Consider the following 326,210-nt stretch of genomic DNA (forward strand, 5'->3'; position numbering starts at 1 on the left):
GGGGGGTCTGACAGTTTTGCAGCAAAATCCGGGGTTCGAGCGAAGAAAGTTTTAGAGAAGTTGAAGCCCCGGAGGTTGCGTCGCCGACGTACCCGACGACGGTCCCCGACCCGTGAGCCAAAAGGCCCGGCCAGAGAGCCTGCTAGCTGACTGTTGTTGCTGTTTAAAGATTGTTACTGCAAACAAATTTTTTCGCGAGCAGCCGCAGGTACTGGTCCACGTCGTTTCCCGCACACTCCACCCTTCCCCCGCGATCCTGGCCTGCTTCTTGGTGTGGCCTGTCGTTGTCAATCCTTTACTTCGACCCTGCTGCATGTGCACCAGGAGACCGCGTCGAAGCGCGAAGCGGGATTGACAACGACCGGCCACACCAAGAACGATCGATGGCCAGCGGGGAACAAAACCCTCAAGAACTGAGCTTGCTCCGATTGGCATTGAAACGGGCCTTCTTCTCGCGGTTCCCGCACGTGTTCATGTCACACCATCTGCGGGTCCGGCTCTGGCTGGTGTCGAAGAAGGCGGCCTGGCAGGTCGGTGACCCGCACAGGGCCAGCCTTCCGTCGCGTTCGCCCGCGATGATGCTGATCGCGTCGGCGGCGATCACGCCGAGGGCGTCTTCCACGGGGGACGCAGCGCCTAGCCGCCAGTGCCGTTCGCCATCGGGCGTCAGGATCGCTGAGGCTTGCCCCTGAGCGCTGCGGTCGTTGATGACCTGGACAGCGGCCGGGGGGAGGGCGTCCTGGATCGCGGCCGCTGTCGCCGCGGCGTGGATCGACTCCCTCAGCTCCCGGGCTAGGTCTAGCTGGGCGGGGGTGCAGGTGTCCACGGTGAGGCCGTACAGGGCCAGCCAGTCGACGAGCCGTCGTGGCGTGGGAATGCGCTCCACGGCGTTGCCGTGACGCTCCGACAGGGTCCCCGTGAAGCTCGTCGCTAGGACGGTATCCAGTCGGAAGTCGGGGAATTCAGCACGCATGGAACCACCTTAGCCGGTTGCGGCTCGCCGTAATGTCATGTTAGAACCGTCTTAGCCGGTTCCACGATGACCAGGAGGTCCCATGCCCCGCCCGAGCAGCGACGTGCACGTATTCGAAGCGCACGCGACCGATGCCGAACTGGACGATCTGCGTGCGCGACTGGCCGCCGCGCGGCTACCGGAGGCCGAGACCGTCGATCACGCCGCGCCGGACTCTCACCGGTGGGATCAGGGCGTCCCGCTCGCCGACCTCGTCGATCTCGTGGACTACTGGCGTACCGGGTACGACTGGCGGTCGTTCGAGAAGCGCCTCGACCGCATCGGCCAGTTCCGCACGGTCATCGACGGCCTGGGGATCCACTTCCTGCACCGCCGGTCCACACGCGCGGACGCCACTCCGCTGATCGTGACGCACGGCTGGCCTGGCAGCGTCGCCGAGTTCGTCGACGTGGTGGATGAGCTGGCGGAGCCGACGGACGCGGACGCGCCGGCGTTCCACGTCGTGGTCCCGTCGCTGCCCGGCTTCGGGTACAGCGACCGGCCGGCCGCCAGCGGGTGGGGGATCGAGAAGATCGCGGCCGCGTGGGTGGAGCTGATGGGCAGGCTCGGTTACCGCAGGTTCGTTGCCCACGGCGGCGACTGGGGAGGTGTGATCACCACGGTCCTCGGCGGCAGGTTCCCGGAGCACCTTCTCGGCATCCACACAACGGTCGCGGAGGCGCCGCCGGGGCTGTCGACCGACGGGCTGACGTCGGTCGAGCGCAGGTGGGCCGAGGAGACCCAGGACTTCTGGCTTCGGCGCGCGGCGTACGCGAAGCAGCAGGCGACCCGGCCGCAGACCATCGGCTACTCGCTCGTCGACTCACCGGTCGGGCTGCTCGCCTGGATCCTGGACAAGTTCGCCGAGTGGTCGGACACCGACGACAGCCCGTTCGAGAGGATCTCCAGGGACCGCGTTCTCGACGACGTCACGCTGTACTGGCTGACCCGGACCGGCGCATCGGCGGCCCGCATCTACCGCGAGAGCCACCGGGCGCTCGATCCCGAGCTCCGGGTCGACGTGCCGTCGGCGATCAGCATGTATCCGCGCGACATCGACAGGTGCCCGCGCCCCTGGGCGCAGCAACGGTTCCGGCAGATCGTCCGCTGGTCCTCGCCCGAGACCGGGGGACATTTCCCCTCGCTGGAGGTTCCCGGGTACTTCGTCAATGACGTCCAGGCGGGCCTCGCGGCGGTGCTGGCCGCACACCGGTGAGCTCAGACGGTGAGCAACAGTTTGCCGATCACGCCGCCGGCCTCCAGCAGACGATGAGCCTCGGCCGCGGACGACATGGGCAGGGCCGTATGGGTGATGGGCTTGACCTTGCCCTCGGAGATCAGTTGCCACAGTCCGGTGCGGACGGCGGCCACGATCGCCGCCTTCCCGTCGGAACCCTCGGTGGGACGTCCCCGCAGGTTCGTCGCGGCGACGCTGGCCCGCTTACGCAACAGGGTGTTCAGGTTCAGCTCGGCCTTCACCCCGCCCTGCAGCCCGATGACGACTAGCCGTCCACCGGGAGCGAGCCGGTCGATGTTGTCGGCGAGCGCGGCGGCGCCCATGTTGTCCAGGATGACGTCGGCGCCCCGGCCATCGCTCGCGGCGCGCAGCTGGTCGGCGATGTCGGTGTCGTGGTAGTCGATGGCCAGCTCGGCGCCGAGCTCGCGGCAGCGGCGCAGACGCTCGGGATTGCCCGCCGTCGCGGCGACCCGGGCGCCGAGCGCGGCGGCGACCTGGATCGCGTGCGTCCCGATGCCGCCGGTACCGCCCTGGATCAGGACCAGCTCACCGGCTCGCAGCCCGGCCTGACCGACCAGGTTCGACCACACCGTGCACGCGACCTCGGGTAGCCCGCCCGCCTCGACCAGGGACACCCCGTCGGGCAGGGGAAGCAGGTGGGAGGCCGGCACCGCGACCTTCTCCGCGTAGCCGCCGCCGGACAGCAGCGCGCACACCTGGTCGCCGACCTGCCAGTCGGTCACGCCGTCACCGAGCGCGGCGATCCGCCCGGAACATTCCATGCCGATGATCTCGGATGCGCCGGGCGGCGGTGGGTAGAAGCCCTGGCGCTGCAACAGGTCGGCGCGGTTCACCGCACCCGCCACCACGTCGATCACGACCTCGCCGGGACCGGCTTCCGGGTCGGGGACCTCGGTCCACTCCAGTGCCTCGGGGCCGCCTGGTTCGCGCACGGTGATCGCCTGCATGGTTCGGACCGTATCTCGGTCGCGGGTACCCCGCCGGTTCGGGACACTGTAGGAATGTTCGATCTTGATCAGTGGCCGCTGCACCAGCTCGTGCTGCGTACACCCCGGCTGGAGCTGCGCCCCGACGACGATGCCGGTCTCGCCGAGCTCGCCTCGGTCGCGCGCAAGGGCGTCCACCCGCCGGAGCAGATGCCGTTCGCGTTCCCGTGGACCGACGCCGATCCGGACGAGCTGGGCCGCAACCTGGTGCAATATCACTGGTCGATGCGTGCCGCGCTGAACCCACGAGACTGGACGGTTCAGTTCCTGATCCGGGTGGACGGGCAGGTGATCGGCTGCCAGGGCCTGACCGCGACGAACTTCGCGCTCAGCCGTGAGGTGTCCAGCGGGTCCTGGCTCGGCATGGACTGGCAGGGGCAGGGCTACGGGACCGAGATGCGCGCCGCCGTCCTGATGTTCGCGTTCGACCATCTGGGTGCCAGGACCGCACGCTCGGGAGCGTTCCTCGACAACGCGTCGTCGCGTCGGGTCTCGGAGAAGGTCGGGTACCGCGCGGACGGCACCGAGACGTGGATCCGGCGTGGCGCGGTCGCCACCCAGACCCGGCTGCTGCTCGACGCCGGGGACCTGCGGCGTCCTGACTGGTCGCTGTCGGTGTCCGGACTGGACGCCTGCCGCTCGCTGCTCGGCGCATGAGCGCGGTGATCCGGCCCGCTGAGGTCGCGGACCTACCGAGGCTCGCCCGGTTGCGAGCGCAGTGGACCGACGAGGTGGCCGACGAGGCCTTCGAGGAACGGCTCACCGAGTGGTTCCTCGCCGAGGAGGACAGCCGGACCGTGTTCGTCGCGGAGCAGCCGGACGGTGAGCTGGTCGGGATGATGAGCCTGGTGCTGTTCGAACGGATGCCCACCCCGAGCCGTGCCCACTCGTGCTGGGGGTACCTGAGCAACGCACTCGTCGTCGCCGAATGCCGCGACCAGGGGCTCGGCGCCGCACTGCTCGACACGGTCATGGCGCACGCGCGCGCCGCCGGGTGTGTGCGGGTGGTGCTGTCACCGACCGAACGGGCCGTGCCGTTCTACGAACGCGGCGGTTTCGGGCCGGCCACGATGCTCATGGCGCAGGTCCTGTCCGACCGCGGCACCGGCGGCGGATCGGGTCACCCGTAGGCTCGGGGGTCATGCTGTACGTCCTGGGAATCGTGCTGTTCGCACTGGGCATCGCGTTCGCCATCGCCTGGCATGAGCTCGGCCATTATTCGACGGCGAAGTACTTCGGCATCCGGGTGCCCGAGTTCATGGTCGGCTGGGGCCGGACGCTGTTCTCCCGGCAGATCGGTGAGACCGAGTTCGGGTTCAAGGTCATCCCGGTCGGCGGCTACATCCGCATGGTCGGCATGCTCCCGCCGCGCGCCGGTGAGACGCACGGGCGCAGCCGCAAGAGCGGCCCGTTCCAAGGGCTCGTGGAGAGTGTCCGCGCCGAGTCCGACCTGCTGTGGCGCCCCGGCGACGAAACCCGCGAGTTCTGGACCCGGTCGCCGTGGAAGCGGATCGTCGTGATGGCCGCCGGTCCGGTGATGAACCTGATCCTGGCCGTGGTCCTGATCGCGATCGCGCTGATGGCGATCGGCACCCCCGGCACGATGACCGTCGGCTACGTCGCCAAGTGCACACTGCGCGCCGACCAGGCCGCGATGACCGAGTGCCCGGCCGACGCGCCGCCGACGCCCGCGGCGGCAGCCGGGCTGAAACCCGGCGACACGATCGTGAGCCTGGCCGGCGTCCGCTACGACGACTGGGAGACGTTCCGCCGCGCCGTCCGGACGGTCACCGGCACGGTGCCGCTGGTCGTGATGCGTGACGGCCACGAGCAGACCCTCACGATCACACCGGTGCAGAACACCGTCGGCAAGCTGGACGGCACCGTCGGGTACGAGCAGGCCGCGTTCCTCGGCTACAGCCCGGTCATGGACTACCAGACCCGAGGGCCCGGCTTCGTGGCGCAGCAGCTCGGCCAGTACGTCACGGTCACCGGAAGTGCGCTCGCCGCGCTGCCCAGCCGGGTGCCGGAGCTGTTCCGGCAGGCTTTCCTCGGCGAGAAACGCGAGATCGACACCCCGATGAGTGTCGTCGGGGTGTCCCGGATCGGCGGTGAGGTGCTCGGACAGGACAGCCCGATCAAGTCGAAGCTGGCGTTCCTGCTGAACCTGCTGGCCGGGGTCAACCTGTCCATGTTCCTGATCAACCTGCTGCCGCTGCCGCCGTTCGACGGCGGGCAGATCATGGCCGCCGCGTGGGAGTCGGTCCGTCGGCGCATCGCGACGCTGCGCGGTCGGGCTGACCCGGGACCGGTGGACATCGCCAAGATGATGCCGGTCGCCTATGCCGTCGGCCTGCTGTTCATCTGCTACAGCCTGCTCGTCGTCGCCGCCGACGTCTTCAACCCGCTCAGACTCTCGTGAGTGTTGAGTATGGCCATGGCCATACTCAACACTCACGAGGTCGTCAGGCGCTCTCGCCCTTGACCCAGTTCATGTCGGGGTACCGGTCGCCGGCCGGGGTCAGCTTCGACAGGGTGCGCAGCTGGTCGGGGCTCAGGGTCAGTGCGGCCGAGCGGAGGTTCTCGCTCAGGTAGCCGCGCCGCTTCGTGCCGGGGATCGGCACCACGTCGAGGCCCTGGCCGAGCAGCCAGGCCAGCGCGACCTGGCCCGGCGTCGCCTCCAGCTGGTCGGCGATCACCCGCACCCGGCGGACCAGCTCGAGGTTGGCCTCCAGGTTCTCCGCCTGCCAGCGCGGAAGGGTCCGGCGGAAGTCGTTGTCGGCCAGGTCGTGGGTGGCGGCGACGGAACCGGTGAGCAGGCCCCGGCCGAGCGGGCTGTAGGGCACGATGCCGATCCCCAGCTCGCGGGCGGTCGGCAGGACGTCGGCCTCGATGTCCCTGCTGAAGATCGACCATTCGCTCTGCACCGCCGTGATCGGATGCACCGCCTGGGCCCGACGCAGCGTGTCGGCAGACGCCTCGGACAGACCGAGGTGGCGGACCTTGCCCTGCTCGACCATGCGCGCCATCGCGCCGACGGTCTCCTCGATCGGCACCGAGGGGTCGACGCGGTGCAGGTAGTACAGGTCGATCGTGTCCACGCCGAGCCTGCGCAGCGACGCGTCGACGGCCCGCGCCGCGTACTCGGGTGATCCGTCGAGCCCGGTGACCTCGTTGCCCGGACCGGCCACGATGCCGAACTTGGTGGCGACCACGACCTCGTCGCGCCGGGTGCGCAGGACCTGGGCCAGCAGCTCCTCGTTGCGCCCGACGCCGTACATGTCGGCGGTGTCCAACAGCGTGACACCGTCGTCGATCGCCTGGTTCAGGGTGGCGAGCGACTCGTCCTGGTCGCCGGGGCCGTAGCCGAAGCTCATCCCCATGCAGCCGAGGCCGAGCGCGGACACCTCCAGATGGCGCAGTTTCCGGGTGGCGAGGGTGTTTTTGAGCATGACAAATCCGTCCTTCGTGCTCGGGGGGTGGAAGAAGAAGGTGGAACGGGCCGGGTCAGCCGGCCATGGTGCCGCCGTACGTGGCGATCTTGTAGTCGATGACGGCGAGCGCATAGCGCAGCTCTTCGAGCTGGGCCTTGACCTTCGCGCGGTGCCGGTACATCAGGTCCAGCCGCTTGGCGACGGTGGAGTCGCCCTGTTCGACCAGCCCGATGTACTCGCTGATGTCGCTGATCGACATGCCGGAGGACCGCAGGCGGGTGATGAAGATGATGCGGCCGAGCGACTTGCGGTCGTAGCGCCGCTGCCCGGACCCGGAGCGGTCGACGTCGACCAGTCCGATCCGCTCGTAGTAGCGCAGCGTGTGCCCGGTCAGGCCGAGCAGGTCCGCGGTCTGGCTGACCGTGAGCGGCTCGTCCGGTGCGTCCTCGGCCCTGACCGAGCAGGCCAGCAGCTCACTGAGCTCCGGCAGCCCGTCGGTGGGCGCGCGGTCGACCAGGTTGTTCAACACCTCGACTGTGGTCACGCGCCCCACGTTAAAGGTTGGAGTGCACTCACAGTCAAACCCTGGAGCGTGCTCTAGCCTGAGGTTCGATGCGCCGGAACTGGGTCGTGCTGCTGATCGCCCTGGGAGTGGACAATCTCGGCTCGGGGCTGTTCCTGCCGTTGACCATGGTCTACGTGACGCGGGTCGTCGGGCTGCCGCTCGGCGTGGCCGGTGCGGCGGTGACGGCCGGTACGGTCGCGGGCCTGCTGGTTCCGGCACTGGTCGGTCCGCTGGTGGACCGGGTCGGGCCCCGGCCGGTCGTGGTCGTGTCGCAGGTGCTGCAGGCGGTGGCCGCGCTGGTCTATCTGACGGCGTCCGGCGTGGCGTCGGTGGTGGTCGGCGCGCTGCTGCTGGCGATGGGGCAGCAGATGTTCTACAGCGCCCTGTTCGCGCTCATCGCCGATGTGGCGGGGACCGGACCGAAGGATCGGGCTTTCGCCGTCGTGGGCATGGTGCGCTCGGCGGCCTTCGGGTTCGGTGCGCTCGCCGCCGGGGTGCTGCTCGCCGGTGGGGACACGGTGCTGCGCTGGGCGATCGGTGTGGACGGGCTGACGTTCGTGGTGGCGGCGGGGCTCGCGGTGCTGCTGCGGGTGTCTCACCAACGTCCCGCCAGGGACGAACCGAACGGTGTCGGGGTGCTGCGCAACCGCCCCTACCTGTTGCTGATCGGCACCACGATGCTGTTCTCGCTGGCCGTGGACTTCTTCCTGATCGGCGTGCCGGTGTTCGTGCTGGACGTCCTGCACGGCCCGAACTGGCTGCCCGGGGTGCTGTTGGCGCTGTTGACCGCGATGAGCGCCCTGTTCGGCACGGCGATGCTGCGCCTGACCCGACGGTGGTCGCGCCTCGGTGCGATGTCTCTCGGCGCGGTTCTGTTCGCCACGTGGTGTCTGATCTCGGTGGCGGCCCGGTGGCTGCCGTCCGCTGTCCAGCCCGGTTATCTGGTGGGGGCCGTGGTGGTCTTCGGGACAGGGAACCTGATCTTCGGTCCTCGGGCGAACGCGCTGGCCGAGGCCGCCGCTCCGGTCGCGTCCCGAGGACGGCACCTCGCGGCGTTCCAGTACGCGTTCACACTGGCCGGGGTGCTGGCGCCGGCGGTGGTCGGCTTGTTCTCGGTGTCCTACTGGCTGCCCTGGCTGGTGGTGGCACTCGCCTGCCTGACAGCCAGCGTCCTGCTGCGCCCCCTGGCAACGAAACTGCCCGCAAGCGCCGTCGCGGTTGACCAGCCACCTTTCCGAGTGCGGTAGAAGTCGGCTCCGCAAGTCTCCGAAGGAGTTCCGGCGAAGGCCGGCGTACTGAATGTCCGCAACCAGGCTCCCAAGCCGGACGGCGGCTCTCACGGTGACAACAAGCGCGCGCTCAACCGAGGAACGAGGTTTGTTTTTCTGGGAGTACCCCAGCGAGCGCTTGCGCGAGCCGGGGTGGTCACAGAAAAACTCCGCGCGGAACAGGCCCAAGAAGACTGTCGGTGCCCGCGGGTAGGAACGGGGCATGACAACCGATCTGTTCAGCACGCTGGAGATCACCGACCAGGACGTCGCGCGGCAGCCGGAAGATCTGCCGGGGCTGTTCGTGCGGCTGGCCAACGCGGGGGACGTCGACGGCCTCGTCGGGCTGTACGAGGGCGACGCGGTGCTCACCACCCCGGAGGGTGTCGAGATTCGGGGCGCCGCCTCGATCGGCCGGTACTTCAGCGAGTTGCTGGCGTCGGCCCCGGTGTTCACTCTCGGTGAGCAGCGTCCTGTGCTGCGGCTGCGCGATGTCGCGCTCACCTCGACCCGGCTCGGCCCGGACCAGGCGACCGCCGAGGTCGCTCGCCGGCAGCTCGACGGCACCTGGCGGTGGGTGTCGGACCGGCCGGACACCCGGCGGTGAGACACGCCGGGCCGGCCGAGAGCCGGGTTTGAGGCGCTGTACTCCCTATCGTCTTGTGCTGTGGAGCTGACCGACAGTGCATCCCGGCGGCGGGTATCCGGGTTCGCCGCTCGCCTGAACGAGGGTTTTCGCATGGGTGGCGGTGAGTCCCTTGCCACAGGTGTATCGGGTAAATCAGAGCGCCGAATTCGGCTCGCTGGGCGAACAGGAGCCACAGGATGAATGCTGTTCCGGTCACTGACGTGGCTACGGGTCCGATCGTGTCCGACACCTCGGTCCCACTCGGCCCGCGCCCATTGCGGGTCGATGACCAGCCTATTGCGGTCGCGCCGATTCCTCGGCCCGCCGAGGGGTATTCGACCATTTACGCCGATCCGCCGTGGCGTTTCACCAATCGCACCGGGAAGGTCGCGCCGGAACACCGCAGGCTCGACCGGTACGACACGATGACGCTGGCCGACATCCGCGCACTGCCCATTGCCGGTGCCGCCGCCGAGAACGCGCATCTGTACCTGTGGGTGCCGAACGCGCTGCTCCCCGAAGGTCTGCAGGTACTCGAGGCGTGGGGCTTCCGGTACGTGTCGAACCTGGTGTGGGCCAAGCGTCGCAAGGACGGTGGGCCGGACGGGCGTGGCGTCGGGTTCTACTTCCGCAACGTCACTGAGCTGGTTCTGTTCGGGGTACGTGGGTCGATGCGCACGTTGGCGCCGGGCCGCAGCCAGGTCAACATGATCGAGACACGTAAGCGCGAGCATTCCCGTAAACCGGATGAAATGTACGACCTGATCGAGTCGTGTTCACCTGGTCCATATCTCGAATTGTTTGCACGGTACCCCCGTGACGGCTGGAGCGCCTGGGGAGCCGAGGCGGCGGAAGACGTCGTGCCCCGCGGAAAACAGTATCCTGCTTACACTTAGATTCGACTGAGCCAATTCAGGTCACTGTAATTCTCGTGCTGGATCTTCCGCGCTATCACCCGGCAAGATCTGCTTCATGGCGAAGACCCCTACGCTGCGCCGAGGGCAGCGGCTCCCCGGAAATCAGCGAGACAAGATCGGGACCGAGTTGCTCCGGCGATATGAGCAAGGCCGCAGTGTGCGTGAAATCTGTTCCGAAACCGGATACAGCATCGGTCGTGTCCGTCGCTTGCTGCAGGAGGCCGGGGTGACGTTCCGTGCTCGGGGCGGCGCCCGTTCGCTCTCCTGACAGCACGCTCGCACAGACCGTCCACACGCCGCGCAGAGCCTCCAGCCTCTGTGCGGCGTGTACTCGTTCTGTGCGAGACGTCAGGAACTGAACGGGGCTGCTCGGACCAGTAGGGGCAGGCCCGCTGACCTGGTGAGCCAGTTGGCCCTGCCGGCCGGGACCGCGGCGCTCTCCGCTGCCCAGTAGGTGCGCAGGCGTTGTTTGAAGTCGGGGCGCGGGTGGCGGGACAGTAGGTCGGCGACCCAGTGCGGACGCATCTCGTCCAGGCGCGCGCCGGAGACGTCCACGAACGCACCCGCTGAAACGAAGCCGCCGGGGTCGGACAGGTCATCCGCGGCGCCGGGGGTGATGTGCGCGGCGATCGCCGCACCGATGGCGGCCGCCCGCTCCGGTGGGGTGCCGTGGTCCAACGCGAACCGTTCGGTCTGCTCACCGCCGACCACCGCGAAACAGCGGCCGGGAGTGGGCGTGGCGATCTTCAGGTCGTGCAGCAGGCACGCGACGTAGCACAGCTCCTCGTCGACCGGAGCGTGGTCGAGGTCGGCGAGGACGAGCCCGAACAGGTATGTCCGGTACGAGTGCGCGAGCAGGTCGGGAGAGAGCGACTCGCGGGCCTCCTCCTCGGCCGCCTTGGCGAGCGCCGAGTCCGGCCAGTTCAGCGTGTCGATGTCCAACGCGCCGCTGCCTCGCAGTCCGAGCGCCAGCTTGAGCCGGGTCCGTGAGTAGCCGACGACGGTTCGCAGCAGCGGCGTCAGCAGCTGGCGACGTTGTTCCTTGGTCAGGTTGCCGCCGGTGGTCGTCGCCCAGTGCCAGTCGATGCCGTGGGGTGCGCTCATGCGCATGATTGTGGACCACTCGAGCAGCACCGCGGTGGGAGAGCTCGGCCGGGGGAGTGCCTCCCCCTCCCACCACGGTTCCTTGGCCGGCGCCTCGAGAGGAGACGACCGACCGTGGAGTAGCGCCCCCCTGTGATACATGCGCACCCGCGTTCCCTGCTATAACGGCGCGCTCGAAATCCGCCGGCCGGGTGTTATCACGCGGTGAATGGCATCTCGGCGGCATTGATCGCCGGTGAGCTCTTTCCTTCGAGAGTGGCGGGTGTCACCATGTTCGAGGTTCTCATATATGGCTAGCCGTCACATATGTGAATGCGACCGACACAGCGCTGTGCTCGCCCGGAGGTAGTCGATGTACACCCAGAACCTCAACCCGACCGGTTCACTGGCCCTGTCCGCGTTGTTCGCGGCCCTGCCGCTGGTGGCGCTGCTCGTGGCGCTCGGGGTGTTCCGATGGCGGGCGCACTGGGCGGGTGCACTCTCGCTGGTGATCGCCGTGGCGATCGCGCTCGGGATCTATCGGATGCCGCTGGGGCAGACACTCAACGCCGGCGTGTTCGGCGCGGCGCTGAGCGTGCTCGCCGTTCTGTGGATCACCTTCAACGCCATCTGGATCTACAACCTGACCGTCCGGTCCGGGCATTTCGCCGTGCTGCGCAGGGCGTTCACCGCGATCAGTGACGACCGGCGGATTCAGTCGATCGTCATCGCCTTCTCCTTCGGCGCGCTGCTGGAGTCGCTGGCCGGTGGCGGCTCGCCGATCGCGATCTGCGCGGTCATGCTGATCGCGATCGGCTTCAGTCCGCTGAAGGCCGCGACCGTCGCGCTGGTGGCCAACACCGCGCCGGTCGCGTTCGGCGGACTGGGCAACCCGATCACCATCATGGGCCAGGTCACCGAGCTGCCCGCTGCCGAGTTCGGTGCCATGGCCGGGCGGCAGGTGTCGCTGCTCGCCGTGTTCGTGCCGTTCGTGCTGGTCGGGATCGTGGACGGCAGGCGTGGCATTCGCGAGGTCTGGCCGGCCGCGCTGACCTGTGGGCTGTCGTTCGGGATCGCCCAGTTCGCGTTCTCGAACTTCGTCAACTACAAGCTGTGCGACATCTTCGCCGCGCTCGTCTCCGCGGTCGCCGTGGTCGCGCTGAACAAGGTGTGGAAGCCCAGCGCGGTGCAGGTCGGCGCGCCGTCGGTGTCGGTCGGCGGCGGTTCAGCACCGAGCCCGGACCAGGAGCCCCCGGTGAACGACTCGCGGCGGGACAAGCTGATCGCGTTCGCCCCGTACGCGGTCGTGGTCGTCGCGTTCACCCTCGCCCAGCTGCCCGGAATCAGCACCGCGCTGGACGCGCCCACCGTGACGTTCCAGTGGCCGGGGCTGCACATCCTGTCGGAGGCGGGCAAGCCGGTGTCGGTGGCGTTCAAGCTCAACTGGCTCGCGGCCACCGGGACGCTGCTGTTCCTGTCCGGGGTGATCAGCTCGGTGATCCTGCGCGTGTCACCGATGGCCGCGCTGCGGACCTACGGTGAGACGCTGCGCCAGTTCGGCTGGGCGATCGTGACGATCCTGTTGGTCTTCGCGCTGTCCTACGTCATGAACCTGTCCGGCGAGATCTCCACGCTCGGGCTGTGGCTGGCTCAGGCGGGGCTGTTCTTCGCGTTCCTGTCGCCGGTCGTCGGCTGGTTCGGTGTGGCGGTGACCGGCACCGACGCGGGCGCGAACGCGCTGTTCGGCAAGCTCCAGGTGACCGCGGCGGCCCAGCTGCACGCTGACCCGATCCTGTTCGGCGCCGCGAACACTTCCGGCGGGGTCATGGCGAAGATGATCTCACCGCAGAACCTGGCGATCGGCACGGCGGCCGTGGGTGAGGTCGGGGCGGAGGGGATCCTGTTCCGTCGGGTCATCGGCTGGAGTGCGCTGTTCCTGTTGGCGATGTGTCTGCTGGTCTTCCTGCAGTCCACTCCGGTCCTCGGCTGGATGCGGGTCGGAGGCTGAAGTTCCACTTCAGGGTTACATTCAGTAGCCAATCTTGTAATCGGCCACCTTAATGATCTATCGTCCCGTGTGACTGATGTGGTGAACGTGACAAATGGTGTCACAGTGACGTGATGCTGACGGCTGGATGAACAGCAGCGTTTCACCATTGGGCTAACGGCACGGAGGTGGGCAGACCATGAACAAACGAACCGGTAGCCCTCCGAGCCCGGCGCTACATGCCGTAGCGGCCGCGGCGGTGGCGGCTGTGCTGCTGCTGTCGATGATCGGTCTGTGGTCCGCGGCCGGGCAGTCCGCGGCACCTCGGGACGCGACGCCGGTGCTCAGGGCGATGGCGAAGCAGGCTCCGGAGGTGCCCACACCGTCCGGTCTGCCGACTCCCTCGGGCTTGCCGACTCCGTCCGGCCTGCCCTCGCCGTCCGGTCTACCGGTTCCCTCCGGCCTGCCGAGTCCGTCGGGTCTGCCGGTCCCGTCCGGGGTTCCCTCCGGTCTGCCCTCGGGCCTGCCGTCCGCGCCGAGCCTCCCGTCGGGGTTGCCCTCCGGTCTGCCTTCCGGGCTTCCGTCGGCGCCGAGCCCTCCGTCCGGTCTGCCCGCGGGTGTGCCCCCGGTTCCGGGTGGACTGCCCGCCGGTCTTCCGGCCGCGCCGAGTCTTCCGGCCGGTGTGCCCGCGGGTCTGCCGGCCGGCGTCCCGCCGCTTCCGGGCGGTCTGCCCGCCGCACCTCAGCTCCCGGCTGGTCTCCCGCCCGTTCCGGCTGCCGTTCCGCCGGTCCCGGCGGGGCTTCCCGCCGGCCTCCCGGCCGCACCCGCCGCTCTACCCGCCGCGCCGGCCGGACTGCCGGCTGCGCCCGCCGGCCTGCCGCCGGTTCCGGCCGACCTCCCGGCGGCGCCCGCCGCGTCGGTGTCCGATGGCTATCCGGCGGCCGCCGCGCCCGACGGGACCACCCTCGACTCGTCGAACACGGTCCCGAGCGCCACGTCGAACACGATGCCGAACGACTGAGGTCTTTGTCGCGCCGGGCGGGGGCTCCCGGCGGGCACTTCGGAAGCCCCGGAGTCCCCGCGCCCTGGATAACGGCGGCGCGACATCGGAGGGGGGCGGCGGCCAGTGCCCGAGCTGGCCGCCGCGCTAACCCTCAGGACCGACGTTCGAGCCGGAGCACGATCGCCAGCGCGGTGAGTGCGAGCGCGGCGGTGGCGATCGTGAAGGCGATGCCCGCGGTGCGCAGGCCGAACAGCTGGGCCGCGCACCCGACCAGGATCACCGGCACGGAGATGCCCAGGTAGGCGACGACGAAGAAGCTCGAGACGGTCTCCGCGCGCCGGTCGGCGGGGCTGTGCTCGGTGATCGCCAGCATGCCCGCGCGGAAGCTGATGCCCTGGCCGATGCCGACCACCACGGTTCCGATGACCAGCGCGACGAGCGATGCGGTGCCCAGCGCGGCGGCGATCGCGGCCAGGCCGGTCACGAGCACCAGGCAGCCGGCCGGTAGCGCGGCGCGGGTGGACAGCCGGACGTGGGCCGCCTGACCGAGCAGCGAACCGGCGAACATGCTGAACACAACCGCGCCGGCCAACGCCCGGCTCGGCAGGTGCAGCAACGTGCTCAGGAAGCCGGGCTCGATCGCGGTCAGCAGACCGAACACCGCGAACGCGGCGAACACCGCGACGGCGGCGGGCAGGAACACGGCGCGAGCCTGCTCCGGCACGCCGAGCCGCTGCGCCCTCGGCCATCCCGTCCTGGTCGCGGTGACGGTCTCCGGTGCGAACCACACCCCGATGGCGGCCGGGACGAGCAGCATGAGGTTCACCAGGAACGGCAGGCGCAGCGGCGCGGGGGCGTACTCGGCGAGCAGCCCGGCCAGCAACGGACCGCAGCCGAGACCGAGCATGTTGACCGCCGTGGCGATCATGGTCGCGCGGTGATGGTGGCGAGGCCCGAACAGCTCGACCAGCGCGACCGTCGCGGTCCCGGTGCACAGGCCCGCCGACAGGCCGGAGAGGACTCGGCCGACGAACAGTGCGGTGAGTCCGCTGTCGGTCAGGAAGACCAGCGCGGACAGCGCCGAGACGGCCAGCGCGGCCAGCAGCACCCGGCGTCTGCCGAGCAGGTCCGACGCGCGCCCGAACAGCAGCAGCGCGGCGAGGACCCCGGCCGCGTACACCGCGTAGATGACCGTGGTCAGCAGGTTGGAGAAGTCGAACTGTCGCTGGTAGAGCGGGTACAGCGGGGTCGGCAGTGTCGTACCGAGCATCGTCGCGGCGAACGCGTAGGCCACCAGCGCGCCCGCCACCGGCCCGGACGGGCGACGTCGAGTGGCCGGCCTCGGATCGAGTGTCAGATCGTCGTGCAGGGTCATGACTCCAGGGTGACTCGCGGTTCGCCATTGATCTAACAGATTGTTCCGATGTCTGTGATCGGTACAGTCGATGCATGGAGTTGCGGCAGCTCGAACACTTCGTGGCGGTCGTCGAGGAGAGGCACTTCACTCGTGCCGCGGCGCGCGTGCACATCGTCCAGTCGAGCCTGTCCAGCTCCATCCGGGCGCTGGAGCGTGAGCTGGGCGGTGCACTGCTGACCAGGGGGAGCCGGAGCGTCGAGCTGACCGAGGCCGGGCGGGCGCTGCTGCCCGCCGCGTACCGGGCGCTCGCCGCGGCCAGGGAAGGCCGCGAGGCGGTCGACGCGGTGCGCGGCCTGCTGCGCGGCGAGCTGCGGATCGGGATGATCCAGTCGTTCGGCATCGTCGAGGTCCCCGCGCTGCTCGCCGACTTCCACCGGCGCCATCCCGCCGTGGTGTTGCGGCTGCGCAACAACAACGTCGGCTCGCTGGTCCACGCCACGGCGGAGGGTGAGCTGGACATCGCGTTCGTCGACCACCCGTTCGACCTCGGCAGGGTGCGGGCGTTCCCGCTGGGCGCCGAGCCGCTCGTGCTCGTGGCGGCCCCGGACCACCCGCTGGTCGGTGCCCCTCTGGTACGGCTCGACGCACTCGCGGACGAGGACTTCGTCGAGTTCCGCGCCGACTCGGCGTTGCGGGCGCGCATCGACGCCGGGTGCGCCGAGGCCGGGCTGTCCCGCCGGAGCTGCTGCGAGGTGGACACGTTCGCCGACCTGGTCGAGCTGGTCCGGCACGGGCTCGGGGTGTCGCTGCTTCCCCGGTCGACGGCACGTCACGCCGACCGGGTCGCGGCGATACCGATCGAACCGGCGATCGTGCGCGAGCTCGCCGTGGTCGTAGCCGCCGACCGGTCTCCGGTACCCGCCGCGGCCGCGTTGCTCACCGAACTGGGCTTGACCTCAACTTAAGTTGATGGTTCACGCTCGGGTCATGAGGATGATGCAGGTCGACGAGTTCGGCGGGCCCGAGGTGTTCCGAATGGTGACGGCGCCGGACTTGGTCGCCGGGCCGGGCCACGTGGTGATCGACGTCGTGGTGGCCGGTGTGCTGTCGGTCGACGCGATGATCCGGCGCGGTGAGGGCGGCGACTACTTCACGGTCCGTCCGCCGTACGTACCCGGCGCGGGCGTGGCCGGGCAGGTGCGTTCGGTCGGCGACGGTGTCGCCGGGGAGTGGGTCGGGCGGCGGGTGCTGGCCGCCCTCGGCGGGGGCGGCTACGCGAGCCAGGTGACCGCCACCGAATCGGCGCTGATCCCGGTGCCGGACGGCCTGGGCCTGGACACCGCGGTGGCGCTGCTGCACGATGGTGCGACCGCGCTCGGAGTGCTCGAACGGACCCCCGTGCGCCGAGGTGACACCGTATTGATCCAACCAGCGGCGGGTGGGCTCGGCACGCTGCTCGTCCAGCTGGCGCACCGTGCTGGGGCGTACGTGATCGGTGCTGCTCGGGGTGCTCACAAGCTGGAGCTGATCACCGAGCTGGGCGCCGATCTCGCCGTCGACTACAGCGAGCCCGGCTGGCTCGACCGGCTGCCCGAGCTGGACGTCGTGTTCGACGGCGTCGGGGCGCAGCTGGGCCGGGCGGCGTTCTCCCGGGTGGTGGTGGGCGGCCGATACTCGAACTACGGGCGCGCCGGTGGTTCGCCGATCGCGATTCCCCCTGCGGAGGCCCGTGCGCGGGGCGTGTCGACGATCGGAATGGAGCAGCTGGCCGACCTGGCCGCCGAGCTCCACCCCCGCGCCGCGGGGCTGCTGCACGAGGCGGCGGCCGGACGCCTGCGGCCGATCATCAGCCGCACCTACCCGCTGGAGCAGGCGGCGCGGGCGCACGCGGCGATCGAGGCGCGGGAGGTGCTCGGCAAGTCGCTGCTGGTGCCGTGAGGATAATTCGCCAGGTGAGTACGGCAGCGAAGGAACAGACGACGCCGGAGGCGTTCTTCTCGGTCGACATGCGTGTCGGCCGGGTGACCGACGTGCGGGAGTTCCCCGAGGCGCGCCGGCCGGCGTGGAAGGTGACGGTCGACTTCGGCGACATCGGTGAGCTGCAGACCAGTGCACAGATCACCAACTACACCCGCGAACAGCTCATCGGGCGTCTGGTGGTCGGCGCGGTCAACCTGGGCGCGAAGCGTATAGCCGGCTTCCGCAGCGAGTTCCTGCTCCTGGGCGGCTGCACCGCCGACGGCACGGTCCACCTGCTCGCTCCCGACGCCGGAACCCCCGGCGACCCGGTGGCCTGACACCAGCCGCGAAGGCCCGGGCCCGCGCGGGCGCGGCCGGCGCACCGTGCACACCTTCGTGCTGCGTCGCACACGTCCGGACATGTGCGACGCAACAAGAGGATGTGCAAAGAACACCCCGAGGCCCTTAAACCGGAACAGCGATGTACTTGATCTCGAGGAACTCGTCGATCCCGACGCGGCCACCCTCGCGGCCGAGGCCGGACTGCTTGATCCCGCCGAAGGGCGCGGCAGGGTCCGACACGATGCCGGTGTTCAGCCCGACCATGCCGACCTCGAGTGCTTCGCTGACCCGCATGGAGCGCTGGAAGTCGCGGGTGAACAGGTAGCCGACCAGGCCGAACTCGGTGTCGTTCGCCAGCGCGACGACCTCGTCCTCGTCGTCGAACGGGATCAGTGGCGCGACCGGGCCGAACACCTCGGTGGTCAGCATCTGGCTGTCGGTGGACACGCCGGACAGCACTGTCGGCGGGTAGAAGTAGCCGTCGCCGGAGGGCGCCTTGCCGCCGGCGAGGACTTCGGCGCCCCTGCCGACCGCGTCGTCGACGAGCGTCTGGACCTTGGAGCGTCCCGCCTCGTCGATCAGCGGCCCGACGTCGACACCCTGCGCGGTGCCCGGGCCGACCTTGAGTGCCGTCATGCGTTCGGTGAACCGCCGCGCGAACTCGTCGTACACCGAGCGGTGCACGAACATCCGGTTCGCCGCGGTGCACGCCTCGCCCATGTTGCGCATCTTCGCGGCCATCGCGCCGTCGACCGCGACGTCCAGGTCGGCGTCGTCGAAGACGATGAGCGGTGCGTTGCCGCCCAGCTCCATCGAGGTGCGCAGCACCGTGTCGGCGCTCTGGTTGAGCAGCAGGCGCCCGACCTGGGTGGACCCGGTGAACGACATCTTCCGGATGACCCCGCCGCGCAGCAGCGGCTCGGTCAGCCCGCCCGCGTCGGTCGTCGTCACGATGTTGACCACACCCGGCGGCAGCCCGGCTTCGGTCAGCACGGTCGCCAGCGCGAGGCTCGACAACGGGGTCTGCGGCGCGGGCTTGAGGACCATCGTGCAGCCGGCCGCGATCGCCGGGGCGATCTTGCGGGCGCCCATGGCGAGCGGAAAGTTCCACGGCGTGATCAGCAGGCACGGCCCGACCGGCTGGCGGATCACCATCTGGCGGGTCTTGCCGTTCGGCAGCACCGACAGGTCACCCTCGATGCGCACCGCCTCCTCGGAGAACCACCGGAAGAACTCGGCGGCGTAGGCGACCTCGCCGCGCGCGTCCGGCAGCGGCTTGCCCATCTCCAGGGTCATCAGCAGCGCCAGCTCGTCGACCCGTTCCAGCAGCAGCTCGTGGGTGCGGCGCAGGATCAGGCTGCGCTCGCGGGGCGCGACGCGCGCCCAGTCGCGCTGCGCGGCCGCCGCGGCGTCGGCGGCCGCTTGGCCGTCGGCGGGTGTCGCGTCGGCGATGCTGCACAGCGTCTCGCCGGTCGCCGGGTTGCTCACCGTCATCTGGCCGCCGCCCGTCGCGTCGCGCCACTCGCCGCCGATGAACAGCTGCTTCGGCACGGCGCCGACCGGGTCGATGCTCGCGGAGTTCCTGTCAGTCGTCGTTGCCGCACTCATGCCAGCCACCGTAACGCCGCACCCCCACATCCCGCCGTCCCTGACGCTCACTCCCGGCCCCGTCCGACACGAATGTGGCTTTAGGGACGTTCAACGTCCCTAAAGCCACATTCGTGCCAGTGGGAGAGTGCGGTAGGGGCGGGTCGGGGGTGGGGTGGGGTCAGGACCAGGTGCGGTGGGAGCGGGTTGACCAGTAGGCCTCGGGGGGTTCCGCGAGGTCGGCTACGGCTGCCAGGGTGTCGGTCGACAGGGCGAGCGGCTCGGCTCCGATGTTGCTGTCGAGCTGTGCCGAGGTGACCGCGCCGGACAGGACGCGCCAGGCCCAGGGCTGGGCCAGCGCGGCAGCGATGGCCAGCTGGTCGACGCCGATACCCAGGTCCTCCGCCAGCTCGGCCGCGCGACGGGAGCCGGGCGAGTCGTCGACGCCACCGGGCGCGAGCCGCCCGTTGGCCACCGGCTCCTTGACGATCACCAGCGCGCCCGCGTCGGCGGCCTCGGCCAGCGCGGCGCCGACCGAGGTCTCCAGGACGTTCCAGGTGGACTGGACCGAGGTGAACAGCGGCTGCCCGCCGACCTCGACGTCGAGTGCCCTGCGCACGGTGTCGGACTGGCGTGGGCCGGACGTGGACAGCCCGATCCGCACTCCGCTGTCGCGCAGCTGCGCCAGAGCGCGGTGCAGCGCGGCGTCGTCGAGCACGCCGGTCTCCAGCGTCGCCGAATGCACGTGGTAGATGTCCAGCCGCTCGCCGAGCAGCTTCCTGGTCAGTGGGTACTGCTCGGTGAACGCGGCGAGCGAATGGTCCTTCACCTCGTGCACGGACGCGTCCATGCGCCATTCGCCGACGTAGCGGTAGCCCCACTTCGAGCCGATCGTGACGTCGTCGATCTCCGGGCGCCTGGCCAGCCAGTCGGCGAGGAACTCCTCGGCCCTGCCGTAGGAACGGGCCACGTCCAGATAGCGGACGCCGGCCGCGTACGCCTCGTCCAGCACGGTGATGCTGCGCATCCGCAGCTGCTCGACGTCGCGCTGCTCGCCGAGGTCGTGCTCGCGGCCGGAGTTGATGTATGCGGGACGGGCCAGCGCGGCGAGCCCGAGGCCCACCCTCGACTCGGCCGCCATCAGGCGCTCGCCGCCGAGTCGGCCGAGTAGATCGGGGGCCAGCTCGGTGCGCCGAGCTCGTGGGAGATGGACCGGGCGGCGTCGCGCAGCGCCTCGATGTCCGAGTCGGCGAGCGGCCAGCGGCTGGTCGGGACGACGAGGCTCAGCGCGCCGGGCACCATGCCGCTCGCGTCTACGAGCGGGGCGGCGACACCGCACTCGCCGATCACCGCCTCCTCGACCTCGGTGGCCAGCCCGGTGCGCTTGACCTCGTCGATCTCGGCGAGCAGCGCGGCGGGCTGGGTGATCGTGTCGCCGGTCATGCTGCGTAACCCGGCGGCCAGGGTCTCCTCCACGTGCGCGTACGCGACGAGTGCCTTGCCCAGCGCGCAGGCGTGCGCCGGGATGACGATGCCGACCTCGGGCATCTGCCGCGTGCCGTCCGGCCGGGGCTCGTGGTGCACGACGACGACCTCGCCCAGCAGCAGCACGCCGGCGCGGACCGCGCAGCCGGTGCGTTTGGCCAGGTCCTCGCTCCAGCTGATCACCCGGGACCGCAGCTCCAGGGTGTGCAGGTACACGTTGCCCAGCCGCAGCGTCGCCGGGCCGAGCCGGTACCGCCCGGAATCGCGCTCCTGGGCGACCATGCCGTGCTGCAGCAGCGTGCGGATGATGCCGTGCACGGTCGACGGGGCCAGGTCCAGCTCGGTGGCGATCTCACCGAGACTCATCCGCCGTGCGCCCTGCAGGGCCGTCAGGATACGCACCGCGCGGTCCACTGCCTGGATCACTGCTTGCCCTTCGTCGGTTCGCTTGTGCCTCGGATCATAGCGCTGTATCGTCCTGACTCGTTCGACAATGTCGAATGACTTTCCGAAAAATTCGGCGTAGCTTCTGGATACCTAGCAGCCAGCCCAACCCTCAGTCAGTCTGAACACCGGGAGCAACTGTGGACCAACTGTGGAGCAGTGACGCTCCTGACCGGAGACCAGCATGAAGAAGCTCATCAACGACCCGGCCGATGTCGTCGCCGACGCGCTGCGCGGAATGGCGGCGGCACACCCCGAGCTGGCGGTCGACCACCAGAACAAGATCGTTCATCGGGCCGATGCACCGGTGCGCGGGAAGGTCGGGCTGCTCTCCGGCGGCGGGTCCGGTCACGAGCCACTGCACGGCGGGTTCGTCGGCGCCGGCATGCTGGACGCGGCCTGCGCGGGTGAGGTGTTCACCTCCCCGGTCCCGGACCAGATCGTCGAGGCGACCAAGAAGGTCGACGGCGGCGCGGGCGTGCTGCACATCGTCAAGAACTACACCGGCGACGTGATGAACTTCGAGCTGGCAGCCGAGCTGGCCGCCGCCGAGACCGACGTCGAGGTCGCCGTGGTGATCACCAACGACGACGTCGCGGTGCAGGACAGCACCTACACGGCGGGCAGGCGAGGTGTCGGCGGCACCGTGCTGGTCGAGAAGATCGCCGGTGCCGCTGCCGCCGAGGGCCGCTCACTGGTCGAGGTCGTCGCGGTCGCGAACCGGGTCAACGCGCACAGCAGGAGCATGGGTGTCGCGCTGACCTCGTGTGTCGTGCCCGCCGCCGGCCGGCCGACGTTCGAGCTGTCGGACGACGAGATGGAGATGGGCGTCGGTATCCACGGTGAGCCCGGCAGGCGCCGGGTGCCGTTGGCGCCCGCGAAGGAGGTCGCCGAGCAGCTGCTCGAGCCGATCCTCGCCGACCTCGACTTCACCGGCGACGGCGGCGTGCTGGCCTTCGTCAACGGGCTCGGTGGCACGTCGATGCTCGAGCTGTACCTGATGTACGCGGAGGTCCAGGCCATCCTGGACAAGGCCGGTGTACGGATCGCCAGGTCGCTGGTGGGCCCGTACATCACGAGCCTGGAGATGGCCGGATGCTCGGTCACCCTGCTGAAGATGGACGACGAGATGGTCCGGTTGTGGGATGCGCCGGTGCACACACCGGCGCTGCGCTGGGGGGTGTGATGACGGAGATGGACGCAGTGGACGTTGCGGCACTGGGCCGCTGGCTGGACGAGTTCGCCAGGCTGGTCGGTGAGCACAAGCAGCACCTGATCCAGCTCGACTCGGCGATCGGCGACGCCGACCACGGGACGAACATGGATCGCGGCATGTCGGCGGTGATCGCCGCGCTGGACGGCGCGGAGCTGCCGGATGTCGGCGCCCTGTTCAAGAAGGTCGCGACGACGATGATCAGTGCGGTCGGCGGCGCCAGCGGCCCGCTGTACGGCACGTTCTTCCTGCGGATGGCCACCGCGGCGGGGCCGGTCGACTCACTCGACGGGCCCGCCTTCGCCAAGGCGCTGCGTGCCGGGCTGGACGGTGTGGTCGCCAGGGGCAAGGCCGAGGCTGGTGACAAGACGATGTACGACGCGTTGGCGCCCGCCGTCGATGCGCTGGACGACGCGCTCGGCGCCGGCAAGCCCCTGACGGAGGCATTGAGCGACGCGGCGGACGCCGCCGCGCGCGGGCGGGACGCAACGAAGGACCTGGTCGCACGCAAGGGCCGGGCCAGCTACCTCGGCGAACGCAGCGTCGGGCACCAGGATCCGGGTGCGACATCGGCAGCGCTGCTGATCTCGGCGACCTCGGCTCTGACTTCGACGTCGACGAAAGGTTGAGCGAGACAGTGGTCGGGATCGTCGTCGTCTCCCACAGCAGAGCACTGGCCGATGCCGCGGTGGCGTTGGCCGGTGAGATGCTGCACGGCCAGTCGGTGCCCCTCGAGGTCGCCGCTGGTCTGGACGACACCACGTTCGGCACCGACGCCGCCGCGATCGCCGAGGCGGTCACGGCAGCGGACACCGCATCGGCCGGTGCCGGCGTCGTCGTGTTGATGGACATGGGCAGCGCGGTGCTGTCCGCCGAGCTCGCGCTGGAGCTGGTCGAGCCGGACGTCCGGGAACGAGCGGTGCTGTGCCCGGCGCCGCTGGTGGAGGGGCTGGTCGTCGCCTCGGTCAGCGCCGCGGGCGGTGCCACGCGGGCCGAGGTCGCCGCCGAAGCGGTCAGCGGGCTCGCCGGCAAGATCGCGCAGCTCGGCGCGGAGCAGGCCCAGGCGCCCTCCGAGGACGAGACGCCGGAGTTCCCCGCGACCGGGTCGTTCACCGTGGCGAACCCGCACGGCCTGCACGCCCGGCCGGCCTCGCGGTTGGCGAGCCAGCTGCGCGGTGTCGACGCGGAGGTCCAGCTGCGCAACGGGACGACCGGATCGCGCTGGGTGTCGGCGGTGAGCCTGTCGAAGCTGGCAACGCTCGGTGTCCTGTGCGGCCACGAGCTGCAGGTCAGGGCCAGGGGCCGGCAGGCAGACGCGGCGATCGAGCAGCTGGTCGAGCTGGCCGGACGCAACTTCGACGAGACCCCCGGCCAGGACGCGATCGGCGGACGCGGGGTGGCCGACTATCCGACCAACGAGCAGTCGGTGTGCGCGGTCGGCGCGCGGCGGCCGATCGGTGCCTCGCCCGGTCTCGGGATCGGCCCGGCGTGGCTGCCCTCGGCGCACCGGGCGCCGATCGCCGTGCCCGACCAGCCGGCCGAAACGCCGGAGGTCGAATGGCAGCGCGTCGAGCAGGCCCTCGAAGCGACGCGCGGGGAGATCGAACAGGTGCGGGAACGCACCGCGCGGGAGATCGGCAAGAGCGACGCGGCGATCTTCGACGCGCACCTCGCGCTGCTGGAGGACCCCGAGCTGGTGCAGGGCGCCCGTCGGCGCATCGACAGCGGCCAGGCCGCGCCGGGCGCCTGGTCGGCCGCCGTCGTCGAGGTGCACGACGAGCTGGCCGCGCTCGCCGATCCCTACCTGCGGGCGAGGGCGGCGGACGTCGACGCGGTCGGTGAACAGGTGCTTCGTGCGCTGCTCGGCGAAGAGGCCACACCGGTGCCGACGATCGATCGGGACGGCGTGCTGGTCGCGGCCGACCTGACCCCGGCCGAGGCGGCCGGGCTGGACCGCAACCGGGTGGCCGCCGTGGTGCTCGCCTACGGCAGCCCCACCGCGCACAGTGCGATCCTGCTGCGCGCGCTCGGCATCCCCGCGGTCGTCGCCGCCGGGGCCAAGGTCCTCGACATCGAGGAGGGCACGCCGCTCGCGGTGGACGGCGCGCGCGGCGAGCTGATCGTCAACCCGGATCCGAAGACCCGCGACGGGTTCCTGGACCGTGCCGCCGCACTGGCGAAGCGGGAACGGCAGGCGCGGGTGCGGGCCACCTCGGCAGCCCTGACCAGCGACGGCGTCGAGATTCCGGTCGGCGCCAACATCGGGTCGGTTCGGGACGCGCGGCTGGCCAGCACGGACGGCGCCGACTTCGCCGGGCTGGTCCGTACCGAGTTCCTGTTCCTCGACCGGGAGCAGGCGCCCGACTCGGAAGAGCAGGAGGCCACGTACCGGGAGATCGCGGCGGCGCTGAACGGCAGGCGGATCACCCTGCGCACGCTCGACGTCGGTGGCGACAAGCCACTCGGGTACCTGCCGATGCCCGCCGAGGCCAACCCGTTCCTCGGGCTGCGCGGCCTGCGGTTGTCGCTGGCCCGGCCGGAGCTGCTCACCGAGCAGCTGCTCGCCATCGTCCGGGTGGCGCACGACGCACCGATCGACCTGATGTTCCCGATGGTCAGCACCCTCGACGAGCTGTTCGGCGCGCGCCGGCTGCTCGACGACGCGATCAAGCAGGTCGGCCGGGGCGAACCCGCTGAGCTGCGGGTCGGCATCATGGTCGAGGTCCCGGCCACCGCGCTGAAGGCCGCCGCGTTCGTGCCGCACGTCGACTTCTTCAGCATCGGCACGAACGACCTCACCCAGTACACGCTGGCGTCCGAACGGGGCAACGACGCCGTCGCCGCCCTCGGCGACCCGCTCGACCCCGGTGTGCTGAAGCTCATCGACCAGGTGTGCCGGGCGTCCGGCCCGGGCACCCCGGTCTCGGTGTGCGGCGAGCTCGCCGCCGACGAGCAGGCCACCGCGCTGCTGCTGGGTCTCGGGGTGGACAAGCTCTCGGTGACCCCGAGGGCCGTCCCCTCGGTCAAGCAGGCGGTGCGCGGCGTGAACCGCTCCGAGGCCCGCACCCTGGCGACGTCGGCCCTGGCTGCCACCAGCGCCGACGAGGTCCGCGCCCTCCTCCCCCCGTGAGTGGCAAGTGGTCCTACCCCGAAGGGGCGCCGAAGGCGTAGCAACCCTGGGCACTCACGACGAAAAGCGTGTCGTGAGTGCCCAGGGTTGCTATAGGACCACTTGCCACTCACGAAAGCCGGGTACGAGCGGATCAGCACGTCAGGGCTGCACGCAGCTCGGAGTGCACAGTCCCGGGGTCCTCGTGAGTGCTGAGGCCGCCTATAGCCGGTCTACGCACTCACGACGGAAGAGCTGTCGTGAGTGCGTAGACCGGCTACGCTTCGCGCCCCTTCGGGGTAGACGGCCTCATCACTCACGAGGGAGGGAGCCAGGGCAGGGCGGTTCGGGCTCGGGCGCCGGTTACCTGCTGGTCCAGGTGGAATGCCTCCGCTATCGGGCCCATGAGGGCTACCGCCTCCGGCAGCGACAGGTGGGTGAGGGTCTCGGGCAGGCCGGCCTCGCGGGCCGCCGCGGTCAGCACCTCGGCCTGGGTCGGGTAGCCCTCGGCCACCCCGGCGTAGACGGAGCCGGCGGGTGCGTGCAGCGCGAGCACGTACAGCTCGGCGATGTCGTCGACGTGCACCGTGGACCAGTGGTTGCCGCCGTCACCCACACACGGCACCGCGCCCCCGCCGCGTGCCGCCGACAGGTAGAACGTCTCGAGCAGGCCTCCCGACTTGCCGTAGACCAGGCCGGGCATGACCAGGACCGGGCGGCCGGGGCGCTCCAGCACCAGCTTCTCGTTCGCCGCCCGCCAGGCCACCAGCGCGGGCGGCGCCTGCGGAGCGTCCTCGTCGACCACGCCGTCGGTGTCGCCGTACACCCAGGTGCCGCCGGTGTGCACGTACGCGCCCCGGTCGCCGAGCCCGGCCTGCATCGCCTCGGACGCGGTCCGGTCGATGTCCGCGCCGTCGGCCTCGGCGGCCTGACCGAGGTGGATCACCCCGTCCGAGGCGCGCGCGGCCCCGGTGAGGACCTCGGCGTCGGTGAGCGTGCCGAGGACCGGCGTCGCGCCCAGCCCGGCGACGATCTCGGCGGACCGGTCCGTGCGGACCAGTGCGCTCGCCGCGATGCCGTGGCGGCGCAGCGCCGCGAGTGTGGCGCGTCCGATGTAGCCGGAGCCGCCGGTCACGAATACCTGCATCACGAGGACCTTTCGTCGAGGGATCAACACTCTCGACGATCCGCCGGGACCGGGTGCGCCGTCCAAGACCCTTTACGGCGTTCCTGATACCTCAGCGGTATCAGCGACGGCGAGCTCCACGAACTCGTCGATCAGCGCGTCGCGCCGGGACTGCTCCCAGACGATCGCGACCTGGCTCGGCCCGATGTCGGTGATCAGCACGCTGCTCACATCGGGCCTGCGGTAGAACGCGGCGGTCGACTCGGGCAGCACCACGACACCCTGCCCGGCCGCGACCAGTTCCAGCTTCTCCTCGACGCTGCGCACCGGAACCGGCGGGCTCGCCGCCGGTGACCGCAGTTCGGTGGCGATGTCCCGCCACTCCGGCACCACGTCCGGCGGCTGGATCAGGTGTTCGTCGGCGAGATCGTTGATGCTGACCGACTCCTTCCCTGCCAGGCGGTGCTCGGCGGGCACGACGACCGTCCGGGGTTCGCGCAGCAGCGGCCGGATGCCCAATCCTCGCGGCTCGACGGGCAACCGGACGTAGCTGACGTCGACCCGGCCGTCGCGCAGCACCTCGACCTGTGTGTCCCAGCCGGTGCGCAGCACCTCGACGGTCAGCTCGGGATGCCGGGCACGCAGCGCGCGCACCGGTCCGGTCACGATCAGCCCCGGCATGAACCCCACGGCGAACGTGCGTGCACCCCGCGCGGCGCGCCGCGCTCTGCGAGCTACCGCGTCGGCTTCGGCCAGCAGATGCACCGCGTCGGCCAGCAGCTGCTCGCCGGCCGGGGTGAGCGCGGTGCCCCGCTTGTCCCGCTCGAACAGCCGCACCTTCAGCTCGTCCTCGAACGCCCGGATCTGGCGCGACAGCACCGGCTGGGCGATGTGCAACGCGTCGGCGGCCCGCCCGAAGTTCAGGTGCTCGGCGACGGCGACGAAGTACCTCAGCTTCCGTAGGTCCACCGGGTCACCGTCCCTCCCGCGAGTGGGGGTTCTCAGTTGAGGCGGCCGACCCACCTACTTTCACACTAGCCTTCGAGGTATGGCTTACACGGTTGCCGATCAGATGATCGAGGTGCTCGTCCAGGCCGGCGTTCGACGGGTGTACGGGCTGGTGGGAGACAGTCTCAACCCGCTGGCCGATGCGATCCGACGCAACCCGGACATCACCTGGGTGCACGTCCACAACGAGGAGGCGGCCGCGCTCGCCGCCGCGTCCGAGGCACAGCTCACCGGGCAGCTGGCGGTGTGCGCGGGCAGCTGCGGGCCGGGCAACACCCACCTGGTGCAGGGGCTCTTCGACGCGCACCGCAGCGGTGCCCCGGTACTGGCGATCGCCTCGCACATCCCGTCCACCCAGATCGGCACCAACTACTTCCAGGAGACCCACCCGCAGCAGCTGTTTCTGGAATGCAGCGCCTACTGCGAGCTGGTCTCACGGCCCGAGCAGCTTCCTCGTATGCAGCGCATCGCGATGCAGACCGCGCTCGCCCGAGGGGGTGTCGGCGTCCTGGTGCTTCCCGGCGACCTCGGCGGTGAGCCGGCTGCGCACCCGACCGGGCACACCGACCTGGTCGTGGCCCGGTCGGTCGGGCAGCCGCACCCGGACAAGGTGACCGCGCTCGCCGAGAAGATCAACGCGGCCGGCACGGTCACGCTGTTCGTCGGCGCCGGGATCCGCGATGCCCGCGACGAGGTCCTGGAGCTGGCCGGGAAGGTCCACTCGCCGATCGGGCATTCGCTCGGCGGCAAGGAGTGGATCCAGTACGACAACCCGTACGACGTCGGCATGAGCGGCCTGCTCGGCTACGGCGCCTGTTACGAGGCGACGCACGAGTCCGACCTGCTGATCCTGCTCGGCACCGACTTCCCGTACGACACGTTCCTGCCGCAGGCCCGCACCGTGCAGGTCGATCGCGATGCCTCTCACCTGGGCAGACGCACGCTGCTCGACCTCGGCGTCGAGGGCGACGTCGGGGCCACGCTGCGTGCCGTGCTGCCGTTGGTGCAGCAGAAGTCGGACCGCGGCTTCCTCGACCGCATGCTGCGTAAGCACGCCTCGGTGCTAGAGAAGGTCGTGTCGGCCTACACCGAGCGGGTCGAGAAGCTGCGGCCGGTGCACCCGGAGTACGTGGCGGCGCTGCTCGACGAGGCGCTCGACGACGACGCGATCATCACGGTCGACACCGGCATGTGCAACGTGTGGGCGGCGCGCTACCTGACCCCGACCGGGCGGCGCCGGATCATCGGTTCGTTCCGGCACGGCACCATGGCCAACGCACTGCCGCACGCGATCGGGGCGGCGTTCGCCGAGCCGGGTCGCCAGGTCGTGTCGATGTCCGGCGACGGCGGGCTGACCATGCTGCTCGGCGAGCTGCTCACCGTCGCCGAGCACGACCTGCCGGTCAAGATCGTGGCGTTCAACAACGGTTCGCTCGGCATGATCCGGCTGGAGATGATGGTCGCCGGATACCCGTCGTTCGAGACCGACCACGGCGTCGCCGACCTGGCCGGCATCGGCAGGGCCGCCGGCATCCCGTCGGTCGCGGTCGACGACCCGGCCGACCTACCGAAGGCGCTGCGCACCGCCCTGCAGAGCCCCGGCCCGTACCTGGTCGACGTGCGCACCGACCCGAACGCCCTGTCCATCCCACCGCACATCACCGCGAGCCAGGTCCGGGGCTTCGCGCTCGCGGCGACCAGGACGGTCCTGGACGGCGGGGTGGGCAAGATGATCGAACTCGCCCGCAGCAACCTCCGCAGCATCCCCCGCTAGCCACTCAGGGATGATCACCTCATGCCTACTGCTGACGAGTTGCTCGGCGCCTCGGTGGTGCGGGAGCTGATCGACTGTCTGGCCGTCGCCGCGCCGGGGCAGGAGCCGGTCGAGCTTCGGCGGGTGGCGGACTCGTTGGACGGACAGACGCTGTCCGAGCGGGCCCGCGCGGTCCGGGACGCACTGCTGACCGATCTGCCGGGTGGGTACCTGCCGTTCGTGGCGATCGTGGATCGGGCGTTGAACCAGGCCGGGTTCACCGGCTGGATGATCTGGCCGGTCACCGAGGCGCTCGCGGTGCTGTCCGTCGAAGCCGACGAGCTGGAGGGCGGCCTTGAGCTGCTCGCCCGGCTCACCCCGAGGCTGACCGGTGAGTTCGCCATCCGCACGTTCCTGGACAGCGACCTCGACCGCACGCTCACCGTCGTCCACACCTGGACGAAGCACCACGACGAACACGTACGCAGGCTGGCGAGCGAAGGCACACGGCCCCGGCTGCCCTGGGCGCGGCGGGTACCGGCGATCATGGAACGGCCCGCTCTCGAGGTGCTGGACGCGCTGTACCGGGACCCGTCGCCGTACGTGCGGCGCTCGGTGGCGAACCACCTCAACGACATCAGCCGCGCGGACCCCGAGCTGGTCGCCGCGACCGCGCGGCGGTGGCTGGCCGACCCGGACGACAACACCGCCTCGCTCGTGCGACACGCGCTGCGCACCCTGGTCAAAGCAGGTGACCCGGAGGCGTTGCTGCTGCTGGGTTTCGGACCGCCGGCCGATGTCGAGGTCGGCGAGCTGCGGCTGGGCGGGACGGCCGTGCCCGAGGGCGGTGAGCTGCGGTTCGACGCCACGGTGCGCAACCACGGGACGCAGGCCGTCACGCTCGTCATCGACTACGTCGTCCACCACCGCAAGGCCAACGCGACGCTCGCGCCGAAGGTCTTCAAACTCGCCACCCGCACGCTCGACCCGGGCGCCGAGGTGACGGTCGGCAAGACCCATTCGTTCCGGCCGATCAGCACCCGGCGCTACTACCCCGGCGAGCACGCCATCGAGCTGCAGGTCAACGGCGTCCGCTACGGCCGATGCACGTTCGAGCTGGACGGAACCCGGTAGCTGCCGACTCGTAAACTGAATCTTGTGTTCTCTGGAGTGCCAGCAGACGTCCACGTCCCATCGAGCGTGCGACGGCTGGCCGGCACGGACGAGACCAGGCCAGTGTGGCTCAACGAGGCGGGCGGTCTGACGTTCGAGCTGGTCACGAGCACCGGCGGACGGTTCGTCAAATGGATGCCGGCCGGTGACAGCCCGATCGACCTGGCGGGCGAAGCGGACCGGCTGCGGTGGGCGAGCGCCTTCACGCCGGTACCTCGGGTGCTGGAGCTCGGCTCGGACGACGACGGTACGTGGATGCTCACCGAGGCGCTGACCGGGGAGAACGCGGTCAGCGAACCGTGGAAGAGTCGGCCGGCGGTGGCCGTCGCGGCGATCGGTGCTGGCCTGCGGGCCTTCCACGACGCGCTCCCGGTCACGGACTGCCCGTTCCGGTGGCAACCGGAGGAGGGCTGGACACCCGGCACCCCGGCGCCGCCGACGATCGACGAGCCGGTGGTGTGCCACGGTGACAGCTGCGCGCCGAACACGCTGATCGGTGCCGACGGGCGCTGCAGCGGTCACGTCGACCTCGGCGCACTGGGTGTCGGCGACCGCTGGGCGGACCTGGCGATCGCCACCTGGAGCACCGTGTGGAACTACGGCCCCGGCTGGGAGAACCTGCTGCTCGACGCGTACGGCATCGAACCGGACGCCGAACGCACCGCGTACTACCGGACGCTCTGGGGCAGCGAACCCACGTCGGTCTGATTACTGTGTGTCACGAATCTGGCGATCTTCACGGTCGGTTGATAGTCGACCCCCCAAGGTAACGACAGTGACGCGGTGGGCGACACTGCTCCCGGGGGTTGCTCTTGCCGTTGAGCGACCGGCGTCAGAGGGTCACCCACATTGACTTATCCGGACTCAGTCTTCAACCTACCGCCGAGCGAGGCTCCGGTTCAGCGACCGAAGCCGATCGTCGGCATCGTGCTGCTGGCACTGGCGGTCGTCGGTGCCGGTGGGTTGTTCGTCGCGCCGGTGCGGCTCATCGCGATGGGGTTCCTGATCGTGCTGACCGCGGTGGTCGCGCTGGTCTGGTTCCGGGTCCGCGAGCGCACGACGATGGTCCTGACCGTCGTCACCCTCGGTGTGCTGGGTGTCGGCCTGGGTATCGGCATCGCGGTCCTGCTCGCCGGGCGTTTCGGGGCGGACGAGGCGACTGCGCCGCCGCCCGGTGTGGAGTCGACATCCACGCAGGGTGACGGCGGGTTCGTCGGACCGGCCGCCCCGTCGGGTGTCGAGCCGCCGCCTGCCCCGTTGCCGCCGGCCACCAGCAACGCCAAGCCGAAGCCGAGCGTCAAGCCCACTGCCACCCCGAAGCCCACCACGACCGCGAAGCCCGACGCCGCGAAGCCGGACGCGGCCAAGGACAAGGACGAGAAGGACAGGGCGTCCAGCGAGGCCGAGCCGAAGAAGGAACGCCCGAAGTGTTCGTTCGGCGACGTCAAACCCAACCCGGACGGTTCCGCCGAGCTGTGCGGCTCGAACGGCAACTGGGAACACGCCGAGCAGGACAGCAAGGGCGACTGGCACCGCGCCGACCCCGACTCACCCAGCTCCCGGAACAACTACGGCGAGTACGGCTACTTCGGCGACGACAACTGACCTCGTGAGTGTTGAGTGTGGCTATAGCCGCACTCAACACTCACGAAGGGCTGAGGGCCTCCGGGTTGGCGCAGTGCAGGGGTGGTTCGCCGCGTAGGAAGCGGGCCACGTCGGCCGCCAGGATCGTGGCCGCCTTCGCCGCGGTCTGTTTGCTCGCACCGGCCAGGTGCGGGGTCATCACGATGTTCGGCGTGGTCAGCAGACGGGAGCCGGCCGGGATGGGCTCTTCGGGGAACACGTCGAAGCCGGCGCCGAACAGGTGCCCGGAGTCCAGTGCGTCGCACACCGCGTCGTAGTCGACCAGTGCTCCGCGCGCGCAGTTGACCAGCACCGCGCCCGGCGGCATCGCGGCGATCTGTTCCCGGCCGATCATGCCCTTGGTCTCCTCGCTGACCCGCGCGTGCAGTGACACGACGGCGGACCGGCGCAGCAGGTCGTCCAGCTCGACCTGCTCGGCGATCCCGTCCAACGCCCCCGGTTTCAGATACGGGTCGTGGACCAGCACCTTCGCGCCGAACCCGGCGACCATCCGCGCGACGCGGCTGCCGATCGCGCCGTAGCCGATCAGGCCGACGTAGGAGTTCTCCAGCTCCGGGCCGACCTCCTGGTACTGGTACAGGTCGCCGCGCCACACCCCGCCGCGCAGCTCGGCGTGGGTCGCCGGGATGCGGCGCATCGCGGAGAGCATCACCGCCATGGTGTGCTCCGCGGTGGCGACGGCATTGCGCCCGGGTGCGAACGTCACCGCGACACCGTGCCGGGTCGCGGCCTCGATGTTGGCGTTGACCGGGCCGCCCCGGCTGATGCCGAACAGCTTCAGCGACGGTGACGCCTGCAGGACCTTCTCGGTGAGCCCGGCCAGCTGCGTCACACAGATCTGGGCACCGTCGAGCGCGGCGATCAGCTCGTCCTCGGTGCCGGACGCCTCGTCGACCTCGCCGACCCGGCCGAACGGCTCGATCGGCCACGGCAACGTCAGCTCGGCGAACTCGACCTCCTGATCGACCTCGGCCCGAATCGCTTCGACGAACAGGCGGCTCAGCACGAAATGGTCACCGGCGGCGAGGATGCGGATGGTCATGTGGGTTCTCCGGAGATGATCGGCGTGTTGAACTGCAGGAGAGCGGTCGGGTCGCCCGGTTCGACGCGGATCTCGGTGATCCCGCAGTTGCGGACGAAGGGGAACAGACGGCGGTACTCCGACAGGGCCACGCCGATGAGCGAGCACAGCGCCAGCCGGATGGCCGTGGTGTGCGCGACGACCAACACCCGTCCGTCCGGGTGGTGCGCCGCGATGTCGTCCAGGCAGTCGATGAAGCGTTCGGCCGCCGAGGCAGGGTGCTCGCCGTCGGGCAGGTGGTGGGCGACCGGGTCGTTCTGGAAGGCGGCCAGCTCCACCGGGAACCGGCCGCGCATGTCGGCCGTGGTCAGGCCCTCGGCCCGACCGAAGTTCAGCTCGCGTAACCGCTCGTCGACCTGGCAGTCCATGCCGGTCGCCTCCGCGCAGGCCTCGGCGGTGCGCCGCGCCCGGCTCAGCGGTGAGCACCAGATGGCGGCAAGCCCCGCGCTCTTGGCCCAGTCGGCGAGCTGCCGGGCCTGTTCGAGGCCGTGCTCGGTGAGCTCGACATCGGTGGTTCCGGCATACCGGTTGTCGGCGTGCCACACCGTCTCGCCGTGCCTCACCAGTACCAGCCTGGTCATCGATCATCTCCTCGTAGTGGCATGGACCTGCTCCGCGACCTGGCCGGGCAGCCAGCCCCGGCCCGCGAGCTCGTCGACCAGCCGCAGGTAGGGCTCGGTGAAGCGGCCCGCGACGTCGGTTCGCGGGTCGATGACGTCGCCGATGCGGACCATCTCGGCGGCGACCTCGGCGGGCACCCGGCCCGGGGTCGCGGCCAGCAGCGCCATGCCGAGCGCGGGCTCCGCACTGGTCGGCAGCTTCACCGGACGCCCGAGCACGTCCGCGCGCAGCTGGCACCAGTACCGGCTGCGGGTGCCACCGCCGGTGAGCAGCAGGTCCCCGTCGACCGGCGCACCCAGCGAGGCCAGGTAGTCGAAGCACAGCCGCTCGACGTAGCTGATGCCCTGCAGCATCGCGGCGTACAGCTCGTGGTCGTCGCGCGGGGTGCCCAGGACGAACGCCTCGGCGTCCGGCGCGACGAACGGGAACCGCTCCCCGCGCGCCGAGGCCAGCGGGTAGGCGAGCACACCGGCCGGCTCGAAGTCCGACGCGCGCGAGCCCAGCTCATCGAGGTCGCGGTCCGGGAACCGGCGGCTGATCGCACCCGCGCCGGTACCGGACGCGCCGCCGGGCAGCCAGCGGCCGTCCGGGGACTTGTGCGAGTACACGACGCCGAGCGGGTCGGTCAGCAGCTCGGACGTGACGCCCTTGAGTACGAGTGTCGTGCCCAGCACCGAGTTCCAGCTGCCCACGGCGAGCGCACCGGCGCCGAGCTGGGCCGCGCAACCGTCGGTGCAGCCGGAGATCACCGGGGTGCCCTCCGGGAGGCCGGTCACCGAGGCGGCGTCGGCGCACACGGTGCCGATCTGTGTCCCTGGCCGGACGAGCTCGGGCAGCAGCCGCGCCGGGACGCCGAGCGTGTCCAGGACGTCGGTCGGCCAGCTCTCGTTGATCAGATCGGCGCCGGTCTTCAGTGCGTTGGACAGATCCGTGGCGACCGGCCGTCCGACCAGCGCGTTGTTGATGAAGTCCGCCTGGTGTGCGAGCCGCGCACGGCCCGGCGCGGCCAGCTCGGGATGTTCACCGAGCAGCCACAGCAGCTTCGGCAGCGCCCAGGCGGGCTGCATCCTGCGGTAGCCGAGGCTCGCCCAGACCGTCGCGCCGACCTCGTTGACCCGGTCGACGTGACCGGCCGCGCGCGTGTCGTCGTACATCAGGCCCGGGGTCAGCGGGCGCCCGTCCGCCGGGTCGACCAGTAGCACCGTGCCGGACGTGCCGTCGACCGACACCCCGGCGACGTCGGCACCCGCGAGCGAGCCCAGCGCGGAGCCGCAGGACGACCGGACTGCCTGCCACCAGGTCGCCGGGTCCTGCGAGTGCCGGGCGCCGTCGCGGTTGCTCGCCAGCTTCGCGGTCCCCGATCCGAGGATTTCGCCGGTCGCGGACACCGCCAGCGTGCGCACACTCTGGGTGCCCAGGTCGATCCCGACCCAGACCCGCTGCGTCATGGTGCTCTCCGATCCGGTTGCGTCGGGTGGGTGACGGTCTGCTGGTTCGGGCGGACCCGGTAGCCCTCCTCGCGGGCCAGCTCGGCGGGGCGCAGCGCCGGGATGGGGCCGGCCGAGGTGAGGCTCGGCGCGCGCGTGCGCATCCGGGCCAGCCGGGGCCAGCCTTCGCCCGCGATCTCGCGCAGCGCCAGGAAGTCCCGATAGAGCTCGGTGTACTCGGCGTGGGCCTCGGCGTCGGGCGCGAACGTGTCGCGCACGGTCACGTACCGGCCGACCGCGCTGGACACATCCGGGCTGGCCCGGGTGTACGTCGCGCCGAGGACCATCGCGCCGCGCGCCCCGATTTCGCTGTCCGACGACCGCGACGTCGGGACGCCGGTGATGTCCGCGATCAGCTGGCACCACGTCGCGCTCGCCGCGCCGCCGCCGCAGACCCGCAGCTCGGTGGGCGCCACGGTGGACGTGGCCAGGCAGTCGGCGATCACCAGGGTCAACCCTTCCAACACCGCCCGCGCCACGTGCGACCGGGTGTGCTCGAAGGACAGGCCCATGAGCGAGCCGCGCGCGGCATCGTTCAGGAACGGGGCGCGTTCACCGGCGGGCGACAGGTACGGCAGGAAGGACAGACCGCCGGCACCCGGAGGTACCTCGCGCGCCAGCTCGCCCAGATCGCCGGGGCTGTCCAGCCCCAGCATCCGGCAGGCCCACTGGATCACCTCGCCGCCCGCGAGAGTCGGCAGCGCCCGCAGCATCCGATCCGGGACGCCGAGCGGAATGGTCAGCCCGGCCGGCGGACCGGCCAGCGCGGCGTCCAGGGCCGCGGAGTCGATCACCATCTCGGTGCACAGCGTGGTGCCGAGGATGCTGCACGCCTGACCGGGCTCGACGGCACCGCAGCCGACCGACGTCGACGCGATGTCGTACGAGGACAGCACCACCGCCGTGCCCTCCGGCACGCCCAGCTGCGCGGCGGCCACCGCGCTCAGCTCGGCGACCCGGCGCCGCCCGTCGAGGATCTCGGGCAGCAGCGACCGGGCCCACGCCATGTCGAACCGCTGCAGCAGCATGGTGGAGTACTCACCGGTCCTCGGATCGACGAACGGCGCCGCCGCATCCGAGGAGTCGACCCCGACCCGCCCGGTCAGCTTCGAGAACAGCCAGCCGCCGCAGGTCAGCGCCGCCGAACTGCGGCGCAACCGATCGGGGTTGTAGCGCCGCAGCCAGGTGAGGATCGCGTGCGGCAACCCGGCGAACCCCATCGAGCCGTTGACCCGGAACGCGTCCTCCAACAGCCCGTCCGACCGCCACTGCTCGACGATCGCCGCGGCTCTGCCGTCGTTCCACAGGATCGCCGGCCCGGTGGGCCTGCCCAGGTTGTCGACCAGCCAGCAGCCGTCACCCTGCGCGGTCAGCGCAAGGTAGTCCGGCGGTTCGTCCAGCTCGGCGACCACGGTGCGCACGGCGTGCACGACCGCATTCCACACCTCCGCCATGTCCTGCTCGACCCAGCCTGCCTGGCGTCTGGCCAGGGTCGTCTCCTGCCGGACCACACACGACTCGACCCCGTCGCCGTCGTACCCGACGGCCTTGATCATGGTTGTTCCGGCGTCGACGCTGATGACGGACACGGCGTGCTCCTAACGAGCTGCCAGCTCGGCCGGAGCGGGCCGGACGCCGGCCAGGCGGTTCAGCACGAGTGGCAGGCCGATGAGCGAGGTGATGACCGCGTCGGGCTCGTCGAGCTGGGTGGCGGTCGGCGCCGGAGGTGCTTCGCCGCGCAACATCCACACGGTGCGCATGCCCAACGATCGGGCAGGCCGGATGTCGGTGTCGAGCCGATTACCGACGAACACCGCGCGGGACGGCAGGATCCCCGCCTCGGTCAAGGCGTGCTGGAAGATGCGCGGATCGGGCTTCTCGAAGCCGACCCTCGGCGCCAGCGCGATCACCGAGATGTACTGGGCGATGCCGTCCCTGGCCATGGCGTCCAGCACGTTCTCCCTGCTGTTGGCGACCAGCCCGAGCTTGTAGTGGGTGGACAGCGCGGCGAGCGTCGGCGCGACGTCCGGGTAGAGCGCGTCGGTCGGGTAGTCCCAGTGCCGTGCCGCCGTCTCGCTCAGCAGCGCCCGGTCACCGCCGGCGAACGCGTCGGCGACGGCGGTGCGCAGCGACCCCGAGTTCCGGTCGCGCTGCGCGTCGTAGGTCGCCCAGAAGTCGTGCTCCTCGGCGGACGGGTTGATCTCGTGCACCGCCGCCCACAGCGCCTTCGCGTAACAGTCGTCGTCGTAGATCGTGCCGCCGAGGTCGAACAGCACCAGGTCGACGTCGTCGTCCTCCCGAGGAACCCGCATCGCGGGCGGGTGGCCGAGCAGGCTGCCACCGGCAAGGCCGGCGAGCCGCCCGATCGGGCTGCCCTGCTCGGCGCGTTCGGCCACCATCCCGGCCTCGACGTCCTTGGGCAGCTTCAGATTCCACGCCAGTACCGCGGCGATCAGATACAACACGGCGTAGACCCACATGACTGCTGCTAGCCCGAACGGTTTGAGGCAAACAGCGACCACTAGTGGGCCGAGGAACGCCGAGATTCCGGCGCCGAAGTTGAGCGCCGACATTGCGGCGCCTTTTGCATCCGGTGCAAGTGACGGCATCAGCGCGGACAACGGCACGAACCCGGCTAGCACAGCGCCGTAGAAGACGCTGACCAGCATGCAGACCAACATGTTCGGCCCGACTGCAAGGGGCACGTAGTACATGGAGAGCGTCGCTATCGCGCAGCCGATTCCCCCGAACCAGGTGACCGTCTGGCGCCAGCCGACTCTGTCGCCGATGATGCCGAAGGCAAGGTTGAAGATGATGTTGCTGAGGAACATCACAAACACGATATGGAGCCAGTCCGGGCGTGAAAATCCGATTGTGTCGGTGAAGAACACCGGTAGGGCGACGAGAAAGCCGTACTGAGATGAGGTGTTGACCGCGCGGACGAATGCTCCAGCGCCGATCTTGGGACGCTGGTAGAGAATGGTCAGGCTGGCCGCCAGTGTGGCCATCGGCTTTTGCTCCGGTGGCGCCAGTCGAGAGAAGCCGGTGCGTTCGTGCACCGCGAGCAATACGAACAACCCGCCGGCCGTGACGATGCCCAGCGCAAGCCACAGCGTCGCCAAGGATCCGACGAGAGGTATCGACACGCTTGCCAACAGTGCGCCGAGGGTGGGCAGACCACCTGTGAACGCGAACCAGTACCAGCCGACGGCGCTGCCGAGGCGGTTCTGCGGTGTGGATGCCGCGATCCAGACCAGGAAACCGTAGGCGAACAGTGGGTAGCCGAGCCCCCGGAAACCGTAGGTGACCAGCATCAGCGGGTAGTTGTTGATCGGTAGCGCAATCCCGAGCAGTAGGACTTGGAAGACGACCCAGATCGATAGACCGCCCCACATCACTTTGCGCGGGCCGAACAGGTCCGACAGTGCGCCGGAAGCCCACGCCGCCACACCGGCCGCAACCCCATAGACAGTGATCATGACCGCGACGTTGGTCGCGTCGATGCCACGGTCCTTCTCCAGGAAGAGCGCCAGGTAACCGGACTCGACGCCGTCGCCGATCATGAAGATCAGCAGGCCGACGAAGCCCCAGCGCAAGGGCCCCGGCATCCCGAGCCGATCGGCCCAGGTGTGCGTCTCGACGTAGTTGACGGGCTTGTAGCCGTCGGCGACGACCGGCACGAGATCCTCCTTGATCCGACGGGTGATGTTAAGAACCTAAGCATTCTTCACACTGGATCAGCAATACTCCATTGGGATATATCACCTGTGTGGTGTTAGGTTCGCATGGTTCATCACAGCTGACAATGGTGAGGTGGCTGTGGACGAGATCGTGGACGACACCGATGAGAGACCGTCCGGCATGGCGTTGCGCGTGCGGCGGGAGAAGATTCGGGAGCGGGTGACCGACGAGGGTTTCGTCCGCGCGGAAGACCTGGCCGACGACTTCTCGGTCAGCCTGATGACGGTGCACCGGGACCTCGATGCACTGCAGGACCAAGGCTGGCTGCGCAAGGTGCGGGGCGGCGCGACGTCCCAGCCGTCCGCGCTCTACCACGGCGACATCCGGTTCCGGCTGCAGCAGGTACCGGAGTCGAAGAAGGAGCTCGCGGACGCCGCGCTACGACTGGTCAAGCCCGGTCAGGCGGTGATGCTGGACGACAGCACCACGATCCTGTCGCTCGCCGAACGGTTGCCCGAGCGCGGTCCGCTGACGGTCATCACGCACTTCCTCGCGGTGGTCAAGCTGCTCGCGGGCGAGCCCGGCATCGACCTGTTCACCCTCGGCGGTGCGTACTACCCCGCCTACGACGCGTTCCTGGGGATGCACACCAGGGAAGCCGTCGGAGCGCTGCGGGCGGACCTGCTGATCATGTCGGCGACGGCGGTGAGTGGCGCGCACATCTACAACCAGGGCCAGGAGACGGTCGCGGTGGAGCGCGCGCTGTTCGCGGCGTCCGACAAGCGGGTTCTGCTGCTCGACCACACGAAGTTCCAGAAGCGCGGCATGTACCAGCTGCTCCCGGTGGCCGACTTCGACGTGGTCCTGGTGGACAGCACCACCGCCGAGGACGACGTAGCCGCATTGCGCGACGCCGGCGCCACGGTCCACCGGGCACGAGATTTCGCCCAGGACACGGACAACGCCAATCTGGGCTTCCTCGCGGAGTAGTTCCTGGTTGCGGGTGGTCCCCAAGGTGAACGGACCGCTAAGTTGGCTCCGCAACAGCTAGCCCAGCAACAGCTAGCCAGCAACAGCCAATCCGGCTCCGCGAGTCTCCGAAGGAGTTCCGGCGAAGGCCGGGCAGTGCATGTCCGCAACAACCGCGCCAACGCAAGGAGGCGGCTCCCAGAGTGACGACAAGCGCGCGCCCAGCGACGAAGGAGCTTGTTTTTCTGGGAGCACCCCAGCGAGCGCCAGCGAGCCGGGGTGGTCACAGAAGAACTCCGCGCGGAACAGGCCGGAAGAGACAGCGCGGGAAAAGCACATGAATACAGCAGACCTGGTCGCCGCCGTCGCGCATGATCTGGAGCGTCAGCTGGAGCAGCTGACCGCGGACACCTGCATGCTCCTGATCGACAAGATCCCGCAGCTGGACGTGCCCGAGGAGGACGTCAGGGAGCTGCTGGTGGCCAGCGTCGGCGCGAACATGGCCACGGCGGTGCACATCCTGGCGCACCACATCCCGGTCAACCAGATCGAGGTGCCGGCCGCGGCGGCCTACTACGCGCGACGGTTGGCGCAGCGCAACATCCCGATGGAGAGCCTGCTGCGCGCCTACCGTCTCGGCGAGGCCCGGTTCCACCAGTGGTGGATGCGGCTGTTGGACGAGCAGCGGCCCGACTCGCAGCTGATGATCACCGCGTTGCGTCACACGATGGGTGTGACCAGCGCGTACATCGACCGGGTCTCGGAGAACCTGAGCGAGATCTACAGCGAGGAACGCGAGGCGTGGGCGCACCGGGCGGGTGCGTCGCGTGCGGTGCAGGTGCGCACGGTGTTGGAGGACGAGAGTCTGGACACCTCGGCGGCCGAGGCGTTGACCGGCTACCGCATGGCCGGTCAGCACCTGGCGCTCGTGGTGTGGACACCGGCCCGGGACACCGTCCGCCGCGTCGAGCCGGTGGTGCAGGCGATCGTGGAGCTGACCGGCTACCAGCCGCTCGCGGTTCTCCCCGACGATCACACGCTGTGGGCGTGGGTGTCGGGCGCCGGTATCGGCGGTGTCGACCCGGTGGAGCTGGAGAAGAGGTCGGAGGGTGCGCGCATCGCGTTGGGCAGCCCGGCGGACGGGCTTGCCGGGTTCCGCGCGTCCCATCGGCAGGCGTTGAACGCTCGACGGGTGGCCGAGATCCACGGTGACGAGGCCGGTTCGGTGACGTCCTTCGCCGACGTCGCGGTGTCGGCGTTCCTCGCCGCCGATCTGACCGATGCCCGGCGGTGGGTCAGCGACGTGCTGGGTGGGCTGGCCGCTGATGACGAGGGCGCCGCTGAGCTGCGGCGGACCGTACTGGCCTATCTGCGGGCCGGGTCGAGCCTGATCGACGCGGCGGCCGAGCTGCATCTGCACAAGAACACCGTGCGGTATCGGCTGCGCAAGGCCGAGGACATTCGCGGGGGGCGTGCGGTCACCGAGCGGCGGTTGGACTTGGAGGTCGCGCTGTTGGCCTGTGAGCACCTGGGGCGGGCCGTGCTGGCCAATCCTCGGCCTCGGCTTTGAGACTCAGCCCTGTGCCCGGCTTTGCCCGTGCCCGGCTCCAAGGCATCTCGGCTTCGCCGTCGACTCGTGAGTGGCAAGGGCGCCTATAGGCGCCCGGAGCACTCACGACGGTAAAGCTGTCGTGAGTGCTCCGAGCGCCTACGCTTCGCGCCGCTCCGCGGTAGACGCCCTTGCCACTCACGAGGGGTAGACGTCCTTGCCACTCACAGGGAGGACAGGGCTGCTTGTGCTGCGTTGTAGCCGCACATTCCGTGGACTCCGGCTCCGGGGGGCGCGGACTGGGAGCAGAGGTAGACGCCCTTGATGCCGGTCGAGTACGGGTTCAGGGACAGGCGCGGGCGGGCCACCAGCTGCAGGGGGTTGTTCAGGCCGCCGACTATGTCGCCCCCGATGTAGTTGGCGTTGTAGGACTCGAACGACGAGGGTGACGTCGACACCGACGCGACGATCGTGTCCCGGAACCCGGGCGCGAAACGCTCGATCTGCCGGGTCACCAGCTCGGTCGCCTCCGACTCGGAGCCCGACCACCCGTGCGGGACGTGCGCGTAGGCGTACAACGGGTGCACATCGCCTGCCGAGCGCGCGGGGTCGGCCAGGTACTGCTGCCCGACCAGCACGAACGGCGACGACGGCAGCACACCGCGCGCGCACTCGGCCTCCGCCGAGGCGATCTGCGCCAACGTACCGCCCAGGTGCACGGTCCCTGCGTGCCTGCTCGGCTCGTAGGACCACGGCACCCCGCCGCGCACCGCGTAGTCGACCTTGAACGCGGCCGGGCCCTGCTTGTACCGCAGGTAGCCGCGGCGCACCCGCGCCGGAAGCCGGTCGCCGCACACGGACGCGGCGACGCGCGGCGCGAGATCCAGCATCACGATGTCGGCGGGCGGGAGCGAGGCCAGCGACGTCACCTCGACGCCGGTCGTGATGGTCCCGCCGAGACTGCGCAGCAACGACGCGAGCGCGGAGGTGATCGCCTGGCTGCCGCCCTCCGCGACCGGCCAGCCGAAGCTGTGGCCCATCGCGATGATGCCCATGCCGAGTGACGCGGTCAGCGGCCGGTTGAACGGGTAGAAGGCGTGCGCGACGTTGCCGGCGAACAACCCGCGTGCCTCGGGGCTGCGGAACAGGCGGCCGCTCAGCGTCGCCGGCGGTAGGCCGGGCGCGCCGAACCGGGCCAGCCGCAGCGGATGCTTCGGCACCTGCAGCACCGGCGCCATGATCGAGGGCAGCAGCTCGTCGAAGCCCGCCACGGTCGGACCGAACAGCCGTTTCCATCGCGCACCGTCCGGCGCGGGCAGCTCCTCGGCGGTCCGGGAGATCGAGCGGTGCAGCGACGCGCCGGTGCCGCCGTCCTGCGGATGGGTGCAGTCGATCTCCGGCCAGCGCCAGCGCAGGCCGTGGCTCTCCAGGTCGAGGCTGTTGAAGAACGGTGACGCGGCACCGGCGGGGTGGATGCCGGAACATTCGTCGTGCAGCACCCCGGGCACGGTCAGCTCGCCGCTGCGGGTACCACCGCCGATGCGGTCCCTCGCCTCCAGGACGGTCACCGAGACACCCTCGCGGGCCAGTGCGACAGCGGCGGACAGCCCGTTCGGGCCGGAGCCGACCACGATGGCGTTGGTCATGGCCCCCATCCTGGACCAGTACTGATCAGACAGCTACGTCCGGGACGTGATCATGACCGGGACGTTGTCGATCTCCCACGGTTGACGGCGTGCCATGTCCTCCAGCAGTACCCGGCCGCACTCGAAGACCCCGGTCGCGGCGTCGACGAGCTGGTAGGACTGGGCCTGCGAACCGAGCGGCACCGATTCGAGCACGACGATGCGCACCTCGCCGGGTTCGAAGTGGCAGCGTTCCTGTAACGCGGCGAGAAGCTGCGCGCCGTGCAGGTGGCCCTCGCCGAAGTCCCAGCCGAGCACGGCGCCCGCGACCAGCTCACCCTCCATCACGAACGCGCTCTCGTGCTGTGCGCCGGCGGCCCGGGGCAGCAGTCCGAACAGCGCGCGTCCGTGCAGCTGCAGCGCCCGGAAGGTCTGCACCTTGTGCGTGAACAGCTCCGCGATCTGCTCGCCGTACAGCTTCGTCAGCTGATGTTTGGCGAACGCGGAGGACTTGACGACGTGTTGCTCGATCTTGGGCAGGGCGGTCGGGTTCAGCGCCCACATCGACGTCGCCCAGTTGCCCGCGTAGTAGCGCATCGAGACCAGGAACGAGACCTGGTCCGGACGCAGGTTGCCCCACGTGACGACGCAGACGACCGGCACGGCGAACAGCGCGGGCAGCAACGGATGGGCGGCCGTCGCCAGGGTGAGGGAGGGACGGCCGTGGAACAGGAACAGCAGCGCGACGATGATCCAGGCGTTCCATTCCAGTGGGGCCGCGATCGGGACGCTGAGGATGACGGCTGCGTGGAATAGCACCAAAGTCGTCATCGCGAGCAGGATGAGTGTGCCGTTATCGGCGACCAATAATGTCAAGGGCGCCAGGTACTCGACGATTACCACCAAAACGGAAAGTACAGTGACCAAAATCGAGGGACGCATGTCGTCCGGCAACGCACGGAACAACCACTTGCGAATCCACTTGAACGTCAGTGGTGTGTGGCTGAGCGATACCGCCAACGAATACGGGAAGAGCCGGCTGAGCTTCGAGGTCGCGGCGGCCCACCACATGAGCACCAGCAGGATTTTCGCGGTGACGACCAGATCGGTGAACGGCAGGAAGAAAGTCAGCACGAGCACCCAGTAGTGCTCGGCGCGCGCGGCCAGGAAGATCGTCTTGTCGCGTAGCCCGATCAGCGGGACGAGTACCGCGAGCGGGACGGCCAGCACCGGGTCGAGCATCCTCACCGGGCCGGCGAGATCGGTGCCCTGATACTCGGCCGGAGCCAGCAGCAGCCAGCCCGCTGACAGAACAAGTGCCAGGTAGAGCAGTACATCCAGGACGGTGCGCCGGGTGCCCCCGGTGCCGGGAACCCGGTCCGGCCACGGGGGCAGACGGATGGTCCCGGGGCGCGCCCAGTTCAGGCAGCCACCGAACGGCGGGAGGAAGTGCATGGTCAACGGGCCGAATCCGCAGCCGAGGCCGAGCACCTCGAACAGCAGTCCCCAGGCCACCATCTTCTGGAACACGACCGGCTCCGTCCACCAGTCCCGAATGTCGGCCAGAGTGCCGATCCCCGGTGTCGAGCGGAGAATGAGCAGCCCGATCCCGATGAAAGCCAACAGCTTGATCAAGTAGATGACGTACGCGACCCCGGGCATCGCGGAGCCGTAGTTGCCCCAGTCCTGACAGGTGGGACGTAATCGTTCCGCCCGTCGGCCCCAGTGCCAGAAGTGCATGTTGAACGGAGGGCGTCGAGGGGTGAGGAAGCCCACGTGTCTTCACCCTTATCGCGATAGACGTAATACGTATGCGGCAAAGGTTATTGTGCCTCACGTATAACGCGACGCAAAACGCGGGAGCTACCAGATTCGGGTTCGGGGTGGATGCCGCTCGGTGCCGGGGGCCGATGGCTGCGGGAAGACCGAAAGCGCCTCCTCGACCGTGGCCTCGGGTGCGACGGGGAGTGCGAGTGGCTCGTCCGGTGCCGGCCGCCTCGGGAGGACGGCCGCCACCGAGGCCGGCGCCTGCGGGCTGGCCTGGCTCAGTACGACGGCGGGCATGTCGTCGATGTCCCACGGCTGGCGGTCCATCATGTCGGCGACCGAGATGCACCCGGTCTCGTCGACACCGCCGGCGGCGTCGACGAGGCGGTAGTGCTGACGGTCCGAGCCCAGCGAGTGCGACTTGAGCAGCCCGGCGAAGAGCAGTACGTCGAACCAGTTCCAGAAGCTGCCCCGGGTGAACGGGACCTTGCCGAGCCACGGCGGCGGCCGGACCGTACCGGGACGCAGCCAGTGCAGGATGCGCCGATCGGCGGGATGAACCGCATGGTCAGCGGGCCGAAGCCGAGGCTGACGGCCTCGAACAACAGGCTCCAGATCAGGATCTTCTGCAGCACGACCGGCTCGGCCCATCAGCTCTCGATCTCGGAGAGCGTTCCGATCCTGGTGAAGCGGGAACGAGGGGTCCCCTAGGCGCCGAGCCCGTGAGCCGAGTTATTGTGTCGCACATATAACGATTGACTCAATCGCCTCACTTGCCCGCGAGTACTACCGAATACCCTGCGTCAGCCCAGCTCGGAGGGCGATGGGTCCGTGCGCAAACCTTCCGTGCTGATCTTCGGCTCGGGTACCCGGACGTCGGTCTGGAGGGCCGGGAACTCGTCCTCCGGCAGCGGCATCGGGGTCGAGTGCAGCACGCAGGCCGGCAGGTTGTCGATCTCCCACGGCTGCCGGTTGACCATGTCGCTCATCAGGACGTACCCGGTCTCGAACACCCCGTTGGCGCCGTCCACGAGCCGGTAGTGCTGGCGGTCCGAGCCGAGCACGGCGGACTCGAGGAAGACCACCCGCAGCTCACCGGGCTCGAAGTCGCAGCGTTCCTGGAGCGCCGCGACCAGCTGCTCGCCGTGCAGGTGACCCTCGCCGAAGTTCCAGCCGAGCAGCGTGCCGCACACCAGCTCGCCCTCGATGACCACGGCGCTCTCGTGCTCCTGGCCGGCGGCTCTCGGTAGGAGACCGAACAGCGCGCGACCGTGGTGGTGCAGTGAGCGGAAGGTCAGCACGGTGTGCGCGAACAGTTCGGCGATCTGCTCGCCGTACATCTTCTTGAGCTGGTCCTTGGGGAACCCGGAGTACTTGACGACGTTCTTGTCGATCTTGGCGAGCGCCGACGGCTTGAGTGCCCACATCGAGGTGGGCCAGTTGCCCGCGTAGTAGCGCATCGAGACCAGGTAGGAGATCTGGTCCGGACGTAGGTTTCCCCAGGTGATGAGCACGACGACCGGCAGCGCGAGCAGCGCGGGGAACAGCGGGTGGGTCGTGCTGCCGAGGTCGACCGTGGGATACCCGCCGAACAGGTACATCACCGAGAAGATCATGGTCAGGTTCCACTCGTGCGGAACGGCGACCGGCATGGCCATGAGCGTGCCGATGTGGAACAGCGCCATGCAGAACACGGCGAGCAGGATCGCCGTCCGGTTGGTGGCGACCAGGAGGGCCAGCGGCACGACGTACTCGATGAGTGTCACGAACCAGGCCAGCGCGGTGACGGACCTGGACGGCAGCATGTTGTCCGGCGGCGCCCGGAACAGTCTGCGGCGGAACCACGGGTGGGTCAGCGGGTTGTGGGTGAGGATGACCGACAGGGTGAACGGCCAGATCCTGCCCAGCTTGGACGTCGCCGCGCCCCACCACATGAGCACCAGCAGGATCTTCGCCGCGACGACCATGTCCAGGAACGGCAGGAAGAACGCCAGCACCAGCACCCAGTAGTGCTCGGGGCGGGAGGCGAGGAACACGGTCTTGTCGCGCAGACCGATCAGCGGCAGCAGGACCGCGAGCGGGAGCAGCCGCAGCGGATCGAGCGTGGTGACCGGGCCGAGCACGCCGGCGTCGGCGTGGGTGGCAGGCGAGGCCAGTAGCCAGATCGCCGAGGCGAGCAGTCCGAGGTAGAGCAGTACGTCGACCAGGCCGCGGCGGGTTCCGCCGGTGAGAGGCACGCGACCGGGCCACGGCGGCATGCGGATCGTCCCGGGTCGGAGCCAGTACAGCAGGCCACCGAGCGGCGGAAGGAACCGCATGGTCAGCGGGCCGAACCCACCGCCGAAGCCGGTGACCTCGACCAGCATCGCCCAGATGATCGCCTTCTGGAACACGACCGGCTCGGTCCACCAGGCGCCGATCTGTTCGAGCGTGCCGAGGCCGGGGGTCGCCGCGATGATGAAGGCGCCCGCGACCAGGAACGCGGCGAACTTGACCACGTAGATGATGTAGATGATGCCGGGGAGCGCGGGACCGTAGTTGCTCCAGTGCTGCGCCATCGGTCGCAGCCGTTCCGATCGCCGCCCCCAGTACCAGAAGTGCAGGTTGAAGGGGGGCATCTTGGGGGCGAGAAAGCCCAACGCGACCTCTTCCTCCACTCACAGGCGGCTGGGCCCCTGGACCGAAACTCAGTGTCCTTATTGTGCCCCAAATACAACTTGACTGCGCAACAAAATCGCTGTGTGGCGGTAGACATACCCGTGAGTGGCGCGGCCGCCCATGGGCGGCCGCGCCACTCACGGGTGCTTGCTCTTACGCGGTGCCGGCGTGCGGCGCGGACCAGCCGGGTTCGTACTGCTCGCCGCTGGCCTTGGGCGCCGGTAGGTCGGGGCCGTCCTCCTCGTCGGAGTACTCGTCCTGCGACCAGGTGTCGTCCCACTCGTCCGGGCCGGTCAGCACCTGGTAGACGACGTGCGCCGGCAGGTCCTCGATGTCCCACGGCTGGCGGTTCACCATGTCGTCGACCAGGACGTAGCCACGCTCGAACACACCGGTGGCCGCGTCGACCAGCCGGTACTCCTGCCGGTCCGAACCGATCGGCGCCGACTCCAGCACCACGACCCGGACCTCGCCGGGCTCGAAGTTGCAGCGTTCCTGCATGGCGCTGATCAGCTGCTCGTTGTGCAGGTGCCCGTCGCCGAAGTCCCAGCCGAGCACCGCACCGGCGACCAGCTCGCCCTCCATGACGAACGCGTCCTCGTGGTCGGGGCCCACCGCGCGCGGCAGCAACCCGAACATGCCGCGACCGTGGTGGTGCAACGCGCGGAACGTGTAGACCTTGTGCGCGAACAGCTCGGCGACCTGCTCGCCGTACAGCCTGGCCAGTTGGTCCTTGGCGAAGCCCGAGTACTTGACGATGTTGTCGTCGACCTTGGCGATCGCGGACCGTTCGAGCGCCCACATCGTCGTCGGCCAGTTGCCCGCGTAGTAGCGCATCGAGGGCAGGAACGAGACCTGGTCCGGCCGCAGGTTGCCCCAGGTGATCGTGATGACCACCGGGATGGCGATGAGCGCGGGCAGCAGCGGGTGGGCCGAGTTGCCCAGGTCCAGCGAGGAGTGGCCCCAGAACAGGTAGACCAGCGAGAAGATGATGAACACGTTCCACTCGAGCGGAACGCCGAACGGCACCGACACAGTGATGTTCAGGTGGAACAACACCATCACGACGATCGCGACGAGCGTCACCGTGCGGTTCGTCGATACCAGCATCACCAGCGGCGCACCGAACTCGATCATCGTGCCGAGCCACGCACCCGCGCCGGCGAGGCGCGACGGGCGCATGTCGTTGGGGAACGAGCGGAACAGGCGCCTGCGGATGGCCTTGGGGACCAGCGGGGCGTTGCTGATCATCGTGGCGACGGTGAACGGGAAGAACCGGTTCAGCTTGGACGTCGCCGCGCCCCACCAGATCAGGATCATCAGGATCTTGGCGCCGACGACCATGTCCACGAAGGGCAGCAGGAACAACAGCAGGGTGATCCAGTAGTGCTCGGCGCGCGCCGCCAGGAAGATCGTCTTGTCGCGCAGGCCGAGCAGCGGGATCAGCACCGCGAGCGGCACGATGCGCTGCGGATCGAGCATCATGACCGGGCCGGTCAGGTCGGTGTCGAGCCGCGTCGCCGGCGATAAGAGCAGCCACACTGCCGCGGCGAGGATTCCCAGGTAGAGCAGCGCGTCGAACGCGGTGCGGTTGGTGCCCCTGGTGAGCGGCACCTTGCCCGGCCAGGGCGGCAGCCGCACGGTGCCGGGGCGCAGGAAGTAGAGGAAACCGCCGAACGGCGGCAGGAACCGCATGGTCAGCGGGCCGAAACCGCAGCCGAGACCGAGGATCTCGAACAGCAGGCTCCAGATCACGGCCTTCTGGAACACCACCGGTGCGGTCCACCAGGTGCCGATCTCGGCGAGCGTGCCGATTCCCGGGGTGGCCTTGATGAACGCGAGCCCGCCGGCCACGTAGCCGACGATCTTGAGCAGGTGGACCAGGTAGACGGCGGACGGAACTCCGGCGCCGTGCTCGCCCCAGTGCTGGCACAGTGGCTTCAGTCGCTCGGAGCGGCGGCCCCAGTGCCAGAAGTGCAGATCGAAGGGGGGCAACTTGGGCCAGATGAACCCCACATCGCCTCCCCATACCTACTACTCGCCGCCGTTGGCGGGCATCGCACAGAACCCGGGACCCGGAAAGTGACGTGGTCCAAGGGCAGGATGGCTACTCTATTGGGCCGGTCGGCTCAGCGACGAGGGCAATAAGCCCCAAGTTGACTCCGCTGTTTGTACGTCGCGTACAACAGCTCGGTTCGCCGCTGTGCCACCGCACCCCAAGAGCCGCCTAATGCAACTATTCGACGATGTCTTCGATCTTGGCGCCCTCGGCGGCACGTTGCACCGACTCGCATCCCTTGATGGCCGCCGCCTTGGTCTCGTAGGCTTCGCCCACGGCCACGACCTGGCTGTTTCCCGCTTTGAGCCGGAAACGGAACTTGCCAGCGCGGTCCTTGTACACCTCGAACTTGCCGGACATCTTGCCCTCCAAATTGCTTGGTGGATCAAGTACGAGGCGGACACTAACGCCTCCGCTCCGTAGCGGCTAGCGCTGGCAATGCACCGATCAGTGGAATCGAGCCCCCTGGTTGCGCTGAGACGATCGCGTATGTGGCCGAGGCGCAGAGCTATGGGCCTCCGGCCATCACCGCGGTGTGCTTGTGCACATGACGGAATCGCTGGCCGGGAGGCGCAAGATGGGCACGGGGCTGCAGGTACTGACGGTGGTGGCGCTACTCGGGAGCGCACTGAACGCCGGGATCTTCTACACGTTCTCCTCGTTCGTGATGCCTGGCTTCGCCAGGTTGACGCCCGAGCGTGGCATCGCGGCGATGCAGGCGGTCAACATCACCGCCGTCCGCGCACCCTTCATGTCGGTGCTGTTCGGAACGGCTCTGCTGTGTGTGGTCCTGGCGATCTGGTCGCTGACCTCGATCGGCTCGCCCTACTGGCTGTTCCTGCTGCTGGGCGCAGTGCTGTACCTGGTCGGCACGATCGGCATGACGATCTTCCTGCACGTCCCGCTGAACGATGCGCTGGCCGTGATCGATCCCGCCGCACCGGACAGCGCGGCCCAGTGGGCCGACTACCAGTCCCGCTGGAACGCCTGGAACCACGTCCGCTGGCTGACCCCCCTGGCGGCCTCGGCCCTGTTCACCGCGGCCGCATTCGCCGGCCGAGTAGCCCCCACCACGACCTGAGCGCCCACGCCCGCGCACATGCCGCTGGAACACCCTGCACACCTACATGCTGCGTCGCACACGTCCGGACATGTGCGACGCAGCACGTAGATGTGCAAAGTCGCCCTGGGGCGCACGCGCCAAGGCACTGGATGGCCAGCGGGGACACGCCCCGCAACCGCACCCCCCGAGACGCGTCAGCGGGGATAGGCCCGCAACCCCAGCGCGCTACGAGCCGACGGGACCACAGTCACCCCACGAGCCTCCGCCGGAAGACGAACGGCCCCACCCCGGAACGCCACCACGGCAACCACGAACGGGGCCGACGGAGAATGAGCGCCGCCACGAGACCGGGATCGAAGAACGAGTCGCGCCTGGTCACCATCCCGTCGGCGTCCAGCCACAGCTTGTCCACCAGCGGAAGCCGAAGCCGAGAACCCCGCAGCGTCCCGCTCAGCGTCAGCTCGATGAACAGCAGATCGTCCCGACCGGCCCAGCTGTCCACGGAGCCACGCAGGTCCGGGACCAGTACGAGTAGCCTGCGCACTTCGTCGGCCCACGCCGCGCGACCGACGCTCGCCGGCACGAGCGGCTGGTTCAGTACGACGTCCGAGGTGACCAGATCGTCCCAGGCGTGCGGGCCGGGCTTGTCCCATCCGGCGGCGAACCGATCCACCGCACTCCGATGCAGGTCCGTCGCGGTCATCGGTCGAGCAGGCCCAGCTGCTGCTGGGCGGACGCGATGTCCAGGTAGCTCCGCTTGCTCGCGACCTTCCCGTCGCGCAGCGTGAAGAAGTCACAGCCGGTGATGGTGAGCGGCTTCCCGGTGGGCTGGGCGACCAGGTCGCCGAAGGACAGCGGCACGGCGAGCGTCGCGGTGAGCGTGTACTCGGTGACGTAGCCGTCGGTGGTGGCGGTCAGCCGCTGGGTGTCGAACCGGATGTCCGGCCACACGGTGAGCAGTCCGACGATCGCCTCGCGTACCGCGTCCTTGCCGTGCACGGCGGGCGCGCCGAGAAGGTGCAGGTGGAACGAGGTGTCCTCGGTGTGCAGCGCGAGGATCGCGTCGACGTCGTGGCTGCCCCACGCCTCGTCGTAGCGGGCGGAGAACTCCTCGACGGTGAGCTCGGTGGTCGTCATTGACGGACTCCTTGGTGGTCGGTTCGGATGCTGAGCTGGGTGAGCCGGGCGAACAACGCGGTGATGACGATCAACAGGACGGCTTCGACCGGGCCGACGAACGCCGGGTGCGACTTCCCGATGTCGACCACATGGCCGATCGCGTGCAGCCCGTTCCACAGCGCGGTGAGCGCGAGTGCCGGGCTGCGCCATGCGGAGAACCGGTCGGCGAGCAGGAGACCGGCGCCGAACGTCGCGGCACATGCGGCGAAGTCCCTGACCAGGTGATCGGTGCCCGGCTCGACCTCACCGGAGCCGAAGTTCGCCAGCACCACGGTGAACGAGTACGGATGGATCGCGGCCCACGCGGCGAGCAGGATGAACGTCGCGCCGAGGCCGCGTAGGGTCAGCCGCCAGTGCCGGTCGGTCATCGTGTGCGACCTCTCTTGTAATCGTTACAAGAGAGAGTAGGGCCGCATCGGGACTTCGTGCAACCATTGGACGAAATATGGGGGTCGGGCGGATGGATCCGCGCAAGCGGCGCACCATGGACGCCTTGCTCAGGGCCGCTGAGCTGATCTTCAGCGAGCAGCCGGAGGACGAGGTCACGGTGGAGCAGATCGCCGAGCGGGCCGGTGTGGCGGTCGGCTCGATCTACAACCACTTCGGTTCGAAGGCGGGACTGCGCGCGGCCGTCGTCGAGCAGGCGCTGGCCGCCGACCGGCGGCACATGGACCGCGCGTACGTCCCCGACCGCACGCCGATGCAGCAGATTCGCGCGGCCGGCGATGAGTACCTGGCGTTCTACCTGCGCAATCCGGAGTACTTCCGGATGCTCGCGTTCCCCGGCGAACCCGGCAGCTACGCGGCGGGCCACGAGCTGGCCGCGCGGCTGGCGGACGCGGTGGAGGAACAGAACGAGCGCCTGGTCGCCGCGGTGCGGGCGGGTGTCGAGATGGGCGAGCTGCGCACGGTCGATCCGGAGCAGACCGCGATCGTGCTGTGGGCGGCCTGGAACGGCGTGCTGAGTCTCGGCTGGCGCCCCGACCGTCTCCGCAGGGACGAGGCACAGCTACGGGAGCTGATCGAGACCGCGACCGACGCGGTGGCCTACGGCCTGCTGGCCCGTCCCATGTCCGAGCGGTAGGGCCGTTTTCGCTGTTCAGCGGTCAATATCAGGGATAATCTCACTGGATGATGAAGCACGGCGTTGTGCTCGGTGCCAGCATCGGTGGCCTGCTCGCGGCGCGTGTGCTGACCGAGTTCTGCGACCGGGTGACCGTCGTGGAGCGCGACGTGCTGCCCGGGATCGGGGCGAACCGCAGGGGAGTGCCCCAGGGCCGGCACGGGCACGCGCTGCTGCCGCGCGGCGCGCAGATCCTGGAGGAGCTGTTCCCCGGCGTCCTGGCCGACCTGGTCGCCGGTGGTGTCCCGGTGGTGACCGATCTGGCGCAGGTCCGGTTCGTGGTGGGCGGCCGTCTGTTCAGCCAGCGCGGGGAGGTGGCGGGGGATTACGCCTACGTGCCCAGCCGGCCGTATCTCGAAGGTCAGGTGAGGGCGCGCCTGCGAGCGCTGCCGGAGATCGAGATCCGCGAGCGCTGCGAGGCCGTCGGACTTGCCGTGTCCGAAGGGCGGGACGCGGTGACCGGCGTGCGGGTCGTGCCCCACGGCGAGGCCGAGACGACGCTGCCGGCGGACCTGGTCGTCGATGCGACCGGGCGCAGCGGCCGAGGTGCGGAGGCCTGGCTGCCGTCACTCGGCTACGAGCCGGCGCCCGTGGAACGGCTGACGGTGGACCTCAAGTACGTCAGCCAGTGGCTCCGTTTCCCGCCAGGGGTGTCGTGGCCGGAGCTGCTCGTGCTGGTCGGTGCCGTGCCGGACCGGCCGACCGGCTTCGCCACCTTCGAGCAGGAGGGCGGTCGTAGGCTGCTGAGTGGGTTCGGTTTCGGCGAGCACGCTCCGCCCTCGGACCTGCCGGGTCTGCTGGAGTTCATCCGGACGCTGGCTCCGCCGGAGTTGTGTGCTGTGATCCGCGCCGCGACGCCGCTCGGTGAGCCCGCGACGCAGCGGTATTCGGGCAGTCTGCGCCGGCGGTACGAATGGCTGCGCCGGTTTCCCCGGGGTCTGCTCGTGTTCGGCGACGCGATCTGCAGCTTCAATCCGACCTACGGCCAGGGCATGACGGTTGCCGCTCTGGAGGCGGTCGCGCTGCGCGACTGTCTCGCCCAGGGCGTCGACGGGCTGGCCCGCCGGTTCTTCCGGGCCGCCGCGAGACCGGTCGGTCTCGCCTGGACCATTGCTTATGGGCAGGATCTCAAGCTGACCGGGCGAGCGGGCGAGGTACCACTCAGCGCGAGGGCGGTGAACGTGTTCGCCGACCGGATGCTCGCCGCCGCCCAGTGGGATCCGGTGGTGGCGGCGCAGTTCATGCGGGTCAACGGCTTTCTCGAGCCGCCTGCGCGGCTATTGCGGCCCGCGATCCTGGCACGCGCCCTGGCGGCGAATCTGCGCCGGCGTTAGACGCGCGGGAACAAGTTCGGAGCCCCCGCCGTTGTCCAGTCAGCAAGGTTGAGTGCAGGTGGCTCAAGGGCCGAGAAATCGGTACGCTTAGACTTGAGCGCAGCTCGCTCAAGGCAACTCATAGTATGGAGGACAACCACCATGGCTCGTGCGGTCGGAATCGACCTCGGGACCACCAACTCCGTCGTCTCCGTCCTCGAAGGTGGCGAGCCGACGGTCATCGCGAACTCCGAGGGTTCGCGCACCACCCCCTCCGTCGTCGCGTTCGCGCGCAACGGTGAGGTGCTCGTCGGGCAGTCGGCGAAGAACCAGGCAGTGACCAACGTCGACCGGACCATCCGGTCCGTGAAGCGACACGTCGGCACCGACTGGTCCACCGATGACATCGACGGCAAGAAGTACTCGGCGCAGGAGATCAGCGCCCGCGTGCTGCAGAAGCTCAAGCGCGACGCCGAGGCGTACCTGGGCGAAGAGGTCACGGACGCGGTCGTCACCGTGCCGGCCTACTTCGAGGACGCCCAGCGTCAGGCCACGAAGGAAGCCGGCCAGATCGCCGGGCTGAACGTGCTGCGCATCGTCAACGAGCCGACCGCCGCCGCGCTGGCCTACGGGCTGGACAAGGGCGACAAGGAGCAGACGATCCTGGTGTTCGACCTCGGTGGTGGCACGTTCGACGTGTCGCTGCTGGAGATCGGCGAGGGCGTCGTCGAGGTCAAGGCCACCAACGGTGACAACCACCTCGGCGGTGACGACTGGGACGAGCGGATCATCAGCTGGCTGGTCGACAAGTTCAAGAACGCCCAGGGCATCGACCTGACCAAGGACAAGATGGCCCTGCAGCGGCTGCGTGAGGCCGCCGAGAAGGCGAAGATCGAGCTGTCCAGCAGCTCCAGCGCCACGATCAACCTGCCGTACATCACGGTCGACGCGGACAAGAACCCGCTGTTCCTCGACGAGACGCTGTCCCGTGCCGAGTTCCAGCGCATCACGTCCGACCTGCTCGACCGCACCCGCGCCCCGTTCAACCAGGTCGTGAAGGACGCCGGCATCTCCGTCGGCTCGATCGACCACGTGGTCCTGGTCGGCGGTTCCACCCGCATGCCCGCCGTCACCGAGCTGGTCAAGGAGCTCACCGGCGGCAAGGAGCCCAACAAGGGCGTCAACCCGGACGAGGTCGTGGCCGTCGGTGCCGCACTGCAGGCCGGTGTGCTTCGCGGTGAGGTCAAGGACGTCCTGCTGCTCGACGTCACCCCGCTGTCCCTCGGCATCGAGACCAAGGGCGGCGTGATGACCAAGCTCATCGAGCGCAACACCACGATCCCGACGAAGCGCTCCGAGATCTTCACGACGGCTGACGACAACCAGCCCTCGGTGCAGATTCAGGTGTTCCAGGGTGAGCGGGAGATCGCGGCCTACAACAAGAAGCTCGGCATGTTCGAGCTGACCGGTCTGCCGCCCGCACCGCGTGGCGTCCCGCAGATCGAGGTGTCCTTCGACATCGACGCGAACGGCATCGTGCACGTGTCCGCCAAGGACCTGGGCACGGGCAAGGAGCAGTCGATGCAGATCACCGGTGGTTCCGCCCTGGGCAAGGACGAGATCGACCGGATGATGCGTGAGGCCGAGCAGCACGCCGAGGAGGACAAGAAGCGGCGCGAGGAGGCCGAGGTTCGCAACCAGGCCGAGACGCTCGTCTACCAGACGGAGAAGTTCGTCAAGGACAACGACGAGAAGCTGCCCGCCGACGTCAAGGAGGGCGTCAACTCCGCTCTCGGCGAGGCGCAGGAGGCGCTCAAGGGCACCGACACCGCGGCGATCAAGTCCGCGATGGAGAAGCTCGCCACCGAGTCGCAGAAGCTGGGTTCGGCGCTGTACCAGCAGCCGGGTGCCGAGGGTGACGCCGCCGCTGCCGGTGGTGCCGCGGGCGCCGACGCCGGTAAGGACGCCGGAGCGGACGACGTGGTCGACGCCGAGATCGTGGACGAGGACGACAAGGACAAGGACAAGAAGTGAGCGAGCGCTACGAAGGACCGGGCGACCGGTCCGCAACCAGCCCGGGTGAGCCCGAGCCGGTCGTGGTGCGAGACCGGCGTCGGATCGATCCGTTGACCGGCGAGGTCCGGGAACCGGCGGGTGCTCAGGCGCCAGCCGGGGACCAGCCGTCGACCGAGCCCTCGGACGAGCCGGTTGTCGAGGCCGAGGTGGTCGCCGATCCGTCGGAGGCCAAGCTCGCGGAGCTGACCGCTCAGCTCGACGAGCGCACCGCGGACCTGCAGCGGGTCAGCGCCGAGTACGCCAACTACCGGCGTCGCTCGGACCGCGACCGCGACGCGCTCGTCGTGTCGGCCAAGGCCAAGCTGGCGGGTGAGCTGCTCACCGTCCTGGACGACGTGGCTCGCGCGGAGCAGCACGGTGATCTCACCGGGCCGTTCAAGGCGGTGGCCGACAAGCTGGTCAGCACGCTGACCAGCGCCGGTCTCACCCCGTTCGGGGCGCAGGGCGACGAGTTCGACCCGTCCGTGCACGAGGCGGTGCAGCACAGCGCGGCCGACGACCTGGGCTCCGGTCCGACGGTCACGGTGGTCGACGCGGTGCTGCGCCAGGGGTATCGGCTCGGGGATCGTGTCCTGCGGCCGGCGATGGTGGTCGTCATCGACCGCAACGCGCCGGTCCTGGACGCCCCACCTGACACCGGAGCACCTGACGAAGACAACTGATCAACGTGAGCGGAGAGGAGGCGCCCGGTGACTGAACGGGAATGGATCGAGAAGGATTTCTACAAGGAGCTGGGTGTCTCCTCCGAGGCGACGGCCGACGAGATCAAGAAGGCGTACCGCAAGCTGGCTCGCACGCTGCACCCGGACAAGAACCCGGGTGACGCCAAGGCCGAGGCCAGGTTCAAGGCGGTCGGCGAGGCGTACAGCGTCCTGTCCGACACCGAGAAGCGGCGCCAGTACGACGAGACACGCAAGCTGTTCGCGTCCGGCGGGGCAGGTGGTTTCCCCGGGGGTTTCGGCAGTGGGTACTCCGGCGGTGGATCCGGTGGCTTCAACAGCAGTGACTTCGATCTGAACGACCTGCTGAACCGGACCCGCGCCGGCCAGGGAGCTGGTGGCGCCGGTGCCGGCGGGCTCGGCGGTCTGTTCGGTGACCTGTTCGGCAGTGGAGCCCGGGCCGGCGGTACCCGACCGTCCAGCCAGTCCCGGCGCGGCGCGGACGTGGAGAGCGAGATCAGTCTCGGCTTCGGTGACGCGGTGCGCGGCGCGACCGTGGCGCTGCGGCTGACCAGCCCGGCCCGCTGCGAGAGCTGCGGTGGCACCGGTGCGAAGGTCGGCAGCACGCCCCGGACCTGCCCGACGTGTTCCGGCGTCGGTCTGGTCACCCGCAACCAGGGTGCGTTCGCGTTCTCCGAGCCGTGCCGCGACTGCCGTGGCACCGGCCGCATCATCGACGACCCGTGCCCGGAGTGCGGTGGCGACGGCATCAGCCCGCGCACCCGCACGCTGAACGTGCGCATCCCGGCCGGGGTGACGGACGGCAAGCGCATCCGGATCAAAGGTCAGGGCGAACCGGGTCGTGGCGGTGCACCCGCCGGTGACCTGTACGTCGTGGTGCACGTGACGGCCGACAAGCTGTTCGGCCGGTCCGAGCGCAACAGCGACGACCTGACGCTCAAGGTGCCGGTCACCTACCCGGAGCTGGCGCTCGGCGCGAGCCTCACAGTGCCGACGCTGGACGGGAAGGTCACGCTCAAGGTGCCAGCCGGCACGTCGAGCGGCCGGACGTTCCGGGTTCGTGGGCGCGGTGTGCAGAAGTCCACCGGCGCGAACGGTGACCTGCTGGTCACGGTCGAGGTCGCGGTCCCTTCCGAGCTCGACGAGGAGGCAACGGCCGCGCTGAAGAATTACGCTGAGTCGACGAAGTCCTTCGATCCGAGGGCAGGGTTGTTGTGATGGATCACGACCGCTCGGTGCCGGGCCTCCCGCCCGGAACCGACCTGGACAGTCCGATCTTCGTGATCTCGGTGGCGGCCGAGCTGGCTGGATTGCACGCTCAGACGCTGCGCGGCTACGACCGGCTGGGGCTCGTCAGCCCCGGCCGGTCCGCCGGCGGCGGCCGTCGATACTCCGCGCGCGACATCGCTCTGCTGCGCGAGGTCCAGCGCCTGTCCCAGGACGAGGGCGTCAACCTGGCCGGGGTGAAGCGCATCATCGACCTGGAACGCACGGTCGACGGGCTGCGCGAGCAGATCAGCACCCTGATGGACCAGCTGGCCGAGGCCCAGGCGGCAGCCGCGCAGACCGCGGCGACGGTCCACGCCTCCTACCGCCGCGACCTGGTCCCGGTACACCGCCAAACCGCGATAGCGATCTGGCGCCCCAAACCCAAGTAACCCCGCGAGTCGGTCGTCTCAGCACACCGAGTCGGGGCTTTCAGCACCCGCGAGCCGGGTGGCCTCGGCCGCATCCACCTGTTGGTGCCAGTGGCCGCCGGGATTCTCGACGACCAGCGGCCCGAGGTTGCACGGCCCGACGCAGCCCATCGGTGTCACGAGGGTGCCCGTCCCCCTAGCAGCCTTCGCCAATGCGCGGTGGGTGTCGCCGGCGCCGTACACGGTGCAGCGGGGGCCCCGGCAGACCAGCAGGTGGCGGTCGTGCTCGGGCAGCACCGACCAGGCCGGGCTGCGGAACGCCGAGGGACTGGCGGTCACCGGTGCCGTGTCCGCCTTCGCCAGGTTCACCACCAGATCAGCAAGCGCGGGGGTGTCCAGCGCTGCCTGATCGATCTCCGTGGCAACCGGGCCTCGAGTCTCGCGCCAGTTCGCCACCGCACGGGCGGTCCACTGGGTCAGATAACCGTCGGGAGGCACCGCGAGCGGGAGAACGGTGACCCGCACAGCGCCCCGGGTCACGGCATCGTCGAGAACCTCATGGATCGACGGCTGCTGCTGGTCGAGATAACCGACTCGCACGACGTCTGGTACGCGCGCCGCCACCAGGTCGGCCAGCTCGGTGAGCGCCCGCGTGTCCAGCCCCGCGGGGGTCGGGCGTGCCACGAGCAGGAGCCACCGATCCGACATCCACAGTCCTCCAGTGCACGGGCGGACCGAAATCCGCGACTCGCCCTGCCAAATCTCCCGACTCGCCCTGCTGAAAACCCCGACTCGCGGTGCTGAAAACCCCGACTCGCGGTGCTGGGGTGCCCGACTCGCGGGGGAGGGGTGACCCTCGACCGCGAGTCGGGCACGTTGGCACACCGAGTCGAGGTTTCAGCACACGGAGGTGGGGATCAGGCCAGTTCTAGCAGTAGGTCTCCGCCCTCCACCTGCTGGACGTTGCCGATGGCGAGGCGGGAGACGGTGCCCTCCTTCGGGACCGTGATGCCGGCCTCCATCTTCATCGCCTCGATCGTCGCGACCGTCTGACCGGCCGTGACCTTGTCCCCCTCGGCGACCGACAGCGTCACGACACCGGCGAACGGCGCGGCGACGTGCCGATGGTTGTTCTTGTCCGCCTTCTCCGCTGCCTTGACGTTCGTGGTGACCGAGTGGTCCCGCACCTGTACCGGACGTAGCTGCCCGTTGAGCGTCGCCATGACCGTGCGGTACCCGCGCTCGTCCGGCTCGGAGATCGCCTCCAGCCCGATGAGCAGGGTGACGCCGGGCTCCAGCGACACCTCGTGCTCCACATCGGGTTCGAGGCCGTAGAAGTAGTCCTTCGTCGCCAACACCGACGTGTCACCGAACGATGCGCGGTGCTGCTGGAACTCCGAGGTCGGCGCGGGGAACAACAGCCGGTTGAGCGTCGCCCGGGGCTGGTCGCGCAGTCCCCGCCGGTCCTCGATGGTCAGCTCGGCAGTGTTCTTGGCCGGCGAACGACCTTCGAGGGCCTTCGACCGGAACGGCTCCGGCCAGCCGCCGGGCGGGTCACCCAGCTCGCCGCGCAGGAAGCCGATGACCGAGTCGGGCACGTCGAACCGGCCGGGGTCGGCCTCGAAATCCTTCGGGTCGACGTCGGCGCCGACCAGGTGCAGCGCCAGGTCGCCGACGACCTTCGACGACGGGGTCACCTTCACCAGGTGGCCGAGCATGCGGTCGGCGGCGGCGTAGCAGTCCTCGATCTTCTCGAACCGGTCGCCGAGGCCCAGCGCGATGGCCTGCTGGCGCAGGTTGGACAGCTGCCCGCCGGGGATCTCGTGGTGGTACACCCGCCCGGTCGGCGAGGACAGCCCGGACTCGAACGGCGCGTACACCTTGCGCACCGCCTCCCAGTACGGCTCCAGGTCGCACACCGCCTGCAGGCTCAGACCGGTGTCGCGCTCGGTGTGGTCGGTACCCGCGACCAGCGCGGACAGCGAGGGCTGCGACGTGGTGCCCGCCATCGATGCCACGGCGGCGTCCACCGCGTCGACACCCGCGTCGATCGCCGCGAGCAGCGTGGCGAGCTGGCCACCGGCGGTGTCGTGGGTGTGCAGATGCACCGGCAGGTCGAACCGCTCCCGCAGCGCCGTCACCAACGTGCGCGCGGCGGGCGGGCGCAGCAGCCCGGCCATGTCCTTGATCGCCAGCACGTGCGCACCCGCGTCGACGATCTGCTCGGCGAGGCGCAGGTAGTAGTCCAGCGTGTAGAGCTTCTCCGACGGGTCGGACAGGTCGGCGGTGTAGCACAGCGCGACCTCGGCGACCGCCGTCCCGGTGCCCCGCACCGCGTCGATCGCGGGGCGCATCTGGGACACGTCGTTGAGCGCGTCGAAGATCCGGAAGATGTCCATTCCGGTGGACGCGGCCTCGGCGACGAACGCGTTCGTGACCTCGACCGGGTACGGCGTGTAACCGACGGTGTTGCGGCCGCGCAGCAGCATCTGCAGACACAGGTTCGGCGCGGCCTCCCGCAGCGCGGCGAGCCGCTGCCACGGGTCCTCGGCAAGGAACCGCAGTGCGACGTCGTACGTCGCGCCGCCCCAGCATTCCAGCGACAGCAGCTCGGGCGCCATCCGTGCGACGTGCGGCGCGACCGCCAGCAGGTCCCGGGTGCGGACCCGGGTGGCGAGCAGCGACTGGTGTGCGTCGCGGAACGTGGTGTCGGTGACCGCGACCCGGGTCTGCTCGCGCAGCCGGGCCGCGAATCCCTCCGGTCCCAGCTCGGCCAGCAGCTGCCGGGATCCGTCCGGCGCGGGTGTGCGCAGGTCGAGGGTCGGCAGCTTCTCCGACGGGTCCACCGCGGTCGGGCGCGGCCCGTGCGGCTGGTTGACCGTCGTCTCCGCGAGGTAGGTCAGGACGCGGGTGCCCCGGTCGGCGGATTGGCGCGCGGTGAGCAGCTGCGGGCGCTCCTCGATGAACGCCGTGGTGACCCGGCCGGCCTGGAAGTCGGCATCCGCGAGCACCGCCTGCAGGAACGGGATGTTCGTGGAGACGCCCCGGATACGGAACTCGGCGACCGCGCGGCGCGCCCGGCGCACCGCGGTCGGGAAGTCCCGGCCCCGGCAGGTGAGCTTCGCCAGCATCGAGTCGAAGTGTGCGCTGACCTCGGCACCGGTGTGCACGGTCCCGCCGTCGAGCCGGACGCCGGAGCCGCCGGGGGACCGGTAGGTGGAGATCACCCCGGTGTCCGGGCGGAACCCGTTGGCCGGGTCCTCTGTGGTGATCCGGCACTGCAGCGCGGCGCCGTGCAACACGATCGACTCCTGCGACAGCCCCAGGTCGGCGAGGGTCTCACCGGACGCGATGCGCAGCTGGGAGCCGACCAGATCGACGTCGGTGACCTCCTCGGTGACCGTGTGCTCGACCTGGATGCGCGGGTTCATCTCGATGAACACGTGCTTGCCGGACGTGTCGAGGAGGAACTCGACGGTGCCCGCGTTGCGGTAGCCGATCGACCGGGCGAACGCCACGGCGTCGGCGCAGATGCGTTCCCGCAGCTCGGGGTCGAGGTTCGGGGCGGGAGCGATCTCGATGACCTTCTGGTGGCGGCGCTGCAGCGAACAGTCCCGCTCGAACAGGTGCACCGTCTCGCCGGTGCCGTCGGCCAGGATCTGCACCTCGATGTGGCGTGGGTCCACGACCGCCTGCTCGAGGAACATCCGCCCGTCGCCGAACGCCGACTCGGCCTCGCGCATCGCGGCCTCGATGGCCTCGCGCAGTGCCGACGCGGACTCGACCCGGCGCATGCCCCGGCCGCCACCACCGGCGACGGCTTTGACGAAGATCGGGAACCCGATCTCCTGTGCGCTCGTGACCAGCTCGTCCACGTCGTCGGTCGCCTCGGTCGAGGCCAGCACCGGAATGCCCGCCTCGCGTGCCGCCGCGATCGCCCGCGCCTTGTTCCCGGTCAGGTGCAGTACCTCGGCGGGCGGCCCGACGAACGTGATGCCGGCCTCGGCACAAGCCTCGGCCAGGTCCGGGTTCTCGGACAGGAAGCCGTAGCCCGGGTACACCGCGTCGGCGCCCGCGCGTTGTGCGGCGGAGACGATCTCGGAGACCGACAGATATGCCCGGACCGGGTGGCCGGGCTCGCCGATCTGGTACGACTCGTCGGCCTTCAGGCGGTGCAGCGAGTTGCGGTCCTCGTGCGGAAACACCGCAACCGTGCCGATCCCCAGCTCGTACGCGGCACGGAACGCGCGGATCGCGATCTCGCCCCGGTTCGCGACCAACAGTTTCCGGAACATGCTTCTCCTCAGGGTGTACACGGGTTCGGGAAGCGGCGGCGATTCCCTGGCGATCAGGTCAAGCGGTGGTGGGATAGGGCACGAACGTCCCTCGGTCTTCGCGAATCGCGAGCTCGCGCCCGATGCGGGGGAAAGCGCGCTGTGCGCAGGAATCGCGTTCGCATACCCGACAGCCTGCACCGATGGGCGTCGCCGCGCTGGGGTCATCCAGGTTCAGGCCCGCCGAATAGACCAGCCGGCCCGCGTGTCGCAGCTCGCAGCCCAGCGCGATGGCGAACGTCTTGCCCGGCGTGCCCCACTGGCCACGGCCCCGGGTGACCGAGCGGGCGACCCACAGGTAGCGGGCGCCATCGGGCATCACCGCGACCTGCACGTGCACCGTTCCGGGGGAGGAGAACGCCTGGTAGACGTTCCACAGCGGGCACGTGCCGCCGCCCCGGGAGAAGTGGAAGCCGGTCGCGGACTGGCGCTTGGACATGTTGCCGGCGCGGTCCACCCGCACGAAGGAGAACGGAACGCCGGGCGCCGAGGGACGCTGCAGCGTGGACAGCCGGTGCGCGATCGTCTCGAACCCCATCGCGAAGTGGTCGGCCAGCCGTTCGATGTCGTAGCGGAAGTTCTCGGCGGTGCGCTGGAACTCCCCGTACGGCAGCACCAGCGCCGCGGCGAAGTAGTTCGCCAGCCCGATCCGCACGAGCCGATGCGTTGTCGCGTCGAGCTGACCGGCCGAGTCGGCGACCTCCTCGATCAGCTCGTCGTGCTCGAGGTAGCCGAGCTGGGTGGCCATCCGGAACGCCTGCTGACCCGGGCGCAGATGCGCCGACATGCGCAGGATCCGCTGGTCGGCGTCGTAGCGGTGCATCTCGTCGCGTCCGTCGAGGCCGGTGATCCGCACGCCGTGCGCGGCGCGCAGCCGCTCGGCGAGCGCACGGCGGACCTCGCCGGGACGGATCCCGATGTCCTTCGCCAGCTGCTCGGCGGCGTCGTCCAGCTCGGCGATGTGGTTGCGCCGCCGGTAGAAGAAGTCCCGGACCTCCTCGTGCGGCAGCAGCGGCCGCCCGGTGTTGGTGCCGTCACTCGGCGCCCTGGTCTCGGCGGCGAGCTGCTCGGTGGTCTGCCGGTAGCGCCGGTACAACGCGAGCAGTGCGTCGGCGGCGGCGGGCAGCTCGGTGGCCAGACGGTCGATCTCCTCGGCCGGCACGTGGCTGTCCGCCGTTCCGGACAGGTCGGTGAACGCCTCGTGCAGCTCGGCCACCAGCCGGGCCGGTTCGCGAGTCGCGAAGAACGTGGCGTCGACACCGAACACCTCGGTGATCCGCATCAGCACCGGCACGGTGAGCGGTCGCGACCCGTGCTCGATCTGGTTGAGGTAGCTGGGTGACAGGCCCAGGGTCCGAGCGAGCTCGGCCTGGTTCATCGACCTGGCCTCGCGCAGCTGACGCAAGCGCGGACCGGCCACGACCTTCACCATGTGCTCACTATAGCGAACAAGAAGCTTCGCAAAGTTTGCAAAGTTGGTTCTTAAGATTCGCTCCGATTCGCAATCTTGCCAATCTGGTCCCGACGTCTCGCGCCGATCAACGTATGTCCCATGCAGACAACGGACCTCGAGAACGACTGGGCGACCAACCCGAGGTGGGCGGGCATCGAACGCTCCTACACCGCGGCCGACGTGGTGAAGCTGCGCGGCAGCGTCACCGAGGAGCACACCCTGGCGCGCCTGGGCGCGGAGCGGCTGTGGACGCTGCTGCACGAGCGGGACTACGTCCACGCGCTGGGCGCGCTCACCGGTAACCAGGCGGTGCAGAGCATCCGCGCCGGACTGGAGGCGATCTACCTGTCCGGCTGGCAGGTCGCCGCCGACGCCAACCTCGCCGGTCAGACCTACCCGGACCAGAGCCTGTACCCGGCCAACTCGGTGCCCGCCGTCGTCCGGCGGATCAACAACGCGCTGCTGCGCGCCGACCAGATCTCGGTCCTGGAGGAGCGGACACAGGACCCGCACTGGCTCGTCCCGATCGTCGCCGACGCGGAGGCGGGCTTCGGCGGTCCGCTCAACGCGTTCGAGCTGATGCGGGCGATGATCGCGGCCGGCGCCGCCGGTGTGCACTGGGAGGACCAGCTCGCCTCCGAGAAGAAGTGCGGCCACCTCGGCGGGAAGGTACTGATCCCGACCGGGCAGCACGTCCGCACGCTCAACGCGGCGCGCCTGGCCGCCGACATCTCCGGCGTGCCCAGCGTCATCGTCGCCCGCACCGACGCGCAGGCCGCGACCTTGCTGACCACCGACGTCGACGAGCGGGACCAGCCGTTCCTCACCGGCGAACGCACCGCGGAGGGTTTCTTCCGGGTGCGAGGCGGCATCGAGCCGTGCATCAGCCGGGGTCTGGCGTACGCACCGCACGCCGAGCTGTTGTGGATGGAGACCTCCACCCCGGACCTGGAGCTGGCCCGCAAGTACGCCGAGGCGATCAAGGCCGAGTACCCGGACCAGATGCTCGCCTACAACTGCTCGCCGTCGTTCAACTGGCGCCGCCACCTCGACGACGACACGATCGCCCGTTTCCAGCGCGAGCTCGGCGCGATGGGGTACGCGTTCCAGTTCATCACCCTCGCCGGGTTCCACGCGCTCAACCACTCGATGTTCGAGCTGTCACGCGGGTACGCCGAGAACGGCATGACCGCGTACGTGGCACTGCAGGAACGCGAGTTCGCCGCCGAGGCCGACGGCTACACGGCGGTCAAGCACCAGCGTGAGGTCGGAACCGGCTGGTTCGACGCGGTGGCGACGGCGGTCAACCCCACCGGTGAGACCACCGCCCTGCACGGCTCCACCGAGTCCGCGCAGTTCTGAAACACCCGTGAGTGGCGAGTGGTCCTATCGGACCACTCGCCACTCACGGGTCCTGACCAGGGAGAACGAGTGAGTCAGATCGAGAAGGTGGGCGTGGTCGGCGCCGGGCAGATGGGCGCGGGCATCGCCGAGGTATGCGCCCGTGCCGGGTGTGACGTGCTGGTCGTCGAGGAGAACCAGATCGCGCTCGAGTCCGGACGCGACCGGGTGCTGTCCTCGCTAAACCGCGCGATGCGCAGCGGCAAGCTCAGCGCGGCGGAACGCGAGAAGGCCGCGTGGCGGCTTCGGTTCGGCACCGACCTGGACGAGCTGGCCGACCGTCAGCTGGTGATCGAAGCGGTCGTCGAGGACGAGCAGGTCAAGACCGAGGTCGTGCGGCGCGCGGACAAGGCGCTCACCGACCCCTCGGCGATCATCGCGTCCAACACCAGCTCGATCCCGATCATGAAGCTGGGCACCGTGACCGACCGGCCGGGCAACGTCATCGGCCTGCACTTCTTCAACCCGGTCCCGGTGCTGCCGCTCGTCGAGGTCGTCAGCTCGCTCACCACCAGCCCCCGGACCAGGGACCGCGTCGAGGCGTTCGTCACGAAGGTCCTCGGCAAGCAGACGATCAGCGCCGGTGACCGCGCCGGGTTCGTGGTCAACTCGCTGCTGGTGCCCTACCTGCTCGCCGCGATCCGCATGGTCGAGTCCGGCTTCGCCTCCGCCGCCGACGTCGACTCCGGCATGACGCTCGGCTGCGCCCACCCGATGGGACCGCTGCGCCTGGCCGACCTGATCGGGCTGGACACGGTGTCCGCGATCGCCGAGTCGATGTACGCCGAGCACCGTGAGCCGCTGTACGCACCGCCGCCGCTGCTGCGCCGCATGGTCGAGGCCGGCCTGTACGGCCGCAAGACCGGCCGAGGTTTCCACGCCTACCCCACCCCGTGAGTGCTGAGGGTTGCTATAGGACCACTCGGCACTCACGACACCCACAGACGAAGGAGGAGGAGCGCACCATGATCGACCACAAGGTGCGGGTCCATCGCAGCGAGGAGAACCCGGCCCGGGAGGACCAGCTGGCCTGGAAGATCGCCGAGGTCGCTACCCGCCCGGTCGGCCCACCGGCCGACGTCACCGACATGGTGATCAACCGGGTGATCGACAACGCGGGCGTCGCGCTCGCCTCGATCGGCAGGGCGCCGGTACTCGCGGCTCGTGCCCAGGCGCTGCGGCACCCGGCCCCCGGCGGCAGGGCCGGTGCGACCCTGTTCGGCTGCGCGGGCTCGGTGCGGGTCTCGCCGGAATGGGCGGCCTGGGCCAACGGCGTCGCGGTCCGCGAGCTGGACTTCCACGACACCTACCTGGCGGCCGACTACTCACACCCCGGCGACAACATCCCGCCGCTGCTCGCCGCCGCCCAGCACACCGGCGCTGACGGCGCGACGCTGACCAGGGCGATCGCCGTGGCGTACGAGATCCAGGTCGCGCTGGTGACCGGCATCTGCCTGCACGCGCACCGCATCGACCACATCGCGCACCTCGGCCCGTCGGCGGCCGCCGGCATCGGCGCGCTGCTCGGGCTGCCCACCGAGGTGACTTTCCAGGCGATCGGCCAGGCGCTGCACACCACGACCGCGACCCGCCAGTCCCGCAAGGGCGAGATCTCCAGCTGGAAGGCCTACGCCCCGGCGTTCGCCGGCAAGATCGCCATCGAGGCGGTCGACCGCGCGATGCTCGGCCAGGGTGCGCCCGCGCCGATCTACGAGGGCGAGGACGGTGTCATCGCCTGGCTGCTCGACGGCCCCGACGCCGGATACACGGTGTCGCTGCCGGAAGCGGGCGAGCCGTGCCGGGGCATTCTGGCGACCTACACGAAGGAACATTCCGCCGAGTACCAGAGCCAGGCGCTGATCGACCTGGCACGGCGCCTCGGTCCCCGGATCGCCGGCCGGGCTGTGACATCGATAGTCATCCACACGAGCCACCACACCCACCAGGTGATCGGCTCGGGTTCGGGCGACCCGCAGAAGTACAACCCGTCGGCCAGCCGGGAGACCCTCGACCACTCGATCCCGTACATCTTCGCCGTCGCGCTGCTGGACGGGCAGTTCCACCACGACCGGTCCTACCCGCCGGTGCGTGCGGTCGACGAGACGACGACCGCGCTGTGGCACGCCATCTCGACGGTCGAGGACCCGGAGTGGACGCGCCGCTACCACTCGACCGATCCGGGGGAGAAGGCGTTCGGCGGCCGGGTCGTCGTCGAGTTCGCCGACGGCTCCACGATCACCGACGAGATCGCCATGGCCGACGCGCACCCGCTGGGGGCCCGCCCGTTCGGCCGTGAGCAGTACGTCGCCAAGTTCCGAGGTCTCGCCGACGGCGTCGTCGAGGCAGCCGAGCAGGACCGCTTCCTCGCCGCCGCGCAGCGACTGCCCGAGCTGTCCGCCGAGGAGCTCGGCGAACTCACCCTCGCCGTCCCGAACGGTCAGCGCCCGCTCGCCACCCGCGGCTTGTTCTGAAAGGACACCTTCGATGACCACAACCACTGCTCCGGAGATCAAGCGCGGCCTCGCCGGTGTCGTCGTGGACACCACCGAGATCTCCCGGGTCAACCCGGAGACCAACTCGTTGACCTACCGCGGCTACCCGGTGGGTGAGCTCGCCGCGCAGTGCTCGTTCCTGGAGGTCGCGCACCTGCTGTGGACCGGGGAGCTGCCGACCGCCCGCGAGCTGCACGCGCTGTCCGAACGCGAACGGGCACTGCGCCCGATCGACCGGGGCCTGTCGTCGCTGCTGCTGCGGCTGCCCGACACCTGCCACCCGATGGACGTGCTGCGCACCGCCGTCAGCTGGCTCGGCGCGCAGGACCCGGCCGAGGACGACACGGCCGCCAACCACGACAAGTCGCTGCGCCTGCTGGCCACGCTGCCCACGGTCGTCGCGCTCGACCAGCGCCGCCGCCACGGCCTCGACCCGATCCAGCCCAGGCCCGATCTCGGCTACTCGGAGAACTTCTTCCACATGTGCTTCGGCACGGTGCCGGACCCGGAGATCGTGCGCGCCTTCGAAGTGTCGCTCGTGCTGTACGCCGAGCACAGCTTCAACGCCTCGACGTTCACCGCGCGCGTCGTCACCTCGACGCTGTCCGACCTGTACAGCGCGGTGGTCGCCGGCATCGGCGCGCTGAAGGGCTCGCTGCACGGCGGCGCGAACGAAGCCGTCATGCACATGCTGTCCGAGATCACCGACGCCGACCATGCGGAGCTGTGGCTGGCCGACGCGCTCGCGTCGAAGAAGAAGATCATGGGGTTCGGGCACCGCGTCTACAAATGGGGTGACTCCCGCGTGCCGACGCTGCGCGCCGAGCTGCAACGCGTCGCCACCCTGTCCGGTCGCACCGATCTGCTGGCGACCTACCAGGTGCTGGCCTCGGCGATGCTGCGGGAGAAGGGCCTGCACCCGAACCTGGACTACCCGGCCGGCCCGCTGTACCACCTGATGGGCTTCGACATCCCGACCTTCACCCCGATCTTCGTGATGGCCAGGATCACCGGCTGGACCGCGCACATCGTGGAACAGGCCGCCGCCAACGCCCTGATCCGCCCCCTGGCCGGCTACACGGGAGAGGCCCAGCGCCCGGTCCCCCCACCCGCGAGTCGCTAGATTCCGCCGCGCGAGTCGCTGGATTCCGCCGCGCGAGTCGGGGTTGTCAGCACACCGAGTCGGTCGTCCCAGCACGCTTATCGAGCGAGCGCGATCGTGGCGAGCAGCCCCCGATGGTCCGGGCCGGACACCATGATCACGTCGAACGCGGTGACCGGCCCGGCCCCGCCGGCGAGCAGGACATGGTCGATCGGCGCGCTCAGGAACGCCGGCAGCACGCTGGGCCAGGTGCCGTGCAGACCGGCCCCGACCGTCGCGGCGGCATCGGCACAGCCGGCGTCGAGCAGTGAACGCAGCGGAGGGTGGTCGAGCGTCGAGTTGAAGTCGCCGGCCAGGATCATCGGGCCGGACCGGCCACACAGTCGCGCCAGCGGCTGATGGTCGTCCCGCCAGGAATCCTCGTGACCGGGCAGCGGCGGAAAGTTGTGCACCGCTGCGACCCGCACCGGGCCCGCCGGGGTCTGCGCGACGGCGGTCACCGAGCCCAGGTGCGACGGAATCCGCGCCACGGTGAACTCCGGCCGCAGCTCCCGCCGGACCAACAGCGACGTGGCGAACGGGCTGCTGGTCGCGCTCGGGTTGTCGGTGGCTCGCTGGTACTCGACCCCCAGGACGGCGGCCCGCTCACCGACCGAGGCGGCGAACGCCATGGACGCCTCCGGCAACGAGACGACATCGGCCCGGCGTTCGACGGCGAGCCGCGCGATCTCGGCCGGGTCGGCGCCACTGGCGAGAACGTTGATGCTCAACACGGTCAGCGTGCTCGCGCCGGCCGGCGCCTCGGCCGGATGCCCGAACGCCCGGGGCAGAATCTGCGGCAGCGGCGAGAGCCCCACCATCACGAACACCAGACCCCACACCCGGACGTGAGCCAGCGGCAGCAACACCAACCCGGACGCGGCCACGGCGACGGCCAACGGCAGCCGGAACGCGGTCAGCTGGGCGAACCCCGGGTACGCGGCCAGAGCCGGCGAACCGATCGGCACCACCGGACTCCACAGCACGACTGCGGTGGCCACGACCGCGACACCGAACAACGCGCCGGTCACCCGCCCGGACCGTGGCCGCTCGTCGGCCGGCCGGCCGACGGCCATCTGCTCACTCACCGCTTGTCCTTATTATCGGTGGCCAGCGTTCAGGGCGTCAGCAGCTCGGAGATGTCCGAGGACAACACCGAGCACTCACGGAACCGGCCGTGTTCGACGCGAAGGATGTCATGACAGCGGAACTCGACCGGCCCGCCACCCAACTGCCCCCGCCCGACCCGCTCCAGGCCCCAACGAGGTCATGGGTGCCTGATCCTTCATGCAGAAAGTAGTCCGTTCCTTTGACGCGACCCGTGATCATCGGCTAGGTTCTTGGCGCGCGTTCTGAACGCCTCGGTGTGAACACGTCCACTGACGCCGGATGAGCCCGCAATGTGAGGTCTCGGTGTGAATCTGACCGCGGAGACCAGGTGTTTTCCTTCCCTGGCTTATCGCTGTGCTCGATTCACACCGTTTCCGCAGGTCAGCCTCCCTCGTTGTTACCGACGCCGAGGTCGAGGACACCGCGGATCGGTTCGTGTGTCGAGTGCACCCCGCATTCGAAACGGCTGAAACCCATGAACATCTGCGTCCGCTTCATCTCCGACGGAATCCGCGACACGCTCGCCCACTACCGCCGCGACGACCTGCCGTTGCACCGTCTGTCCTGGGAGCTGCACACCAGGATCGACACCCTGGTGCCGCACGCGCCCTCGGTCTGGATCGACCAGCTGCGCGACCTGCAGCGCCGCGTCGCCGAGGTCGCCATCACGCCGGAGCTCACCGAAGGCGAGCACCGCACCCTCGACGAATCCCTCACCCTGCTCGCCGACGTACTGGAACTCGCCCACAGCTGACACCCGATCGCCGCGGTCGCCGGACCAGCGAGGGCTCGAACCCCACCCGCCCACGCGCCGGCCATGCGGCCACGGCACCACCCGCGGCCACGGGCGCGAACTCCACCCGCCCGGCCACCGCTTCACTCCGCAACAACGGCCACAGCAGGCCGACATGAGCGGCCACGGCCACTCGTTCACCCGGCACCAACGGTCATCGACCGCAGCCAGGGCGGCGAACTCCCCGCCCCGCCACGGCCGGACCACTACCGCCCGGCCAGCACCGCGACGACCGCCTCGGCCACGCCTCGCGCCGACGCGGGGTTCTGACCGGTCACCAGACGGTCGTCGACGACAACGTGCGGCTGGAAGTTCGGGGCGCCGGTGTGCGTGGCGCCGCGTGCCTGGAGCGTGGACTGCAGCAGGAACGGCACGACCTCGGTCATGCCGACCGCGCCCTCCTCGGCGTCGGTGAACGCCGACACGGTCCTGCCGTCGACGAGGTACGAACCGTCGGACAGGGTGACGTTCACCAGACCGGCCGGACCATGGCACACCGCCGCCACCGCGCCGCCCGCCTCGTAGATGTCCCGGGCGAGCGCGGCCAGGGCCTTGTCGTCCGGGAAGTCCCACATCGTGCCGTGCCCGCCCGCGTAGAAGAGCGCGTCGTACTCGGCCGGGTCCACATCGGCCGGGCGCGGTGTCGCAGCGAGCTGCGCGCTCATCCGGGGGTCGGCGAGGAACTCGCCCTGGATCGGGTCGGCGCTGTCGAGGCCGTCCCGGGGCGGGGCGCCACCCTGTACCGACACAAGATCGACGGTGTAGCCGGCCTCGCTGAACACCTTCCACGGGTGGGCGGCTTCCGGAACGTAGAAGCCGGTGGATCTGCCGGTGTCGCCGAGTCGGTCGTGGCTGGTCAACGCGATGAGGATTCTTGTGGTCACGGATTCGACGTTAGGCTCGTCGACGTCCGGTCACCAATACGTTCTCTATGGCTCATCCATAGGGGAAACTATGGCAGTGGATCTCTCGCTGCTACGCACCTTCCTCGCGGTGTACCGCGCGGGCACCCTCACCGGCGCCGCCGAGCAGCTGCGGCTGTCCCAGCCGACCGTCACGACACAGCTGCGCGCGCTGGAGAAACAGCTGGATCAGCAGCTGTTCCAACGTTTGCCGAGGGGCGTCGCACCCACGCCGGTCGCCGACGAGCTGGCCGCGAAGGTCGGCCCGCACATCGACGCGCTGGCGAAGGTCGCCGAACGCGGTGCGACGGCGGGCGAGTTCGCCAGACCCGTTCACCTGGCCGGACCGGCCGAACTGATCACGGCCCGGGTGATGCCGGCGTTGGCGTCCTTGGTGGCGAGCGGCCTGCAGCTGCGGGTCACCACCGGTCTCGCCGACGAACTGCTGAGCGGACTGGTCGCGGGCCGGTTCGATCTCGTGCTGTCGACGGTCCGCCCGCGAGGACGCACGGTGCACGCCACACCACTGACCGACGAGGAGTTCGTCCTGGTCGCGGCTCCGAGCTGGGCGCGGCGGCTGGATGTGGCCGAGCGCGGTCCCAGCCAGCTCGCCGACGTCCCGTTGCTGGCTTACGCGGAGGACCTGCCGTTGCTGCGCCGCTACTGGCGCACGGTGTTCGAATCCCGCCTGACCCGCATGGCCGCGCTGGTCCTTCCCGACCTGCGCGGTGTGCTCGCGGCGGCCGTCGCCGGCGCGGGTGTCACGGTCCTGCCGCGCTACCTGTGCGCCGATGAGCTGCGATCAGGCGCACTCGTCCCACTCCTGGAACCGGCCGTCCCGCCGATCAACACCCTGTTCCTGGCAACCCGGACCGCACCGGCCTCGGACCCGCACCTGGCGACCATCCACAACCACCTGGTCCACGAGGCCCGCACCTGGTAAGACGACCGACAGTTGGATTACCGCGTCTGACGGCGGCACTATACTGCCGCACATGTCGGATGACGTTGCGGTGCCCGCGCAGCGCGGAGCTGAGCACGAGGTGGCAATCCGTGAGCTGCGGAACGCCGGCAAAGTGATCGCCGAGCTCGCGGCGGCGGGCGCGGTCGGCAAGGTCACCAGCGGCGGTCGGCTGGTCGGTTGGCTGGTGCCGGCGACTCCGGCCGAACAGCGGATCGAGGAGCTCACGGCCCAGGGACTCGTGCACCCGGCAGAGCGGCCGGGCGGCCTCGCAGGCCGAGGACCGCGTCCGCGCCGAGCTCACCTTCCCCCGCTGAGCGAGACGCTCGAGCAGATGCGTAATGACGAGCGCGCGTGATCTACGTCGACTCGTGCGCACTGGTGAAGCTGGTTCGAGAAGAAGCTGAGTCGCCCGCGTTGCGGAGTTGGTTCGACGAGCGTGCGGAAGTGCCTGTCTTCACTTCTGAAATTGCGCGGGCAGAGCTGACCAGGGTGGTCAGGCGGGTGCATCACACTGATCAAGGTCGGTTGATCGACGAGGTCGAGCTCGCCGACGATCTTGCGGAGGCAGAGGACCTGCTCAGTGGCGTCCGGAAGATCGATATCAATAAGGCTCTGCTGGTGAAGGCCGGTGCGCTCACGCAGCCGATGGTGCGGACCCTCGACGCGATCCACCTGGTCAGCGCGTTCGAGCTGGCTCATCCCGACCTCGAGTTCGTCACCTACGATCGCCGCCTCGCCGAGGCGGCACGCACAGCGGGACTTCGCGTGGCCACCCCGCGCTGAACCGACACCTCAGGGTCGACACTCGTGAGTGGTACGGGCGCCCCGAGGCGCCCGTACCACTCACGAGGTCCTAGTCCATCGTGAACGGGTCGTAGCGGATCTGGTCCAGGGGCGTGCCGGCCACCAGCATCCGGGACACCGTTGCGCGGATCATCCCGGGCGAGCCGCAGACCAGGACATCGTGGTCCTTCCACGCGCCGTAACGGGTGACGACATCGGCCAGCGTGCCGTGCTCGGCGCCGGAGATGCCCTCGTCGTCCTCGACCACCGGGACCACGTTGAGCCACGGGTTGGTGTAGGACAGCTGACGAAGGCTGTCGAAGTCGTACAGGTCCTCCCAGCGGCGGCCGCCGATGAAGACCTCGGCGCGCGGGTTCTCCCCGTACTGCGCCATGTCCTCCAGGATCGACTTGATCGGCGCCATCCCGGTGCCGCCCGCGACCATGAGCAGGTCCCGCCCGGACTTGCGGTCCACCCCGAGCCGACCCATCGGCGGCCCGATCCGCCAGGTGTCGCCGCGTTCACTGTGCGCGACGATCGCGCGGCTGACCCAGCCGTTCTGGACGGCGCGTACGTGGAACTCGATGATGCCGTCCTCGCGCGGCGCGTTCGCCGGTGACAGGTAGCGCCACAGGCGAGGCCGACGGGGGGTCTCGACGCTCAGGTACTGCCCGGGCCGGTACGGGATCGGCGCGCCGGTCTGGACCTGGACCATCGCCACGTCCCAGCTCAGCCTGCGGTGCCCGATGACCCGGCCGAGCCAGGACGCCGGCCCCTTGTCGGCTTCGGCCGCCGTGCGCATGGCGTGCGAGATGATGCCGTACGCCTCGGTCCATGCGGCCTGGACCCGAGGAGTCCAGCCGGGGCCGAGGTAGTGCGCGATGGCGCTCAGCAGCGCGGTGCCCACCGCGTTGTAATGCCTGGTCATCACGCCGAACTTGCGGTGGTCGCGACCCAGCTGGGACAGGAACGGCACGAGGTCGTCGGGCTGGTCGACCATCTGCACCACGTGCACGAGCGCGCGCAGCAGGCGGCTGCGCTGTACCTCCATGTTGGCCGGGAACAGCTCCCTGGTCTCGGGGGCGATCCCGAACAGGACGCCGTAGAAGTGCTTGGCCATCTCGATGGCCTGGTCCTCCACCTCGGCAAAGCTGGACCGGATGAGGGTGACCATTTCGTTGGCCCGTGCGGGGGTGGGCCGGATCGGGGGCAGGTCCGTCAGAATCGGTTCGGCGCTCATGGTCGGGGGCGGGCTCTCTCCTCGGGAAGCGGCGACGGTCGGTCAACACGTCGGCACAGCACGTACTGCCCGCCCGTCTTAGCGACCATAGAACGACTCACTGGGCGATCACTGTGCCCTTCACTCGTGTGGGTAACGTCCGGGGGGAATCGTAGTAGCTGACCGTGTCCGTCGACCGCTGAGGGTAGCCCTTCGGCGCCTGAAGCGTCACGACTTGATTGCGTCTGGCACCGTATGGGGTGTGCCGTTCGACTCGACTCCCCAATCGGTCACTATCCGTGACGACGCTGTTACCCAGGCGGGATCTGCCGGCGAGCGTGCGTTACAGCGCAAGCTGGGCACCGAGGGTCGGGCGGCGAGGTTCTACGAGGATCAGATGTGCGACCGGCTGCTGCCGTCGATGATCGAGTTCATCGGGCGCATGGAGATGATGTTCCTGTCGACCTCGGATGCGTCCGGGGAGTGTGACTCGTCACTGCGCGCCGGTCCCCCCGGGTTTCTCCAGGTGCTGGACGACCGGCATGTCGCCTATCCGGAGTACCGGGGCAACGGCGTGCACGCGAGCCTGGCGAACATCACCGAGAACCCGCACGTCGGGCTGCTTTTGGTCGACTTCGAGCGGGACCTGATCGGGCTGCACGTCAACGGCCGGGCGCGCATCCTGAGCGACGACGCGCTGCGGTTCCTGCATCCCGACCTGCCTCAGGACCCGACCCGGGGCAGGCAGGCCGAGCGGTGGGTGGTCATCGAGGTCGTCGAGGCGTACATCCACTGCCGCAAGCACATCCCCCGGATGGCGCGGGTGCACGAGAAGCGCGACTGGGGCACCGACGACCCGGCGCGCAAGGGCGGCGACTACTTCGGTGCCAGAGTCGAACCGGTCCGCCGGCCGTACCCGGATCCGTCCCCGCCCACGCTGCCGATCCCGGCGCAGCGCCAGTACGTGCAGCGCGAGGCCTCGGTCCGTCAGCAGGCCGAGCGGAACCGTTTCCCGTCGACCACGCACCTGCTGACCGGCACCGGCACGGCCCGCCCGTTGCGTCCCAGTCCATCCTCCGAGCAGCGTCCCCGTCGAATCCGCTGGTTGTCGTCGTGAGGCCACCAATTCAAGGTTGAGCGGAACAGACTCAAGTTTCCTGACGTTATCCCTATCGACGGGCACACTGGGACGGTCGGTGGCGCCCGAAACGAACATCGGATCAACGGGAGGAAGCAGCGAGGATGGACTCGTTCAACCCCACCACCAAGACCCAGCAGGCCGTGTCCGCCGCGGTGCAGGCCGCGACCCTCGCGGGCAACCCGGACGTCGGCCCCAGCCACCTGCTCGGTGGGCTGCTCGCGCAGGCCGACGGCATCACCGTGCCGCTGCTCGAAGCTGTCGGCGCCGACCCGGCCGCTGTGCGCGCCGAGCTGACCCAGCTCGGCAACCGGCTGCCGTCGGCCGCCGGAGCGACGGTCAGCGCACCTCAGCTGAACCGGGACGCGGTCGCCGCGCTGAGCACCGCGCAGCGCCTCGCCACGGAGATGGGCGACGAGTACGTCTCGACCGAGCACCTGCTCGTCGGTCTCGCCTCCGGCCGCGACGCGGTCGGCCAGCTGCTGCAGCGGGGCGGCGCCACCGAGGACGCGCTCAAGGAGGCGTTCACCAAGGTGCGCGGCTCCACCAGGGTCAGCACCCCCGACCCGGAGAGCACCTACCAGGCGCTCGAAAAGTACGGCGTCGACCTCACCGAGCGCGCCCGCAAGGGCGAGCTGGACCCGGTGATCGGCCGGGACACCGAGATTCGCCGGGTCGTGCAGGTGCTGTCCCGGCGCACCAAGAACAACCCGGTACTGATCGGTGAGCCCGGCGTCGGCAAGACCGCGATCGTCGAGGGCCTCGCGCAGCGCATCGTCGCCGGTGACGTGCCGGAGTCGCTGAAGGGCAAGCGGGTCGTCTCGCTCGACCTCGGCTCGATGGTGGCCGGCGCGAAGTACCGGGGCGAGTTCGAGGAGCGGCTCAAGGCCGTCCTCAAGGAGATCACCGACTCGGCCGGTGAGGTCGTCACGTTCATCGACGAGCTGCACACGATCGTCGGCGCGGGCGCGTCCGGCGAGGGCGCGATGGACGCCGGCAACATGATCAAGCCGATGCTGGCGCGCGGTGAGCTGCGCATGGTCGGCGCGACGACCCTCGACGAGTTCCGCGAGCGCATCGAGAAGGACCCGGCACTGGAACGCCGGTTCCAGCAGGTCTTCGTCGGCGAGCCGTCCGTCGAGGACAGTGTCGGCATCCTGCGCGGGCTCAAGGAGCGCTACGAGGTGCACCACGGTGTGCGCATCACCGACACCGCGCTGGTCGCCGCCGCGACGCTGTCCGACCGCTACATCACCGCCCGCTTCCTGCCGGACAAGGCGATCGACCTGATCGACGAGGCCGCGTCCCGGCTGCGCATGGAGATCGACTCGCGTCCCGTCGAGATCGACGAGGTGGAGCGTTCGGTGCGTCGCCTGGAGATCGAGGACATGGCGCTGGCCAAGGAGGACGACCCGGCGTCGGCACAGCGGCTCACCGCGCTGCGTGCCGAGCTGGCCGAGAAGCGGGAGGCGCTGTCCGCGCTGACCGCCCGCTGGCAGAACGAGAAGACCGCGATCGAGTCCTCCCGTGAGCTGAAGGAACAGCTGGAGGGCCTGCGCGGCGAGGCGGAGCGCGCGGAACGCGACGGTGACCTCGGTCGCGTCGCGGAGCTGCGCTACGGCCGGATCCCGCAGCTGGAGAAGGAGCTCGCCGCCGCCGACGCACTGTCGGCGAAGAAGGAAGAGCTCATGCTCAAGGAGGAGGTCGGCCCCGATGATGTGGCAGACGTCGTGTCGGCGTGGACCGGCATCCCCGCCGGGCGGCTGCTCGAAGGGGAGACGGCCAAGCTGCTGCGCATGGAGGAGGAGCTGGGTCGCCGGGTGATCGGTCAGACCGAGGCGGTGCGCGCGGTGTCCGACGCGGTGCGCAGGGCACGGGCCGGTGTCGCCGACCCGAACCGTCCGACCGGCTCGTTCCTGTTCCTCGGCCCGACCGGTGTCGGTAAGACGGAGCTGGCCAAGGCGCTCGCCGAGTTCCTGTTCGACGACGAACGGGCCATGGTCCGCATCGACATGTCGGAGTACAGCGAGAAGCACAGCGTCGCCCGGCTGGTCGGCGCGCCCCCCGGGTACGTCGGCTACGACCAGGGTGGTCAGCTGACCGAGGCGGTCCGTCGGCGTCCGTACACCGTGGTGCTGCTGGACGAGGTCGAGAAGGCGCACCCCGACGTGTTCGACGTGCTGCTCGCGGTGCTCGACGACGGACGGCTGACCGACGGCCAGGGCCGCACGGTCGACTTCCGCAACACGATCCTGGTGCTGACCTCGAACCTCGGCACGCAGGTGCTGTTCGACAGCGCGGAGCAGGACCTGGCCGCGCGCAAGGAGGCGGTGCTGCGGGTCGTGCGGGGCCACTTCAAGCCGGAGTTCCTGAACCGGCTCGACGACATCGTCGTCTTCGAGGCGCTGTCGACCGAGGAGCTCGTGCACATCGTCGACATCCAGCTCGCCCAGCTGGCCAAGCGTCTCTCGGCGCGCCGGCTCACCCTCGACGTGTCGGACTCCGCGCGCGAGTGGCTGGCGATGAACGGTTTCGACCCGCTGTACGGCGCACGTCCGCTGCGCAGGCTGGTCCAGACCGCGATCGGCGACGCGCTGGCGAAGGCGCTGCTGGCCGGCGAGATCACCGACGGTGACACGGTCCGCGTCGACGGCGGCAGCTCGCTGCTCGACAACGCCGGTGGCGGCCTGACGGTCGGCAAGTCCCTGAAGGCAGCCGTCTAGAACCCTCGTGAGTGGTACGGGCGCCTATAGGCGCCCGTACCACTCACGACCGGCGGTGCGCGGCCCGCGCCGGGGAGCTTCTCAGGCACTTCGCAGCCCCTGATGTCGTGTCGCAGACACTGCAGTATCTGCGACACGACATGAAGCTCTGCGAGGCGAGGCGGCTCTGCTGCTTCCGGCCTCAACGGGCGTTGGCATACAGCGGCCGAGCTCGAGGCAAGCTGGCTGATTGCTCCTCTTCACCATTTCCGTTTTCGCCACGAGGATGCCGGTCGCTCGACTACGCTATCTCTGATATCGGAGCTGGTGCTTGCGTGGGGGGAGCTGTCGATGAAGTCGACCAGGAACGGGCATGGCCGGTCATTGTCCAGGTTCACTGTTCGGTGGGGTGCGGCGTCGGTGTCCTGCGCGGTGGCGGCTGCGCTGGTGGGCTCGGCCGTTCCCCAGCAGGCGTCGAGCGTCGGTGGCGTGCATCTGTCCGCGGCGGTGGCTTCGCTGCACGTGTCCGCTGATCCCGGTGGTGGTCCAGGAGGCGGCGACAACGATCCCGGAGGGCAGGTCCCGGCCGGACCGCGTGCCAAGCCAGACAACGGCGGAACCGGAAACTCCGGCAAGGACAGCTCACCCACCACCCCGGATGCAGGCCCTGAAAAGCCGAAGCCGTCCACCGACACCGGCTCGTCAGCGGACAAGAAAGAAACCGGTGTCGGGCAGCGACCGACCAACGACCCGGCGAAGGGCAGTGTGCCGCAGCACCCGGTCGAGTCGGCGAGGGCCGCCCCGCCACCGCCGCTAGGGGACCCGACCAGGGCGGCTGTTCCGCAGAAACCCGGCACCGTGCCGCAGAACGGCACCCAGCCGTCGGCGGCACCTGCCGCACCCCCGGTTCCTGATGCCGCTCCGCAGGGGCAAGGTACGGAGGGGTGTGTGCCGGGTGCTCCCGGTTGTGCTCCGAAACCGGCACCACCGGCACGGGACGGCGGAGGTTGTGTCGACCCGACCAAGGGTTGCAATTCTGGAGCCGCAGTCGATGACGGCTTCGGCTGGGACGACGCCGGACATTTAGTTCTCGACGGCATCAGCTTCATCCCAGGCGCCAACGTTCCCGCAGCTAGTGTCAATGCTGCCTGGTATACGGCCGAAGGAAATTACCTCGATGCGGGCATTGCTGCTGCGGCGATTGTGCCCGGAGGCAAGTGGGTAACCACCGGTGGAAAGCTGATCGGTAAAGGTGTCACTGCTGCCAAGGATCTCCGCAAGGGTGAAGAGGTCGTTGAAGATGGCGTAAAGGCAGCTGATCAGCTCCCTGGAGTAAGAGCGGCCGGAAGGCCGGGCGAGACTCCTGAAAGCGGTGGCGCTCGCCCTGGGGAACCGCCAACGTCCCCTACTGGGGCTCTGCCTACGCCTGCGCAGGCGCAGCAACTGATCAAGGAGGCCAATCCTGTAGGATCTGCGCGCAAGAGTGATGCGGACCATCGATCTGCAGCCTTCGCCGTAGACGATATTTCCTCTCACGGGTCGGTATTTCGAACGACGGGAGGAGATGGGCGGGAGTACACATTGGTGCAGAAGCCAGGTGAGCTGAATGGCACTCCCGGTCGTTTCGAATGGATGGTCAATGATAGAGGGGAACTCACGCATTCAACGTTTGTTAGGGGTGGCGGTATCAACGGGAAGCCGAACGTTCGATGAGCAGACTGGTTCACTTGCAGATTGAGTCTTCTTTTGCTATTACGCACGGCTATCCTACCGGCGCTGAAATCGGATACGGGCTATCAGAGGGCTGGCTGAGTAGGCGAGATGCCATAGAGATCGCGCTCGCCAAGTATAAGAATGAGGCTCCTCTGTCGCCCGCAGAGGAAGAATTGGCCTTGCTGCTGTCAGATGAAATCCAGCGGGTGGATGATCTGGTGGACGAGCTGCAAGATTCGGACGAGTCGGTCGAGTGTAGGGCGAGATACTGGTTGTACCTGGCTCTGTTCTGGATTTGGGAGAATCGGTCAGAGTACGCTGACCCGCTCAGAGTCATCGAGATGTTGTGGGCAGACTTCGAGTATCCGGATGAGATTCGTGGCCTTATAGGGTTCATGCCGCCAGGCGACTCTGAAATACCAGGGGTGGAGGGTATTGAGCTTCGTTGGCGACGGTATCTTGAGCGAGTTCACGCTGAGTATGAAGAACGTAGTTCGAGCTGGCGGAAAAATTGAATGCCCCTAATGGGTCGAGAAGGTGTCGAGATGTTAACTGATCCGCTTGTATCACTGGATTTCGGCGGGTGGTTTCAGCGCGTTGTAGCGTTATCTCGCCGCAACTTCGCCCGTCTGGTTCCGGCTGCCGCACTCGTAGCTGTCTTGGTGGCGGCCTACATCGTCGCGCTCGTCGCAAGCATGCCGAACTCTGAGGAGATCGACCGCACCTTCACGGAAGCCGGAACCCTGTCCAGTGCTGGCGAGCTGGTGACCGTCTTCTGGGCGCTCGGAGGGCAGCTGGCGGTTACGTTGTTGATCTCTGCGTTGTTGTTCGCCGCGGTCGGCGCCGCTTTCGTGGGTGCGGCGCTGTTCGTGCTCGTTCGCTATGCCAACGGCCAGCCGAGCACGATCGCCCAAGGGCTGTTGTACTCCCGTGATCGGGTCGGAGCGTTCATCGGCTGGGGGCTGCTCGCCGGACTGGTCATGGTCGTGGCGCTCGGCCTTCCCATACTTCCCGGGCTGCTGCTCAACAGCGCGCCGCTCGCCGGAATCGGCGCGATTCTGGGCGCGCTTCTCATGCTTTCCGTGGCAGTGGCCGCCGCGGCCACGTTGCCTGCTGTCGTGATGATCGAGGGCGGCGGTGTCCGACGCTGCCTCGTCTTGATCAAGGGACGGTTCTGGGCCAGCTGCGGGCGACTGTTGGTCGCTGGACTCATCTACGTCGCATACAGCCAGCTCGTCGATCGTCTGGTGATGGGGCTGCTGTCCCTCACGGGCTTCACCGGGCAACTCAGTATCGGTGTGGTGATCGCGGCAATCCTTCAGGCAGTCTTGTTGATTCCGGCCATGGTGGTCGTGCCCGCTGTCTTCCTGGTCACCTACGCGGAACTGCGCTATTGGGAAGACCGCGCCACGACAACCCGTTCGTTGGCTGCGCAGCTGACAGGGTGAGATCAGGCGGAACGACGGGCGATCAGGACGATCTCGGAGTCGTCCTTCCGAGGGCGTCGACGCTCTCGCCGCCGATCTCCGTAGGCACGATGGGGTGTTTGTGGGTCGCGCCAGTGGGGCGGCGTGCACATCCCGTGACCGAGGCAGGCTAGTGCCGTTACGCCCCTCGTCAGCCGATGGGCTCCGGCAGCTGAGCGACCGTGTAGGCGAGGTCGAGAGTGTCGCCGGTGGTCGGGTCGGACAGCTCCACCCGCCAGCGGTCGCTGAACTGGTCGACGCCCGCCAGCATCGCCACGGTGCCGGACAGAAGTACCGTGCCGGGCTTCAGCAGGTCGCGCGAGCGCAGTACGTCGAGCCAGTACGACGGCGGCAGCAGTGCCTCCAGGGTGGCGTCCTGGATGAGCTCGCCGGAGTCGACCCAGGCGCGCAGCCGGATGGCGTCGAGGTGTCCGGAGATGTCGGCGAGCCGCCAGGCGCGGGTGCCGAGTACGTCGAGGCTCGCGTTCTTGCTCCACGCCACGCCGTGCACCTCCAGCGCGCGGTCGGTGTGGTCGCACGCGACGGTGAGCAGCGGGTCGGCGGGATCGTCGCCGATGACCAGCGCCCACTCGGCCTCGCCGGACGTGCGGCCGTGCTGGGCCGGGACGCCCTCGGTCTGCGCGGCCAGGTACGGGGCGACCGGGTACAGCGCGGGCGTCACGGACGGGGCCGGCACGCCGAGCTCGGCCAGCTCGGCGACGTGCGCCGCGACCTCCTCCTGGGCGCGGCCCGTGTATCCGGCGTTGAGCAGGGTGGTCACGGTGACCTCGCGGGTCGAACCGTCGGGCAGGGCGAAGGACAGCATCGAGCTCCAGACGTTGCGCATGCTTGATGTATACAGTAAGTATAAACAGATGGACACCGACCGACGAAGCCTGCGCAAGGCGTTCTTCGCCAGCCTCTCGGGGACTTCCCTGGAGTGGTACGACTTCGCCGTCTACTCGGCGGCCGCCGCTCTGGTCTTCCCGAAGCTGTTCTTCCCGGCCGAGGACCCGCTGACCGGAACGCTGCTCGCGTTCTCCACCTACGCGGTCGGCTACGTGTCCCGGCCGCTGGGTGGAGTGGTGTTCGGCAGGCTCGGCGACGTCATCGGGCGCAAGCAGGTCCTGGTGCTGACGTTGATGCTGATCGGCGCCGCGACCTTCGCGATCGGCCTGCTGCCGGGGTACGCGAGCATCGGCGTCGCCGCACCGATCGCGCTCGTGCTGCTGCGGTTCGCCCAGGGCGTCGGGGTCGGCGGCGAATGGGGCGGCGCGGTACTGCTGTCCAGCGAGTTCGGTGAACCGGGACGCCGCGGCTTCTGGTCGTCGGCAGCGCAGATCGGTCCGCCGGCCGGCAACCTGCTGTCCAACGGTGTGCTCGCGGTGCTCACCGCGACGCTGACCGAGGCCTCGTTCAACTCCTGGGGCTGGCGGCTGGCGTTCCTGCTGTCCGGTGTGCTGGTCGCGTTCGGGCTCTGGATCCGGCTGAAGCTGGAGGACACCCCGGTCTTCGAGGCGCTGCGCGCCGCGGGTGAGCGGCCGACCGCGCCGGTCAGGGAGGTGTTCGCCACCGAGTGGCGTGGGCTGCTGGCCGCCATCCTGAGCCGGATCGGGCCGGACGTCACCTACGCGCTGTTCACCGTGTTCGTCCTGACCTACGGCACCACACACGGCTTCAGTCGGGGTGAGGTGCTCGCCGCGACGCTGCTCGGCGCCACGTTCCAGCTCGGCCTGATCCCGCTGTCCGGCGCGCTGTCGGACCGGGTCAACCGGAGACTTCTGTACGCGGTGGCGACGATCGGCGCGGCGATCTGGCCGTTCGTGTTCTTCCCGCTGATCGACGGCGGCTCGCTGCCGATGCTGATCATCGGGGTGATCGTCGGCCTGGCGCTGCACTCGTTCATGTACGGGCCGCAGGCCGCGTTCGTCACCGAACAGTTCACCCCTCGGCTGCGCTACACCGGCAGCTCGCTCGGCTACACGATCGCCGGTGTGTTCGGCGGCGCGGTCGCTCCGCTGGCATTCGCCGCGCTGCTCGGCAGCTACGCCAGCTGGGTGCCCGTCGCGCTGTACGTACTGGTGGCGTCGCTGCTGACCCTGGCGGGTCTCGCACTCGGCCGCGACCCGGACCCGGGCGCGGAGGAGGAGTTGCTCACGCCTCGAGCAACACCCGCAGGCTGAGCGTCAGATGATCGTCGATCGCGGTGAGTGTCGCGGTCTCGTCGGATGCGGCGAGCGCATCGACGATCCGTTCGTGCTCGGTGCACACCGCGAGCCTGCGGGGCGCCGAGTGGAACACCGCGGTCACCCCGAGCCGGCGCTGACGCACCCGCAGACCGGCGTAGGTCCTGGCCAGCATCGTGTTGCCGGAGGCGTCGATCAGCGCCTGGTGGAACTCCATGTCCCGGTCGATGAACGCCGTGGCGATGTTCAGCCCGTCGGCGCCGCCGGTGTCCTCGGCCAGCCGGCGCTGCTCGATGAGCAGCGTGCGCAGCTGGGACAGCGGCACGGTGTTCTCGGCGAGCGCGCGGATCGCGGAATGGCGTTCCAGGATGCCGCGCAGCTCCAGCAGCTCACGGATCTGCCGGCCGGTCAGCGGTGGCACGTACGCGCCGCGGCCGGGCAGCATCTCGACGAGACCGTCGGCGACGAGCAGCAGCAGCGCCTCCCGGACCGGGGTGCGGGAGACGCCGATCCGGTCGGCGAGCTCGACCTCGTTGAGGAAGGTGCCCTGTACGTTCGGGTCGGCAAGCACGGTCTCGCGCAGGTAGTGCAGGGCGCGATCTCGCCCGGACGTACGAACAGTAGGCATACGATACGTATACACCGATGAATGGAGGACGCCCGGTGCGCATCGGCCTGGCTCAGATCGTGTCCACCCCGGATCCCTCGGAGAACCTCGACCAGATCGCCGAACAGGTGCGCGCCGCGTCGGCGCGGGGCGCCCGGCTCGTGGTGTTCCCCGAGGCGGCGATGTGCTGCTTCGGGGTGCCGCTCGGCCCGGTCGCGGAGCAGCTCGACGGGCCGTGGGCGTCGAAGGTCCGGCAGATCGCCGCCGATGCCGGGGTGACGGTGGTCGCCGGGATGTTCCGCCCGTCCGACGACGGCCGGGTGTTCAACACGCTGCTCGCCACCGGCGGCGGCGTCGAGGCGAGCTACGACAAGATCCACCTGTACGACGCGTTCGGCTTCGCCGAGTCCGACACCGTCGCCGCGGGCGGCGAGCCGGTGACGATCACCGTCGACGGGCTGACGGTCGGCCTCACCACGTGCTACGACCTGCGTTTCCCCGGCCTGTTCCAGAAGCTGGGCGACGCGGGTGCCGTGCTGATCGTCGCGCCCGCCTCGTGGGGCGCGGGTCCCGGCAAGCGCGACCAGTGGGACCTGCTCGTCCGCGCCAGGGCGCTGGACACGACGGCCTACGTCGCGGCCTGCGGGCAGGGCGACCCGACCACGGTGGGGCGCAGCGCGGGCAAGGCACCGACCGGGATCGGCGCGAGCGCGCTCGCCGGTCCGCGTGGCGACATCCTGCACCAGCTCGGCGAGGCCCCCGGCCTGCTGATCGCCGACATCGATCCGGCGGAGGTCGAGTCGGCGCGGAAGGTGATCCCCGTGTTGGCGAACCGCCGCTTCTGAGCGGCACGGTCCGACTCGCACGCCCCCACCCGCGAGTCGGGGCTTCTCGGGCGACTGTGCACACCTTGGTGCTGCGTCGCACATGTCCGGACGTGTGCGACGCAGCACGTGGGTGTGCAAAGTGCAACCCACTCGGGGGTGGGGGTGTGGGATTTCGTGGTGGCGGGCGCGTTGTTGATTGCGGGTGCACTGACATTCGACTGACCAATATTTCCGTTTTCCCTCGAGCGCGGGAGTGGCCCTCCTAACCTTTTCGCCATGGGTGGGACTGAATGGCTGAGGGACTACGAACAGAAGGTCTCCGACATCGGCGCGCGGGCACGGCAGGCTCGGGATGCCCTCGACGGGCTGACCGCGACGGCCAGCGGCGCGATGGGCGCGGTGACCGTGACCGTCACGCCGTCGGGCGTGCTGCGGAGCCTGTCGTTCGGGTCGCGCGCGGATGACCTGAGTCGGCCCCGGCTGGCCGAGGCCGTACTGGAAGCGGTGCGCACGGCGCACGTGGCCGCCGCGAAGAAGTCGGCGGACGCACTCGGGCCGTTGCTCGGCGACTCCGAGGCCGGCAGGTACCTTGCCGCCCAGATCCCTGATGTCGATGGCTGAGGCGCTGAGCACCCAGCTCGTCGAGAGCGAAGGCCCGGGGGTCGCCGAGGGGGCGGGTGTCGTCTCGGACGTGGTGGACGTCTGGGGCTCCCAGAGCGGCGGCGAGTTCGCGGCCAACTCCGCCGTGTACGCGCTCAGCGCCCTCGGTGCGATCAAGGACCCGTTCCAGACCGCCGTGTCCGCCGGCGTCGGCTACCTGATCGAGCACATCGACTTCCTGCGCGAACCACTGGACGCGCTCGCCGGTGATCCGGGCCAGATCGAAGCGCACGCCAAGAGCTGGCAGAACGTTGCCACGACCTTGGAGAAGACGGCCCAGCAACGGTCGGCGGACCTGGGCGCGGTCAGCGGCTGGCAGGGTGAGGCGGCCGACGCCTACCGCAAGGCCGCCGCCGAGCAGGCGAAGACCATCACCGATGCGGCCGGCGCTGCGGATCAGCTCTCCCAGCAGGTGCTCGCCGCGGGTGCGGCTGTCGGCACGGTGCGTGCGTTGATCCGGGACACGATCGCCGACTTCGTGGCGAAGGTCGTCGAAAGGTTGCTCATGGCCGTCGCCACGGCCGTGCCGACCCTGGGCGGTTCTGTCGGCGTCGTCATCGCGGACATCGTCCTGGAAGCCAGTGCGTTGGCCGCCAAGCTCGCGTCGAAGCTCAGCGAGCTGCTCAGCTGGCTGGCGAAGTCGGCGAAGGCGCTGGAAGGCCTGGCCGGGAAGATCGACGATCTCACCAAGGGGCTGGGCAGCGTCGGTGACCGGGCGAGGGCAGCCGCGCCCGGGCACGTCCGGGGAGCGGCGGGCGATCAACTGGCCGACATGAAGAAGGCGGGCGGGCTGCCACTCGACGCCGCCCAGGAATCGTGGAAACAGTACGAGAAGGCGGACACCACGCGTGACGAGTGGAACGAACGATGAGTGACATGCTCGCCGGCCCGGGAGAGGTCGGTCGTTGGCACGCGGCGGCGCCCCGGCTGCTTGTGGTGTGTGGAGTGCTGGTCGCCGTGGGGTACCTCGGAGTTCGGCTTCAGCTGGGCCCGGGATCCTGGCCCAGAGCAGTGATCCTGTCCGTGACGTTCGGGCTCGTCCTGCCGGCGTTCTGGCTGCTCGTCATGCGGTATCAACCGGTCAAGTGGGGAAACGCCGGCCTGGTGGCCGGATTCTCGATCCCGCTCGGCATCGTCGTCGTGCCCTACGGGCGCCATGCTCCGGGATGGGTCTTCCCGACGGGGGTGGCGCTGGGTGCGGCGGGTGCGTGGGTGGTCCGGCGGCAGTTCCTCCACATCCGCCAGGCCTGGTTGAGGCCTCTGGCACCGGACCTGGCGGGTATGCCGGTGACCTTCGACGTTCCGCTCGCGCACAGGGCTGGCACGCTCCAGTTCCGGCCCGAGGGGATCAAGTGTGGCGTCATCCCGGGGAGCAATGCGGTGGTTGTTCAAGGGGATGACGGACAGGCTCCGTTCGGGTGGGGCGAGATCTCCCGGGCCGAGCTCGGCGAGCTCACCGTGGCGGAGCAGACCGGGCCCGCCGTGCGCATCGTGCTGGCGCGAGGTCGCCAGCTGGTGCTGCCGGTCGACGAGGCGCACGGGATCGCCGCGATCATCGCCGCGAGGATCGGTCCGCGAGCCGTCCCGTCGCTTCCTCCGCCCGCCGGCTGGCGACCGGCCGCGATCGTGGAGAGCCCGCGATGAGTGGTCACGCCATGTGGAACGTCGAGGAACTGCAGTCGCACGCCGAGAGTGTCGGGACGATCGCGCAGAACGTCAGCGGCGCCGCGAAGGTCGGGCAACCGATGTCCGGAAGTGCCTACGGGATCATCGGGCAGATGTTCGCCGGGCAGGTGATCGCCACGGACAGCAGCGTGTCCGCCTCGGTGGGAAAGCTGGCCCAGGACGTGCGGGACCACCAGACCTCCCTGCGGGCGAGCATGCGCGCCTATCAAGAGGTGGAACGCGAACACACCGAGGCGTTCCAGAAGATGCATCAGACCGCGAAGCCATCACCCCGGGTGAGCGGCCAGCCGGCGTCCGGCGGCCCGTCGTCGAAGGGCACGGCCGCCGGTGGCGGTTCGGCGGGGGAGGCTCTGGGCGGGTCACCGTCCGGCGCGGAGAAGCAGGACGGCACTCTCAAGCCCACCGCGGCGTCGAAGGACGGCAAGGAAACCAAGGCCGATCTGAACGAGATGGGTGGCCGGCTCGACACGCTCGACAGCCGGTTGGACAAGCTGGAGGACGAGCAGGACAAGCTCGACGAGGAACATCGGCGGCTCGAACGTGAGCTACGCCGCGAGGGCCTCGCTCCGGCCGAGCGAGAGGGGCTGGAGCGTCAGCTCCAGGGTGTGGAACGCGAGCAGGAGAAGCTGCAACGGCTGCACGACAAGCTGGCCGGCGATTACGACACGCTGCAGGGCAGGTACGACCGCCTCGACCAGCAGCTCGGCAGGCCGGGCGGGGCGGAGCCCACCGAGGACGAGCTGGCCGAGGGCATGGATCGGCGCCCGCTCAACGCGATCGAACAGGCGCTGCTCGGGACCGGCGAGCGCGCCACATGACCTCGGTACAGAGCACAGCGCTCCCCGACGGCCCGGGGATGCTGGTCCGGTGGGTGCTGACGTTGCCGTGGCTGATGGTCGCTTTCGGGCTGCCAACGGTGATGATCGTCTTTGCTGTGCTTGGGCAGCGTGATGCCCCTGGCCGGGCGACCATGCCGATCTCACTCCTCGGCTGGACTCTGCTGGTCTTCCTCGGACTGGTGCTCATGCGGAGGGTGCCGGAATGGTGGGGTGCGCTCGGCGGCGTATTGGGCTTCTTCGGCGGCATGGGCGGCCGGCCGTGCCGGTTGGTGGTTGACGAATCCGCTGGGCCTGGACCTCGCTGTGTCCAGGAAACAGGTCGCCATCGAGGTCGCCGGAGGCGCCGCGCTGCTGCTGGATCCGGACGGTGCCGAGTATCGAGTCGCCGGCAACGTATGGGGGACTCTCCCGGAGCGGGCGTTTCACTGGAACGAGGTTCGGAAGATCGATCGATGTATCGGTCCTCGGGACAAGGACACCGGCAGCCTGCTGCGCGCGGTCCGGTTCAGTTTCCTGGATCGGAGCCGGTCAGTGGTTGTACCTGTGGCAGCGACCGTGGACGTGGACGAGGTGGTCGCGTACTGCACAGCCCTGGCTAGCAGACCCGGCCCACCGCTGTGGCAGGTGCGGATCAAGGCGGCAGCGGAGTCGACCAACTCAGGACCGGAACGGCTGTGCAAGATTCATCCGTACGCCTCACTGGTCGCGATTCTTGTGCTGGTCTACTTCACGGTCCAGATGGTGAACTTCGGAGACTGGGGCGATTGGCAGATGGCTGTGAGGATCGGCTGGGTGGCCACCGGGCTGTGGGTGATCGCACAGAGTGTGCAATTGCGCTCCGCGCTGCGGAAGCTGGGTGATCGTCGCCCGTTCGGTGCGCCGGAGTAGGACACACTCCGTTCGGGTCCGGCGGTTTCGGACTCACCACCGTTAGGGTGACGCGGTGGGTATTCCGACTTCGGTGTGGTTCATCATCGCCGCGGTCGCGCTCGTGCTCGGACTGTTGATGTTGCGGGCGGCACAGCGCACCGGCGGTGCCCAGCCGCGTGACCGGCGGCGTTGGGCGCAACAGAAGGAATGGGAGTACCTGGACAGCGATCCGGTGCTCCCGAGCAGGTGGCGTTACGGGACGATCCACCAGGGTGGGCCCGGTGTGGCGCGCAACCTGGTGACCGGTTCCGTGCCGACCGCCGAGGGTCGCCGGCTGGTGTACGTGTTCGACCACGAGCAGGCCGGGAGGCTCAGCTCGGTGGTCGCGGCAGTGCAGCGCCGGTCCGCGATGAAGGGTGCGTTCGAGCTGCGGCTCCCGTCGGCTCCGCTCCCCGACGACGCGGGGCTGGACCTGCTGGAACCGGTCGGCCAGCGCTATGCGTTCGTGTCCGACGCCGCCGCGATCCGACCGTTGATCACGCCTCGGCTGATCCGCGCCGCCGACGCGATCGGTGACGACGTCGAGCTGCTGTGGGGCGAGGACTCCTGGGTGCTGTGCACCGCGCCGCTCGACTACGCGCCCGACCAGCTGCAGGACCTGCTGGACCAGCTCGTCGAGGTCGCGGGCGCGCTGGAGGAAGCGGCCAAGGGCGGCGGTGCCGCGCCGAGGGCCCGCGCGGAGACCCGTACCGAGCTGCCCGCCGCCGAGGCGACCCAGGCGGCGGCACCCCCGGAGCCGAAGCCGGAGCCGACCGCCGAGAGTTCGCCCGGCGCCTCCGGCGGCTCGTCAGCCGCGGCCGGTTGGGCTCGCTCGCTGTCGTCGCGGTCCTCGACGGTCCGGCCGTTGCGTCCGACGGTGACCAGGCTGCCGAACAAGGCGGCCACCGAGAAGGGCGACGACACTCCGGACGGCGACTCGGACGACGAGAAGTCACGCACATCGGACGCCGGGCGGTCCACGGACAGTCGATCCTGACGCGTGTCTCCCGACCGACGCACGGCGTTGATCACCGGGGCGAGTTCCGGTATCGGCGCCGCATTCGTCCGTCGGCTCGCTGTGGACCACGATGTGCTGGTGCTCGTCGCGCGTGACGAAACCCGGCTGCGGCAGTGGGAGCAGCGGGTCCCCGCGACCGTCGAGGTGCTCGCCGCCGACCTGGCGACCCCCGAGGGTCGCGCCGCTGTCGAGGCACGGGTGGCCCAGGGCGTCGACACGCTGGTGAACAACGCCGGGCTGGGGCTGTCCGGTCCGTTCGTCGGGCACGACATCGAGACGCTGCAGCACCAGCTGGACGTCAACGTGACCAGCGTGCTGCGACTGACCCACGCCGCGTTGCCCCCGATGATCGCTCGCGGATCGGGTGCGGTGATCAACGTGTCCAGCGTCGCGGGATTCTTCGGCAGCCGCAGCGCCGGGTACGGCGCGAGCAAGGCCTGGGTCACGACGTTCAGCGAAGGGCTGGCGATCGCGTTGAACGGGACCGGTGTGCGGGTACAGGCACTGTGTCCGGGGTTCGTGCGCACCGAGTTCCACGAGCGGGCCGGGATGGACGTCGGTAGCCGCACCGGACCACTCTGGTTGGATGCCGATCGGGTGGTGAGCGACAGCCTCGCCGACCTGGCTCGCGGGCGCGTCGTCTCGGTGCCGAGCCTCACGTACAAGATTCTGGTGGGAGTGATCGACCTGATGCCCAGGCGTGTGACGGGTGCGGTGCTGCGGCGATTCGACAGGAGGGACCGTTGAGCGTGGGTGGCGGTGCGGCGGACCGGGACCGCGAGGAACTCGCCCAGCTGGTGCGTGAGCTGGCGGTGGTGCACGGCAAGGTCACGCTGTCCTCCGGCGCCGAGGCCGACTACTACGTCGACCTGCGCCGCGCGACTCTGCACCATCGGGCGTCGCCGCTGATCGGGCGGTTGATGCGGGTTCTGACGGCGGACTGGGAGTTCGACGCGGTAGGCGGACTGACGCTGGGCGCCGACCCGGTGGCGACGTCGATGCTGCACGCGGCGGCGGCCGAGGGTGTCGCGCTGGACGCGTTCGTGGTGCGCAAGGAAGCCAAGCAGCACGGGATGCAGCGGCTCATCGAGGGCCCGGACATCGTGGGGCGGCGGGTCCTGGTCGTCGAGGACACCTCGACCACCGGTAGCTCACCGCTGACCGCCGCGCGGGCGGCCAGGGAGGCGGGCGCGACGGTGGTCGGCGTCGCCACCGTGGTCGACCGGGACACCGGCGCGCGGCAGATTCTCGAGGCGGAAGGCCTGGCGTACCGGACCGTGCTCGGTCTCGCCGACCTGGACCTTCCCTCCTGACCGTGACACCGGAGCACGAAGACGTCGCCGGGCCGACCGAGTGGACGGCGGGCGAACCGGTCGGCGTCGGACCGTGGCCCGGCGACTGGCCGGACGATCCGCGCTACGACCCCGAGCTGCTGCGCGACGGGGACCGTCGCAACGTCGTGGACGCCTACCGGTACTGGCGGCGGCCCGCGATCGTCGCCGACATCGACGCTCGGCGGCACCCGTTCCACGTGGCGATCGAGAACTTCGGACACGACCACAACATCGGCACCGTCGTGCGTACCGCCAACGCGTTCGCCGCCGCCGAGGTGCACATCGTCGGGCGGGCCCGCTGGAACCGGCGCGGCGCCATGGTCACCGACCGGTACCAGCACTTGCGCCACCACCCGACGGTCACCGACCTGCTGACGTTCGCGCGCGAGCGGGACCTGGTCGTCGTGGCCGTCGACAACGTGCCGGGGGCGGTGCGGCTGGAACGCGCTGAGCTGCCCCGCAACTGTCTGCTGCTGTTCGGGCAGGAAGGGCCGGGGGTCTCGGCGGACGGCCGCGACGTCGCCGCGATGACGGTGTCGATCGCGCAGTTCGGTTCCACACGGTCGATCAACGCGGGCGTCGCGGCGGGTGTGGCGATGCACACCTGGGTCCGCCAGCACGCCGACCTCGACGCCGCCTGGTAACCCCTCCCCGCGAGTCGGGGCTCTCAGCACACCGAGTCGGGCGTGTCAGTACACCTCCCTGTGCTGAAATCCGCGATTCGGTGTGCTCACCTGCTCGACTCGCCGGTACGATGACGCTAGAACGATCTATCTAGCGCGGAGGTAGGCGATGGGGACACGATTTCGGCCTCGGGGGTTCATTCGGCGGACCGCGACCGGGCTCTCACCCGCCGCTGCCGCCGCGGGACGGGCCGCGGTGGAACGTGACCTCGGTGCCCGGGCTTCCCGGCTGGTCGAGGCCGCGTCCGATCGGCTGCGGGAACGTCGCCATCCGAGCAGGCCCACCATGCGTGCGTTGGTCATGGCCGGCGGCGGACGGCTGGCCTGGCGCACCGTTCCCGCGCCGCCGCCACCCGGGCCGGACGGCGCGCTGGTCCGGCCCATCGCGGTCGCCACCTGTGACCTCGACCGGGCGCTCGCCCTCGGCGCCACGCCGTTCCCGCTGCCGGTGAACATGGGGCACGAATGCGTCGCGGAGGTACTGGCGGTCGGCGACAACGTGACGAGTGTTCGTCCTGGTCAGCAGGTCTGCGTGCCGTTCCAGATCAACTGCGGGGCGTGCGTGAAGTGCCTCGCCGGACACACCAGCAACTGCCTCGCGGTGCCGCCGCTGTCGATGTACGGCTTCGGCGCCGGCGGCGGGCACTGGGGCGGGGCGCTCGCCGAGCAGCTCGCCGTGCCCTACGCCGACGCGATGCTGCTGCCGCTGCCGGACGGTGTCGAGCCGGTCGCCGCCGCGAGCGTGTCGGACACCATCTGCGACGCCTACCGGCACATCGGCCCGCACCTGCCGGCGATGCTGCGCCGCGACCCGGACACCGAGGTACTCATCATCGCCGCGTTCACCCCGCGTGCGCTGTTCGCCGCGAGCGTTCCGCTGTACGCGGGACAGGTCGCGCTCGCGCTGGGTGCGCGGCGGGTCCGGCTGGTCGACGTGCGGCCGCACGTGCGCGCGGCGGCGCAGCGGCTCGGCATCACCGCGCTGCGGCCGTCCGAGCTGCGCCGGGTGCCGCCGGCCCCACTCGTGGTGGCCGCCAGCGCCACCTCACGGGGGATGTGGGAGGCGATGAAGAAGACCGCGCCGGACGGTGTGTGCAGCAGCGTCGGCGGGCTCTATCGGGCCGGTCGGATGCCGATGGCGCTGCTGTACGGCCGCAACGCGTCGCTCAGCGTGTCCAGGACGCACGCCCGCGCGCTCATGCCGGAGGTCTTGGAGCTCATGGCGACCGGCCGGTTCCGGCCGGAGGAGGTCGTCACGACGCGGGGCACGTTCGACCAGGCGCCCCGGCTGCTCGGTGAGCACTATCGCGGCGATGACATCAAGACGATCGTGACCGCCTGACGAAAACCGGAACCCGCCGAAGGCGCGACTCGCGCCGCGGAATCTCCCGACTCGCGCCGCGGAATCTAGCGACTCGCGGGGGCCTCGGCGGGGTCGGCGTCGTCGACCGGCTTGCGCATCTCCTGGCGGAACCGGTAGAGGCCGTAGCCGGTGCCGACCACGAAGAAGACGACCGAGCCGATCATGACCGCCTGGTTCAGCCAGGGCACCATCGCCAGCAGGCCCGCGCCGTAGTAGCCGATCATCACCAGCGTCGGCACCCACAGCGCCGCGCCGAGGGCGTTGGCCAGCAGGTAGCGGCGGGGATCCATGTGCGCGGCGCCGGCGATCATCGGCGCCAGCGTGCGCACCCACGGGATCCAGCGCGCGACCGCGACCGCCCAGAACCCCCAGCGGTCGAAGAACAGCCTGGCCCGTTCGAGGTTGGCCCGGTTGAGCAGCTTGCCGTCCTTGCGGGCGAGGATCGCCGTCCCGGTCTTGCGGCCGATCAGGAACCCGACCTGGTTACCGGCGATCGCGGCGATCGTCGCGGCGAACACCAGCGCCCACGCGCTGCTGTCCGCACCGTGCGCGGCCAGCACCACGCCGGCCGCGAACAGCAGCGAGTCACCGGGCAGGAACAGCCCGATGATGAACGCACACTCGAGGAAGACGAACGACAGCACGATGACCCAGACCGTGGTCGGAGCCGCGCGCTCGAGGAAACCGGGAATCTCCGGCGCATGCGGATGGTGCGCGGCCAGAGAGGAGAGAGGATCGACCATGCCGGCGGAACCGCTGATGGCCGCCAGCACAGTGCTCACGATGCCCCAGACTACCTGTCCGCGGCGCTCGCGCGCTGTGACGCGCGTTCGCGGCGGGCCTTGACGAACTCGAAGATGATCGGGATGAGCGACACGAGGACCACGAGGATCAGCATCAGCTCGATGTGGTCGCGCACCACGGCGAACCCGCCGAGCCAGTAGCCGAGCAGGGTGACCCCGGCGGCCCAGGCGATGCCGCCGATCAGCGAGTAGGTCAGATAGCGCCTCGCGTCCATCTTGGCGACACCGGCCATGACGGTCAGGAAGGTGCGCACGATCGGCACGAATCGGCCCAGCACGACGGCCCGGTTGCCGTACTTCTCGAAGAACTCGTGTGTCTTGTCCACGTACTCGGCCTTGAACAACCGCGAGTTGGGCCGCTGGAAGATGGGCGGACCGGCCGCCCTGCCGATCCAGTAGCCGCAGATGTTGCCGAGCATCGCGGCGACCACCAGCACCGTGCAGACCAGCCACAGCGGCTCGGCGATGGCGCCGGTGGCGACGAACAGCCCGGCGGTGAACAGCAGCGAGTCGCCCGGCAGGAAGAACCCGACCAACAGGCCGCACTCGGCGAACACGATCAGGCAGACGCCTACGATCGCCCACGGCCCCATGGCCGTGACCAGCGAGTTCAGCAGGTAGCTCGGGTCCAGCCACTTCGGGCCCAGCGCAAGGACCTGCGTCTGGACCAGTGCTGACGCGACCGGGCTCGCTGCGATGAGACTCACGGCGCACACGGTACCGGTAGGTGGATCTCTACCCGCTGAAGGCCGGGAGGGTGCCCGGCATGAAGATCGAGACGAGCGCGAGCACGACACCGATCAGGACGCCGACCAGCAGTGCGATGAGCAGCACCCAGCCGGTCGGGAACGGCTTCGGCGGTGGGGGAGGCATCCGGCCACCCATCGGCCTGCCCGCCTGCGCGCGCAGCGCCTGTGACACAGCTCGCTCCGGGTCCATCTCAGGCGCCTCGCCCGAAGTCGAACGAGTCGGAGTCGACCGGATCGGCCGCCCGCAGGACCTTCTCCACCGACGCCAGCGCCCGGCTCGCGGTCGACTTCACCGCACCCTTGCTGATGCCGGTCGTCTCCGCGATCTCGGCTTCGCTCATGCCGGCGTAGTAGCGAAGGACCAGCACCTCACGCTGCCGCGCCGGGAGCTGACGCAGCGCCACCACCACGGCCTGGTGCTCGACGGACAGGATCGCGAGCGACTCGGCGGACCGGGCGTTGACCATGTGCGGCGGCACGTAGTCGCGCGCGGTGCGCCGCCTGCGCAGCACCGAACGAGAGCCGTTGACCACCGCGGTACGCAGGTAGCCGAGAGCGGCCTGCTCGTCGCGCAGCCCGCCCCAGTGCCGGTGCAGACCGGTGAAGGCCTCCTGTACGACGTCCTCCGCGGTGGCCTGCTGGTCGACCAGCAGAACCGCCAGCCGGACCAGCCGCGCACGGTGCTCCGCGTACAGATCGGCGAGGGTCTTGGGCGCGTCGCTGTCACCGGCGGTAGTGTCAGGGTTACTGTCCGGCACCGGGATCGGCTCGGCACGGGCCTGCTCCGGCACGATCGGATGGCCCGGCTGCGCGGGGGTTCCCGAGGCCGGGGCTGCGTCGATACGCCGCTGCCTGGTGAGGGTGCGCTCGACGAGCCCTTCTATGCGGTCCGTCTTCACCCGTCCGACTGTAGTAGTCGCCCCCGACGGCTCTTCGGGCACCGGCTCCATGCGCAAATTCCCCTCGGGTCACGCCAAGCCCGTTGCCGATATACGCGACTACGCGATACTGGGCCCTGATCAGTTGACAGAGTCAGTTACCCGAGCAGGACGGTAGCCCAATGCCGATCGCGACCCCTGAGGTCTACAACCAGATGCTGGACGCCGCGAAGGCCGGCGACTACGCCTTCCCGGCGATCAACGTGACGTCCTCGGAGACACTGAACGCCGCGCTGCGTGGATTCGCCGAGGCGGAGAGCGATGGAATCGTCCAGGTGTCCACCGGCGGCGCGGAGTTCCTGTCCGGAACCCGCGTCAAGGAAATGGCGGCCGGCGCCGCCGCGCTCGCCGAGTTCGCGCACTCGATCGCGGCGAAGTACCCGGTGAACGTGGCACTGCACACCGACCACTGCCCCAAGGACAAGCTGGACGGTTTCGTCCGGCCGCTCATCGCGATGAGCGCGGAGCGCGTGGCGCGCGGAGAGAACCCGCTGTTCCAGTCGCACATGTGGGACGGCTCCGCCGTCGAGCTGCACGAGAACCTGGCGATCGCCGAGGAGCTGCTCGGCGCCGCGAGCAAGGCGAAGATCATCCTCGAGGTGGAGATCGGCGTCGTCGGCGGCGAGGAGGACGGCGTCGCCAACGAGATCAACGAGAAGCTCTACACCGCACCCGGCGACTACGCCGCGACGATCGACGCCCTCGGCATCGGCGAGAAGGGCCGGTACCTGCTGGCCGCGACGTTCGGCAACGTGCACGGCGTGTACAAGCCCGGCAACGTCAAGCTCCGCCCCGAGATCCTCAAGCAGGGCCAGGACGTGGCGATCGAGAAGCTCGGCCTGCCCGCCGGCTCGAAGCCCTTCGACCTGGTCTTCCACGGCGGCTCCGGTTCGCTGCCCGAAGAGATCAAGGAGGCGGTGAGCTACGGCGTGGTCAAGATGAACGTCGACACCGACACCCAGTACGCGTTCACCCGGCCCATCGCGACGCACATGTTCACCAACTACGACGGCGTGCTCAAGATCGACGGTGAGGTAGGCAACAAGAAGGTCTACGACCCGCGCTCCTACCTCAAGGAAGCCGAGCTGTCGATGGCCGACCGCATCGTCCTCGCCTGCCAGAACCTGAACTCGGCGGGTAAGAAGCTGGGTTAGCTCATCGGCGGGCCCGCTGTGCTCACTGGCTGGCCTCCGCGCGTCGTAAGTTTCCGGTTGGGACCCCGCTCCGCTTCGCTCCGGGGGCCCGCAACCGGAAACTTGGGCGGCTTCGCCGGTCGCTTCGCTCCGGCTTCGCTGCCCTCGCTTGACGCGCGCTTGTCTGGTCGCGTTCTGCGTCGCCTGTTGCGTTTTTGCAGTGCTTCGCACTGAACCCCCTTCGGGGAGACTCGCGGAGCGGACCTCGCGCACTTCGCGCACTTCGCAGAGGTTCTGGCGCACCTCGCAGACCCACGTGTTGTGTCGCAGATGTTGGAACATCTGCGACACGACACGAAGCTCTGCGAAGTCACCCCGCCCCCACCCCTCCCGGGGCGCGCTGCAGCCGGCGGGGCGCGGCGCAGCCGTGACCCTGTGGGCGCGCAGACTGCCCCCGTCCCCGCGATCCTGGCCCGCACTTGGCGTGGGTGGGTGGTGTCAACCCTGAAACCTCGCCCCCGAACCCGTGCAACCAGGAACCAGCGCGAGGCCGGCGTCGGCGGGGGGTTGACCCCCCCCACCCACGCCAAGACACTTGATGGCCAGCGGGGACACCCCGTAGACACTGGATGGCCAGCGGGGACACCCCGTAGACACTGGATGGCCAGCGGGGACACCCCGTAGACACTGGATGGCCAGCGGGGACACCCCGGACGGCCCGAGCCACCGGGGAAGGCCAAGATGGCATCCATGAGCCTGCACGGAAATCTGCTCGGCCCCGAACCCACGTTGTTGCCCGCCGACCCGACCGTCGACGACGCGTTGGCCGAGGGAACCGACCCCACCGCGGTGGCCGCCGCTCACCCGGCGTCGAGCGCGGCATGGGCGACCCTGGCCGAGCGCGCGTTGGACGCGGGCGAGCCGGTCACCGCGTACGCGTTCGCTCGCACCGGGTACCACCGGGGCCTGGACGCGCTGCGCCGCAACGGCTGGAAGGGGTTCGGTTCGGTGCCGTGGGCGCACCAGCCGAACCAGGGGTTCCTGCGGGCCGTCGCCGCACTGTCGCGGGCCGCCTCGGCGATCGGTGAGGCGGACGAGGCCACCCGCTGTCTCGATCTCCTGACCGACTCCGACCCTCAGGCACCCGCCGCGCTCGGGCTCGGAACCGGGTCGGATTGAGGCGCAAGAGGCTTGTGTGTGGGCACAAGTGGATCATCCGGGATCGTGCGTCGAGATCTTGCTGAGGCGGGCGCACGTCCCTGACCTGCGGTGACGTTTCTCTGACGGCCGTATCCGGGTTGAGACCTCAGGCCTGCCAAAAGCCTGGCGACGCTCAGGTAACCTCGAAGTGTGCGGTTCTCGGTCAGGAGAACGGCGGGCTCTCGTTCACTAAGGATGCATCGGACAATGCAGGTCCCCCCGGCCTCGAAGGCCGCCTCGGTCGGTTCGCAGCCGACCAAGGGTGGCTCGGCCAAGGCCGGGCGCGCCGGCGTCACCACCGCGGATCGGACCAGGGCGAAGCAGTTGCTCGACGACCTGAAGATCACCATCAGCTCGGCTCCCGAGCAGGAACTGCTGACCGCGTGGGACGAGTTGGTTGCCACCACACATAACACCGACGTCTCCCAGCTGAGCGGCTGGGCGACGGTGCGCAAGCAGGCCGAGTACGAGCCGCTGTACGTGCTCGCCTCGTCCGGCCCGTGGCTGCTCGGCGGCGCGATGGTGCTGCGCCGCAAGATTCGCGGTCTCGGCTGGGTCGGTTACCTGCCGTACGGCCCGGTGCTCTCCGACGATCTCGTGGTCACCCGGGGTGCGGTGCGACACCGGCTGGCCGGTGCACTGACCAAGGTCGCGCGTGCGCACCTCGCGCTGTTCGTCCAGCCGCCGGACGGTGGTGACGACACGACGCTCGACCTGCTGCAGAACGGCTTTCGATTCTCCAAGGCCGGTATCGCGCCCGCCGCGACCATGCGCGTCGACCTCACCCAGACCGACGAGGAGCTGCTGTCCGGGCTGACCAGGCGGTTGCGCACCTGGACGCGGCAGTGGCCGCAGCGCGGCGTCAAGGTGCGGGTCGGCGATGAGCGGGACATCCCGCTGCTCGCCCGGCTCGCCGCGAGCACGGCCGAGTACCAGGGCTTCACCCCGTTCCCGACCGAGTACCTGGAAGCGACCTATCACGAGCTGCTGCCCGGCGGGCACGTCGTCCTGCTGATCGGTGAGCTGGACGGGACGCCGGTGGCCGCCGAGCTGCTCAGCGGGTCCGGTGGCGTGCTGAAGAGCCGCATCACCGGTCTGGACCGGACGTCGAAGGAAGCCGCGAAGCTCAACGTGGCGAGCGCGATGATCTGGGAAGCGATCTGCTGGGGCAAGGCCAACGGATACCGCGCGTACGACTTCGGCGGCCTTCGCCCGGAGTCGGTCGAGCTGCTGCGCGGTGGCGCCCCGGTCGACCAGGAGGCCCTGCCCGGCCCCGACCTGTTCAAGACCAAGTTCGGTGGCGAGGTGTGGATCTACCCGCCCGCTGTGGAGCTGATCGCGTCCCGCACCATCCGCGCGGGCTACGACGTGCTGCGCCGGGGCGACGGCGGTCAGAAGCTGATCACCTTCGTCCGGGAGACGCTGCGCGGCGGTCGCTAGTGCCCTCGGTCCCGCCGAGGGAACGCCTGCTGGCCGCGGCGATGGACTACCTGGGCACGCGGGGCATCAGCGACCTGAGCCTGCGTGAGCTGGCCGAGGCACTCGGTACGAGCCATCGCATGCTGATCTACCACTTCGGGTCGAAGGAAGGCCTGCTCACCGAGGTCGTGCGCGCGGTCGAGGCCGCGCAGCGTGACACCTGGAACGAACTGGTGGCCGACGAGACCCTGGAGCCGGCCGACCGGCCGAGGCGGCTGTGGCAGCGCGTGTCCGACCCGGCCCTCGAACCGTATGTCCGGCTGTTCTTCGAAATCTACGGCCAGGCGCTGCAGGGCCGCGAACCCGCGACCGCGCTGCTGGATGGCGACATCCAGTCCTGGCAGCGAGCCACCGCCCAGGGCTTCGCGGCACCGGGAGCGGACGCGGACACTGTCGCCAGGCTCGGCGTCGCGGTCACCAGGGGCCTGCTGATGGATCTCCTGGCGACAGGCGACCGCGCAGAGGTGAACAAGGCCTACAACCTCTTCCTGACCTGGTACGAACAAGCAACGACACCCGCCGGCACCAAACCCAGCGACGGCTGAGCCGGCCGCGCGAGTGTCCGAGGGAGTTCGGGCGTAGGCGGCTCAACCGGGCAACGGCTGAGCCGGCTCCGCGAGTCTCCGAAGGAGTTCCGGCGAAGGCCGGGCAGTGAATGTCCGCACCCACTGTCGCCAACGCAAGGAGGCGGCTCCCAGGGTGACAACAAGCGCGCGCCGGGCCGACGAAGTCGGCTTGTGTTTCTGGGAGCACCCCAGCGAGCGCTTGCGCGAGCCGGGGTGGTCACAGAAACACTCCGCGCGGGACAGGCACAATAATCCCGTGAGCTTTCCTCAGCGGCACGCACGTACTCGGCGGTTCAGCCTCGGGGCACCCCGAGGGTTCAGTATCTCCCCGGACGGTTCTCGGGTGTTGTTCCTGCGCAGCAAGGGCGGGAGCGATCCGGTCACGTGTCTGTGGTCGTTGGACGTGGCCACCGGTGAGGAACGGCTGGTCGCGGACCCGGCGGCGCTCGCGGACCCCGACGCGGAGCTGCCGCCCGAGGAGCGTGCGCGCCGCGAGCGCAGCCGGGAGCAGGCGGGCGGGATCGTCGGGTATGCGACCGACGCGGGGCACACGGTGGCCGCGTTCACGCTCGCCGGAGTCCTCTACCTGGCCGATCTGACCGGTGTGGACGCCGTCCGTGGGGTGAGCACACCACCGGGAGTGATCGATCCTCGACCGGATCCGGCGGGCAACCGGGTCGGGTACGTCAGCGGCGGTGCGCTGCGGGTGTACGACCGGGCGACCGGCACGTCCACGGCGCTGGCTGAGCCGGAGTCGGACACGGTCCGCTACGGGCTCGCCGACTTCATCGCCGCCGAGGAGATGGGCCGTATGCGCGGCTACTGGTGGTCGCCCTCCGGCGACGCCGTGCTGGTGGCGCGCACCGACGATGCACCGGTCGTGCGCTGGCACGTCGCCGACCCGGCCAACCCGGACCGGCCCGCGACGGTGCTGCCCTATCCGGCGGCGGGCACCGCGAACGCGACCACGGAGCTGTTCCTGCTCGACGGGACGGGCCGCCGCACGCGGGTCGACTGGTCGGGTGAGTACCTGGCGGACGCGACCTGGGACGGCACCGATCTGCTGATCAGTGTCGAGCCGAGGGACCAGCGCACGATCACGGTGCTGCGGGTGGACACCGCCACCGGGGCGACCAGCGAGGTCGTCCGGAACAGCGACCAGGCCTGGGTGGACATCGTCCCGGGCGTCCCGGCGCACCTGGCGGACGGGACGCTGGTGTGGACGGCGGAGTCGTATCGATCGGACGAGGGCATCGAGGCCCGGGTGCTGGTCGTCGGCGGTGAGGCCGTCACCCCGCCGAGCCTGCAGGTGCGTTCGGTGCTCGACGTCGACGGTGACACCGTGTTGTTCACCGCGAGCGACGACCCGATCGACATCCGGCTGTGGACCTACCGGCCCGGCGACGGGCTGAGCTGCCTGACCCCGGAGCCCGGCGTGTTCGGTGGGCGGCGCGGCGGCGGGACGACCGTGATCACCGCGCAGACGCTCGACTCCGACGGGGTGAGCGTCACGGTGCATCCCGCCGACGGGCAGAAGGTGACCATCGCCTCGCTGGCCGAGTCCCCGGATCTCCCGGTGCGGCTGTCGCTCGTCCCGCCGGCCACGACCTGGCCGCGCGGGCCGCGTACCGCGGTGCTGCTGCCGTCGGGGCATCGCGCGGGTGAGCGGCTCCCGGTGTTGATGGACCCGTACGGCGGGCCGCACGCGCAGCGGGTGCTCTCGGCGCGCAACGCCTACCTGACCAGCCAGTGGTTCGCCGACCAGGGCTTCGCAGTGGTCATCGCGGACGGTCGGGGGACGCCGGGGCGCGGGCCCGCCTATGAGCGGGAGGTGTTCGGGGACCTGGCCTCGCCGGCGCTGGAGGACCAGGTCGCCGCGGTGGAGATCGCCTCGGCGGCACATCCCGAGCTGGACACGTCGCGGGTCGGGATTCGTGGCTGGTCGTTCGGCGGGTACCTGGCCGCGTTGGCGGTGCTGCGCAGACCCGACGTGTTCCATGCGGCGGTCGCGGGTGCTCCGGTGACCGACTGGCGGCTGTACGACACCCACTACACCGAGCGCTACCTGGGGGACCCGGCCGTCGAACCGGGCGCCTACGAGCGGTCCTCGCTGCTGGCCGACGCGCAGAAGCTGAGCCGTCCGCTGATGCTCATCCACGGTCTGGCCGACGACAATGTGGTCGCCGCGCACACGCTTCGGCTGTCCTCCGCGCTCCTGGCGGCCGGTAGGCCGCACACGGTGCTGCCGCTGTCCGGTGTCACACACATGACCCCGCAGGAGGAGGTCGCGGAGAACCTCCTGCTGCTGCAGGTCGACTTCTTCAGGGCAGGCCTTCGCGCGTAGCGTTTCCGGCAGGGACCCCCCAAACCCTTCGGGCTCGGGGGCCCGCAACCGGAAACGCTCCCAGGCGCCGGCCCTGACGGGCCTCTGCCTGGGGATTTTCCCCTCGCGGACCCCCTTCGGGGGCCCACTCGGTAAAAGGCCGTCGCCTGGCGGCGCCGGCCGCGCGCTTGTCTGATTACGTTCTGCTTCGCCTGGTGCGTTTTGTGCAGTGCTCCGCACTGAACTCCCTGCGGGAGACCCCTGGAGCCACCTTGAGTGCAATGAGTGGCTCGGCCGTTTCGGTGGTGCTGGTGACGTGGCGGTTGGTGGAGGCGATCAGGCCCGTTGCCGCCTGGGGGACCAGGAGCAGGGCCAGGAGGATCAGGGGAAGGGTCCAGCCTCCGGAGAGGTCGTGGACCGCGCCCAGGGTGACCGGGCCGATGCCGGCCAGCAGGTAGCCGAAGCACTGGGCCATGCTGGACAGCTGCGCGGTGTGCCGGATGTCCGGTGCACGCTGCACGATGAACAGCAACGCCAGGCTGATCGCGAACCCGGTGCCGATGCCGATCAATGCCATCCACAGGTACGCCAGCGCGACGGGCGCGACCAGCAGGCCGACGAAGCCCATCGCGGACAGCGCCGCACCGGCGAGCACCAGCCAACCGGACCGCACACCGCGTCCGACCAGCGTCGGCGCCGCGAACGCACCCGCGATGGCGACGATGTTGGCCAGCGACAGCATGCCGCCCGCCGCGCCGCTGGTCATGCCGGCGCCGGTGAGCAGCGTCGGCAGCCAGGCGCTGGCGGTGTAGAAGATCATCGACTGCAGACCCATGTAGCAGGTGACCGCCCAGGCCAGCGGGTTGCGCCAGAGTCCGCGTACCGGGTGTTCCGCCGCGCGAACCTCGGAGGCGCGCACCCGGCTGTGCCGACGAACCTGCGGCAGCCACACCAGGATCGCGATGACCGCGAGCAGCCCCCACAGCGCCAGCGTCACCCGCCAGCTCAGGCCGGTGGCCTGCGCGAACGGCACCGTGAGGCCAGCCGCGAGCGCGGGTCCGCCGGACAGCGTCATGGTGTACACGCCGGTCATCGCCGCGACCTGGGTGGGGAAGTCACGCTTGATCACACCGGGGATCAGGACGTTCGCCAGCGCGATGCCCGCGCCGATCAGGACCGTGCCGACCAGCAGCGCCGCCATCGGATGCAGCAGCCGCACGGCCGCGCCGACCCCGATGATCACCATTGTGATCATCAGCGCGGGTTCGATGCCGACCCGTCTGCCCAGGCGCGGAGCCAGCGGCGCGAGCAGTCCGAAACACAGCACCGGAAGCGTGGTCAGCAGTCCGGCCGTTCCGGCCGACATGCCGGTGTCCTCGCGGATCGCACCCAGCAGCGGCGCGACCGCGACCACCAGTGGGCGCAGGTTCAGCGCCAGCAGCACGACGCCGATGGCCAGCCAGATCGTCTGGAACCTGCTCATGACTCGGCCTCGTCCATGAGGCGCAGCGAGTAGGCGGACTCGCCGATGTACTGCTCAACACACCGTTGGGCGGCGTCCGCGTCACCGGCTTCGATCGCGTCCACGAGCGCGCAGTGCGCGGCACCCTGGAACCGCACCTCCTCGTCGCCGGGGCCCTGCAGCACGGTCTCGACGACCGCGCGCAGCCCGTCGGTGAGATGGCCGTAGAGGTCAGCGAGCATGCCGTTGTGCGCGGCACCGACCGCGACCCGGTGGAACCTCAGGTCCGCGACGATCAGCTGCTGCTCGTCGCCCGCGAACCAGGCCGCCTCGCGCTCGGCCAGCGCGGCGCGCAGCTCCGCGACGTCGGCAGCGGTGCGGCGGGTGGCGGCGAGACGCGCGGCGTCGCGTTCCAGGCTGGACCGCACCTCGAGGGCTTCGAGCATGCCGGCGCGGTGCAGCCGACGCAGCACCGCGATGCCCAGGTCGTCGTCGGCGCGTACGTAGGTACCGTCGCCCTGGCGCGGTTCCAGCATGCCGCTGTGCACCAGCGCCCGGACCGCTTCGCGCACCGTGTTGCGGCCGACCCCGAGCGTGCTCACGAGCAGCGGTTCGGCGGGGATCTTCGTTCCGACGGGCCATTCACCGCTCTCGATGAGCAGCCGGAGCTGACTGATCACCTGGTCCACGAGGCTCGATCGCTCGGTCGATTTCAGTGGCATGATTCACCCTTTCGAGGTACAAGGTGAACCTAACATCCCATGTTTGCTCCGGAGAATTGATTGAGAGCGAGCGCACTGTGAGCTCGGACGCGACAGGCGCTAGCTAGGTGCTTGCTACAGTCAGCAGTCCGGAACGCCACACGATTCATCGGGAGGCAGGACCGTGAACGAGCAGGACGAGCCGCCGAGTAGCGAGCTGCTGGCGTCGGGCGGCGGTTCCACCGGCACCTGGACTGTGTTGCTGGGTGCGCGTTTCGACGTCGGCCTGACCGCCCGGCTGCTCCCCGTCGCGGTGCAGACGTTGATGCTGCTGGTCGCGATCGGCGGTTGCGGGCTGATCGTGGCCGCCATGACGACCACATGGTGGCTCGGGCTGTGTGCGCTGCTCGTCGTACCGGTGGTCGTCGTGCTGATCTTCGCGCTGGTCCGGGTCGGCGCCGAGATGGTGCTGGCCGTGCTCGACATGTCCGCGCGGGTCACCGAGATGGCCGACCGGCTGCCCGGGCTGGAGAGCACCGTGGGCGGCATGGCGAGCGACATGCCCAAGCTGGGGTTCCTGCGGCTTCGCTCCGGCGGTCGTTGATCCGTCTTATCACGAGACTTATAACAAATGCGCAAGGTAGCCTGCTGACCTTCACCGATCATGAACCACCGCTGGGCAGGGGCTTGCATGGCCGGGGCGTTGCGTACTGGGGACCCGGCGACGGTCGGCCCGTTCCAGATCCATCGGCGGCTCGGCGCGGGCGGCATGGGGCAGGTCTACCTCGGCAGGGACCCCGCCGGGCGGTGGGCCGCGGTCAAGGTCGTCCACGACGCGTTTATCGGTGACCGCGAGTTCCACCGGCGGTTCGCCAGGGAGATCGACATCGCGGCTCGGGTCCGGGCGCCGTGGACCGTCGCGCTGCTGGACGCGGACGCCTCGGCGGACCGTCCGTGGCTGGCCACCGAGTACATCCACGGACCGTCGCTGGAGCATGCCGTCGGTGCGACCGGGCCGTTGCCGGAGGCGTCGCTCGGCGTGCTCGCCAGCCGGTTGGCCGACGCCCTCGCCGCATTGCACTCGACCGGGCTGGTGCACCGCGACCTCAAACCGTCGAACGTCATGCTGGCCGCTGACGGGCCCCGCCTCGTCGACTTCGGCATCGCCCGCGCGATGGACAGCAGCCGGATCACCCGCACCGGGCTGACCATCGGCACACCCGCGTTCATGTCGCCCGAGCAGGCGGGCGGTGAGGACGGCGGACCACCGACCGACCTGTTCGCGCTGGCCGCCGTCCTCACGTTCGCCGCGACCGGCAGCGGCCCGTTCGGCACCTCCAGCAACCCGGTGGCGATGCTGCTGCGGGTCGCCGAGAGCGAACCCGACCTCAGCGGCCTGCCGGCGACGCTGCGCGACGAGCTCCACGACTGTCTGGCCAAGGACCCTGCCCAGCGTCCCACCGCACGCCAGCTCGCGACCCGGCTCGCGCACTGGACCAGCCCGCCCGCCGAGGGCAGCTGGCCACCGCCCGCCGCCGCGCAGCTCGCCGAACCGCCGCCCACCGGCGATCGTCCGGTTCGGGAACCGGGCCAGGAAGCCTGGACCCCTCCCGATCTCCCGGCCGGCTTCACCCCGACGAACACCGCGCTGCGCAGGCTGACCGGTCTCATCCGCACCGGCCGCCGACCGGGACGTACCACCCTGGCGCTGCTGACCGTCTCGGTCGTCGCCGCGCTCGTCCTCGGTCTGGTGCTGTGGGCGCCCTGGTCGAGCGGAGGCAGCCCGGTGCCCGGCGGCGGCACCTCGGAGTCGGTCCGACCGCCGACCCGGCCGGTCGCGTTCGGCACCTCCACCCCGATCGAGGTCGACCGCGGAATCGGCTACATGGCCGTCGCGCCGGACAGCAGCAGGGCCTACATCGCCGCGCTGACCACCATCATGGTCGTCGACACCCGGACCCAGCAGGTTGTGCGGACCCTGCCGCTCCCGCTCGGGATCTCGGCGAACGGGCTGTTCGTCGCGTCGGACGGGGCGCTGTTCGTCGTGGGCAGGGACGGGATGGAGATCCGCGACCCGGACTCGGGCAGCGTGCTCGCCAAGCTGCCGATCCCGGACCTCGCCCTGGTGACCAGAGGGGCGACGAGCAGGGATGGCCGGCACATCGCCCTGATCACCGGGGGGCTCCAGGCCACGAAGAAGCTGACCGTGCTGGACACCGTGAGCCGCACCGTCACGGCGGTCGTGCCGCTCCCCGACGTCAGCATCATGGCGAGCGGTGTCGCGTTGTCGAGCGACGGCGCGGTCGCGTACGTCTCGCAGCTCGGCGCGCCCCTCGTGCGGGTGGACATCACCGCCGGGCGGGAGACCCCGATCGCCCCGGTGCTCCTGGCGAACGCGCTCGACATCTCGGCGGACGGCCGCGAAGTGTATGCGCAGAGCATGACTGGCGGTCTGATCAACGTCCTGGACACCGGTAGCGGCCGGGTGCTGCGCCGGGTCAACATCCCGAGCTTCGTCGGTGCGTTCCAGTCCCTGCCCGGCGGCGGGCTGCTCGCGGTCGACAATCCCCGCAGGACCGTGCACGCGATCGATCCGGGGACCGGCGCCGTACTGGCCACGACGCAGTTCACCCGCCCGATCGTCTACTCGTGGAAGAGCCCGGACGGCCGGGTGCTGTACCTGGCCGGAACCAATGGTGTGGACGCGGTCAGCGTCATCGAGAAGTGACCGACCCGCTGCGGGGCACCGATCCCGCCCGGGTGGGCCCGTTCCGGCTCCTCGGTGTGCTCGGCTCCGGCGGGATGGGGCGGGTGTATCTCGGCCGCGACCGGGCCGGTCGGCTCGCGGCGGTCAAGGTGATCCACGACGGGTTCGCCGAGGACCCGGGGTTCCGGGCCCGGTTCGCCCGTGAGGTCGACATCGCGCGATCGGTCGCCGCGCCGTGGACCGCGGGGGTGCTGGACGCGGACCCTCGGGCCGATCGGCCCTGGCTGGCCAGCGAGTACGTCCCCGGTGCCGTCCTCGAGGACGCGGTGCGGTCGGACGGGCCGCTCTCCGGCGAACGCGTCACGGTGCTGGCCGCCCGGCTGGCCGAGGCGCTCGCCGGCCTGCACGCGGCCGGCGTGGTGCACCGTGACGTCAAGCCGTCCAACGTCATCCTCGCCGAGGACGGGCCCCGGCTCATCGACTTCGGCATCGCGCGCGCGGTGGACGCCACCCGGATCACCCACACCGGCAAGTTCGCCGGGACCCCCGGCTACATGTCTCCCGAGCAGTGCGGTGACGGCGAGATCGGTACCGCGTCGGACGTCTTCTCGCTGGCGTCGGTCCTGACCTTCGCGGCCACCGGGCGCGGGCCGTTCGGCGATACCGGCAACGCGGTGGCGATGCTGCTGCGGGTCATCCGCGACGAACCCGACGTGTCCGCCGTCCCGGATGCGCTGCGGGCGATCGTGCACCGCTGCCTGGCGAAGGAGCCCTCGGACCGCCCCACCGCGGCCGAGCTGGCCGACGAACTGCGCACGGACGCCACCACCCTCGTGAGTGTTGAGTATGGCTATAGCCACACTCAACACTCACGAGGAGAGGCGACCGAGGTCATCGACCATGCCGCCGCGCCGACCCAGGCCGTGCGCACGGTGGTGGTCGCTGCGCCCAGGTCCACCGGAAACCGGACACTGTGGATCACGCTGGCCTGCGCGTCGGTGGTGGCGGTGCTGGTCGCCGCGGTCGCGTGGGTGGGCCTGCCTGGTGGTGACGGTCGGCTGGACACCGCGGCGAAGATCAGTGAGGCCATCGACGCCCAGCTCCAGCGGGACGGCACGGTCAAAGCCACCATGGTCAGTAACTCCTTCGCCCCGGAGAACGGGACGTCGACCAAGGTCACCGCCGAGTTCCAGGCCCGCGTGGAGGACGAGGACACCTGGTTCTCGCAGACCGTGCACACCCACACGGAGTGGCCGGCCCGCGACGGTCGCCCGCCGGGCAGCGCGAACGACGGCTCCGAGTCCGTCCTGTTGCCCGGGCATTCCTGGGTCAGGCTGCTGCCGTCCTCGATCACCGGGAAGGGGACCGACTGGAAGGACACCCCGCTCGACTCGACGCTGCCCCAGGACGCGGCGGTGATCAAAGGCGCGCGCGGCTCGGCGGGCGTGGTGAACCCGCTGCGCCACTACCTTCCGGCGATCACCCTGGTCAGGACCGAGCCCGACCGGCTCGACGGGGTTGCCGCGACCAAGTTCACCGTGAGCATCGATCCGGCCGCCATCGAGCAGCTCGACGCCGACCCGGACTGGCGCCCCAGCGGCCGGCCGACACCGCCGAACCCGGACGCCCGCACCCAGACCCTGTGGCTCGACGGCGATCACCGGCTACTGCGGACCCACTCACAGCAGTCGCCGAACTCGAACACGGACATGCGCTACCGCGACTGGGGCGCGCCGGTGCAGATCACCTCGCCGCGCTGACCTGACCGTGAGTCATTTGCCCTGCCAGACGGGTGCGCGCTTCTCCGCGAAGGCCTTCGCGCCCTCGATCGCGTCCGCCGAGCTGAACACCGGCTCGATGAGCGCGGCCTGGCGTTCCCACATCTCGGCACGCGACCAGTCGGCCGACTCGACGATGATCCGCTTGGACGCGGCGACCGCGAGCGGGCCGTTCGCGGCGATCTTGTCGGCGAGCCCGAGCGCCGCGTCGAGCGCGCCGCCGGCCGGGGTGAGCCGGTTGACCAGGCCGTAGCGATGCGCGTCGCTCGCGTCCAGGAAGTCGCCGGTCAACGCCAGCTCCATCGCAACGTGCGGCGGGATGCGGTGCTGCAGCCGCATCAGGCCGCCCGCCGCGGCGACGAGGCCGCGCTTGACCTCGGGGATGCCGAACTTCGCGTTGTCGGCCGCGGTCACCAGGTCGCAGGCGAGCACCAGCTCACAACCGCCGGCCAACGCGTAGCCCTCGACGGCGGCGATCAGCGGCTTGGTCGGCGGCGCCTCGGTGATCCCGCCGAAACCACGGCCGGGCAGCGACGAACGCTGGCCCGCGACGAACGCCTTCAGGTCCATCCCGGCGCAGAACGTGCCGCCGGCGCCGGTGAGGATGCCCAGCGACAGCTCCGGGGTGCCGTCGAGCTCGTCGATCGCGGCCGCGATGGCCTCCGCGACCGCCGTGTTGATCGCGTTGCGTGCCTCGGGACGGTTGATCGTGATGATCAGAATCCGGTCACGCCGCTCGACCAGTACCTCGTCGCTCACCAGGGTCCTCCTCGACTCGCGGTGCTCCAGTGTCGGCCTAGTGTCGCGGAAGCGCGGACATCGCGCCGATCAACAACTCCAGACCGAACTCGAAATCACCCTCGTGATCGTGCACCGCGAGGATCGGGAGCAGCTGCTCGACGTTCGTCAGCTTCGCCTCGGCCAGCTCCGCCTTGAACGCCGAGATGCCGTCCTCCGTGACCATGTCGGTCACCCCCACCTCGCGCATCATCGCGCCGAGGATGAACGAGACGAACGTGCGCACCAGCCGGACCGAGGTCGGGTCGTCGAAGCCGGCGTCCCGGACCGAGGCCAGCACCAGCTCCATCGCGTGCATCCCGACACTGGACTTGGGCTGGCGGGTGATCACCAGCAGGACGCTGCGCGGATACCGGCGGGTGATCGCCCGGAACGTCCGTGCCAGGTTGCGGGTCTGCTGCTGCCAGTCCGCGTCCGGGTCGGACGCGAACCGCATGTCGGTCATGATGAACTCGGCGACGCCGTCGAGCAGCGCCGCCTTGTTCGGCACGTGGTTGTACAGCGACATCGGCGCCACACCGAGCTCGGTCGCCACCCTGCGCATGGACAGCGCGGCCTCACCGTCCCGCTCGATGATCGTGACGGCGGCGTGCACCACGCGTTCCTTGGTCAGCGCCTGGCGTGTACGGGGTTGCGGTTCCGGCAAGCTCCAGCCTCTCTGCTGAGGAGAGCTACACCGTAACCAAGAAACCCGTGAGTGTTGTGGGCTGCTATGGCAGCCCACAACACTCACGGCTTGGGTGAGTAGTGGTGGGGCGAGTCGCGGTAGGCCAGCGGCGGCAGGTTGCGCGCGGGCGTTTCGGGCAGCGGGGCGTCTGCGGGGAGCTTGCCGCTCGCGCGCTGCCACGCGGCACGGGCCCTCGGGTGGAAGCGCCGTTCGAACGGCACGAGCCGCCATGCGTTACGCACGACCAGCCGTATCGCGCGCATCGCCAGTTCGTCGCGCTCGGTCCAGCTGTAGCCGAGCAGCCGGCGCACCGGATCGTCGTACATGCCGACGGTGAGCCAGACGAAGCCCTTGGCGACCGGGATGCGCAGCAGCCGCCACGCCCACTCGGGCAGCCACGGCGCGTACGGCGGCTTCGCCAGCTCGGACAGGTCGAGCACGTCCCTGGTGGCCTTGTTGTCCTCGAGGACCTCGGTGCACATGCGGTCCCAGTAGGCCTGGAAGGCCGCCCAGTCCTGGGGCAGGTCGTGCATCGGCATCCCGTACATGGAGTACCACTGGATGCCCTCTGCCCAGAGCTGTTCCTTCTGGTCGTCGGTCAGCGGGTAGCCGAAGTAGTCCTGGACGCGCAGGGTGCCCATGACGAAGGTGGCGTGCGCCCAGAAGAAGACCTCCGGGTTGAGCGCGTTGTACTTGCGGCCCTGCGCATCGACACCGGAGATGCCGCGGTGGTAGTCGCGCACCTCCCGGCCGGTGCGCGGTGCGCGGTCGCCGTCGAAGACGACCCCGCCGATCGGGTAGAGCGACCGGTAGAGCCGCTGCCAGCGTTCGGTGAAGAAGATCGAGTGCTGTTCGACGGCGGCGCCCAGCTGCGGGTGCATGTTCTGCATCGAGCCGGCCCACGGACCCTGCAGCAGGCCACGCCAGTCGCCGAACAGCCGCCAGGTCAGTGAGTCCGGCCCGAGCGGGGTCACCTGCGTGCCGACGTCCTGTGTCATTGGTCGTTCCCCTCACCGAGTGCAACTGAGGACACCTGTCATCAGGTTACGATCGCGGACACCTTGTCGTCAATCGCCGTCGCTGCGAGCAAGTGGGGTGGTCATGAGTTCCCGCGTCTGGGGCGGCACCACGCTCGACGTCCGGCGGGAGTCCCGGCGGGAGAAGCTCCTGGAGGTCGGGTTCGAGCTGCTCGGCGGGCCGGACGGCGCTTCGGCGGTCACGGTGCGGTCGGTGTGCCGGCACGCGAAGCTCACCGACCGCTACTTCTACGAGAGCTTCGCCGACCGCGATGAGCTGCTCGTCGCGGTGTACGACCAGGTCGGCGCCGAAGCGCGGGACGTGCTGGCCGAGGCGGTCGCGGAGGCGGTCGGTGCCACGCCGGATCCCGAGCGGGTCGCCAGGGCGGCGGTCGAGGCGTTCTTCGGGCTGTTGACCGCCGATCCGCGCAAGGGACGGGTGCTGCTGCTCGCGCCGATGACCGACACCGTGCTCAATGTCAGGGCGCTGGGGCTGATGCCGATGTTCGGCGAGCTGATCCGGGTGCAGCTCGCGGCGGCCAACGGGTCACCGGAGCCGGCCGAGCTGGAGCAGCGGCTGACCGCGTCCGCGTTGATCGGCGCGCTGTCCAACCTGTTCGTCCGCTGGCTGGACGGCACCCTGGAGGTCAGCGAGCACGACCTCACCGAGTACTGCGTGCGCCTGCTGGTCCACGCCGTCCCCCTGGCAGGTCATACCCCGTGAGTGCGGCACTCACGGGGTCAGGAGGCGCTGGACGGCGTCGGCGCCCGCCGGTGCTCCGCCGCCGGTGGTGAGCGTCGTGGACATCGTCTTGGCCGCGGTCCGCATAGCCGGGTCGGTGAGCGCGTGTTCCACAGCGGTGCGCAGCTCGGCGGGCGGCACCGCTCGACGCGACACGTTGTGCCGGAGGACGAGCGCCGCGCCGCGATCCTCGACGACCTTCCCGATGATCAGCTGTTCGACCTGCTGCGGGACGACCACGAGCGGTACGCCGAAGGACAGCCCCTCCATGGCGCTGTTCATGCCGCCGTGGGTGACGAACGCCGCCGTGTGCCGCAGTACCTCGAGCTGCGGCACGGTCTGTCGGACCAGGGTGTTCGCCGGTGGTGTGCCGAGAGCGGCCGGGTCGAGATGGGAACCGACGGCGAGCAGGACGCGCGCGGGCAGGTCGGCGAGCACGTCGAAACAGGCGTGGAAGAAGTCGAGGCTGCCGGCGTGCAGCGTGCCGAGTGACACCAGGACAACCGGTTCGGGTCCGGTCACGTGCGCCGCGAGCTCGGCATCGAGCTGACCCTGCTGGATGTCGGGATCGATCGTCGGGCCGATGAAGTGGCAGCTGCCGTCGATTCGGGGGTCGGGGGACTGCAGCTCGCGCGGCACCGGGAAGATCGACAGGTCGCCGCGCATGGGCAGCATCGGGGCGGGCGGGAAGAGCTGCTTGCCGAACCGGCGCGCGAGCCGCCGTCGCTGGGCGAACGTGGCGGGAATGTCGCGCAGCATGGGCGTGATCGAGGTCCGCCACTCCCGGCCGTTCATCACTCGGACGTTGGCCGTGCCGACCAGGAACGTCGTCATGAACGAGATCGTCGGCAGCCTCAGGCTCGCGGCGGCCATCCGGCCCCACAGCGCGTTCGAGTCGTGCAGGACGGCATCGGTGGGGCCCTCCCGCACCTGGTCCAGCACGAACGGCAGGAGCGACTCGGTCGCGGTGAGGATGCGGTTGACCACCGCGACGCTGCTGCCGGTGCGGGTCGCCGCCGCGATGTCGGCGGCGGACAGGCTTCCGTCCGGGTAGCCGACGAACTCCGCGCCGGTGCGCTCGACCGCGTCGCGGAACTCGGTCCCGGTGCAGTACGTGACCTCGATGCCTCGCCGTACCAGCTCGCGGACCAGGGGCAGGCTCGGGTTGAGGTGTCCCGAGGCGGGCATCCCCGCCATGACGATTCGACTCATAAGGCCGCCGACTCTAGGACAAAGTTACATTGAGTGCAAACTTACTCGTTGGGCATAGTTCGCAGTGATATAGGTTTATCGCGATGGAAGAGTCCCGGCGCGAGCGCAAGAAGCGGCAGACCAGGCAGCTGCTGACCGAGACCGCGCTGCGGTTGTTCGCCGAGCGGGGCTACGAGCAGACGACCGTCGCGCAGATCGCCGAGGCGGCCGACGTGGCGACCAAGACGTTCTTCAACTACTTCCCCAGCAAGGAGGACGTGCTGTTCGCCGACACCACACACGACAACGCCGTCTCGCTGGAGGTCATCGCCGGCCGCCGTCCGGGCGAGAGCATCGCGGCGCTGATGACCAGGGTGTACGACGAGACCCTTGCGCGGTACCGGGCGGAGAACATCGGGGCCGACCCCGAGCTGGTACGGGCCTACGTCCGCCTGGTCATGACGGTGCCCGCGCTCCTGGCCAAGGCGCTGCACCTCAGCTACGAGCTGCAACGCGAGATGGCGCACGCGCTGGTGAAGGCCTACCCGGACGAGCTGGACCCGGTCAGTGCGGCGGCGGTGATCGGCTCGTTCGCCGGCGCCGCTCAGGGCGCGGCGATGATGAGCCTGCGCCTGAACGAGTCGGACGAGCAGCTCTGGGCGGCCGCGCGCCGAGGCATCGAGATAGCCCTGCACGGTCCACCCGACCCCACACCTCGTGAGTGTTGAGTGTGGCCATGGCCACACTCAACACTCACGAGGGGAGGCGGGCTGTTCTCAGGGCTGAGCGGCGGACCTTGCCGGTGTCGTCGCGCAGTGGGTCGGGGCTGCGCTCGAACGTGCGCGGGACCTTGTAGGAGACGAGGTGTTCCCGGACGTGCGCCGTGAGCTCGTCGTCGGACACCTCCGCCGTGGTCTGGACGATCGCGTGCACGACATTGCCCAGGTCGTCATCCGGCAGACCGATCACCGCGGCGGACGCCACCGAGGGGTGCGACTCCAACGCCGCCTCGACCTCCGCCGGGTACACGTTCGCGCCGCCGACCAGGATCATGTCGGCGCGCCGGTCGGCCAGGTACAGGTAGCCCTCCTCGTCGAGGGAGCCCATGTCCCCGATCGACTCCCAGCCGTCCCGTTCACGCGCCACGGCGCCCAGGTAGTGGTAGGTCACGGTGTCCGGCGGCGGCCGCATCCACACCTCGCCGACCTCACCGGGCGGCAGCGGCTGGAACTCGTCGTCGGTGATCAGCAGCTCGCCGGACACCGGCTTGCCGACCGAACCGGGATGCCGCAGCCAGTCCTCGCCGTCGATGATGCACACCGCCGTGGACTCGGTCCCGGCGTACAGCTCCAGCAGCCTGCCCGGCTCGATCCACTCCAGCCAGCCGCGTTTGACGTGCTCCGGACACGGCGCGCCGACGTGCAGCATCGTGCGCACCGAGGACAGGTCGGTGCTGCGCCGGACGTTCTCGGGCAGCCGCAGGATCCGCCCCATCTGGGTCGGCACCGCGTACAGCCAGGTGACCCGGTGACGCTGGACCTGCTCCAGGATGTCGGCCGGGTCGAAGCGTTCCATCACGACCACATGGCCGGCGTTGACCAGCGCGATCAGCGAGAACATGAACGGTGCGTTGTGGTAGAGCGGCGCGGTCACCAGGAACACCGAACCGGGGTCGATGCGCAGACCCGGCGCGCGGGCGAGGATGTCCTCCCGGGTGCCGGCCGTGCCGCTGATGATGATCTTCGGGCGGCCGGTGCTGCCCCCGGAGGTCGGCGCCTTCCAGTACGGCGGGGTCGCCGGTGGCAGCGAACGGTCGGACAGCTGCGGGTCCGGTTCGAAACCGGGTGGCAGCCACGGCCGGTCGTCCGGCGGCTCGAGACCGATGACGACCTTCGGGTCGGCGATCTCGATCAGCGCGGCGATCTCGGCGGCGGGCAGCCGAGCGGACACCGGCTGCGGGATCGCGCCGAGCTTCCAGGCCGCCACGGTCGCGACGTAGAACTCCACGCTGTTGGGCAGGCCGATCGTGACCAGATCCCCGACCCCGACCCCGAGGCCCTCGAGATGTCGGGCGAGCTGGTTCGACCTCGCGGCCAGACCCCGTCTGGTCAGGGTGAGATTCCCGCAGGTCACCGCTGGTGCGTGCGGGTTGACCGAGGCGAGTGCGTCGAGCCCGGTCCCCACCGGAGTACCTGTCCCCGCGCCGTTCGCGCTGAGTCGGTACGCGGGGGAACCACCCTGGGCTTCGGACGCGGTCGGGTTGCTCGAATCTGCGGGCACCCGTCCAGCATGCCGCGCCGACCGGTGATCGCCAGTCGAAATGGCGCACACGACCGGACATTTGGGCTATAACGATCTCACCGCGCCGCCGTGGGCGCCCACGACCGAGGAGCACAGACGGGTGACCGCGACACCGCTGCCGGAGATACTCACCCGCGGCGCCGTATCGGCTCAGGTGCTGGCCCGGTGGGGTGCGGACATCGCCGACGCGCTCGCCGCCGCGCACCAGCGGGGTGCCGCGCACGGTGACGTACGGGCCGACGTCGTGCGCATCGCGGCGACCGGCTCGGCGACGCTCGACGGGTTCGGCGCAAACTCCGGCGGCTCGCCCCGGCATCCGGCACCGGAGCAGTCCACGAGCCCAGCGCCCTCACCTGCCGCCGACGTGTACGCACTGGGCGCGATGCTCTTCCAGGCGGGCGGGGCGGTTCTGCCGGAGATGGCCGCGGCGTGGCCGTGGCTCGGCCACGCCGACCCCGCCCAGCGGCCGAGCGCCGCCCACGCGGCGGAGTACCTGCGGATGTTCACGGCACCACCCGCGACCCCGTCCGCCGCCCCGCCACCCGCTGCTTCGCCGCCATCTGCCGTCCCGCCATTCTCTGCGGGGCCGCCAACGGCTGGATCGCCACCTGCGGCGCCCTCGGCCGCGGCGCCGTCGGCGGGTTCGGGATCGGCTGCCGGATCCCCGACCGCGGGGTCACCGACGGCGGTCCCCTCGACCGGGATGCCGCCGGCGGGTCCGGCATCGGCCGCCGAGCCACCGGCCGCGGTCCCGTGGGCGGGACTGGCGCAGGCTGCCGGATCGCAGGCTGGTTGGCCGCACGCTGCCGGACCGCCGACCGCCGCACCGCGGGCCGGTGGGCCGCCGGCGGGCCTGCCGAGCCCGGCCACGTCCGCCCCCACGGCGTCGGCGACGAAGCCCCGGTCCACGCGCGGAGGGCTGTGGATCGCGCTCGCACTGGTCCTGGTGATCGTGCTGGTGGGCGGCGGGGTGTGGGCCGCGCGACCGCTCCTGGGCGTCGGGTCCTCCTCCTCCGACACGGCCACCGGCCCGATCGGCGACGTGCGCACGGCGGATCCCTGCTCGCTGCTGAACGTGCCGATCCTGTCCCGGTTCGGGACGGCCACGATGTACCCGGAGAACGGTTCGCCGAGCACGTGCCGGATCTGGGTCGCGGGCACCGGGGAAGCCAGAACCTGGGTGGGTGCCACGCTCAGCAACCCCGCCCTGGACGAGCAGGACCTGGCAAAGGTGCGGGCGCAGCGCATCGGTGCGCTGACGCTGTACTCGGTACCGGCGTCGGGCACCTACTGCCAGCGGACGATCGTGCTGCCGGATCGCTTCCGGGTCACCCTCGACGCGAGCAGGTACGGCGCGGGCACCCAGGATCTGTGTGCGATGGCCGACGCCGAGCTGCCCTCGGCGCTCAGTGCGCTCGACGGGGAGAGCCTGCCCCGCAAGACCGGAGACATCCCGCCGAACTCCCTGGCCCGCGTGGTGGACGCCTGCGCGCTCGGTTCCGAGCCTGTGTTGCGCACGATCGACGGGCTGAACGTCGGCCGCCGGCAGCAGGCGCTGGGCGGCTGGTCCTGTGAATGGGGTGCGGACCCCGCCGTGGTCGACTCGGCGGACGTGCAGATCGTCGTGCGACGCAGCCTGCCGCTGACCGGCCAGCCCACGACGATCGGTGACCGGACGGCGGTCGTGGTCCCCAACGGATGGACGTTCTACCAGTCGTCCTGCGTGGTGAACCTGATCCAGCGTTCCTACCCGGGTCCCGAAGGCTCCACCGTGGCCGAGTACCTCGTCGTGCAGGTCCACATCAACAACGCGACGACGCCGGAAGCGCACTGCACGGCCGCGACCGCGCTCGCCAAGGCCGCGGCCGACAAGCTCCCGCCCCCGAACTGACCCAGCGATCGAACAAGGTGGAACACGTGACGACACCGCTGCCGGATGTGCTGGCGCGCGGACTGGTGCCGAGCGAGACACTCGCCCGCTGGGGCGCGGACATCGCGGAGAGCCTCGCCACCGCACATGCGTCGGGCACGGTGCACGGGGACGTCCGGGCGGACGCCGTCGGCATCGACACGAACGGGTCCGCGCGGCTGGAGGGGTTCGGCGCGAGCGGCACACCGAGACACCCGGCGCCCGAACAGGCCGACGGTGCGGCCCCGTCGGCCTCGGCGGACGTCTACGCGCTGGGCGCGATGCTCTACCAGTCGGGCGGCGCGGTGGCGCCGGGGATGGCCGGGGTGTGGCCATGGCTGGGGCACTCGGACCCTGACCAGCGGCCGAGCGCCACGCAGGCCGCCGAGCGGTTGCGCACGTTCGCCGAGGCCACCCCGCAAGCGGCGCCGACCGGGGTGAGCACGCCGAAGCCCCGGCGGCGAACGCCCTGGGTGATCGCGGCGGTCATCGGCGTCGTGCTCCTGGGCGCCGCCGCGCTGGTGTTCTTCGCGCCGGTGCGGTCGCTGTTCGGCGGCACGTCCCAGCCCTCCGGGTACCTCACCGCCGCCCCGCTCGGTGACGTGCGCACGGCCGATCCGTGCCTGATGCTCGATGACGCCGCGCTGCAGCGGTTCGGCACGACGACACGCTTTCCCGACGGGACCTCGCCGTCCGGGTGTGCCGTCTGGATCCAGCCCGCCAGCGGTGACGGAACGTGGGTCTACCTGTGGCTGAGCAATCCCACGTTGTCCGACGCCGACCTCAAGGACGTGCCGTTCCAGCGCTTCGGCGGCATGACGCTCTACCAGTCCAAGGGCTCGTGCCAGAGGACCGTTCTGCTCCCGGACCGGTCCAGAGCCGTCCTGTGGGTCAACAGGTACCGCAACAGCACGCTCGACTCGTGTGCGCTGACCGACGCGGCGGTCCCCGGTGTGCTCGGTGCGTTGAGCACCCCGAACCTGCCGAGACGCAAGCCTGCCGGTCCGCCGAACTCGATCGTCGGGCTCACCGCCTGTGCGCTCGGTGACGACGCGGCTCTTCGCGCGGTTCCAGGTCTCGACGTCGGCCGTCGCGAGCCGCAGTACGGGGACTGGGAGTGCGAGTGGGGTGACTCGGTGACCGACGATGCCTCGACAGCGCAGATCAGGTTGACCCGTGACATTCAGCAGCAGCCTTGGCCCGGGACACTGTCCGGCCGCTCTTCGCAGACGTTTCCGAGTGATCCGGGCGAATCACCCAGCTCCTGCTCGGTGGACCTGGTCCAGCGCACGTTCCCCGGCCCCAACAGCAGGACCGTGGCGGAACTGCTGGTGGTGACGGTGCACATCACGAAGGCACCCTCACCGGACGCACAGTGCGCGGCGGCCACCGCGATCGCGCAGGCGGCCGCCGCGAAGCTCCCGCCGCCGGGCTGACCGTGAGTGCCGCGGCCGCCTCGGGGCGGCCGCGGCACTCACGGGGTCAGATGTCCGCGGTCTCCAGCTCCTCGGTCTCGCCGCGCACCGGCAGCGTCGTGAAGATCGCCGGGGGCTCGCGCCACGGGTCCGGCGCGCCGCCGTTGCGAGTCGCCTCGATCGCCCGCCAGACCCGCTCCGGAGTGCACGGCATGTCGACGTGGCGCACCCCGAGGTGGGACAGCGCGTCCACCACGGCGTTCTGCACGGCCGGGGTCGCGCCGATCGTCGCGGCCTCACCGATGCCCTTGGCCCCGAGCACGTTGAGCGGCGTCGGCGTCTCGGTGCTGCGGACCTCGTACGGCGGCAGGTCGGCGGCGGTGGGCACCGTGTAGTCGGCGAGCGTCCCGGTCGTCGGGTTGCCCTCCTCGTCGAACCGGACGTGCTCCCACAGCGCCTGCGCGACACCCTGCGCGATGCCGCCGTGCTGCTGACCACGCACGATCAGCGGGTTCAGCACACGACCGCAGTCGTCGACCGCGAAGTGCCTGACCGGCGTGACGTGCCCGGTGTCCAGATCGACCTCGACGACCGCGACGTGGCTGCCGAACGGGAACGTCGCGCCACCCTGGTCCACGTCGAGCGCGGCCGACAGCGTCTCGCCCCTCGACTCGGCGACACTCGCCAGCTGAGCCCAGCTGACGCCCCGGCCGGGCACACCGGCGACGCCGAGCCCACCGGCCTCGGTCACCTCGATGTCCTCGGCGGACGCCTCCAGCAGCTCCGCAGCCAGCTCCCGGGCCTGGTCGAGGACCTTGCCCGCCGCGGTGTAGATCGCGGTGCCGCCCAGCTGCAGTGACCGGGAACCGCCGGTGCCACCACCACGCGGCACGACGGCGGTGTCCGACTGCACGAACTTGATCGACTCCATCGGGATGCCCAGCTGGTCCGAGACCAGCATGGCGAACGACGTGGGGTGGCCCTGGCCGTGGCCCGACGTGCCGACCGACGCGGTCGCGGTGCCGTCGGCGTGCACCGTCACCGAGCCCCACTCCTCGGCGCCGCCACCCGCGGTGATCTCGACGTAGCTGGCCAGCCCGATGCCCAGCACGGTGCGCGAACCGGACTCCCGCCGCGTGGCCTGCTCGGCACGCAGCTTCTCGTAGTCGGAGACCCGCAGCGCCTCGTCCAGCGTCGTCGAGTAGTCACCGCAGTCGTAGGTCGTGCCGACGACCGTCTCGTAGGGGAACTCGGCCGGACCGATGAAGTTGCGTCGCCGCAGGTCGGCGGGGTCCACGTCCAGCTCGACGGCGGCGAGGTCGATCATGCGTTCCAGCAGCGCGGTCGCCTCGGGCCGCCCCGCGCCCCGGAACGCGCCGACCGGAGTGGTGTTGGTCAACGCGACCGCGACGTCGTAACCGATCTTCGGGATGCGGTAGACGCCCTGGGCCATCGAGTAGCTGGGCCCCATCGCGAGCGCCCCACCGAAACCCGCGTAGGCCCCGGCGTCGCCGATCACCCGGATCCGCAGCCCGGTGATCTCGCCGGATCGCCGCAGCCCCAGCTCGGCGTACTGCACCATCGCGCGGCCGTGCGGCATGCCGACGAGGTTCTCCGACCGGGTCTCCGCCCACTTGACCGCACGGTTCAGCTTCCGCGCGGCGGCAACGCTGATGCTGTGCTCGGACACGATGCCGGCCTTGCCGCCGAACCCACCGCCGACGTCCGGCGTGACCACCCGGATGCGCTCCGGCTCGATACCGAACAACGCCCCGGTCAGCCCGCGCCACGCGTGCGGCATCTGGGTCGAGACGTACACGGTCAGCTCGTGCTCGTCACCCGGCCCGCCCGGGATCACGGCGATCGCGTTGCCCTCCATCGGGACCACCGCGAGCCGCTGGTTCTCCATCCGGGCCCGCACGACGACCTCGGCATCGGCGAGCGGATCCTCGTCGGGAGCGGAGCGGACACCCGCCGCCAGGTTGCTGCCCAGCTCCTCGAACTGGGCCGGCGCGCCATCGGCGAGAGCGTCCTCGGGGTCGATCGCGACGGGCAACGGGTCGTAGTCGACCTCGACCAGCTCGACGGCGTCGATCGCCGCGGCCCTCGACTCGGCGATGACGGCCGCCACGATGTCCCCGACGAAGCGGACCTTGCCGGTCGCCAGCGGCGGCCGCGCGCAGGCCTCGTTGACGGCCATGAACGAATGGTGGGCCGGGATGGCGAGATCCTCGGCGGTGTAGACGGCGACGACCCCCGGCGCCGCGAGCGCGGCGGAGGTGTCGATGTGGGTGATCGTGGCGTGCGGCAACGGGGACCGCACGAACACCAGATGCAGCAGGTCGGCGCCCAGAGCGAGATTGTCGACGTAGCTGCCCTCGCCCCGGATCAGCTTCGGGTCCTCGACCCGGCGGACCTCGGTACCCATCAATGAACCAGGCATGCTCGTCCTGTCTTTTGGGCCTGTTCCGCGCGATTCTTTTCTGTGACCACCCCCTCGCTTCGCTTCGGGGGTACTCCCAGAAAAGAAGCCGACTTCGTCGGCCGAACGCGCGCTTGTTCTCACCCTAGGAGCCGCCCTGGCAGTCGGCGACTTGGTTGCGGACATTCACCGCGCCGGCCTTCGCCGGAACTCCTTCGGAGACTCGCGGAGCCAGCTCTACCGCGCCGCGGCTCCCGGCGCGCACCCCGCAGCCACACCGCGCACCTTGTGGTGACGCCGCGCGCTCTGTGGTCACGTCGCGCGGTGTGCACCTAGCGCGGTGTGGGCGTGAGGTGCGCGGTGTGACCACTGTTGATCATCTTGCGGGGGCACTCCTGGGTGCTGATTTACCGGAAACCGCATATGTTGATCATGCTGAACTTCTACGGTGACGGGCGTGAATCCCACCGAGGTGACGCCGGAGAACGTGCTCCGGGTGCGCGCGGTACTGCTCGCCGAGGCGGACCGGCTCGGTCGCTCGATCGGACCGGCCGAACCGGACGGCTGGGTCGGGGCGTGCGGCGGCGACCCACTGTCCTCGGACGCGAGGTCCGCGTTCAACGAACGCATCGAGGCCACGCGCGAGCGTTGCCGCGGCCAGGTCGATCGGCTGCGCGTCGCGGGGCACTCGCTCGAGGACGTCGCACGCAGCTACGGCCACACCGACGCGGCCATCGCGGCCTCCTGCCGGCGGCTCTCGTGACCGGGCTCGGGGAGTACCGCTGGGAGGGCTACAGCCTCGCGGAGAAGCAGCGCTGGATGCGGGAGGGGCAGGGCGCGGCCGCTGTCGAACGGGGTGTGCAGGTGCTGGATGCGCTGGTGGCGAGCTCGCGCCGCTCGGCGGAGAGCCTGCGCGGCGCGCTCGCCGAGCTCGGCGTCGACTGGTCAGGCGCGGCGGCGGACTCGGCCGGGGTCGCACTCGCCGCGACCACTGCGGGCGCGGAGCGCATCCTCGACGAGGCGTCCGCTGGCCGCGCCGGGCTCGACCGGTACGCGGAGTCGTTCGCCCGGGTCAGCCGCACGATTCCGGCGCCGGGCGAGGCCTCTGCCCCGCTGGTCGCCGCCGGTGACCTCGCGGTCGTCAACGGACTGCAGTCCGACCTGCGCGCGGGCCCGGTCGCCCAGCGGCGCGCCGAGCTCGCCGCGAACGCCGCACTGCGCGCACACGAACAGGCCACCCTCGACGCACTCGCCGCGTTCCCCGAGCCGCCGGTGCGGGAGACAGTCGCGGCGCGTTCCCAGGTCGCGTCGATGCAGAGCGCACCGGGCCGGCTGCCGGAAATCGTCACGCCCCGGCAAGCCGACCCGCACGGTGACCTGGTGGTCACATCGCGCCACCCCCGGCCAACGATGGAGCCACCGCCGGAAGCGCGGACCGTCAGCTCGGTGGTGCCGACGACCACCCACGCCGCCGAGTCGTCCGAGTCGAGCGGCAAGCGCAGCGACAACGGCACCACCGCCGCGCCGCCCCTCGCTCCCATGCCGCCGATCCCGCCGCCGGTCGCGGCGGGGGACGGCTACCGGACCACGCCCGGCAGGCCCGGCAGGCTGGTCCATCCGGACGACGGCCCGTTCGGCCGGTCCGCGGTGCCGGCCGGTGGCGCCCACCCGGGCGGACTGCTCGACGAGCGCGCCGAACCGAGGAGAGCGGGCCGCCCCGAGATCGAGCTGCCCCGCAAGGCGCCGTTGATCCCGGGGCTGGTTCCGCCCGGCTCGTTGGACGGCCCCGATCCTCGGGTGCACTCACCGGTTCGCGGAGCACCGCTGCCGCCGCCGGTCGACCGCCCCCTTCCGCTGCTGAGCGAGACGGCGGAGCCGGCAGGGGGCGACTTCCGGCGATGGCGGGGCGAGCGGGTCGGCTCGGTCGAGGAGCAGAACTTCGACGACAACTTCCGAGCGCTGCGCAGCGACGAGTTCCCGGCGGTGCACGGCCTCGGTGAGGGAAGGAGGCGCTCGTGAGCACCGCGGTCGCGGCCGACCTGACCTTGTCGGCGGTCGAGCTGGACGCCTGCTGGGAGCTGCTCGAACTGGGTGACACCCCGGAGACGCTGCTGCTGCCCAGTCCCGGGCGTGACCGGGCGGAACGCCGGGAGATCCTGGGTGACGTGCTGGCCGAGCTGGCCAGCAGAGGCCTCGCCGACCGGTCCTCGCCGGTCGAATCGCTGGCCCGGCCATTGCGCGTGCTCGCCGCGCCCGACCATCAGGTCGACCTGCGTCTCGGCGGCGAGCCACATGGCACGGTTGTCGCGATCGGCGCCGTCGCCGGGTCCCTCGGCGCCGCGCTCGTGCAGTACGGGGACCGGATCCAGGTCCAGAGCATGCGACCGACCCAGATCATGGCGGCCCTGCTCGGGCTGTGTGGGCCGATCCGCCCCGGCGTCGGCCGCCCGGTCAACGTGCCCGCCGACCTGTACGACGCCGCGCAGCAGGCTACGACCGACGGCAACCTGTGGACCATGGCCGACAACCTGGTGTCCGGGGGACTCCCGCGAGCCGACGCGAGCTCCTGGGTCCGGATGTGCACCGGAGTGCGCTCCTTCGGCCAGCTGGGCGTGACTTTCTGGCCAGAGGGCGCCCGACGGCCGGGCCGCTACGTGGTCGGTTTCCACCACACCGAGACCGGCCACTACCTGCAGCTGCGTCGCCCACCCGACCACGGGAACGGCCGCGCGACCGTCACCGTCTGCCCGGTCGACGCCCACCGCCTGGCCCGCCTGACCGAGGAACTGCTCGCGGCCGGCTACTGACCCCGAGGCGTCACTCGGCGGGCCCCTGGGTCTTGGCCAGTGACTCTTCGATACGGGCCGGCTGATCGCCCAGACTCACGAGCAGGCTTCGGCTCAGGGGGATCAGGACCTGTTCGAGGCTGTCGTCGAGCGCCGACAGATGACCGGCCAGCTCCAGGGCGACGTAGCCGTGCAGCAGGGTGGTCATCTGCGCGGTCACGGCGACCGGGTCGGTCGGCCGGATGCGGCCGAGGTCGATCGCGCGCTGGACCTTCGCGTGCATGAGCGCGTAGTTCTGGTCGGCCCCGGCGGGTGTCGGATCCGTCGCCTGCGAGCGGCCGAACATCAGCTCGTACAGGTTCGGCCTGGCCAGCGCGGCCTCTCGGTACGCCATGGCGAGCTGGTAGAGATCGATGATCGGGTCGTCGGTGGTCGGCACCGTGAGCAGCCGCTCGTACAGCTGCCGGAACCCCTCCTCGCGGACGGCCGCGAGCAGCTGCGGCATCCCGCCGAAGTGGTGGTACACCGCCATCGTGGTGCCGCCGACCTCGCGCGCGATCCGGCGTGCCTGCACCGAGGGCAGGCCTTCGTCGACGAGCAGCTGCGTCGCGGCCTGAATCAGCCGGTCCCGCATGCTCGCGCCGTCCGAGGGCGAGCGAGTGCTTGCGGCCTCTGACATAACTCGGTTATCCTCTTTCTCGGACGACATAACCTCGTTATGTCGTCCGGGTTCGACGCCGCGCCCCAACTCGGAGGACAGCATGTCCAACCTGTTCCTGACCGGCAACTTCGCCCCCGCGACGCGCGAGGAGACGATCACCACGCTGTCCGTCACCGGCCGGATTCCGGACCATCTGGACGGTCGCTACCTGCGGATCGGGCCCAACCCGGTCATGGAGGTCGATCCGGACACCTACAACTGGTTCAGCCTCTACGGCGACGGCATGGTCCATGGTGTGCGGCTGCGTGACGGCAAGGCCGAGTGGTACCGGAATCGGTGGGTGCGGACGCCCGACGTGGCGAGGGCGCTCGGTGAGCGTCCGAGCAGGCCGAACCATCGGGCCGGCAATCACATGATCGCGGCCAACACGAACGTCATCGGCCACGCGGGCCGGACGCTGGCGCTGATCGAGGGTGGAACGGCCGGCTACGAGCTGGGCGAGGAGCTGGAGACGCTCGGCGAGTGCGACTTCGACGGCACGCTGACCGGCGGATACACCGGTCACCCCAAACGGGACCCGGTCACCGGCGAGCTGCACGCGGTGTCCTACCGCAACCTCGGCCGCGACGTCGCGCAGTACTCGGTGATCGGCGTCGACGGCCGGGTGCGCGGAACGGTCGACTTCGACGTGCCCGGCAAGCCGGTGCTGCACGACATCGCGCTGACCGAGAACTATGTGCTGTTCTTCGACGTGCCCCTGGTGTTCGACCGGCCTGCCGCGGTGAGCATGGTCGTGCCGGACTGGATGCCCAGGTCGGCCCAGCTGGTGCTGTCCTCGCTGCTGGGCAAGGTGTCGATGCCGGAGAGCGTCGCCGGCCGGCTGATGTCGCGGGACCGGGTGGGTGCCACGAACGACTATCCGTTCACCTGGGACGCGAGCCACCCGTCGAGGATCGGCGTGCTTCCGCGCGACGGGGTGGACGCGGGAGTCCGCTGGTTCGACATCGAACCCTGCTATGTCTTCCACACCCTGAACGCCTACGAGGAGAACGGCTCGATCGTGTGCGACGCGGTCCGCCTCCAGGGCTACGACGGCGACGCGAAGTACGACATCCGGGATGCGTTCGACTCGGCGAGCCCCACGCTGCATCGCTGGGTCGTCGACCTCGCCTCGGGCAAGGTGCGGGAGTCCGGCATCGACGACCAGGTCCAGGAGTTCCCCGGGGTCGACCCTCGGCTGCTCGGGCGTCGGCATCGCTACGGCTACACGACCGCCGGCACGGTGAACCTGGACCCGACCCGGGAGCAGGACGCCATCCTGCGCCACGACATGGAACAGAACAGGACCACGACGCACTCGCTGCCGAGACACCACCGGGCCGGCGAGTTCTCCTTCGTTCCCACCAGCGTCGACGGCGCCGAGAACGATGGCGTGCTGATGGGTTTCGTCTACGACGAGACCACCGGCCTGAGCAACCTGACCCTCCTGGATGCGGCGACGATGGAGCCGATGGCAACGGTCCGTCTGCCGGCAAGGGTCCCCTTCGGCTTCCACGGCAACTGGGTGAGCTGAGGAGCGCGCACAGAGCGAGTACGCGCCGCACAGAGGCCCCAGCCTCTGTGCGGCGTAGACAACCTCTGTGTGAGCCGCAAGGGCATCGGTCAACTTGAATACAAAGTGAGTTGAATTCAACATTGGGGCGCGTCGCACGGAGTCTCGTGGTTGGCTAGCAGCATGGGACTGCTGGACGGCAAGGTCGCCGTGATCACGGGTGCGGCGCAGGGGATCGGGCTGGAGATCGCGCGGGCGTACGTGGCACAGGGTGCCACCGTCGTGCTCGGTGACGTGAACGTCGAGGCCGCCGAGAAGTCGGCAGCCGACCTCGGCGGGCGCGCACTGGGCGTCCGGTGCGACGTCACCTCGGAGGACGAGGTGAACGCGCTGGTCACGCGCGCGGTCGACGAGTACGGCACGGTCGACGTGATGGTCAACAACGCCGGCATCACGCGCGACTCGACGATGCGCAAGATGACCCTGGAGGACTTCCGGCTGGTGCTCGACGTCCATGTCACCGGCTCCTGGCTCGGCACGAAGGCCGCGGGTGCGGTCATGCGCGAGCGCAAGAGCGGGTCGATCGTGAACATCTCGTCGATCTCCGGCAAGGTCGGCAACATCGGCCAGACCAACTACAGCTCCGCGAAGGCCGCCATGGTCGGTCTGACCAAGGCCTCCGCGAAGGAGCTCGCCTACCTGGGCGTCCGGGTCAACGCGATCCAGCCCGGACTGATCCGCACCGCGATGACCGAGGCCATGCGCCAGGACGTATGGGACTCGAAGCTCGCGGAAATCCCGATGGCCCGTGCCGGTGAGCCCGCCGAGGTGGCCAACGTGGCATTGTTCCTGGCCAGCGACCTGTCCAGCTACATGACCGGCACCGTGCTCGAGGTGACCGGCGGCCGCTACATGTGAAGTACGACCAATCGGGAGGCGCAAGGATGCGGGTTTTCTCAGGGATCGACGACCTCAAGTCGGCTGTCGGGCAGCACACCGGCACGAGTGACTGGGTCACCATCGAACAGAAGCAGATCGACACCTTCGCCGACGCCACCGGTGATCACCAGTGGATCCACGTCAACGCGGAGAAGGCCGAGTCCGGCCCGTTCGGCAAGACCATCGCGCACGGCTTCCTCACCTTGTCGCTGTTGCCGGTGTTCGGCGCGGCGACCTACCAGGTCGAGGGCATCAAGATGGGCATCAACTACGGCCTGAACAAGGTGCGGTTCACCTCGCCGGTGCCGGTGGGCAGCCGGGTGCGCGGCAGTTTCGAGCTGCTCGACGTGGCCGAGGTGACCGGTGGAGTCCAGGTGACCAACAAGGTCACCGTCGAGATCGAGGGCAGCGACCGGCCCGCGTGTGTGGCCGAGTCGCTGCTGCGCTACTACCTCTAGAAGGAGCGGAAGCCCGATGCGGGATGCGGTCATTTGTGAGCCGTTGCGGACGCCGGTCGGCGGGTTCGGCGGCACATTGCGGGACGTGCCGGCTCACCAGTTGGCCGTCACGGTGGTCTGTGAGCTGATGTCCCGCACCGGGCTGTCCGGTGACGCGGTCGACGACGTGATCATGGGTAACTGCTACCCGACCATGGACGCGCCCGCGTTCGGTCGGGTCGTGGCTCTGGACGCGGGGCTGCCGATCACCGCGACCGGGCTGCAGCTGGACCGTCGTTGCGGTTCCGGGCTGCAGTCCGTGCTGTTCGCGGCGATGCAGGTGCAGACCGGTGCGTCGGACCTGGTGCTGGCGGGCGGCGCGGAGTCGATGAGCAACGCGCCGTTCTACTCGACGTCGATGCGCTGGGGCGTGAAGGGCGTGCCGAGCGTCGAGCTGCACGACGCGCTGGCTCGCGGCCGGGTGACCGCCGGCGGGGTGAACTTCCCGGTGCCCGGCGGCATGCTGGAGACGGCCGAGAACCTGCGCCGCGAGTACAGCATCCCGCGCGAGGAGCAGGACGAGTTCTCGTTGAGCAGCCACCAGAAGGCGGCGGCCGCCGCCTCGTCCGGCCGGTTCGCCGAGGAGATCGTGCCGGTCACGGTCTCCGGTCGGCGCGGCGACACGGTTGTTGAGTCCGACGAGCACATCCGGCCGGACTCGTCGATGGAGTCGCTGGCGAAGCTGCGGCCCATCCTGGGTAAGGGCGACCCGGAGGCGACCGTCACCGCGGGTAACGCGTCCGGGCAGAACGACGGTGCCGCGCTGTGCATCGTGACGCACCCGGACCGGGCCGAGGAGCTGGGTCTTCGCCCGCTGGCGCGGCTGGTGTCCTGGTCGGTGGCTGGTGTCGAGCCCAAGACGATGGGCATCGGACCGGTGCCCGCCGTGGCGAAGGCCCTCGGGCGGGCCTCGCTGACGCTTGCCGACATGGACCTGATCGAGCTGAACGAGGCGTTCGCCGCGCAGGTCCTGGCCTGCACCCGGGAGTGGGGCATCGAGCCGCTGAAGGACGAGCGGTTCAACGTCAACGGCTCGGGCATCTCACTCGGCCATCCGGTCGGCGCGACCGGCTGCAGGATCCTGACCACGATGGTGCGCGAGATGGCCCGCCGCGAGGCGCGCTACGGCCTGGAGACCATGTGCATCGGAGGCGGTCAGGGCCTGGCAGCGGTCATCGAACGGGTTTCCTGATACTAAACGTGATCTGTAACACTGGCTCCCCTTAAGGCGACACTAAATGTGAACGCCGTCGGGGAGAGGACTGTCTGTCATGGCTCGGGAAACCAACGAACTGCTCAGTCGCCGGGATATGGCGCTGCTCAATGCGGTGGCCGACCGTCGATGCGAGATCGTCTATGGCGCCAAGCCGCTGTTGTTCATGGATGGCAGGGCGTTCCCGGATCGGGAGGCCGCGCGCCGGTTGATCCGGGCCGGGCTGGTCGCCCAGCCGGGCATCGGCACGGGCCGTTGGCCGGCCCGCCTGACTGACACCGGCAGGATCCAGCTGTCCCGCGCAACCGACTGACCCCGTGAGTGGCGAGTGGTCTCCTGGGACCACTCGCCACTCACGGCTTGTGATCAGGCAAAACGGGGGGCGCGCTTCTCGCGGTGGGCGGCTACGCCCTCGCGGACGTCGGGGAGCCCGAAGCCGTAGAACTCCATGGCGAGCGAGGCGTCGAACGTCGGGCCCATCTGCCGGTACCAGTTGTTGAGCGTGTTCTTCGTCCAACGGGTCGCGGTGACCGAACCCGCCGCGAGGCGCTGCGCCACGGCCAGCGAACGGTCGGCCAGCTCGTCGTCGTCGACACACAACGAGACCAGACCGATCCGTTCCGCCTCCTCGCCGCTGAGTGCCTCGCAGGTGAGCAGGTAGTACTTGGCCTTCGCCATGCCGCACAGCAGCGGCCAGCAGATCGCCGCGTGATCACCCGCCGCGACACCCAGCCGGGTGTGCCCGTCGACGATCTTCGCGCGGCGCCCGGCGATCGACACGTCCGCGAGCAGTGCGACGACCAGCCCGGCGCCGACCGCGGGCCCGTTGATCGCCGAGACGATCGGGGTGTCACAGTTGACCAGGTTGTGCACCAGGTCCTTGGCCTCCTGGAACACTCGCGTACGGACCGCCGGGTCCTCGGTCATCTCGGTGATCATGTCGAACGAGCCGCCTGCCGAGAACGCCTTGCCCTCGCCGCGCACCAGCACCGCGCGCACGCTCTCGTCGCGGTGGATGACCGGCCAGACATCGGCGAGGTCGGCGTGCATCGCGGCGGACACGGCGTTCAGGTTCGGCCCGTCCAGCAGCAGCTCGAGGATGCCTTCGGCCGGACGGCTGAACTTCAGGCTGGGAAACGCTGCGTAGCGGTCGGTCATCTGGTGAACCTCGCAAATTTCGATCGATTGTGGTTTGGGTCACGCGCTACCGTCGAAGCATGGCGGTACAGCTGAACCACACAATCGTCGCCAGTCGGGACAAGGCGCGCTCGGCGAACGACCTGGCCGACCTGCTCGGGCTACCCGCGCCGAGCGAGTTCGGCCCGTTCCACGTGCTCGAGGTCGAGAACGGGGTGAGCCTGGACTTCATGGCCGCCGACGAGATCAACCCGCAGCACTATGCGTTCCTGGTGTCCGAGGACGAGTTCGACGCGATCTTCGGCCGCATCCGGGAGCGCGGGCTCGACTTCTGGGCCGAGCCGACCGGCACCGGCAAGGGCGAGATCAACACCAGGGACGGCGGCCGGGGCCTGTACTGGGAGAGCCCCGACGGGCACTACCTGGAGATCCTCACCCGGCCGTACGGCAGCGGAGGCTGAGCACTCGAAGTACGGTGCGAACGTGACCTACTCCGTGATCGAGACCGAGCGGCACGACTCGGTGCTGCTGGTGCGGCTGAACAGGCCGGACCGGCTCAACGCGTACAACCAGACGATGTGCGACGAGCTGATCCGGCTCTACGACGAGGCGGACGCGGACAACGATGTCCGGGTCGTCGTGGTGACCGGCAACGGGCGCGCGTTCTGCGCGGGCGCCGACCTGGAGAAGGCCGGCGCCACCTTCCAGCGCGACGACAGCGACGAGCCGCACCGCGACTCCGGAGGTGTGCTCAACCTGCGCACCTACGAGTTCAGCAAGCCGGTCATCGCCGCGATCAACGGCCCCGCGGTCGGGGTCGGCGCGACCATGACGCTGCCGATGGACGTCCGGATCGCCGCCGACACCGCGAAGATGGGCTTTGTGTTCGCCCGCCGCGGCATCGTCGCGGACGGCTGCGCCAGCTGGTTCCTGCCGCGCGTCGTCGGCATCTCCAAGGCCCTGGAATGGACACTGTCCGGCCGGGTGTTCGGCGCGGCCGAGGCACTGGAGGCCGGCCTGGTGCGCAGCCTGCACCCGGTGGAGGAGGTGCTGCCCGCCGCGATGGAGCTGGCGAAGGAGATCGCGGAGAACACCTCGGCGATCTCGGTGACGTTCAACCGCCAGCTCATGTGGCGCATGCTCGGCGCCGACCACCCGATGGCGGCGCACGAGGTCGAGTCGCGTGCGCTCGGTTTCGTCGGCGGCACGGCGGATGCGCGCGAGGGCGTCGAGTCGTTCCTGGAGAAGCGTCCGGCGAAATACCCCGGCCGGGCGCCCGCCGATCTGCCGGACTTCTACCCGTGGTGGCCGGACCGCCCGTTCACGCCGCTGCCCTGAGCACGCGTGCCCTGACATGCATCGAGGCCCCGCCCGGAGAGGTAGCCGGACGGGGCCTCGATACGTTCCCGAACTGACGCGCCGCTCCCACCACGAAGCGACATGAATTAAGTTAGCCTATCCTTACTTTGAGCGCAACCCCTCGGTCCGCCCGGGGCTCATGGTCAGCTCGATGAGGTGATCAGCGTTGCGTAGTCGGGCAGCTCGACGCCGTTGACCGCGCGCTCGATCAGCTCGGTGAGCGCCTCCATGTCGGGCTCCGGGCGCGGCTCGGCGTCCGGACCGGCGGCGTCGCGCAGATGCACGTGCATTCGGCCGATCTCCTGGTTCGCCTCGACGAACGAACGCATCCGCCGCTCGTAGCCCGCGAACCCGGCCTCCGGGTCCCAGTCAGCCGCGGCCAGCTCGCCGGCCAGCAGATAGGCGCCGACCAGGGCCAGCCCGGTGCCCTGCCCGGACATCGGCGACGAGCTGAACGCCGAGTCCCCGAGTAGTACCACCCGCCCGCTGGACCAGCGGTCCATCACCACCTGGGCGACCTGGTCGAGGTAGAAGTCGGGGGTGTCGTCCAGGTGGGCGAGGATGCGCGGGGTCAGCCAGCCCAGTCCGGCCATCCGCTCGCGCAGCAGACTTTTCTGAGCGGAGACGTCGCGGTGATCGACGTCGAAGTCGGGCGCGGGAAAGGAGAACATCGCCATCGCCCGGGTGGCGTCACGCAGCGGCCGCAGCCCCGAGGAGCGCCCGGACCCCTGGTCCTGGTAGTCGATCATCCACCGGTCCACCTCGAACTCGTTGGGCACGGTGTAGAAGGCCAGCGCGAGCCCGAGATGGCGGACGAACCGCTCGCGCGGCCCGAAGACCATCGACCTCAGCCCCGAATGCAACCCGTCAGCACCAACCACCAGGTCGAAGCGACGCCGGCCGCCGCTGGCGAAGGTCACGTCGACCTCGTCCGCGTCCTGGCTGAGCTCCGCGATCCGGTCGTCGAAGACGTACTCGACGCCGTCCCGGGTGTTGTCGTAGAGCACCTGGGACAGGTCCCCGCGCAGGATCTCGATGTCCGCGATGTAGCCGTCGCCGCCGTCGTCGTCCGCGCGGAAGGTCTCCAGCACGTTCCCCGCGACGTCCACGGTGTACGCGCCGGCGGTGTCCGTGCGGGCGGCACGCACCGCCGGGTCCAGCCCCATCCGCCGGATGGCCTCCTTGGCCACACCGCGCGCATCCACCGCCTGCCCACCGGGGCGTAGGCCGGGAGCCCGCTCCACCACCGTCACCTCGGCGCCCCACCTGCGCAGCCAATGGGCCGCCGAGGGCCCCGCGATGCTCGCTCCCGCCACCAACACCCTGGGTCCGCTCACCGGTTGCTCCCTGTTCGTCCGATCCGTGTCGACGATAAGGACTCGGGCGCGGTCAGGAACTCATCGGTCACAGCCGGCCGAGGACCCCTCGGGCGATGATGACCTGCTGGATCTGGCTGGTGCCCTCGTAGATGCGGAACAGGCGGGCGTCGCGGTAGAAGCGCTCGACCGGCACGCCGCGCATGTATCCGGCGCCACCGTGCACCTGGACCGCGCGGTCCGCGACCCGTCCGACCATCTCGCTGGCGAAGTACTTCGCCGAGGACGGGCCGACCGAGGTGTCGGTGCCCGCGTCGAACGCGGCAGCCGCCGCGAGTACCAGTGCGTGACCGGCGCGGTAATCGGTGACCGAGTCCGCGATCAGACCCTGGATCAGCTGGAACGTGCCGATCGGGTGGCCGCCCTGCTCACGGGTCCGCGCGAACGACACCGACTCGTCGACCAGTCGCTCCGCCATGCCGACACACAGCGCGGCGATGTGCACGCGGCCGTGCGCGAGGCAGCGCATCGCGGTGATGAACCCCTTGTCCACGCCGTCCTCGCCGCCGATCAGGGCGGGCCCGTCGACGCGCACGTCGTCCAGGTGTACGTCGGCCGTCCACGCGCCGAACTGGCCCATCTTGTGGTCTTTCGGCCCGACCGAGACGCCGGCGGCGGAGCGCGGCACGAGGAACGCGGAGATGCCCCGGTTGGCGGGTACGTCCGGGTTCGTCCGCGCGAACACCATGAACACGTCGGCGAGCGGGGCGTTCGTGATGTAGCGCTTCGAGCCGTTGAGGACCCATTCGTCGCCGTCGCGGCGCGCGGTCGTGGCGAGGCCGGACGGGTCGGAGCCCGCGTCGGCCTCGGTCAGCGCGAACGACGCGGTGACCTCACCACTGGCCAGCTTCGGCAGCCACTCGTTCTTCTGCTCCTCGGTGCCGCCCTCGATCAGCACGTGCCCGGCGATGCCGTTGTTCGTGCCGAACATGGAACGCAGCGCGGGTGTGGTGTAGCCGAGCTCGAAGACCAGCCGGACCTCCTGCGACAGCGGAAGCCCCAGGCCGCCGTATTCCTCGGGGATGGCGAAGCCGTACAGGCCCATCGCCTTGCACGCGTCGCGCAGTGAGTCCGGGATCGCGTCCTTCTCGTCGATCTCGGTCTCCAGTGGGACCACTCGCTCGCGGATGAACTCACGCACCGAGGCCAACACGTCCGAGAAATCCGACTCCTCCATGCCGGTCACCCTACGGGCGGGTAGCGGGCCGCACCGCGCGGCCGGAATAAATCAGCCGGGTAGATGCTTGTAACGAGCAAGTGGTTGCATGCGACAAATAGCATGAATTCGGCGACGGGAGGTGCGACCATGCACGCAGGAGAGGTGACCGACCATGATCGACAGCTGGACCTGCTGAGTTTCGAGCTGTTCCGACTGACCAGGCTGTTCGAGCGGGCGCACGCCAGGAAGACGGCGCAGCAGACCGATGGTCTGGAGCGCGCGGCGTATCTGCTGCTCGTGAAGCTGGTGAAGGACGGCCCGCAGCGGCTCAGCGCGCTGGCCGACGCCGTGTTCTCGGACGTCTCCACCGCGAGCCGCCAGGTTGCTCAGCTGGTCAACCTCGGGCTGGTGGAACGCCGCGCCGACCCGACGGACGGGAGGGCAAGTCTGCTCGCCGCGACCGACGTCGGCATCGACAAGATCGAGACGCGGCGGCGCGCCCGTAACAAGGAGTACGCCGAGATGCTCGGCGACTGGTCGGAGGAGGACCGGAGCCAGCTGCGCGAGCTGCTGGGCCGGTTCAACAACGAGTTCGAAACGCATTATCTAGGAGGTTCCGCATAGTGACCGCGCCCCTGGCTGCCGAGCCGGGCCAGCAACCGCTGTTCACCCACCGGCAGATTCTCACGATCTTCGCCGGACTGATGGCGGGGATGTTCCTCGCCGCGTTGGACCAGACCATCGTGGCCACCTCGATCCGGACGATCGCGGACGACCTCAACGGGTTGAGCCTGCAGGCCTGGGTCACCACCGCGTACCTGATCACCGCGACGCTGACCACACCGCTGTACGGGAAGTTGTCCGACATCTACGGGCGCAAACCGCTGTTCCTGTTCGCCATCACGGTGTTCGTGCTGGGCTCGATCGCCTGCACGTTCTCCGGGTCGATGTACCAGCTGGCCGGGTTCCGGGCGCTGCAGGGCATCGGCGCCGGTGGGCTGTTCTCACTCGCGTTGACGATCGTCAGCGACATCGTTCCGCCGCGTGAGCGGGCCGCCTACCAGGGCTACTTCGTCGCGGTGTTCGGCACGGCGAGCGTGCTCGGCCCGCTGGCGGGCGGTTTCCTCGCCGGGCAGAGCTCGTTGCTGGGGATCACCGGCTGGCGTTGGGTGTTCCTGGTCAACGTGCCGATCGGCATCGTCGCGCTGTTCGTCGTGGCGAAGGTGCTGAACCTGCCGCACCAGCCCCGCGAGGCGCGGGTCGACTGGCCGGGTGCGGCCGCGCTGAGCGTCGGCCTGGTTCCGTTGCTGCTGGTCGCCGAGCAGGGCCGCGCCTGGGGCTGGAGCTCCGTCGCGTCGCTGACCTGCTACGGGATCACGGTGGTGGGCCTTGCGCTGTTCCTGTACGTCGAGCACCGCTACGGCGACGACGCGCTGCTGCCGCTGCGGTTCTTCCGGCACCGGGTGTTCGGGCTGGCCACGGCCGCGTCGCTGATCGTCGGCATGGGCATGTTCGGCGGGATGGCGTCGCTGCCGCTCTACCTGCAGATCGTGAAGGGTGCATCGCCGACCGAGGCCGGGCTGCTGACCCTGCCGCTGATGGCCGGCGTCATGTCGATGTCGATCTACTCCGGGCGGGCGATCCGGCGCACCGGCAACGTCAGGGTGTGGCCGATCCGGGGAATCTCGCTGATGATCGCCGGTCTGGCGCTCATGACGCTGGTCGGGGTGGACACGCCGTTCTGGCAGACCGCCTGCGCCATGCTGGTGTTCGGCTGGGGTCTCGGCTCGATCATGCAGCCGCTGATCATGGTCGTGCAGAACTCGATGCCGGCGCGCGACATGGGTGTCGCGACGGCGTCGGCGACGTTCTTCCGGCAGATGGGCGGAACGCTCGGCACTGCGGTGTTCCTGTCGATCCTGTTCAGCACGGTGCAGGGCAAGGTCGCCTCGGCGTTCCAGACGGCGCTGCCGACACCGGCGCTCCAGGGTGCGCTCACCGATCCGTCGGTGCTGGCGAACCCGGCCGACCAGGCCGTGGTGCGGGCGGTGTCCGGCGGGGGCGTGGTCTCGCTGGACGACACGTCGTTCCTGTCGCACATCGACGCGCGGCTGGCCCGGCCGTTCCTGGAGGGCTTCTCCGCGTCGATGACGCTGGTGTTCGTGGTCGCCGCCGTGGTCATGGTCATCGCGCTGGTGCTGGTCAGCTTCATCCCGCCGATCGTGCTGCGGGACAAGTCCGGCCTGGAGACCCAGCGCGCGGAGGCCGAGGCAGCGGCGGTTCCGGTGGCCATCCCGGAGCAGGCTGTCGCGGTGTCGACCCGCGAGGCGTGGACACCGAACCAGCCCCGCGACACCGAACACGCAGGTTAGGCCTTGTGAGTGTTGAGTGTGGCTATAGCCATACTCAACACTCACGAGCTGTCAGGGGTGGCGGAGGTCGGCGACTGCTCGTACGGCGGCGTCGAGCTGGTCGTCGGAGACGAAGTAGTGCGGTGACATCCGGACGACCGCGTCCAGGCCCCGGCCGGTCATGTCGAGCAGGGTGGAGGTGGCCCGGCTCGCCGAGGTGCGGACGCCACGTGCGGCAAGACCTTCCACGGCGTCACCGGCTGGCACGTCCCGCACGGTGAACGACACGATGCCGCCGCGCTGGCGGCCCAGGTCGGTGAGCGTCACACCGTCCAGCTCGGCCAGTCCGGTGCGCAGCCGCGCGGCCTTGGCCGACACGGTCGCGGCGACCGCGTCCATGCCCAGATCGAGCAGGTAGTCGACGGCGGTCTTGAGCCCGAGCCGACCGGCGATGTCGGCCTCCCACAGCTCGAACCGCCGCGCGTCCGGTGCCAGCCGGTAGCTGTCGCGGCCGGTCCACTCGGCGGAGTGCAGGTCGATCATGGCGGGCTCCAGCTCGCCGATCAGGCCGGGCCGGACGTACAGGAAACCCGTGCCGCGCGGCCCACGCAGCCACTTGCGCCCGGTCGCGGTCACCGCGTCGACGTCCAGCGCGGTGACGTCAAGGGACAGCTGACCGACCGACTGGCAGGCGTCCAGCAGCACCAGTCCGCCGACGCCGTGCACCAGCTCGACGACCTCGCGCACCGGGTTGATCAGCCCGCCGTTGGTGGGCACGTGCACCAGCGAGACGAGCCGCACCCGCTCGTCGAGCATGTCCGCGAGTGCCTCGACGTCCAGCTGACCGGACGAGTCGGACGGCACGACCTCGACGCTCGCGCCGACCCGGCGCGCCTGGGCCAGGATCGCCACCGCGTTGCTCGCGTACTCGACCTGCGCGACCAGGATGCGGTCCCGAGCCCGCAGCGGCACCGAGTAGAAGAACTGCGCCCAGGCCCGGGTGGCACTGTCCTGCAGCGCGATCGTCTCCGGTCCGGACGCGTTCAGCAGCCGCGCGATGGAACGACGCAGACCCGCGAGATCCTCGGCACACTCGGCGGCGGCCCGATAGCCGCCGACCTCGGCCTCCCGGCGCAGGTGCCCGATCACGGTGTCGAGCACCTGCCTCGGCGGCAGCGAAGAGCCCGCGCTGTCCAGGAAGGCCTGGTCAAGGCAGCCAGGAGTGTCCGCCCTGACCCGAGCTTCGTTGATCACGCGGCCGCCGATCGCTCAGTGTCCTTCTGCGGCCGGAGCGTGGCCCGAGGTGATCGGACCGGTCTCGTCGACGCCGGCCTCCTTGGCGCGCTCCCAGGAGGCGTGGATCTCACGCTCGGCGTCGGCCCTGCCGACCCAACGCGCACCCTCGACGCTCTTACCGGGCTCCAGCGCCTTGTAGACGTGGAAGAAGTGCTCGATTTCCTGCTTGTCGAACTCAGCCAGGTGGTGAATGTCACGCAGGTGCTCCTGGCGTGGGTCGCCACTGGGGACGCACAGGACCTTGTCGTCGCCGCCCTTCTCGTCGCGCATGCGGAACATGCCGATCGCGCGGGCCCGGATCAGGCACCCGGGGAAGGTCGGTTCCTGGACCAGCACGAGGCAGTCCAGCGGGTCGCCGTCCTCGCCGAGGCTGTGGTCGATGAACCCGTAGTCGGCCGGGTACTGCGTGGCGGTGAACAGCGTCCTATCCAGCTTGAGCCGCCCGGTCTTGTGGTCCACCTCGTACTTGTTACGGCACCCCTTGGGGATCTCGATGGTGACGTCGAAGTCCACGTGACTCGCTGGTCCTTTCACCGGGTTCTCGTTCTACGGATTACTCCGGAGCGGGCCCCGGAGCTACCCCACTAGTGTGAGGCACTGTGCCCCCGACCAAACCACCGACCGCCGAGCAGGGCCATGCGGACTCGTCCGCTACGGACTTCAGCGCGGTAGACGGCGAGCCAGCGGAGTCCCCGGCCCGGCCAGGGTTGGGTGCTCGGCTGCGGCGCTTGGTGCGGTTGCGGGACCGGACCTGGAAGTCCTGGACGGCGTTCGCCGTCGTCGTGCTGCTGGTGCTGGGCGCGGCGGGAGTGCTGGCCGGCACGACCCTGTTCGCGCGTTCGGAGCCGGCGTTCGACGCGGTACCGCCGAAGATCGCGCTCGGCCCGCTGTCCTTCGACGCGCCGATCCCGACCGAGTCGGGGGTGAGCGCCGAGCTGGAGAAGCCGGCCGGTGTGCCGCAGCTGGGCAAGCTGACCGGCGAGGTGTTCGACGCGAACACCGGGCAGCGGCTGTGGTCGCGGGACCCGGACAAGCCGATGGCACCCGGTTCGACCAACAAGATCCTGACCATGGCCGCGGTGCTGCTGACCATGGACCCGGGCAGCCACCTGACGACGAAGGTCGTGGCCGGACCGTCCCCGGACTCGGTCGTGCTGGTCGGCGGTGGCGATCCCTCGCTGTCCAGCCTGCCCAACGGTTCGGAGTCGGTCTACACGGGTGCCGCGAAGCTGGCCAACCTCGCCGAGATGGTCAAGGTCGCGCACCCGGGGCCGATCCGCTCGGTGCTCGTCGACACCAGCCTGTTCGCCGGTGAGGGCATGGCCCCCGGGTGGGACAAGGTCGACATCCAGGACGGCAACTTCACCCCGATCGGCTCGCTGATCCTCGACGGTGGCCGCAGCAAGCCCGCCGAGCGCGACCCTCCCCGGACGGCCACCCCGGCCACCGACGCCGGTAAGAAGCTGGCCGAGCTGCTCGGTGCGGACACCACGACGATCGCCCAGACGACCGCCGCCCCGAACGCCGCCGAGCTGGGCAGGGTCACCTCACCGTCGATCTCCGACCTGGTCGAGAACACCCTGCGGATCTCCGACAACGTGCTGGCCGAGGCGCTGGCCAGGCACGTGGCGATCGCCAAGGGCGACGAGCCGTCGTTCGCCGGCGCCGCGAAGGCCGTGCAGGACGTGCTGTCCGCCGAAGGCTTCACCGTCACCGGCGCCGAGCTCGTCGACGGTAGCGGTCTGTCCACGGAGGACAAGATCCCGGCGAGCCTGCTCGGCCAGGTCATGCGCGCGGCGGCGGGCCCCGACTCGGACCCGAGGGCGGCACGGTTGCGTCCGCTGCTGGCCGGGCTGCCGGTCGCGGGTGGCGACGGGACGCTGCAGACCCGGTTCGACGACGACGCCTCGTCCGAGGGCAAGGGCTGGGTCCGGGCGAAGACCGGCACGCTGACCGGCGTCAGCGCGCTGGCCGGCACGGTGGTCGACGACGACGGCCGACTGCTGACCTTCGCGTTCATGTCGGGCGGCACCTCACCGGCGGACTCCCGACCCAGGCTGGATGCGCTCGCCTCGGTCCTGCGCGGGTGCGGGTGCCGGTAGCCGAGGTGACGGGTTCGGGGCTGTTGACGCCGCTGAGGTGTGGATTTCGGTAACGAATCGTCGGTCCCCGGTGCTAGACAGTCATCACTAGTCGAAGGGGGCGGCTCTATGGGGTCCGGAGCCAGAACAGGTGCGACTTTCGTCGCGGTCATTGCCGTGGTCAGCTTGCTGATCGTGGCGTACGGCTGGATGACCGGCTACACCAAGACCGATGGCGGCGAGATCGCCGTAGTGCGTAACGGTGGATTCTTCGACGACAACAGCATTCGTGACGTGATCGACCCCAGCTCGGGGCTGGTCTACATCGGATTGTGGTCGAACGTCCACAAATACCCGGCGCAGCAGCGGTTCTTCACACTGACCTCGAACCAGGGGGCGGGCGGCAGGCTCGGCGTCGACGTGATCTCGGTGCCGTCCAAGGACGGCGTGCAGATGGGTATCGAGGGCACCTTCTACTTCCGCCTCACCCGCAACCACACCACGCTGCGTGCCTTCGACGACGGCTACGGCACCAGACAGTTCCTCGGGCAGGACAACGAGATGCTCTACGCCTACGACGGTGAGCAGGGCTGGGCGAACTTCCTCGATCAGATAGTCCGGCCGGTCATCGAGAACGCGCTGCGCCAACAGATGGGCAACGTCCGCTGCGCTGACCTGGTGTCCTCCTGCGCGTTGGTACAGAACCAGGGCGGTGTCCCGGTGGACCCGAACGCGCCGTCGAACTCGGCGAACATCGCCAAGGTGCAGGACGAGGTCAACCGACAGTTCCTCGACGATCTGAAGTCCACCCTGGGTGGGGCGTTCTTCGAGGACGTGCGGTTCAACCTGTCCCGGGTGACGCTGCCGCCGTCGGTGCAGGAGGCGGTGGACAAGGCGCAGTCGGCATTCGCGGCGGTGTCGGAGTCCCAGGCGCGCATCCAGCAGGCGCTGGCCGATGCGCAGGCCAACCGGAACCGGCAGGAGGGCTACAACGCCTGCCCTGCCTGTGCGCAGATCGACATCATCAGGTCGTTGCCGCAGGGTGTGACGGTGTACGCGCCCGGGGCGAACACCGCGGTTCCGCTGGGGAGGTGAGCTGTGCGGCTCGTCGCGATCGTTGTTGTGCTCGCGGTACTGGTGCTGCTCGGGATGCTGCTGGTCGGCCGGTTGCGCCGACAGGGAGAGCAGCACCGGCGCCAGGTCGAGCTGGCCGCCTCCTGGCAGGACCGGGTAGTCACGAGCAAGGGCGTCACCTCGGTCAAGATCCTGCGCGTCAGCGTCGTGAGCGGGCAGGAGAGCGTGCTCGACGAGGTGGTGATGGCCCAGGTTCCGGCGAACGACCCGGACTGGGCGGAGAAGGTGCGTACCGCTCGGGCCACAGCCGTCGAGCGGGCCTTCGAGCTGAACGTCGAGTCCGGGACGAGCTGACAGATACTGCCGGTGGGGCGGAGGTTGCGTACCGTGGCGAAGGTGTCCTCTGAACCGTTGATCGTGCCGTCCGAGCCCGCCGACCAGGACATCCAGCGTGGCCTGCCGGTCGACTGGGCGCTCGCCGCCCGGACGGCGAGCAAGCTCATGGCGCCGGGGCCGACGGTGAGCCGTGCCGAAGCGCAACGCACCGTGGAGCTGCTGCGCAACGACGCGGCGACGGCTGAGGGGCACGTCCGGGATCTGACCGGTCTCGGCGCGGGCCTGCCGTTGTTGCCCGCCGATGTCGTGGACCGGCCGAGCTGGGCGGTGGCCGCGACCTCCGGGATGGCCGTGCTGACCAGCGGCGCCCGGCTGCCCGCCGTGCCGAACCTGGCGCGGCGGTTCACCTCGGGCACCGCCGGCCTGCAGGCCGGCGCGGTGCTGGCCTACCTGGGCAGCCGGGTACTGGGCCAGTACGACCCGTTCGGCGGCGCCGACGGTCAGGGAAAGCTCCTGCTGGTCGCGCCGAACGTCGTGGCGGCGCAGCAGGTGCTGGACGTCTCGCTCGACGACTTCGCGATGTGGGTGTGCCTGCACGAGGCGACGCACCGGCTGCAGTTCACCGCCGTGCCGTGGCTGCGTGACTACTTCGCCGAGCAGGTCACCGACTTCCTGTCGGTCAACGAGCAGACCGCGGCCGGGATCCTGGAGCGGCTGCCCGACGCGATCTCCTCGATGCGCGGCAGCAAGGACGGGCTCGGTCTGATCGAGCTGCTGCAGGGACCGGAGCAGCGCCTCATGCTCGATCGGCTGCTGGCGCTGACCACGCTGCTGGAAGGCCACGCCGATCACGTGATGGACGCGGTCGGCCCGACCGTGGTGCCGTCGGTGTCCACCATCCGGGCTCGTTTCTCCGCGCGCCGCCGAGGGGGTGGCCTGCTGGACCGCATCCTGCGCGCGGTGCTGGGCGTCGAGGCGAAGGTCCGCCAGTACGCGGTCGGTTCGGCGTTCACCAACGCGGTGGTCTCCGAGGTCGGCATGGAGCGGTTCAACCAGGTCTGGACGTCGCCGGAGACCCTGCCGACGCGCGCCGAGCTCCCCGACGCGCCCGCCTGGATCCGTCGGGTCACCTGACAGACCCGTGAGTGGCGAGTGGTCCTATAGGACCACTCGCCACTCACGGGTTCTGGGTGGGCGAAGACGGGAGGACACGGTGGCTGGGCCGTCCGAGGAGGTCGCGCTGCTGCGCCTGGCGGTGCGCCGGGGGCTGGCCGGTGCCGGCGTGCCGCCCGGGACACCGCTGCTCGTGGCCTGTTCCGGTGGTGCGGATTCGATGGCACTGGCGGCAGCCGTCGCGGTGCTGCGGGACCGCTGGCCGGTGCACGCCGCCGTGGTCGACCACGGCCTGCAGGACGGCTCGGCCCGGCAGGCTGCCGAGACCGCCGAGCTGCTCACCGGCATGGGGCTGGTCGCCGAGGTCCACCAGGTCACGGTTGCCGGCGGCGGCGGGACCGAAGCGGCCGCCCGGCGCGCCCGGTATGCCGCGCTGCGTGCCGCCCGCCCGAGCGAGAACTCTCCGGTACTTCTCGGCCACACCCTCGACGACCAGGCCGAAACCGTGTTGCTCGGCCTCGGCCGGGGATCCGGTGCGCGGTCCATCGCCGGGATGCGCGGCTGGGACCCGCCCTGGCTGCGTCCGCTGCTCGCTGTCCGCCGCGCCACCACACGGGCTGTCTGCGTCCAGCTCGGCCTGCCGATCTGGGACGACCCGCACAACCTCGAACCGAGGTTCACCAGGGTCCGGCTGCGCACCGAGGTGCTGCCGCTGCTCGAAGACGTGCTGGCCGGAGGCGTCGCGGAGGCGCTGGCCAGGACGGCGGTGCAGCTGCGTGAGGACGGTGACGCGCTCGACGGCCTCGCGGCGGCCGCGTACCGCGACGCGCTCGTCGAAGGTGAGCTGGAAGTAAAGACGCTCGCCGATTATCCGGCCTCGGTGCGCCGTCGTGCCCTGCGTATCTGGTTGCTTGCGCAAGGGGTGTCCGACCTCACGGACGCTGCGCTACGCAGGGCCGACGATCTCATTGGAAACTGGCGGGGGCAGGGAGAGATAACCCTTCCGAGAGGTTGGGTCCTGTACCGCCGGCATGGCAGGCTCGTGCTCGGCAATCGGTTGGGTGGAGCAACGGTTCCGCCAAGAGTGAACGAAGCCTGAGGAGGCAGCCAGCCTTGTACGACGGAGACATCGCATCCGTCCTGGTCACCGAAGAACAAATCCGTGACAAGACCGTAGAGCTGGCAGATCAGGTGTCACGTGACTACGCGCAGCTCTGCCCCGGCAGCGGGCGAGCCAGCGACCTCGTGCTCGTCGGGGTGCTCAAGGGCGCGGTGATGTTCATGACCGACTTCGCCCGCGCGCTGTCGCTGCCCGCTCAGCTGGAGTTCATGGCGGTCAGCTCCTACGGGTCGGCGACCTCGTCCTCGGGTGTCGTGCGAATACTGAAGGACCTCGACCGCGACATCGCCGGGCGCCACGTGCTGATCGTCGAGGACATCATCGACTCGGGACGCACCCTGTCCTGGCTGCTGAAGAACCTGGAGGCACGCAATCCGGCGTCGCTGGAGGTGTGTGCGCTCCTGCGCAAGCCGGAAGCGGTGAAGGTCGACGTGAACGTGCGCTACACCGGGTTCGACATCCCGAACGAGTTCGTCGTCGGCTACGGCCTGGACTTCGCCGAGCGCTACCGGGACCTGCCGTTCATCGGCACCCTGGACCCCAGCGTCTACGCCTGACCGCACGCGAAAGGGCCCGGCTCCTGAACAGGAGCCGGGCCCTTTCGACTGTGCTCGTGCTACAGGGCGGGGAGCGCTCCGCCGTGGAAGGGCTCGGTGCCCTTCTGCAGCTCGATGTCGCCCAGGTCGCCGTTCTGGTTCGCGTAGTGCAGCGCCGACGCCAGGTCCGCCACACCGTTGGTACCCGGAGCCGGCTCCAGGTTCAGGGTGCTGAGCAGGCCGAACGCCTTGCCGGATGCATCCAGGAAGCCGCTGCCCGAGTCACCGGGGACACCCGGGGAGATGGTGGCGACGTCGTGCGAGCGGCCGTTGCCGCTGTTGCCGAGGACGATGCCTTCCTTCGGCGAGAGCGGCGCGATGCCGTGGCGCAGGCCGGAGTTCTGGAAGCTGTAGACCTTGGAGCCCGCCGCCAGCGTGCCCTCGTGCAGCCCGGTCGGACCGCCGAACGTGGGAACCGTCGGGTTGACCTTGCCCTCGTCCGCCGAGTCGATCTCGACCAGCGCGAAGTCGTTGAAGTCGCACAGGTCCTTGTTCTTCTCGCCCTTCTCCTGCATGGTCAGCCAGGAGTTGTAGACGAGGCGGCCGGGCTGGCTCGCGCCCTCAATTTTAATCTTGGTGCCCAGCGGGGCCGACTTCGACGTGCAGCCGTTGGTCTCGCTCGAGTTGCCGGTGCCGGTGCAGTGCGCCGCCTGGCCGATCAGAAGCTTGTCGCCCGCCGTGAAGATGAAGTTCGCGGTGCACTGACCCTGCGGGCTCTCCACCATCACACCCGGGTGGACCGGCGCGGACGCGGCCGGTGCGAACTCCGACCGGTCGTCGGCGTGTGCCGCGCCCGGCATGGTGACGGCGGCGGTTGTAGTAGCTCCGAGTACCAGGCCGGCGGCGGCCAGACAGCGGAGAACGCGACCGGAACGGATCGCGTGGCGGAAGGTCATGAGCACTCCTGGCGGCGAGCACGAACGGAAGCCCCGGGGGCTGAGCACGAACGTACCCGGGGTTGTCACATCTGTAACGAGGGACACTGTCTTTGGTTGCTGGCTTTCGCGCGCCATCGTTCCCGGAGGGCCCTCCGGGCCAACCGGGAACGATCCAGGCGGCTCGCCTGACGGCTCGCTGCCTGGGTTTTTTCCTCGCGGCCCCCCATACCCTTCGGGCATGGGGGCCCACTCGGAAAAATGTCGCCTTCGGCGACGCGCGCGCTTGGTGCCCCGGCCTGGGAGCCGCCACTCATGCACTACCCGCCTGCGGCGGAACCCCTCCGGGCGCCTTTGCGGGGCCAGCTATGCACCGTGCCTCGCCACATTCCCGGTGCGGGGTGAGAGGGCTGTAGTGGCGATGCGCATCCCACGACGAACACCTGCACTCACCAGGAGGGCCGTGCAGCCGCACCAGGACTGCCTGCGCATGTACAGGGTGTCTGTAAAGCCGGCTCCGCGAGTCTCCGAAGGAGTTCCGGCGAAGGCCGGGCAGTGAATGTCCGCAACCAACGTCGCCAACTCCGTTGGCGGCTCCCCAACCGGCCCCAAGCGCGCGCCCGGGCGAGTCCTCGAGCCTTTTTTTCTGGGAGTACCCCAGCGAGCGTTTACGCGAGCCGGGGTGGTCACAGAAAAATATCGCGCGCGAAACAGGCCCAAGCAATACAGCCTGCACCTCCACCCACCGCTAAAACCCCACAGCCCGCGCTACCCAACCCAACCACCCCCGCAGGCCCCTCGTACCCGATCTACCCATCCCAACCACCCCCGCGGGCCCAAAACTCGAGCTGACCCAACCCACCCACAGTCCCGGGAACTCAGGCGACCGGACCCACGTTATGGCTGATGACACGTATCCAGTGGACGGACCGGCATACGCTTGACAAGCTGGCCCGGTACGCTGGGTGCTCTCGGGTGTTCGCCGCCCGTTGCGACTGGTGCCGAACCCCTCGCGCGGACGGGCTTGGGCTCGGGCACGTACCAGGGAGGGTCGAGGCCCCGGAGGCCGCAACTGCATGGACCGCAAGCGTCTACTCCGTAACCCGCTGACTTGGATCTTGGCGGCGTTGCTGCTCTATGTCATCTTCAGCCAGTTCTTCGACCCGACCAGGGGTTACACCCAGGTGTCGACGTCGCAGGCGCTGGGTCAGGTGACGGGCGGCAACGCGGCTTCTGTGACGGTCGAGGACAAGGAGCAACAGCTCCGCATCGACCTGAAGAATCCGATCACGGCGAGCAACGGCAACAAAGACAACATCCAGACCAAGCAGATCCTCGCCCAGTACCCCGTCGGCAGCATGCCGCAGATCTTCACCACGCTGAAGGACACCAAGGGTCTGGACTTCAACACCGAGGTTCGCCAGGAGTCCTTCCTCACCCAGATGCTCTTCTACCTGATCCCGCTGGGTCTGGTGCTGGTGCTGCTGTTCTGGATGATGAACAGCGCCCAGGGTGGCGGCAACCGTGTGCTGTCCTTCGGCAAGTCGAAGGCCAAGCAGCTGTCCAAGGACATGCCGAAGACGACGTTCGCGGACGTCGCCGGCGCTGACGAGGCCGTCGAGGAACTGCACGAGATCAAGGACTTCCTGCAGAATCCCGGTCGCTACCAGGCGCTCGGCGCGAAGATCCCGAAGGGCGTTCTGCTCTACGGTCCGCCGGGTACCGGTAAGACGCTGCTGGCCCGTGCGGTCGCCGGTGAGGCGGGGGTCCCGTTCTACTCGATCTCCGGTTCGGACTTCGTCGAGATGTTCGTCGGTGTCGGTGCCTCTCGCGTGCGTGACCTGTTCGAGCAGGCCAAGCCGAACGCGCCCTGCATCATCTTCGTCGACGAGATCGACGCGGTCGGTCGCCAGCGTGGCGCCGGCCTCGGCGGTGGGCACGACGAGCGTGAGCAGACGCTGAACCAGCTGCTCGTCGAGATGGACGGGTTCGACGCGCGCGGCGGCATCATCCTGATCGCGGCGACCAACCGGCCGGACATCCTCGACCCGGCGCTGCTGCGCCCGGGCCGGTTCGACCGGCAGATTCCGGTGGGTGCACCCGACCTCGCTGGTCGGCGCGCGATCCTGAAGGTGCACGCGCAGGGCAAGCCGCTCGCGCCGGACGCCGACCTCGACTCGCTGGCCAAGCGCACCGTCGGGATGTCCGGCGCTGACCTGGCCAACGTGATCAACGAGGCCGCGCTGCTCACCGCCCGTGAGCACGGCACGCTGATCAACGCCGCGTCGCTGGAAGAGGCGGTCGACCGGGTGGTCGGCGGCCCGAGGCGCAAGAGCAAGATCATCTCGGAGCAGGAGCGCAAGCTCACCGCCTACCACGAGGGCGGTCACGCGCTCGCCGCGTGGGCGATGCCCGACCTGGAGCCGGTGTACAAGCTGACGATCCTGCCGCGCGGTCGTACCGGCGGGCACGCTCTGGTCGTGCCCGAGGACGACAAGGGCTTGATGACGCGTTCGGAGATGATCGGCCGCCTGGTGTTCGCGATGGGTGGCCGCTCGGCCGAGGAGCTGGTGTTCCACGAGCCGACCACCGGTGCGTCCAGCGACATCGACCAGGCGACGAAGATCGCCCGCGCGATGGTCACCGAGTACGGCATGAGCGCTCGTCTCGGTGCGGTGCGCTACGGCCAGGACCAGGGCGACCCGTTCCTGGGCCGCTCGATGGGTCATGCGCCGGACTACTCGCTCGAGGTCGCGCACGAGATCGACGAAGAGGTGCGCGCGCTGATCGAGGCCGCGCACACCGAGGCCTGGGAAATCCTGAACACCTACCGCGACGTCCTCGACGCGCTGGTGTTCGAGTTGCTGGAGGTGGAGACGCTCACCCGCAAGGACCTGGAGCGGATCTTCTCCACGGTCACCAAGCGGCCCCGGATCACCGCGTTCAACGACTTCGGCGGGCGTACCCCGTCGGACAAGCCGCCGATCCAGAGCCCGGCCGAGCGTGCCGCCGAGCGTGGTGAGCCGTGGCCGCCCGCGCGGGAGCAGGAGCGTGAGCCCGCTCCGGTCGGCAGCGTCGGTGGCGGCCACAAGGGTCTGCCCAGCCCGAACGGTGGGCACCCCGCGCCGAACCCGAACGGTGGTCCTCCGGGTCCGCCCAACGGTGCTCTGCCCCCGTACGGCCAGCCCGGCTACCCGCCGGCCGGTGGTGGCTACCCGCCGCCGAGCCACGGGCATCAGGGCAACTCGGGCGGTCGGGACAACAACCCCGATCGACCGGCCGCTGTGCCGCCGAACTACGGTGCACCGCCCGACTGGCGTCCGGCGATCCTGCCGCAGGGCCAGGAGTGGCCGCCGCCCAATGCCCACCCGAACGGTCCGCCCAACCAGCGCGGCGAGGGTCAGGACAGCTACAACGGGCGGCCCGCTCAGGGGTCCGGAGACGGCTCGTGGGGCGAGGACGGCAGTTGGCAGGGTCCGAGGGATCCTCAGGACGACGGTCCGAGGACCGATCCGGGAACACAGTCCGGCCGCGACGGAGGCTGGCCACAGCCCGGTCAGGACGGCGGGCGCTGAGCGCCCAAGCTGGACGGAGCCACATCGATCATGAGCACAACTGAGTCGATCATGCACGCGGTCCCTCCGGAGGAGCCTGCTCGTCGGGGCTTCGACCGGGACCGCGCCGAGGCCGCGGTGCGTGAGCTCCTGCTCGCGGTCGGTGAGGACCCGGACCGGGAAGGTCTCCAGGACACCCCACGCCGGGTGGCGAAGGCGTACGAGGAGATCTTCGGCGGGCTGTACGAGGACCCGGACGCGGTGCTCGCCAAGACGTTCGCCGAGGACCACGACGAGCTGGTCCTGGTGCGTGACATCCCGATCTACAGCACGTGTGAGCACCACCTGGCGCCGTTCCACGGCATGGCGCACGTCGGGTACATCCCGGCGGTGGATGGCAGGGTCACCGGGCTGAGCAAGATCGCCCGGCTGGTCGACCTGTATGCGCGGCGGCCTCAGGTGCAGGAACGGCTGACCGCGCAGGTCGCCGACGCGCTGGTGCGCAAGCTGTCGCCGCGCGGGGTGATCGTGGTGGTCGAGGCCGAGCATCTGTGCATGGCGATGCGCGGTGTGCGTAAACCCGGTTCGCGGACCGTGACGTCCGCGGTGCGGGGCCAGTTCAGGGGCAACGCGGCGTCCCGCGCGGAGGCGCTCGCGCTGATCCACGGCCGGTGACCTCCGCCGGTTCGACACCGCTGGGCCCGCCGCCGGCCGGCCTGCCGAGGCCCGGCAGGTGCGCCCTGGTCGGGATCCTGAACGTCACGCCGGACTCGTTCTCCGACGGCGGCCGCTACCTGGCCGCCGACGGCTCGGTGGACCGGGCGATCGAACACGGCCTGCGGATGGCACGCGACGGCGCCGACCTGGTGGACGTCGGCGGTGAGTCGACCCGCCCCGGTTCGCACCGGGTGCCCGCCGAGGAGGAGTGCCGCCGGGTCCTGCCGGTCATCCGGGGGCTCGCCGAACAGGGCGTGGCCTGCAGCGTCGACACCACCAGGGCCGGTGTGGCGGAGGCGGCGCTCGAAGCGGGAGCGACCGTGGTCAACGACGTGTCCGGCGGCCTGGCCGACCCGGACATGGCGAAGGTCGTTGCGACCGCCGAGGTGCCGTGGATCCTGATGCACTGGCGTGGACACAGCGACCGGATGGCGGATCTCGCGGTCTACACCGACGTCGTGGCGGAGGTCCGGGACGAGCTGCTCGCGCGCGTCGACGCGGCGGTGGCCGCCGGTGTGGATCCGGGCAACCTGGTGATCGACCCCGGGCTGGGGTTCGCCAAGCGGCCGGCGCATGACTGGCCGCTGCTGCAGCGCCTCGACGTGTTGCTCGGCCTCGGCTTTCCCGTACTGGTCGGGGCGTCGCGCAAGAGCTTCCTCGGCCGCCTGCTCGCCGAGCCGGACGGCACGGTGCGGCCCGCACCGGGACGTGAGGTGGCGACCGCGTCCACCTCCGCGCTGGCCGCGGCCGCCGGGGCGTGGGGTGTGCGGGTGCACGACGTGGCGGCGTCGAGCGATGCGATAGCGGTCGGCGAGGCATGGCGGACCGGACTGGCGAAAGGCGGCAGATGACCGACCGGATCGTGCTCACCGGGTTGCGGGTACGCGGCAACCACGGTGTGTTCGGCTACGAGAAGCGCGACGGCCAGGAGTTCGTCGTCGACCTGACGGTCTGGGCGGACCTCTCGGCGGCGGGGCGGTCCGACGAGCTGACCGACACACTCGACTACGGGGCTCTCGCCCAGACCGCGGCGGATGTGATCAGCGGGCCGTCGTTGAACCTGATCGAGGCGGTGGCCGCGCGGATCGCCGAGCGCATCCTGGAGAGCAGGGGGATCGAGCAGGTCGAGGTGACCGTGCACAAACCGTCGGCGCCGATCCCGCTCGACTTCGCCGACGTCGCCGTCTGCATCCGGAGAACCCGGTCATGAGCCGCGCGGTGCTGTCGCTCGGCTCGAACCTGGGGGACCGGGCGGCCTACCTGCGGCTCGCGGTGGCCGGGCTGGCCGCGCAGGCGTCGGTGGTCGCCGTGTCGCCCGTGTACGAGACGGCCCCGTGGGGTGGCGTCGAGCAGGACGACTTCCTCAACGCCATCGTGATCGCCTCCTCGCCCTCGCTCGACGAGTGGGGCTGGCTGCGGCTCGGCCAGCACCTGGAAACCGAGGCGGACCGCGTCCGGGAGGTGCGCTGGGGGCCGCGGACGCTGGACGTCGACGTGGTCACCGTGGACGGCCCGGACGGGCCCGTGTTCAGTTCCGATCCGGAGCTGGTGCTGCCGCACCCGGGGACGGCCGAGCGCAACACGGTTCTGCGGCCCTGGCTGGACATCGAGCCCGACGCGGTACTTCCGGGCACCGGGCCGGTGTCGGCGCTGCTCGCGGCGTTGGGCGAGGACGGGATGCACAGACTGGACGAGCTGAGCCTGGTGGTCGACCGGTGAAAGCGACGTCGTTGCGCGAGCTGCTGCCGGTGTTCGTGGTCGTCGGGCTGACCGTGTACCTGCTGATCAGGCTCACCTACGCGAATCTGCCGCCGCTGCCGACGTTGGCCGGGGTGACCCTGCTGGTGCTCGCGGTGGCCGAGGCGATCCTGGGCTACTACCTGAAGGCGCGGATCGAGCGTAAGCCCGGGACGGAGCCGGTCCAGCCGCTGCAGGCGGCTCGCGCGGTGGCGCTGGCCAAGGCTTCGGCTGTGGCCGGGACCGTGATGGCCGGGGTGTGGGCCGGGGTGCTCGGCTATCTGCTGCCTCGGCTCAGCGACTTGGTGGCCGCCGCCGAGGACGCGCCCGGGGCGTTGGTCGGCCTGATCAGCGCTGTGGCGTTGGTGGCCGCCGCCTTGTACCTGCAGCACTGCTGCCGTACGCCTCTGGACTCGGACGACGAGAACGCGCCACACCGGCGCTGATCCCTCGGGACGACTGTGCACACCCACGTGCTGTGTCGCACATGTCCGGACATGTGCGACACAACACGTGGGTGTGCACAGTGCGCCGGTGGGGTCCGCGGGGTTGGCTGAGAGGTGCGCCCGGCTTGCTGAAGAGGCCGGAGGGGACAAGCGCCCGGTTGTACTAATAGGCTATTCCGCAATGTCGTTCATGCAGCCACCGGCGGGGCCGTTCGGACCGCCCCCGGGACCGCTCGGGGGCGGAGCTCTGACCGCGACCGGTCAGTACCGGCTGCGCGCTCGCCGGCAGCGGCGCGGAGTGCTCGGCACCGTGTTCGGGCTCGTGCTGCTGGGTGTGTGCGGGCTGATGGTGCTCGGCATCATCGCGTTCCAGGTCAGCACGGCGGGTGTCATCGTGGGCACCCTGGGCGCGTTGTTGCCGGTCGGGCCGGTGGTTGCGGCGTTCCTGTGGCTGGACCGGTGGGAGCCGGAGCCGCCCCGGTTGCTGCTCATCGCGTTCCTGTGGGGCGCCTGCTTCGCCACCCTCGCCGCGCTGGTGCTCAACAGCAGCGCCGAGGCCGCGACGGCGGCCGCGATCGGGGACGACAACGCGGGTGCGTTCGGCGCCGTGTTCGTCGCGCCCTGGGTCGAGGAGGCCATGAAGGGCGCGTTCCTGCTGGGGCTCGTGCTGTTCCGCCGACGTGAGTTCGACGGTGTGCTGGACGGCGTCGTCTACGCGGGGCTCGTCGCGGCGGGGTTCGCCTTCACCGAGAACATCCTCTACCTGGGTCAGGCGTTCTCCTCCGGCGCCGCTGACGGTGGCCAGGGCGGCGGGGTGTTCGCGGTGCTGATCATGCGCGGGGTGTTCTCGCCGTTCGCGCATCCACTGTTCACCGCCATGACCGGCATCGGGCTCGGGTTGGCGACCAACGCGCGCAACGCGTTCATTCGCATCGGGGCACCGGTCGGCGGGTATCTGTTCGCGGTGTTCCTGCACGCGCTGTGGAACGCGTCGGCGTCGCTGGGGGACGGCACCGCGCTCGCCGCCGTGTACCTGATGGTCATGTTGCCGATCTTCGTGTTCGTCGTCTTCCTCGTGCTCTACCAGCGTCGACGTGAGCAGCGGATCACCGCGGCCGAGCTGCCGGGCATGGCGGAGGCCGGGTGGATCGCACCCAGTGAGGTTCGGCTGCTGGAGAGCCTGGCCGGACGCAGCGGCTGGCTGCGCGCGGTGCGCCGCCGTTCCGGTGCGAACGTCGCCAAGATGGTCGCCGAGTACCAGGCCGCGGTGACCGAGCTGGCGATCCTGCGGCACCGGATGGCGCGCGGCTCGCTCGGGCCGCACGCGCGCGAGTGGCACGACGAGCTGCTGGAAGACGTGCTGGTCAGTCGGGCTCGTGCGGTCGGGTCGCCGGACGCGCTGCACGCGGCATGGGGACGGCGCACGCCGCCACCTGGCTGGTCACCGCCGCCTCCGGGCCCGGTGGGACCTCGGCACGCCGCGCCGCCGCACGCCGGGCAGCACCGGCCGGCCGACCACCACCTGCGCGGTGCTCCGCCCGCGCCGGGTCAGCGCATGCCACCGGGCCAGGAGCAGCAGTTCCCTCCCCGGCAGGCCCAGACGCCGTACCCGCCCCGCCAGCAGGGCCCACCACCTCAGGGCCGCCCGCCCTACCCCGGCCAGCCACCGGTCCCCCCACCCCGCCAGGGCCCCCAGTAACCACACCCGAGACACGCTGAGATCGCCGCCAGGCAAGACGCTGTGCACCCGACCACGGCGCGGTCGGCCATAGCAAGCCACTCAACCCGGCCCCACCAGCCTGCGAATGGGTTGGCGGAGACATCCGAGCCGGCTGCGGCGATGTCGGCTCCGCGAGTGTTGGAAGGGGCCGGTGTAGGCACTCAAGCCGGCCACGGCGATGTCGGTTCTGCGGGTGTTCGGAGGGGGTCGGCGTAGGTACCCGAGCTGGCGACGGCGAAGTCGGTTCCGCGAGTCTCCGAGGGGGTCGGCGTAGGTACTCAAGTCGGCCATGGCGAGGTCGGTTCCGCGAGTCTCTGAAGGGGTCGGCGAAGGCACCCAAGCCGGCCACGGCAAAGTCGGCTCCGCGAGTCTCCGAAGGAGTTCCGGCGAAGGCCGGCGCACTGAATGTCCGCAACCAAACCGCCCAGCTACCAGGGCGGCTCCCAAGGTGGGCACAAGCGCGCCCCAGCCGAGGAACGAGGCTTGTTTTTCCGGGAGTACCCCCGACGGCGAAGCCGAGGGGGTGGTCACGGAAAAACTCCGCGCGGAACAGGCCCAAGAGACAAGCATCACCCTGGGTGGCGGGTTGTGGGCGGCTGCCTCTAGCGTTCTGCGCACATCGTCTGGTACCCGCCGCGCGGGACTGGAACGACCTCAGGAGCAGATCCATGCACGACGGCACTGACGCCGCTAGAGCCGGTCGACCAGCACGCCTTGCCGTGGGAGTCGTGTCGGCGGGCCGGGTCGGATCCGTACTCGGCGCCGCACTGGCCGCCGCCGAACACCACGTCGTCGCCACCTCCGGGGTCTCCAAGGCGTCGCTCGACCGCGCCGAGTCGCTGTTGCCCGGTGTCCCGCTGCTGCCCCCGGACGACGTGACCCGCCGCGCCGACCTCGTGCTGCTGGCGGTCCCGGACGACGTATTGCCCGGCCTCGTCTCCGGCCTCGCCAACGCCGACTGCTTCCGGCCGGGCCAGATCGTCGTGCACACCTGCGGCGCGCACGGCGTCGGCGTCCTCGAACCTGCGCAGCGGTTCGGCGTACTGCCGCTCGCGCTGCACCCGGTCATGACCTTCACCGGTCGCATCGAGGACGTGCAGCGCCTGGCCAGCTGCTCGGTCGGGGTCACCGCGACCGAGTACGACGACGCCGCCTGGAGCGTCGGCGAAGCCCTGGTGCTGGAGATGGGCGCCGAGCCGGTGCGGGTGCCCGAGCGGGTCCGGCCGCTGTACCACGCGGCGCTCGCGCACGGCGCGAACCACCTGATCACCCTGGTCCGGGACTGTGTCGACGTTCTGGAGCGCGCCGGCGTCCAGCCGGCCGAACGTCTCGTCGCGCCGCTGTTGTCCGCCGCGCTCGACAATGCGCTGCGCCACGGTGACCGCGCGCTGACCGGGCCGGTCGCCAGGGGCGACGTCGGCACGCTGCGAACCCATCTGCGCGAGCTCGCCGAGCACGCGCCCGACGTCGCCGACACCTACCGGGTCCTGGCCGAGCGCACCGCGACCCGGGCCAGTGCCGCCGGCCTGCTGCCCGAACACACCGCGCGCGACGTTTTCACCGCGCTGGAGGAGACCCGATGAGCACCCCCACCTCGACCCGCCCGTACACGGCGGGTCAGCTGACCGTGCACCGCGACCCGGCGAAGCTCACCGAGCTGACCACGACGCTCCGCTCGGCCGGCCGGAAGATCAACTTTGTGCCCACGATGGGTGCGTTGCACGCAGGTCACATCGAGCTCATGCGGCACGCCCGCAGAGCCCCCGGGTCCGGGGTCACCGTCGTGTCGATCTTCGTGAACCCGCTGCAGTTCGGCGCCGGTGAGGACCTGGACAAGTACCCGCGCACGTGGGAGCACGACCTCGACGTGTGCCGCGCCGAAGGCGTCGAGCTGGTGTTCGCCCCGACCGTCGAGCACATGTACCAGCCGGGCGCCGACATCACCGTCGGCGCCGGTGCGCTGGGCGACGAGCTGGAGGGCGCCACCCGGCCGGGGCACTTCCGAGGTGCGCTGACCGTGTGTACGAAGCTGTTCGGCATCGTCCGCCCGCAGCTGGCCTACTTCGGTGAGAAGGACTACCAGCAGCTCGTGCTGATGCGCCGCATGGTCGAGCAGCTGAACCTCGGCGTCCAGATCGTCGGCGTCCCCACGGTGCGTGAACCGGACGGTCTCGCGTTGTCCTCGCGCAACGTCTACCTGGAACCCGACCAGCGCCGCAGCGCCGTCGCGCTGTCCGCGGCGCTGACCGCCGCCAAGCACGCCGGGTCCGGTGGCGCCGAGGCGGCGATGGACGCGGCGAAGCAGGTCCTTGCGACCGAACCGGGCATCCAGGTCGACTACCTCGAGCTGCGCGACCCGGCACTGGGTCCCGCGCCGGAGTACGGCCTGGCCCGGCTGCTGGTCGCGGCCAAGGTCGGCAGGACCCGTCTGATCGACAACATCGGATTGACCCTGGGCACCCCGGCGAGGGAGTACTGATGATCCGCACGATGCTGAAGTCCAAGATCCACCGGGCCACCGTCACCCAGGCCGACCTGCACTACGTCGGTTCGGTGACCGTCGACCAGGACCTGATGGACGCCTCCGACCTGCTGTCCGGCGAACAGGTCACGGTCGTGGACATCACCAACGGCGCGCGCTTGGAGACCTACGTCATCCCCGGTGAGCGGGGCAGTGGGGTCATCGGCATCAACGGCGCGGCCGCGCACCTCGTGCACCCCGGTGACCTGGTCATCCTGATCGCGTACGGCGCCATGGACGACGCCGAGGCCCGGACCTACCAGCCGCGCGTCGTCTTCGTCGACGCGGACAACCGGGTGACCGACCTCGGCGGCGACCCCGGCCACGCCCCCGAGGGCTCCGGCTTGCTCACCAGCTCAGTGCGCTGATGCTGCTCTGCGTCGACGTCGGCAACACCCAGATTTCCCTCGGGCTCTACGCCACCGACGCCGAGCAGTCCGGTAGCGACTCCGAAGACCTGGTTCGCGCGCCGTTGCTGCGTCAGTGGCGTATGCGGACCGACCCCCGGATGACCGCGGACGAGCTCGACGTCGCGTTCAACGGTCTGCTCGGTGACTATGCCGACCATGTCACCGGGATCGCCGCACTGTCCACCGTGCCGCTGCTGCTGCGCGAACTGAGGCTGCTCGCGGAACGAAAGCGGGCGAGCATCCCGGCTGTGATCGTGGAGCCGCGCGTGCGTACCGGTGTCCCGGTGCTGGTCGACAACCCCAAGGAGGTCGGCGCGGACCGGGTGGTCAACACTCTCGCCGCGCACCGCCTGTTCGGGACCGCGTGCGTCGTCGTCGACTTCGGCACCTCGACCAACATCGACGTCGTCTCACCGCGCGGTGAGCTGCTCGGTGCCGCCATCGCACCCGGCATCGAGATCTCGATGGAAGCGCTCACGACCAGGGCCGCGCAGCTGACCACGGTGGAGCTGGCGCGCCCACGATCGGCCATCGGCAAGAACACCGTGGAATGTGTCCAGGCAGGCGTCCTGTTCGGCTTCACCGGCCAGGTGGACGGCCTGGTCCGGCGGATCATCGTGGAACTCGCCTCCGGCGACACCACCGGCTACAAGATCGACCCCGACGAGGTCACCGTGCTGGCGACCGGCGGCCTGGCCCCCCTGATCGTCGACGAATCAGAAACGATCACCCAACACGTAGAGGACCTGACCCTCCTAGGCCTACGCCTGGTCTACCTACGCAACGCACGGCATCCCTCCCGCGTAAAACCCTGAGGCAGCTCGCACAGAGGCTCTCCACGCCGCACAGAGGCCGGAGCCTCTGTGCGGCGTGCGCTCGCTCTGTGCGCGCTAGCCGGGCCATGGGTTAACCGGGTTTTGTGGGCCAGTACCGTTTTGCGGGTGACGAATGATGGACCGCCCAGTGTTGTTGACCCTGAATCCTCGCTGCCTGAGCAGATGCAGGTGCGCCGGGCCAAGCGGACGGCGATGCTCGACGCGGGAGCACAGCCGTACCCGGTAGTTCTGCCGCGCACCCATTCACTCAGTGAGGTGCGTGAGGCCCATCAGGGGCTCGAACCGGACACCAAGACGGGTGACGTGGTCGGGGTGGCGGGGCGCGTGGTTTTCCTGCGCAATACCGGCAAGCTCTGTTTCGCGACGCTCCGCGCCGGTGAAGGTACCGAGCTCCAGGCAATGTTGAGTCTTGCCGGCGTCGGTGAGGACGAGTTGGCCAGATGGAAGTCACAGGTCGATCTGGGTGACCACGTATTCGTGCACGGTGAGGTGATCACCTCACGGCGGGGTGAACTGTCGGTCTTCGCCGATGAATGGGCGATGGCCGCGAAGTCCCTTCGTCCACTACCGGTTGCGCACAAGGAACTGTCCGAAGAGACCAGGGCACGGCAGCGATACGTCGACCTCATCATGCGTCCGCAGGCGCGCGACACCGTACGGATGCGCGCCGAGGTCATGCGTGCGCTTCGTCAGACGCTCTTCACCGACGGATATGTCGAAGTGGAGACGCCCATGTTGCAGCTGTTGCATGGTGGGGCGACGGCGCGGCCTTTTGTTACCCACTCCAACGCACTCGATACTGAACTGTACTTGCGGATCGCGCCCGAGCTCTACCTCAAGCGCGCGGTCGTCGGCGGTATCGAGCGCGTCTTCGAGATCAACCGGAACTTCCGTAACGAGGGCATTGACTCGAGTCACTCGCCCGAGTTCGCGATGCTCGAGGCGTATGAGGCGTACGGCAGCTATGACACGATCGCCGAGCTCACCCAATCGCTTGTCACGTCCTGTGCGCGGGCGGCGTTCGGTTCGACGGTCGTGCGGCACGTCGACGGCACCGAGCACGACCTGGGCGGCAAGTGGCGCGAACTGACCCTCTACCAGGCTGTTTCCGAGGTTCTCGGTACCGAGGTAACCCTGGACACCCCGGCGCCGACGCTGCGTGGCTTTGCCGAAGAGCGTGATGTTCCGCTGAAGGACAACGCTTCCGCCGGTGAGATTGCTCTTGAGCTCTTCGAAAAACTGGTTGAACACACATTGATCGAGCCGACGTTCGTTCGCGATTATCCGGTTGAAGTAAGGCCGCTGACCAGGCAACATCGCGATGAACCCCGGCTCGCCGAAGCATGGGACCTGTTCGTCTTCGGTATGGAGTTGGCAACCGGATACTCCGAACTCGTCGACCCCGTTGTGCAGCGGGAACGGCTGGAAGCGCAGTCCAGACTGGCCGCGGCGGGCGACGAGGAGGCCATGCAGGTCGACGAGGACTTCCTGCGCGCCTTGGAATACGGAATGCCCCCGAGCGGCGGGATGGGAATGGGTATCGACCGGCTGCTGATGACGCTGACCGGTCTCGGTATCCGGGAGACGATCCTTTTTCCGCTGGTCCGCCCGGAATGAGTGAGGTTTAGCTGTCGCGCCTCGACACATCCACGGAATCAGGGCTATTCTGAGTGTCGAGGCTCGCCGGCAGTCCAGGAGAGGTAGTTCCGGACGGGTTGTTCGATTGAGCCTGACTATCACTCAATTATCAGCTGGAGGGCTGCCAAGGTGGCACAGAAGGTCACGGTTTCACTCATTGACGACCTCGATGGCGACAAGGCCGAGGAGACCGTTGAGTTCGGGCTCGACGGCAAGAACTACGAGATCGACCTGTCCTCCAGCAATGCCAGCAAGCTGCGCGATGCACTCGCCGATTTTGTTGCCGCTGCCCGCCGCCCCGGTGGCAGGCGCCGTTCCGGCGGAGCCGCGGTAGCGGCGGCCGCCCGCCGCCCCGCGGTGGACCGCGAGCAGAACCAGGCAATTCGGGACTGGGCGCGCAAGCGCGGCATGAAGGTCTCCGACCGCGGTCGCATTCCGGCGGACGTTCTGGAGAGCTACCACCAGGAAAACTGACCGGCCTTTTCCGCGGAATCGGGTGCGAGGTGTTGTCCCCGCTGACCGTCAAGTGTCTTGGCGTGGGTGGGCGGTATCAACCCCCGGCTGACGCCGGCCTCGCACTGCTAGGGGCTGTCCGGCGTTCGGGGGCGAGGTTTCAGGGTTGACACCACCCACCCACGCCAAGTGCGGGCCAGGATCGCGGGGACGGGGAAGTCCTGCGCGCCCAACCGGCCCCGGCTGCGCCGCGTCCCTCGGGAGCACGGTCGCTCGGGGACGTGCCTGGGTGACTTCGCAGAGCGTGGTGTTGTGTCGCAGACACTGCAGCGTGTGCGACGCGACGCGAACCTCTGCGAGGTGGGCTGGAAGGTCTGCGAGGTGGGCTTGGCGGGGCTCCCGGAGGGAGTTGCGCGTGGGGCCTGCGATGTTCACCACCAGCGTAAGTCGTAGGGTGGTGAGCGGTATACCGGGCGGAATGTGGTCCGGTTGGTTGGTGTTGTAGCAGTTTGAGTGGGTTGAGCACGCGCACATGGCAGCGCCGACCTAGCTTCGGCCGATACAGTGGACATACGGTGCCGGTACGCGGGAGCGGACCGACACAGCTCAGTAGTCAGGGGAGTGCGCATGTTCGAGAGGTTCACCGACCGCGCGAGGCGGGTGGTTGTCCTGGCCCAAGAAGAGGCCAGGATGCTCAACCACAACTACATCGGCACCGAGCACATCCTCTTGGGCTTGATCCACGAGGGTGAGGGCGTCGCCGCGAAGGCGCTGGAGTCTCTGGGCATTGCGCTCGAAGGCGTCCGGCAGCAGGTCGAGGAGATCATCGGCCAGGGCCAGCAGGCGCCGAGCGGCCACATCCCCTTCACGCCACGGGCCAAGAAGGTGCTGGAGCTGTCACTGCGCGAAGCGCTGCAGCTCGGCCACAACTACATCGGCACCGAGCACATCCTGCTCGGCCTGATCCGCGAGGGTGAAGGTGTCGCGGCCCAGGTGCTGGTCAAGCTCGGCGCCGACCTGAACAGGGTCCGCCAGCAGGTCCTCCAGCTGCTGTCCGGTTACCAGGGCAAGGAGCCGGCGGAGGCCAGCGGCGGTCGCGGCGAGGGCACGCCGTCCAGCTCGCTGGTGCTCGACCAGTTCGGTCGCAACCTGACCCAGTCGGCACGTGAGGGCAAGCTCGACCCGGTCATCGGCCGGGAGAAGGAAATCGAGCGGGTCATGCAGGTGCTGTCCCGGCGCACCAAGAACAACCCGGTGCTGATCGGCGAGCCCGGTGTCGGTAAGACCGCGGTCGTCGAGGGCCTTGCCTCCATGGTCGTCAAGGGCGAGGTGCCCGAGACGCTGAAGGACAAGCAGCTCTACACGCTCGACCTCGGTTCGCTGGTCGCCGGTTCCCGCTATCGCGGTGACTTCGAGGAGCGCCTCAAGAAGGTGCTCAAGGAGATTCGCACCCGCGGCGACATCATCCTGTTCATCGACGAGATCCACACCCTGGTGGGTGCGGGTGCCGCCGAGGGCGCGATCGACGCGGCGTCCATCCTGAAGCCGATGCTGGCTCGCGGTGAGCTGCAGACGATCGGTGCCACCACGCTCGACGAGTACCGCAAGTACGTCGAGAAGGACCCGGCTCTGGAGCGTCGTTTCCAGCCGATCCAGGTGGGCGAGCCGAGCGTCACGCACACCATCGAGATCCTCAAGGGTCTGCGCGACCGCTACGAGGCGCACCACCGGGTCACGATCACCGACCCGGCGCTGGTCGCGGCGGCGACGCTGGCCGACCGCTACATCAACGACCGCTACTTGCCGGACAAGGCGATCGACCTGATCGACGAGGCCGGCGCGCGTATGCGCATCCGCCGCATGACCGCACCGCCGGACCTGCGGGAGTTCGACGAGAAGATCGCCAACGTCCGTCGGGACAAAGAGTCGGCGATCGACGCGCAGGACTTCGAGCGGGCCGCGCACCTGCGTGACTCGGAGAAGCAGCTGCTCGCGCAGAAGTCGGAGCGGGAGAAGCAGTGGAAGTCCGGTGACCTGGATGTGGTCGCCGAGGTCGACGACGAGCAGATCGCCGAGGTTCTGGCGAACTGGACCGGTATCCCGGTCTTCAAGTTGACCGAGGAGGAGACCACCCGGCTGCTGCGCATGGAGGACGAGCTCCACAAGCGCATCATCGGCCAGGAAGAGGCGGTCAAGGCCGTCTCGCAGGCGATCCGCCGTACCCGCGCCGGTCTGAAGGACCCGAAGCGCCCGTCCGGCTCGTTCATCTTCGCCGGCCCGTCCGGTGTCGGTAAGACCGAGCTGTCCAAGGCGCTGGCGAACTTCCTGTTCGGCGAGGACGACGCGCTCATCCAGATCGACATGGGTGAGTTCCACGACCGTTACACCGCGTCGCGGCTGTTCGGTGCTCCTCCCGGCTACGTCGGCTACGAAGAGGGCGGGCAGCTCACCGAGAAGGTGCGCCGCAAGCCGTTCTCCGTGGTGCTGTTCGACGAGATCGAGAAGGCCCACCAGGAGATCTACAACACGCTCCTGCAGGTGCTGGAGGACGGTCGCCTGACCGACGGTCAGGGCCGCACGGTGGACTTCAAGAACACCGTGATCATCTTCACGTCGAACCTCGGTACCCAGGACATCTCCAAGGCCGTCGGCCTCGGGTTCGTCCAGGGCAACGACACCGGCTCGAACTACGAGCGGATGAAGACCAAGGTCAACGACGAGCTGAAGAAGCATTTCCGGCCGGAGTTCCTGAACCGCATCGACGACATCGTGGTGTTCCACCAGCTCACCCAGGACCAGATCGTGTCCATGGTGGACCTGATGGTCACCAGGGTCGAGGGTCAGCTGCGGAACAAGGACATGGCGATCGAGCTCACCCCGAACGCGCGCTTGCTGCTGGCACGCCGCGGGTTCGACCCGGTGCTGGGTGCGCGGCCGCTGCGTCGCACCATCCAGCGCGAGATCGAGGACCAGCTGTCGGAGAAGATCCTGTTCGGCGAGATCGAGCCGGGTCAGATCGTTCTCATCGACGTCGAGGGCTTCGACCCGGAGGACACGACGACGAACGGGGCCGACAAGGCCAAGTTCACCTTCAAGGGTCAGCCGAAGCCCGCGGTGAACGTGCCCGACGCGGTGCCCGCCGGTCTGTCCGAAGAGAAGTAACCAGCCAGGCGAACACGAGCCGGCCCGGACCAGCGATGGTCCGGGCCGGCTTCGCTGTGTACGGACACTCGTGAGTGTTGAGTATGGCTATGGCCATACTCAACACTCACGAGGTCAGGCGGTCGGCGCGCGCGGTGATCGTGGCGTGGCGGGGGTCGGACAATGGGAGCGACGCGGCCAGGCGCTCGGCCAGCTCCAGGTCGTCGGCTCCGGTGTCGGTCTCGGCGACCAGCCACATCGCCTCGGCGTCGCCGGAGTCCAGCACAGCCCGCCGTATCGTGGCGGCGAGCAGCTCGCGTTCCTCCGTCACAGCGGGTGCTTCCGAGCCGGGACGCAGCTCACCCCGGTAGCGGCTCGCGGCCGAGCGGACCTCACCGGCCAGCAGCTCGCTCCTGACCTGCAGCCAGTCGGCGGTCAGGTCGGCCTGCAGCCGGTACGGGCTGGAACGGACCACCGCCGCGCCGAGCTGAGCGCGCAGCCGGTGGACCTCGGCGCGCGCGGTCACCGGGTTGCCCCGTTCGCCGTAGACGCCGGTCGCCAGCTGCTCGGCACTCACCCCGTCCGGGTGCAGCGCGAGCAGGGTGAGCATGTCGGCGTGGCGCTGCGTGAGACGTATCCGTCGTCCGTTCAGCTCGGCGATCGGAGCGTGGCCGAGGAACCGCAGCTCCAGGTGCGCCGCCGCTGTCGTCACCAGCGGGGTTCTGCGTCGTCCCGAACGCAGCAGGTAGCCCTCGCCCAGCTCCTCCAGTACCGCGACCTGCCCGTTCGGCAGTGTCACCGTGCCGTTCTCACCGGGGAGCTCGAGTCGCGGCGTCGGCAGCCAGTTGTGCGGTTCGCTCGCCAGCACGCGCCCCGACCTGGTGACCAGCGCGCCGTACTCGCCACCCAGGGCGGCGAGCTGAGGTGCGCAGCGGGTGCGCAGCAACTCGTCCCTCGCCGCCATCCGCGCCCGCAGCTGCCCTTCGGCAAGCCTTGCCGCCGCCTTGACCAGCGCCATCGTCGAGGGGTGGAAGCTGTGCACCGGACCGGTCACGTCGACCACGCCGATGATCCGCCCGGTGTCCGGATCGTGCACCGGGCAGGCCGCGCACGTCCATACCGAGTAGGCGCGCACGAGGTGCTCCGCCGAATGGATCTGCACCGCGAGGTTCTCGGCGAGCGCGGTGCCCATCGCGTTGGTGCCCATCGCATCTTCGGACCAGCGGGTGCCCTCGATCAGCCCGACCTTGTCCGCCGTGGTCAGCACGCCGCTCTGGCCTTCGCGCCACAGGATGTGGCCGTGCTCGTCGGTCACCACCATCATGTGCAGCGCCTCGTCGGCGGTGGCCACGAGGGTCTCGCGCAACAGCGGCAGCGTCTCCGCGAGCGGATGCTCCGCACGCAGGTCGGCCACGTCCCGGCTGTCGAACACCGCGGGCGGCCCGGCGCCGCGCTCCGGATCCACCCGAGCGGCGAGACTGCGCCGCCACGACTCGGACACGACGGGCCGCGGCTGCTGCGGCACCGGCGCACCACTGAGCACCGCGTCCCGAATCCGGGCGAGCAGCTGCGCCCGAGCAACCGGATCCGCGGCCGACGTCGTTGACAGGCCCATGCACGTCCCTCCCGGCGGCCCCAAAGACCGAGCCGAGTACCCCCACCATTCTGCGTGCGACATGTGACCGCGGCAACTGTCTCGTTCTTTTGGGCCTGTTTCGCGCGGAGTTTTTCTGTGACCACCCCCTCGCTTCGCTTCGCTTCGGGGGTACTCCCAGAAAAACAAGCCGACTTCGTCGGCCGAGCGCGCGCTTGTTGTCACCCTGGGAGCCGCCGTCCGGCTGGGGAGCCTGGTTGCGGACACTCACTACGCCGGCCTTCGCCGGAACTCCTTCGGAGACTCGCGGAGCCGGCTCAGCCGTGGTCCCGTCTGCCCACACCCGCGAGTCGGGCGTCTCAGCACCGCGAGTCGGGAATTTGGGACCCGCGAGTCGGGCGTCTTGGCTTCAAGTGCAACGCAGTTGCAACCCCGCTGTGCCTAGCGTCACAGAGGACGTCAGAGGTTCGCGAATGTGAGAGGACGGCCATGGCCAAGTACGCGGCTCCTGGGCAGCCGGACAGTGTTGTTTCGTTCAAGCCCCGCTACGACCACTTCATCGGTGGGGACTACGTGGCCCCGGTGAAGGGCCAGTACTTCGAGAACCCGACGCCGGTCACCGGCCAGACGTTCACCGAGGTGGCGCGCGGGACGTCCGAGGACATCGAGGCGGCGCTGGACGCCGCCGAGGGCGCGGCGCCGGCGTGGGGCAAGACGTCGGTCGGCGAGCGCGGCAACATCCTCAACAAGATGGCCGACCGTATCGAGGCGAACCTCGAGAAGATCGCCATCGCGGAGAGCTGGGAGAACGGCAAGGCCTGCCGGGAGACCCTCGCCGCCGACATTCCCCTGGCGATCGACCACCTGCGGTACTTCGCTGGTGCGATCCGCGCGCAGGAGGGTGGTATCTCGCAGATCGACGAGGACACCATCGCCTACCACTTCCACGAGCCGCTCGGTGTGGTCGGTCAGATCATCCCGTGGAACTTCCCGATCCTGATGGCGATCTGGAAGCTCGCGCCCGCCCTGGCAGCGGGCAACGCGGTCGTGCTCAAGCCCGCCGAGCAGACCCCGGCATCGATTCACGTGCTGCTCGAGACCGTCGCGGACCTGCTCCCGCCGGGCGTGCTGAACATCGTCAACGGGTTCGGTGTCGAGGCGGGCAAACCGCTGGCCTCGAACAAGCGCATCCGCAAGATCGCGTTCACCGGTGAGACCACGACCGGCCGGCTGATCATGCAGTACGCGTCGGAGAACCTCATCCCGGTCACCCTGGAGCTCGGCGGCAAGAGCCCGAACATCTTCTTCGACGACGTCGCCAGCAAGCAGGACGCCTTCTACGACAAGGCACTCGAAGGCTTTGCGATGTTCGCGCTGAACCAGGGCGAGGTGTGCACCTGTCCGTCGCGTGCGCTCATCCAGGGCGGCATGTACGACGACTTCCTCGGCCAGTCGGTCAAGCGCACCGAGCAGATCAAGCAGGGCGACCCGCTGGACACCGAGACGATGATCGGCGCTCAGGCGTCCAACGACCAGTACGAGAAGATCCTGTCCTACATCGACATCGGTCGTCAGGAGGGCGCGAAGATCCTGACCGGTGGTGAGAAGGCCGACCTCGGTGGCGACCTGTCCGGCGGCTACTACATCCAGCCGACGATCTTCGAGGGCAACAACTCGATGCGCATCTTCCAGGAGGAGATCTTCGGGCCGGTCGTGTCGGTGGCCAAGTTCTCCGACTACGACGACGCGATCAAGACCGCGAACGACACGCTGTACGGCCTCGGCGCCGGCGTGTGGTCCCGGGACGGCAACACCGCGTACCGGGCCGGCCGCGACATCCAGGCAGGCCGGGTGTGGGTGAACAACTACCACGCCTACCCCGCGCACGCCGCGTTCGGCGGGTACAAGCAGTCCGGCGTCGGCCGGGAGAACCACAAGATGATGCTCGACCACTACCAGCAGACGAAGAACATGCTGGTCAGCTACTCGCAGAACGCTCAGGGATTCTTCTGATGGAACGGGTCGCGTTGACCCCGGCCGCCGCAGAGCTGCTGGTGAAGCTGACCGAGATCCACGGTCCGCTGATGTTCCACCAGTCCGGCGGGTGCTGCGACGGCAGTGCGCCGATGTGTTACCCGGACGGCGATTTCAAGATCGGCGGCTCGGATGTGCACCTCGGTGACCTGACCGTCGAGGGGTTGGCGCCGATCGGGTTCTACATGTCGGGTTCGCAGTACGAGTACTGGAAACACACCCACCTGACGGTGGATGTGGTGAAGGGCAGAGGCAGTGGATTCTCGGTGGAGGCACCGGAAGGGGTGCGTTTCCTGATCCGGTCCCGGTTGTTCACCGACGAAGAGTCAGCCGTCCTGAACGGCTGAACGACCCGTGAGTGTTTTCGGTTGCTCTGGCAGCCGAAAACACTCACGGGTCCTGACCTGGAGGTATCTCTGTGGCTGAATCCACGACGCTGCGCGCGCTGAGCGGTCTGCCCGCCGAGCCCGCCCGGCTTGCCGATTCCACCCTGATCATGATCGACGCCCAGAACACCTACACGCGCGGCGTGATGGAACTGGACGGTGTGCAGGCCGCACTCGACGAGGCGGAGGTCCTGCTGGACCGGGCCCGTTCGGCGGGCATCCCGGTCATCCACATCCAGCACGACTCCGGCGAGGGTTCGCCCTACGACGTCCGGGACGAGATCGGCGCGATCGTCGACCGGGTCGCGCCCCGCGACGGCGAGCTGGTGATCGTCAAGAACTTCCCGAACTCGTTCGTGCAGACCGAGCTCGACGAGCGGCTCAAGACGAGTGCCGCGCAGAACCTCGTGCTGGCCGGCTTCATGACGCACATGTGCGTGAACTCCACCGCGCGCGGGGCGTTCAACCTCGGCTACGCCCCGACCGTGGTGGCGTCGGCGACGGCGACCCGTTCCCTGCCCGGCCCCGCCGACCAGCAGGTCCCAGCGGCAGCACTCCAGTCGGCAAGCCTCGCGGCGGTGGCAGACCTGTTCGCGGTAGTGGTCCCGGACAGCAAATCCATCCCCGACTAACCCTCCAACGGCACGAATGTGGCTTTAGGGACGTTGAACGTCCCTGAAGCCACATTCGTGTCATCGGGGAGGGGGCACGAGGGTGGCCAGCGTGGTGAGAGTTGGCTGTGCGGCCGCGGGGAGGCTGATGCCTCTGCCGTGGCGGATGGTCGGTTCCCTCGTGTTGATCCGGATCAGGGCGCCGGAGCCGGCGGTGGCCAGCTCCGCGTGCCTTCGGACCGTGGGGACCGCCGTACCGGCACCGATCTCGATCACGACCAGGCGGGCGCCGTCCGACCGCAGCTCGCGCAGCCAGCGGACCTGCTCCCTGGCGCGCGACTCGGTGCGCCGAGGCAGCCAGTCACGATCACCGAACATCAGGATGTTGGGCCGCGCCAGACCACCGCACTCCGGACAGCTCGGCAGCGGGCGCAGCGCGCGCATGGTCTGCTCGTCGATCCGCACCTCGACGTCGTCAGCCGGCCAGATCCCGTCGTGGCAGCCGGCGAGGCACTGCAGATGGTGGATCGAACCGTGGCACTCCACCACGTACTCGTCGGCGAACCCGGCGCACTGGAACTGGCCGTCGACGTTCGACGTGAACACTCGCGCGGGCCGCTGCGCCGTCGCCCACTCCAGCAACACCCCGAAACCGGCGTGCGGCACCGTCTCCCGGTACAGCGACAGCCGATGCCCGTAGAAACCCCAGGCCAGCTCCGGGTCGTCGACGAAGTGCACCGGGTCGGCGAGCTCCTCGAACGCCAGCCCGAGCCGCTCGTACGGCGGATAGGCACGCCAGAAGCCCTCGGTGCCACGGAAATCCGGCAGCCCCGAGTCGACCCCGATGCCGGCGCCCGCGCAGTAGAGCAGCGCGTCCGCGCCGTCGATCAGCTCAGCCGCGCGGGCCAGCTGCGCGTCTACTCGCCGGCCTTGGAGAACTGGACGACCTCGAACTCCAGCAGCGAGGCACCGGTCGACACCGGGCCCTGCCCGTGTCCGTGACCCTCACCGATCGGACGGCCACGCTCACCGGAGTGGGCCTCCAGCGCCGGGCCGTCGCGCCACGCCTGGAACGACTCCTCGTCCTCCCAGTGGGTCAGCACGAAGTAACGGTCGTCGCCGGACACCGGGCGCAGCAGCTCGAACGAGATGAACCCCGGCTGACCATCGACGGCGTGCAGCCGGTTGGCGAACCGCCGCTCGAGTTCCGGACCCGCGCCCTCGGGCACCTGAATTGCGTTGATCTTGACTACGGCCATGCCGCTAGGCTACGCAAACCTGATGCGCGATGTGGTCACGGTGTCGGACGGATCTCGGATCGCCCTGCGCGGCTACGGCGCGACCGACGGCGCCCCCGATCGCACGATCCTGCTCCTGCACGGGCTGATGGGCCGCGCCTCCACCTGGTACCGCACCGCGCGGTGGCTCGCCGACCACGGCACGGTCTACGCGATCGACGCCAGGGGACACGGCGACTCGGCCGCCTCGACGCCCGGGCCGTGGCCGACGGAACGTTTCGTCGCCGACGTCGTCGAGGTACTGGAATACCTCGGCCCCGCCGTCCTGATCGGACACTCCATGGGCGGCCTGCACGCCTGGGAGACCGCGGCCGCACGCCCCGACCTGGTCGACGCCCTCGTGGTCGAGGACATGGCCCCCGACCACCGAGGCCGAACCGCCGCGCCATGGGTCGCCTGGTTCGACGCGATGCCCGAGACGTTCGACTCGCTGGCGGCCGTGCGCGACGCATTCGGCTGGCCGAGACCCACCGTCGGCGACTACCTCGCCGAATGCGTCCGGGAAGGCCCCGACGGATACCGCCTACTCACCCCGCACGCGCTGGCCGCCGCGATCGCCGGTGAATGGGGCGAACGCGACTTCTGGACAGGTGTCGCCGCCGTCCGCTGCCCCACCCTGCTGCTGCAGGCCGAGGACACCGCGATCGCGTCCGAACAGATGACCGACATGGCCCGCCTGATCCCGCAAGCGCGGCACGTGAAGGTCCCTGGCACCGGGCACCTCCTCCACGACGACGCCCCCGACCGCTACCGAGAACTGGTGACCGAGTTCCTCACCGGATCAACGCGGTGACCGCCCCGGTTCGCGTATCGGTGATCCCGATCGACGCGATCTTCGCCCGGATCGGCGACACCTCACCCAGCGCCGCGAGCGCGTCCGGCAACGCGGCCACCTCGAGCTCGCGGCTGAGCGCGCAGTACGGCAGCCACGACCCCGGCAGATACCGAGCGGTCGGCTCCCGCACCCGCTTCGCCAACGCGTCGTGCACATCGACGTGCGCGGCGAGCAACTCCGTGTCGGTCACCGCCGCAAGCACGAGCCTCGGCTCATCCGTCAAGATCGTCCCCAGCACGGCGAGCCACAGCTCCGGCAACACCAGCCGCCCGAGATCCTCGCCCAGCTGCCCACGCACCTTCGCCGGGATCGCCGCACCCCTGGCGAACCGCACCGACGGCGCCGCCGACGGCACCGGAACCCCCTGCAACGCCAACCGCGCACGCAGCTCCATCACCTGCCCCGCCGAGCCGGAATCCAGGAAGAAGTCCAGGGCCTCGGCCACAGCGCACCCTCCCGATCGCGGCTGCGCACACCGTATCGCCACTCAGACGGACGCAGCGCCCCGCCAGTACTAGCCGTATTGCTTCCAATGTGGTCGGATGTGCGGTGGGGCCGGTGGCGCCAATCCCCCAGGCCGCCACCGGTCCCGTCTTTCTGCCTTTTCTCGCGCGGTCCAGGCGGCTCGGCTAACGGCTCGCTGCCTGGGGTTTTTTCCTCGCGGACCCCCTTCGGGGGCCCACTCGGAAAAATGTCGCCTTCGGCGACGCGCGCGCTTCGTGCCCCGGCCTGGGAGCCGCCTTTTCTGCACTACCCGCCTTCGGCCCGCCTTGCGGGGCCCACCGGTGACACGTGCGTCGCCTCATTCGCGGTGCGGGGTGAGGTGGCTGGCTTCGGCGGGTGGGTGAACAAGCCGCGTCCCCGGCAGGTCAGGGGGTGACTGGGCACCTCGCAGACCTTCGTGTCGCGTCGCAGACACTGCAGCATCTGCGACGCAACGTGAGCCTCTGCGAGGTGTAACCGATGAGGCTGGTGCGGCTGGAGGGACCGTGGTCGAGGCGCAGCCGTGGCCGCACCGGGGCGCCGCAGACCACCCCGTTCCCCGCGATCCTGGCCTGCACTTGGCGTGGGCGGGCGGTGTCAACCCGGAACCCTCGCCCCTGAACGCGTGCAACCAGGAGCGGGGGCGAGGCCGGCGTCAGCCGGGGGTTGATACCGCCCGCCCACGCCAAGACACTGACCGGCCAGCGGGGACGAACACTGCACCCTCCGGAAACTCAGCCAGAGCCCCGAGACGCGATAGCGAGCAATGCACCCGCCGCCCCACCAGCAGGCGGTGAACCCAGCCAGACGGCCCGCAACGACCGCCGCAGACCCACCCCACGAATCGGCACCCGCACAAGGGACCCGTCGGCGACCTCAGCGCGGACCGCCAACGAGCTCACCACCGAAGCGCCCAGCCCCGAGGCGACGGCGTTCTTGATCGCCGTGGTCGAGGACAGCTCGAGCGACGGCTCAGGAATCCCGTGCTCACGCAGCGCGTGAGCGAGGAACGTACGAGTGCCCGAGCCGGACTCACGACTGATCAACCCGGTCCGGGCGAGCAGCTCCGGACGCACCGCGCGCCGCCGAGCCCACGGGTGGGTCGGCGAGACCACCAGCGCAAGCTCGTCACGCGCCACCGTCCGCCCGGACAGGCCGGCGGGAAGCTCCGGCCCCTCGACGAACCCCAGCTCGGCGCCACCCGCCCGGATGGTCTCGGCCGTGTCGGCGCTGTTGTCCGAGATCAACGACACGGAAATCCCCGGATCCGAATCGCGCAGCGTCACCAGCCAGCCGGGCAGCAGGTACTCCGCGATCGTGGTGCTCGCCGCCACCCGCAGCCTGCTCCGGCGCTGCGCGGCCAGCGTGGCGAGCCCCTGCTCCAGCCGGCTCGCCGCCTCGAGCGCCGGACGAGCCCAGTCGAGCGCGAGCACGCCACTGGGGGTGAGCCGGGCGCCCTGGGCGTCCCGGACGAGCAGCGACGTACCCAACGCCGTCTCCAACCGGCGGACACGGGCGCTCACCGCGGGCTGGGAGATGCCGTGTTCCCGACCGGCCGCACTCAGGCTGCCGCTCGTCGCTATCGTTCTGAGCAGGTCGAACGTCTCCAGATCGGACGCCAGCCGCCGCAAGGCCATAACCAAAGGTTAGAGCGAGCCCACCAACTCGGGCTACCGGAATCCGGTGTGGGAACCGCAGACTCGTCGAGTGCGGACCGGGACGGGGCTGGCGGCGGGACTCGGTGTCACCGAGCTCGTGTCCTGGGGCGTTCTGGTCTACGCGTTCGGGGTGCTGGTCGTGCCGATGCACGACGAGCTCGGCTGGTCCTTCGCCACCCTGAACACGGCATACGCCGGGGGAATGCTCGTGTCCGGCCTGGTCGCGGTGCCGGCCGGCTGGTGGCTGCGCCGCCATGGCGCGCGCGGGCTGATGGTCGGCGGAAGTGTGCTGGCCTCGGCGGTGCTGGTGGCCTGGTCCGCGGTGCGGACGCCGGCCCAGTTCGTGCTGGTCTCGCTGTTCTGCGGGCTGGCGATGGCCGCGACGCTGTACGAACCGGCGTTCGCCGTGATCGTGGAACGCCGCGGCGACCCGAAGGACCGCGCACGGGCCATCGTGATCGTCACCGGCATCGCCGGCTTCGCCAGCGTCGTCTTCGTGCCGCTGACCGGCCAGCTCAGCACCGCGCACGGCTGGCGGTCCGCGCTGCTGGTGCTCGCCGTGGTCACCCTGCTGGTCGGCGCGCCACTACACGCGCTCCTGATCCGACCGGTCGCACACTGCGCGGCGACACCGAGGGCCACGGTCCGGGAGTTCCGCTCGTCGGCGTCCTTCCGGTGGCTCAGCGTCTGCCTGTCCGGCAGCACCGCGATGAAGACCGGGTTCGGGGTCAGCGTCGTGGCCTACCTGGTGTCGCGTGGTTACCCGCTGCGGCACGCGGCGCTGGTCGGCGGCGCCGCCGGTATCTGTCAGGTCGGCGGCAGGCTACTGGTCTCCTGGCTTCGGCTACCGACCCACCTCGTGTGCGCGGCGGTGTTCGCCGGGCAGAGCGTCGCCGCAGTCCTGCTGATCTTCGTCGCGGACCGTCGGCTCGGGTCGGTGCTCCTGCTGGTGCTCGCGACCGTGTTGCTGGGACTCGGGTACGGCATCGTCGAGCTGCTGCGCGGAACGCTGGTCGTCGACTACTACGGGCGGACGGCGTACCCGACGGTGAACGCACGCCTGGCGACCAGGGTCGTCGCGGCCCGGACGGCGGGCCCGCTGCTCGCCGGCTGGGTGGTCACCGCCACCGGTTCCTACCTGCCGATGCTGCTCGGTGGATCGGCGCTCGCCGCGCTGAGCGCGGTCGCCATGCTGCTCACCCACCGCGCACGCCCACGAAACCTAGTGAGTGGCTAGTGCCCTGGGACGCGCTCGCCGGGTAGCGCGAACGAACCGTCGGGGAGGTGCTCCACCAGGCCGTCGGTCAGCAGCGAGAACAGGCAGCGGTCGCGTTGCGCCGGTTCGGACCACGCGTCGTCCAGCGCGGTCCGGGGGACCGGTCCGGGAGCGTCGCGCAGGACGTCCAGGAGCCTGCCGCGCACCTGGCGGTCGGTGCCCGCGAATCGTTGGACGGGACGGCTCGGCCCGGTGTACTCGGGACGGCCGTGCGCCTGCCAGGCACATTCGCCGAATACCGGACAGCCCTCGCAGCCGGGGTTGCGCACCGTGCAGCGCACCGCGCCCAGCTCCATGAGCGCGGCCGAGAACCGCGCCGCCACCAGGTCGTCCGAGGGCAGCAGCGCTTCGGCGTCGGCCAGGTCCGCCGTGGTGCGTGGCGGCCCGGCGTCGCCGGCGCCGTGGACCGCGCGGGCGATCACCCGGCGGACGTTGGTGTCGACGACCGGCGCGCGACGCTGGTAGCCGAATGCCGCGACCGCCCTCGCGGTGTACGCGCCGACGCCGGGCAGCGCGAGCAGCTCGTCGACGTCCGACGGCACGATGTCGCCGTGCCCGGTGGCGATCGCCGACGCCGCGGCGTGCAGACGCAACGCCCGGCGCGGGTAGCCGAGCTTGCCCCAGGCCCGCAGCACGTCGGACTGTGGCGCCGCCGCGAGCTCGGACGGCGTCGGCCAACGCCGCATCCAGTCGAGCCAGATCGGCTCGACCCGCTTCACCGGGGTCTGCTGCAGCATGAACTCGCTGACCAACACGCCCCACGGGGTCGTCTCCGGTCGACGCCACGGCAGGTCGCGGGCGTGTTCGTCGAACCACGGAACCAACAGCTCGGCAAGCACGGATGACACTCGGGCAGTATCCAGCGTGCTGACCGGGGGCCTGCGACCCGGGCTCCACTACAGGTCGCGCACGAATTGCCCAATAGATATAACTCGATAGAGTGAGTTGAACGGATTTCCGTGACACGCCGTGCCTGCCTAGCCGGAAATCCCTCGACCTCCACTTAACGTTCAACGCATGATCGAGCCAGAGAGCGCGGTGTACTGGCGCCGGCGTGCCGTAGCGGTTGCCGGCGTCGTGGGTGTCGTCATGCTCGTGGTGTGGGCCGTGTCCGGCCCCAGCGGTTCCGCGCAGCCCCAGCAGAAGCTCGCCGAGGCCAACACCGCGGGTTCGAAGCCATTGTCCTTCGAACCCCCGATGGCCAAGGACCACGACGACGACTCGAAGGGCCGCGACGACTCGAAGGGTGACGACGACTCGCCGGACCCGTCGCTCCTGCCGATGCCTGATCCGGGCACCTCGCCCGCCGCCGCGTCGCTGCCGTCGAGCTCGGCCCTGCCCTCTGGTTCGGCCCTGCCCTCCGGTTCGGCTCTGCCGTCGAGCTCCGCGCTGCCGTCGGCCGCGGCGCTGCCCTCGCGGCCCGCTCTTCCGTCCGGTTCGGCCCTGCCGTCCGCGTTGCCGTCCGGCTCGGCGTTGCCCTCGGGCTCCACACTCCCGTCCGGTTCGGCGCTGCCGTCCGGCAGCGCACTGCCGGCTCCGGCCGCGCTCCCGCAGCAGCCAGGGGCACTGCCCCAGCAGTCGGCGGCGCTGCCGCAACAGCCTCAGCAGCAGAGCGCGCTGCCTCAGCAGCCGGGGACGCTGCCCCAGCAGCCCGCGGCGCTCCCGCAGCAGCAGCCGGCGACGCCGGCGCAGCCGGGGATCGTGCCGTCGACGCCCGGTGCGTCGAGCCTGCCGAGCACCCCGTCGGAGAACGGGGACCGGCCCGCGAAGCCCGCCAAGCCACCGAAGCCGCCCAAGCCGCACGGCCCGAGGGGTGAGTTCAACTCGGACGGCGCTCAGCCCGCCGCCGCCGTGGCACCCGTGCCTGCCGCACCGGGTGGCGCCGGGACCTGCGCCGACGCCAACATCGGCCTGGTCGCCCAGGTCGGCGCGACGTCGTACCGACTCGGGCAGCGACCGGAGTTCCGCCTGGTCGTGGCGAACATCGGCAAGACCTCGTGCACCAGGGACCTCGACCCCGGCCTGCAGGAGCTGGTGGTCACCGGCCCCAACGGTTCCCGGATCTGGAGCAGCAACGACTGCTTCCCGGAGCGGCGCAGCGACGTCCGCACGTTGGCGCCCGGCAAGGCCGTCGTGTTCCCGGTGAGCTGGGCGGCGCGTAGCTCGGCGCCCGGTTGCGGTGCGAACCGCCAGGAGGTCACGCCCGGCAACTACCAGCTGACCGCCAAGCTCGGACCGCTCACCAGTGGTTCGGCGCCGTTCACGATCGCGCCGGACAACAGCTCCGCCGCCCAGCGCTCCAGCGGTGCCCCCGGTCAGCAGCCGAGCATCGTTGCGCAGCGCCCGACCAGCGCGGTGCAGCGCCCGACGAGCCAGCCGCACCAGCAGCCCTCGATCGGCGGCGGCCAGCAGGGGATGTCTCAGCAGGGGACGACCCGGCAGAGCGGCTCGTCGGCGAACCAGCCGAACACGGCGACGCAGCCGACGACGGCTCCGCTGGGGCAGCAGCTGCCCGGCGGCGGCGCACAGTAGACCAAGTGGCTGGGCTGTAACCGCTGCCCGGGTTCTGGGGAGGAGCCGGGCAGCGGTTACAGCTGTATTTCTCTCAGCCGTTCACCAGCGGCTCAGCCCTTCAACAGCGGCAGGGCCTCGCCGAGGTGGGAGACCTCCATCACCCGCATGCCCTTGATCTTCGGCAGGGGGTGCGGGCCGGAGGGCACCAGCGCGGCCTGGAAACCGAGCCGAGCCGCCTCCGCGACGCGCCGTTCGACGCCCGCGATCCGCCGGATCTCACCGGTCAGCCCGATCTCGCCGATCACGACCAGCCCGCCGGGCAACGGTGCGTCCTTCTGCGCGGACGCCACGGCGAGCGCGATCGCCAGGTCGGCGGCAGGTTCGCTCATCCGCATGCCGCCCACGGTGGCGGTGTAGACCTCGGCGTCGTGCAGTCGAATCCCGGCGCGGCGCTGCAGCACGGCGAGCACCATCGACACCCTGGCCGAGTCGAGCCCGCTGACCGCGCGCCGAGGCGACGGGATGTCCTTGCCCGCCACCAGCGCCTGTACCTCGGCGAGCAGCGGCCGTTTGCCCTCCACCGCCACGGTGATCGCCGTGCCGGCGACCGGTGCCCTGCGCAGCGAGGAGTCGGCGAGGAACAGCCCTGAGGGGTCCGTGACGCCATGGATGCCGTCGTCGCGCAGCTCGAAGCAGCCGACCTCGTCGGCGGGGCCGTAGCGGTTCTTGATGCCGCGCACCATGCGCAGCGTGGAATGCCGGTCGCCCTCGAAGTGCAGCACGACGTCGACGAGGTGCTCCAGCACGCGGGGCCCGGCGACCGAGCCGTCCTTCGTGACATGTCCCACCAGGATCACCGGCAGGCCGCGTTCCTTGGCCAGCGCGGTGAGCGCCACCGTCACGGCGCGTACCTGCGTGACACCGCCCGGCGAGCCGTCGACCTCGGCCGAGGAGACGGTCTGCACCGAGTCGACGACCAGCAGCTTCGGTTTGAGCGCGTCGATGTGGCCGATGATCGAACCGAGGTCCGACTCGGCGGCGAGGTACAGACCGTCGCACACCGCTCCGGTCCTGGTCGCGCGCAGCTTCACCTGGCCCGCGCTCTCCTCACCGGTGGCGTAGAGAACGGCGCCGTCGCTCTGCGCGACGCGCGCGGCGACCTCCAGCAGCAGCGTCGACTTGCCGGCGCCGGGCTCACCCGCGAGCAGCACGACGACGCCGGGGACCAGCCCACCGCCGAGGACCCGGTCCAGCTCGGGCACCCCGGTCGGACGGGACACGGCCGAGTCCAGCTCGACGTCGCCGATCCGCCGGGCCGGCGTGGCCGGAGCGCCCGCCGCGACCGTGCGGGCCGGAGCCCGCACCGTGGCGGTCTCCTCGATCGTGCCCCAGCTCTTGCACCGGGGACACTGCCCGAGCCACTTCATGGCCTCGTGACCGCACTCGCCGCAGCGGTGGGTCGCGCCGGCGGGGCGGCGCGACCCCTTGCGCGGCGAGGTGCCTTCCAGCGGGCTCAGGGCGTCGCGCTACTTACGCTCGGCGAGGTCGCCGGTCGGGTAGCCGACGGGCAGCGACGCGCTCAGCGGGCCGGCGTTCTTGAAGGTCAGCACGACCGGGTAGGTGAGCCCCGGCTTGATGTCCTGGTTGAGGCCGGTGAGCGTGACGCTGATGGTCCGGTCGGACTGGGCGGCCGAGTCGGACTCGGTGTCGCCGTTGCCGACCTTCACCGCGCGGTAACCGCCGATCGTGCCGTCGCCCTGGACCGCTCCACCCGCCGAGACCGGGCTGCTCACCGACACCAGCTGGTCGGCGGCGGCCGCGACGTTGACCAGCGTCATGTTCAGCTGCGCGGTCTGGCCGGTGCGGTACACCGCATCGGTCGTGCCCTGACCGGCGAACGCGAAGCTGGCGTTGCGGACCTCGATCGTCCCTGCGCGGCCGGTGTAGCCGTTCACGGCGGACGCCTGGTTCGCGGTCTGGGTGACCTGGCCGGCGCTGCAGCCGGTCAGCGCGATACACAGCCCGAGCGCGGCGGCTCCGAGGGCGCCGTACCTTGCGAGACTCACGACTAGCGGGTCCTTTCCTGCGTACGCTGGAGTGGCCGGTCGTGTGCCACACCGTGATGACCTGCCCGGAAGCCTAGCCTCGACCTCCGACAACCGGTCAGTGTGGTTGGCCACGGCGCGTCGGGCCCGGTGCGGGCCGCTTTACACCATGTCCCCTGGTAGGCCGTTCCCAGCACGATCTTGCTCCATTGTCAACCCCCTGACCTGCGACGACAACGCATCCCGGTGAGCCGGGCCGGGTTAGGTCGTGATAATCTAGGGGTAGCGAAAGGGGCAGAGGACATATGGTTTTCAAGGTCGGAGAGACCGTCGTCTACCCGCACCACGGTGCCGCGTTGATCGAGGCCATCGAAACTCGGATGATCAAGGGCGAGGAAAAACAATACCTCGTCCTCAAGGTCGCTCAGGGCGACCTGACCGTACGCGTTCCCGCGGACAACGCCGAGTTCGTCGGTGTGCGGGATGTTGTCGGTCAGGAAGGCCTGGACCGCGTGTTCGATGTGCTTCGTGCGCCGCACACGGAGGAGCCGACCAACTGGTCTCGACGGTACAAGGCAAACCTCGAAAAGCTCGCTTCCGGTGATGTGAACAAGGTCGCTGAAGTTGTTCGTGACCTGTGGCGCCGGGAGAAGGACCGCGGTTTGTCCGCTGGTGAGAAGCGGATGTTGGCGAAGGCACGGCAGATTCTGGTCAGTGAGCTCGCGCTTGCCGAGGGCACCGACGAGGAGAAGGCCGAGCTGCTGCTCGATGAGGTGCTCGCCACCGCGTCCTGACGCGCGGTGAGTGTCCTCGGGCTCGTCCTCGTGACGAGCGACGGTGCGGAGTCGAACTCCGGGTTGCCCGGAGCGTTCGTCCATGTTGCCGGTGTGCCGCTGGTGGTCCGGGCTGTGCGCATGCTGCTCAGCTCGGGAGCGGTGGACCGGGTAATTCTCGCGGTTCCGAAATCGGAGCTGGAGAAATCGCGCGAGATAGTCGAATTCGAACGTGTCGACGTTCGTTGTTGTGATGATGGGTCGGATTTCTGGTCCTGGCCCGATGATGTGCGGACGGTTGTCGTGCACGAGGCGCGGCGTCCGCTCGCGCCACCCGGACTGGTGGCCGCTGTCGTCGAGGCGGCAGCGGCCGATGACCAGCGGGTGATCGTGCCGGTCCTGCCGGTCTCGGACACGATCAAAGAGGTCGACGGCGCCGGTGTCGTGCTGGGCACGGTCGACCGATCGCGGTTGTGGGTGCGGCAGACGCCGGCGGCGATACCCGTCGAGGTGTTGCGGCGCGCTCTGGCCGAGGGTGCGTGCGATCTCGCTGCACTCCTCGATGCGGCGACGCTGACCGTTCCCGGTGATCCGCTGGCTTTCGAGGTCCGCACCCCGTGGGACCTCGAGCTGGCGGAACTGCTACTTGTTGACCTGTGACCATCCCTAGAACCGGTATCGGTACCGACGTGCATCCGGTCGAGCCGGGCAGGGACTGCTGGATCGCCGGGCTGCTCTGGGACGGCGTCGACGGGTGTGCGGGCCACTCCGACGGGGACGTGGCGTCCCACGCGCTGTGCGACGCGCTGCTGTCCGCGGCCGGGCTCGGTGATCTGGGTGCGGTGTTCGGCACCGGCGACCCCCGCTGGGCGGGCGCGCACGGTGTCGAGCTGCTCGCCGAGGTGCGGGCCCGGCTGGACGACGCGGGATGGACCGTGGGCAACGCGGTCGTGCAGGTCATCGGGAACGCGCCGCGCATCGGTCGGCGGCGCGAGGAAGCCCAGCGGGTGCTGTCCGAAGCGGTGGGCGGGCCGGTGTCGATATCCGGCACCACGACCGACGGCCTCGGCCTCACCGGCCGGGGCGAGGGCATCGCGGCGATCGCCACCGCATTGATCTACCCTGCTTAGCCTCGCGCAACCCGTCTTAGCTCTGGCGCATCGCATCCGTATCATGTAAATGGTGAGTCTGCGCCTGTACGACACCGCCACCAGAAGCGAGCGGGAATTCACCCCGCTCAGGTCCGGGGCTGCGTCGATCTACGTGTGTGGCGCCACGGTGCAGGGACTGCCGCACATCGGACATGTGCGTAGCGGGCTCAACTATGACGTACTTCGTCGCTGGCTAACCCGGGGTGGGCTGGACGTCACGTTGGTGCGCAATGTCACCGACATCGACGACAAGATCCTGACCAAGGCCGCCGAGCACGGCAGGCCGTGGTGGGAATGGGCGGCCACGCACGAGCGCGCGTTCGATGCTGCCTACCAGGCGCTGGGCTGCCTTCCGCCGTCGATCGGCCCGAGGGCGACCGGGCACGTGCCGCAGATGATCGAGCTGATGCAACGGCTCATCGATGCCGGGCACGCCTACTCGGTGCCGCGCGGCGACGTGTACTTCTCCGTGCGGTCGTTCTCCGACTACGGCGGGCTGTCCGGCCAGCGTCCCGGCGAGATGCAGCAGGGTGAGTCGGAGTGCGTCGGCAAGCGCGACCCGCTCGACTTCACGCTGTGGAAGGCAGCGAAGCCGGGCGAGCCTGCATGGGGCACACCGTGGGGGCCGGGGCGGCCGGGCTGGCACCTGGAGTGCTCGGCGATGGCCACGATGTACCTGGGCGCGGAGTTCGACATCCACGGTGGTGGTCTCGACCTGGTCTTCCCGCATCACGAGAACGAGCGCGCGCAGTCCTGCGCGGCGGGCGACGGATTCGCGCGCTACTGGACGCACAACGCGTGGGTGACCCTCGGCGGGGACAAGATGTCCAAGTCGCTTGGCAACACCCTGTCGATCGACGTGCTGCTGCAGCGGGTGCGTGGCGCGGAGCTGCGCTACTACCTGGTCTCGCCGCACTACCGTTCGATGATCGAGTACTCCGACGCGGCGCTGTCCGAGGCGGTGGCCGCGTACCGGCGCATCGAGTCGTTCCTGCACCGCGTGCGCGAGCGGATCGGCATTCCCTCGCTGGCCGACGGGGTGCTGCCCGCCGAGTTCGTCGAGGCACTGGACGACGACCTGAGCACTCCGGGTGCGGTCGCCGCGATCCACGGCGTGGTCCGGGAGGGCAACGCCGCTCTCGACTCCGGTGATCGGGAAGCCGCCGCTGCCGCTGCGTCCTCGGTGCGCGCGATGACCGACGTGCTCGGTCTGGACCCGCTCGGTGAGCTGTGGCATGCAGCTCCCGGAGGCGGGCTGGACGCGGCCGGTGCGGCTCTGTCCGCACTGGTCGATGACCTGCTGGCGCAGCGTGCCGAGGCACGCGCCCGGCGCGATTTCGCCACATCCGACGCCATCAGGGACAGACTGCTGGCCGCCGGAGTGATCGTCGAGGACACCCGAGACGGCGCGACCTGGACATTAAAGGACGGTTGAAGACCACATGGCCGGCAATTCACGCCGACGCGGCGCGATTCGTAAGCCAGGCACCAAGAAGGGCGCGGTGGTCGGTTCCGGCGGTCAGCGTCGTCGTGGACTAGAGGGCAAGGGTCCGACCCCACCGGCGGAAGCACGGCCCCACCATCCCGCGCAGAAGCGCGCGGCCGCGGCGGAGAAGAAGGCGAAGTCGGGTAAGCCCACGGTCGCCGGCCGGGGGCGGCGCGACGAGGGCGACACGCCGGAGACGGTGTTCGGCCGCAACCCGGTCGTCGAATGTCTGCGTGCCGGGGTTCCGGCGACCGCGCTGCACGTCGCGCAGGCCACCAACGCCGACGAACGGGTCGCCGAGGCGGTCCGCCTCGCCGCCGACGCCGGAATCGCCATCCTCGAGGTACCGAAGGTCGAACTGGACCGGATGGCGGCCGGTGCGCTGCACCAGGGCCTCGGGCTGACCGTTCCGCCCTACGAGTACGCCCACCCCGACGAGCTGCTGGAGGCGGCTCGGCACGCCGGGCAGCCACCGCTGATCGTCGCGCTGGACGGGGTCACCGACCCGCGCAACCTCGGCGCCGTGGTGCGTTCGGCGGCGGCGTTCGGCGCGCACGGTGTGCTGTTGCCGCAGCGGCGTTCGGCCGGCATCACCGCGGTCGCGTGGCGCACCTCGGCGGGCACGGCGGCGCGGCTGCCGATCGCCAGGGCGACCAACCTGACCAGGACGTTGCGCGAGTATGCGACGGCGGGCCTCATGCTCGCCGGGCTCGACGCGGACGCGCGCGTCTCGATCGACGAGTTCACCCTCGCCGCCGATCCGCTGGTGATCGTCGTCGGCGGAGAGGGCCGGGGCCTGTCGAGGCTGGTCAGGGAGACCTGCGACGTCACGGTCTCGATCCCGATGGCCGGCAAGGTCGAGTCGCTGAACGCCTCGGTCGCCGCGGGCGTCCTGCTCGCCGAGGTGGCCCGCCGCCGCCGCGGTTAACTACCCGTGAGTGTTTTGGGCTGCCCTGGCAGCCCAAAACACTCACGGGCTTTTGACGTGCTCCACCGTTGAGGTGTGGCGGCCCTGCCAGGTGGTCAGGCGTTCGGGCGTGAGCTGGATGTGCGCCTGGGCGCCGGCCAGCGTGGCTGTGCCGTCGCCGCGCAGCAGGACGCCGCGCTTGTCGTCCATGCGGTAGCCGGCGGTGCTCCTGCTGACGCACACCGGCCCGTCCGGCAGCATCCCGACCAGCGTCGCCAGCTCGGCGCCGGTGTCCGCGCTGTGGCCGTCCGAGGCCCAGGAACCGGGCAGCGCGGCGGGGCCGTCCACGGTCTGGACGCCGATCTGCGCCGAGCCACCCTGGGTGAGAAGGTCCGGCAGCTCGTCCAGCGACCACCGGGCAGCGTCCGGTACCGGCTCGTCGGTCAGCAGGTTCGCTCTCGGCCACTCGCCCCAGGCCTCGATCACCCGATCGCCGCCGACCAACGCCAACCGGTGCACCGTGATGCTCAGGACGACCCGGTCGACCAGCAGCAGCGGGCTCGGCTGGTCGGCGACCACACCGAGGAAGTGGCGGGTGTTGCCGGCCAGGTAGCTGAGCGCGCCCGCCGGCATGCGGGACAGCTCACCGAACGGGCCCCACGCGCCGAAGCTCAGCGGATCGACCACCCTGGCCGTGCCGCTGCCGAGCAGGCTCTGCTCGCCCTCGCTGATCAGCAGCCCGATGCGCGGGTCCCTGCGCAGGGTCTTGGCCTTCACCGAGGCTCTCGGCGCGATGACCCACAGCCGACCGGCGGACCAGCTGAACGCGGTGGGCGTCAGATGCGGACCCCGGCGCGCGGCGACGGCCGAGTAGAGGACGTCCGCGCCGAGCAGCCGTCGGACATCGGCGTTGCAGGTCCACTCGATCGCCATGAAAACAATGTTATGCGAGGCGGCGCGCCGGCGGGCGATAACGGCCGACCACCCGGCAGCCCAGGTAGCACAGGAAGATCAACGTCGTCACGTACCCGGAGATCGGCAGACCCGGGGCGAGCGAGGCCACCGTGCCGCCGACGAGTGACACCTCGGCGAACAGGATCGCCAGCAGGGTCACCACCAGCGGGTTCGCCGACACCCGAGCCGCTGCCGCGCCCGGCGTGACCAGAACGGCGAGCACCAGGATCGCGCCGACCGCCGGGACCGCCACCGCCGTGCTCAGCCCGATCAGCGCCGCGAACACCATCGACAACGCACGCACCGGCACCCCGCGAGCCGATGCGACGTCCGGGTCGGTGCTGGCGAACAGCAGCGGCCGGTACCAGACCAGCAGCGTCGCCACGACGATCGCGGCGCACCCGGCGAGCAGCCACAGGTTCGTCGAGTCGACCGACACGATCGAGCCGGTGAGCAGCCCGAACTTGTTCGCCGACCGGCCCGGGTAGACGGCGAGCATCAGCACGCCGAGGCCCAGCCCGAAGGCGAGCACCACGCCGATGACCGAGTCGCGTTCGCGGCGCCGCAGCCCGAGTAGGCCGAAGACCAGCGCCGCCACCAGTGCGCCACCGACCGCGCCGAGACCGACGGCGGCGGTACCACCGAGGAACAGCGCCGCGACACCGCCGGTGAAGGACAGCTCGGACGTGCCGTGCACGGCGAACGCCATGCCCCTGCTGACGATCAGCGGTGCGAGCAGCCCGGCGATCAGGCCGAGCACCGCGGCGGCGAGCAGGGCGCGCTGGACGAACGGCTGGTGCAGCAGCGCGCCGGTGCCGGTGAAGGTGAACAGGCGGGCGATCAGGTCAGCCATGGCCGGGTCCGTCGAGCTGATGTCCGCAGTGCGCCGGAGGCTCGTCGGCGCCGACGACCACGATCCGGTCGCGGATGCGCAGCACGTCGACCTGGGTGCCGTACAGCTGCGACAGCACCTCGGTGGTCATCACCTCGGACGGCGGCCCGATCCGGAACTTGCCGTTGACCAGGTACAACACCCGGTCGACCAGCGGCAGGACCGGGTTGATCTCGTGGGTCACGAACAGCACGGCGGTGCCCGCGTCCAGCCGCCTGCGGTCGATCAGCCTGCTGACCACCCGCTGGTTCGCCAGGTCCAGTGACAGGAGCGGCTCGTCGCACAGCAGTACCGTCGGATCCCCGGCGAGCGCCTGGGCGACCCGCAGCCGCTGCTGCTCGCCGCCGGACAGCCGCCCGACCGGCATGTTCGCGTAGGCGGTCGCGCCGACCGCCTCCAGCGCGGCGTCGATGCGGTCCCGCCGCGCGCGCCAGCCGAACGGGCGCAGGCCGAGCCGGTGTCCGTCCAGGCCGAGACCGACCAGGTCCCTGGCGCGTAGCGGCGTCTCGACGTCCATCGTCTGCTGCTGCGGGATGTAGCCGATCCGGGTGTTGCGTGCGCCCGCCGGGGCGCCGTCGACGGACACGGTGCCACCGCTGAGTGCACGCTGACCGAGCAGGACCTTCAGCAGGGTGGTCTTGCCGGAGCCGTTCGGACCGAGCACCGCGATGAACTCACCGGGCTCGACGCGCAGATCGAGGCCGTCCCACAGCACCCGCTCGCCGAGCGCCAGCCGTGCCGAGCTCAGCTCGATGGCGGGCGCGACGGTTCCGGCGGCCAGATCCGGGGTGTGGGTGGTCGCGTCGAGCGCTGTCACTGCCGGCGACCCAGCGCGGCACTCAGCTGGTCGATCTGCCCACCCATCCACGTCACGTAGTCCATGGTGCCTGCCGGCAGCGTCTCCGTCACCTTGATCACCGGGACGCCGCCGGTGTTCGCGGCCTGTTCCACCTGATTGGTGATGGCGCTCTCGGTCTGGCCGTTGAGCACGAGCACGCTGACCTTGTCCGGGCCCTGGAACAGGGCGAGGGTCTGCTGCAGCACGGCGGCGGGCGGGTCGTTGCCGTCCTCGACCGCGTGCGCGAACTCCTCGGGAGTCGCGTTGACCAGGCCGGCGGCCTCGGTCAGGTACAGCGCGACCGGCTCGGTGATCGCGATCCGGGCGCCGTTGTGACCGGCCTTGATCGCGGCCAGCTTGGTGTTCAGCCCGTCGAGCTGGGCCTTGAACGCCGTCGCGTTCGCGGTGAAGCTCGCGGCGTCGGCCGGATCGGCCTTGCCAAGGTCCGCTGCCAGGGTGTCGGCGAGCTTGGAAATGGTGGGCAGGCTGTAGAAGACGTGCTCGTTGAAGTTCTCGCCGGTGTCCAGCCCGGACAGCTTCGAGACGTCGATCGCCTCGGCGTGCCCGCCGGACGCGGTCAGCAGCTTGCCCGCGAACTCGTCGTAGCCGCCGCCGTTGGCGATGAGGACCTTCGCCTGACCGACCGCCACCGCGTCGTTCGGCGTGCTCTCGTACTCGTGCGGGTCGGCGTCCGGCGAGTGGATGATCGAGGTGACGTGCACGTGGTCACGGCCGATCGCGGTGGCGATGGAGCCGTAGACGTCGGTGCTGGCGACGACGTTCACCGTGCCGGGCGTCGAGGGTGCCTGGGCGGGCGTGGCCGGCTGGCCGCAGCCCGCCAGTCCGGTGAGAGCCAGCGCTGTGGTGGCTGCGAGCAGAGCGGCACGGCGGGAGGTCATGACCCGAACGATACCGAAGATGGAAATCGTTGTCATTACATGAACGGAGTGTCACAGCCCACTACCCCGGACGATCATGGCCAGGCTCACTATCGGTCCCACTTCTGAATCGTTATTGTCGGGGGATGACGCGTAGTCCGCGAATCCGGCGGCCGGCCACCCTGGCCTCACTGGCCGCCGAGCTCGGGGTCTCCCGGACCACCGTGTCGAACGCCTACAACCGGCCCGACCAGTTGTCCGTCCAGCTGCGCACCAGGGTGCTGGAGACCGCCAAGCTGATGGGATACCCGGGGCCGGATCCGGTGGCGCGCTCGCTGCGCACCCGGCAGGCGCGCGCGGTCGGTCTGCTGCTGACCGAGGAACTGTCCTTCGCCTTCCGCGACCCGGCCGCGCTCGGTTTCCTCGAAGGACTGGCCAGCGCGTGTGAAACCGCTGGTCAGGGCCTGCTCCTGATGCCGGCGAGCCGCGACGACCCCGATGTCAGCACCGTGCACCAGGCCAGTGTGGACGGCTTCGTCGTGTACTCGGTGCCGGAGAACGACCCGCACCTGGAAGCGGTGCTGCAACGCCCGTTACCCACCGTGGTCGCCGACCAGCCGATGAACGTCGACGGCGTCGACCGGGTCGGTGTGGACGACCGGGGCGGCATGCTCACGCTGGCACGGCACCTCGTCGAGCTGGGGCACCGGCGGATCGGTGTGCTGTGCATGCGGCTGAGCAACAGCCGGTCCGACGGGTACGCCGACCTCGAACGCCAGCGCACCGCCGCGCTGCAGGTGCAGCGGGAACGCCTCGGTGGTCTGCGTGACGGGTTCGCGGAGGCCGGTGTCGACTGGGCGAAGGTCCCGGTGGTGGAGCGCTACGACCACACGGTCGAGGCGGGCGCCCTGGGTGCGGCCCAGCTGCTGGACGACCATCCCGACATCACCGCCCTGGTGTGCACGTCCGACGTACTGGCGCTGGGCGCGCTGCGCATGGCGCGTGGCCGCGACCTGTCGGTCCCCGGGCAGCTCAGCGTGACCGGCTTCGACGGCGTCCCCGAGGCACTGCGAGCGGGCCTGACCACGGTCCGCCAGCCGGTGCGCGACAAGGGCCGCACGGCAGGTGAACTGCTCCTGACCAGAGGCGACAGAACAGAACCGAAGTCGGTCATCCTCCCCACCGAGATGCTGATCGGCCAAACAGCCGCCCCACCCAGAGCCGAACGCTGGTTCTCCGGCCTCTGACCCGGGCTCGCACAGACCGAGCACACCCCGCACAGAGGCTCCAGCCTCTGTGCGGGGTGTGAAGGGTCTGTGCGAGCTTCTGGGAAGCGGTTACCTTGTGCGGATGAGCGGGGTCAGCGTTCGGCGGACTGACGCGTGGCGGCATGCGATGTCCGAGGCGTTCGTGCCGCTCGAGGTCGGGGCGCTGGATCGGGAGCGGTTCACCGGGCGGCTGCGCACCGACCAGCTCGGTGAGCTGATGGTCGCCGAGCTGAGCTCGTCGGCCCAGCGGGTCAGCCGCACGCCTCGGCTGATCACCGAATCGGACCGGCAGCTCTGGCAGATCGCGGTGTCCCGGCGGGGCACGGCGCGCGTCGAGCAGGACAGCCGCCAGGCCGAGCTGGGCCCCGGTGACCTGGTGATCTATGAGACTGCGCGCCCGTTCCACTGGACCTTTCCCGAGCCTTGGGCGGCGACCGTGTTCACCCTGCCCCGTGAAGCGGTGCCACTGACGGCGGCGCAGTCGCGGCACGTCACCGCGCGGCGGCTCGCCGGCGGCAGCGGCACGACCGGCGTGCTGTCCCGATTCCTGCTGGATCTCGCCGAGCACGGCGCGTCGATGCCGCCGAGCCGGTCCCGGAGGCTCGTGGCGGACCTGGCCGGTCTCGTCGTGTCCCTCGCCGGTTTCGACGGCGGGCCCGAGCGGGCCGGGCCGAAGCAGACGCTGCTCGCCGAGGTCAAGGACCACATCGCGGCCAACCTGGGCGACCCGATGCTGTGCCCGGGCAGCATCGCCGCCGCGCGGCACATCTCGTTGCGTTCCCTGCACGTCCTGTTCGCCGACGAGCCGCTGTCGGTGTCCCGGTACATCCGGGCTCAGCGGCTCCGGCGCAGCGCCGCCGACCTGCTCGACCCCCGGTTCGCCGACCTGTCGATCGCCAGCATCGCGGCGCGCGCCGGGTTCGGTGACCTGAGCGGTTTCAGCCGTGCCTTCAGGGCCACCTACGGCCGCACGCCCAGCAGCTACCGCCGAACCGGCTGATCTGCGCGCGGATCCGCTGATCGTGCGTGCTCGTCCACGACGGCCGGATGGACGAACGCGACGCTGAGCGGCATGACCACTGTGGAACGTGCACCCGACGCGACCGCGTCGATCACCGTCGACGCCGCCCCCGAGCAGGTGTGGCGGGCGATCGTCGACCTGGCGACCGGGCGCCCGGACGGCGAGACGTTCAGTGGACGCTGGGTCGGCGGCGCGGGTCCGTCCGTCGGAGCCCGGTTCCGAGGCTGGAACCGCAACGGCGTGCTGCGGTGGCGCACGACCGGCCGGGTCACCGAATGCGACCCGGGGCGGGCGTTCGGGTTCCGGGTGACGTCGCTGGGCATGGCGGTCGCCGACTGGCGGTTCGAGCTTACCCAGGACGGCGGCGGTGCCACGGTGCTGCGCGAGAGCACCTGGGACCGGCGCGGGCCGATCCTGCGGGTGGTCGCGCCGCTGGCGACCGGCGTGCTGGACCGCGCGACCCGCAACCAGCGCAACATCGAGCAAACACTCGCCCACCTGCGCTCCACGATCCACAACACCCCCTTGTGAGTGATGAGGGCGTCTACCCCGAAGGGGCGCGAAGCGTAGCCGCTCTGGGCACTCACGACACGCTTTTCGTCGTGAGTGCCCAGAGCGGCTATAGGCGCCCTCAGCACTCACAAGGCCTCCGTGCTCACAAGGCCCCCGGCCGTTCCTACGCGGGAGTCTGGTCGGCGGTGTACCAGCGTTCCGGACGCATGTGCAGCTGCGCGACCGTCTCACCCTCGAGGGACGCGACGAACTCCTCGGCGGACGCCTCGTCGAAGTAGCGGTGCGCCATCGCGGACAGGTCGGCCTTGGAAGTGTCCGCCTCGATGCGGACGATCGGACCGGACACGCTCACGTACTTGTACGGCGGGGTCTCGGTCTGCGCGAGCAGGCTGAACTCGCGGGCCCGGTCCAGCAGCCGGTACTTGACCGACTCCGGACCGGTCTGCACCACCACGTCACCGCCCGGCTCGTAGCGGTACCAGACCGGCACGGTCAGCGGCGGACCCTCGGCCCGCGCGATGCTGATCACTCCGACGTGCAGCTCGGCGAGGAACTCCTCACGAGCGGACTTGGTCATCGCTGGCATGTGCGGCCTCCGTGGGATCGACTCAGTGCCTCACCCCGGCCAACGCGCGAGCCGCCGGACAAATTTCGCTCAGGACGCCGCGAAGTGCCGTCCGGTGTCGGAGAAGAACCTGTCGAACAGCAGCTTGTTGACCGGACCGCCGGGTTTGCCCAGTGCGCTCGGTCGGGCCGCCACGGTCCAGGTGAAGGAGCAGCTGTCCGGGCCGGTGGGTTCCACGACGTAGTCCTCGGCGAGGCTGGTGAACAGCGGGAGGTTGATCCCGGTGCCGTAGAAGGCGTAGCGATGCCCCTCTTCCCAGATGAAGAAGTGCTCCTGGACCTTCAGCGCGCCGAACACCGAGGCCTGGCGGGTCGTCCCGACGCCGAAGGGGCGCGGCGAGAGCCACTGGACGGACAGACCGGTGCACCAGTGCAGCGCCCGGTCGTCGACCAGCTCCTGCCACACCGCCGGCGCGGGGCGGGCGATCGACCAGGACCGCGAGAAGCGCGTGGGCGCCGAGGTGAAGAAGCTTTCGTCAACGGGCTGGAGCGTCGGCACGAGCGGGTCCCTCCGGACAGGGCGGGATCGTTCCCGCTGGGGTCGTGATCATCGTATATAGCGGGCTCACCAGCAACTCCCACCTCACCGGGACTGTAACGCGCGCTCGGCCGCGAGCCGCTGGCCGATCACGCCGCGCACGTGCGGCAGGTCGCGGATGGCGATGTCGGTGGCCTGCGCGGTGTGTTGCGCGGGCCACCGCCGGTAGGTGGCGACGACCCGGTCGACCCAGGTGCCCGGCCAGCGGGTGGAGAACGCGGCGAGCAGCACGGCGTCGGTGGACCGGGCCACTGCGGGCCAGCCGCCGTGCGCGACGAGGTGGGTGCGCCGGTAGGTGGCGATGGCGGCGGGGAACGGGAAGTCGTCGGTGCGGGTGAACGTCTCGGCGATCAGCCCGGGCGCGACGCGGCCCGGCGGGAAGACGTCGGGCTTCACCCAGTCCGCGCCGTCCGGGTTCTCCCAGCGGATTCGAGCGCAGGACCAGGCGGCGTCCGGGTCGTCGGCGAGCGGCTCGACGAGCGCGGCGAGCCCGCCCGGCTCGTACCAGTCGTCGTGGTCCATCCCGGCGATGAGATCGCCCTTCGCCCTGGCCAGGCCCGCGTTGCGAGCGGCGGCGCCGCCGACCTGGACGCCGAGTGCGTCGTAGTGGATTCGGGGGTCGTCCGGCAGGAGGTCCCGCACGGCCGGGTTCGTGCCGTCCTCCTGGACCAGCCATTCCCACTCCCAGCCGGGCGGCAGGACCTGCCCGTCCAGCGACTGCCACAGCGCGCCGATGTGGTCGGCGTTGTGTGCCTGGGTAGGCGTGAGCACCGAGACCAGAGGCATGGCGCACTATGACACGAGCGCACCAAGCCCCCGCGAGTCGGGATTCTCAGCACCGCGAGTCGGGGTTTTGAGCACGGCGAGTCGGGGTTTTCAGCACCGCGAGTCGGGGTTTTGAGCACGGCGAGTCGGGGTTTTCAGCACCGTGAGTCGGGATTCTGAGCACCGTGAGTCGGGATTCTGAGCACCGTGAGTCGGGATTCTGAGCACCGCGAGTCGCGGTTCTGAGCACGGCGGGTCGGGGTTTTCAGCGCACCCGGTGTGGCGTGGAGCCCGACTCAGTGTGCTCTGGCGCCCGACTCGCGGTGCTGAGGTGCCCGACTCGCGGGGGAGGGGTCAGCGGCGCAGGAGGGTCTCCTGCTCCATGTGCTGCAGCTTCTCCGGGTTGCGGACCGCGTACAGGCCGGTGATCAAACCGTCGTCGATGCGCACCGCGATCACCGTGTCCACCTCGCCGTCGCGCCAGAGCACCAGCGCCGGGTAGCCGTTGACCTGCGCCGGCCGCAGCGAGGACGCGTCGATCCTGGCCAGCCGGGAGGACATCATCCGGCTCACCCTGTCGACGCCCACGATGGGCGACCGCACGGCCTGCGCGATCCCGCCGCCGTCGCCGAGCAGGACGACGTCCGGCGCGAGGATGTCGACCAGGCCCTGCAGGTCGCCGGTCGCGGTTGCCCGGCGGAACGCCTCCAGCGCATCCCGGGTCTCGGCGGCCGACACGGTGCCGCGCGGCCGGCGGGCCGCGACGTGCGCCCGCGCCCGGTGCGCGATCTGCCGGACCGCGGCGGCGCTCTTGTCGACAGCGGGCGCGATCTCCTCGTAGCCCAGTCCGAACACCTCGCGCAGCACGAACACGGCGCGTTCGGTCGGCGCGAGCGTCTCCAGCACGAGCAGCATCGCCATCGAGACGCTGTCGGCGAGCTCGACATCCTCCGCGACGTCCGGCGACGTGAGCAGCGGCTCCGGCAGCCAGTTGCCGATGTAGGACTCCTTGCGGCGGCCGAGCGTGCGCAGCCTGCCGAGCGCCTGGCGGGTGGTGATCTGGACCAGGTAGGCGCGCTGGTCCCGCACCGTGTCGAGGTCGACGCCGGACCAGCGCAGCCACGTCTCCTGCAGCACGTCCTCCGCATCGGTGGCGGAGCCGAGAATCTCGTAGGCGACGGTGAACAGCAGGCCGCGGTGGGCGAGGAACGTCTCGGTGGCGGGGTCTGCTGCCATGGGGTGGTCCCTCCTCGGACTCGACTGTGCCACCCATCAGATGCTCGGCGCCGCCGGCTCGTGACAGTGTCCTACGTCACTCCGCTCACGCTGTCACACGGATCGGGCGACCGGCATCTCTTGTGCGTTCACGTGACCCCACGAGTGAGGACCTCAGTCATGGACGCCCGAATCAACCTGTTCGACAACGAACTCGCCCTCAAGTTCGGCAAGCGTTTCTCCGCCGCCAGCATGGTGATCAAGCATTCGTCGCTGCCCGAGTCGACCCAGGAGCTGGTCAGCCTGCGGGCCAGCCAGATCAACGGCTGCGGCTTCTGTACCGACATGCACACCAAGGACGCCACGGCTGCCGGGGAGACCCCGGAACGGCTGCACCTGGTCGCGGCCTGGCGTGAGGCGACGGTGTTCACCGAGGCCGAGCGGGCCGCGCTCGCGCTCGTCGAGGAGGGCACCCGGATCGCCGACCACCACCGAGGCGTGTCCGACGAGACCTGGGACCAGGTGCGCAAGCACTTCGACTCCGAGCAGGTCGCTGCGCTGGTCTGCCAGGTCGCGCTGATCAACGCGGCCAACCGGCTCAACGTCATCGTGCGTAACCCGGCGGGTTCCTACGTGCCCGGGATGTTCGACAGCATGATGAGCTGACCGGCGACGGGGCAGGCCCGACGTGCGGCCTGGTCGAGTTCGGGCCAGGCTCGGGTCTGCCCGCACCCGCTCACGATCGGACCGCGATGACGAAGCGAGTACATGCCTTCCGTGATGACGCACTCGGCGAGCACGACGCCGTCGAGCTCGCCGGGCTGGTCCGCGACGGCGCCGTCAGCGCGGAGGAGCTGGCGGAGGCCTCGGCGGCCCGTGCGCGGGACGTCTCGCTGCTCGACGCGATCACCTGTACCTCGGCGCGACCTCGGATCAGCCGCGACACCACCGGCGCGCTGTACGGGGTGCCCACGTTCGTCAAGGACAACACCGACCTGCACGGGCTGCCGACCAACCACGGCAGCGAAGCGTTCACCGCACGGACCGCGACGAAGGACGGCGCCTACGCTACGCAGTACCTGAGCACCGGCATGACCGTGATGGGTAAGTCGCGGCTGCCGGAGTTCGGGTTCAACGCCACGACCGAGTTCATGACCGGGCCGCCGACGCGCAACCCGTGGGACACCGACTACTCCGTCGGCGCGTCCTCGGGGGGTTCGGCGGCCCTGGTCGCCGCCGGTGTGGTTCCGCTCGCGCACGCCAACGACGGTGGCGGCTCGATCCGCATCCCGGCGGCCTGCGCGGGCCTGGTCGGCCTCAAACCGACCCGGCACCGGCACATCGACGGCGAACAGGCCAGGCACCTGCCGATCAACATGATCTCCGAGGGGGTCGTCACCCGCACCGTCCGCGACACCGCCGCCTTCCTCGCCGCGATCGAGGACCACTGGCGCAACCCCGCTCTGCCGCCCATCGGTCAGGTGTACGGGCCCGCTCAGCGGCGGCTGCGGATCGGCCTGGTCCTCGACTCGGTGAGCGGCACCCTCGACGAGGAGACCCGTGCCGCCGTCGAACACACCGCGCGGCTGCTGGAGAAGGCGGGCCACCACGTCGAACCGGTCGCCCTGCCGGTCACCGAGCAGTTCGCCGCCGATTTCCTGCAGTACTGGGCGCTGCTGGCGGAGCTGGCCGCCGACACCGGCAAGCTGAGCTTCGACCGGTCCTTCACCGCTGATCGCCTCGACGGGCTCACACTCGGCCTGCGCCGCCATCACCGCCGCAACCTGCGCCGTACGCCCGGAGCGCTGCGCCGCCTGCGCCGGGTGCCGGTCGCCTACGCGCGCCTGTTCGCGCGCCACGAGCTGGTGCTCACGCCGGTCCTCGCGCACACCACCCCGCTGATCGGCCACCTCAGTCCGACCGTCGAGTTCGCCGACCTCGTCGACCGGCTCACCGGCTACGTCGCCTACACGCCGCTGAACAACATCGCCGGCACCCCGGCCATCTCACTCCCGCTCGGGACGACCGCGGGCGGCCTGCCGATCGGCGTGCAGCTCTCCGCCGCGCACGGCGACGAACGCACCCTGCTCGAAACGGCCTACGCGCTGGAGGCCGAACACCCCTTCGCCAGGATCAACGCCGACGGCTGGACCGTCAGTCCTCGCCGACCTGCAGGAGCACCACGATGATGCCCGACGCGGTGCCGACGATCGCGCTGTCGAAGGTGTAACTCGTGACCGGCGTCCACCCGGTTCCGTACGGCGGATTCCCGGTGTTGGTGAACCACTCGGCTTCGGGGCCGAGTTCGCAGACGACCTTCTGAGCGGCCTGCCGAGACTGAGCGTGACCGTGGCGCATGGTCGGGAACACGAGGTCCTCGGTCGCTAGCCGGGTCATGAGGTCGACCGCGAATCGGCCGTCGAACGGGTCCAGAGCTGCCGCGATGCCTTCAGCGGTGGACGGGCCCGGATCGCTTGGCATGATCGTTTCCGTCCACCCGGACTCGATGTCGGAGACGAGTTCGAGCACTCGCCGAGGCAGGTCCGAGCTTGGGCCCCGCCACCACCGGGTGTGGACGTATGTGCCGTCCGCGAGAGATTCCAGCTCGGCCGAGAGGCGCGACTCGTCCACCGTGCTCACCGGGTTGCGAAGGACTCGATGTGGGCCAGGGCCATGTCCAGGGCCGTGGCCAGTGGCTCGGAGCTGTGGGCGTTCTGCGCGAGCAGGTAGCCGCCCTGCAGCGCCGCCAGCAGGCCGGTACCGAGCTGTCGCGGATCGGCGGTCCCGTCGAGGACGCCGATGTCGCGCAGCCGGGCCAGTGCGTCGGTGAGCAGCTGTTTCCAGGCGTCGAAGCTCGACGCGAGTGCGGTGCGGGACTCCTCGTCGGTGTCGGACATCTCGACCGAAAGGCAGCCGAGGGCACAGCCGTACGAGCCGTCCTGCAGGTCGTTGGCCTGCACGATCGCGTCGCGCCACCGACGCAGCCCGGCGAGCGTGCGCACCCCCCGCAGGCGTTGTTCCTCGCGGGCGAGCACGAACTCCGACTGCATGTCGATCGCGGCATGGACCAGCGCGAGCTTGTCCGGGAAATGGTTGTACAGCTGGGACTTGCTGGTGCTGCTCGCCACCCGCACGTCGTCGAGCGTGGTGGCGTTGACGCCCTTGACGTAGAACAGCGTCGTCGCCGAGTCCAGGATGCGGGAGCGGGTCTGCAAGCCGCGCGCCGTACGCCGGGCTGGGGCGGTGTGCGTGCCGTCGTGCACTTCAGCCATCGTCGCTCACTCGTCGGGGGCCCGGGCCGGCACCAGCATATAAGGCGTCTCCCGAACCAGTCGGTCACTCATCCTTGACCGCCTGTTCGCCTGCCTTGAAGTTGACGCTGATCCGCGGTCCGGCCGGACGGGCCTGCTTGGGCACCATGTGCAGCCAGTCCTTCTGGGCGCGACCACCCATGACGATCAGGTCGCCGGACGCCGGGGTGAACCGGACACTGGCGCCGCCCGTGCGCGGACGGATGAGGAAGCGGCGTGGTGAGCCGAGGCTGAGCACCGGCACGATGCACTGCTCGCGCTTGCAGGACGGCCAGTCAGCGTGCCAGCTGGTGCTGTCGTGAGGGTCCCGGTAGAGGTTGATCCACAGGCCGTCGTAGGTGCGGTCATAGCGTCGGGAGAGCGCGGCGGCGATGCCTCGCAGCGCTTCGGGTGCGTCGGCGATATCGGGGTATTCCGCCGTGAGGCGCGGTTCGGTGACCTGTCGGTTGATCATCCAGCGTTCTCGCTGTTCCCAGTCGCCCTCCCGGCGCAGCAGCTCGAAGAGCTGTTCGCTGCCGCGCAGCCACCCCGGGACGTGCTCGACCCAGCTGTGCTCGTCGAGCGCCACCCGACGAGCGGTGCGGAACTGGTCGTCCCAGCCGAGTTCGTCCGCATCGAAGAGCCCCAGCTGAGTCGCACCGAGCTCAGATCTCGCACTCATCGCGCGCCTCCACTCCATATGGACTGATTCGTCCAGTAGAGCACAGGAAGCGCTCCATTTGCATGCAGACTATGGCGATATTTTGGTCTATATAGTCCTTTTCAGGCGGCGGCGAAGACGGTCAGTGCGATGTCCGCCGACTGGAGCAGCTGCTCGCGGGGGACTCCGGCGGCGGCGTGGACGGCCTGTCCCTCGCTGAAGGTCATCACGAAACGGGCGAGGGCGACGGGGTCGGCGGTCTCCGGTAGATCACCGTCGCTCACGGCGCGGGCGAGCCGCTCGGCCAGCGCGCGCTCGCCGGCGAGCCTGCTGGTAGCGAGGAACTCCGCGACGCCGGCGTTGGCCGGGCCGCAGGACACCCCGCCCTGGATGGACAGGCAGCCGGGCGGGTGGTCGGCCCCGGTGAGCGCGTCGACGTTGTCGTGCAGGAAGGCGCGGACGACGTCCCGCCCGGTCGGCTCCTCGAGTGCGCGCGATGCGTAGGCCATGTCGGTCTCCGCGTAGCGCGCGACAGCCCGCTGGAACAACTCCTGCTTCGAGCCGAAAGTCGCGTACAGGCTGGCCTTGTTGATGCCCATCGCGGCGGTGAGCTCATGCAGGGACGCACCCTCGTAGCCATACCGCCAGAACACCTCGATGGCCGCGTCGAGTACCGCGGTGGTGTCGAAACCCCGAGGTCGCCCGCCTGGCATGCGACCACCTCCTGTTCCTGAACTCAGTTTACAACCAATCGGTCCGAAATTTTGCGCGCGGCGGGATCCGACTGCTAGCGTCAGTTTCAGACCGATTGGTTAGAAACTAGGGAGAGCACGATGGAGCTGGGAGAGATCGGCATCTGGAGCATGCAGCTGCGAGGTGCGGCGGCCCCGGCGGTGCGTGCCGCGGCGGCCGAACTGGACTCGCTGGGATTCGGCACGCTGTGGATTCCGGGCCTGGACGGCAACGGTGTGTTCGACGATGTCGACGAGCTGCTCGCCGCTGCACCGCGCAGCGTGGTGTCGCTCGGCGTCCTGGGAATCTGGGGGCAGCGGCCCGGCGACGTCGGACGGCGGCTCGCCGAACTGGACGACAAGCACGGGCCCCGCGCGCTGTTCGGGCTCGGTGTCAGCAGCCCCGAGTCCGCCGAGCAGGCCGGGCAGCGATGGGGACGGCCCATCGACACCATGTCCGGCTACCTCGATCGGCTCGCCGCGTCGGAGCATCCGATCGACCGCGAGCGTCTGCTGCTCGGGGCGCTCGGTCCGAGGATGGCCGGCCTCGCGGCGACGCGGACCGCCGGGCTGCACCCGTTCCTCGTCCCGGCGGAGTACTCGGCGATCCAACGCGAGGCACTGGGCGATGCGCCGCTCATCGCACCGCACCTGACCGTGGTCCTCGACACCGATGCGTCCCGGGCGCGAGACGTCGCGCGCGCCGGGGTCGGCTTCTTCCTCGGTCTCCCCGCCTACCGGGCCAATCTCAAACCGTCTCGGGTTCGGCGACGACGACCTCGCGTCCGGCGGCAGTGACCGGCTGCTCGATGCGCTGGTCGCGCACGGAGACCTGGCCGACGTCGACCGCAGGGTGCGCGAACACCTCGATGCGGGCGCGGACCACGTCGCGCTGCACGTGCTGACCGGCGACGACCGACTTCCCCTCGCGCAGTGGCGCGAGCTCGCCACCACCGCTCGGTGATCCGAACCGCTACTGAGAAGGAAAAGATCATCGGGCAGTTCGACGGCAGGACGGCGCTCGTGACGGGCGCGACCGTGTTCATCACCGGCAGACGCAGGCCCGAGCTGGACGCCGCGGTGGCCGAGCTCGGCCCGACCTCGGTCGGGGTGCCCGGAGACGCCAGCGACCTGGCGGACCTGGACACGGTGATGGCGGCGATCGCGGACCGGGGCAAGGGGCTCGACATCCACCGTGCAGAAGGCACTTCCGCTGCTGAACCCCGGCGCGTCGATCGTGCTGGCCGGGTCGAGCGCGGCGACCAGCGGGACGCCGTCCTTCGGCACCTACGGCGCGACCAAGGCCGCGGTCCGCGCCTACGCCCGGACCTGGGCCGCGGAGCTCGCCGACCGGGGCGAGCGGGTCAACGTCATCGCGCCCGTTCCGGTCGACACACCTGGGCTGAGCGGGCTGGCCCCTGACCCGAGCCAGGTCCAGGGTCCGCTCGACACCCTTGCGGGTTCGGTCCCGATCGGCCGCAGCGGCAGGGGCGAGGAGATCGCGGCGGCCGTCGCGTTCCTGGCGTCCCCGCAAAGCAGCTTCATCACCGGCGCCGAGCTGGCCGTCGACGGTGGGGTCAAGCAAATCTGACCGGACGGCGAACCCGGGACGGCGCTGTGCTCGGATGGTGAAGGAATAGCCGCCGTCGACCGGGTCGAGGCACAGACACGTGAATTCGGCCTCCCGATCGGGGGATGCGCCTACGGTGGGTGGCCAATAGGTGCTGAACAAGCGTTAACCTCAAGTGATGACTGCTGCCGTTAGGGCTGACAACACTGCCGAGGAGTCATCTGCGCGGCGTGTGCAACTGCCGGTCGAGCTGTCACCGGCCATGCATCGCCGCCTCACCGGCTGGTGTCGAGACACTGCGCGAATTCTCGACGTGCGAGGCCTGGCCAGGGCGGACGTGTTCGAGGCGATGTTGGAGCACCTCATCGACAACCCCGCGGCCTCGGCAGCGGTGCGAGCACGACTGAAATCCCAGCTATAACCCAAGAGCCCCTTCGTTCATCTGCGCCACTCGTGTCGTTCATGCTGCGTTCATTTATAAGTTGTCCACTCAACAACGGCCGCTACCGCCCTGAGGAGGACTCAATGAGCACCAGCCTCGACGCCCCGAACCTGGAAACCCTTGAAACCCGCCAGGTTGATCAGCAGCTGAGCGAGGTGGAAGAGCGACTCGTCGCCCGGTACTCCCACCGCGCGGACCTGGGCGAGGACACAGTGCGAGCCGCGGTCGCCGAACTTCGCGAGCGCTACTCGGTGGCCCGAGTCCGAAGCTTCTTGCCGATCATCATCGAACGAGCCGCCCGCGCACGATTCGACCGCCACATCTCGGCCCGCGCGTAAGCACACCAGCCGGACGGACAAGGGGAATCCCACACGGCCGGCGCAGGCATTGATAGTGCACGGTCAGGTCCGGGACATGGCGGAGACCGTGGAACGTTCGCCGCCGGGCCGCACCCGAAAGGTTCCATCAGACAGCTGGATGGAACCGTGGTGATCCGCGTCGGGTTCGGCCTAGCCTGGGCTCTGGCCGAGAACAACCAGGCTCGCTGAGATCAAGACACTCTGGCCCGCCGCTCTCGCTGATCAGGTGCGCAGAGTGGTGGTGTCGGATGGCGAGAAACAGACGGGCGGATGCCGGGGGCAACGGGCCGCGGCGTTACCGATGAGCTGAGACCCACAGGCCCGCACCGCTGGGCAGATTCGCGTCACGTGTGATGTCACACCGCGGAAAATCCCGATCAAGGATCGAGAGTCCCGGGTGACATATGGAGCCGGTGGTCGGGGTCGAACCGACGACCTTCCGCTTACAAGGCGGGTGCTCTACCACTGAGCTACACCGGCGTACGGCAAATCATGCCATCCTCGCCCCTACCCTAGTCAGCATGGCACTGTTGATCGCTCAGGAGCTGCTGCTGGTCGCCTATCGGGAGGACGGCACGGCCTGGGGTAAGAGCACCGAGCTGGAGTGCGCCTTGGGTGGCGCGCTGCTGGTCGAGCTGGCTCTGGCCGGGAACGTCGAGCTGGTGGGTAGCCAGGTGATGGCGGCGGGTACGGCGGCGCCGCCGGTGCACCCGGAGCTGGCGGACGCGTTGACCCGGGTGGCGGCGAAGCCTCGGCGGCCGAAGGCGTGGGTGCAGCGGCTGGCCAAGGGGGCGCGGCGCCGGTTGCTCGCCGACCTGGTCGAGCAGGGTGTGTTGACCGAGGAGCGCTACCGGCTGCTGGGTCTGTTGCCGGCTCGGCGTTACCCGCCGGTGGACGCCGGTCCGAAGCGGGAGATCGAGTCGCGGTTGCGTGCGGTGCTGGTCGCGGGGCAGCGGCCTGACCAGCGGACGGCGGCGTTGGCCAGCATGTTGTCGGCCGCGCGGTTGGAGCGGCGGGTGCTGCCTGACGAGGATCACAGGCTGGTGAAGCAGCGGCTGCGGGAAATTGCGGAGAGTGACTGGCTCGGCCCGTATTCTGAGGCGGTGCGCAAGGCGGTCCAGGCCGCGCACGCGGCGACGGCGGCGGCGGCCAGCGCGGCGAGTACGTCTGCCGCGTCTTCTGGAGGCTGAAGTAGTGGCGTCACGGTTCGGGCAGCACGCGCGGCGGTTGTTGCGTCGCTCGGCGGCGTTCCCGGAGCGGCTGCACCTGGTGCACCACCACAATGGTGACGGGTCGGAGCACAACAACGGCAAGCTTCCGATCCCTGGACTGCCGACCGGCCCGAGCGTGCCGGACGACACCAGGGTGCAGCAGGTGCTCGATCTGGCGATCCGGGTCGGCGAGGTTCTCCTGTCCAGCGGTGAGGGTGTCGCGGAGACGACCGCGATCATGTTGCGGCTGGCCGACGCGGGTGGTCTACCCGCGTGTGATGTGGACATCACGTTCACCTCGATCACGATGTGCTGTCACCGGGGGATGGCGGCGCCGCCGGTGACGACGATGCGTCTCGTCCGGTACCGGTCGCTGGACCTGACGCGGCTGGCGGATGTCGAGCGGCTGATGCAGCGGCTGCACCGCTACGAGCTGGACCTGACCGAGGCGGCGGCGGAGCTGGAGGAGATCACCCGCGCGAAGCACCCCTATCCGCGGTGGGTCGCCACGATGGCGTGGGCGTTCATGGCGGGTTCGGTGGCGTTGCTGCTCGGCGGTGGCTGGGTGGCGGCGGGGGTCGCGTTGGGTGCGACCGCGCTGATGGACCGGATCGGCCGGCTGCTGAACCGCCTGGGGTTGCCGATCTTCTTCCAGCAGCTGACCGGTGCGCTGGTGGCGACCGGCCTGACAGCGATGCTGCTGTACTTCCATGTGCTTCCGGAGGGCACGCGGCCGTCGCTCGTGGTCGCGGCCGCGCTGACGGTTCTGCTGTCCGGGTTGTCGGTCGTCGGTGCGGCGCGGGACGGCATCGACGGGTTCTTCCTGACCGCGGCGGGCCGTGCGGCCGAGATCGCGATGTTGTCGTCGGCGCTGTTGGCCGGTGTGGTGCTCGCGCTGAAGGCGGCGATCCATTTCAACGTGGAGTTCGCGGTGGCCGGGCAGCTGCCGGGGTCCACCGGGTCGACGGTGCTGCAGGTGATCTCGGCGGGGCTGGCCGCCGCGTTCTTCGCGCTCGCCGGTTACTCGCCGGTGCGTCACCTCGCGGCGGCCGGTGGGACGGGTGCCGCCGGGTACGGCATCTACCTGATCCTGGTGCACCTCGATTTCGGGCCGGTCGTGGCGACCGGTGTCGCGGCTGTGGTGCTCGGTGGCCTCGCCGGGTTGTTGCGCCGGTTCACGAACGTCCCGGCGCTGGTGATCACGCTGGCCGGGATCACCCCGCTGCTGCCCGGTCTGACCGCGTACCGGGGCTTCTACCAGCTGGCAGTGACGGGAGTCACGGACGGTCTGGTGACGGTCATGCTCGCGCTGGCCATCGGTGGCGCTTTGGCAGGTGGGGTGAGTCTGGGTGAGTGGACGACCAGCAAGCTCGGCTCGGATCCGGATGAGACGCGGGCCGTGGTGACCTCGTCGCCGGGCGCTCCGGGCCAGTAGTCGCCGGCGAACCCAGTAATGTCGGAGTTTGTGGACGACACCGGCGCTTCCGATTTCATCGTGGTGGCCAACAGGCTGCCCGTCGACCTGGTCGAGGACTCCGAGGGCAACCGGAGCTGGAAGCGCAGCCCAGGTGGGCTCGTCACCGCGCTGGAGCCGATGTTGCGCGGCCGTGACGGCGCGTGGGTGGGTTGGCCCGGCGTCCCGGACGCCGAGGTCGAGCCGTTCGAGCAGGACGGGCTGCTGCTGCACCCGGTGCGGCTGACCGCGAGCGAGGTCGTCGACTACTACGAGGGTTTCTCGAACGCGACGCTGTGGCCGCTGTACCACGACGTGGTGGCGCCGCCGGTGTTCCACCGGCACTGGTGGCACGCGTACGTGCGGGTCAACCAGCGTTTCGCCGAGGAGGTCGCGCAGGTGGCGGCGCCCGGTGCGACGGTGTGGGTGCAGGACTACCAGCTGCAGCTGGTGCCGTCGCAGCTGCGCAAGCTGCGCCCTGACCTGCGGATCGGCTTCTTCCTGCACATCCCGTTCCCACCCACGGAGCTGTTCATCCAGCTGCCGTGGCGCACGCAGATCGTCGAGGGTCTGCTGGGCGCGGACCTGGTGGGATTCCACACGCCGGGCGGGGTCCGGAACTTCCGCTGGCTCGCGGCGCGGCTGGCCGGCAGCAGGCTGACCGGCGGTGCCGGTGGTACCGGGCGGCCCGGCGAGATCGCGTTCGAGGGCCGTTCGGTCAAGGTGGGCGCGTTCCCGATCTCGATCGACTCGAAGGAGCTCGACGCGCTGGCCCGCTCGCCGGAGGTCCAGGCGAGGGCGGCGAAGATCCGCGAGGATCTCGGCAACCCGAAACGCATCGTGCTCGGGGTGGACCGCCTCGACTACACGAAGGGCATCAGCGCCCGGCTGCGGGCGTTCCACGAGCTGCTCGCGGACGGCCGGATCGACGCGGCGGACACGGTCATGATCCAGCTCGCGACGCCGAGCCGGGAGCGGGTCGAGCACTACCAGGAGATGCGCGACGAGATCGAGCTGTCCGTGGGGCGCATCAACGGCGAGTACGCGACGGTCGGTCACCCGCCGGTGCATTATCTGCACCAGTCGTTGCCGCGTGACGAGCTGGCGGCATTCTTCGTCGCGGCGGACGTCATGCTGGTGACGCCGCTGCGGGACGGCATGAACCTGGTCGCCAAGGAGTACGTGGCGTGCAAGACCGACAACTCGGGCGCTCTCGTGCTGTCGGAGTTCGCCGGTGCCGCGGGTGAGCTGGGTGCGGCGTTCCTGGTCAATCCGCATGACCTGGACGGCATGAAGAACGCGCTGGCCGCCGCACTGACGATCGCCGCGCCGGACTCGGAGGACGGCAAGCGCCGGATGCGCGCGCTGCGCCGCCAGGTCATGACCCACGATGTGGACCGCTGGGCCCGCTCGTTCCTGGAGGCACTGGGCCTACCCGCGGCGGACAAGTCCCCCGAGGACCAGAAGGCCGACGAGGACGAGAAGGCGGACGCGGAGTCCAGCTGATCAGCGACATCCCGCGCCCAGCCCTGCCACAAACCCCGACTCGCGCGGCCAGAAACCCCGACTCGCGCGGCATTATCTAGCGACTCGCGCGGCCAAATCCAGCGACTCGCGGGCCGGAGCCAGCCATGCGGGCTGACGGATCCCGCGACTCACCCTGACAAGATCCGCGACTCGCGCAGTGGGTACGCCTCCCCGCCGGCGAGTCGGGACTACGCCCGCGCGAGTCGGGGCTTCCGGCCCCGCGAGTCGCTGGATCATGCTGCGCGAGTCGCTAGATTTTGTGGCCGTGTGGGGGCTTCGGGCGGGTGGGGACGGGCAGGACGGCCAGGCGGGAGCGTAGGAGCAGGGCCATCGCGGTGTAGTCGATCGCGCGGTCCTCCTCGCTGTCGGTGCTCTCGAGAAGCTCGTTGAACTCCTCGTCGGACAGCTGCTCGAACGCCTCGTCGGACATCTCCGCGAACGGGTCGGGGCCGTCGATGGCCTCATCGAGCATCGCGTCCTCGGCGGCGTCGTGCTCCGCGCGCGCGTCGAGTGCGGCCTCCAGGTGCCAGCGCAGCTCGCCCGGATCCATCGGGTCCGCGATGACCTGGAACGTCGTGTTGTCTGGGTCCGGGCGCAGCGCCTCGGGCAGCTGGTCGTCCTCGAACAGCTGCAGGTCGGCGGCCTCACCGCATTCGACGTGGTCGACGGTCACGAGGAACGCGTGCGCTCGGCCGGCCCGCTGGAACGAGCACGCCAGTATGGACAGCGTCTCGCCCTCGTCACGCAGGTGCCGCGACTCGGTCAGGATGATCGGTTCGGACAGCTCGTCGGCCCAGCGCGGCTGGGGAATGCCGGCCGCGCTCAGCCGGTCGGCCGCGGCCGATGCGGCGTCGGCGACCCGGGGCTCCGCGACCGCGCCGATGGCCAGCAGCATGGCGAGCGCCTCGCCGGAAGCGCGTGCTTCGAAAGCCGGCAGAAGTGTGGTGAGGAGTGCCTCGGTGAAACTGTCGCCACCGAGTGCACCGGTGGCGAGGAAGAGCGCGGCGGAGACCTCGGCGTCCACCGGGTCCTCCGGATCGAGCATGTCCTTCGCACCGGACATGAGCTCGTCGACGAGGGCCATCGGATCGATGACGTCGCCCAGGTCCAGCTCGTCGTCCATCGCGGGTTCGTCGTACAGGTGCAGCGGTGCCGGCTTGCTCTGCGCGGCAGGGGTCTTCTTGTTCTGCTTCTTCGTGCGGCCACGACTGACGGGGCTCATCCGGTCAGTGTGCCAACCGCTGGTGGGCCGGGTACGTCAGGTGCCCGGTTGACAGGACCCCGGGTGGTTCGCGGAACCGTCGGCGACGGTCTTGAGCATCTGCACCGCCTCGCTGAGCGCGAGGTAGCTCTGTTCCATCCGGTCCAGGACGATCCGCAGCATCGGGTTGTTGCTCGGCGCGGTGTTGCCGCCGATCAGCGCCGGGTCGATGCCGTTCTCGGTGAGCGCGGTGCGTGCGGTGACCCAGGTCTGCGCAACCTCGTGCAGCTGCGCCGCGTTGGCCTGCAGGGCTTCCGGCACCGCGTGGAACTCGGTCACCTTCGGCTCCCGCGTGCTGATCGATGCGGTGTTCCCGGTGACTGCACGCAGCGGGGACGGCGTGGGGACTTCTCGCGCGAGCCGTCGAAACGCTGCGTTGTGGCTGTTCAGTGGCACGGGATCTCCAGGTGATGTGCGGCTGGCGACGACGCTAGACCCGTGGCGGCGCGGTGGTGAGCGTTTTGCCGAAACTGGCGACGATCGGTCCCGACGTTGTACGCCGGTGCCAAAAGTGCCCCTATGGCTTGTACTACGGGGCGTCCCGCGGCCGAACGTGACCACCGCCACGTGATCGACAATGTGACTGGGTGGAAAACTGGCTATCAGAGTGCCCTCGTTGCCAGTGCAATGAGCCCCGGTACCCAATTCGGACAGGCGCTAAACGCGTTCATTGCCCTGTTCACAGTATTGGAGCATTTCCCCTGGTCGTAAGCCTACAGGAGGTGCGCACCGGAAAATTTGCTGTTAACTTATGAGGATCATGAATGCCGATGACGAGTCTGTCCGCATCGAGCAACCCATCATTGAAGATGGCGTGGCACTGCATCGCCTTGCCGCCGCGACGAAGGTGCTGGACGTCAATTCCCGCTACTACTATCTGATGTGGTGCCGTGATTTCGCCGCATCCTCCGTGGTCGCCCGGCGTGCGGGTGGGCCACCTGAGGGCTCCGACGATGACGTCGTAGGCTTCGTCACCGGCTACCGCAGGCCCGACGAGCCGACCACCCTGGTGGTCTGGCAGGTCGCGGTGGCCGAGTCGGCCCGAGGCCAGGGCCTGGCCGGTCGGATGTTGGACGCGCTGTTCGACCAGGTCGCAGCGCAGGCTCCCGCCGACCACCTGGAAACCACGATCACCCCGGACAACGAGGCGTCCATTGCCCTGTTTGCCGGCTTCGCCAAGCGACGCGACGCCGATGTCGCCACCAGCGAGCTGTTCAGCGGAGCACAGCTGAGTGGCGCCGACGACGGCGACCACGAGCCGGAGATCAAACATCGCATTGGCCCCATCGCCACACAGAGGAGCGCTCGGTGACTACCAGTACGGATCCCGTCACTATTTTCGAATCTCTCGAATCGGAGGTTCGTAGCTACAGTCGGAGTTGGCCGGTCACATTCGACACGGCGGTCGGTTCGCACATGACCGACATCGACGGTCGCACCTATCTGGACTTCTTCGCCGGTGCGGGCGCGCTCAACTACGGGCACAACAACCCGAAGCTCAAGGGCGCATTGATCGAATACCTGCAGCGCGACGGCGTCGTGCACGGACTGGACATGCAGACGGCCGCGAAGGCCGAATTCCTGCGCACGTTCAGCGAGATCATCCTCAAGCCCCGGAACCTGAACTACAAGGTCCAGTTCCCCGGCCCCACCGGCACGAACTCGGTGGAGTCGGCGCTGAAGCTGGCCCGCAAGGTGACCGGCAAGGAAGCGATGATCAACTTCACCAACGCGTTCCACGGCATGACGCTGGGCTCGCTGTCGGTGACCGGTAACTCGATGAAGCGCGGCGGTGCCGGCATCCCGCTCGTGCACGCCACGCCGATGCCCTACGACAACTACTTCGACGGCAAGGTACCGGACTTCCTGTGGTTCGAGCGCGTCCTGGAGGACGCGGGCAGCAGCCTCAACGAGCCCGCCGCCGTGATCGTCGAGACGGTGCAGGGCGAGGGCGGCATCAACCCGGCCCGCATCGAGTGGCTGCAGGGGCTGGCCGAGTTGTGCAAGCGGCACGAGATTCTGCTGATCGTCGACGACGTGCAGATGGGCTGCGGCCGTACCGGGCCGTTCTTCAGCTTCGAAGCGGCCGGGATCCAGCCGGACATCGTGTGCATCTCCAAGTCGATCAGCGGTTACGGGCTGCCGATGGCGCTCACCCTGATCAAGCCGGAGCTGGACGTCTGGGGTCCCGGCGAGCACAACGGAACGTTCCGCGGCAACAACCCGGCGTTCGTGACGGCCACCGAGACGCTGCGCAGCTACTGGACCGACGACACCCTCGAACGCTCGACCGTGGCCAAGGGCCTGCGGATCGAGGAGAAGCTCAACGAGCTCGCCGGTTCGCTGCCCGGTGGCCTGGAGGTCAAGGGCCGCGGCCTGGCGCGGGGCCTCGGCTTCGCGGAGCCGGAGCTCGCCGGCAAGACCGCGGGCGCCGCGTTCGACCGGGGGCTCCTGCTGGAGACCGCCGGCCCGGACAGTGAGGTCGCCAAGCTCATGCCGGCGCTGACCATCACCGATGACGAACTCGAAGAAGGCCTGGGGATTTTCGCTGACGCTGTGAGGAGCGTGGTTCGATGATCGTTCGTACCCTGGAAGAGATCACTGACACCGAGCGGGACATAGTCACGCCGAACTGGCGGAGCAAGCGCATCGTGCTCGCCGGCGACGGTGTGGGATTCTCGGTTCACGAGACGGTGCTGGAAGCGGGCTCGGTCAACGACTTCTGGTACGCGAACCACATCGAGGCGGTCTTCATCACCGAGGGTGAGGGCGAGCTGTACGACAAGGACAACGACAAGACCTACAAGGTCGGTCCGGGTTCGATCTACGTGCTGAACGGAAACGAGAAGCACCAGCTGCGTCCGACGACGCAGATCCGGACGGTGTGCGTGTTCAACCCGCCGGTGACGGGCCGCGAGGTGCACGACGAGAACGGCGTGTACCCGCTCATCACCGAGTAAGACCCCCGCCAGTGGCGAGTGGCCCGACAGGGCCACTCGCCATTTGGCTTTGCCCACGCCCTAATTGTTGAGGAGGAAAGCAGTTTCATGACCGCCGTCGACCAGAGCCGCGCAACGGATCGTTACCCGACCCGCATCGCGTCCCGGGGCCACAGGTTCGTGGACCGCACCGAGCCGACCGTGTGGGGTGAGGACACCTCGGCCGGGATGTTCGGCGCGCAGGAGTTCGGCAAGCACATCCGGGACGGCTTCGTCCAGGTGCCGGATCTGCTGACCCCCGCGGAGGTCGCCGGCTACCACGCCGAGCTCGACCGGCTGGCCACCGACCCGGTGGTCCGCGCCGACGAGCGAACCGTGATCGAGAAGTCGTCGAGCGAGGTGCGGTCGGTCTTCGAGGTGCACCGGGTCAGCGAGGCGATCGCGCGGCTGGCCGCTGACGACCGGCTGGCCGGCCGGGCACGGCAGATCCTGGGCTCCGAGGTGTACATCCACCAGAGCCGGATCAACTACAAGCCGGGGTTCAGCGGCGGCGGGTTCTACTGGCACTCGGACTTCGAGACCTGGCACGCCGAGGACGGCATGCCCGCGATGCGTTCGGTGAGCGTGTCCATTGCGCTGACCGAGAACTACACCCACAACGGCTGTCTGATGATCATGCCGGGCTCGCACAAGACGTTTGTGCCCTGTGGCGGGATCACGCCCGCCGACCACTACCGCGAGTCGCTGCGCGAGCAGGAGATCGGCGTCCCGGACCAGGACAGCCTGACCGCGCTGGCCAGCAGGCACGGCATCGCCTCGCTCACCGGCCCCGCGGGTTCGGCGACGTTCTTCGACTCCAACTGCATGCACGGATCGTCGAACAACATCACGCCGTACTCCCGGTCCAACATCTTCATCGTGTTCAACAGCGTGGAGAACACGCTGGTCGAGCCGTTCGCCGCACCGGCGCCACGTCCGACCTACATCGCCGCCAGGGACTTCACCCCGCTCAGCTGATCAGCCCAGGGTCTCCCCGCGCAAGGACAGGCAGGAAAAGATGGACCTGACACTGACCGAGGACCAGCGGATGATCCAGTCCACGGCTCGGGAGCTGCTGGGCTCCCGCGCCGGGGCGGCGGGAGTCCGGGCGGTGCGGGACAGCGCGACCGGTTACTCGGCGCGGCTGTGGGCGGAGATGATCGAGCTGGGCTGGAACGGGCTCGCCATCGCGGAGGACCACGGCGGCATCGGCGTGGGGTGGCTCGAGGTGTGCCTGCTCATCGAAGAGATGGGGGCGGCCCAGGTACCGAGCCCGTTCCTGAGCACGGTCGGCTGCGCCGCACCCGCCATCGCCCGGTTCGGCACCGACGCCCAGCGCGGCCGGTGGCTGGCGTCCATCTCGTCGGGACGGGTGGTCAGCTACGTCAGGGCGGCACCGGACGGGGCGCGGTCCGGCGATAGGTCCGACGTCACGGCCCGGCCCTCGGGAGACGGCTTCGTGCTGGACGGGACCGCCTCGCTCGCGCCCTACGCCGACGGCGCCGACGACCTGCTGGTCGTGGCGTCGACCGGCGCCGGGGCGCTGACGACGTTCCTGGTCGACGCGGCCGAGCCGGGCATCTCGGTCTCGCGGCTGGACGAGGTCGGCCCGGAGCGTCGGTATCGGCTGTCGTTCTCCGGGGTGACCGTGTCGGCGGACAGCGTTCTCGGGCCGGTCGACGGCGGTCGCCGGGTCCTCGGCACGATCGAGGCGTTCGGGGCGGCCGCGACCTGTGCGGAGATGGTCGGCGGCGCGCAGCGGGTGCTCGACCTGACCGTCGAGTACGCCGGCCGGCGCGAACAGTTCGGCCGTCCGATCGGCAGCTTCCAGACGGTGCGGCGGCACTGCGCCGACATGGCGAGTGACGTGCTCGACTCCCGGCTCATCGCCTACCAGGCGATCTGGCGGCTCGCCTCGGACCTGGACGCCACGGCCGAGGTGTCGCTGGCCAGGTCCTGGGTGGCCGACGCCTACCAGCGGGTCTGCGCACGCGGCAAGCAGGTGCACGGCGCCGCCGAGCACGACCTGCACCTGTACTCCGCCCACGCCACCAGCGCGCCGCTGACCTTCGGCGACCTCGACCAGGCCGCCGACGGAGCAGGCCCCGCGATCGGCCTGTCCGCCTGAGCACCTCGTGAGTGTTGAGTATGGCTATAGCCACACTCAACACTCACGAGCGAACTTCCAGGTAGGGCATCAGGTCGGGGCGTTTGGGCAGGTAGCCGTCGCCGGTGGAACGACCGCGCAACCGGCGGTAGAGGAACGGCAGCGCGTACTCGCGGGCCCACTGCACGTCGTCCTGTCGCCTGCGCGTCCATGGGGACGGCTCGGCCTCGGGGAACGGCTCACGCCAGTCCTCGGTGACCGGGATACCGAGCACCTCGAGGGTGCGCAGCGCGACCCGGCGGTGGCCGTCCGAGGTCAGGTGCAGCCGGTCGGCGCCCCAGACTCTCGGGTCGGACAGCGGCGTCATCGCCCACAGGTCGACCAGACGGCAGCCACGCGCTTCGGCGATGCCGCGCAGCAGCTCGTTGAACGTGGCGATGCGGCCGCGCAGCCTGCGCAGCACCGGGACCTTGCGGGTGTCGAAGCCCGCGAAGATCACCACGTCCGCGCCGGTGGCGACGAGCCGGGCCAGCGCCGCGTCGAACCGCTCGGCGACCGAGTCCGGGTCGCACTGCGGACGCAGGATGTCGTTGCCGCCCGCACTGAACGTGATGAGGTCGGGACGCAGCTGCTCGGCGACCGGGACCTGGTCGGTGACCACCTGGTCGAGCAGCTTGCCCCGGACCGCGAGGTTCGCGTATCGGAAGTCCGGCACGTCGAGTGCCAACCGCTCGGCGACCCGATCGGCCCACCCCCGGGGGGTGCCGTCGTCACGCAGGTCGTCGAGACCTTCACTGAAACTGTCGCCGAGCGCTACATAACTAGTCCAGGCGGGCCGCATCACTCGCCTCCTTCGCCGTTCGTTCACCGCATAGTTGTTCGCTAGCTATCCAGGATTACTCGGATCGTGGCTCGAGCGCCAGACCGATTGATCGCGTGTCGGTCTCGGTACGGCACAGTGGAGGTATGGCAGGTCAACCGGACGCTTCCGGGCCGTCACTCACCGACGTACTGGGAGGTAGGACCGGCGCTCTCGACGCCGGCCTCCCGGCTGTGGCATTCGTCACAGGGTGGGCGATCGCGAACGCGATCGTCGGCGAGTCGACGGCGGGCGTCCTGTGGGGCTCCGGTGCGGCGGTGCTCGTCGGTGCGATCCTCGCGGTTCTGCGACTGGCTCGGGGCAGGCGGCCGGCGGCGGTCGTGCTCGGCTTGCTCGGGGTGGTGGTCGCGGCACTGGTAGTGCTGCACACGGGACACGCCGCTGACTTCTTCCTGCTGCAGATCGGCTCGAACGCGGCGAGTGCGCTGGTCTGGATGGCGTCCATCGTGGTCCGCTGGCCGCTACTGGGAGTGATCGTCGGGCTCGCGCTGCGTCAACGGACCAGGTGGCGCGCCGACTCGGACCTGGTGCGCGGCTACGGCAGGGCGAGCTGGGTCTGGGTCGCCCAGTACCTCGTCCGGCTCGCCGTCTTCATCCCGCTGTACCGCGCTGACCAGGTGTTTGCCCTCGGTATAGCACGGGGACTGACCTGGGTGCCAACGCTGATCTGCGTGGCACTGTCCTGGCCGGTGATGCGGACCGCCCTGCCGAAAGATCATCCCGGCATTCGGTACCCTCGGTCGAGGCCGGGTGAGAACGTTCACGATCGGTGATCATCAGATCGACCGGTGATCACGCGTAGACCCGCGGCGGCTCGCTCGGCCGCCGTCCCCGAACGCACGCCGCAATGCAGCCCCGGAGCTATGACCGTCGAACCCGACCCAGATGTCCTGTCCGCCCGTGAGACCGGAGAGAAGTCCGGCCACCGCGCTCCCCGCGCAACCGAAGTGCCCTCGCCCGCCGACGACGCGTCGGAGGTGAAGAAGGACGAAGTTGCGGAGTCAACGACTTCGCCCGAGCCTACCGAGCCCGACGCGGCACAGCCTGTCGAGGCCGCGAGCGACAGCGGCGACGGAGTGGCCGCGGACGCCGAGGATTCCGCGAAGGACAGCGGCTCGGAGACGAGTTCGCACACCGAAGAGCAAGTGGGCGACGACGTGGTCGCCGAGGTCAGCGAGAAGGCGCACGACCCCGCGCCTGCTCCGGTCGAGCCCCCCGAGGTTGCCGACAGCGAAACCCCCGACACGGATACCGAGGCCACGTCACTGATGTCGAAGCGTGAGCTGGAGCCGCCGACCGTCCGGATGGCGCCGCCGCGCCCCCGCGAGGCTCCCGCGCAGAAGCAGAACCCGAGGACGCCGCAGCAGCGGACGTCGACGCAGGGCGCTCCGCGCCAGCGGTCGAACCAGACCCGGAAGCCGCCGGTCCCGCCGTTCGCCCCCGGTGTCCAGCCGCCGCCGACCGCCCCTCGGCAGGGTGGGCCGGCTGGTCGGCGCCCGGTTCCGCCGCCGCGTCCGTGGCCGGCGGCCGCCCCGATGCAGGCCCGCCAGCAGATGCCCGGCCAGCGCTACCCGTTCGCCACGCCGATCGGCCCGCAGCCCGCGACTCCCGCTGAGAAGGCGGCCGAGGGCGATGCCGCGGCCAAGAAGCCCGCCGACGGACTCTCGCTCAGCAAGGTCATGGCCGGTGGCATGGCGGCCGCGACGTCGGCCGTGTTCGGCTCGTACTTCGGCGCGCCCGGCACGGTGGGTGGCGCGGCGGCGGGTTCGATCGCGACGACCGTGGTGACCTGGCTCTACCAGCGTTCCATCGAGCGCACCCAGAAGACCGTGGTGACGACCGTCCGCAACGTGGTGTCCACGTCGGGCAGCGACTCGGGCAAGGACAGCCCCGAGGAGAAGGTCGAGGTCAAGGGTGCCCTTGGCATCAAGCGCAAGAAGTCGGTGAACGACGTCGCCACGGTGCTGATGGCCCCCGAGGAGGAACCGAAGGCCGCCCGGCCCCGGAGCCGCCGACCGGTCTTCATGCTGGTCACCGGCACGTTGGCGATCTTCCTGCTGGCGTTGGCGTTGGTCACCGGCATCGAGTGGGCCAAGGGCTCACCGCTGAGCTCGAGCGACACCAAGGGCACGAGCGTGGGGCGCGTTCTCGACCCTCGCCCGGCGCCGAAGCCGACGCCCGTCGAGTCACCGCAATCGGACTCCTCGGAGAGCGAGCAGCCGAGTGAGTCGACCGATCCGTCGGACTCGGAGGACTCGGACGACCGGGACCGCGACGACCGCCGGGACGAGCGGGGCCTGTTGCCGACGGACTCGGACGACTCCGACCGCAACGACAGGTCGAGGGACGCCGACCCGACCCAGACGACCCGCAGTACCCCCGGAGGCCTCTTGGGCGGCCTCGGCTCAGGCGGAGGCTTCGACCCCGACAGCCACGACAGGTCCGACCGGTGAACACCCGTGAGTGTTTTGGGCTGCCATAGCAGCCCAAAACACTCACGGGCCTTTAGCCGGCGCGCAGGCGGGTGGACAGCGCCCGGGCGGCCGCTGTGGGGTCCTCGGCCTCGGTGATGGCCCGGACCACGACGATCCGGGTGGCTCCGGCCGCCAGGACCTCTTCCAGGCGGGACTCGCGGTCGATCCCGCCGATCGCGAACCACGGGCGGGGTGTCCCGGACGCCGCGACCGTGGAGATCAGGTCGATGCCGGGCGCCGGGCGTCCCGGCTTGGTCGGGGTCGGCCAGGTCGGGCCGGTGCAGAAGTAGTCCACGCCGGGCTCGACGGCGGCGGCGATCGCCTCGTCCACCGCGTGACAGGACCGCCCGATGATCACGTCGTCGCCGACGACCCGCCGGGCCCAGTGCACCGGCAGGTCGTCCTGGCCCAGGTGCAGCACGTCGGCATCCACCGCGAGCGCCACATCGGCACGGTCGTTCACCGCGAGCAGCGCTCCGTGCCGCGCGCACGCCTCGGCGAGGACCTCCAGTGCCGCGATCTCCTCCTTCGCCTCCAGCGAGGCGCTGGTGTCCGACTTGTCCCGCAGCTGCAGGATGTCGACGCCGCCGGCGAGCGCCGCGTCGGCGAACTCGGCGAGGTCCTTGCGGTCCCGCCGGGCACCGGTGCACAGGTACAGGCGGGCGTCGTCGAGGCGGGCACGCAACTTCTGACCATCGAGTTCAGGCACGGCCAGACGGTACCGCGCAAATTTGCCGCCGGCGCACTCCGATCGACGGCGTATCGTGGTGGCTGGTGAGCACGGGAGCCCGAACGCAGCGGGCTGAGAGGGGACTGGAGCGGTCCCGACCGTCGAACCTGATCCGGGTCATGCCGGCGCAGGGAGCGGAGTGATGAGCACACAGGGAACACAGCGGGGCCGGCTCGCGATCGTCGGTGCCGGCGTCATCGGGATGAGCTGCGCGTGGCGCGCGGCCGAGACGGGCTGGTCGGTCGAGCTGATCGATCCGGCGCCGGGCAGCGGCTCGTCGTGGGTGGCGGGCGGAATGCTGGCGCCGGTCACCGAGGCGTGGCCGGGTGAGGAGGAGCTGCTGGACCTGGGCGCCGACTCGTTGCAAGGGTGGCCGGCCTTCGCCGGGGCGCTCGCCGAGGCCTCCGGCCGCGAGCCCGGCCTGCGCACCGAGGGCACGGTCGTGGTGGCCGCGGCGGCGGGTGACCGGGCCGAGCTGGACGACCTCGCCGACTATCTCGCCAAGCTGGACCGCGCCGTGGACCGGCTGACCGGGCGTGAGCTGCGGAAGCTGGAGCCGGCGATCGGTCCGGACGTCCGAGGTGGGATCTCCGTGCCGGGCGATCTGGCGGTGGACAACCGGCTGCTGCTGGCCGCGCTGCGCGCTGCCTGCGAGCGTGCCGGGGTCGGCTTCGTCGAGGCGACCGTCGACCGGGTCGAGGACGGTGTTCGGCTCACCGACGGGCGCCGGGTCGAGGCCGACGTCGTCCTGATCGCCGCCGGTGCACACAGCGCCGCGCTGCACCCATTGCTGGCCGGTCGGGTCCGTCCGGTGAAGGGCGAAATCCTGCGGCTGCGGCAACGACCGGGTGCGCTGCCACCGCCGAGCCGTACGGTGCGTGCTGTGGTGGACGGGCGCCCGGTGTACGCCGTGCCGCGCGACGACGGCGGTCTGGTGATCGGGGCGACCCAGTACGAGACCGGGTTCGACACCGAACCGACCGTCGGCGGTGTGCGTGACCTTCTGCGAGACGCGGAACGGGTGCTGCCCGGCATCGCCGAGTACACGCTTGCCGAGGTGGCAGCCGGTCTGCGCCCCGGGACGCCGGACAACCTTCCGCTGATCGGCGAGCTGGCCGACGGCGTGCTGGTGGCGACCGGGCACGGCCGCAACGGGATGCTGCTGGCGCCCGTCACGGTGGCGACGGTGCTGGCGCTGCTGAACTCCGAGCCGGTTCCGACGACCGCGAAGGTCGCCGATCCCGGTCGTCCGAGAGGAAAGGGTTAGACGATGCGAGTCTGGATCAACGGGGAACAGCACGAGCTGACCGAACCCGCCCACGTGAGCGATGCACTGGTCACCCTCGGCGTGCCGACGACCGGGGTGGCGGTGGCGGTCGACGGCGAGGTGGTGCCCCGAGCGGGCTGGTCCGGCCACGAACTGTCCGCGGATGCCAGGGTCGAGGTTCTGACCGCGGTCCAGGGAGGATGACTCATGAGTGACGAGTTGGTGATCGGTGGCCGCAAGATCGGCTCCAGGCTGATCATGGGCACCGGTGGCGCGGGCAACCTCGCGGTCCTGGAACGGGCCCTGGTGGCGTCCGGAACGGCGCTGACCACGGTCGCGATGCGCCGGGTTGACGCGGCCGCCGGCACCGGTGTGCTGGAGCTGCTACGGAGGCTGGGTATCGAGACCCTCCCCAACACCGCGGGCTGCCGCACCGCCGCGGAGGCCGTGCTGACCGCGCGGCTGGCCAGGGAGGCCCTCGAAACGGACCTGGTGAAGCTGGAGGTGATCGCCGACGAGCGCACCCTGCTGCCGGACCCGATCGAGCTGCTGGACGCGGCGGAACAGCTGGTCGCGGACGGTTTCACCGTGCTGCCCTACACGAACGACGACCCGGTGCTCGCCCGCAAGCTGGAGCAGGCCGGCTGCGCCGCGGTCATGCCGCTCGGCTCGCCGATCGGCACCGGTCTGGGCATCCGCAACCCGCACAACATCGAGATGATCGTCGACCAGGCGGGTGTCCCGGTGGTGCTGGACGCGGGTATCGGCACGGCGTCGGAGGCTGCCCAGGCGATGGAGCTGGGCTGCGACGCGGTCCTGCTGGCCACGGCGGTGACCAGGGCGGGAGACCCCGAGCTGATGGCCACGGCGATGCGCCTGGCCGTGGAGGCGGGCCGGGCGGCGAAACGGGCAGGCAGAATCCCCCGTCGCTACTGGGCCCAGGCCTCCAGCCCCGCGGTCGACTGACCCCGTGAGTGGCGAGTGGTCCTGGAGGACCACTCGCCACTCACGGGTCAGACGCGGGCTTTCAGGTCTGCCAGCTCGGCGCGCAACGCCTGGACCTCGGCCAGGATCTGCCGGTTGGCCACCTGTTCCTCGGCGGCGTGCGCGGCCTCTTCGGCCCGGGTCTCGGCCATGACCTGTCCTTCCATCGCGCTGACCACGACGGCGATGAACAGGTTCAGCACCATGAACGAGGACACCAGGATGTAGACCACGAAGAAGATCCAGGCGAGCGGTGCCTCGGCCATGACGGCACGCGCCACGTCCGGCCAGCCCTCTCCGGTCATCGTCTGGAACAGCGTGAACAGGGTCCGGGCCAGGGTGCCGAAGTGCTCAGGTGCGATCTGCCAGAACAGCTTCGTCCCGATCACCGCCGCCACGTACAGGATCAGCGACAGCAGGGCCGCGATGGACGCCATGCCGGGCATCGCGGCGAGCAGCCCACCGACCACCCGGCGCATGCTCGGCACGACCGAGATCAGCCGCAGCGCCCGCAGGATGCGCAGCGCACGCAGCACCGCGAACTCCCCGGTGACCGGCAGCAGCGCGATGCCGACGATGGCGAAGTCGAACAGGTTCCACGGGTCCCGGAAGAACCGCCAGCCGTAGCCGTACAGCCGCAGCGCGAGCTCAGCGACGAAGATGACGACGACGGTGCGGTCGATCACGTGGAGCAGTCCGCCGATGCCGGCGACCATCGACTGGGAGGTCTCGAGGCCGAGTGTGACGGCGTTCAGCATGATCACCGCGATGATGGCCTGCTGAAAACCGGGACGTTCGACGAACTCGCGGACCGAGGCACGATGGTCTGTGATCACAGACCGCGATGTTAGTTGCCTCTGCCCGTCTCCGGAGACGACTTATGGGGCTTCAGGCGGCAACCGGGGTTGCGGGACGCACTGCTAGTCCAGGTCGCCGTTCAGACGGTGGAGCGCGTTGACGACGTCGGCCAGGTCGGCGGTGGTCCAGCCGTCGAGGCGGGCGCGCCACTCGCTGCGTCGGGCGGAGGTGGCGGCGGCGAGGCGGTCGGTGCCGTCCGTGGTGGGGCTCAGCAGGAACGCGCGGCCGTCGAGCGGGTCGGGGTCGCGCTGCACGAGGCCGAGCTGGATGAGCGTCGTGACGTGCCGGCTCATGGTGGATTTGTCGAGACCGAACTCGTCGGCGAGCTCGATCAGTCGCAGCGGCCCGGCCTGCGCGATCACCTGCAGTACGGCGTAGAGGCTGCCGTCGATGTCCGGGTGGACGCGGGACGCGACACTGCGTGCGACCCGGCGGGACCTGCGATGCAGCAGCCGCAGCTGCTCTTCGAGACGATCGACCTGGCTCTCGCGGGCGGAATCCCAGATCACCCGGCGAACCATAGCGCGATCACCGGTAAGGGTATGTGACATCGCTCAAGTGGGTGGCATACGTTGCATTCCACAACTAACCTGTTCCTGTCGCAGCCCGTACCCGAGGCACGAATGTGGCTTTGGAGACCTTGAACGTCCCTAAAGCCACATTCGTGCCGCGTGACGGTGGTGCGCGGTGACGGGAGGGGAACGGATGGCTGACGTCCTGGCCGAGACGAGGAGCCCGCGCCGGTGGTCTCGGGATCACCCTGGCTACAAGTGGGTCGCACTGTCCAACACGACGGTCGGCATGTTGTTGGCGATGATCAACTCGTCGATCGTGCTGATCTCGCTGCCGGCGATCTTCCGGGGGATCGGGCTGGATCCGCTGGCGCCGGGCAACATCAGCTACCTGCTGTGGATGATCATGGGGTTCCTGCTGGTCTCCGCCGCGCTGGTGGTGACCCTGGGACGTCTCGGCGACATGTACGGCCGGGTCAAGATCTACAGCATGGGCTTCGTGGTCTTCGCGGTGTCCTCGATCGCGCTGGCTCTCGTCCCGTTCTCCGGCGGGGCCGGCGCGCTGTGGCTCATCGGCTGGCGCGTCGTGCAGGGCATCGGCGGCGCGATGCTGTTCGCCAACTCGACCGCGATCCTCACCGACGCCTTCCCGGCGCACCAGCGCGGTATGGCTCTGGGCACCAACCAGGTCGCCGCGATCGCCGGTTCGTTCCTCGGGCTGGTCATCGGCGGTGTGCTCGCCGAATGGCACTGGCGCTCGGTGTTCTGGGTCAGCGTGCCGATCGCGATCATCGGCGCCATCTGGTCCTACCGCTCGCTGCACGAGCAGGGAGAGCGCAAGGTCGGCAAGATCGACTGGTGGGGCAACGTCACGTTCGCCATCGGCCTGACCGTGCTGCTCGCCGGCATCGTCTACGGCATCAACCCCTACGGCGGCCACTCCACCGGCTGGACGAACCCCTGGGTGCTCGCCGGCGTCATCGGCGGCGTGGTGATCCTCGCCGGGTTCTGTGTGCTGGAGACCCGGGTCGCCGAGCCGATGTTCCACATCCAGCTGTTCCGGGGGCGCCTGTTCGCGCTCGGCAGCCTCGCCGGGCTGATGGCCTCGATCGGCCGGGGTGGCCTGCAGTTCATGCTGATCATCTGGTTGCAGGGCATCTGGCTGCCGCTGCACGGCTTCGACTACGAGTCGACGCCGCTGTGGGCCGGCATCTACCTGTTGCCGCTGACCGTCGGGTTCCTGGTCGCCGGGCCGGTGTCCGGCGTGCTGTCCGACCGGTACGGCACCCGCGCGTTCGCCACCGTCGGGCTGCTGATCGTCGCCGGGACGCTGGTCGGGCTGATGGTGATCCCGGCGGACTTCCCGTACTGGCTGTTCGCCACCCTGCTGGTGATCAACGGCATCGGCTCCGGCCTGTTCACCGCGCCCAACACCTCAGCCGTGATGAGCGCGGTGCCCGCCGGTCAGCGCGGCGCCGCGTCCGGCATGCGCGCGACGTTCCTGAACTCCGGCTCCGCGCTGTCCATCGGCATCTTCTTCACCATGATGATCGTCGGGCTCGCCGGTACGTTGCCCGGCGCGCTGAGCAGCGGTCTGCGTGCGCAGGGTGTGCCGGGCGCGGTGGCCGACCAGGTGGCCGGGCTGCCGCCGGTCGGCAGCCTGTTCGCGGCGTTCCTCGGGTTCAACCCGATCCAGGAGCTCCTCGCCCCGAGCGGTGTGCTGAACCAGCTGCCCGCCGCCAACGTCGCGACCCTGACCGGCAAGGAGTTCTTCCCCCAGCTGATCTCCGGGCCGTTCCAGCACGGGCTGTACGCCGCGTTCATGGCCGCGCTCATCATGACGCTCGTCGGTGCTGTGGCGTCCGCGCTGCAGGGCCGGAGCAAGGTCGAGGAGATCGTGGAACCGGTCGCCGCCGTCGGCCCCGGCCCAGGTGCCGCGCCGGTGCCGGTCGCGGCCGGTCCGGAAGGGGAGAACCTCGGCGAGTTCGTGCGCGACTTCGAACGGGACTTCCGCGCCGAGTTCGGGCACGAGCGGGAACCCGAGGCGCGGCACGCACCGATGACCGAACCGCTCCCGGTCCGGCGCGACACCCACTACGACGACCCGGACGGGCTCAAGGACCGCCTGTTGAGCGTGCTGCTCGACGATCCGCGGGGTGTCCTGCGAGCGTTGGGACGGCTGGAGTCGAGCACCGACGAGATCCACCAGCTGCGCGAAGCCCTCGACGGACATCGGCAGCTGCTCGCCGCGGCCGCACGACAGCTCAGGGCAGCGGGCCTGACCCAGGCGCAGGTGGCCCGCCTGTCCGGCGGTAGCCACCGCGAGCTGCTGGCCCTGCTCGGCGAAACCCCGACCCCAGCCCCAAGACCCGCCACAGTCTGGACAGACCCCCGACCCACGTGAGTGGCCCATCGTGAGTGGCAAGGGTGTCTACCGCGAAGCGGCGCGAAGCGTAGGCGCTCGGAGCACTCACGACACGCTTTTCGTCGTGAGTGATCCGGGCGCCTATAGGCGCCCTTGCCACTCACGAGTCGACGGCGAAGCCGAGATGCCTTGGAGCCGGGTACGGGGTTGCGCGTAGGGAGAGTGCACAGCCTCGGGGTCCCTCGTGAGTGCTGAGGCCGCCTATAGCCGGTCTACGCACTCACGACGAAAAGCGTGTCGTGAGTGCGTAGACCGGCTACGCTTCGCGCCGCTTCGCGGTAGACGGCCTCATCACTCACGAGGGGAGGTTAGGCCTTTCAGGAGAGTGGTGAGGAGCCAGCGGGCTCGTTCGTCGCCGTCGCCCGTGACCAGGGCGTCGCGCAGGCGGTGGGTGTGCGGGTAGCGCTGGGCGGGCAGCTCGGCGAAGGTCGCGCGCAGACCGGCGATCACCGACTCCTCCTGGTCACCGCGCCGCAGGTGGGCGGAGTGTTCCAAGGCGGCCGCGTTGACGTACAGGGACAGCTGGTCGACCGCCCAGGCCGCCGCCTGGTCGTCGACGCCGCCTCTGGCCAGCAGCCCGAGCAGCACCTCGGTGAAGGCCAGGGAGTTCGGCCCGGTCGGGATCGCGCCGAGTGCGGCGTCCGCGATGCCGCCGTGCTCGCCGATCACGGTGATCGCGTGCAGTAGCAGGTCGATCAGCTCGGTGTCCCACTCGGCGGTCGGGGCGTCCAGGTCCGGTAGGCGCAGCTCGCCGAGGACGTGGTCGTACACGTCGGCGAGCAGTTCGTCACGGTTGGCGAAGTAGACGTACAGCGAGCCCGCCGCCGTATCCAGCGCGGTGGCGAGCTTGCGCATGGTCAGGCGGTCGAGGCCGTCGGTGTCGAGTATCCCGATCGCGGCCTCGACGATTCCGGTCCTGGTCAGCGGCGGTTTCGCCGGCCGGGACCGGCGACTCACCGGCTCGCTGTCTCGCGGGGTCGACATGTCGCCGACCCTATCGGTTCGACGCAGACGCCGTTCGTAACGTACACTGTTCGTTATGAACACTGTTCGTGACAAACGTCGTTCAGAACCGAAAGGAGAGACCAGACACTGGTGGGTGCTCGCCGTCGTGCTCGCGGCATCGGTGATGGACCTGCTGGACAGCACGGTCGTCAACGTCGCCGCACCTTCGATCAGCGCTGAGCTGGGCGGTGGGGTCGCGGTGGTCGCCTGGTCGTCGGCCGGTTACACGCTGGCCTTCGGGGTGCTGCTGGTGATCGGCGGCCGGCTCGGCGACCGCTGGGGTCGGCGCCGGCTGTTCCTGCTCGGCGCGACCGGGTTCACGGTGGCATCGCTGGGCTGCGGCCTCGCGCCGACCGCGACGGTGCTGATCCTGACCAGGGCGCTGCAGGGCGCGTTCGGCGCGTTGCTCATCCCGCAGGGGCTCGGTCTGCTCAAGGCGGCGTTCCCGCCGGACCGCACCGGGCGGGCGTTCGCGGCGTTCGCACCGGTCATGGCGATCGCCTCGGTGTGCGGACCGCTGCTCGCCGGCCTGCTGATCGACCTCGACCTGTTCGGTTCCGGCTGGCGGATGATCTTCCTGATCAACCTGCCGATCGGCGTGGCCACGGTTGCCGCGGGTCTGCGCTGGCTCCCCGGGGACCGCCCGGACCCGACGGTGCACGTCGATCCGATCGGCGCCGCACTGCTCGCTCTCGCGTCGTTGCTCACGATCTTTCCGCTGATCCAGGGCCCGCGCGCCGGCTGGCCGGCCTGGAGTGTGCTCACCCTCGGCGCTGCCGCCGCGACGTTCGTCGGGTTCTGGCACCGGCAACGCCGGGCGGCGCACCCGATCATCGTGCCCACCCTGTTCGCCAACCGTGCCTACACCGCCGGGCTGGGTTTCGGGGTCGCGTTCTTCGCGGTGGTCGGTGGTCTGCTGCTGGTCCTGCCGCTGTTCCTGCAGACCGTGCTGCACTACTCGCCGTTGCGGGCGGGGCTGATCGGTCTGCCGATCTCGGTCGGTGTCGCGGTGGCCTCCATCCTCGGCAGGAGGTTCGCCGGGCGACGGCTGATCCTCGGCGGCGCGGTGGCCGTCTCGGCCGGTGCCGTGCTGCTGGCCGCCGTGGTCGACCACCGCACCGGCGCGCTCGCGCTGCTGGGCCCGTGCCTGCTCATCGGGCTCGGCATGGGTTCGGTGTTCGGACCGCTGTACACGGTGATCCTCGGCTCGGTCGGCGACCGCGAGCTGGGCAGCGCCTCCGGCTCGCTGTCGGCGGTCGTGCAGCTCGCGTCCGCGTTCGGCGTCGCGCTGCTCATCACGGTGTACGCCCAGGGCGCGATGGTGCTCAGCTGCCTCGTCGCCGCCGCGCTGGCGCTGCTCGGCGCCGGCCTCGCTCTTCTCTTCCCCACCACCCTTCCCGGAGGTAGACCATGACCATCCTGATCACCGGTGCCCGAGGCGCCGTCGGTGCGGGCCTGCTGCGCCGGCTGCACGGCCACGAGGTGCGTGCCGCCAGCCGCGTCCCGGAACAGCTCGGCGTCCCGGCCGTCGAGCTGGACCTGTCGCGGCCCGAGACGTTCGCGCCCGCGCTGGCCGGCGTCCGCGGTGTGTTCCTGTACGCGGAACCCGCCGGTATCACCGAGCTGCTGCACGCCGCCGAGTCCGAGGGTGTCGAACAGATCGTCCTGCTGTCCTCGGCCGCCGTGGCTGAGTCCGGCACCGACGCGCTGGCCCACCACCACCTGCTCGTCGAGCAGGCGGTGCTCGCGGCGAACGTCCGCACCACCCTGCTGCGACCCGGTGCCTTCGACAGCAACGCGCTGGGCTGGTGCGAGCCGATCCGGACGGGGCGCCCGGTCGAGCAGGCCTACCCGGACGCCCGGATCGCACCGATCCACGCCGAGGACATCGTCGACGTCGCCGAGCTGGCGATCACCACCGACAAGCTGGACGGTCAGGCGATCACCCTGGTCGGCCCGGAGTCGCTGAGCTTCCGCGAGCAGCTGGCCATCCTCGGCGACCTGCTCGGCAGACGGATCGAGATCACCGAGCTGACCCACGAGCAGGGCCTGGCGCAGCTGTCCCGCTACATGCCGGCTCCGGCGGCCGAGTCGCTGCTGGGCTACTGGGCCGCGTCCCTCGACGGCCCGGCGAGCACCACCGACGCCGCCGAGCGCATCACCGGCATCCCCGGCCGCACGTTCCGCACCTGGGCGACCGAGAACCTCGCGGCCTTCCGGCGAAACCTCGTGAGTGCTGAGGGCGCCTAGCCGCAGGTTAAGACCCGTGAGTGGCGAGTGGTCCCAGGGGACCACTCGCCACTCACGGGTTCTTACCTGCGGCTCAGCACTCAGGAGGTGCGGGCGGCCTTCCAGGGGGGACTCATCAGGAAGTACGTGTCGTAGCGCTCCTGGTCGTCGAGCAGGCTCTCCGCCGTCGACTCGCCCCGGGCGATCCGGCCCAGGTGACGGAAGTACTCGAACCGCTCCACCCCGGGCGTGATCACGATCAGGATCTCCGCGGTCTGCCCTGGCGTGGCGCCGAACGCGTGCGCCATGCCGGGCGGCACCACGACCAGGTCACCCTGGGTCGCGGTGCGCACCTGGTCGCCCACCAGCACGTCCACCGAACCGGACAGCACGTAGAACATCTCGGCGGACAGCTCGTGCGTGTGCGGAACCGCGCCGTCCGCCCCGACGCCGAGCGTCACCCGCTGGGTGCTCAGCGCGCCGCCGGTGTCCGGGCTGTCGGCGAGCAGCTGGATGCTGGCCGTCGGGTTGGTGAGCATCTCGGCGTCCACCGAACGCACCACGACAGCGGTAAATGACGAAGGCCCGGACACCGGCAGCTCCTCTGCAGCTACACCCCCGGCGGAGCGGGGAACCCGTTGACGGCCCGCTCGAACGCGTGCGCCACCCGAAGAACCGTGGCGTCGTCGAATTGCTTGCCGACAATCATCATGCCAACCGGACGGCCGTCCGACAGCCCTGCCGGCACAGAACACGCCGGATGGCCGGTCACATCGAACGGACAGGTGTTGCCCACCATCTCCAACGCACGCTCGATGATCTCCTCGCGCGCCGCGTCGGGCCCTGGGATGACGCTCGCGGAGATCGGCGTCGTCGGCATGACCAGCACGTCGAACATCGCCAGCGCATCGTCGTAGGCCTTCGCCAGGGTGACCGCCAGGTTCTGCGCCATCGCGTAGTGCCGGTTGTGCGCCTTGCCCCGCGAGTAACCGGCCGCCAGCATGAGCAGCTGCACGGTCTCGGAGAACCGGTTCGGCGCGGACCGCCACTGCTCGCCGTAGTGCCCGATCAGCTCGGGGTCGTAGCGCCCCTTCCAGTTCAGCCCGTAGCCGTTGCTCTCGATCATCTGCGCGAACGTGCCCTCGACGCCGATGACGTCCCAGATCCGCGCGCCGTGCAGGTGCCACGGAATGGACACCTCGTCGGCGCTCAGCCCGGCCTCGCGCAGCGTCTCGACGGCCGTGCGCACCGTCGAGTCGACGCCCGGGTCGGAGTTGGGCCGCCCGAAACCTTCGGTGACCACGCCGACCCGCAGCCCGTGCGCCGAGCCGGTCACGGTGGCGAGCAGCTCGTCGACGTCGAGCCCGGCCAGCCCGGTGGGCTGCCGGGGGTCGAGGCCGTCCGCGCCGGACAGCACGGCGAGCAGGGTGGCGACGTCGGTGACCGTGCGCCCCATCGGCCCGAGGTGGTCGATCGTCTGCTCGATCGGGAACGCCCCGGTGTACGGCACGAGCCCGTGCGTCGGCTTGTGCCCGACGATGCCGGTGAACGACGCCGGCATGCGCACCGATCCGCCCTGGTCACCGCCGATCGCCAGGTCGACGAGTCCGCTCGCGACGAGCGCCGCGCACCCGCTCGACGAGCCGCCGGTGGACCGCGTCTCGTCCCACGGGTTGCGCACCGGACCGGTGCGCGAGGTGTGCGAACCGCCGGAGAAGCACAGGTCCTCACACACGGCCTTGCCGGCGACGGTCGCACCGGCCGCCAGCACCCGCCCGACGACCGTCGCGTCCTCGGCCGGGATGAACCCCTCGACGGTCGCCGACCCGTTCATCATCGGGACGCCCGCGACGGCGGTGTTGTCCTTGACCGCGATGGTGCGCCCGGCCAGTGGCCCGTCCGCCGTGCCGGTGACCTGGGTGGTCACGTACCAGGCGTTGAACGGGTTGGCCTCGCCCTCGGGCCGGGTCCACTTGCGTTCGGGAGCGCGGGGAGCGGTCTGCGCGTAGAGCTCCTCGACGACGTCCCACGACTCGAGGAGGCCCTGCACGTACGGCTGGAAGGACTTGATGTCCGCGTCGGTCAGTCCGAGGTCGAGTTCTTCGGCGACGCCGGCGAGCGCGTCGGAGTCAGGTGGCGGCAACGCCATGGCGATCTCCTCTTTGAGTCAGCACAGGGACTGCTTGAAGACGACAGAGGCAGCTGACGTTAGCCGGGGATCACTCGTTCGTGGAAGAGAAAAGGATCCTGAATCGGGTCAGGCGTGCCGGAAACGGATCGGCAGGCTCTTGAGTCCGCCGACGAAGTTCGTCTGCGTGTACCGGGGCGTCCCGTTCAGCTCGACCGAACCGAGCCGGGGCAGTAGCTCCTCGAACAGGATCTTCAGTTCGAGCCGCGCGATCATCATGCCCTGGCACTGGTGCGGCCCGAATCCGAAACCGGCGTGCTTGCCCCGGTCGACGGTCACATCGAAATCGTGCGAGTCGGGCCCGAATTTCTCCTCGTCGCGGTTTGCCGAGGGGAAGCACAGCATGAACCGGTCACCCTCGTGGACCGTCTGGCCGCGCACCTCGGCGTCCTGTACCGCGGTGCGCATGAAGTGCTTGACCGGCGAGACGTACCGGATCGACTCCTCGACCAGCCGGTCCACCAGCGACATGTCGTTCTGGACGAGCCGCAGCTGGTCCGGGTTCTCGATCAACGCGAGCATCGCGCCGACCAGCGTCGCCGACGTGGTGTCGTGGCCCGCCGTGGCGATCGCGATGTACTCACCGTTGGCGTAGCGCTCGTCGATGAACTCGCCGTCGATCTTGCTGTTGGCGATGATGGACAGCAGGTCGTCGGTCGGGTTGGCCCGACGGTCCATGGTGTGCTGGTGGAAGTAGGCGTTGAAGTCGGCGACCGCCGCTGTCCACATCCGGGCCGCCGCGTCCGGGGTCATCGCGACCTCGGCGCGCTGCTCCTCGGGGTCGTTCGTGCCGAAGAACTCCTGGGTCAGCTTCATGACCTTGGGCTCGTCCTCCGGCGGCAGCCCGAACAGTGTCATGATCACCCGCAGCGGGTAGAGCAGCCCGAAGTCCTTGGCGAAGTCGCACTCGCCGTCGTAGTCGAAGAGCCGGTCCACCTCACGTTTCGCCAGACCTCTGACCTGCTCGGCGAACTGCTTGACGTTGCCCGGCCGGAACCACGGGTTGATCAGCCGGCGGATCGTCGTGTGCTCGGGCGGGTCCATGTAGGTGACGACGTCGATGCTGCGGATCGACCCGCCGGTCAGTGACCGGATGAACGCGTCGTCGGCCTGGCTGTTCAGGATCGGGTTCTTCGGCGCGTTGGCGAAGATCTCCGGGCGACGTTCGATCGAGATGAGGTCGTCGAACTTGGTCACCAGATGGATCGGGTCGAACCCGTCGAGCTGCGCGACGCCGAGCGGGTTGTTCTTGCGCAACCAGGCGAACGCCGGGTAGGTGACGTTCTTCTCATCCGTGTAGGACTCCGGCAGGACCGCCGCCCTGGCGACGTCGTCGGGGATCAGGGCGGCAGACTGCTGTGTGGTGGTCATCACACGGAGACTAGGGCCGAAGAGCTCTCCCTTTGGGGGTGTACGCCCACCCCAGAAGGGGCGTCTTCAGGCCGCGACCGGGGTGCGCCTGCTGTTCAGTGCGTGGTCGACGCTGAACTTCCCGGCGCCGGCAGCGGCGAGCAGCAGTCCGCCGACCGCGATGACCCCGACCAGCTCCCAGCCGCCGGACCCGACGAACACGCCGTTGCCGCCGTGCACCAGCGCGATCGCGCCCAGCATGTCGAGCACCACGAGCACGCCGACGAGCGTGGTCAGTGCGCCGAGGACGATCAGGATGCCGCCGCCCAGCTCGACGACGGAGGCGTACGCGGCGGACACCGGCGGCGCCGGGATGCCCATCTTGGTGAAGCCCGCGGTGGTCGCGGCGAAACCGTTGGTGACCAGCTTCTGCCAGCCGTGCGCGATCAGGACGACGCCCAGGACGACGCGGGCGACGAGCAGCGCGATGTCGTTGATCGGGCCGGGTAGCGGACGGGTGAGCACGGTGCCTCCAGGTTCGATGAACTCTCAACTACATGAAGGCTACGCGCGCTCCCGGATACCGGCCACCGGCGTGGCGGTGATCACTGAAGGTTCTCGACCAGCTCCCGCCACTGCAGCAGCAGCCGGTTGGCGTCGGTGGGACCCATCGTGACCGTGGTACCCCGGCGCAACATCATGAAGTAGCCCTCGCCCGCGCTGTGGAAGGCGATCACCCACGGCCCGCGCCGCTCCGGCGCACCGAACCGCGCGGTGGCGCCGAGCTGGCCGCCGAACGTGGTCGCGCTGCTCATCCGGGCGAGCGCGTTGGCGTCCTGGGCGGGCACCCCGAGCTCGCGCAGCCGGTCGGCGAGCGTCCAGAAACTGTTGTCGGTCGTCGCCGCGATGGCCTTGTCGAGAAGGTCCACCGGGATGTTCACCTGCGGCCCCACCCCCGGCGTCATCGGGCCGGGCAGGCTCAGCAGGCTCGCCGCGACCCGGGAGGAGTCCATCTCGAGCAGGGTGATCGGCCCGAGGCCGTCGTTGCTGACCGCGATGACCCCGTCGCCGCCGGCGATCCCACCGAGCCCGAGCACCGGCCGCCCGTACGGGCCGGTGAACCGGATGTCGATCTGATAGTCCGACCGCGACAGCACACCGAGCAGCTGCGCGAGACGCTGACCAGGGTGTACCCCGTCGGACAGCCCGCGCTCGGCGAGCCCGGCGATCGCCTCGGTGAACTGGCGGCGGGTCTCCTCGATCTGGTCCACGGTCCCGTCCGGGTGCCGCATCCGCAGCAGGAACGGCGGCTCGCCCAGGGTGAGGGCTTCCCAGCAGGCAAGGAACTCGACGGGTTCGAGCTGGACCGCGGCCGGCCAGTTGATGTCCATCAGCAACCTCGCTGGAATCGGAGCAGGTACTCGGCGTCGATGACGGCGGGCACGTAGTCGAGCTCCTCGTCGGGAATCTTGAACGGTGAGTCGTCCGGGATGAACGTGTTGTTGCGGTGCTCCCTGCCCTCACCGCGCACCCCGGCGCCGCCCGGCCCACCCATCGGCATCGCCCCCGGACCGGCCGGACGACCTGACGCGCCGGAACCGGCCGGTTCCGCGACACCGGCGCCATAGCCGGGACGCTGACCCAGCATCTCCTCGCCACGTGCGGCGAGCGGGCGCACGGCCGGCGCCCCGGACCGGTAGCCGGGCCGCACTGGAGCGGGCCGGTGAGCAGGGGTGTAGCCGCCGGCCGGGGCGGTGATACCGCCGGGACCGCCGCCCGGCGCGGTACCGCTGTGCGGGACCGCACCGCCGGAACCCACCGGCGGGATCAGCGGAGACGGAGGCGGCGGCGTGGAGGAGCTGATCCCCGTGTGACCGGGCGGAACGGGCATGCCGCCGCCCTTCGACCCGCCGCCGCTGTCACCGGCGCCACCGCCACCGGCGCCGGCCGGGCCCCCGCCGGCAGACGGCTCCGCACCACCACCGCCACCGGGCGGCATCGAAGCGCCGCCACCCGACGGCGGCTGCCCGGCACCACCCGGCGAACCGGTGAGCGAGGCAGTCGCACTATTGGTGACCTGCGGGACGTCCCCCGGATCGGCGAACGCGTTGATCGCACCCGTGGTCGTCGACTCGTGATGACGGAGCGCGGCGATCGCGGCCGCCGCCGCATCCTGGTTCCGCTTGATCGCGACCGAGTGATCGGTGGACATCCCGAAGAACTCACGCACCTGGTCCAGATCGGTCAACGGAGGCACCGGCACCGGCGCGGCCACCGCGTTCTTCAGGTTCACGAACGAGTCCGCATACGCCTGGACCTGGCCCCCACCCACCGAACCGGCCTGCGACCCCTTGTTCGCCCACGCACCGAGCTGCGTCATCGCCGCCGCCGCCGACTCAGCCGCCTGCCCCTGCCAGGTCTGCCCCGTCGAGCTGATCTCCCGCTGGATGCGTTCCCCCGCACCACTCAGCAACGGAGCGAACTTCTTCAACCCGTCCGAAGCCGGAGTGACCACCGTGACCCCCGGCCCGGTGTGCAGCTGCGTGTAGAGCTCCCGCAGACCGAACGTCTCGTTGCCGGTGCACTTGTCCGCGCCGAATGAAGCCACCGTGTCCCCCCGAATCGATCAGTGAGCGAGCTTGCGAAGGTTGGCGACAGCCATCTCGCCGACTTTGGCCGCCTGCTGACAGGCCACCTGCTGGTTGATCCCCGGAAGGTCGCCAGGCAGGTTGTCGTAGGTGACGGCGAGACTCTGGCCGGCCGCAACATCGATATGGATGATGCAGGCCCTGTCAGGCCTCGGAGCGTTGTCCGGAGCGGACTGCAGCGCGGTGAAGCCACCGACTTTGATCATCTCGTAGCCGGTGCTGGCGCCGAGGTAGTACTCGGTTCCCTGCCCGGGGATTGTCCGGATGCTCCACGTGTTGCTCGGCCCAACACCGTTAACCCATGCGCAGCTTGTAGCGCCGAATTCCTCGGGATCAGGATTGCGCATGGCGGGGCCTAGGAGGAGTTGATCCTCCTGAGCAGGGTTGAGGAGGCTGCACGGATCAACGTTGTCCAGTCGCAACTCCGCCGGGCGTGGTGGCAGTGGTGGCCGGGTGGATGCCGGAGGTGATGTGGGCGGAGGCGCAGGCGTGCTGGTCTCGGCTGGGCCCGAACCACAGCCAGCCAGGCCGACTGTCAGTGCGACCAAAGCACCGGGCAGCCACCGCACACGTTTCCGGATCACCGCTGCACCGAGCCAGCGAGCCCGTTGCGCTGCTGATAGCCGGGACTGAACTTTCGGAACGATGCCACTATCTCTTCTTCACTGTGGCCGTAGCGCTTCGCTGCGTCAGCCAGCGCTCGGGCGGTGGCATCCAGCTCGTCCACATAGTCCTGGACCCGCCGCTTGTAGGAATCGATCTTGGTGTTGAAACCATCGGCGGCACGTGGTGATACGGGATCCTCGGCAGCTTTCCCTACCTTGAAGTTCAGCGTGAAAACCGTCTTGCTTCTGAGCGCAGCGACTTCGGACTGAAAGACGTTGTGGAGTTGCAAGACGTTCTCGGGGGTCACCGTCATGCCCGCGATCACCGTGGAGGCCATAGCCCGAAACGGTAGCGGGATGCTCCTGCGCGGGTGAGCGGATCCGGGATATTCGTTATATATCGCGCTTGAGCGACCGCAAGAAGTCGGTCCAGGCCGGGGTGGCGAAGGTCAGGATCGGGCCCGCGCCGCGCTGCTTGGTGTCGCGCACCAGGCAGGTTTCAGGTGTCTCGGCAACCTCGACGCAGTCCTCGGAGCCGCCGTTGCTGTAGCTGCTCTTGTGCCAGCGGATCATCGGACACCTCCAGTGATCTAGCCGATGTCGCGCAGCCGCGCCTCCAAGATGCGGAGGGACTCTCGCTCCGAGGCTGCGGCCACCTGCGCCTTGGTAAAGGCGACTCTATACCGCTCGATGTCCTCGGCGGCATCTCGATAGAGCGCGTCGGTGAACGCTTCCACGTAGACCACGGTGAGTTGGGGATCGACCAGGTCGAGGATTGTGAAGTCTCTGCCGAGTGCTCCGTACGCACCGGAGCTGAACGGCAATATCTGCAGCGTGACCTGCGGAAACTCAGCTACCTGAAGCAGGTGTCCGATCTGCTCGAGGTGGGCCTCCCGGCCGCCAACTGGTCGGTGCAATGCGGCTTCGCCGAGCACCACCCACATGTTGGCCCGATCGCCGGTGAATCGATCGATCCGACGCGCTCTGTCAACGGCCATCTGATCGATCTCAGCTGGAGAGAAGTCTGAGGGCCCGGAGGCGAGCAAAGCCCGAGCGTATGCCTCGGTCTGGAGTGCCCCATGGATCAGCTCGCCTCGGTGGATGCTGATCGTGGCGGCGGTTCGCTCCAGCTCAAGGTAGGTGCGGGCATATTCTCGGACCGGCTGCAGGGCCCCCTTGCGGCGAGCCTCGCGGCCGAGTTCTCGCAGCTGAGCGGCGTCGTCGTCGGGGACGTCGTAGAGGTCGATCAGGCGGTCCAGTTCGGCGGCGGCGATCGTGACGCCGCCGGATTCGAGTTTGGACAGCTTCGAGGAGTATCAGTCCAGCGCGTCGAGGACCTCTTTGGTCTTGCGGCCGCTCGCGGCGCGGTGGCGGCGCAGCAGCATGCCGAGCTGCAGTCTCTGGACGCGACGCGGCGCCGGCTCTGGAGTCCCCATGTGCATATTTGATCACAAGAGGACACTATTCTCAACCAGTAATTACTGGTTACAGTCTCCGCCATGACTGAGACCATCGTCTATCACGAACCGTGCCGCGAGCAGCCGGCGACGCGGTGGAGCTATTCGCACGAGCTGCAGCTGGCCGTCGACCCGCACGGCTGTCCGATGCTGGATCTGCTGGGCGTCGAGTGGGTGGATGAGTGACCGTCCTGGTCCTGGCCAGGGAACGCGATGCGTCGGCGGATCGTCTCGTCCGGGCGCTGCAGCGGCGCGATTCGGAGGTGTTCCGGGCTGATCTGCGCTGGTTTCCGTCCGAGCTCAGCGTCGCGGCCCGGCTCGTCCGGGGGCGTTGGGACGGGGTGCTGACCACCCGGCACCGTGCTGTGCGGCTGGATGCGGTGCGGGCGGTGTGGTGCCGGGATCCGGGCAGTTTCGGGTTCGCCTCGGAGCTGTCCGTCGGGCGGCGCGCGCAGGCGTTCGACCAGGCCCGCCTCGGTCTCGGTGGTCTGCTCGCCTGCCTCGCCGACACCGGGGTGCTGTGGGCGAACGACCCGGACCGGGCCCGGGACGCCGACTATCCGCCGCGTCAGCTCGCCGTCGCGGCGTACTGCGGTCTGGTCGTGCCGCGCACGCTGGTGACCAACGATCCGTTGTCGGTGCACGATTTCGCGCGCAGCGGCGAGCGCGGTGTGCGGGGGCGTTCCTTCGGTCGGTCGCTGGACTACACCGGGAACCTCGACGAGCTGGCCGATGTGGCGCTGACCGCGCACCTGTTCTCCGAACGCGTCGAGACCGACCACATCATTCGGGTGATCATGGTGGCGGGACGGCTTTTTCCGGTGGCGCTGCGGCCCGGTCGGCGGTTCGATCCGATGGTTCTCCCGGTCGACGTCGGCGCGGCGCTGCGTCGTTACCAGGCTCGGCTGGCCCTGCCGTACCTGGTCGTCGACCTCGCCGCGACGACCGCCGGCCAGCACGTGTTCCTGCGTTCGACCACCGGCGCCCGCTACGGCCGTCTCGAGTCGGCGACCGACATACCGGTCACCGAGTCGATCGCCGAGCTGCTGACAGATACGGTTCGGTGACTACCTGGTGTAACAAGTAATGAACTCTCCGCTCCGGGCGACATGTTCTTATCCACGACCCAAGGGGACAGACGTGCCGATTGGACGCAAGTTACGGATCAGCAGCGCCGTGTGCGTCGTCGCGGGTGTGGTGCTGGTCGTCGGGGCGGTCGTCCTGCGCGGCTCCGGACCGGCGATCGCCGCCGGCTGTCTCGGTGCGGTGTTCCTCGTCGCGGCGGCGGCGCTCTACGTGGTCGACCGGACCATGACCCGGCGGACGGCGTGGCTGCGGGAGAACGGCCGGGAGATCTGGGCCGAGGTCACGAAGGTCGAACCGGACACCCACGTCACCCACAACAACCGGCCCACCTACTTCGTGCACGCGACCTGGCGCGACATCGACGGCAGCACCCACACCGCGCGCAGCCGCCGCCTCCTGCGCAACCCCGCGCTGGTCCTGTACACCCGCCGCAGGGTCAAGGTCTACGTCCACCCGAAGAACCCCGACCACACCTACGTAGACATCCCCGGCCTGACCGCCTGACCCCATGATCACCACCGCCTCAGGGCTGATTTTCGCGCCGGAAACAGCCCTCAGACGGTGATGATCATGGGGTCAGTCGAGAATGAGGTGCAGGACGGCCGCGAACTGGTCGGCGGTGGGAGGGTGCTCGGTGATCAGGCCCTGCAGGAGCAGGCCGTCGCAGGCGGCCAGCGCGGCGGCGATCGCGGTGTCGTCGCTGGTCCAGGTTCGCAGCACCTCCTCCAGGGTGGTCAGCCAGAGTTTCACCGCTGGGCGCAGCTCGGGGCGTCGCGCGGCCAGCAGGTAGGCCTCGTAGGACGTCGTCGTCCTACCCAGCTCGTCGGCGCTCAGGTAGTGGGCCAGGCATACGGCCAGCTCGTCGATGCTGCACAGCCCGGTGCGCGCGGACGCGGCGAACTCCTCGGTGCACGCGGTGAGCACGGCGGCCAGCAGGTCGTTCATCGTCGGGAAGTAGTAGGTACCCGCCGTGGCCGCGACGCCGGCCTCCTTGCCGACGGCGCGGTGGGTCAGCGCGGCGACGCCGTCGCGTTCGGCGACCCGCACGGCGGCCTCCAGTAACTGTGCGCGGCGGGCCTGGCCGCGCAGTAAGCGTCCGTCGGTCATGCCGAGGGCGCCCCTCCCATCTCCAGCGCGACGACACCGACGATCAGTGCCCCGATGCCGGCCACCTGCACCCAGGTCAGCGAGTCACCGAGGAACAGCGCACCGATCATCGCAACCAGCGCCAGCCCGCACGCCGCCCACACCCCGTACGCGACGCCGAGCGCCATCCCGCGCGCCAGCACCAGGCTGAACAGCCAGAACGACACCAGGTAGCCGACCACCACGAAGATCGACGGGACCAGTTTCGAGAAGCCGTCGGACAGCCGCAGGTTCACCGTGGCGAACACCTCGCAGACGATCGCGCCGATCAGCAACAGCCAGGGCACAGGTACCTCCAGGTCGTGAACTCCAAACTACTTGAACAAGTGTCGCACATTTTTTAGTTTCTACACATACTTGACGGATGACCAAAGTTCTGTAGAGTTTCGAGCAGACTCCCACCACCCAGGAGGCGAACGAGGCAATGCCGCCAACAGAGCCGCCCACCGAGCCCACGACCGAACCCGTGGTCGACTTCCGTACCCGGCCCGACCGGTATCGACACTGGAAGCTCGACGTCGACGGAGAGGTCGCCTACCTGCGGCTCGACGTCGCGGAGGACGGCGGCCTCGTCCCCGGCTACGAGCTGAAGATGAACTCCTACGACCTCGGTGTCGACATCGAGCTGTACGACGCGACGCAGCGGCTGCGCTTCGAACACCCCGAGGTTCGTGCCGTGGTGGTGACCAGTGCGAAGGACCGTAACTTCTGCGCCGGCGCGAACATCCGGATGCTGGCGCAGTCCAGCCATCCGTGGAAGGTGAACTTCTGCAAGTTCACCAACGAGACGCGCAACGGCATCGAGGACGCGACGGCCAACTCGGGGCAGACCTACCTCGCCGCGGTCAACGGAACGGCCGCCGGCGGTGGCTACGAGCTGGCGCTGGCCTGCGACAAGATCCTGCTGATCGACGACAACTCGTCCTCGGTGTCACTGCCCGAGGTTCCGCTGCTCGGCGTGCTGCCCGGCACCGGCGGCCTGACCAGGGTCACCGACAAGCGGCGGGTGCGTAAGGACCGGGCGGACGTGTTCGCCACGAAGTCCGAGGGGGTGCGCGGCAAGCAGGCCGTCGAGTGGAAGTTCGTCGACGAGGTCATCCCGAAGCGCAGCTGGGACGAGACCATCGCGCAGCGCGCCGCCGAGGCCGCCGCCGGTTCGAAACGCCCGACCGACGCGCGGGGTGTCGAGCTACCGGACCTGGAGCCGCAGCGGTCCGACACCGAGATCCGCTACCGGCACGTGCGCGCCACGCTGGACCGTGAGCAGCGCCAGGTGGAGATCACCGTGCTCGGGCCGGACGGTGACGTCCCGGACACCGTCGAACGCGTGCACGAGCTGGGCGCCGACTTCTGGCCGCTGGCCATGACCCGCGAGCTGGACGACCTGATCCTGTGGCTGCGGGCCAACGAGCTGGAGCTGGGCACCTGGATCATTCGCACGAAGGGTGACGTCGAGGACGCGCTGGCGTTCGAGCGGGTCATCGAGCAGTACTCCGGCGAGGACTGGCTGGTCAACGAGATCCGGCACTACTTCAAGCGGGTGCTCAAGCGGCTCGACGTGACGTCCCGGTCGCTCATCGCGCTCATCGAGCCAGGCTCCTGCTTCGCCGGTGCGCTGCTGGAGCTGGCGCTGGCCTGCGACCGTCAGTACATGCTCGACGGCACCCTGGACGACGAGAACAGCGAACAGGGTGACGAGGCGCAGCTGGTGCTGTCCGCGTCGAACTTCGGCACCTTCCCGATGTCCAACGGGCTGTCCCGGCTCGGCTCCCGTTTCTACGGCGACGACGACTACACCGCGAAGCTGCGCCAGGAGACCTCCCGGCGGATCCTCGCCGTCGAGGCACTGGACATGGGTCTGGTCACCGATGCTCCCGACGACATCGACTGGGAGGACGAGGTCCGGATCATGCTGGAGGAGCGCGCCTCGCTGTCGCCGGACGCGCTGACCGGCATGGAGGCCAACCACCGGTTCGTCGGCCCGGAGACCATGGAGTCGCGGATCTTCTCCCGGCTCACCGCCTGGCAGAACTGGATTTTCGTCCGACCCAACGCCTCCGGCCCGAACGGCGCACTGCGCCGCTACGGAACCGGGAAACGAGCCGACTTCGACCGCAAACGTGTCTGAACCTCCCGTGAGTGATTTCGGCTGCCATAGCAGCCCAAATCACTCACGGCCTGAACGCCCTGCGAGGCAACGATGAGCATTGACTACAGCGAGAAGATCCCCAACAACGTCGATCTCGCGGGCGATCGCAAGCTGCAGCGCGCCCTGGAGTCCTGGCAGCCCAACTTCCTGAGCTGGTGGAAGACGATGGGGCCGGCCGTCCCCACCGAGGACGTCTACCTGCGGACCGCGGTGGACGTCGGGCGTGACGGCTGGGCGCACTTCGGTCACGTGGCGATGGAGGAGTACCGCTGGGGCGTGTTCCTCTCCGAACGCAACCACGACCGCAAGATCGCGTTCGGCGAGCAGAAGGGTGAGCCGGTCTGGCAGCAGGTGCCCGGTGAGTACCGCGCCGACCTGCAGCGGCTGATCGTCATCCAGGGTGACACCGAGCCTGCATCGGTCGAGCAGCAGCGCCGGTTGGGGGAGTCCGCGCCGTCGCTGTACGACCTGCGCAACCTGTTCCAGGTCAACGTCGAGGAGGGCAGGCACCTGTGGGCGATGGTGTACCTGCTGCACGCCTACTTCGGCCGCAACGGCCGCGAGGAGGCGGAGGCGCTGCTGCAGCGCAACTCCGGTGACCTCGACTCGCCGCGCATCCTCGGCGCGTTCAACGAGGAGACGCCGGACTGGCTGTCGTTCTTCATGTTCACCTACTTCACCGACCGGGACGGCAAGTACCAGCTCGGCACGCTGAAGGAGTCCGCGTTCGACCCGCTGTCCCGGACCTGCGACTTCATGCTCCGCGAAGAGGCGCACCACATGTTCGTCGGCACCACTGGCGTCGACCGGGTGGTCGCCCGCACCGCCGAGCTGATGCGCGAGCACGACACCGAGGAGATCGCCGCGCACGGCGGCATCCCGCTGGACGTGATCCAGAAGTACATCAACTTCCACTACTCGGTGTCGCTGGACCTGTTCGGTTCCGAGCAGTCCACCAACGCGGCGAACTACTTCACCGCCGGGCTCAAGGGCCGCTGGCAGGAGGAACGCCGCAAGGACGATCACGTGCTGACCGAGGACGGCGCCCAGATGGACGTCGTGCGCGACGGTCAGCTCGGCACCGAGGAGGTCTCGGCGCTGCTCGCGCTGAACCACGACCTGCGCCTCGAATACGTCAAGGACTGCCAGAGCGGCATGAAGCGGTGGAACCGGGTGCTGGAGAAGTCCGGGCTGGACCACCGGTTGTCGCTGCCGCACGTCGGGTTCAACCGGCAGGTCGGGCTGTTCGGCGAACACCACATCACGCCGGCGGGCAACGTGGTCAGCGCCGATGCGTGGGAGGCCAAGCAGGACGCCTGGCTGCCCACCGAGGCCGACAAGACGCACATCAAGTCGCTCATGCGTCCGGTGTACGAGCCGGGCAAGATCGCCGGTTGGATCGCGCCGCCGTCCAACGGCATCAACAACAAGCCCGTCGACTACGAGTACGTCCACCTCGCCTGATCAGCAGCCGTGAGTGGCGAGTGGTCCTATAGGACCACTCGCCACTCACGGCTGCTTGGCCCTGTGGCGGCGGGCTTTGGCGCGGTTTCCGCAGGTCGCCATCGAGCACCAGCGCCTGCGTCTGGTCGGCGACAGGTCCAGGTACAGCCACGAGCAGGCCTGGCATACCCGCACGGCCTTCGCGTCGGCGCTGGTCAGCAGCGTTGCGGTGGTCAGCGCGATGCGGTGGGCGAGCACGTCCACGCCCGCCTCGGCCATCGGCACCGTCCACACGTCCGGTTCGCCGGGCCTCCCGGACAGCCGCGCGCAGGCGTACGCGCCGCGCACGTCGGCCTCCACCCGGGACCGCGCGGCCGCATCCGGCTCCTCGCCGAGAGCGGCCGCCGACAGGTACGCGTGCAGCGCTTCCCGCTGTTCACGCAGCCGATCCAGCGTCGCGTCCGTGTCCCGCGCCCCGCGGAGCGTGAGCGCCTCCTCCGGGGCGAGCAGCTCCACGGCCAGCGCCCAGTCGATCGCGTCGCCGAGCTCCACCAGGCGGTCCTTGTCGCGCACCTTCGTGCTGCCGCCCGCGGTGTTGACGAAGTCGAGCGCGGGATGCCCTCCCACGAACATCTCCGTTGCGATCTCCACTCGACTGAATCTACAGTAACCGAAAATACTGTCAATTCAGGTTACTTTTGGAGGAGTCATGACACTCGACGACTGGCCACTGCCCGAGGTGTTCGACTTCGAGGGCCAGCAGGTCCGCTGGGGTCGCATCGGTGAAGGGGACCCTCTGGTCCTGCTGCACGGCACGCCGTTCTCCTCGGTCGTGTGGCGGCGCATCGCCCCGTACCTCGCCGCGCACCGCACGGTCTACTACTTCGACCTGCTCGGCTACGGCCGGTCCGAGATGCGCGACGGGCAGGACGTGTCGCTGGGCGTGCAGAACCGGCTGTTCGCCGCGCTGCTCGACCACTGGGGCCTGGACCGTCCGGACGTCGTCGCGCACGACTTCGGCGGCGCGACCGCCCTGCGCACGATGCTGCTGAACGACCGCCGCTACCGGACGCTGACGCTGGTCGACCCGGTGGCGATCGGCCCGTCCGGGTCACCGTTCGTGCAGGCCGCGCTGCGCCACGAACAGGCCTACGGCGAGCTGCCCGGCTACATCCACGAGGCCGCCGTGCGTGCCTATGTGCAGGGCGCCGCGCACCGGCCCCTCGCCGAGGACGATCTGATGCTCTACGTCCGGCCGTGGCTCGGTGAACAGGGGCAGGCCGCGTTCTACCGGCAGATCGCGCAGATGAGCGACCGCTACACCGACGAGATCGAGGACCGGTTCGGCGAGGTCGACTGCCCGGTCACGGTCGTGTGGGGCGAGCAGGACACCTGGATCCCCCACCAGCGCGGCCGAACGCTGGCCGACCGTATCCCGAACGCCGACTTCCATCTGATCCCCCACGCACGCCACCTGGTCCAGGACGACGCCCCCGAGGCCATCCTGGCCTCCGTGCTAGCCCGCCTCTGACCGACATTTCTTGATCACCACGGCGTGGTGGCTGATCTTTCGCCCGGAAACAGCTACCAGACCGTGGTGATCATGGTTGGGTGGAGCGGGGTCAGGAGGCCTCGGGGATCGCTTGGGCTCGGGAGGCGAACTCGTGGATCGTGGCGTCGTCGGCCTCGGCATGGGACGGCTGCTCGGGGACCGATGTCTGCACCCAGTGCTCGTCGGAGTCCGGCAGCGGAGCCTCCGGCAGCGGGACCTCGTAGCCCGGTTGCAGGCCGACGAACTCCGGTTCGTCGGCGGGCGGCGGCGCCTGCTCGGCGGCCGACTCGGTCCAGGGCAGATCGCTCGGGGACAGCCCGCTCAGGGAGAACCTGGTGGGCAGCAACTGGCCGGCGAGTATCTGGGCGGCCAGCATCTCGGCGGGCTGGAAGCCGTTGGCCGCCGGCGGGTCGTCCCCGGCCGGCTCCTCCTCGGTCTCGCTGACCGGTCCCGGCTCGGTGTGAACGGCGATCGGTTCCTGCTCGGCGACCGGAGCGGTGTAGTCGAGCGGGTCCGGCTCGGTCTGGCCGGCGAGTATCTGGGCGGCCAGCATCTCGGCGGGCTGGAAGCCGTTGGCCGCCGGCGGGTCGTCCCCGGCCGGCTCCTCCTCGGTCTCGCTGACCGGTCCCGGCTCGGTGTGAACGGCGATCGGTTCCTGCTCGGCGACCGGAGCGGTGAAGCCGAACGGGTCCGGCTCGGCCTGACCGACAAGCTCCAGGTCGTCCTGCTCCACGTGCTGGGCGACCGCGGCGACCGGCTCGGGCTCGGCGGCGGGCACCTCGGGCTCGGCGTGCCGGGGATCCTGGGGGAGGTGGTTGAAGTTCTGTGCCGAGGGCCAGGCCAGCCACTTCGTCGTGGTGAAGTCGCTCATGCCGAGCGGACCGCGCGGCCGCAGCCGTTGCGTGGAGAACGCCAGCTCGGGGTCCATGAGGTTCGTCGCGGACTGGCTGAACGTCGTCGGGGTGTTGACCGCGACGGTCGCGGCGTCGACCTGAGCGGCGAACGCGCGCGCCAGATCCATGTCGGCGCTGATCACGCACTCGGTGTGGCCGGTGCCGTGCCGGGCGATGTGCGCGATCGCGTCCCGCGACGAGTCGACCACGGCCGCGGCCAGGTGCATCGTGCGGTAGTCGCTGTCCCAGTCGTGCTCGGTCGCCTCGGTGACGCCCGGCGCCAGCGCGGCGAACCGTTCGTCGGCGTGCACGGTGACGCCGTGCTCCTGCAGCGCCGCATGGAGCTTCGGGATGAACTCCTCGGCGACGTCGGCGTGGACCAGTACCGTCTCGACGGCGTGTGACAGCGCCGCGTGCCCGACTTTGGAGTCCAGCACAACGCGGGTGGCGAGCTCGAGGTCGGCCGCGGCGTCGACGTAGATGTGGCAGTTGCCGGAGCCGATGTGCACGATCGGCACGGCGGCCTCGGGCAGCAGCTGCGCCGGGATGCCGTTCTGCAGCAGCGGGATCACCAGGTCGACGGCGCCCTTGGTGATGATCAGGCTCCGGATGACGGCCCGCTGGTGGCCGGAGACCAGCTGGATCGCGTCGGGCAGCACCTCGGTGTTCTTCAACGCGTCCCGCAGCACGCGGACCAGCGCCTTGTCGGTGTGGGTCGACGACTCGTGCGCGTCGAACAGCAGCACCGCGTTGCCGGTCTTCAGCAGCTGGCCGAGTGCCTGCACGATGATCGACGGCTGGCCCTCGTGTAGCACCGCGACCACGCCGATCGGCACCCGGATCTGGCACACCTCGACGCCGGTGCGCTGCCGGCTGCCCCGGATCACCTCACCGACCGGGTCGGGCAGCGCGGCGACGGTCTGCAGCCCGTAGGCGAGCGTTTCGAGGACGTCCTGGGTCAGCGTCAGCCGGTCGACCCTGGGCTTGATCACGCCCTGGTCCCGGGCCGCCGCGACGTCGAGTGCGTTGGCTTCGAGGATGTCGTGGCTGTGGGCGAGCAGCGCGGCGGCGAGCGCGTGCAGTGCCGCGTCCTTCTCCGGCCGCTGGAGCGATCGGAGCGAATCGGTCGCCGCCCGCGCCCGACGGGTGCCCTCGGCCACGTGCTCATGTGATTGCGATTGCAACCGAGGAGTCCAGGACGACGACACGCACCGGAGTATAAGGAATCTAGACGATCTAGGGGTTAAGGTAGGGAAGTTTGGTCCATTCAACAAAGCTTGTGTGATAAAGCATCTACTGATTTGCCTTGATAACGCGGTGGGCCGGGCTCGGTGAGCCCGGCCCACCGGCGTTCACAGGGTGGTGGCGTAGAGCTTGGCCAGCTCGTAGAGGAAGTCCCTGGCCTCGTACAGCGAACGCACCTGGATCTGCTCACCGACGCCGTGGATGTGGCTGTCGTTCGGCTTCTCGAACATGCCGCTCAGCCCGTACACCGGGACGCCGGTGCCGGCGAACGCGGTCGCGTCGGTCGCGCCGACCTGCATGACCGGGATCAGCGGAACCCCCGGCCACAGCTTCCCGGCGACCTGCTCGATCGGCCCGGTCACCCCGGGCGACAGCGGCGGGATACCCGCCGTGGGCCCGTACGGAGACCTGGGTTCGAGCGAGATCTTCGAGTCGTTCACGGCGGCGACCAGCATGTCCCGGACCTTCGGACCGGACGAGCTGGGCAGGATCCGGCAGTTCACGTTGGCCTCGACGCTCTGTGGCAACGCGTTCTTCGCCTCACCGCCGTTGATCATCGTGACCACACAGGTGGTTCGCAACATCGCGTTGTACTGCGGATCCTTGGACAGTGTCGCCGCCGCGGCGGCATCGGCGGGATTCGCCGCGATGGCCTTCATCGCATCGCCGACCTCACCGGGATGCAGCGCGGCCTGCCGCTCGAAGTACGTGCGCGTGACGTCGTTGATCTCCACCGGGAAGGTGAACGCGCCGATCCGGGCGAGCCCGGCCGCCAGGTTCTGGATCGCGTTGTTCGGGCCCGGGATCGAGCTGTGCCCGCCCGCGTCCGTGGCCTTCAGGATGAAGTCCTGGTAGACCTTCTCGCCCGCCTCGATGTCGAGCGACACCCGGTTGTTGTTCGCGTCCAGCGCCCCGTCGGCACCCTCGTTGAGCACGAGCGCCGCGTCGACCTTGTCGCGCTGGTTGGCGACCAGCCACTCGGCGCCGTTGACCTGGTCACCGCCCTCTTCGCCGCAGGTCAGCGCCAGCCGGATCGGGTGCTTGGGCTGCAGCCCCTCGGCGCGGTAGCGGATCAGGCTGTCGACGAAGATCGACGCCATGGCCTTGTCGTCGCTGGCACCGCGCGCGGAGAAGTAGCCGTCCTTCTCGACCAGCTTGAACGGGTCACGACCCCAGTCCTTCGCGTCCGCCTCGACGACATCGATGTGAGCGAGCAGCAGGATCGGCTTGGCGGCCGGGTCGGTGCCGGGCAGCGTGGCGAGCAGACCGCCGTCCTTCGGATGGTCCGGCGGTACGAACACGGTCACGTCGGCGGCCGGATAGCCGGCCTTGGTGAGCCGATCGGCCATCTTCTGCGCCGCGACCGTGCAGCTACCGGCCGACGCGGTCGTGTTGGTCTCGACCAGCTCCTGGTAGAGCTCGCGGAACGCGGCCTGGCTCTGCTGAGGAGACCCGGCGGCCTGACCAGGCTGGGCGGGCGGCGCGCCGGACGGTGGCGGAGCCTCGGAAGAACACGCGGCCAGCGTCAGCGCGCCGAGGCCGACAACGAGGACACGTCCTAAGAACCCTCTCAGCACCATGATCTGGTTGTAGCATCGATCACACCCGCTGGATAGATCACGACGAGCAGAAGATCACTGTGGGGGACCCAGCGCATCAGCCCACTCCTCCGCCCAGACGCGCAGCGGCTCCAGGGCGGGCCGCAGGCCGCGCCCGAGCTCGGTGAGCTGGTAGACACCCTGGTCGTCGGTCGTCACGATGCCCACCTCGGTCAGCTGGCGCAGCCGGTCGGCGAGCACGCTGGAGGACATCTCGTCGGCTCGCCGCCGCAGCTCGCGGAACCCGGCCGGCGCCTGCTGCAGCTCCCACACGACCCGCAACGTCCACCGTTTGCCCAACAGGTCGAGCGCAGCCATCATCGGCCGCCCGGTGCTCGATCCTCGGACAGGTCTGCCGGGTGCTGTGCTCACTGGCTGGCCTCCGCGCGTCGTAAGTTTCCGGTTGGGACCCCGCTCCGCTCACTGGCGGGCGCCCGCGCGTCGTAAGTTTCCGGTTGGGACCCCGCTCCGCTTCGCTCCGGGGGCCCGCAACCGGAAACTTGGGCGGCTTCGCCGTTCGCTTCGCTCCGGCTTCGCTGCCCTCGCTTGACGCGCGCTTGTCTGATCGCCTTCTGCTTCGCCTGTTGCGTTCTGTGCAGTGCTTCGCACTGAACCCCCTGCGGGGAGACTCGCGGAGCCGGGCTTGCGGTATTGGCGCTCCGACCCCTGATCAATCCTCCCCTTGTGCATGGCTTGGTTTGTGTGCGGGTGTGGCCCTTCGTCGTGGGAGGCGCATCGCAGCGGGGGCACCTCACCTTGCGCCGCGCGTGGGGTGACACACGCTTCAGGAGTGGGCCCCGCAAGGCGCCCGAAGGGGTTCCGCCGAAGGCGGGTAGTGCCTGAGGGGCGGCTCCCAAGTCGGGGTATCAAGCGCGCGTCCAGCGACGGCAGCGAAGCCCGAAGCGTAGCGAGGGCGGAGCCGCCGAAGTTCTCGGTTGCGGGCCCCCGGAGCGAAGCGGAGTGGGGTCCCTGCCGAGAACTTGAGACGCGCGGGACAGGCTCATGAGACAGCCCCCCAAGCCGCCGTCATCGCAGTGTGGACCGCCGGGAGGACCTCGGCGGGGCGGATGTAGATCTCGACCTGTTCGATCGCGTAGCCGCGCAGGGTGAGTACGTCGCAGGCGCGGACCTCGACGCCGTCCAGGTCGCGGTGCCAGACGACCACTGCCCGGTCGTTGCCGGCGAGCACGGTCTCGATCGTCGGCTTGGTGAACGCCCTGGCTCTGGCCCGGTAGGCGAGCTCGATGGCCCGGCCCTTCCAGTGGTTGAACGGGCTGATCATCGAGGCGTCGTCGGTGAACAGGGCGAGGATCGTGGCCGGGTCGCCGGCCGCGAGAGCTGTGGCGTAGCGCGTCGCGGGGTCCATGGGGATCACTCCGAACGGTAGGTGCTTCGATATTCGAACCATTGTGGCGCTTCGAAATCAGAAGCGCAAGCGGATGGCCACTAGACTGGTTCGCGGCCGATCAGGAGAACCAGAGGCGGGATAGATGACGCGTCCGTACGAGCCGCCGCCACCGGGGCCGGGCTTCGCTCGATTCCCTCCACCCCTGCCGAAGCCGCTCACCGCGGGGCAGGGCTGGAAGCTGACCGGCATCGTGGTGGCCTTCGCGCTGGTCGGTGCTCTGGTCGGGCTCCTGGTCACGGCGGGCATGTCGACCCAGTACATCGGCCGCGCGGAGATCCGGTACTTCCTGCACGTCGAGAACGCCAGCTACTTCATGCGTACCGACCGCAACCTGAGCAGCCAGGAAGTGACGCTCACCGACGACAGCGTGCTCGCCCCGGTCGCCAAGGCCAACGGGCTCAGCACGGGTGTCCTGGCCAAGAAGGTCACCGCGACCATCGTGGACAACACCGAGGTCATCCACCTCGATGTGCTCGACCCCAGCCGGGAGACCGGTGTGACGCTGGCGAACGCGATCGCGACGCAGTATCTCTCGGTGGAGCGCGCGCACAGTCCGGCCGCCGCCATCCAGGCCCAGCTCGACGACGCGAAACGCGCTGCCGCGACGGCGCCCGCCGCCGGTCAGGTGGCCGCCCAGGCCAAGGTGGCGAACCTGCAGGGTCAGCTCGACATTGCGAACACGTCACTGAACAGCGCGATCGTCCTCGCGCCCGCCTACTCGGTCACCGCGCCCGCGTCACCGAACCGGATGCTCGCGGCGGGAATCGGGGCGTTCATCGGGCTGCTGGTGGCGTTGTTGGTCACCCGCTCGCTCAAGCGACGCTGGACCGCGCCGCCGAGCCAGCCGATGGGCGCCGCACCGGCCCCGGTCACTGCCTGACCGGAGCCGATGCGGCGAACCCGTCAGGGAATGTCGTGGAACCGGATGCGGAACAGGTTGCGCCGCTGGTCGGTGAACCCGGTCCGGGCGTGCATCGCGACGTGGTTGTCGAAGATCATCACGCCGTCGGTGGGGATCGGCAGCCGGAACTCGCCCGGTCCGCGCTTGACCAGCTCGTAGACGGTGTCGATCGCCTGCTGCACCTCGGGTGAGGAGAACTCGCGGGTCCGCCGCTTCGACCAGCGCCAGATCAGCGGGTCGAGGCCGAGGACCGGGGCATACTGCAGCCCGTCCTCCTCGATCTTGGCGAGGTGGTGCAGGTCGCTGGAGACGCGCCTCGGAACCGGCTGGCTCAGCGCCTTGATGGCCTCCCGGCCCTCCTCGGTCTGCCGTAGCTGGTCCAGCACGATCCGGCCGTCGCGCAGCAGCGACAGGCCGCCGCCGCACTCGGCGGCGTGCGAGGCGTACAGCAGGAAGAACCTCGGCGGAGTCGGCAGGTAGCCGGCGTCGGTGTGGTACCCGGCCGAACGGTCGCTGTCCGAGGCCTTGACCCGGGTCTCCGACTCCAGGCCGCGGTTGCGCACGTCCCACACGACGGTGTCCATCGGGTGGTTCGCCATCACGTCACCCAGCAGTGAGGCGAACGAGTACAGCGCCTTGCGCTGCTCGTCGACCTCGACGCCGGCCACACCGAGCGACGGGACGAGCACGGCGCACGCGCCGCCGTCGTCGAAGGCGGACCGGATGCGGTCGGTGATCGTTGTCAAGCCCGGGGCGCTCTCGCGCAGCCGTTCTCTCAGCTGGGCAGGGTCACGAGGCTCGGTCAGGTCGGCACCCGAAAGGTCGGTGTCGAACTGCTCGCGCAGTGTCGCCCGGACGGCGTCCGCCTCGCGTGACCACCATCCTGCCTGGTCAGCGACATCCACTTCGGCGATGCTGGTCCTGCTCGTAGTTGAAGCCGTCACGACGACCTATCCCTCCACGGTGAGTAGTCGCTTGGTGACGCAAGACCCTAGTTCACAGGTTAATCATGCCGTGGAGCAGGCCATGGAACGCTTCCTGAAGGCCCTCGGACAGCGTCGGGTGCGCGTGCACGTTGCGCGCCAGCTCGTGCGCGGTGAGGTCCCACTTCTGGGCCAGGGTCAGCTCGGGCAGCAGCTCGGTGACCTCGGCCCCGATCAGGTGACCGCCGAGCAGCTCACCGTAGGTCTCGTCGCTGATCAGCTTGACGAACCCGCCCGGCTCGGCGAGACCGTGGGCCTTGCCGTTCGCGGTGAACGGGAACGTCGCGACCTTGACCTTCCAGCCCTTCTCGTCGGCCAGCTCGCGGGCCTGCGCCTCGGTGTAGCCGAAGCTGGCCACCTGCGGGTTGCAGAACGTGGCGCGCGGCATCATCACGTACTCGAGCTCGATGGTCTCCGCGTCGGCGATCGTCTCGGCCGCGACCACACCTTGGGCCTCGCCGACGTGCGCCAGCATGAGCTTCGCGGTGACGTCGCCGATCGCGTAGATGTGCGGGACGCTGGTGCGCATGCGCTCGTCGATGTCGATCGCGCCGCGCTCGGTCAGCCGAACCCCGGTGTTCTCCAGGCCGTAGCCCTTGACCCGGGGCGCGAAGCCGATCGCCTGGATGACCTTGTCGGCGCGCAGCTCCTTGGTGTTGCCGTCCTTACCGGTGACCGTGACGGTCACGCCGCTGCCGTCGTCCTCGATCGACTCGACCCGGGTCGAGGTCAGCGCCTCGATGCCGTACTTGCGGTACCGCTTGCCCAGCTCCTTCGACACGTCCGCGTCCTCGAGCGGCAGCAGCCGGTCCAGGAACTCGACGATCGTGACCTTGACGCCGTAGTTGCTCAGCACGTACGCGAACTCGATGCCGATCGCGCCGGCACCCGCGATGATCACGCTCTCCGGCAGCTCCCTGGTGAGGATCTGCTCCTCGTAGGTCACCACCCGCTCGGAGAGCTCGGTGCCCGGCAGCAGCTTGGTCTCCGCGCCGGTCGCGATGATCACGTCGTTGAAGGTCAGCGTCTCGGTGCCGCCGTCGGTCAGCGCGACCTCGATGGTGCGCGCGTCGACGAACGAGCCACGCCCGTCGAACTCGGTGATCTTGTTCTTCTTCATCAGGTAGTGCACGCCCTTGACCCGGCCCTCGGCCACCGTGCGGCTGCGGTCGTAGGCGGCGCCGAAGTCGAAGGACACCTCGCCGGAGATGCCGAACGTCTTCGCCTCCTTGGTGACCAGGTGGGCCAGCTCGGCGTTGCGGAGCAGCGCCTTGGACGGGATGCACCCGACGTTCAGGCAGACACCGCCCCAGTACTTCTCCTCAACGACGGCCACCTGACGGCCAAGCTGAGCGGCTCGAATGGCGGCGACGTAGCCACCCGGCCCGGCACCAAGAACGACGACGTCGAAATGCGGCATGCCTCTAAATCTAGGGCATGGACAGTGGATCATCGACCGCACTTGACGCTCTCCTGAGCTGGTAGCGGAATAGTCGTGGTCCGCGCGGGTGTTGCGCAGGGCATGATCCGGCCGCCCCGCTTCACGACGTCGTCGGACGCGAGGGCCCACCGCTGGTGGGGTCGGCGGGATCCCGCTGACCCGGACGCCGAGGCGGCACTGTCGCTCGACGAGGTGCTCACGGCGCTGGGCACCAGGTCAGGGCCGTGTGACCGGCCCGGAGTGCAGCGCATCCGGCAGGTGATCGTCTCGACGCGCGACGTGGTCGGCACGGTGGCCCGTCCCGGTGACTTCGACCGCGCGTTCCGTCCGATGCGTCCGGTGTTGCGCGAGCGCTGGGAAGGTGTCGCGCGTCATCTCACCTCGGGCGCCGCGATGCCGCCGGTGTCGTTGACCAGGGTCGGGCGGCTGTACTTCGTGCTCGACGGGCACCACCGCATCTCGGTGGCGCGGGCGCTCGGGATAGACGAGGTGCCCGCCGTGGTCCGAGCGTTCTGCACCACCGCCCTGGCCGACGCCGGTCTCACCCGCGCCGACCTGGACCGCAAGACCCGCGAACGGGAGTTCCTGCGAACGGTCCCGCTGCCCGACGCCGCCACCGGCCAGCTTCGCCTGGACAACCTGGACGACTACCACCTGCTCACGTCGGCCGCCCGAGCCTGGTGCGTCACGAACGGCCTGGCCGCCCCCGACGCGCTCCACCTCACCCAGGCCGCCGCGGCGGCCTGGTGGCACTTCGACGTCCGCCCCGCCTCGAACCCCCGCCCAGCAGCCACCTACCTCACCAGAAAACGCACACACATCTAGCGCACCCCGCCCCTGAACCGCCAGGGCGAAGTAATCCAAGACTGCCTGCGACTGCCAACCCAGCCACAGCGAAGCCGGCTCCGCAAGTCTCCGAAGGAGTTCCGGCGAAGGCCGGCGCACTGAATGTCCGCACCCACGCTCCCGAGCCGAGCGGCGGCTCTCAAGGGAACGACAAACGCGCGCTCAACCGAGGAACGAGGTTTGTTTTTCTGGGAGTACCCCCGAAGCGAAGCGAGGGGGTGGTCACAGAAAAACTCCGCGCGGAACAGGCCCTAGGAGACAGTTACCCTGCTGGTCGCGGACCTGCGGACCTGGGCGCTCAGGTGGGGCATCGAGCGCAGGTAGTTGGCGCCGCAGTCGGTGCACAGCAGTTCGTAGACCGGTTCGCCGCCCTGGCGGGCCAGGTAGTCGAGCTGGCGTTCGGAGTGTTCGATGAAGCACGGCAGGTCGGGGTCGCGGACGAACAGCGGGTCGGCCTGGACCTCGCGCGCCGATGCCAGGCGGGTCTGGGTGACGCGCCGCGCCATGCCCTCGCCCATCGGCAGCACTGTGGCGCCGTTGACGTGGGTGACCCGGGGGTGGCGGAACGGGCGCAGGTCGATCAACGCCATCACCGATGCGCAGTAGCCGCACACCAGTTCACGTTGATGGCTCCTGAACACCGACAGGAACCCGCCCACAGAGCCCATACACCCAGTGTGCCCCTCCCAAAGCTCCCAAAGCCCAAAGCCCGCTCCGCGAGTCTCCCGAAGGGGTTCAGTGCGAAGCACTGCAAAAAACGCACCAGGCGAAGCAGAACGCAACCAGACAGACGCGCGGCCGGCGACGAAGTCGACGGCGTTTTCCCGAGTGGGCCCCCGAAGGGGGTCCGCGAGGGAAAATCCCGAGGCAGCGAGCCGCCAGGCGAGCCGCCTCGAACGGTCCCGGTGGCGCCCGGAGAGAGCGCTAGCGAACGGAGTGGTCCGCCGGGACCGTTGCGCGCGGGGGCCGGCCGGAAGCCCGAGCGTAGTGGCGCGCGGCCTTGGCGCGGTTGCCGCAGGCCGCCATCGAGCACCAGCGGCGGCCGCGTTTGGGGCTGGTGTCGTAGAAGTGCAGGACGCAGTCGGGGTGTGCGCAGCGCCGCACCCGGCTGGCGTCCTTGGCGAGTAGCTGCAGGTAGCTCACGGCGGCCAGCCAGCCGGGGCGTTGCGCGGGGTCGTGGATCTCGTCGGTGGTGCCGGGCCCGTCGGGGGTGAGCGTCGGCTGGTGATGGCCCCAGGCGAGCACCTCGTTGAGCGTGCGGCGAGCGGACTCGGACGCGGGGTCGTCGACGTGTGCCCGGATCGCTTCGCGGGCGGTGACGAGCGCGCGTCGGGTCTGCTCGGTCGCCGGCTGGGCGATCGCGAGCTCGTCGAGCCAGGCCTGGACGCCGTCGAGTGACTCCAGCTGGTCCTTCGGCGCGCCTTTGCTCATCCAGACCGTGTTGAGCAGGTCCAGGCCCATCGGCTCGCCGCGTAGGGGACGTTCGAACTCCATGGCCACAGTCTAACCCCTCACTCGGCGTTGACAGGTAGGAAACTAACTTGTATGAATATTTTTATCGGTTAGATCGATCGCAGGAGGATTCTATGACAACGGTTGCACCCACCGCGCTCAAGACGGGGCACGTCGGGCTGAACGTCACCGATCTCGCCCGGTCGGTCGCCTTCTACCGGGAGGTCCTCGGTCTGGACGTGTTCAGCGAGGGCCGCGACGGTGACCGCGAGTGGGCCTTCCTCGGCCGTGACGGCGCACTGCTGATCACCCTGTGGAAGCAGTCCACCGGGCGGTTCGAGACAGCCTCACCGGGGCTGCACCACCTGTCGTTCGAGGTCGACTCGATCGACCAGGTACGTGCCGTCGAACAGACGCTGCGCGGTCTCGGCGCCGACTTCCACTACGACGGCGTCGTCCCGCACAGCGAGGGCGGCGACTCCGGCGGCGTGTTCTTCACCGACCCGGACGGCATCCGGCTGGAGGTCTTCGCCACCTCTGGCGTCGCCGACGCCGGCGACGCGCCGTCCGGCGAAGCACCTACCTGCGGTTTCTTCTAGAGAGGATCGACCGATGAGCAGCGTGTACCACCCAGGGGAACTTGCCGCGCAGCGCAAGGCGGGTTTGCGGGGCGACGCCGAGCGGGTCGCCGGGATCATCGGCACCGAGGTGCCCAGGGCAGCCGCCGAGTTCCTGCTGACGCGTCCGATGCTGGTGCTGGCCGGCACCGACGCCGACGGCCTGGTCTGGAGCTCACTGCTCACCGGGGCGCCGGGGTTCCTGCGCGCGGGTGTCGTCGGGGGTGTCGACGTACTGGACATCGCGGCGCGGCCGCTGGACAGCGATCCGCTGGCAGCCGTCGTCTGTCACGGTGGACCGCTCGGGTCCATCGCGGTCGACCCGGCCACCCGCAGGCGCATGCGGGTGAACGGGACCGGCGAGCCGACGCCCGAGGGCCTGCGGATCCGCATCGAGCAGGTCTACTCGAACTGCCCGAAGTACATCCAGCGGCGTGATCTGGTGTCGTCCGACGCCGAGAGCACCGCGCCGGACGTGACGGTGGCCGGTTCGCTCAGCGCGGCGGACCGCGCGATGATCGAACGGGCGGACACCTTCTTCGTCGCCACGAAGTCCGCGACGGGCGACACCGACGCCTCACATCGGGGCGGCAACCCAGGGTTCGTCCGGGTGGCCGACGACGGGTCGGTGAGCTGGCCGGACTATCGGGGCAACGCGATGATGATGACGCTGGGCAACCTGGAACAGGAGCCTGCCGCGGGGCTGCTGTTCATCGACTGGGCCGGCGGCACGACCCTGCAGCTCAGTGGCACAGCGGTCGTCGAGTGGGGCGACGAGGAGCGGCGGGTGCGGTTCACCCCGATCCGGGTGAGGCGGACCGAGCGGGCCAGCGGGCTGCACTGGAGCGAGCCGGAGTACTCGCGGTTCAACCCGCTGGTCGCCTGAACCGTTCGCGATCGCACTCGTTATCCGTGGTCCGGCCACGGAGCGGGCGCCACCCGGTGTCCGATGACGGCCATGAGGACGGCTGGATACCGGGGTGGTGCCCCGCTGGCGCCCGCGCCGAGGGATCTGACCCGTACCGCGGTGCTGATCGGTGTGGCGCTCACCGCGGTCGTCGTTCTCGTCGTCACACTGAGCGGCCTGTTCGGTCCCCGGCGGGAAGCGGTGTCGGCGTCGCCGGAACCGCCCGTCACCTCGGCCGGACACCGCGCCGGCACGCCGAAGACCTCCGACGAGGACTCGGTGACCACCGACGAGAGCGCCGCGGTGCCGGATCTGTCGTCGATGGTCGACGCCGAGCCGGTCACCGGCACCGAGACGACCGGTGACGCCGTCTCGCGGCCCTTGCCGGCCTGCACCCGGCAGGTGAGCGACGCGACGCGGTTCCAGACGGCGGTCGACGACGCCGACGCGGACGAGGTCATCTGCATCATGAGCGCGTCCGTTCGAGCGCCGCTCGTGCGTCCGGGCGCGGCGACCGCGCTCGCGTTCGCCCGGGCGCAGCTGGGCAAGGACTACGTGTGGGGCGGCAACGGCGCCGAGGACGGCGGTTTCGACTGCTCCGGGCTGACCACCGCGGCCTTCGCGGCGGCGGGCGTCCACCTGCCCCGCACGGCGCAGACCCAGTACAACGCCGGTCCCAGGCTGTCGCGGAACCAGCAGATCCAGGCAGGCGACCTGGTGTTCTTCGGCAGCGGCCCGCGCTCGATCACGCACGTCGGGCTCGCGGTGTCCAGCACGCAGATGATCAACGCCCCGCAGACCGGCGAGGTCATCAAGGTCGGCCCGATCCACCGCAAGGACTTCATCGGAGCCACCCGCCCGGCCCGCCCAACCGAAGACCCCATCGACTGACCAGCACACCCCCCGCCCCGGACAAGCCCCGCCGAAATCCCCAACCCGCGCCACACAATCCCCCAACCCGCGCCACACAATCCCCCAACCCGCGCGGCGGAATCTCCCGACTCGCGCCGCACAATCCAGCGACTCGCGCTGCACAATCTCCCGACTCGCGGCGCGCAATCCAGCGACTCGCGGGGGCCGGCTCCGCGACTCGCAGGGCGGCGCGCCTTCACGCCCACGAGTCGGGGACTATGTCAGGGCGGGTCGCGAGACTCGTCAGCGCGAGTCGGGAGATTCCGCGGTGCGAGTCGCTGGATTCTGCAGCGCGAGTTGCTGGATTCTGTCGCGCGAGTTGCTGGGTTGTGCAGTGCGAGTCGGGAGAATCCGCCAGGGCGAGTCGCTGGATCCTGCGGCGTGAGTCGGGGGGTTTGTCAGGGGGAGGCAGGGGATTCTTCGGGGGTGGCGGCGGTCAGGCGGGCCGCCAGCGTTCGGGTGTGGTCCATCAGCTCCGGCGGGCCCTCGACGGTGTACGGGACGCCGACCATGGCGAGTGTGATGCTCAGCCACTCCCACGAGTCGACGCCGGTGGTGTAACGGCACGTGTCCTCGTCGACGGCCTCCAGGGTGCCGCCCTCGGCGGTCAACCGTTCGGACACCACCGACAGCGGCGCCTCAAAACGCACCACACCGCGGTGCCGGCTGACCGGAACCAGCGCGCTCGCCTGGACGAAGCTCGCCGCGCCGTCCGCGGGCAGCGGCCGTGGCGCGAACCTGCTGCCCGGCACGTCCAGCTCGGTGATCCGGTCCAGCCGGAACGTGCGCCAGTCACGCCGGTCCAGGTCCCAGCCGAGCAGGTACCAGCGCCTGCCGAGAAGCACCTGCCGGTAGGGCTCGACGTGCCGTTCGGTCGCCGTGCCGGCGCGGCTGGTGTAGCGGAACCGGACGTCCTCGCAGGCGTGCGCGGCGGAGCCGAGCCGGTCGAGCAGCCCCAGCGCGACCGGGGTCCCGCGCGCCGTGGCGTCCAGGGTGGCCAGCATCGCCTGGGTCCGCCGCCGCAGCCGAGGCGGCAGCACCTGCTCCAGCTTGCGCAACGCGCCGTCGGTGGCTCCGCCGCCCTCGTCGAGGATCGTCAGCGCGGCGAACCGCAGCCCGATCACCGTGGCCACCGCCTCGTCGTCGGTGAACAGCAGCGGCGGCATCGCCCGCCCGGCGACCAGTCGGTAGCTCCCGCCGGGCCCGGGCGCTGATCGCACCGGATAGCCGAGCTCGCGCAGCCGGTCGACGTCGCGGCGCAGGGTGCGCGGCGAGGTGCCCACCCGCTCGGCGAGCTCGGTCCCCGGCCACGAGCGTCCGGTCTGCAGCAGCGACAGCAGCCGCAGCATCCGCTCGCTCGGGCCGTTGCGAGTCATGGGCCCAGTATGCGCGTGATCGCGGCCAAAATCTGGCCACATCTACTCGTAGCGTCGCCGCCATGGAGTTCATACGGATCACCGGAGCCAGGGAACACAATCTCAAGGGCATCGACGTCGACATCCCGAAACGTCAGCTCACCGTGGTCACCGGGGTGTCCGGTTCCGGCAAGTCGTCGCTGGTGTTCGACACCGTCGCGGCCGAGTCGCAGCGTCAGCTCAACGAGACGTACACGGCGTTCGTCCGTAACCGGATGCCGCACTACGGGCAGCCCGACGTCGACGGCATCGAGAACCTGTCGGCGGCCATCGTCGTGGACCAGAAGCGGCTCGGCGGTGGTGTCCGTTCGACCGTCGGCACGGTCACCGACATCTACTCGCTCCTGCGGTTGCTGTGGTCGCGTGCGGCACAGCCTCATGTCGGTGAGTCGACGGCGTTCTCGTTCAACGATCCGGCAGGCATGTGTCCGCGCTGCTCCGGGCTCGGCACGGTGAGCACCATCGACGTCGAGCAGCTGGTGGACAGGGACCGGTCGTTGAATGAGGGCGCGATCCGGTTTCCGACGTTCCAGGTGGGCGGCTGGACCTGGCGGATCTACGCCGACAGCGGCCAGTTCGACCTGGACAAGCCGCTGCGCGACTACGGCCGGCGGGAATGGGCGGCGCTACTGCACGGCACCGACGTGCCGCCGGATGCCAACCGGACCCAGACCTACGAGGGGCTGCTGCCCCGGTTCGAGCGGATCTGGCTGCCCAAGGACGTCGAGGCGCTGACCGGTCGGACCAGGCGGGAGTTCGAACGGGTCGTGACCCGGGGGCGCTGCCCGGACTGTGCCGGCACGCGGCTCAACGCGGCGGCGCGGTCGGCACGTATCGAGGGCCGCTCGATCGCCGAGTGCGCCGCGCTGGAGGCCGACGAACTGGCGAAGTTCGTCCGCGGGATCGACGCGCCGGGCTGCGAACCGGTGCTCGCCGGTCTGCGTGCGCAGCTACAGCGGCTCGTCGACATCGGGCTTGGTTACCTGAGCATGGACCGGGCGACGTCATCGCTGTCCGGTGGCGAGTCGCAGCGGGTGAAGATGGTGCGTCATCTGGGAAGCAGTCTCGTCGACATGATCTACGTGTTCGACGAGCCGAGCGTCGGGCTGCATCCGAGCGACGTGGCGCAGCTGACCGCGCTGCTGGCCGAGCTGCGGGACAAGGGCAACACGGTACTGGTCGTCGAGCACGATCCGGACGTCATCGAGGTGGCCGACCACGTGATCGACATCGGTCCGATGGCCGGCGTCGACGGCGGAGAGCTGGGCTACTCGGGGGACGTCGAGGGCTTGCGCCGGACCGACACCGCGACAGGTGTGTACCTCCGCACACGCACCGAGTTGAAGCGCGAGCCACGGCGGTCCGAGCAGGCCGCGATCGAGATTCGGGGCGCGACCAGACACAACCTGCACGACGTGGACATCGACATCCCGCGCGGAGTGCTCACCGTCGTCACGGGCGTCGCCGGGTCCGGCAAGAGCACGCTCATCCACGGTTTCGTGCCTCAGGTCTGCCCGGACGCGGTGCTGCTGGACCAGGGTTCGATCCGCGGCTCGCGGCGGTCGATGCCGGCGACCTGGACCGGCATCCTCGATCCGATCCGCGCGCTGTTCGCCGCCGCGTCGGGTGCCGACGCGACGCTGTTCAGCCCGAACTCCGGGGGCGGCTGCCCGGACTGCCACGGGCTCGGCGTGACCTACACGGACCTGGCGTTCCTCGACCCGATGGTCAGCGTGTGCGAGCGGTGCGACGGCCGTCGGTTCACCGAGGAGGCGCTGAGTCATCGGTACCGGGGCCACGACATCGGTCAGGTGCTGTCGCTGAGCGCGGGCGAGGCGACCGAACTGTTCGCCGGCCGGCGACGCATCGAGCCGGTGCTGCGCGGGCTCGTCGACGTCGGACTCGGGTACCTGACGCTCGGGCAGCCACTCACCACGCTGTCCGGCGGTGAACGGCAGCGGCTGAAGCTGGCCGTCGAGCTGCTGCGGCCCGGCGGGGTCTACGTGTTCGACGAGCCGACGACCGGTCTGCACCCCGGCGACGTGCACCGGCTGCTCGACCTGCTCGACCGGCTGGTCGACGGCGGCGCGACGGTCGTGGTCATCGAGCACAACCTGGACGTCATCGCGCGCGCCGACCACGTGATCGACCTCGGTCCCGGCCCGGGACGCCACGGCGGCCGGGTGATCTTCCAGGGCACTCCGGCGGACCTGGTGCACGCCACCGACTCGCGCACAGCCACCCACCTGCGCCGCGTGACCTCGTGAGTGTTGAGTATGGCTATAGCCACACTCAACACTCACGAGCGGAAGCGGGCGGCTGAGGCTCGTTCCTGGGCCAGGCGGCGCAGTGCGGCGAACAGAGTGTCGCCCAGCACGGTGCCGACGACGGCGGCCTCGACGATGGTCTGCGGGTCGTCGAGCGCGTACACGGTGTCGAGGTCCAGCTCGGCCATCTGGTCGGCGAGCTTCGCGTACTCGCTGAGCCGGTCGACCAGCTCGGTGCGACCCAGCTCGATGAACGCGCCCAGGGTGTTGACCGTGGCCTCGACGACCGGGTTGTCCGCCTTGAGCGTCCAGCCGCGCTCGGCGGCGACCTGTTCGAGGCGCGCCATCGCGGACTCGGTGTTGCTCTCGTCGACCTGGATCTGCCGCAGTGCCAGTCCGTGCTGGGTGACACCGAGGACCTGATGCAGGTCGTCGTGCTGGTCGATGCCGTCCAGCACGTCGCGGACCTTCGCGACGGACAGCCCGCCGACGTCGAGCAGTGCGCGCACCAGCTTCAGCCGCTGGATGTGCTCCTTGCCGTATCGCGCCTGGTTGGGGCTGGTGCGCTCGCCGGGCGGCAGCAGACCTTCGCGCAGGTAGTACTTGATCGTCGCGACCGGAACGCCGGACTCGGCGCTCAACTCGGCCATCCGCATGAACGTGGCCCCTTCCGGCGGGGAGGTCGGTGACAGGACTGGACTCCAGTGAATGGATAGTCTAGCTTTCCAAAACAGATAGTGTGACTATCCAATAGGAGTGATCATGGACAGGACTGCTGGATGGCACCGGCCGATGCTGCGGTTCGCCGGGTTCATGGCGGTGTGCTCGGTGGGATGTGTCATCGGGCTCGTCGTGGACGACCGGGTGCTGCTGGGGGCGCCGATCTGGATGAAGCCGCTGAAGTTCGCGATCTCGATGGCCCTGTACTGCGTGACGTGGTCCTGGATGCACGGGCTGCTGACCAGGGGTCGGCGGACCGCGTACTGGGTCGGCAACGGGATCCTCGCCTGCATGGTCGTCGAGTCCGTGGTGATCGTCGGCCAGGTGGCGCGCGGCAGGCCGAGCCACTTCAACAACTCGACCCCGCTGGACGCGACGCTGTGGTCGGTCATGGCCGTCACGATCGTCACGCTGTGGGTCGGGACGCTCGTGCTGACCGCGCTGGTGATGCGTGCGCCGATCGCCGACCCGGCCAGCCGGTGGGCGGTCCGGCTGGGTGCGGCGATCTCACTGGTCGGGCTCGGCCTCGGCGCGCTGATGACGACGCCGCCGCGGGCTCAGCCGCACCGGGTCGGCGAGTTCGACCGGATGATCGGCGCGCACAGCGTCGGTGTCTCCGACGGCGGACCCGGAATGCCGCTGACCGGTTGGAGCACCACCGGTGGTGACCTGCGCATTCCGCACTTCGTCGGCATGCACGCGTTGCAGGCGCTGCCACTGCTGGTGATGCTGCTCGGCGTGCTGGCAACCAGGGTGGCGAGGCTGAGGCCACTCGAGGTTCGCGCAAAGCTGGTCATCATCGCAGCCAGTGGCTACGCGGGCCTCGTTGCCCTGGTTACCTGGCAAGCCCTGCGTGGCCAGCCGTTGATCCATCCCGACACCTACACCGCGACCGCGGCGATCGCGTTGGCGCTGGCCGTATTGGGAGCGACCGGGCTGGTCTTCGGTCGCCCCGCCACGGAAGACCAGGCGAGGGACGACGCTCGGGCCGAGGTATCAGCCTGACCACCGCCCCTGCCGAAAACCCCGACTCGCGGTGCTGAAACCCCCGACTCGCGGTGCTGAAACCCCCGACTCGCGGTGCTGAGGTGCCCGACTCGCGGTGCTGAGGTGCCCGACTCGCGGGCGAGTAGACAGGACCACGGCTAAGCTGGCTCCGCGAGTCTCCGAAGGAGTTCCGGCGAAGGCCGGCGTAGTGAATGTCCGTAACAACTTCCCCGACCACCAGGGCGGCTCTCAGGGTTCCGACATGCGCGCGCTCGGCCGACGAAGGAGGCTTGTTTTTCTGGGAGTACCCCCGAAGCGAAGCGAGTGGGGTGGTCACGGAAAAACTCCGCGCGGAACAGGCCCGAAAGGACAGCCATCAGCACTCGATCCAGCACACTAGCGTTATGACGACGCCATCACGCGCGCTGCGCCTGCCGGTCTTCGTGGCCGCCGCGTTGCGCCGACCGGGCACCGTGGGTGCGGTCGCACCGAGCTCCCCGAGCCTGTGTCGCGTGTTGGCCGAGATCGTGCCCAGCACCGGAGCGCCCACCGTGGTCGAGCTCGGTGCCGGCACCGGCGCGGTCAGCACCGCGATCCAGAAGCGGATGCCCGCCGACGGCAGGCACCTGGCGGTGGAGATCGACGCCGAGCTGGCGAGCCACCTGCGGGAGAGTCACCCCGGCATGCAGGTGCTGCACGGCGACGCCGCAGACCTGCACACCTTGATCACCGAGGCCGGCGCGGAGACGGTGAACGCCGTGGTCAGTGGCCTGCCGTGGTCGCTGTTCGGTGAGCCGCTGCAGAGGCGGATCCTGCGGGAGGTGTGCCGCACGATGTCGAAGGACGCGGTGTTCAGCACCTTCGCCTACCGGCACGCGACCGGACTGGCCGGTGCCCGCCGCTTCCGTACGCTGCTCGACGATCACTTCGACGAGGTGGTCCCCAGTCACACGGTGTGGCGCAACCTGCCTCCCGCACTCGTCTACGTCTGTCGAAACCACTGATCAACCCGTGAGTGCGTAGGGCTGCCCTGGCAGCTCTACGCACTCACGAGCTGTGACACGGCCGCGTGCAGGGCCGTCAGTCCCTGAGCGATCGGGCGTTGCGCGCGGCTGCCCCTACGCGTCGCGGTCAGCAGTCGACGGCGCGGGACCGGCTCGCACAGTGGGATCTGCGCCACGTCCAGGTGCTCGCCGACCGGGATCTGACGGGGTTTCATGCAGACGCCGAGACCGTGCGCGACCATCGCGAACGTAGCGGCCCAGTCCTTCGCGTTGTGCGCGACCTTCGGAGTGAAACCCGCCGTGGCGCACGCCACCGCGGTCAGGTCGTACTGGTCACAGCTGTGCGGCTCGGGCAGCACCCAGTCGTCGTGCGCGACCTCCTCCAGCGCGATCTCGGCGCGGGCGGCCAGCGGATGGTCCAGCGGGAGCAGCAGGTCCTGGGGTTCGTCGTGCAGCGGCTCCTGCTCGAACCGGGGGTCGTCGGCGGTCGGGCCGCCCAGGTTCGGCAGCGTGATGGCGATGTCCACGTCGCCGGCCAGTAGCCGCTCGTAGGCTTCCGCCGTCTCCACTTCCAGGAGCTTGACCTGCAACAACGGGTCCTCGCGGTCAAGCCACCGATACGCCGGGATGATCAACGACCGGATCACCGACGAGAAGCCACCGATGCGCAGCGTGCCGCCGGTCTGGGCGGCGTAGCTGCCCAGCTCGCCGCGCGCGGTCTCCCAGCGCGCGGCGAGGTCGTCGGCGTGGCCGAGCAGGGCGTGCGCGGCCGGGGTCAGCCGGACCCGTCTGCCGTCCGGTTCGAGCAGTGGCACGGCGAGCTCACCGGACAGTGAACGGAGCTGCTGGGATACGGCCGAAGGAGTGAGATGCAGGGAACCCGCCGCGGCCGTAATGGTGCCCAGCTGGTCAACGACACGCAGTACGTGCAGACGGCGTAAGTCGATCATGTAGCAGAATTATACGTTGCTGTTCAGAAACGTGAAATGGACGTGCTGGTGTTTGCGAGTCAGGCTGGAGCCATGGACAACGAGAGCTCCCGCAACTGCCCCTCCTGCGGCTGGCCGGAGGCCGAGGTCTACGAGCTGATCTCCCGCGACGGCTCGGCGATGCATACCCGTTGTCCCTGCGGCCGGGAGCAGGAGCTGGAAGCCCCTCGAACACACCGGGCGCGCGACACCGCCACCGTGCTGGCCGGGATCGTCCTGGTGCCGGCGACGGCCGCGATGCTGCCGCTCGCCGCCGTGCTCGCGTGCCTCGGGCTCGCCGCGGTCATCGGCGGTATGGCGTGGGCATGGGCCTGGCTCAACGGCACCACCGGCTGGGACGGGCTGCTCGGCTACGCGTTGCGCGCCGGCATGTTCGGCGGCGCGGCGGGTCTCGCGCTGGCCGGTCTGGCGCTGGTGTTCGGCCCGGCCACCGTCGTGCTGATCCCGACCCTGTACGTGCTCGCGGCGACCCTGTACTGGCTGGGCCACGCGCCCAGCCCGGCCCCCTGCTGATCAGAACTCGTGAGTGCCGCGGCCGCCTCTGGGCGGCAGCGGCACTCACGGCTTGATCGGGTGGCCGTCCTCCAGGTAGACGGCGCAACCGGTGGCGCGCGCCGCGAGCGCGGCTCGCGCTCGCCGTGCGTGACGGGCCGGCAGGTACTCCTCGAGCCGGTGCAGCTCGACGAACGTGGCCGCGCCCAGCTCGTCGGGCGGCAGGCTCAGCGGTTGCGCGGGATCGAGCATCCCGCCGTCGAACACGATGATCACGCCGTCCGGGAGCACGTCGGCCGCGGTCACGTAGTCGACCGCGAGCAGCGCACCCGGCGGGCGGTCGATGCCGAGCTCCTCGGCGACCTCGCGGCGCCCCGCGAGCCACGGCGACTCGCCGTCCTCGATCATCCCGCCGGGCAGTTCCCAGTCCGGCTTGTACGTCGGGTCGACGAGCAGCAGTCGCCCCTCGCCGTCGGTGAACAGCACCGTCGTCGCCATCCGCTTGCGGGGTAACGCCAGCGCCCATCCGGGCGTGTCTCGGGTCGCACAGGCGCGTGTTCCAGAGTCCGGCACCCGGTGAACGCTATCGGTTGGCTGCTCAGCGATGTAGCGGGTTCGGGTCGTCGGCCTGCCAGTCGGGCAGATCGGCGTGGTCGACCGGCTGGGCCTGCGCGGTCCAGCGGCGCAGCGACCGCTTGATCAGGACTGGGTGCTCGAAGCACGCGCTGACGTTCTCGCTGGTCAGGACGTCGTCGACGGGTCCGGCGTGGATCGCCTCCCCGTGGCGCAGCAGCATCGCGTGCGTCGTGCTCGCCGGCAGCTCCTCCAGGTGGTGGGTGACCAGGACGCTGGCCAGCCGCGGATGTTCGGCGCGCAGTGTGTCCAGCGAGGTCAGCAGCCGTTCGCGCGCGGCGAGGTCGAGACCGGTGCTCGGCTCGTCGAGCAGCAGCAGGTGCGGCTCCGGCATGAGCGCGCGGGCGACCAGCATGCGGCCCCGCTCACCCTGCGACAGCGTGGCCAGCGTGGAGTTGCGCAGCGCGGCGACGCCGAGCAGCTCCATCAGGTCATCGGCCCTGCGCAGCGCCGTCTCGGTCGGCTTCCACCGGGGCACCCAGCCGTTGGAGCCGGTGACGCCGGTCAGCACGGCCTGTTCCACGTTGAGTCGCGCATCCAGCGGCTGGCGGGGGTCGACGTGTCCGATCCAGCCGCGCAGCTGGCGCATGTCGACCCGGCCCAGCCGGTAGCCGAGCACCTCGACGGTGCCCCGCGTCGGGTGGGCGATCGCCCCGCACATGCTGAGCAGGGTGCTCTTGCCGGCGCCGTTGCTGCCGAGCAGTGCCCAGTGCTGGCCGGCGGCGACGGTGAGCCCGATGCCGGCGAGGATCGCCCGTCCGTCCCGGACGAAATCGACGTCGACGATGTTCAGCACGGGTGGCGCGGTCATGGCACCGATCATCCCCGCAGGGTGGCCCCGCTGCCTGCCGGTGTCGGCAGCGGGAACAGCCGGAGGAACCGTTCGGCGACCGCGCGGTCGCCGGTCAGTACCAGGTCACCGGCGTGAATCGCCTCGTCGAGCACTCGCTGTGCGCGCAGCAGCGCGGACAGTGTCTGGACATCGGTGTCCAGTCTCACAGCGCTGCCTGAGAGTTCCGCCCTGCTCAGCGCGATCGTTCCGTGCTCGATGCGCACCCGGAACTCGTGCTCACCGAGTCGCAACCCGATCGTCGCCTCGAACCCGCCCGCCGAGCGGGGGTCGAACAGCGCCCGCAGCGACAGTACGAGTGAATCGACACCGAGGGGAGCGTCGCCGCGCATGCCCGGTGATCGGCTGCCCCATCGTCCGAGCAGGGTGACCAGCGGCTCCAGCTCCGCGCCCCACTCGGTCAGCTCGTACACCCACGCCCCGCTCGGTGGCGCCAGCTTGCGGTGCTCGACGACGCCGCTCTCGACCAGCTCGCGCAGCCGCTGGGTGAGCATGTCGGCACTCGCGCCGGGCAGTCCGCCGCGCAGGTCGGTGAACCGCTTGGGGCCGAGCAACAGCTCCCTGACGATCAGCAGGGCCCACCGCTCGCCGACCAGATCGAGCCCGTGGGACACCGCGCACCCGTCGTCGTACTTGCGCTTGCCTGCCATGCACCCAGTCTACCAGCAGATGTAGGTTTCTCAGAGTTTGCAGTTGTTTTTTCCGACTAGCTAGTTGTATAGTACGACTACCAATCGAAACGTGGAGGCAGACATGCCGCTGTTGATGCTCGAGGTCCCGACCGGGGTCCACCGTGAGGCCAAGCAGAAGATGATGAGGACGATCACCGAGGCGATCGACGGGGCCTACCACTTCCCGGACACGCGCATCTTCCTGCGCGAGACGCCCGCCGAGAACATCGCCCAGGACGGTGAGCTCTGCGACGAGCTGGGCGCGAAGTCAGTGCGTCCGGTCGGATTCCTGGAGGCGCCCGAGCTGTCCAGCGACGACGCGAAGCGCACGATGCTGGTACGAATCCACGACGCGATCGCCGAGGCCTACGCGGACGTGGCGAACACCGAGCAAACCCTGCTGCTGATCAACCAGTACCCCCTGAACGACGTGGCCTGGCTGCGCCAACTCCAGTCCGACAACGCGGAAATAGTCGCAGCAGTAGCAGCCCTAAACCCCTCGTGAGTGATGAGGCCGTCTACCCCGAAGGGGCGCAGAGCGGCTATAGGCGGCCTCAGCACTCACGAGGACCCCGAGGCCGTGCACTCGGTGCACGCGGTCGGGACCACGGCCGTCGTACCCGGCTTAGCCCGTGCCCGGCTCCAAGGCATCTCGGCTTCGCCGTCGACTCGTGAGTGGCAAGGGCGCCTATAGGCGCCCGGATCACTCACGACGAAAAACCTGTCGTGAGTGCTCCGAGCGCCTACGCCTGCGGCGCCCCTCCGGGGTAGACACCCTTGCCACTCACGAGGGGCGGGCTCCTCTGAGGAGGTGGCGTTCGGCGCTCGAGGCGCGTACTCGCAGGGGGGCGGGTTGTTGCAGGGTGACCGTGTGGATTCCGCCGCCGAAGGCGAACAGGTCACGCGCGTCCAGGGCGACGATCTCCCGCCCCCGGTAGACGCGGCGCAGGATCTCGATGGCGAGGCTGTCGTGCTCGTCGTCGAACACCCCGACCAGTACGACGCCGTTGGCCACGTAGTGGTTGACGTAGGAGTACCCGCTGGGCAGGTGGGCCGACTCGCGGGTGCGCCGGGGCGCCGGCATCTGTACGACCGACAGGCGTCGTCCTCGTGCGTCGGTCGAGTCGCTGAGCACCTCGGCGACCTCGCGGCAGACCGCGTAGTCGGGATGGCCGGGGTCCGACTGGTTGTGGACGAGGACGACACCGGGCCGGACGAACGCCGCGACCATGTCGATCTGTCCGCCGGTCGTCGTGACCGGGTTCTGGCTGGCCAGCCCCCGGGGCAGCCAGATGGCCTTGGTCGTTCCGAGCTTGGCGTGCACCTCGGCTTCGACCTGGGCACGGGTCCAGCCGGGGTTGCGGTGCGGGTCGAGCTGCACGGTGTCGGTGAGCAGGACGGTGCCTTCGCCGTCGACCTGGATCGAGCCGCCCTCGAGCACCAGCGGTGACTCGTACGTCGGGACTCCGGCGGTGCGGGCGACGTCGGCCGCGACCTGCTTCTCGGTGTCCCAGTTCAGCCAGCGTTCCGAGCCCCAGCCGTTGAACCGCCAGTTCACGGCGCGCATCGAGAAGTGCTCGGTGTGCACGAAGGTCGGCCCGGACTCACGCAGCCAGGCGCTCTGCGGACGGGCGGGACACAGCTTGACCCCGGGGACCAGCATCTGGCGGGCGAGGCCGAAGTGCTCGACAGGTGTCAGCATCGCGACGGCCTCGTACCCGGCGAGGGTGTTGGCGACCGCGGACCATGCCCGGCGTGCCTGGTTGAGCGCGGGGGAGTCGTCGTCGCCGTAGATGGCGCTGGCGACCGGGAACTCCATCCAGGTGCGGGTGTGTGGTCGCCATTCGGCGGGCATCAGGGTCCGGACCGAGGGCGGGGCGGTGACCAGCTCGATGGGTGCGCTCACCTCGCCTCCATACGGTATACGGCCTCAATGTTCATGGGTTCGGCGTCCTTCCGGGACGAGCAAGGGGAACAGCGTGGTGGTGATCGGCCGGCATCGGCGGGGTGCCGAGCAGCGGATGCCGGCCGATCAGCTACCTGCCGCTGGGGGTTCGTGGGCCATTCAGGCGGCTCCGGGTGCGATCCGCCGTCGGTGCACGGCGAGGCGGTGCACGGGCTGGCGGAGCTCGTCGACGTCGTGGCCGACCGTGGCGTAGACGTCAGGTCGCAGCGCACGCAGCCGCCAGGCCAGCAGCACGCCGAGGATGAGACTCGCCGGCGTGATGGCGACCAGGATGGCGTTGATCGTCGGGCCGGCGTGGGTGATCAGGTTGATGTTGCGGACCAGCAGCAGGGTCGCGCCGGTCAGCAGGATCGTGGCCGTCACGGCGGCCGGCACGGTCAGCCATGAGGTGTTGGCCAGCTTGTTGCGGACGAAGAAGATGACCACGGCCGCCGCGGTGAGGGCCTGCAGCGCCATCAGACCGACGACGGCGGGGCTGTTCACCCACAGCACCAGGTTGTTGTACGGGTCCAGCTTGAACACCGCGAACACCACGACCACCAGCAGCGCGAGCAGGCTCTGGCACTGACCGGCGCGGTAGGGCGAGTGCAACCGGGGGTGCACCGCGCCCATCCAGCCGGGCAGGACCCGGTCCTCGGACAGCGCGTAGATGTAGCGGTTGATCGCGTTGTGGAAGGCCAGCTGCGCGGCATAGATGCTGGTGATGATCAGCAGGTGCATGGCGTCCGAGGCCCAGGAACCCACGTACTTCTGGACCACGATGTAGAACATCTCGGTGGTGTTCGACGAGGCGGTCTGCACCGCGTTGGCGCTGCCGAAGGCCTGGATCGCGGTCCACATGATGAACCCGTAGACCAGCGCCATGCCGCCGACCGCGATGTAGGTGGCCCTGGGGATGGTGCGCGCCGGGTCGCGGGCCTCCTTGCGGTACAGCGCGGTGGACTCGAAACCGATGAACGCGGCGAATCCGAAGCACAGTGCGGCGCCGACGCCGGGGGTGAAGATGGCGTGCGGGGTGAACGACGCGGTGTCGAGGCCGTGCGCTCCGCCGTGTGCCACCACGCCGAACGCCATCAGCAGCAGGATCGAGGTCTCGGCGGTCAGCAGCACGGCGAGGACCTTCGCGCCGACGTTGACGCCCCGGTAGCCCAGTGCCCAGACCAGGACGATCGCGGCGATCGCGATGAACGGCCACGGCACTTCCAGGCCGAAACCGAGCAGTGTGTCATGAACTTGCACGGACAGTAATCCATAGAGGCTGATCTGTAACGCGTTGTAACTGACCAGCGCCAGCACCGCTGCGGCGAGTCCCATCGGGGACCCCATGCCCCGCGCGATGTAGGCGTAGAACGCGCCCGCGCCCTTGACGTGTCTGGTCATCTTCGTGAAGCCCACCGCGAAGATCGACAGAACGACGCCGGCCACGAGATAGCTGACCGGCGCGCCGACGCCACCCACGGAGATCGCGAGTGGTCCGAAGCCGGACAGGATGGACAGCGGAGCGGCGGCGGAGACCACCAGGAAAACGATCCCCCCGGTGGACAGGGAGTTGCTCCTCAGCCTGTGCTTGCCGCTCGGCTGGAGCTCATCCGTGGTCGGTAGTCCGACTCGCATGTCCGCGGTCCTTCCTGGAGGGGCAGGGCTGCCATCGAACGCTGCGGGGGCGCTCCATGTGGTTCGGCCGGGCAAGTTTTGCGTGCAGTCTGTTCAAACGGTTCAATTCATGTCAAGGTGCACTCAATCACTGCTCCGAACACTGAACGTCACCGCTGAACTGGGCGAACGCACTCCCGGTCACGGACGCGACGATGGGGCCGACGCACTTGCTCTGCGTGATGGGTCGGGCGTTTCGGTGGCTGTTCCTAGGGAATCTTCCAGTTCGGATGCTTCGCCGTTATATCACCATGCCAAGACGAGGGACGCAATCGTCGATCTGAACTAAAGCCGGGCTCTCGCGGTCTCGATCGGCACCCTCCGACCTGATCGACAGGGCCCTGACCGTTGTGCGCGCCGGGTCGGCCGACAGTCACGGCGGATACCTCGCACCGCACGTGGCGGCCGGTGCGCGATCGGCGTCTACTGCCATGCATGTGCAGTCGCAGATGCGCCGACGATTGGGAGAATGGCCGAGTGCCGGGTGTGGGGCGACCGCGCTGAACTGCGGGTTCGGTGAATCGGCGCGACCACGGGGCATTACGTCGACTGTTCGTGACGCGGAGTTACGGCAAGTGCGACACGACGACCGTCAGAGTGGCCGATGTGGGTGAACCGGTGTGGCGGATGGGACGGTTGGCCACGGTTCCGAGCGCAGTGCGGCAGCGTCTGAGGTAGACCTGAGCTCGACCCGGTGATTCACACCATAGTGGTACTTATATCGGCGACTTGTCCGGATAAACCGGACGATCCCGGCGCCGCGGAGCGCTCGACGGCTCCGCGTGACGCGGTCACCCCGAGTGTTCGGCGTCTCTCGCCGGCTCCGACGCGGGGGTTGATTCGAACGGTGAACTAAAGTGAGGCTAAGAAGCCCGCCTAGAGGTTCCTGATAGAACAGGCGGCGAAGACGCTTGGGAGAACAGCCTCCACCTCGCCCATCAATGAGTCACGGGGTCGACCCACTCGGTCCGCGCGACACCTTGATCCTTCGCGTGGTGGAGCATCGGCGGAATGAGTCGCGCTCGGGTGTGGCGCGGCTGAGTGTCCTGATCTGTGGGTGAACGACCGTCTTCGACGCGTGGTTGGCCCGCCTCCGTGCTCGCCGTCCGCACCAGCTCGTTGGTGCTGGAGATACCCGTGTTGCCAGGTGAGCACTGTGAGCCTTAAGACACATTGAACAGGAGGTTTTGTCTCTTGTGACAAAGTCGTTACTGATCAAGACTGAGGTGTAGGGAATACCCTTTTCGAGGGATTACATACGTTATAGCACTTCAGGCGATGTTGGTCGTCGGCCGCAGGGGAAGGCAGCCGGTATCGACGTCGGGGGAGAGGAGAGCGATCCCGCATGGGTTCGTCGCGGCACTCTGCTGGCCTGACCGCCTCCGGCGCACGTTTCGCCAGGAGCTGGACGCAGCGGGTCGTCTCGCTCGGTGAGTTCATGGACGGCTACGACCTGCTGGTCATCGGTGCCGCCATGCTGTTCCTCAAGCCGTATTTCGGGCTCAGTGCCGCTCAGGTCGGCTGGGTCAGTGCGATTGCGTTCATCGGCGCCGCATTCGGCCTGGTGGTGTTCGGCGATCTGTCCGACAGATTCGGACGACGCGTCATATTCATCATCAACCTGGTGTGCTTCGTGTTCACCTCGATCGCCGCCGCGTTCGCGACGAACTTCTGGCAGCTCATGGTGGTGCGGTTCCTGATCGGCGTCGCGGTCGGTATGGACATCCCGACCTCGCACGCGTTCCTCGCCGAGATCGCGCCGAGGAGCAGGCGTGGCCGGGTGGCGGGCAGCCTGCCGAACATGATGTGGCTGGCCGGCGCCACGGTGTCGGTCGTGCTCGCTCTCTCCCTCGGTCCGGTGTTCGGCGACGAGACCTGGCGGTGGCTGTTCGGGCTCGCCTCGGTGCCAGCGGTGTGCGTGCTGGTGATGCGGCACATGCTGCCGGAGTCGCCGCGCTGGTTGCTCGCGCACGGACGGGGGCAAGAGGCGCAGCAGATCTTCAGCCTGCTCGAGCTCGAACCGCCGAGCGCCAAGGGGCGGGCGCAGGAGCCGCTGAGCAGGCGCTACCGGGACCTGCTGCGCGGGCCGATGCTGCGCAGGCTGCTGGTGGTCACCGCGTTCTTCGCACTGCAGTCCTTCGGTGGCGCGATAGCCACGGTGGCGGGGCCGATCGTGCTGGACAGCACCGGCCTGGGCAGGCAGAACATCCTGGTCTTCTCGCTGGCCGGGTTCGTCGTCGGCATGTTCGCGGTTCTCGGCGGCGCGATGATCATCGACCGGGTCAACCGCAGGGCGATGGGTATCTGGACCTGTCTCGGAGTGTTCATCGCGGGGTTGGGCATCGCGACGGTCGGGCGGCAGTCGCCGTCGGTGCTGGTGCTCTACTTCGTGCTCTACTCGATGCTGACCTGGCTCGGCCCTGGTGTGCTGTCCTGGGTGTGGAGTGTCGAGGCGTTCCCCACTCAGCTGCGTGGACTCGGGTCGGGTATCGCGCAGTGCGTCACGCGGCTGGCGATCGCGCTCAACGTCGTGCTCGTGCCCCTGCTGCTGCCGCATTTCGGTCTGACCACCGTGCTGTTCTACGCGTGCGCGTACCTGGTGTGTGTCGCGCTGGTCGCGGCGTCACCGTGGCTCGCCACCACCGGCAGGGAGCTGGAGCTGGCGACAGTGCGGGACGAGGCCCGGACGCCCGTGCGATGGGCGCGCCGCTAGCGGGTCCGGGGAGTCCAGCGGTTGCGGTCGGCTGATCATCGGTTTTCACTTGCCAGTGACAAGTAATCGGGGGTCCCATGTCGTCGACCGAGGCACGCAACTCACCGGCCCGGGCCAGCTTCGCCAAGAACTGGACCAGACGCATCGTCGCGTTCGGCGAGTTCATCGACGGCTACGACCTGCTGGTCATCGGCGCCGCGATGTTGTTCCTCAAACCCTACTTCGGGCTCAGCGCCGCGCAGGTCGGGCTGGTCAGCGCGAGTGCGTTCATCGGGACCGCGCTGGGGCTCGTCGTGTTCGGCGACCTGTCCGACCGGTTCGGTCGCCGGGTCATCTTCATGATCAACCTGGTGTTCTTCGTGTTCGCCTCCGTCGCCGCCGCGTTCGCGACGAACTTCTGGCAGCTCATGGTGGCGCGGTTCGTGATCGGTGTCGCGGTCGGTATGGACATCCCGACCTCGCACGCCTTCCTCGCCGAGATCTCACCGGACAGCAGGCGCGGTCGGGTGGCGGGCAGCCTGCCGAACATGATGTGGCTGTCCGGCGCGATCGCCTCGGTGATCCTCGCGCTGCTGCTCGGTCCGCTGACCGGGGAGGAGACCTGGCGGTGGCTCTTCGGACTGGCCGCGATCCCGGCCGCGATGGTCCTGCTGGCCAGGCAGTTCCTGCCGGAGTCGCCGCGCTGGCTGCAGTCTCGCGGGCGCGAGGACGAAGCGCGCCGGGTGTTCGCCATGCTGGAGCTGGCCCCATCGGTTGCCGAGGAACGCCGGCCGGAGGCGGGGCGCTACCGGGACCTGCTGACCGGACGGACCGGTCGCCGGCTGCTCGCGGTGACCGGGTTCTTCGCGCTGCAGGCCTTCGGCGGCGCGGTGGCCACGGTCGCCGGGCCGCTGGTGCTGGACAGCACCGGGATCGGCCGACAGAACACCCTGCTGTTCTCTCTCGCCGGATTCGTCGTCGGGCTGCTCGCGGTGCTCGGCGGCTCGGTGATCATCGACCGCGTCAACCGGCGGACGATGGGCATCTGGACGTGTCTCGGCGTGTTCGCGGCCGGCGTGGGCATCGCCGTGCTCGGCCCGACCTCCACGGCGGCGCTGGTCGGGTTCTTCGTCTGCTACTCGCTGCTGACCTGGTTCGGCCCGGGTGTGCTGTCCTGGGTGTGGAGCGTCGAGGCGTTCCCGACCGCGGTGCGCGGTCTGGGCTCGGGTGTCGCGCAGTGCATGACGCGGCTGGCGATCGCGCTCAACGTCGTGCTGGTGCCGACGCTGTTGGCCCGCTTCGGCCTGACTACCGTGTTCTTCTATGCCTGCGCCTACCTGCTCTGCGTGTTGATCGTGGTGGGCTCACCCTGGTTGGCGACGACCGGCAAGGAGCTCGAACAGGCCGGTGGCACCCGTGAGTGAGTTCGGCTGCCCGGACAGCCCAACTCACTCACGGGGTCTGATCAGGGGGGCGCGACCGGTGCAGGCGCGCAGCACGAACAGCGCGGCGGTGCTGCGGCTGCTGCTCGGCGAGCCGATGTCCCGTGCCGAGCTGGCCACGTGCCTCGAGCTGACGCAGGGTTCGGTCACCCGGATCACCGCGCCGCTGCTGGACGCCGGACTGATCACCGAGCTCGCCGCGCGCGGAGCGTCCAGCGGCCGTCCCCGCACCCCGCTGGACCTGGTCGGCGACGCGCGGTACGCGGTCGGCGTGCATTTCGGGCTGCGACACACCACCGCCGGGCTGACCGACCTGCGCGGCCGTTACGTCGAGCAGCTCGTGCACCGGCGCGATCCCGGTGCGCCCGAGGAGCTGATCGTCGCCGCCGCCGAGATGGTGCGTGAGCTGGTCGGATCCGCTCCGGGACCGGTGATCGGGATCGGGGCGACGACCGGGGGTCAGGTCGATGCCGAGAGCGGCGTGGTCCTGCGCAACGACCTGCTCGGCTGGCGTGACGTGGCACTGCGTGAGCAACTGGCGCAGCTCGTCGACCGCCCGATCCTGGTGGACAGCCACGTGCTGACCGAGACGCGCGCCGAGCTGCTGTTCGGCGCGGCCCGCACCGAGTCCGACATCGCCTACCTGTTCGTCGGCAACGTGCTGGAGCTGGGGCTCGCGATCGACGGGCGGGTGCGTGCCGGGTCGTTCGCCGAGCTGGTGGTGCCCGGGCCGAACGGCCACCTGCGGATCGGTGAGGTCGCCACCGACCGGTCGGTGCTCGCGCACGCCCGGCTGGCCGGTGTGCTCCACGAGGACCGGGGACTTCCCGAGCTGGCCGAGACCGCGCAGCGCGACCGGACCTGGCGGGGCAGGGTCGCCGACGACCTGCTGCGCGGCAGGGCGGCGCTGGTCGGCTCGGCGATCGGGCAGGTGATGACGTTGCTGTCGCCCTCGCGGGTCGTCGTCGGCGGTGGACTGCTCGCCGTGCCCGCCCATCTGTCCGATGTCCGGGCCGCCGCGGCGCGGATCGTCGGGGACCAGGCCGACCCGGAGACGATCGTGCCGTCCGGGCTGGGCCGTCACCCGTTGGTCACCGCCGCCGCGTCGACCGTGCTGACCAGCTACTACGAGGACCCGGTCGGCTGGGAGCCGGTGCCGCTCGGGGTGCCGCGCTGATGGAGCCGCCGTTAGTCCGCTTTCTCAAGCTGGACCCGGTCCGGGTGTCGGCGCGCACCACCTGGTTGCTGCTCTCGCTGACCACGACCGACGGGACCGTCCGCCGGGGTGAGTGCTCCGACGCCGGCTCGCTTCCCTCGGTCGCCGGCTGGGTCGACGAGCTCGCGTCGCTGCTGGTCTCGGTGCCGTTGGCCGAGGTGGCCGAGCGACTGGACAGGTGGGTCGGTGCCGCCGACCGGTTCGGCAGGCGAACGGTGGCCGGCGGGGTGCTGACCGCGGTCGAGGCCGACGGGTGGCGGGCGAGCGGGCCCGTGCGGCTCTACGCGAACATCAACCGTGCCACGGTGACCCGCACCCCGGACGGGTTCGCCGAGCTGGCGCGCCGCGCGGTCGCCGACGGGTTCGGCTGGGTCAAGCTCGCGCCGTTCGACGGTCTGACCGGCGCGGACCGGGCGCGGGCCGGGCTGGACTGCGCGCGAGCGGTACGTGCCGAGATCGGCGGTTCGGTCGGGCTCATGGTCGACGTGCACGAGCTGCTCGACGACGGCGAGCTGGACACGATCCTGCCCGCGCTGGCCGAGCTCGACCTGACCTGGCTGGAGGACGCAGCCGAACTGCACCGGGTCGACCGGCTGGCCCGGATCCGGGAGGTCGTCGGCTGTCCTCTGGCCGGTGGTGAGCGGCTCGACTCGATAGCCGAGGCGGTGCCGGCGTTGCGTGCCGGGGCGTTGGACGTGGTGTTGCCGGACATCAAGCACGCGGGTGGCCCGTCGAGGGCGTTCGCGCTGGCCACCTCGGCCGCGCGGCACGGCGCCGAGGTCTCGCTGCACAACCCGAGCGGGCCGGTGGCCACCTCGACGAGCGCCGCGGTGATGGAACGGACCGGCTCGGCGCTACCGCTGGAGTTCATGTTCGGCGAGCACCCGGAGCGGGCCGAGCTGGTCGGGTCGGCGGAACGAATCCGGGACGGCAGCTGGACACCGACCCGAAAGAAGCGCCTGTAGTTGCAAGTATCTAATAGGTGCGACGTGATGCAGTCGCGGCAGGTGAGGGAAAAGGGAACACAGTGACAAGTCGGGGAGCAGTGGTGATCGGGGCGGCGGGTGGCATCGGAGCCGCCACCGTCCGGCGGTTGATCGCCGACGGCTGGGTGGTCGCGGCGCTGGACGTCGACGCTCGGGTCAAGGAGCTGGCCGGCCCCGGGTGCGTCCCGGTGGTCGGCGACGCCCGGGAGGAGATGGCGCTCGACAACGCGTTCGAAGCACTCGGCGGGCACCCGGTGGCCGGGCTGGTGCACTGCGTGCTCGCCGAACACCGGGGTGCGCTGCTCGACCAGGACCGTGAGGACCTGATGTGGGCGCTGGACCTGGGTGCGGTGTCCGCGCACTCCGCGATCAGGGCACTCGCCGGCCGTGCGCAGGGCCCCAGCTCGGCGGTGCTGGTCAGCTCGGTCCAGGCCGCCGGAGTGGTGCCCGGCCAGGCCGCCTACGCCATGGGCAAGGCCGCGCTCGAAGCGCTGGCCAGGGTCGCGGCCGTGGAGCTCGGGCGGGTCGGTCTGCGCTGCAACGTCGTGCGCCCCGGCTTCGTCCCGGTACCCCGCAACGAGCACCGCTGGGCCGAGCAGTCCGGCCGCGCCGAGCTCGCCGAATGGTTCCCGCTGCGGCGGCTGTGCAACCCGTCCGAGGTTGCCGACGCGATCGCGTTCCTTGTCGGCGACGAGTCGACGTACCTGTCCGGCTCGGTCCTGACCGTCGACGGCGCGGCCAACCTCGTTCTACCCGAGGCGGTTCCCACTGACAGAAGATGGCAGTGAACCGGTCTTAGCGTGTGGCCATGCCTCCTTTCGAGATCGAATCCTTCGTCAACCGCTACGTCTCCGTGTGGAACGAGCCCGACCCGGACGCCCGGCGCGCTCTGGTCGCCGGGCTGTGGGCGCCTGACGGCGTCGAGGTGCTCGGATCGGTCCAGTACCGGGGCCATCAGGAGCTGGAAGCGCGCGTGACCAGCGCATACGAGCAGTTCGTCGCCGGTGCCGGACACGTCTTCGTCTCCGCCGAGGACGCCTCGACGCACAGCAACATGATCACCTTCCGGACGCACATGCTGCCGTCCGGAGGCGGCGACCTGCTCTGGACCGGCGTGATCTTCGCCGAGCTCGACGACTCCGGCCGGATCGTGCGAGACGTCCAGTTCGCTGTTCCGATCGTTCCGGCGACCAGCACTCGGGCCGTCGCCTCGGCGTTTCTCGCCAGGCTCGGTGCTGGCGACGCGGAAGGGGCGGCGGAGCTGTTCGCGGACAAGGTCGACTGGCTGGTGAACTGGCCTGCGCGTGAGTACCCCGCGACGCCGTGGATCCGGGACCGGTCGACCAAGGCGGACATGGCCGAGCTGTTCCGTGAGCTGGTCGCCCACCACGGGCCGGACGGTCGGGCGCCTGTCGTGCCGACGGTTCTCGTCGATGGGGTCGATGCCGTACTGCTCACCGAGATCCGCCAGACCGCTCGGGCCACCGGTCGTGGCTACACGGCGCACTGCGCGTTGCGGATCACGGTGGAGGACGGGTTGATCACCCGGTACCACGTCTACGAGGACAGCCTCAGTATTGCGGAGGCGTTCGCTTAGTTCTCGTCCCCGGCTTGCCATCGGGGTGCAGTGGTTTGTCCCCGCTGGCCATCGAGTGTCTTGGCGTGGTCGGGCGGTATCAACCCCCGGCTTCGCCGGCCTCGCTGGTCTGCGCGGCTGTCCGATGTTCGGGGGCGAGGTTTCAGGGTTGACACCGCCCGACCACGCCAAGTGCAGGCCAGGATCGCGGGGACGGGGGAGTCTGCGGAGCCAAAGGCGGCCACGGCTGCGCCGCGCCCAGGGGGTGCAGTGCACAGGTTGGGTGACCACACGGTGCGCGGCGTCGCCCGTTTCCATGATCACCACGGCCCCATGGCTGATCTCAGCGCGAAAAACAGCCACCACGCCGTGGTGATCATGAAAACACCGCGGGATCACGCCACCCACACAGCTGGCTCCGCAAGTCTCCCCGCAAGGGGGTTCAGTGCGAAGCACTGCAGAGAACGCAACGGGCGAAGCAGAACGCGACCAGACAAGCGCGCGCTTGGCGACGAAGGAGCTTGTTTTTCTGGGAGCACCCCAGCGAGCGTTTACGCGAGCCGGGGTGGTCACAGAAAAACTCCGCGCGAAACAGGCTTTAATGCACAGCGCTTCCGGCTTGCCACTGGTCCCAGGTGGGTTCCCAGTCGCCGTAGGTGTCGTAGACGGGGAGCGGGGGGCCGCCGCTGTTCGTGATCTCGACCACGTCGCCCACGTTGAAGTGGTCGAAGAACCACTTGGCGTTGGCGGGGCTCAGGTTCACGCAGCCGTGGGAGACGTTCGAGTCGCCCTGCTGGCCCGTCGACCAGGGTGCCGAGTGGACGAACTCGCCGTCGTTGGAGATGCGGACGTCCTGGTCGACCTTCTCCTTGTAGTAGCCGGCCTGACCTTCGCAGACGCCGTAGGTGCAGGAGTCCATGGTCATCGTCGGCTGCTTGTCGGACACGATGTGCGGGCCGACGTGGGACGGGTACTTCGCCGAGCCGAGGCTGATCGGCATCGTCTTGACCAGGTTGCCGTTCTGGTAGATGTTCATCGTCTCGGACTTGCCGTCGGCCTTGGCGATCCACGAGTCGTGCACCTTGACCGTCTCGGACCGGTTGGTCTCGCCGAAGGTGCCCTTGCCCAGGTCGACGCCGAACATGTTGGCGGTCAGGTTGATCGTCGTGTTCGGCTGCCAGTAGACCTGCGGGCGGTAGTGGACCTCGCTCGGCGAGATCCAGTACCAGCCGCCTGCCTGCTCCGGACTGCTCGTCACGGTCAGCGCCTTCTCCGCCGCGGCCTTGTCGGTCACCGGGTGGTCGAACTTCACCACCAGCGGCTGGCCGACGCCGACGTTGTTCTGGCTGGGCGCGGGGATGAACGACGGGTACGCCTGGATCGCGGGCTTGATCGTGGTGATCGTGCCGGTCTGGTGCACGACCTGGTGGTCGGGGCCGATCGCGGTGGCGTCGATCTGGTAGCTGTCGGCGTAGCTGAGCCCGACCGTGGTGCCCCAGCTGGCCGAGTCGGCGGCCAGCTGGCCGTCGATCTTCTTGCCGGTCTTCGTGTCGGTGACCTGGACGTTCTGCAGCGTGCCGTGCTGGACGGCGACGTTGATCGGGGTCGCCGGGTTGATCGGGGTGGTCGTACCGGACTGGATCGCCACGACGGCCTGCGGTGGCGGCGGTGCCTCGGGCTTGTCCGCCAGTGTGCTGCTCACCGCGCCGGGCCCACTCGTCGCGGTGATCAGGGCGACGACCGCAACCAGGATCGAGGCCGCACCCAGACCGCGATGGGCCCATCGGGGTGCGACGTCCGGTCGACCAGGAGGTGGTGCTCCGCCTGATTGACCGGATCGGTTCAGGAGTCCGGCGCCACTGCTCATCTTCGTCCGTAGTCTCCCCGCGATTCGAGTGCTCCGGCTCGCACCGGCCACACCCCATCATCACCCTTCCCGGGCATGGCGCGCGACACGGGGGGTCACAGTTCACCACCCTCGAACGGGGCTGTGACCAGCCTGAGAGTGTTCTGTGAATTCAGGTTGCGGAGTCGTCGGCCGACCCTGATCAGTCGACGCCGCCGCGCTTGACCAGCTGCGCGGCGATGACGTTGCGCTGAATCTCGTTGGTGCCCTCGCCCACGATCATCAGTGGTGCGTCCCGGAAGTACCGCTCCACGTCGAACTCGGTCGAGTAGCCGTAGCCGCCGTGGATGCGGACCGCGTTGAGCGCGATCTCCATGGCCACCTCGGAGGCGAACAGCTTCGCCATGCCTGCCTCCATGTCGACCCGCTCGCCCGCCTCGGCCTTGCGGGCCGCGAGCAGGATCAGCTCGCGCGCCGCGGTCCACTTGGTCGCCATGTCCGCCAGGTAGTTGCCGATCGACTGGTGCTGCCAGATCGGTTTGCCGAAGCTCTCCCGTTCCTGGGCGTAGCGCAGCGCATCGTCCAGCGCGGCCCGGCCGACGCCGAGCGCGCGGGACGCCACCTGGATACGGCCCGTCTCCAGGCCCTTCATCATCTGGGCGAAACCCTTGCCCTCGGTGCCGCCGAGCAGCGTGTCGGTGGGCACGCGCATGTCGTCGAACGACAGCTCGCAGCTCTCCACACCCTTGTAGCCCAGCTTCGGCAGGTCGCGGGACACCGTGAGGCCGGGGCCGTGCTCGACCAGCAGGATCGACACGCCCCGGTGCTTCGGCTCGGCGCTCGGGTCGGTCTTGCACATGAGCGCGATCAGCTGGGAACGCCGCGAGTTGGTGATCCATGTCTTCGACCCGTTGACGACGTAGTGCTCGCCGTCGCGGCGCGCGTTCGTGGTCATCGCCTGCAGATCGGAGCCGCCGCCGGGCTCGGTGAGCGCCATCGTCGCCCGGATCTCGCCGGTCGCCATCTTCGGCAGATAGCGGTCCTTCTGCTCGTCGGTGCCGAAGTGCAGCAGCAGCTTCGACACGACGGTGTGCCCGCCCATCGCGCCGGCCAGGCTCATCCAGCCGCGCGCCAGCTCCGCGGTGACCATCGCGTAGCAGGGCATCGACACCGGAGCCTCACCCCATGGCTCCGGGATGGCCAGCCCGAAGATACCCAGCTGCTTCATCTGCTCGATGAGCTTCTCGGGATAGGTGTTGCCGTGTTCCAGCTCCCGGGCGACCGGCCGAACCTCGCGGTCGACGAACGCGCGAACGGTGTCGACGACGGCTTGTTCCTCTGAGTTCATGGCTCGTTCCTTTGGGCCTGTTTCGCGCGGAGTTTTTCTGTGACCACCCCCTCGGCTTCGCCGTCGGGGGTACTCCCAGAAAAACAAGCCTCGTTCCTCGGCTGAGCGCGCGCTTGTTGTCACGCTGGGAGCCGCCGTTCGGCTGGGGAGCCTGGGTGCGGACATTCAGTACGCCGGCCTTCGCCGGAACTCCTTCTCCAGACTCGCGGAGCCGACTTTGCCGTGGTCGGCTTTGCTGTTGCTGGCCTTGCTGTGGTTGCGTTCGGGGCTCTGCTTCTGGATGTCACGCGCAGCTTAAGAGCTTTGCGCGAGTCGGGCTTCTCAGCACACCGAGTCGGTCGTTTTGGCATGAAGTCGTGTGCTGGATTCCCGACTTGGTGTGCTCGCGTGCCCGACTCGCGGGGACGGGGTCAGACCTGGTCCAGGCCTGCCTTGAAGGCGTCCAGGAGCTGGTCGAGGTTGGCCTCGGTTGCCGTCAGGGGCGGGGAGACGCCCACCGAGGTGACCATCGGGCGGACCAGGACGCCGTGCTCGCGTACCGCGTCCGCCACCTTGCCGGGCAGGCCGGGGGTCGCCTCGAGGCGGTCGGGAGCCAGCTCCAGAGCGGCCAGGAAACCGGTGCCACCTCGGACCTGGGAGACCATCGGATGGTCGGCCAGGGTCTGGAGACGCTCCAGCAGAGGACCCTCCAGCTGCAGTGCCCGGTCGAGCAGGCCCTCCCGCTCCATCAGGGCGATGTTGGCGATGCCCGCCGCGCAGGCGGCGGGGTGACCGGCGTAGGTCTGGCCGTGGCGGAACGGGGCGCCGGGCGCGTCCCAGAAGGGGGCGGCGACCTGGCCGGACGCGACCACACCGCCGAGCGGCTGGTGACCGCTCGTGATGCCCTTGGCGAACACCGCAAGGTCCGGGCGGATGCCGAAGCGCTCGATGCCGAACCAGTTGCCCAGCCTGCCGAAACCGCAGATCACCGCGTCCGCGATGAACAGCACGCCGTGACGGCGGCACACGTCCGCACAGGCCTCCAGATAACCGGGAGCCGGCGGGATGACACCGCCCGCGCCGATCACCGGCTCGGCGAAGAACGCCGCGACCCGCTCGGGGCCGACGTCCACGATGGTCTTCTCCACCGACGTCGCGTCGTCGTGCGAGACCTGCAGCACGTCGGGGACGAACGGGCCGCTGATCCGGTTCGCCGGGATGCCGGCCAGCGAGGTCCCCAGGCCGTGGGTGCCGTGGTAGGAGTGGTCGCGGGACAGCAGGATCGTGCGTTCCGGCTGGCCGGTGGCCGCGAAGTGCGCCCTGGCGATCTTCGCGGCGGTGTCGATCGAGTCGCCGCCGCCGCTGGTGAAGAACACCTTCGCGTCGTCGATCGGCGCACGGTCGGCGACCAGCTGCGCCAGCTCGAGGGCCGGCTCGTTCGCGAAGTCACCGAAGATCTGGTACGCGTCGAGCTTCATGAGTTGCGCGGCGACCGCCTCGACGATCTCGGTGCGGCCGTGCCCGGCGTTCGAGTACCAGAGCGCGGCGGTCGCGTCGAAGTAGCGGGTGCCCGCGTCGTCCCACACCCAGACGTCCTTCGCGCGGGTGATCGTCAGCTTCTTGCTGCGGACCTGGGGCATCGAGGCGAACGGGTGCCAAAGCGGGTTCTCTGCGCGGCTCACGAACCGACCGTAACGGCGATAGCCTGGCCGAAGAAATGATTGATTCCGAAACAAGGCTGCCGACGGGCAGTGGCTTTCTCCAATGCCGGAGGTGCCGGTGATCCTCGACGAGGTGTTCGGGCACCGCGAGTTCGGGTTACGACCGCTGGTCAGCAACGCTCACACGGCGCGGCGCACCGTGCTCGGCGCGCACGTCGTCGAGGCACCGAACCCGTCGCGCTGGGTGCCGCCGCAATGGGTCGTGCTGACCACCGGTATCCGGCTGCTTGGCGACGAGGCCGCGCAGCGCGGGCTCATCGCCGAGCTGGCCGAGAGCGGCGCGGTGGCGCTGGGGTTCGGTGTGCGGATCGTGTTCGAGGACGTGCCGCCCGCGCTGCTGGACGAGGCGCGCAGGAGGGACTTCCCGGTGTTCGAGGTGCCCGAGGAGACGCCGTTCCGGGAGATCGTGCGGGCGGTCGACGAGGCGGTGCTGTCCCAGGACCTGCGTGCGTTCCGCCGGTCGGCCGTCATCACCGACACCCTGGTCAGGGCGCTCGGGGAGCCCGAACCGGAGACCGCGCTGGTCGGCGGGCTGGCCCGGCTGCTGCACTGCGGGAGCTCACTGCACCACACCGACGGGACCGCGGTGTTCAGCTCCACCTCGACGGTCGAGGCGACACGTCGATGGCGACGGCTGGCGCGCGTGGAGCTGACCGGGCCGCCGGTCGAGGTCGTCGACGAGGACGGGCTGTTCGCCACGGCGGTGACCGTGGACGGCGAGGTCCTGTTCTGGGTGCTGCTGGAGGTGTCCCGGGGGTCGCTCGCGGTGCCGCTCATCCTGCGAGCGCTGATCATGGTCGGGAAGCTCCTGGAGGGCGTCGCGCGGGTCCGCGCCGGTGAGGTGACGGCGCGGCGGATGGCCGGTCAGGAGCTGCTGGCGCGGCTGCTGGGTCCGGCCTCGGAGGATGAGCCGAGGGACCGGGCGCGGACGCTGGGCATCGATCTCGACGAGCCGGCCCGGGTGCTCGCGCTGAGCTGTGCCGAACCGGCCGACGCGCTCGTCACGGCACGCCAGCTGCTCACCGTCCGACGGGTACCGCACTTGCTGACCTGCGTCGATGACCGTCTGATGGTCTGGTCACCGTCGGCGGACCTCGCCGAGCAGCTGCGTGAGGCCACCGGGGCCGAGGCGGTCGGCGTCGGCCGGGAATCGACCGGACCGGACGGCGTGCGTACCTCCGGCGCGGACGCGGTGCTGGCACTGGCCAGGGCACGGCTGCTGCCCGGCGAACCGATCGCCCGCTACGACGAGCTGGGCCTGCTGGAATGGCTCGTGCTCGACTCCGGGGTGGACCGGGTCGCGGCGCGGGCGGCCGACGTGCTGGCGCCGTTGAACGGCCAGGAGTTCCTGATCGAGACGCTGCGGCACTACCTGGGGACGTCGCTCAGCGTCCCGGCGACGGCCCGCGCGTTGCACGTCCACGAGAACAGCGTGCGCCACCGCCTGGAGCGAATCCGCACCCTCCTGGGCCGCGACCTGCGAGCGGCCCCGGTCCTGGCCGAGATCTACCTGTCCCTCCTGCTCACCTCGTGAGTGTTGAGTATGGCTATAGCCATACTCAACACTCACGATCCTGGGTTCAGGAAGTGTTCCAGGGAGGTCGTGGTGAAGGTGGCGGCGCGGAAGTCGTCCCAGGCGACGATCCGGCGGTGCAGGTCCCTGGTCGACGCGACGCCCTCCACGGTCAGCTCGGACAGCGCGCGGTCGGCCCTGGCCAGCGCTGTGTTGCGGTCCGGAGCCCACACCATGAGCTTGGCCAGCAGCGAGTCGTAGTACGGCGGGATGGCCTTGCCGGTCTCGAACCCGGTGTCGACCCGCACCCCGGGACCGGACGGCAGCCGCAGCAGCGACAGCGTGCCCGGCGAGGGGAAGAAGCCGCGTTCCGGGTCCTCGGCGTTGATCCGGAACTCGATCGCGGTTCCCCGTGTGTCCAGCTCCTCCTGCGCGAAGCCGACCGTGCCGCCGCCCGCGATGCGCAGCTGAGCCGCGACCAGGTCGACCCCGGTGACCAGCTCGGTGACCCCGTGCTCCACCTGGATCCGGGCGTTGACCTCGATGAAGTAGAACGACCAGTCCCGAGGGTCGACGAGGAACTCGACGGTCCCCGCGCCGACATAGCCGACCTCACCCGCCAGCCGCACCGCCGCCGCACCCAGTTCGGCGCGCGGCTGGTCGGGCAGCCCGGGGGCCGGAGCCTCCTCGACGAGCTTCTGCCGCCTGCGCTGCAGCGAGCATTCCCGCTCGCCCAGGTGCACCGCGTTCCCCTCGCCGTCGGCGAGGATCTGAATCTCCACGTGCCGCGCCGGATCGATGAGCTTCTCGACGAACAGCCCGCCGTCACCGAACGCGCCCTGCGCCTCGCGGGAGGCCTCCTTGAACGCCCCGACCAGCTCGTCGTCGGCATCGACGCGCCGGATGCCGCGCCCACCGCCACCGGCCGCGGCCTTGAGCAGCACCGGGAAACCGACGTCCTTCGCGTAGCGCAGCGCCTCCTCGGCGTCGTCCAACCGGTCGCTGCCCGGCACCACAGGCACGGTGGCGTTACGCGCCGCGACCCGCGCCGACACCTTGTCCCCGACCCGCTCGATCACCTCGGCGGACGGCCCGACGAACGCGATCCCGGCGTCCGTGCAGGCCCGCGCGAGCCGGGGGTTCTCGGACAGGAAACCGTAGCCGGGATGGACCGCGTCGCAGCCGCTTGCGCGTGCGGCCTCGACGACCTTGGCGACGTCCAGATAGCTGTTCTTCGCCTGCGCCGGCCCGATCGGAACCGACTCGTCGGCCAGCTCGACGTGCAACGCCTCGGAGTCCGCATCGGAGTACACCGCGACCGACGTGATCCCCAGGTCGCGGCAGGCCCGGATCACCCGGACCGCGATCTCACCCCGGTTGGCGACCAGCACCCTGCCCAGCATCAGGTCAGTCTCAACAGCGGCTGGCCCGCGTCCACCGAGGTCTCGTTCTCCACCAGGAACTCGGCGACCGTGCCGCCCTGCTCGGCGCGGATCTCCTGGAACATCTTCATGACCTCGATGACCCCGATCACCGTATCCGCTTCGATCGTGTCGGACTCGGTGACGAACGGGTCGGAGTCGGGGTCGGGGCGTCGGTAGAACACGCCGGGGAAGGGGGCTTGCACGGTGTGCGCCATGTGTGCTCCTTGCGTCTAGTACCCGTGAGTGCTGAGTGGTCCCATAGCACCACTTGCCACTCACGACTAAAAGCGTGTCGTGAGTGGCAAGTGGTGCTACGCCTTCGGCGCCGCTTCGCGGTGGAACCACTCAGCACTCACGGAGGGCCTTCGAGACCTCGGATAGGCGGGTGGATTCCTCGGTTCGGGCCTGCAGGGCCTCGTCCAGGGTGACCTCGACGAAGCGGGTGACGTCGTTGGTCTTGGACTGGCCCGCGGCCGCCAGGTCCGCGCTGATGATGGTGGCGATCGTCGCGTAGCCGCCGCCGGTCACCGCGTCGTGCAGCAACGCGATCGGCTCGGAACCGCCGGGCACCTGGATCGAGCCGATCGGGTAGCCGATGTCGACGACGTTGGCCGGGTCGCTGCCCGCTCCGGCGGGTGGGGTGCGCGGCACGAAGTCGATGCTGCCTCCCCGGTAGCGGTAACCGACCCGGTTGGCGTCCGGGGTGACCCGCCAGTCCGTCTCGAAGAACGCGGCCAGGCTGTCCGGCTGCACCCGGTAGCTGGACAGACCGACGACGACCCGCAGCTCGACCTGCGCCGGATGCCGGGTGCGCAGCCGTTCCGGCACGCTGGCACCCGCAGTGGCGTCCGCCGAGGGCGTCCCGATCTTCAGCTGGTCGCCCTCCTTCAGCGGACGGCCGTCCAGCCCACCGCTGCCGATCAGCGTGTAGGTGGACCGGCTGCCCAGCACCGTCGGCACGTCGATGCCGCCCGCGACCGACAGGTACGCCCGCGCGCCGCCGCGCAGGTACTCGAAGGACAGCACGTCACCGGCCTTGACCTGATGCGCCGTCCAGCCGTCCACGACCGAACCGTTGATCTTCGCGGGCAGGTCGGCGCCGGTCACCGCGATCAACGTCGGCTCGGTGAACTCGATCTCCGGACCGAAGTAGGTGCACTCCAGGCACGCTTCGCCGTCGGCGTTGCCGACCAGCATCGCACCGACCCGGTAGGCGTAGCGGTCCATCGCACCGGACGGCGGCATGCCCAGGTGGTAGTGCCCGATCCGGCCGCCGTCCTGCACGGTCGTCATCAGCCCGGGGCGCAGCACGTTAAGCGGCATCGAGCGCTCCTTCCAGACGGCGGACCGTGGCCTCGGGGTCGGCGAACCAGTCGCTCGGCACGAACTCGACCTCCCGGATCCGGTACCGGAACGACCCGTCGTCGACCGTCTTCCGGATCGCGTCGTACTCGGCGCGGTCGATCTGCCGGTACCGGAACAGGTCGCCGGGCCTGGGGAAGGTGAACCCGTCGGCGAAGTCGTGCAGTCGCTGCGCCGGATCGACCATCGGACCCGGGCAGATGCCGAACAGCTGGTAGCCACCCGCCCCGTCCACCGGGTAGATGGCGGTGAACCCGCCGCCCCAGCCCAGCGCGCGTTCCGGGGTGAACGTGCGCGGCCGCACGTACTTCGGCACCTCGATCTGCCGCTCCTGAGGCACCAGCTGGTAGCCCCACGGCACCGCGGGCACGAAACCGATCATGGAGACGATGAACGGCGTCCCGACGATCGCGGCGATGAACTCGTCGACCGTCGAGTAGCCGTTGAGCTCGGCGGCGAACTCCAGGTCGGTGCGGTCCGGGGTCTGGTGCCGGTCGCGGAACCGCATGAGCGCGGCGTGCGTCCATTCGTCGCGGAACAGCACCGGCAGGTCCACGATCCGGGTCTGCAGCACGAAGTCCTCCGCGTCGCCGACCTCGTCGGCCAGCTCGCGCAGCCGCTCGACGATCGCCCGAGGATGCGCCACGTCCGGATCGACGCGCAGCATGTACGCCGCGTTCGCCGGACAGATCTCCAGCACACCCGGCAGCTTCAGCTCGGTGAGCCGCCGGGTGATGGCCTGGGCGCGCAGGTGCGCGTTCAGGCTCATCGACTCGGCGAGCTGCGCGACGATCCACTCGTCGCCGCCGTGGCTGTAGAGCACGCCGTTCTCGTCCGGCTGCAGGTCGGTTCGGGTGGGGGCACTCACGAGGCTCAGGCTCCGATCGCCGCGATGGACGAACCGACCTCGGTGATCGCCGCGCGCACGGTGTGCGCCACGTCGACCGCGTTCGGCCCGTCCGAGTGGATGCACACGCTGGACGCCTCGTGCCGGATCGGCGTGCCGTCCTCCGCGGCCACCACTCCCTCGGTCAGGAAGCGCTTGACCTGCGAGGACGCGAACGCCAGATCGGTCTTGAGCTTGCGCCGCTGGATGATCAGCTTGCCTTCGGGGGAGTAGCTGAGGTCCGGGTAGATCTCGGTGATCACCTGGTGACCGAGTGCGCCGAGCTCCTCGCAGAACGCAGCGCCCTGCGCCGGTGCCGGCCAGTAGACGAGCGTCTCCGGCGCGATCCGGTGCACCGCCGCCGCGGCCGCCGCGCCCGCCGTCTCGTTGTCGCGCAGGTAGGCGTAGAACGCGCCGTGCGGTTTGACGTGGTGCAACGGCATGTTCCGCGCCGTCAGGAAACCGGTGAGCGCGCCGACCTGGTAGGTGATGATCGCCGCGACCTCCTCGGGATCCAGCGGGATCATCCGTCTGCCGAAGCCCTCCAGGTCGTGGAAACCGGGGTGGGCGCCGACGACTACTCCGTGCTGGTCGGCCAGCTCGACGGTTCTGCCCATGATCACCGGATCGCCGCCGTGGAAGCCGCAGGCGACGTTCGCGGTGGTGATCAGCGGCATGATGTCCGCATCAGCGCCCATCACCCAGTTGCCGAAACCCTCGCCGAGGTCGCAGTTGATGTCGACGATGCGGGGTGGCTGGTGGTCGGTCATGTCCTCACTCCTGCTCTCCAGGGTTCAGCTGCCGATCGACGAAGGCTCCCGTACCTGGGCGAACGCTGCAATGGTTGTTTCTCCAAATAGTTGGTCCGCGGGCCTCGGATACTCCATCCGGCCGCCCAATAGGGTCAACGCATGGGGAACCCGGTGGAGATCGCCGTAGTGCCGGCGGAGGCGAGCGCCGACGTCGTCGCCCAGCTGACCGAGCTGATCAACACGGTCTACGCCGTCGCCGAGGAGGGCCTGTGGCGGCTCGGTGCCGCGCGGACGTCCGTCGAGGAGATGACGAGTCTGGTCGGCGCGGGTGAGATCGTGGCCGCCCTGCTGGACGACGAGATCGTCGGCGCCATGCGGCTGCGCGAGCTGGACTCGCGGACCGCCGAGTTCGGGATGCTCGTCGCGGCCCCGGACCGGCGAGGCTTCGGCATCGGCCGGCAGCTCGTGCGGTTCGCCGAGACCGGAGCCATGGCCGACGGTCTGGAGATCATGCAGCTCGAGTTGCTGGTGCCGGTGGAATGGAACCATCCGTCGAAGGACTTCCTCGCCTCCTGGTACACGCGGATGGGCTACCGGGTGGTGAGCCGGGGGACGGTGGAGGCCAGCTATCCGCCGCTCGCCCCCCTGCTCGCCACCCGCTGCGAGATGCTGACCTGGCACCGGAACCTCATCTGAAGGGTGTGCGCATGACCGACCCCTGTCCGCCGACCGAGCCCTACGACCACGGCATGCTGGATGTCGGCGACGGCAACCAGGTGTACTGGGAGACCTGCGGGAACCCGGACGGCAAGCCCGCGTTGATGGTGCACGGCGGGCCAGGGTCGGGCTGCTCGGCGAACATGCGCCGGGCGTTCGACCCGGACCGCTACCGCGCCGTCCTGTTCGACCAGCGCGGCTGCGGTCGCAGCACCCCGCACGCCAGTGACCCGGCCACCGACATGAGCGTCAACACGACCGAGCACCTCATCGCCGACATGGAGCTGCTGCGCGAACACCTCGGCATCGAGCGCTGGCTGCTGCGCGGCGGTTCGTGGGGGTCGACGCTGATGCTGGCCTACGCGCAGCGGTACCCGGAACGGGTGTCCGAGATGGTGATCGCCTCGGTCACCACGACCCGGCGTTCGGAGATCGACTGGCTGTACCGGGGCGTCGGCCGGTTCTTCCCCGAGGCCTGGGAACGGTTCCGTGCCGGGGTGGCCGACGACGACGTGGTCGCGGCATACGCGCGGCTGATGGAAAGTCCCGACGCCTCGGTGCGCGCCAAAGCCGCGGTGGACTGGATGGCGTGGGAGGACGCGGTCATCTCGGCGGAACCGAACGGTCGTCGCGGTACCTACAGCGACCGGCCTCCGGCCGCGATGATGGCCTTCGTCCGGATCTGCGCCCACTACTTCTCGCACGGCGCGTGGCTGGAGGAAGGCGTGCTGCTGCGGGATGCGGGACGGCTGGCCGGCATCCCCGGTGTGCTGGTGCACGGTCGTCTCGACATGAGCTGCCCTGTGGACACCGCGTGGGAGCTGGCCAATGCGTGGCCGGACGCGACGCTGCACGTCGTCGAGGACTCTGGCCACACGGGCAGCGACACGATGCGCGAGCACCTGCGCACCGCACTGGACACATTCGCCGCGATCCCCAGCCCCTGATGCGGTAACCCCCCTCGTGAGGACCCCGGGGCTGTGCGCTCTGTGCACGGGGTCGGGACCACGGCCGTCGTACCCGGCTTAGCCCGTGCCCGGCTTCAAGGCATCTCGGCTTCGCCGTCGACTCGTGAGTGGCAAGGGCGCCTATAGGCGCCCGGATCACTCACGACGGAAAAGCTGTCGTGAGTGCTCCGAGCGCCTACGCCTTCGGCGCCGCTCCGCGGTAGACGCCCTTGCCACTCACGATGGCGTCTACGCCTTCGGCGCCGCTTCGCGGTAGACGCCCTTGCCACTCACGATGGGAGAGTCAGGGGGCTCCGCCCGGGGGTGGGCCGTCGTAGCCGTCCTCCGAGGAGTCGTCCATGCCGACCTCGTAGCCGATCGCCGGGTTGATCTTGTTGTCCTTGATGACGGCGCCGGTCGCCTCGTTCTGCAGCGCGAACGCCTTGGTGATCTTCCCGGTGATCTCGTTGTTGCTGATCGTCACGTCGCTGATGTCGTCGAGAAAGACCGCCTGACCCGCGCGGTTCTCGCAGAAGTTGTTCGTGAACTGGAACCGGGTGGACTGGCCCTCGCCGCTGCCGTCACCTGCCTCGCTGTTCGGTCCCTCCGCGATCAGACAGATGTTGTCGATCCGTTCGCACCGGTTGCTGTCGATCTTGATGTTGGTGCTGGCCGGGTGGTTCTCATCGGTGGCGAAGGTCTGCATGCAGTCGGCGTGCCGCTTGTCCTGACCGACCGTGTCGGAGATCGTGTTGTGCGCGATCGTGATGTTGGAGCCGAAGAACCGGATGCCGTCACCGTCGCCGTCGCGGGGGCCCGCCGCGATGCTGTTGGTGACCGAGATGTTGTTGCCGGTCAACGAAAAGCCGGGAGCCTGCGGCCGGTTGGCCCGAATGCCGTCGATCTGCACGAAATCCGCCTCGACGGTGATACCGCCGGTGATGGTCTTGCCGCCGCCGAGCACGACGATCGGGCGCTGCGCGGTGCCGGACTGCTCGACGGTCACCCGGGCACTGCCCATGTCGCCGCTCAGGCAGATGCGGTCGCCGGGGGCAGCGCTCGCCAACGTCGAGGCCATGGTCGTGGCGTCGGTCGCGCGCTTGGTGCAGTTGTCCTGCGCCAACGGCGTGCCCGCGCCCGGTTCACCGGGGGCGACGGGGACGGTCGCCCCAGTCACGCCGCCCGACCCGCCGGTGCCGACCGAGTCGCCACCGCAGCCGGCGAGCAGCACCAGCCCGGCGAGCGCGAAGGCCGCGATGTTGAGCCCGATGAGGGCGGGTCGTGCTCGTGCGATCATGTAAAGAAGGTTAATGATCTGGGGTAACGGTGACCTTTGAGCATGGTTAGACGACGGCAAAATCAACCGATGGAACACTTTTAACCGTCGTCTAACTCAATCCGGCCGAGCCCATTACGCCCGCGAACCTAGCGTCGCCGGTATGAGTGCCGCAGCCGTCGATTCCGGTGATCCCTACGCTACTGACATGTCCAGGGTCATGGTGGTCGAGGACGATGAGACGATCGGCAGTGTCCTGAAGTCCAGTCTGTCCGGGCAGGGGCACGACGTGGTGTGGCAGCGGACCGGTCAGGGCGCGATCGACGAGGCGGCGCGCTCGAACTTCGCGCTGGTGCTGCTCGATCTGGGTCTGCCCGACGTGGACGGCATCCAGGTGTGCCGGCGGATTCGGGCGACGCAGCCGCAGACCGTGCTGGTCATGCTGACCGCGCGTACCGAGGAGATGGACGTCGTCGTCGGGCTGGAGGCCGGCGCCGACGACTACCTCACGAAACCGGTGCGGCTCGGCGAGCTGTTGGCCAGGGTCCGGGCGCACCTGCGGCGCTCCGGGCCGTCCGACCCGCAGGCCCAGCCGACGTCGATCGGTGACCTGATGCTTGACCAGTCCAGCCGCAGGGTCACCGTCGGCGGGCAGGAGCTGAGCCTGCGCACCAAGGAGTTCGACCTGCTCGCGCGGCTGGTTGCGTCGCCGGGCACGGCGATCAGCAGGCACACCTTGATGACCGAGGTGTGGGACGAGCACTGGCACGGCCCGACGAAGACCCTGGACGTGCACATCGCGGCGCTGCGCCGCAGGCTGGAGACCATGGCCGAGTTCGGCGCGGTCCCGAGGATCATGACCTTGCGGGGCCACGGCTACCGGCTGGAGCTACCGTCCTGACCACATGGGTCAGGAGGAGACTTGATGCGCACTCGCATCGTGGGGCTCGCGGTGCTGGCCTCGGTGCTGGCGATCGGGCTGTTCGGGCTGCCGCTGGCGGTGGCCATCGCCCGGTACGCGGTGCTGCACGAGGAGTCGAACCTGGTCCGGGTCGCCGATGCGACCGCGGTGTCGGTCTCGACCGAACTGCACGACGGCGAGCGCCCCTCCGGCCTGCCGGCCAGTGTCGACAACACCGAGCTGGCGGTCTACGACGGCGACGGTGACCTGGTCGCCGGGCGCGGCCCGGCCAACGACGACCTCGTCGAGGAAGCGCTGGGCGGCCGGATCGCCACCGGCGGCGGGGACGACGAGCTGGCGGTCGCGGTGGCCGTCACGCACGAGACCGACGTCATCGGCGCGGTCCGGGTGGCCAGCTCACGCAGTGGGCTCTACCAGCAGGTGATGATCGCCTGGCTGGCCATGGCGGCGCTGGCGATCGTCGCGGTCGCGGCCGTCTGGCTGGTGGCCCGCCGCCAGGCACGCAGGCTGGCGACGCCCCTGGAAGACCTGGCCGGCACCGCGCGCAGGCTCGGCGACGGCGACTTCAGCGTCCGCGCGGCGCCGGTGGGTATCGCCGAGATCGACTCGGTCGGCCGGGCGATGGGCCGCACGGCCGCGCGCCTGGACGACATGCTGGCCAGGGAGCGCGCGTTCTCCGCCGACGCGTCGCACCAGCTGCGGACGCCGCTCGCCGGGTTGCGGTTGCGGCTCGAAGCGGCGCTGCACCAGCCCGACGCCGACCCGCGTGCCGCGATCACCGCCGGGCTCACCGAGGCGGACCGGCTGGAACGCACGATCGACGAGCTGCTCGCGTTGGCCAGGGACACGCGGCACGCCGACGGGGACCCGCTGGACCTGCCGGTGCTGCTGGACGAGATCGACCGCACCTGGAGCCCGTGGCTCGCCGAACGGGGGCGTGCGCTGCGGCTCGTCGTCGATCAGCAGGCGCCCGAGTCGCGCGCGTCGACCGCGACCATGCGGCAGATCATGGCGGTGCTGCTGGACAACGCGGCCAAGCACGGCGCGGGGACGGTGACCGTGCGGGTCCGGGATGCGGCGGGCGTGCTGGCCATGGACGTGTCGGACGAGGGACCCGGCGTGAGCATCCCGGAGTCCCAGTTGTTCACCCGGCGCGCGGAGAACGCCGCCGGTCACGGCATCGGCCTGGCCCTCGCGCGAGGTCTGGCCGAGGCGGAAGGCGGCCGCCTGACGCTGAGCAGTTCCACCCCACCCACGTTCACCGTCCTGGCCGCTCCCAGAACCCCGTCCGACGAGGACTGACCCCACCCCACCCAGCCAAATCCCCGACTCGCGCCGCGGAATCTAGCGACTCGCGGGGTTGTAAGCCCCGACTCGGTGTGCTGAAAACCCCGACTCGCCGGGCGGCTGGTGCGGGTGCACCTTGCGTCCGGCGAGTCGGGGTTTTCGTCAGCGTGAGTCGCGGGATTCGTCAGCGCGAGTCGCTGGACTGTGCTGCGCGAGTCGCTGGATTTCGCTGGTCATTTCTTGCGGGGTCGGCGAGTTCAGGGGACTGGCTGCGGCAACGCAGTGCTGACCTGCGAGTCGGCCTTCGTGCGTTGCGCCGCCCAGTCCTCCAGAGTCGCCTGGGTGGCCTGGTCGAGGTGCCGGACCCCGGTCAGGTCCAGCTCGACGTAGCGGGCGTGCGGAACCTCCTCCAGCGCCCGCAGAATCTGCGGCAACCGCAGGAACGTGGCGTTGCCCCGCAGCTTGACCTGCACGTGATGGTCCTCGCGGTGCCAGTCGACGGTGATGTGCGACAGCCGCCACGCGGCCAGCGCGATCGCCAGACCCAGACCGATGAGCACACCGGTCAGCATGTCGATACCGAAGATCGTCACAGCGGTGACACCGGTGATCATGGCCTCCGCGCGGTCGTGCTTCGCGGACTTCACCAGCTTCTTCGGGTCGACGAGCTTCCAACCCGCGTGCACCAGCAGCGCGGCGAGCGCGGACAGCGGCACCAGGTTGAGCAGGTCCGGCAGGAGCACCGCGAACAGCAGCAACCACACGCCGTGCAGAATCCGCGACATCTTGGTGCGGGCTCCGGCCTGCACGTTCGCCGCGCTACGCACGATCACGGCGGTCATCGGCATCGCACCGAACACGCCGCTCACCACGTTGCCGGTGCCCTGGGCGACCAGCTCGGCGTTGTACTTCGTCGGCGGACCGTCGTGCATCCGGTCCACCGCCGCGGCGCTGAACATGCTCTCCGCCGACGCGACGATGGCGATCGTCAGGATCGAACCGAGGATCGCCGGGTCGAGGAACAGCCCGAGCTGCGACTGGCCGGGGAAGTTGAGCGCGTCGGCCAGCGAACCGACCTCGATGCGGGCGACCGGCAGCGCGAACACCCCGGTGATGACCGAGGCACTCAGCACCGCGACCAGCGGTGCAGGGACCGCGCGCACCGACTTCGGCAGCTTCGGCCAGAGGATCATGACCGCGAGCGTGAACGCACCGAGCCCCGCCGACCAGGCGGCACCCGGCTGGGAGCCGATGCCGGTGACGAGACCGGGCAGCTGCAGCAGCTTGTCGCCCATCTCCTGGGGCTGCTTGGCCCCGATCAGCGGGTACAGCTGGCCGATGATCAGCACCAGGCCGATGCCGGCCAGCATGCCCTGCACGACCGAGGGTGAGATCGCCTGGAACCAGCTGCCCAGCTTCAGCAGACCGAGGATCAGCTGGATCAGGCCGGCACCGACCACCAGCACACCCAGCGCGGGCAGGCCGTGCCGGGCGATGGCGTCCGCGACCAGCACGGTCAGACCGGCCGCCGGCCCGCTGACCTGCAGCCCGCTTCCGGGCAGCGAACCGGCGACGAGGCCACCGACGATGCCGGTGATGATGCCCAGCTCGGCCGGGGCGCCGGAAGCGACCGCGACCCCGACGCACAGGGGCAGCGCCACCAGGAAGACCACGAGCGACGCCGCGAAGTCGGGCAGCAGGTTTCCCTTGAAGCTACGCAATCGGTCGGCCATGGTCGGCGTGGGCGGTGACGTTGAGCCACGGCCGGGTGGTCGCTGCTCCGTTTGGCTGGTCAAGTCGCTCCTCGGTTGGTGGACGGCTGACCGCTGCGGGTCCTTGGGCCTAGGAATATGCCCGGGAGGTCCGTCGAATTCGTTTCGCGGCGATGAAGTTTGTGTAGCCGAGTCGTGTGTCGTGTTGTTGTCAGAGTTGGGCGAACGATGGCGCATGTGCGTCTCCCGTCCAGTGGGACACCGAGCCGGTGCCGATGTCGTAGAACCAGCAGTGCAGTTGCAGATCGCCGCTGTCGACGCGTTGGCGGACGGCGGGAATTTCTTGCAGTGCGGTGAACTGGTTGAGCAGATGGAGCTGTTCGAGCTGCTCCTGTTCGGCTGCCTCGGCGGTGGGGCCGGACAGCCCGGCGAGCCAGCGGCCCAGTGTGGGCAGCGTGTCGGAATCGACGCCGCCGCTGGTCAGCGCGGCAACGGCGCCGCAGTGCCGGTGCCCGCACAGCACGATGTTCGGCACCTGGAGTACCGCGACGGCGTACTCGATCGTCGCGATCTCACTGGTCGGGTGCTCGACGGTCGGAATGACGTTTCCGGCCGTGCGCAGTTCGAACAGCTCACCCGGACCGGCGCCGAATATGGCGGTCGGAACAATCCGTGAATCTGAACATCCGATGAACATCGCCGCCGGGGATTGGCCTTTCGCCAATTCCTGCCGACTGGGATCGTCGGTGCTGCTGTGGGCGCGCGCGTGCGCCACGAGGTCCTGGAAGGACACGTGTGGTATCTCGCTTTCAGGTTGTTAGGGAGCGAAACCTGCGGGTGACTCCGTCCGAAAGGACGGAAGCGCGCAGGAATCAGCTACGAAACACCTGAAGAGCGGCGGGAGTGCGCGATGCGGTGAGAGCGGGCACGGCTAATGCTTCGTGCCACGGCGCGGGAGTGCGGTGTTGTTGACTCGGGTAATCAACGACCACGCCCTGATGTGACTGACAGGGCGAGCTCTCGACCATCATCGACCGGGCATTCGCCCAGTGTGAGCAGTGCGGATGGTTACCGGGAGCAGGGTATTCGTGCTGCTTGTGGTCCGCGCTCGTCGCCTTCGTCGTGAAGGCGACCTCAACTGTCGCCACCACCGGACTGATCGCGGTGGCGGGGTTTACTGGGTCGTCGATGGCTGCGCCGAACAGCGACAACAGCATCAGAACGAGCACCACTGGTGTCGCGGTCAGGCGTCGACAAAGCGACGTCGAACTCGCGTTAATTGTTCGGCCCCTCCCCGAGAGTTTCTGGTCGAACAGAAGCAAGTCTACCCAAAGTTGGTCAGTGGTGGTGGGGCTCGTTGCGGTGAATGGGGCCATGGGTGTTCCTGTGGTGTGCCTCGGCCATCGGAAGCGAGGTGCACCCCTCGGGCGCGATGGCCCCTTCGACGCACGCGTGGTCGACCTGCAGGGTGGTGTGTGTGATGCCGTAATCGCTGCTGAGCAGCAGTTCCAGCGATCTCCGCAGCGCATGACAGTCGCTTCCCGGCGTCACCAGAACGTGCGCCGACAGCGCGGTTTGGCCCGAGGTGATCTGCCACACGTGAAGATCGTGCACCTCGTCGACGTCGGTCTGCCCCACCAACCGATCGCCGAGCGCGTCAGGATTTACGCCAGCCGGTGCGGCCTCGAGGAAGATCCGGCCGGAATCCCGGACCAGGCCGAGACCTGCCTTCACCATCAGCGCGACGACGATGAGCGACGCGATGCCGTCCGCCCTGGTGAACCCGGTGAGCAGGATGACCAGCCCGGCCACCGCGGTGGCGATGAACGCGAACAGGTCGTTGAGCACGTGCTGGAACGCGCCCTCGACGTTGAGACTCGACCGGTTCGCCTTGCTGATCGCCCACGCCGCGAGCACGTTGACCACGATGCCGACGAGCGCGGTGACCAGCACCAGTCCACCCTCGACCGGCGGCGGCTCGATCAACCGATGGATCGCCTCGTAGGTCAGCCAGAGCGCGAGCAGCAGCAGTGTCAGCCCGTTGGCCATCGCGGACAGGATTTCGGCACGTTTGAGGCCGTAGGTGAAGATGCCCTTGGCCGGGCGTGCGGCGAGCTTCATGGCGAACAGCGCGAGCACGATGGAGGCGGCGTCGGTCAGCATGTGCGCGGCGTCGGACAGCAGTGCGAGCGACTGCGCGATGATGCCGACGACCACCTCGACCGTCATGAAGCCGGCGATCAGGGCGAGCGCGATGCTCAGCCAGCGGCGGTCCGCGTTCGGGGACATGGCGTGGCCGTGTCCATGCCCGTGTCCGTGGTCTTCACCCACGCGAGCTACCCCCTTAGTGGTAACACATGCGCATGATTGCATGTGTTCTCTTGTTGTCGAGCGTAGCGCACATCTTGGCTCGTGAGTGTGCTTGGTCGGGGTGATCATCCCCGCTGGCTTTCAGTGTGCTTGGCGTGGCCGCCCGCTCTCAACCCCCGGCTTCGCCGGCCTCGCGCGGGTTCGTGGTTGCGCGTAGTTCGGGGGCGAGGTTTCAGGGTTGACAGCGGGCGGCCACGCCAAGTGCTTGGCCAGGATCGCGGGGAAGGGGCAGGTGTGCGTGCATGCCGTTGGTGGTGGCGGGCCGATGGCGCTGTCTGTGCGCATTGGGCTGCGCCCTCGCGCGTTGCGTGTAGTCCCAGGAGTCTCTGTGGTCGCTTTTGTCACGCCTCGCAGAGCTTCGTGTTGCGTCGCAGATGTTGCAGTGTCTGCGATGCGACGTGAGCCTCTGCGAGGTCCCCGACACGTTACGCGTGTGACAGGTGGGGTGTCGTCGCTGGCTTTGCACACCTACGTGCTGGGTCGCACATGTCCGGACGTGTGCGAGGCAGCACGTGGATGTGCAAAGTCGGCCGCGATGGGGTGGGTGTGACTGGTGGGGCGACCGAGGAGCCTCGGACGGGTGCACGAAAGGGGCGCGGCGCAGCCGTGACCAACACAAGCGCCGCAGAGCTCCCCTTCCCCCGCGATCCTGGCTAAGCACTTGGCGTGGCCGCCCGCTGTCAACCCTGAAACCTCGCCCCCGAACTACGTGCAACCAGGAGCCTGCGCGAGGCCGGCGCCAGCCGGGGGTTGAGAGCGGGCGGCCACGCCAAGCACACTAAAAAGCCAGCGGGGATGCACCCCCCCGGGACAAGATCAGCTCAGATAGCCCTGAAGCGCCTGGCACCGAGCAGGATGACGCAACTTCGCCATCGTCGTCGACTCGATCTGCCGGATACGCTCCCGCGTCACGCCGTACACGTGACCGATTTCGTCCAACGTACGTGGCCGACCATCGGTCAGCCCGTAACGCAACCGGACGACCCCGGCCTCCCGCGCGGACAACGTCTCCAGGATCGACTGCAGCTGCTCACGCATCAGTCCGAACGCGACCGAGTCGATGGCGACCACCGCTTCGGTGTCCTGCAGCAGGTCGCCGAGCTGACCGCCGTCGCCCTCCTCGCCGATCGACTGGTCGAGCGACAGCGGCTGGCGGGCGTACTGCTGGATCTCCACGACCCGTTCCGGGGTCACGTCGACCTCGACGGCCAGCTCCTCCGGAGTCGCCGGACGGCCCAGCTCCTGCAGCAGCTCACGCTGGATTCGGCCGAGCTTGTTGATGATCTCGACCATGTGGACCGGCAACCGGATCGTGCGTGCCTGGTCGGCCATGGCGCGGGTGATCGCCTGGCGGATCCACCAGGTGGCGTAGGTGGAGAACTTGTAGCCCTTGGCGTAGTCGAACTTCTCCACCGCGCGGATCAGGCCGACGTTGCCTTCCTGGATCAGGTCGAGGAAGGCCATGCCACGGCCGGTGTAGCGCTTCGCAAGTGAGACGACCAAGCGGAGGTTCGCCTCGAGGAGGTGGTTCTTGGCGCGTTCGCCGTCGCGGACCATCCAGCGCAGCTCGCGCCGCAGCTCGGTGGAGGTCAGGCCGGATGCGGTCGTCGCGGCGCTCGCGGTGTCGCTGCGTAAGCGCTCGGCGGCGTACAGGCCGACCTCGATCCGTTTGGCGATCTCGACCTCTTCGACCGCGTTGAGCAGGCCGGTTCGCTTGATCTGCAGCAGATATGCCCGGATCGGGTCGGCAGGGGCCGCCGAGGCGTCGTCCCTGATCGCCCTGCGCTGCGCAGGTGTCAGCGGTGCACCGTCCTCGCCGCTGAGGACGGTGTCCGTGCTGTGCGCGGTGCTGATGCTGATCAGACCACTTCGCGGGCGAGCCGCAGGACCGAGTTGTCCACCCAACCCTTGGTGTCGATGCCGTGCGAACTCGCGCGGTCGAGTAGATCCATCAATCGCGCGCCGTGTGCGTGAATTTGGGAGGTGTTGTCCTCGAGCACGGCGGACGCCATCCGTTCCTGGGCGTCGTCTACCTGCTCGCGCAGTGTTGCCTGAAATCCGCTCACTACTTCCACCTCTCTATCACCCTCGGGCCGGGCAGTGACCGGCGTTTACCAACTGTCGTTCTCGTCCCGCGGACCCTGCGCAGGGCGTATTTGCTTATGCCACAGCCACCGGCAAATACCGAATTTCTTGATTCGACATGAACGGATGGCGAACTGTGGTTGAAGTCAGATAGTCCGCGATGCGCACCGTGCACGGCGTGGAAAACATGACAGCTACCACCCCAACGTAACACGCTCCTCTGTCACCGGTCCATGGCTGAGAGTGGTGGATTCAGCCGGTCGAGGGACTCCAGTCGGGGCGACACGCCCCCGCATGTAGTGGTGCGTTGGTCACTAAAGCGCAAGATGTAGGGTCTGCAGCGTTGGTGGTTCGTGGTCCACGGCACTCACGTGGATCACGTGGCAACAGGGAACCCGGTGAGAGTCCGGGACTGCCCCGCAGCGGTGAACGGGTACGACCGCCGTCATCAAGCACTGGGTGCGCGCGCACCTGGGAAGCGACGGTCAGTAGGTGGCGTGTGTGCACAGCACGCCGAGCCCGTGAGTCCGAAGACCTGCCATCGACGGGTGCGCCGCCGGCGCGCTCAGGGTCAGTGGTCCCGTGGGAGGACCGCCACCGAACTGTCGGTGCGCTGTGTTCCCCTGTCGCTGACTCGCCACAAGGCAGCGAACTCGTGAGGAGTAGCGCCGACATGACGGCTACCCAGGAACAGGCGCCCCCGCGCCCCCGACCGCGTGACACCGAGATTCCGGTCGTCAAGCGCAACGGTGAGACGACCGCGTTCGACTCGACCAAGATTTCCTCTGCCCTGACCAGGGCGTTCCTCGATGTCGAGGGCACCGACGCCGGTTCGTCGAGCCGGGTACGCGCGGTCGTGGCCGAGCTCACCGAGGCAGTCGAGCTGGCCCTGCTGCGGCACGCCGGGCCCGACCGGGCGCTGCACATCGAGGACATCCAGGACCAGGTCGAGCTGGCGCTGATGCGCGGTGGGCAGCACCAGGTGGCCCGCTCGTACGTGCTGTACCGCGAGGAGCACGCGAAGGCGCGCGCCGCGTCCGGGCCGAGCACCCCGGTCGACCCCACCCAGCCCACGGTCCGGCTCGCCGACGGCACCTCCGCGCCGATCGACGTCGCCCGGTTGGAGCGGATCATCGCCGAGGCCTGCGAGGGTCTGACCGGCGCGGACGCCGATCGGGTGCTGTCGGAGACCCGCAAGCTGCTCTACGACGGCATGAGCACCGACGAGCTCGACCAGGCGCCGGTGCTCGCCGCCCGCGCGCTGGTGGAGACCGACCCGGACCACTCGTTCGTCAGCTCCCGGCTGCTGCTGGACCTGCTGCGCCGCGAGGCGTTCAGCGCGCTCGGCCTCACCCCGCCGGCCGACCAGGCGGAGACCGCCAGGCGCTACCCCGAGTACCTGGCCGCCTACCTGCGCCGGGGCATCGAGCTGGGCCAGCTCGACCCCGCGCTCGCCGAGTTCGACCTGGACCGGATCACCTCGGTCGTCCGCCCCGAGCGTGATCTCGACTTCGGTTTCCTCGGCCTGCAGACGCTCTACGACCGGTACCTGCTGCACTCCGGCGGCAAGCGCTACGAGCTGCCGCAGGCGTTCTTCCTGCGGGTCTCGATGGGTCTGGCGCTGCGCGAGATCGACCGGGAGACGCGGGCGTCGGAGTTCTACGGGCTGCTGTCGGTGTTCGACGTCATGTGCTCGACGCCGACATTGTTCAACGCCGGTACCACCCGGCCGCAGCTGTCCTCGTGCTTCCTCACCTCGATCCCGGACGATCTGCCCGGCATCTTCGGTGCGATCAGCGACAACGCGCTGCTGTCGAAGTACGCGGGTGGGCTGGGCAACGACTGGACGCCGGTGCGCGGCATCGGCGCGCACATCAAGGGCACCAACGGCGAGTCCCAGGGTGTCGTGCCGTTCATGAAGATCGCCAACGACACGGCGGTCGCGGTGAACCAGGGCGGCAAGCGCAAGGGCGCGGTGTGCGCCTACCTGGAGACCTGGCACATCGACGTCGAGGAGTTCCTCGACCTGCGTAAGAACACCGGCGACGACCGGCGGCGTACGCACGACATGAACACCGCGAACTGGGTGCCGGACGAGTTCCTGCGCCGGGTCCGGGCGGACGCCGACTGGACGCTGTTCTCCCCGGACGAGGCCCCTGACCTGCACGATCTGTACGGCGACGAGTTCACAGAGGCCTACCATGCGCACGAGGAGGCCGCCGCGCGCGGCGAGCGCACGGTGTTCCGGACGGTGCGTGCGGTCGATCTGTGGCGGCGCATGCTGACCATGCTGTTCGAGACCGGGCACCCGTGGATCACCTTCAAGGATCCGTGCAACGTGCGGTCCCCGCAGCGCCACGCCGGTGTCGTGCACTCGTCGAACCTGTGCACCGAGATCACCCTGAACACCACGGGCGGGACCGCCGGTCGCTCGGCAGACGAGGTCGCGGTGTGCAACCTCGCCTCGGTGAACCTGGCCAGGCACGTCACGGCGAACGGGATCGACACCGAGCGGCTTGCGCGCACCGTGCGCACCGCCGTCCGCATGTTGGACAACGTGATCGACATCAACTTCTACACGATCCCCTCGGCGCGCCGGTCCAACCTGCGGCACCGCCCGGTGGGTCTGGGGCTGATGGGTCACCAGGACGCGCTCTTCACCCTGCGCATCCCGATGGCCAGCGAGAAGGCCGTGGAGTTCGCCGACGAGTCGATGGAGCTGATCAGCTACCACGCGATCTCGGCGTCGTCCGATCTCGCGGCCGAGCGCGGCCGGTACGACTCCTACCTCGGTTCGCTGTGGAGCCAGGGCGTGCTGCCGATCGACTCGGTCGAGCTGCTCGCCGCCACCCGCCGCGACGGCGAGCTGGAGCTGGACCGCACGCAGCGCCTCGACTGGGACGGGCTGCGGTCCAAGGTGCTGGCCCAGGGTATGCGGAACTCGAACGTCATGGCCATCGCGCCGACCGCGACGATCGCCAACATCACCGGGGTCAACCCGTCGATCGAGCCGCTCTACCGCAACCTGTACGTCAAGTCGAACATGTCCGGCGACTTCACCGTCGTCAACGAGCACCTGGTCAGGGACCTGGCGGCGCGTGGGCTGTGGGACCAGGTGATGGTCGGCGACCTGAAGTACTTCGACGGTGCGCTCGGCGAGATCGAGCGGGTGCCCGCCGAGCTGAAGGAGCTGTACGCCACCGCGTTCGAGATCGACAGCAAGTGGCTGATCGAGGCGGCCGCGCGCCGGCAGAAGTGGCTCGACCAGGCGCAGTCGCTCAACCTGTACCTCGCCCAGCCCAGCGGCCGGGCACTGGACGCGCTGTACCAGCTGGCCTGGGTGCGCGGCCTGAAGACGACCTACTACCTGCGTTCGCAGGCGGCCACCAGGGTGGAGAAGTCCACCCTGGCCACGACCGACGGCCGCCTCAACGCGGTCGCGCCCGCCGCGGTCGCCGCCGCTCCCAAGCCGGTGGACACCGCCCCGGTGCTGGTGGAGGGTGCCGCCTGCTCGATCGACGACCCGGACTGCGAGGCCTGCCAGTGAGCCTGAACTTCGACGACCCCACCCCGGCCGCCGCCGCGGAGGTGGTCGACCCGACCGGCCTCGGCGTCATCGAGCGTGGGGCGTCCCGCGTGGACGTCAGCGACAAACGCATGATCAACGCCCGCGCGGACGTCAACCAGTTACTCCCGCTCAAGTACCGCTGGGCGTGGGAGAAGTACCTGTCCGGGTGCGCGAACCACTGGATGCCGTCCGAGGTGTCCATGCAGGCGGACATCTCGCTGTGGCGCTCGCCGGACGGGCTGACCCCGGACGAGCGGCACATGGTGAAGCGCAACCTGGGCTTCTTCGCGACGTCGGAGTCGCTGGTGGCGAACAACATCGTGCTCGCGGTGTACCGGCACCTGACCAACCCGGAGTGCCGTCAGTACCTGTTGCGCCAGGCGTTCGAGGAGGCCGTGCACACGCACACCTTCCAGTACATCTGCGAGTCGCTCGGCCTGGACGAGGGTGAGCTGTTCAACGCCTACCGCGAGGTGCCGTCGATCACCGACAAGGCGGCGTGGGCGCTGAAGCACACCCAGAGCCTGGAGGACCCGGACTTCCGCACCGGCACCACGGCGGCTGACCAGGCGTTCCTCCGGGACCTGGTGGCGTTCTACGTCGTGTTCGAGGGCATGTGGTTCTACACCGGGTTCGCCCAGATCCTGGCGCTGGGCAGGCGCGGGAAGATGGTGGGCATCGCCGAGCAGTACCAGTACATCCTGCGCGACGAGTCGATCCACCTGAACTTCGGCGTCGACGTGATCAACCAGATCGCGGCGGAGAACCCGCACCTGTGGACCGACGCGTTCCGCGCCGAGATCCGCTCGATGCTCGCCGAGGGCTGCGAGCTGGAGATCGCCTACGGCCGCGACACCCTGCCCCGGGGGATGCTCGGCCTGTCGGCGGACTCGTGTGAGCAGTACATGCGGTTCATCGCCGACCGCCGCTGCGCGCAGCTGGGTCTGGCCCCGCTGTTCAACGCGGGGGAGAACCCGTTCGGCTGGATGTCGGAGTCGATGGACCTGACGAAGGAGAAGAACTTCTTCGAGACCAGGGTGACCGAATACCAAACCGGCGGAACGCTCGTCTGGTAACCGCTCGTGAGTGTTGAGTATGGCCAGAGCCATACTCAACACTCACGACGAAGGGCTGGTGTACATGCGGCGGCAGGTCGTTGCGCTGGGTGTTGTTGCGGTTGTTGCGTTCAGCTCGGCGTGCGGCAGTCAGCCGCCACCGCCACCGCCGCCCCCGAGCTCGGGGTTGGATCTCGCCGGGTTCGACCGGAGCGTGCGGGCGCAGGACGACCTGTTCGAGTTCGCCAACGGTGGCTGGCTGAAGAACACGCCGATCCCGGCGGACCGCTCCGAGTACGGCACCGACACCATGCTCGCCCTGCGCGCCGGGGAGAACCAGCGCGACCTGATCCAGCAGGCCGGGGCGAACACCGAGGCGCCGGCGAACTCCGACGAGCGCAAGATCGGCGATCTGTACGCCAGCTTCATGGACACCGGCCGGCTCGACAGGCTGCGCGCCGACTCGTTGACCCCGGACTTCGCCGCCGTCGACCGGATCAGCAACCCGGCGGACCTGGTCCGCCACCTCGGCGCGATCCAGCGGGCCGGTGCGTCCAACCCGATCGGGCTGAGCGTCAACCAGGACGCCAAGGACGCGACCGCGTACATCACCGAGATCTCCCAGAGCGGCACGTCACTGCCGGACCGCGACTACTACCTGTCGACGGATCCGGGCATGGTCGCGCTGCGCGACAAGTACCGGGCGTACACCGCGAAGATGTTCGGCCTCGCCGGGTTGCCCGACCCGGACGGCAGCGCCGCGCGGATCCTGGACCTGGAGACCAAGCTCGCGCAGGCACAGTGGACCGAGACGGCCAACCGGGACGCGGTCGCCACCTACAACAAGTTCGCCGTCGCGGACGCCACGAGGACGACCGGGCTGGACTGGGCCGCCTACCTGGACGCGGCCGGAATCCACCAGCCGAACCTGGTGATCGACCAGCCCAGCTACTTCACCGCGCTCAACGGACTGCTGTCCAGCGTGCCCCTCGACACCTGGAAGCAGTACCTCAAGTGGCACCTGCTCGAGGACTACGCGCCGTGCCTGAGCGACGACTTCGTCACCACGTCGTTCGACTTCACCGGCAAGGTCCTGGGCGGCAAGGAGCAGAACCAGGAGCGGTGGCGGCGCGGGGTGGCCGCCGTCAACAGCGTGCTGGGTGAGGCCATCGGCAAGCTGTACGTGGCGAAGTACTTCGCGCCGGAGACCAAGCAGCGCGCCGAGGCGCTCGTGGGGAACCTGCTCGACGCCTATCGCGACTCGATCGACAAGCTCGACTGGATGACCCCGGCGACGAAGGTCGCGGCGAAGGAGAAGCTGTCGAAGCTCACCGTGAAGATCGGCTACCCGGACCGCTGGCGTGACTACTCGTCGCTGGTGATCAAGCGGGACGATCTGGTCGGCAACCTGCACCGGGCGCGCGAGTTCGACCACCAGTACGCGATCGACAAGCTGGGCAAGCCGATCGACCGCGAAGAGTGGGACATGACCCCGCAGACGGTCAATGCCTACTACAGCCCGTCGATGAACGAGATCGTGTTCCCGGCCGCGATCTTGCAGCCGCCCTACTTCGACGCGAAGGCCGACGACGCGGTCAACTACGGCGGGATCGGTGCGACGATCGGCCACGAGATCAGCCACGCGTTCGACGACCAGGGCAGCAAGTACGACGCGTCGGGCAACCTGCGTGACTGGTGGACCCCGGCCGACGGGCAGGCGTTCGCGGCAAAGACCGGCGCGCTGGTCTCCCAGTTCAACGCCTACGAACCGCTGCCCGGCACGCACATCAACGGCCAGCTCACTCTCGGCGAGAACATCGCGGACCTGTCCGGGCTGGTCGTCGCGCACCGCGCCTACCTGAAGGCCCTGGACGGCAAGCAGGCTCCGGTGCTCGACGGGTTCACCGGTGAGCAGCGGTTCTGGCTCGGCTACGCGCAGTCCTGGCGGGGCAAGAGCCGCGACGAGGCGACGCGGCAGCAGCTGCTCGCCGACGAGCACAGTCCGGTGAAGTTCCGCACGAACGGCCCGGTCAGCAACGCCGACCCGTTCTACCAGGCCTTCGACCTGCATCCGGGCGACAAGCTCTACCGCCCCGACACCGAGCGTGTCCGCCTCTGGTGAGTGGCGATGCTACGATTGCTACATTCGCCGATGAGGGGCCCGATGGCGCGAACGATCCCGCACCGAGAGTTGCGGAACAACAGCAGTGCGATCCTGCGCGAAGTGCAGGCGGGGGAGACCATCGAGATCACCAACCATGGTGAGGTCGTGGCCATCCTTGTGCCCCCGGCTCGTCGGCCCAGTTCGCTGCCGTGCCGGGAGCCCCGCGCCAAGGGCAGGTTCTCGGACCTGCCGAGGGTCCGTATGGATCATCCGGTCCAGGAGACACTCGACTACCTTCGCGGTGATCGTTGACGGTCTACATCGAGACGTCCGCGGCGGGCAAACTGCTCTTCGACGAGGCTGAGTCTGTCGCGCTCGGTGCGTATCTCGACCAGCAACGGGACGATGGCGTCAACGTGGTGTCGGGTGCGTTGCTCGAAACGGAGCTTCGGCGGATCGCCATCCGGGATGGGCTGAGTCAGGCAGCGGTGACCGACATACTCGACCTGTTCTACCTGTACACACCAGACCGTGCTGTGTATGCGCAGGCCGGCCTACTGCCGAGTACACACCTGGGGAGCCTCGACGCGTTGCACATCGCGGTGGCGATGCGGCTGGAAGCCGACGCGATGGTCACGTACGACCTCCGCCAGGCGGAGGCGGCCCATGCGGCCGGGTTACAGGTGGTCGCTCCGAGCTGATGTCGTGACGGCATGCACTGATGGCTACGTGTGAGGCGCCGGTTCCGGTTAGGCTGGGGGTACTGGTGGTTCACCGGGCAGCTGTTGTGTGCTCGGTGAGGCAAGAGGGAACCCGGTGCGAATCCGGGACTGCCCCGCAGCGGTGAGTGGGAACGACCGCCGTCAACAGCACTGGGCCACACCAGGCCTGGGAAGCGACGGCCAGTAGGTCCGCCTGGGAAGGCGGGTGCCCACGAGTCCGAAGACCTGCCACCGGCGCGCGCACCACCGGTGCGCGGACGTTCGTGACCTCGTGGGTGGGTCGAGCGGACTCTCGGGCCATGCCTGGTTTCTGCCTCCCACGGGTAAGCGGACGACACCGCACGCTCGCGAGGAGAGAGCAGTGACCGAAACTGCACCGCTGGGTCCCACAGTGCTGGGCTACCCCCGAATCGGACCGAAGCGAGAGCTCAAGCGCGCTGTCGAGAGCTACTGGGCCGGCAAGTCCGACCTCGATGCACTGCGCCACGCCGCCGCCGAGCTGAGGCGCACCACCTGGACCGAGCTGTCCGAGGCCGGCCTCGGCTCCGTACCCGGCAACACGTTCTCCTATTACGACCAGGTACTGGACGCGGCGCTCACGGTCGGGGCGGTCCCTGACCGGTTCGCCGAGCTGAACCTGCGGGACGAGGATCTGCTGTTCGCCATGGCACGGGGCACCGAGGGTGTCCCGGCGATGGAGCTGACGAAGTTCTTCGACACCAACTACCACTACCTGGTGCCCGAGCTGGGGCCGGACACGAACTTCGAGCTGTTCGACCGCAAGCCGGTGCGCGAGTACCTGGAAGCGGTCGGCGTCGGCGTCCAGACGCGTCCGGTGCTGCTCGGCCCGGTGACGTTCCTGCTGCTGGCCAAGGCGCGGGCGGGCGCTCCCGACGGGTTCGTCCCGCTGGACCTGCTGGACCCGCTGCTGGAGGTCTACGGGCAGCTGCTCGGCGAGCTCGGGGCCGCCGGTGCACAGTGGGTGCAGCTGGACGAGCCGGCGTTCGCCGCCGATCGCACCGAGGAGGAGCTCGCCGCGCTCGACCGCGCCTACCGGTACCTCGGGCAGCTGACCGAGCGGCCTCGGCTGCTGGTCGCCGGGTACTTCGGCAACATCGGCCCGGCGCTGCCGGTGCTCGCGGCCGGCCCGGTCGAGGCGATCGCGCTGGACCTGGTGACCAACCAGAGCGACCTGGACGCGGCCGCGGGGCTGCCCCAGCTGCGGGACAAGACGCTCGTCGCGGGTGTGGTCGACGGGCGCAACATCTGGCGGACCGACACCGACACCGCGCTGGCGAGGGCCGCGACCCTGCTGGGGGTCGCGGGCCGGGTCGAGATCGGGACGTCCTGCTCGTTGCTGCACGTGCCGTACGACGTGACGGTGGAGACGGGGCTCGACCCGGACGTGGCGCGCCGGCTGGCGTTCGCCAAGCAGAAGGTCGCCGAGGTGGTGTCGCTGTCCCGCGCGCTGCGCGAGGGCCGTACCGACGGGACCGAGTCCTACACCAAGCCGGGACGCACCGCGGCCGACGACCGCACGAGCGCCAGGCTGGAGCGCCTCGGCACCGACCACTACCGGCGCGGCACCGCGCAGCAACGGATCGCGGCTCAGCAGGAGCGGCTGCGGCTGGGCCCGATCCCGACCACGACGATCGGGTCGTTCCCGCAGAACTCCCAAATCCGGGCCGACCGAGCCGCGCACCACGCCGGCACGCTCGACGATGCCGAGTACGAGCGACGCATGCGCGCCGAGATCGAGCGGGTGGTGCGGCTGCAGGAGGAGATCGGTCTCGACGTGCTGGTGCACGGCGAGGCGGAGCGCAACGACATGGTGCAGTACTTCGCCGAGCACCTCGACGGCTTCGCCACGACCGACCTCGGCTGGGTCCAGTCCTACGGATCCCGCTGCGTGCGGCCACCGATCCTGTACGGCGAGGTGTCCCGGCCGGAGCCGATCACGGTCGCCTGGAGCACGTTCGCCCAGGGACTGACCGACCGGCCGATGAAGGCCATGCTGACCGGCCCGGTCACGATCCTGGCCTGGTCGTTCGTGCGCGACGACCAGCCGCTGGGCGTCACCGCGCGCCAGGTCGGACTGGCGCTGCGCGACGAGGTGCACGACCTGGAGGCCGCCGGGCTGCGGATCATCCAGGTCGACGAGCCCGCGCTGCGCGAGCTGCTGCCGCTGCGAGAAGCCGACCGGCCGGCCTACCTCGACTGGTCGATCGACGCGTTCCGGCTGGTCACCGGCGGTGTGGCAGATTCGACCCAGATCCACACCCACCTGTGCTACTCGGAGTTCGGCGCGGTGGTGGACGCGATCGACGCGCTGGACGCCGACGTCACGACGGTCGAGGCGGCGCGGTCGAAGATGGAGGTTCTCGACGACCTGGGCAACGCCGTCAAACGTGGCCTCGGGCCGGGGGTGTACGACGTGCACTCGCCGGACGTGCCGGAAGCGGGCGAGATCTCCGACCTGCTGCGCGCCGCGGTGAAGTCGGTGCCGAGGGAACGGCTGTGGGCCAACCCGGACTGCGGGCTCAAGACACGCGGTGAGCGGGAGGTGGTCGCGGCGCTGCGGAATCTGGTGGCCGCCGCGAAGGCTGTGCGGTGACCGTTCTCGACGGGTGGCGGCCGGTTCACAAGCCGCGCACCCACGAGCTGGTGCTCGCCCAGATCGAGCAGCGCATCCTGGACGGCAGGCTGTCACCGGGCGATCGGCTGCCCGCTGAGCGGGACCTGGCCGAGCAGCTCGGGGTGAGCCGGTCCGGCGTGCGGGAGGCGCTGCGCGTGCTGGAAGCGCAGGGTGTCCTGCGTGACGGAATTGTGGTCGGTGAGCAGACCGAGGCGCTGGCCACGCTGTTCCGGTTGCAGCTGCCGCTGGCCGGGGTCACGTCCGCCGAGGTGGCCGCGGTCCGTGCCCGGCTGGACCAGTGGTCGGGCGAGCTCGGGGACAACGCCCTGCTGCAGGCCCTTCGCCGCGCCCTGAGATAAGCCGTGAGTGATTTGGGCTGCCCCGGCAGCCCAAATCACTCACGGGTCAGTTCGGACTCCTCGTCGGGGTGAGCGGCGGAGACGGCGAGGACGCCGTCGATCTCGGTCAGCTCGGCGGCCAGATCGGCGTAGCTGTGCGGGCCGTGCAGCGTGATCAGGACGGACACGGCATGCCGGTCGTGCGGCTCCGGCAGATCGATCCACTGGTCCAGCGGCTCACGGTAGGTCTGGGTGGACAGCCGCGCGATGACCCAGCCGCGTGCCGTGCAGGTGTTCAGAATCTGCCGCAACAGACCGCGGCCGTCCTCGTAGGCGACCTGAACATGCTGGTCACGAGGCTGGGTCCGGCTCAGGTACTTCGAAAGCGGCGCGAACCCGTACAGCACGACGAAGTACCCCACGGTGGCGACCAGCGCGAGTATCGGAAGCCCCGCGCCCGCCGCCATCCCAACGGCGGTGGTCAACCAGACGGCGGCGGCGGTGGTCAACCCGCGCACCATGTCCCGCCGGACGAAGATCAACCCACCGCCGATGAACCCGATCCCGGACACGATCTGCGCGGCCACCCGGGACGGGTCCAACACGATGTGCTCGCCCAGCACATCGGTGAACCCGTACTTGGACACCAGCATGATGAGCGCGGCGCTGAACCCGATCAGCGTGTGCGTGCGCAGTCCCGCGCTCTTCTGCCGAAGCTCCCGCTCCAGCCCGATGGCGGCGGACAGCACCAACGCAATGACCAGCTCAACGATCTGGGCCCACCCCTGCCCGGTGGGCTCGCCAAGCCACACTGTTTCTCCTCCTGCCGGCTTTTCGCGCGTCCAAGTTTCCGGTCGGGACCCCTCGTCGGCTTCGCCTCGAGGGGCCCGCGACCGGAAACTTACGGCGGCTTCGCCGTTCGCTTCGCTCCGGGCTTCGCTGCCGTCGCTGACGCGCGGTTGTCTGGTCGCTTTCTGCTTCGCCTGGTGCGTTCTTTGCAGTGCTTCGCACTGAACCCCCTTCGGGGAGACTCGCGGAGCGGAGTTGGCTTCGCTCGGAACCTCGTGTGGGGAGAGTCGTGGAGTGGAGTTGGCTTCGCTCGGAACCTCGTGTGGGGAGAGTCGTGGAGTGGAGTTGGCTTCGCTCGGAACCTCGTGTGGGGAGAGTCGTGGAGTGGAGTTGGCTTCGCTCGGAACCTCGTGTGGGGAGAGTCGTGGAGTGGAGTTGGCTTCGCTCGGAACCTCCTGTGGGGAGAGTCGCGGAGCGGAGCCGGGTCGCTCGCGACTCCCTCGGGAGACTTGCGGAGCCATTTTTACTACAGGGTGCGCCGCTTGGCAGGTCCCTGAGGCAGCAGTGCCAGCGCCTGGTCGGCTGTTGCGGTGAGCAGAGAACCGCTCACGCCGCCCTTTCCTAGCGCCTCCAGGCCGCGCAGCACCGCGAGTAACAGGCCGGCTAGTGCCTCGGCGTCGGCGGTGGAGGAGAGGGCGCCGTCGCGCTGGGCCTCCCGCACGCAGTCGGTCAGGGCCGCGTGCAGGTCGGTGAACGCGACCGAGGCGCGCGACGCCACCTCCGGGTCGGTGGCGGCCAGCTCGGCGGTGCTCTTCGCCATCATGCAACCCCGCCGCTCCATGTCCGAGGCAACGGCGGCCGCCACCTCCCGCACGTGCGTGGCCAGCCGCTCGTAGGCATCCCCGGGCCCGCTCAGCCGGCGACGGATCTCGCCGACGGTCTCGGTGCAGTACTCGCCGAACGCCCGCAGGTACAGCGTGTGCTTGTCACCGAACGCGCCGTACAGGCTGCCCCGGCCCAGACCGGTGACCCTGGTCAGGTCGTCGAGCGACGTGCCGGCGTACCCGGCCGACCAGAACTGATCCCGGACCGCGCGCATCACCCGCGCTTCGTCGAACTTCCGAGGCCGTGCCACGAACCCACCCTACGCCTTTATGTACCAGGCGATCCATAATGGGGATCAGCCCTGCGGGAAACCTCCGCCGTCCACGGTGAAGGTGCGGCCGGTGGTCCACGAGGCCCGGTCGGAGACCAGGAACGCGACCATCTCGGCGATGTCGTCCGGCTGTCCGATGCGGCCGAGCGGGGTGCCGGCGACCAGCTCGTCGGGTGTCACGCCGACCGCTTCGGCAATGTGCTCACGGGCCAGGTCCGCGCCGGGGGTCGTGACGTTGCCGGGCAGCACCGAGTTGACCCGGATGCCGTACGGGGCCTGTTCGAGCGCGAGACCCCTGCTGTAGGTGTTCAGCGCCGCTTTGGCCGCCGCGTAGTGCAGGAACGGCCCGGTCGGGTCGAGCACGACGGTCGACGAGATGTGCACGATGGCGCCGGACCGCCGCTCCCGCATGCCGGGTAGCACGGCGGCGTCCAGCCACACCGAGGACAGGAAGTTGATGTCCAGGGCGTCCTGCCACTCGCTCGCCGGGATGTCCGGGGTGCCGCCGGCGTGCACGCGCGCCGCTCCGGCGTTGTTGATCAGGATGTCCACGCCGCCGAGCCGCTCGACGGCCGTACGGGCCAGCTGGGCGACGGCTTCGGGGGTGCGCACGTCGGCCGCGACGAACTCCGCCCCCTCGGGGGTGTCGGCGGTGGCGGAGCGGGCCGTGGTCAGGACGGTCGCGCCCGCCGCGAGCAGCCTGCGGGTGATGGCGGCCCCGATGCCCCGGGAACCGCCGGTGACCAGGGCGCGGCGGCCCTGGAGCTCGAGCGGGTGGTCGGTGGCGGGGAGTGTCTGCGTTGTCATGACCCCACTGTGCGCCGTAATGGACCACTTAGTCAATAACTGTGACGCAGGTTTCTGTCTGAACGGTCCATAACCTGTCGTGTGTTGTGCTCCTCGGATGGGGAACCTACGGTCGAAACACTGTTGTCGATACGAATGTGCTGGTGGACGCGGTGCGCATAGCCATAATCGGGGCGGGCTTCGCCGGGCTGGGCATGGCCGTGCGGCTCAAGCAGGTCGGGATCGACGACTTCGTCATCCTGGAGCGGGCGCAGGACATCGGCGGCACCTGGCGGGACAACAGCTACCCGGGCTGCGCGGTCGACGTGCAGTCGCACCTGTACTCGTTCTCGTTCGCGCCCAACCCGGACTGGAGCCACGTCTACGCGCCGCAGGCCGAGATCTGGGACTACATCCAGACGATCGCACGCCGCCACGCGGTCCTGCCGCACGTCCGCTTCGGTCACGAGGTCGTCGGCGGCGAATGGGACGAGTCGGCGCAGCACTGGGTGCTGCGGACCACGAAGGGCGAGGTCCGCGCGCAGTTCGTCGTGTCGAGCATGGGCCCGCTGTCCAACCCGATGGCGCCGGACATCCCGGGGCTGGACACGTTCGCCGGTCACACGTTCCACTCCGCGCGCTGGGACCACGACCACGAGCTCGCCGGTAAGCGCGTGGGGGTGATCGGCACCGGGTCCTCGGCCGCCCAGTTCGTCCCGGAGATTCAGCCGGAGGTCGGCCGGTTGACGGTGTTCCAGCGCACCGCGCACTGGACGTTCCCGCGCCGCAACCGCGCCATCACCGCGACCGAACGCAGGCTCTACCGTCGCGTGCCGTTGCTGCAGAAGCTGGCCAGGGCGCGGCAGTACCTGTTCCGTGAGCTCATCGCGTTCGGCTTCCTGCGCAACGGTCGATCCCGGTTCCTCGAGGCGATCGCCACGCAGCGGCTGCGCCGGCAGGTTCCCGATCCGGAGCTGCGCGCGAAGCTCACGCCGGACTACGCGCTCGGGTGCAAGCGCATCGTGGTCACCGACGACTTCCATCCCGCCCTGGCCAGCCCGAACGTCGACGTGGTCACCGAGTCGATCAGCGAGGTCGTCCCCGAGGGGGTGCGTACCGCCGACGGCGTGGTGCACGAGCTGGACACGCTCATCCTGGGCACCGGATTCGAGGTGATGCCGGTCGCCGATCCGCTGTGTGGCCGCGACGGCGTCCCACTGGCGAAGCGCTGGGCGCAGCGGCGCGCCGCTTACCTGGGCACGACGGTCTCCGGCTATCCCAACTACTTCATGCTCGTCGGCCCGAACACCGCGACCGGGCACACCTCGGTGCTGTTGTACGCGGAGGCGCAGATCGAGTACGTGATCCAGTGCGTGCAGCACCTGCGGCACACCGGCGCCGACTCACTCGACGTCCGCCCCGAGGTCCAGGACGCGTTCGTCGCCGACATCCGGGAACGGCTGAAGGGCACGGTGTGGACCGGCGGCGGTTGCGCCAGCTGGTACCTCGACCCCGACGGTGGTTCCTCGGTGCTGTGGCCGGGCTTCACCTGGCAGTTCCGCGCCGCGCTCCGGCGCTTCGACCCTGCCGACTACCGGCTTCACTCCGTGGCCACCCCGTGAGTGTTGCGGCCGCCTATGGCCGGTCGCAACACTCACGGTCATGACTCGGATCAAGGCCGGAGCGGTCGCGCTGGAGTACGAGGAGTTCGGGAGCCCGGACGCCCCGCCGATGTTGCTGATCATGGGCCTCGGCGGTCAGCTGATCGACTGGCCGGTCGCGTTCTGCCAGGGACTGGTGGCCGAGGGGTTCCGGGTGATCCGGTACGACCATCGGGACACCGGCCTGTCCGACGGGCTCGACGGCGACGGGGCTCCGGACCTGGCGGCGGTCACCGCCGGGACCGCCGAGGTGCCGTACGGGCTGAGTGATCTGGCGGCCGACGCCGTGGGCCTGCTCGATGCGCTTGGGATCCGTAGCGCGCACGTGGTCGGCGGCTCGATGGGTGGCATGATCGCACAGCTGTTGGCGGCTCAATACTCCGATCGGGTGCGTAGTCTGGTCTCGATCATGTCGACGACCGGGAGTCCGACCGTCGGCAGGTCCGCTCCCGAGCTCGTCGCCGCGTTGACCGCTTCGTCGGTGGGCGGCAGGGAAGCGGTCATCGAGCAGGCCGTCTCGATGTTCCGTTCCATCGGATCCGCCGGTGTCCCCGAGGAGGAGATCCGGGCGGTGGTCGCTGCCCGATACGACCGCGCCCACCGGCCCGACGGGGTGGCTCGACAGCTCGCCGCCGTGGTCACCGCCGGCGACCGCACGACCATGCTCGCCGAGGTCACGGCGCCGGCGATGGTCATCCACGGCGAAGCGGACCGGCTGGTCGACATCAGTGGTGGACGTGCGACCGCGCGGGCGATCCCGGGCGCTGAGTTCGTCTCGATCCCGGGCATGGCCCACGATCTGCCGAAGGTGGCGTGGCCGCGAATCATCGCCGCGATCGCCGCAACCGCCCGGCGGGCGGGCCTGTGACCCAGGTCTCGGCCGGCCGAGTCGAATTGTGAGAAGTGATAGCAGAAATAGTCCGAACACGCACGAATGTGACACCAGAGAAATATGGGAAGAGAGTGCTAAAAGCTACTTATCAGTAGACTAAATTGAAAGCTCAAGATGCTTGGGATGACGGGCGTGAACTGGGTAAGGTGCCTGAGTGGCCGAGTCCGCACCCGTCTACTCACTCGCACCCGCGCGTGCGCTGAAGAGTTTTGTCGCCGAGACGGCACGGGCAATCAATGCCGGGCGAATGCTGCCGGGCAAGGTGCTCGAGCTGGAACAGACCTGCGACGAGCTGGGAATCCCACTGGCGAAGCTGCGTCACGGTCTGCAGGATCTGGAGATCGAGGGGTTGATCCTCGACGCCGGGCCCGGCCGGGTGGTGGTCGCGCCGCTCGACTCCGGTCGGCTGGACCGGGTGTTCAGTCTTCGTCGGGCGCTCGAGCCGGAAGTGCTGTGCAATGCGTGCCGGACCTCGCCGGTCGTCAACTTCGACGATCTGCGCGACGCGACCAGGAACCTGTCGACCATCGACTGGCGCTTCGACGAGGTCTTCTCCTCGGTGCAGCGGGTGTTCCTCGACTTCGTCGTCCCGACCGTGTCGCCGGTGGAGTTCAACGTCGTCCAGGAGTTGCTGGGGATGAGCGAACGCTCCGCGCGGATCGGATTCAGCGAGGTGCGTCGCAGCTATCCAGCTGACGTGGAGATCCTCAACGAGCAGTGCTGGGAGCTGGTGGGCGCGTGCCAGGCGCGCAGCGTCGCCGGTGTCCGGGAGGCGGACGAACGGTTCCTCGAGCTGATCGAGGACGTATCCCGCCAGGGTGTGCGGGCGGTCGAGTCGCTCTCCGCCTGACCGGGGCTGGCGTGCCGGATGCTCGCTTCCGGCGATATCTCGGATAAAGGATATCGCGGATACCGTATCGTCCGGTTAGGTTGACGCGATGAACGGGATCGCTTCGGTGTCGAGTCTGGGGTCGCGGCGTTCGGTGAAGGCGTTCGTCGAGGAGACCGGGCTGGCGATCAGGTTCGGGCGGCTTCGTCAGGGCACCGTGCTCGATCTGGCGCGGGCCGCCGACGACCGCGGTGCGCGGGTGGCGACCGTGCGAGGCGCACTGCGTGGGCTGGAGTTCGACGGGATGCTCGTGTTCGAGGGGGCGGCTCGTGCTCGGGTCGTCCCGGTCGACGGTCGCCGGCTCGACAGGGCTTTCCAGCTGCGGCGGGCGCTCGAACCGCACGCGGTGGCCAGGGCGTGTCGGGCGACGGTCGACGGGTTCGATCGGCTCGGGGCGAGGGTCGACGACATCCATCGCTGCGACTGGTTGCGTGAGGAGCACGCCGCTGTTCAGCAGCAGCGCGACTACGTCGCACTGCTGACCCACGGGCTGCCGGCTGTCGAGGCGGCGGCTCTCGAAGAGCTGTGCCTGATCGTCGATCGGGGCTGGCGCATCGGCTACCGGGAGCTCCGCCGGTGCCGTCCGTCGGACGCGGACCTGCTGTACGACGGCCTGCTCGGGGTGATCGACGCGTACCGGTCGCGCAGTGACGCGGGGGTTCGGGAAGAGGGTCTGCGCTATCTGGATCTGCTGGAGGACGTCGCGCACCACGGTCGCCGATCGGGATGAGCGGTAGTGCGCGCCGGGACGTTTGACCGTGCAATCATGTTATAGGTTGTACGATACTTGGAATTACAAGAATCCGCCGGTAAAGTCACCGCCGTGACGGGGCCGGCGCGCATCTATTCCCTGGGGTCCGTGCGGGCGGTGAAAAGGTTCGCCGAACGCACGAGCTGTGCGATCAGGTCGGGCCGTCTGCTTCCCGGTCGGGTCCTCGAACTGAACCGTGAGTCCGAGGAGCTGCGGCTTCCGGTAGCCACGCTGCGGCAGGCACTGCGGCCCCTGGAGTCCGAGGGGTTGCTGTATTTCGACGGCCCGAGCCGGGTGGTTGTCGCGGACCTGGACGTCCGCCTGTTGGATCGGGTGTTCGCCGTCCGTCGCGCCGTCCAGCCCGAGGTGTTCGCCGAGGCCGCGTTGGTGTCCCCACTGGGAACGTTCGACGCGGTCCGTGTGGTGACCGAGGGTTTCACCGTCGTCGACTGGCGTTCCGACGAGGCCTACACGGTCCTGTGGCAGACCTTCAGCGACTTCATCGAGCCGGTGATCTCGTCCTTCGAACTCAGCTTGCTCACCGAGTTCGAGGTGATGTGCGAACGCAGTCAGCGGATCGGGTACGACGAGCTCTGTCGGCTCTATCCCGGTTCCGTGGGAGATCTCGTGAACGGCTACCGCGAGCGGGTCGACGCTTGTCGGATGCGGAGCGTCACTGCCGCCCGGGACGCTGAGCTGCGGTTTCTGAATCTCGTGGAGGACGTGGCCCGGCTGAGTGTCGGGGTCGCGCGGATCGCGTCGATCTGACCGAACCATTGACATGATGAAAAGCTTCATTATGCTGAAGCTGTGACCCAGCCCGCAGTGTCCGACAACAGCCTGGAGACCGGGCAGCTGCTGTCCGCGGTGGGAAGTCAGGTACGCGCCTTGCGCAAGGAGCGTGGCCTGACCCTGGAGCAGCTCAGCGACGCGTCGGGTCTCAGTACCGGAATCATCAGTCAGATCGAGCGAGGCAAGGCCAATCCCGCCTTCACCTCGCTGGTCCAGCTCGCACACGGGCTCGGCATACCGGTCGGTCGGCTGTTCAACGTCGAAGTGCAGAGCTCTCCCGTTGTCCGCAAGGACGAGCGTCGCCGGCTCGATAATCACGGCGGGTTGCCGGACGACGGCGCCGCGTTCCATTTGTTGACGCCGGACCTGAACGGTGCGCTCGAAGTGACCTGGGTGGAGACCCAGCCGGGAAACGACACCAGCGCCACACCGTTCCAGCACAATGGCGAGGAATTCGGCCTCGTATTGTCCGGCATCAAGGACGTGTATTTGGACGGCACCCGGTATCGCCTGCACCCGGGCGATTCCATTCGGTACGCCTCGACCATTCCGCACTGGTACGTCAACGCGGGTGACGAAGTGTGCACCGCCGTGTGGGTCATCACGCCCCCTACCTGGTAGATCAGTCGCAGGTTCGGCTGATCGGCACCATCTGAAGCTGGTCAAGCCGGCGTGCTTTCGTGCGCCCTTTCAAAGGTATGGCTCTCATGTCAGCCGATACGGAAGTCAAGAAAACTGTTCGCCCCAACCGTCGCGCACTGCTCGGACTGGGGCTCGGAAACACCGTCGAATGGTACGACTGGCAGGTCTACGGCCTGTTGGCGTCCTGGATGGGGCCGCATTTCTTTCCGTCGGTCGATCCGGTGTCCGCGACCTTGAGCGCCCTCGCGGTGTTCGCCGTCGGGTTCGCCGCGCGACCGTTCGGCGGCATCATCCTGGGCACCGTGGCCGACCGGATCGGCAGACGTACGGTGATGCTGCTGTCGGTGGCCATCATGGCGGTGTCCACGCTGGTCATCGCGGTGCTGCCGACCTACGGGCAGATCGGTGCGTGGGCCGGCGTGATCCTCGTGGTCTGCCGGCTCGCGCAGGGCATCTCGACCGGCGTCGAGGCGCCGCTGTCGACCGCGTACGGCGCGGAGCTCGCCCCGGCCGGGCACGAGGCGCGCTGGGGTGGCGGCATCATCAGCATGTTCGTCAACCTCGGGCTGCTGGGTGCGTCCCTGGTCAGCTTCCTGACCAGCGCGATCCTGAGTCCGGGCGCGATGGCGGACTGGGGCTGGCGGGTGCCGTTCGTCTTCGGCGCGCTGCTGGGCATCATCACGATCTTCCTGCGCCGTTCGCTGCCGGAGACGCTGCACCACACGAGCGAGACCCCGGCCGCCTCCACCGGTCAGGTGTGGCGTCTGGTCCGGCGGCACTGGGTCGGTGTGCTCGCGGTGATCTTCGTGGTGGGTGCCGTGCAGGCCTACAGCTACGCGTGGAACGTGGGCCTGCCGAGCCTGGCCAAGAGCGGCTTCGGCGAGAACACCATGTGGGTGTTCGGCATGGTCACACTGCTCAACCTGATCATGATGCTGGGGTCGCCGCTGGTCGGCAGCCTGGCCGACCGGTACCGGCTGTCCCGGACGTTCCTGGTCAGCCGGCTGGTGGCGATTCCGGCGGTGTTCCTGATGCTGGCCTACACCGGCCCCGGGCTCGGCGTGCTCGCGGTCGTGCTGCTGGTCGGCGGTGTCCCGCTGATGATGAACCTGACGCTCTACAACATCGTGAGCACATCGCTCATGCCGATGGCGTGCCGCGCGGCGGGCTGCGGACTCGGGTACGGCATCGGTGTCGCGCTGTTCGGCGGCACCGCGTCCTACCTGCTCGTGTGGTCCCAGAGCCTGCACATCGGCTGGCTCTTCCCCTGTTACCTGGCGGCGCTGTGCCTGCTCAGCGTCGTCTTCTACCTGCTGGCCCGTCGACGCGGTGAGGTGTATGTCGGTGAATGAATTCGCTCGAGACGAGATTTCGGCCCCGGTGGTGCGGCGCAGCGACGTCGTCGTGGTCGGCGGTGGACCGGCGGGGGTGAGTGCCGCCGTCGCGGCCGCCCGGCGCGGTGCCTCGGTGACGCTGGTCGAGCGGTACTCGGCGCTGGGCGGGCTCGCGTCCGGCGGGATGGTGCTGGTCCTCGACGACATGGTCAACGGCGACGAGATCACCACGACCGGTGTGGTGGCCGAGTACATCGACCGGCTCGCCACGATGGGACTCGCGGTCTGGCCGCCGAGCACCGACCGGTACTCCTCGACCGAGATGTGGAACAAATGGGCCCGCTGGGGTGCCTACAACTTCCACTCGCACGTCAACCCCAAGCCGATCTGCTACGCGGTTGCGTTCGACCCGGACGGCTGGAAGCGGGTGTCGAACGACCTGGTCCGGGAGAACGGCATCCACCTGCGGCTGCACAGCTGGTTCTCCCGCCCGATCGTCCGCGACGGCGTGATCTCCGGCGTCGTGTGCGAGACGAAGGCGGGCCCGCAGGCGGTGCTCGGTGAGGTCGTGATCGACACGACCGGCGACATCGACGTGGCGTCCCGGGCCGGCGCGGACTTCATCCACGACCGGTATCTGGTGACGCTCGTGTTCCGGCTCGGCGGGGTGGACACGGCGGCGGCGGAGCGCTTCGAGCAGGAGAACCCGAAGGAAGCGCGCGCGATCAACCGCAAGGTCAAGCGGATGCTCGGCGGGGCGTGGGAGATGTGGTGGCTCAAGACGCCGTTGCCCGGGGTGGTGTGGTGCAACTGCCCGCACCTGACCGGCTACGACGGTGCCGACCCCGAGTCGCTGACCGCCGCCGAGTTCGACGCGCGGGCGCGCATCGCCGAGGTCATGGACTACGTGCGCGAGGTGCTGCCCGGGTTCGCGAACGCCTTCGTGGTTGACGTCGCCGAGCAGATGGGGGTGCGGCAGACGCGGCTGCTGGCCGGCGAGTACGTCGTGACGAAGGACGACCTGACCACCCGGCGGCACTTCGCCGACACCGTCTGCCGGGGCCGCGACTACTACACGCCCTACCGCGCGCTGCTGCCGCGCGGCGTCGATCAGCTGCTGGTCGCCGGTCGGCACTACTCGGCGACGCCCGACGCGCAACGGATGTCCCGGGAGATTCCGCCGTGCATGGCGATGGGTCAGGCCGCCGGTGTCGCTGCGGCGCTCGCGGTCTCCTCGGGGTCCTCGGTGCGGGACGTGCCCATCGAGGACATCCGGCGAGGGATGCGTGAACAGGGCGCCGACCCCGGTGATGTGCCGTCGGCCAATGCGACCGTGGACGAGCTCTCGGAGGTGGCGGTATGAACGCGCACGCACTGGACGGGGTGACGGTCGTCGACTTCACCCAGGTGTACATGGGGCCCAGCTGTACGCAGCTGCTCGGCGACTTCGGCGCGGACGTGATCAAGGTGGAGCGGCCGGGCAGCGGGGACCTGTCGCGCACGTCGATCGTCGACGACGCCGGGCTGGACAACCCGGTGTTCCTCAGCATCAACCGCAACAAGCGCAGTATCACCGTCAACACTCGCGCTGAGCAGGGGAAACAGGTGATCCTGGACCTGGTTCGGGACGCCGACGTGGTGGTCTCGAACTTCCGCTCGGGGGTGATGGAGCGGCTCGGGTTCGGCTACGAGGCGCTGTGCTCGGTGAACCCGTCGCTGATCTGGGCGTCCGGCACCGGCTTCGGCACGGACGGTCCGTACAAGCACAAGGGCGGGCAGGACGTGCTGGCGCAGGCCTACTCGGGGGTGATGTGGCGGCGTGAGTCCGAGGACCTGCCGCTGAGCGTCTACCCGACGACGCTGTGCGACTACACCACCGGCATGCACCTCATGCAGGGCATCCTGCTGGCGCTGCTGCACCGGGCGCGCACCGGTGAGGGGCAGAAGGTCGAGGTCGCGATGTACGACTCGATGCTGCACATGCAGATGCAGGAAGCGTCGATGCAGCTCAACCGGGGTCATGAGATCAACTGGGCGGCGATGCCGCTGTCCGGGGTGTTCACCACGACCGATGGCGCGGTGTGCATGGTCGGAGCGTTCAAGCAGAACCCGCTGCGCGACATCTCGGTCGCGCTGGAGATCGGCGAGGACCTGTCGCTGCGGCCGGAGTTCGCCACGCAGACCTCCCAGATCGCGCACCGACCGGAACTGCAGGCGATCTTCCGGGAGCGGTTCGCGCTGAACTCGACCGAGTACTGGGTCAAGCGCCTGGAGGAGCAGGACCTGCTGTGCGCGCCGGTCCGCACGCTGGTCGAGGCGCTCGCCGACGAGCAGACGGCGGTGAACGAGATGCTGCTGCGGATGGAGCACCCGCACGCGGGCACCGTGCAGACGTTGAACGCGCCGATCCACCTGTCCGGCACACCCGCGCAGGTCAGACGGGTGCCGCCGATGCTCGGTCAGCACAACGAACAGGTCCTCACGGAGCACGGCTACGACGCCGCGCGGGTGGCCGGCCTGCGAGCGGAAGGTGTCCTCGGATGAAGAGCCGCAGCTCGGAACCCGTGAGTGGCGAGTGGTCCCAGGAGACCACTCGCCACTCACGGGTCTCTTACGTACTGGACCAGCACGTGGCGCGGGTGACCATCGAGCGGCCGCAGCGGATGAACGCTGTCGACGCCGACACCCTGGACCAGCTCAACGAGATCTGGGCGAGCATCGAGGCGGACCGGGACGTACGGGTCGTCGTGGTCACCGGCGCGGGTGAGCGCGCGTTCTGCGTGGGGGCGGACATGTCTGCTGACGCGGTGGACAAGACCGGGCTGGAGTACTGGTCCGAGCTGGACCCGAACGGCTTCGGCGGTCTGTCCCTGCGCGACACCCTGGACGTCCCGGTGATCGCGCGGGTCAACGGCTACGCGCTCGGCGGCGGCATGGAGATGGTGCTGGGCTGCGACATCGTGGTCGCGGCCGAACACGCCCAGTTCGGTCTGACCGAACCGCGCGTCGGGCGCACCCCGCTGGACGGTGGTATCGCACGGCTGGTCCGGCGGGTGCCGCACACCCAGGCGATGGGCCTGCTGCTGACCGGCAGGCGCGTCCCGGCGGCTGAGATGTACCGGATGGGTCTGGTGAACGAGGTTGCGCCGGCGGGCGAGCTGGATAGTGTTGTGCAACGCTGGGTAGACGACGTACTGGCGTGTGCGCCCACGTCGCTGCGGGCGATCAAACAGACCGTCAACCGGACCGCCGGGCTCTCCGCCCGGGAGGCCCAGGCGGTGCGGCTGCCCGCGGTGATCGCGGCGCTGTCCAGCGCGGACGCCGACGAAGGTGTGCGTGCGTTCCAGGAGAAACGTCCGCCGGTGTGGAAGGGGGAATGATGTCCGAGACGCTAGAGCCAGGGGTGTGGGGTGTGGTCGCCACGCCGTTCATCGGCTCCGCCCTGTCCGTCGACGAGGCCGGCCTGACGCGGCTGGTCCAGCACTACGAACGCATCGGCGTGACCGGGCTGACCGTGCTCGGGGTCTTCGGCGAGGCCGTCCGGCTGTCGGTCGCGGAGCGACGCCAGGTGCTGGAGACGGTCGTCGACGCGGTCGGGCTGCCGCTCGTGGTCGGGGTGACCGGGACCGCGACCGCGCCGGTGATCGACGAGGTGCTCGCCGCGCGCGAGGTCGTGGGCGACCGGCTTGCCGGTGCGATGGTGCAGGTCAACAGCGCCTCGCCGGCCGTGCTGGGTGCGCACCTGCGCGCGGTGCACGAGGCGACCGGCGCGGGGCTCGTCGTCCAGGACTATCCGCTGATCACCGGGGTGAAGATCGGCGCGGCCGACCTGGTGTCCGTCGTGCGCGCCACGCCGTCTGTGGTCGCGGTGAAGGCCGAGGCGCCACCGACTCCCGCCGCGATCGCGACGCTCGTCGCGGGCACCGACGTGCCGGTCTTCGGCGGGCTCGGCGGCCTGGGCCTGCTCGACGAGCTCGCCGAGGGCGCGGCCGGCGCGATGACCGGCTTCTCCGTTCCCGAAGGACTGATCGCCTGCGTCGAGGCGTGGCGGACCGGTGGGCACGAGGCGGCACGACAGGCCTATCTGCCGTACCTTCCGCTCATCAACTTCGAGTCGCAGGCAGCTATCGGGCTGGCGATCCGCAAGGAGGCGCTGCGGCGTCGTGGTCTGCTGGCGGAGTCGGCGGTCCGGCCGCCCGCGCCGTCGATGCCGGAGGCGTTGAGCAAGCAGCTGGACCGGCACCTGTCGGCCACACCTAACGCGGAGGTTGCGTAGTGGAACTGGGAATCAAGGGGCGCACCGCGCTGGTGTGCGCATCGACCGGTGGTCTCGGCGCGGCGACCGCCCGGGTGCTGGGCACCGAGGGCGCGAACGTCGTCGTGTCCGGCAGGCGGGCCGAGCTCGCGTCGTCGATCGCCGCCGAGCTGCCCAGCGCGGTCGGTGTCGGTGTCGACCTCACCGCCGAGGGTGGCCCGGAGCAGCTCCTCGATGCGGCACGCTCGGCGTTCGGCGACATCGACATCCTGGTGCTGAACGGCCCCGGCCCGCGTCCCGGAACCGCGTCGACACTGGACACGGAGTCCACCGTCAAGGCCGTGCACGATCTGCTGCTGGTGCAGCAGCAGCTGGTCAACGCGGTGCTGCCCGGCATGCGGTCGCGCGGCTGGGGACGGATCGTGGCGATCGCGTCCAGCGGCGTGGTCCAGCCGCTTCCCGGGCTGGCGCTGTCCAACATCGGACGCTCCGCGCTCGCCGCGTACCTCAAGAGCTTGGCGACCGACGTGGCGGCGGACGGCGTCACGGTCAACCTGGTACTGCCCGGCCGCATCGCGACCGACCGGATGGAATCACTGAACCGCTCGGTCGCGGAGAACACCGGCCGCTCGATCGCCGAGGTGCACGCCGAGGGTGAGAAGACGATCCCCGCCGGCCGCTACGGCGACCCCGACGAGTTCGGCGCGGTGGCCGCCTTCCTGTGCAGCGCCCCCGCCGCCTACGTCACAGGCACCGCGGTCCGCTGCGACGGAGGCCTGGTAGGCGTCCTGTAGCTGTGTTGCTTGGCCTGTTTCGCGCGCGGTATTTTTCTGTGACCACCCCGGCTCGCGTAAACGCTCGCTGGGGTGCTCCCAGAAAAAAAGGCTCGGGGACTCGCCCGGGCGCGCGCTTGTGGCCACCTGGGGAGCCGCCCTGGCAGCTGGGCGGGTTGTTGCGGACATTCACTGCCCGGCCTTCGCCGGAACTCCTTCGGAGACTTGCGGAGCCGGCTTGACAGACGCATGAGCACCCGCAGCCGAAAAAGCCGTGAGTGTTTTGGGTTGCCCTGGCAACCCAAAACACTCACGGGTCCCTACTTGCGCTGGTGTGCGTCGTGGGTTGCGCATCGCGCCTGGAGCGCCCTTAGCTTGCATCGGGAGTGTGGTGAGGTTTGGTGCATAAGGTGGCCCCGCAGAGGTGCCCGGAGGGGTTCCGCCGAAGGCGGGTAGTGCATGAGTGGCGGCTCTCAGGGTGACCACAAGCGCGCGCGTCGCCGAAGGCGACATTTTTCCGAGTGGTCCCCCATGCCCGAAGGGTATGGGGGCCCGCGAGGAAAAAGCCCAGGCAGCGACCCCGAAGGGGTTGCCGCCTGGATCGTTCCCGGTCGGCCCGGAGGGCCTTCCGGGAACGATGGCGCGCGGAACAGGCCTATGCCGAGTAGAGCCAGTCGATGTAGCGGTAGTCGGTGGCGGTGCGGTCCGTCAGGAGGGCGTTGCGGGCGGCTCGGGAGACGCCGTCGCAGTGCCACAGCTTGCCCCAGTCGCGCGCCGTGCGCTGCACCCGCGCGGTACGGACGGTACGCAGCTCGTCGTATGTGCGCAGTGCCGCGTCCAGGTCCGTTGTGCTGCCAAGCGCGCCCGCGAGGCAGTCGGCGTCCTCCAACGCTTGGCAGGCGCCCTGCGCGAGGTACTGCAGCATCGGATGTGCGGCATCGCCGACCAGCGCGAGCCTCCGGTCCACCCACGTACCGATCGGTTCGCGGTCGTACATGCGCCACCATCGGTTCCGCCACAACCGGGGCAGGCCGGCGCGGACAGCGTCGCACGTGTGCCTGAACGCGGCATCCAGCTCGTCCGGCGTACCCCACTCGATCTCACCGGCAAGCGCTTTCGGTGAACGGAACACGGCGGCCTGGTTGAGCAGTTCCCCGCCCCTGAGCGGGTACTGCACCAGATGGCAATCGGGGCCGATGTAGATCACCATCTCGTCCAGCGTGACTCCGTCGGTTTCGGTGAGCTCGGCGACCGGCACTGTCCCTCGATAGGCCACATACCCTGAGCTGACCAGATGGTCTGTGTTGAGCAAGGAACGCAGCCCCGACCCGAGCCCATCGGCGGCGAGCACGACCGATGCGGCGTCCCGGCGATCGGAACTGATCGCCACCGCGCGCGCCGGCTCTTGCTCCACGCCGGTGACCTGGACCGATGTACACAGCTCGACCCCGGTGTCCCGGCACGCGCCGAGCAGGATGGAGTGCAGGTCGCCGCGGTGGATCAGAATGTACGGTGCGCCGTAACGCCGCGCGAGATCGGCCGCGTCGAGATGGGTCAGTTCGGCGCCGTCCAGCGCGTCCCGCAAGACGAGCCGACGCGGCCGCACACCGCGCGCAACAACGTCGTCGAGCAGACCCCAGGACCGCAGAATGCGCGTCGCGTTCGGTGCCACCTGCAGCCCCGCGCCGACCTCGCCGAACTGTGAATCCTGTTCCAACACCCGCACCCGCAGCCCGGCGCGGCGTAGCGCCAGCGCGCACCCGAGCCCGCCGATGCCGCCACCCACGACCACGACGTCGGAATCCATCAGCACCTCCAGGTCAGAGCCACTTCGGCAGTTCAGGAAGATCGGGTCGGTCATGGCGGCCGGCCAACCAGGCGGCCATCTCGGACATCGCCAGCTCGACTCGGGTCGGCTCGCCGGTCCCCGCGACCTGCCATTCGCGGCCGCCGGAGGCCAGGACCAGGGCGGGCCCGGTGCCCGACCGCGTGTGCGCGATGTCCCCGACCAGCTCTGGGCAGAAGCCGTCCGGCAGGTCAGCGAAGCCGAGCCCGGTGCCGAGGTCGATGGCGTGGATGTTGACCTCGCGGGCCCGCATCCAGGGGATTTCGGTCGCCGGAACGCGCCGGCCCTGCGCGGTCGCGACTGGCATCGACCAGGCATCCTCCGGCAGCGTCGCAAGGTCGGCCGCCAGGCCCGTCACCGAGCTGTGTACCCACTCCCGCAGCTCGGACACCGAGATCCGGGCCCCGGACTCGATGTCGGCGTTGCGCTGCTCCGCTGAGCGGTACATGCGCGACTCGACGCCGGTCCGTGCCCAGGAGACCAACCGGGCGAGCGCCTCGGCGTTGAGCGCCACGTGCGCAAGCAGATGCCGACGGGTCCAGCCGGGCAGCGCGCTCGGCTCGTGCAGCTCGGCGTCGCTGAGTCCGTCGACCGTCTTGAGCAGCAGCGCGGTGCCGTCGGTCAGCCAGGTTGTCATGCCGATATCATGCCCCTCGCACCTGCGATATTCGATAGCTGACCGATGCCTTCGATCTCGGTCACCAGCCGCGACCCGTCGCGCAGGTAGCGGGGCGGCGTGCGCGCGTGCCCGACGCCGCCGGGGGTGCCGGTGGCGATCACGTCGCCCGGTTGCAGCGTGACGATGTCCGACACGTAGCGGACCAGCGCGACCGGGTCGAACACCAGCTCACCGGTATGGGAAGACTGGACGGTCTCGTCTTCCACTGAGCAGCGGATCTCCAGCTGGGGCCGCACACCGCCGGGCAGCTCGTCCGGCGTCACGAGCACCGGACCGAACGGCGTGCTGCCCTCGAACGTCTTGCCCTGCAGCCACTGCGGACCCCGGTACTGCCAGTCGCGCATCGTCACGTCGTTGAGCACCGAGAAGCCGGCGATCGCCTCGGCCGCCTCGTCCACCGACGCCCGGCGAACCGGTGCGCCGACGACCAGCGCCAGCTCGGCCTCCCAGTCGACGGCGTCGGACGCGGGGTCGAGCGCGATGTCGTCGGTCGGCCCGATCAGCGCCTCGGCGTACTTGGCGAACAGCGTCGGGTACCGAGGCAGCTCACGGCCCATCTCCAGGATGTGGTTGCGATAGTTCAGCCCGACGCACACGATCTTGCCGGGGCGAGGCACCAGCGGGGCCAGCTCGACGTCGGCGAGCCGGTGCGCCGGCCCGTCGCCGGCCGCCGCGATCGAACGCCAGTCCGGCGAGGCGAGCAGCGCACCCAGATCGGGGGCGTCCAGCTCGACCGCGGTATCCGAGTCGACCCGGGCCGCGCGGGTCCCGCTCGCGATGCGCAGGGTGGTCAGTCTCATTCAGGGAGCTCCTTCTACCTGCACCCGGTGGGAGTGCAGGCGCTCAAAAAGGGGGGTGTCGGAGAAACGGAACAGGTCGAGCGGCTCGTCGGCGGTCAGCGTCAGCGGCACCCAGGACGGCACGACGAACAGATCGCCCCTGGTCACCGGCCATTCGTGCTGATCCAAACCGGCACCGAGCAGTATTCGCCCGGTCCCGTCGAACACCTGCCACACCGACGAACCGACCTCGCGCCGCGCGGCGGTCCTGGTCCCGCCGCGCAGCCGGTGCATCTCGGCGCGCATGGTCGGCAGCACGTCCCCGCCGGTCGTCGGGTTGCTGAACCGGACGGCCGCGTGCCCCGGCTCGACCACGCCCGGGTACCCCTCGGACTCCAGCGCCAGCTGGTCGGTCAGCGCGGCATCGGTGTGTTCCCACCGGTAGGCGGCGATCGGTGAGCTGGTTGTCGAGTCCGGCGCCGAGACCGGCCGTAACCCCGGGTGTGCCCACAGCCGCTCGGCCCGCGACCTCGCCGGCGTCGAGTGGTCGGACACGACGTCCGGCCCGAGCTCGAAGAACGCCGAACCGACCGCGTGCACGAACGGGATGTCCAGGCCGTCGAGCCAGGCCATCGGGGTGTCGCTCTGGTTGTGATGGCCGTGGAAGCGCCAGCCGGGGGTGAGCAGGAAGTCGCCGCGCCGCATCGCCACCGGGTCACCGTCGACGACGGTCCACACGCCCTCACCCTCGACGACGAACCGGAACGCGTGCTGTGTGTGCCGGTGGACCGGTGCGTCCTCACGCGGGTTGAGGTACTGGATCGCGGCCCACAGCGTCGGCGTCGCGTACGGCGCGCCGCCGAGGCCGGGGTTGGCCAGCGCGATGGCTCTGCGTTCACCGCCGCGCCCGACCGGTACGAGTTCGCCGGAGCGCCGCGCCAGCTCCAGCAGCCGCGCCCACCGCCACACGTGCGCGGAGGCCGCCGGTCGGGGGCTGGCCGGCATCAGGTCGCCGATCTCGGTCCACAGCGGGACCAGCAGCTCACTCTCGAAGCCGCGGTAGAGCTGGGCGAGCTCAGGCGTCGGGGTCGGCTGCCCCGGCGCGTCCGGAGTGGTCAGCCGAACCGGCGAGTCGGTGGTCATGAGAGTGACACTAAGCGCGGTTCTGTCCACCAGGACCTAGCATTCTGATGTGAAGAACAAGCCGGCCTACAGCATCGACTCGGTCGACCATGCGCTCCGCCTGGCGGTGATCCTGCAGCAGGAGGGCCCGCTGCGGGTCTCGGACGCGGCTCAACGGCTGGGCGTCGCGCGCTCGACGGCGCACCGGTTGTTGGCGATGCTGGTGTACCGCGACTTCGCCGAGCAGGACGCCGACCGGCGCTACCTGCCGGGTTCGGTCCTGCGCACGCCGGCCGCGCCGGAACCGGTCGCCAGCCTGCGCGAGGTCGCGCTGCCCCACCTGCAGTCCTTGGTGCAGCGGTGCGGCGAGACGGTGAACCTGATGATCCTGGTCGGCGACCAGGTGCGCTTCGCCGCGACGGTGGAGTGCGACAAGGTGCTGCGGGTGGGCGACCGGGAGGGCAAGATGCTGCCCGCGCACCTGGCATCCGGTGGTCTGGTCATCCTCGCCGGTCAGCCGGAGGAGGAGATCGTGCGCCGCTACGGCGACTCGGAGTTGGAGCCCGGTGTCCCGCAGCTGGACCTCGCGCGTCTGCTGCGCACCCTGCGCCGCATCCGCAGGCAGGGTTTCGCGGTCAACGATCAGCAGACCGAGCACGGCGTGACCGCGATCGGCAGGCTCGTCCAGGCCGAGGACTCGACGCCGGTGGCGGCGGTGTCGATCGCGATGCCTACGGCCCGCTACACCCGCCCCCGCCTGGCCGAATGGGTGGCCCTCCTGACCGCCACCGCCTCGAGGATCGAGCGCGACCTGGCCACCAGCACCCGAACCTCGTGAGTGTTGAGTGTGGCTATAGCCACACTCAACACTCACGAGGTTCAGCGGCGGTGCTCCGAGTTCGGGCCGATGCAGCTCGATCGGGCACCGGCGAAGTCGGCTCCGCGAGTCTCCGTAGGAGTTCCGGCGAAGGC

The 326,210-nt window shown here is 69.5% G+C and carries 310 protein-coding genes, 1 tRNA gene, 1 pseudogene and 3 riboswitches; of the genes and pseudogenes, 181 read left to right on the plus strand and 131 right to left on the minus strand.

What is annotated here, in order from left to right; translation table 11 throughout:
* Nucleotides 1-406 precede the first annotated feature (406 nt).
* Nucleotides 407-973 (minus strand): CGNR zinc finger domain-containing protein, encoded by a 567-nt coding sequence (locus tag G406_RS0137030; RefSeq protein ID WP_028937753.1) that lies wholly within the window; start codon nucleotides 971-973, stop codon nucleotides 407-409.
* An 82-nt stretch (nucleotides 974-1,055) separates the two neighbouring features.
* On the opposite strand from G406_RS0137030, the gene G406_RS0137035 reads away from it, so the two are divergent.
* Entirely contained in the window at nucleotides 1,056-2,228 is a 1,173-nt protein-coding gene (locus G406_RS0137035) for an epoxide hydrolase family protein (protein ID WP_028937754.1), read from the plus strand.
* A 2-nt stretch (nucleotides 2,229-2,230) separates the two neighbouring features.
* Here the strand turns inward: G406_RS0137035 and G406_RS0137040 are convergent, their stop codons facing one another.
* Nucleotides 2,231-3,217 carry an NAD(P)H-quinone oxidoreductase gene (locus G406_RS0137040; RefSeq protein ID WP_028937755.1) on the minus strand — a complete coding sequence of 329 codons (987 nt, stop codon included), beginning with the start codon at nucleotides 3,215-3,217 and terminating at the stop codon, nucleotides 2,231-2,233.
* Nucleotides 3,218-3,271: 54 nt separating this feature from the next.
* On the opposite strand from G406_RS0137040, the gene G406_RS0137045 reads away from it, so the two are divergent.
* Genes G406_RS0137045 through G406_RS0137055 form a run of 3 tightly spaced genes read left to right on the plus strand, consistent with a single transcriptional unit; the run spans nucleotide 3,272 to nucleotide 5,678 of the window.
* On the plus strand, nucleotides 3,272-3,913 hold the full coding sequence (locus G406_RS0137045; protein ID WP_028937756.1) for a GNAT family N-acetyltransferase: 642 nt from the start codon (nucleotides 3,272-3,274) through the stop codon (nucleotides 3,911-3,913).
* The gene (locus G406_RS0137050) at nucleotides 3,910-4,386 is read left to right on the plus strand and encodes a GNAT family N-acetyltransferase (protein ID WP_037080659.1); all 477 of its coding nucleotides are present in this window, start codon (nucleotides 3,910-3,912) and stop codon (nucleotides 4,384-4,386) included. The genes G406_RS0137045 and G406_RS0137050 overlap by 4 nt, the downstream gene beginning before the upstream one ends.
* An 11-nt stretch (nucleotides 4,387-4,397) precedes the next feature.
* Nucleotides 4,398-5,678: a M50 family metallopeptidase gene (locus tag G406_RS0137055; RefSeq protein ID WP_028937758.1), complete on the plus strand. Its 1,281-nt coding sequence runs from the start codon at nucleotides 4,398-4,400 to the stop codon at nucleotides 5,676-5,678.
* Between the two features lie 43 nt (nucleotides 5,679-5,721).
* Here the strand turns inward: G406_RS0137055 and G406_RS0137060 are convergent, their stop codons facing one another.
* Nucleotides 5,722-6,708 carry an aldo/keto reductase gene (locus G406_RS0137060; RefSeq protein WP_028937759.1) on the minus strand — a complete coding sequence of 329 codons (987 nt, stop codon included), beginning with the start codon at nucleotides 6,706-6,708 and terminating at the stop codon, nucleotides 5,722-5,724.
* Nucleotides 6,709-6,763: 55 nt separating this feature from the next.
* A complete protein-coding gene (locus G406_RS0137065) occupies nucleotides 6,764-7,234 on the minus strand; it encodes a MerR family transcriptional regulator (protein WP_028937760.1) in 471 nt (156 codons plus the stop codon).
* Nucleotides 7,235-7,302: 68 nt separating this feature from the next.
* Here G406_RS0137065 and G406_RS0137070 point away from each other — a divergent pair, with 68 nt between their 5' ends.
* From G406_RS0137070 to G406_RS59210, 4 genes are all read left to right on the plus strand, one after another.
* Complete coding sequence (locus G406_RS0137070; RefSeq protein ID WP_028937761.1) at nucleotides 7,303-8,502, plus strand: MFS transporter; 1,200 nt, start codon at nucleotides 7,303-7,305, stop codon at nucleotides 8,500-8,502.
* A 244-nt stretch (nucleotides 8,503-8,746) separates the two neighbouring features.
* Nucleotides 8,747-9,130 (plus strand): YybH family protein, encoded by a 384-nt coding sequence (locus G406_RS0137075; protein ID WP_051343203.1) that lies wholly within the window; start codon nucleotides 8,747-8,749, stop codon nucleotides 9,128-9,130.
* Nucleotides 9,131-9,348: 218 nt separating this feature from the next.
* Entirely contained in the window at nucleotides 9,349-10,047 is a 699-nt protein-coding gene (locus tag G406_RS0137080) for an MT-A70 family methyltransferase (RefSeq protein ID WP_084216667.1), read from the plus strand.
* Nucleotides 10,048-10,123: 76 nt separating this feature from the next.
* On the plus strand, nucleotides 10,124-10,336 hold the full coding sequence (locus G406_RS59210) for a helix-turn-helix domain-containing protein (RefSeq protein ID WP_084216668.1): 213 nt from the start codon (nucleotides 10,124-10,126) through the stop codon (nucleotides 10,334-10,336).
* 80 nt (nucleotides 10,337-10,416) lie between these two features.
* Here the strand turns inward: G406_RS59210 and G406_RS0137085 are convergent, their stop codons facing one another.
* Nucleotides 10,417-11,172: an HD domain-containing protein gene (locus G406_RS0137085; RefSeq protein WP_028937764.1), complete on the minus strand. Its 756-nt coding sequence runs from the start codon at nucleotides 11,170-11,172 to the stop codon at nucleotides 10,417-10,419.
* Between the two features lie 352 nt (nucleotides 11,173-11,524).
* Here G406_RS0137085 and G406_RS0137090 point away from each other — a divergent pair, with 352 nt between their 5' ends.
* Nucleotides 11,525-13,159: an L-lactate permease gene (locus tag G406_RS0137090; protein ID WP_028937765.1), complete on the plus strand. Its 1,635-nt coding sequence runs from the start codon at nucleotides 11,525-11,527 to the stop codon at nucleotides 13,157-13,159.
* 178 nt (nucleotides 13,160-13,337) lie between these two features.
* Nucleotides 13,338-14,159 (plus strand): hypothetical protein, encoded by an 822-nt coding sequence (locus G406_RS54925; protein ID WP_156935353.1) that lies wholly within the window; start codon nucleotides 13,338-13,340, stop codon nucleotides 14,157-14,159.
* 133 nt (nucleotides 14,160-14,292) lie between these two features.
* Here G406_RS54925 and G406_RS0137100 read toward each other — a convergent pair whose 3' ends face one another.
* Nucleotides 14,293-15,516, minus strand: a complete 1,224-nt coding sequence (locus G406_RS0137100) for an MFS transporter (RefSeq protein WP_028937767.1) — start codon at nucleotides 15,514-15,516, stop codon at nucleotides 14,293-14,295.
* A gap of 74 nt (nucleotides 15,517-15,590) precedes the next feature.
* On the opposite strand from G406_RS0137100, the gene G406_RS0137105 reads away from it, so the two are divergent.
* From G406_RS0137105 to G406_RS0137115, 3 genes are read left to right on the plus strand one after another with little or no spacing between them, the layout of a single operon-like run.
* Nucleotides 15,591-16,463, plus strand: coding sequence for a LysR family transcriptional regulator (locus tag G406_RS0137105; RefSeq protein ID WP_028937768.1), 873 nt, complete (start codon nucleotides 15,591-15,593; stop codon nucleotides 16,461-16,463).
* 22 nt (nucleotides 16,464-16,485) lie between these two features.
* The gene (locus tag G406_RS0137110) at nucleotides 16,486-17,436 is read left to right on the plus strand and encodes a zinc-binding dehydrogenase (RefSeq protein ID WP_028937769.1); all 951 of its coding nucleotides are present in this window, start codon (nucleotides 16,486-16,488) and stop codon (nucleotides 17,434-17,436) included.
* A 14-nt stretch (nucleotides 17,437-17,450) separates the two neighbouring features.
* Nucleotides 17,451-17,795, plus strand: coding sequence for a tRNA-binding protein (locus G406_RS0137115; RefSeq protein ID WP_028937770.1), 345 nt, complete (start codon nucleotides 17,451-17,453; stop codon nucleotides 17,793-17,795).
* A 127-nt stretch (nucleotides 17,796-17,922) separates the two neighbouring features.
* Here G406_RS0137115 and G406_RS0137120 read toward each other — a convergent pair whose 3' ends face one another.
* The 3 genes from G406_RS0137120 to G406_RS0137130 form a co-directional block, all read right to left on the minus strand.
* Complete coding sequence (locus G406_RS0137120; RefSeq protein WP_051343204.1) at nucleotides 17,923-19,407, minus strand: NAD-dependent succinate-semialdehyde dehydrogenase; 1,485 nt, start codon at nucleotides 19,405-19,407, stop codon at nucleotides 17,923-17,925.
* Nucleotides 19,408-19,567: 160 nt separating this feature from the next.
* On the minus strand, nucleotides 19,568-20,527 hold the full coding sequence (locus tag G406_RS0137125) for an aldo/keto reductase (RefSeq protein ID WP_028937772.1): 960 nt from the start codon (nucleotides 20,525-20,527) through the stop codon (nucleotides 19,568-19,570).
* The gene (locus G406_RS0137130; RefSeq protein WP_028937773.1) at nucleotides 20,527-21,297 is read right to left on the minus strand and encodes an IclR family transcriptional regulator; all 771 of its coding nucleotides are present in this window, start codon (nucleotides 21,295-21,297) and stop codon (nucleotides 20,527-20,529) included. The genes G406_RS0137125 and G406_RS0137130 overlap by 1 nt, the downstream gene beginning before the upstream one ends.
* Before the next feature lie 202 nt (nucleotides 21,298-21,499).
* On the opposite strand from G406_RS0137130, the gene dhaK reads away from it, so the two are divergent.
* The 3 genes from dhaK to ptsP are packed head-to-tail and all read left to right on the plus strand — an operon-like array spanning nucleotide 21,500 to nucleotide 25,658.
* Nucleotides 21,500-22,501, plus strand: coding sequence for a dihydroxyacetone kinase subunit DhaK (dhaK, locus tag G406_RS0137135; RefSeq protein ID WP_028937774.1), 1,002 nt, complete (start codon nucleotides 21,500-21,502; stop codon nucleotides 22,499-22,501).
* A gap of 8 nt (nucleotides 22,502-22,509) precedes the next feature.
* Entirely contained in the window at nucleotides 22,510-23,157 is a 648-nt protein-coding gene (gene dhaL, locus G406_RS0137140; protein ID WP_156935354.1) for a dihydroxyacetone kinase subunit DhaL, read from the plus strand.
* A complete protein-coding gene (gene ptsP / locus G406_RS0137145; protein ID WP_245607354.1) occupies nucleotides 23,154-25,658 on the plus strand; it encodes a phosphoenolpyruvate--protein phosphotransferase in 2,505 nt (834 codons plus the stop codon). Before dhaL ends, ptsP begins: the two co-directional genes overlap by 4 nt.
* Before the next feature lie 295 nt (nucleotides 25,659-25,953).
* On the opposite strand, the gene G406_RS0137150 is transcribed toward ptsP, so the two are convergent.
* Both G406_RS0137150 and G406_RS0137155 read right to left on the minus strand, forming a co-directional pair.
* The gene (locus G406_RS0137150) at nucleotides 25,954-26,784 is read right to left on the minus strand and encodes an NAD-dependent epimerase/dehydratase family protein (protein WP_028937777.1); all 831 of its coding nucleotides are present in this window, start codon (nucleotides 26,782-26,784) and stop codon (nucleotides 25,954-25,956) included.
* Nucleotides 26,785-26,856: 72 nt separating this feature from the next.
* Nucleotides 26,857-27,732: a LysR family transcriptional regulator gene (locus G406_RS0137155; RefSeq protein WP_028937778.1), complete on the minus strand. Its 876-nt coding sequence runs from the start codon at nucleotides 27,730-27,732 to the stop codon at nucleotides 26,857-26,859.
* 79 nt (nucleotides 27,733-27,811) lie between these two features.
* On the opposite strand from G406_RS0137155, the gene G406_RS0137160 reads away from it, so the two are divergent.
* The 4 genes from G406_RS0137160 (at nucleotide 27,812) to G406_RS0137175 (ending at nucleotide 32,302) form a co-directional block, all read left to right on the plus strand.
* Nucleotides 27,812-29,545, plus strand: coding sequence for a pyruvate dehydrogenase (locus G406_RS0137160; RefSeq protein ID WP_028937779.1), 1,734 nt, complete (start codon nucleotides 27,812-27,814; stop codon nucleotides 29,543-29,545).
* A gap of 21 nt (nucleotides 29,546-29,566) precedes the next feature.
* On the plus strand, nucleotides 29,567-30,658 hold the full coding sequence (locus tag G406_RS0137165; protein WP_028937780.1) for a DNA alkylation repair protein: 1,092 nt from the start codon (nucleotides 29,567-29,569) through the stop codon (nucleotides 30,656-30,658).
* Nucleotides 30,659-30,694: 36 nt separating this feature from the next.
* Complete coding sequence (locus G406_RS0137170) at nucleotides 30,695-31,405, plus strand: aminoglycoside 3'-phosphotransferase (protein ID WP_245607355.1); 711 nt, start codon at nucleotides 30,695-30,697, stop codon at nucleotides 31,403-31,405.
* A gap of 219 nt (nucleotides 31,406-31,624) precedes the next feature.
* Nucleotides 31,625-32,302, plus strand: a complete 678-nt coding sequence (locus G406_RS0137175) for a hypothetical protein (protein WP_156935355.1) — start codon at nucleotides 31,625-31,627, stop codon at nucleotides 32,300-32,302.
* A 40-nt stretch (nucleotides 32,303-32,342) separates the two neighbouring features.
* Here G406_RS0137175 and G406_RS0137180 read toward each other — a convergent pair whose 3' ends face one another.
* From G406_RS0137180 to G406_RS58600, 5 genes are read right to left on the minus strand one after another with little or no spacing between them, the layout of a single operon-like run.
* Entirely contained in the window at nucleotides 32,343-33,377 is a 1,035-nt protein-coding gene (locus G406_RS0137180) for a 2-hydroxyacid dehydrogenase (RefSeq protein WP_211241396.1), read from the minus strand.
* 2 nt (nucleotides 33,378-33,379) lie between these two features.
* A complete protein-coding gene (locus G406_RS0137185; protein WP_028937784.1) occupies nucleotides 33,380-34,003 on the minus strand; it encodes a histidine phosphatase family protein in 624 nt (207 codons plus the stop codon).
* Nucleotides 34,004-34,006: 3 nt separating this feature from the next.
* Nucleotides 34,007-35,491 (minus strand): FGGY-family carbohydrate kinase, encoded by a 1,485-nt coding sequence (locus tag G406_RS0137190; protein ID WP_028937785.1) that lies wholly within the window; start codon nucleotides 35,489-35,491, stop codon nucleotides 34,007-34,009.
* Entirely contained in the window at nucleotides 35,488-37,119 is a 1,632-nt protein-coding gene (locus tag G406_RS52205; protein ID WP_064743147.1) for an FGGY-family carbohydrate kinase, read from the minus strand. Before G406_RS52205 ends, G406_RS0137190 begins: the two co-directional genes overlap by 4 nt.
* Nucleotides 37,120-37,128: 9 nt before the next feature.
* The gene (locus tag G406_RS58600; protein ID WP_064743148.1) at nucleotides 37,129-39,210 is read right to left on the minus strand and encodes an RbtT/DalT/CsbX family MFS transporter; all 2,082 of its coding nucleotides are present in this window, start codon (nucleotides 39,208-39,210) and stop codon (nucleotides 37,129-37,131) included.
* Nucleotides 39,211-39,343: 133 nt separating this feature from the next.
* Here G406_RS58600 and G406_RS52215 point away from each other — a divergent pair, with 133 nt between their 5' ends.
* Both G406_RS52215 and G406_RS52220 read left to right on the plus strand, forming a co-directional pair.
* Nucleotides 39,344-40,201, plus strand: a complete 858-nt coding sequence (locus G406_RS52215; protein WP_245607356.1) for a DeoR/GlpR family DNA-binding transcription regulator — start codon at nucleotides 39,344-39,346, stop codon at nucleotides 40,199-40,201.
* Nucleotides 40,202-40,517: 316 nt separating this feature from the next.
* On the plus strand, nucleotides 40,518-41,750 hold the full coding sequence (locus tag G406_RS52220; RefSeq protein WP_037080666.1) for a PucR family transcriptional regulator: 1,233 nt from the start codon (nucleotides 40,518-40,520) through the stop codon (nucleotides 41,748-41,750).
* Nucleotides 41,751-41,953: 203 nt separating this feature from the next.
* Here G406_RS52220 and G406_RS0137215 read toward each other — a convergent pair whose 3' ends face one another.
* The 6 genes from G406_RS0137215 to G406_RS0137240 form a co-directional block, all read right to left on the minus strand.
* Nucleotides 41,954-43,375, minus strand: a complete 1,422-nt coding sequence (locus G406_RS0137215; protein WP_028937786.1) for a phytoene desaturase family protein — start codon at nucleotides 43,373-43,375, stop codon at nucleotides 41,954-41,956.
* Nucleotides 43,376-43,408: 33 nt separating this feature from the next.
* Entirely contained in the window at nucleotides 43,409-45,130 is a 1,722-nt protein-coding gene (locus G406_RS0137220; protein WP_028937787.1) for a DUF3556 domain-containing protein, read from the minus strand.
* Between the two features lie 87 nt (nucleotides 45,131-45,217).
* The gene (locus G406_RS0137225) at nucleotides 45,218-45,772 is read right to left on the minus strand and encodes a DUF3556 domain-containing protein (protein ID WP_028937788.1); all 555 of its coding nucleotides are present in this window, start codon (nucleotides 45,770-45,772) and stop codon (nucleotides 45,218-45,220) included.
* A 152-nt stretch (nucleotides 45,773-45,924) separates the two neighbouring features.
* Nucleotides 45,925-47,778, minus strand: a complete 1,854-nt coding sequence (locus G406_RS52225) for a DUF3556 domain-containing protein (protein ID WP_051343206.1) — start codon at nucleotides 47,776-47,778, stop codon at nucleotides 45,925-45,927.
* Nucleotides 47,779-47,932: 154 nt separating this feature from the next.
* Nucleotides 47,933-49,795: a DUF3556 domain-containing protein gene (locus G406_RS52230; protein WP_064743149.1), complete on the minus strand. Its 1,863-nt coding sequence runs from the start codon at nucleotides 49,793-49,795 to the stop codon at nucleotides 47,933-47,935.
* 220 nt (nucleotides 49,796-50,015) lie between these two features.
* Nucleotides 50,016-50,198 carry a YegP family protein gene (locus tag G406_RS0137240; RefSeq protein ID WP_028937789.1) on the minus strand — a complete coding sequence of 61 codons (183 nt, stop codon included), beginning with the start codon at nucleotides 50,196-50,198 and terminating at the stop codon, nucleotides 50,016-50,018.
* A 187-nt stretch (nucleotides 50,199-50,385) separates the two neighbouring features.
* Here G406_RS0137240 and G406_RS52235 point away from each other — a divergent pair, with 187 nt between their 5' ends.
* The gene (locus tag G406_RS52235) at nucleotides 50,386-50,919 is read left to right on the plus strand and encodes an anthrone oxygenase family protein (protein WP_211241382.1); all 534 of its coding nucleotides are present in this window, start codon (nucleotides 50,386-50,388) and stop codon (nucleotides 50,917-50,919) included.
* Nucleotides 50,920-51,148: 229 nt separating this feature from the next.
* On the opposite strand, the gene G406_RS0137250 is transcribed toward G406_RS52235, so the two are convergent.
* From G406_RS0137250 to G406_RS58035, 3 genes are read right to left on the minus strand one after another with little or no spacing between them, the layout of a single operon-like run.
* Complete coding sequence (locus tag G406_RS0137250; protein WP_028937790.1) at nucleotides 51,149-51,604, minus strand: nuclear transport factor 2 family protein; 456 nt, start codon at nucleotides 51,602-51,604, stop codon at nucleotides 51,149-51,151.
* The gene (locus tag G406_RS58030) at nucleotides 51,601-52,038 is read right to left on the minus strand and encodes an ester cyclase (protein ID WP_028937791.1); all 438 of its coding nucleotides are present in this window, start codon (nucleotides 52,036-52,038) and stop codon (nucleotides 51,601-51,603) included. The genes G406_RS0137250 and G406_RS58030 overlap by 4 nt, the downstream gene beginning before the upstream one ends.
* Nucleotides 52,035-52,448: a hypothetical protein gene (locus G406_RS58035; protein WP_051343207.1), complete on the minus strand. Its 414-nt coding sequence runs from the start codon at nucleotides 52,446-52,448 to the stop codon at nucleotides 52,035-52,037. The genes G406_RS58030 and G406_RS58035 overlap by 4 nt, the downstream gene beginning before the upstream one ends.
* 92 nt (nucleotides 52,449-52,540) lie before the next feature.
* Here G406_RS58035 and G406_RS0137265 point away from each other — a divergent pair, with 92 nt between their 5' ends.
* The 6 genes from G406_RS0137265 (at nucleotide 52,541) to G406_RS0137290 (ending at nucleotide 58,930) form a co-directional block, all read left to right on the plus strand.
* Nucleotides 52,541-53,164, plus strand: a complete 624-nt coding sequence (locus tag G406_RS0137265) for a TetR/AcrR family transcriptional regulator (RefSeq protein WP_028937792.1) — start codon at nucleotides 52,541-52,543, stop codon at nucleotides 53,162-53,164.
* Between the two features lie 47 nt (nucleotides 53,165-53,211).
* Nucleotides 53,212-54,537 (plus strand): FAD-dependent oxidoreductase, encoded by a 1,326-nt coding sequence (locus G406_RS52245; RefSeq protein ID WP_037080669.1) that lies wholly within the window; start codon nucleotides 53,212-53,214, stop codon nucleotides 54,535-54,537.
* A 141-nt stretch (nucleotides 54,538-54,678) separates the two neighbouring features.
* Nucleotides 54,679-56,550: a molecular chaperone DnaK gene (dnaK, locus tag G406_RS0137275; RefSeq protein ID WP_028937793.1), complete on the plus strand. Its 1,872-nt coding sequence runs from the start codon at nucleotides 54,679-54,681 to the stop codon at nucleotides 56,548-56,550.
* Entirely contained in the window at nucleotides 56,547-57,254 is a 708-nt protein-coding gene (gene grpE, locus G406_RS0137280) for a nucleotide exchange factor GrpE (protein ID WP_245607357.1), read from the plus strand. The genes dnaK and grpE overlap by 4 nt, the downstream gene beginning before the upstream one ends.
* 27 nt (nucleotides 57,255-57,281) lie before the next feature.
* Complete coding sequence (gene dnaJ / locus G406_RS0137285) at nucleotides 57,282-58,490, plus strand: molecular chaperone DnaJ (RefSeq protein ID WP_028937795.1); 1,209 nt, start codon at nucleotides 57,282-57,284, stop codon at nucleotides 58,488-58,490.
* A complete protein-coding gene (locus G406_RS0137290) occupies nucleotides 58,490-58,930 on the plus strand; it encodes a heat shock protein transcriptional repressor HspR (RefSeq protein ID WP_028937796.1) in 441 nt (146 codons plus the stop codon). The genes dnaJ and G406_RS0137290 overlap by 1 nt, the downstream gene beginning before the upstream one ends.
* An 18-nt stretch (nucleotides 58,931-58,948) precedes the next feature.
* On the opposite strand, the gene G406_RS0137295 is transcribed toward G406_RS0137290, so the two are convergent.
* From G406_RS0137295 to G406_RS0137305, 3 genes are all read right to left on the minus strand, one after another.
* Nucleotides 58,949-59,617, minus strand: coding sequence for a CbiX/SirB N-terminal domain-containing protein (locus G406_RS0137295; RefSeq protein WP_028937797.1), 669 nt, complete (start codon nucleotides 59,615-59,617; stop codon nucleotides 58,949-58,951).
* 209 nt (nucleotides 59,618-59,826) lie between these two features.
* A complete protein-coding gene (locus G406_RS0137300) occupies nucleotides 59,827-63,204 on the minus strand; it encodes a pyruvate carboxylase (RefSeq protein ID WP_028937798.1) in 3,378 nt (1,125 codons plus the stop codon).
* 58 nt (nucleotides 63,205-63,262) lie between these two features.
* The gene (locus G406_RS0137305) at nucleotides 63,263-64,675 is read right to left on the minus strand and encodes a short-chain fatty acyl-CoA regulator family protein (RefSeq protein WP_028937799.1); all 1,413 of its coding nucleotides are present in this window, start codon (nucleotides 64,673-64,675) and stop codon (nucleotides 63,263-63,265) included.
* Between the two features lie 120 nt (nucleotides 64,676-64,795).
* Between G406_RS0137305 and aceA the strand changes: the two genes are divergently transcribed.
* The 4 genes from aceA to G406_RS0137325 all read left to right on the plus strand — a co-directional run bounded on the left by aceA (nucleotide 64,796) and on the right by G406_RS0137325 (nucleotide 69,712).
* Nucleotides 64,796-66,058 carry an isocitrate lyase gene (gene aceA / locus G406_RS0137310; protein ID WP_028937800.1) on the plus strand — a complete coding sequence of 421 codons (1,263 nt, stop codon included), beginning with the start codon at nucleotides 64,796-64,798 and terminating at the stop codon, nucleotides 66,056-66,058.
* 69 nt (nucleotides 66,059-66,127) lie between these two features.
* Complete coding sequence (locus tag G406_RS0137315) at nucleotides 66,128-66,994, plus strand: 3-hydroxybutyryl-CoA dehydrogenase (RefSeq protein WP_028937801.1); 867 nt, start codon at nucleotides 66,128-66,130, stop codon at nucleotides 66,992-66,994.
* Nucleotides 66,995-67,062: 68 nt separating this feature from the next.
* Nucleotides 67,063-68,568 carry an MmgE/PrpD family protein gene (locus G406_RS0137320; protein WP_028937802.1) on the plus strand — a complete coding sequence of 502 codons (1,506 nt, stop codon included), beginning with the start codon at nucleotides 67,063-67,065 and terminating at the stop codon, nucleotides 68,566-68,568.
* A 13-nt stretch (nucleotides 68,569-68,581) separates the two neighbouring features.
* Entirely contained in the window at nucleotides 68,582-69,712 is a 1,131-nt protein-coding gene (locus tag G406_RS0137325) for a bifunctional 2-methylcitrate synthase/citrate synthase (protein ID WP_028937803.1), read from the plus strand.
* 77 nt (nucleotides 69,713-69,789) lie between these two features.
* Here G406_RS0137325 and G406_RS52250 read toward each other — a convergent pair whose 3' ends face one another.
* Nucleotides 69,790-70,818, minus strand: a complete 1,029-nt coding sequence (locus G406_RS52250; protein WP_156935357.1) for an endonuclease/exonuclease/phosphatase family protein — start codon at nucleotides 70,816-70,818, stop codon at nucleotides 69,790-69,792.
* A 497-nt stretch (nucleotides 70,819-71,315) separates the two neighbouring features.
* Here G406_RS52250 and G406_RS0137345 point away from each other — a divergent pair, with 497 nt between their 5' ends.
* Nucleotides 71,316-71,594 carry a hypothetical protein gene (locus G406_RS0137345; protein ID WP_028937804.1) on the plus strand — a complete coding sequence of 93 codons (279 nt, stop codon included), beginning with the start codon at nucleotides 71,316-71,318 and terminating at the stop codon, nucleotides 71,592-71,594.
* A gap of 245 nt (nucleotides 71,595-71,839) precedes the next feature.
* Here the strand turns inward: G406_RS0137345 and G406_RS0137350 are convergent, their stop codons facing one another.
* Entirely contained in the window at nucleotides 71,840-72,517 is a 678-nt protein-coding gene (locus tag G406_RS0137350; protein ID WP_028937805.1) for a type 1 glutamine amidotransferase domain-containing protein, read from the minus strand.
* A 70-nt stretch (nucleotides 72,518-72,587) separates the two neighbouring features.
* On the opposite strand from G406_RS0137350, the gene G406_RS0137355 reads away from it, so the two are divergent.
* From G406_RS0137355 to G406_RS55320, 3 genes are read left to right on the plus strand one after another with little or no spacing between them, the layout of a single operon-like run.
* Nucleotides 72,588-73,478 carry a LysR family transcriptional regulator gene (locus tag G406_RS0137355; protein ID WP_156935358.1) on the plus strand — a complete coding sequence of 297 codons (891 nt, stop codon included), beginning with the start codon at nucleotides 72,588-72,590 and terminating at the stop codon, nucleotides 73,476-73,478.
* A 52-nt stretch (nucleotides 73,479-73,530) separates the two neighbouring features.
* Nucleotides 73,531-73,854 carry a hypothetical protein gene (locus G406_RS0137360; protein ID WP_037080673.1) on the plus strand — a complete coding sequence of 108 codons (324 nt, stop codon included), beginning with the start codon at nucleotides 73,531-73,533 and terminating at the stop codon, nucleotides 73,852-73,854.
* On the plus strand, nucleotides 73,851-74,282 hold the full coding sequence (locus G406_RS55320) for a type II toxin-antitoxin system VapC family toxin (protein WP_028937808.1): 432 nt from the start codon (nucleotides 73,851-73,853) through the stop codon (nucleotides 74,280-74,282). The genes G406_RS0137360 and G406_RS55320 overlap by 4 nt, the downstream gene beginning before the upstream one ends.
* Before the next feature lie 70 nt (nucleotides 74,283-74,352).
* Here G406_RS55320 and G406_RS0137370 read toward each other — a convergent pair whose 3' ends face one another.
* Nucleotides 74,353-75,522: a globin domain-containing protein gene (locus G406_RS0137370; protein ID WP_425414672.1), complete on the minus strand. Its 1,170-nt coding sequence runs from the start codon at nucleotides 75,520-75,522 to the stop codon at nucleotides 74,353-74,355.
* Between the two features lie 376 nt (nucleotides 75,523-75,898).
* Between G406_RS0137370 and G406_RS52255 the strand changes: the two genes are divergently transcribed.
* From G406_RS52255 to G406_RS0137395, 5 genes are all read left to right on the plus strand, one after another.
* On the plus strand, nucleotides 75,899-76,618 hold the full coding sequence (locus tag G406_RS52255; RefSeq protein WP_084216670.1) for a pyridoxamine 5'-phosphate oxidase family protein: 720 nt from the start codon (nucleotides 75,899-75,901) through the stop codon (nucleotides 76,616-76,618).
* Nucleotides 76,619-76,743: 125 nt separating this feature from the next.
* Nucleotides 76,744-79,362 (plus strand): ATP-dependent chaperone ClpB, encoded by a 2,619-nt coding sequence (clpB, locus tag G406_RS0137380; protein ID WP_028937810.1) that lies wholly within the window; start codon nucleotides 76,744-76,746, stop codon nucleotides 79,360-79,362.
* A 330-nt stretch (nucleotides 79,363-79,692) separates the two neighbouring features.
* Nucleotides 79,693-81,054 carry a hypothetical protein gene (locus G406_RS57525; RefSeq protein ID WP_156935359.1) on the plus strand — a complete coding sequence of 454 codons (1,362 nt, stop codon included), beginning with the start codon at nucleotides 79,693-79,695 and terminating at the stop codon, nucleotides 81,052-81,054.
* On the plus strand, nucleotides 81,051-81,569 hold the full coding sequence (locus G406_RS54935; protein ID WP_051343211.1) for a DUF2247 family protein: 519 nt from the start codon (nucleotides 81,051-81,053) through the stop codon (nucleotides 81,567-81,569). Before G406_RS57525 ends, G406_RS54935 begins: the two co-directional genes overlap by 4 nt.
* Nucleotides 81,570-81,599: 30 nt before the next feature.
* On the plus strand, nucleotides 81,600-82,502 hold the full coding sequence (locus G406_RS0137395; protein ID WP_156935360.1) for a hypothetical protein: 903 nt from the start codon (nucleotides 81,600-81,602) through the stop codon (nucleotides 82,500-82,502).
* A gap of 169 nt (nucleotides 82,503-82,671) precedes the next feature.
* Here G406_RS0137395 and G406_RS0137400 read toward each other — a convergent pair whose 3' ends face one another.
* The gene (locus tag G406_RS0137400) at nucleotides 82,672-83,367 is read right to left on the minus strand and encodes a DUF2848 domain-containing protein (protein ID WP_037080675.1); all 696 of its coding nucleotides are present in this window, start codon (nucleotides 83,365-83,367) and stop codon (nucleotides 82,672-82,674) included.
* A 28-nt stretch (nucleotides 83,368-83,395) separates the two neighbouring features.
* Here G406_RS0137400 and G406_RS0137405 point away from each other — a divergent pair, with 28 nt between their 5' ends.
* Nucleotides 83,396-84,703, plus strand: a complete 1,308-nt coding sequence (locus G406_RS0137405; protein WP_028937815.1) for an MFS transporter — start codon at nucleotides 83,396-83,398, stop codon at nucleotides 84,701-84,703.
* Here G406_RS0137405 and G406_RS0137410 read toward each other — a convergent pair.
* Nucleotides 84,675-85,334 carry a GntR family transcriptional regulator gene (locus G406_RS0137410; protein ID WP_028937816.1) on the minus strand — a complete coding sequence of 220 codons (660 nt, stop codon included), beginning with the start codon at nucleotides 85,332-85,334 and terminating at the stop codon, nucleotides 84,675-84,677. The two genes, G406_RS0137405 and G406_RS0137410, sit on opposite strands and share 29 nt — an antisense overlap.
* 35 nt (nucleotides 85,335-85,369) lie before the next feature.
* On the opposite strand from G406_RS0137410, the gene G406_RS0137415 reads away from it, so the two are divergent.
* From G406_RS0137415 to G406_RS0137470, 11 genes are all read left to right on the plus strand, one after another.
* Nucleotides 85,370-86,158 carry a carbon-nitrogen hydrolase family protein gene (locus G406_RS0137415; protein ID WP_028937817.1) on the plus strand — a complete coding sequence of 263 codons (789 nt, stop codon included), beginning with the start codon at nucleotides 85,370-85,372 and terminating at the stop codon, nucleotides 86,156-86,158.
* A gap of 258 nt (nucleotides 86,159-86,416) precedes the next feature.
* Nucleotides 86,417-86,761, plus strand: a complete 345-nt coding sequence (locus G406_RS52265) for a YbaB/EbfC family nucleoid-associated protein (protein WP_051343212.1) — start codon at nucleotides 86,417-86,419, stop codon at nucleotides 86,759-86,761.
* Nucleotides 86,754-87,671, plus strand: coding sequence for a WXG100-like domain-containing protein (locus G406_RS54940; RefSeq protein WP_051343213.1), 918 nt, complete (start codon nucleotides 86,754-86,756; stop codon nucleotides 87,669-87,671). Before G406_RS52265 ends, G406_RS54940 begins: the two co-directional genes overlap by 8 nt.
* A complete protein-coding gene (locus G406_RS0137430; protein ID WP_156935361.1) occupies nucleotides 87,668-88,444 on the plus strand; it encodes a hypothetical protein in 777 nt (258 codons plus the stop codon). Before G406_RS54940 ends, G406_RS0137430 begins: the two co-directional genes overlap by 4 nt.
* Nucleotides 88,441-89,304, plus strand: a complete 864-nt coding sequence (locus G406_RS0137435) for a type VII secretion target (RefSeq protein ID WP_156935362.1) — start codon at nucleotides 88,441-88,443, stop codon at nucleotides 89,302-89,304. Before G406_RS0137430 ends, G406_RS0137435 begins: the two co-directional genes overlap by 4 nt.
* 294 nt (nucleotides 89,305-89,598) lie before the next feature.
* Complete coding sequence (locus G406_RS0137440; RefSeq protein WP_156935363.1) at nucleotides 89,599-90,213, plus strand: hypothetical protein; 615 nt, start codon at nucleotides 89,599-89,601, stop codon at nucleotides 90,211-90,213.
* Between the two features lie 55 nt (nucleotides 90,214-90,268).
* Complete coding sequence (locus G406_RS58605) at nucleotides 90,269-91,231, plus strand: type III secretion system chaperone family protein (RefSeq protein WP_211241383.1); 963 nt, start codon at nucleotides 90,269-90,271, stop codon at nucleotides 91,229-91,231.
* A gap of 3 nt (nucleotides 91,232-91,234) precedes the next feature.
* Complete coding sequence (locus G406_RS0137450; RefSeq protein ID WP_028937821.1) at nucleotides 91,235-91,999, plus strand: SDR family NAD(P)-dependent oxidoreductase; 765 nt, start codon at nucleotides 91,235-91,237, stop codon at nucleotides 91,997-91,999.
* Complete coding sequence (pyrE, locus tag G406_RS0137455) at nucleotides 91,996-92,565, plus strand: orotate phosphoribosyltransferase (RefSeq protein WP_028937822.1); 570 nt, start codon at nucleotides 91,996-91,998, stop codon at nucleotides 92,563-92,565. The genes G406_RS0137450 and pyrE overlap by 4 nt, the downstream gene beginning before the upstream one ends.
* Before the next feature lie 2 nt (nucleotides 92,566-92,567).
* Nucleotides 92,568-93,230 carry a TrmH family RNA methyltransferase gene (locus G406_RS0137460; RefSeq protein WP_037080683.1) on the plus strand — a complete coding sequence of 221 codons (663 nt, stop codon included), beginning with the start codon at nucleotides 92,568-92,570 and terminating at the stop codon, nucleotides 93,228-93,230.
* 148 nt (nucleotides 93,231-93,378) lie between these two features.
* The gene (locus G406_RS0137470; protein WP_084216671.1) at nucleotides 93,379-94,611 is read left to right on the plus strand and encodes an alcohol dehydrogenase catalytic domain-containing protein; all 1,233 of its coding nucleotides are present in this window, start codon (nucleotides 93,379-93,381) and stop codon (nucleotides 94,609-94,611) included.
* Between the two features lie 65 nt (nucleotides 94,612-94,676).
* On the opposite strand, the gene G406_RS0137475 is transcribed toward G406_RS0137470, so the two are convergent.
* The 4 genes from G406_RS0137475 to G406_RS52280 are packed head-to-tail and all read right to left on the minus strand — an operon-like array spanning nucleotide 94,677 to nucleotide 96,948.
* Complete coding sequence (locus G406_RS0137475; RefSeq protein ID WP_051343263.1) at nucleotides 94,677-95,375, minus strand: DedA family protein; 699 nt, start codon at nucleotides 95,373-95,375, stop codon at nucleotides 94,677-94,679.
* Nucleotides 95,376-95,425: 50 nt separating this feature from the next.
* Nucleotides 95,426-96,142 carry a DedA family protein gene (locus G406_RS0137480; protein ID WP_425414673.1) on the minus strand — a complete coding sequence of 239 codons (717 nt, stop codon included), beginning with the start codon at nucleotides 96,140-96,142 and terminating at the stop codon, nucleotides 95,426-95,428.
* 28 nt (nucleotides 96,143-96,170) lie between these two features.
* The gene (locus G406_RS0137485) at nucleotides 96,171-96,374 is read right to left on the minus strand and encodes a hypothetical protein (protein WP_028937827.1); all 204 of its coding nucleotides are present in this window, start codon (nucleotides 96,372-96,374) and stop codon (nucleotides 96,171-96,173) included.
* A gap of 1 nt (nucleotide 96,375) precedes the next feature.
* Nucleotides 96,376-96,948, minus strand: a complete 573-nt coding sequence (locus tag G406_RS52280) for an RNA polymerase sigma factor (RefSeq protein WP_245607371.1) — start codon at nucleotides 96,946-96,948, stop codon at nucleotides 96,376-96,378.
* Nucleotides 96,949-97,244: 296 nt separating this feature from the next.
* On the opposite strand from G406_RS52280, the gene fbaA reads away from it, so the two are divergent.
* The 5 genes from fbaA to G406_RS0137515 all read left to right on the plus strand — a co-directional run bounded on the left by fbaA (nucleotide 97,245) and on the right by G406_RS0137515 (nucleotide 103,844).
* On the plus strand, nucleotides 97,245-98,276 hold the full coding sequence (gene fbaA / locus G406_RS0137495; protein WP_028937828.1) for a class II fructose-bisphosphate aldolase: 1,032 nt from the start codon (nucleotides 97,245-97,247) through the stop codon (nucleotides 98,274-98,276).
* A gap of 729 nt (nucleotides 98,277-99,005) precedes the next feature.
* A complete protein-coding gene (locus G406_RS0137500) occupies nucleotides 99,006-99,434 on the plus strand; it encodes a DUF3151 domain-containing protein (RefSeq protein ID WP_028937829.1) in 429 nt (142 codons plus the stop codon).
* Nucleotides 99,435-99,662: 228 nt separating this feature from the next.
* Nucleotides 99,663-100,895 (plus strand): lipid II:glycine glycyltransferase FemX, encoded by a 1,233-nt coding sequence (locus G406_RS0137505; protein ID WP_028937830.1) that lies wholly within the window; start codon nucleotides 99,663-99,665, stop codon nucleotides 100,893-100,895.
* A complete protein-coding gene (locus G406_RS52285; RefSeq protein WP_051343214.1) occupies nucleotides 100,895-101,479 on the plus strand; it encodes a TetR/AcrR family transcriptional regulator in 585 nt (194 codons plus the stop codon). Before G406_RS0137505 ends, G406_RS52285 begins: the two co-directional genes overlap by 1 nt.
* Nucleotides 101,480-101,756: 277 nt before the next feature.
* Entirely contained in the window at nucleotides 101,757-103,844 is a 2,088-nt protein-coding gene (locus G406_RS0137515) for a S9 family peptidase (RefSeq protein WP_028937831.1), read from the plus strand.
* A gap of 175 nt (nucleotides 103,845-104,019) precedes the next feature.
* Here the strand turns inward: G406_RS0137515 and G406_RS52290 are convergent, their stop codons facing one another.
* Nucleotides 104,020-105,306 carry a CynX/NimT family MFS transporter gene (locus tag G406_RS52290; RefSeq protein ID WP_064743150.1) on the minus strand — a complete coding sequence of 429 codons (1,287 nt, stop codon included), beginning with the start codon at nucleotides 105,304-105,306 and terminating at the stop codon, nucleotides 104,020-104,022.
* The gene (locus G406_RS0137525) at nucleotides 105,303-106,007 is read right to left on the minus strand and encodes a FadR/GntR family transcriptional regulator (protein ID WP_028937832.1); all 705 of its coding nucleotides are present in this window, start codon (nucleotides 106,005-106,007) and stop codon (nucleotides 105,303-105,305) included. Before G406_RS0137525 ends, G406_RS52290 begins: the two co-directional genes overlap by 4 nt.
* 163 nt (nucleotides 106,008-106,170) lie before the next feature.
* Here G406_RS0137525 and G406_RS0137530 point away from each other — a divergent pair, with 163 nt between their 5' ends.
* From G406_RS0137530 to G406_RS54950, 3 genes are all read left to right on the plus strand, one after another.
* A complete protein-coding gene (locus tag G406_RS0137530) occupies nucleotides 106,171-106,590 on the plus strand; it encodes a DUF4282 domain-containing protein (protein ID WP_028937833.1) in 420 nt (139 codons plus the stop codon).
* Nucleotides 106,591-106,677: 87 nt separating this feature from the next.
* Nucleotides 106,678-108,714, plus strand: a complete 2,037-nt coding sequence (locus G406_RS54945; protein ID WP_051343215.1) for a protein kinase domain-containing protein — start codon at nucleotides 106,678-106,680, stop codon at nucleotides 108,712-108,714.
* On the plus strand, nucleotides 108,711-110,453 hold the full coding sequence (locus G406_RS54950; RefSeq protein WP_051343216.1) for a serine/threonine-protein kinase: 1,743 nt from the start codon (nucleotides 108,711-108,713) through the stop codon (nucleotides 110,451-110,453). The genes G406_RS54945 and G406_RS54950 overlap by 4 nt, the downstream gene beginning before the upstream one ends.
* A 12-nt stretch (nucleotides 110,454-110,465) precedes the next feature.
* On the opposite strand, the gene G406_RS0137545 is transcribed toward G406_RS54950, so the two are convergent.
* The 3 genes from G406_RS0137545 to G406_RS0137555 form a co-directional block, all read right to left on the minus strand.
* Entirely contained in the window at nucleotides 110,466-111,230 is a 765-nt protein-coding gene (locus G406_RS0137545; protein ID WP_028937834.1) for a crotonase/enoyl-CoA hydratase family protein, read from the minus strand.
* A gap of 37 nt (nucleotides 111,231-111,267) precedes the next feature.
* On the minus strand, nucleotides 111,268-111,915 hold the full coding sequence (locus G406_RS0137550; protein ID WP_028937835.1) for a TetR/AcrR family transcriptional regulator: 648 nt from the start codon (nucleotides 111,913-111,915) through the stop codon (nucleotides 111,268-111,270).
* Between the two features lie 83 nt (nucleotides 111,916-111,998).
* Complete coding sequence (locus G406_RS0137555) at nucleotides 111,999-112,934, minus strand: oxygenase MpaB family protein (protein WP_028937836.1); 936 nt, start codon at nucleotides 112,932-112,934, stop codon at nucleotides 111,999-112,001.
* Nucleotides 112,935-113,037: 103 nt separating this feature from the next.
* On the opposite strand from G406_RS0137555, the gene G406_RS0137560 reads away from it, so the two are divergent.
* Complete coding sequence (locus G406_RS0137560; protein WP_028937837.1) at nucleotides 113,038-113,676, plus strand: TetR/AcrR family transcriptional regulator; 639 nt, start codon at nucleotides 113,038-113,040, stop codon at nucleotides 113,674-113,676.
* A gap of 9 nt (nucleotides 113,677-113,685) precedes the next feature.
* Here the strand turns inward: G406_RS0137560 and G406_RS0137565 are convergent, their stop codons facing one another.
* The gene (locus tag G406_RS0137565) at nucleotides 113,686-114,906 is read right to left on the minus strand and encodes a macrolide family glycosyltransferase (RefSeq protein WP_028937838.1); all 1,221 of its coding nucleotides are present in this window, start codon (nucleotides 114,904-114,906) and stop codon (nucleotides 113,686-113,688) included.
* An 83-nt stretch (nucleotides 114,907-114,989) separates the two neighbouring features.
* On the opposite strand from G406_RS0137565, the gene G406_RS0137570 reads away from it, so the two are divergent.
* Complete coding sequence (locus tag G406_RS0137570) at nucleotides 114,990-115,613, plus strand: TetR/AcrR family transcriptional regulator (protein WP_028937839.1); 624 nt, start codon at nucleotides 114,990-114,992, stop codon at nucleotides 115,611-115,613.
* 25 nt (nucleotides 115,614-115,638) lie between these two features.
* Here G406_RS0137570 and G406_RS0137575 read toward each other — a convergent pair whose 3' ends face one another.
* Complete coding sequence (locus G406_RS0137575) at nucleotides 115,639-117,165, minus strand: AMP-binding protein (protein ID WP_245607358.1); 1,527 nt, start codon at nucleotides 117,163-117,165, stop codon at nucleotides 115,639-115,641.
* 121 nt (nucleotides 117,166-117,286) lie between these two features.
* On the opposite strand from G406_RS0137575, the gene G406_RS0137580 reads away from it, so the two are divergent.
* Both G406_RS0137580 and G406_RS0137585 read left to right on the plus strand, forming a co-directional pair.
* Entirely contained in the window at nucleotides 117,287-119,077 is a 1,791-nt protein-coding gene (locus G406_RS0137580; protein ID WP_156935364.1) for a hypothetical protein, read from the plus strand.
* 26 nt (nucleotides 119,078-119,103) lie between these two features.
* Nucleotides 119,104-120,531, plus strand: coding sequence for a hypothetical protein (locus tag G406_RS0137585; protein WP_156935365.1), 1,428 nt, complete (start codon nucleotides 119,104-119,106; stop codon nucleotides 120,529-120,531).
* A 46-nt stretch (nucleotides 120,532-120,577) separates the two neighbouring features.
* Here the strand turns inward: G406_RS0137585 and G406_RS0137590 are convergent, their stop codons facing one another.
* Nucleotides 120,578-122,953: a xanthine dehydrogenase family protein molybdopterin-binding subunit gene (locus G406_RS0137590; RefSeq protein ID WP_028937843.1), complete on the minus strand. Its 2,376-nt coding sequence runs from the start codon at nucleotides 122,951-122,953 to the stop codon at nucleotides 120,578-120,580.
* A 436-nt stretch (nucleotides 122,954-123,389) separates the two neighbouring features.
* Between G406_RS0137590 and G406_RS0137595 the strand changes: the two genes are divergently transcribed.
* Genes G406_RS0137595 through G406_RS0137605 form a run of 3 tightly spaced genes read left to right on the plus strand, consistent with a single transcriptional unit; the run spans nucleotide 123,390 to nucleotide 125,739 of the window.
* Nucleotides 123,390-123,695 carry a hypothetical protein gene (locus G406_RS0137595; RefSeq protein WP_028937844.1) on the plus strand — a complete coding sequence of 102 codons (306 nt, stop codon included), beginning with the start codon at nucleotides 123,390-123,392 and terminating at the stop codon, nucleotides 123,693-123,695.
* Nucleotides 123,692-124,951, plus strand: a complete 1,260-nt coding sequence (locus tag G406_RS0137600) for a WXG100 family type VII secretion target (RefSeq protein WP_028937845.1) — start codon at nucleotides 123,692-123,694, stop codon at nucleotides 124,949-124,951. Before G406_RS0137595 ends, G406_RS0137600 begins: the two co-directional genes overlap by 4 nt.
* Nucleotides 124,948-125,739: an ESX secretion-associated protein EspG gene (locus G406_RS0137605; RefSeq protein ID WP_028937846.1), complete on the plus strand. Its 792-nt coding sequence runs from the start codon at nucleotides 124,948-124,950 to the stop codon at nucleotides 125,737-125,739. Before G406_RS0137600 ends, G406_RS0137605 begins: the two co-directional genes overlap by 4 nt.
* Before the next feature lie 10 nt (nucleotides 125,740-125,749).
* Here G406_RS0137605 and G406_RS0137610 read toward each other — a convergent pair whose 3' ends face one another.
* Nucleotides 125,750-126,397, minus strand: a complete 648-nt coding sequence (locus G406_RS0137610; RefSeq protein WP_037080691.1) for a TetR/AcrR family transcriptional regulator — start codon at nucleotides 126,395-126,397, stop codon at nucleotides 125,750-125,752.
* Between the two features lie 82 nt (nucleotides 126,398-126,479).
* On the opposite strand from G406_RS0137610, the gene G406_RS0137615 reads away from it, so the two are divergent.
* From G406_RS0137615 to G406_RS0137635, 5 genes are all read left to right on the plus strand, one after another.
* Entirely contained in the window at nucleotides 126,480-127,952 is a 1,473-nt protein-coding gene (locus G406_RS0137615; RefSeq protein WP_028937848.1) for a carotenoid oxygenase family protein, read from the plus strand.
* A 150-nt stretch (nucleotides 127,953-128,102) separates the two neighbouring features.
* Nucleotides 128,103-128,849, plus strand: coding sequence for a 3-oxoacyl-ACP reductase FabG (gene fabG / locus G406_RS0137620; protein WP_245607359.1), 747 nt, complete (start codon nucleotides 128,103-128,105; stop codon nucleotides 128,847-128,849).
* Nucleotides 128,850-128,875: 26 nt separating this feature from the next.
* A complete protein-coding gene (locus G406_RS0137625) occupies nucleotides 128,876-129,328 on the plus strand; it encodes a MaoC family dehydratase (protein ID WP_028937850.1) in 453 nt (150 codons plus the stop codon).
* A gap of 16 nt (nucleotides 129,329-129,344) precedes the next feature.
* Complete coding sequence (locus G406_RS0137630; protein ID WP_028937851.1) at nucleotides 129,345-130,559, plus strand: acetyl-CoA C-acetyltransferase; 1,215 nt, start codon at nucleotides 129,345-129,347, stop codon at nucleotides 130,557-130,559.
* Between the two features lie 79 nt (nucleotides 130,560-130,638).
* Nucleotides 130,639-130,893: a hypothetical protein gene (locus G406_RS0137635; RefSeq protein ID WP_028937852.1), complete on the plus strand. Its 255-nt coding sequence runs from the start codon at nucleotides 130,639-130,641 to the stop codon at nucleotides 130,891-130,893.
* A 53-nt stretch (nucleotides 130,894-130,946) separates the two neighbouring features.
* On the opposite strand, the gene G406_RS0137640 is transcribed toward G406_RS0137635, so the two are convergent.
* Entirely contained in the window at nucleotides 130,947-131,738 is a 792-nt protein-coding gene (locus tag G406_RS0137640) for an enoyl-CoA hydratase/isomerase family protein (protein ID WP_028937853.1), read from the minus strand.
* Nucleotides 131,739-131,797: 59 nt separating this feature from the next.
* Here G406_RS0137640 and G406_RS0137645 point away from each other — a divergent pair, with 59 nt between their 5' ends.
* Together G406_RS0137645 and G406_RS0137650 are read left to right on the plus strand one after the other, a co-directional pair.
* Nucleotides 131,798-132,178, plus strand: coding sequence for a VOC family protein (locus G406_RS0137645; RefSeq protein ID WP_028937854.1), 381 nt, complete (start codon nucleotides 131,798-131,800; stop codon nucleotides 132,176-132,178).
* Nucleotides 132,179-132,200: 22 nt separating this feature from the next.
* On the plus strand, nucleotides 132,201-133,055 hold the full coding sequence (locus G406_RS0137650) for a crotonase/enoyl-CoA hydratase family protein (protein ID WP_028937855.1): 855 nt from the start codon (nucleotides 132,201-132,203) through the stop codon (nucleotides 133,053-133,055).
* A 164-nt stretch (nucleotides 133,056-133,219) separates the two neighbouring features.
* On the opposite strand, the gene G406_RS0137655 is transcribed toward G406_RS0137650, so the two are convergent.
* Entirely contained in the window at nucleotides 133,220-134,413 is a 1,194-nt protein-coding gene (locus G406_RS0137655; protein WP_211241384.1) for an FAD-dependent monooxygenase, read from the minus strand.
* A gap of 67 nt (nucleotides 134,414-134,480) precedes the next feature.
* Entirely contained in the window at nucleotides 134,481-135,629 is a 1,149-nt protein-coding gene (locus tag G406_RS0137660; RefSeq protein ID WP_028937857.1) for an acyl-CoA dehydrogenase family protein, read from the minus strand.
* 129 nt (nucleotides 135,630-135,758) lie between these two features.
* Between G406_RS0137660 and G406_RS0137665 the strand changes: the two genes are divergently transcribed.
* Together G406_RS0137665 and G406_RS52305 are read left to right on the plus strand one after the other, a co-directional pair.
* Nucleotides 135,759-136,235, plus strand: a complete 477-nt coding sequence (locus tag G406_RS0137665; RefSeq protein ID WP_051343265.1) for a MarR family winged helix-turn-helix transcriptional regulator — start codon at nucleotides 135,759-135,761, stop codon at nucleotides 136,233-136,235.
* Nucleotides 136,235-137,983, plus strand: coding sequence for an MDR family MFS transporter (locus tag G406_RS52305; protein ID WP_064743151.1), 1,749 nt, complete (start codon nucleotides 136,235-136,237; stop codon nucleotides 137,981-137,983). Before G406_RS0137665 ends, G406_RS52305 begins: the two co-directional genes overlap by 1 nt.
* 51 nt (nucleotides 137,984-138,034) lie before the next feature.
* Here the strand turns inward: G406_RS52305 and G406_RS0137675 are convergent, their stop codons facing one another.
* The gene (locus G406_RS0137675) at nucleotides 138,035-139,216 is read right to left on the minus strand and encodes an aminotransferase class V-fold PLP-dependent enzyme (protein WP_028937859.1); all 1,182 of its coding nucleotides are present in this window, start codon (nucleotides 139,214-139,216) and stop codon (nucleotides 138,035-138,037) included.
* A 15-nt stretch (nucleotides 139,217-139,231) separates the two neighbouring features.
* Complete coding sequence (locus tag G406_RS52310; RefSeq protein ID WP_051343218.1) at nucleotides 139,232-139,771, minus strand: inorganic diphosphatase; 540 nt, start codon at nucleotides 139,769-139,771, stop codon at nucleotides 139,232-139,234.
* An 86-nt stretch (nucleotides 139,772-139,857) separates the two neighbouring features.
* On the opposite strand from G406_RS52310, the gene dacB reads away from it, so the two are divergent.
* The 6 genes from dacB to hpt all read left to right on the plus strand — a co-directional run bounded on the left by dacB (nucleotide 139,858) and on the right by hpt (nucleotide 145,539).
* The gene (gene dacB, locus G406_RS0137685) at nucleotides 139,858-141,360 is read left to right on the plus strand and encodes a D-alanyl-D-alanine carboxypeptidase/D-alanyl-D-alanine endopeptidase (RefSeq protein WP_084216676.1); all 1,503 of its coding nucleotides are present in this window, start codon (nucleotides 139,858-139,860) and stop codon (nucleotides 141,358-141,360) included.
* Nucleotides 141,361-141,516: 156 nt separating this feature from the next.
* Nucleotides 141,517-142,434, plus strand: a complete 918-nt coding sequence (locus G406_RS0137690; RefSeq protein ID WP_211241385.1) for an SPFH domain-containing protein — start codon at nucleotides 141,517-141,519, stop codon at nucleotides 142,432-142,434.
* A gap of 3 nt (nucleotides 142,435-142,437) precedes the next feature.
* Nucleotides 142,438-142,767, plus strand: coding sequence for a hypothetical protein (locus tag G406_RS0137695; RefSeq protein ID WP_028937862.1), 330 nt, complete (start codon nucleotides 142,438-142,440; stop codon nucleotides 142,765-142,767).
* 63 nt (nucleotides 142,768-142,830) lie between these two features.
* The gene (locus G406_RS0137700; protein WP_245607373.1) at nucleotides 142,831-143,883 is read left to right on the plus strand and encodes a zinc-dependent metalloprotease; all 1,053 of its coding nucleotides are present in this window, start codon (nucleotides 142,831-142,833) and stop codon (nucleotides 143,881-143,883) included.
* A gap of 79 nt (nucleotides 143,884-143,962) precedes the next feature.
* The gene (gene tilS / locus G406_RS52315; protein WP_037080694.1) at nucleotides 143,963-144,961 is read left to right on the plus strand and encodes a tRNA lysidine(34) synthetase TilS; all 999 of its coding nucleotides are present in this window, start codon (nucleotides 143,963-143,965) and stop codon (nucleotides 144,959-144,961) included.
* A 14-nt stretch (nucleotides 144,962-144,975) separates the two neighbouring features.
* Nucleotides 144,976-145,539 (plus strand): hypoxanthine phosphoribosyltransferase, encoded by a 564-nt coding sequence (hpt, locus tag G406_RS0137710; RefSeq protein ID WP_028937864.1) that lies wholly within the window; start codon nucleotides 144,976-144,978, stop codon nucleotides 145,537-145,539.
* A 59-nt stretch (nucleotides 145,540-145,598) separates the two neighbouring features.
* Here hpt and G406_RS0137715 read toward each other — a convergent pair whose 3' ends face one another.
* Nucleotides 145,599-146,474 (minus strand): hypothetical protein, encoded by an 876-nt coding sequence (locus tag G406_RS0137715; protein ID WP_064743152.1) that lies wholly within the window; start codon nucleotides 146,472-146,474, stop codon nucleotides 145,599-145,601.
* Between the two features lie 1,055 nt (nucleotides 146,475-147,529).
* Between G406_RS0137715 and ftsH the strand changes: the two genes are divergently transcribed.
* The 14 genes from ftsH (at nucleotide 147,530) to G406_RS0137785 (ending at nucleotide 163,647) form a co-directional block, all read left to right on the plus strand.
* On the plus strand, nucleotides 147,530-150,028 hold the full coding sequence (gene ftsH / locus G406_RS0137720; protein ID WP_028937866.1) for an ATP-dependent zinc metalloprotease FtsH: 2,499 nt from the start codon (nucleotides 147,530-147,532) through the stop codon (nucleotides 150,026-150,028).
* A gap of 30 nt (nucleotides 150,029-150,058) precedes the next feature.
* Nucleotides 150,059-150,682 carry a GTP cyclohydrolase I FolE gene (gene folE / locus G406_RS0137725; protein WP_245607360.1) on the plus strand — a complete coding sequence of 208 codons (624 nt, stop codon included), beginning with the start codon at nucleotides 150,059-150,061 and terminating at the stop codon, nucleotides 150,680-150,682.
* A complete protein-coding gene (folP, locus tag G406_RS0137730; protein ID WP_084216677.1) occupies nucleotides 150,679-151,575 on the plus strand; it encodes a dihydropteroate synthase in 897 nt (298 codons plus the stop codon). Before folE ends, folP begins: the two co-directional genes overlap by 4 nt.
* Nucleotides 151,572-151,934 carry a dihydroneopterin aldolase gene (gene folB / locus G406_RS0137735; RefSeq protein WP_028937869.1) on the plus strand — a complete coding sequence of 121 codons (363 nt, stop codon included), beginning with the start codon at nucleotides 151,572-151,574 and terminating at the stop codon, nucleotides 151,932-151,934. The genes folP and folB overlap by 4 nt, the downstream gene beginning before the upstream one ends.
* The gene (folK, locus tag G406_RS0137740; RefSeq protein ID WP_028937870.1) at nucleotides 151,931-152,443 is read left to right on the plus strand and encodes a 2-amino-4-hydroxy-6-hydroxymethyldihydropteridine diphosphokinase; all 513 of its coding nucleotides are present in this window, start codon (nucleotides 151,931-151,933) and stop codon (nucleotides 152,441-152,443) included. Before folB ends, folK begins: the two co-directional genes overlap by 4 nt.
* A complete protein-coding gene (locus G406_RS0137745) occupies nucleotides 152,440-152,907 on the plus strand; it encodes a DUF3180 domain-containing protein (protein WP_028937871.1) in 468 nt (155 codons plus the stop codon). Before folK ends, G406_RS0137745 begins: the two co-directional genes overlap by 4 nt.
* 181 nt (nucleotides 152,908-153,088) lie before the next feature.
* Complete coding sequence (locus tag G406_RS52320; RefSeq protein WP_064743153.1) at nucleotides 153,089-154,606, plus strand: PrsW family intramembrane metalloprotease; 1,518 nt, start codon at nucleotides 153,089-153,091, stop codon at nucleotides 154,604-154,606.
* 689 nt (nucleotides 154,607-155,295) lie between these two features.
* Entirely contained in the window at nucleotides 155,296-156,210 is a 915-nt protein-coding gene (locus G406_RS0137755; RefSeq protein WP_028937872.1) for a Rossmann-like and DUF2520 domain-containing protein, read from the plus strand.
* Complete coding sequence (gene panC / locus G406_RS0137760) at nucleotides 156,207-157,106, plus strand: pantoate--beta-alanine ligase (protein WP_028937873.1); 900 nt, start codon at nucleotides 156,207-156,209, stop codon at nucleotides 157,104-157,106. The genes G406_RS0137755 and panC overlap by 4 nt, the downstream gene beginning before the upstream one ends.
* Nucleotides 157,106-157,516 (plus strand): aspartate 1-decarboxylase, encoded by a 411-nt coding sequence (panD, locus tag G406_RS0137765; protein ID WP_028937874.1) that lies wholly within the window; start codon nucleotides 157,106-157,108, stop codon nucleotides 157,514-157,516. Before panC ends, panD begins: the two co-directional genes overlap by 1 nt.
* Nucleotides 157,516-158,373 (plus strand): type III pantothenate kinase, encoded by an 858-nt coding sequence (locus tag G406_RS0137770; RefSeq protein WP_028937875.1) that lies wholly within the window; start codon nucleotides 157,516-157,518, stop codon nucleotides 158,371-158,373. Before panD ends, G406_RS0137770 begins: the two co-directional genes overlap by 1 nt.
* A 183-nt stretch (nucleotides 158,374-158,556) precedes the next feature.
* Nucleotides 158,557-160,011, plus strand: a complete 1,455-nt coding sequence (gene lysS, locus G406_RS0137775; RefSeq protein ID WP_037080698.1) for a lysine--tRNA ligase — start codon at nucleotides 158,557-158,559, stop codon at nucleotides 160,009-160,011.
* Between the two features lie 150 nt (nucleotides 160,012-160,161).
* Nucleotides 160,162-160,506 carry a histone-like nucleoid-structuring protein Lsr2 gene (locus G406_RS0137780; protein ID WP_028937877.1) on the plus strand — a complete coding sequence of 115 codons (345 nt, stop codon included), beginning with the start codon at nucleotides 160,162-160,164 and terminating at the stop codon, nucleotides 160,504-160,506.
* A 606-nt stretch (nucleotides 160,507-161,112) separates the two neighbouring features.
* Nucleotides 161,113-163,647 (plus strand): ATP-dependent Clp protease ATP-binding subunit, encoded by a 2,535-nt coding sequence (locus G406_RS0137785; protein ID WP_028937878.1) that lies wholly within the window; start codon nucleotides 161,113-161,115, stop codon nucleotides 163,645-163,647.
* 106 nt (nucleotides 163,648-163,753) lie between these two features.
* Here the strand turns inward: G406_RS0137785 and G406_RS0137790 are convergent, their stop codons facing one another.
* Nucleotides 163,754-165,241 (minus strand): GAF domain-containing protein, encoded by a 1,488-nt coding sequence (locus G406_RS0137790; protein WP_037080700.1) that lies wholly within the window; start codon nucleotides 165,239-165,241, stop codon nucleotides 163,754-163,756.
* Nucleotides 165,242-165,709: 468 nt separating this feature from the next.
* On the opposite strand from G406_RS0137790, the gene exaC reads away from it, so the two are divergent.
* From exaC to G406_RS0137805, 3 genes are all read left to right on the plus strand, one after another.
* Nucleotides 165,710-167,233 (plus strand): acetaldehyde dehydrogenase ExaC, encoded by a 1,524-nt coding sequence (exaC, locus tag G406_RS0137795; RefSeq protein ID WP_028937880.1) that lies wholly within the window; start codon nucleotides 165,710-165,712, stop codon nucleotides 167,231-167,233.
* Entirely contained in the window at nucleotides 167,233-167,601 is a 369-nt protein-coding gene (locus G406_RS0137800) for a DUF779 domain-containing protein (RefSeq protein ID WP_425414674.1), read from the plus strand. Before exaC ends, G406_RS0137800 begins: the two co-directional genes overlap by 1 nt.
* Nucleotides 167,602-167,672: 71 nt before the next feature.
* On the plus strand, nucleotides 167,673-168,272 hold the full coding sequence (locus tag G406_RS0137805) for a cysteine hydrolase family protein (RefSeq protein WP_028937881.1): 600 nt from the start codon (nucleotides 167,673-167,675) through the stop codon (nucleotides 168,270-168,272).
* Nucleotides 168,273-168,332: 60 nt separating this feature from the next.
* On the opposite strand, the gene G406_RS0137810 is transcribed toward G406_RS0137805, so the two are convergent.
* On the minus strand, nucleotides 168,333-169,160 hold the full coding sequence (locus G406_RS0137810) for an SIR2 family NAD-dependent protein deacylase (RefSeq protein ID WP_084216678.1): 828 nt from the start codon (nucleotides 169,158-169,160) through the stop codon (nucleotides 168,333-168,335).
* 8 nt (nucleotides 169,161-169,168) lie between these two features.
* On the minus strand, nucleotides 169,169-169,510 hold the full coding sequence (locus G406_RS0137815) for an antibiotic biosynthesis monooxygenase family protein (RefSeq protein WP_028937883.1): 342 nt from the start codon (nucleotides 169,508-169,510) through the stop codon (nucleotides 169,169-169,171).
* Between the two features lie 22 nt (nucleotides 169,511-169,532).
* Between G406_RS0137815 and G406_RS0137820 the strand changes: the two genes are divergently transcribed.
* A complete protein-coding gene (locus G406_RS0137820; protein ID WP_051343267.1) occupies nucleotides 169,533-170,342 on the plus strand; it encodes an alpha/beta fold hydrolase in 810 nt (269 codons plus the stop codon).
* Here G406_RS0137820 and G406_RS0137825 read toward each other — a convergent pair.
* Nucleotides 170,323-170,829, minus strand: coding sequence for a hypothetical protein (locus tag G406_RS0137825; RefSeq protein ID WP_028937885.1), 507 nt, complete (start codon nucleotides 170,827-170,829; stop codon nucleotides 170,323-170,325). The genes G406_RS0137820 and G406_RS0137825 overlap by 20 nt on opposite strands.
* 772 nt (nucleotides 170,830-171,601) lie before the next feature.
* Nucleotides 171,602-172,504 (minus strand): LysR family transcriptional regulator, encoded by a 903-nt coding sequence (locus G406_RS0137830; RefSeq protein ID WP_028937886.1) that lies wholly within the window; start codon nucleotides 172,502-172,504, stop codon nucleotides 171,602-171,604.
* A gap of 70 nt (nucleotides 172,505-172,574) precedes the next feature.
* Here G406_RS0137830 and G406_RS52325 point away from each other — a divergent pair, with 70 nt between their 5' ends.
* Nucleotides 172,575-173,762, plus strand: a complete 1,188-nt coding sequence (locus G406_RS52325) for an MFS transporter (RefSeq protein ID WP_051343219.1) — start codon at nucleotides 172,575-172,577, stop codon at nucleotides 173,760-173,762.
* On the opposite strand, the gene G406_RS0137840 is transcribed toward G406_RS52325, so the two are convergent.
* Nucleotides 173,759-174,640 carry an HhH-GPD family protein gene (locus G406_RS0137840; RefSeq protein ID WP_028937887.1) on the minus strand — a complete coding sequence of 294 codons (882 nt, stop codon included), beginning with the start codon at nucleotides 174,638-174,640 and terminating at the stop codon, nucleotides 173,759-173,761. The genes G406_RS52325 and G406_RS0137840 overlap by 4 nt on opposite strands.
* A 178-nt stretch (nucleotides 174,641-174,818) precedes the next feature.
* Here G406_RS0137840 and G406_RS54955 point away from each other — a divergent pair, with 178 nt between their 5' ends.
* On the plus strand, nucleotides 174,819-176,333 hold the full coding sequence (locus G406_RS54955) for a hypothetical protein (RefSeq protein WP_051343220.1): 1,515 nt from the start codon (nucleotides 174,819-174,821) through the stop codon (nucleotides 176,331-176,333).
* A gap of 92 nt (nucleotides 176,334-176,425) precedes the next feature.
* Here the strand turns inward: G406_RS54955 and radA are convergent, their stop codons facing one another.
* Together radA and G406_RS52335 are read right to left on the minus strand one after the other, a co-directional pair.
* Complete coding sequence (radA, locus tag G406_RS0137850; RefSeq protein ID WP_037080703.1) at nucleotides 176,426-177,823, minus strand: DNA repair protein RadA; 1,398 nt, start codon at nucleotides 177,821-177,823, stop codon at nucleotides 176,426-176,428.
* Nucleotides 177,824-177,841: 18 nt separating this feature from the next.
* Nucleotides 177,842-178,381, minus strand: a complete 540-nt coding sequence (locus G406_RS52335) for a copper chaperone PCu(A)C domain-containing protein (protein WP_051343221.1) — start codon at nucleotides 178,379-178,381, stop codon at nucleotides 177,842-177,844.
* Nucleotides 178,382-178,665: 284 nt separating this feature from the next.
* On the opposite strand from G406_RS52335, the gene G406_RS0137860 reads away from it, so the two are divergent.
* Genes G406_RS0137860 through rlmB form a run of 5 tightly spaced genes read left to right on the plus strand, consistent with a single transcriptional unit; the run spans nucleotide 178,666 to nucleotide 182,698 of the window.
* A complete protein-coding gene (locus G406_RS0137860; RefSeq protein ID WP_028924515.1) occupies nucleotides 178,666-179,154 on the plus strand; it encodes a CarD family transcriptional regulator in 489 nt (162 codons plus the stop codon).
* Between the two features lie 6 nt (nucleotides 179,155-179,160).
* On the plus strand, nucleotides 179,161-179,793 hold the full coding sequence (locus G406_RS0137865; RefSeq protein ID WP_051343222.1) for an IspD/TarI family cytidylyltransferase: 633 nt from the start codon (nucleotides 179,161-179,163) through the stop codon (nucleotides 179,791-179,793).
* Nucleotides 179,790-180,263 (plus strand): 2-C-methyl-D-erythritol 2,4-cyclodiphosphate synthase, encoded by a 474-nt coding sequence (gene ispF, locus G406_RS0137870; protein WP_028937890.1) that lies wholly within the window; start codon nucleotides 179,790-179,792, stop codon nucleotides 180,261-180,263. Before G406_RS0137865 ends, ispF begins: the two co-directional genes overlap by 4 nt.
* A 52-nt stretch (nucleotides 180,264-180,315) precedes the next feature.
* The gene (gene cysS / locus G406_RS0137875; protein WP_028937891.1) at nucleotides 180,316-181,719 is read left to right on the plus strand and encodes a cysteine--tRNA ligase; all 1,404 of its coding nucleotides are present in this window, start codon (nucleotides 180,316-180,318) and stop codon (nucleotides 181,717-181,719) included.
* Nucleotides 181,720-181,726: 7 nt separating this feature from the next.
* Nucleotides 181,727-182,698 (plus strand): 23S rRNA (guanosine(2251)-2'-O)-methyltransferase RlmB, encoded by a 972-nt coding sequence (rlmB, locus tag G406_RS0137880; protein WP_028937892.1) that lies wholly within the window; start codon nucleotides 181,727-181,729, stop codon nucleotides 182,696-182,698.
* Nucleotides 182,699-182,740: 42 nt separating this feature from the next.
* On the opposite strand, the gene G406_RS0137885 is transcribed toward rlmB, so the two are convergent.
* Genes G406_RS0137885 through G406_RS0137900 form a run of 4 tightly spaced genes read right to left on the minus strand, consistent with a single transcriptional unit; the run spans nucleotide 182,741 to nucleotide 186,260 of the window.
* Nucleotides 182,741-183,610, minus strand: coding sequence for a pyridoxamine 5'-phosphate oxidase family protein (locus G406_RS0137885; protein WP_028937893.1), 870 nt, complete (start codon nucleotides 183,608-183,610; stop codon nucleotides 182,741-182,743).
* Between the two features lie 10 nt (nucleotides 183,611-183,620).
* Complete coding sequence (locus tag G406_RS0137890; protein WP_028937894.1) at nucleotides 183,621-184,484, minus strand: metal ABC transporter permease; 864 nt, start codon at nucleotides 184,482-184,484, stop codon at nucleotides 183,621-183,623.
* Complete coding sequence (locus tag G406_RS0137895) at nucleotides 184,477-185,340, minus strand: metal ABC transporter ATP-binding protein (RefSeq protein WP_051343223.1); 864 nt, start codon at nucleotides 185,338-185,340, stop codon at nucleotides 184,477-184,479. The genes G406_RS0137890 and G406_RS0137895 overlap by 8 nt, the downstream gene beginning before the upstream one ends.
* On the minus strand, nucleotides 185,337-186,260 hold the full coding sequence (locus G406_RS0137900; RefSeq protein WP_037080705.1) for a metal ABC transporter solute-binding protein, Zn/Mn family: 924 nt from the start codon (nucleotides 186,258-186,260) through the stop codon (nucleotides 185,337-185,339). The genes G406_RS0137895 and G406_RS0137900 overlap by 4 nt, the downstream gene beginning before the upstream one ends.
* Before the next feature lie 125 nt (nucleotides 186,261-186,385).
* On the opposite strand from G406_RS0137900, the gene G406_RS0137905 reads away from it, so the two are divergent.
* From G406_RS0137905 to G406_RS0137915, 3 genes are all read left to right on the plus strand, one after another.
* Nucleotides 186,386-187,486 carry a LacI family DNA-binding transcriptional regulator gene (locus G406_RS0137905; RefSeq protein ID WP_028937897.1) on the plus strand — a complete coding sequence of 367 codons (1,101 nt, stop codon included), beginning with the start codon at nucleotides 186,386-186,388 and terminating at the stop codon, nucleotides 187,484-187,486.
* Between the two features lie 103 nt (nucleotides 187,487-187,589).
* Entirely contained in the window at nucleotides 187,590-188,507 is a 918-nt protein-coding gene (locus G406_RS52340; protein WP_084216680.1) for an AraC-like ligand-binding domain-containing protein, read from the plus strand.
* Nucleotides 188,508-188,579: 72 nt separating this feature from the next.
* Entirely contained in the window at nucleotides 188,580-189,059 is a 480-nt protein-coding gene (locus G406_RS0137915) for an SRPBCC family protein (RefSeq protein ID WP_028937898.1), read from the plus strand.
* A gap of 145 nt (nucleotides 189,060-189,204) precedes the next feature.
* Here the strand turns inward: G406_RS0137915 and G406_RS0137920 are convergent, their stop codons facing one another.
* From G406_RS0137920 to G406_RS0137935, 4 genes are all read right to left on the minus strand, one after another.
* Nucleotides 189,205-189,627 (minus strand): pyridoxamine 5'-phosphate oxidase family protein, encoded by a 423-nt coding sequence (locus G406_RS0137920; protein ID WP_028937899.1) that lies wholly within the window; start codon nucleotides 189,625-189,627, stop codon nucleotides 189,205-189,207.
* Nucleotides 189,628-189,696: 69 nt separating this feature from the next.
* A complete protein-coding gene (locus G406_RS0137925) occupies nucleotides 189,697-190,164 on the minus strand; it encodes an SRPBCC family protein (protein WP_028937900.1) in 468 nt (155 codons plus the stop codon).
* An 84-nt stretch (nucleotides 190,165-190,248) separates the two neighbouring features.
* On the minus strand, nucleotides 190,249-190,989 hold the full coding sequence (locus tag G406_RS54960; protein WP_051343225.1) for a glycosyltransferase family 2 protein: 741 nt from the start codon (nucleotides 190,987-190,989) through the stop codon (nucleotides 190,249-190,251).
* Nucleotides 190,990-191,322: 333 nt separating this feature from the next.
* Entirely contained in the window at nucleotides 191,323-192,204 is an 882-nt protein-coding gene (locus G406_RS0137935; RefSeq protein WP_028937901.1) for an RNA polymerase sigma-70 factor, read from the minus strand.
* 159 nt (nucleotides 192,205-192,363) lie between these two features.
* Between G406_RS0137935 and G406_RS0137940 the strand changes: the two genes are divergently transcribed.
* The gene (locus tag G406_RS0137940; protein WP_028937902.1) at nucleotides 192,364-192,849 is read left to right on the plus strand and encodes a carboxymuconolactone decarboxylase family protein; all 486 of its coding nucleotides are present in this window, start codon (nucleotides 192,364-192,366) and stop codon (nucleotides 192,847-192,849) included.
* 86 nt (nucleotides 192,850-192,935) lie between these two features.
* Nucleotides 192,936-194,372, plus strand: a complete 1,437-nt coding sequence (locus G406_RS52350) for an amidase (protein WP_051343226.1) — start codon at nucleotides 192,936-192,938, stop codon at nucleotides 194,370-194,372.
* On the opposite strand, the gene G406_RS54965 is transcribed toward G406_RS52350, so the two are convergent.
* The 4 genes from G406_RS54965 to G406_RS0137965 form a co-directional block, all read right to left on the minus strand.
* A complete protein-coding gene (locus G406_RS54965) occupies nucleotides 194,338-194,664 on the minus strand; it encodes a hypothetical protein (RefSeq protein ID WP_156935366.1) in 327 nt (108 codons plus the stop codon). The two genes, G406_RS52350 and G406_RS54965, sit on opposite strands and share 35 nt — an antisense overlap.
* A 155-nt stretch (nucleotides 194,665-194,819) precedes the next feature.
* Nucleotides 194,820-195,455, minus strand: coding sequence for a TetR/AcrR family transcriptional regulator (locus G406_RS0137955; RefSeq protein ID WP_051343228.1), 636 nt, complete (start codon nucleotides 195,453-195,455; stop codon nucleotides 194,820-194,822).
* Between the two features lie 64 nt (nucleotides 195,456-195,519).
* Entirely contained in the window at nucleotides 195,520-196,155 is a 636-nt protein-coding gene (locus G406_RS0137960; protein ID WP_037080709.1) for an alpha-ketoglutarate-dependent dioxygenase AlkB, read from the minus strand.
* Between the two features lie 101 nt (nucleotides 196,156-196,256).
* Entirely contained in the window at nucleotides 196,257-196,847 is a 591-nt protein-coding gene (locus G406_RS0137965) for a TetR/AcrR family transcriptional regulator (protein ID WP_028937905.1), read from the minus strand.
* A 120-nt stretch (nucleotides 196,848-196,967) separates the two neighbouring features.
* Here G406_RS0137965 and G406_RS52360 point away from each other — a divergent pair, with 120 nt between their 5' ends.
* From G406_RS52360 to G406_RS52370, 3 genes are all read left to right on the plus strand, one after another.
* Nucleotides 196,968-197,663, plus strand: a complete 696-nt coding sequence (locus G406_RS52360) for an LLM class oxidoreductase (protein WP_211241386.1) — start codon at nucleotides 196,968-196,970, stop codon at nucleotides 197,661-197,663.
* Between the two features lie 397 nt (nucleotides 197,664-198,060).
* On the plus strand, nucleotides 198,061-198,456 hold the full coding sequence (locus G406_RS52365; RefSeq protein WP_051343229.1) for an SDR family oxidoreductase: 396 nt from the start codon (nucleotides 198,061-198,063) through the stop codon (nucleotides 198,454-198,456).
* Between the two features lie 504 nt (nucleotides 198,457-198,960).
* Nucleotides 198,961-199,215 (plus strand): three-helix bundle dimerization domain-containing protein, encoded by a 255-nt coding sequence (locus G406_RS52370; protein ID WP_037080712.1) that lies wholly within the window; start codon nucleotides 198,961-198,963, stop codon nucleotides 199,213-199,215.
* 426 nt (nucleotides 199,216-199,641) lie between these two features.
* Here G406_RS52370 and G406_RS0137990 read toward each other — a convergent pair.
* Nucleotides 199,642-199,716 (minus strand) — tRNA-Thr (locus G406_RS0137990).
* A 41-nt stretch (nucleotides 199,717-199,757) separates the two neighbouring features.
* Between G406_RS0137990 and G406_RS0137995 the strand changes: the two genes are divergently transcribed.
* Genes G406_RS0137995 through G406_RS52380 form a run of 3 tightly spaced genes read left to right on the plus strand, consistent with a single transcriptional unit; the run spans nucleotide 199,758 to nucleotide 203,406 of the window.
* The gene (locus G406_RS0137995) at nucleotides 199,758-200,426 is read left to right on the plus strand and encodes a GOLPH3/VPS74 family protein (RefSeq protein ID WP_051343230.1); all 669 of its coding nucleotides are present in this window, start codon (nucleotides 199,758-199,760) and stop codon (nucleotides 200,424-200,426) included.
* A 4-nt stretch (nucleotides 200,427-200,430) separates the two neighbouring features.
* Entirely contained in the window at nucleotides 200,431-201,882 is a 1,452-nt protein-coding gene (locus G406_RS52375; RefSeq protein ID WP_051343231.1) for a threonine/serine exporter family protein, read from the plus strand.
* An 18-nt stretch (nucleotides 201,883-201,900) separates the two neighbouring features.
* Entirely contained in the window at nucleotides 201,901-203,406 is a 1,506-nt protein-coding gene (locus G406_RS52380; RefSeq protein WP_051343232.1) for an alpha,alpha-trehalose-phosphate synthase (UDP-forming), read from the plus strand.
* Nucleotides 203,407-203,677: 271 nt separating this feature from the next.
* On the opposite strand, the gene G406_RS0138010 is transcribed toward G406_RS52380, so the two are convergent.
* Nucleotides 203,678-204,649, minus strand: coding sequence for a hypothetical protein (locus tag G406_RS0138010; protein WP_028937908.1), 972 nt, complete (start codon nucleotides 204,647-204,649; stop codon nucleotides 203,678-203,680).
* A gap of 36 nt (nucleotides 204,650-204,685) precedes the next feature.
* A complete protein-coding gene (locus G406_RS0138015; RefSeq protein ID WP_156935367.1) occupies nucleotides 204,686-204,967 on the minus strand; it encodes a hypothetical protein in 282 nt (93 codons plus the stop codon).
* 481 nt (nucleotides 204,968-205,448) lie between these two features.
* On the opposite strand from G406_RS0138015, the gene ectA reads away from it, so the two are divergent.
* From ectA to G406_RS52385, 5 genes are all read left to right on the plus strand, one after another.
* Complete coding sequence (gene ectA, locus G406_RS0138020) at nucleotides 205,449-206,000, plus strand: diaminobutyrate acetyltransferase (protein WP_211241387.1); 552 nt, start codon at nucleotides 205,449-205,451, stop codon at nucleotides 205,998-206,000.
* Nucleotides 205,997-207,265, plus strand: coding sequence for a diaminobutyrate--2-oxoglutarate transaminase (ectB, locus tag G406_RS0138025; RefSeq protein WP_028937911.1), 1,269 nt, complete (start codon nucleotides 205,997-205,999; stop codon nucleotides 207,263-207,265). The genes ectA and ectB overlap by 4 nt, the downstream gene beginning before the upstream one ends.
* On the plus strand, nucleotides 207,262-207,648 hold the full coding sequence (locus G406_RS0138030) for an ectoine synthase (protein ID WP_028937912.1): 387 nt from the start codon (nucleotides 207,262-207,264) through the stop codon (nucleotides 207,646-207,648). The genes ectB and G406_RS0138030 overlap by 4 nt, the downstream gene beginning before the upstream one ends.
* A gap of 87 nt (nucleotides 207,649-207,735) precedes the next feature.
* The gene (gene thpD / locus G406_RS0138035; protein ID WP_028937913.1) at nucleotides 207,736-208,644 is read left to right on the plus strand and encodes an ectoine hydroxylase; all 909 of its coding nucleotides are present in this window, start codon (nucleotides 207,736-207,738) and stop codon (nucleotides 208,642-208,644) included.
* A gap of 40 nt (nucleotides 208,645-208,684) precedes the next feature.
* Complete coding sequence (locus G406_RS52385; protein WP_051343233.1) at nucleotides 208,685-209,794, plus strand: acyl-CoA dehydrogenase family protein; 1,110 nt, start codon at nucleotides 208,685-208,687, stop codon at nucleotides 209,792-209,794.
* Between the two features lie 43 nt (nucleotides 209,795-209,837).
* Here the strand turns inward: G406_RS52385 and G406_RS0138045 are convergent, their stop codons facing one another.
* Entirely contained in the window at nucleotides 209,838-210,614 is a 777-nt protein-coding gene (locus G406_RS0138045; protein WP_028937914.1) for an SGNH/GDSL hydrolase family protein, read from the minus strand.
* 125 nt (nucleotides 210,615-210,739) lie between these two features.
* On the opposite strand from G406_RS0138045, the gene G406_RS0138050 reads away from it, so the two are divergent.
* Together G406_RS0138050 and G406_RS0138055 are read left to right on the plus strand one after the other, a co-directional pair.
* Entirely contained in the window at nucleotides 210,740-211,426 is a 687-nt protein-coding gene (locus G406_RS0138050; protein ID WP_028937915.1) for a DUF3159 domain-containing protein, read from the plus strand.
* A 90-nt stretch (nucleotides 211,427-211,516) separates the two neighbouring features.
* A complete protein-coding gene (locus tag G406_RS0138055) occupies nucleotides 211,517-213,106 on the plus strand; it encodes a hypothetical protein (protein ID WP_028937916.1) in 1,590 nt (529 codons plus the stop codon).
* A gap of 52 nt (nucleotides 213,107-213,158) precedes the next feature.
* Here G406_RS0138055 and thiE read toward each other — a convergent pair whose 3' ends face one another.
* Nucleotides 213,159-213,836 carry a thiamine phosphate synthase gene (thiE, locus tag G406_RS0138060; RefSeq protein WP_028937917.1) on the minus strand — a complete coding sequence of 226 codons (678 nt, stop codon included), beginning with the start codon at nucleotides 213,834-213,836 and terminating at the stop codon, nucleotides 213,159-213,161.
* Between the two features lie 61 nt (nucleotides 213,837-213,897).
* Nucleotides 213,898-214,008: riboswitch (TPP riboswitch) on the plus strand.
* Between thiE and thiO the strand changes: the two genes are divergently transcribed.
* The 3 genes from thiO (at nucleotide 214,000) to thiG (ending at nucleotide 216,090) form a co-directional block, all read left to right on the plus strand.
* Nucleotides 214,000-215,124: a glycine oxidase ThiO gene (gene thiO / locus G406_RS0138065; protein WP_028937918.1), complete on the plus strand. Its 1,125-nt coding sequence runs from the start codon at nucleotides 214,000-214,002 to the stop codon at nucleotides 215,122-215,124. It overlaps the preceding riboswitch by 9 nt.
* A gap of 3 nt (nucleotides 215,125-215,127) precedes the next feature.
* Nucleotides 215,128-215,328, plus strand: coding sequence for a sulfur carrier protein ThiS (thiS, locus tag G406_RS0138070; protein WP_028937919.1), 201 nt, complete (start codon nucleotides 215,128-215,130; stop codon nucleotides 215,326-215,328).
* A gap of 3 nt (nucleotides 215,329-215,331) precedes the next feature.
* A complete protein-coding gene (gene thiG / locus G406_RS0138075) occupies nucleotides 215,332-216,090 on the plus strand; it encodes a thiazole synthase (RefSeq protein WP_028937920.1) in 759 nt (252 codons plus the stop codon).
* Between the two features lie 47 nt (nucleotides 216,091-216,137).
* On the opposite strand, the gene G406_RS0138080 is transcribed toward thiG, so the two are convergent.
* Both G406_RS0138080 and G406_RS0138085 read right to left on the minus strand, forming a co-directional pair.
* On the minus strand, nucleotides 216,138-216,944 hold the full coding sequence (locus G406_RS0138080; protein ID WP_028937921.1) for an ion transporter: 807 nt from the start codon (nucleotides 216,942-216,944) through the stop codon (nucleotides 216,138-216,140).
* Between the two features lie 84 nt (nucleotides 216,945-217,028).
* Entirely contained in the window at nucleotides 217,029-217,475 is a 447-nt protein-coding gene (locus tag G406_RS0138085) for a MarR family winged helix-turn-helix transcriptional regulator (RefSeq protein WP_169736865.1), read from the minus strand.
* Nucleotides 217,476-217,671: 196 nt separating this feature from the next.
* On the opposite strand from G406_RS0138085, the pseudogene G406_RS52390 reads away from it, so the two are divergent.
* Nucleotides 217,672-219,366, plus strand: a pseudogene (locus tag G406_RS52390) (MFS transporter); the annotation flags it as partial.
* An 828-nt stretch (nucleotides 219,367-220,194) separates the two neighbouring features.
* Here the strand turns inward: G406_RS52390 and G406_RS0138095 are convergent.
* Nucleotides 220,195-220,887, minus strand: coding sequence for a TetR/AcrR family transcriptional regulator (locus G406_RS0138095; RefSeq protein ID WP_028937923.1), 693 nt, complete (start codon nucleotides 220,885-220,887; stop codon nucleotides 220,195-220,197).
* 55 nt (nucleotides 220,888-220,942) lie between these two features.
* Between G406_RS0138095 and G406_RS52395 the strand changes: the two genes are divergently transcribed.
* The gene (locus tag G406_RS52395) at nucleotides 220,943-222,322 is read left to right on the plus strand and encodes an MFS transporter (protein ID WP_051343234.1); all 1,380 of its coding nucleotides are present in this window, start codon (nucleotides 220,943-220,945) and stop codon (nucleotides 222,320-222,322) included.
* Nucleotides 222,319-223,158, plus strand: coding sequence for an SDR family oxidoreductase (locus tag G406_RS0138105; RefSeq protein WP_028937924.1), 840 nt, complete (start codon nucleotides 222,319-222,321; stop codon nucleotides 223,156-223,158). Before G406_RS52395 ends, G406_RS0138105 begins: the two co-directional genes overlap by 4 nt.
* 80 nt (nucleotides 223,159-223,238) lie before the next feature.
* On the opposite strand, the gene G406_RS0138110 is transcribed toward G406_RS0138105, so the two are convergent.
* From G406_RS0138110 to G406_RS0138155, 10 genes are all read right to left on the minus strand, one after another.
* Nucleotides 223,239-223,730, minus strand: a complete 492-nt coding sequence (locus G406_RS0138110) for a cupin domain-containing protein (protein WP_245607361.1) — start codon at nucleotides 223,728-223,730, stop codon at nucleotides 223,239-223,241.
* A 17-nt stretch (nucleotides 223,731-223,747) separates the two neighbouring features.
* The gene (locus G406_RS0138115) at nucleotides 223,748-225,286 is read right to left on the minus strand and encodes an amidase (protein WP_028937926.1); all 1,539 of its coding nucleotides are present in this window, start codon (nucleotides 225,284-225,286) and stop codon (nucleotides 223,748-223,750) included.
* A gap of 108 nt (nucleotides 225,287-225,394) precedes the next feature.
* Nucleotides 225,395-226,696, minus strand: a complete 1,302-nt coding sequence (locus G406_RS0138120; RefSeq protein ID WP_028937927.1) for a cytochrome P450 — start codon at nucleotides 226,694-226,696, stop codon at nucleotides 225,395-225,397.
* A 66-nt stretch (nucleotides 226,697-226,762) separates the two neighbouring features.
* Nucleotides 226,763-227,200, minus strand: coding sequence for a DoxX family protein (locus G406_RS0138125; RefSeq protein ID WP_028937928.1), 438 nt, complete (start codon nucleotides 227,198-227,200; stop codon nucleotides 226,763-226,765).
* A gap of 80 nt (nucleotides 227,201-227,280) precedes the next feature.
* A complete protein-coding gene (locus tag G406_RS0138130; protein ID WP_028937929.1) occupies nucleotides 227,281-228,066 on the minus strand; it encodes an ESX secretion-associated protein EspG in 786 nt (261 codons plus the stop codon).
* Nucleotides 228,066-229,283, minus strand: a complete 1,218-nt coding sequence (locus tag G406_RS0138135; RefSeq protein WP_028937930.1) for a PPE domain-containing protein — start codon at nucleotides 229,281-229,283, stop codon at nucleotides 228,066-228,068. The genes G406_RS0138130 and G406_RS0138135 overlap by 1 nt, the downstream gene beginning before the upstream one ends.
* Before the next feature lie 18 nt (nucleotides 229,284-229,301).
* Complete coding sequence (locus G406_RS56340; RefSeq protein WP_169736866.1) at nucleotides 229,302-229,907, minus strand: DUF3558 family protein; 606 nt, start codon at nucleotides 229,905-229,907, stop codon at nucleotides 229,302-229,304.
* Complete coding sequence (locus tag G406_RS0138145) at nucleotides 229,904-230,266, minus strand: PE domain-containing protein (protein ID WP_028937932.1); 363 nt, start codon at nucleotides 230,264-230,266, stop codon at nucleotides 229,904-229,906. The genes G406_RS56340 and G406_RS0138145 overlap by 4 nt, the downstream gene beginning before the upstream one ends.
* A 55-nt stretch (nucleotides 230,267-230,321) precedes the next feature.
* Nucleotides 230,322-230,501: a DUF397 domain-containing protein gene (locus G406_RS0138150; protein ID WP_028937933.1), complete on the minus strand. Its 180-nt coding sequence runs from the start codon at nucleotides 230,499-230,501 to the stop codon at nucleotides 230,322-230,324.
* Between the two features lie 17 nt (nucleotides 230,502-230,518).
* Nucleotides 230,519-231,097, minus strand: a complete 579-nt coding sequence (locus tag G406_RS0138155; RefSeq protein WP_342666271.1) for a DUF5753 domain-containing protein — start codon at nucleotides 231,095-231,097, stop codon at nucleotides 230,519-230,521.
* Here G406_RS0138155 and G406_RS0138160 point away from each other — a divergent pair.
* From G406_RS0138160 to G406_RS0138175, 4 genes are all read left to right on the plus strand, one after another.
* Entirely contained in the window at nucleotides 231,008-231,376 is a 369-nt protein-coding gene (locus G406_RS0138160; protein ID WP_028937935.1) for a hypothetical protein, read from the plus strand. The genes G406_RS0138155 and G406_RS0138160 overlap by 90 nt on opposite strands.
* 51 nt (nucleotides 231,377-231,427) lie before the next feature.
* On the plus strand, nucleotides 231,428-231,571 hold the full coding sequence (locus G406_RS57530; protein ID WP_156935368.1) for a hypothetical protein: 144 nt from the start codon (nucleotides 231,428-231,430) through the stop codon (nucleotides 231,569-231,571).
* Nucleotides 231,568-232,452, plus strand: a complete 885-nt coding sequence (locus G406_RS0138170) for an ATP-grasp domain-containing protein (RefSeq protein ID WP_028937936.1) — start codon at nucleotides 231,568-231,570, stop codon at nucleotides 232,450-232,452. The genes G406_RS57530 and G406_RS0138170 overlap by 4 nt, the downstream gene beginning before the upstream one ends.
* A gap of 73 nt (nucleotides 232,453-232,525) precedes the next feature.
* Nucleotides 232,526-232,975, plus strand: coding sequence for a DUF3592 domain-containing protein (locus G406_RS0138175; protein WP_169736867.1), 450 nt, complete (start codon nucleotides 232,526-232,528; stop codon nucleotides 232,973-232,975).
* A 72-nt stretch (nucleotides 232,976-233,047) separates the two neighbouring features.
* On the opposite strand, the gene G406_RS0138180 is transcribed toward G406_RS0138175, so the two are convergent.
* Together G406_RS0138180 and G406_RS0138185 are read right to left on the minus strand one after the other, a co-directional pair.
* Nucleotides 233,048-233,578, minus strand: a complete 531-nt coding sequence (locus G406_RS0138180; RefSeq protein WP_028937938.1) for a TetR/AcrR family transcriptional regulator — start codon at nucleotides 233,576-233,578, stop codon at nucleotides 233,048-233,050.
* Complete coding sequence (locus G406_RS0138185; RefSeq protein ID WP_028937939.1) at nucleotides 233,575-233,904, minus strand: DMT family transporter; 330 nt, start codon at nucleotides 233,902-233,904, stop codon at nucleotides 233,575-233,577. The genes G406_RS0138180 and G406_RS0138185 overlap by 4 nt, the downstream gene beginning before the upstream one ends.
* A 137-nt stretch (nucleotides 233,905-234,041) precedes the next feature.
* Here G406_RS0138185 and boxC point away from each other — a divergent pair, with 137 nt between their 5' ends.
* Complete coding sequence (gene boxC / locus G406_RS0138190; protein ID WP_084216685.1) at nucleotides 234,042-235,745, plus strand: 2,3-epoxybenzoyl-CoA dihydrolase; 1,704 nt, start codon at nucleotides 234,042-234,044, stop codon at nucleotides 235,743-235,745.
* Between the two features lie 72 nt (nucleotides 235,746-235,817).
* Nucleotides 235,818-237,230 (plus strand): benzoyl-CoA 2,3-epoxidase subunit BoxB, encoded by a 1,413-nt coding sequence (gene boxB / locus G406_RS0138195; protein ID WP_028937941.1) that lies wholly within the window; start codon nucleotides 235,818-235,820, stop codon nucleotides 237,228-237,230.
* Between the two features lie 45 nt (nucleotides 237,231-237,275).
* Here boxB and G406_RS59215 read toward each other — a convergent pair whose 3' ends face one another.
* On the minus strand, nucleotides 237,276-237,860 hold the full coding sequence (locus tag G406_RS59215; protein ID WP_037080718.1) for a CGNR zinc finger domain-containing protein: 585 nt from the start codon (nucleotides 237,858-237,860) through the stop codon (nucleotides 237,276-237,278).
* A gap of 58 nt (nucleotides 237,861-237,918) precedes the next feature.
* Here G406_RS59215 and G406_RS0138205 point away from each other — a divergent pair, with 58 nt between their 5' ends.
* Entirely contained in the window at nucleotides 237,919-238,740 is an 822-nt protein-coding gene (locus G406_RS0138205; protein WP_028937942.1) for an alpha/beta fold hydrolase, read from the plus strand.
* A gap of 91 nt (nucleotides 238,741-238,831) precedes the next feature.
* On the opposite strand, the gene G406_RS54970 is transcribed toward G406_RS0138205, so the two are convergent.
* From G406_RS54970 to G406_RS0138230, 4 genes are all read right to left on the minus strand, one after another.
* On the minus strand, nucleotides 238,832-241,000 hold the full coding sequence (locus tag G406_RS54970; RefSeq protein ID WP_084216686.1) for a glutamate-5-semialdehyde dehydrogenase: 2,169 nt from the start codon (nucleotides 240,998-241,000) through the stop codon (nucleotides 238,832-238,834).
* 6 nt (nucleotides 241,001-241,006) lie between these two features.
* A complete protein-coding gene (locus G406_RS0138215; protein WP_051343236.1) occupies nucleotides 241,007-242,479 on the minus strand; it encodes a M20/M25/M40 family metallo-hydrolase in 1,473 nt (490 codons plus the stop codon).
* Between the two features lie 54 nt (nucleotides 242,480-242,533).
* A complete protein-coding gene (locus G406_RS0138220) occupies nucleotides 242,534-242,869 on the minus strand; it encodes a winged helix-turn-helix transcriptional regulator (protein ID WP_028937944.1) in 336 nt (111 codons plus the stop codon).
* Nucleotides 242,870-243,497: 628 nt separating this feature from the next.
* On the minus strand, nucleotides 243,498-243,863 hold the full coding sequence (locus G406_RS0138230; RefSeq protein WP_028937945.1) for a nuclear transport factor 2 family protein: 366 nt from the start codon (nucleotides 243,861-243,863) through the stop codon (nucleotides 243,498-243,500).
* Between the two features lie 124 nt (nucleotides 243,864-243,987).
* Here G406_RS0138230 and G406_RS0138235 point away from each other — a divergent pair, with 124 nt between their 5' ends.
* A complete protein-coding gene (locus G406_RS0138235) occupies nucleotides 243,988-244,785 on the plus strand; it encodes a YveK family protein (protein ID WP_028937946.1) in 798 nt (265 codons plus the stop codon).
* Nucleotides 244,786-244,808: 23 nt separating this feature from the next.
* Here G406_RS0138235 and G406_RS0138240 read toward each other — a convergent pair whose 3' ends face one another.
* Together G406_RS0138240 and lpdA are read right to left on the minus strand one after the other, a co-directional pair.
* Nucleotides 244,809-245,750 (minus strand): TauD/TfdA family dioxygenase, encoded by a 942-nt coding sequence (locus G406_RS0138240; RefSeq protein WP_084216688.1) that lies wholly within the window; start codon nucleotides 245,748-245,750, stop codon nucleotides 244,809-244,811.
* A gap of 52 nt (nucleotides 245,751-245,802) precedes the next feature.
* Complete coding sequence (lpdA, locus tag G406_RS0138245) at nucleotides 245,803-247,209, minus strand: dihydrolipoyl dehydrogenase (protein ID WP_028937948.1); 1,407 nt, start codon at nucleotides 247,207-247,209, stop codon at nucleotides 245,803-245,805.
* A 75-nt stretch (nucleotides 247,210-247,284) separates the two neighbouring features.
* On the opposite strand from lpdA, the gene G406_RS54975 reads away from it, so the two are divergent.
* Nucleotides 247,285-248,055, plus strand: coding sequence for a ParB N-terminal domain-containing protein (locus tag G406_RS54975; protein WP_051343238.1), 771 nt, complete (start codon nucleotides 247,285-247,287; stop codon nucleotides 248,053-248,055).
* Nucleotides 248,056-248,327: 272 nt separating this feature from the next.
* On the opposite strand, the gene G406_RS0138255 is transcribed toward G406_RS54975, so the two are convergent.
* Together G406_RS0138255 and G406_RS52420 are read right to left on the minus strand one after the other, a co-directional pair.
* Nucleotides 248,328-248,744 (minus strand): hypothetical protein, encoded by a 417-nt coding sequence (locus G406_RS0138255; RefSeq protein WP_156935370.1) that lies wholly within the window; start codon nucleotides 248,742-248,744, stop codon nucleotides 248,328-248,330.
* Nucleotides 248,745-249,000: 256 nt separating this feature from the next.
* Nucleotides 249,001-249,570 carry a CGNR zinc finger domain-containing protein gene (locus tag G406_RS52420; protein ID WP_051343239.1) on the minus strand — a complete coding sequence of 190 codons (570 nt, stop codon included), beginning with the start codon at nucleotides 249,568-249,570 and terminating at the stop codon, nucleotides 249,001-249,003.
* A gap of 92 nt (nucleotides 249,571-249,662) precedes the next feature.
* Here G406_RS52420 and G406_RS0138265 point away from each other — a divergent pair, with 92 nt between their 5' ends.
* The 3 genes from G406_RS0138265 (at nucleotide 249,663) to G406_RS54980 (ending at nucleotide 251,943) form a co-directional block, all read left to right on the plus strand.
* Nucleotides 249,663-250,127 (plus strand): VOC family protein, encoded by a 465-nt coding sequence (locus G406_RS0138265; RefSeq protein ID WP_028937950.1) that lies wholly within the window; start codon nucleotides 249,663-249,665, stop codon nucleotides 250,125-250,127.
* A 13-nt stretch (nucleotides 250,128-250,140) separates the two neighbouring features.
* Nucleotides 250,141-251,031, plus strand: a complete 891-nt coding sequence (locus G406_RS0138270; protein ID WP_028937951.1) for a pyridoxamine 5'-phosphate oxidase family protein — start codon at nucleotides 250,141-250,143, stop codon at nucleotides 251,029-251,031.
* 72 nt (nucleotides 251,032-251,103) lie between these two features.
* Entirely contained in the window at nucleotides 251,104-251,943 is an 840-nt protein-coding gene (locus tag G406_RS54980) for a C40 family peptidase (RefSeq protein ID WP_245607362.1), read from the plus strand.
* A 419-nt stretch (nucleotides 251,944-252,362) separates the two neighbouring features.
* Here the strand turns inward: G406_RS54980 and G406_RS0138280 are convergent, their stop codons facing one another.
* Nucleotides 252,363-253,340 (minus strand): helix-turn-helix transcriptional regulator, encoded by a 978-nt coding sequence (locus tag G406_RS0138280; RefSeq protein ID WP_245607363.1) that lies wholly within the window; start codon nucleotides 253,338-253,340, stop codon nucleotides 252,363-252,365.
* A gap of 62 nt (nucleotides 253,341-253,402) precedes the next feature.
* On the opposite strand from G406_RS0138280, the gene G406_RS0138285 reads away from it, so the two are divergent.
* A complete protein-coding gene (locus G406_RS0138285; RefSeq protein WP_028937953.1) occupies nucleotides 253,403-255,646 on the plus strand; it encodes an ATP-binding cassette domain-containing protein in 2,244 nt (747 codons plus the stop codon).
* Between the two features lie 32 nt (nucleotides 255,647-255,678).
* On the opposite strand, the gene G406_RS0138290 is transcribed toward G406_RS0138285, so the two are convergent.
* Nucleotides 255,679-256,296 (minus strand): MerR family transcriptional regulator, encoded by a 618-nt coding sequence (locus tag G406_RS0138290; protein ID WP_028937954.1) that lies wholly within the window; start codon nucleotides 256,294-256,296, stop codon nucleotides 255,679-255,681.
* Between the two features lie 112 nt (nucleotides 256,297-256,408).
* On the opposite strand from G406_RS0138290, the gene G406_RS52430 reads away from it, so the two are divergent.
* Nucleotides 256,409-257,371, plus strand: a complete 963-nt coding sequence (locus G406_RS52430) for a hypothetical protein (protein ID WP_051343270.1) — start codon at nucleotides 256,409-256,411, stop codon at nucleotides 257,369-257,371.
* 386 nt (nucleotides 257,372-257,757) lie between these two features.
* Complete coding sequence (locus G406_RS0138300; protein WP_037080724.1) at nucleotides 257,758-258,357, plus strand: class I SAM-dependent methyltransferase; 600 nt, start codon at nucleotides 257,758-257,760, stop codon at nucleotides 258,355-258,357.
* 35 nt (nucleotides 258,358-258,392) lie between these two features.
* On the opposite strand, the gene G406_RS0138305 is transcribed toward G406_RS0138300, so the two are convergent.
* Nucleotides 258,393-259,307, minus strand: coding sequence for a LysR family transcriptional regulator (locus G406_RS0138305; protein WP_028937956.1), 915 nt, complete (start codon nucleotides 259,305-259,307; stop codon nucleotides 258,393-258,395).
* A 72-nt stretch (nucleotides 259,308-259,379) separates the two neighbouring features.
* Between G406_RS0138305 and G406_RS0138310 the strand changes: the two genes are divergently transcribed.
* Nucleotides 259,380-259,859, plus strand: a complete 480-nt coding sequence (locus tag G406_RS0138310) for a hypothetical protein (protein ID WP_028937957.1) — start codon at nucleotides 259,380-259,382, stop codon at nucleotides 259,857-259,859.
* A 45-nt stretch (nucleotides 259,860-259,904) separates the two neighbouring features.
* Here G406_RS0138310 and G406_RS0138315 read toward each other — a convergent pair whose 3' ends face one another.
* From G406_RS0138315 to G406_RS0138325, 3 genes are read right to left on the minus strand one after another with little or no spacing between them, the layout of a single operon-like run.
* Nucleotides 259,905-260,411 (minus strand): NUDIX domain-containing protein, encoded by a 507-nt coding sequence (locus tag G406_RS0138315; protein ID WP_211241388.1) that lies wholly within the window; start codon nucleotides 260,409-260,411, stop codon nucleotides 259,905-259,907.
* A 25-nt stretch (nucleotides 260,412-260,436) separates the two neighbouring features.
* A complete protein-coding gene (locus G406_RS52435) occupies nucleotides 260,437-261,282 on the minus strand; it encodes an ABC transporter ATP-binding protein (RefSeq protein ID WP_051343271.1) in 846 nt (281 codons plus the stop codon).
* 8 nt (nucleotides 261,283-261,290) lie between these two features.
* Complete coding sequence (locus G406_RS0138325) at nucleotides 261,291-261,971, minus strand: winged helix-turn-helix transcriptional regulator (protein ID WP_028937959.1); 681 nt, start codon at nucleotides 261,969-261,971, stop codon at nucleotides 261,291-261,293.
* A 103-nt stretch (nucleotides 261,972-262,074) separates the two neighbouring features.
* Between G406_RS0138325 and G406_RS0138330 the strand changes: the two genes are divergently transcribed.
* Nucleotides 262,075-262,497: a tautomerase family protein gene (locus G406_RS0138330; protein WP_028937960.1), complete on the plus strand. Its 423-nt coding sequence runs from the start codon at nucleotides 262,075-262,077 to the stop codon at nucleotides 262,495-262,497.
* Nucleotides 262,498-262,776: 279 nt separating this feature from the next.
* Here the strand turns inward: G406_RS0138330 and G406_RS52440 are convergent, their stop codons facing one another.
* Nucleotides 262,777-263,898: an agmatine deiminase family protein gene (locus tag G406_RS52440; RefSeq protein WP_211241390.1), complete on the minus strand. Its 1,122-nt coding sequence runs from the start codon at nucleotides 263,896-263,898 to the stop codon at nucleotides 262,777-262,779.
* A 159-nt stretch (nucleotides 263,899-264,057) separates the two neighbouring features.
* Nucleotides 264,058-265,572, minus strand: coding sequence for an APC family permease (locus tag G406_RS52445; protein ID WP_064743154.1), 1,515 nt, complete (start codon nucleotides 265,570-265,572; stop codon nucleotides 264,058-264,060).
* 1,384 nt (nucleotides 265,573-266,956) lie between these two features.
* Here G406_RS52445 and G406_RS54985 point away from each other — a divergent pair.
* The 6 genes from G406_RS54985 (at nucleotide 266,957) to G406_RS56345 (ending at nucleotide 273,544) form a co-directional block, all read left to right on the plus strand.
* A complete protein-coding gene (locus tag G406_RS54985) occupies nucleotides 266,957-268,324 on the plus strand; it encodes an MFS transporter (RefSeq protein ID WP_064743155.1) in 1,368 nt (455 codons plus the stop codon).
* A gap of 77 nt (nucleotides 268,325-268,401) precedes the next feature.
* Nucleotides 268,402-269,727: an MFS transporter gene (locus tag G406_RS0138350; RefSeq protein WP_028937961.1), complete on the plus strand. Its 1,326-nt coding sequence runs from the start codon at nucleotides 268,402-268,404 to the stop codon at nucleotides 269,725-269,727.
* 58 nt (nucleotides 269,728-269,785) lie between these two features.
* A complete protein-coding gene (locus G406_RS54990) occupies nucleotides 269,786-270,922 on the plus strand; it encodes an ROK family protein (protein WP_051343241.1) in 1,137 nt (378 codons plus the stop codon).
* Nucleotides 270,922-271,926 (plus strand): enolase C-terminal domain-like protein, encoded by a 1,005-nt coding sequence (locus G406_RS0138360; protein ID WP_028937962.1) that lies wholly within the window; start codon nucleotides 270,922-270,924, stop codon nucleotides 271,924-271,926. Before G406_RS54990 ends, G406_RS0138360 begins: the two co-directional genes overlap by 1 nt.
* Before the next feature lie 83 nt (nucleotides 271,927-272,009).
* Entirely contained in the window at nucleotides 272,010-272,735 is a 726-nt protein-coding gene (locus G406_RS52460) for an SDR family oxidoreductase (RefSeq protein ID WP_245607364.1), read from the plus strand.
* Nucleotides 272,736-272,755: 20 nt separating this feature from the next.
* Complete coding sequence (locus G406_RS56345) at nucleotides 272,756-273,544, plus strand: nuclear transport factor 2 family protein (protein WP_084216691.1); 789 nt, start codon at nucleotides 272,756-272,758, stop codon at nucleotides 273,542-273,544.
* Nucleotides 273,545-274,121: 577 nt separating this feature from the next.
* Here the strand turns inward: G406_RS56345 and G406_RS52465 are convergent.
* The 3 genes from G406_RS52465 to G406_RS0138385 all read right to left on the minus strand — a co-directional run bounded on the left by G406_RS52465 (nucleotide 274,122) and on the right by G406_RS0138385 (nucleotide 278,378).
* Complete coding sequence (locus tag G406_RS52465; RefSeq protein WP_245607365.1) at nucleotides 274,122-275,225, minus strand: L,D-transpeptidase; 1,104 nt, start codon at nucleotides 275,223-275,225, stop codon at nucleotides 274,122-274,124.
* Nucleotides 275,226-275,571: 346 nt separating this feature from the next.
* Complete coding sequence (locus G406_RS0138380) at nucleotides 275,572-276,717, minus strand: acyl-CoA dehydrogenase family protein (RefSeq protein WP_028937964.1); 1,146 nt, start codon at nucleotides 276,715-276,717, stop codon at nucleotides 275,572-275,574.
* Between the two features lie 410 nt (nucleotides 276,718-277,127).
* Nucleotides 277,128-278,378, minus strand: a complete 1,251-nt coding sequence (locus G406_RS0138385) for an aminotransferase family protein (RefSeq protein WP_342666270.1) — start codon at nucleotides 278,376-278,378, stop codon at nucleotides 277,128-277,130.
* A gap of 82 nt (nucleotides 278,379-278,460) precedes the next feature.
* Between G406_RS0138385 and G406_RS0138390 the strand changes: the two genes are divergently transcribed.
* Nucleotides 278,461-279,951 (plus strand): PucR family transcriptional regulator, encoded by a 1,491-nt coding sequence (locus tag G406_RS0138390; RefSeq protein WP_028937966.1) that lies wholly within the window; start codon nucleotides 278,461-278,463, stop codon nucleotides 279,949-279,951.
* Between the two features lie 32 nt (nucleotides 279,952-279,983).
* Here the strand turns inward: G406_RS0138390 and G406_RS0138395 are convergent, their stop codons facing one another.
* From G406_RS0138395 to G406_RS0138415, 5 genes are all read right to left on the minus strand, one after another.
* The gene (locus tag G406_RS0138395; RefSeq protein ID WP_156935371.1) at nucleotides 279,984-281,333 is read right to left on the minus strand and encodes an acetyl-CoA carboxylase biotin carboxylase subunit; all 1,350 of its coding nucleotides are present in this window, start codon (nucleotides 281,331-281,333) and stop codon (nucleotides 279,984-279,986) included.
* Nucleotides 281,333-281,569 carry an acetyl-CoA carboxylase gene (locus tag G406_RS0138400; protein ID WP_028938033.1) on the minus strand — a complete coding sequence of 79 codons (237 nt, stop codon included), beginning with the start codon at nucleotides 281,567-281,569 and terminating at the stop codon, nucleotides 281,333-281,335. Before G406_RS0138400 ends, G406_RS0138395 begins: the two co-directional genes overlap by 1 nt.
* Before the next feature lie 130 nt (nucleotides 281,570-281,699).
* The gene (locus G406_RS0138405; RefSeq protein ID WP_028937968.1) at nucleotides 281,700-282,677 is read right to left on the minus strand and encodes a 5-oxoprolinase subunit C family protein; all 978 of its coding nucleotides are present in this window, start codon (nucleotides 282,675-282,677) and stop codon (nucleotides 281,700-281,702) included.
* Entirely contained in the window at nucleotides 282,667-283,584 is a 918-nt protein-coding gene (locus G406_RS0138410) for a 5-oxoprolinase subunit B family protein (protein ID WP_245607366.1), read from the minus strand. The genes G406_RS0138405 and G406_RS0138410 overlap by 11 nt, the downstream gene beginning before the upstream one ends.
* A gap of 5 nt (nucleotides 283,585-283,589) precedes the next feature.
* A complete protein-coding gene (locus G406_RS0138415; RefSeq protein ID WP_037080731.1) occupies nucleotides 283,590-284,372 on the minus strand; it encodes a 5-oxoprolinase subunit PxpA in 783 nt (260 codons plus the stop codon).
* 141 nt (nucleotides 284,373-284,513) lie between these two features.
* On the opposite strand from G406_RS0138415, the gene G406_RS0138420 reads away from it, so the two are divergent.
* Both G406_RS0138420 and pip read left to right on the plus strand, forming a co-directional pair.
* On the plus strand, nucleotides 284,514-285,050 hold the full coding sequence (locus G406_RS0138420) for a GNAT family N-acetyltransferase (RefSeq protein ID WP_051343242.1): 537 nt from the start codon (nucleotides 284,514-284,516) through the stop codon (nucleotides 285,048-285,050).
* Between the two features lie 11 nt (nucleotides 285,051-285,061).
* Nucleotides 285,062-286,018, plus strand: a complete 957-nt coding sequence (gene pip / locus G406_RS0138425; RefSeq protein WP_028937972.1) for a prolyl aminopeptidase — start codon at nucleotides 285,062-285,064, stop codon at nucleotides 286,016-286,018.
* Nucleotides 286,019-286,322: 304 nt separating this feature from the next.
* On the opposite strand, the gene G406_RS52470 is transcribed toward pip, so the two are convergent.
* Entirely contained in the window at nucleotides 286,323-287,315 is a 993-nt protein-coding gene (locus G406_RS52470) for a right-handed parallel beta-helix repeat-containing protein (RefSeq protein ID WP_051343243.1), read from the minus strand.
* A 187-nt stretch (nucleotides 287,316-287,502) separates the two neighbouring features.
* Here G406_RS52470 and G406_RS0138435 point away from each other — a divergent pair, with 187 nt between their 5' ends.
* Together G406_RS0138435 and G406_RS0138440 are read left to right on the plus strand one after the other, a co-directional pair.
* Complete coding sequence (locus tag G406_RS0138435; protein WP_028937973.1) at nucleotides 287,503-288,195, plus strand: response regulator transcription factor; 693 nt, start codon at nucleotides 287,503-287,505, stop codon at nucleotides 288,193-288,195.
* A 24-nt stretch (nucleotides 288,196-288,219) separates the two neighbouring features.
* Nucleotides 288,220-289,518 (plus strand): sensor histidine kinase, encoded by a 1,299-nt coding sequence (locus G406_RS0138440; protein WP_028937974.1) that lies wholly within the window; start codon nucleotides 288,220-288,222, stop codon nucleotides 289,516-289,518.
* A gap of 242 nt (nucleotides 289,519-289,760) precedes the next feature.
* Here G406_RS0138440 and G406_RS0138445 read toward each other — a convergent pair whose 3' ends face one another.
* From G406_RS0138445 to G406_RS58620, 6 genes are all read right to left on the minus strand, one after another.
* Complete coding sequence (locus G406_RS0138445) at nucleotides 289,761-291,299, minus strand: SulP family inorganic anion transporter (protein WP_037080733.1); 1,539 nt, start codon at nucleotides 291,297-291,299, stop codon at nucleotides 289,761-289,763.
* Nucleotides 291,300-291,426: 127 nt separating this feature from the next.
* Entirely contained in the window at nucleotides 291,427-291,990 is a 564-nt protein-coding gene (locus G406_RS52475) for a carbonic anhydrase (RefSeq protein ID WP_245607367.1), read from the minus strand.
* A 97-nt stretch (nucleotides 291,991-292,087) separates the two neighbouring features.
* Complete coding sequence (locus tag G406_RS57535) at nucleotides 292,088-292,591, minus strand: hypothetical protein (RefSeq protein ID WP_156935372.1); 504 nt, start codon at nucleotides 292,589-292,591, stop codon at nucleotides 292,088-292,090.
* A complete protein-coding gene (locus G406_RS0138455; RefSeq protein WP_028937976.1) occupies nucleotides 292,554-293,504 on the minus strand; it encodes a cation diffusion facilitator family transporter in 951 nt (316 codons plus the stop codon). The genes G406_RS57535 and G406_RS0138455 overlap by 38 nt, the downstream gene beginning before the upstream one ends.
* Nucleotides 293,505-294,401: 897 nt before the next feature.
* Nucleotides 294,402-295,490 carry an RNA polymerase sigma factor gene (locus G406_RS52480; RefSeq protein WP_425414675.1) on the minus strand — a complete coding sequence of 363 codons (1,089 nt, stop codon included), beginning with the start codon at nucleotides 295,488-295,490 and terminating at the stop codon, nucleotides 294,402-294,404.
* Nucleotides 295,445-295,651, minus strand: a complete 207-nt coding sequence (locus G406_RS58620) for a hypothetical protein (protein ID WP_037080735.1) — start codon at nucleotides 295,649-295,651, stop codon at nucleotides 295,445-295,447. The genes G406_RS52480 and G406_RS58620 overlap by 46 nt, the downstream gene beginning before the upstream one ends.
* Before the next feature lie 346 nt (nucleotides 295,652-295,997).
* Nucleotides 295,998-296,227: riboswitch (cobalamin riboswitch) on the plus strand.
* 116 nt (nucleotides 296,228-296,343) lie between these two features.
* Here G406_RS58620 and G406_RS0138470 point away from each other — a divergent pair.
* The 7 genes from G406_RS0138470 to G406_RS59590 all read left to right on the plus strand — a co-directional run bounded on the left by G406_RS0138470 (nucleotide 296,344) and on the right by G406_RS59590 (nucleotide 306,113).
* The gene (locus G406_RS0138470) at nucleotides 296,344-299,217 is read left to right on the plus strand and encodes a ribonucleoside-diphosphate reductase subunit alpha (protein WP_028937978.1); all 2,874 of its coding nucleotides are present in this window, start codon (nucleotides 296,344-296,346) and stop codon (nucleotides 299,215-299,217) included.
* Complete coding sequence (locus tag G406_RS0138475; RefSeq protein WP_037080737.1) at nucleotides 299,214-300,314, plus strand: ribonucleotide-diphosphate reductase subunit beta; 1,101 nt, start codon at nucleotides 299,214-299,216, stop codon at nucleotides 300,312-300,314. Before G406_RS0138470 ends, G406_RS0138475 begins: the two co-directional genes overlap by 4 nt.
* 19 nt (nucleotides 300,315-300,333) lie before the next feature.
* Nucleotides 300,334-302,415 (plus strand): M13 family metallopeptidase, encoded by a 2,082-nt coding sequence (locus G406_RS0138480; RefSeq protein WP_211241391.1) that lies wholly within the window; start codon nucleotides 300,334-300,336, stop codon nucleotides 302,413-302,415.
* A 42-nt stretch (nucleotides 302,416-302,457) separates the two neighbouring features.
* On the plus strand, nucleotides 302,458-302,709 hold the full coding sequence (locus tag G406_RS0138485; RefSeq protein ID WP_028937981.1) for a type II toxin-antitoxin system Phd/YefM family antitoxin: 252 nt from the start codon (nucleotides 302,458-302,460) through the stop codon (nucleotides 302,707-302,709).
* Complete coding sequence (locus G406_RS0138490) at nucleotides 302,706-303,098, plus strand: type II toxin-antitoxin system VapC family toxin (protein ID WP_028937982.1); 393 nt, start codon at nucleotides 302,706-302,708, stop codon at nucleotides 303,096-303,098. The genes G406_RS0138485 and G406_RS0138490 overlap by 4 nt, the downstream gene beginning before the upstream one ends.
* Nucleotides 303,099-303,147: 49 nt before the next feature.
* A riboswitch (cobalamin riboswitch) is annotated at nucleotides 303,148-303,366 on the plus strand.
* A gap of 114 nt (nucleotides 303,367-303,480) precedes the next feature.
* Complete coding sequence (metE, locus tag G406_RS0138495) at nucleotides 303,481-305,733, plus strand: 5-methyltetrahydropteroyltriglutamate--homocysteine S-methyltransferase (RefSeq protein WP_028937983.1); 2,253 nt, start codon at nucleotides 303,481-303,483, stop codon at nucleotides 305,731-305,733.
* Nucleotides 305,730-306,113, plus strand: a complete 384-nt coding sequence (locus G406_RS59590; protein ID WP_051343246.1) for a GntR family transcriptional regulator — start codon at nucleotides 305,730-305,732, stop codon at nucleotides 306,111-306,113. The genes metE and G406_RS59590 overlap by 4 nt, the downstream gene beginning before the upstream one ends.
* Nucleotides 306,114-306,148: 35 nt before the next feature.
* Here the strand turns inward: G406_RS59590 and G406_RS59225 are convergent, their stop codons facing one another.
* The 3 genes from G406_RS59225 to G406_RS0138515 form a co-directional block, all read right to left on the minus strand.
* On the minus strand, nucleotides 306,149-306,904 hold the full coding sequence (locus tag G406_RS59225; RefSeq protein ID WP_028937984.1) for an MgtC/SapB family protein: 756 nt from the start codon (nucleotides 306,902-306,904) through the stop codon (nucleotides 306,149-306,151).
* Nucleotides 306,905-307,407: 503 nt separating this feature from the next.
* On the minus strand, nucleotides 307,408-308,016 hold the full coding sequence (locus G406_RS0138510) for a TetR/AcrR family transcriptional regulator (protein ID WP_028937985.1): 609 nt from the start codon (nucleotides 308,014-308,016) through the stop codon (nucleotides 307,408-307,410).
* Nucleotides 308,017-308,061: 45 nt separating this feature from the next.
* On the minus strand, nucleotides 308,062-308,844 hold the full coding sequence (locus tag G406_RS0138515; protein ID WP_028937986.1) for an SDR family oxidoreductase: 783 nt from the start codon (nucleotides 308,842-308,844) through the stop codon (nucleotides 308,062-308,064).
* Between the two features lie 152 nt (nucleotides 308,845-308,996).
* On the opposite strand from G406_RS0138515, the gene G406_RS0138520 reads away from it, so the two are divergent.
* From G406_RS0138520 to G406_RS0138575, 12 genes are all read left to right on the plus strand, one after another.
* Nucleotides 308,997-310,445, plus strand: a complete 1,449-nt coding sequence (locus G406_RS0138520) for a flavin-containing monooxygenase (protein WP_245607368.1) — start codon at nucleotides 308,997-308,999, stop codon at nucleotides 310,443-310,445.
* 40 nt (nucleotides 310,446-310,485) lie between these two features.
* Nucleotides 310,486-311,352, plus strand: a complete 867-nt coding sequence (locus G406_RS0138525; protein ID WP_028937988.1) for an alpha/beta fold hydrolase — start codon at nucleotides 310,486-310,488, stop codon at nucleotides 311,350-311,352.
* 178 nt (nucleotides 311,353-311,530) lie between these two features.
* Complete coding sequence (locus tag G406_RS54995; RefSeq protein ID WP_156935373.1) at nucleotides 311,531-312,226, plus strand: GntR family transcriptional regulator; 696 nt, start codon at nucleotides 311,531-311,533, stop codon at nucleotides 312,224-312,226.
* Between the two features lie 88 nt (nucleotides 312,227-312,314).
* Entirely contained in the window at nucleotides 312,315-312,995 is a 681-nt protein-coding gene (locus G406_RS0138535; RefSeq protein WP_028937990.1) for a GntR family transcriptional regulator, read from the plus strand.
* A gap of 93 nt (nucleotides 312,996-313,088) precedes the next feature.
* Nucleotides 313,089-313,784, plus strand: a complete 696-nt coding sequence (locus tag G406_RS0138540) for a GntR family transcriptional regulator (protein ID WP_028937991.1) — start codon at nucleotides 313,089-313,091, stop codon at nucleotides 313,782-313,784.
* A gap of 42 nt (nucleotides 313,785-313,826) precedes the next feature.
* Entirely contained in the window at nucleotides 313,827-314,429 is a 603-nt protein-coding gene (locus G406_RS0138545; protein WP_245607369.1) for a helix-turn-helix domain-containing protein, read from the plus strand.
* Between the two features lie 86 nt (nucleotides 314,430-314,515).
* A complete protein-coding gene (locus G406_RS0138550; RefSeq protein WP_028937993.1) occupies nucleotides 314,516-315,802 on the plus strand; it encodes an MFS transporter in 1,287 nt (428 codons plus the stop codon).
* A complete protein-coding gene (locus G406_RS0138555) occupies nucleotides 315,795-317,147 on the plus strand; it encodes an FAD-dependent oxidoreductase (protein ID WP_281172615.1) in 1,353 nt (450 codons plus the stop codon). The genes G406_RS0138550 and G406_RS0138555 overlap by 8 nt, the downstream gene beginning before the upstream one ends.
* Nucleotides 317,144-318,328, plus strand: a complete 1,185-nt coding sequence (locus G406_RS0138560) for a CaiB/BaiF CoA transferase family protein (RefSeq protein WP_028937995.1) — start codon at nucleotides 317,144-317,146, stop codon at nucleotides 318,326-318,328. The genes G406_RS0138555 and G406_RS0138560 overlap by 4 nt, the downstream gene beginning before the upstream one ends.
* The gene (locus G406_RS0138565) at nucleotides 318,325-319,164 is read left to right on the plus strand and encodes an enoyl-CoA hydratase-related protein (RefSeq protein WP_084216696.1); all 840 of its coding nucleotides are present in this window, start codon (nucleotides 318,325-318,327) and stop codon (nucleotides 319,162-319,164) included. The genes G406_RS0138560 and G406_RS0138565 overlap by 4 nt, the downstream gene beginning before the upstream one ends.
* A complete protein-coding gene (locus tag G406_RS0138570; protein ID WP_028937997.1) occupies nucleotides 319,164-320,060 on the plus strand; it encodes a dihydrodipicolinate synthase family protein in 897 nt (298 codons plus the stop codon). The genes G406_RS0138565 and G406_RS0138570 overlap by 1 nt, the downstream gene beginning before the upstream one ends.
* Nucleotides 320,060-320,833 (plus strand): SDR family oxidoreductase, encoded by a 774-nt coding sequence (locus G406_RS0138575; protein WP_028937998.1) that lies wholly within the window; start codon nucleotides 320,060-320,062, stop codon nucleotides 320,831-320,833. The genes G406_RS0138570 and G406_RS0138575 overlap by 1 nt, the downstream gene beginning before the upstream one ends.
* 634 nt (nucleotides 320,834-321,467) lie before the next feature.
* Here G406_RS0138575 and G406_RS0138580 read toward each other — a convergent pair.
* The 4 genes from G406_RS0138580 to G406_RS0138595 are packed head-to-tail and all read right to left on the minus strand — an operon-like array spanning nucleotide 321,468 to nucleotide 325,259.
* Entirely contained in the window at nucleotides 321,468-322,619 is a 1,152-nt protein-coding gene (locus G406_RS0138580) for an FAD-dependent oxidoreductase (protein ID WP_169736868.1), read from the minus strand.
* Between the two features lie 13 nt (nucleotides 322,620-322,632).
* The gene (locus G406_RS0138585) at nucleotides 322,633-323,295 is read right to left on the minus strand and encodes a maleylpyruvate isomerase family mycothiol-dependent enzyme (RefSeq protein ID WP_037080740.1); all 663 of its coding nucleotides are present in this window, start codon (nucleotides 323,293-323,295) and stop codon (nucleotides 322,633-322,635) included.
* Nucleotides 323,292-324,137 (minus strand): fumarylacetoacetate hydrolase family protein, encoded by an 846-nt coding sequence (locus tag G406_RS0138590; RefSeq protein WP_028938001.1) that lies wholly within the window; start codon nucleotides 324,135-324,137, stop codon nucleotides 323,292-323,294. Before G406_RS0138590 ends, G406_RS0138585 begins: the two co-directional genes overlap by 4 nt.
* Nucleotides 324,138-325,259 (minus strand): cupin domain-containing protein, encoded by a 1,122-nt coding sequence (locus G406_RS0138595; RefSeq protein ID WP_051343247.1) that lies wholly within the window; start codon nucleotides 325,257-325,259, stop codon nucleotides 324,138-324,140.
* Nucleotides 325,260-325,308: 49 nt separating this feature from the next.
* On the opposite strand from G406_RS0138595, the gene G406_RS0138600 reads away from it, so the two are divergent.
* On the plus strand, nucleotides 325,309-326,076 hold the full coding sequence (locus G406_RS0138600; RefSeq protein ID WP_028938003.1) for an IclR family transcriptional regulator: 768 nt from the start codon (nucleotides 325,309-325,311) through the stop codon (nucleotides 326,074-326,076).
* The last annotated feature ends 134 nt before the right edge of the window (nucleotides 326,077-326,210 follow it).

It is taken from the genome of Actinospineispora spinosispora DSM 44797 (assembly GCF_000429025.1).
GTDB lineage: Bacteria > Actinomycetota > Actinomycetes > Mycobacteriales > Pseudonocardiaceae > Pseudonocardia > Pseudonocardia spinosispora.

Excerpts from the sequence above, each read along its gene's own strand:
- lpdA (WP_028937948.1), bottom strand. The coding sequence starts at position 247,209 with ATGCCGCATTTCGACGTCGTCGTTCTTGGTGCCGGGCCGGGTGGCTAC.
- G406_RS52430 (WP_051343270.1), top strand. The coding sequence starts at position 256,409 with ATGGACAGGACTGCTGGATGGCACCGGCCGATGCTGCGGTTCGCCGGG.
- G406_RS54955 (WP_051343220.1), top strand. The coding sequence starts at position 174,819 with ATGATCGAGCCAGAGAGCGCGGTGTACTGGCGCCGGCGTGCCGTAGCG.
- G406_RS0138380 (WP_028937964.1), bottom strand. The coding sequence starts at position 276,717 with ATGAACTCAGAGGAACAAGCCGTCGTCGACACCGTTCGCGCGTTCGTC.
- G406_RS0137300 (WP_028937798.1), bottom strand. The coding sequence starts at position 63,204 with ATGTTCCGGAAACTGTTGGTCGCGAACCGGGGCGAGATCGCGATCCGC.
- G406_RS0138030 (WP_028937912.1), top strand. The coding sequence starts at position 207,262 with ATGATCGTTCGTACCCTGGAAGAGATCACTGACACCGAGCGGGACATA.
- G406_RS0137105 (WP_028937768.1), top strand. The coding sequence starts at position 15,591 with ATGGAGTTGCGGCAGCTCGAACACTTCGTGGCGGTCGTCGAGGAGAGG.
- G406_RS0138535 (WP_028937990.1), top strand. The coding sequence starts at position 312,315 with ATGAACGGGATCGCTTCGGTGTCGAGTCTGGGGTCGCGGCGTTCGGTG.
- G406_RS0137555 (WP_028937836.1), bottom strand. The coding sequence starts at position 112,934 with ATGACACAGGACGTCGGCACGCAGGTGACCCCGCTCGGGCCGGACTCA.
- G406_RS0137475 (WP_051343263.1), bottom strand. The coding sequence starts at position 95,375 with ATGGTCGATCCTCTCTCCTCTCTGGCCGCGCACCATCCGCATGCGCCG.
- G406_RS0138480 (WP_211241391.1), top strand. The coding sequence starts at position 300,334 with ATGGCCAGAGCCATACTCAACACTCACGACGAAGGGCTGGTGTACATG.
- G406_RS0138120 (WP_028937927.1), bottom strand. The coding sequence starts at position 226,696 with ATGACCACCACACAGCAGTCTGCCGCCCTGATCCCCGACGACGTCGCC.
- G406_RS0138285 (WP_028937953.1), top strand. The coding sequence starts at position 253,403 with ATGGAGTTCATACGGATCACCGGAGCCAGGGAACACAATCTCAAGGGC.
- G406_RS0137995 (WP_051343230.1), top strand. The coding sequence starts at position 199,758 with ATGGCACTGTTGATCGCTCAGGAGCTGCTGCTGGTCGCCTATCGGGAG.
- G406_RS58035 (WP_051343207.1), bottom strand. The coding sequence starts at position 52,448 with ATGACCGACCGGCACTGGCGGCTGACCCTACGCGGCCTCGGCGCGACG.
- G406_RS0137325 (WP_028937803.1), top strand. The coding sequence starts at position 68,582 with ATGACCACAACCACTGCTCCGGAGATCAAGCGCGGCCTCGCCGGTGTC.
- G406_RS0137060 (WP_028937759.1), bottom strand. The coding sequence starts at position 6,708 with ATGCTCAAAAACACCCTCGCCACCCGGAAACTGCGCCATCTGGAGGTG.
- G406_RS52290 (WP_064743150.1), bottom strand. The coding sequence starts at position 105,306 with ATGAGCAGGTTCCAGACGATCTGGCTGGCCATCGGCGTCGTGCTGCTG.
- G406_RS57525 (WP_156935359.1), top strand. The coding sequence starts at position 79,693 with ATGAAGTCGACCAGGAACGGGCATGGCCGGTCATTGTCCAGGTTCACT.
- G406_RS0137405 (WP_028937815.1), top strand. The coding sequence starts at position 83,396 with ATGGACACCGACCGACGAAGCCTGCGCAAGGCGTTCTTCGCCAGCCTC.
- G406_RS0138525 (WP_028937988.1), top strand. The coding sequence starts at position 310,486 with ATGACTCGGATCAAGGCCGGAGCGGTCGCGCTGGAGTACGAGGAGTTC.
- G406_RS52380 (WP_051343232.1), top strand. The coding sequence starts at position 201,901 with ATGTCGGAGTTTGTGGACGACACCGGCGCTTCCGATTTCATCGTGGTG.
- G406_RS0137890 (WP_028937894.1), bottom strand. The coding sequence starts at position 184,484 with ATGGCTGACCTGATCGCCCGCCTGTTCACCTTCACCGGCACCGGCGCG.
- G406_RS0137905 (WP_028937897.1), top strand. The coding sequence starts at position 186,386 with ATGACGCGTAGTCCGCGAATCCGGCGGCCGGCCACCCTGGCCTCACTG.
- G406_RS0137295 (WP_028937797.1), bottom strand. The coding sequence starts at position 59,617 with ATGTCGGATCGGTGGCTCCTGCTCGTGGCACGCCCGACCCCCGCGGGG.
- G406_RS54980 (WP_245607362.1), top strand. The coding sequence starts at position 251,104 with ATGAGGACGGCTGGATACCGGGGTGGTGCCCCGCTGGCGCCCGCGCCG.
- G406_RS0137755 (WP_028937872.1), top strand. The coding sequence starts at position 155,296 with ATGCACGACGGCACTGACGCCGCTAGAGCCGGTCGACCAGCACGCCTT.
- G406_RS0137250 (WP_028937790.1), bottom strand. The coding sequence starts at position 51,604 with ATGACCGCGACGGACCTGCATCGGAGTGCGGTGGATCGGTTCGCCGCC.
- G406_RS0138455 (WP_028937976.1), bottom strand. The coding sequence starts at position 293,504 with ATGTCCCCGAACGCGGACCGCCGCTGGCTGAGCATCGCGCTCGCCCTG.
- G406_RS52445 (WP_064743154.1), bottom strand. The coding sequence starts at position 265,572 with ATGCGAGTCGGACTACCGACCACGGATGAGCTCCAGCCGAGCGGCAAG.
- G406_RS0138350 (WP_028937961.1), top strand. The coding sequence starts at position 268,402 with ATGTCGTCGACCGAGGCACGCAACTCACCGGCCCGGGCCAGCTTCGCC.
- G406_RS0137500 (WP_028937829.1), top strand. The coding sequence starts at position 99,006 with ATGAGCCTGCACGGAAATCTGCTCGGCCCCGAACCCACGTTGTTGCCC.
- boxC (WP_084216685.1), top strand. The coding sequence starts at position 234,042 with ATGCCGCCAACAGAGCCGCCCACCGAGCCCACGACCGAACCCGTGGTC.
- G406_RS0137050 (WP_037080659.1), top strand. The coding sequence starts at position 3,910 with ATGAGCGCGGTGATCCGGCCCGCTGAGGTCGCGGACCTACCGAGGCTC.
- G406_RS0137100 (WP_028937767.1), bottom strand. The coding sequence starts at position 15,516 with ATGACCCTGCACGACGATCTGACACTCGATCCGAGGCCGGCCACTCGA.
- G406_RS59210 (WP_084216668.1), top strand. The coding sequence starts at position 10,124 with ATGGCGAAGACCCCTACGCTGCGCCGAGGGCAGCGGCTCCCCGGAAAT.
- ectA (WP_211241387.1), top strand. The coding sequence starts at position 205,449 with ATGAATGCCGATGACGAGTCTGTCCGCATCGAGCAACCCATCATTGAA.
- G406_RS0137940 (WP_028937902.1), top strand. The coding sequence starts at position 192,364 with ATGGACGCCCGAATCAACCTGTTCGACAACGAACTCGCCCTCAAGTTC.
- G406_RS0137470 (WP_084216671.1), top strand. The coding sequence starts at position 93,379 with ATGGGGACACGATTTCGGCCTCGGGGGTTCATTCGGCGGACCGCGACC.
- G406_RS0138325 (WP_028937959.1), bottom strand. The coding sequence starts at position 261,971 with ATGGCAGGCAAGCGCAAGTACGACGACGGGTGCGCGGTGTCCCACGGG.
- G406_RS0138305 (WP_028937956.1), bottom strand. The coding sequence starts at position 259,307 with ATGATCGACTTACGCCGTCTGCACGTACTGCGTGTCGTTGACCAGCTG.
- dhaL (WP_156935354.1), top strand. The coding sequence starts at position 22,510 with ATGGACGCAGTGGACGTTGCGGCACTGGGCCGCTGGCTGGACGAGTTC.
- G406_RS52420 (WP_051343239.1), bottom strand. The coding sequence starts at position 249,570 with ATGGAGTTCGAACGTCCCCTACGCGGCGAGCCGATGGGCCTGGACCTG.
- G406_RS54940 (WP_051343213.1), top strand. The coding sequence starts at position 86,754 with ATGGCTGAGGCGCTGAGCACCCAGCTCGTCGAGAGCGAAGGCCCGGGG.
- G406_RS0137955 (WP_051343228.1), bottom strand. The coding sequence starts at position 195,455 with ATGGCTGAAGTGCACGACGGCACGCACACCGCCCCAGCCCGGCGTACG.
- G406_RS0137960 (WP_037080709.1), bottom strand. The coding sequence starts at position 196,155 with ATGAGTGCGAGATCTGAGCTCGGTGCGACTCAGCTGGGGCTCTTCGAT.
- G406_RS0137860 (WP_028924515.1), top strand. The coding sequence starts at position 178,666 with ATGGTTTTCAAGGTCGGAGAGACCGTCGTCTACCCGCACCACGGTGCC.
- G406_RS0138485 (WP_028937981.1), top strand. The coding sequence starts at position 302,458 with ATGGCGCGAACGATCCCGCACCGAGAGTTGCGGAACAACAGCAGTGCG.
- G406_RS0138435 (WP_028937973.1), top strand. The coding sequence starts at position 287,503 with ATGTCCAGGGTCATGGTGGTCGAGGACGATGAGACGATCGGCAGTGTC.
- G406_RS0137715 (WP_064743152.1), bottom strand. The coding sequence starts at position 146,474 with ATGACCTTCCGCCACGCGATCCGTTCCGGTCGCGTTCTCCGCTGTCTG.
- G406_RS0137900 (WP_037080705.1), bottom strand. The coding sequence starts at position 186,260 with ATGACCTCCCGCCGTGCCGCTCTGCTCGCAGCCACCACAGCGCTGGCT.
- G406_RS0137355 (WP_156935358.1), top strand. The coding sequence starts at position 72,588 with ATGGCAGTGGATCTCTCGCTGCTACGCACCTTCCTCGCGGTGTACCGC.
- G406_RS0137770 (WP_028937875.1), top strand. The coding sequence starts at position 157,516 with ATGCTGCTCTGCGTCGACGTCGGCAACACCCAGATTTCCCTCGGGCTC.
- G406_RS0137630 (WP_028937851.1), top strand. The coding sequence starts at position 129,345 with ATGCGGGATGCGGTCATTTGTGAGCCGTTGCGGACGCCGGTCGGCGGG.
- ftsH (WP_028937866.1), top strand. The coding sequence starts at position 147,530 with ATGGACCGCAAGCGTCTACTCCGTAACCCGCTGACTTGGATCTTGGCG.
- G406_RS52340 (WP_084216680.1), top strand. The coding sequence starts at position 187,590 with ATGAGCGGGGTCAGCGTTCGGCGGACTGACGCGTGGCGGCATGCGATG.
- G406_RS54985 (WP_064743155.1), top strand. The coding sequence starts at position 266,957 with ATGGGTTCGTCGCGGCACTCTGCTGGCCTGACCGCCTCCGGCGCACGT.
- G406_RS0137150 (WP_028937777.1), bottom strand. The coding sequence starts at position 26,784 with ATGCAGGTATTCGTGACCGGCGGCTCCGGCTACATCGGACGCGCCACA.
- G406_RS0137360 (WP_037080673.1), top strand. The coding sequence starts at position 73,531 with ATGTCGGATGACGTTGCGGTGCCCGCGCAGCGCGGAGCTGAGCACGAG.
- G406_RS0137190 (WP_028937785.1), bottom strand. The coding sequence starts at position 35,491 with ATGACGCAGCGGGTCTGGGTCGGGATCGACCTGGGCACCCAGAGTGTG.
- G406_RS0138470 (WP_028937978.1), top strand. The coding sequence starts at position 296,344 with ATGACGGCTACCCAGGAACAGGCGCCCCCGCGCCCCCGACCGCGTGAC.
- G406_RS52385 (WP_051343233.1), top strand. The coding sequence starts at position 208,685 with ATGGACCTGACACTGACCGAGGACCAGCGGATGATCCAGTCCACGGCT.
- G406_RS0137560 (WP_028937837.1), top strand. The coding sequence starts at position 113,038 with ATGAGTTCCCGCGTCTGGGGCGGCACCACGCTCGACGTCCGGCGGGAG.
- G406_RS52470 (WP_051343243.1), bottom strand. The coding sequence starts at position 287,315 with ATGATCGCACGAGCACGACCCGCCCTCATCGGGCTCAACATCGCGGCC.
- G406_RS0138010 (WP_028937908.1), bottom strand. The coding sequence starts at position 204,649 with ATGAGCCCCGTCAGTCGTGGCCGCACGAAGAAGCAGAACAAGAAGACC.
- G406_RS0138095 (WP_028937923.1), bottom strand. The coding sequence starts at position 220,887 with ATGTCGACCCCGCGAGACAGCGAGCCGGTGAGTCGCCGGTCCCGGCCG.
- G406_RS0137080 (WP_084216667.1), top strand. The coding sequence starts at position 9,349 with ATGAATGCTGTTCCGGTCACTGACGTGGCTACGGGTCCGATCGTGTCC.
- G406_RS0137265 (WP_028937792.1), top strand. The coding sequence starts at position 52,541 with ATGGATCCGCGCAAGCGGCGCACCATGGACGCCTTGCTCAGGGCCGCT.
- G406_RS0137345 (WP_028937804.1), top strand. The coding sequence starts at position 71,316 with ATGAACATCTGCGTCCGCTTCATCTCCGACGGAATCCGCGACACGCTC.
- G406_RS0137590 (WP_028937843.1), bottom strand. The coding sequence starts at position 122,953 with ATGCCTGGTTCATTGATGGGTACCGAGGTCCGCCGGGTCGAGGACCCG.
- G406_RS0138160 (WP_028937935.1), top strand. The coding sequence starts at position 231,008 with ATGGATCAGCTCGCCTCGGTGGATGCTGATCGTGGCGGCGGTTCGCTC.
- G406_RS0137645 (WP_028937854.1), top strand. The coding sequence starts at position 131,798 with ATGGCGGTACAGCTGAACCACACAATCGTCGCCAGTCGGGACAAGGCG.
- G406_RS0137290 (WP_028937796.1), top strand. The coding sequence starts at position 58,490 with ATGGATCACGACCGCTCGGTGCCGGGCCTCCCGCCCGGAACCGACCTG.
- exaC (WP_028937880.1), top strand. The coding sequence starts at position 165,710 with ATGGCCAAGTACGCGGCTCCTGGGCAGCCGGACAGTGTTGTTTCGTTC.
- G406_RS0137035 (WP_028937754.1), top strand. The coding sequence starts at position 1,056 with ATGCCCCGCCCGAGCAGCGACGTGCACGTATTCGAAGCGCACGCGACC.
- G406_RS0137240 (WP_028937789.1), bottom strand. The coding sequence starts at position 50,198 with ATGTCCGGCAAGTTCGAGGTGTACAAGGACCGCGCTGGCAAGTTCCGT.
- G406_RS0138585 (WP_037080740.1), bottom strand. The coding sequence starts at position 323,295 with ATGACAACCTGGCTGACCGACGGCACCGCGCTGCTGCTCAAGACGGTC.
- G406_RS0138595 (WP_051343247.1), bottom strand. The coding sequence starts at position 325,259 with ATGACCACCGACTCGCCGGTTCGGCTGACCACTCCGGACGCGCCGGGG.
- G406_RS0137935 (WP_028937901.1), bottom strand. The coding sequence starts at position 192,204 with ATGGCAGCAGACCCCGCCACCGAGACGTTCCTCGCCCACCGCGGCCTG.
- G406_RS0138400 (WP_028938033.1), bottom strand. The coding sequence starts at position 281,569 with ATGGCGCACACCGTGCAAGCCCCCTTCCCCGGCGTGTTCTACCGACGC.
- dnaK (WP_028937793.1), top strand. The coding sequence starts at position 54,679 with ATGGCTCGTGCGGTCGGAATCGACCTCGGGACCACCAACTCCGTCGTC.
- G406_RS0137525 (WP_028937832.1), bottom strand. The coding sequence starts at position 106,007 with ATGCCACTGAAATCGACCGAGCGATCGAGCCTCGTGGACCAGGTGATC.
- G406_RS0137885 (WP_028937893.1), bottom strand. The coding sequence starts at position 183,610 with ATGGCGATCGAGTGGACCTGCAACGCCGATGTCCGACGGCTGCTCGGC.
- G406_RS52435 (WP_051343271.1), bottom strand. The coding sequence starts at position 261,282 with ATGACCGCGCCACCCGTGCTGAACATCGTCGACGTCGATTTCGTCCGG.
- G406_RS0137625 (WP_028937850.1), top strand. The coding sequence starts at position 128,876 with ATGCGGGTTTTCTCAGGGATCGACGACCTCAAGTCGGCTGTCGGGCAG.
- clpB (WP_028937810.1), top strand. The coding sequence starts at position 76,744 with ATGGACTCGTTCAACCCCACCACCAAGACCCAGCAGGCCGTGTCCGCC.
- G406_RS52370 (WP_037080712.1), top strand. The coding sequence starts at position 198,961 with ATGAGCACCAGCCTCGACGCCCCGAACCTGGAAACCCTTGAAACCCGC.
- G406_RS57530 (WP_156935368.1), top strand. The coding sequence starts at position 231,428 with ATGACTGAGACCATCGTCTATCACGAACCGTGCCGCGAGCAGCCGGCG.
- G406_RS52265 (WP_051343212.1), top strand. The coding sequence starts at position 86,417 with ATGGGTGGGACTGAATGGCTGAGGGACTACGAACAGAAGGTCTCCGAC.
- G406_RS0138515 (WP_028937986.1), bottom strand. The coding sequence starts at position 308,844 with ATGACAACGCAGACACTCCCCGCCACCGACCACCCGCTCGAGCTCCAG.
- G406_RS0137800 (WP_425414674.1), top strand. The coding sequence starts at position 167,233 with ATGGAACGGGTCGCGTTGACCCCGGCCGCCGCAGAGCTGCTGGTGAAG.
- G406_RS0138390 (WP_028937966.1), top strand. The coding sequence starts at position 278,461 with ATGCCGGAGGTGCCGGTGATCCTCGACGAGGTGTTCGGGCACCGCGAG.
- G406_RS0137660 (WP_028937857.1), bottom strand. The coding sequence starts at position 135,629 with ATGGAGGAGTCGGATTTCTCGGACGTGTTGGCCTCGGTGCGTGAGTTC.
- G406_RS0137110 (WP_028937769.1), top strand. The coding sequence starts at position 16,486 with ATGAGGATGATGCAGGTCGACGAGTTCGGCGGGCCCGAGGTGTTCCGA.
- G406_RS0137815 (WP_028937883.1), bottom strand. The coding sequence starts at position 169,510 with ATGGCCGTAGTCAAGATCAACGCAATTCAGGTGCCCGAGGGCGCGGGT.
- G406_RS0138255 (WP_156935370.1), bottom strand. The coding sequence starts at position 248,744 with ATGGGCTCTGTGGGCGGGTTCCTGTCGGTGTTCAGGAGCCATCAACGT.
- G406_RS0137505 (WP_028937830.1), top strand. The coding sequence starts at position 99,663 with ATGCAGGTCCCCCCGGCCTCGAAGGCCGCCTCGGTCGGTTCGCAGCCG.
- G406_RS52245 (WP_037080669.1), top strand. The coding sequence starts at position 53,212 with ATGATGAAGCACGGCGTTGTGCTCGGTGCCAGCATCGGTGGCCTGCTC.
- G406_RS0138265 (WP_028937950.1), top strand. The coding sequence starts at position 249,663 with ATGACAACGGTTGCACCCACCGCGCTCAAGACGGGGCACGTCGGGCTG.
- G406_RS0137185 (WP_028937784.1), bottom strand. The coding sequence starts at position 34,003 with ATGACCAGGCTGGTACTGGTGAGGCACGGCGAGACGGTGTGGCACGCC.
- G406_RS0137615 (WP_028937848.1), top strand. The coding sequence starts at position 126,480 with ATGTCCAACCTGTTCCTGACCGGCAACTTCGCCCCCGCGACGCGCGAG.
- folB (WP_028937869.1), top strand. The coding sequence starts at position 151,572 with ATGACCGACCGGATCGTGCTCACCGGGTTGCGGGTACGCGGCAACCAC.
- G406_RS0137635 (WP_028937852.1), top strand. The coding sequence starts at position 130,639 with ATGGCTCGGGAAACCAACGAACTGCTCAGTCGCCGGGATATGGCGCTG.
- dhaK (WP_028937774.1), top strand. The coding sequence starts at position 21,500 with ATGAAGAAGCTCATCAACGACCCGGCCGATGTCGTCGCCGACGCGCTG.
- G406_RS0138310 (WP_028937957.1), top strand. The coding sequence starts at position 259,380 with ATGGACAACGAGAGCTCCCGCAACTGCCCCTCCTGCGGCTGGCCGGAG.
- G406_RS0137320 (WP_028937802.1), top strand. The coding sequence starts at position 67,063 with ATGATCGACCACAAGGTGCGGGTCCATCGCAGCGAGGAGAACCCGGCC.
- G406_RS0137400 (WP_037080675.1), bottom strand. The coding sequence starts at position 83,367 with ATGCGCAACGTCTGGAGCTCGATGCTGTCCTTCGCCCTGCCCGACGGT.
- G406_RS52350 (WP_051343226.1), top strand. The coding sequence starts at position 192,936 with ATGACGAAGCGAGTACATGCCTTCCGTGATGACGCACTCGGCGAGCAC.
- G406_RS0137305 (WP_028937799.1), bottom strand. The coding sequence starts at position 64,675 with ATGGTGAAGGTCGTGGCCGGTCCGCGCTTGCGTCAGCTGCGCGAGGCC.
- G406_RS54935 (WP_051343211.1), top strand. The coding sequence starts at position 81,051 with ATGAGCAGACTGGTTCACTTGCAGATTGAGTCTTCTTTTGCTATTACG.
- G406_RS52395 (WP_051343234.1), top strand. The coding sequence starts at position 220,943 with ATGAACACTGTTCGTGACAAACGTCGTTCAGAACCGAAAGGAGAGACC.
- G406_RS0138145 (WP_028937932.1), bottom strand. The coding sequence starts at position 230,266 with ATGGCCTCCACGGTGATCGCGGGCATGACGGTGACCCCCGAGAACGTC.
- G406_RS0137565 (WP_028937838.1), bottom strand. The coding sequence starts at position 114,906 with ATGAGTCGAATCGTCATGGCGGGGATGCCCGCCTCGGGACACCTCAAC.
- G406_RS0137165 (WP_028937780.1), top strand. The coding sequence starts at position 29,567 with ATGCCTACTGCTGACGAGTTGCTCGGCGCCTCGGTGGTGCGGGAGCTG.
- thiS (WP_028937919.1), top strand. The coding sequence starts at position 215,128 with ATGCGAGTCTGGATCAACGGGGAACAGCACGAGCTGACCGAACCCGCC.
- G406_RS0137160 (WP_028937779.1), top strand. The coding sequence starts at position 27,812 with ATGGCTTACACGGTTGCCGATCAGATGATCGAGGTGCTCGTCCAGGCC.
- panC (WP_028937873.1), top strand. The coding sequence starts at position 156,207 with ATGAGCACCCCCACCTCGACCCGCCCGTACACGGCGGGTCAGCTGACC.
- G406_RS54945 (WP_051343215.1), top strand. The coding sequence starts at position 106,678 with ATGGCCGGGGCGTTGCGTACTGGGGACCCGGCGACGGTCGGCCCGTTC.
- lysS (WP_037080698.1), top strand. The coding sequence starts at position 158,557 with ATGCAGGTGCGCCGGGCCAAGCGGACGGCGATGCTCGACGCGGGAGCA.
- G406_RS0137435 (WP_156935362.1), top strand. The coding sequence starts at position 88,441 with ATGAGTGGTCACGCCATGTGGAACGTCGAGGAACTGCAGTCGCACGCC.
- G406_RS0138180 (WP_028937938.1), bottom strand. The coding sequence starts at position 233,578 with ATGACCGACGGACGCTTACTGCGCGGCCAGGCCCGCCGCGCACAGTTA.
- G406_RS0138130 (WP_028937929.1), bottom strand. The coding sequence starts at position 228,066 with ATGGACATCAACTGGCCGGCCGCGGTCCAGCTCGAACCCGTCGAGTTC.
- G406_RS0138550 (WP_028937993.1), top strand. The coding sequence starts at position 314,516 with ATGTCAGCCGATACGGAAGTCAAGAAAACTGTTCGCCCCAACCGTCGC.
- G406_RS0138215 (WP_051343236.1), bottom strand. The coding sequence starts at position 242,479 with ATGGTGCTGAGAGGGTTCTTAGGACGTGTCCTCGTTGTCGGCCTCGGC.
- G406_RS0138590 (WP_028938001.1), bottom strand. The coding sequence starts at position 324,137 with ATGAGACTGACCACCCTGCGCATCGCGAGCGGGACCCGCGCGGCCCGG.
- G406_RS0138570 (WP_028937997.1), top strand. The coding sequence starts at position 319,164 with ATGTCCGAGACGCTAGAGCCAGGGGTGTGGGGTGTGGTCGCCACGCCG.
- G406_RS0138280 (WP_245607363.1), bottom strand. The coding sequence starts at position 253,340 with ATGACTCGCAACGGCCCGAGCGAGCGGATGCTGCGGCTGCTGTCGCTG.
- G406_RS0138560 (WP_028937995.1), top strand. The coding sequence starts at position 317,144 with ATGAACGCGCACGCACTGGACGGGGTGACGGTCGTCGACTTCACCCAG.
- G406_RS54960 (WP_051343225.1), bottom strand. The coding sequence starts at position 190,989 with ATGCCTCTGGTCTCGGTGCTCACGCCTACCCAGGCACACAACGCCGAC.
- G406_RS0137215 (WP_028937786.1), bottom strand. The coding sequence starts at position 43,375 with ATGACCAACGCCATCGTGGTCGGCTCCGGCCCGAACGGGCTGTCCGCC.
- thiG (WP_028937920.1), top strand. The coding sequence starts at position 215,332 with ATGAGTGACGAGTTGGTGATCGGTGGCCGCAAGATCGGCTCCAGGCTG.
- G406_RS0138235 (WP_028937946.1), top strand. The coding sequence starts at position 243,988 with ATGACGCGTCCGTACGAGCCGCCGCCACCGGGGCCGGGCTTCGCTCGA.
- G406_RS0137785 (WP_028937878.1), top strand. The coding sequence starts at position 161,113 with ATGTTCGAGAGGTTCACCGACCGCGCGAGGCGGGTGGTTGTCCTGGCC.
- G406_RS0137075 (WP_051343203.1), top strand. The coding sequence starts at position 8,747 with ATGACAACCGATCTGTTCAGCACGCTGGAGATCACCGACCAGGACGTC.
- G406_RS0138440 (WP_028937974.1), top strand. The coding sequence starts at position 288,220 with ATGCGCACTCGCATCGTGGGGCTCGCGGTGCTGGCCTCGGTGCTGGCG.
- G406_RS54925 (WP_156935353.1), top strand. The coding sequence starts at position 13,338 with ATGAACAAACGAACCGGTAGCCCTCCGAGCCCGGCGCTACATGCCGTA.
- G406_RS0137830 (WP_028937886.1), bottom strand. The coding sequence starts at position 172,504 with ATGGCCTTGCGGCGGCTGGCGTCCGATCTGGAGACGTTCGACCTGCTC.
- folE (WP_245607360.1), top strand. The coding sequence starts at position 150,059 with ATGAGCACAACTGAGTCGATCATGCACGCGGTCCCTCCGGAGGAGCCT.
- G406_RS52220 (WP_037080666.1), top strand. The coding sequence starts at position 40,518 with ATGAATACAGCAGACCTGGTCGCCGCCGTCGCGCATGATCTGGAGCGT.
- G406_RS0138230 (WP_028937945.1), bottom strand. The coding sequence starts at position 243,863 with ATGGACCCCGCGACGCGCTACGCCACAGCTCTCGCGGCCGGCGACCCG.
- G406_RS0138150 (WP_028937933.1), bottom strand. The coding sequence starts at position 230,501 with ATGATCCGCTGGCACAAGAGCAGCTACAGCAACGGCGGCTCCGAGGAC.
- G406_RS0138415 (WP_037080731.1), bottom strand. The coding sequence starts at position 284,372 with ATGACCGACCACCAGCCACCCCGCATCGTCGACATCAACTGCGACCTC.
- G406_RS0137965 (WP_028937905.1), bottom strand. The coding sequence starts at position 196,847 with ATGCCAGGCGGGCGACCTCGGGGTTTCGACACCACCGCGGTACTCGAC.
- G406_RS52360 (WP_211241386.1), top strand. The coding sequence starts at position 196,968 with ATGGAGCTGGGAGAGATCGGCATCTGGAGCATGCAGCTGCGAGGTGCG.
- G406_RS0137030 (WP_028937753.1), bottom strand. The coding sequence starts at position 973 with ATGCGTGCTGAATTCCCCGACTTCCGACTGGATACCGTCCTAGCGACG.
- G406_RS0138300 (WP_037080724.1), top strand. The coding sequence starts at position 257,758 with ATGACGACGCCATCACGCGCGCTGCGCCTGCCGGTCTTCGTGGCCGCC.
- G406_RS0137570 (WP_028937839.1), top strand. The coding sequence starts at position 114,990 with ATGGAAGAGTCCCGGCGCGAGCGCAAGAAGCGGCAGACCAGGCAGCTG.
- G406_RS0137045 (WP_028937756.1), top strand. The coding sequence starts at position 3,272 with ATGTTCGATCTTGATCAGTGGCCGCTGCACCAGCTCGTGCTGCGTACA.
- folK (WP_028937870.1), top strand. The coding sequence starts at position 151,931 with ATGAGCCGCGCGGTGCTGTCGCTCGGCTCGAACCTGGGGGACCGGGCG.
- G406_RS0137070 (WP_028937761.1), top strand. The coding sequence starts at position 7,303 with ATGCGCCGGAACTGGGTCGTGCTGCTGATCGCCCTGGGAGTGGACAAT.
- G406_RS0138105 (WP_028937924.1), top strand. The coding sequence starts at position 222,319 with ATGACCATCCTGATCACCGGTGCCCGAGGCGCCGTCGGTGCGGGCCTG.
- G406_RS52255 (WP_084216670.1), top strand. The coding sequence starts at position 75,899 with ATGTGCGACCGGCTGCTGCCGTCGATGATCGAGTTCATCGGGCGCATG.
- G406_RS0138115 (WP_028937926.1), bottom strand. The coding sequence starts at position 225,286 with ATGGCGTTGCCGCCACCTGACTCCGACGCGCTCGCCGGCGTCGCCGAA.
- G406_RS52235 (WP_211241382.1), top strand. The coding sequence starts at position 50,386 with ATGACGGAATCGCTGGCCGGGAGGCGCAAGATGGGCACGGGGCTGCAG.
- thpD (WP_028937913.1), top strand. The coding sequence starts at position 207,736 with ATGACCGCCGTCGACCAGAGCCGCGCAACGGATCGTTACCCGACCCGC.
- G406_RS0138565 (WP_084216696.1), top strand. The coding sequence starts at position 318,325 with ATGAAGAGCCGCAGCTCGGAACCCGTGAGTGGCGAGTGGTCCCAGGAG.
- G406_RS0137055 (WP_028937758.1), top strand. The coding sequence starts at position 4,398 with ATGCTGTACGTCCTGGGAATCGTGCTGTTCGCACTGGGCATCGCGTTC.
- G406_RS0137430 (WP_156935361.1), top strand. The coding sequence starts at position 87,668 with ATGAGTGACATGCTCGCCGGCCCGGGAGAGGTCGGTCGTTGGCACGCG.
- G406_RS0137820 (WP_051343267.1), top strand. The coding sequence starts at position 169,533 with ATGCGCGATGTGGTCACGGTGTCGGACGGATCTCGGATCGCCCTGCGC.
- G406_RS0137640 (WP_028937853.1), bottom strand. The coding sequence starts at position 131,738 with ATGACCGACCGCTACGCAGCGTTTCCCAGCCTGAAGTTCAGCCGTCCG.
- G406_RS0137225 (WP_028937788.1), bottom strand. The coding sequence starts at position 45,772 with ATGGGCCGAGCCGGTCGTGCTGCAGAAGATCCTGATCTGGAGCCTGTT.
- rlmB (WP_028937892.1), top strand. The coding sequence starts at position 181,727 with ATGGCCGGCAATTCACGCCGACGCGGCGCGATTCGTAAGCCAGGCACC.
- G406_RS0137410 (WP_028937816.1), bottom strand. The coding sequence starts at position 85,334 with ATGCCTACTGTTCGTACGTCCGGGCGAGATCGCGCCCTGCACTACCTG.
- G406_RS0137610 (WP_037080691.1), bottom strand. The coding sequence starts at position 126,397 with ATGTCAGAGGCCGCAAGCACTCGCTCGCCCTCGGACGGCGCGAGCATG.
- G406_RS0137040 (WP_028937755.1), bottom strand. The coding sequence starts at position 3,217 with ATGCAGGCGATCACCGTGCGCGAACCAGGCGGCCCCGAGGCACTGGAG.
- G406_RS52320 (WP_064743153.1), top strand. The coding sequence starts at position 153,089 with ATGTCGTTCATGCAGCCACCGGCGGGGCCGTTCGGACCGCCCCCGGGA.
- G406_RS54965 (WP_156935366.1), bottom strand. The coding sequence starts at position 194,664 with ATGCCAAGCGATCCGGGCCCGTCCACCGCTGAAGGCATCGCGGCAGCT.
- G406_RS0137120 (WP_051343204.1), bottom strand. The coding sequence starts at position 19,407 with ATGAGTGCGGCAACGACGACTGACAGGAACTCCGCGAGCATCGACCCG.
- aceA (WP_028937800.1), top strand. The coding sequence starts at position 64,796 with ATGCAGACAACGGACCTCGAGAACGACTGGGCGACCAACCCGAGGTGG.
- panD (WP_028937874.1), top strand. The coding sequence starts at position 157,106 with ATGATCCGCACGATGCTGAAGTCCAAGATCCACCGGGCCACCGTCACC.
- G406_RS58030 (WP_028937791.1), bottom strand. The coding sequence starts at position 52,038 with ATGACGACCACCGAGCTCACCGTCGAGGAGTTCTCCGCCCGCTACGAC.
- G406_RS0137485 (WP_028937827.1), bottom strand. The coding sequence starts at position 96,374 with ATGGACCCGGAGCGAGCTGTGTCACAGGCGCTGCGCGCGCAGGCGGGC.
- G406_RS0137370 (WP_425414672.1), bottom strand. The coding sequence starts at position 75,522 with ATGAGCGCCGAACCGATTCTGACGGACCTGCCCCCGATCCGGCCCACC.
- G406_RS0138580 (WP_169736868.1), bottom strand. The coding sequence starts at position 322,619 with ATGGATTCCGACGTCGTGGTCGTGGGTGGCGGCATCGGCGGGCTCGGG.
- G406_RS0137395 (WP_156935360.1), top strand. The coding sequence starts at position 81,600 with ATGTTAACTGATCCGCTTGTATCACTGGATTTCGGCGGGTGGTTTCAG.
- G406_RS0138395 (WP_156935371.1), bottom strand. The coding sequence starts at position 281,333 with ATGCTGGGCAGGGTGCTGGTCGCCAACCGGGGTGAGATCGCGGTCCGG.
- G406_RS0138290 (WP_028937954.1), bottom strand. The coding sequence starts at position 256,296 with ATGGCCGAGTTGAGCGCCGAGTCCGGCGTTCCGGTCGCGACGATCAAG.
- G406_RS0138420 (WP_051343242.1), top strand. The coding sequence starts at position 284,514 with ATGGGGAACCCGGTGGAGATCGCCGTAGTGCCGGCGGAGGCGAGCGCC.
- G406_RS0138055 (WP_028937916.1), top strand. The coding sequence starts at position 211,517 with ATGACCGTCGAACCCGACCCAGATGTCCTGTCCGCCCGTGAGACCGGA.
- G406_RS0138045 (WP_028937914.1), bottom strand. The coding sequence starts at position 210,614 with ATGCGGCCCGCCTGGACTAGTTATGTAGCGCTCGGCGACAGTTTCAGT.
- G406_RS0138405 (WP_028937968.1), bottom strand. The coding sequence starts at position 282,677 with ATGCCGCTTAACGTGCTGCGCCCCGGGCTGATGACGACCGTGCAGGAC.
- G406_RS0137085 (WP_028937764.1), bottom strand. The coding sequence starts at position 11,172 with ATGAGCGCACCCCACGGCATCGACTGGCACTGGGCGACGACCACCGGC.
- G406_RS0137915 (WP_028937898.1), top strand. The coding sequence starts at position 188,580 with ATGACCACTGTGGAACGTGCACCCGACGCGACCGCGTCGATCACCGTC.
- G406_RS0138360 (WP_028937962.1), top strand. The coding sequence starts at position 270,922 with ATGGAGCCGCCGTTAGTCCGCTTTCTCAAGCTGGACCCGGTCCGGGTG.
- G406_RS0138330 (WP_028937960.1), top strand. The coding sequence starts at position 262,075 with ATGCCGCTGTTGATGCTCGAGGTCCCGACCGGGGTCCACCGTGAGGCC.
- G406_RS0137920 (WP_028937899.1), bottom strand. The coding sequence starts at position 189,627 with ATGCCAGCGATGACCAAGTCCGCTCGTGAGGAGTTCCTCGCCGAGCTG.
- G406_RS0138050 (WP_028937915.1), top strand. The coding sequence starts at position 210,740 with ATGGCAGGTCAACCGGACGCTTCCGGGCCGTCACTCACCGACGTACTG.
- G406_RS0137790 (WP_037080700.1), bottom strand. The coding sequence starts at position 165,241 with ATGGGCCTGTCAACGACGTCGGCCGCGGATCCGGTTGCTCGGGCGCAG.
- G406_RS0137125 (WP_028937772.1), bottom strand. The coding sequence starts at position 20,527 with ATGGCGGCCGAGTCGAGGGTGGGCCTCGGGCTCGCCGCGCTGGCCCGT.
- G406_RS0138205 (WP_028937942.1), top strand. The coding sequence starts at position 237,919 with ATGACACTCGACGACTGGCCACTGCCCGAGGTGTTCGACTTCGAGGGC.
- G406_RS0137665 (WP_051343265.1), top strand. The coding sequence starts at position 135,759 with ATGCACGCAGGAGAGGTGACCGACCATGATCGACAGCTGGACCTGCTG.
- pip (WP_028937972.1), top strand. The coding sequence starts at position 285,062 with ATGACCGACCCCTGTCCGCCGACCGAGCCCTACGACCACGGCATGCTG.
- boxB (WP_028937941.1), top strand. The coding sequence starts at position 235,818 with ATGAGCATTGACTACAGCGAGAAGATCCCCAACAACGTCGATCTCGCG.
- G406_RS56345 (WP_084216691.1), top strand. The coding sequence starts at position 272,756 with ATGCCTCCTTTCGAGATCGAATCCTTCGTCAACCGCTACGTCTCCGTG.
- thiO (WP_028937918.1), top strand. The coding sequence starts at position 214,000 with ATGAGCACACAGGGAACACAGCGGGGCCGGCTCGCGATCGTCGGTGCC.
- G406_RS57535 (WP_156935372.1), bottom strand. The coding sequence starts at position 292,591 with ATGGCCCCATTCACCGCAACGAGCCCCACCACCACTGACCAACTTTGG.
- G406_RS0137090 (WP_028937765.1), top strand. The coding sequence starts at position 11,525 with ATGTACACCCAGAACCTCAACCCGACCGGTTCACTGGCCCTGTCCGCG.
- G406_RS0138270 (WP_028937951.1), top strand. The coding sequence starts at position 250,141 with ATGAGCAGCGTGTACCACCCAGGGGAACTTGCCGCGCAGCGCAAGGCG.
- fbaA (WP_028937828.1), top strand. The coding sequence starts at position 97,245 with ATGCCGATCGCGACCCCTGAGGTCTACAACCAGATGCTGGACGCCGCG.